This window comes from Pseudoduganella sp. RAF19 (assembly GCF_052114165.1).
Lineage (GTDB): Bacteria > Pseudomonadota > Gammaproteobacteria > Burkholderiales > Burkholderiaceae_D > Rugamonas.
Genome location: NZ_JBFREF010000001.1, coordinates 505,574 through 956,543, shown reverse-complemented (window position 1 = coordinate 956,543; position 450,970 = coordinate 505,574). Strand labels below are relative to the sequence as shown.

General features: G+C 62.3%; 416 protein-coding genes, 3 tRNA genes, 1 pseudogene and 2 riboswitches (2 of these 422 cut by a window edge). Of the genes and pseudogenes, 198 read left to right on the top strand and 222 right to left on the bottom strand.

The features are described from left to right. Together guaA and guaB are read right to left on the bottom strand one after the other, a co-directional pair. Positions 1 to 89 carry the beginning of a glutamine-hydrolyzing GMP synthase gene (gene guaA / locus AB4Z19_RS04545; RefSeq protein WP_442034412.1) on the bottom strand. The gene continues 1,513 nt to the left of window position 1, outside the view, so the window shows 89 of its 1,602 coding nt (coding positions 1-89); its start codon is at positions 87 to 89; its stop codon lies off the left edge, out of view. Between the two features lie 50 nt (positions 90 to 139). Next, a complete protein-coding gene (guaB, locus tag AB4Z19_RS04540; protein WP_442034410.1) occupies positions 140 to 1,600 on the bottom strand; it encodes an IMP dehydrogenase in 1,461 nt (486 codons plus the stop codon). 120 nt (positions 1,601 to 1,720) lie between these two features. Here guaB and AB4Z19_RS04535 point away from each other — a divergent pair, with 120 nt between their 5' ends. After that, positions 1,721 to 2,245 carry a DUF4124 domain-containing protein gene (locus tag AB4Z19_RS04535; protein WP_442034408.1) on the top strand — a complete coding sequence of 175 codons (525 nt, stop codon included), beginning with the start codon at positions 1,721 to 1,723 and terminating at the stop codon, positions 2,243 to 2,245. 27 nt (positions 2,246 to 2,272) lie between these two features. Here AB4Z19_RS04535 and AB4Z19_RS04530 read toward each other — a convergent pair whose 3' ends face one another. Beyond that, the gene (locus AB4Z19_RS04530; protein ID WP_442028156.1) at positions 2,273 to 2,557 is read right to left on the bottom strand and encodes an RnfH family protein; all 285 of its coding nucleotides are present in this window, start codon (positions 2,555 to 2,557) and stop codon (positions 2,273 to 2,275) included. Further along, entirely contained in the window at positions 2,550 to 2,981 is a 432-nt protein-coding gene (locus AB4Z19_RS04525; RefSeq protein ID WP_442028157.1) for a type II toxin-antitoxin system RatA family toxin, read from the bottom strand. Before AB4Z19_RS04525 ends, AB4Z19_RS04530 begins: the two co-directional genes overlap by 8 nt. Before the next feature lie 67 nt (positions 2,982 to 3,048). Here AB4Z19_RS04525 and smpB point away from each other — a divergent pair, with 67 nt between their 5' ends. From smpB to AB4Z19_RS04505, 4 genes are all read left to right on the top strand, one after another. Then, positions 3,049 to 3,498, top strand: coding sequence for an SsrA-binding protein SmpB (smpB, locus tag AB4Z19_RS04520; protein ID WP_442028158.1), 450 nt, complete (start codon positions 3,049 to 3,051; stop codon positions 3,496 to 3,498). An 86-nt stretch (positions 3,499 to 3,584) separates the two neighbouring features. Beyond that, positions 3,585 to 4,271 (top strand): hypothetical protein, encoded by a 687-nt coding sequence (locus AB4Z19_RS04515; RefSeq protein ID WP_442034406.1) that lies wholly within the window; start codon positions 3,585 to 3,587, stop codon positions 4,269 to 4,271. After that, complete coding sequence (locus AB4Z19_RS04510) at positions 4,271 to 4,813, top strand: FlgO family outer membrane protein (RefSeq protein WP_442024547.1); 543 nt, start codon at positions 4,271 to 4,273, stop codon at positions 4,811 to 4,813. The genes AB4Z19_RS04515 and AB4Z19_RS04510 overlap by 1 nt, the downstream gene beginning before the upstream one ends. A gap of 44 nt (positions 4,814 to 4,857) precedes the next feature. Next, a complete protein-coding gene (locus AB4Z19_RS04505) occupies positions 4,858 to 5,307 on the top strand; it encodes a cupin domain-containing protein (RefSeq protein ID WP_442024549.1) in 450 nt (149 codons plus the stop codon). Here the strand turns inward: AB4Z19_RS04505 and AB4Z19_RS04500 are convergent. Beyond that, positions 5,288 to 6,115, bottom strand: coding sequence for an NAD-dependent protein deacetylase (locus AB4Z19_RS04500; RefSeq protein ID WP_442024551.1), 828 nt, complete (start codon positions 6,113 to 6,115; stop codon positions 5,288 to 5,290). The two genes, AB4Z19_RS04505 and AB4Z19_RS04500, sit on opposite strands and share 20 nt — an antisense overlap. A gap of 3 nt (positions 6,116 to 6,118) precedes the next feature. Further along, positions 6,119 to 6,367, bottom strand: coding sequence for a DUF1272 domain-containing protein (locus AB4Z19_RS04495; RefSeq protein WP_442024553.1), 249 nt, complete (start codon positions 6,365 to 6,367; stop codon positions 6,119 to 6,121). 59 nt (positions 6,368 to 6,426) lie between these two features. On the opposite strand from AB4Z19_RS04495, the gene AB4Z19_RS04490 reads away from it, so the two are divergent. Further along, a complete protein-coding gene (locus AB4Z19_RS04490) occupies positions 6,427 to 7,944 on the top strand; it encodes a helix-hairpin-helix domain-containing protein (protein WP_442034404.1) in 1,518 nt (505 codons plus the stop codon). A gap of 4 nt (positions 7,945 to 7,948) precedes the next feature. On the opposite strand, the gene AB4Z19_RS04485 is transcribed toward AB4Z19_RS04490, so the two are convergent. The 5 genes from AB4Z19_RS04485 to ppsA all read right to left on the bottom strand — a co-directional run bounded on the left by AB4Z19_RS04485 (position 7,949) and on the right by ppsA (position 13,688). Then, positions 7,949 to 9,370, bottom strand: coding sequence for a HEAT repeat domain-containing protein (locus AB4Z19_RS04485; RefSeq protein WP_442034402.1), 1,422 nt, complete (start codon positions 9,368 to 9,370; stop codon positions 7,949 to 7,951). Next, positions 9,367 to 9,786, bottom strand: coding sequence for a DUF4259 domain-containing protein (locus tag AB4Z19_RS04480; protein ID WP_442024559.1), 420 nt, complete (start codon positions 9,784 to 9,786; stop codon positions 9,367 to 9,369). The genes AB4Z19_RS04485 and AB4Z19_RS04480 overlap by 4 nt, the downstream gene beginning before the upstream one ends. Positions 9,787 to 9,819: 33 nt before the next feature. Then, positions 9,820 to 10,740, bottom strand: coding sequence for an SPFH domain-containing protein (locus AB4Z19_RS04475; protein ID WP_442024561.1), 921 nt, complete (start codon positions 10,738 to 10,740; stop codon positions 9,820 to 9,822). Positions 10,741 to 10,763: 23 nt separating this feature from the next. Continuing rightward, entirely contained in the window at positions 10,764 to 11,183 is a 420-nt protein-coding gene (locus tag AB4Z19_RS04470) for an NfeD family protein (RefSeq protein ID WP_442024563.1), read from the bottom strand. A 144-nt stretch (positions 11,184 to 11,327) separates the two neighbouring features. Continuing rightward, positions 11,328 to 13,688, bottom strand: a complete 2,361-nt coding sequence (ppsA, locus tag AB4Z19_RS04465) for a phosphoenolpyruvate synthase (RefSeq protein WP_442024569.1) — start codon at positions 13,686 to 13,688, stop codon at positions 11,328 to 11,330. Positions 13,689 to 13,911: 223 nt separating this feature from the next. Here ppsA and ppsR point away from each other — a divergent pair, with 223 nt between their 5' ends. Continuing rightward, on the top strand, positions 13,912 to 14,760 hold the full coding sequence (gene ppsR, locus AB4Z19_RS04460; RefSeq protein WP_442034400.1) for a posphoenolpyruvate synthetase regulatory kinase/phosphorylase PpsR: 849 nt from the start codon (positions 13,912 to 13,914) through the stop codon (positions 14,758 to 14,760). 57 nt (positions 14,761 to 14,817) lie between these two features. Here ppsR and AB4Z19_RS04455 read toward each other — a convergent pair whose 3' ends face one another. From AB4Z19_RS04455 to rpsB, 17 genes are all read right to left on the bottom strand, one after another. Then, positions 14,818 to 16,014, bottom strand: a complete 1,197-nt coding sequence (locus AB4Z19_RS04455) for an EAL domain-containing response regulator (protein ID WP_442034398.1) — start codon at positions 16,012 to 16,014, stop codon at positions 14,818 to 14,820. Between the two features lie 22 nt (positions 16,015 to 16,036). Further along, positions 16,037 to 16,822: a TrmH family RNA methyltransferase gene (locus AB4Z19_RS04450; protein WP_442025634.1), complete on the bottom strand. Its 786-nt coding sequence runs from the start codon at positions 16,820 to 16,822 to the stop codon at positions 16,037 to 16,039. After that, positions 16,819 to 17,445: a ribonuclease HII gene (rnhB, locus tag AB4Z19_RS04445; protein WP_442025633.1), complete on the bottom strand. Its 627-nt coding sequence runs from the start codon at positions 17,443 to 17,445 to the stop codon at positions 16,819 to 16,821. The genes AB4Z19_RS04450 and rnhB overlap by 4 nt, the downstream gene beginning before the upstream one ends. Further along, positions 17,442 to 18,596: a lipid-A-disaccharide synthase gene (gene lpxB / locus AB4Z19_RS04440; RefSeq protein WP_442025632.1), complete on the bottom strand. Its 1,155-nt coding sequence runs from the start codon at positions 18,594 to 18,596 to the stop codon at positions 17,442 to 17,444. Before lpxB ends, rnhB begins: the two co-directional genes overlap by 4 nt. Next, complete coding sequence (gene lpxA / locus AB4Z19_RS04435; RefSeq protein WP_442025631.1) at positions 18,580 to 19,371, bottom strand: acyl-ACP--UDP-N-acetylglucosamine O-acyltransferase; 792 nt, start codon at positions 19,369 to 19,371, stop codon at positions 18,580 to 18,582. Before lpxA ends, lpxB begins: the two co-directional genes overlap by 17 nt. 2 nt (positions 19,372 to 19,373) lie before the next feature. Continuing rightward, on the bottom strand, positions 19,374 to 19,856 hold the full coding sequence (fabZ, locus tag AB4Z19_RS04430; protein WP_442025630.1) for a 3-hydroxyacyl-ACP dehydratase FabZ: 483 nt from the start codon (positions 19,854 to 19,856) through the stop codon (positions 19,374 to 19,376). Further along, positions 19,853 to 20,908, bottom strand: a complete 1,056-nt coding sequence (gene lpxD, locus AB4Z19_RS04425; protein ID WP_442025629.1) for a UDP-3-O-(3-hydroxymyristoyl)glucosamine N-acyltransferase — start codon at positions 20,906 to 20,908, stop codon at positions 19,853 to 19,855. The genes fabZ and lpxD overlap by 4 nt, the downstream gene beginning before the upstream one ends. Positions 20,909 to 20,929: 21 nt before the next feature. Further along, positions 20,930 to 21,385, bottom strand: a complete 456-nt coding sequence (locus AB4Z19_RS04420) for an OmpH family outer membrane protein (protein ID WP_442025636.1) — start codon at positions 21,383 to 21,385, stop codon at positions 20,930 to 20,932. A 100-nt stretch (positions 21,386 to 21,485) separates the two neighbouring features. Further along, a complete protein-coding gene (gene bamA, locus AB4Z19_RS04415) occupies positions 21,486 to 23,822 on the bottom strand; it encodes an outer membrane protein assembly factor BamA (protein ID WP_442034396.1) in 2,337 nt (778 codons plus the stop codon). 39 nt (positions 23,823 to 23,861) lie between these two features. Further along, positions 23,862 to 25,220, bottom strand: coding sequence for an RIP metalloprotease RseP (gene rseP, locus AB4Z19_RS04410; RefSeq protein ID WP_442034394.1), 1,359 nt, complete (start codon positions 25,218 to 25,220; stop codon positions 23,862 to 23,864). A gap of 31 nt (positions 25,221 to 25,251) precedes the next feature. Beyond that, entirely contained in the window at positions 25,252 to 26,463 is a 1,212-nt protein-coding gene (ispC, locus tag AB4Z19_RS04405; protein WP_442034392.1) for a 1-deoxy-D-xylulose-5-phosphate reductoisomerase, read from the bottom strand. Positions 26,464 to 26,474: 11 nt separating this feature from the next. Beyond that, on the bottom strand, positions 26,475 to 27,308 hold the full coding sequence (locus AB4Z19_RS04400) for a phosphatidate cytidylyltransferase (protein WP_442028142.1): 834 nt from the start codon (positions 27,306 to 27,308) through the stop codon (positions 26,475 to 26,477). Between the two features lie 3 nt (positions 27,309 to 27,311). Continuing rightward, positions 27,312 to 28,061: a polyprenyl diphosphate synthase gene (gene uppS / locus AB4Z19_RS04395; RefSeq protein ID WP_442034390.1), complete on the bottom strand. Its 750-nt coding sequence runs from the start codon at positions 28,059 to 28,061 to the stop codon at positions 27,312 to 27,314. A gap of 69 nt (positions 28,062 to 28,130) precedes the next feature. Then, entirely contained in the window at positions 28,131 to 28,691 is a 561-nt protein-coding gene (frr, locus tag AB4Z19_RS04390; RefSeq protein ID WP_442028140.1) for a ribosome recycling factor, read from the bottom strand. Between the two features lie 41 nt (positions 28,692 to 28,732). Then, positions 28,733 to 29,449: a UMP kinase gene (pyrH, locus tag AB4Z19_RS04385; protein WP_395398882.1), complete on the bottom strand. Its 717-nt coding sequence runs from the start codon at positions 29,447 to 29,449 to the stop codon at positions 28,733 to 28,735. Positions 29,450 to 29,662: 213 nt separating this feature from the next. After that, positions 29,663 to 30,577, bottom strand: coding sequence for a translation elongation factor Ts (gene tsf, locus AB4Z19_RS04380; protein ID WP_442034388.1), 915 nt, complete (start codon positions 30,575 to 30,577; stop codon positions 29,663 to 29,665). 145 nt (positions 30,578 to 30,722) lie between these two features. Next, positions 30,723 to 31,475, bottom strand: coding sequence for a 30S ribosomal protein S2 (gene rpsB / locus AB4Z19_RS04375; protein WP_442028784.1), 753 nt, complete (start codon positions 31,473 to 31,475; stop codon positions 30,723 to 30,725). A gap of 306 nt (positions 31,476 to 31,781) precedes the next feature. Here rpsB and AB4Z19_RS04370 point away from each other — a divergent pair, with 306 nt between their 5' ends. The 6 genes from AB4Z19_RS04370 to AB4Z19_RS04345 all read left to right on the top strand — a co-directional run bounded on the left by AB4Z19_RS04370 (position 31,782) and on the right by AB4Z19_RS04345 (position 38,580). Beyond that, positions 31,782 to 32,219 (top strand): SRPBCC family protein, encoded by a 438-nt coding sequence (locus AB4Z19_RS04370; protein ID WP_442028783.1) that lies wholly within the window; start codon positions 31,782 to 31,784, stop codon positions 32,217 to 32,219. A gap of 84 nt (positions 32,220 to 32,303) precedes the next feature. Then, positions 32,304 to 33,461 carry a DUF2235 domain-containing protein gene (locus tag AB4Z19_RS04365; protein ID WP_442028782.1) on the top strand — a complete coding sequence of 386 codons (1,158 nt, stop codon included), beginning with the start codon at positions 32,304 to 32,306 and terminating at the stop codon, positions 33,459 to 33,461. A 57-nt stretch (positions 33,462 to 33,518) separates the two neighbouring features. Then, on the top strand, positions 33,519 to 34,385 hold the full coding sequence (map, locus tag AB4Z19_RS04360) for a type I methionyl aminopeptidase (RefSeq protein ID WP_442028781.1): 867 nt from the start codon (positions 33,519 to 33,521) through the stop codon (positions 34,383 to 34,385). A gap of 21 nt (positions 34,386 to 34,406) precedes the next feature. Then, positions 34,407 to 36,974, top strand: a complete 2,568-nt coding sequence (locus AB4Z19_RS04355) for a [protein-PII] uridylyltransferase (protein WP_442034386.1) — start codon at positions 34,407 to 34,409, stop codon at positions 36,972 to 36,974. An 8-nt stretch (positions 36,975 to 36,982) separates the two neighbouring features. Continuing rightward, positions 36,983 to 37,732, top strand: coding sequence for a pseudouridine synthase (locus AB4Z19_RS04350; protein ID WP_442025775.1), 750 nt, complete (start codon positions 36,983 to 36,985; stop codon positions 37,730 to 37,732). A gap of 80 nt (positions 37,733 to 37,812) precedes the next feature. Then, entirely contained in the window at positions 37,813 to 38,580 is a 768-nt protein-coding gene (locus tag AB4Z19_RS04345) for a flagellar brake protein (protein WP_442025776.1), read from the top strand. On the opposite strand, the gene AB4Z19_RS04340 is transcribed toward AB4Z19_RS04345, so the two are convergent. Both AB4Z19_RS04340 and AB4Z19_RS04335 read right to left on the bottom strand, forming a co-directional pair. Then, a complete protein-coding gene (locus AB4Z19_RS04340; RefSeq protein WP_442025777.1) occupies positions 38,570 to 39,964 on the bottom strand; it encodes a sensor histidine kinase in 1,395 nt (464 codons plus the stop codon). The genes AB4Z19_RS04345 and AB4Z19_RS04340 overlap by 11 nt on opposite strands. Further along, the gene (locus AB4Z19_RS04335) at positions 39,961 to 40,626 is read right to left on the bottom strand and encodes a response regulator (RefSeq protein WP_442025778.1); all 666 of its coding nucleotides are present in this window, start codon (positions 40,624 to 40,626) and stop codon (positions 39,961 to 39,963) included. The genes AB4Z19_RS04340 and AB4Z19_RS04335 overlap by 4 nt, the downstream gene beginning before the upstream one ends. 133 nt (positions 40,627 to 40,759) lie before the next feature. Here AB4Z19_RS04335 and AB4Z19_RS04330 point away from each other — a divergent pair, with 133 nt between their 5' ends. Continuing rightward, the gene (locus AB4Z19_RS04330) at positions 40,760 to 41,530 is read left to right on the top strand and encodes a MipA/OmpV family protein (protein ID WP_442025779.1); all 771 of its coding nucleotides are present in this window, start codon (positions 40,760 to 40,762) and stop codon (positions 41,528 to 41,530) included. 3 nt (positions 41,531 to 41,533) lie between these two features. On the opposite strand, the gene AB4Z19_RS04325 is transcribed toward AB4Z19_RS04330, so the two are convergent. The 8 genes from AB4Z19_RS04325 to AB4Z19_RS04290 form a co-directional block, all read right to left on the bottom strand. Beyond that, entirely contained in the window at positions 41,534 to 42,352 is an 819-nt protein-coding gene (locus AB4Z19_RS04325; protein WP_442025780.1) for an aldo/keto reductase, read from the bottom strand. A 13-nt stretch (positions 42,353 to 42,365) separates the two neighbouring features. After that, the gene (locus tag AB4Z19_RS04320) at positions 42,366 to 43,073 is read right to left on the bottom strand and encodes a hypothetical protein (protein ID WP_442025781.1); all 708 of its coding nucleotides are present in this window, start codon (positions 43,071 to 43,073) and stop codon (positions 42,366 to 42,368) included. A gap of 15 nt (positions 43,074 to 43,088) precedes the next feature. Next, positions 43,089 to 45,068 carry an OPT family oligopeptide transporter gene (locus tag AB4Z19_RS04315; protein WP_442034384.1) on the bottom strand — a complete coding sequence of 660 codons (1,980 nt, stop codon included), beginning with the start codon at positions 45,066 to 45,068 and terminating at the stop codon, positions 43,089 to 43,091. Positions 45,069 to 45,135: 67 nt separating this feature from the next. Continuing rightward, positions 45,136 to 45,672 (bottom strand): peptide deformylase, encoded by a 537-nt coding sequence (gene def, locus AB4Z19_RS04310; RefSeq protein WP_442029510.1) that lies wholly within the window; start codon positions 45,670 to 45,672, stop codon positions 45,136 to 45,138. Between the two features lie 9 nt (positions 45,673 to 45,681). Then, entirely contained in the window at positions 45,682 to 48,021 is a 2,340-nt protein-coding gene (gene ligA, locus AB4Z19_RS04305) for an NAD-dependent DNA ligase LigA (protein ID WP_442034382.1), read from the bottom strand. Positions 48,022 to 48,037: 16 nt separating this feature from the next. After that, positions 48,038 to 49,174, bottom strand: a complete 1,137-nt coding sequence (locus AB4Z19_RS04300; RefSeq protein WP_442024002.1) for a cell division protein ZipA C-terminal FtsZ-binding domain-containing protein — start codon at positions 49,172 to 49,174, stop codon at positions 48,038 to 48,040. Continuing rightward, positions 49,171 to 52,797: a chromosome segregation protein SMC gene (gene smc / locus AB4Z19_RS04295; protein ID WP_442024004.1), complete on the bottom strand. Its 3,627-nt coding sequence runs from the start codon at positions 52,795 to 52,797 to the stop codon at positions 49,171 to 49,173. The genes AB4Z19_RS04300 and smc overlap by 4 nt, the downstream gene beginning before the upstream one ends. 59 nt (positions 52,798 to 52,856) lie before the next feature. After that, positions 52,857 to 53,459 (bottom strand): phosphatase PAP2 family protein, encoded by a 603-nt coding sequence (locus AB4Z19_RS04290; protein ID WP_442034381.1) that lies wholly within the window; start codon positions 53,457 to 53,459, stop codon positions 52,857 to 52,859. Between the two features lie 65 nt (positions 53,460 to 53,524). Between AB4Z19_RS04290 and AB4Z19_RS04285 the strand changes: the two genes are divergently transcribed. Further along, positions 53,525 to 54,001 (top strand): low molecular weight protein-tyrosine-phosphatase, encoded by a 477-nt coding sequence (locus AB4Z19_RS04285; RefSeq protein ID WP_442024006.1) that lies wholly within the window; start codon positions 53,525 to 53,527, stop codon positions 53,999 to 54,001. Positions 54,002 to 54,160: 159 nt separating this feature from the next. On the opposite strand, the gene AB4Z19_RS04280 is transcribed toward AB4Z19_RS04285, so the two are convergent. Next, complete coding sequence (locus AB4Z19_RS04280) at positions 54,161 to 57,154, bottom strand: DUF1631 family protein (protein ID WP_442034379.1); 2,994 nt, start codon at positions 57,152 to 57,154, stop codon at positions 54,161 to 54,163. 256 nt (positions 57,155 to 57,410) lie between these two features. Between AB4Z19_RS04280 and AB4Z19_RS04275 the strand changes: the two genes are divergently transcribed. Beyond that, the gene (locus tag AB4Z19_RS04275) at positions 57,411 to 57,584 is read left to right on the top strand and encodes a hypothetical protein (RefSeq protein ID WP_442024010.1); all 174 of its coding nucleotides are present in this window, start codon (positions 57,411 to 57,413) and stop codon (positions 57,582 to 57,584) included. A gap of 82 nt (positions 57,585 to 57,666) precedes the next feature. Here AB4Z19_RS04275 and AB4Z19_RS04270 read toward each other — a convergent pair whose 3' ends face one another. From AB4Z19_RS04270 to AB4Z19_RS04260, 3 genes are read right to left on the bottom strand one after another with little or no spacing between them, the layout of a single operon-like run. Continuing rightward, the gene (locus AB4Z19_RS04270) at positions 57,667 to 58,227 is read right to left on the bottom strand and encodes an ATP-dependent Clp protease proteolytic subunit (RefSeq protein ID WP_442024012.1); all 561 of its coding nucleotides are present in this window, start codon (positions 58,225 to 58,227) and stop codon (positions 57,667 to 57,669) included. A 26-nt stretch (positions 58,228 to 58,253) separates the two neighbouring features. After that, the gene (locus tag AB4Z19_RS04265) at positions 58,254 to 58,874 is read right to left on the bottom strand and encodes a hypothetical protein (RefSeq protein WP_442034377.1); all 621 of its coding nucleotides are present in this window, start codon (positions 58,872 to 58,874) and stop codon (positions 58,254 to 58,256) included. A 35-nt stretch (positions 58,875 to 58,909) separates the two neighbouring features. Further along, a complete protein-coding gene (locus tag AB4Z19_RS04260; protein WP_442028546.1) occupies positions 58,910 to 59,335 on the bottom strand; it encodes an acyltransferase family protein in 426 nt (141 codons plus the stop codon). Positions 59,336 to 59,443: 108 nt separating this feature from the next. Beyond that, positions 59,444 to 59,529, top strand: a riboswitch (glycine riboswitch). Positions 59,530 to 59,538: 9 nt separating this feature from the next. Next, positions 59,539 to 59,639: riboswitch (glycine riboswitch) on the top strand. A gap of 45 nt (positions 59,640 to 59,684) precedes the next feature. Between AB4Z19_RS04260 and gcvT the strand changes: the two genes are divergently transcribed. From gcvT to AB4Z19_RS04240, 4 genes are all read left to right on the top strand, one after another. After that, positions 59,685 to 60,803 carry a glycine cleavage system aminomethyltransferase GcvT gene (gene gcvT, locus AB4Z19_RS04255; protein ID WP_442028547.1) on the top strand — a complete coding sequence of 373 codons (1,119 nt, stop codon included), beginning with the start codon at positions 59,685 to 59,687 and terminating at the stop codon, positions 60,801 to 60,803. A gap of 30 nt (positions 60,804 to 60,833) precedes the next feature. Next, on the top strand, positions 60,834 to 61,214 hold the full coding sequence (gcvH, locus tag AB4Z19_RS04250) for a glycine cleavage system protein GcvH (RefSeq protein WP_442028548.1): 381 nt from the start codon (positions 60,834 to 60,836) through the stop codon (positions 61,212 to 61,214). A 66-nt stretch (positions 61,215 to 61,280) separates the two neighbouring features. Continuing rightward, entirely contained in the window at positions 61,281 to 64,160 is a 2,880-nt protein-coding gene (gene gcvP / locus AB4Z19_RS04245; protein WP_442034375.1) for an aminomethyl-transferring glycine dehydrogenase, read from the top strand. 83 nt (positions 64,161 to 64,243) lie between these two features. Further along, on the top strand, positions 64,244 to 64,564 hold the full coding sequence (locus AB4Z19_RS04240) for a hypothetical protein (RefSeq protein ID WP_442029320.1): 321 nt from the start codon (positions 64,244 to 64,246) through the stop codon (positions 64,562 to 64,564). On the opposite strand, the gene AB4Z19_RS04235 is transcribed toward AB4Z19_RS04240, so the two are convergent. Together AB4Z19_RS04235 and AB4Z19_RS04230 are read right to left on the bottom strand one after the other, a co-directional pair. Continuing rightward, positions 64,565 to 66,076, bottom strand: a complete 1,512-nt coding sequence (locus AB4Z19_RS04235; RefSeq protein WP_442034373.1) for a hypothetical protein — start codon at positions 66,074 to 66,076, stop codon at positions 64,565 to 64,567. 3 nt (positions 66,077 to 66,079) lie between these two features. Continuing rightward, positions 66,080 to 67,426, bottom strand: coding sequence for a hypothetical protein (locus AB4Z19_RS04230; RefSeq protein ID WP_442034371.1), 1,347 nt, complete (start codon positions 67,424 to 67,426; stop codon positions 66,080 to 66,082). Positions 67,427 to 67,591: 165 nt separating this feature from the next. On the opposite strand from AB4Z19_RS04230, the gene AB4Z19_RS04225 reads away from it, so the two are divergent. Genes AB4Z19_RS04225 through AB4Z19_RS04215 form a run of 3 tightly spaced genes read left to right on the top strand, consistent with a single transcriptional unit; the run spans position 67,592 to position 71,613 of the window. Further along, positions 67,592 to 70,849 carry an nSTAND1 domain-containing NTPase gene (locus tag AB4Z19_RS04225; protein ID WP_442034369.1) on the top strand — a complete coding sequence of 1,086 codons (3,258 nt, stop codon included), beginning with the start codon at positions 67,592 to 67,594 and terminating at the stop codon, positions 70,847 to 70,849. Continuing rightward, positions 70,846 to 71,220, top strand: coding sequence for a hypothetical protein (locus AB4Z19_RS04220; RefSeq protein ID WP_442029461.1), 375 nt, complete (start codon positions 70,846 to 70,848; stop codon positions 71,218 to 71,220). Before AB4Z19_RS04225 ends, AB4Z19_RS04220 begins: the two co-directional genes overlap by 4 nt. A gap of 3 nt (positions 71,221 to 71,223) precedes the next feature. After that, complete coding sequence (locus AB4Z19_RS04215; RefSeq protein ID WP_442029459.1) at positions 71,224 to 71,613, top strand: cupin domain-containing protein; 390 nt, start codon at positions 71,224 to 71,226, stop codon at positions 71,611 to 71,613. A gap of 31 nt (positions 71,614 to 71,644) precedes the next feature. Here AB4Z19_RS04215 and AB4Z19_RS04210 read toward each other — a convergent pair whose 3' ends face one another. After that, complete coding sequence (locus AB4Z19_RS04210) at positions 71,645 to 73,021, bottom strand: 2-hydroxycarboxylate transporter family protein (RefSeq protein WP_442034367.1); 1,377 nt, start codon at positions 73,019 to 73,021, stop codon at positions 71,645 to 71,647. 190 nt (positions 73,022 to 73,211) lie between these two features. Here AB4Z19_RS04210 and AB4Z19_RS04205 point away from each other — a divergent pair, with 190 nt between their 5' ends. Genes AB4Z19_RS04205 through AB4Z19_RS04195 form a run of 3 tightly spaced genes read left to right on the top strand, consistent with a single transcriptional unit; the run spans position 73,212 to position 77,583 of the window. Beyond that, positions 73,212 to 75,155 (top strand): TonB-dependent receptor plug domain-containing protein, encoded by a 1,944-nt coding sequence (locus AB4Z19_RS04205; RefSeq protein WP_442034365.1) that lies wholly within the window; start codon positions 73,212 to 73,214, stop codon positions 75,153 to 75,155. Further along, complete coding sequence (locus AB4Z19_RS04200; protein WP_442025857.1) at positions 75,155 to 75,697, top strand: YfiR family protein; 543 nt, start codon at positions 75,155 to 75,157, stop codon at positions 75,695 to 75,697. Before AB4Z19_RS04205 ends, AB4Z19_RS04200 begins: the two co-directional genes overlap by 1 nt. After that, on the top strand, positions 75,694 to 77,583 hold the full coding sequence (locus tag AB4Z19_RS04195) for a putative bifunctional diguanylate cyclase/phosphodiesterase (protein ID WP_442025856.1): 1,890 nt from the start codon (positions 75,694 to 75,696) through the stop codon (positions 77,581 to 77,583). Before AB4Z19_RS04200 ends, AB4Z19_RS04195 begins: the two co-directional genes overlap by 4 nt. Here the strand turns inward: AB4Z19_RS04195 and AB4Z19_RS04190 are convergent. Then, entirely contained in the window at positions 77,580 to 78,515 is a 936-nt protein-coding gene (locus AB4Z19_RS04190; protein ID WP_442025855.1) for a fatty acid desaturase family protein, read from the bottom strand. The two genes, AB4Z19_RS04195 and AB4Z19_RS04190, sit on opposite strands and share 4 nt — an antisense overlap. Before the next feature lie 69 nt (positions 78,516 to 78,584). Here AB4Z19_RS04190 and AB4Z19_RS04185 point away from each other — a divergent pair, with 69 nt between their 5' ends. Both AB4Z19_RS04185 and AB4Z19_RS04180 read left to right on the top strand, forming a co-directional pair. Continuing rightward, positions 78,585 to 79,343, top strand: a complete 759-nt coding sequence (locus tag AB4Z19_RS04185) for a DJ-1/PfpI family protein (RefSeq protein WP_442034363.1) — start codon at positions 78,585 to 78,587, stop codon at positions 79,341 to 79,343. Continuing rightward, positions 79,268 to 79,561 (top strand): helix-turn-helix domain-containing protein, encoded by a 294-nt coding sequence (locus tag AB4Z19_RS04180; protein WP_442034449.1) that lies wholly within the window; start codon positions 79,268 to 79,270, stop codon positions 79,559 to 79,561. The genes AB4Z19_RS04185 and AB4Z19_RS04180 overlap by 76 nt, the downstream gene beginning before the upstream one ends. Before the next feature lie 65 nt (positions 79,562 to 79,626). Here AB4Z19_RS04180 and AB4Z19_RS04175 read toward each other — a convergent pair whose 3' ends face one another. The 9 genes from AB4Z19_RS04175 to AB4Z19_RS04135 form a co-directional block, all read right to left on the bottom strand. Further along, complete coding sequence (locus AB4Z19_RS04175) at positions 79,627 to 81,273, bottom strand: peptide chain release factor 3 (RefSeq protein ID WP_442025852.1); 1,647 nt, start codon at positions 81,271 to 81,273, stop codon at positions 79,627 to 79,629. A 42-nt stretch (positions 81,274 to 81,315) separates the two neighbouring features. Then, positions 81,316 to 85,899, bottom strand: coding sequence for a PilC/PilY family type IV pilus protein (locus AB4Z19_RS04170; protein ID WP_442034361.1), 4,584 nt, complete (start codon positions 85,897 to 85,899; stop codon positions 81,316 to 81,318). Between the two features lie 27 nt (positions 85,900 to 85,926). Then, entirely contained in the window at positions 85,927 to 86,505 is a 579-nt protein-coding gene (locus AB4Z19_RS04165; RefSeq protein WP_442029123.1) for a pilus assembly PilX family protein, read from the bottom strand. Next, positions 86,502 to 87,671: a PilW family protein gene (locus tag AB4Z19_RS04160; RefSeq protein ID WP_442029124.1), complete on the bottom strand. Its 1,170-nt coding sequence runs from the start codon at positions 87,669 to 87,671 to the stop codon at positions 86,502 to 86,504. The genes AB4Z19_RS04165 and AB4Z19_RS04160 overlap by 4 nt, the downstream gene beginning before the upstream one ends. A 5-nt stretch (positions 87,672 to 87,676) precedes the next feature. Then, on the bottom strand, positions 87,677 to 88,114 hold the full coding sequence (locus AB4Z19_RS04155; protein WP_442034359.1) for a type IV pilus modification PilV family protein: 438 nt from the start codon (positions 88,112 to 88,114) through the stop codon (positions 87,677 to 87,679). Then, positions 88,111 to 88,737, bottom strand: coding sequence for a pilus assembly FimT family protein (locus tag AB4Z19_RS04150; protein ID WP_442027651.1), 627 nt, complete (start codon positions 88,735 to 88,737; stop codon positions 88,111 to 88,113). Before AB4Z19_RS04150 ends, AB4Z19_RS04155 begins: the two co-directional genes overlap by 4 nt. Then, the gene (locus tag AB4Z19_RS04145) at positions 88,725 to 89,150 is read right to left on the bottom strand and encodes a type IV pilin protein (RefSeq protein WP_442027652.1); all 426 of its coding nucleotides are present in this window, start codon (positions 89,148 to 89,150) and stop codon (positions 88,725 to 88,727) included. The genes AB4Z19_RS04150 and AB4Z19_RS04145 overlap by 13 nt, the downstream gene beginning before the upstream one ends. Positions 89,151 to 89,257: 107 nt before the next feature. After that, a complete protein-coding gene (locus AB4Z19_RS04140) occupies positions 89,258 to 90,598 on the bottom strand; it encodes a sensor histidine kinase (RefSeq protein WP_442027653.1) in 1,341 nt (446 codons plus the stop codon). Continuing rightward, positions 90,591 to 91,265, bottom strand: a complete 675-nt coding sequence (locus tag AB4Z19_RS04135) for a response regulator transcription factor (protein ID WP_442027654.1) — start codon at positions 91,263 to 91,265, stop codon at positions 90,591 to 90,593. Before AB4Z19_RS04135 ends, AB4Z19_RS04140 begins: the two co-directional genes overlap by 8 nt. Before the next feature lie 287 nt (positions 91,266 to 91,552). Here AB4Z19_RS04135 and AB4Z19_RS04130 point away from each other — a divergent pair, with 287 nt between their 5' ends. After that, on the top strand, positions 91,553 to 92,362 hold the full coding sequence (locus AB4Z19_RS04130; RefSeq protein ID WP_442027655.1) for a Crp/Fnr family transcriptional regulator: 810 nt from the start codon (positions 91,553 to 91,555) through the stop codon (positions 92,360 to 92,362). On the opposite strand, the gene AB4Z19_RS04125 is transcribed toward AB4Z19_RS04130, so the two are convergent. The 12 genes from AB4Z19_RS04125 to infA form a co-directional block, all read right to left on the bottom strand. Continuing rightward, entirely contained in the window at positions 92,259 to 93,764 is a 1,506-nt protein-coding gene (locus AB4Z19_RS04125; protein WP_442034357.1) for a CHASE3 domain-containing protein, read from the bottom strand. The genes AB4Z19_RS04130 and AB4Z19_RS04125 overlap by 104 nt on opposite strands. 81 nt (positions 93,765 to 93,845) lie before the next feature. After that, complete coding sequence (locus tag AB4Z19_RS04120; protein WP_442027533.1) at positions 93,846 to 94,478, bottom strand: response regulator; 633 nt, start codon at positions 94,476 to 94,478, stop codon at positions 93,846 to 93,848. Positions 94,479 to 94,622: 144 nt separating this feature from the next. Beyond that, on the bottom strand, positions 94,623 to 95,033 hold the full coding sequence (locus AB4Z19_RS04115) for a MerR family transcriptional regulator (protein WP_442027532.1): 411 nt from the start codon (positions 95,031 to 95,033) through the stop codon (positions 94,623 to 94,625). Positions 95,034 to 95,051: 18 nt separating this feature from the next. After that, positions 95,052 to 95,492 carry an integration host factor subunit alpha gene (locus tag AB4Z19_RS04110; protein WP_442027531.1) on the bottom strand — a complete coding sequence of 147 codons (441 nt, stop codon included), beginning with the start codon at positions 95,490 to 95,492 and terminating at the stop codon, positions 95,052 to 95,054. A 54-nt stretch (positions 95,493 to 95,546) separates the two neighbouring features. After that, positions 95,547 to 97,973 (bottom strand): phenylalanine--tRNA ligase subunit beta, encoded by a 2,427-nt coding sequence (pheT, locus tag AB4Z19_RS04105; protein WP_442027530.1) that lies wholly within the window; start codon positions 97,971 to 97,973, stop codon positions 95,547 to 95,549. Between the two features lie 95 nt (positions 97,974 to 98,068). After that, positions 98,069 to 99,085: a phenylalanine--tRNA ligase subunit alpha gene (gene pheS, locus AB4Z19_RS04100; protein WP_442034355.1), complete on the bottom strand. Its 1,017-nt coding sequence runs from the start codon at positions 99,083 to 99,085 to the stop codon at positions 98,069 to 98,071. 100 nt (positions 99,086 to 99,185) lie between these two features. Continuing rightward, positions 99,186 to 99,545: a 50S ribosomal protein L20 gene (gene rplT / locus AB4Z19_RS04095; RefSeq protein WP_442029832.1), complete on the bottom strand. Its 360-nt coding sequence runs from the start codon at positions 99,543 to 99,545 to the stop codon at positions 99,186 to 99,188. Positions 99,546 to 99,572: 27 nt separating this feature from the next. After that, positions 99,573 to 99,770, bottom strand: coding sequence for a 50S ribosomal protein L35 (gene rpmI, locus AB4Z19_RS04090; protein WP_056135342.1), 198 nt, complete (start codon positions 99,768 to 99,770; stop codon positions 99,573 to 99,575). Positions 99,771 to 99,878: 108 nt separating this feature from the next. Next, entirely contained in the window at positions 99,879 to 100,106 is a 228-nt protein-coding gene (locus AB4Z19_RS04085; RefSeq protein WP_442029834.1) for a GDCCVxC domain-containing (seleno)protein, read from the bottom strand. Continuing rightward, complete coding sequence (locus AB4Z19_RS04080; protein ID WP_442034353.1) at positions 100,103 to 100,558, bottom strand: hypothetical protein; 456 nt, start codon at positions 100,556 to 100,558, stop codon at positions 100,103 to 100,105. Before AB4Z19_RS04080 ends, AB4Z19_RS04085 begins: the two co-directional genes overlap by 4 nt. A 240-nt stretch (positions 100,559 to 100,798) precedes the next feature. Then, entirely contained in the window at positions 100,799 to 101,038 is a 240-nt protein-coding gene (locus tag AB4Z19_RS04075; protein WP_442034351.1) for a hypothetical protein, read from the bottom strand. A gap of 80 nt (positions 101,039 to 101,118) precedes the next feature. Beyond that, positions 101,119 to 101,379 (bottom strand): translation initiation factor IF-1, encoded by a 261-nt coding sequence (gene infA / locus AB4Z19_RS04070; protein WP_442028769.1) that lies wholly within the window; start codon positions 101,377 to 101,379, stop codon positions 101,119 to 101,121. A 391-nt stretch (positions 101,380 to 101,770) separates the two neighbouring features. Between infA and AB4Z19_RS04065 the strand changes: the two genes are divergently transcribed. Continuing rightward, positions 101,771 to 102,952 carry a DesA family fatty acid desaturase gene (locus AB4Z19_RS04065; RefSeq protein WP_442028768.1) on the top strand — a complete coding sequence of 394 codons (1,182 nt, stop codon included), beginning with the start codon at positions 101,771 to 101,773 and terminating at the stop codon, positions 102,950 to 102,952. Positions 102,953 to 103,016: 64 nt separating this feature from the next. Here the strand turns inward: AB4Z19_RS04065 and infC are convergent, their stop codons facing one another. From infC to AB4Z19_RS04045, 4 genes are all read right to left on the bottom strand, one after another. Next, on the bottom strand, positions 103,017 to 103,538 hold the full coding sequence (infC, locus tag AB4Z19_RS04060; RefSeq protein ID WP_442028771.1) for a translation initiation factor IF-3: 522 nt from the start codon (positions 103,536 to 103,538) through the stop codon (positions 103,017 to 103,019). A gap of 51 nt (positions 103,539 to 103,589) precedes the next feature. Then, a complete protein-coding gene (thrS, locus tag AB4Z19_RS04055) occupies positions 103,590 to 105,497 on the bottom strand; it encodes a threonine--tRNA ligase (protein WP_442034447.1) in 1,908 nt (635 codons plus the stop codon). 187 nt (positions 105,498 to 105,684) lie between these two features. Then, positions 105,685 to 105,761, bottom strand: a tRNA-Val gene (locus AB4Z19_RS04050). A gap of 30 nt (positions 105,762 to 105,791) precedes the next feature. After that, positions 105,792 to 105,868 (bottom strand) — tRNA-Val (locus AB4Z19_RS04045). 91 nt (positions 105,869 to 105,959) lie between these two features. Here AB4Z19_RS04045 and AB4Z19_RS04040 point away from each other — a divergent pair. Beyond that, on the top strand, positions 105,960 to 106,874 hold the full coding sequence (locus AB4Z19_RS04040; protein ID WP_442025943.1) for a cation diffusion facilitator family transporter: 915 nt from the start codon (positions 105,960 to 105,962) through the stop codon (positions 106,872 to 106,874). A 16-nt stretch (positions 106,875 to 106,890) separates the two neighbouring features. On the opposite strand, the gene AB4Z19_RS04035 is transcribed toward AB4Z19_RS04040, so the two are convergent. After that, positions 106,891 to 107,355 carry a lipocalin-like domain-containing protein gene (locus AB4Z19_RS04035; protein WP_442025942.1) on the bottom strand — a complete coding sequence of 155 codons (465 nt, stop codon included), beginning with the start codon at positions 107,353 to 107,355 and terminating at the stop codon, positions 106,891 to 106,893. A gap of 98 nt (positions 107,356 to 107,453) precedes the next feature. On the opposite strand from AB4Z19_RS04035, the gene AB4Z19_RS04030 reads away from it, so the two are divergent. After that, positions 107,454 to 108,335, top strand: coding sequence for a LysR family transcriptional regulator (locus AB4Z19_RS04030; protein WP_442025941.1), 882 nt, complete (start codon positions 107,454 to 107,456; stop codon positions 108,333 to 108,335). On the opposite strand, the gene AB4Z19_RS04025 is transcribed toward AB4Z19_RS04030, so the two are convergent. The 4 genes from AB4Z19_RS04025 to AB4Z19_RS04010 form a co-directional block, all read right to left on the bottom strand. Then, positions 108,282 to 111,251 (bottom strand): patatin-like phospholipase family protein, encoded by a 2,970-nt coding sequence (locus AB4Z19_RS04025; protein WP_442025940.1) that lies wholly within the window; start codon positions 111,249 to 111,251, stop codon positions 108,282 to 108,284. The genes AB4Z19_RS04030 and AB4Z19_RS04025 overlap by 54 nt on opposite strands. A gap of 103 nt (positions 111,252 to 111,354) precedes the next feature. Then, the gene (locus tag AB4Z19_RS04020; RefSeq protein WP_442034349.1) at positions 111,355 to 113,601 is read right to left on the bottom strand and encodes a RelA/SpoT family protein; all 2,247 of its coding nucleotides are present in this window, start codon (positions 113,599 to 113,601) and stop codon (positions 111,355 to 111,357) included. Positions 113,602 to 113,631: 30 nt separating this feature from the next. Further along, positions 113,632 to 113,982, bottom strand: coding sequence for a RidA family protein (locus tag AB4Z19_RS04015; protein WP_442034347.1), 351 nt, complete (start codon positions 113,980 to 113,982; stop codon positions 113,632 to 113,634). Positions 113,983 to 113,990: 8 nt separating this feature from the next. After that, a complete protein-coding gene (locus tag AB4Z19_RS04010) occupies positions 113,991 to 114,872 on the bottom strand; it encodes an alpha/beta fold hydrolase (RefSeq protein WP_442027164.1) in 882 nt (293 codons plus the stop codon). 111 nt (positions 114,873 to 114,983) lie between these two features. On the opposite strand from AB4Z19_RS04010, the gene AB4Z19_RS04005 reads away from it, so the two are divergent. Together AB4Z19_RS04005 and AB4Z19_RS04000 are read left to right on the top strand one after the other, a co-directional pair. Further along, positions 114,984 to 115,778: a 3-hydroxybutyrate dehydrogenase gene (locus AB4Z19_RS04005; RefSeq protein ID WP_442027163.1), complete on the top strand. Its 795-nt coding sequence runs from the start codon at positions 114,984 to 114,986 to the stop codon at positions 115,776 to 115,778. 74 nt (positions 115,779 to 115,852) lie between these two features. After that, positions 115,853 to 116,731, top strand: a complete 879-nt coding sequence (locus AB4Z19_RS04000; RefSeq protein WP_442027162.1) for a hypothetical protein — start codon at positions 115,853 to 115,855, stop codon at positions 116,729 to 116,731. Here AB4Z19_RS04000 and AB4Z19_RS03995 read toward each other — a convergent pair. After that, entirely contained in the window at positions 116,728 to 117,324 is a 597-nt protein-coding gene (locus tag AB4Z19_RS03995; protein ID WP_442034345.1) for a hypothetical protein, read from the bottom strand. The two genes, AB4Z19_RS04000 and AB4Z19_RS03995, sit on opposite strands and share 4 nt — an antisense overlap. Positions 117,325 to 117,650: 326 nt before the next feature. Between AB4Z19_RS03995 and aqpZ the strand changes: the two genes are divergently transcribed. After that, positions 117,651 to 118,346, top strand: a complete 696-nt coding sequence (gene aqpZ / locus AB4Z19_RS03990; RefSeq protein WP_442027160.1) for an aquaporin Z — start codon at positions 117,651 to 117,653, stop codon at positions 118,344 to 118,346. 3 nt (positions 118,347 to 118,349) lie between these two features. Here the strand turns inward: aqpZ and AB4Z19_RS03985 are convergent, their stop codons facing one another. Both AB4Z19_RS03985 and AB4Z19_RS03980 read right to left on the bottom strand, forming a co-directional pair. Then, on the bottom strand, positions 118,350 to 118,769 hold the full coding sequence (locus AB4Z19_RS03985; RefSeq protein ID WP_442027159.1) for a DUF4019 domain-containing protein: 420 nt from the start codon (positions 118,767 to 118,769) through the stop codon (positions 118,350 to 118,352). Positions 118,770 to 118,885: 116 nt separating this feature from the next. Next, the gene (locus AB4Z19_RS03980; RefSeq protein WP_442027158.1) at positions 118,886 to 119,413 is read right to left on the bottom strand and encodes a gamma carbonic anhydrase family protein; all 528 of its coding nucleotides are present in this window, start codon (positions 119,411 to 119,413) and stop codon (positions 118,886 to 118,888) included. 102 nt (positions 119,414 to 119,515) lie between these two features. Between AB4Z19_RS03980 and AB4Z19_RS03975 the strand changes: the two genes are divergently transcribed. After that, complete coding sequence (locus AB4Z19_RS03975; RefSeq protein WP_442034343.1) at positions 119,516 to 120,823, top strand: dicarboxylate/amino acid:cation symporter; 1,308 nt, start codon at positions 119,516 to 119,518, stop codon at positions 120,821 to 120,823. A gap of 128 nt (positions 120,824 to 120,951) precedes the next feature. Here AB4Z19_RS03975 and AB4Z19_RS03970 read toward each other — a convergent pair whose 3' ends face one another. Further along, entirely contained in the window at positions 120,952 to 121,602 is a 651-nt protein-coding gene (locus AB4Z19_RS03970; protein WP_442029188.1) for a 3-oxoacid CoA-transferase subunit B, read from the bottom strand. 11 nt (positions 121,603 to 121,613) lie between these two features. Continuing rightward, positions 121,614 to 122,312 carry a CoA transferase subunit A gene (locus AB4Z19_RS03965; protein ID WP_442029189.1) on the bottom strand — a complete coding sequence of 233 codons (699 nt, stop codon included), beginning with the start codon at positions 122,310 to 122,312 and terminating at the stop codon, positions 121,614 to 121,616. 84 nt (positions 122,313 to 122,396) lie between these two features. On the opposite strand from AB4Z19_RS03965, the gene AB4Z19_RS03960 reads away from it, so the two are divergent. Then, a complete protein-coding gene (locus tag AB4Z19_RS03960; RefSeq protein ID WP_442029190.1) occupies positions 122,397 to 122,966 on the top strand; it encodes a LuxR C-terminal-related transcriptional regulator in 570 nt (189 codons plus the stop codon). A 90-nt stretch (positions 122,967 to 123,056) separates the two neighbouring features. Here the strand turns inward: AB4Z19_RS03960 and AB4Z19_RS03955 are convergent, their stop codons facing one another. After that, on the bottom strand, positions 123,057 to 123,833 hold the full coding sequence (locus AB4Z19_RS03955) for an SDR family oxidoreductase (protein WP_442034342.1): 777 nt from the start codon (positions 123,831 to 123,833) through the stop codon (positions 123,057 to 123,059). Between the two features lie 203 nt (positions 123,834 to 124,036). Between AB4Z19_RS03955 and AB4Z19_RS03950 the strand changes: the two genes are divergently transcribed. The 3 genes from AB4Z19_RS03950 (at position 124,037) to AB4Z19_RS03940 (ending at position 127,876) form a co-directional block, all read left to right on the top strand. Further along, on the top strand, positions 124,037 to 125,653 hold the full coding sequence (locus AB4Z19_RS03950) for an electron transfer flavoprotein-ubiquinone oxidoreductase (protein WP_442029721.1): 1,617 nt from the start codon (positions 124,037 to 124,039) through the stop codon (positions 125,651 to 125,653). A gap of 244 nt (positions 125,654 to 125,897) precedes the next feature. Next, positions 125,898 to 126,764, top strand: a complete 867-nt coding sequence (locus AB4Z19_RS03945; protein ID WP_442030117.1) for a flagellin N-terminal helical domain-containing protein — start codon at positions 125,898 to 125,900, stop codon at positions 126,762 to 126,764. A 101-nt stretch (positions 126,765 to 126,865) separates the two neighbouring features. Continuing rightward, entirely contained in the window at positions 126,866 to 127,876 is a 1,011-nt protein-coding gene (locus tag AB4Z19_RS03940) for a hypothetical protein (protein WP_442034340.1), read from the top strand. On the opposite strand, the gene AB4Z19_RS03935 is transcribed toward AB4Z19_RS03940, so the two are convergent. Beyond that, a complete protein-coding gene (locus AB4Z19_RS03935; protein WP_442034338.1) occupies positions 127,815 to 128,729 on the bottom strand; it encodes a LysR substrate-binding domain-containing protein in 915 nt (304 codons plus the stop codon). The two genes, AB4Z19_RS03940 and AB4Z19_RS03935, sit on opposite strands and share 62 nt — an antisense overlap. Before the next feature lie 127 nt (positions 128,730 to 128,856). Between AB4Z19_RS03935 and gcl the strand changes: the two genes are divergently transcribed. From gcl to pyk, 5 genes are read left to right on the top strand one after another with little or no spacing between them, the layout of a single operon-like run. Further along, positions 128,857 to 130,599: a glyoxylate carboligase gene (gene gcl / locus AB4Z19_RS03930; RefSeq protein ID WP_442034336.1), complete on the top strand. Its 1,743-nt coding sequence runs from the start codon at positions 128,857 to 128,859 to the stop codon at positions 130,597 to 130,599. Positions 130,600 to 130,611: 12 nt separating this feature from the next. After that, positions 130,612 to 131,391, top strand: a complete 780-nt coding sequence (gene hyi / locus AB4Z19_RS03925) for a hydroxypyruvate isomerase (RefSeq protein ID WP_442027855.1) — start codon at positions 130,612 to 130,614, stop codon at positions 131,389 to 131,391. 27 nt (positions 131,392 to 131,418) lie between these two features. Next, positions 131,419 to 132,306, top strand: coding sequence for a 2-hydroxy-3-oxopropionate reductase (glxR, locus tag AB4Z19_RS03920; RefSeq protein WP_442027856.1), 888 nt, complete (start codon positions 131,419 to 131,421; stop codon positions 132,304 to 132,306). Between the two features lie 5 nt (positions 132,307 to 132,311). Further along, a complete protein-coding gene (locus AB4Z19_RS03915; RefSeq protein ID WP_442027857.1) occupies positions 132,312 to 133,580 on the top strand; it encodes a glycerate kinase type-2 family protein in 1,269 nt (422 codons plus the stop codon). A 17-nt stretch (positions 133,581 to 133,597) separates the two neighbouring features. After that, the gene (pyk, locus tag AB4Z19_RS03910) at positions 133,598 to 135,019 is read left to right on the top strand and encodes a pyruvate kinase (RefSeq protein WP_442027859.1); all 1,422 of its coding nucleotides are present in this window, start codon (positions 133,598 to 133,600) and stop codon (positions 135,017 to 135,019) included. A gap of 118 nt (positions 135,020 to 135,137) precedes the next feature. Here pyk and guaD read toward each other — a convergent pair whose 3' ends face one another. Both guaD and uraH read right to left on the bottom strand, forming a co-directional pair. Then, entirely contained in the window at positions 135,138 to 136,442 is a 1,305-nt protein-coding gene (guaD, locus tag AB4Z19_RS03905) for a guanine deaminase (protein ID WP_442034334.1), read from the bottom strand. Positions 136,443 to 136,451: 9 nt separating this feature from the next. Next, positions 136,452 to 136,805 (bottom strand): hydroxyisourate hydrolase, encoded by a 354-nt coding sequence (gene uraH, locus AB4Z19_RS03900; RefSeq protein ID WP_442027218.1) that lies wholly within the window; start codon positions 136,803 to 136,805, stop codon positions 136,452 to 136,454. Positions 136,806 to 136,933: 128 nt separating this feature from the next. On the opposite strand from uraH, the gene AB4Z19_RS03895 reads away from it, so the two are divergent. Further along, positions 136,934 to 137,734 carry an outer envelope protein gene (locus AB4Z19_RS03895; RefSeq protein ID WP_442027220.1) on the top strand — a complete coding sequence of 267 codons (801 nt, stop codon included), beginning with the start codon at positions 136,934 to 136,936 and terminating at the stop codon, positions 137,732 to 137,734. Positions 137,735 to 137,763: 29 nt separating this feature from the next. On the opposite strand, the gene AB4Z19_RS03890 is transcribed toward AB4Z19_RS03895, so the two are convergent. Both AB4Z19_RS03890 and AB4Z19_RS03885 read right to left on the bottom strand, forming a co-directional pair. Next, entirely contained in the window at positions 137,764 to 139,386 is a 1,623-nt protein-coding gene (locus tag AB4Z19_RS03890) for an HAL/PAL/TAL family ammonia-lyase (protein ID WP_442027221.1), read from the bottom strand. An 11-nt stretch (positions 139,387 to 139,397) separates the two neighbouring features. Then, positions 139,398 to 140,684 carry a urate hydroxylase PuuD gene (locus tag AB4Z19_RS03885; protein WP_442034332.1) on the bottom strand — a complete coding sequence of 429 codons (1,287 nt, stop codon included), beginning with the start codon at positions 140,682 to 140,684 and terminating at the stop codon, positions 139,398 to 139,400. A gap of 273 nt (positions 140,685 to 140,957) precedes the next feature. Between AB4Z19_RS03885 and AB4Z19_RS03880 the strand changes: the two genes are divergently transcribed. The 8 genes from AB4Z19_RS03880 to AB4Z19_RS03845 all read left to right on the top strand — a co-directional run bounded on the left by AB4Z19_RS03880 (position 140,958) and on the right by AB4Z19_RS03845 (position 152,546). Continuing rightward, positions 140,958 to 141,893: a LysR substrate-binding domain-containing protein gene (locus AB4Z19_RS03880; RefSeq protein ID WP_442027225.1), complete on the top strand. Its 936-nt coding sequence runs from the start codon at positions 140,958 to 140,960 to the stop codon at positions 141,891 to 141,893. Positions 141,894 to 142,025: 132 nt separating this feature from the next. Beyond that, a complete protein-coding gene (locus tag AB4Z19_RS03875; protein WP_442026780.1) occupies positions 142,026 to 143,846 on the top strand; it encodes an allantoate amidohydrolase in 1,821 nt (606 codons plus the stop codon). 108 nt (positions 143,847 to 143,954) lie between these two features. After that, on the top strand, positions 143,955 to 145,256 hold the full coding sequence (locus AB4Z19_RS03870) for an NCS2 family permease (protein WP_442034330.1): 1,302 nt from the start codon (positions 143,955 to 143,957) through the stop codon (positions 145,254 to 145,256). Between the two features lie 20 nt (positions 145,257 to 145,276). After that, positions 145,277 to 146,620 (top strand): nucleobase:cation symporter-2 family protein, encoded by a 1,344-nt coding sequence (locus AB4Z19_RS03865; RefSeq protein ID WP_442026777.1) that lies wholly within the window; start codon positions 145,277 to 145,279, stop codon positions 146,618 to 146,620. 2 nt (positions 146,621 to 146,622) lie between these two features. Beyond that, on the top strand, positions 146,623 to 147,984 hold the full coding sequence (locus AB4Z19_RS03860; RefSeq protein ID WP_442034328.1) for an 8-oxoguanine deaminase: 1,362 nt from the start codon (positions 146,623 to 146,625) through the stop codon (positions 147,982 to 147,984). A gap of 4 nt (positions 147,985 to 147,988) precedes the next feature. Beyond that, on the top strand, positions 147,989 to 149,479 hold the full coding sequence (xdhA, locus tag AB4Z19_RS03855) for a xanthine dehydrogenase small subunit (RefSeq protein WP_442034326.1): 1,491 nt from the start codon (positions 147,989 to 147,991) through the stop codon (positions 149,477 to 149,479). Further along, complete coding sequence (xdhB, locus tag AB4Z19_RS03850) at positions 149,476 to 151,821, top strand: xanthine dehydrogenase molybdopterin binding subunit (protein ID WP_442034324.1); 2,346 nt, start codon at positions 149,476 to 149,478, stop codon at positions 151,819 to 151,821. Before xdhA ends, xdhB begins: the two co-directional genes overlap by 4 nt. After that, entirely contained in the window at positions 151,818 to 152,546 is a 729-nt protein-coding gene (locus tag AB4Z19_RS03845) for an aquaporin (protein WP_442026162.1), read from the top strand. Before xdhB ends, AB4Z19_RS03845 begins: the two co-directional genes overlap by 4 nt. Here the strand turns inward: AB4Z19_RS03845 and AB4Z19_RS03840 are convergent. From AB4Z19_RS03840 to AB4Z19_RS03810, 7 genes are read right to left on the bottom strand one after another with little or no spacing between them, the layout of a single operon-like run. Beyond that, positions 152,453 to 154,540: a flagellar biosynthesis protein FlhA gene (locus AB4Z19_RS03840; RefSeq protein WP_442026163.1), complete on the bottom strand. Its 2,088-nt coding sequence runs from the start codon at positions 154,538 to 154,540 to the stop codon at positions 152,453 to 152,455. The two genes, AB4Z19_RS03845 and AB4Z19_RS03840, sit on opposite strands and share 94 nt — an antisense overlap. Further along, on the bottom strand, positions 154,537 to 155,676 hold the full coding sequence (locus AB4Z19_RS03835; protein ID WP_442026164.1) for an EscU/YscU/HrcU family type III secretion system export apparatus switch protein: 1,140 nt from the start codon (positions 155,674 to 155,676) through the stop codon (positions 154,537 to 154,539). The genes AB4Z19_RS03840 and AB4Z19_RS03835 overlap by 4 nt, the downstream gene beginning before the upstream one ends. Next, complete coding sequence (locus AB4Z19_RS03830; RefSeq protein ID WP_442026165.1) at positions 155,669 to 156,454, bottom strand: flagellar biosynthetic protein FliR; 786 nt, start codon at positions 156,452 to 156,454, stop codon at positions 155,669 to 155,671. The genes AB4Z19_RS03835 and AB4Z19_RS03830 overlap by 8 nt, the downstream gene beginning before the upstream one ends. Positions 156,455 to 156,469: 15 nt before the next feature. After that, a complete protein-coding gene (gene fliQ, locus AB4Z19_RS03825) occupies positions 156,470 to 156,742 on the bottom strand; it encodes a flagellar biosynthesis protein FliQ (protein ID WP_442026166.1) in 273 nt (90 codons plus the stop codon). 2 nt (positions 156,743 to 156,744) lie between these two features. Then, positions 156,745 to 157,491, bottom strand: a complete 747-nt coding sequence (gene fliP / locus AB4Z19_RS03820; RefSeq protein WP_442026167.1) for a flagellar type III secretion system pore protein FliP — start codon at positions 157,489 to 157,491, stop codon at positions 156,745 to 156,747. Continuing rightward, complete coding sequence (locus tag AB4Z19_RS03815; protein WP_442026169.1) at positions 157,488 to 157,865, bottom strand: FliM/FliN family flagellar motor switch protein; 378 nt, start codon at positions 157,863 to 157,865, stop codon at positions 157,488 to 157,490. The genes fliP and AB4Z19_RS03815 overlap by 4 nt, the downstream gene beginning before the upstream one ends. A gap of 5 nt (positions 157,866 to 157,870) precedes the next feature. Then, entirely contained in the window at positions 157,871 to 158,731 is an 861-nt protein-coding gene (locus tag AB4Z19_RS03810; RefSeq protein ID WP_442026168.1) for a FliM/FliN family flagellar motor switch protein, read from the bottom strand. Between the two features lie 397 nt (positions 158,732 to 159,128). Here AB4Z19_RS03810 and AB4Z19_RS03805 point away from each other — a divergent pair, with 397 nt between their 5' ends. The 17 genes from AB4Z19_RS03805 (at position 159,129) to AB4Z19_RS03725 (ending at position 172,976) form a co-directional block, all read left to right on the top strand. Beyond that, a complete protein-coding gene (locus AB4Z19_RS03805) occupies positions 159,129 to 159,479 on the top strand; it encodes a flagellar hook-basal body complex protein FliE (protein WP_442030373.1) in 351 nt (116 codons plus the stop codon). A 24-nt stretch (positions 159,480 to 159,503) separates the two neighbouring features. Then, positions 159,504 to 161,273 carry a flagellar basal-body MS-ring/collar protein FliF gene (gene fliF / locus AB4Z19_RS03800; protein ID WP_442034322.1) on the top strand — a complete coding sequence of 590 codons (1,770 nt, stop codon included), beginning with the start codon at positions 159,504 to 159,506 and terminating at the stop codon, positions 161,271 to 161,273. Continuing rightward, positions 161,254 to 162,285 (top strand): flagellar motor switch protein FliG, encoded by a 1,032-nt coding sequence (locus AB4Z19_RS03795; RefSeq protein ID WP_442034320.1) that lies wholly within the window; start codon positions 161,254 to 161,256, stop codon positions 162,283 to 162,285. The genes fliF and AB4Z19_RS03795 overlap by 20 nt, the downstream gene beginning before the upstream one ends. Beyond that, complete coding sequence (fliH, locus tag AB4Z19_RS03790; RefSeq protein WP_442026580.1) at positions 162,285 to 162,986, top strand: flagellar assembly protein FliH; 702 nt, start codon at positions 162,285 to 162,287, stop codon at positions 162,984 to 162,986. The genes AB4Z19_RS03795 and fliH overlap by 1 nt, the downstream gene beginning before the upstream one ends. After that, on the top strand, positions 162,983 to 164,293 hold the full coding sequence (fliI, locus tag AB4Z19_RS03785) for a flagellar protein export ATPase FliI (protein ID WP_442026581.1): 1,311 nt from the start codon (positions 162,983 to 162,985) through the stop codon (positions 164,291 to 164,293). The genes fliH and fliI overlap by 4 nt, the downstream gene beginning before the upstream one ends. Next, positions 164,290 to 164,724 carry a flagellar FliJ family protein gene (locus AB4Z19_RS03780; RefSeq protein WP_442026582.1) on the top strand — a complete coding sequence of 145 codons (435 nt, stop codon included), beginning with the start codon at positions 164,290 to 164,292 and terminating at the stop codon, positions 164,722 to 164,724. The genes fliI and AB4Z19_RS03780 overlap by 4 nt, the downstream gene beginning before the upstream one ends. Positions 164,725 to 164,812: 88 nt before the next feature. After that, entirely contained in the window at positions 164,813 to 166,207 is a 1,395-nt protein-coding gene (gene fliD / locus AB4Z19_RS03775; protein WP_442026583.1) for a flagellar filament capping protein FliD, read from the top strand. A gap of 13 nt (positions 166,208 to 166,220) precedes the next feature. Beyond that, positions 166,221 to 166,607 carry a flagellar export chaperone FliS gene (gene fliS, locus AB4Z19_RS03770; protein WP_442026584.1) on the top strand — a complete coding sequence of 129 codons (387 nt, stop codon included), beginning with the start codon at positions 166,221 to 166,223 and terminating at the stop codon, positions 166,605 to 166,607. Further along, positions 166,600 to 166,911, top strand: coding sequence for a hypothetical protein (locus tag AB4Z19_RS03765; protein WP_442026585.1), 312 nt, complete (start codon positions 166,600 to 166,602; stop codon positions 166,909 to 166,911). The genes fliS and AB4Z19_RS03765 overlap by 8 nt, the downstream gene beginning before the upstream one ends. Positions 166,912 to 166,919: 8 nt before the next feature. Then, positions 166,920 to 168,353 carry a flagellar hook-length control protein FliK gene (locus AB4Z19_RS03760; RefSeq protein WP_442034318.1) on the top strand — a complete coding sequence of 478 codons (1,434 nt, stop codon included), beginning with the start codon at positions 166,920 to 166,922 and terminating at the stop codon, positions 168,351 to 168,353. Positions 168,354 to 168,360: 7 nt separating this feature from the next. Continuing rightward, positions 168,361 to 168,828, top strand: a complete 468-nt coding sequence (locus AB4Z19_RS03755; protein ID WP_442034316.1) for a flagellar basal body-associated FliL family protein — start codon at positions 168,361 to 168,363, stop codon at positions 168,826 to 168,828. A 3-nt stretch (positions 168,829 to 168,831) separates the two neighbouring features. After that, positions 168,832 to 169,560 (top strand): FliA/WhiG family RNA polymerase sigma factor, encoded by a 729-nt coding sequence (locus AB4Z19_RS03750; RefSeq protein WP_442023227.1) that lies wholly within the window; start codon positions 168,832 to 168,834, stop codon positions 169,558 to 169,560. Between the two features lie 42 nt (positions 169,561 to 169,602). Beyond that, the gene (gene motA / locus AB4Z19_RS03745; RefSeq protein ID WP_442023226.1) at positions 169,603 to 170,517 is read left to right on the top strand and encodes a flagellar motor stator protein MotA; all 915 of its coding nucleotides are present in this window, start codon (positions 169,603 to 169,605) and stop codon (positions 170,515 to 170,517) included. Further along, the gene (locus AB4Z19_RS03740) at positions 170,501 to 171,493 is read left to right on the top strand and encodes a flagellar motor protein MotB (protein ID WP_442023224.1); all 993 of its coding nucleotides are present in this window, start codon (positions 170,501 to 170,503) and stop codon (positions 171,491 to 171,493) included. The genes motA and AB4Z19_RS03740 overlap by 17 nt, the downstream gene beginning before the upstream one ends. A gap of 19 nt (positions 171,494 to 171,512) precedes the next feature. Then, positions 171,513 to 171,788, top strand: coding sequence for a flagellar biosynthesis anti-sigma factor FlgM (gene flgM / locus AB4Z19_RS03735; protein WP_442023222.1), 276 nt, complete (start codon positions 171,513 to 171,515; stop codon positions 171,786 to 171,788). A 23-nt stretch (positions 171,789 to 171,811) separates the two neighbouring features. Next, entirely contained in the window at positions 171,812 to 172,213 is a 402-nt protein-coding gene (gene flgN / locus AB4Z19_RS03730; RefSeq protein ID WP_442023220.1) for a flagellar export chaperone FlgN, read from the top strand. Continuing rightward, positions 172,200 to 172,976 (top strand): glycoside hydrolase family 73 protein, encoded by a 777-nt coding sequence (locus tag AB4Z19_RS03725; protein WP_442023219.1) that lies wholly within the window; start codon positions 172,200 to 172,202, stop codon positions 172,974 to 172,976. Before flgN ends, AB4Z19_RS03725 begins: the two co-directional genes overlap by 14 nt. An 80-nt stretch (positions 172,977 to 173,056) precedes the next feature. On the opposite strand, the gene flgA is transcribed toward AB4Z19_RS03725, so the two are convergent. Continuing rightward, positions 173,057 to 173,779 (bottom strand): flagellar basal body P-ring formation chaperone FlgA, encoded by a 723-nt coding sequence (flgA, locus tag AB4Z19_RS03720; RefSeq protein ID WP_442023217.1) that lies wholly within the window; start codon positions 173,777 to 173,779, stop codon positions 173,057 to 173,059. 78 nt (positions 173,780 to 173,857) lie between these two features. On the opposite strand from flgA, the gene flgB reads away from it, so the two are divergent. The 12 genes from flgB (at position 173,858) to AB4Z19_RS03660 (ending at position 183,824) form a co-directional block, all read left to right on the top strand. Next, the gene (gene flgB, locus AB4Z19_RS03715) at positions 173,858 to 174,220 is read left to right on the top strand and encodes a flagellar basal body rod protein FlgB (protein ID WP_442023215.1); all 363 of its coding nucleotides are present in this window, start codon (positions 173,858 to 173,860) and stop codon (positions 174,218 to 174,220) included. Positions 174,221 to 174,228: 8 nt separating this feature from the next. Further along, positions 174,229 to 174,645 (top strand): flagellar basal body rod protein FlgC, encoded by a 417-nt coding sequence (flgC, locus tag AB4Z19_RS03710; RefSeq protein WP_442023213.1) that lies wholly within the window; start codon positions 174,229 to 174,231, stop codon positions 174,643 to 174,645. A 3-nt stretch (positions 174,646 to 174,648) separates the two neighbouring features. Next, a complete protein-coding gene (locus AB4Z19_RS03705) occupies positions 174,649 to 175,323 on the top strand; it encodes a flagellar hook capping FlgD N-terminal domain-containing protein (RefSeq protein ID WP_442023211.1) in 675 nt (224 codons plus the stop codon). A 13-nt stretch (positions 175,324 to 175,336) separates the two neighbouring features. Then, positions 175,337 to 176,626 carry a flagellar hook protein FlgE gene (locus AB4Z19_RS03700; RefSeq protein ID WP_442034314.1) on the top strand — a complete coding sequence of 430 codons (1,290 nt, stop codon included), beginning with the start codon at positions 175,337 to 175,339 and terminating at the stop codon, positions 176,624 to 176,626. A gap of 10 nt (positions 176,627 to 176,636) precedes the next feature. Next, positions 176,637 to 177,368, top strand: coding sequence for a flagellar basal-body rod protein FlgF (gene flgF / locus AB4Z19_RS03695; RefSeq protein WP_442023209.1), 732 nt, complete (start codon positions 176,637 to 176,639; stop codon positions 177,366 to 177,368). Between the two features lie 21 nt (positions 177,369 to 177,389). Then, on the top strand, positions 177,390 to 178,181 hold the full coding sequence (gene flgG, locus AB4Z19_RS03690) for a flagellar basal-body rod protein FlgG (RefSeq protein WP_442023207.1): 792 nt from the start codon (positions 177,390 to 177,392) through the stop codon (positions 178,179 to 178,181). Further along, on the top strand, positions 178,181 to 178,849 hold the full coding sequence (flgH, locus tag AB4Z19_RS03685; RefSeq protein WP_442023205.1) for a flagellar basal body L-ring protein FlgH: 669 nt from the start codon (positions 178,181 to 178,183) through the stop codon (positions 178,847 to 178,849). Before flgG ends, flgH begins: the two co-directional genes overlap by 1 nt. 9 nt (positions 178,850 to 178,858) lie before the next feature. Further along, on the top strand, positions 178,859 to 179,965 hold the full coding sequence (locus AB4Z19_RS03680; protein WP_442023204.1) for a flagellar basal body P-ring protein FlgI: 1,107 nt from the start codon (positions 178,859 to 178,861) through the stop codon (positions 179,963 to 179,965). After that, a complete protein-coding gene (locus tag AB4Z19_RS03675) occupies positions 179,965 to 180,369 on the top strand; it encodes a rod-binding protein (RefSeq protein WP_442023202.1) in 405 nt (134 codons plus the stop codon). The genes AB4Z19_RS03680 and AB4Z19_RS03675 overlap by 1 nt, the downstream gene beginning before the upstream one ends. A 91-nt stretch (positions 180,370 to 180,460) precedes the next feature. After that, positions 180,461 to 181,837, top strand: coding sequence for a flagellar hook-associated protein FlgK (gene flgK / locus AB4Z19_RS03670; protein ID WP_442023200.1), 1,377 nt, complete (start codon positions 180,461 to 180,463; stop codon positions 181,835 to 181,837). Between the two features lie 10 nt (positions 181,838 to 181,847). Continuing rightward, on the top strand, positions 181,848 to 182,759 hold the full coding sequence (gene flgL / locus AB4Z19_RS03665) for a flagellar hook-associated protein FlgL (RefSeq protein WP_442034312.1): 912 nt from the start codon (positions 181,848 to 181,850) through the stop codon (positions 182,757 to 182,759). A gap of 15 nt (positions 182,760 to 182,774) precedes the next feature. Beyond that, entirely contained in the window at positions 182,775 to 183,824 is a 1,050-nt protein-coding gene (locus tag AB4Z19_RS03660) for a hypothetical protein (RefSeq protein WP_442023197.1), read from the top strand. Here AB4Z19_RS03660 and AB4Z19_RS03655 read toward each other — a convergent pair. The 4 genes from AB4Z19_RS03655 to AB4Z19_RS03640 form a co-directional block, all read right to left on the bottom strand. Continuing rightward, positions 183,810 to 185,999: a putative bifunctional diguanylate cyclase/phosphodiesterase gene (locus tag AB4Z19_RS03655; RefSeq protein ID WP_442034310.1), complete on the bottom strand. Its 2,190-nt coding sequence runs from the start codon at positions 185,997 to 185,999 to the stop codon at positions 183,810 to 183,812. The two genes, AB4Z19_RS03660 and AB4Z19_RS03655, sit on opposite strands and share 15 nt — an antisense overlap. Positions 186,000 to 186,072: 73 nt before the next feature. Then, entirely contained in the window at positions 186,073 to 186,735 is a 663-nt protein-coding gene (locus AB4Z19_RS03650) for an amino acid ABC transporter permease (protein ID WP_442026518.1), read from the bottom strand. Positions 186,736 to 186,738: 3 nt separating this feature from the next. Then, the gene (locus AB4Z19_RS03645) at positions 186,739 to 187,524 is read right to left on the bottom strand and encodes a transporter substrate-binding domain-containing protein (protein WP_442034308.1); all 786 of its coding nucleotides are present in this window, start codon (positions 187,522 to 187,524) and stop codon (positions 186,739 to 186,741) included. Between the two features lie 12 nt (positions 187,525 to 187,536). Next, complete coding sequence (locus tag AB4Z19_RS03640) at positions 187,537 to 187,932, bottom strand: hypothetical protein (protein ID WP_442026520.1); 396 nt, start codon at positions 187,930 to 187,932, stop codon at positions 187,537 to 187,539. Between the two features lie 58 nt (positions 187,933 to 187,990). Here AB4Z19_RS03640 and AB4Z19_RS03635 point away from each other — a divergent pair, with 58 nt between their 5' ends. Next, positions 187,991 to 188,176: a DUF3460 family protein gene (locus AB4Z19_RS03635; RefSeq protein WP_442026521.1), complete on the top strand. Its 186-nt coding sequence runs from the start codon at positions 187,991 to 187,993 to the stop codon at positions 188,174 to 188,176. A gap of 29 nt (positions 188,177 to 188,205) precedes the next feature. Here AB4Z19_RS03635 and AB4Z19_RS03630 read toward each other — a convergent pair whose 3' ends face one another. From AB4Z19_RS03630 to AB4Z19_RS03620, 3 genes are all read right to left on the bottom strand, one after another. Further along, positions 188,206 to 189,552: a sigma 54-interacting transcriptional regulator gene (locus AB4Z19_RS03630; RefSeq protein WP_442034306.1), complete on the bottom strand. Its 1,347-nt coding sequence runs from the start codon at positions 189,550 to 189,552 to the stop codon at positions 188,206 to 188,208. A 110-nt stretch (positions 189,553 to 189,662) separates the two neighbouring features. Beyond that, positions 189,663 to 190,247 (bottom strand): YcbK family protein, encoded by a 585-nt coding sequence (locus tag AB4Z19_RS03625; protein WP_442026523.1) that lies wholly within the window; start codon positions 190,245 to 190,247, stop codon positions 189,663 to 189,665. Positions 190,248 to 190,369: 122 nt separating this feature from the next. After that, entirely contained in the window at positions 190,370 to 190,900 is a 531-nt protein-coding gene (locus tag AB4Z19_RS03620; RefSeq protein ID WP_442026524.1) for a GNAT family N-acetyltransferase, read from the bottom strand. Between the two features lie 165 nt (positions 190,901 to 191,065). Between AB4Z19_RS03620 and AB4Z19_RS03615 the strand changes: the two genes are divergently transcribed. Together AB4Z19_RS03615 and AB4Z19_RS03610 are read left to right on the top strand one after the other, a co-directional pair. Further along, a complete protein-coding gene (locus AB4Z19_RS03615; RefSeq protein ID WP_442034304.1) occupies positions 191,066 to 192,064 on the top strand; it encodes a sulfate ABC transporter substrate-binding protein in 999 nt (332 codons plus the stop codon). Positions 192,065 to 192,244: 180 nt separating this feature from the next. After that, positions 192,245 to 193,117: a serine hydrolase gene (locus tag AB4Z19_RS03610; protein WP_442034302.1), complete on the top strand. Its 873-nt coding sequence runs from the start codon at positions 192,245 to 192,247 to the stop codon at positions 193,115 to 193,117. 6 nt (positions 193,118 to 193,123) lie between these two features. Here AB4Z19_RS03610 and recD read toward each other — a convergent pair whose 3' ends face one another. Genes recD through AB4Z19_RS03590 form a run of 4 tightly spaced genes read right to left on the bottom strand, consistent with a single transcriptional unit; the run spans position 193,124 to position 205,591 of the window. Then, positions 193,124 to 195,202 carry an exodeoxyribonuclease V subunit alpha gene (gene recD, locus AB4Z19_RS03605; protein WP_442024048.1) on the bottom strand — a complete coding sequence of 693 codons (2,079 nt, stop codon included), beginning with the start codon at positions 195,200 to 195,202 and terminating at the stop codon, positions 193,124 to 193,126. Continuing rightward, entirely contained in the window at positions 195,192 to 198,878 is a 3,687-nt protein-coding gene (gene recB / locus AB4Z19_RS03600; RefSeq protein ID WP_442034300.1) for an exodeoxyribonuclease V subunit beta, read from the bottom strand. The genes recD and recB overlap by 11 nt, the downstream gene beginning before the upstream one ends. Next, a complete protein-coding gene (gene recC / locus AB4Z19_RS03595) occupies positions 198,875 to 202,462 on the bottom strand; it encodes an exodeoxyribonuclease V subunit gamma (RefSeq protein ID WP_442024044.1) in 3,588 nt (1,195 codons plus the stop codon). Before recC ends, recB begins: the two co-directional genes overlap by 4 nt. A gap of 42 nt (positions 202,463 to 202,504) precedes the next feature. Beyond that, the gene (locus AB4Z19_RS03590) at positions 202,505 to 205,591 is read right to left on the bottom strand and encodes a CHASE domain-containing protein (protein WP_442034298.1); all 3,087 of its coding nucleotides are present in this window, start codon (positions 205,589 to 205,591) and stop codon (positions 202,505 to 202,507) included. A 101-nt stretch (positions 205,592 to 205,692) separates the two neighbouring features. On the opposite strand from AB4Z19_RS03590, the gene AB4Z19_RS03585 reads away from it, so the two are divergent. From AB4Z19_RS03585 to AB4Z19_RS03570, 4 genes are all read left to right on the top strand, one after another. Continuing rightward, positions 205,693 to 206,046 (top strand): hypothetical protein, encoded by a 354-nt coding sequence (locus AB4Z19_RS03585; protein WP_442034296.1) that lies wholly within the window; start codon positions 205,693 to 205,695, stop codon positions 206,044 to 206,046. An 80-nt stretch (positions 206,047 to 206,126) separates the two neighbouring features. Continuing rightward, complete coding sequence (locus tag AB4Z19_RS03580) at positions 206,127 to 207,266, top strand: efflux RND transporter periplasmic adaptor subunit (protein ID WP_442034294.1); 1,140 nt, start codon at positions 206,127 to 206,129, stop codon at positions 207,264 to 207,266. 14 nt (positions 207,267 to 207,280) lie between these two features. Continuing rightward, entirely contained in the window at positions 207,281 to 210,403 is a 3,123-nt protein-coding gene (locus AB4Z19_RS03575; RefSeq protein ID WP_442034292.1) for an efflux RND transporter permease subunit, read from the top strand. Between the two features lie 92 nt (positions 210,404 to 210,495). Further along, the gene (locus tag AB4Z19_RS03570) at positions 210,496 to 210,717 is read left to right on the top strand and encodes a hypothetical protein (RefSeq protein WP_442025654.1); all 222 of its coding nucleotides are present in this window, start codon (positions 210,496 to 210,498) and stop codon (positions 210,715 to 210,717) included. Positions 210,718 to 210,744: 27 nt separating this feature from the next. Here AB4Z19_RS03570 and AB4Z19_RS03565 read toward each other — a convergent pair whose 3' ends face one another. Then, complete coding sequence (locus AB4Z19_RS03565; RefSeq protein WP_442025653.1) at positions 210,745 to 211,395, bottom strand: hypothetical protein; 651 nt, start codon at positions 211,393 to 211,395, stop codon at positions 210,745 to 210,747. A gap of 111 nt (positions 211,396 to 211,506) precedes the next feature. Here AB4Z19_RS03565 and ypfJ point away from each other — a divergent pair, with 111 nt between their 5' ends. The 5 genes from ypfJ (at position 211,507) to AB4Z19_RS03540 (ending at position 222,831) form a co-directional block, all read left to right on the top strand. Further along, positions 211,507 to 212,388, top strand: coding sequence for a KPN_02809 family neutral zinc metallopeptidase (gene ypfJ, locus AB4Z19_RS03560; RefSeq protein WP_442025652.1), 882 nt, complete (start codon positions 211,507 to 211,509; stop codon positions 212,386 to 212,388). Between the two features lie 52 nt (positions 212,389 to 212,440). Then, entirely contained in the window at positions 212,441 to 214,531 is a 2,091-nt protein-coding gene (locus AB4Z19_RS03555; protein ID WP_442025651.1) for a prolyl oligopeptidase family serine peptidase, read from the top strand. 116 nt (positions 214,532 to 214,647) lie between these two features. Continuing rightward, complete coding sequence (locus tag AB4Z19_RS03550; protein ID WP_442034290.1) at positions 214,648 to 219,540, top strand: HAMP domain-containing protein; 4,893 nt, start codon at positions 214,648 to 214,650, stop codon at positions 219,538 to 219,540. An 11-nt stretch (positions 219,541 to 219,551) separates the two neighbouring features. Beyond that, positions 219,552 to 220,400 carry a CheR family methyltransferase gene (locus tag AB4Z19_RS03545; RefSeq protein ID WP_442027840.1) on the top strand — a complete coding sequence of 283 codons (849 nt, stop codon included), beginning with the start codon at positions 219,552 to 219,554 and terminating at the stop codon, positions 220,398 to 220,400. Positions 220,401 to 220,500: 100 nt separating this feature from the next. Continuing rightward, the gene (locus tag AB4Z19_RS03540) at positions 220,501 to 222,831 is read left to right on the top strand and encodes a TonB-dependent receptor (RefSeq protein WP_442034288.1); all 2,331 of its coding nucleotides are present in this window, start codon (positions 220,501 to 220,503) and stop codon (positions 222,829 to 222,831) included. Between the two features lie 150 nt (positions 222,832 to 222,981). Here AB4Z19_RS03540 and AB4Z19_RS03535 read toward each other — a convergent pair whose 3' ends face one another. Continuing rightward, complete coding sequence (locus tag AB4Z19_RS03535) at positions 222,982 to 223,908, bottom strand: LysR family transcriptional regulator (protein ID WP_442034286.1); 927 nt, start codon at positions 223,906 to 223,908, stop codon at positions 222,982 to 222,984. A 153-nt stretch (positions 223,909 to 224,061) separates the two neighbouring features. On the opposite strand from AB4Z19_RS03535, the gene AB4Z19_RS03530 reads away from it, so the two are divergent. From AB4Z19_RS03530 to AB4Z19_RS03505, 6 genes are all read left to right on the top strand, one after another. Then, positions 224,062 to 224,928 (top strand): alpha/beta fold hydrolase, encoded by an 867-nt coding sequence (locus tag AB4Z19_RS03530; protein ID WP_442026308.1) that lies wholly within the window; start codon positions 224,062 to 224,064, stop codon positions 224,926 to 224,928. A gap of 35 nt (positions 224,929 to 224,963) precedes the next feature. After that, positions 224,964 to 226,133: a substrate-binding domain-containing protein gene (locus AB4Z19_RS03525; protein ID WP_442034284.1), complete on the top strand. Its 1,170-nt coding sequence runs from the start codon at positions 224,964 to 224,966 to the stop codon at positions 226,131 to 226,133. A 21-nt stretch (positions 226,134 to 226,154) separates the two neighbouring features. Beyond that, the gene (locus AB4Z19_RS03520; protein WP_442034445.1) at positions 226,155 to 226,904 is read left to right on the top strand and encodes an ABC transporter ATP-binding protein; all 750 of its coding nucleotides are present in this window, start codon (positions 226,155 to 226,157) and stop codon (positions 226,902 to 226,904) included. Further along, positions 226,897 to 227,622 carry an ABC transporter ATP-binding protein gene (locus AB4Z19_RS03515; protein WP_442034282.1) on the top strand — a complete coding sequence of 242 codons (726 nt, stop codon included), beginning with the start codon at positions 226,897 to 226,899 and terminating at the stop codon, positions 227,620 to 227,622. Before AB4Z19_RS03520 ends, AB4Z19_RS03515 begins: the two co-directional genes overlap by 8 nt. Before the next feature lie 75 nt (positions 227,623 to 227,697). Further along, entirely contained in the window at positions 227,698 to 228,621 is a 924-nt protein-coding gene (locus AB4Z19_RS03510; RefSeq protein ID WP_442026310.1) for a branched-chain amino acid ABC transporter permease, read from the top strand. 1 nt (position 228,622) lies between these two features. After that, positions 228,623 to 229,681 carry a branched-chain amino acid ABC transporter permease gene (locus tag AB4Z19_RS03505; protein ID WP_442026305.1) on the top strand — a complete coding sequence of 353 codons (1,059 nt, stop codon included), beginning with the start codon at positions 228,623 to 228,625 and terminating at the stop codon, positions 229,679 to 229,681. 33 nt (positions 229,682 to 229,714) lie between these two features. Here AB4Z19_RS03505 and AB4Z19_RS03500 read toward each other — a convergent pair whose 3' ends face one another. Together AB4Z19_RS03500 and AB4Z19_RS03495 are read right to left on the bottom strand one after the other, a co-directional pair. After that, entirely contained in the window at positions 229,715 to 230,338 is a 624-nt protein-coding gene (locus AB4Z19_RS03500) for a glutathione S-transferase family protein (protein ID WP_442026304.1), read from the bottom strand. 12 nt (positions 230,339 to 230,350) lie between these two features. Continuing rightward, positions 230,351 to 231,049, bottom strand: coding sequence for a glutathione S-transferase family protein (locus AB4Z19_RS03495; protein ID WP_442026303.1), 699 nt, complete (start codon positions 231,047 to 231,049; stop codon positions 230,351 to 230,353). A 401-nt stretch (positions 231,050 to 231,450) separates the two neighbouring features. Between AB4Z19_RS03495 and AB4Z19_RS03490 the strand changes: the two genes are divergently transcribed. Then, a complete protein-coding gene (locus AB4Z19_RS03490) occupies positions 231,451 to 232,128 on the top strand; it encodes a YceI family protein (protein ID WP_442028039.1) in 678 nt (225 codons plus the stop codon). Here AB4Z19_RS03490 and AB4Z19_RS03485 read toward each other — a convergent pair. Next, positions 232,115 to 232,744 carry a LysE family translocator gene (locus AB4Z19_RS03485; RefSeq protein WP_442028041.1) on the bottom strand — a complete coding sequence of 210 codons (630 nt, stop codon included), beginning with the start codon at positions 232,742 to 232,744 and terminating at the stop codon, positions 232,115 to 232,117. The genes AB4Z19_RS03490 and AB4Z19_RS03485 overlap by 14 nt on opposite strands. Before the next feature lie 94 nt (positions 232,745 to 232,838). Here AB4Z19_RS03485 and AB4Z19_RS03480 point away from each other — a divergent pair, with 94 nt between their 5' ends. After that, entirely contained in the window at positions 232,839 to 233,456 is a 618-nt protein-coding gene (locus tag AB4Z19_RS03480; RefSeq protein ID WP_442028042.1) for a phosphohydrolase, read from the top strand. Beyond that, complete coding sequence (locus AB4Z19_RS03475) at positions 233,457 to 234,365, top strand: cupin-like domain-containing protein (protein WP_442034280.1); 909 nt, start codon at positions 233,457 to 233,459, stop codon at positions 234,363 to 234,365. On the opposite strand, the gene AB4Z19_RS03470 is transcribed toward AB4Z19_RS03475, so the two are convergent. Then, a complete protein-coding gene (locus tag AB4Z19_RS03470) occupies positions 234,257 to 235,522 on the bottom strand; it encodes a PepSY-associated TM helix domain-containing protein (protein WP_442028045.1) in 1,266 nt (421 codons plus the stop codon). The two genes, AB4Z19_RS03475 and AB4Z19_RS03470, sit on opposite strands and share 109 nt — an antisense overlap. Before the next feature lie 416 nt (positions 235,523 to 235,938). Between AB4Z19_RS03470 and AB4Z19_RS03465 the strand changes: the two genes are divergently transcribed. Next, entirely contained in the window at positions 235,939 to 236,661 is a 723-nt protein-coding gene (locus tag AB4Z19_RS03465; protein ID WP_442034278.1) for a hypothetical protein, read from the top strand. Between the two features lie 289 nt (positions 236,662 to 236,950). Here AB4Z19_RS03465 and AB4Z19_RS03460 read toward each other — a convergent pair whose 3' ends face one another. Continuing rightward, positions 236,951 to 237,142, bottom strand: a complete 192-nt coding sequence (locus tag AB4Z19_RS03460) for a hypothetical protein (RefSeq protein WP_442026354.1) — start codon at positions 237,140 to 237,142, stop codon at positions 236,951 to 236,953. A 60-nt stretch (positions 237,143 to 237,202) separates the two neighbouring features. On the opposite strand from AB4Z19_RS03460, the gene AB4Z19_RS03455 reads away from it, so the two are divergent. Together AB4Z19_RS03455 and AB4Z19_RS03450 are read left to right on the top strand one after the other, a co-directional pair. Next, complete coding sequence (locus AB4Z19_RS03455; RefSeq protein WP_442026353.1) at positions 237,203 to 237,766, top strand: chromate transporter; 564 nt, start codon at positions 237,203 to 237,205, stop codon at positions 237,764 to 237,766. Continuing rightward, entirely contained in the window at positions 237,763 to 238,347 is a 585-nt protein-coding gene (locus AB4Z19_RS03450; RefSeq protein ID WP_442026352.1) for a chromate transporter, read from the top strand. The genes AB4Z19_RS03455 and AB4Z19_RS03450 overlap by 4 nt, the downstream gene beginning before the upstream one ends. A gap of 28 nt (positions 238,348 to 238,375) precedes the next feature. Here AB4Z19_RS03450 and AB4Z19_RS03445 read toward each other — a convergent pair whose 3' ends face one another. Further along, complete coding sequence (locus AB4Z19_RS03445; RefSeq protein WP_442026351.1) at positions 238,376 to 238,942, bottom strand: YceI family protein; 567 nt, start codon at positions 238,940 to 238,942, stop codon at positions 238,376 to 238,378. 175 nt (positions 238,943 to 239,117) lie between these two features. On the opposite strand from AB4Z19_RS03445, the gene AB4Z19_RS03440 reads away from it, so the two are divergent. Further along, the gene (locus AB4Z19_RS03440; RefSeq protein WP_442026350.1) at positions 239,118 to 240,173 is read left to right on the top strand and encodes an extracellular catalytic domain type 1 short-chain-length polyhydroxyalkanoate depolymerase; all 1,056 of its coding nucleotides are present in this window, start codon (positions 239,118 to 239,120) and stop codon (positions 240,171 to 240,173) included. On the opposite strand, the gene AB4Z19_RS03435 is transcribed toward AB4Z19_RS03440, so the two are convergent. Both AB4Z19_RS03435 and AB4Z19_RS03430 read right to left on the bottom strand, forming a co-directional pair. Then, the gene (locus AB4Z19_RS03435; protein WP_442026349.1) at positions 240,162 to 240,398 is read right to left on the bottom strand and encodes a hypothetical protein; all 237 of its coding nucleotides are present in this window, start codon (positions 240,396 to 240,398) and stop codon (positions 240,162 to 240,164) included. The two genes, AB4Z19_RS03440 and AB4Z19_RS03435, sit on opposite strands and share 12 nt — an antisense overlap. A 77-nt stretch (positions 240,399 to 240,475) precedes the next feature. Continuing rightward, on the bottom strand, positions 240,476 to 240,778 hold the full coding sequence (locus tag AB4Z19_RS03430) for a hypothetical protein (RefSeq protein WP_442026348.1): 303 nt from the start codon (positions 240,776 to 240,778) through the stop codon (positions 240,476 to 240,478). Between the two features lie 65 nt (positions 240,779 to 240,843). Between AB4Z19_RS03430 and AB4Z19_RS03425 the strand changes: the two genes are divergently transcribed. Continuing rightward, positions 240,844 to 241,197 carry a hypothetical protein gene (locus tag AB4Z19_RS03425; protein WP_442026347.1) on the top strand — a complete coding sequence of 118 codons (354 nt, stop codon included), beginning with the start codon at positions 240,844 to 240,846 and terminating at the stop codon, positions 241,195 to 241,197. A gap of 13 nt (positions 241,198 to 241,210) precedes the next feature. Here AB4Z19_RS03425 and AB4Z19_RS03420 read toward each other — a convergent pair whose 3' ends face one another. After that, on the bottom strand, positions 241,211 to 242,260 hold the full coding sequence (locus AB4Z19_RS03420; protein WP_442026346.1) for an NAD(P)-dependent alcohol dehydrogenase: 1,050 nt from the start codon (positions 242,258 to 242,260) through the stop codon (positions 241,211 to 241,213). A gap of 159 nt (positions 242,261 to 242,419) precedes the next feature. On the opposite strand from AB4Z19_RS03420, the gene AB4Z19_RS03415 reads away from it, so the two are divergent. Then, positions 242,420 to 243,334, top strand: coding sequence for an AraC family transcriptional regulator N-terminal domain-containing protein (locus AB4Z19_RS03415; protein WP_442026345.1), 915 nt, complete (start codon positions 242,420 to 242,422; stop codon positions 243,332 to 243,334). A gap of 52 nt (positions 243,335 to 243,386) precedes the next feature. Here AB4Z19_RS03415 and epsC read toward each other — a convergent pair whose 3' ends face one another. Beyond that, positions 243,387 to 244,304, bottom strand: coding sequence for a serine O-acetyltransferase EpsC (gene epsC, locus AB4Z19_RS03410; protein WP_442034276.1), 918 nt, complete (start codon positions 244,302 to 244,304; stop codon positions 243,387 to 243,389). Between the two features lie 142 nt (positions 244,305 to 244,446). On the opposite strand from epsC, the gene AB4Z19_RS03405 reads away from it, so the two are divergent. Next, on the top strand, positions 244,447 to 245,622 hold the full coding sequence (locus tag AB4Z19_RS03405; RefSeq protein WP_442034274.1) for a multidrug effflux MFS transporter: 1,176 nt from the start codon (positions 244,447 to 244,449) through the stop codon (positions 245,620 to 245,622). On the opposite strand, the gene AB4Z19_RS03400 is transcribed toward AB4Z19_RS03405, so the two are convergent. Next, the gene (locus AB4Z19_RS03400; protein WP_442023913.1) at positions 245,623 to 245,883 is read right to left on the bottom strand and encodes a hypothetical protein; all 261 of its coding nucleotides are present in this window, start codon (positions 245,881 to 245,883) and stop codon (positions 245,623 to 245,625) included. A gap of 115 nt (positions 245,884 to 245,998) precedes the next feature. On the opposite strand from AB4Z19_RS03400, the gene AB4Z19_RS03395 reads away from it, so the two are divergent. Genes AB4Z19_RS03395 through AB4Z19_RS03380 form a run of 4 tightly spaced genes read left to right on the top strand, consistent with a single transcriptional unit; the run spans position 245,999 to position 250,595 of the window. After that, entirely contained in the window at positions 245,999 to 246,442 is a 444-nt protein-coding gene (locus AB4Z19_RS03395; protein ID WP_442023911.1) for a MarR family winged helix-turn-helix transcriptional regulator, read from the top strand. Between the two features lie 48 nt (positions 246,443 to 246,490). Then, positions 246,491 to 247,909: an efflux transporter outer membrane subunit gene (locus tag AB4Z19_RS03390; protein WP_442023909.1), complete on the top strand. Its 1,419-nt coding sequence runs from the start codon at positions 246,491 to 246,493 to the stop codon at positions 247,907 to 247,909. Positions 247,910 to 247,921: 12 nt separating this feature from the next. Further along, the gene (locus AB4Z19_RS03385; protein ID WP_442034272.1) at positions 247,922 to 249,049 is read left to right on the top strand and encodes an HlyD family secretion protein; all 1,128 of its coding nucleotides are present in this window, start codon (positions 247,922 to 247,924) and stop codon (positions 249,047 to 249,049) included. A gap of 1 nt (position 249,050) precedes the next feature. Then, positions 249,051 to 250,595 carry an MFS transporter gene (locus AB4Z19_RS03380; protein WP_442034270.1) on the top strand — a complete coding sequence of 515 codons (1,545 nt, stop codon included), beginning with the start codon at positions 249,051 to 249,053 and terminating at the stop codon, positions 250,593 to 250,595. Here AB4Z19_RS03380 and AB4Z19_RS03375 read toward each other — a convergent pair. Together AB4Z19_RS03375 and AB4Z19_RS03370 are read right to left on the bottom strand one after the other, a co-directional pair. Next, positions 250,582 to 251,202 (bottom strand): helix-turn-helix transcriptional regulator, encoded by a 621-nt coding sequence (locus AB4Z19_RS03375; protein ID WP_442023903.1) that lies wholly within the window; start codon positions 251,200 to 251,202, stop codon positions 250,582 to 250,584. The two genes, AB4Z19_RS03380 and AB4Z19_RS03375, sit on opposite strands and share 14 nt — an antisense overlap. After that, positions 251,199 to 252,422, bottom strand: coding sequence for an MFS transporter (locus AB4Z19_RS03370; protein ID WP_442023901.1), 1,224 nt, complete (start codon positions 252,420 to 252,422; stop codon positions 251,199 to 251,201). The genes AB4Z19_RS03375 and AB4Z19_RS03370 overlap by 4 nt, the downstream gene beginning before the upstream one ends. 91 nt (positions 252,423 to 252,513) lie before the next feature. Here AB4Z19_RS03370 and pdxR point away from each other — a divergent pair, with 91 nt between their 5' ends. Next, positions 252,514 to 253,959, top strand: a complete 1,446-nt coding sequence (gene pdxR / locus AB4Z19_RS03365; protein ID WP_442023899.1) for a MocR-like pyridoxine biosynthesis transcription factor PdxR — start codon at positions 252,514 to 252,516, stop codon at positions 253,957 to 253,959. Between the two features lie 61 nt (positions 253,960 to 254,020). On the opposite strand, the gene AB4Z19_RS03360 is transcribed toward pdxR, so the two are convergent. Further along, complete coding sequence (locus AB4Z19_RS03360; protein ID WP_442023897.1) at positions 254,021 to 254,683, bottom strand: GntR family transcriptional regulator; 663 nt, start codon at positions 254,681 to 254,683, stop codon at positions 254,021 to 254,023. Positions 254,684 to 254,809: 126 nt separating this feature from the next. Between AB4Z19_RS03360 and AB4Z19_RS03355 the strand changes: the two genes are divergently transcribed. From AB4Z19_RS03355 to AB4Z19_RS03310, 10 genes are read left to right on the top strand one after another with little or no spacing between them, the layout of a single operon-like run. Then, positions 254,810 to 255,826, top strand: a complete 1,017-nt coding sequence (locus AB4Z19_RS03355) for a TRAP transporter substrate-binding protein (RefSeq protein ID WP_442034268.1) — start codon at positions 254,810 to 254,812, stop codon at positions 255,824 to 255,826. Further along, positions 255,823 to 256,377 carry a TRAP transporter small permease gene (locus AB4Z19_RS03350; RefSeq protein WP_442023893.1) on the top strand — a complete coding sequence of 185 codons (555 nt, stop codon included), beginning with the start codon at positions 255,823 to 255,825 and terminating at the stop codon, positions 256,375 to 256,377. Before AB4Z19_RS03355 ends, AB4Z19_RS03350 begins: the two co-directional genes overlap by 4 nt. Further along, positions 256,374 to 257,723, top strand: coding sequence for a TRAP transporter large permease (locus AB4Z19_RS03345; RefSeq protein WP_442034266.1), 1,350 nt, complete (start codon positions 256,374 to 256,376; stop codon positions 257,721 to 257,723). The genes AB4Z19_RS03350 and AB4Z19_RS03345 overlap by 4 nt, the downstream gene beginning before the upstream one ends. Next, entirely contained in the window at positions 257,723 to 259,390 is a 1,668-nt protein-coding gene (gene mdcA, locus AB4Z19_RS03340; protein ID WP_442034265.1) for a malonate decarboxylase subunit alpha, read from the top strand. The genes AB4Z19_RS03345 and mdcA overlap by 1 nt, the downstream gene beginning before the upstream one ends. A gap of 9 nt (positions 259,391 to 259,399) precedes the next feature. Further along, positions 259,400 to 259,714, top strand: a complete 315-nt coding sequence (mdcC, locus tag AB4Z19_RS03335; RefSeq protein WP_442034263.1) for a malonate decarboxylase acyl carrier protein — start codon at positions 259,400 to 259,402, stop codon at positions 259,712 to 259,714. Beyond that, the gene (locus AB4Z19_RS03330) at positions 259,711 to 260,595 is read left to right on the top strand and encodes a biotin-independent malonate decarboxylase subunit beta (RefSeq protein ID WP_442027554.1); all 885 of its coding nucleotides are present in this window, start codon (positions 259,711 to 259,713) and stop codon (positions 260,593 to 260,595) included. The genes mdcC and AB4Z19_RS03330 overlap by 4 nt, the downstream gene beginning before the upstream one ends. A 2-nt stretch (positions 260,596 to 260,597) precedes the next feature. Continuing rightward, positions 260,598 to 261,314 (top strand): biotin-independent malonate decarboxylase subunit gamma, encoded by a 717-nt coding sequence (gene mdcE / locus AB4Z19_RS03325; RefSeq protein ID WP_442027555.1) that lies wholly within the window; start codon positions 260,598 to 260,600, stop codon positions 261,312 to 261,314. Beyond that, positions 261,298 to 261,948 (top strand): malonate decarboxylase holo-[acyl-carrier-protein] synthase, encoded by a 651-nt coding sequence (gene mdcG / locus AB4Z19_RS03320; RefSeq protein WP_442027556.1) that lies wholly within the window; start codon positions 261,298 to 261,300, stop codon positions 261,946 to 261,948. Before mdcE ends, mdcG begins: the two co-directional genes overlap by 17 nt. Then, positions 261,945 to 262,898, top strand: coding sequence for a triphosphoribosyl-dephospho-CoA synthase MdcB (gene mdcB, locus AB4Z19_RS03315; protein WP_442027557.1), 954 nt, complete (start codon positions 261,945 to 261,947; stop codon positions 262,896 to 262,898). Before mdcG ends, mdcB begins: the two co-directional genes overlap by 4 nt. Further along, entirely contained in the window at positions 262,895 to 264,004 is a 1,110-nt protein-coding gene (locus tag AB4Z19_RS03310) for an ACP S-malonyltransferase (protein ID WP_442034262.1), read from the top strand. Before mdcB ends, AB4Z19_RS03310 begins: the two co-directional genes overlap by 4 nt. On the opposite strand, the gene trxC is transcribed toward AB4Z19_RS03310, so the two are convergent. Both trxC and AB4Z19_RS03300 read right to left on the bottom strand, forming a co-directional pair. Next, entirely contained in the window at positions 264,001 to 264,438 is a 438-nt protein-coding gene (gene trxC, locus AB4Z19_RS03305) for a thioredoxin TrxC (RefSeq protein ID WP_442029257.1), read from the bottom strand. The two genes, AB4Z19_RS03310 and trxC, sit on opposite strands and share 4 nt — an antisense overlap. 3 nt (positions 264,439 to 264,441) lie before the next feature. Then, positions 264,442 to 264,678: a hypothetical protein gene (locus AB4Z19_RS03300; RefSeq protein ID WP_442029258.1), complete on the bottom strand. Its 237-nt coding sequence runs from the start codon at positions 264,676 to 264,678 to the stop codon at positions 264,442 to 264,444. An 88-nt stretch (positions 264,679 to 264,766) separates the two neighbouring features. Between AB4Z19_RS03300 and AB4Z19_RS03295 the strand changes: the two genes are divergently transcribed. After that, positions 264,767 to 265,657 carry an alpha/beta fold hydrolase gene (locus AB4Z19_RS03295; protein ID WP_442029259.1) on the top strand — a complete coding sequence of 297 codons (891 nt, stop codon included), beginning with the start codon at positions 264,767 to 264,769 and terminating at the stop codon, positions 265,655 to 265,657. On the opposite strand, the gene AB4Z19_RS03290 is transcribed toward AB4Z19_RS03295, so the two are convergent. The 6 genes from AB4Z19_RS03290 to AB4Z19_RS03265 form a co-directional block, all read right to left on the bottom strand. Next, positions 265,616 to 265,849 (bottom strand): hypothetical protein, encoded by a 234-nt coding sequence (locus AB4Z19_RS03290; protein WP_442029260.1) that lies wholly within the window; start codon positions 265,847 to 265,849, stop codon positions 265,616 to 265,618. The two genes, AB4Z19_RS03295 and AB4Z19_RS03290, sit on opposite strands and share 42 nt — an antisense overlap. A 100-nt stretch (positions 265,850 to 265,949) precedes the next feature. Next, positions 265,950 to 266,753: a substrate-binding domain-containing protein gene (locus tag AB4Z19_RS03285; RefSeq protein ID WP_442034261.1), complete on the bottom strand. Its 804-nt coding sequence runs from the start codon at positions 266,751 to 266,753 to the stop codon at positions 265,950 to 265,952. Beyond that, a complete protein-coding gene (locus AB4Z19_RS03280; RefSeq protein ID WP_442034260.1) occupies positions 266,750 to 267,397 on the bottom strand; it encodes an energy-coupling factor ABC transporter ATP-binding protein in 648 nt (215 codons plus the stop codon). The genes AB4Z19_RS03285 and AB4Z19_RS03280 overlap by 4 nt, the downstream gene beginning before the upstream one ends. Next, a complete protein-coding gene (locus tag AB4Z19_RS03275; RefSeq protein WP_442025181.1) occupies positions 267,394 to 268,101 on the bottom strand; it encodes an ABC transporter permease in 708 nt (235 codons plus the stop codon). The genes AB4Z19_RS03280 and AB4Z19_RS03275 overlap by 4 nt, the downstream gene beginning before the upstream one ends. Further along, positions 268,101 to 270,872, bottom strand: a complete 2,772-nt coding sequence (fdhF, locus tag AB4Z19_RS03270; protein ID WP_442034258.1) for a formate dehydrogenase subunit alpha — start codon at positions 270,870 to 270,872, stop codon at positions 268,101 to 268,103. Before fdhF ends, AB4Z19_RS03275 begins: the two co-directional genes overlap by 1 nt. Then, positions 270,869 to 272,821 carry an NADH-ubiquinone oxidoreductase-F iron-sulfur binding region domain-containing protein gene (locus AB4Z19_RS03265; protein WP_442034257.1) on the bottom strand — a complete coding sequence of 651 codons (1,953 nt, stop codon included), beginning with the start codon at positions 272,819 to 272,821 and terminating at the stop codon, positions 270,869 to 270,871. The genes fdhF and AB4Z19_RS03265 overlap by 4 nt, the downstream gene beginning before the upstream one ends. Positions 272,822 to 272,974: 153 nt before the next feature. Between AB4Z19_RS03265 and AB4Z19_RS03260 the strand changes: the two genes are divergently transcribed. Beyond that, the gene (locus AB4Z19_RS03260; RefSeq protein ID WP_442025175.1) at positions 272,975 to 273,364 is read left to right on the top strand and encodes a hypothetical protein; all 390 of its coding nucleotides are present in this window, start codon (positions 272,975 to 272,977) and stop codon (positions 273,362 to 273,364) included. Here the strand turns inward: AB4Z19_RS03260 and AB4Z19_RS03255 are convergent. Beyond that, positions 273,361 to 274,032 carry an SOS response-associated peptidase gene (locus AB4Z19_RS03255; RefSeq protein WP_442025173.1) on the bottom strand — a complete coding sequence of 224 codons (672 nt, stop codon included), beginning with the start codon at positions 274,030 to 274,032 and terminating at the stop codon, positions 273,361 to 273,363. The genes AB4Z19_RS03260 and AB4Z19_RS03255 overlap by 4 nt on opposite strands. A gap of 9 nt (positions 274,033 to 274,041) precedes the next feature. Further along, positions 274,042 to 275,160, bottom strand: a complete 1,119-nt coding sequence (locus AB4Z19_RS03250; RefSeq protein WP_442025171.1) for a dienelactone hydrolase family protein — start codon at positions 275,158 to 275,160, stop codon at positions 274,042 to 274,044. Between the two features lie 270 nt (positions 275,161 to 275,430). Here AB4Z19_RS03250 and AB4Z19_RS03245 point away from each other — a divergent pair, with 270 nt between their 5' ends. Further along, positions 275,431 to 276,927 carry a PASTA domain-containing protein gene (locus AB4Z19_RS03245; RefSeq protein WP_442034256.1) on the top strand — a complete coding sequence of 499 codons (1,497 nt, stop codon included), beginning with the start codon at positions 275,431 to 275,433 and terminating at the stop codon, positions 276,925 to 276,927. Beyond that, positions 276,924 to 277,487: a hypothetical protein gene (locus AB4Z19_RS03240; protein WP_442034255.1), complete on the top strand. Its 564-nt coding sequence runs from the start codon at positions 276,924 to 276,926 to the stop codon at positions 277,485 to 277,487. Before AB4Z19_RS03245 ends, AB4Z19_RS03240 begins: the two co-directional genes overlap by 4 nt. A 20-nt stretch (positions 277,488 to 277,507) precedes the next feature. Here AB4Z19_RS03240 and AB4Z19_RS03235 read toward each other — a convergent pair whose 3' ends face one another. The 3 genes from AB4Z19_RS03235 to AB4Z19_RS03225 form a co-directional block, all read right to left on the bottom strand. Beyond that, positions 277,508 to 278,839, bottom strand: coding sequence for a PQQ-dependent sugar dehydrogenase (locus tag AB4Z19_RS03235; RefSeq protein ID WP_442034253.1), 1,332 nt, complete (start codon positions 278,837 to 278,839; stop codon positions 277,508 to 277,510). Then, positions 278,836 to 279,285 carry a DUF2231 domain-containing protein gene (locus AB4Z19_RS03230; RefSeq protein WP_442029248.1) on the bottom strand — a complete coding sequence of 150 codons (450 nt, stop codon included), beginning with the start codon at positions 279,283 to 279,285 and terminating at the stop codon, positions 278,836 to 278,838. Before AB4Z19_RS03230 ends, AB4Z19_RS03235 begins: the two co-directional genes overlap by 4 nt. A 73-nt stretch (positions 279,286 to 279,358) precedes the next feature. Next, positions 279,359 to 279,925 (bottom strand): TetR/AcrR family transcriptional regulator, encoded by a 567-nt coding sequence (locus AB4Z19_RS03225; RefSeq protein ID WP_442034251.1) that lies wholly within the window; start codon positions 279,923 to 279,925, stop codon positions 279,359 to 279,361. A gap of 148 nt (positions 279,926 to 280,073) precedes the next feature. Between AB4Z19_RS03225 and AB4Z19_RS03220 the strand changes: the two genes are divergently transcribed. Together AB4Z19_RS03220 and AB4Z19_RS03215 are read left to right on the top strand one after the other, a co-directional pair. Further along, positions 280,074 to 280,412, top strand: coding sequence for a flagellar basal body protein (locus AB4Z19_RS03220; protein WP_442034249.1), 339 nt, complete (start codon positions 280,074 to 280,076; stop codon positions 280,410 to 280,412). Between the two features lie 31 nt (positions 280,413 to 280,443). Next, the gene (locus AB4Z19_RS03215; protein ID WP_442034248.1) at positions 280,444 to 281,079 is read left to right on the top strand and encodes a phosphoribosyltransferase; all 636 of its coding nucleotides are present in this window, start codon (positions 280,444 to 280,446) and stop codon (positions 281,077 to 281,079) included. 5 nt (positions 281,080 to 281,084) lie between these two features. On the opposite strand, the gene AB4Z19_RS03210 is transcribed toward AB4Z19_RS03215, so the two are convergent. Together AB4Z19_RS03210 and AB4Z19_RS03205 are read right to left on the bottom strand one after the other, a co-directional pair. Next, positions 281,085 to 282,098, bottom strand: coding sequence for a chemotaxis protein CheB (locus tag AB4Z19_RS03210; RefSeq protein WP_442028489.1), 1,014 nt, complete (start codon positions 282,096 to 282,098; stop codon positions 281,085 to 281,087). Positions 282,099 to 282,160: 62 nt separating this feature from the next. Then, positions 282,161 to 285,946, bottom strand: coding sequence for a CheR family methyltransferase (locus AB4Z19_RS03205; RefSeq protein ID WP_442034246.1), 3,786 nt, complete (start codon positions 285,944 to 285,946; stop codon positions 282,161 to 282,163). A 105-nt stretch (positions 285,947 to 286,051) separates the two neighbouring features. Here AB4Z19_RS03205 and AB4Z19_RS03200 point away from each other — a divergent pair, with 105 nt between their 5' ends. After that, positions 286,052 to 287,011: a gamma-glutamyl-gamma-aminobutyrate hydrolase family protein gene (locus tag AB4Z19_RS03200; RefSeq protein ID WP_442022641.1), complete on the top strand. Its 960-nt coding sequence runs from the start codon at positions 286,052 to 286,054 to the stop codon at positions 287,009 to 287,011. A 9-nt stretch (positions 287,012 to 287,020) separates the two neighbouring features. Here the strand turns inward: AB4Z19_RS03200 and AB4Z19_RS03195 are convergent, their stop codons facing one another. The 3 genes from AB4Z19_RS03195 to AB4Z19_RS03185 all read right to left on the bottom strand — a co-directional run bounded on the left by AB4Z19_RS03195 (position 287,021) and on the right by AB4Z19_RS03185 (position 289,651). After that, the gene (locus AB4Z19_RS03195) at positions 287,021 to 287,218 is read right to left on the bottom strand and encodes a hypothetical protein (protein WP_442022643.1); all 198 of its coding nucleotides are present in this window, start codon (positions 287,216 to 287,218) and stop codon (positions 287,021 to 287,023) included. Between the two features lie 124 nt (positions 287,219 to 287,342). Then, positions 287,343 to 288,467, bottom strand: a complete 1,125-nt coding sequence (locus AB4Z19_RS03190; protein WP_442022645.1) for a YbdK family carboxylate-amine ligase — start codon at positions 288,465 to 288,467, stop codon at positions 287,343 to 287,345. Then, complete coding sequence (locus AB4Z19_RS03185; RefSeq protein ID WP_442022647.1) at positions 288,467 to 289,651, bottom strand: cation:proton antiporter; 1,185 nt, start codon at positions 289,649 to 289,651, stop codon at positions 288,467 to 288,469. The genes AB4Z19_RS03190 and AB4Z19_RS03185 overlap by 1 nt, the downstream gene beginning before the upstream one ends. Before the next feature lie 132 nt (positions 289,652 to 289,783). Here AB4Z19_RS03185 and AB4Z19_RS03180 point away from each other — a divergent pair, with 132 nt between their 5' ends. From AB4Z19_RS03180 to fghA, 4 genes are read left to right on the top strand one after another with little or no spacing between them, the layout of a single operon-like run. Then, positions 289,784 to 290,167: a hypothetical protein gene (locus tag AB4Z19_RS03180; protein ID WP_442022649.1), complete on the top strand. Its 384-nt coding sequence runs from the start codon at positions 289,784 to 289,786 to the stop codon at positions 290,165 to 290,167. Between the two features lie 2 nt (positions 290,168 to 290,169). Beyond that, positions 290,170 to 290,427 (top strand): DUF5985 family protein, encoded by a 258-nt coding sequence (locus AB4Z19_RS03175; protein ID WP_442022650.1) that lies wholly within the window; start codon positions 290,170 to 290,172, stop codon positions 290,425 to 290,427. Next, entirely contained in the window at positions 290,427 to 290,690 is a 264-nt protein-coding gene (locus tag AB4Z19_RS03170) for a DUF5985 family protein (protein WP_442022651.1), read from the top strand. The genes AB4Z19_RS03175 and AB4Z19_RS03170 overlap by 1 nt, the downstream gene beginning before the upstream one ends. A 13-nt stretch (positions 290,691 to 290,703) precedes the next feature. Continuing rightward, the gene (fghA, locus tag AB4Z19_RS03165; RefSeq protein ID WP_442034244.1) at positions 290,704 to 291,555 is read left to right on the top strand and encodes an S-formylglutathione hydrolase; all 852 of its coding nucleotides are present in this window, start codon (positions 290,704 to 290,706) and stop codon (positions 291,553 to 291,555) included. A 33-nt stretch (positions 291,556 to 291,588) separates the two neighbouring features. Here fghA and AB4Z19_RS03160 read toward each other — a convergent pair whose 3' ends face one another. Together AB4Z19_RS03160 and AB4Z19_RS03155 are read right to left on the bottom strand one after the other, a co-directional pair. Further along, positions 291,589 to 292,542, bottom strand: coding sequence for a chemotaxis protein (locus AB4Z19_RS03160; protein ID WP_442022653.1), 954 nt, complete (start codon positions 292,540 to 292,542; stop codon positions 291,589 to 291,591). Between the two features lie 128 nt (positions 292,543 to 292,670). Continuing rightward, positions 292,671 to 292,746, bottom strand: a tRNA-Gly gene (locus tag AB4Z19_RS03155). Positions 292,747 to 292,837: 91 nt separating this feature from the next. On the opposite strand from AB4Z19_RS03155, the gene AB4Z19_RS03150 reads away from it, so the two are divergent. From AB4Z19_RS03150 to AB4Z19_RS03135, 4 genes are all read left to right on the top strand, one after another. Continuing rightward, complete coding sequence (locus AB4Z19_RS03150; protein WP_442022654.1) at positions 292,838 to 294,478, top strand: Na+/H+ antiporter; 1,641 nt, start codon at positions 292,838 to 292,840, stop codon at positions 294,476 to 294,478. Beyond that, positions 294,478 to 295,683, top strand: a complete 1,206-nt coding sequence (locus tag AB4Z19_RS03145; RefSeq protein ID WP_442034242.1) for a sensor histidine kinase — start codon at positions 294,478 to 294,480, stop codon at positions 295,681 to 295,683. The genes AB4Z19_RS03150 and AB4Z19_RS03145 overlap by 1 nt, the downstream gene beginning before the upstream one ends. Further along, positions 295,671 to 296,441 carry a LytR/AlgR family response regulator transcription factor gene (locus AB4Z19_RS03140; protein WP_442022656.1) on the top strand — a complete coding sequence of 257 codons (771 nt, stop codon included), beginning with the start codon at positions 295,671 to 295,673 and terminating at the stop codon, positions 296,439 to 296,441. The genes AB4Z19_RS03145 and AB4Z19_RS03140 overlap by 13 nt, the downstream gene beginning before the upstream one ends. Before the next feature lie 111 nt (positions 296,442 to 296,552). Beyond that, positions 296,553 to 297,704 carry an acyltransferase family protein gene (locus AB4Z19_RS03135; protein ID WP_442022657.1) on the top strand — a complete coding sequence of 384 codons (1,152 nt, stop codon included), beginning with the start codon at positions 296,553 to 296,555 and terminating at the stop codon, positions 297,702 to 297,704. Here the strand turns inward: AB4Z19_RS03135 and AB4Z19_RS03130 are convergent. Together AB4Z19_RS03130 and AB4Z19_RS03125 are read right to left on the bottom strand one after the other, a co-directional pair. Further along, positions 297,701 to 298,630, bottom strand: a complete 930-nt coding sequence (locus tag AB4Z19_RS03130; RefSeq protein ID WP_442034241.1) for a sensor domain-containing diguanylate cyclase — start codon at positions 298,628 to 298,630, stop codon at positions 297,701 to 297,703. The genes AB4Z19_RS03135 and AB4Z19_RS03130 overlap by 4 nt on opposite strands. A gap of 64 nt (positions 298,631 to 298,694) precedes the next feature. Continuing rightward, positions 298,695 to 301,076 (bottom strand): penicillin acylase family protein, encoded by a 2,382-nt coding sequence (locus AB4Z19_RS03125; protein WP_442022659.1) that lies wholly within the window; start codon positions 301,074 to 301,076, stop codon positions 298,695 to 298,697. 111 nt (positions 301,077 to 301,187) lie between these two features. On the opposite strand from AB4Z19_RS03125, the gene AB4Z19_RS03120 reads away from it, so the two are divergent. Genes AB4Z19_RS03120 through AB4Z19_RS03110 form a run of 3 tightly spaced genes read left to right on the top strand, consistent with a single transcriptional unit; the run spans position 301,188 to position 302,952 of the window. Beyond that, the gene (locus AB4Z19_RS03120; RefSeq protein WP_442022660.1) at positions 301,188 to 301,682 is read left to right on the top strand and encodes a GAF domain-containing protein; all 495 of its coding nucleotides are present in this window, start codon (positions 301,188 to 301,190) and stop codon (positions 301,680 to 301,682) included. Next, positions 301,675 to 302,055: a response regulator gene (locus AB4Z19_RS03115; protein ID WP_442022661.1), complete on the top strand. Its 381-nt coding sequence runs from the start codon at positions 301,675 to 301,677 to the stop codon at positions 302,053 to 302,055. The genes AB4Z19_RS03120 and AB4Z19_RS03115 overlap by 8 nt, the downstream gene beginning before the upstream one ends. Positions 302,056 to 302,064: 9 nt before the next feature. Then, complete coding sequence (locus AB4Z19_RS03110; RefSeq protein WP_442022662.1) at positions 302,065 to 302,952, top strand: dienelactone hydrolase family protein; 888 nt, start codon at positions 302,065 to 302,067, stop codon at positions 302,950 to 302,952. Here the strand turns inward: AB4Z19_RS03110 and AB4Z19_RS03105 are convergent. The 24 genes from AB4Z19_RS03105 to AB4Z19_RS02990 form a co-directional block, all read right to left on the bottom strand. After that, the gene (locus tag AB4Z19_RS03105; RefSeq protein WP_442034239.1) at positions 302,942 to 306,163 is read right to left on the bottom strand and encodes an EAL domain-containing protein; all 3,222 of its coding nucleotides are present in this window, start codon (positions 306,161 to 306,163) and stop codon (positions 302,942 to 302,944) included. The genes AB4Z19_RS03110 and AB4Z19_RS03105 overlap by 11 nt on opposite strands. A 31-nt stretch (positions 306,164 to 306,194) precedes the next feature. Further along, the gene (locus AB4Z19_RS03100; protein WP_442026728.1) at positions 306,195 to 307,106 is read right to left on the bottom strand and encodes a pyridoxamine 5'-phosphate oxidase family protein; all 912 of its coding nucleotides are present in this window, start codon (positions 307,104 to 307,106) and stop codon (positions 306,195 to 306,197) included. Positions 307,107 to 307,123: 17 nt separating this feature from the next. Next, positions 307,124 to 307,735, bottom strand: coding sequence for a glutathione S-transferase family protein (locus tag AB4Z19_RS03095; RefSeq protein WP_442026730.1), 612 nt, complete (start codon positions 307,733 to 307,735; stop codon positions 307,124 to 307,126). A 100-nt stretch (positions 307,736 to 307,835) separates the two neighbouring features. After that, entirely contained in the window at positions 307,836 to 308,960 is a 1,125-nt protein-coding gene (locus AB4Z19_RS03090; protein WP_442026732.1) for an esterase-like activity of phytase family protein, read from the bottom strand. Further along, the gene (locus AB4Z19_RS03085; RefSeq protein WP_442034237.1) at positions 308,953 to 310,278 is read right to left on the bottom strand and encodes a DUF3422 family protein; all 1,326 of its coding nucleotides are present in this window, start codon (positions 310,276 to 310,278) and stop codon (positions 308,953 to 308,955) included. Before AB4Z19_RS03085 ends, AB4Z19_RS03090 begins: the two co-directional genes overlap by 8 nt. Before the next feature lies 1 nt (position 310,279). Next, positions 310,280 to 311,221 carry a LysR family transcriptional regulator gene (locus AB4Z19_RS03080; RefSeq protein ID WP_442026736.1) on the bottom strand — a complete coding sequence of 314 codons (942 nt, stop codon included), beginning with the start codon at positions 311,219 to 311,221 and terminating at the stop codon, positions 310,280 to 310,282. A gap of 12 nt (positions 311,222 to 311,233) precedes the next feature. Beyond that, entirely contained in the window at positions 311,234 to 312,190 is a 957-nt protein-coding gene (locus AB4Z19_RS03075; protein WP_442026737.1) for a glycoside hydrolase family 43 protein, read from the bottom strand. Further along, a complete protein-coding gene (gene yjfF / locus AB4Z19_RS03070) occupies positions 312,187 to 313,176 on the bottom strand; it encodes a galactofuranose ABC transporter, permease protein YjfF (RefSeq protein ID WP_442034235.1) in 990 nt (329 codons plus the stop codon). Before yjfF ends, AB4Z19_RS03075 begins: the two co-directional genes overlap by 4 nt. Further along, complete coding sequence (locus tag AB4Z19_RS03065; protein ID WP_442026231.1) at positions 313,173 to 314,189, bottom strand: ABC transporter permease; 1,017 nt, start codon at positions 314,187 to 314,189, stop codon at positions 313,173 to 313,175. Before AB4Z19_RS03065 ends, yjfF begins: the two co-directional genes overlap by 4 nt. Next, complete coding sequence (locus AB4Z19_RS03060) at positions 314,186 to 315,808, bottom strand: sugar ABC transporter ATP-binding protein (RefSeq protein WP_442034233.1); 1,623 nt, start codon at positions 315,806 to 315,808, stop codon at positions 314,186 to 314,188. Before AB4Z19_RS03060 ends, AB4Z19_RS03065 begins: the two co-directional genes overlap by 4 nt. Further along, positions 315,808 to 316,764: an ABC transporter substrate-binding protein gene (locus AB4Z19_RS03055; protein WP_442034231.1), complete on the bottom strand. Its 957-nt coding sequence runs from the start codon at positions 316,762 to 316,764 to the stop codon at positions 315,808 to 315,810. Before AB4Z19_RS03055 ends, AB4Z19_RS03060 begins: the two co-directional genes overlap by 1 nt. 91 nt (positions 316,765 to 316,855) lie before the next feature. Further along, positions 316,856 to 319,210 carry a beta-L-arabinofuranosidase domain-containing protein gene (locus tag AB4Z19_RS03050; RefSeq protein WP_442034229.1) on the bottom strand — a complete coding sequence of 785 codons (2,355 nt, stop codon included), beginning with the start codon at positions 319,208 to 319,210 and terminating at the stop codon, positions 316,856 to 316,858. Between the two features lie 107 nt (positions 319,211 to 319,317). After that, positions 319,318 to 320,352, bottom strand: a complete 1,035-nt coding sequence (locus AB4Z19_RS03045) for an arabinan endo-1,5-alpha-L-arabinosidase (RefSeq protein ID WP_442034227.1) — start codon at positions 320,350 to 320,352, stop codon at positions 319,318 to 319,320. Between the two features lie 11 nt (positions 320,353 to 320,363). After that, positions 320,364 to 321,908, bottom strand: a complete 1,545-nt coding sequence (locus AB4Z19_RS03040) for a glycoside hydrolase family 43 protein (RefSeq protein WP_442034226.1) — start codon at positions 321,906 to 321,908, stop codon at positions 320,364 to 320,366. Between the two features lie 5 nt (positions 321,909 to 321,913). Next, a complete protein-coding gene (locus AB4Z19_RS03035; protein ID WP_442034224.1) occupies positions 321,914 to 323,446 on the bottom strand; it encodes an alpha-N-arabinofuranosidase in 1,533 nt (510 codons plus the stop codon). Between the two features lie 15 nt (positions 323,447 to 323,461). Next, positions 323,462 to 325,405 carry a glycoside hydrolase family 97 catalytic domain-containing protein gene (locus AB4Z19_RS03030; RefSeq protein ID WP_442034222.1) on the bottom strand — a complete coding sequence of 648 codons (1,944 nt, stop codon included), beginning with the start codon at positions 325,403 to 325,405 and terminating at the stop codon, positions 323,462 to 323,464. A 6-nt stretch (positions 325,406 to 325,411) separates the two neighbouring features. Then, positions 325,412 to 326,179 carry an SDR family NAD(P)-dependent oxidoreductase gene (locus tag AB4Z19_RS03025; protein WP_442034221.1) on the bottom strand — a complete coding sequence of 256 codons (768 nt, stop codon included), beginning with the start codon at positions 326,177 to 326,179 and terminating at the stop codon, positions 325,412 to 325,414. Between the two features lie 28 nt (positions 326,180 to 326,207). Beyond that, complete coding sequence (locus AB4Z19_RS03020; protein ID WP_442034219.1) at positions 326,208 to 327,779, bottom strand: aldehyde dehydrogenase (NADP(+)); 1,572 nt, start codon at positions 327,777 to 327,779, stop codon at positions 326,208 to 326,210. Then, positions 327,776 to 328,756: an AraD1 family protein gene (gene araD1, locus AB4Z19_RS03015; protein WP_442026875.1), complete on the bottom strand. Its 981-nt coding sequence runs from the start codon at positions 328,754 to 328,756 to the stop codon at positions 327,776 to 327,778. The genes AB4Z19_RS03020 and araD1 overlap by 4 nt, the downstream gene beginning before the upstream one ends. An 81-nt stretch (positions 328,757 to 328,837) precedes the next feature. Further along, entirely contained in the window at positions 328,838 to 330,580 is a 1,743-nt protein-coding gene (locus AB4Z19_RS03010) for an IlvD/Edd family dehydratase (protein ID WP_442026874.1), read from the bottom strand. Positions 330,581 to 330,718: 138 nt separating this feature from the next. Beyond that, positions 330,719 to 331,780, bottom strand: coding sequence for an aldose epimerase family protein (locus AB4Z19_RS03005; protein ID WP_442029968.1), 1,062 nt, complete (start codon positions 331,778 to 331,780; stop codon positions 330,719 to 330,721). Beyond that, positions 331,781 to 332,764 (bottom strand): glycoside hydrolase family 43 protein, encoded by a 984-nt coding sequence (locus AB4Z19_RS03000; RefSeq protein ID WP_442034217.1) that lies wholly within the window; start codon positions 332,762 to 332,764, stop codon positions 331,781 to 331,783. Continuing rightward, positions 332,751 to 334,103 (bottom strand): MFS transporter, encoded by a 1,353-nt coding sequence (locus AB4Z19_RS02995; protein ID WP_442034215.1) that lies wholly within the window; start codon positions 334,101 to 334,103, stop codon positions 332,751 to 332,753. The genes AB4Z19_RS03000 and AB4Z19_RS02995 overlap by 14 nt, the downstream gene beginning before the upstream one ends. A 107-nt stretch (positions 334,104 to 334,210) precedes the next feature. Beyond that, entirely contained in the window at positions 334,211 to 336,838 is a 2,628-nt protein-coding gene (locus AB4Z19_RS02990) for a TonB-dependent receptor (protein WP_442034213.1), read from the bottom strand. Positions 336,839 to 337,054: 216 nt separating this feature from the next. Between AB4Z19_RS02990 and AB4Z19_RS02985 the strand changes: the two genes are divergently transcribed. Together AB4Z19_RS02985 and AB4Z19_RS02980 are read left to right on the top strand one after the other, a co-directional pair. After that, complete coding sequence (locus tag AB4Z19_RS02985; RefSeq protein ID WP_442034211.1) at positions 337,055 to 338,533, top strand: tetratricopeptide repeat protein; 1,479 nt, start codon at positions 337,055 to 337,057, stop codon at positions 338,531 to 338,533. Continuing rightward, positions 338,533 to 339,765: a L,D-transpeptidase family protein gene (locus AB4Z19_RS02980; RefSeq protein WP_442027033.1), complete on the top strand. Its 1,233-nt coding sequence runs from the start codon at positions 338,533 to 338,535 to the stop codon at positions 339,763 to 339,765. Before AB4Z19_RS02985 ends, AB4Z19_RS02980 begins: the two co-directional genes overlap by 1 nt. Here the strand turns inward: AB4Z19_RS02980 and AB4Z19_RS02975 are convergent. Genes AB4Z19_RS02975 through AB4Z19_RS02965 form a run of 3 tightly spaced genes read right to left on the bottom strand, consistent with a single transcriptional unit; the run spans position 339,762 to position 342,738 of the window. Next, positions 339,762 to 340,103, bottom strand: a complete 342-nt coding sequence (locus tag AB4Z19_RS02975; RefSeq protein ID WP_442027035.1) for an EF-hand domain-containing protein — start codon at positions 340,101 to 340,103, stop codon at positions 339,762 to 339,764. The genes AB4Z19_RS02980 and AB4Z19_RS02975 overlap by 4 nt on opposite strands. Positions 340,104 to 340,113: 10 nt before the next feature. Then, positions 340,114 to 341,673, bottom strand: coding sequence for a S10 family peptidase (locus AB4Z19_RS02970; protein WP_442027039.1), 1,560 nt, complete (start codon positions 341,671 to 341,673; stop codon positions 340,114 to 340,116). 48 nt (positions 341,674 to 341,721) lie between these two features. Beyond that, the gene (locus tag AB4Z19_RS02965) at positions 341,722 to 342,738 is read right to left on the bottom strand and encodes a GlxA family transcriptional regulator (RefSeq protein WP_442027037.1); all 1,017 of its coding nucleotides are present in this window, start codon (positions 342,736 to 342,738) and stop codon (positions 341,722 to 341,724) included. Between the two features lie 67 nt (positions 342,739 to 342,805). Between AB4Z19_RS02965 and AB4Z19_RS02960 the strand changes: the two genes are divergently transcribed. The 4 genes from AB4Z19_RS02960 (at position 342,806) to AB4Z19_RS02945 (ending at position 345,142) form a co-directional block, all read left to right on the top strand. After that, positions 342,806 to 343,285 (top strand): carboxymuconolactone decarboxylase family protein, encoded by a 480-nt coding sequence (locus AB4Z19_RS02960; protein ID WP_442028385.1) that lies wholly within the window; start codon positions 342,806 to 342,808, stop codon positions 343,283 to 343,285. Between the two features lie 12 nt (positions 343,286 to 343,297). Next, a complete protein-coding gene (locus tag AB4Z19_RS02955) occupies positions 343,298 to 344,044 on the top strand; it encodes an SDR family oxidoreductase (RefSeq protein ID WP_442028386.1) in 747 nt (248 codons plus the stop codon). Positions 344,045 to 344,122: 78 nt separating this feature from the next. Next, the gene (locus tag AB4Z19_RS02950; protein ID WP_442028387.1) at positions 344,123 to 344,701 is read left to right on the top strand and encodes a CPBP family intramembrane glutamic endopeptidase; all 579 of its coding nucleotides are present in this window, start codon (positions 344,123 to 344,125) and stop codon (positions 344,699 to 344,701) included. Between the two features lie 30 nt (positions 344,702 to 344,731). Continuing rightward, complete coding sequence (locus tag AB4Z19_RS02945) at positions 344,732 to 345,142, top strand: YciI family protein (protein ID WP_442028389.1); 411 nt, start codon at positions 344,732 to 344,734, stop codon at positions 345,140 to 345,142. Here the strand turns inward: AB4Z19_RS02945 and AB4Z19_RS02940 are convergent, their stop codons facing one another. Beyond that, positions 345,143 to 346,633: an AMP nucleosidase gene (locus tag AB4Z19_RS02940; protein WP_442028390.1), complete on the bottom strand. Its 1,491-nt coding sequence runs from the start codon at positions 346,631 to 346,633 to the stop codon at positions 345,143 to 345,145. A 69-nt stretch (positions 346,634 to 346,702) separates the two neighbouring features. Here AB4Z19_RS02940 and AB4Z19_RS02935 point away from each other — a divergent pair, with 69 nt between their 5' ends. After that, a complete protein-coding gene (locus AB4Z19_RS02935) occupies positions 346,703 to 347,434 on the top strand; it encodes a substrate-binding periplasmic protein (protein ID WP_442034209.1) in 732 nt (243 codons plus the stop codon). Position 347,435: 1 nt separating this feature from the next. Here AB4Z19_RS02935 and AB4Z19_RS02930 read toward each other — a convergent pair whose 3' ends face one another. From AB4Z19_RS02930 to AB4Z19_RS02915, 4 genes are read right to left on the bottom strand one after another with little or no spacing between them, the layout of a single operon-like run. After that, a complete protein-coding gene (locus AB4Z19_RS02930) occupies positions 347,436 to 348,155 on the bottom strand; it encodes a TorF family putative porin (RefSeq protein ID WP_442025617.1) in 720 nt (239 codons plus the stop codon). Next, positions 348,107 to 349,381, bottom strand: a complete 1,275-nt coding sequence (locus tag AB4Z19_RS02925) for a S8 family peptidase (protein WP_442025616.1) — start codon at positions 349,379 to 349,381, stop codon at positions 348,107 to 348,109. The genes AB4Z19_RS02930 and AB4Z19_RS02925 overlap by 49 nt, the downstream gene beginning before the upstream one ends. After that, complete coding sequence (locus AB4Z19_RS02920; protein WP_442034207.1) at positions 349,378 to 350,034, bottom strand: zf-HC2 domain-containing protein; 657 nt, start codon at positions 350,032 to 350,034, stop codon at positions 349,378 to 349,380. The genes AB4Z19_RS02925 and AB4Z19_RS02920 overlap by 4 nt, the downstream gene beginning before the upstream one ends. Beyond that, positions 350,031 to 350,606 (bottom strand): RNA polymerase sigma factor, encoded by a 576-nt coding sequence (locus AB4Z19_RS02915; RefSeq protein WP_442025614.1) that lies wholly within the window; start codon positions 350,604 to 350,606, stop codon positions 350,031 to 350,033. Before AB4Z19_RS02915 ends, AB4Z19_RS02920 begins: the two co-directional genes overlap by 4 nt. Before the next feature lie 142 nt (positions 350,607 to 350,748). On the opposite strand from AB4Z19_RS02915, the gene mrtJ reads away from it, so the two are divergent. The 7 genes from mrtJ (at position 350,749) to AB4Z19_RS02880 (ending at position 359,484) form a co-directional block, all read left to right on the top strand. Continuing rightward, the gene (mrtJ, locus tag AB4Z19_RS02910) at positions 350,749 to 351,087 is read left to right on the top strand and encodes a JDVT-CTERM system glutamic-type intramembrane protease MrtJ (protein ID WP_442025613.1); all 339 of its coding nucleotides are present in this window, start codon (positions 350,749 to 350,751) and stop codon (positions 351,085 to 351,087) included. A gap of 16 nt (positions 351,088 to 351,103) precedes the next feature. Continuing rightward, a complete protein-coding gene (locus tag AB4Z19_RS02905; protein ID WP_442034205.1) occupies positions 351,104 to 353,758 on the top strand; it encodes a choice-of-anchor D domain-containing protein in 2,655 nt (884 codons plus the stop codon). Then, positions 353,755 to 353,976 (top strand): DUF4266 domain-containing protein, encoded by a 222-nt coding sequence (locus tag AB4Z19_RS02900; protein WP_442025611.1) that lies wholly within the window; start codon positions 353,755 to 353,757, stop codon positions 353,974 to 353,976. The genes AB4Z19_RS02905 and AB4Z19_RS02900 overlap by 4 nt, the downstream gene beginning before the upstream one ends. Positions 353,977 to 353,987: 11 nt before the next feature. After that, positions 353,988 to 355,118 carry a DUF3570 domain-containing protein gene (locus AB4Z19_RS02895; RefSeq protein ID WP_442025610.1) on the top strand — a complete coding sequence of 377 codons (1,131 nt, stop codon included), beginning with the start codon at positions 353,988 to 353,990 and terminating at the stop codon, positions 355,116 to 355,118. Next, positions 355,115 to 356,008: an FAD:protein FMN transferase gene (locus AB4Z19_RS02890; protein WP_442025609.1), complete on the top strand. Its 894-nt coding sequence runs from the start codon at positions 355,115 to 355,117 to the stop codon at positions 356,006 to 356,008. Before AB4Z19_RS02895 ends, AB4Z19_RS02890 begins: the two co-directional genes overlap by 4 nt. Next, complete coding sequence (gene dsbD / locus AB4Z19_RS02885) at positions 356,005 to 357,990, top strand: protein-disulfide reductase DsbD (protein WP_442034204.1); 1,986 nt, start codon at positions 356,005 to 356,007, stop codon at positions 357,988 to 357,990. Before AB4Z19_RS02890 ends, dsbD begins: the two co-directional genes overlap by 4 nt. A gap of 144 nt (positions 357,991 to 358,134) precedes the next feature. Further along, a complete protein-coding gene (locus AB4Z19_RS02880; RefSeq protein ID WP_442034202.1) occupies positions 358,135 to 359,484 on the top strand; it encodes an amino acid permease in 1,350 nt (449 codons plus the stop codon). Positions 359,485 to 359,546: 62 nt separating this feature from the next. Here the strand turns inward: AB4Z19_RS02880 and pbpC are convergent, their stop codons facing one another. Both pbpC and AB4Z19_RS02870 read right to left on the bottom strand, forming a co-directional pair. Further along, a complete protein-coding gene (gene pbpC, locus AB4Z19_RS02875; RefSeq protein WP_442034200.1) occupies positions 359,547 to 361,874 on the bottom strand; it encodes a penicillin-binding protein 1C in 2,328 nt (775 codons plus the stop codon). A gap of 5 nt (positions 361,875 to 361,879) precedes the next feature. Then, a complete protein-coding gene (locus AB4Z19_RS02870) occupies positions 361,880 to 366,928 on the bottom strand; it encodes an alpha-2-macroglobulin family protein (protein WP_442034198.1) in 5,049 nt (1,682 codons plus the stop codon). A 177-nt stretch (positions 366,929 to 367,105) separates the two neighbouring features. Here AB4Z19_RS02870 and AB4Z19_RS02865 point away from each other — a divergent pair, with 177 nt between their 5' ends. Together AB4Z19_RS02865 and AB4Z19_RS02860 are read left to right on the top strand one after the other, a co-directional pair. Beyond that, positions 367,106 to 367,924 carry a sensor histidine kinase gene (locus AB4Z19_RS02865; protein ID WP_442030414.1) on the top strand — a complete coding sequence of 273 codons (819 nt, stop codon included), beginning with the start codon at positions 367,106 to 367,108 and terminating at the stop codon, positions 367,922 to 367,924. Positions 367,925 to 367,941: 17 nt separating this feature from the next. Beyond that, the gene (locus AB4Z19_RS02860; protein WP_442034196.1) at positions 367,942 to 368,568 is read left to right on the top strand and encodes a response regulator transcription factor; all 627 of its coding nucleotides are present in this window, start codon (positions 367,942 to 367,944) and stop codon (positions 368,566 to 368,568) included. On the opposite strand, the gene AB4Z19_RS02855 is transcribed toward AB4Z19_RS02860, so the two are convergent. The 14 genes from AB4Z19_RS02855 to AB4Z19_RS02790 form a co-directional block, all read right to left on the bottom strand. Beyond that, complete coding sequence (locus AB4Z19_RS02855) at positions 368,565 to 368,909, bottom strand: hypothetical protein (RefSeq protein WP_442025882.1); 345 nt, start codon at positions 368,907 to 368,909, stop codon at positions 368,565 to 368,567. The genes AB4Z19_RS02860 and AB4Z19_RS02855 overlap by 4 nt on opposite strands. An 8-nt stretch (positions 368,910 to 368,917) precedes the next feature. After that, the gene (locus tag AB4Z19_RS02850; protein WP_442034194.1) at positions 368,918 to 369,613 is read right to left on the bottom strand and encodes a YoaK family protein; all 696 of its coding nucleotides are present in this window, start codon (positions 369,611 to 369,613) and stop codon (positions 368,918 to 368,920) included. Continuing rightward, positions 369,606 to 369,980, bottom strand: a complete 375-nt coding sequence (locus tag AB4Z19_RS02845; protein WP_442025880.1) for a DoxX family protein — start codon at positions 369,978 to 369,980, stop codon at positions 369,606 to 369,608. Before AB4Z19_RS02845 ends, AB4Z19_RS02850 begins: the two co-directional genes overlap by 8 nt. Next, positions 369,980 to 371,860, bottom strand: coding sequence for an amidohydrolase (locus AB4Z19_RS02840; RefSeq protein ID WP_442025879.1), 1,881 nt, complete (start codon positions 371,858 to 371,860; stop codon positions 369,980 to 369,982). The genes AB4Z19_RS02845 and AB4Z19_RS02840 overlap by 1 nt, the downstream gene beginning before the upstream one ends. Continuing rightward, entirely contained in the window at positions 371,838 to 372,131 is a 294-nt protein-coding gene (locus tag AB4Z19_RS02835; RefSeq protein ID WP_442025878.1) for a XapX domain-containing protein, read from the bottom strand. Before AB4Z19_RS02835 ends, AB4Z19_RS02840 begins: the two co-directional genes overlap by 23 nt. Positions 372,132 to 372,154: 23 nt before the next feature. Continuing rightward, positions 372,155 to 372,808 carry a hydrolase gene (locus AB4Z19_RS02830; RefSeq protein ID WP_442025877.1) on the bottom strand — a complete coding sequence of 218 codons (654 nt, stop codon included), beginning with the start codon at positions 372,806 to 372,808 and terminating at the stop codon, positions 372,155 to 372,157. An 11-nt stretch (positions 372,809 to 372,819) separates the two neighbouring features. Beyond that, on the bottom strand, positions 372,820 to 373,800 hold the full coding sequence (locus AB4Z19_RS02825) for an alpha/beta fold hydrolase (protein WP_442034192.1): 981 nt from the start codon (positions 373,798 to 373,800) through the stop codon (positions 372,820 to 372,822). A gap of 141 nt (positions 373,801 to 373,941) precedes the next feature. Beyond that, the gene (locus AB4Z19_RS02820) at positions 373,942 to 374,484 is read right to left on the bottom strand and encodes a hypothetical protein (protein ID WP_442025875.1); all 543 of its coding nucleotides are present in this window, start codon (positions 374,482 to 374,484) and stop codon (positions 373,942 to 373,944) included. Beyond that, on the bottom strand, positions 374,481 to 376,010 hold the full coding sequence (locus AB4Z19_RS02815; protein ID WP_442025874.1) for a peptidylprolyl isomerase: 1,530 nt from the start codon (positions 376,008 to 376,010) through the stop codon (positions 374,481 to 374,483). Before AB4Z19_RS02815 ends, AB4Z19_RS02820 begins: the two co-directional genes overlap by 4 nt. Further along, complete coding sequence (locus tag AB4Z19_RS02810) at positions 376,010 to 377,035, bottom strand: phospholipase (RefSeq protein WP_442034190.1); 1,026 nt, start codon at positions 377,033 to 377,035, stop codon at positions 376,010 to 376,012. The genes AB4Z19_RS02815 and AB4Z19_RS02810 overlap by 1 nt, the downstream gene beginning before the upstream one ends. 58 nt (positions 377,036 to 377,093) lie before the next feature. Then, a complete protein-coding gene (locus AB4Z19_RS02805) occupies positions 377,094 to 377,978 on the bottom strand; it encodes a CHAD domain-containing protein (RefSeq protein ID WP_442034188.1) in 885 nt (294 codons plus the stop codon). Positions 377,979 to 378,023: 45 nt separating this feature from the next. Further along, the gene (locus AB4Z19_RS02800) at positions 378,024 to 378,650 is read right to left on the bottom strand and encodes a dienelactone hydrolase family protein (RefSeq protein WP_442034187.1); all 627 of its coding nucleotides are present in this window, start codon (positions 378,648 to 378,650) and stop codon (positions 378,024 to 378,026) included. Between the two features lie 98 nt (positions 378,651 to 378,748). Then, complete coding sequence (locus AB4Z19_RS02795; RefSeq protein WP_442022702.1) at positions 378,749 to 380,431, bottom strand: methyl-accepting chemotaxis protein; 1,683 nt, start codon at positions 380,429 to 380,431, stop codon at positions 378,749 to 378,751. A gap of 111 nt (positions 380,432 to 380,542) precedes the next feature. Next, the gene (locus AB4Z19_RS02790) at positions 380,543 to 381,571 is read right to left on the bottom strand and encodes a LacI family DNA-binding transcriptional regulator (protein WP_442034185.1); all 1,029 of its coding nucleotides are present in this window, start codon (positions 381,569 to 381,571) and stop codon (positions 380,543 to 380,545) included. Between the two features lie 168 nt (positions 381,572 to 381,739). Here AB4Z19_RS02790 and AB4Z19_RS02785 point away from each other — a divergent pair, with 168 nt between their 5' ends. The 7 genes from AB4Z19_RS02785 to AB4Z19_RS02755 all read left to right on the top strand — a co-directional run bounded on the left by AB4Z19_RS02785 (position 381,740) and on the right by AB4Z19_RS02755 (position 388,100). After that, entirely contained in the window at positions 381,740 to 382,630 is an 891-nt protein-coding gene (locus AB4Z19_RS02785; protein WP_442022704.1) for a dioxygenase family protein, read from the top strand. A gap of 9 nt (positions 382,631 to 382,639) precedes the next feature. Then, the gene (locus AB4Z19_RS02780; protein WP_442022705.1) at positions 382,640 to 383,410 is read left to right on the top strand and encodes an SDR family NAD(P)-dependent oxidoreductase; all 771 of its coding nucleotides are present in this window, start codon (positions 382,640 to 382,642) and stop codon (positions 383,408 to 383,410) included. After that, positions 383,407 to 384,282, top strand: coding sequence for a 3-keto-5-aminohexanoate cleavage protein (locus AB4Z19_RS02775; protein WP_442022706.1), 876 nt, complete (start codon positions 383,407 to 383,409; stop codon positions 384,280 to 384,282). The genes AB4Z19_RS02780 and AB4Z19_RS02775 overlap by 4 nt, the downstream gene beginning before the upstream one ends. A 20-nt stretch (positions 384,283 to 384,302) precedes the next feature. Next, a complete protein-coding gene (locus tag AB4Z19_RS02770) occupies positions 384,303 to 385,292 on the top strand; it encodes a quinone oxidoreductase family protein (protein WP_442022707.1) in 990 nt (329 codons plus the stop codon). After that, positions 385,289 to 385,630, top strand: a complete 342-nt coding sequence (locus AB4Z19_RS02765; protein ID WP_442022708.1) for a cupin domain-containing protein — start codon at positions 385,289 to 385,291, stop codon at positions 385,628 to 385,630. The genes AB4Z19_RS02770 and AB4Z19_RS02765 overlap by 4 nt, the downstream gene beginning before the upstream one ends. A 19-nt stretch (positions 385,631 to 385,649) precedes the next feature. Further along, complete coding sequence (locus AB4Z19_RS02760; protein WP_442022709.1) at positions 385,650 to 386,936, top strand: dicarboxylate/amino acid:cation symporter; 1,287 nt, start codon at positions 385,650 to 385,652, stop codon at positions 386,934 to 386,936. Positions 386,937 to 387,008: 72 nt separating this feature from the next. Continuing rightward, on the top strand, positions 387,009 to 388,100 hold the full coding sequence (locus AB4Z19_RS02755; protein WP_442022710.1) for a porin: 1,092 nt from the start codon (positions 387,009 to 387,011) through the stop codon (positions 388,098 to 388,100). A gap of 1 nt (position 388,101) precedes the next feature. Here the strand turns inward: AB4Z19_RS02755 and AB4Z19_RS02750 are convergent, their stop codons facing one another. Together AB4Z19_RS02750 and AB4Z19_RS02745 are read right to left on the bottom strand one after the other, a co-directional pair. Continuing rightward, positions 388,102 to 389,529 (bottom strand): hypothetical protein, encoded by a 1,428-nt coding sequence (locus AB4Z19_RS02750; protein WP_442022711.1) that lies wholly within the window; start codon positions 389,527 to 389,529, stop codon positions 388,102 to 388,104. Positions 389,530 to 389,593: 64 nt separating this feature from the next. Then, the gene (locus AB4Z19_RS02745) at positions 389,594 to 390,616 is read right to left on the bottom strand and encodes a diguanylate cyclase domain-containing protein (RefSeq protein ID WP_442022712.1); all 1,023 of its coding nucleotides are present in this window, start codon (positions 390,614 to 390,616) and stop codon (positions 389,594 to 389,596) included. 168 nt (positions 390,617 to 390,784) lie between these two features. Between AB4Z19_RS02745 and AB4Z19_RS02740 the strand changes: the two genes are divergently transcribed. Genes AB4Z19_RS02740 through AB4Z19_RS02725 form a run of 4 tightly spaced genes read left to right on the top strand, consistent with a single transcriptional unit; the run spans position 390,785 to position 395,300 of the window. Further along, positions 390,785 to 392,521: a GMC oxidoreductase gene (locus AB4Z19_RS02740; RefSeq protein ID WP_442022713.1), complete on the top strand. Its 1,737-nt coding sequence runs from the start codon at positions 390,785 to 390,787 to the stop codon at positions 392,519 to 392,521. Between the two features lie 9 nt (positions 392,522 to 392,530). Continuing rightward, positions 392,531 to 393,154, top strand: coding sequence for a hypothetical protein (locus AB4Z19_RS02735; RefSeq protein ID WP_442022714.1), 624 nt, complete (start codon positions 392,531 to 392,533; stop codon positions 393,152 to 393,154). Beyond that, positions 393,145 to 394,167, top strand: coding sequence for an AraC family transcriptional regulator ligand-binding domain-containing protein (locus AB4Z19_RS02730; protein WP_442022715.1), 1,023 nt, complete (start codon positions 393,145 to 393,147; stop codon positions 394,165 to 394,167). Before AB4Z19_RS02735 ends, AB4Z19_RS02730 begins: the two co-directional genes overlap by 10 nt. Continuing rightward, positions 394,164 to 395,300 (top strand): tocopherol cyclase family protein, encoded by a 1,137-nt coding sequence (locus AB4Z19_RS02725; RefSeq protein WP_442022716.1) that lies wholly within the window; start codon positions 394,164 to 394,166, stop codon positions 395,298 to 395,300. The genes AB4Z19_RS02730 and AB4Z19_RS02725 overlap by 4 nt, the downstream gene beginning before the upstream one ends. Here AB4Z19_RS02725 and xth read toward each other — a convergent pair. Together xth and AB4Z19_RS02715 are read right to left on the bottom strand one after the other, a co-directional pair. Continuing rightward, on the bottom strand, positions 395,295 to 396,065 hold the full coding sequence (gene xth / locus AB4Z19_RS02720; RefSeq protein ID WP_442022717.1) for an exodeoxyribonuclease III: 771 nt from the start codon (positions 396,063 to 396,065) through the stop codon (positions 395,295 to 395,297). The two genes, AB4Z19_RS02725 and xth, sit on opposite strands and share 6 nt — an antisense overlap. 7 nt (positions 396,066 to 396,072) lie before the next feature. Continuing rightward, positions 396,073 to 396,612 carry a GNAT family N-acetyltransferase gene (locus AB4Z19_RS02715; protein ID WP_442034183.1) on the bottom strand — a complete coding sequence of 180 codons (540 nt, stop codon included), beginning with the start codon at positions 396,610 to 396,612 and terminating at the stop codon, positions 396,073 to 396,075. A 68-nt stretch (positions 396,613 to 396,680) separates the two neighbouring features. On the opposite strand from AB4Z19_RS02715, the gene AB4Z19_RS02710 reads away from it, so the two are divergent. Beyond that, positions 396,681 to 397,451 carry a substrate-binding periplasmic protein gene (locus tag AB4Z19_RS02710; RefSeq protein ID WP_442029717.1) on the top strand — a complete coding sequence of 257 codons (771 nt, stop codon included), beginning with the start codon at positions 396,681 to 396,683 and terminating at the stop codon, positions 397,449 to 397,451. Here AB4Z19_RS02710 and AB4Z19_RS02705 read toward each other — a convergent pair. Continuing rightward, positions 397,448 to 397,801: a hypothetical protein gene (locus tag AB4Z19_RS02705; protein ID WP_442029715.1), complete on the bottom strand. Its 354-nt coding sequence runs from the start codon at positions 397,799 to 397,801 to the stop codon at positions 397,448 to 397,450. The two genes, AB4Z19_RS02710 and AB4Z19_RS02705, sit on opposite strands and share 4 nt — an antisense overlap. Positions 397,802 to 397,891: 90 nt before the next feature. Continuing rightward, positions 397,892 to 398,203 (bottom strand): antibiotic biosynthesis monooxygenase family protein, encoded by a 312-nt coding sequence (locus AB4Z19_RS02700; RefSeq protein ID WP_442034181.1) that lies wholly within the window; start codon positions 398,201 to 398,203, stop codon positions 397,892 to 397,894. Positions 398,204 to 398,279: 76 nt separating this feature from the next. Between AB4Z19_RS02700 and AB4Z19_RS02695 the strand changes: the two genes are divergently transcribed. Then, entirely contained in the window at positions 398,280 to 399,332 is a 1,053-nt protein-coding gene (locus AB4Z19_RS02695) for a LacI family DNA-binding transcriptional regulator (RefSeq protein ID WP_442034179.1), read from the top strand. A gap of 16 nt (positions 399,333 to 399,348) precedes the next feature. On the opposite strand, the gene AB4Z19_RS02690 is transcribed toward AB4Z19_RS02695, so the two are convergent. From AB4Z19_RS02690 to AB4Z19_RS02670, 5 genes are read right to left on the bottom strand one after another with little or no spacing between them, the layout of a single operon-like run. Continuing rightward, positions 399,349 to 399,840, bottom strand: a complete 492-nt coding sequence (locus AB4Z19_RS02690) for a DinB family protein (RefSeq protein ID WP_442028920.1) — start codon at positions 399,838 to 399,840, stop codon at positions 399,349 to 399,351. Positions 399,841 to 399,886: 46 nt separating this feature from the next. Continuing rightward, a complete protein-coding gene (locus AB4Z19_RS02685) occupies positions 399,887 to 401,281 on the bottom strand; it encodes an efflux transporter outer membrane subunit (RefSeq protein ID WP_442034177.1) in 1,395 nt (464 codons plus the stop codon). After that, positions 401,278 to 402,399, bottom strand: coding sequence for an efflux RND transporter periplasmic adaptor subunit (locus AB4Z19_RS02680; protein ID WP_442028922.1), 1,122 nt, complete (start codon positions 402,397 to 402,399; stop codon positions 401,278 to 401,280). Before AB4Z19_RS02680 ends, AB4Z19_RS02685 begins: the two co-directional genes overlap by 4 nt. Further along, positions 402,392 to 405,553, bottom strand: coding sequence for an efflux RND transporter permease subunit (locus AB4Z19_RS02675; protein WP_442034175.1), 3,162 nt, complete (start codon positions 405,551 to 405,553; stop codon positions 402,392 to 402,394). Before AB4Z19_RS02675 ends, AB4Z19_RS02680 begins: the two co-directional genes overlap by 8 nt. A 3-nt stretch (positions 405,554 to 405,556) precedes the next feature. After that, positions 405,557 to 406,957, bottom strand: a complete 1,401-nt coding sequence (locus AB4Z19_RS02670) for an MFS transporter (protein ID WP_442034173.1) — start codon at positions 406,955 to 406,957, stop codon at positions 405,557 to 405,559. 97 nt (positions 406,958 to 407,054) lie between these two features. Here AB4Z19_RS02670 and AB4Z19_RS02665 point away from each other — a divergent pair, with 97 nt between their 5' ends. The 4 genes from AB4Z19_RS02665 to AB4Z19_RS02650 all read left to right on the top strand — a co-directional run bounded on the left by AB4Z19_RS02665 (position 407,055) and on the right by AB4Z19_RS02650 (position 411,790). Next, complete coding sequence (locus AB4Z19_RS02665; protein WP_442024450.1) at positions 407,055 to 407,945, top strand: LysR family transcriptional regulator; 891 nt, start codon at positions 407,055 to 407,057, stop codon at positions 407,943 to 407,945. Positions 407,946 to 408,039: 94 nt separating this feature from the next. Beyond that, on the top strand, positions 408,040 to 408,498 hold the full coding sequence (locus tag AB4Z19_RS02660; RefSeq protein ID WP_442024440.1) for a (2Fe-2S)-binding protein: 459 nt from the start codon (positions 408,040 to 408,042) through the stop codon (positions 408,496 to 408,498). Between the two features lie 13 nt (positions 408,499 to 408,511). Continuing rightward, positions 408,512 to 410,695 carry a molybdopterin cofactor-binding domain-containing protein gene (locus AB4Z19_RS02655; RefSeq protein WP_442034171.1) on the top strand — a complete coding sequence of 728 codons (2,184 nt, stop codon included), beginning with the start codon at positions 408,512 to 408,514 and terminating at the stop codon, positions 410,693 to 410,695. Between the two features lie 78 nt (positions 410,696 to 410,773). Beyond that, entirely contained in the window at positions 410,774 to 411,790 is a 1,017-nt protein-coding gene (locus tag AB4Z19_RS02650) for a sensor domain-containing diguanylate cyclase (RefSeq protein ID WP_442024444.1), read from the top strand. 1 nt (position 411,791) lies between these two features. Here AB4Z19_RS02650 and AB4Z19_RS02645 read toward each other — a convergent pair. From AB4Z19_RS02645 to AB4Z19_RS02630, 4 genes and pseudogenes are all read right to left on the bottom strand, one after another. After that, a pseudogene (locus tag AB4Z19_RS02645) lies at positions 411,792 to 412,808 on the bottom strand (NADP-dependent oxidoreductase). An 87-nt stretch (positions 412,809 to 412,895) separates the two neighbouring features. Beyond that, positions 412,896 to 413,480 (bottom strand): TetR/AcrR family transcriptional regulator, encoded by a 585-nt coding sequence (locus AB4Z19_RS02640; protein WP_442024446.1) that lies wholly within the window; start codon positions 413,478 to 413,480, stop codon positions 412,896 to 412,898. A 54-nt stretch (positions 413,481 to 413,534) separates the two neighbouring features. Continuing rightward, the gene (locus AB4Z19_RS02635; RefSeq protein ID WP_442034169.1) at positions 413,535 to 414,776 is read right to left on the bottom strand and encodes a neprosin family prolyl endopeptidase; all 1,242 of its coding nucleotides are present in this window, start codon (positions 414,774 to 414,776) and stop codon (positions 413,535 to 413,537) included. 96 nt (positions 414,777 to 414,872) lie between these two features. Then, complete coding sequence (locus tag AB4Z19_RS02630) at positions 414,873 to 418,193, bottom strand: discoidin domain-containing protein (protein WP_442034167.1); 3,321 nt, start codon at positions 418,191 to 418,193, stop codon at positions 414,873 to 414,875. Positions 418,194 to 418,341: 148 nt separating this feature from the next. Here AB4Z19_RS02630 and AB4Z19_RS02625 point away from each other — a divergent pair, with 148 nt between their 5' ends. After that, positions 418,342 to 418,635, top strand: coding sequence for a DUF1330 domain-containing protein (locus AB4Z19_RS02625; protein ID WP_442026719.1), 294 nt, complete (start codon positions 418,342 to 418,344; stop codon positions 418,633 to 418,635). Here the strand turns inward: AB4Z19_RS02625 and AB4Z19_RS02620 are convergent, their stop codons facing one another. Beyond that, positions 418,636 to 419,502: a LysR substrate-binding domain-containing protein gene (locus AB4Z19_RS02620; protein ID WP_442026720.1), complete on the bottom strand. Its 867-nt coding sequence runs from the start codon at positions 419,500 to 419,502 to the stop codon at positions 418,636 to 418,638. Between the two features lie 98 nt (positions 419,503 to 419,600). Here AB4Z19_RS02620 and AB4Z19_RS02615 point away from each other — a divergent pair, with 98 nt between their 5' ends. The 4 genes from AB4Z19_RS02615 (at position 419,601) to AB4Z19_RS02600 (ending at position 422,275) form a co-directional block, all read left to right on the top strand. After that, entirely contained in the window at positions 419,601 to 421,010 is a 1,410-nt protein-coding gene (locus AB4Z19_RS02615) for an MFS transporter (RefSeq protein ID WP_442034165.1), read from the top strand. 78 nt (positions 421,011 to 421,088) lie between these two features. Next, positions 421,089 to 421,457 (top strand): nuclear transport factor 2 family protein, encoded by a 369-nt coding sequence (locus AB4Z19_RS02610; RefSeq protein ID WP_442026723.1) that lies wholly within the window; start codon positions 421,089 to 421,091, stop codon positions 421,455 to 421,457. Positions 421,458 to 421,472: 15 nt separating this feature from the next. Continuing rightward, entirely contained in the window at positions 421,473 to 421,688 is a 216-nt protein-coding gene (locus AB4Z19_RS02605) for a tautomerase family protein (protein WP_442034164.1), read from the top strand. A 32-nt stretch (positions 421,689 to 421,720) separates the two neighbouring features. Continuing rightward, a complete protein-coding gene (locus tag AB4Z19_RS02600; protein ID WP_442028589.1) occupies positions 421,721 to 422,275 on the top strand; it encodes a flavodoxin family protein in 555 nt (184 codons plus the stop codon). On the opposite strand, the gene AB4Z19_RS02595 is transcribed toward AB4Z19_RS02600, so the two are convergent. From AB4Z19_RS02595 to AB4Z19_RS02575, 5 genes are all read right to left on the bottom strand, one after another. Next, on the bottom strand, positions 422,272 to 422,556 hold the full coding sequence (locus tag AB4Z19_RS02595) for a CzcE family metal-binding protein (RefSeq protein WP_442028590.1): 285 nt from the start codon (positions 422,554 to 422,556) through the stop codon (positions 422,272 to 422,274). The genes AB4Z19_RS02600 and AB4Z19_RS02595 overlap by 4 nt on opposite strands. Positions 422,557 to 422,568: 12 nt before the next feature. After that, on the bottom strand, positions 422,569 to 423,639 hold the full coding sequence (locus AB4Z19_RS02590) for a porin (protein WP_442034162.1): 1,071 nt from the start codon (positions 423,637 to 423,639) through the stop codon (positions 422,569 to 422,571). A 164-nt stretch (positions 423,640 to 423,803) separates the two neighbouring features. Then, complete coding sequence (locus AB4Z19_RS02585) at positions 423,804 to 424,742, bottom strand: enoyl-CoA hydratase/isomerase family protein (protein ID WP_442028594.1); 939 nt, start codon at positions 424,740 to 424,742, stop codon at positions 423,804 to 423,806. Between the two features lie 15 nt (positions 424,743 to 424,757). Next, the gene (locus AB4Z19_RS02580) at positions 424,758 to 425,393 is read right to left on the bottom strand and encodes a DsbA family protein (protein WP_442034160.1); all 636 of its coding nucleotides are present in this window, start codon (positions 425,391 to 425,393) and stop codon (positions 424,758 to 424,760) included. 11 nt (positions 425,394 to 425,404) lie between these two features. Then, on the bottom strand, positions 425,405 to 426,139 hold the full coding sequence (locus AB4Z19_RS02575; protein ID WP_442034158.1) for an SDR family NAD(P)-dependent oxidoreductase: 735 nt from the start codon (positions 426,137 to 426,139) through the stop codon (positions 425,405 to 425,407). A gap of 131 nt (positions 426,140 to 426,270) precedes the next feature. Here AB4Z19_RS02575 and AB4Z19_RS02570 point away from each other — a divergent pair, with 131 nt between their 5' ends. Then, a complete protein-coding gene (locus AB4Z19_RS02570; RefSeq protein WP_442034156.1) occupies positions 426,271 to 427,224 on the top strand; it encodes a LysR family transcriptional regulator in 954 nt (317 codons plus the stop codon). A gap of 141 nt (positions 427,225 to 427,365) precedes the next feature. After that, a complete protein-coding gene (locus tag AB4Z19_RS02565; protein WP_442027784.1) occupies positions 427,366 to 428,160 on the top strand; it encodes a ferritin-like domain-containing protein in 795 nt (264 codons plus the stop codon). Positions 428,161 to 428,192: 32 nt separating this feature from the next. On the opposite strand, the gene AB4Z19_RS02560 is transcribed toward AB4Z19_RS02565, so the two are convergent. Next, entirely contained in the window at positions 428,193 to 428,942 is a 750-nt protein-coding gene (locus tag AB4Z19_RS02560; protein WP_442034154.1) for an SDR family NAD(P)-dependent oxidoreductase, read from the bottom strand. 106 nt (positions 428,943 to 429,048) lie between these two features. Here AB4Z19_RS02560 and AB4Z19_RS02555 point away from each other — a divergent pair, with 106 nt between their 5' ends. Next, positions 429,049 to 429,954, top strand: coding sequence for an AraC family transcriptional regulator N-terminal domain-containing protein (locus AB4Z19_RS02555; protein WP_442027783.1), 906 nt, complete (start codon positions 429,049 to 429,051; stop codon positions 429,952 to 429,954). Positions 429,955 to 430,096: 142 nt separating this feature from the next. Here AB4Z19_RS02555 and AB4Z19_RS02550 read toward each other — a convergent pair whose 3' ends face one another. Together AB4Z19_RS02550 and AB4Z19_RS02545 are read right to left on the bottom strand one after the other, a co-directional pair. Beyond that, positions 430,097 to 431,215 carry a glycerophosphodiester phosphodiesterase gene (locus AB4Z19_RS02550; protein WP_442034152.1) on the bottom strand — a complete coding sequence of 373 codons (1,119 nt, stop codon included), beginning with the start codon at positions 431,213 to 431,215 and terminating at the stop codon, positions 430,097 to 430,099. Further along, the gene (locus tag AB4Z19_RS02545) at positions 431,215 to 433,602 is read right to left on the bottom strand and encodes a TonB-dependent receptor (RefSeq protein ID WP_442034151.1); all 2,388 of its coding nucleotides are present in this window, start codon (positions 433,600 to 433,602) and stop codon (positions 431,215 to 431,217) included. The genes AB4Z19_RS02550 and AB4Z19_RS02545 overlap by 1 nt, the downstream gene beginning before the upstream one ends. A 188-nt stretch (positions 433,603 to 433,790) precedes the next feature. Here AB4Z19_RS02545 and AB4Z19_RS02540 point away from each other — a divergent pair, with 188 nt between their 5' ends. The 3 genes from AB4Z19_RS02540 (at position 433,791) to AB4Z19_RS02530 (ending at position 437,166) form a co-directional block, all read left to right on the top strand. Continuing rightward, complete coding sequence (locus AB4Z19_RS02540) at positions 433,791 to 434,501, top strand: SDR family NAD(P)-dependent oxidoreductase (RefSeq protein ID WP_442028865.1); 711 nt, start codon at positions 433,791 to 433,793, stop codon at positions 434,499 to 434,501. A 13-nt stretch (positions 434,502 to 434,514) separates the two neighbouring features. Continuing rightward, positions 434,515 to 435,513, top strand: a complete 999-nt coding sequence (locus tag AB4Z19_RS02535; protein ID WP_442028866.1) for a Kelch repeat-containing protein — start codon at positions 434,515 to 434,517, stop codon at positions 435,511 to 435,513. Positions 435,514 to 435,588: 75 nt separating this feature from the next. Beyond that, positions 435,589 to 437,166 (top strand): glycosyltransferase family 39 protein, encoded by a 1,578-nt coding sequence (locus AB4Z19_RS02530; protein WP_442034149.1) that lies wholly within the window; start codon positions 435,589 to 435,591, stop codon positions 437,164 to 437,166. Here the strand turns inward: AB4Z19_RS02530 and AB4Z19_RS02525 are convergent. Both AB4Z19_RS02525 and AB4Z19_RS02520 read right to left on the bottom strand, forming a co-directional pair. Next, positions 437,078 to 437,365, bottom strand: a complete 288-nt coding sequence (locus tag AB4Z19_RS02525; RefSeq protein ID WP_442029790.1) for a hypothetical protein — start codon at positions 437,363 to 437,365, stop codon at positions 437,078 to 437,080. The two genes, AB4Z19_RS02530 and AB4Z19_RS02525, sit on opposite strands and share 89 nt — an antisense overlap. A gap of 11 nt (positions 437,366 to 437,376) precedes the next feature. Next, a complete protein-coding gene (locus AB4Z19_RS02520; RefSeq protein ID WP_442029792.1) occupies positions 437,377 to 437,760 on the bottom strand; it encodes a tautomerase family protein in 384 nt (127 codons plus the stop codon). A gap of 104 nt (positions 437,761 to 437,864) precedes the next feature. Between AB4Z19_RS02520 and AB4Z19_RS02515 the strand changes: the two genes are divergently transcribed. Continuing rightward, complete coding sequence (locus tag AB4Z19_RS02515; protein WP_442034147.1) at positions 437,865 to 438,743, top strand: LysR substrate-binding domain-containing protein; 879 nt, start codon at positions 437,865 to 437,867, stop codon at positions 438,741 to 438,743. Here the strand turns inward: AB4Z19_RS02515 and AB4Z19_RS02510 are convergent. Next, a complete protein-coding gene (locus AB4Z19_RS02510) occupies positions 438,740 to 440,476 on the bottom strand; it encodes a methyl-accepting chemotaxis protein (RefSeq protein WP_442028171.1) in 1,737 nt (578 codons plus the stop codon). The genes AB4Z19_RS02515 and AB4Z19_RS02510 overlap by 4 nt on opposite strands. Before the next feature lie 193 nt (positions 440,477 to 440,669). Between AB4Z19_RS02510 and AB4Z19_RS02505 the strand changes: the two genes are divergently transcribed. The 5 genes from AB4Z19_RS02505 (at position 440,670) to galB (ending at position 445,757) form a co-directional block, all read left to right on the top strand. Further along, entirely contained in the window at positions 440,670 to 440,975 is a 306-nt protein-coding gene (locus tag AB4Z19_RS02505; protein WP_442028172.1) for an ArsR/SmtB family transcription factor, read from the top strand. A gap of 1 nt (position 440,976) precedes the next feature. Next, on the top strand, positions 440,977 to 441,456 hold the full coding sequence (locus AB4Z19_RS02500) for an arsenate reductase ArsC (RefSeq protein WP_442028173.1): 480 nt from the start codon (positions 440,977 to 440,979) through the stop codon (positions 441,454 to 441,456). After that, positions 441,453 to 442,160, top strand: a complete 708-nt coding sequence (locus tag AB4Z19_RS02495; protein WP_442028174.1) for an aquaporin — start codon at positions 441,453 to 441,455, stop codon at positions 442,158 to 442,160. The genes AB4Z19_RS02500 and AB4Z19_RS02495 overlap by 4 nt, the downstream gene beginning before the upstream one ends. Continuing rightward, a complete protein-coding gene (arsH, locus tag AB4Z19_RS02490; RefSeq protein WP_442028175.1) occupies positions 442,157 to 442,870 on the top strand; it encodes an arsenical resistance protein ArsH in 714 nt (237 codons plus the stop codon). The genes AB4Z19_RS02495 and arsH overlap by 4 nt, the downstream gene beginning before the upstream one ends. A 112-nt stretch (positions 442,871 to 442,982) precedes the next feature. Beyond that, on the top strand, positions 442,983 to 445,757 hold the full coding sequence (galB, locus tag AB4Z19_RS02485; protein ID WP_442034145.1) for a beta-galactosidase GalB: 2,775 nt from the start codon (positions 442,983 to 442,985) through the stop codon (positions 445,755 to 445,757). On the opposite strand, the gene AB4Z19_RS02480 is transcribed toward galB, so the two are convergent. Next, positions 445,729 to 446,412, bottom strand: a complete 684-nt coding sequence (locus tag AB4Z19_RS02480; RefSeq protein ID WP_442027889.1) for an anti-sigma factor — start codon at positions 446,410 to 446,412, stop codon at positions 445,729 to 445,731. The two genes, galB and AB4Z19_RS02480, sit on opposite strands and share 29 nt — an antisense overlap. After that, complete coding sequence (locus AB4Z19_RS02475) at positions 446,409 to 446,930, bottom strand: sigma-70 family RNA polymerase sigma factor (protein ID WP_442027890.1); 522 nt, start codon at positions 446,928 to 446,930, stop codon at positions 446,409 to 446,411. The genes AB4Z19_RS02480 and AB4Z19_RS02475 overlap by 4 nt, the downstream gene beginning before the upstream one ends. A gap of 119 nt (positions 446,931 to 447,049) precedes the next feature. On the opposite strand from AB4Z19_RS02475, the gene AB4Z19_RS02470 reads away from it, so the two are divergent. The 4 genes from AB4Z19_RS02470 to mctP are packed head-to-tail and all read left to right on the top strand — an operon-like array spanning position 447,050 to position 449,992. Continuing rightward, positions 447,050 to 447,916, top strand: coding sequence for a metallophosphoesterase family protein (locus AB4Z19_RS02470; RefSeq protein ID WP_442027891.1), 867 nt, complete (start codon positions 447,050 to 447,052; stop codon positions 447,914 to 447,916). 3 nt (positions 447,917 to 447,919) lie between these two features. Then, the gene (locus tag AB4Z19_RS02465) at positions 447,920 to 448,288 is read left to right on the top strand and encodes a cupredoxin domain-containing protein (RefSeq protein WP_442034141.1); all 369 of its coding nucleotides are present in this window, start codon (positions 447,920 to 447,922) and stop codon (positions 448,286 to 448,288) included. A gap of 28 nt (positions 448,289 to 448,316) precedes the next feature. Continuing rightward, positions 448,317 to 448,496 carry a DUF3311 domain-containing protein gene (locus AB4Z19_RS02460; protein WP_442023917.1) on the top strand — a complete coding sequence of 60 codons (180 nt, stop codon included), beginning with the start codon at positions 448,317 to 448,319 and terminating at the stop codon, positions 448,494 to 448,496. Continuing rightward, positions 448,496 to 449,992: a monocarboxylate uptake permease MctP gene (mctP, locus tag AB4Z19_RS02455; protein WP_442023937.1), complete on the top strand. Its 1,497-nt coding sequence runs from the start codon at positions 448,496 to 448,498 to the stop codon at positions 449,990 to 449,992. Before AB4Z19_RS02460 ends, mctP begins: the two co-directional genes overlap by 1 nt. Positions 449,993 to 450,107: 115 nt before the next feature. Here mctP and AB4Z19_RS02450 read toward each other — a convergent pair whose 3' ends face one another. Continuing rightward, positions 450,108 to 450,970 carry the 3' portion of a DUF4861 family protein gene (locus AB4Z19_RS02450; protein ID WP_442023919.1) on the bottom strand. The gene runs 340 nt beyond the window's last position, so 863 of the gene's 1,203 nt are visible here — the last part of the coding sequence; the start codon falls outside the window, past its right edge; it ends in the stop codon at positions 450,108 to 450,110.

Below are 450,970 nucleotides of genomic sequence, written 5' to 3'. Positions count from 1 at the left end.
TCGGAGAACACGCCAGCATCGCGCACGCGGCGTGCGATCAGCTGGGTGACCTGGGAACCGAAATCGAGGATGAGGATTTTAGAGTGCATAGGGGGCAAAAAAAAAACGCGGCGACCGAAGTCGCCGCATTGCGGGTTACTTATTCGGAGCGGTAGTTCGGCGCTTCTTTGGTGATCTGCACGTCGTGCACGTGCGACTCGCGCATGCCCGCCGACGTGATCTCGACGAATTCCGCCTTCTCGCGCAGTTCGTCGATGCTGGCGCAACCGCAGTAGCCCATGGACTGGCGCACGCCGCCCACCAGCTGAAAGATGATCGCCAGCACCGAGCCTTTGTAAGCCACGCGGCCTTCGATACCTTCAGGGACGAACTTGTCTTGCTTCATGGTCGCGTCCTGGAAGTAGCGGTCGGCGGAGCCGTCGCTCATCGCGCCCAGGGAACCCATGCCGCGGTAGGACTTGTAGGAGCGGCCCTGGTACAGGATCACTTCGCCCGGTGCTTCTTCAGTACCGGCGAACATGGAGCCCATCATCACGGTCGATGCGCCGGCTGCCAGTGCTTTCGAAATGTCGCCGGAGAAGCGGATGCCGCCGTCAGCGATGCATGGAACGCCCGTGCCCTTCAGTGCTTCGGACACATTGGCGATCGCGGTGATCTGCGGCACGCCCACGCCTGCCACGATACGGGTGGTGCAGATGGAGCCTGGGCCGATGCCGACCTTGACTGCGTCCGCGCCGTATTCAACCAGTGCCTTGGCCGCAGCAGCGGTCGCGATATTGCCGCCGATGACGTCAACGTGCGGGTACTTGGTCTTGATGTACTTCACGCGATCCAGGATGCCTTGCGAATGGCCGTGGGCGGTGTCCACCACCAGCACGTCCACGCCCGCTTGCACCAGCAGGTCGATACGTTCTTCATCTTTCGCGCCAACGCCAACAGCCGCGCCTACCAGCAGCTTGCCATGCTGGTCCTTCGATGCGTTCGGGTGTTCGGTGGATTTCTGGATGTCCTTGACGGTGATCAGGCCGCGCAGTTCGAAGCTGTCGTTCACCACCAGCACGCGCTCCAGGCGGTGCTTGTTCATCAGCCGCTTGGCTTCGTCGGTGCTTGCGCCTTCCTTCACGTACACCAGCTTTTCGCGCGGAGTCATCTTGGCGCGCACTTCAGCGTCCAGCTCTTGCTCGAAACGCAGGTCGCGGTTGGTGATGATGCCGACGACTTCCTTGCCTTGCACGACCGGGAAGCCGCTGATGCCATACTGCTCGGTGAGCTTGATGACGTCGCGAATCTTCATGTCCGGTGGGATAGTGATCGGGTCACGCAGAACGCCGGCTTCGAAACGCTTGACGCGCGCTACTTCGCGGGCCTGGTCTTTCGGCTTCAGGTTCTTGTGAATGATGCCGATGCCGCCCTCTTGTGCCATGGCGATGGCCAGGCGTGATTCGGTGACCGTGTCCATCGCTGCGGACAGCAGTGGAATATTCAGGGTGATATTGCGGGTCAGGCGAGTCTTGAGGGACGTATCCGCAGGCAGGATGTTGGAATACGCTGGTACGAGCAGCACGTCATCGAAGGTGAGTGCTTTTTGGAGGAGACGCATAGTATTTCCTATAGGCGCAAAAGCAGATTATACAGAAAAATGGCGATTGCGTCTCTGCAATTGACAGCACTGGCGATTCAGAGTGAAATAGATTCTCTTTCTCGACCGGAAAATTGTCTTATGAATCAAAGAATTATTACGCAGCTAACGGTCGGCGCAGCAATGTTTGCATGCGCAACGCTGGCGCAGGCACAGTGGATGTGGGTGAATGAACGCGGCATCAAACAGCTCTCCGATCAGCCTCCGCCACCGTCCGTGCCGCCCAGCCGCATTCTGAAAGCACCGCCTGGACAAATGCAGGACCTGCGCAAGGAACTCAACGCGCCCGCTCAGGAAGCCGCGCCTGCAGCCGACAAGCCTGAGCCAAAAGTGGATGCGCGCCCTACCCTGGCCGAGCGCAACGCAGACTACAACAAGCGCCGCACCGAATCGGCGGAGAAGGAACAGAAGGCTGCGCAGGAAGCCCAGCAGGCCGCGCAGAAAGCCGACAATTGCGCGAAGACCCGCAGCAACTTGACCGCACTCGAAAGCGGCCAGCGCATGATCGATATCGACAAGAACGGCGAGCGTTCCTTTATCGACGACGCCGAACGCGCCAAGCGCATCAAGGAAAACCAGAACATGGTGGCGCAGAACTGCAAATAAGCTTTTACCTCCGCCGCCCGGCGGAGGTCAGACTGTCTTCTTCGCGCGGCGGCGGCGGGCGTCTTTGGGGTCGGCGATGAGGGGGCGGTAGATTTCGATGCGGTCGCGGGCACGCAGGACGGTGTCGAGCGTTTTCTTTTTGCCGTAGATCCCGACCGGCATGGTCACCAGATTGATCTCCGGCGCTTCCTGCAGGATGCCGCTGATTTCGATGGCCTGGCCGATGGTCGTGCCCTCATCCACTTCCAGTGCGTACAGAATCGGCTGCGAAGCCGGCGCGTAGCTGACGGTGATCTTGATACGGTCAGCCATACACAGTCTCGGCGCGTTTGCAGAAGGAATCAACCATCGAGTTGGCGATCATGCCGAACACGGAACCGATCACCTGTTCCAGCAGCTTGCTGGAAAACTCGTAATGCAGGTCCAGCTCAACCTTGCAGGCATCTTCGCGCAGCGCCTTGAACGACCAGGTGCCATCCAAAGCCTTGAAGGGACCGTCCACCAGCTTCATATGAATGGCGCTGTACGGCGTATTCACGTTCGAAGTCGTAAAGTGCTGCTTTACGCCGTGGTAATTGATGCCAAGGCTGGCCACAATCGTATTCTCGCCCTTTTCGCGGATTTCAACGCCGCCACACCAGGGCAAAAATTTGGGATAATCCTCGACCTTTGCCACTAATTCAAACATTTGCTCGGCGCTATATCCCAGGAATACCGATTTGTGTACTACTGCCATTTAGTAACCGTTTGCTATGATTGTTGTCAGAGAACCCGTAGTTTAACCGACCCGCGCATTTTTACACATGACCATTGCCGATAACCGCAAAGCCTTTCACGACTACTTCATCGAGGACCGCTACGAAGCGGGCATCGCGCTTGAAGGCTGGGAAGTGAAGGCCATCCGCGATGCGCGCGTCCAGATCAAGGAAGCATACGTTACGATCCGCGATAACGAACTGTACCTGTTTGGCGCGCACATCAGCGCACTGCCGACCGCTTCCACCCACATCCATCCGCAAGCCGTGCGCACGCGCAAGCTGCTGCTGCACCGCCAGGAAATCGACAAACTGATCGGAAAGGTCGAACGCGCGGGCTACACCTTGGTGCCGCTCAACCTGCATTTCAAAGGCGGCCGCGTGAAATGCGAGATCGGCCTCGCCAAAGGTAAGAAGCAGCACGACAAGCGTGCCGCCGAGAAAGACCGCGACGCCAGCCGTGAGGTGCAGTCTGCAATGAAGCAGCACCGTCGGTGACGTAGCATTCCCGCCACGGAATTTCCAACGGGTAACATCCGTGCTACACTTCAGCGGCTGATCAAAAACCGTTGGAGATGGGAATCATGCTGAACAAGGCTGTATTTGCGGTAGCCACTGCCGCCGTGCTGGCGGGCTGCGCCACACCGTACTCCCCTGTCCCGATAGCGTCCACTTTCCCGACCACGCGGCAGGAAAAACTCCAGGCCGCCGCACACTGGGACGTCATCGCCAAGCACATGTCCCAGCAGCTGATCGCCGAGATGAAGAAAGGCCCGCAGCGGCCTTTCTATATCGCCGAAACACCGCAATCCTCCCCCTTCCAGCGCGCGCTGACCGCGCAGCTGATCTCGGCGCTGGTGAATCAGGGCCAGGTCGTGTCGCGCGGCCCGGCAGGCTCGCTGCGCATCGATCTGGACGTACAAGCACTGACTTTTGCGCCTGACCGCCCACAAAGCCGCTATGCTGGCCTGCCGGCCGCGATTGGCGCAGGCGTATGGATCTTGTCGGATTCCGACCCTGCCTTCGCAGTGGCTGCCGCCGCCGCCGGCTTTGACGGCTACAACTGGTACAGCAGCCAATACGCACCGGGTGACACGCCGCAGACTGAATTGATCATTACCGCTTCCGTCACCGACCAGTTCCGCTATTACGCGCGCTCCACGTCCGCCTATTACGTCGCGGACGCCGATCGCTCGCTGTATGGCATCAAGGAAGAGAAGCCGAAGGACATCGAAGTGACCAAACTGTTCAAAGTACGGGGAGATCGTTGATGCGCAAGCTCGCCGTCGCCTGCCTGCTGCCCCTGTTGCTGGCTTCCTGCGCGAATACGCCGCCGAAGGAAGATACGAATTACGCGGCCACCTCCTCCAACCAGTTCGTGGCAGCGAATTACAAGGCGGCGGACGCCCTGCTCGCGCAGCTGTCCGGCCGTCTGGTCGTGGACAAGCCGCTGATCATGGCGACCATCGTCAACATCGATTCGCTGGAACAGACCTCCACGCTGGGCCGCCTGATTTCCGAGCAGCTTTCGACACGCCTCGCTCAGGGCGGGCTTAAAATGCTGGAGATGAAGCTGCGCAATTCCGTCTACCTGAAACGCGGCCAGGGCGAGTTGATGCTGACGCGCGAAATCGGTGAAGTGGCGCAGAACCACAATGCGCAGGCCGTGGTGGTCGGCTCGTATGCTGAAACCAGTGATGCAGTCTTCATCAATATCAAGGTCGTGCAGCCGCAGAACAATTTTGTCCTGGCGGGCCACGACTATGTGCTGGCCAAGGAAGGCATCGTCCGCTCCATGCTGCTGCAGCGCTAACGCTGCTCTTCTCGCGCGGACTCTCTGACAAGGAGACGTTCATCATGCGCAAATTCCCGCCCTGGTTGGCAGGCGCCGTCCTGCTGGCCATTCAATCCGCAGCAGGCGCCCAGCCGCTGCAACCGGCCCGCATTTCCGCCGCCCAGATCGGTCAGCTGCCTTCCGCCACAAGTCCGGCGGGGACGCAGCAAACAACCCTGCTTGGCAAGTCCACCGGTCCAGGGATTTACGTCGTGCAGGCGCGCTTCCCTGCTGGCCTGAAGATCCCGCCCCACAATCATCCCGATGATCGGGTTGTGGTCGTCCTGTCAGGGACTGTTTATGTGGGCTATGGCGATCGCTTCGACGAAAGCCAGATGCAGGCAATGCCCGTCGGTAGCACCTGGACTGAACCTGCGGGCCAGGCGCATTTCACCTGGGCGAAAGATGGCGAGGCCCTGATCCAGATCGTTGGCCACGGCCCGTCCGGAACAACTATGCTGCCGCAGCACTAAGCAGCTGCACCACACGCGGCAGCACTTCCTGTGCAGCCGCTTCCAGTTTGAAGGCCAGCAGATCATCGGCGCGCGTTTTGCCCGCATTGACGGCGGCAATCGGCTTGCCGTCCGCTGCCGCCATGCGGCAGAAGCGGTAGCCGGAAAACACCATCAGCGAAGATCCCACGACCAGCAAGGCATCGGCTTCGGTCATGCGCGCGAAGGCGGCTTGAGTGCGGTCCTTTGGCACGTTATCGCCAAAAAAGACCACGTCCGGCTGTAAGGTCCCGCCGCAAGCCTCGCATGCCGGCACCTTGAAGTCTTCCAGCGAATCGGGCTCCAGCTGCGCATCGCCATCCGGCAGCGGATGCGCCAGCACATTGGCCAACGCGGGATTGTCCGCTTCCAGCCTGCGCTGCAGCGTGGCGCGGGCGAAGCGGCGCTGGCAATCGAGGCAGAAGACCTGGTGGATATTCCCGTGCAGTTCAATCAGACTGCGCGTGCCGGCGCGCTGGTGCAGGCCATCCACGTTTTGCGTGATGACCGCATGCAGATGGCCGGATGCTTCCAGATCTGCCAATGCACGATGTCCTTCGTTCGGCTGCGCCAGGCCCAATGTGGCCCAGCCAACCATACTGCGCGCCCAGTAGCGGCGGCGTACAGTGTCCGAACGGCGGAATTCCGGTCCCTGTATGGGCGCGCGGCCGCGCCGCACGCCGTCCTTGTCGCGATAGCCCGGAATGCCCGATGCCGTGCTCAGACCCGCGCCTGTCAGCACCAGCACACGCTGGTGGCGGCGCAGGAATTCAACCAACTGCCCTTCCATCAGTCACGCTGCGGTTGCGCAGCCCTCCGGTTTGAAGACGCGGGTAGTCGACGCCGGATTGTTGGCGAGTTTGTGGGCGGCGCGCGTTGGGCGAGGCGCAAAACTGCCGCCACAGTTGGGGCAAACGCCTTTCAGCTTATTGTCCACGCAGTCGGCGCAGAATGTGCATTCAAAGGAGCAGATACGGGCATCCTTCGAATCAGGGGGCAAATCACGGTCGCAGCATTCGCAACCTGGACGCATTTGCAACATACATTTTCTCCATACTTTGGTCAGGAAAACCGCGATAGTATGCCGCAAAAGGAGAAATAATGAAGAACTGGGGACATTTTTTGGCCGGCTGCGCGCTGGCCTGTGCAGCCGCGTACGCGCCGGCTGGAGAACTGGCCGTTCTTGCACCTGTTTTGGCCGATAATGCGCCACTGTCGAAGCCTGCGCCGGATGGCAAAGGCGAAGCGCCGGTCGTATCGCGCGTTACCAGTGGGGCGCTGTACGACGCCTTGCAGAAAGAGGCATCCGATGGCTTCACTGCGCAAATGCTGGCGCTGGACGATCTGGCGATGCAGCTCTCCGGTAGCGGAAAGAGCACCTGGCTTTTGATGTCCCTTGAGGAAGGTGGCTTTCCGCGTCAGGGCTTCTGGCTGCAGGAGCCATCCGGCACCCGCTGGGTCAGCGAGCCGTATGTCGATCTGGTGGTCGATGCGGACTCGGTGGCAGATGGCAGCTTCGAAGAGATCTTCGCGCATGAACTGGGACACGTTTTTCTGCGCCGCCTGATCGGCGATCTGCCTGCCGGCCAGTCGCGCACACCGCATCACAGTTTCAGCATCACCGACCAGCAGACGGCGTTCGACGAAGGCTGGGCCACGCACTTCCAGGCGCTGGCGCGGCGCTTCACGCGCAACGAGCGCCTGCGCGCGCAGGATCAGGGCGTTGAGTTCAAGGCTTATGTACCGTTCTGGATGCATCATGTGGACCGCCACTATCGCGTAGAAGGCGTTCGCGAGAATCTGTTCGCGCATCGCACGGTCACCATGCCGGGCGCTGGCGATGCCGTCGAGCGGCGCGAACTGAGCGCGATGTTCGACCGCTCGCGCCTGAAGAACCCAGCGCAGATGCTAGCGTCCGAAGGAATGCTGGCGACCTTCTTCTTCCGCCAGCTGGCGCCCGGCGAAGGCGGCGCAGCCGCGCTGCGCACACGCTACGAGCCGATATTCCGCGCCTTCTCCACGCTAGGCGCGCAGCATCCGACCGTGGACACTGCCCTGATGCCGGTCGTGGCGCAAATCATGGTCAAGCAGTCTCCGGACGATGGCAAGCGCTTCGTGAAGGTCCTGGTCGAAACAAGTTATGGCGCCCTCACCTCACCTGCCTTGGCGGCACAGGCCGAGCGCGTCGCGCAGGCGGGGCGCTTTGCCGATGGCGATGCATTCGTGCCTCAATTGAAGGAAGCACGCAAGGCGATGGCCGCGGAAGTTGAGGATGTTCAGGCGCATCCCGACAAGCTCGCGTCCCGCGTCGGCCCAGCGCTGTGGCTGCTGCCGGTTGCGGCGCGCGGTGCTGCCGGAGCGCCAGCCCCTGGGGTTGCAGGCGGCCCTGCTGGCGGCACCAGGGCGCGCACCGTCAATCTGAACACCGCCGAACGGGAACAGTTGCTGGCACTGCCGGGCATCAGCGCCGCTGCGGCCGACCGCGCGCTGGCGAGCCGTGACAAAGATGGCTACTTCAGCAGCGTCACAGACTTCGCCCGCCGCGCCGGCTTGGCCGCCGCGCCATTGCAGGCAATGGCCGATGCTGCGCGCAAGGCCGGTAGCTTCACCCGCGAATGACGCCTTAGTCGGGGCGGTAGCGCAGGGTGTTCAGCACCGTGTTCGTCATCTCCAGATCGGCCAGCGCTTCGTCGGACACGCGCAGCAGCGTGCGCTCGCGGATGCGCGTGAGCTGGTCGATCAGGAATTGCTTCGGCAGCGTTGAATAGAGAATGTCGGATGCCTGCAAATCCTCGTGCTCACCATAGCGTTCATAGAGCGACTCCAGCCGGCGGCGCACTTCCTCATCGCTGATCGGCTGCTCGCTGCGCTCACCACGCATGGATTCGAAGACCAGACCTTTCAGGCGCGGACTGACTTGCGCAAAGTATTCGCGCGATTTGCCTTGCAGGGCTTTAGCATCGAACGCGGTCAGCGCATCGCGGCCTTGCGGGCCTCCGGTGCGGGCCAGGAAGGTGACGGCACGCACGAAGGTGTCCGGATCTTCGCTTTGCAGCAAGGCTGCTACTGCGGGCACGCTGTCCGGTGAGCCAATGGCGATCAGCACTTCCAGAACTTTGTTGCGGATGGTGCTGTCACCGAGCAGGCCGCGCAGATGCGCTTCGCCTTTAGCTCCATACTGGCCGTAGATAAGAGCAGCGGTCGTGGCTTCATCCACTGTGAATCCGTGCTGCGGCACGAAGACGGTTACCTTGCCGTGCAAGAAAGCCTTGTCCAGCAAAGGAAACAGGCGCTCGTCGTGATCTGCGGCGGTCAGATGGGCAAAGCGGAACAGCTGCTCGGAGCTGGCCTTGATCAGCGGCGCATCGGCGTCGATGGTGCGCAACGCTTGCATGCTCAGGGCCTTGTCGCCCGGCTCGCCGAGGCGGGCGAGGAAGAATCCGATATCGAGCAGGATTAGCTGGTTTGGCTGAGGCTTGCGCAATTCGGCCGCCAGCTCGCGGCGCAGCACGTGCAGCGCCGTCGGCTTGTTGTCACCGAAGAAGCGCCAGGCGTTGTCCAGCGTGTGATTTTGCTCGCGCGCTGCGACAGCGTTTGCAGGCGCCTGCATGGCGCGCATTTGCGTCAGGCGCGCCAGGACGTCCGCTTCGCCCGATGCCGCAGCTTGCCCAGCGCCAGCAGGAGCGGCCTCACCCGACGCGGCGCTCGGCAGCGAGCTCGCGCCAGCGGCAGCGATGGCCGGCACGCCGGATGCGGCGACGATATCCGCTGCACCGGATGCGTTCGCGCTGGGGCTGGCGGCTGACGACGGGCCTGCGGTGGAGGTGGCGGTGGCAGCTAAGGACGGGCCTGCGGCGGCGGTGGCTGCGGCGGTGGCGGTGGCGGTGGCGGTGGCGGTGGCTGCGGCTGCGGCTGCGGCGGTGGCGGTGGCGGTGGCCGTGGCGGTGGTGGTGGTGGTGGTGGCAGTGGCCGTGGCGGTCGCGGTGGCCGTGCTGGTGACAATTAATGCGGCGGCGAGTGCGGCGATTTGATGGCGCTCGGTCATGCGGACATCCTTTTGCTCAGCTCCTGCACGCACGCTTGCCATTCATCGTAATGCTCGCTGTCTTGCCACAGCTCGCGCAGTTCGGAGCTTTCGGCCAACACCAGCGCCAGCGCGCGGCAAGCCTTGTCGGCGAGATCCGGGCGGGGCTTGAACTTCGGCAGCACCGAAGCGACCCACTCATCGACAGCAGCGGAATCCTCGTCGGACGCGCCGCCTCGTCCCTGCAGGCGGGACAGCGTTTCGACCGCAGCCAAAGCCTCGGCGCCATATGGCGCTTCGAGATATTCGGTGGTCTCGGCCTGAAGCACATTGTTCAGGGTCTCTTCGATGAAATACAAATCCTTCGATTCCTGCAAATCCTCCGCCCAATCCTGCGCGAAGTCATTGCCGAACGGTCCTACAGCCCAAGTTCCCACATCAGCCTCCAATTCAATTGGAACGCATTGTACTCACTTCTGCGTCTTGACGACTTGCAGCGCCGTCGCAATCAAGCCGCTCATGTCCCCCAGGTTGGCGGGAACGATCAGCGAGTTGTTGGTCTTCGCGAGACTCGCAAATGCGCCCACGTACTGTTCGGCCACTTTCAGGTTCATGGCTTCCTCGCCGCCCGGCGACTGAATCGCGTTGCCGACCTGTTTCAAGGCGCCAGCCGTCGCTTCGGCAATTGCGAGGATCGCCGCCGCCTCGCCCTGCGCGCGATTGATGGCGGCCTGCTTGTCGCCCTCCGAGCGCGCGATGGCGGCTTCCCGCTCACCAGTGGCGATATTGATCTGCTCCTGCTTGCGGCCTTCGGACGCAGCGATCAGCGCGCGCTTGCCGCGTTCCGCCGTGATCTGCGCCTGCATCGCGTGCAGGATTTCCTGCGGCGGCGTCAGGTCTTTGATCTCGTAGCGCAGCACTTTTACCCCCCAGTTGGCGGCCGATTCGTCGATGGCGTTGACTACAGTCGTGTTGATGTGATCGCGTTCTTCGAAGGTCTTGTCCAGCTCCATGCGGCCGATCACGGAACGCAGCGTGGTCTGCGCCAGCTGCGTAATCGCGGCGATGTAATTGGACGAGCCGTAGGACGCGCGCATCGGGTCCGTCACCTGGAAGTAGATGATGCCGTCCACCTGGAGCTGCGTGTTGTCCTTGGTGATGCAAACCTGCGAAGGCACATCCAGCGGGATCTCCTTCAGAATGTGCTTGTAGGCGATGCGGTCAATGAAGGGCACGACAATGTTCAGACCCGGCCCCAGCGTGGCGTGGTATTTGCCGAGCCGCTCGACCACCCAGGCGTGCTGCTGCGGGACGACATTGATGGTCTTGAAGACGAAGACTAGCGCAACGATGAACAGAACCAGCGTGACGGTGCCGACGGTGATTTCCATGAGATCTCCTGAATTAACGCCTACTAAGCGCCTACTATAAGGCGGCTGCCGCGAATTTCGCGGATACGGAAGGTGCCCGGCTCGGGCGCTTCGCCCGGTGCGAGTTCAACGTCCCACATCGCGCCGCGGTACATCACACGCGCTGCACGATCCTGCCACGCGGGCACGTGGACGCTTTGGCCGATGTCGATGTTCACGTTTGGGTCGCTGGCCGCGTCGGGCCGCACGGTTTTACCGAAGCGGCTGCGGCGCAGCAGCAGGGTCGCAATCACGCCAACCAGGGCCGCAACCAGCGTCTGGCCGGGCATGTCGATGCGGGCCAACGCAGTCAGCGCGCCGGCGCCCATGCCGATAGCGATCATCAGCAGGTAGAAGGTGCCGGAGAACAGCTCCAGGATGACCAGCACGCCCGCGCCGATCAGCCACATTATCCAATCTGCCATGTCGGTATCTCCTTTAAAACCCACGGCCAAGACCTGGTGGCTGCCACACCGTGGCAGCCACCTTCGTTTTGGGTTCTCGTAAATAAAAACCCCCGCGACCGGCAGGCCACGGGGGTTTCTTAAGCAACGAGGCTTGTCGTTACTTTATTGTTGCATTTCTGCCAGTTTCTGCCAAGTGTCGATCACCGAGTCCGGATTCAGGGACATCGTCTCGATACCCTGCTGCATCAGCCACACAGCCAGTTCCGGATGATCGGAAGGACCCTGGCCGCAGATGCCGATGTACTTGCCCAGCTTGCGGCAGGACTGGATCGCCATCGCCAGCAGCGCCTGCACGGCAGGATCGCGCTCGTCGAAGTCGGCAGCCAGCAGCTCCATGCCGGAATCGCGGTCCAGGCCCAGGGTCAGCTGGGTCAGGTCGTTGGAACCGATGGAGAAGCCGTCGAAGAACTGCAGGAACTGCTCCGCCAGCACCGCATTGGAAGGCACTTCGCACATCATGATCAGGCGCAGGCCGTTTTCGCCGCGCTTCAGGCCATTCTTGGCGAGCAGGTTCACCACCTTCTCGGCCTGGCCCAGGGTACGCACGAACGGCACCATGATTTCGACGTTGGTCAGACCCATCTCTTCACGCACACGCTTCATGGCGATGCACTCCATCTCGAAGGCTTGTGCAAAATCTTCGGACAGGTAGCGCGCGGCGCCGCGGAAGCCCAGCATCGGGTTCTCTTCATCCGGCTCGTAGCGCGAACCGCCGATCAGCTTCTTGTACTCGTTCGACTTGAAGTCGGACAGGCGCACAATCACCTTCTTCGGCCAGAACGCAGCAGCGATGGTCGCCACGCCTTCAGCCAGCTTGTCGATGTAGAACTGCTTCGGCGAAGCGTGGCCGCGCGCTACCGATTCCACGGCCTTTTTCAGGTCCGCGTCGATGTTCGGGTATTCCAGGATCGCCTTCGGGTGCACGCCAATATTGTTATTGATGATGAACTCCAGGCGGGCCAGGCCCACACCGGCGTTCGGCACGGACTGGAAGTCGAAGGCCAGCTGCGGGTTACCCACGTTCAGCATGATCTTGGTCTTGATCTCCGGCAGCTCGCCGCGCACCACGTCGGTCACTTCGGTTTCCAGCAGGCCGTCGTAGATCTTGCCTTCGTCGCCTTCAGCGCAGGACACGGTCACAAAAGTGCCGTCCTTCAGGATGTCGGTCGCATCGCCGCAACCCACAACCGCCGGAACACCCAGTTCACGGGCGATGATCGCCGCGTGGCAGGTACGGCCGCCGCGGTTGGTCACGATGGCGGATGCGCGCTTCATCACCGGTTCCCAGTTCGGATCGGTCATGTCGGCAACCAGCACGTCGCCCGGCTGCACGCGTTCCATTTCGCTTGGATCGTGGATCACGCGCACAGGACCGGCGCCGATCTTCTGGCCGATGGCGCGGCCGGAAGTCAGCACGGTGCCGGTGGACTTCAGCTTGAAGCGCTGCTGCGCTTCGTGGCTCTTCTGCTGCGACTTCACGGTTTCAGGACGTGCCTGCAGGATGTACAGCTTGCCGTCACGGCCGTCCTTACCCCACTCGATGTCCATTGGACGCTGGTAGTGCTTTTCGATGATCACGGCGTACTTGGCCAGTTCAACGATTTCCGCGTCGGTCAGGGAGTAGCGGTTGCGCAGTTCGATCGGTACATCAACAGTCTTCACGGAACGGCCAGCCTTGGCTTCGTTGGTGAATTCCATCTTGATCAGTTTGGAGCCGATATTGCGGCGGATCACAGGCGACTTGCCCTGCTCCAGCATTGGCTTGTGGACGTAGAACTCGTCCGGATTCACGGCGCCCTGCACCACGGTTTCACCGAGGCCGTAGCTGGAGGTGATGAAGACCACGTCCTTGAAACCGGATTCGGTATCAATGGTGAACATCACGCCTGCCGCGCCCACGTCGGAACGCACCATGCGCTGCACGCCGGCGGACAGCGCCACTTCAGCGTGGGTGAAACCTTTGTGCACGCGGTAGGAAATTGCGCGGTCGTTGTAAAGGGAGGCGAAGACGTGCTTCATTGCGTCCAGCACGTTGTCGATGCCGACCACGTTCAAGAAGGTTTCCTGCTGGCCTGCGAACGAAGCGTCAGGCAGGTCTTCCGCGGTGGCGGAGGAACGCACGGCGAACGATACTTCGGAGGTGGAGTCAGCGACCAGACGGTCGTAGAAAGCGCGGATCTCGGACTCCAGGCGCGGCTGGAATGGGGTGTCCACGATCCACTGGCGGATTTCTGCGCCGGCAGCGGCCAGAGAACGGACATCGTCGATGTCCAGGCCTTCCAGTCGTGCCGCGATACGGTCGGCCAGCGACTTGCCACCCGCTTCCGCGTGCGACAGGAAATCGCGGAATGCTTGTGCGGTGGTGGCGAAACCACCAGGCACGCGCACGCCGGCGCCGGCCAGCTGGGAAATCATTTCACCCAGCGATGCGTTCTTGCCGCCGACAGATTCGACATCCGTCATTCGCAAGTTTTCGAACGAAGCCACGTAAACGGCCTCGCTGTTCTGCTCCTTCAATGCTGCGTTGGACATAAAAACACCTTTTTGATGATAGAAATCTTTACGCAGGCATGCCGGCATTCATTCTTGTCATTCTTAGCGCCGTGCAGCACAATCTTACCGTTGGCAAGCATTTTACAGCCTGTAGAGCAAATTGACGATTCGCAAACCTGAAACGACCGTTCTGATGACAGAAGAGCAACGCCCCACTCCGACTACCTGCGCCCGTACCGTGTTTTTTGTGTCCGATGGCACCGGCATTACCGCTGAGACTTTCGGCCATTCGGTGCTGACCCAGTTCGACATGAAGTTCCGCCAGTTCCGCCTGCCGTTCATCGACAACGAGGACAAGGCTTATGACGCGGTGCGCAAGATCAATGAGGTGGCGACCGAAGATGGTGCACGTCCTATCCTGTTTTCGACGCTGGTGAAGACCGAGCTGTCGGCCATCATCCACCGCGCCAACGCCATGCACATGGACTTGTTCCAGACCTTCGTGGTGCCGCTGGAGCAGGAGCTGTGCGTGAAGTCGACCCACACCGTGGGCCGCTCGCACAATATCGTCGATAGCGAGGAATACAAGAACCGCATCGAAGCCATCAACTTCTCGCTGGCCCACGATGACGGGCAGTCCAACAAGAACCTGTCCTCGGCGGATGTGATCCTGGTGGGCGTTTCGCGCTCGGGCAAGACGCCGACTTCGCTGTACCTGGCGATGCAGTACGGGATCAAGGCGGCCAACTATCCGCTGATTCCGGACGATTTCGAACGCGGCAAGCTGCCATCGGCGCTGTATCCGTTCAAATCAAAGATTTTTGGATTGAGTATTGAACCGCATCGCTTGTCGGAGATCCGCAATGAGCGGCGCGCGGGCAGCAAGTATGCGTCGATCGAGAACTGCCGCTACGAGGTGAATGAGGCGGAGGCGATGATGCGGCGCGAAGGGATTCGCTGGCTGTCTTCGACCACCAAGTCGATCGAGGAAATCTCCACCACGATTCTGCAGGAAATCCGTCCCAACCGCTCGCAGTACTAAACCGTCAAAGCAGGTGGCTGCCACATCGTGGCAGCCACCAGGTTCACGCCGTGGGTTTTAAAAGAAGTGGCGCCACTCGTTCAGCCAGTTGGGAATCTCATCCACTGGCATCGCGCTGGCGATGTAATAGCCCTGGGCGTAGGTGCAGCCCAGGCCTTGCAGGAAGTCCCAATCCTGCTTGGTTTCCACACCCACCGCCGTCGAACGGCGATCCAGGCTGCGCGCCAGGCCCAGATAAGACTTGAGCACCGTGCTCAATGCGCGCTTCTTCGACGCGCCATCCACAAAGCTCGGATCGATCTTCAGTTCCGAGAATGGAATCGCCGCCAACAGCTGCAGGTTCGAGCGGCCCGTCCCGTAATCGTCCACGGCCAGACCAAAGCCCATCATGCGCAGGCGCAGCAGGCGCTCGAGGAAGTGCGGAATGGCTGTCAGCACGGCCGACTCGGTAATTTCGAAGGTGATGTAATCCGCCAGGATGCGATGGCGCTCCAGGCAAGCCTTCACTTGCGGGATGAACTGCGGATGCGACAGAGTTGCCGGGTCGACGTTGACCGAGAACGAAATCGGAATGCCCTTGTCGTGCAGCCAGCGGCAGGCCGCAACCGACTTCTCGATCATGTGCCAGTCCAGGAAACCGATGCGGTTGGCCTTTTCCAGCACAGGCACGAAAGCTTGCGGTCCCAGCACGCCATGCTGGGGATGGCGCCAGCGCGCGAACATCTCCAGGCCTTTCAGCTGGCCGGTTTCCAGCTCGATCTTGGGCTGAAAGAAGGGATCGAATTCGCCAGCCTGCAAGCCGCGCGCCACTTCCGCGAAGCTGAACTCCGGCGGGAACGGTTCGGCCGGCGCCGGCGCCGGCGGCGCGTAATTGTCGATCAGGGATTCAAGCTTGGCTGCGCTCAGTGGACGCCCTGTGGTGCCCAGCATGTTCACGCCGTAAGCGCTAGCCATGGTTTCGACCGAAAACAGCACGTCGCCAGTCTGGGTCCCGACCACGATCAGGCCCGCGGCGTGATGCAACTCGCCCATGCGACGGATCAGCTCCAGGCCGTCCATGCCGGGCAGGCTCAGGTCCATGAGGACAATGCTGATGGGAGCGCTAACGCCATTCTCTAGCAGCCGCAAGGCGCTTGGTCCGTCGGCGACCGGGGTGACCTGCTGCGCGTCCATATGGCGCAGCATGCCGACCATCAGCTCGCGCTGGACTGGCTCCCCCTCCGCGACTAAGAAATGCAAACTGGCGATGTCCATGGCTTGTACTCCGAATGATGCGTCAAGCCGTATTTTGCCTTACTTGTTCAAAAAAACATACAGTTGCACAAGCGGCAACATTCAGGGATTCGACTTTGCCGAGGTGGGGAATGACGACTTTGTGTTTCGCCGAAGAGAGCAATTCATCCGACACGCCCTGCCCTTCGTGGCCGAGAATCCAGGCCACGGGCTGTTTCAGGTTCAAGTCGTACAGGCGCTCGGCTGCGTAACCGCTGGTTGCCATGGTGGCGATTTTGGCGCTGGCGACTAGTGGTGCCAGCTCCACATTTTCGTGAATATCGAGCACGAAGTGGGCGCCCATCGCCGCGCGCAGCACCTTCGGCGACCAGCAGAACGCCGTACCGGGACCGCAATACACTTCCTTGATGCCCGCCGCCGCCGCGCTGCGCAGGATGGTGCCGACGTTACCAGGGTCCTGCACATTGTCGAGCAGGACGGCGTTCACGGTCAGCGCGGATGGAATGGCCTTCTGCGGCGTCTCCACCAGGAACATCACGCCGACGCCGTGTTCCACCTGGCTCAGGGCGTTGTACAGCGCGTCCGGCAGCCCAAGCACATGCGCATGTTCGGATTCCAGGCGGCCAACGATGTCGGCCACTTCTGCGTTGTGCAGCGCCGATTCGCTGACGATGCATTGCTCCGGATGGCCACGCAGCTCCAGCCACACCTCACACAGATGCACCCCATCCAGCAGGGTGCGGCCTGCCTTGCGGCGCGCCTGCGAGCTGGTGGCGAGGTGTTTGAGGTCCTTGTACTGCGCGTTGTCGCGCGAGGTGATGTGTTTCATAGGAAGGCATCCCGCTCCAGCAGTTCGCGCACGGGCGCAAAGGAGCGGCGGTGCACCGGCGACGGGCCGTGCTCGCGCAGGCGTTCCAGGTGCAGCGCGGTGCCGTAGCCTTTGTGCTGGTCGAAACCGTATTGCGGATATTTCTTGTGCAGCTTCAGCAGCGCTTCATCGCGCGCCGTCTTGGCGAGGATGGACGCGGCCGAAATGGATTCAATCTTGTCGTCGCCATCGACAATAGCGATGGTCTGGATCTTCATCACCGGACATTTGTTGCCATCGATGAGGGCCAAGGTCGGCACGGTGGACAGCGCATACACGGCCCGCTTCATGGCCAGCATGCTTGCCTGCAGTATGTTCAGGCGGTCAATCTCGGCCTCGGATGCCTTGGCGATGGCCCAGGCAATGCACTGATTCTTGATCAGCGGCGCTAGCTCCTCGCGCTTCAGCTCCGTCAGCTTTTTCGAATCGCGCAGCCCTTCGATGGGACGCTCGCGATGCAGAATCACAGCAGCCGCGTACACGGGACCGGCCAGCGGGCCACGCCCTGCCTCGTCCACGCCGCAGATGATCTCCTCCAGCGAGTACGGCAGGTCGCCAAACAGGTCGGGTTGGGTGTCGCTCATTGTCCGATCACTTTCAATACTGCCGCCGCGCCCTCTTGCGCGCTATTGCGCAGCAGGCTGTAATGCATGTCCGTGAAGCGCTGCGCCAGCTGCAGCCGGTGCGGCGCATCGGTCAGCTGCTGCCACATGGCGTCGGCCAGCGCTTCCGGCGTGGCTGCATGCTGGATCAGCTCCGGCACCACGAATTCGCGCGACAGGATATTCGGCAGGCCAATCCACGGCTGATAACCCATGTGCTTCATCACATGATAGGACGCCGCCATGATTTTGTATGCAATCACCATCGGCTTTTTGAACAGCGCCACTTCCAGCGAGGCGGTGCCGGACGCCACCAGCACGGCGTCGGCGGCGCAGATCGCGGTGTGCGACTGGCCGTCCAGCAGCGTGATTTCCACGTCCTGCAGGCCTGCCTGCGCCACCACTTCCAGGAAGTATTGGCGCAGCTTGTCGCTCGCCATCGGCGCGATGAAGCGCAGCGAGCGGTCGCGCTGCTTCAGCAGCTTGCAGGCGCCGACAAAGGCTGCCGCATTGTATTTGATCTCGCCCATGCGGCTGCCGGGCATCACGCACACCACATTGGCGTCTTCCGGAATGTTCAGCTGGCGACGCGCGGCCGCTTCATCCGGCACCACAGGAATCACTTCCGCCAGCGGATGGCCGACATAGGTGACCGGCACGCCGGCCTGCTTGTAGATCTCTTCCTCGAACGGAAAGATCACCAGCATATGCGAAACAGAACGGATGATTTTCTTGATGCGTCCACCGCGCCAGGCCCAGATCTGCGGGCCGATGTAATGCACGGTCGGAATGCCCGCATCGCGCAGCTGCGCTTCCAGGCCGAGGTTGAAGCCAGGGTAGTCGGCGCCAATGAAACAGGCAGGACGGTCCGCCAGCAACTGGTCGCGCAGCTGGTTCTGGATGCCCTTCAGTTCGCGGTAACGGGGGATGATTTCGAACAGCCCACGTACGGTGAGCTTGTCCATTGGCCAGTGCGATTCGAAGCCGTGGGCTTGCATCGCCGGGCCGCCGATGCCGTGGAAGCGCGCGTCCGGCAGATGCGGACGCAGGCCGCCCAAGAGCCGGCCTGCCAGCATGTCGCCGGAGGGCTCTCCGGCGACGACTGCAATCGACAGGTCAGCGGACGATGCCACGGGTCGCCGTATCGAGGAACTCGCGCATGGCGCGCGCGTGCAGGGCGACTTCCTCAGGCAAGGCCTGCTCGTCCGCCAGCATCGCGGCCTTGGCTTCATCCAGCGTCAGGCCGGAGCGGTACAGGGTCTTGTAGGCCTGGCGAATGGCGTTGATCTGCTCACGCGTAAAGCCGCGGCGCTTCAGGCCTTCGATGTTGACGCCGTGCGCTGCCGCCGGATTACCGTTCAGCAGAACGAATGGCGGCACGTCCTGGGTCAGGCTGGTGCTCATGCCGACGAAGGCGTGCGGGCCGATCTTGCAGAACTGGTGCACGTTGGCGAAGCCGCTCATGATGACCCAGTCGCCAATCTCCACGTGGCCCGCGATCTGGGCGTTGTTGGAGAAGATGGTGTTGGAGCCCACCACGCAGTCGTGCGCCAGGTGCACGTACGCCGAGATCCAGTTGTTGTTACCCAGCTTGGTTACACCCTTGTCCTGCACCGTACCGGTATTGAAGGTGCAAAATTCGCGGATCGTATTGCCGTCGCCGATTTCCAGGCGGGTCGGCTCGCCGTTCCACTTCTTGTCCTGCGGCGCAGCGCCGATGGATGAGAACTGGAAAAACTTGTTGTCCTTGCCGATGGTCGTATGGCCTTCGATGACCACGTGCGGACCGACGACGGTGTTCTCGCCGATGACAACGTTAGGACCGATGACCGAGTACGGGCCAATCTCGACGCCCGCAGCCAGTTCGGCCTTCGGGTCGACGATGGCGGTTGGGTGAACACTCGCCATAATCAAACGCCCGGCTGGCTGGCATCCGCCGCGCTGCGGATGGTGCACATCAGTTCTGCTTCAACGGCTACCTGGCCATCGACCGAAGCGACGGCCTTGTATTTGAAGATGCCGCGCGCCATGCGCAGCACTTCCACGTCCATCTTCAGCTGGTCGCCAGGACCAACCGGACGCTTGAAGCGCGCGTTGTCGATGCCGACGAAGTACACCACCGAATTCTCGTCCGGCTTCAGGCCGATGCTCTTGAACGACAGCAGGGCCGCGGTTTGCGCCATGGCTTCGATCATCAGCACGCCGGGCATCACCGGCTTGTGCGGGAAGTGGCCGTTGAAGAATTCTTCGTTCACGGTCACGTTCTTGATCGCGGTGATGGACTTGTTTTCTTCGTAGCTGAGAACGCGGTCAACCAGCAGCAGCGGATAGCGGTGCGGCAGATAGGCCTTGATCTCGCAGATGTCCATCGTCTTGTTTTCTGTAGTGGTCATGATTCTTCGTGTTTCGTTATCGTTTTAATGGTTTTTTCCAGATCCCGGACTTTTTCCCGCATCGTGTTCAGGTTGCGTACGACGACGGCGGTCTTCTCCCACTCGCTGTGAGTGGTGAATGGATAGAAGCCGGTGTAATGGCCCGGCTCCTTGAGCGTGCGCGGAATCAGCGTACCCGGACCGACGTGCGTGTGATCCGGGATGCTCAGGTGGCCGGAGATCATCGCCGCGCCGCCGAAGGTGCAATACTTGCCGATCTTCGCGCTGCCTGCCACGCCGGTGCAACCCGCCATCGCCGTGTGGTCGCCGATCTCGCAGTTATGCGCGATCTGGATCAGGTTATCCAGCTTCACGCCGTTGCCGATGATGGTGTCGCTCAGCGCGCCGCGGTCCACGGTGGTGTTGGCGCCGATATCCACATCGTCGCCCATCACCACGCGGCCCACCTGCGGAATACGCACATAGACGCCGCCCTCATTGGCGAAGCCGAAGCCGTCGGTGCCGATCACGCAGCCCGAATGCAGGATGCCGCGCTTGCCGATGATGCACTTGGCATGGAAGGTCACATTCGCGAAGAGGTGCGTGCCCTCGCCGATCTGGGCCTCGCGTCCCACGTAGCAGCCGGCATCGATCACCACATTGGCGCCAATCTCGGCGCCCGCCTCCACCACCACCTTGGGGCCGATGTGCGCCGTCGGGTCCACCTTGGCGCCTGGGTCGACCCAGGCGGTCGGATGCACGCCGGCCGGCTTCACCACGGCGGTCTGCGCCTCGAACAGCTGGGCTGCGCGGGCAAAGTAGACGTAAGGGTTCTTGACGACGATGCGCGCACCCTGGTAAGTCTGCGCGACTTCGGGATCGTCATTGGCGTTCAGGATCAGGGCAGCGGCGTGGCTTTGCCCCGCATCTGCGCGGAATTTACTGTTGCTGAGAAAGCTGATGTGAGAAGCGCCGGCGTCAGACAGGGGCGCAATACCGATCACTTCGATGTTCGGGTCGCCCGTTAACTGTCCACCGAGGCGCTCGACCAATTCTCCTAGTCGAAAGCCCATCGGGTGTTCCTATTCTTACGGTTATTTGTCTTTGTCCAGCGCTTCGATGACTTTGTTGGTGATGTCGATGCGCGGGCTGGCCCAGACGGCATCCTGCAGCACGATATCGAAGCCTTCGGTCTGTGCCAGAGCCTTGATGATCCTCGTCGCCTTGTCGGCGATCGCAGCACGCTCCTCGTTGGTGCGCTGATTCAGGTCTTCACGGAATTCGCGCTGGCGGCGCTGGAAGTCACGGTCCAGTTCAAACGCTTCCTTTTGCAGCCGCACGCGGTCCGCCTCGGACATCGTCACACCTTCCTTGTCCAGGCGGGTGTTGGCGGCCTTCAGGCGGTTGGCCATGTCCTGCAGCAACTTTTCGCGCTTGGAGAACTCTTCGGCCAGCTTGTCGCCGGCCAGCTTGGCCATCTTGGATTCATTGTAGATGCGCTCGGAACTGAGCCAGGCGATGCGGGACGACTGCGCGTGCACCGGCGCCATCGCCAGCCAGCCCAGCGCCAGTCCGGCAGCAAACTTGCTCAAAGTTGCGGTTGCAGTCTTCAACTTAACTCTCCGTGACATTATCGTTGCTATGCAGCAATTAGAAGCCAGTACCCATCTGGAACTGGAAACGCTCCAGGCGGTCGCCTACCTTGGCATTCAGGGGCTTAGCATAACTCAACTTGAGCGGGCCCACCGGGGAAATCCAGCTCAAGCCCAGACCGGTCGAGAAGCGCAGCTCGGACAGGCGCATCTTCTGGCCTTCCTGGTAAACCTGGCCGCCGTCGACGAAGCCGAACCAGCGCAGCGAGCGGTCCTGGCCCTGGCCTGGGAATGGCAGCTGCAGTTCGGCGTTACCGATCAGACGCGAAGCGCCACCCAGGGCGTCGAAGGTGGTCGGATCGACCGTACCCAGCGAGGAGCTGTAATAGCCGCGCACCGAGCCGATACCGCCGGCGTAGAAGTTCTTGAAGACCGGGTAAGCCTTGTTGCCGATACCGTGGCCGTAGTCCGCCTCGCCGCGCAAGGCCAGGGTGATCTTGTTGGTGATCGGCTTGTACCACTGGTGTTCATACACCGCGCGGAAGTAGCGCGAATCGCCGATGGCATCCAGTTCCAGGTTGATGCGCTGGTAGCGGCCCAGGGTCGGGGTCAGCGCGCTGTCGCGGCTGTCGCGTGCCCAGGCAGCGGTCAGCGGCACCGAGTAAGCATTGACTTGGCCGACGCCGTCAGCCGGGCCGCCCAGGTCGCGCACGTACTTCTTGAAGTAGGCTGGCGAGGTGGTGTCGGTTTCCACGCTGGATTTCTCCAGACCGATACCGAAGAAGATGGTGTCCAGTTCGGAGAACGGCACACCGAAGCTGATACGGCCGCCGGTCTGCTTGATGTTATACGCGCCGATGTTCACTGCAGGCGGACGCACGGTACGCAGATACAGTTCATAGCTGCGCGACACGCCATCGTCGGTGAAGTACGGATTGGTGTTCGAGAACGCGATGGTACGGCTGTACTTCGAGGTATTCAGTTCCAGGCCCACGGTGTTGCCGGAGCCGGCGAAGTTGGCCTGCTGGATCGCGGCGTTGAAGGCGAACTTTTCCGCCTGCGAGAACGAGCCGCCGATCTGGAAGTTACCGGTCGGTTTTTCGACCACGGCCAGGTTCACGTCCACCTGGTCGGAAGTGCCCTGCGCCTCCGGCGTATCGATGGTCACGTCCTTGAAGTAGCCCAGACGGTCGACGCGGTCGCGCGACAGTTTGATCTTGTTCGCGTCGTACCAGCTCGATTCGAACTGGCGGAATTCGCGGCGGATCACTTCGTCGCGGGTGGTCGTGTTACCCGAAATGTTCATGTGGCGCACATAGGCGCGCTTGCCCGGATCGATGAAGAAGGTGAAGGCCACTTCATGCTTGTCGCGGTCGATTTCCGGGTTCGCGTTCACGTTGGCGAATGCAAAGCCGAAGTTACCCAGGCGGTCGGTGATCAGCTTGTTGGTCGCGGTCAGCAGCGCGCCGGAGTAAAGCTCGTTGCGCTTCAGCAGAACCAGGGAGCGCAGCTCCTCTTCACGGCCGAACATCTCGCCTTCGAACTTGATGTCGGAAACCTTGTACTTGTCACCCTCAGTGATATTGATGGTGATGTAGATGTCCTTCTTGTCCGGGGTGATCGAGACCTGGGTGGAATCCACATTCATCTCGATGTAGCCGCGGTCCAGATAGTAGGACTTCAGCGCTTCGATGTCGCCGGTCAGCTTGGTCTTGGAATACTGGTCGGCCTTGGTGTACCAGCTGAACCAGCCGCCGGTATTCAGCTGCATGGTTTCTTTCAGCTCTTTGTCGCCGAAGGCCTTGTTACCGACGATGTTGATCTGCTTGATGCGGGCGACATCGCCCTCGTCCACTTTGAAGGTGATGTTGACGCGGTTACGCTCCAGCGGGGTCACGGTGGTGACGACCTTCACGCCGTACAGGCCACGCGACAGATACTGGCGCTTCAATTCCTGCTCGGCGCGATCGACCGAGGCTTTGTCGAAGGTCTTGGCTTCGCCCACGCCGATGTCCTTCAGCGCCTTGACCAGCATGTCCTTTTCGAATTCATGGGTGCCGTCGAAATCGACTTTGGCGATGGCCGGGCGTTCTTCCACGATCACCACCAGCACGTCGCCGTCTTTTTCCAGTTTTACATCCTTGAAGATGCCAGTCGCGTACAGGGCCTTGATGGCGGCCACGCTCTTGTCTTCACTGAAGGTTTCGCCGACGCGCACAGGCAGGTAGCTGAACACAGTACCGGCTTCGGTACGCTGGATGCCCTCGACGCGGATATCCTTGACTTTAAATGGTTCAACAGCCAGCGCGCTGCCGGAGCAGATTGCCAGGACGGCGGCGCCGATCAGGCTGCGGCGGAAAGAAGGCAAGGCGAAACGGTCAGAATATAATTTCATCGGCAAATTCAAGGGCTTAAAACATGCGACTGTCTGGTTTTAAAGGAGCCGCGCCACGTCGTTAAAGACAGCCAGTGCCATCAAAGTCACCAGCAAGCCTAGTCCAAGGCGCTGCGCAATCTCCGCAAAATGTTCCGAAACAGGTCGCCCGGTCAAAACTTCCAGCGAATAATACAGCAAATGCCCCCCATCCAGAACAGGAATTGGCAGCAAATTCATAACGCCAAGGCTGATACTGATGAAGGCAATGAAGCTCAGATAGCTGACGGCGCCGATCTTTGATGTCTGGCCGGCGTAATCGGCGATGGTGATAGGGCCGGTCACGTTCTTCCAAGAGACCTCGCCGGTAATCATCTTGCCGATCATGCGGATGGTCAGCACGCTGGTATCCCAGACTTTGACCACCGCCTTCTGCAGTGCTTCGACCGGACCGGAAGTCACAACGATCATATCGGGCATGCCGATGACTTCCGCTTTGATCTTACCGATTGTTACAAGGCCTTTACTGGAGCCATCCGGCACCGCTTCCGGCGTGATTTGCAGCGACAGCGGCTGGCCATTGCGCAGGCCCTCGATCGTCACCGTGCGGCCAGGTGCGCGCTGGATGGCGTTCAGGAAGGCCGTGGTATCGGGAACCGACTCGCCATCCACTTCAGTGATCTTGTCGCCGGACAGCAGTCCCGCACGTTCAGCGGCGCCGCCCGGCAGCACCTTGCCGATCACGGCTGGCGGACGGGCGTAGTTGATACCGACTGCAGCCGGCACATCGCCTTCCAGATCGACTTTGGCAAAGGCTTCGGCGGGAATGTTCAGGGTTTTGGCGCCATAGCCCGGACGATCAGCATCGATGCGGGCGCCCTGCTTGTTGATGGCGGCCTGGATCATCTGCCAGCGCAGCTCGGACCAGCCCTTCAAGGCATGGCCATTGATGGCGGTGACGACGTCGCCGCGCTGCAGACCGGCGATGGCGGCCGGCGTATTGGCGCCCGGCGCACCGACCTTGCTGCTTGGTTCTTCGATGCCGTACATGAACAGGCCGGCGAACAGGACTATGGCCAGCAGGAAGTTGGCGATCGGGCCGGCGGCCACGATGGCGATGCGCTTCCACACATTCTGGTGCATGAATTCGCGTTTCAACTCGGATTCCGGGAAGCCCTTCAGATCCTGCTCGCGGGCGTCCAGCATCTTCACATAGCCGCCCAGCGGCAATACGGAGATGGCCCACTCGGTCTGGTCAGGGCCGACCCGGCGCGACCAGATCACTTTGCCCATGCCGACCGAGAAGCGCAGCACCTTCACGCCGCACCAGCGCGCGACCATGTAATGCCCCAGTTCGTGGAACACGATCAGGGTGCCGAGGCAGACTGCAAAAGCGATCAGGGTGCGAATCAGTTCCATGATATTTACCCTATAACCCCTGTCCCCGGGGTCAGACCCTCAGGGTTTGCCCCTGGTTTGCGGTTTTCGGCAGCGCGGCGATAACACGCTCCGCCGCCGCACGCGCCAGGGCATCCTGCGCCATCACCGCTTCGATACTGGACGCAGCGCCATGCGCTACTTCGTCCATCACGGCGGCGATGACGCGGTCGATCTGGCGGAAACCGAGGCGCATATCCAGGAAGGCGGCCACTGCCACTTCATTGGCCGCGTTCAGCAGGGTTGGCGCCGTACCGCCTGCGTTCAGTGCGTCGTAGGCCAGCTTCAGGCAGGGGAACTGCACGAAGTCCGGTTTCTCGAACTGCAGCATGCCGACTTGCGCCAGGTCCAGCTGCGCTACGCCGGAGGCGATACGTTCAGGATAGGCCAAAGCCTGCGCAATCGGGGTGCGCATATCCGGATTGCCCAGTTCCGCCAGCACGGAGCCGTCGTCATAGGACACCATGGAATGCACCACCGATTGCGGGTGAATCACCACTTCGATCTGCGCAGCCGGTGCGCCGAACAGCCAGTGCGCCTCGATCACCTCCAGGCCCTTGTTCATCATGGTGGCCGAGTCCACCGAAATCTTGCGGCCCATCGACCACTTCGGATGCTTGCAGGCCTCGTCCGGCGTAACGTTATCCAGGGTGGCGACATCGCGCTTCAGGAAAGGACCGCCGGATGCGGTCAGCAGAATCTTGGTCACGCCCGCCCTGGCAGGCACGCGGCCATAGCCCATCGGCAGGCACTGGAAGATCGCATTGTGTTCCGAATCGATCGGCAGCAGCTGGGCGCCGCTTTGCGCGATGGCGTCCATGAACAGCTGGCCGGACATCACCAGCGCTTCCTTGTTTGCCAGCAGCACCTTCTTGCCGGCGCGCGCAGCGGCCAGGGTCGGCGCCAGGCCGGCCGCGCCGACGATAGCAGCCATCACGGCATCCGTTTCTGCGGCGGAAGACACGGCGCACAGCGCTGCCTCGCCCCACTCCACTTCGGTGCGCGAGCCGGCTGCACGCAGCAGCGCCTGCAGCTGCTCGGCAGCGGCGGCCGAGCCGACCACAGCGCGCGCCGGTTTGAACTGGATGCACTGCGCCGCCAGCGCTTCCACGCGGCTATGCGCCGTCAGCGCGTACACGGAGTAACGGTCGGGATGGCGGGCAATCACGTCCAGCGTCGAAACGCCGATGGAACCGGTAGCGCCGAGAATGGTAATGCGTTGCATGGTCTTCCTTTTTACAGCCAGCCGGAAATCAGGGCCGCCACTGGCAGCACCGGTACCAGCGCGTCGATACGGTCCAGCACACCGCCGTGGCCCGGCAGCAGATTGCTGCTGTCTTTCAGGCCCGCGCGGCGCTTCAGCATGGATTCAAACAGGTCGCCAACGATCGACGCGGCGACAATCACAGTCAGCACGGCCAGCGTAATCGCCCAGCCCATCTTTGCCTGCAGTTTGACGGCGAAAGTGTCCTGGAACAGCGGTACGGTGCCCGCAGCCAGCACAGTCAGCGAGGCGATCACCAGCACGGCGACCCAGCCGCCAATCGCACCTTCCCAGGATTTGCCCGGCGAAATGGACGGCGCCAGTTTGCGCTTGCCGAATGCCTTGCCCGCAAAGTATGCGCCAATGTCGGCAATCCACACCAGGGCCATGGCCGAGATCAGGTAGACCGGCGAACGCTGATACAGCACCAGGATGGCGACGAAGCAGGACACCAGGGTCACCACATACACCATGCTCAGCATCAGATTGCCGACGCCTTCCAGCGGCGGCAGGCCAAGCTTGAGGGATGGCGCAAAGCGCAGCAGCCAGATGGCGGCGCCGATCGCCACCCAGAAGCGGGCCTGGTCCAGGCCATTATTGAAGAAGAAGGTGTAAGCGAAAGCGCCGGCCCAGAATAAGGCAATGACGATGGCGGCGCGGTTCCTGAAGAGACGGAAGGCCTCCCACGACGCGGCGCCGAAGAACAGCGTCACCACCACGGCCACCGCCGGGTAGTAATTGGAAAACAGTACAGGCAGCAGCACCGCCAACAGCAGTACAGCCGTGATGACTCGTGTCTTCAGCATATTTTATTTTTTCTCTGCGACCTGGTCGCCGGTGCGGCCGAAACGGCGCTCGCGGTTCTGGTAGGAGGAGATGGCCTCATCCAGGCGCTCAGCGTCAAAATCGGGCCAATACGTATCGGTGAAATACAGCTCGGTATACGCCAGCTGCCACAGCAGGAAATTCGAGATGCGCTCTTCACCGCCGGTGCGGATGAACAGGTCCGGTTCCGGCGCATAGGCCATGGACAGGTACGGCGCCAATTGCTCTTCCGAGAAATCGGTCTGCCCCGGATGTTCAGCCACCATCTTGCCGATGGCCTGCATGATATCCCAGCGTCCGCCATAGTTGGCGCACACGGTAACCGTCATACGGGTGTTGGCGGCAGTCTTGCGCTCGGCGGTGGCGATCATGTCCTGCAGCTTCTGGTCGAAGCGGCTGAGGTCACCGACCACTTTCAGGCGGATGTTATTGGCGTGCATCTTGGCCACTTCGCGTTCCAGCGCAGTGACAAAGAGTTTCATCAGCAGGGATACTTCCTCTTCCGGACGGCGCCAGTTTTCGGAACTGAAGGCAAACACCGTCAGGTACTCGATGCCGCGCGCGGCGCAGGCTTCCACCACGGTGCGCACCGCTTCCACGCCTTTGACGTGGCCGGCCACTCGGGGCAGGAAACGCTTGGTCGCCCAGCGCCCGTTGCCGTCCATGATCATCGCCACATGGCGAGGCACTTTGGGCGATTCGGGAACCGCGGTCGTCGAACTCGTATATTTCATAGATACGTATACTTAAAAAACCGGGGACGACGGGGGCAAACGCCCTCGCCTGTCCCCGGTTTCGTAACCTTAAACGGTCAGGACTTCCTTTTCTTTTTCGGCGACGGTCTTGTCGATGTCGGCGATGAACTTGTCGGTCAGCTTTTGAACCTCGTCACCGGCGCGGCGCTCTTCGTCTTCCGAGATGGCTTTGTCTTTCACCAGCTTCTTCAGGCCTTCGTTGGCGTCACGGCGGATATTGCGGATCGCGACCTTGGCATCTTCACCTTCGCCCTTGCACAGCTTGACCATTTCCTTGCGGCGCTCTTCGGTCAGCGGCGGGGTCGGCACGCGGATGGTGTCGCCCTGTGCGGACGGGTTCAGACCCAGGTCCGCATCGCGGATGGCCTTCTCGATGGCGGCGCCCATTTTCTTTTCGAACGGGGTTACGCCGATGGTACGGGCGTCCATCAGGGTCAGGTTGGCGACCTGGTTGATCGGGGTTGGGTTGCCGTAGTAATCGACCATCACATGGTCCAGGATGCCGGTGTGGGCACGGCCGGTACGCACTTTAGCCAGATCGCTCTTCAGCGTCTCCAGCGACTTACCCATCTTGTCCTGTGCGTTTTTTTTGATGTCAGCGGTAGACATTGCTGCTCTCCTGTTGCTTGAGTTTACTCAGTTTATATTGTTTATACGTGAACAAGTGTACCCTCTTCCGCGCCCATGATCACGTTCATCAACGCGCCCGGCTTGGTAATCGAGAATACTTTGATCGGCAGTTTCTGGTCGCGGCACAGCGCAAAGGCGGTGGCGTCCATGACCTGCAGGTGCTTGGCGATCGCTTCGTCGAAGCTGATCTTGTGGTACAGGGTGGCGTTCGGGTCTTTCTTCGGGTCGGCGGTGTACACGCCGTCCACCTTGGTGGCCTTCAGCACGATTTCCGCGCTCATTTCCGAACCGCGCAATGCTGCAGCAGTATCGGTCGTGAAGAACGGGTTGCCGGTACCGGCGGCGAAGATCACGACCTTGCCTTCTTCCAGGTACTGCAGCGCTTTCGGGCGCACGTAAGGCTCAACAACCTGTTCAATGCTGATGGCGGACATCACGCGGGCGGTGACGCCGATGTGGCGCATGGCGTCGGCCAGGGCCAGTGCGTTCATCACGGTGGCCAGCATGCCCATATAGTCCGCGGTAGCGCGGTCCATGCCCTGGGCGCCTGGCGCCACGCCACGGAAGATATTGCCGCCGCCGATCACGACAGCGACTTCCACGCCCAGTTTCGCGACCTCGGCCACGTCTGCCACCATCCGCTCGATCGTGCCCCGGTTGATGCCGTATGGATCGTCGCCCATCAGGGCTTCGCCAGACAATTTGAGGAGGACACGCTTGTAGGCAGGTTTAGACATGAGCTGGGGCTCCTTTAAATGTATTCGGTGAGGCTACGGCGGCAATGATAACGGAAATACCACAAGCCGCCGGGAAATTCCGATTTGTCAGGCTTAAATATTACTTAACAAATCTTAAAACCTGAGGCGAAGGCCTGGTGGCTGCCACGATGTGGCGGCCACCTGCTTTGCGCCTCGGGTTAAAAAAACGGGCCTTGCGGCCCGTTTTCTTGATTAAGCGCCTTTCGACGCAGCCATTTGGGCTGCCACTTCTGCCGCGAAATCGTCCACTTTCTTTTCAATGCCTTCGCCAACCACGTACATGGTGAAGCCCTTGATGGTGGTGTTTGCTGCTTTCAGCATCTGCTCAACGGACTGCTTGTCGTTCTTCACGAAAGCCTGGTTCATCAGCGACACTTCTTTCAGGTACTTGGCAACCGAGCCATCGATGCGCTTGGCAACGATGTCAGCTGGCTGAGCTGGCTTGCCTTCGGCAGCAGCTTTAGCCGCATCTTCGTCGGACTTGGCCTTGGCAACCGAACGCTCTTTTTCGATCAGGTCGGCAGGAACTTGCTCAGCGGACAGAGCCACTGGCTTCATTGCAGCGATGTGCATTGCCACGTCTTTACCAACCTGGTCGTCGCCACCTTCGAAGTCGACGATCACGCCGATACGCGCGCCGTGCAGGTAGGAAGCCAGCTTGCCGGTGGTTTCGAAACGCTGGAAGCGACGGATCGACATGTTTTCGCCGATTTTGCCAACCAGGGCAGCGCGCACTTCTTCCAGGGTCTGGCCGTTGCCAGCTGGCAGTGCCAGCAGGGCTGCAACGTCAGCCGGATTGTTTTCAGCAGCCAGCTTGGCAGCCAGGTTCGACATTGCCAGGAAGTCGTCGTTCTTGGCCACGAAGTCGGTTTCGGAGTTCACTTCAACCAGGGCGCCCACGTTGCCGGCGATGTAAGCAGCGACCACGCCTTCAGCGGTGATACGTGCGGATGCCTTGGCAGCCTTGCCGCCCAGCTTAACGCGCAGAATCTCTTCTGCTTTGTTCATGTCGCCGTCGGCTTCGGTCAGTGCCTTCTTGCACTCCATCATTGGCGCGTCGGTCTTCGCGCGCAGTTCGCCAACCATTGCTGCAGTAATTGCTGCCATGTGTTTCTCCTGTATTCGGTGGGTACTGTTTTTGCCAGGCTGGCACCTTGTGGCTGCCAGCCCGACGGAAATCTGTTTAAAAAAAAGGGGGAGCTGTTGGGCCACCCCTTTTCAAGCTGTTCCCGCTTCTCAGCGGATCAGACAATTAAGCCTGCTCGTTCACTTCCACGAACTCGTCACCGGCTGCAGTCTTGATGGATTCCAGGACTTCAGCGGAGGCGTTGGCACGGCCTTCCAGGATCGCATCTGCCACGCCGCGGGCGTACAGGGTGATCGCTTTGGAGGAGTCGTCGTTGCCAGGGATGACGTAGGTCACGCCTTCTGGGGAGTGGTTGGTATCAACCACGCCGATGACCGGGATACCCAGCTTGGCAGCTTCGGTGATCGCGCCCTTGTGGTAGCCAACGTCCACCACGAAGATTGCGTCAGGAACGCCGCCCATATCCTTGATACCGCCGATGGATTTCTGCAGCTTGTCCAGTTCGCGGCGGAACAGCAGTGCGTCCTTCTTGGACAGCTTTTCCACGGAACCGTCTTCCATCGCAGCTTCCATGTCTTTCAGACGCTTGATCGAGGTCTTGATGGTCTTGAAGTTGGTCAGCATGCCGCCCAGCCAACGCTGGTCGACGAATGGCACACCTGCGCGCTGAGCTTCAGCGGCGATGATGTCACGGGCTTGACGCTTGGTGCCCACCATCAGGATGGTGCCACGGGAAGCAGCGATTTGACGCACGGTCTTCATCGCGTCCTGGTACATGGCCAGGGTCTTTTCCAGGTTGATGATGTGAATCTTGTTGCGGTGGCCGAAGATGAACGGAGCCATCTTTGGGTTCCAGAAACGGGTTTGGTGACCGAAGTGGACGCCGGCTTCCAGCATTTCACGCATCGTTACAGACATTTTTTACTCCAGGGTTGGGTCTGGAATCCTCCCAGTCACCCTTGCGGGCACCCTTGTCGGGGGGATTCGGGTTTATAAAAGTAAGAAGATTTACAACATTGCAAGACACGAGGTCAGGCAACCATAGATTCTACCTTGGAATTGGCTCTCCGGGCAAGTTCGGCGACCGCTTTGGCCCGGTCATGACTTGCAGTGTTATTGCAAAACACGCAAGATGATCGGAAACTTTTTTCGGACGACGTCGATTTTCGGGAATCCGGCGCGTCGTGGAGTTACAAACCCCTCATTTTAACGAAAGGTTCTGCCATGTCCACGCACACCATCCGCCTGCACCGCGTTCTGCGCACCACTCCTGAAAAAGTCTACAAGGCCTGGACCACGGCCGCGGCCTGGAACAAATGGCTGCCGCCGTTCGGCTATGTCGGCGAAGTCCACGAGCAAGACCTGAAGGTGGGCGGCAAGTACCGCATGTCCTTCACCGACATCGGCACCGGTTTCACCCACTCCTTCGGCGGCGAGTACAAGGAACTGAAGCAGAACGAGCGCCTGAGCTACACCGCCGTGTTCGACGATCCCAACCTGCCAGGTGAAATGCGCACCACCGTCGAACTGCGCGCTGTCTCCTGCGGCACTGAAATCAATGTGGTGCAGGAAGGCGTGCCGGCCGTGATTCCGGCCGAGCAGTGCTACCTGGGCTGGCACCAGTCGCTGATCCAGCTGGGCCTGCTGGTCGAGAATCAATAAGGCGATAGTGAGTATTGGGGAGAATTCCGGGATCTGAAAAGGACGACAATTGTCAGACTAATCCTACAACAAGGGGAGTCCGACATGAAGAACATCATTTTCTGCGCCGATGGCACCTGGAATTCGCCCAATCAGGACGAAGACAAGGACGGCGTCCCCGACCCGACCAATGTCTTCAAGCTGTTCGTCACCCTCGCCGGCCATCCTGTCGCCGGCAGCATCCTGCTGGCCAAGGAACAGGAATCCGAACTGAGTGAAGGCCCGGCGAAAATTCAGGTCGCCAAGTACATTCACGGCGTAGGCGACTCCAGCAACGCGATCGGCCGCCTGATCGGCGGCGCTTTCGGCTCAGGCCTGATTTCGCGCATCGTGCGCGGCTACACTTATATCTCGCGCCATTACGAACCTGGCGACAACATCGTCATCGTCGGCTTCAGCCGCGGCGCCTACACGGCGCGTGCCCTGGCCGGCCTGATCGCCGCCAAAGGCCTGCTGCGCGACGCCACCGAAAATGACAAGGAAGGCGCTTACCGGCGCGGCGCCCAGGCCTGGTATCAGTACCGCCACGATTGCCTCAGCAAGAACAGGAAATTCGACATCCTGGCGCGGCTGGGCGAAGCCATCGCCGACCTGCCCGCCTTCGTCAGCCAGAACTCGCTGAAGAAGGAAGACTTTGTCCAGCTCACCGCGCCGGTCGGCGCCGTCGCCGTCTGGGATACGGTTGGCTCCATGGGCATCCCGGCCTACCACCGCGACGCCCGTTCCGATACCTTCAAGTTCATAAATAATGATCTTTCGCCCGAGATCAAAGTCGGCCTGCACGCCATCGCCCTGGATGAGCAGCGCGTGGACTTCACGCCCACGCTCTGGAACGCACGGGCGGGCGTGACGCAGATGGTGTTCCCCGGCGCGCACGCCGACGTCGGCGGCGGCTATCCCCAGGCCGGCCTGTCCGATGCGGCGCTGCAGTGGATGATCGAACAGCTCTCCACGCTCACGCCCCCAGTCCTGTTCCAGAATCCCGGCCCGCTGGCATTTAAGCCTGATTTCAAAGGCGATGCGCATGAGCCATGGAATATGGACCCGTGGAATGTGCTGCACCCGCGCGTCGCGCTGCGTGAACTGGACCAGGCGAAATTCAAGCTTCTGGCCCATCCGTCCATCGACCAGCGCCGCCAGGCCGGCAATGTGCGCACCAACCCCGGCGAACCGGGCAAATACGACCCGAAAAACTGGCGCTGATCCCCCCGCCCTCCCCAGAGGGGCAGAACGCCCGCTTCTGCCCCTTCGTTTATAATCTTGCTGATAACGCGTCCCCGCGTGCACCAGACAAGATTGCAGAATCAAATGACCATTTCCATCAAAACCACCGAAGACATCGAAGGCATGCGCCTGGCCGGCCGCCTCGGCTCCGAGGTGCTCGACTACATTACCCCATTCGTCAAAGCCGGCGTCACCACCGGCGAGCTGGATCGCCTGTGCCATGAATACATGGTCAACGTACAGGGCACCGTCCCTGCCCCGCTGAACTACTGCCCTCCCGGCTACACGCCGTATCCAAAGGCGATCTGCACGTCCGTGAACGACGTGATCTGCCACGGCATCCCGGGTGACAAGGTGCTGAAGAACGGCGACGTGGTGAATCTCGATATCACCGTCATCACCAAGGACGGCTACCACGGCGACAACAGCCGCATGTTCTTCATCGGCGCGCCCTCGATTCTGGCCAAGCGCCTGTCCGACATCACTTACGAGTGCATGTGGCTGGGCATCGAACAAGTAAAGCCGGGAGCCACGCTGGGCGACATCGGCCACGCGATCCAGGTGCACGCCGAGAAAGCCGGCTACAGCGTCGTGCGCGAGTTCTGCGGCCACGGCATCGGCAAGGTCTTCCACGAAGAACCGCAGATCCTCCACTACGGCAAACCGGGTACCGGTCCCAAGCTGGAGGCAGGCATGATCTTTACCATCGAACCGATGATCAACGCCGGCAAGCGCGAGATCAAGGAAATGCCGGATGGCTGGACCATCAAGACCAAGGACCGCAGCTTGTCCGCGCAATGGGAACACACCATTCTCGTGACCGACACCGGCTACGAAGTGCTGACCCTGTCCGCAGGCAGCCCGCAGCCACCGGCCTTCATCACCCAAAAAGCAGCAGCGTAAATCCGCATGCCCCACGCCTCGATGAAGAAGGATCTCCGGGACTCGTTGAAGTCGCGGTTGAAGGCCGACCGCCAGCGCATCATTGCCACCTTCCACGAGGACGGCAAGCCGGAGAAGCTGTTGCGCAGCTTGCGCCAGAGCGTCGACAATGTCCTCATCTCGGCGTGGGAAAACGCCGCCCTGCCCCCGCAAGCTTCGCTGGTCGCGGTGGGCGGCTACGGCCGCGGCGAGCTGTTTCCTTACTCGGACGTCGATGTCCTGATCCTGCTGCACGAAGCGCCGGACCAGAGCACGCGCGGCCGGCTGGAAGAATTCGTCCAGATGCTGTGGGACCTGGGCCTGGACGTGGGCCACAGCATTCGCACCATCCCCGAATGCATCACCGAATCGAAGGCCGACATCACGGTGCAAACCAGCCTGCTGGAAGCGCGCCTCATCACCGGCAATATGGTGCTCTTCGGCCAATTGCAGGAAGCCTATAACGAGGCCATGGACGCGCGCGCCTTCTTCGAGGCCAAGACCATCGAAATGCGCCAGCGCCACGCCAAGTATGAGGACACCGCCTTCAGCCTTGAGCCGAACGTGAAGGAGAGCCCCGGCGGCCTGCGCGATCTGCACGTGATCCTGTGGATGGCCAAAGCGGCCGGTCTGGCCAACTCCTGGCGCACCCTCGCCGTACGCGGCCTGATCACGCAAACGGAAGCGCGCCAGTTGATGGAAAAGGAGCGTGCTTTCAAGGACATCCGCGTGCGCCTGCACCTCGTCGCCGGCCGCCGCGAAGACCGCCTGGTGTTCGACGTGCAGACCGCCGTCGCTGAAACGCTGGGCCTGAAAGCCACCGGCGCCGGCGTCCACATGCGCCGCGCCAGCGAGTACCTGATGCAGCGCTACTACTGGGCGGCGAAAACGGTGGTGCAGCTGAATACCATTCTGCTCCAGAACATCGAATCGTATCTCTTCCCGCACGACGAGAAGCCGGTGCCGATCAACGAGCGCTTCAGCGAAGAGAATGGCTTCATCGACATGAATGCCGACGATGTCTTCGAGAAGACGCCGTCGGCGATTCTGGAAGCCTTTGTGCTGATGACCGAGCGCCCCGCACTGAAAGGCTTATCCGCCCGCACCATGCGCGCCCTGTGGCACGAACGCTTCAAGATCGATGCGGCCTTCCGCGCCGATCCGGTGAACAAGGCTTACTTCCTGCGCATCCTGCAGGCGCCGCAAGGCATCATCCACAATATGCGGCGCATGAACGAGCTGTCCATCCTGGGCCGCTACCTGCCGAGTTTCCGCAAGATCGTGGGCCAGATGCAGCATGACCTGTTCCACGTCTACACGGTGGACCAGCACATCATGATGGTGCTGCGGAATATGCGCCGCTTCACCATGACGGAGCACGCACACGAATATCCCTTCTGCTCCCAGCTGATGGCGAACTATCCGCAGCACTGGCTGCTGTACGTGGCCGCGCTGTTCCACGACATCGCCAAAGGCCGCGGCGGCGACCACTCCAAGCTGGGCGTAGCCGATGCCACCCAGTTCTGCCAGGAGCACGGCATGAACGAGGAGGAAACCGAACTGGTGGCCTTCCTGGTCGAGCACCACCTGACCATGTCGCAGGTCGCGCAGAAACAGGACTTGTCCGATCCCGATGTGATCAAAGCCTTCGCCGCCACCGTGCGCGATGAGCGTCACCTGACCGGCCTGTATCTGCTGACCGTGGCCGACATTCGCGGCACCAGCCCGAAAGTGTGGAACGCCTGGAAGGCCAAGCTGCTGGAAGACCTGTACAAAATGACGCTGCGCGTGCTGGGCGGCGAACCGCATTCCGCCGACCGCGAACTGAAGAACCGCCAGCAGGAAGCACTGGCCACGCTGCGCCTCTACGGTCTGCCTCCCGATGCGCACGAAGCGCTGTGGAAGCAGCTGGACGTCGCCTACTTCCTGCGCCACGACGCCAGCGACATCGCGTGGCAGACGCGCGCGCTATGGGATCGCCTGAACAACGACAAGCCGGTCGTCAAATGCCGCCTTGCGCCGATTGGCGAAGGCTTGCAGATCGCCGTCTACATCAAGGACCAGCCGGACCTGTTTGCGCGCATCTGCTCTTACTTCGACCGCAAGAACTTCAGCATTCTGGATGCGAAGATCCACACCACGAAGCATGGCTATGCGCTGGACACCTTCCTGGTCACCGAGCAAAGCTTCGCCAAGAGCTACCGCGATATCATCAGCCTGATCGAACATGAGCTGTGCGAACTGCTGGAATCGCAGGCGCCGCTGCAGGCGCCGAGCAAGGGCCGCCTGTCGCGCCTGTCGCGCACCTTCCCGCTGCAGCCGACGGTGGATTTGCGGCCGGACGAGAAAGGCCAGTACTACCTGCTGTCGGTGGCAGCCAATGACCGTACCGGCCTGCTGTACTCGATCGCGAACGTACTCGCGAAATACAAAATCAATCTGCACACCGCCAAGATCATGACGCTGGGCGAACGCGTGGAGGACGTGTTCCTCGTCGACGGCGCGCCCCTGCAAAATCAGCGCGTGCAGCTGCAACTTGAAACCGAATTACTCGAAGCATTGAAAGTCTGAGAAGTCTGATGTCCGAAGAATTATTACGCCTCTCCAAACGCATGTCCGAACTGGGACTGTGCTCCCGCCGTGAAGCCGACGAATGGATCGCCAAGGGCTGGGTGCGCGTGGATGGCCAGGTCGTGTCCGAACTGGGCGTGAAGGTCTACCCAAGCCAGAAAATTACCGTCGAACGCCAGGCCGCCGCCGAGCAGTCCAAGCGCGTGACGATCCTGATCAACAAGCCGATGGGCTATGTCAGCGGCCAGGCCGAAGACGGCTACAAACCGGCCGTGGTTCTGGTCACCCAGGAAAATCACTGGGAAGAAGACACTTCTCCCGAAATCTTCCACCCCAAGCAGCTGCGCAGCCTGGTGCCCGCCGGCCGTCTGGACATCGATTCCGTCGGCCTGCTGGTGCTGACCCAGGATGGCCGGTTGGCGAAACAGCTGATCGGTGAAGACACCAATGTGGACAAGGAATACCTGGTCCGCGTACAGTATTCGAAGCCGGGCCGCTTGCCGGACGCTGATTTACAAAAGCTGAATCACGGCCTGTGGATGGATGGCAAACCGCTGCTGCCTGCAAAGGTGCGCTGGCAGAACGACGATCAGCTCAGCTTCACTTTGCGCGAAGGCAAAAAGCGCCAGATCCGCCGCATGTGCGAAATGGTAGGGTTGAAAGTGATCGGTTTGAAACGTGTACGAATTGGCAAGGTTAAGCTGGGAGAACTGCCGCCAGGAAAGTGGCGTTACCTTTTGCCGACAGAACGCTTTTGAGTAGTACAATTTACAACAGAATTGCACTTTTTCTTGCTGTTGGGCAAGCGAACGCCGCGTGAACGCGGTAAAGTACGCGCATGAACGATCCAATGCCAACCTACACCCGCAAAGGTCCGCCCCGCTTGTCCGACGCCGTTGAGCCGATGTCCGGCGGTGTCCAGCCGCACGATATCACCAACCCGGACGATATCGCGGACGCATTGGCCATGCTGGCAACCCGCGGCGATGCCATCTCGATTTACCCTGATTCGAGTGTTGACCCGGTGATGGCACGCATCCTTTCCGTCGATCCGGAACTGCCGCATTTCATCATCGAGTTAAACGAAGGCGGCGCGCTGCCGCCCGGCGCCTGCACCTTCGTCTGCTGGCTGAATAACGCAAAATTCCAGTTCCGCCTGAACGATCCGCACTGGAACGCCCTGCCGGAACAGCCAACCCTGATTCCCGCACAATTCCCGGAACGCTGCCAGGTGCAGAACCGCCGTGGCGCGCCGCGTATGGAAACGCCGTTGGGCGTGTATTACACCGCGTCCTTCGTCCTGAACGGCAAGCCGTATGAGCTGCAGCTGTACGATTTCGCCATTGGCGGCGTCGGCATGCGCTGCAGCCCGCGCGAAGCGGTCGGACTGCATGTGGGACGCAAGCTGCAGCGCGTGCGTCTGGAACTGGGTCCGGAAACCGTGGTCATTTGCGATCTGGATATCCGCCTGGTGCGCCATTACCGCTCCTTCCTGCTGGGCGATCAGGTGCAGATCGGCTGCCAGTTCATGAACATGCCACCCAATACGCAGGAAGACCTGCGCAAGGCGCTCGACCGTCTGAATACCGCCCGCGTCACCCGCTGATCAAAGGCAGGCGCACGGTCACCAGCAGACCGGCGCCGCTATCCACCGCATCCAGACTGATTTCACCGCCGTGCTGCACGGCTACCGCACGGGCAATGGCCAGGCCTAGCCCGCTGCCGCTTTGCGTTTGGCGCGGATCGCGGAAGAAACGGTCGAATACGCGTTCGCGCAGCTCCGGCGCAATGCCCGGCCCCTGATCCGCAATGCGCAGCACCACGCTGGTATCTTCCCGCCGCAGATTCACGTGCACCGTGCCGTGTTCGGGGCTGTACTTGATGGCATTCTCCAGCAGATTGTCCACCAGCGATACCAGGCCCTCCTTGCGGCCTTTCATCCGCAGCTGACAATCGCCGCTCAGCTCAAGCTCGATGCCGCGCGCGTGGGCCAGGCCGGACAACACCGCCATCCGTTCCTGCACCAATTCGTCGAAGGACAACGCTTCCTCCTCCTCGCTGGCCGTGGCATCGCTGCGCATCAACCCCAGCAACTGGCTCACCAGGCGCGTGGCACGCGCACCGCTGCTGAGGATGCCGTCCAGCAGCTGGCGCTGGCGCGCATCGCCTTCCTGCACCTGCAAGGCTTCCACGTTCACGCGCATCGCCGCCAGCGGCGTACGCAGCTCGTGCGCCGCGTCGGCAATGAAGGCGCGCTCGCGCTGGGCGCTGTCGCTGACGCGGCGCATCAGCGCATTGATGGCATCCACCATGCCTTTCAGCTCGCGGTATTTCGCAGTGAATGCCAGCGGACGCAGATCCTGCGGCCCGCGCTCTGCCACCTCCTGCGACACGCTGCGCCAAGGACGCAATGCCATCCTGATGGACAACCATGCGGGTAAGAGCAGGAAAGGAATGCTGATCAGCAGCGGCAGCAGCAGATAGCGGCGCGAGTTCAGCGTGAGGAAAACATTGGCGCTATCGGCGGGTGTGACCATTGTCATGCGCGTGCCGCTATGGGCCGCCTGCACGGTACGCGCGCGCCAGCGGCGGCCGTCCAGCTGCATGGTTTCTATGCGGTCGAGCACCGTGTTGTGAACGCCAGGCGGCAGCAAGGGCGAACGGTACAGGACCTGCCCGTTACGGTCCTGAACGTAAAAAGTGGGCGCCAGCTCGGCGGCGCCGTCCAGGCCTGCGTTCTCGCGCATGGTGCGATCCAACTTGCCCAGCGCTTCTTCGCGCTTTGCCGGCTGATCCGCCAGGCTGTCGGCCACGGTCAGAAACGCGTCGTACACTGTATCGAACTTCAGAATTGCTTCGTCGCGAGCGGAATCGTAAATCAGGAAAGCCGCCGTTACTGCCCATAACAGCGCCAGCAACAGCATCTGCGCCAGCATCAGGCGCCGCATCAGGCTTGGCTCGGCGACCAGCGACCACCAGCGTCCGATCATTTGACAGGCTCCTGCTGATCGATTACGTAGCCCACGCCTCGCACGGTGCGGATATAGCCATCGCCGATCTTGCGGCGCAGATTCGCCATATGCACGTCCAGCGAGTTGCTGGCGTTTTCCTGCGCACCCGGCAGGGCCAGTTCCTCCAGGCTGCGGCGCGTGACGACGCGGTCGGCGCGGATCAGCAGGGTTTTCAACAGCGTGTATTCGCTGGCGGTGAGATCCACATTTTTGCCCTGCACCGTCACGCGGCGCGTCGGCACGTGCAGTACGATGCCGCGCAGTTCGACCGTTTCGCCATCGAAGCCGTAGCTGCGCCGCGCCAGCGCGCGCACACGGGACAGCAGCTCGGCCAGCTCGAAAGGCTTGACCAGATAATCGTCCGCGCCGGAATCAAGGCCGCGCAGGCGGTCGTTCAGGGCATCGCGCGCGCTCAGCACCGGCAAGGCCTGGCGCTCGCGGCGCAGGCGGGATAGCAAATGCAGGCCATCGCCATCGGGCAGGTTCAGGTCCAACAACACAAGGTCGCAGCCATCGCCGGCCAATTGCGCATCGGCGTCGGCCAGCTGGCGCACCCAGATCACGTCCATGCCCTGGCCGGTAAGCGCCAGGCGCACGCCATTGCCCAGATCGAGATCGTCTTCAATAAGCAGGATTTTCATGGGCACTATTAAACCACTGTCAGCTGAAGACAAGCTAAAGATCCGCCTTCATCCAATCTTCATGAAGGGATCAGGTTAGCTTCATTTGGCGGCCAGATACTGGCGGCTCCCAAAACTCATTGTAGGTATATGTATGAAAAAGAACCTGATTGCCACCGGCCTGCTGCTGGCCTGCGGCCTGGCCGCCGCGGATGATAACGTGCTGACGCTGGGCGCCGGCATCGCCGCCACATCCCGCTACTCCGGCTCCGACAAGATGCAGGCCGCGCCTGTTCTGGCGATCGACTACCAGATGGCCAACGGATTTTATGCCAGCACCATGCGCGGCCTCGGCTACGGCCAGACCTTCGGACGTTTGCAGTTGAACGGCGCCCTCGCCTACCGCGGCGAACGCACGGACAAGGAGGAAGTCAATTTCGGCGGCCGCCAGGGCAGCGACAAGCTGAAAGGCATGGGCGTGGTCAAAGGCAGCGCCACCGCGGTACTCGGCGCCGGCCTGACCATCATGGACGGGCTGGTGCTGGGCCTGCAGACTGAAGTGCCGCTGTCTCATCGCGAAAACGGCAGCCGGAGCTCGCTGGGCCTGACATATACCCTGCTCAACGACCAGGTTGATAACGTGTCCGTCAGTGGTGGTGCAAACTTCGCCGATAAAAAATACGCGCAGACATACTACGGCGTCACCGCCAGCCAGTCCGCACGTTCAGGCTTCAAGGAGTTTGCCGCGAAAGCAGGCGTGTTTGAGGCGACGTTCAGCACATCGTGGCAGCATCGCCTGAATCAGCAATGGTCCGTCACCAGCATGCTGGGCGTGAGCCGTCTGACGCGCGATGCGGCCAAGAGCCCCATCGTGTTTCGCAAAACCTCTCCGACCGCAGCGGTGTACGCCAGCTACGCCTTCTGAAATCTACAGCATATCCAGCGGGGTCGCGCGGCGTGGCGGCGCGAAGGCTTTGTCCAGCGTGGCAAAGTCTTCCTGCCGCAGCGAGATCGCCAGCGCACCGGCGTTTTCGCGCACGTGGGCCTCGCTGGATGCTTTAGGAATCGCCAGCACAGCCGGATCGCGCAGCAGCCAGGCCAGTGCAATCTGGGCTGGTGTGGCGCGGTGGTGTTCGGCTACCGACAGCAGAGCGGGATTGGACAGCAAGGCTTTCTGTTCCTTGCGGTCCGATTCGAGCGGTGAATAGGCCATCAGCGTGATGTCGCGCTCGCGGCACCATGGCAGCAAATCCCATTCCACGCCGCGCCGGCGCAGGTTGTAGAGCACCTGGTTTGCAACGATACCCTCACCGCCGCGCAGGCTCTCCGCCTTACGCATATCGTGTGTATCGAAATTACTGACGCCGAATTCAAGAATCTTGCCGGACTGCTTCAGCTCCACCAGAGCATCGAGCGTGTCCTGCAGCGGATGCGAGCCTTGCCAATGGAGCAGATAAAGGTCGATGTGGTCGATCTTCATGCGTTTCAGGCTGCGCTCGCAGGCTGTGATCGTGCCTTTGCGGCTGGCGTTCTGGGGCAGCACCTTGCTGACCACCTGCACCTCGCTGCGGCGGCCTGCAATGGCTTCGCCCACCACTTTCTCAGCGCCGCCATCGGCATACATCTCGGCGGTATCGATCACCGTCATGCCCAGATCAATGCCCAGCTGCAGCGCGCGCACTTCCTGCGCCTTATGCGCGGCTACGTCGCCCATGCTCCACGTGCCCTGTCCCAGCGTCGAATTCATGATTCGCTCCTGTCTACAAGCCGAATGCCCGAACGCTTAGTGTATAGGTAAACGCAAAAACGTACGCCACGAACAGCACCAGCAAGGGAAGGGAGAATGCCGCGGCAATCTTGCGCGGAAGCGCTTGCGGCAGACGCATCATGCCCGCTTCAAAGACGGCCGTAACGAGCAACATCGCCAGCAGCGACGGCCAGTAAAGCAGCGCCGCGATCAGCCCCTGCTCCAGCGCATTGCCGCCGACATCGCCTTTCAGCACCATAGCCGGCGCCACATAGGTAAATGGCACGCCGCCAAACAGCATGATCAGTTTGAAGACCAGGAAATGCTTCGATTCAGGCGGCTTGTGTTTGAACACATTTCCGAAGAAGAAGCGCAAACCGTCAGCGCGGCCGGTCAGGGCAAAATAAGAGAGGCCGACGAAGAACGGCAGCAAGGCGCAGCCGAACAGTACCAGCATGGAAGACGGCGGCAGATAGATTGCGTCCAGCAGGATACGCATCTTGGGCGGCTCGCCCATGGCCGCGACACGGAAGATCACCAGCATCTGCGCGGACAACAGGCTGGCAACGCAGAATTTGAGGAGGAAGCCGACACGGGGAACAAGCATCAGCGATTCCGACACCGCAATGAAGATCACGGTAGCCAGCAGCAGACGCCAGGGAGCCGCGGCGAGCAGGCTCAGTGCCGCTGCCGCGCTATGCAGAATATCGAGGGCATTCAAGGAGCCCTCCTCCCTTTACGCCTCGATGGCGCGCGCCGATTTGGCGGACCAGCGATACAAGGCCACCACCATCGCACCGCCAACGGCAGTGGCGATAATCATGCCTGCGGATTCACCAAGCCCGGTCGCAATTGCCAGCGGCTCGCCTTTATTGGTCAGCACAATCAGGCCAGCCAGAGCGACGTTGAACAAGCTCTCGCCCACGATAAAGCCGGACATCACCAGCACGCCGAGACGCGAAGCGGCTTCGCCATGCTTCTTGTTTTTCATCGCGCGGTCAAACAGCCAGCCGGCAATGGCGCCTACAACCACGGGCGAAGTCACTGCCGACGGCAGGTAGATCGCCAGGCCTACGCCCAGCGGTGGGCAGCTGTATTTCTTGTTGCTGACGGCTTTCAAGGTGAAGTCGATCGCCACCAGCGCCAGACCGATCAGCGCACCGTAGCCGATCAGCGCCCAATTCAGGTCGCCGCCGATCACGCCTTTAGCCAGCGTGGAAATCAGGGTCGCTTGCGGCGCAGCCAGCGGCTGGTCCGAGATGGCGTTGGCGTTGGGTGCGCCGGCAAAGCCGTTCGCATGGTTCAGCAACTCCAGCACGGGCGGCACCACGCAGGCGCCGGCGAACACGCCGATGATCAGCGCTACCTGCTGCTTCCACGGCGTAGCACCAACCAGCTGACCGGTCTTCAGATCTTGCAGGTTGTCGTTACCGATCACCGCAACGGCCAGCACCACGGTGGTGACGAACAGCGCAAACGCGATCAGCGCATTGGCGGTATCCGGTCCCATGATGTGACGGCCAACCATGCCGACCGACGTTGCTGCCCCCAGAATGGTCAGGATCGCCAGGCCGGAAACAGGAGAATTCGAAGAGCCAATCAGGCCGGCCATATAACCGCACACCGCCGCTGCCAGCAGGCCGGCGATGAGGATGTAGGCAACGCCAACCGCAATCAGCGGCGTGGCGATAGAGCCAAGCGGGCCGCCTTCCAGGAAGCTTGCCAGCAGCCAGCCCGCAGGCACCATGGAAACCAGCGTCACCAGGCCGACGATAAAGATAGGCAGATCCTGATCTTCACGCGGCACTTCGCCGCCGCCGGACTTGGCACGGCGCGACGCTTCCAGCGCCGACTTCAGGCCGCCAATCACCGGCTTGGCCAGCGTGGACAGCGTAACGATTGCCGCAGCGCCGATGGTACCGGCGCCCATCATGCGCACCTGATTGCGCCATACGCCATTGGCCAGATCGGCGATCGGCAAATCGGCAGGATTCATATTGGTCAGCAACGGGACCAGAACGCCCCACGCGATCACCAGGCCAACCAGCATGGCCATGCCGACGGTAATACCCATCAGGTGACCCGCGCCAACCAGGGCCAGCGAGCTCGATGCGCCAATGCCGGTCGCGCCATTGCCGACGCGGACGAAAGCCGCCACCTCAGCCGCGATCAGCTTGGCGGCAGCCAGGAAAGCGAAGAATGCGGAAGCCACCGAGCCCCAGATCACAGCCCACAGGCCAGCCTTGCCTTCACGCGCGCCGGAGCGCGAGGCGGTACCGACCTTCAGCACTTCAGCGGCAGCAACGCCTTCCGGATAAGGCAGATCGGACTGCGACACCAGCGCACGGCGCAGCGGCATGGTGTACATCACGCCCAGCACACCACCCACGGCGCAGGCGCCAAAGGTCGGCCAGAATGGAATATTGGACCACCAGCCGATCATCAGCAGGCCAGGCAGCACGAAGATCACGGACGCCAGCGTGCCGGCCGCCGATGCAATCGTCTGGACGATGTTGTTTTCCTGGATGGTCGCGTCCTTGAAGGCGCTGAGCAGCGCCATCGAGATCACGGCAGCGGGGATGGAGGTGGCGAAAGTCAGGCCGACTTTCAGCCCAAGGTAAACCTGCGCGGCGGTGAAGACCAGGGTAATCAGCACACCGAGGACGATGCCACGGATTGTAAATTCCACCGGGGCGTTGTGCGTCGATTTGTCCATATTAGTTATAGGTTATTAATCGTGCCCCGGATATTACGCCAGAATTTGGCCCGCGCCAACGGCCTGCTTAATCGTCCTCGTTGGGATCGAGATCGGGGAACAGCACCGATGTGTAACCGAATTTACTGAAGTCGCGGATACGCATCGGATACAGAATGCCGTTGAGATGATCGACTTCATGCTGGACCACGCGGGCGTGGAAATCTTCCGCATCACGCACGATGCGGGTGCCGAACTGGTCGAATCCCTCATAGTGCAGACGGGTGAAACGCGGCACCACACCACGCAGGCCATGCACCGAAAGGCAGCCTTCCCAGGCGTCGTCCATTGCCTCGCCAATTGGCGTCAGCACGGGATTGATCAGCACCGTTTCCGGTACTTGCGGCGCGTCCGGATAACGGGTGTTGGACTTGAAACCAAAAATCACCAGCTGCAGATTGACGCCGATCTGCGGCGCGGCCAGGCCGGCGCCGTTCGCGTCGTGCATCGTATCGAACATGTCCTTGATCAGCGCATGCAGTTCCGGCGTATTGAAATCACGCACCGGATCGCACACGCGCAGCAGGCGCGGATCGCCCATCTTCAGGATTTCACGGACGGCCATTCAACCTCCTCAGGCGTTCAGCAGTGCGAGCAAGCCCGCTTCATCAAGAATCGTTACGCCCAGCTCTTCCGCCTTGGCGAGCTTGCTGCCCGCTTCGGCGCCAGCCACGACGTACGAGGTTTTTTTCGACACGGATCCGGACACTTTGCCGCCCGCCGCTTCAATCATCGCTTGCGCCTGATCGCGCCCCATATTCGGCAGCGTACCAGTCAGCACGAAAGTCTTGCCGCTCATGGCCCCCTCCGACTCAGCCACTTCCGGCAATTGCGCCAGCAGCGCTGCCCGCAAGTCTTCCACGCCTTCGAGCTTCGCTTTGTTGCCGGGCGTGCGCACCCATTCTTCCAGCGACTCCGCGACATTGGCGGGCAGACCGAAGACGTTGAACACGCCGAGATGCGCAATCGCGCCCAGCGTCATCCCATCCGTCAGCAGCTGTTTGGCGCGCGGCTCGGTGAGCTTCGGAATATCCATGGCCGCCAGCAGCTTCACCGGTTCCAGCTTCTCACGCAGTTGCGCTTTCGGTGCGTGTTCACCAGCAGGCGTGACGTGCTGCAGCAGCGCGTCAATCGCTTCCTGGTTCTTCGGCTCAGCGAAGAAGTCGGCAATCGACTCGGCGACGGTGCCACCAATGTCCGGCAGCACGCGCAGCAGCGCGGCGGGCGATTTGCGGATCAGTTCAAACTTGCCCAGCCAGTCCGCCAGCGTCTTCGCGGTCGATTCGCCAACGTGGCGAATGCCCAGCGCGAACAGCAAGCGTTCCAGCGGCGGGTTCTTGCTGGCCTTGATCGCATCCAGCAGATTGTCCGCCCATTTGGTGGCGATCTTGCCCTGTGCGACCGTTTCCGGCGTGGTGCCATCGCGTTCGTCAGCCAGGCGCTTCATCTTCAGCAGGTCTTCCAGCGACAGCTTGTAGAGATCCGCCACGCCGTGCACCAGGTTGCATTCGACCAGATTGTCGATATAGCGGTCGCCCAAACCTTCGATGTCCATCATGCGGCGGCCGGCGAAGTGGCGGATCGCCTCCTTGCGCTGGGCAGAGCAGAACAAGCCGCCGGAGCAGCGCGCCACGGCTTCATCGGCCTCGCGTACCACGTGCGAGCCGCACACAGGGCAAGTCTTCGGCAACGACCATGCCATCGGTTCAGGCGATGGACGGCGCTCCAGCACTACCGACAGCACTTCCGGAATCACGTCGCCCGCGCGGCGCACGATCACGGTGTCGCCAACGCGCACGTCCTTGCGATGCACTTCATCTTCATTGTGCAGGGTCGCATTGGTGACGGTTACGCCGCCCACGAACACTGGCTGCAGACGCGCCACCGGTGTGATCGCGCCAGTGCGGCCGACCTGCACTTCGATCGCCTGCACGGTGGTCAGCGCCTCTTCGGCCGGGAATTTGTGCGCCAGCGCAAAACGCGGCGCACGCGAAACGAAACCCAGCGTGCGCTGGTCTTCCACGTTATTGGTCTTGTACACCACGCCGTCGATTTCGTACGGCAGCGCAGGACGCGCCTTGCCAATGCGCTCGTAATAGCCCATCAGGCCATCCTTGCCGCGCACTACATCGCGCTCGCTCGATACCGGCAAGCCAAGTTCTTCATACCAGTCCAGCAATGCGGAGTGCGACTCCGGCATATCAGCGCCAATCAGTTCGCCGATGCCGTAGGCGAAGAAACTCAGTTTGCGCTGTGCAGTGATGCGCGAATCCAGCTGGCGCAGACTGCCCGCTGCGGCGTTACGTGGATTGACGAATTCCTTCTGGCCCTGCTCGCGCTGCCGCGCGTTCATGGCAGCAAAATCGGCCTTGAACATCAGCACTTCGCCGCGCACTTCCAGCACGGAAGGCACATTCTTGCCCTTCAGGCGCAACGGAATGGCCTTGATGGTGCGGATATTGGTGCTGACGTCCTCGCCGGTGAAGCCATCGCCGCGCGTGGCGGCCTGCACGAACACGCCGTCTTCGTAGCGCAGGTTGATCGCCAGACCGTCGTATTTCACTTCAGTGGCGTATTCGACCTGCACTTCGTCCAGGCCCTCGCGTACGCGGCGGTCGAAGTTCTCGATGTCTTCTTCCGTGAAGCCGTTATTCAGCGACAGCATCGGCACGGCATGCGTCACGGCGCCGAATTCGGCCAGCGGCACAGCACCGACGCGGAAAGTCGGCGAATCCGGCGCCACCAGATCCGGGTGGGCCGCCTCGATTTGCTGCAGCTCGGCGAAGAGCTTGTCGTACTCCGCGTCGGGAATGGTGGGCGCATCGAGCACGTGGTAGGCGTGCAGATGGCGATTCAATTCCGACGTCAGCCAGGCGGCGCGTTCGGCTGGGTTATGTTGTTCTTTGTTGCTCATTACTGCTTATTATTGCTTAACTGAACAGGCGCAGCGCGCGGGTCGAGCCGGCCGGAATATCGGACGATTCCATATCGGCGTAAAAATCCTTGACCTGGCCCGCAATACCGGCCAGCGCTTCGTCAGCCAGCGGCTGGTTATAGTCGTCGACGATGGTCGCATCCAGACGGCCGCTCAGCGACTTGGCGCAGGCAATCATGGAGCCGAAGCCGTCGCGCGCAGGCGATACGCAAGGCACATCCAGCAGCAGCGTCAGGCGCGGCGTGGTTTCTTCGGCCAGGGTCACATTGGTGGACAGGGTGAACAGATACCCCCCCTCGCCGTCCGGCATCGCGTAGCGGCCATCAGGACGCACGTCGAAACCCAGTTTTTCCAGTGCACCCAGCAGGGTCGCAATCGCCCACGGTGCGCCGTTGGTAGCGAGGTTCACGCCCAGCTGCGCGTCGTGATTGGCGACGAAGCGGTGCAGGTTTTTGGCTTCAGCCATGACTTCGATCATGTCCGGAATTTGCGGCTCGGCGCCGATTTCGTCGGCCACCGCGCGCAGGCGGGTCACCAGTTCGGAGTATTCGAGTTCGTTCAGGGCCGTGGTGCGGCTGGCCAGCTGTACGCCGCCTTGCAGCCTGGTGTACACCGTGCCATGGCGGATCGGCTCCCATTCATCGCTGACGGCCAGGCCGATGAAGTGGACCGGCTTGCTGCCCACAAAGCGCAGCTTTTGCAGCGCAGGCAGCAACTTGTCGCCGCGGATTGGCGCTTCCAGTTCCAGCGGCAGCAGGCAATCGATCAGCGGATCGACCAGGCTGGTGGCCAGTTCGGCAGGCGGTACGGATGCATCGGCGCTGCGCACCGGCGCGGTGGGCGCGTCATCATCAGGCGCCACGGTTGGCGATGGCACGGCGCCTGCCGGATGGTCGGGCGCAGCGTAGCCGCCGGAGCCCGCATCGGGCATGGGCACATCATCGAGGCTGAAGCTAGGCTCGGCGCGCTCGCCGGGCGCATCGCCCTGGCGCATCAGCACATCGTCGTGCTCGACGCCGAATACGCGTTCCATGCTCTTGCGGGCCTTGTACTCCTGCCACTTGTTATAGGTGAACACACCGGCGATAAACACGCCGCCGGCCGCGATCAAACTCATTTGGAAATCTGTCATGCTGCTTGGGCCTCAGTAGCAAAAGATGCGGCGGCTTCCATGTCCACCGCCACGATGCGCGATACGCCCTGCTCCTGCATCGTCACACCGATCAGTTGATTGGCCATCTCCATCGCAATCTTGTTGTGCGAGATGAAGAGGAATTGGGTCTGGTCGGACATGCGCTTCACCATGCGGCAGAAGCGCTCCGTGTTGGCGTCGTCCAGTGGCGCGTCCACCTCGTCCAGCAGGCAGAATGGCGCCGGATTCAAACGGAACATCGAGAACACCAGCGCCGTCGCGGTCAGCGCCTTTTCACCACCGGACAGCAGGTGAATCGTGGCGTTCTTCTTGCCCGGCGGCTGTGCCATCACCTGCACGCCGGAATCGAGAATTTCTTCGCCCGTCATGGTCAGCTTGGCCTGGCCGCCGCCGAACAGAATCGGGAACAATTCGGAGAAGCTCTGGTTGACGCGATCGAAGGTGTCCTGCAGCAGGTCGCGGGTTTCCTTGTCGATCTTGGTGATGGCGTCTTCCAGCGTGTTGATCGCTTCGGTCAGATCGCGGTTCTGGGCGTCGAGGAAGTTCTTGCGTTCGGACGCAGTCGACAACTCGTCCAGTGCAGCCAGGTTGACCGCGCCCAGTGCGGCGATCGCATTGGTCAGGCGCGTCACCTCGCCTTGCAGGTAGGACGCCTTCATGTCCGGATGCAGCTTCTCGGACAGCGCGGCTTCGTCGGCCTGCACTTCGGCCAGCTGCTGCGCGAACTGTTCCTGGTTCAGGCGCGCGGCCTGTTCCTTCAGTTGCATTTCCGTGATCTTGTCGCGCTGCGGCTGCAGGCTGCGCTCGGCCGACATGCGGCCTTCTTCGTGATGGCGCAGCTGCTGCGTGATCTGATCGAGTTCGTGACGCGCGTCGGCCAGCGCACGTTCCTGTTGCGTGCGGCGGTCCAGCAGATCCTGCAGACCTTCGTTGGCGGTGCCGGATTCCAGGCCCGCCAGCTCAGCCTCGCCGGCTTTCACGCTTTCCGCTACCTGCGCAACCTGCGCGGTGGCGGTCGCGATGCTGCGGCGCAGTTCGTCGATGCGGTTGCGCGCGGACTTCTCGGCAAACTCCGCTTCCTGGGCCTTGCGTTCCAGTTCGCGCAGGGCTTCGCGGGCGTCGGCCAGGCGCTGCTCCTTGAGCATGAATGCGGTCTGGCCGTCTTCGTGCTCGCCTTGCAGGTTGCCCAGTTCCATATCCAGCTGCTCGAATTTTTCTTCGGATTCGAGCTTGACCTGCATTTGTTCCGCTTCCTGCGCCGCGATTTCTGCCAGGTCGGTTTCGATCTGGTTGCTGCGCTGGTTGAAGCGCGCCTCGACTTCAGAGAGCTTGACCACTTCCAGTTGCAGCGTGTGTACGCTGGAGGTCAGGCTTTGCACCTTCTGTCGCACTTCCGCGAGGTGGCGCGCGTGGTTCGACAGTGCGGCATCGGCACGCACAGCGCGCGAACGGGCTTCTTCGGCCAGCATCGATTGCGCGCGCAACTGCTTGGTGATGTTGTCGATTTCGTGCTGGCGGCCCAGCATACCGGCCTGCTCGTCATCAGCGGCGTAGAAACGCACGCTCGATTGGGTGATGATGTGGCCTTGCTTCGTGACGAAGCAAGCACCGGCAGGCAGCGTACCGCGTGCTGCGAAGGCCGCGGTATTGTCATCGGCGTAGAAGGCGTTGTGCAGCCAGTCTTGCAGCACGCCACGCAGGCCGGGATCGTTCAGCTTCAGCAGATCCAAGAACGGACGCAGCGCGGCGCCACCGGCGGACGCGCCAGACGCAGTAGACGCGCCCCCGGCACCCGGCGTGACGCCGGCGGTACTTCCTGCTGCACCAGTGCCGAGCGCGCCGGGCGTGCTTCCTGCTGTGCCAGCAGGAGCGGTGGTCTGCGGCGCGAACAGCGCCAGCTTGGCCGGAGGTGCGTCGCTGAAGAAGTGCTTGGCCCATTCGATGTTGGACACCTGCAGCGCCGATGTGCGCTCGCGCAGGATTGCTTCCAGCGCCGTTTCCCAGCCCTGCTCGATATCCAGCTTCTGCCACAAACGCGGCAGCTCATTCAGTTCATGCTTCTGCAGCCACGGCGTAATCTTGCCCTCGGTCTGCACACGCTCCTGAAGCTGGCGCAGTGCGTTCAGACGCGCTTCCAGCTGATGGTTGGCAGCAGTCTCGGATTGAACGGCGGCTTGCGCTGCCTGGCGTTCTTCCTCAAGGCGTGGCTGCTGCTCGTTCGCTTCTTCGAGAATGAAATTCTGCTCTTCCAGCGCCTGCTGCTTCTCTTCCAGCTGCATCTTGAGGTTATCGAGATGCGTGGAATCGGGCATGGACAAGCCATTCTTCTCCTGCTGTAAACGCTCCTTGCGCGTCGCCAGGCCGGACAGAATATTGGAGGCATTGCGCTGGTGCGCAGATTCCAGTTCCAGCTGCTGCTGCGCCTGCATGATGCGGGCGCGCGATTCGGTGGACTTGCTCTGCGCCTCGCGCCATTCGCCTTCCAGCACGGGCAGCAATTCAGCCTTCTGCTCCGCCACCATCTTGGCCTCTTCGACCTTGGCGGACAGTTCTTCGACGTTGATCTCGGCCTCTTCGACCTGCGAAGAATATTCCTCGGCCTGTTGCTGCCACTGGTCGCGCTGGGCGGCAAGGGTGACCAGCTGGTTCTGCAAGCGGGTGCGCGACTCGATCACAAACTTGATCTGCGCTTCCAGGCTGCCGATCTCGGAGTTGGTCTGGTACAGGTGGCCCTGCGCCTGGTGCAGGCGGTCGCCGACGGCGAAGTGCGCCTGGCGCATCTGCTCCAGCGACAGTTCGACATTGCGCAGCTTGGCGGTCTGCTCTTCCAGATCGTTCTGCGCCTGCTCCATCTCGCGGAAATACTTGGCCTGCTCGTTCTGGGCTTCCGTCTTGCGCAACAGCCAAAGCAGCTTTTGCTTCTCATCCTGATCGGACTGAAGCTGGTGGAACTTGTTGGCCACGACGGCCTGTGCTTCCAGCTTTTCCAGGTTGGTATTCAGCTCGCGCAGGATGTCTTCCACGCGCAGCAGGTTTTCGCGCGTATCGTGCAGACGATTTTCGGTTTCGCGGCGGCGTTCCTTGTACTTCGATACGCCTGCGGCTTCTTCCAGGAAGACACGCAGTTCTTCCGGACGCGACTCGATGATTCGGGCGATCATGCCCTGGCCGATAATCGCGTAGGCGCGCGGACCGAGGCCGGTGCCGAGGAAGATGTCCTGAATGTCGCGGCGGCGAACAGGCTGACTGTTGATGTAGTAGGTCGAGGTGCCATCCCGCGTCAGCGTGCGCTTGACGGCGATTTCGGCGTATTGGCCCCATTGGCCGGAAGCGCGGCCCTCATGGTTATCGAAAACCAGTTCCACGGACGCGCGGCCCGCTGGCTTGCGCAGCGTGGAGCCGTTGAAAATCACGTCCTGCATGGACTCGCCGCGCAGTTCGGAAGCCTTGGATTCGCCCAGAACCCAGCGCACGGCATCGATGATATTCGACTTGCCGCAGCCGTTTGGCCCTACCACGCCGACCAATTGGCCCGGCACCTGGAAATTGGTGGGATCGACGAACGACTTAAATCCCGACAATTTGATGGAAGATAGACGCACGTTGTATCAGTTCTTCGCCCGCACAGGCACTAGTTTTCAAAGTGGCCAATCATAACATTTTACCAGCGGCGTTCGAAGGGTTTTTCATGGCCGGAGAGGTAGAGCGCCAGAGCGGTCATCCAGCGCTCGGTCGGGAGCGGTTCGGCCTGGGGCGCGATCAGCAACAGGGGCAGCAGGACGCCCGCCAGCGTCCGCCCAAAGCGCATAGGGCGCTCGCTGTGCACAATGGGGATGAAAGCCGCTGCCACAGCGAAGCCGACGGCTGCGCCCAAAACCACTTCGGCCCAGGAATGGGCGTGCACCGGCACCCGCGATACGCTGATCAGCAGCGCCAGCACAACGCCGGCCACCGTCGCCAGGTGCCGGGAGCGGTCTTCGGAATGGTTAAAAGCGAGGTAAAAAGCGACCGGAAAGACGGCGCAGGCCCGCATGGCATGGCCGCTCAGGCCACCAAACTTCATTTCCGGCATGCCGACACCCCAGCCGATCCAGGCAACCTTGGTGGCGACGACCGCCAGCATGCCCAGCCCGAACAGCAGGCACCAGCTCAGACTCAGGCGCCAGGAACGCCCCGCCAGCAGCCAGGCGGCGATCGCGATGCCCAGCGGGCCTGTAATGGGCAGGCTGCCTAGCATGCTCAAGCCGTTCCACCAGCTCATCATCCGGGCGCGCTCCTGAAGTTGTAGATGTTATATTGAAACACAAACACCGTATTTCATCGAATCATATGCCGCAAAGTAAAACTTCTGTTTTGTTCGTCTGCATGGGCAATATCTGCCGTTCTCCTACCGCTGAAGGAGTTTTCCGGCACCGCGCCGAAGCTGCCGGTCTGGATCTGCACATCGATTCGGCAGGCACCCACGCCTACCACATTGGCGAGGCGCCGGATGCCCGCTCTTCACGCCACGCACTGCAACGTGGCTATGACCTGAGCGCCCAGCGGGCACGCAAGGTCACCGCTGCGGATTTCGAGCGCTTCGACCATGTGCTGGCCATGGATCATGAGAATCTGGAGATTTTGCAGCGGGCCTGTCCGCCGCAGTATCAGCATAAAGTGGGACTGTTCATGCGCTATGCCACGCGCTCCGAATCCGAAATCGTGCCGGACCCTTACTATGGCGGAGCCAAAGGCTTCGATCTGGTGCTGGATTATATTGAGGATGCGTCGGATGGCCTGATTTCCATCTTAAAACCCAAAGCGTGAACCTGGTGCCTGCCACGCCGTGGCAGGCACCTGTCGTCTGAGGTTTCAGGCTACGCCGTGGCAGGCACCTGCCGTTTGAGGTTTTAGGCTACGCCGTGGCAGGCGCCTGTCGTCTGAGGTTTTAGGCTACGCCGTGGCAGGCACCTGCCGTTTGAGGTTTCAGGCCACGCCGGCCTGGTCGTGCGTGTCGTCGTTGACCGCCATGGCGCCCATGGCTACGGTCAGCGCTTGCGCCACCACTCCTTCGGTGCGGATCAGGCGCACAGTACCATCGCGGAACTGCTGCGCCAGTGCGTCGCCGGAGATGGAGAACGCTTCCTGGCGTGAACTGGTGGAGAAGATGTAAAGCGTCTTCAGTGGGCTGATCCACGCCAGCTTGACTTTGCGCGTGCTGCCGTCGTCCTGCTCGAACTCCAGCCAATTGCCGCGCGCCAGCGAGTCCACTTCAATGGTGGCGTCGTCGTCTTGCGGCGGAGGCGTTTCGGATTCGATCTTGGCCTGCAATTCCAGACGGCGCTCGGCATCCTTCTGCGCCACTTCCATGGCTATTTCAACCTGGCGCTCCGGCGAGATTTCCAGCGGGGCACGCACGATCGATGCATGGCACTCGGCCAGTTCGGCAAAGAATTGCAGACGGTCGGAGTCCTGCCACTTGATCACATCCAGCCACTTGTTCAGCGTGGAAAGCAGGGTTGGCAGCTTAGCGATCAGCTTCTTGCGGTCGTCGGCCGTGATCTTCGGACGCACAGACCAGATGAGATCATCCATGGTGTCGGTCGCGTTCTTTACGGCGCCCGGCTTTTCGTCCTCGACGCTGTAGGCAATCTTCAGGACCGATACCCATTTGTTTTCCAGGAAGGCTTCAACCACGGCCACTACTTCGCCGGTGCCGATGCGCAGAGCCACGGCATCTTTGGCCGACTTGGCGGCGACCGCCATCTTTTCCTGCTTCAATGCGAGTTTGATCGGTTCGGCGATGGCCGCAGCGGCAGCGGTTTCTTCGGCATTCAGCGAAGCTTCGAGTTCGTTGACGGCCTCGGTGAAGACCGACAGCTCCTGCTCGTAGTCGCTGCCGACTTTTTCCACGCTCTTCTGCATGGCCTTGAACAGCGGATCGTCCGAACCCTTCTTCTGCTCCCAGCCCATGCGCGACATCAGGTCGATCATGCGGCGGGCCGGGTGCGCTTCCTGGAAGAAGAAGTCTTTGTCGACCAGCGCGGCCTTCAGCACCGGGATCTGCAGGAAGCGGATCAGGTTCTTGATTTCAGGGCTGATGCTCTCGTCGCGGAAGACGGTGTCGAACACCGCCGACAGCAAGTCGATGGTGCTTTCGTCGGCGCGCGTCAGACTGCCCTGTGGAGCGGTCTGCTTGATCTGCGGCAGAAAGAAGACATTGCCCGTTTGTGCGGGCTGGTCGGCGAATCCTCCGGCCATTGCGGCGCCCTCGCCGGCTTCGCCAGCCGGAATACCGACCATGCCGGCCGCGCCGGCCATCCCATTCAGGCCAGCCAGGCCAAACATGCCTGCATCGCCAGCGGCGATAGACATTCCTTCCGCGCCGACGGCCGCCGCGCCCGTCCTCACCGCGCCGCGCTGGAGTTGCGCGAGATAGTTCATCAGCGGCTCTTTGGCGCTGATCAGCGACAGCCGCTGTGCCACTTCGTTATTGGCGCCGCCGTGGAAGCCCTGCGCGGGACCCTGCACCCAGCCGGTTGCCGGCACTGCCACGCCGCCCGGCACGCCAGGCACGGCAACGCCGGCCATCATTTCTGTCGATGCGCCTGGCGCAGCGAATACCACGCCCGCAGGCGCAGCACCGCCAGCCACCGGCACGAACCCCGGTGCAGGCACTGCGCCCGGCGCAACCGCTCCGCCAGCTACAACGCCTGCCAGTGCGGCCGGTACGCCAGGTACCGCGCCAACGCCAGGGGCCATGCCCGCACCCGAGACGCCTGCGATGCCGGCGGACAACGCCGCCCCCGGGATGCCAGCAGCACCTGGGGCCATCGCCACACCCGGAACACCGGCAGCCATCGTCATACCCGGAATGCCAGCGGCGCCTGGGGCCATCGCCACGCCCGAAACACCGCCGGCGCCGGAGGCCATAGGCACGCCAGCGCCAGGAGTCGCCGCCACGCCGGGGGCCAGGACCATGGCAGGCTGCATTGCGGCACCCGCCATCGGTACCCCGGCAGCGACGCCCGCCGGAGCCGCACCGCCGTGTGCTGCCGCGCCAGTCGCCGCAGAAGCATGCTCTGGCTGAGTCTTGACGCCACCTTCCAGATGCCCTGGCGCGCCATACAAGCCGGGAGCCACCGCCAGGGTCGGCAAGCTCAGATCCAGATCGCCCAGCTGATCAAAACCAGTCGGCGTTTTGCTTGGCGTATCGGATGCGCCAGCGAAGAACTGGCGCAGTTGTTCAGCCAGTGCCGCTTGCTGATTCTTCTTGCGCGAAGGCGCCATCGAAGCATCGTGCGAATCCGCACGTCGCATCTTCTTTCCCTCACCTTTACGCTCCAGCCCCTGGTTGAGCGCTTCGTACATCGCGCTCAACTCGAAGAACGTGTCGGGCTTCAGATGCGGCATCAGGAATTCTTTGGCTTCCTCGTCGTTCACGAACTCCAGCCAGGCGGCATTGATCGCGTTGAGGAAGGCTTCGGGACGGAAGGGATTCTGATTGACGCGCAGGATATCGCGGTCCATAAGGAAGGCCAGCCGCACATTTAGCGTGGCCAGCGCATCGGAATATTGCACCTCAAAGGGCTTGGCGATGCTGCCCATGGTGACCTTGTTGTCCATCTCCTCGAACGGCACGAGGGACAGCGGACCATCCAGCGCCGGCGCCGCCTTTTTGCCGGGACGCAGATCGGCGAGGTCCCGGCGCACCGAGCGCTCCATCTCCTTGGACACCAGATTCATGAACGCGAAGTGATCGGTGCGCAGCAGATTACCGGCACGGATGCGTGCCTGCACCTCTTTCACATCACCGCTCATATTGTCGCCATCGACCAGTGCACCAGCCAGCGACAGCGCGAAATCGTGGAATTGCTCGCTCAGGTGCTTGACCGCCACGCTGATCAGATTTTCCAACAGCGCATGCCGCGGCGTGACCGCATTTTTGGGCAGCGAAGGCTTGGATTGATCTGGAAGCATGATGGCGCCTGACTTTGAGGGTTATGCCTATTGTGGCAGATTATTTCCACAAGGCAATAGGCAAAATGAAAGAATTCGTGAATTTGTTGGGAAATTGTGTGAGATTGTCGCGGCGCACCAAAATGGTGCGAGGCATAGTCCTACATGCCTCTACGGAAAATTCCGATACAAGATTAGTGCTCAAATACGCATCATGCCCCTACGGACGGCCTTTGGGGGCTATTCGGACATCTGATTCACAGGAAAGGAGTTCCAAATGAAGAGGAATGACAAAGGCCGCAGCAAGCAAAGCTCCTCCGCGGGCAGCAAGCAATCGGGGAGTCAGGGCTCGCAGCAGAGCGGCAGCCCAAGCATGCAAAACCAGCAGCTCGAAGCCAACCAGCAGCCGAGCCACAAGATCGACAGCAAGCGTGCACGCAAGCGCTCTTAGTAGCGCAGCAGCGGCCGGGCCGTAAGCGCTGTGCCGTACGACGAACAGAGCCCGGCCGCTTCGGCGCCCCGGCTCTTTCTGTTTATATATTGGTGACGCGCTTGCCCTTGGGCGGCGAGAAATCCTTGATGGCATTCACCAGCTGGACCTTTTCCGCGTCGCGTGCAGTCAGGTGCAGGTCGGACATGGAGTGCACCAGCCAATGGTCATCAGTCAGCTGCACGTTCTGGCGCAGGATCGATTCGGTGCGGGCGTCGTCGGCCTGCAAGCCTTCCACAATGATGCGCAGCGCATCCGGACGGGCGCCCGATGGCGCGCTGGCGTGCGACTTGTGGATCATGAAGCGCGCAGTCTCGCTGGCGTAACGCTCCTCGCCCGCCAGGAAAAGAATCACGGCGATCGAAGCCACCGCGCCGGCGTTATAAGTCACGACCTTGATCGGCAGATTGCGCAGGTAGTTATGCAGGCACAGACCGTCGCTCACATAACCGCCATTGGACTGAATCAGGATATGCGCAGTCTCCACGCCATCCTCGGTCATGTCCGCCACCGCATCGAACACACGGTGCACCATATCGCTATTGACGTCGCCCGACAGGGTGAACCAGGCTGCCCCATCAAGCTTTTGCTTATCGTTATCCATGGTTAGCGCTCGTAGAGTAGATAAAGTCATTCTAGCAAAGAGCGCACTCCCGGGACGCACACGCCGCGCGGCGCGCGTTTTAGCCGCTTTTTAAGCGTTAACGCAGGCTTTTCGATCAAATGCCACGATATTGCGGCCGCCGCCAGAGTTACGGCCGCGGATAGTAACAACACCTCGATCCAGCGTCCCTCCACCTGGGCGCAGAGTTGCTGAACCGGGAAAGCATAGATATAGATGCCATAGGAATAGTCGTAGCCGCGGACCAGTTGCAGCCAGCGCGGCGCCGCGAGTGCAAAGACCACCGCAGCGTAGGGCACCGCGATCCAGAGCATTCCGGTCAGCGCCAGTGGATTGTCCACGAAGGGCAGCACGCCCAGCCCGGTGGCCGCCACCGGCGCCGAGAACGGAACCCGGGATCGGAACCATTGCAGGCAGGTGCCGACACAGAAGAACACACCCAGCCATGCAAGCCAGTCCAGTACAACCTCCACGCCCAGACGCCAGAGTCCCGGCACAGGCAATGTGTCCAGGTCTGCCGCTCTGCGCCACAGCCAGAATATGGCGAGCAGGAGCGCCGAGCCGAAGCTCGCGGCGCCCAGCCACGCGTGAGGGAGCAAGGCTCCAGCCAGCGCCAGGCCGATGTACATGAGGACTTCGTATTCCAGGGTCCAGAGCGAACCATTCACGGCACCCGGGAAAGGATTGTCTGCAAACACCCCGGGCAACGATGTGCCGCCCAATCCCATGCCGGCTTCTCCGATATAACTCCAGGTGGCGGCAGCGGAAAAATACCGGCCAGTGGCAGAACGGTTACGGCAGGCCCCAATACGAGGGCGCTCAGTAACGCCAGCACCAGCAGCCCGGGGAAAATGCGCAAGGCACGCCGCGCCAGGAATCGTAAGCCGTGCGAATCGGATTCCCAGCTTTGCGCAACGAGAAATCCGCTGATGCCAAAAAACACCGCGACAGCCAATCGTCCCCAGGTCAGGCCGGGCAGCGGCTCCGGCTCCGGGAGCCCAAGCAACGGGAAACTATGGCTGTACAAAACGGCTGCCGCCGCCGTCATGCGCAGAACGTCGAACGCGTTGTCATGGGCTTTTTCGTTCATGGTCAGCACCGCGCGGCGATGTCAAATTTCCAATATAGTCAGCACGGGCTAACCCAGCAAGAACATCGTGTTCAGATTGACATAAACACCTCACTGACATATAGTCCCGAGTCTTGATCGGGAGAGCGCAGAACTGTCTGCCGCCGAAGGGGCACCACCCAAAAACTCTCAGGCAAAAGGACCTGTCAAGGGGCTGCAACGGCAGCTCAAACTCTGGAGAGCGGCTGCATAAGGCAGCCCACCGAAGGGGCGTGCGGGATTATCTTCCCGCTATCTCTCAGGTACCAAGGACAGAGGGGTAGGCGTATCTATGTTCAGTTAACCCTACTCTTTTCGGCACCGAGGTACCATGACGCTCAACGCAACCCCACTCAACAACGCTCACCGTGCCCTCGGCGCCCGTATGGTCGACTTCGGCGGCTGGGACATGCCTGTTAACTACGGCTCCCAGATCGAAGAACACCACGCAGTGCGCACCGACGTCGGCATGTTCGACGTGGCCCACATGTGCGTTGTGGACGTCAAAGGCGCGAATGTGCGCGGCTTCCTGCGCGGCCTGCTGGCCAACAACGTCGACAAGCTTCAGGTTTCCGGCAAGGCGCTCTATTCCTGCATGCTGACCCCGGAAGGCACCGTGATCGACGACCTGATCGTCTACTTCTTCACCGAAGACTGGTTCCGCATCGTCGTCAACGCCGGCACCGCCGAAAAAGACGTGGCCTGGATGCAGAAGCAGAACGAAGCCACCAAGGCCGGCCTGACCATCACCCAGCGCCGCGACGGCGCCAATGCAATGGCCCTGATCGCCGTGCAAGGCCCGAACGCCCGCGCCAAGGTGTGGGACGTGATCCCGCAATCGAAAGACGCCACCGCTGAAATGAAGCCATTCAATGTGGCCCTGGTACCTGGCACCGCCTTCGGCGAAGCCATGGTGGCGCGCACCGGCTACACCGGCGAAGACGGCTTCGAAATCGGCGTTCCTGCCGATCAGGCAGAAAAGCTATGGAATGCACTGGCCGCAGCTGGCGTGAAGCCGGCAGGCCTGGGCGCGCGCGACACGCTGCGCCTGGAAGCCGGCATGAATCTGTACGGCTCCGATATGGACGAAACCGTGAACCCGCTGGACGCTGGCCTGGCATGGACCATCGACCTGGTATCCGAGCGCGACTTCATCGGCAAAGCAGCCCTGCAAGCCAAAGGCCAGAACCAGCAGTTCCTGGGCCTGATCCTGCGCGAAAAAGGCGGCGTGCTGCGCTCGCACCAGAAAGTGATCGCCGCCAATGGCGATACCGGCGAAATCACCTCCGGCACCTTCTCCCCGACCATGCAGCAGACCATCGCGCTGGCGCGCCTGCCAATGAGCGTGCAAGTGGGCGATACCGTGCACGTCGAAATCCGCGACAAGAAGCTGGCCGCAAGCGTCGTCAAGCTGCCTTTCGTGCGCAACGGTAAAATCCTCGCTGCCTGACCCGAACAACAACCCAACTGGAGCCACAATATGAGCAACATTCCTGCAGACCTGAAGTACACCGAGTCCCACGAGTGGGTACGCGCTGAAGCTGACGGCACCGTCACCGTAGGCATCACCGAATACGCGCAGGAAGCGCTGGGCGACATCGTGTTCGTCGAACTGCCGAAAGTCGGCAACACCTACACCGCCGGCGACGACTGCGCCGTGGTGGAATCGGTGAAAGCCGCTTCCGACATCTACGCTCCGGTCTCGGGCGAAGTGGTGGCAGTGAACGACGCCGTGGTGGCCTCCCCTGAGTCCATCAACGCCGACGCTTACGCCAACTGGATGTTCAAGATCAAGCCGTCCGATGCCAACGCCATCAACGGCCTGCTGGACGCTGACGCCTACGGCAAGACCGCCGGCTAATCACCGCATCAACGGGCCAGCCTGCGCGCTGGCCCTTCTTATTTTCGGCCTAGAGATTTCTTCACCATGACCCGCACCAGCCTTTCCCAACTTGAAGCCCGCGATGCATTCATCGCCCGCCACATCGGCCCGGACGCTGCAGAACAGCAGCAGATGCTCGACGTACTCGGCTACGCCACCCGCGCTGCGCTGATCGACGCCATCGTCCCACCGGGCATCCGCAACAAGAGCGCCCTGCCCCTCGGCCAGTTCTTCGAGCCGATGCCGGAACAGGAAGCGCTGGCCAAGCTGAAAGGCATCGCCGGCAAGAACAAGGTGCTGAAATCCCTGATCGGCCAAGGCTATTACAACGCCCACACTCCGGGCGTTATCGTGCGTAACATCTTCGAGAACCCAGCCTGGTACACCGCTTACACGCCGTACCAGCCTGAGATTTCCCAGGGTCGCCTGGAAGCCATTCTGAACTTCCAGCAAACCCTGATCGACCTGACCGGCATGGCCATCGCCAACTCGTCCATGCTGGACGAAGGCACCGCCGCTGCCGAAGCGATGACGCTGATCCAGCGCGTGGGCAAGTCGAAGTCGAACACCTTCTACGTCGCCAACGACGTGCTGCCGCAAACCCTGGAAGTGGTGCAGACCCGCGCCGAGCCGCTGGGCATCACCGTCAAGACTTTCGACCCGGCCGAACTGGCTGGCGTGACCGATGCCTTCGGCGTACTGCTGCAGTACCCAGGCGTGAACGGCGTTGTGCGCGACTACCGCGCCGCCGTTGAAGCAGTCAAGGCCACCGGCGCACTGGTGGTGGTGGCCGCCGACCTGCTGGCACTGACCATGCTGACGCCTCCAGGCGAATGGGGCGCCGACGTCGTCGTCGGTAACTCGCAGCGCTTCGGCGTACCGCTGGGCTTTGGCGGCCCGCACGCCGGCTACATGGCGACCCGCGATGAATACAAACGCTCCATGCCGGGCCGCCTGGTTGGCGTGACCATCGACCAGAACGGCAACAAGGCTTACCGCCTGGCGCTGCAGACCCGCGAACAGCACATCCGCCGCGAAAAAGCGACCTCCAACATCTGTACCGCACAGGTGCTGCTGGCGGTGATGGCTTCCATGTACGCCGTCTACCATGGCCCGCAAGGCCTGCATAACATCGCCAAGCGCGTGCACCGCTACACCGGCGTGCTGGCCGCATGGCTGCGCGGCGCCGGCTACGGCATCAACGAAACCTTCTTCGACACCCTGACCGTCAAGACCGACAAGGCCGACGCGCTGCACGCAGCCGCTGTCGCCGCCGGCATCAACCTGCGCAAGATCGACGCCCGCCACGTCGGCGTATCGCTGGACGAAACCTGCGACCGCTCGACCCTGGCCGCACTGTGGACCGTGTTCGGCAACGGCGCTGCCCAGCCGGACTTCGACGCCACCGAAGCGGCCGTGGAACGCAACTTCCCTGAGCAACTGGGCCGCACCTCGGCTTACCTGACTCACCCGGTCTTCAACCGCTACCACAGCGAAACCGAAATGCTGCGCTACCTGCGCTCCCTGGCCGACAAGGACCTGGCGCTGGACCGCACCATGATCCCGCTGGGTTCCTGCACCATGAAGCTGAACGCCACCAGCGAAATGATTCCGGTGACCTGGCCTGAGTTTTCGACCATCCATCCTTTCGCGCCGAACGACCAGACCGTGGGCTACCGCGAAATGATCGATCAGCTGGAAGCCATGCTGTGCGCCGTGACCGGCTACGCAGCCGTATCGCTGCAGCCTAACGCCGGCTCGCAGGGTGAATACGCCGGCCTGCTGGTGATCAAGAAGTACCACGAGTCGCGTGGCGAAGGCCACCGCAACATCTGCCTGATTCCTTCGTCGGCACATGGCACCAACCCGGCTTCCGCCTCCATGGTGGGCATGCAGGTCGTGGTGACCGCCTGCGACGACAAGGGCAACGTGGACCTGGCCGACCTGAAGGCCAAGGCAGAACTGCACTCCAAGAACCTGTCCTGCGTGATGGTGACCTATCCGTCCACCCACGGCGTGTTCGAAGACGGCATCACCGAACTGTGCGACATCATCCACAAGCACGGCGGCCAGGTGTACGTTGACGGCGCCAATATGAACGCACTGGTTGGCGTGGCTGGCCCGGGCGCATTCGGCGGCGACGTGTCGCACCTGAACCTGCACAAGACCTTCTGCATTCCGCACGGCGGTGGCGGCCCGGGCGTTGGCCCGATCGGCGTCGGCGCGCACCTGGCGAAGTTCCTGCCGAACCAGCGCTCCAATGGTTATGTGCGCGGCGAAGACGGTATCGGTTCGATCTCGGCTGCGCCGTTCGGTTCCGCTTCGATCCTGCCGATCTCCTGGATGTACATCGCCATGATGGGCGGCGCCGGCCTGACCGCAGCGACCGAAACCGCGATCCTGAACGCGAACTACATCGCACGCCGCCTGGCGCCGCACTATCCTGTGCTGTACTCGGGCCACGACGGCCTGGTGGCACACGAGTGCATCCTGGACCTGCGTCCTCTGACCGATGCCACCGGCATCAGCAACGAAGACGTGGCCAAGCGCCTGATGGACTTCGGCTTCCACGCTCCGACCATGAGCTTCCCGGTGCCGGGCACGCTGATGATCGAGCCGACCGAATCCGAGTCGCTGGTGGAACTGGACCGCTTCATCGACGCCATGATCGCCATCCGCGAAGAAATCGCGAAAGTGGAATCGGGCGAATTCGACAAGGCCGACAATCCGCTGAAGTTCGCACCGCACACCGCTGAAGTGCTGGTCGCCGACAAGTGGGAACGCAAGTACAGCCGCGAAGTGGCGGCCTACCCTGTGGCGTCGCTGCGCAAGGCCAAATACTGGCCTCCGGTTGGCCGCGCCGACAACGTGTATGGCGACCGCAACCTTTTCTGCGCTTGCATCCCTGTTAGCGATTACGAGTAAGCTTGCAACGGCGGATCAATGATCCGCCCTACGCCGCGTCCCGTAGGGCGGGTCATTCGACCCGCCGCACAAGGAGATATCGCATGAAGCGTTCGGTAACCGCAGCACTGCTTTCCGGCCTGGTTCTGCCGGGTCTTGGCCAGATGATCGTCTTCAAGCGCTGGCTGCGCGGCCTGCTGTTCATGGTGCCGACCGGCATCGCGCTGGTGTGGCTGCTGAAGGCGACGGTGATCGGCGCGGTCGATCTGGTTGACCAGGCGGCTGCCGGACGTGGCCCCACCGATCCAGTGGCGATGGCCGAACAGATCTCCACCTCGGTCGGTTCCGGCGGCAGTTTCGCTTCGCTGGTATTGCTGGTGTGCTGGGTCGCCAGCATCGCCGACGCCCTGCTCACCAAAGAATGATCAAGCAGCGACCTGCGGCCGCGCCAGCACCATCAGGTCTTCCGCTTCTTCTTCCCACACAGCGGATTGCGTAATCTCTTCCGCTCCTACTTGCGCACCTTGCGCATTCAGGCGCAGCCAGGCCAGCGCGCCGCCCGGCGTAATGCCGATGGCGTGCACGCCGCCGTGATTTGCCGCCGCCAGCAACGCTGCCGTCACCAGCGTGCCAGCCACCGCCATGGGTCGCCCCCAGGCTTCGCCAGCCGCGCGCGTCACCAGCCAAAGCTCTCCACCCGCATCGTTGTAAGCCAGGTATTCAGCCGAAACGCCGGATTCGCACCACACCAGGCGCGCGCCACTGACGTTCACCACCGGCTGCGGCACCGATTGCCCGCCGCGGTACACGCTGATGCCCTCACCTGCCACAAACACATCCGGCACATTCGGCACGGCGCTCGCGGCGAGATAGACACTGTTGGCGCGGCGCGGTAGCCCGGTGTATTCGATGTCCGGCGCGTGCGCGGCTGGTGCGGGGAAAGCCTCGAAGCGCAGTGCGCGGCCTTGCGCACCGTCCTGCAGCATCCAGGCGCCGGGTACGCGATAGCTGCCGACTGCATAGCTGCATCCGGAGTCGAGCTGCAGCGGCGCCAGCGCGTCGTTAGCGGCGGCATTGAAATACCAGCAGCCCTCGCCGCTCACCAGCACCAGCGGCGCGGCGCCCGATTGCAGCAGGCCGAAAGAAATGCGCGACACGATGCGGCCCGCCGGGCCGGCGCCGCGTCCAGCCATGCTGCGAAACAGCTCCACCCAGCCCGCTTCATCCAGCGCATTCGAAATGCCGACTGCGACATGCAGCGAGGCCGCTTCATCGTCAGGGCGCGGCGCAACGGCCAGCGCAACGGCGATGCTGCCGTCGGGCGCCTGGCGCACATCGGCGCACTGCACTTTGCGGAAGCCCTTCAGCGGCAGCATCGCGCTCAGATCCGTCTGCGACCAGCGGCCGAACGGCGTGCGGCGATACAGATACAGGCGGCCGTTGGCAGCCAGCGAAAACACCAGCGGCAGGCCGGCAGCATCGCGCACGGCGAACAGGGGCCGGCGCGCGGCGGCAGGCGCGGCGCAGGCGGCAGCCCGATAGCCGGATTCGCATAGCGGCACCAACTGGCGGCGCACCAGCTTTTCGATCGATTCGCCAGCGGCCAGCTGACTGACCCAATAGGCCAGATCCGGCGGACGTGAAGCGTCGTAGCGGTCAAACACGGCGTTGTAGATGCGCGCCATACGTCCCGTGTTATCCAGTTCTTCAAGTTCAGTACGCGCCAGCAGGCACAGGGCCAGTTCGGCGCGGCCGCGCACCGGGTCCGGCTGGCAGCTATACAAAGTAGTCCACGACAGCGCCTCAGACGCCAGCGGTTCGCGCTGCAGCACGATGCGCGCGACACGCGCGGCTGCAAAACTGTGCGCCCCTGCGGCGCAGGCCATGCCCCACTGGCGCGGCTGCGCTTCGGGCACGGTAGTGATCAGGCCAGACATTGCTTACTCCCCCAACTCGATTTCGAAGTCGCCACGTTCGTTGATACGCAGGCCCCGGCAGTGACGATTGCCTTCGGGCGCCAGCGTGAGCGCAATCCGCTCAAAAACTTTGGTGGTGGCTACCGCTAGCGGCGCGGCCACGTCGTTGCGCACCACGCCCAGATTGGCGGGATGGTTGTCCCACCACTGGCAGATGCGATGCACATTCAAAAGGTGCGGCAAAGGATCGGACACCACATAAATGCCGGTGGTGCCCGCATCCGTGCGCGGCATGCCCTTGCGCGTCTGCCCCGACAGCACGACACTGCCGTCCGGCTTCACATGCCATTGCAGGCGAAGCGACCATTGCAGGCTGACGCGCGCCCAGGCCTTGCCCATATAAGTACGCTGCTTCGATCCCGGCAGCTCCTGCTTTACACTGTCCCATTCATAGCGCGTGAGCGTCGCAATTACATCCATCGTGGGATGGGGATTGCCGTCTTCACCTGGCTGAGTGGACAGGGCCAGCGTGCATTGCAGGTCCTGCTCGGATTCGCGGTCGTGCAGCGTGTGTCCGGCCTCCTGCCAGTGCAGCAGCACATGATCGCGGAAGTTCCAGCCGGCTTGCGTCGGCACGAATTCCGCACGGGCGCCGTTGTACAGGGTCGCCTCAGCGCCGGATTTTTCATTCAGGCTTTCGGCCGCATTCAGCTTGCCTGGCATACCATCGCGCGAGCGGACAAAGTCGTGCAATTCGTCGAGGCGGGCCTGTAGCGGCTCAAGCAGCATTGGACGCAGATATTGGCGCAGGAATTCTCCGCGCGGCACCACAGCCGTGCTCTCGCTGGTAAAAGCCAGCACCGCGTCGGCATGCGCACGCAGCCAGTCGCCCATCGCCGAGATGAAGAAACTCTTCAGCGCCATATTGTCACATGGCAAAGTTGCCTGATCAGTGTCGCACAGCGCCGAATGCAGCATCAGCCCGGCTTCGTCATTGATACCCGCCACGAATTCCAGCTTCCACCCAGCAATGCTTTGTCGCAGCTGCTGGTGCCCGGCGCCATAGCCGTTCAAGAAACGAAGATTTCCCGAAGACAGCTCGATAATGAGGCGGACGCTGCCTGGAGAAATTGCATCCTGCACAACCTTGATGGCATGCAGAACGGCCCGGTCCGGACCGTCGCCGCCCAGCGCAAACCCATCTTCCAGCAAATGATCGACATCCACGAAGCCGGGCAGCAACCCTTCTTCTTGCATTCGAGCAAGTTGACGACTGAGCCTGGAATCCGAAGTTTGCCAAGTGACAACCAAATCCGGCACTTGTACAAAAGTTGTAGCGGATACAAAAAAAGGAGCTTCGGAGGTGAGCATATTTGCTTAAGGGAATGTTAATATTTGCCAATCGGTACAGAAGGCACTTTAGTCAAGAGTGTCTTCCGATGCCTTCCGGAATTCTTCCGGCCCCGGAAGGTTTCTCTTCCGGCTCCGGAAGGTTTCGATAAGTAGCTGATTAATAAGAATAATGTGGTGAATGAGATGTCAAACACGGGTTTTCGCTTCGGCGATTGGGATGTGGATCTGGAAGGCAACGCTGTCAGCGACGGCAGCGTTCGTACGCAGCTGGAACCGCGTGTTATGCAGGTGCTGCGCTACCTATGCCGCCACCCCGGCGCCGTCATTCCGGCCGAAGAGTTGCTCCAGGCTTGCTGGGGAAGCAACGAACTGGGCGACAATCCTGTCCACAAAGCAATCACCCAATTGCGCCGTGCACTTGGCGATTCGACAACTGATCCGCGTTATATCGAGACCATCCGCAAGCGCGGCTACCGGGCGATCGCTACCGTGGTCGAAGCTGCGGAGGCGGCACCAGCCGGCTGGACCAGCGGCTCACCGTTCCGCGGTCTGGAGGCATTCCAGGAAAATCACGCTGCCATCTTCTTCGGCCGGGTAAGCGCCACCGCCCAGTTGCGCGCCATCGTCACCGCGCAGGCGGTCGAGGGCTGCGCCATGGCGCTCGTGCTTGGCCCGTCCGGGTCGGGCAAGACCTCGCTGGTGCGCGCGGGGCTGCTGCCACAATTAATGGCAGGTGCGGCTCGGCCCGACGAAGCCATCGTTCTGTCCAGCACCACTTATATGGATTGCGCCGACCTCGGCGGCGGCAATCTGTTCCAGGCCCTGGCCGCCGCCCTGCTCGACGCCGACCTCGATGACGCGCCGCTGTTTGACGGCGACAGCGCCGCCAGTCTTGGCCAGCGACTGGAAAAGGATGCGGCGGCGGTTGCCAGCTTTGTCGGGGAACGCACCGGCGGCAAACCGCGCATCGCCATTTTTGTCGACCGCCTGGAAGCCATTTTCCGCAGCAGTGCCGCCGACCGCACGGCGTTCATCGCCGTGCTGGAAACACTGGCGCGCGGCAAAGGGCTGCTGGTGGTCACGGCCTGCCGTAACGACTTCTACCCGGACATCGTCGCCCTGCCCGCGCTGATGGCCCTGAAAGCCCGCGGCGGCCACTACGATCTGACCGCACCGGATGGCGCCGACATCGCCCAGATCGTGCGCCAGCCCGCCCGCGCCGCCCAGCTCACCTTCGAGCAGGATGCGGCCAGCGGCGCCAGCCTGGACGACGTGCTGTGCGACGCCGCGCGCGGCAGTCCCGACACGCTGCCCCTGCTGCAGTATTGCTTGAATGAGCTATATCGCTTGCGCAGCGAAGACGGCCAATTGCGTTTCGAAGCCTTCCACCAGCTGGGCGGCATCGAAGGTGCAATTGGCGTCCGCGCCGAGCAAGTCGTGGACGGACTTAAGCCCGAACAGGTCGCCGCCCTGCCCCACGTGCTGTCGCTGCTGGTGAACATCGGCGACGAACAAGCCGCCGTGACTGCGCGCCGCAGTCCCTGGTCTCTGCTGCGCAGCGATGCCGAGAGAGAGCTGGTGCGCGCCATGGTCGAAGCCCGCCTGTTCGTCAGCGAACTGGCCGGCGACGTGCCCAGCTTCGGCGTCGCCCACGAAGCCCTGCTGCGCCGCTGGCCGCGCGTGGTCGAATGGATCGAGCGCTACCGCCACGCCCTCCAGCTACGTACCCGTCTCAGCGGACAAGCGGCGCGCTGGGCCGCATCCAGCCGTCCGCGCGATCTGCTGCTGCCCAGCGGCACCCAGGTGAGCCAGGCCGCCGAACTGCTCAGCCTCGAAAACTTTTCCCTCGCACCTCTGGAAGCCGAATACGTGCGCTCCTCCATCAGCCGTGCGCGCCTCGGCGAGCGAATTCGTAACGGCGTGGTCGCGCTGATCGCCGTGCTCGCGGTCCTCGCCACCGGCCTTGGTTTGATGGCACACAACGCCCAGCGCGAAGCAGAACGCAACCGCAGTGAAGCCGAAGGTTTGATGACCTATATGCTGGGCGACTTCAGTGAAAAGCTGAGGCCAATTGGCAAGCTCGATTTGCTGGACGATATCAGCAAGAAGGCCCTGGATTATCTGGGTAAAGTGCAGGAAAGCGATGGCAATGTGGCGACGCAAACTCAGCATGCCAAGGCATTGCGTATTATCGGCGAGGTAAAGCAATATCGCTCACGCGCGCCGGAAGCTGCCATGGCGTGGACGAAGGCCCTCAGCATTCTTCGCAAACTCCCGCCCAACCAGGACCGCACCGCTCTGCGCGAGCGAGGTATCGTCGCGTTTTTGCTAGGCCAGTATCATCTGGGACAAAACGAACTTGATGAAGCTGAGAAGTTTTTGCAGGAATATCGAGAATTCAGCGATCGCTTCGCCGCTGTCGACCCAACCGATCCTGACGGTTGGCTGGAACAATCCTACGCTCACAATAGCCTTGGCGTCATCGCGATGAAGCGAAATCGCTTTGATGAAGCGGCAAGGGAATTCGAACAGGCGCTGAAGGGCCGGTTGCAGGTGCAGCGCCAAAAACCGGAAAAACTGGCCTTGCAAGCAGATCTTGCGAACAGTTATTCGTGGCTGGCAGAAAGCAAACTCAAACAAGGACACTTGGACGAAACGATGCGGCTTTATGGCGAAGAGGAAGCCCTGCTGCGTCCGATCTTCACTGGAGACGCCAACTGGGCAAACCGCTTGTCGCTGTCGCTGATGCGTCAGGGATTGTTGCAAGCCGCCCTTGGCCATCGCGCGGAGGCGATGGCCAAACTGAAGGATGCTGAGGGCGTACTGCAACGGCTTGTCGACCTTGATCCAAGCAATCGCCAATGGCAAGCGCGCCTCTATGCTGCCAAGGGTCGCCAATTCGAATTGTTCGAACCGAATGGTGATCCCAAGAGCAGTCTTGACCGGCTACAGGTCATTTGCGAAAAGATGGAAGGCTTGAGTGCGCTCGACCCGAAGAACAGTACCCTTACCTTCCAGACCATCAAATTCAAGCAGGCCCGCACTCCTTTACTTCAGATGCTGGGACGTCATGCTGACGCATTGAAGAATCTGGACGATGCCGTTGCCGCGCTCGAAGCCCAATACCTCAAGTCCAAAACGGACAGCGCCGCCGTCAGCATTTATGCCGATGCCTTGCTCGCACGCGCCGACATAGCGCATCGTTCGGGTCTGGATGAGCGCATGATTGATTACTGCAAACAGGCGCGCGACGTGCTGTTGCCGCTCGCCTCCACCTCAACAGACTATGCCCTGCTTGCTCTACAAGTTCGGGCCAATATTTGTATTGGCGATAGTAATCTCGTTGCCAATCAAATGCGGCAGCTCGATACCATGGGCTACCGCGAAGCTCGTTATATGCGCTACATCTCCACCCAACCTTTTATGAAAGGTAATCAATGAGTGATAACAAAGCGCCGTTCAAACACTGCGACATCACAGTGGTCGAAACGGATACTGGCTACGAAGCGACTTACGACCCGCCAATCGTCGGCGTCGATGCACGTCACACCACCATCAGCTTCAAACTGAAATCAGCACCGCACGGTGTGATCATCGGCTCAGTCACGCCAGACCCTAACGATCAACTGAGCACACCGTCCATCAGCGCAGATGGCAAGCACGTGACTCTGAACGACATCAACTCCCAAAAGGTCAAGATCCACCTGGACTTTGGATTCATCAACAGCAAGGGCGAGAAAGTCATCGTTGCTGGCCCAAGCAATAAGGTGATGAGCGGCCTGTACCCAGACATCGATAACAACCCGCCCTGACCCATGAACGCCCTCAAATTACTTGCAACGGCAGTCGCCCTGGCAGTAATCGGCTTAGGAGCAGCCCAAGCCCAGGGCATCAAGCGCACTGTCGTTACGAAGGCCGACCTGTCCATCGAAGGCCGCGAGGCCGTGGTCGCAAAGGTGGAGCTGGAGCCGGGCGTTTTCGCCGGACGCCATACTCATCCGGGCGACGAAATCAGCTACGTGCTGGAAGGTGAAGGCGAGTTGCTGATTGAGGGCGAGGCACCGCGCAAGCTGAAGGCTGGCGACGCGGTCGTCATCCCGGCCGGTAAAGTGCATGATGCGAAGAACACGGGTTCCGGCACCATGCGCCTGATTGGCACCTATGTCGTCGAGAAGGGCAAGCCACTGGCCTCTCCGGCCAAGTGAACAAGGGCTGGCGCATGCCAGCCTTCTTTCTTTATGCGCCCAGACGCGCCAGCGCGAACAGGGACAGCGTGACCACGATCGCGCCGCCGATACGGGTCGCGATCTGCGCAAAGGGCATCATCTGCATACGGTTGGCGGCGGTCAGAATGGCCACGTCGCCGGTGCCGCCCTGGCCACTATGGCAGGCGTTGATGATGGCCGTTTCGATTGGATACATGCCAAGGCGGCGGCCCACGACAAAGCCGGTCGCCATCAGCGTTGCCACCGTGGCCACGATGGTAATCAGATTGGCCAAGGTAAAAGCAGCGATCAGTTTTTCCCACGGGGTCATCGCGGCGCCAATCGCAAACAGCAACGGATAGGTTACTGCGGTCGAGAAGAATTTGTACACCACGTGCGAGCCCTGTTGCAGCTGCGGCGACACCACACGCAGCAGCTTGAGCACAACGGCGACAAACAGCATCGCCACCGGTGCCGGGAAATCGAACAGGCGGAAGCACATCAGGCCAACCATATACAGCGCGATGGCAGTAAGGCCAGCACCCGCGACGTTAGTAATATCAGCAGGACCCGCCGGCAGTTCGGAAACACGCAGGTCGTCCGCGACGCCGGGCTGCAAACGGCCTTCGCCGGTCAGATGCGGATAGCGCTTGCCGACGAAGTTCAGGCAACCGGACAGCAGGATCGCACTCAGGCTGCCCAGCATCACAGGCGGCAGTACCTGGGCAAACATATCGCCTTGCGCCAGGCCCAGAATCGCCGCGTAGCCAATCGACAGCGGAATGGCGCCCTCGCCTACGCCGCCCGCCATGATCGGCACTACGATGAAGAACAGCGTGTGCTTCCAGCCCAGGCCGAGCGCCATGCCGACCGCCGTACCGACCAGCGCGGCGATCACGGTGCCAGCCGCCAGCGGCGCGAAAATTTTCAGGAAGCCTTTCACCAGCACGTTGCGGTCCATGCTGAAAATACTGCCGACGATGATCGAGGCGATGAAGAGATAAAGGAAGTTGGTGACCTTGGTGAACTCCACCACGTTCTTCAGCAGCACCGGTGGAATCGCGTGCAGGTAGACCAGGAAGGAAGGCACAAAGGTTGCGCACACCGCAGCGGCGCCGATATGGCGCAGCAGCGGCAGGCGTTTGCCGAATTCGGCGCAGGTAAAGCCGCCAATGGCCAGAATCGCAATTGACACCGACATATCAGTCGGCACCTTGCCCAGTTTGCAAAAGCCCGCGATCAGGGCGGCCAGCAGCAGGTAGACCGGCAGCGGCACCACGCCGACACGGCTATCCATCGCGCGCCAGGCGTGCTGGTACCAGGCCGCACCGGCTTGCGGCTCGGCGGAACCGTCCAGTGCAACCACGTTGTTATCTTCGCTCGACCGGCGTTGGGTAGCAGCGTTCATGATGTCTCCTCTTGCTATGTTGATCTGCTGTTGGAGCACACGATACGTGATCGAACCTTTCAATTAGCTTTACGTGCGCCTGTTGCGGAAAAGCCCCGCTTGTGCAACGGGAACTGTACATTCCCGGACGGCAATGCCAACATTTGGGATGAATTGATACAAGTTGTTGCAGTATGAGACATATTAAAAAATGTCAGGACACCGCATCCTGACTGGCGCGCTTGCGTCCTTGCTGCTTGGCGGACAAGCGGCGGCCGCGCAGACCGACCTGACTACCCTGCCCCTCGAAGACCTCATGTCGCTTGAGGTGGTGAGTGCTTCCCGCTTTACGCAGAAGGCCAGCGAGGCTCCTTCCTCGGTCACCGTGATTACCGCGGAAGACATCCGTGCCTACGGCTGGCGTACGCTGGCTGAAGCGCTGCGCAGCATTCGCGGGCTTTACTCCAGCAACGATCGCAGCTACAGCTATGTGGGCGCACGGGGCTTTCTAAGGGCCGGCGACTACAACTCGCGCTTTCTGCTGCAGATCGACGGTACACGCATTAACGACGCGGTGTTCGATCAGGCCTTGCTGGGACAGGAATTCCCGCTGGACCTGGAACTGGTGGACCGCATCGAGTTTGTGCCCGGTCCGGGTTCCTCGATTTATGGCGCGAATGCCTTCTTCGGCGTCATCAACGTCATCACCAAGCGCGCCCGCGATCTGGAGGGCGTACGCGCCACAATCGAAGGCGGCCAATCCGGTGCGCGGCGTGGCGCTGCCAGCTACGCCTGGCGCGATGGCGCAAGCGAAATGCTGTTCTCCGCCAGCCGCTATGCCAGCGATGGGCGGGATCTCTACGTCCCGGAATACAAGGCCACGGCGCACGGACTCGATTGGGAAAGCGGTGAGCGCTTTTACGCGCGCGGCCAGCATGGCCCATTCACCCTGACCCTGCTGGGCGGCGAGCGGCGCAAAGGCACGCCCACCGCGACCTACGGCCAGCCCTTCGACGTGCCGGGCGGCAGCCTGACCGACCGTTTCAATCTGGCCGAACTGGCCTATCGCAGCAACGTCGCGGAGCAAGGCGAACTAACCGTGCGCGTGTATCGCGGCGACTATGATTATCTCGGCAACTACGTCAACGATGATGCGATCTACAGTCTCAATCGCGATGAAACGCGCAGCCGCTGGTGGGGCGCGGACACCAGCATCTATCTGCCTTTGTCGGCATCGCACAAACTGGTGACGGGCGCCGAATACCAGTACAACTATCAGCTGGTCCAGCTCAACTACGACACCGATCCTTACGCGCTGCTGCTGGACGATCAGCACCGTTACCGGCGCTACGGGCTGTACGCGCAAGACGAAATCACACTGGCGCCTGGCCTGCTGCTCAATGCCGGCGCGCGTTTTGACCGCGACAGCCGCAGCGGCGGCGCCTTCAGTCCGCGCCTGGCGCTGATTGCCGATATCGCACGCGCCACCACACTGAAAGCCATGTATGGCACCGCCTTCCGCTCGCCCAATAGCTACGAGCTGTATTACACGGTGGGCGGCGACGGCGGCCAGTTGGGCAATCCGGGACTGAACCGGGAACGCATCCGCACTACCGAAGTCGTGCTGGTGCGCGAGCTGGCAGGCAATGCGCGGCTGACAGTCACCGCCTTCCGCAATCAGTTGAGCGACCTGATTGGGCAACAGGAAGATCCGGTCAGCGGCCTGCCGCAATTCCAGAACGCGAACCACTTCCGTGCGCAGGGCATCGAGGCCGAGTATGAACGCAATTACGCCCGCGGCACCCGTCTGCGCACCAGCGTCGCTTATCAGAATGTGCGCCAGGACGAAGCAAACTCCCCGTCGGTGCTGGCGAAGCTGAATGTGGCAAAGCCGTTGCACTACCACTGGCATGCGGGCTTTGAAGCGCAGTACACCAGCCGGCGCGATTTGATGGGCGGCGGCCATGCAGGGGCATTTTTGCTGGCCAATCTGAATCTCTTCACTATCGGATTGACGCGGCATATCGACACCAGCATCACACTCAGCAATCTGTTCGACCGCCGTTACGCCGATCCCGCATCCAGCGCCACACTGCAGCGCGCCATCGCGCAGGATGGTCGGCGCGTGCTGGTCCGCTTGAGGTTGAGCTACTGATGAACGGACTGCGCCACCTCATCGCTTATGCCGCGGCCATGCTGCTGGCGGGGGCGGCGCATGCCCAGCTGCCGCAAGGCGCATCCGAACCGGCATTGAAGGCAGCCATGCTATTCAACTTCGCTATCTTCACCGAGTGGCCGCAGGACACGCTGGCGCCATCCATGCCCCTGCGCGTGTGTACATTCCAGGGTAACGGGCTGCAGGCAGCACTGACTGATATGCAGGACAAAGTCATCAATGGCCACCGCATGTCGCTGCGCGTTCTCTCAACGGGAACGCCTGCATCGCAACTGGCCGGATGCCATGTACTGGCACTGGATGGCCGCGACCGCGATCGCTGGACTTCGCTGCGCGACGAGCTCACCGGCACCAGCGTCCTGACGATTGCGGACGACCGCGTGATCGGCGCGGAAGGCGCCATGATTTCGCTGAATATCGACAATCACCGCATCGGTTTTGACGTCGATCTTGGCTCCGTGCGCCGGGCACGGCTTGCGCTCAGTTCCAAACTGCTGCGCCTCGCAAGGAGCGTGCAATGACACATCTGCTCCAAATCGGCAGCCGCATGGTGCGCGGCACCATGCTGTCCGCAGGCGCCGCACTGGGCCTGGTCACCGTGCTGGTGGTGCTGATCCAGTTCAGCGTGACACGGACTTCCATGTTGCGCGACTTGCAAGTGCAGGCGCGCATTGTCGGCAATAACAGCAGCGCCGCCATGCTGTTTCGCGATCCACGCGCCGGGGAAGAAATCCTGGGCGGACTGGAAGCCTCGCCGGCCGTACAAAGCGCCACCATTGCGGTCGGCGACATGCCGCTCGCGCAATTCCGCCGCCCCAATGCGCCGGTGCCTGAGCTGCTCAACGGCGAAGTGGCGCGGCACGAATACAGCGTCGACTATCTTGATGTGCTGGAACCGGTGCATGCCAACGGCAAGGTTGTCGGGACCGTCGCGATTCGCGCCTCCCTCATGCCCTTGTATCGCCGCTCGGCGGCATTTGCGGCCTTTACGGGCATTGTCGCCCTGGGCTCTTTTGCGCTGGCCTGGCTGATGGTGCGCCGCATGCGGCACGCGGTGGCGCTGGCGGAACAGAATCTGCATCAGCTGGCGCATATCGATTCCGTCACAGGGCTGCCGAACCGGCACGCGTTCAACGACCGCCTGCCATTCGCATTGCGCCGTGCAGACAAGCAGGAAACAGCCGTCAGCCTGCTGCTGCTCGATCTCGACAACTTCAAGGTGGTGAACGATACGCTGGGCCACGACACCGGCGACACCCTGCTGCGCCAGGTCGCGCAGCGTCTGACTGACGCCCTGCGCAGCACGGACATCATCTGCCGCATCGGCGGCGACGAGTTTGTCGTCATCGTCGAACCGGAGCGCGACGAGATATCTCCGGATCGCGTGGCACGCAAGATCCTGCATGCACTGGCAGCGCCGTTCCAGCTGGATCGTCATCAGCTGTTCGTCACGGCCAGCGTCGGCGTCAGCGCGTACCCGCGCGACGCCCTGAACGCGGCTTCCCTGATGCGTTGCGCCGACATCGCGATGTATCACGCCAAGAACAAGGGCAAGAACGCTTACGAGATTTTCCATCCCGAGATGGCGCAGAAAGCCAGCAAGCGCCTGGCGCTGGAAGCCAACCTGCGCCGCGCGCTGGACAATGGCGAGCTGTCGCTGCACTATCAGCCGCAGATCGATGTCCGTACGGGACGCACACGCGGACTGGAAGTGCTGACCCGCTGGACTTGTCCGGAGCTCGGCGTGGTCAGCCCTGCCGAATTCATTCCGGTCGCGGAAGAAAGCGGCGTGATCGTGCCGCTTGGGCGCTGGGTGCTGCAAACCGCCGTACGCCAGGCCGCCGCGTGGCGCGATGCGGGGCTGTTCGAAGGCATCGAACACGTGGCCGTCAATCTGTCCGCCGCGCAGACCAAGGACATGGCGCTGATGACCGAGGTGCAGTCACTGCTGGACGAAACCGGCCTGCCTGCGCGCATCCTTGAGCTGGAGATCACCGAGGGCGTGCTGATGGAAAATGTGCACGCCAATATCGCGCTGCTGAACAAGATCCAGGCGGCAGGCATTCATTTGTCGATCGACGATTTCGGTACCGGCTACTCGTCCATGTCCTATCTGAAGCGCTTCCCCATCGACCAGCTGAAGATCGATCGCAGTTTCGTCAACGGTGTGCCGGGTGACGGCGAAGCGATCGCCACCGCCATCATCGCGATGGCGCACAGCCTGAATCTGAGCGTGGTGGCGGAAGGCGTGGAAACTGCGGAACAAGTCGCCTTCCTGCGCGGCGTGGGATGCGATGTCATGCAGGGCTACTACTTCGCGCGGCCTATGCCCGCGGCGCAGCTTGAGGCGCTGCTGCGCGAGGGCCGGCGCTGGGAAGCCATGGCCGACGTCGGCGCCTATATTTAACGCATATTGTCCAGCGCCCCTTTTGCCACGCGGCGCTTGACTGCGGCCTGCCCATCGCGCGCCATGCAGCGCCGCACGACATGCCAGTAGGACGGCGCCAGATTGGCAGCGCCTTCGTAAAACCCGCGCGCTACCAGCAGCTTGTGCATCGCCGGCAGACGGTAGCAAGGCACCGAGGCGGCTAGATGATGCTCCACATGGTAGTTGACGCGATTCGGCGCCACCAGTAGGCGCGCCAGCGGCCCCGCCAGCGTGGTGCCGGTATTTTCGCGCAGATCGGCGCCTTGCGCGTCAGGCAACCCTCCGTGCTCCGCCATCACGCGCAGCCGCAGAAGGAGCGGATAGACAAAGATCATCCCGATCCACCAGCAGGCGTACACCTGTGGTATACCGGCAGCCCACAGCGCGCCAAACAAAAGTGCGTGCGCCAGCAGGAACGGTCGCAGAGCCGTGGATTCATTGCTGCGCATCTGATAGGCCACATTCTTGACGCCGTTGATGCCGGAGACGTCGCGCAGCAGCTTACGCAACAAGCTGGCGCGCGTGGCGGGATAGCCGTCGACAAACGCGAGATCCGGATCTTGCCCGGTGCCGAGCGCGCGGTGATGCTGTAGATGGCCGCGGCGGTAGCCGTGGTATGGCACGTTGGGCAGCGCGCCGAACAGCCAGATCCCCGCCCACTCATTGAGCTTGCGCGAGCGGAAGAAGGTCAGGTGCGCGGCTTCGTGCGTCAGGATGCCCAGCCCAAGCGCCCGGCCAGCCAGCACAACGGACGCCAGCACCCAGGCCGCCGGATTGTGCCAAAGCGCGGGCAACGCGAAGGCCGCGGCAATCAGGCCGGCATTGCAGGCGACGACCCAGACGGCTTGTCGATTGCTGGGCGTGGTCAGGGAGCGCAGCTCGTGGCGCTCAATGTAGCTCAGGATATTCATGCAAATATGCTAAGCGCGGCGTGCAGCGAATGGCGTACAATTTCAGCCATTTAACGGACTGTTTTCGCCATGATCCCCGTCAGCATTTACGTCGACAAAAATTGCTGGGCAGGTTCTGTCTACCTGATCAGGGAGCTGCTTGCCGTCGCCGGACCGCTGATCAAGAACAATGCTGATCTGCGCCAGGCGGCGCTGTTCGACATCACCCTGGTGGGGCCGACCATGCAACCGCTGCCCTCCTTCACCGGACCGGTAATTACACCCGAGCGCAGCCTGCGCACGGCGCGGCCGGCGCAAGTGATTGTGCTGCCAGCCTTCTTCCTGCCGCCAACCGCGCATCCGCCGCTGAGCACTGCCCTGCGGCGCTGGCTGGAGCGCGCCCGCGACAACGGCGCCTGCATTCTGGCCATCGCCAGCGGCGTGCGGCTGCTGGCGGAGGCAGGCATGCTGAATGGACGGGATGCCACAGGCAATATGTCCGATCGCCGCGCATTTGCGGTGCACTATCCTGAAGTGCGTTTCGATCCGGACACGCCGCTGGTGGTGGACGGCCAGCTGATTACGGCCGCCAGCATTGCGCCGGCGATTGAAGCTTGCGCGCATCTGATCAGCCGCTTCCACGGCGAGAAGGCGGCCAGCAAATTTGCACGCTTTACGAATTCGGCGCGCCAGCTAAGCTACGACCAGGGCACGCTGAATCTGCGCAGCTTGCAACAGCACGGCGATGAACGCGTGCTGAAGCGCAGCGCTATCTGGAACAACACTGCACGCACGCTATATCGCCGGACGATGCGGCGCGCCATGCGGCACTCAGCCCGCGCACGCTGACGCGGCGCTTCCAATCCGCCCTGGGCATGACGCCGGTACGATTTCTGATGCGCTGCCGCGTGGAGCATGCCAGGCGCCTGCTGGCGCATCGTGGCGCCAGTATTCAGCGGGTGGCGATTGAGGTGGGATTCAACGATGAAGCGGTATTCCGCCGGGCGTTCCGCCTGTGTACAGGCATGACGCCGAGCGAATACCGCACGCAAGCGGCGGGTCAATGACCCGCGCTACGTCGGCCGCGTCGACGACCGGCCCTGCGTAGGGCGGATCATCGATCCGCCGCAGCTCAGTCGAGCTTCGTGGCGTGCTCGCGGGTAGCGTGGAAAGTCAGCTTCGGCCAGCGCTCCTGCGTCAGGCGCAGATTGACGCCCGAGGTGGCCAGATAAGCCAGATTGCCCGCGGCGTCGTAAGCGACGTTGTGGCCCAGGGCTGCTTCGAAGTCGGACAGCGCCTTCTTGTCGTCGCTGGACACCCAGCGCGCAGTGCTGATGCTGGTGCCTTCAAACACAGCGTCGACGCCGTATTCGTTCATCAGGCGGCTCGCCACCACTTCAAACTGCAGCACGCCAACCGCGCCCAGCACTACATCGCCGCCCGTCACCGGCTTGAAGACCTGCACGGCGCCCTCTTCGCCCAGCTGCTGCAAGCCTTTCTGCAGCTGCTTCAGCTTCAGCGGATTACGGATGCGCACTGAGCGGAAGAAGTCCGGGGCAAAGTAAGGAATGCCGGTGAACTGCAGCATTTCGCCTTCCGAGAAGGAATCTCCGATCTGCATATTGCCGTGGTTCGGCAGGCCGATGATGTCGCCTGCGTAAGCCTCTTCCACCTGTTCGCGCGACGATGCCATAAAGGTCACCACCGACGACACCTTCACCTCGCGGTTCAGGCGCAGATGCTTGATCTTCATGCCGCGCTCGAAACGGCCGGAGCACACGCGCAGGAAGGCGATGCGGTCGCGGTGGGCCGGGTCCATATTGGCCTGGATCTTGAACACGAAGCCGGAGAACGGCTGTTCGGTCGGCGCCACGGTACGGATGGTGGCGTCGCGGCTGCCCGGTGCGGGCGCCCAATCCACCAGCGCGGACAGGATTTCGCGCACGCCGAAGTTGTTGATCGCGGAACCGAAGAACACCGGCGTCTGTACGCCTGCCAGGAAATCTTCCAGCTTGAACGGATGCGAAGCGCCATGCACGAGTTCCACTTCCATGCGCAGCTGGTCCATCTCCTGCGGGAACATCTCCTGCAGCTTCGGATTGTCGATGCCCTTGACGACTTCGAACGTCTGGCTTGCGCTTTCCTCGCCGGCACGGAACAGCAGCACTTCGTCGCGCAGCAGGTGGTACACGCCGCGGAAGTTCTTGCCCATGCCGATCGGCCAGGTCACCGGCGCGCACTGGATCTTCAGCACGGACTCGACTTCGTCCAGCAGCTCCAGCGGATCGCGGCACTCGCGGTCCAGCTTATTCATGAAGGTGACGATGGGCGTATTGCGCATGCGGCAGACGTCCAGCAGCTTGATGGTCTGCGCTTCCACGCCTTTTGCCGCGTCGATCACCATCAGGCCGGAGTCGACGGCGGTCAGCACGCGATAGGTATCTTCCGAGAAGTCCTGGTGGCCCGGAGTGTCCAGCAGGTTGATGATGTGGTCGCGGAAATCGAACTGCATCACCGACGAAGCCACGGAAATGCCGCGCTGCTTCTCGATCTCCATCCAGTCGGAGGTGGCGTGGCGCGCGCTCTTACGCGCCTTCACGGTACCGGCCATCTGGATCGCGCCCGAGAACAGCAGCAGCTTTTCAGTCAGCGTGGTTTTACCCGCGTCAGGGTGGGAGATGATGCCGAAGGTGCGGCGACGCTGCACCTCTTTGGCGATCAGAGCGGGAGTCTTGCCGCTGCCCGAGGCAGCGGCTTCATTCAGCAATTCGTCAGACATGATTTGGGGGTGAGGCAAAGCGGGGAAACCCGCTATTTTACCTCAATCCCCCTTCACGCGGCGCCATCCGACCGGGTGGGCGCCTTCGGAATCAAGTTCACTGATTGGATTGGTCAACGTTTCGCCTTTTGCGGTAGTGGTAATCATCTTCAGTTCACCCTTCGGCAGTCGGATGATGATGAAGCCTACAGCCGCCGAGGTATTGGACAGCGTGCCACCCACCACATTGCTGTTCACGCCAGTACCGTTGCAGACGTCCACGGCATATACATTACTGGTGCCGCCTACCGAGCAGTCCGAAGAAGAGCTCGGGATATTGGTCACCACGCTGGCCACGCCGCTGACAATTTGCGGGTCAAGGTTCATACGTTCACCGGCGTTCAGCTTCCAGTCAAAGTACCAGCCATTCTGGGTACGCAGATCCACCGGATTGCTGGTGATGGTGAAAGTCTGGGTGTTGGTGCCGCCACCCGACAGCACCTGCTGCACCATGGTCGAGCCACGGACATCAATCGTCGAGCCGGAGTCCTTCAGCAGATAGAGGCTTTGCACATCGACGTTGGAGGTATCCGGCACATCCAGCAGGCGGCCCGAGCCAAACAGCACCACGCGCTGGGCGAGCTGGGAACCGTTCGGCTGCTGTACCGCGCACAGCGTCACGTCCGGACGGGTGGTGATCGGCTGCTTCACGCCCGCATCGCCCATTTTGACGACTGCCACCGCACCGTTTTTATCGGTCAGATCGAAGCGCCACATCTGGCCCTGATTGTCGCCGCCATAGATGTAGGTGACGTCCGGAATCGTGTTCGGATCGTCGGTAATGGCAGTAATTTTCGCCAGGCCGGAAGGCGTAGTCGAGTCGCCGGAGCCGGTACCGACTTTCTTCAGGATATTGCCCGTCTTGATGTCGACAATGTACAGATAACCCTGGCCATTGCCCGTGCTGACACCGTCAGTGCCCGGAATATTGTTATAGCCGGAAGTCAGGAACACCACCCATTGGCCATTCCAGCGCCCGAACTGCGGGTTACCAAAAGTCAGACCGAGATCCGGATCGTTATTGCTGCAGACGGAAGAATCTGCGCACAGTTCCCACAGGATCTTCGGCGTGTCGTTCGGGCCAGTCACCGCCGTCACATCCAGCGCATAGTAGCCGCGGCCACCGCCATTCAGGCCAGCCACCATGACGGTCTTCCAGACATTGTCGATCTGGACGTCCGCCACTTCCGGCGAACCATCGGTCGTGAAGATGTGGTTGGTGCCATAGGTCGTGCTGGAGAGCTGCCACAGCTTTTTCATCGTGATGCGCGGCACGTAGGCAAACAGCTCTTCGCCGGTCGCGGCATCGAACGAATGCAGCATGCCATCATTGGCCGCTGTGTACACCACAGGCTGGCGGCCTGCATTATCACTCTTAAAGGCCTGATAGCCGGCATCGGTATAGCCCTTGCGCGGATCGCGCACATAGGCCGGCTTGGACGATGCGATATCGCCCAGCACGATCGGCACCGGGCCGCTGGCGCCGCTCGGCGTGTTGGTGGTCTTGGTGTAGGAGCGGAAGCGCTTGTCATCCGCATACTGCTGCTGGCCGCGCAGCCAGTTCACCAGATTGGCGCCGCTGTTGACAATGGCGCGGTCGGTAGTCGACAGCATGCTGCACTGAGCAAGCAGCAGGCACTTATTGTCGAACCAGCCCTGCATGGTCGGCGAAAGCTGGCTGTAATCGAATTCCTTCACCGCACCGGATTCGGTCATGGTCCAGATGTTGCGGCTGTCGGTGCTGGCAGCGACTTTGCGGCCAACGGTATCGGAGCTGATCCAGGTGATGGCATTGCCCACAATACCCGTGGTCGGGTCGATCTTCTTGTCGGCCAATTCGCCATACCACTTCACGGTGGTGAAAGTGTCGGAGAAGATGTCGTTGTCCTGCTGCGAAATATTAGGCGTCGAGGTTGCAGCCGCCGCAGCAGCACCAACACTCACCTGGATGTTGGACAGTGCTTCGTTCAGGCCAGACACCACGTCCTGTGGATCTTTGGCGCTGAAATATTTGCCGTGACCGTTGATGGCCGCGTGCCACAGATCGTCCACACGCTCCTGAACGGTGCTGTTGTTGCTCGCCGTTTGCGGGTCCGGCCACACATAGTTCTTGCCGCCATTCCATGGGCATCCAGTGGCATTGGTAATCAGCTTGTAGAAATCGCCGCCAACCGTGGGTGCCGTATTGTAGTTAGGATCGTAAACCATGATACCGTCGATACCCAGACCCAGGGTATAGGTGTTCATATGCAGATGCGAGTTCTCGCCCGCTGCTGCCGGCACCTGACCGACCTTGCTCATGTCGTCGATGGCTGGGTTCAACGATGTTGTACCAGTGTTCGATCCACCGTTATACCAATACAGAGCGACGTCAGCGAGCGATTGCGGGTTCTGTGCCCGTGCATCGACGCAGCCCCTGGCCGCGGTGCAGAAGCGGCTCGCCTTCTCGACGTTGTCGTTATTGGTCACGGTCGCGGCAGCGCCGCCATTCCAGTAACCGTCAGTGGTAACAAAGGTGAAGTTCAGCTGGCATGGGAAGGACACCACACCGTTGGTAGTATCGGCGTACATCTTGCCAACGTTGTGCAAAGCCGGGCGCATTGGCGTGCTGCCAGTAGTCGACATGCCATACAGCGTACCGTACCAGTTGCTCCTTGCAGTACCGGTGAAGTCTTGCGGCAGCTGCTCAAAGGTGCCGCCGGCAGCCGCCTGCGACAGCGAGACGAAGCCGACGCGGAAATTGCCGGTCAGGGGATTGAACGCGCGGCCCAGGGAGCTCTTCATCATCTGGTTACGCGTCTTGTAGTACGCGTACCAGTTGGCAAAGTTGGTCATCTCTTCGTCGTAGGTGCAAATACCCGAGGTCGTGACGCAGTCGCTGCGGTTGGTGTCCTTCGGATAGCTGACACGGCTCGGAATAATGTCGGTACGCGTAAAGACCGCAGCACCAGCGCCAATTGGCGTGGTGGTGATTGGAACCGGGCTGTCAGCGGTGTTGGCAGACGCCGTGGTGGTGAACACCACCGAACCCTGCACAGGGGTACCGCCGGCGCCGGTGTTGTTGCTCAACGAAGCCATGGTGACGGCCTGACCGGTGGTGCCAGTCGCATCAACCAGGCAGACATTAGTGTTGTTCTTGGCCGCGCAGGCACTGGTGATCGAACTCCCGCCAACATACGCCTTGATTGTGCCAGTCGTGCCGATCTTGGTGACGATGGCGGCCGCGATCTGTGTAGGGGTCTGCGACGTTCCGAAGGTAAGCGAAGTCGACATCAGAACCGTCGAGCCCAGCTTCGTCCCCGATGCCAGTACCGGTGCATTTTTGCTGCTGGTCGAACCGGTGACGTTGATGAAGGCAGTCGACGCGGCACTGACCGGCACTGTCACGCCCCAGCCGGTGCGGCTGTCATCCGGAACGATATTACAGTTGGCCAGGGTTTTGCTCGTACCGCTGGCGCAATCAATCGGAATCAGGGCGATCACATTATTTGCGCTGGGAACCGTGATGCCCCACGTCGAGCAGGCGGGCACCACACTGCCGGCCGGTTTGTATACGCAAGCCGTGTACTGATTCGTCAGGCCGGTCTTGTTCACGATCGCGGTGGCAAGCGCCTCGGCCACGCTGGCTTGCAGAGTTGTGGTCTGGGTACCGGTCGGCACGGCAACGGGGCCAGTCGAGATGACGACCGAGCCGCCCGCTTCCGCCACCGAAACGTTGCCAATGTTCGAGGCCACGCCATTAGGGCTGCTACCGATCGTGATGGTCGCGTAAGCACCGGCGGACAATGCCGTCGGGCTGGAATAGCGCGGATAGGTGTAGGTGGTGGTGCCACTGCCAATGTATTTGGCCTGGCAAGTGGTCAAGCTAGTGTCAGTACACCAGCGAACTTTGGCCGGGACCGGATAGCCGGCCGGTGCCGCCGCGCCCACCGTCACCGTTTTACAGTTGGTCAGCGAAGCGTCCGTGCAAAATTCCGCTACGTTGATGGTGTAGTAGTAAGGGTTGGTATTGTAGGACTTCGCAGTCTTATAGGTGTTGTCCGGGTAGTTGTAGGTGGCCGTATTGAAAGCGCAAGTGCCGCCGCTGTTACACCACTTCAGATCCGGGAAGCCATTGGTCAGGTTGATGGTGCCCGCCGACGAGCCGTTCATGCCGAAGTTGGCCACGCCAAAACCATCGCCGGTGACGCTGGCCCAACCGCCGGTGTTGGCCGAGGTCATGGACGGATACGAGGTGCCGTCCGCATTCAGCGGCGGCAGATAGGTGATCTTCGGATTGTAGTAGACGCGGTTGAAGTCCGAGCTCATATACGGCGGATCACCCGGCGCGCAGGAACGCTGTCCCGACGCCAGCGTGGCGCCGGAGCGGCACAGATTGTCAACCACGTAGTCCGGCAGATAGGACCAGCCCATGGAACCCGAATTGTCGTACAGGACCATCAGGTTGGGCTTCACGGTGCCGGTGCCGTTGATGTTCAACAGTGGCACCTGGGCGATATTGGTGGGTGCGGCAAAGGCGGCCGCAGGCAGGACGGCCAGTGCCAGCGCAGCGACGCGCGCCGCAAGCTTGCTCATATTCTTGGTCATGGTGGTTCCCATTTCTATCACGGCGCCTTACGGCCCCATCATTACTACTGCCTGATTCATCACATTGCCGCGCGCGCCAGCGATGCGCGAGGTAATAACGTAGTGCAGCTGCGGCTTGCCCTGGTACACCTGGGAACTGGTGGACAAGGAAGTGCCGATTGGTACGGTCGATTGCACCTGGCTCTTCGCCGACATGGTGGTGCAATTGTTGGGTGCGCTGAACGGGCCCGGCAGCATACACAGGCGATGAATCACATATTCGACCTGGTTGCCGACGCCATCGTTGATCTTGACCGAGCCGTTCCAGAACGCAGGGTTATCGACACCCTGGTCGGCGCCGGCGGCAAGCGTCGCCACATAGCCATTGGCAACGTCATCGTTCCACAGCACGTTGCGATTGGGGAGTGTGCGCAGCCACTGGAAGCCGGTGTGAATGCCGAGGTCGGCTGCCTTGCTCAGCGACGACTCGTACGCCAGCGTCGACGTGGCCAGCGTGACCGAGTTGCTGGACCGCAGAAGATAGATACTGCTGACTAGCATAACTGCCAGCATGATGAGCATCACCGGCAAGGCGATACCGGCCTGGAAGCGGGAACGGTACATCATGGTCTCCAGCCCGAATTGCGGATCGGGACGATGGTTTCAAAAGCGCGATAGCGATAGCAGGTCCAGTCGATCGGGTCGCCCGCCACATCAAGCTTCACCGACACCTTGGATGCCGCAATACCATTTGGCACACTGGTGGTAAACACGTCGAGCGGCGCCGTGGTAGCCGTGCACTTGCCCGTGGTGGCATCGGGTTTCTCCGGGATTGAGCTGCGGGCAATCACAGCCAGGCGTATGGCTGCTACGCGCTGATAATCGCCGGCGCCGCCAGTATCGCCATCACCGTCGGCATCGATCATGGTCGGACTCCACTGCATGACCGCCATGCTGTTGGCGCTGTTGAACTGGGCTGCAGCACGCAAATCAAAGCCATATTCAGCCTTGATGGCGATGACATTGTTGACCACCGACTGGGGATTCTGTGCAGTGCCCGCCAGGTCGGTGGCGCTCAGCATCAGTACGCCGTTGCTTACCGACCAGGTGTGGAAGGCCAGTTTGGCGGCAGGTCCCAGGTTATAGATGCGGGCCTGGCCTTGCTGGTAGTTACCACCCATCAGGAAACCCTTGTTGAAGCGGAAGGACCCCGAGGCCGCGATACTCAGCACATTGGTGGTCGGCGTCGCAGCCAGCTGCGCCATGCTGCAATCGCCGCCGGCAGGTTCCGGCGCGACCACCAGCACGTCGCCTTGCAGGAAGTTAAACGGCGTCGTCGTGTTGGACGTGATGGCGGCTTCGCCGGTATAGTTCGAGCCGACGCCCACATTGCCGACACCGCTGGCGGAACTGCCCGCGTACAGGCTGAGCGTGTCGGAGCGGTCAGCGTTATAGCCGATCACCACCGGCGCCAGCGGCGTGGAGTCCGCACCGTTGTGCTGGACTTTCGTGAGCTGGAAACCCTGCACATCTGACATCTGCGTATTGCAGCCGGAAACCAGACTGTCGTTGATGCCCCAGCCTGCCTGTGCGGCATCGGTATTTATCTGCATCATAGCTAGCATGCCGTTCTGCATCGTATCCGAACCACCCAGCGCGGCCGACTTCTGCGATTCGGAAGTCACCAGCAAGCGGGTCGCAAACATGACCGCCAGCATACCGACGACCACAGCGACCATCAGTTCGACCAGGGAGAAGCCGCGTACGCGGCGGAATGTATAAGGCTTTAACATGGCGGCTACATGATGTAGGAAGTGACCTGATGCTGGTTCTGCGCATCACCTTTGCGGCGGGTCCATTTGAGCGTGATGTTGACCTGGGTCCGCACAAGGCCTGGGGCAATCACCACCGGCGCGATCACGATGCTGTACTTGACCCCCGGGATGCGCTTATCCGTCTCCTTGGCCCAGGTATCCAGCACCATCGGGGCGGCGGCGCCTTCGGCTACCACATAAGCGGGGAGATTGAGCTGGTCATTGTTCATGATACCCAGCAGCTCCTCGGCCGCGAGCGTCGCTTCGGCGCGCAGGCCGGCATCGGAAATCGCCGCATATGAGCGTGCCTGCAGACCAACTGTGCCCAGCAGACCGATCGCCAGGATGACCGCGGCAATCAGCGACTCCAGCAAGGCAATACCTTCCTGCCGGCGCGTAGTTCGGAAATGGCGTTTGTTCATGGTGGGCATGCTCTCGAGTCGGTACCGTTCTTGGTGGGGTCGCATTTGGATGCCAGTCCGGCCAGCGTGATCACAAGCGCTACCGCCGGGACCTCGCCCTTGTATTTCGCCGCCGGGTCGAACTGGAGGCGGGTCAGGCGCGGATTGCTGTTGGTATCCACCCAGCCCACTTCTGTGAAATAGACCGCAGTGGCATCCGATGGTTGCACCGAGGGCGCCATGATATTGCTCTGCACGAGGCGGTCGGCCGAACGGAATACAGACTTGAAGCCGGCTGCCCCAAGCGGATCGCCTGGCGCAGCAGTCGCCGTGGTAGACCAGACTCCACTGTTGCTATTGCACGGTGTGGTCGCGGTGGGGAAGCAGATATCGATCTGCCAATCCATCTGGCCATTGGTGGCATTGTTCGACACCGTAAAGCGGGTGCGCGCATTGTGTACCACCGCCTGCCGCCGTGCCGTGCTCAGGCCATCGGCATAGAACTCGGACGTCAGCCTGGCCTTGTTGGTCACCATCCATTGCGTCATGGCCGGAATGCCAAGGAACATCAGGGCTGACAGAATGCTCACGCCAACCATCAGTTCGACCAGCGTGAAGCCGCGCTGTGATCTTAGTTGGAGCATTGGCCACCCTTTTTGTCTACCCAGCATCCGGCGTTGGTGCCCCATCCCGTCGGGCTGCCGGTGGTCGCGCGATTGCCGCTCTGGTCGATGGTGTACACGAAACCGTTCATCTTGCCCTTGCCGGTCGCCGTCACCGTATAGCTGGAGGCGGTGGCATTGCTGAGCGCGTAACTGAAATTGGCGCTGGCGCCAGGGAAGCTCTGGGCGGTGTCGAAGCCCACGTAAGTGCGGTTATTGGCCCAGAACTGTTCAGCGGAAGACTGGGCGCCGCCCAAGCCCGTGAACGCTTCAGTCAGGCGGCCGCGCGTCACGTAGTCGGTGTACGCCGGAATGGCGACCGCCGACAGGATGGACACAATTGCCACCACGATCATGACTTCCACCAGCGTGAACCCTTGTTGTGCGCGTTTCATCTTTTTAGCTCCAGCTTAGACTTTGATAAGCCTAGTCTAGCCACCGAAGCTTGCATTTCCCTGAGGAAATCCTGACAAAACCCTGACAAGGACAGTTTTTTTGCGGTTCAGACCGGGAAACGGACCGTAAATACGGCGCCCTGCCCGCCTGCCGGTGTGTCGATGCTGACATTTCCCCCGTGGGCGGATGCGATATCGCGCACGATGGCGAGGCCCAATCCGCTGCCGGTGGTCTTCTCGTCCAGGCGTACGAAGCGGCTGAAGACGGCTTCGCGCTTGGCCGGGGGAATGCCGGGGCCGGAGTCTTCCACCGTCAGCAAACCGCCGCCCTTGTGCGGGAAGCAGGAGACGGTGACCGTGCCTTGCGGCGGGGTATAGCGCAGCGCGTTGTCGACCAGGTTGTCGATCAGGTCGCGCAGCAGGAAGCGGTCGCCGCGCACGGTGGTCGGCTGCAGCTCGAAGCCCAGATCGATCTGCTTGCGGCTGGCCTGTTCGACGAAGTGCTGAATCGACTCTTCCACCAGCTGGTCCAGCGACAGCGGTTCCAGCCGCTCTTTTTCGAAATGGGCAGGTTCGGCGCGCGCCAGCGCCAGCAGCTGATTGACCTGGCGGATCATGCGCTCGGTCGATGACAGCATCAGGTCCAGCGAATGCGCGGAAGCGGGCGAGCTGTGATGCTGCTCCATCCATTCGAGCTGGGTGCGCAGGCCCGCCAGCGGCGTGCGCAGCTGATGCGCCACATTCGCCAGGAAGTCCTGCTGTGCCTGGGCGCCGTCGCGCACGCGGTCCAGCAAGCCATTGAACGCCGTCACGACGGGCGCCAATTCCTGCGGCACTTCGGCCGGCGGTATCGGCGACACATCGTCGGACGGGCGCGCCTTGATGTCGGAGCGCAGGCGCTGCAGCGGCTGCAAGCCGCGCGTGACGGAGAACCACACCAGGCCGGCGGACGCAATTGTCAGCAGGGCCGCCAGCGGCAGCATGGCGCGCACGATGGCGGCACGCGTCTGCGCGCGCTTGCGCTGGGTCTTGGCGACGATGATGGTGGCCCGCTGGTCACCGGCTTTGCCACGCACTGACACCATACGTACCGGCTCGCCATGCAGTTCGCCGTCAAAGGCTTGTGATGTGGCACGCGATGCGAGCACTGGCAGCACGGCATCGCCTGCCGCCAGGCGTCCGCTCGCATCGCGTACGGAAAAATAGACGGCATCGGTATCGTCATTGCGCAGCACCTGTTCGGCCTGACGCGGCAGGTCGACCACCAGCTGATCGCCGTGCAGTTGCAGGCGCGCGCCGAGGGCGCTGGCGGCGTCCGTCAAGCTTTGATCGAAGGCTACTTGCGCCGGCAGCCAGGCCAGCGCGTAAATCAGCGCCCCGCCGGCGAGGTTGAGCAGCAGGATAGGCCCGATCAGCCAGCGCAGCAGCCGCAGGCGGATGCTAGACATTGGCGGTGGGCTCCAACATATAGCCGAAACCGCGAATGGTCTTGATGGTGATGCCCGCATCGGCGGTCTTCTGGCGCACGCGCGAGATGTAGACTTCCACCGCATTCGGCGTCACGTCTTCGCCCCAGGGCAGGATGGCGTCGATGATCTGCTGCTTGCTCACCACACGCGAGCCATGCTGCAGCAGGTATTCCAGCACAGCCCATTCACGTACCGAGAGGTCGATGACTTTGTCGCGCACGCGGGCACGTTTCGCGCCCGTGTCCAGAACAAGATCGCCCATCGACAGCACCGTAGGATTCGGCGCATTACGGCGTGCCAGCGCGCGCACGCGCGCCACCAGTTCCGGCGTGGCGAAAGGCTTGACCAGATAATCGTCGGCGCCTGTTTCGAGGCCGCGCACGCGGTCTTCCACCGCATCGCGCGCCGTCAGCAACAGCACCGGCAGCTGGCTGCCGCGTGCACGCAGACGGCGTACCACTTCGAAGCCATCGATGCCCGGCAGGCCGATATCGAGAACGGCCACATCGGCTGCCTGCGGACGCTGCAAGGCCACGTCGGCATCACTGCCATTGCGCAGGACATCGACCGCCATGCCATGACCTGTCAGCACCCGCGCCAGACCATCGGCCAGTACGGCATCGTCTTCCACCAGTAGTACGTGCATGTAAAGCCTTATGTTTGAAGTGAGCGCATTATCCCTTCAGGATGAGTTGGTTTCAACGGTGCGCCACCAAAAATCGCTTTGGAGTATTGCAAATGTAGGACTAGCCTGACAAAACCTTATGTTACCAGCCTACATTTGGGCGGTAACCCGTCTTATGTTCGTAACCTACATAGGAAATTAAAGTAATACCAACGCGATCGGCAATGTGCGGGAACGAAATCCCGGCCCGCAAAGTCCAAAACCGGGCGCCGAAGCAATCGAATTACTTTAAGCACTGTGAGGATAATATGAACAACGTCCAACTTGACGCTTCCGTTAAGAGCTCGCTCTCCCGCGCGATGCCTGTAGGTTCCCAGGAATTCAAAATGGCGTCCCGTCCGGTTGTCAGCTATAGCGGCACCCAGCAGAATGAGTTGCTGGCGGCCCTGCCTCGCGATGTCCTGGAGTCTCTGTTTGAACACCTGGAACTGGTCCAGCTGCCGTTCGGCAAGGAGCTGTTCGAATTCGGCAGCAAGCTTGAATACGTGTATTTCCCGACCACGGCGATTGTCTCCCTGCTGTACGTGATGGAGGACGGCGCCACCACCGAAATTGCGGTGGTCGGCCACGAAGGCGTGGTCGGCGTGTCGATGTTCGCCGGCGAACGTGCGATGAGCACCGGTGTCGTGCAGAGCGCAGGCTACGGCTATCGCCTGAAAGCGCAAGCACTGCGCGATGCTTTCAACCAGGGCGGCGCCCTGCCCCAGCTGCTGATGCGCTACAACACCGCGCTGTTCGCCCAGATGGCACAGAATGCTGTCGGCGGCCGCCACAGCTCGATCGAGCAAAAGCTGTGCCGCTGGCTGCTGGACCGCCTTGACCGCTCGCCATCGAACGAACTGAAGGTGACTCAGGAAATGATTTCGATCATGCTGGGTGTGCGCCGCGAATCGATTACGGCCGCCGCCGGCAAGCTGCAGGAAGACGGCATGATCACCTACCGCCGCGGCAATATCACCGTGCTTGATCGTGAAGGTCTGGAACGCTACGCGGGTGAGTGCTATAAGGTGGCGAAAACGGAGTACGATCGCCTGCTCGCTGATGTAGCATGCTGCTAGGCTTCTCCCCGACCGGGGTGCTCTTCAGAGGAATGAACACCTCGATGCATGTGCCCTGGTCACCTCGTCCGCGGCGGATATTCAAGGTTCCGCCCAACAGCAAGGCCCTCTCCCGCATCCCCAGCAAACCATGAGACATCGGCTTGGCCAGCGTATTGGCCGCGATGCCGATGCCGTCGTCGATAATGCGCAGCACCAGCTGTTCGTTATTCCGGCGCAGCGACACGGAGACACGCGTGGCACGCGCGTACTTGCGGATATTGGTCAGCGATTCCTGCACGATGCGGAACAGCGCGATAGACAGCGTCGCTTCGCCGGCCTTGGAAATGGCATCGACCTCCGGACCGATTTCGGTTTCGACCGGCATATTCGACAGGCGGGCGAACTCTTCGCAATAGCTGTCGATCGCCGCGCACAGGCCGAGATTGTCCAGCAAGCTCGGGCGCAGATTTTCAATGATGCGGCGCTTCAGCTCCACCGTGTCGACCAGGGTGCTGCGCGCGCGGCGCAACTGGTCGGCCAGTTCGGGATGCGTTTGCTGCAGCTGGCGCGAGACGTTGGCGATGTCCATGCCGATCGAGGTCAGGTTGGCGCCCATCTCATCATGCAACTCACGCGACAGGCGCTTCTTCTCCTCTTCGCTGATCGAGATCAGGTGGCGCGACAGGATCGATAGCTGCTCGGTACGTTTGGCCACCATCGATTCCAGGCTTTCGTTCGACAGCTGCAATTGGCGCTCCACGGCCGCACGGTGCACGAAGCTGCGCCGCACCAGCTGGTAGAACATGATCAGCACGACAATGGCGACGGCATTGATGCCCGCGCCCATGATGACGGCCTTCTGGTATTCCTGATAAAAATTGGTGCTGCGCTCGGCCATGGTCTCGCCCTGCTCGCGCGTCATGATGACGATCTGCAGACGGATCTCGTCCATGATGCTGCGTTCGTCGCTGACGCGAGCGATGCTGACAATATCGTCCAGCCCGGCGTGGCGGTAGACATCGACCGCTTCATTGATGCGCGACAGGCGGCGGCGCACCAGCGCCTGCAAGTGCGCGAGGTTCTTCAGCTGGGGCGCGTTATCGGCCAGCAGCTTATCGAGTTCACGGAATTCGTTTTCAGTTTCGGTAACCGCCGTGCGCGTAGGGCCAAGATAGACCTCGTTCCCGGACAGGAAATAGCCGCGCGCGCTGCTGTCGGCGTCGAGCACCAGCACGTTCAGGTATTGCAGCCGCTCCGCGACGCGGGAGCTGACTGCAAGCTGCTCGTTGGCACCCTTCAGCGACTGCAGATTCTTGAACAGACTGAAACCATTCACAATCAGTATCAGTGCGCAGGTCACGCACAGAAGCGTCTTGTAAATCGGAAGCCTGTCTTGGGCTGGTTCAACAGTGAAGTACATCCTGCCCATTATAGACCCGTGGCAATGTACTGCTGCTGGGTAATTCTGCGGTGCAGCAACAGAAAGATGTAACGAGACGTTTCAGTCCAGCAGGTGGTTCTTCATCGCGTAATACGTGAGGTCACTGTTCGACTGCAAGCCCATCTTTTCCATGATGCGCGTGCGGTAGGTGCTCACGGTTTTGATACTGAGCGAAAGCGCCTGGCCGATGTCCGACACGGTCGCGCCGCGCGCCAGGCGCAGAAAGACCTGGAACTCGCGGTCCGACAATTCGGTGTGCAAGGCGGTGTTGGGGTCGCGGTCGAAGCTTTGCGCCAGCAGCTCGCCCACCTGGGAGCTGACATAGCGGCGGCCCTGGTGCACGGTACGGACGGCGGTGATCAGCTCGTCCGCATCGCATTCCTTGTTCAGATAGCCGTTGGCGCCCATCTTGAACAGATTGAGTGCGTACTGCTGGGCAGGATAGCCCGACAGGATCAGCACCGGCAGGTCCGGCTGGCCCTGGCGGATGGTGCGCAAGGTGTCGATCCCGCTCTGGTCGGGCATCGCGATATCGAGCAACAATACGTCGCAAATTTCTTTGCGTGCGATGTCCAGCGCTTCGCGACCGGTACTACCCTCGGCGACCACGCTGAACTCGTCCGAAGACGAAAAGATTTGCTTGAAACCCGCTCTAACGATCTGGTGGTCATCACAGATGGCTATGCGTATCATTATTTTCCCTCGTGAAATCCTAGTTTGGGAACGAAGCCAGCGTCTGCATTCGCACTAGCAAAAACCTTAACATTAATATTGTAGCACCAAACTTTTAACATTTTAGACGAAAAAAAAGGCGCAGCAACCGCGCCTTACATCCGCTTACTTTAGCAGCTCAAGAATGGCTTGCAGTTCGTTGCGGATCATTTCGCGGTCCAGCGGTGGCGCTGTGTGTCCCGGCCCCGCACCATTGAGCCCGTGATCTTCATCATACTCGCCCTGCGCAGAATCGGCAGCGCGGCTATCGAGCTTATTGCGGGCGCCGCTGATGGTGAAGCCCTGCTCGTACAGCAGCTCACGGATGCGGCGGATCAGCAGCACTTCGTGGTGCTGATAATAGCGGCGGTTGCCGCGGCGCTTGACCGGCTTGAGTTGGGTAAATTCCTGCTCCCAATAGCGCAGCACGTGCGGCTTTACACCACACAGCTCGCTTACCTCGCCAATGGTGAAATAGCGCTTGGCCGGAATCGGCGGCAGCACTACCAGTTCAGCCTTGCCAGCGCGGTCGTTCATTCAGCGCACCTTATGGAATCAGGCTGCGCGCGGCAGGCCGCTGCTGTCTTCGACCATGCCTTTCAGCTTTTGGCTGGCATGGAAAGTCACCACACGGCGGGCCGTGATCGGGATTTCTTCGCCAGTCTTCGGGTTGCGGCCCGGGCGCTGCGGCTTGTCGCGCAGCTGGAAGTTGCCGAAACCGGACAGCTTCACCGCCTCGCCTCGTTCGAGCGCGTTGCGGATCTCATCAAAGAAGGTTTCGACCATGTCCTTGGCCTCGCGCTTGTTCAGGCCGACCTGTTCGAACAGCAGTTCGGCCAGCTCCGCCTTGGTCAGCGTAGGCAAATCTTTTTCAGCTTCCTGGCGTACTTTGGCGCTCGTAATTGCGCTGTGCAGTTCGGCATCCAATGCGGAATCGAGTACGGCGGAATCGATGTCGTTGTTGTTAATTTTGCTGCCCTGCCTTCTAAAGTACATGAGTCCGGCAGTGCCGGACTCGCTAAGGTGTATCCAAATGTTAAATATTCGCGGTCAGGCTCGAACGCGTGCCCCGCATTTTTCGGTCGCCGCAGCCGTCACAGCTGCGATCAAAGCGTCGACCACGTCGTCCTGCAGGGTGTTTTGAGTATCTTGCAAGCTAAAGCGGAAAGCAAGCGATTTTTCGTCGTTTTCCAAACCTTTGCCGCGATATTCATCAAACAAAACAATGGCTTGCACGATGCGGCCGGACGCATGTGCTGCCACGGCGCCCTTGAAAGCGTCGAGCAGGCACTGCGCAGCTACCTCTGCCTTGACCACCATGGCCAGGTCGCGCGTTGCACCAGGGAATTTTGAAATTTCTTCATATTTTGGTACAGCGCGTTGCTGTAACGCAACAGCATCCACTTCGAACAGGACTGGCGCCTTCGGCAGATCGTATTTCTGCAGCCAGCGCGGGTGCAGTTCGCCGATGAAACCGATGACCTTGCCATCCAGCTCAACCGATGCCGAGCGGCCCGGATGCAGGGCTGGGTGGTTCAGCTTGGCAAAGCGCAGCTGGGCCGGCGCGAACAGCGCTTCCAGATCGGCCTTCATGTCGAAGAAGTCGACGTCGCGGGTATCCATGCCCCACTGCTCATCGGCCACCGGGCCGTAAGCCATGGCGGCCACGCGCTGCGGCTGGTCGTAGCCGGCCACGGTCAGCGGGCCGTCGGCAATCGCGTTGTCGCGCTGGTAGATCGCACCAACTTCGAATACGCGCACGCGCGGCTGTTTGCGGTTGACGTTGTAGCGCACATTGGCGACCAGGCTGCCGATCAGCGAAGAACGCATCACGGACAACTGGCTGGCGATCGGATTCTGCAGCTTGATCGGGCTGTCGTTGCCGTTGAAGTCCAGTTCCCACTGGGCTTCCACAAAGCTCATGTTCACGACTTCCTGGAAGCCCAGGTCGGCCAGCTGGTGGCGCACGGCGAAGATGGAACGGGTGTCTTCATCAGCGATACGCATCTCGTTGGCAGCCACCGGCGGGCGCGTCGGGATGTTCTCGAAACCGTACACGCGGGCCACTTCTTCGATCAGGTCTTCTTCGATTTCGATGTCGAAGCGGTAGGATGGCGCGGTCACGCTGAACACGCCGTTTTCAAGCGTGAACGGCAGCGCCAGGCGCTTGAAGATATCGGCCACGACTTCATCGGTCAGCGCAACGCCGATCACCTTGGCGGCGCGGGCGGTACGCATGGTCACCGGGGCGCGCTGCGGCAGATTGACGATCTGGTCGTCGATCGGGCCGACCTTGGTGCCTGCCGTGCCGCAAATTTCGATCAGCAGCGAGGTAATACGCTCCAGGTGTTCAAGAATGGTCGCGTAGTCCACGCCGCGCTCGAAGCGGTGTGCCGCATCGGTCGAGAAGTTGTACTTGCGCGCACGGCCCTGGATGGCGTTCGGCCACCAGAATGCGGCTTCCAGATAGATGTTGGTGGTGTCGTCCGACACGGCAGTCGCATCGCCGCCCATGATGCCGGCGAGCGATTCCAGTTCCTTGTCGTCGGCGATCACGCCAACCCAGTCATCCACTTCGATGGTGTTGCCGTTCAGGAGCTTGAGCTGTTCGCCTTTGCGGCCCCAGCGCACATCCAGGCCACCGTGGATCTTGTCCAGATCGAAGACGTGGGATGGGCGGCCCAGTTCCAGCATGACGTAGTTGGAGATGTCCACCAGCGCCGACACAGGACGCTGGCCACTGCGCTCAAGGCGCTGCTTCATCCACTCCGGCGTTTCCGCTTTCGCGTTCAGGCCGCGGATCACACGGCCGGCAAAGCGGCCGCACAGGTCCGGTGCGCTGACTTTGGCGCGCAGTTTTTCGTCGGTGTTGACAGGCACTTCACGATACTGCGGCATGTTCAGCACGGAGCCGGTGAGCGCGGACACTTCGCGCGCCACGCCCAGCACGGACAGGCAGTCCGCCTTGTTCGGGGTCAGCTTGATGGTGAACTTCAGATCGTTCAGCGCCCAGTAGTCGCGGAAGTTCTTGCCGACCGGCGCGTCGTCCGGCAGCTCGATCAGGCCCGCGTGGTCTTCGGACAGGTGCAGCTCGCGCGCGGAGCACAGCATGCCCTGCGACTCGACACCGCGCAGCTGGCCGACCTGGATTTCAAACGGCTTGCCGTCGGTGCCAGGCGGCAGCACGGCGCCGGCCATCGCGCATACGACCTTCAGGCCGGGACGCACGTTCGGTGCGCCGCATACGATGTTCAGCAGCGTGCCGGTGCCCACGTCCACCTGGCAGACGTTCAGGCGGTCGGCGTTCGGGTGCTTGGCCATTTCGCGCACGTGGCCAACCACCACGTTATTGAAAGGCGGAGCGACAGGATCGACCTCTTCCACTTCGAGGCCGGACATGGTCAACAGGTGCGCCAGTTCGTCCGAAGTCATTTTCGGATCGACCATGGTGCGGAGCCAGTTTTCGGAGAATTGCATAGTCTTGGTTGCCTTCTTCGTTATCTTGTTTGAAACCCGAGGCGGAGACCTGGTGGCTGCCACGACGTGGCAGCCACCTGCTTCACGCCATTGGTTTAGTTGAACTGCTTCAGGAAGCGCAGATCGCCTTCGTAGAACAGGCGCAGGTCGTTGACGCCGTAGCGCAGCATTGTCAGGCGCTCCAGGCCGGAGCCGAACGCGAAGCCGATGTACTTCTCGGGGTCGAGACCGAAATTGCGCACCACGTTCGGGTGTACCTGGCCGGAGCCGGACACTTCCAGCCAGCGGCCTTTCAGCGGGCCGGAGCCGAAGGCGATGTCGATTTCCGCCGATGGTTCGGTAAATGGGAAATACGAAGGACGGAAGCGCACTTGCAGATCGTCCGTTTCGAAGAAAGCCTTCACGAAATTGAGGTACACGCCCTTCAGGTCGGCGAAGGAGATGTTCTCGGCAATCCACAGGCCTTCGACCTGGTGGAACATCGGCGAGTGCGTGGCATCGCTGTCGACGCGATAGGTACGGCCCGGCGCGATCACCTTGATCGGCGGAGTGTGGCTGCGCGCGTAACGCACCTGCATCGGCGAGGTGTGGGTACGCAGCAGCAGCGGCTTGCCTTCGCTGTCGTTGCCTTCAATGTAGAAGGTGTCCTGCATCGAACGGGCCGGATGGTTTTCCGGCGAATTCAGTGCAGTGAAATTGGTCCAGTCGTTCTCGATCTCGGGACCGCCGGCGACGTCGAAGCCGATGGAGCGGAAAATGGCTTCCACACGCTCCCAGGTGCGCATCACGGGATGGATGCCGCCCGGCGCGCGGCCACGGCCTGGCAGCGTCACGTCGATCGCTTCGGCGTTCAGGCGCTCTTGCAACTGGGCTTCGGCCAGGGCATCTCGGCGCGCGGTCAGCGCGTTCTCGATCTGCACTTTGGCAGCGTTGATCAGGGCGCCCTGGGTCTTCTTCTCTTCCGGGGTCAGCTTGCCCAGGCCCTTCATCATTTCGGTAATCTGGCCGGTCTTGCCAAGATACTTGGCTTTGGCGTTTTCGAGTGCGGCAGCGTCTGCGGCGGCGACAAAATCAGCCTGCGCGGAGACGACGAGTTGTTCGAGGGAGTTCATCCGACTGTTTTCCTGTTTTGGAAATTAAAAACGGGACCTGGTTCGCACCATGTCCCGCTTCTTATGAGCGCTGCCCGAAGGCAGCGCGCATCACTGGCAATTAAGCAGCGATCTTGGCTTTGACGACGTTGACAATCGCTGCAAATGCAGGCTTGTCCATCACAGCCATATCAGCCAGGACCTTACGGTCCAGTTCAATCGCGGCCTTCTTCAGACCATTCATGAACACGCTGTAGGTCAGACCGTGCTCGCGGGAAGCCGCGTTGATACGGGTGATCCACAGGGCGCGGAAGACGCGCTTCTTGTTACGACGGTCGCGGTATGCGTACTGACCAGCGCGCATCACTGCTTGCTTGGCAATACGGAATACTTTGCTGCGACGACCGCGGTAACCCTTGGCCAGGTTCAGTACTTTTTTATGACGGGCACGCGCGGTAACCCCACGTTTTACTCGAGGCATAGTAGCTCCTTAAATAATGTTGTGAGATTAAGCGGACGGCATCATGCGGTAGACGCTTTGAACGTCGGACGCATTGATGTTACGGGTGCCACGCAGTTGACGCTTGTTTTTGGTGGTCTTCTTGGTCAGGATGTGACGCTTGAACGCCATGCCCGACTTAACGGTGCCACCTGGGCGCACGCGAAAACGCTTCTTCGCGGAGCTCTTAGTTTTCATTTTTGGCATGTGAATGCTCCAAATATGACCGGATTGCAGGTGGCAGCCCTACGCTGCGCTTTCGGTGCCTGCTCTCACGGGAACCTCGGATTGTAGCACAGTTGTACGCAAAAGAAACTACTTCGCTGGCCTGGAACAGCATCCACCCTCGGGATTCTGCATCGGCGGGCAAACTACGGTGCCGTAGGAGCAGTACACGCAGCAATCGCCCGGCTTCGGCCGCAGCACGGCGTGGCAGCTTTCACATTCATAGTGCCATTGGCAGGCGTTGACAGGCATTACCTCCTGCTTCGCATGCCCGCATTCCGGACAGGTCAGCACGGAGTCGAGGATGACGTTATTCATGTTGGCGTTCGCTCCACGGCGGTTTTGATGTCTTGTAGATCTTGCAGGAGGGCTTTTCGGGCTACCCCCTTGAAAAGCAGCATCATTGGCGATGACAGCCTGGCCGCCAACGTCTGCGGCAGGGAATCGTGGGAAGTGGTCAGCGTGACGGAACCGTTGCCGTTTTCTGCGATGCTCGTGGTGGCCAGGAATAGATAGCCGTCGCTTTCGGCGCGGGTGGTGTAGAACTTGCCTTCGATTGCGTCAGTAATCCATTTCTCGACGGTTGCCGGTTTCCCGAACAGCATTCGCGTCTCGCGCCAACGCAAACCCACCAGCCCGGTTGATGGTTTTTCGATGATTTCTATTCCGAGAATGCCTTTGATAATATTCGTGGCGCCTTCGATATCAGTCATGGCATTCCATACTGCCGCCCCGCTTGCGATAATGGCGATCTGCGCGTCTACGATCATGCTCTTTGTCCTTCCCTCGAATCTCGCCGGGGACTCAGTGACTCAATGCTTCTAAATGCCAATGATATAGCAGAACCTGCAGAGCCAATAATCTGCGCAGAAGAATTATTGGCCAATTCGCCGCGCCGAGGATTTAATCCATCTCAAGCAGAAAATGCCACGGCTTAAGTGAGCAAATAGCACATCTCCTATGGCAGATACTGCTCAGGCAGTCCAGTTCATGCCAGCTTTCAGCGCGTTTTAACCAAGAGTTGGCGCGTGTGCACTGCGATGAATAGGCCTGCGACGATGTGGCGTGGTGAGGAGGCGTGTGATGGCGAGAGCGCTGATCTCAGCAGAATAAAGCATTTCTCGCGCCTGGCTGGGATGATGAATTGCCAGCACCAGCGCCTGGTCAATAAATCGCGACAAGGCACGATTCAGACGCGGCTGAGGAAATGCGTTGGCGCCACTCGGGGGAGAATATTTCTGGCTGTCCATACTTTGCTCCCATCTGGAAATGGCAAGACGCCGAGCGCAGTATGGCAGCAATACGATTTAAGTGACGCACTGCCGCGCAGTCAGCGGCGGCGAAATGGCTGAGCACCGCCGGTGCTGCGTTTTTCAATATGGCGGAATACGATGCGGCCCTTGCTCAGGTCGTAGGGCGACAATTCAAGCGTCACCTTATCGCCGGCCAGAATACGGATGAAATTCTTCTTCATTCGGCCCGCCGTGTAGGCGATTAATTTGTGGCCGTTATCCAGGTCGACGCGAAAGCGCTGGTCCGGCAGGATCTCCACGACCACGCCGTTCATTTCAATTAGTTCTTCTTTTGCCATGTGTTTTTTTAATGTGCGATTGCGAGGTGCGAAAAAAAAGCCCGCTTTGCTGCGGGCTTCGTTTCAATGTAATGCCAGTTTCAATCGCAGCTCCAGCCCGTGCTATCTGCGCGGTGCGGAGCAGTCGGCCAGTGCTATCTGCAAAGTGCCGGCGTGTGACCAATGTATGGTGCTACAAGGTGGAGCACTCGAGAACTCCACCGCAGAACGCAGTATAGCACAGTTTTTTGTGCGGCGCACAAATATTTCGCATTCCGAAAAGCGCATGCTGAGAAGCGCTCGTGCAGGCAGTGCCGTAAGAAACGACAATGGCCAGCCAGGTTGATGCGTGGTAGTGTAGGTGGCCTCCCCTGCGCCGGCAAAAATCTTCCGATGACGAACTGGAGCCGCAATGACACTGCTTGAGTGGCTACAACACGGCATGCTGGCCGTAAGCTGGTGGCAAATCGCGCTGCTTACCCTTGCGGCAACGCATATCACCATCGTCGCCGTCACGGTCTATCTGCACCGTTGCCAAACCCACGGCGCGCTGCGCCTGCATCCCCTGCCTGCCCATTTCTTTCGCTTCTGGCTTTGGCTCACCACGGGAATGGTGACGCGCGAGTGGGTCGCCGTGCATCGCTGCCATCACACCCACTGTGAAACCGGACGCGATCCACACAGCCCACAGGTCCTTGGCATTCATACTGTGCTGTGGCGCGGCGCCGAACTTTATCGCGATGCGATCGGACAGGCTGCCCTGCTTGAACGCTATGGCGCTGGCACACCAAACGACTGGATAGAACGCCGTGTGTATAGCCGCTATGTCTGGCAAGGCCCCGCCCTGCTGCTGCTCATCGATGTCGCACTGTTTGGCGTACTTGGCGTGACCATGTGGGCAGTCCAGATGATGTGGATACCATTTCTGGCGGCGGGCGTGATCAATGGCCTTGGCCACTATTTCGGCTACCGCAATTTCGACTGTAAGGAAGCTGCGACCAATATCCTGCCGCTTGGCTTGCTGATCGGCGGCGAGGAACTCCACAACAATCATCACACCTTCCCGACTTCGGCTAAATTGTCGGTCCGCTGGTTCGAGTTCGATATTGGATGGGGCTACATCCGCATCTTGCAATGGCTGCGCCTCGCCCGGGTGCGGCAGGCGGGAAATCCGCTGACCACCCAGGCCAATCAGGTGGCGCCCACCCTGGAATCCTTGAAACAAGTGCTGGCCAACCGCGCGCTGCTGGTGCGGCAGCTTACGCACAGCATGATGGAACTTTACCGGCTGGAGCGCGCGTCCTTGCTGCGACAGTTGCCGCGCGATGCGATGCGAAATATCGTGCGCCTGCTGCGGCGCGATCCACAGCGCCTGACGGCAGAAGAATTGAATCGCTTGACGCAATGGCTGGCGCATAGCGCGCCGCTAAGCCACATGCATCAGGCGCGCCTTCGCCTCAATCATCTCTGGGTCCCCTCCGGCGCCTCGGCCGAGCACCTGCTCGCCGAACTAAGGGCCTGGTGTGCAAGCGCCCAGCAGGAAGGCCCCGCACCATTGCGCCGCTTTGCGCTCCAGCTGGCGCGTTACGGGTGATCTGTGCCTGAAAAATAAAAAAGGCCAGCACTGGGCTGGCCTTTTTTGAATGGCAAAGGAAGAATTACTTCTTCTTTTTCGGCGCCAGAACCATGATCATCTGGCGGCCTTCCATTTTCGGGAACTGCTCGACCTGGCCATGCGGCTCCAGGTCGGCTTTCAGACGCTCGAGCATGCGCATGCCGATGTCCTGGTGGGCCATTTCACGGCCGCGGAAGCGCAGAGTGATCTTGGTCTTATCACCGTCTTCCAGGAACTTGATCAGATTGCGCAGCTTGATGTTGTAGTCGCCATCATCGGTACCCGGACGGAATTTGACTTCCTTCACGGAGATTACCTTCTGCTTCAACTTGGCTTCGTGCGCCTTCTTCTGTTCCGAATACTTGAACTTGCCGTAGTCCATGAGGCGGCAAACCGGTGGAGTCGCATTCGGCGCGATTTCCACCAGGTCGACGTTCGCCTCTTCCGCGAGACGGAAAGCTTCGGCCAGGCTTACGATGCCCAGCGGTTCATTGTCCACGCCCGACAGACGCATTTCGGGATGGGTGATCTCGCCATTGATGCGATGTGACTTGTCAGTAGCTATTGCAGTTTCCTTTAATGTTTGTTTGCTGGCCGGTTGCGGAGAAGTCCCGCATCAGGCTTTGGTAGCGACGTCTTGCTGGAGTCGCTCCACCAGGGCATCGATGGACATGACGCCCAGATCGACATTGCCCCGGGCACGCACGGCCACGGTGTTGGCATCCCGCTCTTTATCGCCGACAACCAGAATGTACGGCAGTTTTTGGACGGAATGTTCGCGTATTTTATACGTGATCTTCTCGTTGCGCAAATCAGCCTCCACGCGGAATCCCAGCTTTTTCAGCTTGGCAGCAAGGTCTTTGCAGTATTCCGCCTGCGCGTCGCTGATGTTGAGAATCGATACTTGCACAGGCGCAAGCCACATCGGCATCGCGCCGGCATGGTTCTCGATCAGGATGCCAATGAAGCGCTCCAGGGAACCAACAATCGCACGGTGCAGCATGACCGGGGTCTTGCGGGTGTTGTCAACATCGACATATTCCGCGCCCAGACGGCCCGGCATGGAGAAGTCCACCTGCATGGTGCCAACCTGCCACGGACGGCCCAGCGAATCCTTCAGGTGGTACTCGATCTTCGGACCGTAGAAAGCACCCTCGCCCGGCAGCTCAGTCCAGGTCACGCCGCAAGCGCGCAGCGCGGAACGCAGCGCTTCTTCGGCTTCATCCCATACTTCGTCTGAACCGATACGGCTGTCCGGACGCAGCGCCAGCTTCACGTCGATGCTGTCGAACTTGAAATCTTTATAGACTTCCATCGCCTGCGAGTGGAAGGCCGTCACTTCGGATTCGATCTGCTCTTCGGTACAGAAGATGTGGCCGTCGTCCTGGGTAAAGCCGCGCACGCGCATCACGCCGTGCAGCGCGCCCGAGGATTCGTTGCGGTGGCACTGGCCGAACTCGCCGTAGCGCAGCGGCAGGTCGCGATAGGAATGCAGGCCGGAGTTATAGATCTGCACGTGGCCCGGGCAGTTCATCGGCTTCAGCGCGTAGGAACGGTTCTCGGACTCGGTGGTGAACATGTTTTCGCGATAGTTCTCCCAGTGGCCGGTCTTTTCCCACAGGGTGCGGTCCAGGATCTGCGGCGCCTTCACTTCGTCGTAGCCGTTTTCCTGGTACTTGCGGCGCATGTACTGCTCCACCTGCTGCCAGATGGTCCAGCCTTTCGGATGCCAGAAGATCAGGCCAGGCGCTTCGTCCTGGAAGTGGAACAGGTCCAGCTGTTTGCCCAGCTTGCGGTGATCGCGCTTCTCGGCTTCTTCCAGCATGTGCAGGTACTGCTCCTGGTCTTCCTTCTTGGCCCAGGCGGTGCCATACACACGCTGCAGCATTTCGTTCTTGCTGTCGCCGCGCCAGTAAGCGCCGGCCAGCTTCATCAGCTTGAACACTTTCAGCTTGCCGGTGGACGGCACGTGCGGGCCGCGGCACAGGTCGGTGAACGCGCCTTCGCTGTACAGGGACACGTCTTCATTGGCCGGAATCGAGGCGATGATTTCGGCCTTGTAGTGTTCATTGATGGACTTGAAGTAAGCCACGGCTTCGTCGCGCGGCAGTACCTTGCGGGTCACCTGCTCGTCCTTCTTCGCCAGTTCGGCCATCTTCTTCTCGATCGCCACCAGGTCTTCCGGCGTGAATGGACGCTTGTAGCTGAAGTCGTAGTAGAAGCCGTTGTCGATCACCGGGCCGATGGTCACTTGCGCATCAGGGAACAGTTCCTTGACGGCGTAGGCCAGCAAGTGCGCGGTGGAGTGGCGAATGACATCCAGGCCTTCCGGATCGCGGTCGGTCACGATGGCGACGTCGGAGTCTTTGTCGATCAGGAAGGAAGTATCGACAACCTTGCCATCGACCTTGCCGGCCAGCGCGGCTTTACCCAGGCTGGTGCTGATGTTGGACGCCACTTGTGCGACGGTGACGGGCGCTTCGAATTGACGGATGGAGCCGTCGGGCAGTCGGACTGAAACCATCATGATCTCCAGAAGAAGGAACTACAAAGGATATAGGGAAAATACGGACGAAAAAAAACGCGGGCTAGCCGCGTTTTTCTTCAATTGAACAAGCAAAAGAAAGCCGATCGACTAGCGTCACTCACCAACTGTCATGGTAGTTCGCGGTGTCATAACCGGTGTGCCTTTCTCGCTCTTACAAAGTGTCTGGTGGGCGGTGCAGAATTCGAATCTGCGACCCCTTGGATGTCGACCAAGTATTCTAACCAGCTGAACTAACCGCCCGTTGTCTTTTGCAATCTTACTACAGTGTTCTGGTGGGCGGTGCAGAATTCGAATCTGCGACCCCCTGGATGTCGACCAGGTATTCTAACCAGCTGAACTAACCGCCCGGAGACCAGCATTATAGAGATGCGCTTCCGGGATGACAAGTATTTTCCCAAGAAAACATTGCTATGTCGCCTATGCTATATTCCAAGGCCTATGCAAACCAAGATTCCCTCCTCCTCCGCCCATTTGCACGCCCACCTCGACGGCGATGCCAAACATGCCCACTTTGCCGAACAGCGCAGCCAGACAGCGCTGGCCTTCGCGCTTGCATTGACGCTGAGCTTTGCGGTGGTGGAAGTGGTGGCTGGCTTCATGTCCAATTCGCTCGCGCTGATTTCGGATGCGGGCCATATGGTGACTGATGCGGCCTCGCTCGGCCTGGCCCTGCTGGCGCAACTGATCGCCAAACGTCCGCCATCGGCACGCTATTCTTTTGGCTATGGCCGCGCAGAAGCGCTGGCTGCTTTCGTCAACGGCCTCGCCATGCTGGCGGTCGTGGGCTGGATTTTCGTGGAGGCGATTCACCGCTTCTCCGATCCCGCGCCGGTGCAGGGCGGCACCGTGCTGATCGTCGCCGCGCTGGGCCTGGCGATTAATGTGCTGGTGGCGTGGACGCTGTCGCGCGACCAGGGCAGCATGAACACCCGCGCCGCGCTGGTGCACGTGATGGGCGACCTGCTTGGCTCCGTGGCTGCGCTGATCGCCGGCGCCGTCATCCTGTGGACGGGCTGGATGCAGATCGACCCGCTGCTGTCCGTGCTCGTCTCGCTGCTGATCCTGAAATCCACCGTGACGATCCTGCGCGAGTCCTACCACCATCTGATGGAAGGCGTGCCGGAAGGCGCGAACTATCTGCAAATCGGCGCCGACCTGGCAGCCATCGACGGCGTCGTGTCCGTGCACGACCTGCACGTGTGGGACATGTCGCCCGGCCACCCGGCCCTCATCGGCCACCTCGAAATCAGCGACCTGCAGGAATGGCCGCGCGTGCTGCGCGATGTGAAGGCCATGCTGCTGTCGCGCCACGGCATCGACCACATCACGCTGCAGGCCGAGCCCGAACACTAAGCAAAATTCACTGGCACTATCGCTGCGCGACGCGGCGCCAGACGGAGATCGGTACGTCGCCATCCGGCCGCGGCGGCACGCGCCATTCCAGCACATCGCCCGTCAGCTTGTAGGGCCGCTTCTGCACGGCGCCATCCAGTTGCGGATTCGACGCGGCAGTGATCCTGAACGTCATGGTGTCCGCGTCAACGCTGTACTGGCCGTAATGCGTACTCATGGTGAGCACCAGGCGCTTGTACTCAGGCGCCGGTCCATTGCGGTAGTCACCCTCGAACGGCGGACGCTCCGCGTGATAGATCTGCAGCGCGTAACTGCCATCCTTCGACATGGTCAGCGTGCCGCGCGGCTTGCTGCCGTAATCGTCGCTGCGCGTACCGTCGCGGTGCTCGCGGTAAGCGCCAATCATCTCCCAATTGCCGGACAGGTCGGCGGCCTGCGCCACCCCGGCCAGGCTGAGTAGTACCAATATCAGTGTCTTCATTGCGGAACTCCATTCGTTGAACGTGGCGCCAACGATAAATGCATGGCGCGCGCCGCGAAATGGCAAAAACTTCGCCTTCCCCGTGCATAATTGCACCTATGGATAATCCCGACTGGAATGACCTGCGCTATTTCCTCGCCGTGATCGAGGCCGGCTCGCTGTCCGGCGCCGCACGCGCGCTGGGCGTCGAGCACACCACCGTCGCACGGCGCATCGAGGCGCTGGAGCAGGTACTCGGCCTGCGCCTGTTCGACCGCTTCGCACGCGGCTGGTCGCTGACCGAGGCCGGACAATCTCTGCTGCCGCAAGCGCGCCGCATCGGCGACGACGTGCTTGGTCTGCTGCGCCAGGCGGCCGGGGCGTCGAGCGCCCAGGGCACCGTGCGCATTTCAGCGCCACCGGCCATTGCCGCGCACTGGATCGCACCGCGTTTGGCCGCACTGCGTCCGCATCTGGATGCAATTGATATCGAATTGGCGGCCGAAGCGGGCCATGCCGACCTGTCGCGCCGCGATGCCGACATCGCCCTGCGCTACCAGCGCCCAGCCGCGCCGGACATGGCCGTGCGCGCGGTCGCGCAAGTGCAGTACCGCGTGTGCGCGACGGCCGCCTACGTGGCGGACCACGCAGCGGAAGATTGGGAATTCATCGGCTACGACGACAGCCTGTCCGAAGCCCCGCAGCAGCAATGGCTGGAAGAATTCGCCAACGGCCGCCGCTTCACTTTCCGCTCCAACGACCTCGCCACAATCCACACCGCAGCGCTCACCGGCGCCGGCGTGGCCGTGCTGCCCGACTACCTGGATGGACCGCCGGCGCTGCCCGGCATCGACTGCCCGATCCAGCGCCAGCTATGGATGGTGATTCACGATGACGTGCGCAAATCCGCCCGCGTGCGCAAAGTGGCAGACTTGCTGGCGGATCTATTAGGCGCGTCGTCCATCACCAGTACGCCGCCGCGGAAGGACCGTGATTTTTGAGGGAGGCACCGGCACTTCGGGCCACACTTTGCTCAACTCCACCCAGTCCATCTGCGACAGACTGGATTTGAATACCGCGTCTGTCAATTCCTTGCCCAGCCGGCGATAGCTTTCGAACTGGTCTTCCGCGTAGAACTGGTCGCCGGTCGATTCATGCGGGAAGGTCGGATGCGTGGCGTGGTACTGCTGCACAGAAGAATCCTCGGTCTTGCCGTTCATGGACGCCTTCAGGTAGATCAGCAGACCGGTTGTCCCGTCGGGATACAAAATGGCGCCAACTGCGAAACGCGAACGGCTATATCCGTTGTGCAGGCGAATGTCGCGCACATTGATCACGATTTCCGTGTCAAAGTCGACCTTGCACATGCGGATCAGCGTGCCCAGTCCTTCAAAGTTCATTTCGGGATCGCACTCCGCATCGCTGGCAACAATCAGCTTGCAGCGGCGGCGCACCAGTTCGTACATCGCCAGGTTTTCAAAATGGCCGCCATCCGACACCATCACATACTTCGCACCGGCATCGGCAAGACCGAACAGTTCAAGCAGCAAATAGCGCATGCTGAGCAGCGGCGACGCATGCTTTGGCTTACGCGCCGGATTGGCAAACCACCAGCCCAGGCGCACATTGAACATCGTCAGCAGGATCGCCACCGCCGGCGAAGTATGGTAGCCCTGGTTGGGACTGGCCGCGGCGCCCGAAACTGCCACGGCCTGCCCTAACGTTACAGGCCGCCGGAAATCACTGTGCGGCTGGTAGCCAGGTTTGCCGTCCAATGCCTTCAAGTAGCTGCTGCCCATCACATACGGCGTGATCGCGAAATTTGCACTATGCCGTGTGTGCAGCGACAGATCGCTCGATCCTCCCAGATTCAACGCGCAATTGACAATATGCAGCGGACCTGCCGCGACCGGATTTGCCGCGGTGCCGCCTTGCAGTTCACTCATGGGGAGGTCGTCCGCATCGTCAAAGCCTGTGAAGTGCTGGGGCTTGCGCGCCTGCACGCGGGTGGCGCCCAAATAGCAGCGCACCAGGCGATTGCGATAGAAAGCGTTCAGACTGAACTCATTGATATCCACCCGCCACATAAAAATGCCCAAAGCGATCGCGCAGCCGAGAATGATCCAGCTCAAGTGCTCGTTGCCGGTCTTCAGGTACGGCCAATGATTCGCGTAGAACAGATTGAGCTGCACCCAGGTGCCATCCGCCCGCTCGCTATTCCATAACACGACATGAATGGCACTCGACACCACGAGCAGCAGGCCGGCAATGAAGACGTACGGAGCGACCAGCGCAATGGCGTTGATTACCTTACTGCCACTAGAAGCGGGCTCGCTACGAATCTTGTCATCGCCGGCAGCCTTGTTCGAATTCCCCGCCAACAAGCCGCCCGCCGTCGAAGCAATCCAGGCGACAACAGCAGAAATGCCCGGCCAATGTTCGCCATCGACCAGCCACGCAGTCAACAGCGGGCCATAAAGCGCCGACACCATCGCCAGCCAGACACCGAACGCGTAGATGCACACCCAGGCGGCAAGGCGGCTCCACCATTCACGCATGCCCTCGAGCGACGAGCGGCCAAGCAGGCCAATTTGCAACGTCACCGCCAGCGAAAACGCAATCAGCAGCAAGGGCGGTCCCCATACCAGGGCGTGCCAGACGCCTGATTCGCCCTTTTCGTAGAACAGCTGCATCAACACCAAAATGCCGCAAAACATGGCATGCAGGGCGGCGGCGCTCAGTGCAGAAACACCAATCGCCAGGCCGGCATAGGCAAAGGGACGCCAACCTGCATCCCGCAACACATCCCTTCGTAGCGAGCAGCAAGACAGGATCAGCATCGAAGCAAACGAGATCGCGATCGGGAAAGGCCAGTGCCGCCACGCCTTCAGGACCAGCTCTCCATAATGCTTCATGCCAGTGATCTCATTGCCGGGTACCGTGCCGCGCACCAGCCCCCACATCACCGCGGCCAGCAGGAATGCCGTGAAGATCATCGGCAGCACGACCATGGTCTGCACCTGGCTCTGGTCATAGATCACCTCATCGCAACCAGGCTTTGCTTTAGGCAGGAGACAGCGTAACTTCAGCACGGGCGGCACCAGGGCTATCGCGCACAGCGACAAGCACAAGGCCATCGGCAACGCATATTCATTGGCCGGGCCGTCTATGAAGGGATTAAATCCCGTGACTACCTTGATCGTAACCGCGCCAGCCAAGGCGCCCAACGCCACAGCGCCCCAGGCACGCCAGCCGCAGGCATCGTAGCTGAATTGCCCTTTGTGCTCGTGGCTGGCGGCCGGCCGCTGCAGCTGCATCAGATTGGCGCCAATCCCCGTCACTGCCAGCAGGAATAACGCAACCGTCAGCCAGCGCGCGCCTTGCTGAGGTGGCCATTGCTGGAACGGCACATCCAGGCTGCGCGCCAGCAGCATCACCAGTACCAGGCTCAACACCACGGTCAACTGCACCAGGATCGTATTGCGGATCCAGATCGTCAGCATGGACCAGGTGTCCGCACTGAAGAAACCAAGTTGCGGCGACAGATAGTTTGAATATTTGCGCAGGTGGGCGATGGACTCGCGCCAGTCCGCACCTTTCGCGAGCCAGTTCGGCTTGCGCAGGCAGTTGGCGCTCAGCCAGCTGGAGATATAGCCGCCGCCGGAGACTGACGACAGATAGTCGAATTTTTCAAGCAGGCCCAGTTCCTTGAGGCTTTCCAGCACACCCAAGCCGAAGGTCGCGCTACGGATGCCTCCGCCAGAAAATGCCAGGCCGGACAGGCCCGTATCATCCTGTCCTCGCACGGCGTCGCGGCGAGCCTTGATGAAATCACGTTCGTTGATCACCACCGGCTCGGCTGCCGGATCCCCTTTGAATTCAGTCGACCCCTGTCGGTCCAGGCTCGCGATCTCCATTTGTCGCCTCCCTTGTAAGAGTATTCTTACAGGATAACCGGCAAGACAACGTTGGATTATCTCCAATTGTCACATGCGAGCCGGCGCAGCCGGCCTCAATGCATCAGGCGCGGCGGGCTTCGATCACCCCGGTGACTTCGCAGATCGCGGCCAGCGCCTTTTGCAGCTGGGCGGTGGCGCCCACTTCGGCGGTGAAGGTCATGCGCGCCTGGCCTTTGGCGGACTGGGTGTTCACGCCGATCACATTGATCTTCTCGCGCGAAAAGATTTCCGAGATGTCGCGCAGCAGGCCCTGGCGGTCGCCGGCCAGCACGAACAGGTCGACCGGATACACGGTATCGGACCGTGCGCTGCCCCATTCGGTGACGATCACGCGTTCAGGCGCCTTGGCACGCATCTCGGCGAAGTTCTTGCACGAGGCGCGGTGGATCGACACGCCCTTGCCGCGCGTGACAAAGCCCACGATCGGATCAGGCGGCGCCGGCTTGCAGCATTTGGCCAGCATGGTCATCAGGCCATCGGTGCCAACCACCAGCACGCCCGATTTGGCGCCCTGCTCCACGCTGGAGGCGCGGCTCTTGTTGACGGCCACCTGGTCCGCCGGCTCTTCCGATTCGGCCGGTTCGTGCAGCGCCTGCTCCACATGGCGCAGGCTGAATTCATCTTTGCCGACCGACAGGAACAGATCGTCCACCTTGTTGAAGCCCAGCTTCTGCGCCAGCGCTTCCAGGTTGACGGCGGTCTTGCCCTCGCGCTGCAGCGATTTTTCCACCAGCGAGCGGCCGCTCGCCAGCGTTTCCTGGATGTCGATGGCGTGGAACCAGGCGCGCACCTTGGAGCGGGTGCGGCTGCTGACCGTGTATTCGGGGCTCAGCCAGTCGCGCGACGGTCCCGCGGTGCCGGGCGCGCCCTTGGCAGTAATGATCTCGCAGGACTGGCCGCTCTTGAGCGCCGTATTCAGCGGCACCATCACGCCATCCACCTTGGCGCCGCGGCAGCGGTGGCCGACGTCGCTGTGCAGATGGTAAGCGAAGTCGATCGGCGTCGCGCCCACCGGCAGCTCAATCACACGCGCCTGCGGCGTCAGCACGAAGATGCGGTCGTCCAGGGAGGTGGCCTTCAGCTTCTCGACCCACTCGCGCTGCTGCTCTTCGTCGCCCACCATGGCGTCCGCCACTTCGGACTTCCACGCCAGCAGCTGGCGCAGCCAGGCGATCTTCTCGTCGTACTGCTGGCCCTTGAAATTGGAGCCGCCCTCCTCCTTGTAGCGCCAGTGCGCCGCCACGCCGTATTCGGCGAAGCTGTGCATCTCCTGGGTGCGGATCTGCACTTCGAGGGGACGGCCATCGTCCGCCGTCACCACCGTGTGCAGCGACTGGTAGCCGTTCGGCTTGGGACGGGAAATGTAATCGTCGAATTCTTTCGGAATCGGCGTCCAGATATTGTGGACCACGCCGAGCACCGTGTAGCAGGTCTTCACGTCATCGACGATCACGCGGAAGGCGCGCACATCGTACAGTTCCGAGAAGTCCAGCTCCTTGCCCTTCATCTTGCTCCAGATGGAGTAGATGTGCTTGGGGCGGCCGAACACTTCGGCCTTGATGCCTGCCGCGTCCAGCTCGGACTGCAGGCGCGTGATCGAGGAAGACACGAAGCTCTCGCGCGCCATGCGCTTCTCTTCCAGCATCTTCGCGATACGTTTATACGTTTCCGGCTCGATGAAGCGGAACGACAGGTCTTCCAACTCCCACTTGATCTGCCAGATGCCGAGGCGGTTGGCCAGCGGCGCGTACAGGTCCAGCGTTTCGCGGCCATAGGCGCGCGTCATCTCGTTGAACAGTTTGGCATCGGCAAAGTAGCGCAAGGTGGTGCAGCAGGAAGCCAGCCGCACCAGCACCACGCGCATATCGGTCGCCATCGCGAGCAGCATCTTGCGCAGGGATTCAACCTGCGCCACGGCCTGCTGGGCCGCGCTCTTGCTGCGGGTGGAGCCGCCCGGCGCTGTCTGGGTAAGTTCGCGCAGGCGGATCAGTTGGCGCACGCCTGTCACCAGCTCGCCGACTTCAGTGCCGAAGCGGGGCTCGATGCCAGGGGCGGTATCGGCGTCGAGCAGGGTAAGCTCGAACACCAGGCCGGCAATACGGGTTTCGACATCGCTGCGCAGGAAGGCCAGCGTGCTGGCAACGCCCACGGAAAATTCGAACGCATCTTGTCCGTAGCTTGTCTTCCTGCCCGCATAGGCCTCGCTGGCGTAATCCAGCGCGGCAAGCATGCGGGCTCCATCATCGGCGGACAGGCCTTGCACCAGCTGGTCCGACGTTGCGCTATTGAGAGCCGCGATTGAAACCATGATAAAACCTTGTTTGTTACGGGGAGTTGCTTACTTCTGTGCTGCCACGATGACGATTTCAACGAGGCAGGCCGGATTGGCCAGATTGGCTTCCACGGTCGCGCGCGGCGGCGTGGCGCCCTGCACCACCCAGGCTTCCCACACTTCGTTCATGCCGGGGAAGTTGGCCATATCGGTGATGTAGATCTGGGTCGACAGGATGCGCGACTTGTCGCTGCCCGCTTCTTCCAGCAGACGGTCGATGTGGGCCAGCACTTCAGCCGTTTGCTCCTTGATGCCGACGTCCGTTTTTTCAGCGATCTGGCCAGCCAGATACACGGTGCCGTTGTGGACGGCGATTTCGGACAGGCGTTTACCTACGTGAAAGCGTTTGATTTCCATGGTTCTCTTCAGTGGTTCAACAAAAAATCCTTGGCGATGGCGATCTGGTCGTCATGCAGGAACGTCGGCGCGTGGCCGACACCGGGAATTTCAATCAGCTTGGCCTTGGGGCCGCGCTGGGTCATGCTCAGTGCTGTCTCGCGCGACAGCAGGTCGGAATTGGCGCCGCGCACCAGCAGTGTCGGGCACTTGATGGCATCGTAGGCGGCCCACAGCATGGCTTCGTCGGACTTGGCCGATTCCGGCGTCACCGACTGGAACGGCAGGGCCAGGCCCATATCGTAGTGGCGCACCCAGTAGCCTTCCTTTTCCTGGCGTAGCACGTCGGCGGCCAGTTTATGCCATTCGGCGTCGGTATGTTCGCCGAAGGTGGTCGAGACGTCGCGCACGAACTTGGCGCCGATCTCGAAAGTCGGGAAGCGTACTTCCTGGCCGATGTAGTCGCCGATGCGCTGCACAGCCACGGCGTCCAAAGTGGGGCCGATGTCATTCAACACAAGCTTTGCGACCGGGCTATCCGGCAATGAGGCCAGGCCCATGCCGATCAGGCCGCCCATCGAGGTGCCGAACCAGTCGACGGTCTGGCGCTCGCCATTGGCCAGCACGCGCGCCAGCAGGGTCACCATATCGCTCACGTATTGCGGAATGCGGTACAACTGCGGGTTGCGCAGCTTGCCGGAACGGCCGCGGCCCACCACATCCGGGCAGATCACGCGGTAATCCTTGCACAGGGCACGCGCCAGGTTATCGAAGTCGTCCGACACGCGCGTTACGCCATGCACACACACCAGCACATTGGGATTATCCGCCTCGCCCCATTCCTTGTAAGCCATCTGGTGCAGGCCCGATAGGGAGAAACACTGAACAGACTTTATTTTTGCTTCAATCATTCTTCAATCCCTCGCACGGTGTTACTTTTTGGGCTACATTCTACCTTGGCTTACGCTTAAAATCTTGTGAAGTGTAACCCACCAGACAACTTTGATTGCAGAGGACACGCTATGACTAGTTCCACCCTGAGTGGCAAGACCGCCCTGGTAACCGGCTCCACCTCCGGCATCGGCCTGGGCATCGCCCGCTCGCTGGCGGCCGAAGGCGCCAACATCGTATTCAACGGCTTCGGCGACGCGGCCGAAATCGAGAAACTGCAGGCCGACGTGGCCAAGGAATTCAACGTGCAATGCGCCTATCATGGCGCCGACATGAGCAAGCCGGAACAGATCGAAGACATGTTCGCTTACGCCACCGCGCGCTTTGGCGGCGTCGATGTGCTGGTCAATAACGCGGGCATCCAGCACGTGGCCAACGTCGAAGATTTCCCGCCTGAGAAATGGGATGCGATCATCGCCATCAATCTGACCTCGGCCTTCCACACATCGCGCCACGCCATTCATCACATGAAGAAGCAGAAGTGGGGCCGCATCATCAACCTCGCTTCCACGCATGGACTGGTGGCATCGGCCGGCAAGTCGGCCTACGTCGCCGCCAAACACGGCCTGGTCGGTCTGACCAAGTCCACCGCGCTGGAACTGGCGCAGACCGGCGTCACCTGCAACGCCATCTGCCCTGGATGGGTCCTGACGCCGCTGGTGCAGAAACAGATCGACGCCCGCGCCGCCAAAGATGGCTTGAGCAACGACGAAGCCAAACGCGCCCTGCTGGCCGACAAGCAGCCCTCCGGTGAATTCGTCACACCGGAAGAATTGGGCGCCCTTGCCGTCTTCCTATGCAGCGACGCCGCCAAGCAAGTGCGCGGCGTGGCATGGAACATGGACGGCGGCTGGGTCGCTCAATAATTTCAAAGGGCGCTCATTGCGCGTAACCGCGGCACTGCTTTGCGCCTGCAAGCCAACCTACTTACCGAGATGCGATGAGCAAGCAAATCAAAGTTCTGCTGCAAACGACCATTGAGTCCGCGCCCAACGACTGGCATATCGGGCGGTTCTCGATGCTGCGCACTTATCTGGCCGGCCTTGAAGGCCCTGATGGTGCTCCCCTGTTCACCATAACGGCACGCGATCGCGGTCCGGTTGGCGAGCCGGACCCGGTGCTGTCAACACTGGCTTCTTCGGACTTCGATGAAGTCCGGCTGTTTGCGGTTGATGTCGGCAATGGCTTGCACGCCGACGATTGCGCAGGCCTGTCGGCCTTTCACCGTAAAGGCGGCGGTCTGATGGTCACGCGCGACCATATGGACCTTGGCTGTTCGATCTGTTCAATCGCCACCGTCGGCGCCCTGCACCAATTCCACACCCGCGACGGCGTGGCCGAGGACCCGCGTTGCGCGCCGGACGATCGCGGCACGCCGCAGATCCTCTGGCCCAACTACCATTCCGGCGCCAATGGCGACGCTCAGCAAATCTCGGTCGCCAGCCCGGCGCATCCGGTGCTGCGCGATCCCGATTCGGCAGATGGCGTGATCCACTACCTGCCTGCCCACCCGCATGAAGGTGCCGTCGGCGCCCCACCCGACAATCCGCGGGCCCGCGTGATCGCAACTGGCGTGAGCAAAGCCACCGGCAATCGCTTCAACCTCGCGGTTGCCGTCGAACCCGCAGAAGGCCGCGGTCCCGTGATCGCGCAATCGACCTTCCACCACTTTGCCGACTATAACTGGGACCCCGCCATGGGCTGCCCCGACTTCGTCAGCGAAGCCCCCGGTAGCAGTCTCGCCACTACGCCCGGCGCAATGAACTCCGTTCACCACTACGTCCGCAATGTAGCCCTGTGGCTGGCCGGCCGGCTCTAGTCTTCCAGCCATTCACTCTCCAGCTGGTCGTCGCGCCTGCGGTGCTTAGCCACCCGGCGCTCGACCTGCCGCTCAGCCTGCCGCCGGCTCTGATCGACCAGCAGCAGCGCCGTCTGCAGCGCTTCGCTCATGCTCCGCGCCGCGAGTTGAATTGCTTCGGCTGGCGACGGCTGAGCCGCCTTCGAATCCGCGCTCAAGGCGCGCCGTAGCTTATCCGCCTGCGTCCAGTCGCAATCCTGTGGGCGGCGAACCCACAAATCGCGCCAGGCATTGCGCGCCTCACCAGCAGCCGCAGTCACCATTTGCCGCGGCGAGACGGCTCGCCCACGGAAAACGAGCTCGTCTCCAATCACCTCGCCATACGACACCTGCCCCATGCAGTGCACGCGCAATCGCGTGCCGCTCGGCAGAAACAGGCACTTCCACTGATAGCCAGTGACCGGCGCAACCACTCGCTGCCGCGAGTTGATCCAAAGTTGCACTGCGCGCGTGACCGCTTCCGAAGCGCACAGCGGGCTGTCGGACGCGTGCAAGAATTTCAACAGCCGCGAATACGTTGCGTACGGCACCAGATCCCGATTCGGCTTATCCATGATCATGCCCTCCTCGACCATTAGAGCACCAGGTGAGCGATTGGTTCCCAAGTCTCTCGCCCGTTTTGTCTCTTTCACCCGTTTTATTGTGTCTCTTCTTGTCTCTTTCTGTCTCTTTTTAGGGCGCCGAAAAAAGAGACAGAAAGAGACAAGAAGAGACAGAACGCACACCCCAAAAGAGACAAAACGGGCGAGAGACTTGCGGCGAGGGTCGTCACCCCGAATTTGTAAATGCAGGTATTTTCTAATTTGGCAACATGGTATGCTCCGCTCAGCGGGCGCGAGCCTGCATATGGGTGAATAAAATAATTGCGAAAGAGTCCAAAATGAATAACGTGAAGAAATGGTCGGCGGAGTTTCTCGGTACTTTTTGGCTGACGCTGGGCGGCTGTGGCAGCGCTGTGCTGGCGGCGGCGTTTCCGCAAGTGGGCATTGGCCTGCTGGGTGTCTCACTGGCGTTCGGATTGACGGTCGTGACGGGCGCCTACGCGCTGGGCCCCATTTCAGGCGGACACTTTAACCCTGCCGTTTCCGTGGGCCTCGTGGTCGGCAAGCGCTTCTCGGCCGCCGAGCTGCCCGGCTATATTATTTCGCAAGTGCTGGGCGCAATTGCGGCCGCGGCGATTCTGTATCTGATCGTCTCCGGCAAAGCGGACTTTGCCGGCACGGCGGGATTTGCCTCGAACGGCTACGGCACCAGCTCGCCCGGCGGCTTCAGCATGATGTCGGTACTGGTGTGCGAAGTGGTGATGACGGCCATCTTCCTGATCGTCATTCTCGGCGCGACAGCCAAGCGCGCAGCAGGCGGGTTCGGTGGGCTGGCCATCGGCCTGTGCCTGACGCTGATTCACCTGGTCTCGATCCCCGTCTCGAACACCTCGGTGAATCCGGCCCGCAGCACCGGCCCTGCCCTGTTTGCGCAGACAGACGCGCTGAGCCAGCTGTGGCTGTTCTGGGTCGCCCCCATTGTCGGTGCAGTCATCGGCGCGCTGATTTACAACGCGCTGCTATCCGACGAATAAGGCCTACTTCTCCGCATTGCTGACCGAGTAACCCGATACGCGCCAAACGCCATCCTTCTCGTGGGTGGAAGTCACGACTTCCTTTACCTGAGGGCTTTTCTCGTATCGGGACTCATATTCAAAGGAAATCGCTTCAGTATCCGCCTTGGTCTTTTTCACGGCGGACGACTTCAGCTTGCGCGATTTGAATTCGCCCAGCGGCGCATGGGTGGCCGTGGCGAGCATCGTCCATGCCATCTTCGACATATCCTTCACCCCGGACGAGCTGCTGTTATACGCTGCCGAATACTCCTCCGAATCCATCAGCTTCAGCCAGCGTTCAGCAGCCACGCGGGCGTCAGACACCTCTTTGGCATCCTGAGCGAATGCCGCAGAGCTAGTCAAAAGCAAGGCAGCCAAAATGACCGACGACAGTTTTTTCACATTCCCTCCGAAAGTAAAGATTCGGCCAAACGATAAAGCGGGGATGCCGCCGCCGTCCAACGCTCTGCGATGAACGGCGGACTTCGGGCGCTGAATTGCAGTTTTAAGACGGCGAATTACTTCTGATAATTATTCTTCACGCGAACGTAGTGTTCCGCAGAATACTTGAGATAGGCAATCTCCTCCGGCGTGAGTTCGCGGATGCGCATGGCCGGGCGGCCGACGTAGAGGCCACCGCTTTTCAGCACCTTGCCCGGCGACACCAGGCTGCCGGCGCCGACCATCACGTGCTTTTCGATCACCACATCGTCCATGATGATGGAACCCATGCCGATCAGGCACTCGTCGCCGATGGTGCAGCCATGCAGCAGCACCGAATGGCCGATGGTCACGTAATTCCCAATCCTTAAAGGCGAGCCCTCCGGCTTGGCCGGCGTCTTGTGCGACACATGGCACATGGCGAAGTCCTGCACGTTGGAGCACTCGCCGACCGTGATTGAGTTCACGTCGCCGCGCAGCACGGTATTACACCAAATGGAGGAATTGCGGCCAACCTTTACGTCGCCGATAATTTGAGCAGAGTCGTGGGCGAACACGCCGTCGGCAAGTTCGGGGGTGGTATCGAGATAGGCTTGTATTGGCATAGTTAAATTATATTGTGGTTTTCCACAATGCGGATAATCACAATGGTTATAACCCAGATCGTTTGCGATGATGAGACTATCGGAGACGAAAAGAGGTCCATCATGAAAAAGCCGTTTTACAAAATCCTGTACGTGCAGGTGCTCTTCGCGATTGCGATGGGCGTCCTGCTCGGCATCTATCTGCCTGACGACGCAGTGGCCATGAAGCCGCTGGGTGAGGGCTTCATTAAACTGATCAAGATGATCATCGCGCCGGTGATCTTTTGTACCGTGGTATCCGGCATCGGCAATATGCACGATGTGAAGAAGATCGGCCGCGTTGGCGGCAAAGCCCTGCTCTACTTCGAGGTCGTGTCGACTTTCGCCTTGATTATTGGCCTGTTCGTGGCCAACACCCTGCAGCCTGGCCACGGTTTCAACGCCGATCCGGCTACCCTGGACGTGAAATCCATCGCCAAGTACACGGAACAGGCCAAGCACCAGTCCACCGTGGACTTCCTGATGAACGTGATCCCGAACACCGTGGCGGACGCCTTCACCAAGGGCGATATCCTACAAGTGCTGCTGGTGTCGATCCTGTTCGGCTTCTCGCTGTCCCTGCTGGGCGAGCGTGGCCGTCCGGTGACCAAGCTGGTGGATGAGGTGTCGCACGCCTTCTTCGGCATGGTCAACATCATCATGAAGGTCGCGCCAATCGGTGCCTTCGGCGCCATGGCCTTCACCATCGGCAAATACGGCATCGATTCCTTGCTGCCGCTGGCCAAGCTGATGGGTTCCTTCTACCTGACCTGCTTCCTGTTCGTGTTCATCGTGCTGGGCTCGATCGCCAAGTTCACCGGTTTCTCGATTGGCCGCTTCATCCTGTACATCAAGGAAGAACTTCTGATCGTGCTGGGCACCTCGTCGTCCGAATCCGCCCTGCCTTCGCTGATGCGCAAGCTGGAAAAGCTGGGTGCTTCCAAGTCCGTGGTCGGTCTGGTGGTCCCTACCGGCTACTCCTTCAATCTGGACGGCACCAATATCTACATGACCATGGCGGCCCTGTTCGTTGCTCAGGCCACCAACACTGACCTGACGCTGACCCAGCAGCTGACCATCCTCGGCGTGGCAATGCTGACGTCCAAGGGCGCATCCGGTATCACCGGCGCTGGCTTCATCACCCTGGCGGCGACCCTGGCCGTGGTGCCGACGATCCCGGTAGCCGGCATGGCGCTGATCCTGGGTATCGACCGCTTCATGTCCGAATGCCGCGCCCTGACCAACTTCGTCGGCAACGGCGTGGCCGCAATCGTGGTCTCCAACTGGGAGCATGAGCTGGATCACGACACCCTGCGCAAAGAACTGGCCAACCCGACCCCGCTGGCCGATCTGGACGCTCCAATCGACGCACCGGTCGCCGTCGCCAAGTAATCACACGTAGCCCCTCAAGCCCCGCGCAGCAATGCCCGGGGCTTTTTTTACACCCGCAGAAAAGCAAGTGGCAGGCACATCGTGCCTGCCACTAGGGTTACGCCGTGGGTTTTATACGCGAGCGCAGATTACAGCGCGGAGAAGTCCAGTTCAACGCCCGATGCGGCGGCGATCTGTTCGCGCGATACGCCCGGCGCCAGTTCGATTACCTTGATGCCCTTGTCGCCAATCTCCATCACGCCGAGGTCGGTGATCACCATATCGACCACGCCCACGCCGGTCAGCGGCAGGTCGCAGTTCTTCAGCAGCTTGTGCGAAGTCGAGCCATCCTTGGCGGTGGCCACGTGCTCCATCAGCACCACGACCTTCTTCACGCCGGCCACCAGATCCATGGCGCCGCCCATGCCCTTCACCATTTTCCCGGGGATCATCCAGTTCGCCAGGTCGCCCTTTTCGGACACCTGCATCGCGCCCAGGATCGCCAGGTTGATTTTGCCGCCGCGGATCATGCCGAAGGAATCGGCCGATGCGAAGTAAGCGGAACCCGGCAGCGCCGTCACGGTCTGCTTGCCGGCGTTGATCAGGTCAGCGTCCACTTCATCGTCGGTCGGGAATGGGCCGATGCCCAGCAAGCCGTTTTCGGATTGCAGGAACACTTCGATATGGTCCGGCACATAGTTCGCCACCAGGGTCGGCAGGCCGATGCCCAGGTTCACATAGAAGCCGTCTTGCAGCTCTTTTGCCGCGCGCGCGGCCATTTCATCACGAGTCCAAGCCATGTTCTGTCTCCTTAGCCGGCACGCACGGTGCGCTGTTCGATGCGTTTTTCCGGGGTCGCGTTCAGCACCAGGCGGTGCACGAAGATGCCCGGCAGATGCACGGCATCCGGATCGATCTCGCCCAGTTCCACGATCTCTTCCACTTCCACCACGCAGATCTTGCCGGCGGTCGCCACGTTCGGGTTGAAGTTGCGGGCAGTCTTGCGGAACACCAGGTTGCCCGACTTGTCGCCCTTCCAGGCTTTGACCAGGGATACGTCCGCCACCAGCGAGCGCTCCATTACATATTTTTCGCCATCGAACTCGCGGATTTCCTTACCTTCGGCGACGATGGTGCCCACGCCGGTCTTAGTGAAGAAGGCCGGAATGCCTGCACCGCCAGCGCGCAGCTTCTCGGCCAGCGTGCCTTGCGGCGTGAATTCCAGTTCCAGTTCGCCGGCCAGGTACTGGCGCGCGAATTCCTTGTTCTCGCCCACATAGGACGAAATCATCTTCCTGATCTGGCGCGTCTCCAGCAGCTGGCCGAGGCCGAAGCCGTCCACGCCGGCATTATTGGAAATCGCGGTCAGGCCCTTGACGCCCGAATCGCGCAGCGCCGCAATCAACGCTTCCGGAATACCGCACAGGCCGAAGCCGCCGACGGCAATGGTCTGGCCGTCGGCTACGATGCCGGCCAGAGCGGCCTTGGCATCTGGGTAAATTTTATTCATGGTGCTCCTCTATTGGTGAGTGTTCCGAGCATAAAATACGGTCTGTCAAAGTACAATACCGTAGAAATACCGCCAACATTGAAGATGAACGCATCATACGCCATTAATTACGAGACAATCTTCAAGTTCGCCCCCGTCGGCATGTGCATTTCGGTGAACCGCGTGATCCAGTCCTGCAACGACGCCCTGAGCTCGATGTTCGGCTACGAGCACGGCGCGCTCGATGGCCAGTCCTTCCAGATCCTCTACCCGACGCAGGATGAATTCCTGCGCACGGGCGACCGCATCATCCCCATCATGAACACCAAGGGGCGCTACTCGGACGAGCGCATCATGCGCCGCGCGAACGGCGAGCTGTTCTGGTGCCACGTGTCGGGCCGCGCGCTGAATCCGCAGGAGCCGCTAGGCGCGGGCGTGTGGACCTTTGAAGACGTATCGGAAAAGCGGCCGGTGTCAGCCGAGCTGACGCCGCGCGAACGCGAGATTGCCGCCTTCCTGGTCGAGGGCAAGACCAGCAAGGCGATCGCGCGCGAAACGGACCTGTCGCCGCGCACGGTGGAAATGCACCGCGCCAAACTGATGCGCAAATTCAGCGCATCGACATCCTCGGAACTGGTGCACAAGCTGATGGGCGTGCATAAAATGGGAACATAAAGTAGGGACGCAGCACATTTCGCGCGCGGACATGTGTTACGTCCCCATTTTCGCGCGCCATGCAACGTAGGGCGGATCATCGATCCGCCGTTACTGAGCGAGCATGCCGTCGTCGGCGGAGATGATGGCGCCGTTGATGAAATGCGATTCCTCGCCCGCCAGCAGGAGCAGCAGGCCATCCAGGTCTTCCGGCTTGCCGGGACGCTTGCGCGGCAAGAGGTCGATCAGGCGCTTGCCCTGCTCGCTGGCGAAGTAGTCTTCATTGATCTCGGTTTCGATATAGCCGGGGCAGATGGCATTGGTGTTGATATTGTATTTGCCCCACTCCACCGCCATGGCCTTGGTCATGTGCACCACGCCCGCCTTGCTCATGCAGTAGACGCCGATCTGCGGCAGCACGCGCAAGCCCGCCACCGAGGCGATATTGATGATGCGATGCTGCTTGCGCGGATCGCCCTTGGTGCGCGCGATCATGCGCTTGGCCGTTTCCTGCGCCACGAAGAAGGCGCCGCGCAGATTGGTGTCCATCACGAAGTTGTAATCCTCGGGCGACACATCGACCAGCCGCTGCGTGGTCGACACGCCGGAGTTGTTCACCAGGATATCGATCGGCCCCGCTTCCGTTTCGGCGTGGGCGATGGCGGATTTGATGCTGGCGTAGTCGGTGACGTCCAGCGCCACCACATGGGCCGCGCCGCCGTCGGCCTCGATTTCCGCGCGCAGCTCTTTCAGGCGCTCGATGCGGCGCGAGGCCAGCACCACCTGGCAGCCGGCACGCGCCAGCACCTTGGCGAACCGCGCGCCCAAACCGCTGGATGCGCCGGTGATCAGGGCGATCTTGCCCTCAAAATTGACTTCGATGCCCACAGAACTGCTCCTTCACATGCTGAAGCATAATGATTACACAAAAAACCACGCATTAGATTGCCAGCACTAATAATTGACCTCACAATGCTGCCACCTTGCATTACCATACAAAAAAGAGCACACTCGTACTAATTTTTTCGCTTATTCAATTCTTATAACAAATCATGACCAACCTTGTTGAACAGTACGGCCCACGCGAGGCGATGGAGTACGACGTTGTTATCGTAGGCGGCGGCCCAGCCGGCCTGTCGGCAGCCATCCGCCTGAAGCAGGTCAACCCGGAGATTTCCGTTGTCGTCCTCGAAAAAGGCGGCGAACTGGGCGCCCATATCCTGTCCGGCGCCGTGATGGACCCGCGCGCGATCAGCGAGCTGATCCCCGACTGGAAGGAAAAAGGCGCCCCGCTGAACACCGAGGTCACCGAAGACCGCATGCTGTTCCTGACCGAGTCCAAGGCTTACAAGACCCCGAACTTCATGCTGCCGGCCTGCTTCCAGAACCACGGCAACTACGTGATCTCGCTGGGTAACGTGACCCGCTGGCTGGGCCAGCAGGCCGAGGCGCTGGGCGTGGAAATCTTCCCCGGCTTCGCGGCGGCGGAAGTGCTGTACAACGACGACGGTTCCGTCAAAGGCGTGGCCACCGGCAATATGGGCGTCAAGCGCGATGGCGAACCCGGCCCAGAATTCCAGCTGGGCATGGAGCTGCACGGCAAATACACCCTGTTCGCCGAAGGCGCGCGCGGCCACCTCGGCAAGCAGCTGATGGCCAAGTTCGACCTGAACAAGGGCAAAGATCCCCAGTCCTACGGCATCGGCATCAAGGAACTGTGGGAAATCGATCCTGCCAAGCACAAGCCCGGTCTGGTCATCCACACCACGGGCTGGCCGCTGGACACCAAAACCTATGGCGGTTCTTTCCTCTACCACCTGGAAAACAACCAGGTCATGGTCGGCTACGTGGTGGGTCTCGACTATGAGAATCCTTACCTGTCGCCCTACGAGGAATTCCAGCGCTACAAGACGCACCCGGCCATCCGCACCTTCTTCGAAGGCGGCAAGCGCATTTCCTACGGTGCCCGCGCGATTACCGCCGGCGGCCTGCAGTCCCTGCCGAAGCTGGTCTTCCCGGGCGGCGCGCTGATCGGCTGCGACGCCGGCTTCCTGAATATGAGCCGCATCAAGGGTTCCCATGCGGCGATCAAGTCCGGCATGATGGCCGCCGACGCCGTGGCGGAAGCGCTGGGCGCGGGCCGCACCGGCGACGAACTGGCCGCCTACCCGGCCGCTTTCGAGCAGTCCTGGCTGAAGGAAGAGCTGCACGTGGCGCGTAATGTGAAGCCATGGCTTAAGAAAGGCCTGTACCTGGGCTCCCTGATGACGGGCATCGACCAGATCGTGTTCCGCGGCAAAGCGCCATGGACCCTGCGCCACTCCACCCCGGATCACGCCTGCCTGCGCCCGGCCTCCGATTTCACGCCTATTACTTATCCGAAACCGGATGGCAAGCTGACGTTCGACCGCCTGTCCTCGGTGTTCATCTCGAATACCAACCATGCGGAAGACCAGCCGATCCACCTGACCCTGAAGGACAATTCGGTGCCGGTGCAGATCAACCTGTCCAAGTACGCCGGACCGGAATCGCGCTACTGCCCGGCGGGCGTGTATGAATTCGTCAAGACCGACGAGGGCCAGGACCGCCTGCAGATCAACGCCCAGAATTGCGTCCATTGCAAGACTTGCGATATCAAGGACCCGACCCAGAATATCGTCTGGGTTACGCCGGAAGGTGGCGGCGGGCCGAACTATCCGAACATGTAAATGTCATAACAGGGGCGCTGCGGCGCCCTTTTTTACATCCACGGCAAAAGGCAGGTGGCAGCCACGATGTGGCTGCCACCAGGGTTACGCCTCGGGTTTTCCGCATTGCACAATCGAAAAAACAAAAAAAACAAAAAAATTTCTGTGTGGCATTTAATGCCCTCAGGTAAACGGTCGTCTTGTACTCTTGAGAGCGCAGAACTGTACCGCTGCTCGATTTGAACCTACCAACAGGAGTTTTAAAATGCTGAGCCTTCACACCAACGCCGCGGCGCTGTCCGCTCAAAACTCGATCAGCCGCACGCAGAATCAGCTGTCGACCTCCATGACCCGTCTGAGCACCGGCTTCCGCATCAATTCCGCGATGGATGATGCTGCTGGCCTGCAGATCGCAACCCGCCTGAAGACCCAAACCTCGGGCATGGGCGTTGCAATGCGTAACACCCAGAACTCCATCTCCCTGATGCAAACCGCTGAAGGCGCCCTGGACGAGACCACCAACATCCTGAACCGCATGAAAGACCTGGCAACCCAGGCCGCTGACGGTTCCTCGACCTCGAACGACCAGACTGCAATGCAGAAGGAATTCGACTCCCTGACCGACGAACTGTCGAACATCTTCGGCAACACCAAGTTCGGCGGCACCGCACTGTTCAACTCCGGCGGCGGTAAGCTGACCTCCGCAATCACCTTCCAGATCGGTGCTGACTCGACCGAAACCCTGGCAGCTGACTTCTCCACCGAACTGAGCACCGCTTTCGGCTCGATCTCCACCGCTACCGGCGCAAACCAGACCGGTACCGGCGGTGCAGCTGGCGCCCAGCTGACCGGCGCGGCTAACGCCACCATCAACCAACTGGCAACCGCGATCGACGACGTCGGCGCACTGCGTTCCAAGCTGGGTGCTATCTCGAACCGTCTGGACCACGTCTACAACAACTTGTCCAACATCTCGACCAACACCAAGAACGCAACCGGCCGTATCATGGACGTGGACTTCGCCGCTGAATCCGCAACCATGACCTCGAACCAGATGCTGCTGCAAGCTGGTACCGCAATGCTGAAGCAGACCAACAGCCAGTCTTCCCTGGTTCTGTCCCTGCTGCAGTAATCGCCGCAGACACTGCCTGGCCCGTAAGCGGCCGGGCAGGCTAAGAGCCAACCGCACACACGGTTGGCTTTTTTATTACCGCCGTATTACCATTGGCTTTCATGGCGATAGATCGAGTCACGCCGTCCAATCCGGCGCTAAGCATCCACGACCGGCTAGTGCGCGAGGCCCCCGGCCAGGCGCAAGCACAGCCGATCCCGCCGGTGGCCCAGCCACCAGGCGATGTGCCCGACTTCGCCCTGCAACCTGGCTTGCCGGCTTCCGTCGGCGCCCTGCTCGATGCCGCCGAAGGCCTGACGCAAAACGCCGCCAATACCCAGGCCGCCGCCCTCATCGGCGCTGGCGCCCGCGCTCTGGCCGATGCCGAGCTGGCCGGCGCCATGCAGCCCAACCAGATTTTCATGTCGCGCCAGCTGGTGTGGCATACCCCCGATACTTCCACCATGGCCTCTTCCTGGCAGATCATGGTGCGCACCTACAGCGAACAGCGCCGCGCCTTGCAGGACCAGGCCGAAGGCAAACATTTGCCGGCCTCCCTATTCATGGCTGACTCCTCGCCCGGCGAAGGACGGCTCTACGCCGGCCGCCCCAATCCGAACCTGGTGTCCGAGCTGGATGCCTGGCGCTTTGCCGTCTACGCCTGGGGCGCCGAGAAACTGACCCTGCGCGTCGTTGCGCGCGACCCCGGCCAGCCTGGCCCCGACCAGCGCCGCCGCCGTCCCCGCATCGCGGTGCGGCTGGAAATGCACGTGCCGGACATCGGCAAAGTCTGCGTGCAGCTGGAGCCGGCCGAGGGTGGTGTGGTGCTGGAAATCGGCGCCATGCAGAATAGCGCCATGCAGTTCATGCGCGATATGCTGCCGCAGATCGCCAACGTGGTCGGCCGCTGCGGCCTGCAGATCGTGCGCGCACGCCTGATGCGCGAGCTGTCGCCCGTCAGCGCGGCGGACAACAACCCGACCCGATTGCAGATCGCCATGCTGACGCAATCCATCTTCAAAGCGCTGGCCGAGGTGGCCGTGCTGCTGTCGCAGCCACGGATCGAAGATGCTAGCTCCGGTTCCGCGTCCAGTATCCCGGCTGCGCATACACTGCCTTCAGCTCATCGATAAAGAAGCGGATCTTGGCCGGCAAATGCCTTTGCTGCAGATAGACCGCCATGATGTCGTAATCCGGTAGCGCGAAGTCATCCAGCACCGTAATCAGGCTGCCCTCCGCCAACTGCGCCTGGATTTCCCAGGTCGAGCGCCACGCCAGCCCTAGCCCCTCGCACGCCCAGCGATGCAGCAGTTCGCCATCGTTGCAATCGAGGTTGCCCTCCACTTTCACCGTCACCGGCTTGCCGCCCTGCTGGAAGTACCAGCCACGCTGCTGCCCGCCCTGCAGATTGAAGGCCAGGCAGTTGTGGTTCGCCAGATCGTCCAGCGTGCGCGGAATGCCGTGGCGGTCGAAGTAATCAGGCGTGCCGCACACCACGCGCCGGTTCTTCGCCAGCCGCACCGCCACGAAACTCGGATCGATCACGCCGCCGATGCGAATGCCCAGGTCATAACCCTCCCGCACCAGGTCGATCACCTGGTCCGTCAGGTTGAAGGAAATCTGCACATCGGGATTCGCCGCGAGGAAGGCCGGCGCATGGGGCGCCACGTGCTGGCGGCCGAATGACGCCGGCGCCGACACGATCAAATGGCCCGTAGCCTTATGGCGCCCTTCCGAAATATTGCGCTCGGCGATGTCCATATCCGACAACAGCTTGCGGCAGTCTTCCAGATATACATTGCCCTGCTCCGTCAGCGTCAGATGGCGCGTCGTACGGTGCATCAGCTTCACACCCAGACGCTTTTCCAGCGCATCGATACGCCGCCCCAGCATCACCGGCGTGATGTTCTGTACCAGCGCCGCGCGCGCCAGGCTGCCCTTCTCCACCACGGCCACGAAGGCCTCGATTTGCTTGAGTTTGTCCATGTTTTGATTATTCCATACTCAGAGTATCGAATAAACCGATTTTTTGTTGTCTTATCAAGGTGAAGGAAGGTCTATAGCATACAAATCATCAATAACACGCAGTACTCACAGAGACGAGGAGATAACCATGGCAAAGATGACAGCAGCTGAAGCAGCTGTTCACGTTCTGCAGAAGGAAGGCATTTCCGTTGCCTTCGGCGTGCCCGGCGCTGCCATCAATCCGCTGTACGCGGCACTGAAGAAGGTCGGCAAGATCAAGCACATCCTGGGCCGGCACGTTGAGGGCGCATCCCACATGGCGGAGGGCTACACCCGCGCCGCGCCCGGCAATATCGGCGTGTGCATCGGCACCTCCGGTCCGGCCGGCACCGACATGATCACCGGCCTCTACTCCGCACAAGCCGATTCGATTCCGATCCTGTGCATCACCGGCCAGGCGCCGCGTGCCCGTCTGCACAAGGAAGACTTCCAGGCCGTGGACATCGCCGCCATCGCCAAGACCGTCACCAAGATGGCCACCACCGTGCTGGAACCGGCCCAGGTGCCGCGCGTATTCCAGCAAGCCTTCCATTTGATGCGCTCCGGCCGTCCGGGTCCGGTGCTGATCGACCTGCCCTTCGACGTGATGATGGCGCAGATCGAATTCGATCCTGAGACTTACACACCGCTGGACGCGTTCAAGCCGCGCGCCTCGCGCGCCCAGGTCGAGAAGGCGCTGGAAATGATGAACGATTCCGAGCATCCGCTGATCACCGCGGGCGGCGGCATCATCAACGCCAACGCTTCGGCCCTGCTGCAGGAGTTCGCCGAGATCGTCAACGTGCCAGTGATCCCGACTCTGATGGGCTGGGGCACCATTCCCGATGACCACGAACTGATGGCGGGTATGGCGGGATTGCAGACCAGCCACCGCTACGGCAACGCCACCGTGCTGGCGTCGGACTTCATCATCGGCATCGGTAACCGCTGGGCCAACCGCCACACCGGCTCCGTCGATGTGTTCACCGAAGGCCGCACCTTTGTTCACGTGGATATCGAACCAACCCAGATCGGCCGCGTGTTCGGCCCGGACCTGGGCATCGTGTCCGACGCCGGCTATGCGCTGGAGCTGTTCGTCGAAGTCGCCAAGGAATGGAAAGCCGCCGGCAAGCTGCGCGACCGCAGCGGCTGGGTGGCGCAGTGCCAGCACCGCAAGCGCACCATGCTGCGCAAGACCGGCTATGACAATGTCCCGGTCAAGCCGCTGCGCGTGTACGAAGAGATGAACAAATATTTCGGCCGCAATACGCGCTACGTGTCCGCCATCGGCCTGTCGCAGATCGCCGCCGCGCAGTTCCTGCACGTCTATCAGCCGCGCAACTGGATCAACTGCGGCCAGGCCGGTCCGCTGGGCTGGACCATTCCCGCTGCGCTGGGCGTGCGTGCTTCCGACCCGACCACCGACATCGTGGCGATTTCGGGCGACTACGATTTCCAGTTCCTGATCGAAGAACTGGCTGTGGGCGCGCAATTCAAGCTGCCTTACATCCACGTGCTGGTGAATAACTCCTATCTGGGCCTGATCCGCCAGTCGCAGCGCGGCTTCGATATGGACTTCTGCGTGCAGCTGTCCTTCGAAAACGTGAACGCGCCGGAACTGAATGGCTACGGCGTGGACCACGTGGCCGTGGTGGAAGGCCTGGGCTGCAAGGCGATCCGCGTGCACAAACCGGACGACATCATCCCCGCTTTCGAAAAAGCGCGCGAATTGATGGCTCAGTTCAGCGTTCCCGTTGTAGTGGAAGTGATCCTGGAGCGCGTGACCAATATCGCCATGGGCACTGAAATCAACGCCATCAATGAATTCAACGACGTCATCGACGCAGCATAAAGGAGACTGCAAATGCCTAAATACGCCGCCAACCTGACCATGCTGTACAACGATGTGCCCTTCCTGGACCGCTTCGCTGCAGCCGCCGATAACGGATTCAAAGGTGTCGAGTTCCTCTTCCCCTACGTCTTCGAACCGGAACAGATCCAGGAAAAACTGCAGCAGTACAAACTGGAGATGGTGCTGCACAACCTGCCGGCCGGCCGCTGGGAAGCCGGCGAACGCGGTATCGCCTGCCATCCCGACCGCGTCGAAGAATTCGAAGAAGGCGTGGCTTCGGCTGTGCGCTATGCCAAGGTGCTGGGCACGCAGCGCATCAACTGCCTGGTCGGCATCCAGCCGCAAAAAGTGGAGCGCAGCGCAGCCCAGGAAACGCTGGTGCGCAATCTTAAGTTTGCCGCTGACGCGCTGAAGAAAGCCGGCGTACCGCTGCTGATTGAACCGATCAACACCTACGACATCCCGGGCTTCTTCCTGTCCGGCACCCGCCAGGGCCTGGAGCTGATCGAGCAAGTGGGCTCGGACAACCTGTTCCTGCAGTACGACATCTATCACATGCAGCGCATGGAAGGTGAACTGGCCAACACGATCAAGAACCACAAATCCGTCATCAAGCATATCCAGCTGGCCGACAATCCGGGCCGCTTTGAGCCGGGCACGGGTGAGATCAACTACCGCTACCTGCTGAACTTCCTCGACGAAATCGGCTACGACGGCTGGGTGGGCTGCGAATACAAGCCCAAGGCCACCACGGCGGAAGGCCTGGGCTGGCGCGAAGCACTGGCAGCATAAAACACCAACACGATAAGGAGACCAATCATGCAAAAACTCGGATTCATCGGCCTTGGCATCATGGGCGGCCCAATGGCAGGACACCTGCAAGCTGCCGGCCACAAACTGTATCTGCACGACGTAAAGAACCCGCCAGCCAACCTGGTGGAAAGCGGTGCTACCGTCTGCACCTCCGCCATGGAAGTGGCCAAGCGCGCCGACATCATCTTCCTGATGGTGCCGGACACCCCGCAGGTGGAAGAAGTGCTGTTCTCGGAAGACGGCATCGCGGCCGGCCTCACCGCCGGCAAGATCGTGGTGGACATGAGCTCCATCTCGCCGATCGCCACCAAGGAATTCGCCAAGAAGATCAACAAGAAAAGCTGCGCCTACCTGGACGCTCCGGTGTCCGGCGGCGAAGTGGGCGCCAAGGCGGCCTCGCTGACCATCATGGTCGGCGGTCCGCAGGAAGCCTTCGACACCGTCAAGCCGCTGTTTGACCTGATGGGCAAGAACATCACCCTGGTGGGCGGCAATGGCGATGGCCAGACCACCAAGGTCGCCAACCAGATCATCGTGGCGCTGAACATCCAGGCTGTAGCCGAAGCCCTGCTGTTCGCATCCAAGGCGGGAGCCGATCCTGCCAAGGTGCGTGAAGCGCTGATGGGCGGCTTTGCTTCCTCGCGCATTCTGGAAGTGCATGGCGAGCGCATGGTGAAGCGCACCTTCAACCCTGGCTTCCGCATCGCCCTGCATCAGAAGGACCTGAACCTGGCCCTTCAAGGCGCCAAGGCCCTGGGCGTGTCGTTGCCGAACACCTCGGCCACGCAGGAACTGATGAACGCCTGCGCGGCCAACGGACTATCCGGCCTCGATCACTCGGCGCTGTGCCAGGCGGTCGAGCTGATGTCCAACCACAAAATCGCACAAGGCTGAACACCATGACCGCGCCACAACCTCGCCAGCTCCTGCTGGACCTTTACGACGCAGCAATTGGCGCGGTTCATCCGCGCAACCTGGTGCAGGATTTCCTGCCAACGCCGCCTGCGAACGGCAAGACTCTCGTGATCGGCGCAGGCAAAGGTGCGGCCGCGATGGCGCAGGCGGTGGAGCGCAGCTGGCAAGGCCCCTTGTCCGGCCTGGTGGTAACTCGTTATGGCCATGGCGCCGACACCCGGCATATCGAAGTGGTGGAAGCCTCCCACCCGGTGCCGGACGACGCCGGCCAGAAGGCTGCCGCGCGCATGCTGGAAATGGTGCAGGACCTGACCGAGAACGACCTGGTGCTGTGCCTGATCTCCGGTGGCGGCTCCGCCCTTCTGGCGTTGCCGGCCGAAGGCATCACCCTGGCGACCAAGCAGGCCATGAATAAGGCCCTGCTGAAAAGCGGCGCCACCATCGGCGAAATGAATTGCGTACGCAAGCACCTGTCCGCAATCAAGGGCGGCCGTCTGGCGCTCGCTTGCGGCAAGGCGCGCGTGGTCACGCTGTTGATTTCCGACGTGCCGGGCGATGACCCGCGCGTGATCGCCAGCGGCCCTACCCTGCCCGATGCCACCACGAGTGCCGAAGCGCTGGCCATCCTGCGCAAGTACAACATCGGCATTCCGCAAAGCGTGCAGGAACATCTGGAATCGCCCGCCAGCGAAACACCAAAGCCGGGCGATCCACGCTTTGCAGGCCATACACATCACGTGATCGCTACCGCGCAGTATGCACTGGAGGCCGCCGCCGCCAAGGCGCGCAGCGCAGGCATCACACCCTACATCCTGTCAGACGGCATTGAAGGCGAAGCGCGCGACATCGGCTTGATGCACGCCGCCATGGCCCGCCAGGTTGTCGCCCACGGCCAGCCCTTCCAGCGTCCATGCGTCATCCTGTCCGGCGGCGAAACCACTGTCACCGTGCGCGGCGAAGGACGCGGCGGCCGTAACGTGGAATTCCTGCTCAGCTTTGCTCTGGCCATGGAAGGCGCAAACAATGTGCACGCCATTGCCTGCGACACCGACGGCATCGACGGCTCGGAAGACAACGCGGGCGCTGTGTATGCACCGGACTCGCTGGCGCGCGCCGCAGCGAAAGGCGTGAACGGCAAGCACCTGCTGGCCGACAACGATGCCTACAGCTTCTTCAGCGCGCTGGATGACCTCGTGGTCAGCGGCCCGACCCGCACCAATGTGAATGATTTCCGCGCCATCCTGATCCTGTAAAAGAAAGACCGCAAAACATGCGCAGAGAACGCAAAGCCAAAATCGTTGCAACCCTCGGCCCGGCCAGCAATGACCGCGCCACCATCAAGGCGCTGTTCGAAGCGGGCGCCGACGTGTTCCGCTTCAACTTCAGCCATGGCAGCCATGCCGACCACCACGCGCGCTACCTCGTCGTGCGCGCCATCGAAAAGGAATTGGGCCGCCCCATCGCCATCCTGGCCGACCTGCAAGGTCCCAAGCTGCGCATCGGCCAGTTCGGCGGCGGCAAGGTGACGCTGCAAGCCGGCGCAGAGTTCCGCCTGGACCAGGACCCGGCACCGGGAAGTGTGAATCGCGTCTGCCTGCCGCATCCCGAGCTGTTCGCGGTGGTCAGTGCAGGCCAGTCATTGCTGCTGGACGATGGCCGTATCCGCCTCGAAGTGGTCGGCAGTGAGCCGGACGCCATCTACACCCGTGTGGTGACGGGCGGCGTGCTGTCGGATCGCAAAGGCGTGAACGTGCCTGATGCCGTGTTGCCCATCCCCGCGCTCACCGCCAAGGACAAGGCCGACCTCGAATTCGCGCTGGATCTCGGCGTGGACTGGATCGCCCTCTCCTTCGTGCAGCTGCCCGAAGACGTGGCGCAGGCCAAGGCACTGGTGAATGGCCGCGCCGGAGTGCTGTCCAAGCTGGAAAAGCCGGCAGCGCTGGAGCGACTGGAAGAAATCGTCAGCGTGTCCGACGCGATCATGGTGGCGCGCGGTGACCTTGGCGTCGAACTGCCACCCGAGCGCGTGCCCGGCGTCCAGAAGCGCATCGTGCGCCTGTGCCGCAAGCATGGCAAGCCGGTCGTAGTGGCCACGCAGATGCTGGAATCCATGGTCAACGCACCGGTGCCGACGCGTGCCGAAGCCTCGGACGTCGCGAACGCCGTGTATGAAGGCGCGGATGCTGTAATGCTGTCGGCCGAATCGGCCAGCGGCGCGTATCCGGTCCAAGCGGTATCGATCATGAACCGCATCATCTGTGAAGTGGAGCGTGATCCGCTGTATCCCGCCATGATCGAAGCCCAGCACCAGGCTCCGCTGCCCAACAAGGGCGACGCCATCAGCGCCGCCATGCGCGACGCGGCGCGCATCATGGGCGCCAAAGCCATGGTGGCTTATACGAATTCAGGCCATAGCAGCCTGCGCACGGCACGCGAGCGGCCGATGGCGCCGATCGTCAGCATCACCCCCAAACCGGAAACGGCGCGCCGTCTGGCGCTGGCCTGGGGCGTGCACAGCACCGTGAGCCAGGATGTCAGCAATGTGGATGAAATGGTGGCCGCGGCTTGCCGTACGGCGCTGCGCGAGGGGTTCGTGAAGCCGGGCGATCAGATTGCCATTGCAGCGGGCACGCCGTTCGGCCAGCCTGGCAGCACTAACCTGCTGCGCCTGGCGGAAATCTGGCCGCAGTAGATCCTCTAGTACCGTCTTTCTCTTTTGCGCCGGCTGAATGCCGGCGTTTTTTTTAACCCACGGCAAAAAACAGGTGGCAGCCACGATGTGGCTGCCACCAGGGTTACGCCTTAGGTTTTTATTCGCCGCGCTGGTGGACTTGCCTGCCCGCCGCATAAGTAGCAGCAATAGCGCGATCGTCACCCAGCAGGGCCAGCGCAAACAGCAGTTCCTCCAGGCTGTTGGTGCGCGTGGTGCGGCGCTCCAGCAGCGGCGTGGCTTTCGGGTCCATCACGATGAAGTCCGCCTCGGCGCCCGGCACGAAATTGCCGACGATACCTTCCAGCTGCATGCTGCGCGCACCGCCCAGCGTCGCCAGGTAGAACATGCGCATCGCCGGCAGATACGTTCCGCCCATGCGCGCAACCTTGTAAGTCTCATTCATCACCTGCAGCATCGAGAACGACGTGCCGCCACCGACATCCGTCGCCAGCGACAGCGCAACGTGCTGGCGATCAGCCGCAGCGAAATCGAACAAGCCACTGCCAAGGAACAGATTGGACGTCGCGCACATCGACACAGCAGCGCCGGTGGCCGCCATGCGTGCGCGGTCCTCGTTGTCCAGCCAGATGCAGTGGGCGTACATGGAACGTGGGCGCAGCAGGCCGTATTTATCGTACACGTCCAGGTAGCTGCGCGCGTCCGGGAACAGCGACTTCACCCACGCCACTTCATCGGTATTTTCCGCCACATGCGTCTGCACATAGGTGGTCGGGAAGGCCCGCGCCAGCTCGCCGCACAGCTGCAGCTGCGCGTCGGTGGATGTGGGCGCGAAACGCGGCGTAAGCGCATACATATTGCGGCCCTTGTTGTGCCAGCGCCGGATCAACTCTTCGCTTTCACATGCGCTGCTTTCCGCCGTGTCCTGCAGGAAGTCCGGGCAATTCCGGTCCATCATCACCTTGCCCGCCGCCATACGCAGGTTATGCGCTTCGGCCGCGCCGAAGAAAGCGTCCACCGACTGAGGATGCACGGTGCAGTACACCATGGCTGTGGTGGTGCCGCAACGGAGCAGTTCCTTGACGAAGAAATCCGCCACGCCGCGCGCGTGCTCCGGATTCCTGAACTGGCGCTCGGTCGGGAATGTGTAGGTATCGAGCCACGGCAACAGACCGGGCGCCGGCGATGCAATCATATCCGTTTGTGGATAATGAATGTGGGTGTCGATAAAGCCCGGCATGATGATCTTGCCGCGGTAGTCGCGTACCTGCGTGCCGGGCGGTAGCGTGTCCTTCAGCAGCGCGTAATCGCCTGCCGCCACCACACGGCCGGCATTCAGCACCAGCAGCCCGTCTTCGTGCCAGGAGTGCGCTTTGTCGCTGATCGCCGGATCGTCCGTGAAGTGCAGCAGACTGGCGCGGAAAACTTTGATTGAATTGCACATGACATCGTCCTAGCTGCCGCGGTAAGTGGAATAAGCCCATGGCGACACAACGATCGGCACGTGGTAGTTCGCATCGGTGTCCGCAATGCCGAAGGCAATGATCACTTCGTCGACGAAGCGTGGCTCCGGCAGCTTGACGCCTTGCGCCGCAAAGTAATCGCCGGCGCCAAACACCAGCTCATACTTGCCCGCAATGACTTCGCCGCCCGCCAGCAAAGGCTGTTCGCAGCGCCCGTCCTGGTTGGTAACGGCGGTCTTCAACAGCACCTTGGTATTGCCGTCCACGCGGAACAGTTTGACCTGAACGCCCGCACCAGGTTTGCCCTGCGTGATATCCAGGACGTGTGTACTCAGTTTGCCCATAAGGTCTCCTTTATAAGTGAGATCGATCTTATACGGCTGGCCATTGCGAAATATTCACCACGGCGAATATCAATCATGAGCTGCGTCGACATAATCAAGACTCCATATAAATAAAGAGGAGACACACGATGTACAAGCAATTAGCTGTTCTGGCCCTCGCGGCCCTGGGCACGCAGCAAGCCAGCGCTGCGGATTGGAGCGATACGTCGATCGGTTACCGCTATGGCACGAAATTCGCCGAGCCGTATAACCCGAACGACATCAAGAAGCACATCGTGAGCTGGACCTATGCCGACGGCTACAAGTACGGCGGCAATTACATGAACGTCGATTTCCTGACCTCGGACGGCACCGACAACAACGCGCATGAAGCCTATGTGTTGTATCGCCACACACTGGACATCGGCAAGATCACCAGGAAGGAATTGAAGTTCGGCCCCGTGCGCGGCGTCGGCATCACCGCGGGCTTCGACTGGAACGCCAAGAACGACGACACCTACAACTCGCGCAAGCGCATGGTGGTGCTGGGCCCGACCCTGATGATGGACGTGCCGGGCTTCTTGAACGTGAGCCTGTATGCGGTTTGGGAAAGCAACCAGCCGCTGGGCGTGGCCAAGCGCTATTCCTACGATACGCGTCCGATGCTGAGCACTGCCTGGGGCATCCCGCTCGGCCACGGCTTCAGCTTCGAAGGCTACGGCAACTGGATTGGCCGCAAAGGCATCGATGAATTCGGCGGCACCACTTCGCCCGAAGTGAATATCGACGCGCAAATCATGTACGACGTAAGCCCGCACCTCGGCGCCAAGCCTAACACCTTCAAGGTCGGCTTCGAGTACCAATACTGGCGCAACAAGTTCAGCACCCCGCACAACATCCCAGGCAGCACGGCAAGGACGCCGATGATACGCGCGGAATACCACTTCTAAGAAAAACGGCCCTCGCGGGCCGTTTGCTTTTATACGAACTCGCCTACTTTTGCTGTCACTGCCTCCCGCACCGAACCGCTGGTGACGAAGCTGTGCGCCACCTGGATGTCGTTGTGGAACCAGCGGTCGCCGTCCATGCAGGCCGGGATCTGCTTGCGGATCTCGTCATAAGCCGCTTGCGTACCTTCGCCCAGCTTGAAGCCCGGCAGCAGGCCTTCGGTCATGGTCAGCGCCTGCGCTGCCAGCAGCATCTCCACACCCACGATGTACTGCGTGTTCTGCACTACGGTGTGGGCCTTGCGCGCGCACCAGGTCGAGTTGGAGATATGGTCTTCGCTATTGGCCTTGGACGGAATGGAGTCCACACTGCCCGGCATGGACAGGGTGCGGTTCTCCATCACCAGGGAACTCAGCGAACATTGCACCACCGGATACCCGGTATTCACCCCACGCAGGCCGGACATCAGATTGCGCGGCAAGCCCCATGACAGTGTCGGATCGATCAGGCGTGCAACGCGGCGCTCGCAGATGCTGCCCAGGTCCGTAATCGCCATTGCCAGCAAATCCATCGCCTGCGCCAGATACTGGCCGTGGAAGTTACCGCCCGAGATGATCTCGAACCCGCCGCCGTCCTTGCCGAAGATCAGCGGGTTGTCGGTGGCCGAATTGATCTCGTTCTTCACGATGGTGTCGATGTAGTCCAGCGCATCGAACACCGGGCCGTAGACTTGCGGCGTGCAGCGCAGCGAATACACATCCTGGATGCGCGGCGTGTAGGGAATATCAGTGCGGCGCAATTCGTCAGGGAACTGCACGGCGCGAGCTTCATGTGTGGTGCGGGTGGAGCCCTTCAGCAGCTTGCGCACCACGGCTGCAGTCTTGATCTGGCCTGGGTGCGGACGCGCCTGCTGGATACGTGGATCGAAGGCCGACATCTCGGCGCGCATCGCCTCCAGCGTCAGCCCCAGCGACAGGCAGGCATCCGTCAGCAGGTCGCGCGCGTCCTTTGCCGCCAGTACCGCCACTGCCAGCGAAGCGGTGCAGCCATTGATCAGGGCCGATGCATCCTTGGCCTTGAGATCGAATTTGACGGGACCGACTTCAGCGCGGGTAATCGCCTCTGCGGCCGGCATGCGGGCACCTTTGTACATCACTTCCGCTTCATCGAAACCGGCGATGGCGGCCGCCAGATAGGCCAGCGGCGCCAGGTCGCCCGATGCGCCAACCGAGCCTTTTTGCGGCATGATCGGATGGATGCCGGCGTTGATGAAGGCCAGCAGGCGGTCCACCACTTCCACGCGCGGCGCCGAGAAATTGCTGGCGAAGGCATTGGCGCGCAACAGCATGGTGGCGCGGCTCACCTCTTCCGAAAACGGTTCGCCGATGCCGCCGCTGTGGGCCTTGATCAGCTGCGTCTGGAACAGTTCAATATGCTCCACCTTGATGCGGGTGTCCTTCAGCAGGCCGACGCCGGTGTTAAAGCTGTACATCATCGGCGCTTCATCGTGCATCCAGGTCGATTCGATGTAGTCGCGGCTTTCCTTTAATGCAGCGCGTGAGGTGGCGGACAGTTCCACTTTTGCGCCGCTGCGCGCGACCGCCAGCACCTGTTCGGCGGTGAGATTGAATCCATCGATAGTGACATTGCTCATTTCAATTCCTCTCAGTTCGCGCTGGATTCGTACCATGCGCCGATCAGCTGACGCTCGGCGTCAGTCATATGCGTCATGTTCGCCAGCGGCATATCCTTGTTCTGCACGGCGCGCTGGTAGATCTTGGCGGCGTGCTGCTTGATCTGGTCTTCGTTATCGAGCATCACACCGCCCGGCGCGGAGGCAAATCCCGCCTGGGTCGGCGTCGCCGAGTGACAGGCCACGCAACGTTCGGACACCACGTGATGCACGGTCGCCAGACTGGCCTCGCCAGCCGGGGCGGCAGCGGAAGCAGCAGCAGCAGGCGCGGCGCCATCTGCCGCATCAGCGCTAACCGCAGCGGCAGCAACGGCGGGCGCTGCTACCGCCTTGCGAGGCGCCGGTGCAATCGCCACCGCCACGCCAATCAGCAGGGCAACTCCAGCGATCGGATAAGCCGGCGATACCTTGCCCGCATGACGCAGATTGAAGAAGTGGCGGATCAGCACACCGGCAGCCATGATGGCGGCCAGCACCAGCCAGCTGTATGCATGGCTGTAGGTCATCGCGTAGTGGTTGCTGATCATGATCAGCAGCACAGGCAAGGTGAAGTAATTGTTGTGGACCGAGCGCACCTTGGCGCGCTTGCCATAGATCGGATCAGGCGACTGGCCCTTTTCCATCGCATCCACCAGCTTGCGCTGGCCAGGAATGATCACGAACAGCACGTTACCGACCATCATGGTGCCCATCATGGCGCCGACGTGAATGTAGGCAGCCCGGCCGCTCAAGGTGTGGGTCAGCACATAAGCCGCGGCCACGATCAGCAGGAACAGCACCGAACCGAGTACCGCGGGTTTTTCCGCCAGCGGTGTTTTGCACAAGGTGTCGTACACCAGCCAGCCGCCAAGCAGCGTGCCAATGCCCACGCCCACTGCTTGCAGGGAGCTCAGGTCGGCCACATTCTTATCGATCATCATCGCCGACGCATTGAAGTAGTAGACGATGAATAGCATGGCAAAGCCGCTCAGCCAGGTGGCATAGGCCTCCCATTTGAACCAGTGCAGGTCTTCCGGCAGTTCGTCCGGCGCGACCAGGTATTTTTGCGGATTGTAGAAGCCGCCGCCGTGCACCGCCCACAGTTCGCCCATCACGCCTTTCTTGGCCAGCGGACTGCCAGGCTTGGGCGGCCGGATCGAATTGTCCAGCCAGACGAAATAAAACGATGCGCCGATCCACGCAATACCCGTGATCAGGTGCAGCCAGCGAACCAGCAGGTTCAGCCACTCCACCCCGTAGGAACCGAATAATGTCTCCATGATTTTTCCAATTAGTCTGTTCATCTGCCTCTGGCGGGCACTTCAGATGATCGAGGAGTTTCACCTCAGAAACGGTCGTTGTACTGCCGCCGCTACGACCGCGACGGCAAAGGAACGCTCCCGCCGTCAACTTGGTGAAACGATATCGGCTATGAGCGCCCCTATCTTTTCGTTGCACATATAACTCGCATAGCCGAAAACATATATACCGGGGCCTCGGTTAATGCGACCCTGTCATCTATAAAGGTAAATAACTAATATCGGGAGACCATGATGTCCAGATTGCCGGACCACTTAGATATCCACCTCATTCGCATCTTGTACTTGCTGCTGTGCGAAAAGAGCGTGTCGCGCGTGGCGCTGAAGCTGAATCAGCCGCAGCCCTCCATTTCCGGCTCCCTGCGCAAGCTGCGCGAGCTGACCGGCGATCCGCTGCTGGTACGGGGCGGACGGGGCATGGTACCCACCCAGCACGGCGAGAGTCTGATGAAGACCGCCAAGCGCGTGCTGGACGAAGCCGAAAGCCTGTTCACGCCCAAGACCGCTTTTGTGCCCCTGGAACAGGCGCGCACCTTCCACATCGCCGCGCCGGACTATATGAATACCCAGTTCTTCACCGAGGTGATCGCGCGCCTGCGCCGCGAATCGCCCAAGAGCCGGCTGGTGATTCACTCCCTGGTGCCGGACGTCGATTATGTGCGCCTGCTGTCCGATGGCGAACTGGATCTGGTGGTCGGCAACTGGGATGAGCCGCCGCAGCACCTGCACCTCTCCAAGCTGTTCGACGATCCCATCGTCTGCCTGATGCGCGCCAATTGCGCCTACGCGCGCCGCACCGCGCGCGATGGCATGACCACCGACGATTTCCTCACCCTGCCGCAAGTAGCACCGGCCCAGATCCTGCCCGGTTACCACGGCAGTATCGACTCCTTCCTGGAGGGACAGAATCTTCAGCGCAATATCGTGGTGGAATCGGCACACTTCCGCATGCTGCCCTACGTCGTAGCGCAAACGGACCTGGTGCTGACGGCAGGCCAGCAGTTCGCCAGTTTTTACGAAAATTTGCTGGGGCTGAAATCCTACAAGGTGCCGGTGGACTTTCCGCCGCTGCGCTTCTACCAGCTGTGGCACGAGCGCTCCCAGCACGGGACGGAACACAAATGGCTGCGCGCCCAGGTCAGCGCCGCCGCGCGCCTGCTGGCCAAGTAGATATCGGCCTGGCCATTAGCCGGTATCGGCGCAGCGCTATATCTCCGGCCTGCTGCGCCCCTATTATCAAATTGCCATAACACCAGATCAACCTTTTTGGAGCGGGCCGCCCGGCGGTGGCCCGATTGCACGATGACGAGCCTGAAGCAACTGAACACCTGCGACGCTGGCGCATTTGCCGATATCCTGCATGGCCTGTATGAACACTCCCCGTGGATCCCCAAGCGCGCTGCCGCGCTGCGCCCCTTCCGCAGCGTCGATGCGTTGAAACTCGGCCTGCAGCAAGTGGTAACGGAGGCTGCGCACGAAGAACAACTGGGCCTGATCCGCGCTCACCCGGAATTGGCAGGCAAGGCCGCCGTAGCGGGCGAACTGACGCCCGAATCCACCGGCGAACAAGCCAGCGCCGGCCTGAATCACTGCAGCCCCGAAGAATTCGCGGCCATCCAGGAACTGAACGCCGCCTACAACAGCAAATTCGGCTTCCCCTTCATCGTTGCGGTGAAGGGCGCCGACGGCAAAGGCCTCACCCGCCAGGCCATCATCGCCACCGTGCGCCGCCGCCTGCGCAACCAGCTGGAGGACGAACACCGCGAAGCGCTGCGCCAGATTCACCGCATCGCCGAAATGCGCCTGAACGCCCTGCTGCAGCACACGCCCGCCATGGGGCAGGCCATCATGCAGTGGGCCGAACAGATCGGCGCCCTGAGCGAAGACGAGCAAGGCCTGACCTGCACTTATATGACCCCCACCCATCGCGCCACCGCCAATCAGCTGGCGCAGTGGATGAGCGAAGCGGGCATGCATGTCCACATCGACGCGGTCGGGAATGTCGTGGGCCGCTACCTGTCGACCGATCCGCAGGCGCGCACCCTGCTCACCGGCTCGCATTACGACACGGTGCGCAATGGCGGCAAATACGACGGCCGCCAGGGCATCCTCACCGCCATCGCCGTCGTCAAACAGCTGCACCAGTACGGCGAAACGCTGCCCTTCCACTTCGAGGTGATCGCCTTCTCCGAAGAGGAAGGCGTGCGCTTCAAGAGCACCTTCCTCGGCAGCAGCGCCGTCATCGGCCAGTTCGATCCGCGCCTGCTGGAGTTGAAGGACCGCGATGGCGTCGCGCTGCGCGAAGTGATGGCCGCTGCGGGCCAGGACCCCAACAGCATCGCCGCCATCGCACGCGATTCGGCTGATCTGCTGGGCTATGTGGAACTGCATATCGAACAAGGCCCGGTATTGCTTGAGCGCGGCCTGCCGGTTGGTGTGGTGACCTCCATTGCGGGCAGCAAACGCTATCTGGTGGAGCTCAAAGGCGTCGCCAGCCACGCCGGCACCACGCCGATGGCCATGCGCAAGGACGCCGCTGTCGCTGCCGCAGAGATCACCCTCTATGTGGAACAGCGCTGCGCCCAGGACCAGGATTCCGCCCTGGTCGGCACCGTCGGCCAGCTGCAAGTGCCGAACGGCTCCACCAATGTGATCCCCGGCGCCTGCACGCTATCGCTGGATATCCGCGCCGCCAATGACGCCGCGCGTGACGCCGCGGTGGCCGATATCCTGGCCCAGATCGAGAAAGTGTGTCAATCACGCCACATCAGCGTCACGGTCGAGCAAACCGTTTCGGCCAATTGCGCACCTTGCGCACCGTGGCTGATGCAGCAGCTGGCTGCCGCCACCGAACGTGCGGGCGTACCGGTCTTCCAACTCGCCTCCGGCGCCGGGCACGACGCCATGCTGATGTCGCGCGTGACCGACGTCGCCATGCTGTTCTCGCGCTGCGGCAACGGCGGCATCAGCCACAACCCGCTGGAGATCATGACGGACGACGACGCCGACGTGGCGGCGCGCATCCTGCTCGATTTCCTGCGCCACTTCAAGCCGGGTCCCCGGCGTGCACGCGGGGACTATACGGAAAAGCCGATAAACGATATGTCCCAGCAAGCAAGCTGAGAGGGAGGCCATCGACGATATTGATAACAAGGTATCAGCAGCGCGCCATATTTGTCTGCCCAAAGAGGCGGAATTTCGGGCGATAAAAACTAAACGGAGACAACCTAAATGAACTTCCTGGAACAATACTTCAAGCTCGGCGCGCACGGGACAAACGTGCGTACCGAGGTGCTGGCCGGCATTACCACCTTCCTGACGATGGCCTACATCATCTTCGTCAACCCCTCCATCCTCGGTGATGCCGGCATGCCCAAAGACGCCGTCTTTGTGGCGACCTGCGTGGCAGCCGCCGTTGGCACCCTCATCATGGGCTTGTACGCCAATTATCCGATTGGTCTGGCGCCCGGCATGGGCTTGAACGCATACTTCGCTTACGGCGTGGTGCACGGCATGGGCTATCCATGGGAAGCGGCACTGGGCGCCGTGTTCATTTCCGGTTGCTGCTTCATGATCGTCAGCCTGCTGCGCATCCGCGAAAAAATCATGAATGCGATCCCGCCATCGCTGCGCATCGCCATCCCGGCAGGCGTGGGCTTGTTCCTGGCGCTGATCTCGCTGAAGAATGCGGGCATTGTGGTGTCCAGCCCGGCCACCTTCGTCACCATGGGCGATCTGCATAAACCAGCCCCGGTGCTGGCGATCATCGGCTTCCTCATCATCGTGGCCCTGGACCGCCTGCGCGTCACCGGCGCCCTGCTGATCGGCATCATGGCCGTGACGGTGCTGAGCTTCTTCTTTGGCGGTAACCAGTTCCACGGCATTGTTTCGCCGCCACCTTCCATTGAAGCGACCGCGCTGAAACTGGACATCGTCGGCGCCGCCGCCCACGGCCTGTTCAACGTGGTGATGGTGTTCTTCCTGGTCGAACTGTTTGACGCCACCGGCACCCTGATGGGCGTCGCCCAGCGCGCCGGCCTGATGAAAGACGGCAAAGTGCCTCCTTCGATGAACAAAGCCCTGCTGGCCGATTCCGGCGCCATCATGGCCGGCGCCGTGATGGGTACCTCCAGCACCACCGCCTACATCGAAAGCGCCGCCGGCGTGCAGGCAGGCGGCCGTACCGGCCTGACCGCCGTCACCGTGGCCGCCATGTTCCTGCTGGCCCTGTTCTTCGCGCCGCTGGCCGGCGTGGTGCCGAGCTACGCCACCGCTCCCGCCCTGTTCTTCGTGGCCTGCCTGATGCTGCGCGAACTGGCTGAAGTCAACTGGTCCGAAACCACCGAAAGCATTCCCGCCGTGGTAACTGCGCTGGTCATGCCCTTCACCTACTCCATCGCCAATGGTCTGGCGCTGGGCTTCATCAGCTATGCCGGCCTGAAACTCCTGACCGGCAAATACCGCGAAGTCAGCGTCACCCTGTGGGGCGTCGCCGGCATATTCCTGTTCAAAACCATCTACATCGCAGGCTGACCAAATCTCACGGAGGCAGCATGAACAATCTGCTTTACCAGGTGGAGGACCGTCCACCGCTGATCACCAGCGGCATCCTCGCCTTGCAGCATCTGTTGGCAGCTTTGGGAGGCATCATTGCGGTGCCCCTCGTGATCGGCGCAGTATTGAAACTGCCGGCGGACCAGATGGTCGCGCTGGTGAACGCGGCGCTGCTGGGTTCCGGCATCGTCACCATCATCCAGTGCAAAGGCATCGGCCCGATCGGCATCCGCCTGCCCTGCGTAATGGGCACCAGCTTCGCCTTCGTGGGCGCGGCCATCAGCGTGGGACTGGAACACGGCGTCCCCGGCATCATGGGCTCCGCGCTGGCAGGTTCGGCCGTGATGATCGTCGGCAGCTGCTTCATGCCGCAAATCCGCAAGCTGTTCCCGGAAGCGGTGACGGCGGTGGTGGTGACCATGATCGGCCTGACGCTGGTGCCGGTTGCCATCGACTGGGCAGCAGGTGGCCGTAATGCGGGTCCGCTGTACGGCGATCCGACCAGCCTGGGCATTGCCTTGTTCGTGCTGGTGGGCGTGATCCTGCTGGTCCAATTCGGCAAAGGCATGATTTCCGCCGCTGCCATCGTGATCAGCATGTTCGTCGGCTATCTGGTTTGCATCGGTCTGGGCCTGGTGGACTTTACGCCGGTGACCAGGGCGGAGGTGTTCGCCCTGCCCCAGCCACTGCACTTCGGCATGACCTTCCCCGCGTCCGGCATCGTCGCCATGGCGCTGGCGTTTGTCGTGACCATGGTTGAGACGACAGGCACCTTCATGGCGCTCGGGAATGCCACGCAGACCAAGATTCGTGGCAAGACCCTGTGCCGCGGCATGCTGTGCGATGGCGTGGGTTCGGCGTTTGCGGCCCTGCTGTCCAGCCCTCCGGTATCGACCTTCGCCCAGAACGTCGGCGTAATCACGCTGACCGGCGTAGCGAGCCGTCACGTGGTGGCCTTCACCGGCGTGCTGCTGGCCCTGGCCGGACTGGTGCCGGTACTCGGCGCGCTGGTGGTGACGATTCCGCAGCCGGTGCTGGGCGGTGCTGGCCTGATGATGTTCGCCATGATCATCGCCGCGGGCGTGCAGATGCTGGCCAAGGTGGAACACGACAAGCGCACCAGCCTGATCGTCGCCGTTTCCATTGGCTGCGGTCTGGCCGTGACGGTGCGTCCGGAACTGCTGTCCAAACTGCCCGCCTTCGTGCATGAAGTCTTTGGCTCCGGCATCAGCACCAGCGCCATCGTGGCCGTACTCCTCAACCTCGTGCTGCCGGACCGTCCGCAGGTTGAGATCGACGAAGTAGAAGAAGAATTGCTGCAACCAATGCTTGTCAGGGACTAGTAATGACTAAAACGCTTTTGATCAGGAACGCACGCGTGCTGGTAACGATGGATGACCAGCGCCGCGAGATCGTCGATGGCGCGGTTTTCGTGCGTGGCAATGTGATCGAACAGGTCGGGCCGACGTCCGATCTGCCGCGCGAAGCCGATGAGGTGATCGACGCATCCGGCCAGGTGGTGCTGCCTGGCCTGGTGAACACCCATCACCACATGTATCAAAGCCTGACGCGCGTGATTCCCGCCGCGCAGGACGGTGAGCTGTTCAACTGGCTCACCAATCTGTATCCGCTCTGGGCCAACCTCACCAGCGAGATGGTGCACGTGTCCACGCTGACGGCGATGGCGGAGCTGATCCTGTCCGGCTGTACCACCAGCAGCGATCACCTGTACATCTATCCCAACGATTGCCGCCTGGACGACAGCATCGAGGCGGCCCAGCAGATCGGCATGCGCTTCCACGCGGCGCGCGGCGCGATGAGCGTGGGCCAGTCCAAGGGCGGCCTGCCGCCGGACAGCGTGGTGGAAGAGGAAGCGGACATCCTGAAAGATACCCAGCGCCTGATCGAGACTTACCACGACGACCAGCGCCATTCCATGTTGCGCATGGTAGTGGCGCCCTGCTCGCCCTTCTCCGTGTCGCGTCAGCTGATGAAGGAATCCGCGAACATGGCGCGCAGCTATGGCGTTTCGCTGCACACCCATCTGGCTGAAAACGTGAACGACATCGCCTACAGCCGCGAAAAATTCAATATGACGCCCGCCCAGTACGCTGAAGACTGCGGCTGGGTAGGCCACGATGTATGGCACGCCCACTGCGTGCAGCTGGACGACGCCGGCATCAATATGTTTGCCCGCACCGGCACCGGCGTCGCGCACTGCCCTTGCTCGAATATGCGACTGGCTTCCGGCATCGCTCCGATCCGCAAGATGGTTGACGCGGGCGTCCCCGTCGGCCTGGGCGTGGATGGCAGCGCCTCCAACGACGGTGCGCACATGCTGGGCGAAGCGCGCCAGGCCATGCTGCTGCAGCGCGTCGGCTTCGGCCCGGATGCCATGACCGCGCGCCAGGCGCTGGAACTGGCCACCCTGGGCGGCGCCAAAGTGCTCAACCGCGACGACATCGGCGCACTGAAGCCGGGCATGTCGGCCGACATCATCAGCTTCAAACTGGATCAAATCGGATTGGCGGGCGCACTGCACGACCCGGTCGCCGCGCTGGTGTTCTGCACGCCGTCCAATGTATCGAACAGCATTATCAATGGCAAAGTCGTCGTCCGCGACGGCTTGCTGCAAACGGTGGACCTGCCGCTGGTGATCGAACATCACAACGCGCTGGCCCACGAACTGGCATTAGCAAGGAACTGATGAAATGAGCACCAATAAAATACGATTCTTCTACCAGGGCCGCGTGCGTGAAGTCGATTCCGCGTCCCCCACCCGCACCGTGCTGCAGCATCTGCGTGAAGACCTGCACTGCACGGGCACCAAGGAAGGCTGCGCCGAAGGTGACTGCGGCGCCTGCACCGTGGTGATTGCCTCGCTGGTGGACGGCGAACTGGAAATGCGCAATGTGAATTCCTGCATCCAGTTCCTGCCCACGCTGGACGGCAAGGCCGTATTCTCGGTGGAAGATCTGAAACAGCCGGATGGCGGCCTGCATCCCGTGCAGGAAGCACTGGTGGAGTGCCATGGTTCCCAATGCGGTTTCTGTACACCGGGCTTCGCGATGTCGCTGTGGAGCTTATACCTGAAGCAGGAAGGCCAAACCCAGCCGCCCTGCCGCAAGACGATTGACGAGACGCTGTCCGGAAACCTGTGCCGCTGCACCGGCTACCGTCCGATTATCGATGCCGCCGTCCGCATGGGCGAGCTGCCCGCCGTCAGCTTCGACCGCGCCACCCTGAAGGCCACCCTGCAAGGCCTGCAACGAGACATCATGTTCAGCTACACGCACGACGGCCAGACTTTCCACGCGCCGCGCACACTCGAAGAAATGGCCGCCCTGCGCGCCGCCAAACCCACCGCCACCATCCTGGCCGGCTCCACCGACGTTGGCCTGTGGGTGACCAAGCAGATGCGCAATCTGGGCGACGTGATCTACACGCGCCAGGTGAAGGAACTGCACCGCATCACGACCGTCGACGGCAAGCTGGAAATCGGCGCCGCCGTCTCGCTGGACGACGCCTACCGCGCCGTCAATGAACTGTACGACAACGACTCGCTGCACGAATTGTGGCAGCGCTTTGCCTCCCAGCCGATCCGCAGCACCGGCACCCTGGGCGGCAGTGTGGCCAACGGCTCGCCGATCGGCGACTCGGCGCCGTGGATGATCGTGCTCGGCGCAGAAATCGTGCTGCGCTCGGATAAGGGGCAGCGCGTCCTGCTGCTGCAGGACTTCTATCTCGACTACATGAAGAAGGACTGGTTGCCGGGCGAATTCGTGGAAGCAGTGCGCATCCCGCTGCCGAAAGCAGGCCAGCAGTTTCGCACCTACAAACTCGCCAAGCGCTACGATCAGGACATCTCCGCCGTCTGCGCCGCCTTTGCCATCGATCTCGATAACGGCATCGTGCGCAACGCACATATCGCTTATGGAGGCATGGCCGCTACCTCTCGCCGCGCACCGCTGGCGGAAGCTGCTCTCAACGGCCAGCCATGGAATGAGACCACGCTGCGGGCCGGCATGGAAGCGCTGGCGAAAGACTACACGCCACTGAGCGATATGCGCGCTTCAGCCAATTACCGCATGCGCACCGCGCAGAACCTGCTGCGCCGCTTCTGGATGGAGTCCCGTCCTGAAGACGCGGTATCGAGCAACTACGTCAACGCTTACGCATACAAGGAAGGAGCCGCTGCATGAACAGCAAGTCCGAACAGTTCATGACCGTCGGCGCCGCCAAAGGCTGGGCCGAGGTTGGGCAAAGCCACCCGCACGAATCGGCCATCCTGCATGTGCTGGGCGAAGCGGTCTACACCGACGACATCCCGGAAGCGCAAGGCACGCTGCACGCCGCGCTGGGCCTGTCGCCGAAAGCGCACGCGCGCATCCTGTCCATCAACCTCGATCCGGTGAAAGCCATGCCAGGCGTGGTGGCGGTGTACACCTACAAAGACATCCCCGGTACCAACGACTGCGGCCCGATCATCCACGACGACCCTATCCTCGCAGAGGAAAAAGTGGAATACGTCGGCCAGCCAATCTTCGTTGTGGTGGCCGACACCCACGACCACGCGCGCCACGCGGCACGCAAGGCCGACATCCAGTACGAAGACCTGCCTGCCATCCTCACGCCGCAGGCAGCGCGCGATGCCGAATCCTTCGTCGTTCCACCGATGCGCCTGACGCGCGGCGATGCGCAAGCGGCTTTCGAACGTTCGCCCAATATCCTGAAGGGCACGCTGAACGTGGGCGGCCAGGAACAGTTCTACCTGGAAGGCCAGATTTCGTACGCCGTGCCGAAGGAAGGCAACGGCATGCACGTCTACTGTTCCACCCAGCATCCGACCGAAATGCAGCACGTGGTGTCGCACGCCCTGCACTACCCGTCGCACGCAGTGATGGTGGAATGCCGCCGCATGGGCGGTGGTTTCGGCGGCAAGGAATCGCAATCGGCACTGTGGGCGGCCTGCGCCGCGGTTAGCGCCGCGCACCTGAAGCGCCCCGTCAAACTGCGCGCCGACCGCGACGACGACATGATGGTGACCGGCAAGCGCCACTGCTTCTTTTACGAATATGAGATCGGCTACGACGATGAAGGCCTGATCACTGCCGCCAAGGTACAGATGGTGAGCCGTGCCGGCTTCTCCGCCGACCTGTCCGCGCCGGTCGCGACGCGCGCCATCTGCCACTTCGACAACACCTACTACCTGAGCGACTGCGACATCCGCGCCATGGCGGGCAAGACCAACACCCAGTCGAATACGGCCTTCCGTGGCTTTGGCGGCCCGCAAGGCGCCATCGCGATCGAATACATCGTTGACGAAATCGCGCGCAATCTGGGCAAGGACGCGCTGGATGTTCGCAAGAAGAACTTCTATGGCCGCAACGATGAGGAAGGTCGCAACGTCACGCAATATGGCCAGAAAGTGGTCGACAATGTCATCCACGATCTGGTGGGCCAACTGGAAAGCGAATCGGCCTACCGCGCTCGCCGCGAAGCCATCCGCGCCTTCAACGCCACCAGTCCTGTTCTGAAGAAAGGCATGGCGCTGACGCCAGTGAAGTTCGGCATCGCCTTCAACGTGACCCACTTCAACCAGGCCGGCGCGCTGGTCCACATCTACACCGACGGCTCCGTGCTGGTGAACCATGGCGGCACCGAAATGGGCCAGGGCATCAACACCAAGGTGTGCCAGGTTGTGGCGCATGAACTGGGTATTCCGCTGTCGCGCGTCCGCGCCAGCGCCACCGACACCAGCAAGGTCGCCAATACTTCGGCAACCGCCGCATCGACCGGCGCAGACTTGAACGGCAAGGCCGCCCAGGATGCCGCCGGTACGCTGCGCAAGCGCCTGGTGGAGTTCACCGCAAAAACCTACCACTGCGCGCCGGAAGACGTAGTGCTGGCGGACGGCACCGTGTTCGCGGGCGAACTGGCCATCCCCTTCGCGGATCTGGTGCAAAAGGCCTATCTGGCGCGCGTCCAGCTGTGGTCCGACGGCTTCTACGCCACGCCGGGCCTGAGCTGGGACCGGGAAACCATGAGCGGCAACCCTTTCGGCTATTTCGCTTACGGCGCCGCGGTGGCGGAAGTGATTATCGATACGCTGACTGGCGAATGGAAGCTGCTGAAAGCGGATGCCCTGTACGATGCAGGCAATTCGCTGAACCCGGCCATCGACGTCGGCCAGGTGGAAGGCGCCTTCATTCAAGGCATGGGCTGGCTCACAACGGAAGAACTGTGGTGGAACCCGAACGGCAAGCTGATGACGCATGCGCCGTCGACGTACAAGATTCCCGGCGTGTCCGACTGTCCGGACAACTTCAACGTGCGCCTGTTCAAGAACCGCAATGCCTTCGACAGCATCCACCGCTCCAAAGCGGTGGGCGAACCGCCGCTGCTGCTGCCGTTCTCGGTATTCCTGGCGATTCGCGATGCGATTGCATCGGTCGGCGACTACCGCTTCAACCCGCCGTTGCGGGCGCCGGCCACCGGCGAGGCCATCCTCGATGCAGTGGACGCGGTCCGCGCCATGGCATGACGCTGTCGCGGCATCTCGCCGCCGAGGCATTGGGCACGGCGCTGCTGCTGGCCATGGTGGTGGGTTCCGCCATCATGGGCCAGCGGCTGGCAGGCGGCAATGCGGCCCTCGCGCTGCTGGCCAACGCGCTTGCCAGCAGCACTGGTTTGCTGGCCCTGCTCCTTGCGTTTGGCGCGGCGCACCTCAACCCCGCTCTCTCTGTGTCGGAGGCCTGGCGCGGCCACATGGCGTGGCGCGAGGCGCTGGCCCGTATCGTTGCGCAGGCCGGCGGCGCATTCGCCGGCGTGGCCGCGGCACATCTCATGTTCGGCGAACCGGTGCTGGCAGCAGCGACCGTCGCCCGGACTGGCGCAGCGCTATGGTGGAGTGAATTCGTGGCCACGTTCGGTCTGATCGGCGTGGTCATCGGCTGCGCGCGCAACCGCCCTGCCCTGACGCCGTTTGCGGTCGCTGCCTACATTGCGTCCGCCTACTGGTTCACCGCTTCCTCGTCATTTGCCAATCCGGCGCTGACGCTGGCGCGCGCAGCAACGGATACGGTCGCGGGCATCCGTCTGGAAGATGTTTTCGGTTACATCGCGGCCCAGCTGTTTGGCGCCATCGCCGCGACGGTGGTTTTCGGCTGGCTGGTTCAGCCGACCGTGCCGATGATCGAAACTTCGCGGTTTTCCGGCACTTCGTTATACGACAGCACGTGCAAGCCAGGTGCAAAGAGGCGTGCGTAGCGCGCCAGCAGCGGCCGGATCTGTGGCAGGACCAGCAACAGCGGCGGCGTCGCCTGCTGCTTCATCTGCTCGCGCGCGACCGGCATATTGACCTGCAGCTGCGCCAGCAGGTGCGGATCGATCGGATAATTATCCAGCACCACCTTGCCCGACTGGCGCGCCTGATTCAGTGAGCCGAGCAGCATGTTTTCCAGTTCGCCGCCCAGGTTGAAGGCCAGCAGTTCGGTCTTCTGCCCGAACAGGCCGGACACAATCTGGCGCCGCAGCGCGCAGCGCACCTCGGCCGCCAGCAGGATCGGGTCCTTGGTCGTCTCGGACGAATCCAGCAACGTAGTGGCGATTGGCACGATGTCCTTCAGCGACACATTCTCTGCCAGCAGCACGCGGAACACGCGCAACAGCTGGGTATGCGTCATCGCCTTGCCCAGCGAATCCGCCAGCTTGGGCGCCATCGCGCCCAGGCGCTCCAGGATGGCCGGCACGTCTTCGTGGCGGAACAGCTCCGGCAGATATTCACGCACCAGCTTGGACACGTGGGTCGCAATCGCACTCGGCGGCTCGATGACCTGGTAGCCCATGCCCAGCGCGTGCGCCTTGTCCTTCGGCTCGATCCAGGTCACCGGCATGCCATAGGCCGGCTCCACGCCCGGAATACCATCGATATCGCCATACACATTCGGCGACGGAATCGCCATCAGGCGCTCGGCAAACACTTCGGCCTGCGCCACCACCGAGCCGCTCAGCACCACGGAATACTGCGACGGCTTCAGGCCCAGATCATCGCGCACATAAATATTCGGCACCAGCATGCCCATGCCTTCCGACAGGCTTTGGCGTACGCCGCGCAAGCGCTTGGTCAGCACTTCGCCATGTGCCTTGTCGATCATGCCCACCAGCTTGTAGCCCAGCAGGACTTGCAGCGGCTGTACGGCTGGCAGGCTATGCCATTCCAGCTCTGGGGCTTTCTCTTCGCGCAGGGCCGCTTCGATGGCGGCGATATTGTCCGGGGGCGCTGCCACGGCCCGTTGATTGAGCTGATAGGCCACATAAGCCAGCACGCCGGCAAAGGTCAGGAACATCAGCCATGGCATGCCTGGCACCAGGCCAAGGATCACCATCACGGCCGATGCGCTGAACAGCACATTCGGATTGGCCAGCAGCTGGCCGCCCACCTGCTTCTCGAAGTCGCCCGAGTCGGATACGCGGGTGACGATGATCGCCGCGGCAGCCGACAGCAGCAGCGCCGGGATCTGGGCCACCAGGCCGTCACCGATGGTCAGCAGCGCGTACTGGCGGAAGGCGTCGCCAAAGCTCATGTCCTGCATCAGCGAGCCGATGGCCACACCGCCGACGATATTGATGATCAGGATCAGGATGGACGCAATCGCGTCGCCGCGCACGAACTTGGCGGCACCGTCCATGGCGCCGTAGAAGTCCGCTTCCGTCGCCACTTCCTTGCGGCGCAGCTGGGCCTTTTCCTGGTTGATCAGACCCGCATTCAGATCGGCGTCGATCGCCATCTGCTTGCCGGGCAAGGCGTCCAGGGTGAAGCGCGCGGACACTTCCGAAATACGTTCGGCACCCTTGGTCACCACGGCGAAGTTAATGATCATCAGGATCACGAACACCACCAGGCCGACCACATAGTTACCGCCGATGACCACCTGGCCGAAAGCTTCGATCACGCGGCCCGCGGCAGCCGTGCCTTCATGCCCGTGCAGCAGCACCACGCGGGTCGACGCCACGTTCAGCGTCAGGCGCATCATCGTGGTCGCCAGGATCACCGTCGGGAACACCGAGAAGTCCAGCGGCCGCTTGGTATTCACGCTGACCAGGATGATGATCAGGGCCAGGACGATATTGAAGGTGAACAGAACGTCCAGCAGGATCGGCGGCAATGGCAGGATGATCATCGCCAGGATCGTCAGCAGGAATGCCGGCGTGGCGAATTTGTGTCGACGCATTTCAGCGATCAACCTGGTCAAAAAATTCATGGCGTTGTAGCCTCACTCATACTGGTTGGAACTGGAACCTGGTCCGGGAACGCGGGCTCGCCATTGCGGCGGCCTGCGCGGAATGCTTTCAATTGCAGCACGTAGTTCAGGACCATGGAGACGGCCTGATACAGCTGCACGGGAATCTGCTGGTTGACCTGGCTGGTATTGTAAATCGCGCGCGCCAGCGGCGGTAAAGTCATCACTTCGACCTTGGATTCGGCCGCAATCTGGCGAATGTACAGGGCCATTTCATCGACGCCCTTGGCTATCACGAAAGGTGCTTCGGCGCGCGACTCGTCGTATTTCAGGGCCACGGCATAGTGCTCCGGGTTGACGATCACCACGTCCGCGGTCGGCACCGATTTGCGCGCGCTGCGCTGGGCCAGGGCACGCTGCAACTGGCGGATGCGCTGGCGCACTTCCGGCCGGCCTTCATTGCTCTTGTGTTCTTCCTTCAGCTCCTGCTTGCTCATGCGCTGCTGCTTGGCAAAGAAGAAGGCCTGGGCCGGGACGTCGATGATGGCGAAGATGACGAACACCGCCACCATCGCCATCAGGCCGTCCATCATCTGATTGGCGCCCAGCGAAATCGCCTCGCCCAGTGGCATGCCTTGCAGGCGCGTGTACTGTTCGACCGAGCTGCGGCCGACATGCACCAGCACCCAGGCCAGCACCGCAGCCTTGCCGACCGAGATCGCCAGTTCGAAGCCATGCTTGCCGCTGAACAGGCGGCCGATGTTGCTCATCGGGTTGAGACGGTCGAATTTCGGCTCCAGGTTCTTGGCGCTGGCCACCCAGCCGCCCGGCACCATCGCGCCCAGCACGATGAACAGCGGCACGGTGAACAGAGGCACCACCATTTTCAGCAGCAGCATGGCCGCGCTCAGGAAGACGGTGGACACCACATTCTCCAGCGCGCCCTCGCTCTCCAGCGGCGCAAAGCTCTGGTGGAAGATTTCGCGGAACTCCATCAGGTAAGTGGGCAGCAGCCAGGCGAACAGCTTCAGGCTGACCAGGACGCCGATCGCCGTCGCCAGGTCGCGCGAACGCACCACCTGGCCTTCCTGGCGGGACTTCTTCAGCTTCTGTTGTGAAGCCTTTTCTGACTTATCGCCGCCGGTATCGTCAGCCATGGCCTGTCGCCCGCATCTGTTGCTGGATCATGTCGAGCACCATGTTCGACATGCGGATGTAATGGCCGGGAATGAAGCGCACCACCTGGCCCAGCATCAGCAGGCCGAAGATGGTGATCATGGAAAAACCCAGCGAGAAAAGGTTCAGCGTAGGCGCCACGCGGTTCAGGAAGCCAAAGCCCAGCTGCACCACCATGGTCGAAAACACGATGGGAATCGCCAGCAGCATGGCCGCCGAGAAGATCCACGCCACGTTCCAGGCCACGGTTTGCAGCAGCAGCGCGTTGTAGCCACCGCCCAGCGGCCAGGCCTTGAAGCTGGCGCCCAGCACGCCCGTGATGACCAGATGGCCATCGATGCCGAAGAAGATGATGATGGCCAGCATGGTCAGCATGGCCGACACCACGTCGGACGAAGTGCCGTTCAGCGGGTCGTTCATTACCGCCAGCGAGAAGCCCATCTGGCTCGACACCACATAACCCAGCACGCCAATCACCGCCATCGCAAAGTGAAAGGCCAGTCCCAGCACACCGCCGATCACGGCCTGCTCGATGGTGACTGCCACGCCATTCATGGAAATGGGATCGATGCCCGCATTCTGCGCGCCCACCACCGGCGCCATCATGACCGCCAGCACCAGCGACACCAGCACGCGCACCGTCACCGGCACCATCGCTTCGCCCAGCACCGGCGCGGCCGACAGCAGCGCCATGGCGCGCACGAAGGGCCACCACAAGGCGCTCAGGAGGGGGACGAAATTGGCCAGAACCTGTTCCATGGCGGGAAGCGGAGTTTATCCGACCAGCGTTGCAGCGCGGTGGAAGATGGACACGCAATAGTCCATGAGATAGCCGGTCATCCAGCGCCCGGTCAGCACGATGGCCAGCAGCGTGATGAGAAGACGTGGCAGGAAGCTCAGGGTCTGCTCATTGATCTGGGTGGCGGCCTGGATGAAAGCCACCACCAGGCCCGCGACCAGGCCTGGCACCACCAGCACCATCACGAGAATCATCACGATGTGCAGGGCTTCGATTACCAGATCGACAGCCACGTCAGGGGTCAGCATATCTAATACGCCTGTATGCTCGTCACGAGCGTGTTCACGGTCAGCGTCCAGCCGTCCACCAGCACAAACAGCAGCAGCTTGAACGGCAGCGAAATCACCAGCGGCGACAGCATCATCATACCCATTGCCATCAGCACCGACGACACCACCAGGTCGATGATCAGGAAGGGAATGAACAGCAGGCAGCCGATCTGGAAGGCTGTCTTCAGTTCCGACAGCGTGAAGGCCGCCAGCTTGACGGTAAAGGCATGGTCGGCCGGATTCGCCACATTATCCTCGCCCGCCAGATGGGCAATCTGCTTCAGGGCGGCCTTGCTGGTCTGGGCCAGCATGAATTTCGAAACAGGCCGTTCTGCAATCTTCAGCGCTTCCTGCAAGCCGATCTTGTCCTGGTCGTAGGGCAGGAAGGCATCCTTCCACACTTGGTCGCCGATCGGCTTCATCACCAGCAGGGTCAGGATCAGGGCCACGCCGGTAATGACGCGGTTGGGCAGGCCCTGCTGCAGACCCAGAGCTTGGCGCAGCAGCGACAGCACGATGACGAAACGGGTAAAGCTCGTCATCATCATGACCATGATGGGCAGCAGGCCCAGCAAAGTCATGATGATGAGAATCTGCATCTTCACCGAGAGCTCGGTCTTGGCGCCGGGGACGACCCCGGCCAGCAGATCCTGCGCTTGCACGGCGGTGCAGGCGCACAACAGCAATGCACCGGCCAGCAGGCCGGGCATCAGGCGGCGCACGGTCATGGCGCCATCATGTCCAGGTTCAAACCGTCCAGATCGATGACCTTGAGGCCGTAATTTTCGCCGGCCACCACCACTTCGGCGCGGCCGATAGCGGTACCGTTGACCTTGATGACCAGTGGCTCGCCGGCCAGCACGTCCAGCTCGACCACGCTGTCCGGACCGATCTGCATCAGCTCTTCCAGCGACAGGCGGGCCGAACCCACTTCCAGCGTCAGCTGGACCGGAATCTTGCGCATCATGGCCGGCAAATCGCGGCGCGGGGCGCGCGCGGCGGGCATGTCGGGCAACTCATTGTTCACCTGATTATCGATGATCAATTCTTCCGCCATGTCCTCCATCAGCCCGTCATTGGTGCCGTTGGGATTCACATTCATCATATTCATTCGATATCTTCAAAAGAGGTTAAGCAGAGTTTGCCCTTGTGCTCGGTAACCGCAGCTGTAAACAGGCGGGAATCTTCGAGCAATACGTCTGCTCTGTGCAAGCTGATCGGAATGACATCGCCGACCCGCAGGTCGAACAGCATGCCCAAGGTCACTTCCTTGCTGACCAGCCGGCCATTCAGGCCGACCTGGAGCCGCGCCGCCAGCGGACCCAGGTTTTTCGTACTCTTCCGGCCCGTGTCGCGCTCGGGCAGCAGGCCGCGCAGCACGTCCGACATCAGATTCTTATCGAGGGCAAACCAGCACTTGCCCTGCATTTCACCATCGCCCAGTGTCACAGTGATGACCCAGGTGCCTCTCGGCGGATGGCTGCCGGCTGCAGGCTTGATGTCATTCTCATCATCGCGCGTGCCGGCGGCCGGCAGGTTGCTTTCAATCCGGGCAGCCAGCGTGCTGGCCAGCTGTTGCCCGAGCGCCACAGCAAGACGTTCTTCTGTTGCTGTAACGCGTGTGTTTTCGTCGACAACAGCGACGGCATTGTCGGCCGTTTTGGCACTGCGGCCATAGCGGAAGTTCAACACGCGCAGCAATACCTTGCGTTCCAACGAGAAGGCAATGGTGCCTGCCGGCGCAGCAAAATTCAGCCAGCGCGTACGTGGTTCAGTGCCATCCAGGCGGCTGAAACCCACTTCTTCCACCTGAAAACTGCCCCAATAGCGGCGATTGACGTTCAGGCGCATGGCCTGGGTCAAATCTTCCCGCAGTTGCGCTGCAAAAACAGGCAAACGGTGCACCGGGCGGCCCAGCAAGGATGGGTCAAGAACTTCGTGTCGCACTGTGGTCTTGGTGATCGTCATTTGGATGGTTATCCTTCTGCACTACATCGTATCGCAATCTCTCGCCATGCAGGAGGATCTTGGAGTCGTAGGATAACCGAATTTCTTTCATATTGCCACGGATCAATACAACGTCTTCGCAAAAAGCCTTTACAGGAAAGTTGCTAGCGGGTAAGCTAATTCGGATTTCGCGAGTGCAGCATATTTCATGATAAAAGCGCTTACTACATGATTTATAAGCACTTTTTACTTTACTGCCAATGAATTTCCTCGCAATAACATTGTGAAATTATCAATTAGCATAGTAACCGGAAGTTTGCTGTGAATTTAACACTTCACCCGCCCCGGGCCCGCTGCAATGCAGGCAACAAACTTGAAGTCATGATATTGACGTGCATCACGAAATTGGAGCTAACAGATGGCAACTGAATTCACCGGTCTGATCAAAGCGGACCTCGCCTCTCTGACCAATGCCGCTTCCGACCTGGCACAACAGGCCGGCGCAATTGCCCCTGCTGCGAACTTTGGCAACGCTAACGCAGCGCAGCAATTTTCCTTCGCCCAATCCATGAAAGACGCCGTTGACGGCGTCAATGCAGCCGACGTGGCTGCCGGCCAGAAGATGGCTGACGTGGATGCCGGCCGCAGCGACGACCTGGTAGGCGCCATGCTGGCCAGCCAGGAATCCAGCCTCTCCTTCTCGATGCTGATGCAGGTTCGTAACAAAGTGATGGGCGCGGTCGACGAGCTCATCAAGCTCCCGCTCTAAGCCAGCTGAACGAAAGTCTCTGACGTGATCAACACCCTCAAGTCCGCCTTCGGGCGCTGGCGTTCCGGCGCCACCGCGGTCCCGGCCGTGTCGCCGGCCGTGATGAAGAATCTGTATCCCATCGTGCTGCTGGCCATCGGCCTGACGGCACTGACCCTGATGTTCCTGTGGAAGGACCAGAGCAACTACAAGCCCGTGTTCGGCGCCCGCGAAAAAGTGGCCGTGACCGACATGATGACCGTGCTCGACGGCGAACACATTTCCTACCGCCTGCATCCGGAGACCGGCCAGGTGCTGGTGCCTTCGTCCCAGCTGGGCAAGGTGCGCATGCTGCTGGCCGCCAAAGGCGTGACCGCGCAGCTGCCGGCCGGCCTGGAGCTGATGGACAAGAATGACCCGCTGGGCGTGTCGCAATTCGTGCAGGACGTGCGTTTCCGCCGCGGCCTGGAAGGCGAACTGGCGCAGTCCATCATGACCCTGGACTCGATCGCGCATGCCCGCGTGCATCTATCGATCGCCAAGTCCACTTCCTTCGTATCGTCTGATGGCGAAAAGTCTTCCGCTTCCGTAGTTATCGCTACCAAGCCTGGCCACACGCTGGCGCCTGAGCACATTGCCGCCATCGTCAACATGGTGGCAGGCAGCGTCGCCTCGCTAAGCCCGGCGCGCGTGAGCCTGGTCGACCAGGCCGGCAATCTGCTGTCCTCGCACGTGGACCTGGCCGATGGCTTTGATGCCAACGCCACCACCAACGAGAACGCCAAGCGCTACCAGGACGAGATCCGCACCAACATCAAGGGCCTGCTGGGTCCGATCGTTGGCGAAGACAATTTCAAGATCAGCGTGACCGCTGCTGTCGACAACGACAAGGTCGAAGAAACCGTTGAGAAATATGGCGCCGATCCGAAAGTGACCAGCGAAGCGATGCGCGAAGAACAGGACCGTAACCGCATCGCCATGGGCGTGCCGGGCACGCTGTCCAACCGCCCTCCTCCAGCCAACGCCAACACCAATGCCGGCGCAACCGGCGCCGATGCTAACGCCAATGCCCCGGAAGGCACCGCGCGCAAGAACGCCACCACCCGCCAGTACGCGTATGACCGCAGCATCACCCAGACCAAGCGCGCCCGCGGCCGCCTGGAGCGCCAGAGCGTGGCCGTGGTGCTGGCGCAGGCCGCCGCCTTCAATCCGAAGCTCGGCTGGCAAGCTGCCGAACTGGCCAATGTCGACAAGGTACTGCGCAATGGCCTGGGCATCAATGCCGAGCGCGGCGACACCCTGGTCGTGAGCGCCATGAATTTCCCGGCCAAACAGGCTGAACTGCCATGGTGGCAGGAACGCGACAACGTCGTCGATTTTTCGAGCTGGCTTAGCTACGCTGTAGCGGCGATCCTCGGCTATCTGCTGCTTCTGCGTCCGCTGATGCGTCTGCTGACTGCCCGCTTCGCGCCGCCGGCGCCACGCAACACAGCCCGTATCGAATCGGCCCTGACGCCGGCAGGCGCCGCAGCCGGCCAGCCAGCGCTGCCAGGCGCCGCGGCTCTGCAGGGCACGCCAGGCGCGGCCGCGGCATTGGCAGCACCGGAAGGCACGGAAGAAGCTGCGCCAGGCGAAACCATGCATGCCGGCGCCAGCCCGGTGGTGCCGCTGCTGGAAAACTACGACCTGCCACCGGCAGGCTCGGCAGTCGATGTGATGGTCGACCACCTGAAGGTACTGGCCGAGAAAGAACCGGAACGCGTGGCCGAAGTCGTCAAACAATGGATGCAGAAAAATGGCAGATCTCAACAATAACCTCGAGAACCTGGACGTCGATCACAGCCTGAGCCCGGTCGAACAGGCCGCGATCGTGCTGCTGTCGATTGGTGAAGAAGGCGCCGCCGCCGTGCTGCGCTGCCTGTCGCGTGAAGAGCTGCTGGAAGTGACCCAGGTCATGTCGCGCATGAGCGGCATCAAGGTCGAGCAGGTCAAGCACGCCATGCAGACCTTCTTCGACGATTACCGCCAGCAGTCCGGCGTGCACGGCGCATCGCGCTCCTACCTGAAGCGCTCGCTGGATCTGGCGCTGGGCGGCGATATCGCGAACAGCGTGCTGAACAACATTTACGGCGACGAGCTGCGTCCGAAAATGGCGCGCCTGCAGTGGGCCTCCGCCAAGTGGCTGGCCGACTACATCGCCAACGAACACGTGCAGATGCAGGCGGTGTTCCTGGCCTTCCTGCCGCCGACCCTGGCCGGCCAGATCATCGACGCGCTGCCGCTCGATGGCCGCGACCTGATCCTGCTGAACATGGCGCGTCTGGATGAAATCGACCGCGACCTGCTGATCGAACTGGATGAGCTGGTCAACCGCTGCCTGTCCTCCTTCGACTCGCAGAGCACCAGCGTGGAAGGTGTGCGCCAGGTGGCCGAGATTCTGAACCGTCTGCCGGGCAACCGCGCCCAGATCGTCGAGCTGCTGCGCGCCCACGATCCGGAAGTGGTGGCACAGATCGAACTGTCGATGTACGACTTCCTCATCCTGTCGACCCAGACCGAAGTCACCCTCACCCGCATCATCGAGGAAGTGCCGCTGGAGCAGTGGGCGATTGCACTGAAAGGCGCCGAGCCTTCGATCCGCGATGCCGTGCTGAAGACCATGCCGAAGCGCCAGGCACAGGCATTCGAAGACATGATGCGCCGCGCCGGCCCTGTGCCGATGTCGCGCATCGAATCGACCCGTCAGGAAATCATGGCCACCGTCAAGGCGCTGGCCGATGCCGGCGAAGTCGAAGTGCAGCTGTTCGCTGAAACGGTGGTCGAATAATGAAGCAGTTCCGTCCCTATCGCTTCCCGCCGCTGTCGCAGTATGCGCTGCCGGCCGGCCGCAACGGCGCGGGCAATGCCATGGCCGATGCGGCGCAATGGCAGGCGTCTGTGTCCGAGGGCTTCGAACAGGGCCAGCGTGACGGCTACGAAATCGGCCTGCAGCGCGGCCAGGAAGACGGCTTTGAAGCGGGCCGCCAGCAAGGCTTCGAACAGGGCCGCGAAGAAGGCCGCCAGGAGACGCTGGTGGGCTTCGATCAGCTGGCACGCCCAGTCGACGCCATGCTGAAAGGCTTGAAGAAAGTACGCTCCGATTACCGTGCGGCGCAGCGCAAGGAAGTGGTCGATCTGGTGGCGAAAGTCGCGCGCCAGGTCATCCGCGCCGAGCTCGCTTTGCAGCCGGTGCAGATCATGGCCCTGGTCGATGAGACGCTTGCATCGATGCCGCCAACGCGCGAAGAGATCGACGTCTATCTCAACCCGGAAGAAGTCAAGCGCATTACCGATCTTGATCCCAAGCGCGCCAAGCGCTGGAACCTGATCGCCGATGCAAGCATGGATGTGGGCGAGTGCCGCATCCGGGCTGGCGATAATGAAGTTGATGCCGGCTGTCACCAGCGTCTTGCTGCTGTCATGGAACAGGTCGATAATCAGCTTCAGATTGCCGATGGCGGTGATGACGAGGACATGGGCGAAGAATGATTGCCGACGCACTGCGCAAGCTGGAGCTTGATGAAGTTCCGCTGGCCACGCCGACCGGACGGCTGGTGGGCGCATCCGGCTTGCTGCTTGAAGCAGCGGGTTGCAAGCTGCACACCGGGCAGCGTTGCCAGATCGAGACAGTGTCGGGCGAATGGCTCGACGCGCAAGTCGTTGGCTTCCGCGACAAGCTTTCCTTCCTGATGCCGTTCAAGAAGGCCGTGGGCCTGACCACTGGCGCGCGCGTACTGCCTTCTCCGGAAAAAGTCAGCATGCAGATTGGCCAGTCATGGCTGGGCCGCATGGTGAACGGCCTCGGCGAACCGATCGATGGATTGGGCAAGCTGGGCGGCGAATTTCCGCTGGACTCGCAACCGCCGCGCATCAATCCCCTGAAGAAAAAACCCGTCACCGAACCGCTGGATGTGGGCGTCCGTGCGATCAATTCGATGCTGACGCTCGGCCAGGGCCAGCGTGTGGGTCTGATGGCCGGCTCCGGCGTCGGCAAGTCCGTGCTGCTGGGCCTGATCACGCGACAGACCGTCGCCGATGTGGTGGTGGTCGGCCTGATCGGCGAGCGTTCGCGCGAGGTGCGCGAGTTCGTTGAAATGTCGCTCGGCCCTGAAGGTTTGAAAAAAGCCGTGCTGGTGATTGCCCCGGCCGATGAATCGCCGCTGATGCGCATCATGGCGACCGAACTGTGCCACTCGATCGCGGCGCATTACCGCGACCAGGGCAAGAACGTATTGCTGCTGGTGGACTCGTTGACCCGCTATGCGATGGCACTGCGCGAAGTCGCACTGGCGCTGGGCGAACCGCCCGCCACCAAAGGCTATCCGCCCTCCGTGTTCTCCAACCTGCCGCAGCTGGTCGAATCGGCCGGCAATGGCGAGAACCAGGCCGGCAGCATGAGTGCGATCTACACCGTGCTGGCCGAAGGCGATGACCAGCAAGACCCGGTAGTCGATACCGCGCGCGCCATTCTCGATGGCCATATCGTGCTAACGCGCGAGCTGGCCGAGCGCGGCCACTACCCCGCCATCAATATCGCTGCCTCCATCAGCCGCTGCATGAACCACGTGATCTCGAAAGAGCACATGCTGGCCGCGCGCGCATTGAAGTCATCGATGGCGCGCCACGAGCGGGTGCGCGACCTGATTCCTCTCGGCGCCTACGTGCCCGGCGCCGATCCCGTGACGGACAAGGCAGTGAACCTGCATCCGCACGTCGAGGAGTTCCTCTGCCAGGGCACCAAGGAAGCGGCTCCCTTTGGGCCGTGCGTGGAACAACTTGAAAGGCTGATGGCATGAAGAACGAGCACACCATCCGCAATCTATCCACCCTGGTGACCTTGCGCGACAACGAGGTCGAAAAACTGCAATCGGAACTGGCCGCCAAAGAGAACCTGCGCGACCGCTATCAGAAGACGCTGGACAAGCTCACCCAGCTGTACGAGAGCTCCGGTCCGACCGGCAAGCTGCCGATGGCGCTGGCCATCAATTGCGGCGATTACAAGCAGAACGTGATGGCCATGGCCGACAGCCACCGCCTCGACCTGTCCATGCATGAGGCGGACATGGCGGTATCCCAGCGTGCCCTGAATGCCGCTTACGTCAAGCGCGAGGTGCTGGGTCAGGTCTTGCACAAGGAACAGCAGGCGCTCAGCAATGCCAAGCAGGCAAAAGAACGCAAAGTGCATGATGAATTGGCAACCCAGCTGTGGTTCCGCAGTCAAAAATGAGGTCTCAAGGAAAATAATTTCATGAAGTCCCTCGTAAGGTCGCCCCTTACCTTGGTACACTTCATTTAATTTCCTCGGAGCATGAAAAATGGCATCGATTACCGCCCCAACCTACGACCCCAAGACCACTGCCACCCAGATGGCCACGCAGTTCATGCAAGGTCTGGACGACATGTGGAACGACCAGAACACGGCCGCTACCAACACGGCGTCGGGGTTGACCACGCTGGGTAGCTCCCTGTCGAGCTTCCAGAGCGTGCTCAGCTCGATGGGTACCAAGAAATCGGTACTGGCCAATTCGGCAACCTTCAGCTCCAATGTGGGTACTGCCACCGCCAGCGCCTCGGCTACCTCGGGCAATTACCAGTTCTACGTCGAGCAGATCGGCACCGCCGGCCAGGTTTCCTACAGTGGCGTGCAGGACAACACCGTCGCCGCCAGCGCCGGCAATCTGGCGGTCACCCTGGCAGACGGCACCAGCTTCACGGTCAACCTGGCCAACGCGGACAAGAACCTGGATGGCACCCTGACCACCAAAGAAATCGCGGCGGCCATCAACGTCGACGCCAACAACAATTCCCGTGTGACCGCCTCGACCATGACGATCAATGGCGCGTCCACCCTGGTGCTGACCTCGAACCTGACCGGCGCGAATAACGACGTGTCGCTGGATGTCAGCGGCGTCACCGATGCCGGTCTGGCAGCCCAGCTCGGCGCAGGCAACCAGAAGCGCCTGGTGACCGCCCAAGACGCCATCATCTGGGTTGGCGCCCAAGGCAGCGGCACCAAGGTGCAGCAGGCGTCGAATACCTTTACCGTGGTCGATGGCGTGTCGATGACATTCACCCAGGCTCAGGCAGCGGGCGCCAATCCGGTGACCCTGACCGTGGCCAACGATGCATCTGGCACCGCAACCAATATCCAGGCCTTTGTCGACGGCTGGAACAAGATGCTCGCCACGCTCAAGACCCTGACGGACCACGGCGATGCCGCGTCCAATAAGGCCCCGGCAATCTTCGCCAGCGATACCGGCCTGACCGCGCTGCAAACCAATATGATCTCGCTGCTGCGCACTTCGTCCGGCGGCATGAGCCTGGCCAACTACGGCATCACTTTGCAGCGCGACGGCACGCTGTCGCTGGATTCGAGCCGCCTGACCAAAGCCCTGGCCACCAATCCGAGTGGGCTGGACAGCATCTTCGGCAGCACCACCATCGGCAATGAAACCGGCGTGCTCGGTGGCATGGACAAGCTGATGGACTTCTGGACCAACAGCGCGACCGGCCAGATCGCTACCCGCAAGGACAGCAACTCTAAGCTGCAGACCCAGCTGACCGCACGCAAGGCGCTGCTGGATACGCAATACGACAACGCCTACAACCGTTACCTCGCCCAATTCACGCAGTTGCAGACCCTGCAATCGCAGATGAACACTACCGGTGGCATCTTCGACGCAATGTTCGGCAACAAGAGCGATTCATAAAGAGATTTAAACGATGGACCACGACGCCTACGCCAGCTATCACGCAACCAACCTGGACGCGCAGACCGCACGCGCCTCGCCGGTTGAGCTGGTGCTTGTTCTTACCGATGGCCTGCTCGAAGAGCTGGCGCGGGCACGCGGTCACATCGCCGGCAAACGCTACGAATTGAAGGCGGCCAGCCTGGATAAATGCACCCAGATTATCAATGGCCTGTCCAGCTCGCTCGACTTCGACACCGGCGGTGAAGTGGTGGCCAATCTAGGCCGCCTGTATGACTACTGCGCAGGCCGCCTGTACCGCGCCGGCGTGGACATGGACCCGGCTATCATCGACGAAGTGGTGGGTCTGCTGACCACCATCCGCGCCGGCTGGCAAGGCGTGCAGGACAAGAATGGATAGGCAAGCGACGCTGCTTCAGCTGGCACAAAAGCTGAGCGCCGCCACCGCTTCCTCCGACTGGAAAGCGCTGGCGGCGATTGACACTCTGCTTGGCAGTGCACTGCCCAAGATGGCGGCACAGGGCAAATGGACGCCAGCCGAGCGCGCCGCACTGGATGCGCTGCGCGCGCTGCACAAGACGGCACTGGCGCGCGTCAATGACGCCACCGCCGAGCTGGACAAGCATTTGTACGACCTGAAGAACAACCGTGAGGGCTGGATGGCATACGCCCTCGACAACGAAGTAAGCGGAACACACGCATGAGCCTGACCATGAGCACAAACAACGCGGCGTCGGCCGCCTCCAAGGCTTTCGCGGCCGTTCCGGCCACGCCGGCGCCAGCCGCCAATCCTGCGTCGTCCGCCGCCAGGGCCAGCACCGCAGTGCCAGGCACCGCGCACTCCGACAAACCGAAGGCCAGCGACAATAAACCCGCATCCGGCGCGGGCAAGGCCGCGCGCCCTGCCACGGCGCAGAGCGCCGCCAAGCCGGCCGCGCCCCAGGCTTCCGCCAAGCGGGCCGCTGCGCCAGCCAACTCCGCGGCAAGCAATGCTGCGCCAGCCGACGCGCGCGATGTGCAAGCCGGCGAGCGCGCAAGCGACGTCCCGGCCAGCCTGCCCGCCTTCGCTCAACTGCTCGATCTGGCCGCCGCACCAGTTGAAGAGAAGCCTGCCGATCCAGCCAGCGACAAAGATGCGCAAGCCACCACGGCTGGCACCGACGCACCAGACAACCTGGCTGCCATGCTGCCAAACTTTGCGGTGTTGCCACTGCCGACCGGCGCTGGTGCCCAGCAGCAGCAAGGTGACGGCACCAACCCCGCTGGCACCGCCGGCGATGAGGCTGTCGCGTCTGTCGCTGCCCAACAGAACAGCCCTTTGAACAGCGCGATCTTCGCCCTGTCCGGCGGCGCATCCAACGCCGCAGCGCTGCTGGCTGCACAAGCTTCCGCGACTGCAAATGGCGCAGCCAAACCAGCCGACGCCGCACGCCAGGCGGCCGCCAATGCCATTACCGCCGGCAACGGTAACAGCGCTGCCGACGATCTGGCTGCCGCGCAAGCCGCGCCTGTGCCAGTCGCTCCTGCATCACCGGAGCGCGCAGCTGCCCCGGCCACCTCAACGGCGGGCGACCTCGCCAGTGCGCTGAGCGCAGCGTCCACTAAAGCCGACACCAGCGCCGCGAAAGCCGATACCACGTCCGTCGGCGGCGACGCCACCGCATTCCGCAACGTGATGGCTGCCACTACCAGCACGACCACGCAAGGCAGCGACACTGTCAAGCTGAGCGGCGCACCGGAACAATGGCAGCAACCGCTGCGCGCCGCGCTGGGCGATCGCCTGCAGCTGCAACTGCAGCGCGGCAGCGAGAACGCCACCATCCGCCTGGAACCACCGAATATGGGCAGCATCGAGATTTCGATCCGCCACAGCGCCGGCGCGCTGCAGGTGAACCTGTCGGCCAGCCACAGCGAAGTGCTGCGCCAGCTGAACAACATCGGCGACACCATGCGCCAGGACCTGTCGCAGCGCCAGTTCACCGAAGTGGCCGTGACCGTCAGCGCAAGTGCTGGCCGCAGCCTGGCAGATAACGCCGGCGGCAATGCGCGCCAAGGCCGCGAACAACAAGAGAACGGCCCCGGCCGTGCACTCAACGAGGGCGACGACTCGCCCACCACCTTTGCCATGATGTCTGAGCGGGAGTAATCGATAGATGAACAAGAAACTGGTAATCGTCCTGGCAGCAGTGGGCCTAATCGCAGCGGGAGCTGCGGGCGGCGCCGTGTGGCTGCTGAAGTCCGACGGCAAGAGCGCTTCGGGCGACTCGCGCAAGGCCGAAGTGGCTGAGAAAAAGGACAACAAGCCAGTCAAGTATCTGACGGTGGAAAAAGTCATCGTCATGCTGCGCCGTAATCCAGGCGATACCGTGACCCATTACATGTCGGCCGACCTGGTGGTGTCCACCAGCGCGGACCAGGAAAAAGAAGCGAAGGAAAACCTGCCGCTGCTGCGCAGCGTCGCCGTGCGTGCCCTGTCGGCCCTGCCGATGGAAAAGGCATCCACCATGACGATCGACCAGTTTGCGGAAGAACTGAACAAGGCGTTCGATGAAGTCTATGCCAAAGAGCAGCGCGAACGTCCCTTCAAGGAAGTCATGATCGGCAAGCTGATCCTGGAGTAATCCATGGCTTATGTAGAAGAGGTGGCCTACACGGAAGGCTACGGCGAAGCAGCCGCGGCCGCCGTGCTCAGCCCCGCCGAGGAACAGAAGCACCTGCTGGCGTATGCGCCGCTGGTCAAGCGCATCGTGCGCCAGCTGAATTCCCAGGTGGCGGGCGCCATCGACCGTGACGATATGGAGCAGATCGGCTTGATGGGTCTGCTCGAAGCGCTGCGCCGTTATGGCGAGCCGGACCAGGCTTTCGGCAGCTATGCCAGCCTGCGCGTGCGCGGCGCGATTCTGGACGAGCTGCGCCGCCAGGACTGGCGCCCGCGCGCCGTGCGCCAGCAAAGCCACAAGCTGCGCGACGCGGTGCGCGAACTGACGCGCAAGCTGGGCCGCGAGCCGAGCGAGAAGGAAGCGATTGCCGGCCTGGGCATCTCGGCCGACGAATACATGACCTATCAGCTGGACGAGAACGCCGAGCTGATCGCCAGCTTCGACGAGGTACTGCAGGACACCCTGGCCGACAGCAATTCGGTGTCCGGCCCGGAAGAGCAGCTGATGCTGCGCCGCAGCCTGGAACAGGCCCTGAACGGCCTGGACGAGCGCGAACAGCGCGTGGTGCAGATGTATTACGAATTCGAGCTGAGCTACAAGGAAATCGCGGCCGTGCTGGATCTGACCGACGCCCGCGTCTGCCAGCTGAACAAGGCGGCGCTGAACAAGATGAAGGCGGTGCTGCAGGCCTGAGAGCCGAGCCCCACAGGACAATAATCTAAAAGGTAGAGAATCATGCAGCAACTATTCGGTATCCTGGTCGTCTTCGGCAGTATCTTTGGCGGCTACGCCATGATGGGTGGCGCCTTCCACGCGATCTGGCAGCCTTACGAGCTGTTCGTGATTGCGGGCGCCGGCATGGGCGCCTTCGTGCTCGGCAATCCGATGCACGTGTTGAAGGAAGCCGGTTCCCAGCTCAAGCACATCATCTCGCGCAAGAAGTACGACTCTGAATTCCAGCGTCAGTTGCTGCTGCTGATGTATGAACTGCTGCAGCTCGCCGCCGGCGGCCTGAAGGCACTCGATGCTCACGTGGAAGCGCCGAAGGAAAGCCCGCTGTTCCAGCGTTATCCGCTGGTGCTGGAAGAGCCGAAACTGCTGGCCTTCATCGTCGACAATTTCCGCCTGATGGCGATGGGTAAGATCAACGCCCACGAACTGGAAGGCGTGCTGGAGCAGGAACTGGAAGCCATCCACGAAGAACTGACCCAGCCGGCCAAATCCATCAACAAGATCGGCGAAGCGATGCCGGGCTTCGGTATTCTGGCTGCGGTGCTGGGCATCGTGATCACCATGGGCGGCGTGGGCGAAGGCGCCACCTCGGCCGAGATCGCCGAGCACGTGGGCGGCGCGATGGTCGGTACCTTCATTGGTATCTTCTTCTGCTACGGCCTGCTGGACCCGATTTCGAACATGCTGAAACAGCTGGTGAATCAGGAAGCCTCCACCATGGAATGCGTGAAAGTGGTGCTGGTAACCCACGTCGCCGGCAAGCCACCGCTGCTGGCCATCGACGCCGGCCGCCGCCTGGTGCAGCTCAACATCAAGCCGAGCTTCGCCCAGCTTGAAGGCTGGATCAATGCACTGGAAGGCCGCGACGCCGAGCCGGATTCCTCGCGCCGTGGAGGTGGACGTGCTAAAGCCGCATGATAAGCACCACGAGCAAACCATCGTCAAGCGTGGCGGTGGCAAGCATGCTCACGATGAACACGGCGGCGCCTGGAAGGTAGCGTTCGCCGACTTCTGTCTGGCACTGATGTGCCTGTTCCTCGTGCTGTGGCTGATGGCGTCGCGTAATACCGAAAGCCTGGAACAGATCCTGACCGAAGCCGACGGCAACAAGACCGACCAGGGCAAGGGCGTGATGCCGCAGCAGATCGGCGGCCCGCGCGGTTCGCTGATCGAGCGTTTCCCTATGCCACGCACCGGCAATACTGACGTCGACGGCACTGCTACCTCGGGCTTCAACAAAGTGCCGCAGCAAACAGCCGAGCAGCGCGTGTACTACGAAACGCCGCAGGACCTTACGCTGCTGGCGAAAACCCTGACCAAGATGGGCGAGGAACAGGGCCTGGAGAAAAATGTGCAGTACGTGATCACGCCTTATGGCCTGCGCGTCATGCTGCACGACACCGACAACCAGGGCATGTTCGTGCGCGGCAGCGCCGTGCCGACGGGGAAATTCGCCAAGCTGCTCAACCAGATGGGGCCGCTGTTCGCGAAGATGGAAAACCAGATGCTGATCGTGGGCCACACGGATTCGTTACAATATGCGGATACCAGCCATTCCGCGTTCTCGAACTGGAACCTGTCGTCCAACCGGGCGATGGCGGCGCGATCCCAGCTGCTGGCCGGGAATATGCCGAAAGACAGCGTGCTGCAGGTGGTAGGCATGGCCGATCGCGCGCCGCTTGATCCCAAGCGCGCCGACGCCGGTGTCAACCGCCGTATCGAGCTGCTGATCCTGACCAAGGGCCAGGCCGAAGCAGTTGCCTCGATGTTCGGCATGCCGGGTTCCAAATCGCAGTTGCAGCAGGATCTCGACGAGGCCCTGCCGGACCGCAACGTTTTACAGCAGCTGCGTGACAAGCTGTTGGAAGGCAAGGGCAAGCGCAATGGCAATTGAGAAGACGAGAGGCAACCGTATGAGAATTTCCAGCTCCACGCCCGGCGGCGTAGCCGTGCAGACCGTCACCGATACGGCGCCGGCGGAGGCCGCACGCGCGCCCGCACCGTCCGCTGAAAAGGCTGAGCTGCAGTCGGCTGTGCTGCAACCTGCCCTGCAAGCCATGAAAGACATGCCGGACATCGACCACGAACGTGTGGCTCAGCTGCGTGACGCCCTGGCCAAGGGCGAACTGCCATTTGATGCCGGCAAACTGGCTGGCCTGATCCAGCGTTTCCACCGGGGCGAAAAGTGAATCAGATGTCGCGCCAGGAGGCAATGAAGCTCCTGCTGGACGGTATTGCCGCCGACATGGCGGACTACCAGTCGATGCTGGACCTGATCGAACAGCAGTTCGATGCCGCCATTCGCCATCAGAGTGTGCGCCTGGGCGAGATCGCCGAGGCGATCGGCACCCTTGCCGCCATGATGGACGATCGCCGCAAGCAGCGTTTCGATCTCGCTGTCCGTCTCACCGGCCCGCAGCCAAGCATGCTGCAGGTGTTCGCCCTGCTCAAGCCTGAGCCGCGCGCACGCCTGGAATCCGATTGGAAGGCCCTGGAAGCGATGGTGCTGAAAGCGAAAGAACTGGGCAAGCGCAATGCCGAGCTGCTTGCCGAACAATTTACGATCATGCAGCGCGTGCTGCATGGCGACGACCAGACTTATGAGCCGGCCTGATTTCACCGCTTTCATGGCGCCGACCCGCGCCACGGCGGCCACCGCCGCAACGCAGTCGAACATGACTGCTGCGCGCCCCGCCCTGCCCGCAGCCTTCAGCAGCAGCAGCGGCCAGAGCGCAGCTTTCTCGACCACCTTCCGCGCGGTTCAGGCGGATGTCAACGCCTACCTGGCCAACGGCAGCAGCACGGGCTCAGTAGGCGGCTCGGCCAGCCAGCTGAACGTGGACGGCGCTGCCTTGCGCGCCAAATTGAACGCGGCACGCGCCATTGGCGGCACCACCGAAGGCATCGACAGCACCGCGCAGGAACAGTTTTTGGAATCGATCCGCCCTTATGCGGAAGAAACGGGCCAGCGTCTCGGTGTCTCGCCCGATATCGTCGCGGCCCATGCGGCGCTGGAATCCGGCTGGGGCCAGCGTCCGCTGCGCGCCACCGATGGCAGCGATAGCAACAACTTGTTCGGCATCAAGGCCAATGCGCAATGGCAGGGTGATGTGGCGGCCAGCATGACCACCGAATACGAATACGGCGCGGCTGTAAAGCGCGTCGAGAAGTTCCGCAGCTATCCGGACCAGGCCGCTGCCTTCCGCGATTATGGCGATATGCTGAGCGATAATCCGCGCTACCAGCACGCGCTCAATACGGGCACCGACGCACGCGCCTTCGCGCGCGGGCTGGCGCAAGGTGGTTACGCCACCGATCCTTCCTACGCCGAGAAATTGGCGGGCTTAGCGGCCCGCATTGCACGCCGCGGCAACTGAGCCGTGGCGGGTCAATGACCCGCCCTACGCCAGACTCGGCGCTCCCGTAGGGCGGATCATTGATCCGCCGTATGCTTGCATCACTGCGGCGGCAAGTCTGCCGGCTCCACCGTGCCCTGGTCGGTGACGCGGGCGCGGATCGTGGTGCCGCTGCTGTTACGCACACGAATGGTCGCACCGCGCGCGCCGGTATCGAGCGCTTCGCCCGCCATGCTGACCTCAATCTGATCACGTTTTGCCACAATGCGCACCTGCTCGCCACGTTTGACCAGAGGTGGCGCCACCAGCATGTTCTGGCGCAAAACATCACCGCTATGAATGGTGCGACGGGCAGACATTCCCTCTACCGTAGTCAGGTCAGAAAAGCTATCCAGCATGCCGGTGATGTCGTGGCGCTCCAGCAACACATCAGAAGGCGACAAAATCTTCCCAGCTATTAAATCCGTTGCCGCAATTGCTACCTTTGCTGACACTTTTGCACGAACGACAAACTCGTATTTCCACCCCTGCTCACCTTGGCAAACAGCTACCAGGCGCATGCGGTTCATGCTGCGTGAATCCAGCGTTTCCACAGTGACGGAGGTCGGACAACTGGGCAACGGACGGGTGGTTTTGACCACCTCGATGTCGAATTTCGGTTCGATCAGACCCGCCGATTCTGCCTGATTTTTCAACACCGCATGCGCAGTCTCTTGCAGTTTCGCTAAGGTTTGCTCAGGGAAAATCGCAGAAAAAGCTGTAGATTGAAAGATGCCAGTGAGCAACAAGGTAAAAAAACCGGGTACAATAAGTTTGTTGGGCATAGGCAATACCTTTACTTGGATCTTTCTGCAGAAACGCACGGTCGCATTCTACCCGCAGCGAATCACAGAGGAGCAAAAATGAGCATCAATTTCAAAGACGCAGTCGGCCTTCACGGCGACGCACTCCATCTGCGGGCCGAACGGACCCGCATCCTGGCATCCAATATTGCCAACGAAAACACTCCCGGCTTCCAGGCTCAGGATATCGACTTTTCTGCTTCTCTTGCCCAAGTGCAAGCACAAGCGAACGGCGAACTGGCCCTGGACGGCGACAGCGATCCGCTGTACCGCGTGCCCTACCACCCGACCGGCGATGGCAACACCGTCGAGATCGGCGTCGAGCAGGCGGCCTTCTCGCAGAATGCCACCGATTTCCAGACCAGCCTGACCTTCATCAATATGCAGCTGAAGGGCATCGCCAAGGCGATCAACGGACAATAAGGCCACTCATGAGCTTCAAGGACATCTCCCAGATTGCAGGCTCGGCCATGGCGGCCCAGACCGTGCGCCTGAATACTGTCGCCTCCAACCTCGCCAACGCCGATTCGGTCGCTGGCAGCGAAAACGAAACCTACCGCGCGCGCAAGCCGGTGTTTGCGGCAGTCATGAACGAAGGTCCGAACGCTGAAAACGGCGGCCGCGTGCAGGTGCTGGACGTGGTCGAAAGCGCGGAACCGCTGCGCAAGGTGTACGACCCAGGCAATCCGCTGGCCAATGCGGAAGGCATGGTGTTCTACCCGAACGTCAACCAGGTGGCCGAGATGACCGACATGATGTCGGCCTCGCGCGCCTTTGAAACCAATGTAGAAGTGCTCGGCCGCATCCGCACGATGCAGCAATCCCTCCTGAAACTCGGCGAAGGCTAATCGATGGAAACCAGTCTGTTCACCAACGCTGCCGCACAGGCAGCTAACGCTACCAGTACCAGCAGCGCCGTCACCGGCAGCGCCGACAAGGATATGTTCACCAAGCTGCTGGTGGCTCAGATCAAGAACCAGGACCCGCTGTCGCCGCAGGACCCATCCCAGTTCGTGCAGCAGCTGACCCAGCTGTCCCAGACCGAAGCCCTGCAGAACCTGGCCAACCTGACCAGCTCCAACGCCTCGGTGCTGCAATCGATGCAGGTACTGGCGCTGGGCGCCCAAGTCGGCTCCGACGTAATGACAACCACCGATACGGTGCAGGTCGGCAGCAGCAAGATCAACGGCGAATTCACCCTGGACGCCTCCAGCGCCAAGACTTCCGTGGTCCTGACCGGCAGCAACGGCGTCGAGACCTCAATCCCTATGGGCACCCTGGCCGCCGGCACCGTGCCGTTTGCGATCGATCCGCAAGCGCTGGGCCTGCCTGAGGGCAGCTACAACATCAAGGTTGTCACCAGCACCGGCACCGGCACCGTGGATGTCGCCGGCCGCCTGAACAGCGTACGGCTCGGTACCGCCGGCAGCGTCGTACTGAACGTTGCCAACGTGGGCGAAGTCTCGCCGAACGCCATTACCGCATTTAACGGCAAGTCCTCGACTGCCACCAATTCCGTTCTCTAAGAAAGGTTCCGTCATGAGCTTCGATATCGCGCTGTCTGGCATTCAGGCCATCAATCAGCAGCTGGACTCCATCAGTAACAATATCGCGAATGCCGGTACCTATGGCTTCAAATCGAGCCGCGCCAACTTCGCCTCGATGTACGCCGGTTCGCAGCCAAGCGGCACCCAGATCGGTTCGGTCACCCAGAACATCGGCCTGAACGGCGGTGTGCTGAACACAGGCCGCGGCATGGACGCAGCCATCAATGGCCGCGGCTTCTTCATCACCAAGGACAGCAGCGGCCTGCAGAGCTATACCCGCGTCGGCGTGTTCAACAAGGATGCCACCGACTATATCGTCGATTCTTCCGGCCGCCGTGTGCAGGGCTATTCCCTGACCCCGCCGTCGACTACGCCAGGTCCGATGGGCGATATCAAAGTGCCGACCGGCATGCTTGCCGCCCAGCCGACTACCGCTGTGCAATTCGTGGCCAACATGTCGCCAGACTGGACTGCTCCGAGCTCGCCTTGGGTCGCTCCAAACCCTGGCGCCGCTACACCAGTCGCCGTTGATCCGAACAGCTACAACTGGTCGAAAACCTCGCAGGCCTACGACTCGCTGGGCCGCAGCCACACCGTTACCCAATATTTCAGCCTGGACCCGTCCCCAGCCTCTCCTGCTACGAACGGTGTGATCGTGCACGCGGTCGTAGACGGTTATGACAGCTCGCTGGTTGGTACTGGCAGCTCGTTTGGCGGCGCTGGCAACAGCAGCGTGGCGCTCGGCTTTGACAATGCTGGCCAGCTGGTAACGGTTGGCGGCACGCCAGTGGCCACCACGACCAAAGCCACCCTGACCTTCCCGAACACCGGAGCCAACGCTTCAACGATTGCCATCGACTATCTCGGTACCACCCTGCAAAAGGGCGAAGTGACCACCTCCACCAACCACAACGACGGCTACGCCTCCGGCAGCTTCGTGGGCGTGGAACTGGGCACTGACGGCTCCGTGATTGCCAAGTACTCGAACAATGAAAAGCAAGCCATCGGCATTCTGGCGCTGGCCACTTTCCCCAACGAAGAAGGCCTGACCCCGGTCGATAACACCAGCTGGACTGCGAACAACGAGTCGGGCACTCCGAATACTTCGGTGCCGGGCGCCGGCGTGGCGGGCACTCTGTCGACCAGCACGCTGGAAGGCTCGAACGTGGACATCACTTCCGAGCTGGTGGGCCTGATGACTTCGCAGCGTAACTACCAGGCGAACTCGAAAGTCATCACCACCGAGAATCAGATGATGCAGTCGCTGATGCAAGCGCTGTAAGAGGCTCTGAATGGATGCGCTGATCTACACAGCAATGAGCGGGGCCGAGCGGGCCCTGCGCGGCCAGCAGGTGCACGCCAACAACCTGGCGAATATGGACACGCCCGGCTTCCGCGCCAACCTGGAGCTGGCCACTGCCACCAAGTTGCCGGGCTATGGCTACGACGACCGTCATATGACGCAGTTGCAGGCCAATGCCGTCACCACCCGCCAGGGTACGCTGAAGGCTACCGGCCGCGAGCTGGATGTCTCGATTTCAGGCAATGGTTTCTTTGCCGTGCAAGGGCCAACCGGCGAGGCTTACACCCGCGCCGGCGCCATCACCCTGGACGCCGACGGCACCATGACCGTGAACGGCATGCCGATCCTGGGCGAAGGCGGCAATCCGATCACCCTGCCGCCTTACCGCAAGATCGACATCGGCCAGGACGGCACGATTTCCATCCTCGGCCAGGGTACGACTGCCGAGATGCAGATCATCGACAAGCTGAAGCTGGTGAAAGCCGAAGCATCCGAACTGACCAAGAATGAATCCGGCCTGCTGGTCGCACGCGACGGCCAGCCGCTGCAGGTGGACAACACGGTGCAGGTGCGCGCCGGCCATCTGGAAGGTTCCAACGTGTCCGCTATCGAAGAGATGGTGGCCACCATGAGCCTGAACCGCACCTTCGAAATCCAGATGAAATTGTTCAAAGCCAGCGATGACATGACCACCGCCGGCAACCGCCTCGTCAGCGCCTGATAGGCCCATAGGAGAAATACAATGAATCCAGCAATGTGGATCAGCAAGACCGGTGTGCAGGCGCAGGACGCCAAACTGCAGGCCATCGCCAACAACCTGGCCAACGCCAACACCGTCGGCTTCAAAAAAGACCGCGTGGTCTTCGAAGATCTGTTCTATTCCGTCGAGCAGCAGCCAGGCACCCAGCGCGCCGACAACAACACCCTGACCCCGACCGGCGTTCAGCTGGGTAACGGTACGCAGCTGGTGGGCACCCAGAAAGTCTTCACCGACGGCACCACCCAGATCACCGGCAACAAGTACGACGTGGCCGTGATCGGCAATGGTTTCCTGCAGGTGCGCCGTCCGAATGGCGAGCCGGGCTTCACCCGTGCCGGCCAGCTCGGCGTGGACCAGAACGGCGTGCTGGTGAATGCGCAAGGCCTGCCACTGGTGCCGCAGATCACCATCCCGACCAATGCCACCAACATCACCATCGCTGAAAACGGCGTGGTGTCGGTGAATGTGCCGGGCAATGTGGCGCCAACCCAGGTTGGCCAGCTGACCCTGACCTCGTTCATCAATCCGACCGGCCTGCTGGCTCTGGGCGACAACCTGTTCCAGGAAACCCAGTCCTCCGGCGCACCGACCGAAGGCAATCCGGGCGACGCCCAGTTCGGCAAGCTGAAGCAAGGCGCCCTGGAAGGCTCCAACGTGCAGGTGGTCGAAGAAATGGTGGACATGATCGCTGCCCAGCGCACCTATGAAATGAACACCAAGGTGCTGACCGCTGCCGACAATATGCTGCAATACCTGTCGCAGGCGGCACGCTGATGAAACTGCAAGCGCAACTGAGCGCAATGGCCGCGATGCTGCTGGCCGGTTGCGCAGTCATCAAGCCGGCGCCCGTCAGCCCCGGCCCCATGGACGAACCACCCGCGGTGGCCCGCAGCAGCATGCCGCGCGGCACTTCCGGCGGCGTGTTCAGCGGCGACACTACCCTGTCGCTGACCTCGGACAGCCGCGCTTTCCGCGTCGGCGACGTGGTTACCGTGCTTCTGCAAGAAACGACGCAAGCCTCGAAGAGCGCCGGCACCACCATCGGCAAAGACTCGTCCAACAGCGTGGCGCCGCCAGGCCTGCTGGGCAAGACCTTCCCGAAAGCCGGCATCGACCTGTCAACCACCAATGCCTTCAAGGGTGACGCCAACGCCACCCAGCAGAACGCCCTGTCCGGTGCCATCACGGTGATCGTGCAGGAAGTGCTGCCCAACGGCCTGCTGCGCATCGCCGGCGAGAAGACCCTGACCCTGAACCAGGGCGAGGAATTCGTGCGCCTGAAAGGCTTCCTGCGTCCGGCCGATATCGATGCCAACAACCAGGTGTCGTCGCAGCGCATTGCCAATGCCCGCATCGCGTATTCGGGCCAGGGCACGCTGGCCGATTCCAACCAGCCGGGCTGGCTGAGCCGCTTCTTCCTCGGCCCCCTGATGCCTTTCTGAGGTGATTGAATGAAACGCTGGATGCTTCCCGTCCTCGCCTCCGCCGCCCTGATGGCGACTGCCCTGCCCGCTTCTGCAGCACAGGCGCTGCGCAATCTAGTGGCGATTGAAGGCGTGCGCGACAACCCGCTGGTGGGCTACGGCCTGGTGGTCGGTCTGAACGGTTCCGGCGACTCGACCCAGGTCAAGTTCGCCAGCCAGTCCGTGGTCAATATGCTCAAGCAGTTCGGCGTGAAGATGCCGGACGGCCAGGACGCCAAATCCAAGAACGTGGCGGCCGTGATGGTGTCGGCGGTGTTCCCGCCGGGCTACCGCCGCGGCCAGCCGATCGATGTCACCGTGTCTTCGCTGGGCGATGCGAAAAGCCTGCGCGGCGGCTCGCTGCTGCTGACGCCGCTGCGCGCGGCCGACAATGAAACCTATGCGCTGGCCCAGGGTAATGTGGTGGTGGGCGGTTTGAGCGCAGCGGGCAAAAGCGGCTCCTCGGTGACCGTGAACACCCCGACCGCAGGCCGCATTCCGAACGGCGCCGTGATCGAGCGCGAAATACCGACCGACTTCGCCAGCAAACCTTCGGTGCACCTGTCGCTGAAGACGCCGAATTTCGAAACCGCCACCAATATCGTGGAGTCGATCAACCGCCGCTTCGGCAACGTCGCCACCACGGCTGACGGCACCGGCATCGACGTTATCGCACCGGACAATCCAACCCAACGCGTCGCCTTCATGGCCAAGCTGGAATCGCTGCCCGTTGAAGTGGGCGCCGAAACGCCGAAAGTGGTGTTCAACTCGCGTACCGGCACGGTGGTGATTGCCGATGGTCTGCGCGTGAAAGCAGCCGCCGTTACCCACGGTTCGCTGAAAGTGGTGATTTCCGAAAGCTCCAAGGTCAGCCAGCCTGCTCCGTTCAGCCAGGGTCAGACCACGGTCACCCCGCAGTCCAATGTCAGCGTCGACCAGGGCACGCCGCAGATGTTCAAATGGCCGGCCGGCGCCAAGCTGCAGGCCATTATCGATGTGGTCAACAGCCTGGGCGCGACGCCGGATGACATCATGGCCATCCTGCAGGCGCTGGACCAGGCCGGCGCCATCGAAGGCGAGCTGGTGGTGATCTGATGGATAGCAGCCGCATCAATCCTCTAGCCCAGAGCCTCGGCACCGAGTCCGAGTTGCCGAACCTGCAGGCGCCCGTCGCCCAGCCGGACGAGGCTTACCGCGCCAAGGCCACCGAGGCAGCGGTCAAATTCGAAAGCTTCTTCATCGGCCAGATGCTGCACAAGATGCGTGCTTCCGCGCGCGCCGTGGGAGATCACGACCAGCAATCCGAATCCGTCAACAGCGATATGCTGGATCTGGCGGATAACCTGGTGGCCGACCAGCTGTCCCACCGCCGCGCTTTCGGCGTCGCCGATGCCATTCTGCGCCAGTTGCTGCCCGCCCAGCCCGCCTCCGCGCCACCGGCAGTCAATTCCATTGCGGAAAAAACAGTTTTTTCTGGGAAAAAGACGCCTCCGGCTTAATGCCAAGCAATACCCGGTCGCCTTTTACCGTTAACGGACCAGGAATGCCTCAGAGCAAAGGTCCTCCGGCCCTTACAGGAATAGATCGCCCATGTCCATCATTAACAATGCACTGACCGGTTCTCTCGCTGCCCAGGCGGCCCTGAACACGACCAGCCAGAACATTGCAAACCTGCAAACCAAAGGCTACACCCGCCAGGGCGTACTGCTGACCGCTGTTGGTCCAAGTGTCGGTACCAAACTGGCCGGCAATGGCGTGGAAGTGACGTCCCTGCTGCGCTTCTCAGACAGCTACAAGTCCCAGCAGCTGTGGCGTGCGAACTCGGACCAGGGCCAGTACACCCAGATCCAGCCGTATATGACCCAGCTGGAACGCGTGATGGGCGACGACCAGACCAGCCTCTCCACGGCAGTCGACAAATTCTTCCAATCCCTGAATGCAGCCGGTAACGATCCGACTTCCACCCCGTTGCGCCAGGCCGTGGTTACAGCAGGCGACGCGTTATCGCAAAGCTTCAACAGTATCTACGCGGTGACCCGCAATCAGGAAACCTCGGTAATCCAGCAGCGCGAATCGATCGTGCCGCAGTTCAATACCCTGGTCACCAATATCGCCGCGCTGAACGGCCGTATCCAGAATGCCGCATCCGTCGGCACCAATGTCTCGGCCTTGATCGATGAGCGTGATCAGCAGATCGACCAGCTGGCTCAGCTGGCAGGCATCGAAGTGCTGGCGCAGCCGGACGGCACCAGCACGGTATCGCTCAAAGGCGGCGCTCCGCTGGTCATGGGCAAGAATGCGGGCAGCCTGATGATTGACAACACCAGCGGCAGCCCGGTGCTGACCGTGGACTTTTCTGGCACTAAGTTCCCGTTGGACGATACCAAGCTGGGCGGCCAGTTGGGCGGCCTCGGCGACTACGAAAAAAACAAACTGTTGCCGCTGCAGCAGTCGATCTTCGACATGGCCCAGCAGCTGTCGGCCGGCGTCAACAATGTGCTGGCGGCCGGTTCGGATGGCGTCAACCCAGTAGGCTCCGGCGCACCGCTGTTCAGCTTTAACTCGACCGGCCTGGGTGGCTTGATGAGCGTATCGGCGGGCTTTAAGGCTTCCGATCTCGCCTTCTCGTCGGATGGCACGCCTGGCGACAGCGGCAACCTGCAGGCCCTGATCGACATCAAGAACCAGCCAATCACGCTGACCTCGATCGGCAACGTGCTGGTAGGCGACGCCGACACGCAGCTGGTCGGCAAGCTGGGCATTGACAGCTCCCAGAATCAGGCATTGCTGAAAACCTCGACCACCATCCGCCAGCAGGCCGAGGACGACTGGGCTTCCACCAGCTCGGTCAACAAGGACGAGGAAGCGATGAACCTGGTCGAGTTCCAGAATATGTATCAGGCGAACATGAAGGTCATCGCAGTGGCGAACCAGTTGTTCGACGCCACCATGTCCATGTTCGGTTAAGGAGAACCCCATGCGTATCGCATCAATGCAATTCCAGGCGACCATGGATCGCTCCCTGAACATCAACCAGGGCGCGCTGGCGATACTGACCGAGAAAATGGCAACTGGCAATAAGCTGCTGGTGCCTTCGGATGATCCGATCACCAATGTGCGCATCTCGCGCCTGACGCGCGAACAGGCCACGCTCGACCAGTACGTCGACAATATTGCAGCGGTAAAGATCCGCCTGAGCAAAAACGAAACCTACCTGGACGGCATGGTGGGCGACATGAATTCCGCGCGCGACTTGCTGGTCTGGGCTTCCGACGGTGCCAACACCCCGGCCGACCTGAACTCCATGGTCAACAGCCTGACCGCGCTGCGCGATTCGGTGTACTTCAACGCCAACACCAAGGACCAGGAAGGCCGCTACATCTTCTCCGGCACCTTGACCAGTACGCCGGCTATTTCTTACAACGCAGGCAACGCACCGGGCAGCCGTTATGCCTATATTGGCAATAACGGCCAGCAGCAAGTGGTGGTCGGCAACGGCATCACCCAGGTCGCCAATGTCGATGCGCTGGGCGTGGAGGACTGGCTGAACAAGATCGACGCCGCCATTGATGCGCTGGGCCAGCCGGGCGCGGACCCAAACAATGCAGGCACCCGCGGCACCCTGACCGCAGCGCTGGACGGCACCGACACCGCCCTGTCCCTGGTATCGGGCAAGATCGCAACCTTCGGTGGCGCACAGAACGTGCTGGAAACGCTTTCCAGCAATCACAGCAACGTGGCGCTCTCGAACAAGATGGCCATGACGGAAATGGGCCAGCTGGATTACGGTCTGGCCGCGACCCAGCTGAATGGCTACAATACTGCACTGCAGGCGACCTACCAGGCTTATTCCAAGATCGCCAACCTGTCCCTCTTCAACGCACTGTAAGCAAGTCCAGACATCATGGAAATCGTCCAACGTTCAGCTAACACCGGGTACGCTACCGGCCCGTCCGGTCCGGCGGCCAATGCGAAAACGGTCGACGCCGCGCTGGCCGATGCAGGCGGCGGCCTCGACGCGCAGAACGCAGCTGCGGCAGCCGACAATAAATCTGCCCCACTGCGTACTGGCATCACGAATTGGGACGCGCCGCTGCAGAGCGATATCTCCGGCGCCCAGCAGGCGATTGACTTCCTGGAACAAAGCGCGGCCCAGCTGCGCTCTCTGAAGACCGATCTGTCCGCCAAGCTGGCTTCGCGCACCATGCGCGATGGCCAGGTAGAACAGCGCGTGCGCCAGTTCGCCGACACGTGGAAGAATCGCAGCCAGGCTTCCGGCGGCACCCTGGATTCCCAGCTGGGCTACTCCACCGATCCGTCCACGCAGAGCTTCACCGTGCGCGGCATGACGCTGGCCAATCTGCGCAACGGCGCCCGCGAAACCCTCGCAATTTCGGTTGGCGGCGGCACCTCCGGCCTGCGCTCCATACACTTGGGGCCAGGCCTGAGCGATGGCGAAATCGTCAACCGCTTCGACCAGGCGCTGGCACCGGCGGGTGTGCGCGTCACCGTCAACAAGGACGGTGAGCTGGTGTTCTCGACTGCCGAGGCGAACTGGCCCGGCGTGCGTGACTCGCTGGCCGTCCAGGGCGGTGGCATCCGCTTCGCGGCGGGCCAGCTGAACCGCATGCGCGCCGACGCCCAGCAGCCCATCATCACGCCGGAAAACTGGGGCACTTCGGATATCGAGTCGATGCGCGCCACCCTGCAGCAAGTCACGCAGGCGCTGTCGCATGTGGAAGCAGCACTGGCCAAGGTACGCCAGGAACTGGCTACCGCTACCCAGCGCGCCGACCAGAACCTGCCGCCCATGGAATTGGTGGGCATGGGGCAGATGGCCGAAGTGTTTGCCAATCTGTCCAAGGACCCGGGCTATCAGCAGCTGGTGTCGCTGAATTCCGCCCTGGTCGGCATCAACCGCGACCGCGTGATTTCCCTGTTAAGCCTGACCTAAGGCCATCTTCCCCAGCTCCGCTGCCGGCAGCGGCGGAGCGTAGACGAATCCCTGCGCGTAATCGCAGCCTGCGGCTTTCAGCAGACTGAGCTGCATTTCCGTTTCCACGCCTTCCGCCACGACCTTCAGGCCCAGCTTGTGCGCCATCACGATGATGCCTTCGCACAGCGCCAGGTCGCCGGAATCGCCCGCCAGATCCTTGACGAAGCTGCGGTCGATCTTCAGGTAGTCGATCTCGAATTTTTTCAGATGGGCCAGCACCGAATGGCCGGTGCCGAAGTCATCCAGCGCCACCTGCAAGCCCATGGCGTGGTACTGGCGCAGGCGTTCGACCACGGGACTGTCCGGGTCAGTCAGCAGGCTCTCGGTGATCTCCACCACGATGCTGCGCGGCGCCAGCTTCAGGCTGTCCACATAGGCCAGCCATTCTTCCAGCGGCACCGAATTGGTACGGAACTGCACCGGCGACTGGTTCACGCTGATCTGGAATGGCAGTCCCAGCTCATCCTGCCAGCGCTTGGCCTGGTCCGCGGCCGTGCGGAACACCCAGTCGCCGATATCGAGAATGGTGCCATTCGCTTCCGCGCTGCCGATGAACTCCGCGGGATTCAGCAAACCGCGCTCCGGATGGCGCCAGCGCAGCAGGGCTTCCGCGCGCTCGATGCGTCCGCTGATCAGGTTGACGATGGGCTGGTAGTACAGTTCGAACTGGCAATTGGTCACCGCCATCTTCAGGTCGCTCGCCAGGCGCATGCGCAGCTGCGCGGCAGCCTGCATATCGGAGGTGAAATAGCTGTAGCGGTTGCGCCCGCCATTCTTGGCCGCGTACATGGCCTGGTCCGCATGCCGTAGCAGCTGCTCCGGATCGTCGGCATCCGAGGGATAGAGCGCGATGCCGATGCTGGCCGAAACGGACCCCGTGGCCGGTCCCAGCTGGAAAGGCTTGTTCAGCGACGCCACGATCTGCTGCGCCACCCGCTCCACGCTGGTGACCTGATCCAGCCCCGGCAGGATCACCACAAACTCATCACCGCCGAGGCGCGCCAGCGTGTCGGACGCGCGCATGCAGGCCGCAATACGCGAAGCCGCTTCCACCAGCAGCTTGTCGCCCATCTCGTGGCCGAGGCTGTCGTTGATTTCCTTGAACTGATCGAGGTCAATGAAGAGCAAGGCCAGGAACAGCCCGTCGCGCTTGGCTTTCTTCATTTCCTGCGCCAGCCGGTCATGGAACATGTTCCGGTTTGGCAGCGTAGTCAGCGCATCGTAATTGGCCTGATGCCAGATCAGCTCGGCGGACAGCTTGCGCTCCGTGATATCGCTGACCAGCGCCAGCGCGCCCATATAGCTGCCGTCCGGATCGAAGATGGGATTGGTGGCCAGCGTCGCCCACATTTCCACACCGTCCTTGCGGATGAACTTGAATTCGTGACGCTCGGCCACACCCTGCTGGCGGCGCGCGATATTTCGCTCGAGGATGGAGCGGCCTTCGTCGTCCATGAAGCGCACCAGCGGTTGGTCCAGCATCTCTTCGATGGTGTAGCCCAGCATGGCCGCCATCTTCGGATTCACAAAGCTGGTCGTTGCAGCGGCATCGATTTCCCAGATGCCTTCTTCCGCCGAGTGCACGATGCGGCGGAAGCGCTCTTCGCTTTTCTCCAGTGCGGCCAGCTTGCCTTCAGCCAGCTCCAGCACGACGCGGAAGCTCTCGGCGCCCGGCGCGCCACTGCCCAGCAAGGTGACAGGGAAGCCCCGATCGCCCCGTCCACGGGTCATTTGCAGCGAACAGCGTTGCGGCTCGCCGCTGTGCTGGCTGTCGCGCACAAAGCTGTCGAAGTCCGCCATGAAACGCGCGGCGATAAAACTACGGAAGGGAATGCGGTCGGGATTGTTGCGCGGCAGGCCAAGCAGGTCGGCGCCCACCAGATTCATCTGCAGGACGGTGGTGTCCGGCGCCAGCACGAAGTAGCCGACCGGCGCCAGCAGGTAGAGGTCGTTGAAGTAGTCCTGCTCGCGCTCGAATTGAAGGCGGGTATCGCTGCCCTCATGCAGCGCGGGCGGCGTGCCGCCCATTGCGGCCAGCAAAGCCTCATGCGGCATCAGGCCAGGCAAACCTTCCCCTGCCGCTAACGGGCCCGCCATGGTCTTGGCGGACGGTGCACGCTGGTCTTTTTCCATATCGCCCCGCTTCTTTTTTGTCCAAGCCTATCATGCACTTATGACAATGTCGAGAATTGTGGCGGGCGTTGTATCAGGCCTGACGATGTGAGCGGTTAAGGCGCGCCTCGGCATGGCGCTGCACCTGCTCGAACAGCAGGCTCAATATCCAATAGATGCCCGCCGCTGCAAGGTAAAGCGGCAGAGGACGGAACGTGGCCGCAATAACTTCTTTTGTCGACAGCATCAGCTCGGTCATCGTGATCACGGACACCAGCGAGGTATCCTTGATCAGCGAAATCAGGGTGTTGCTCATGGATGGCACGGCAATGCGCAGCGCTTGCGGCATGATCACGTAGCGCAGCGTCTGGCCGTAGCCCATGCCCAGACTGTAGCTGGCCGACCACTGTCCCTTGACGATGCTGAGCATCGCGCCGCGCAGGCTTTCGGACAGATAGGCGCCGGCGTTCAGGCTCAGCGCCAGAATGCCCGCCGTGACGGGCGTAAACTCGATCCCGACGCTCGGCAGGCCGTAATAGATCACGAACATCTGCACCAGCAGCGGCGTGCCACGCATCAGGCTGACGTACACGGTGGCTGGCCAGCGCACCAGCTTCCACGGCAGAATGCGCATCACGGCCGTCGGGAAGCCCAGTACCAGCCCGCCCAGCATGGAGGCGACGGCAAAGATCAGCGTATAGCCGGCGCCCTTCAGCATGACGGGCGCTGCTTCCTGCAGCAGCTCAAGCCAATCCATCGCTTACGGCGCCTTGCTGACGTCGGTGCCGAACCATTTCATGGAAATGGCCCTCAGGCTGCCATCGGCGGCGGCATCGTTCAAGGCTTTCTCGATCGCGGCCTTGAACTGCGGATTACCCTTCTGGAACGGGATGCCCATGCGCTCGACTGCCCCCACCCGCGCGCCAGCCTTGATCGGCAGCCTGGTGGTTTTCAGCAGCCAGGTGGCCATCAGGCTGTCGTTCAGTGCCGCGTCGATACGGCCGGACGCCAGGTCGGACAGGTTCTCCGGTGCAGCCGGATAGCTCCGCACCTCGATGCCCGGCACGGCCTTGGCCTGCGCCTCGTACACGCTGCCCTGGCCGGCGCCAACGCGCTTGCCTTTCAGCTGTTCCAGCGAGGTCCAGTTATTCTTTTCATCTTTGCGCACGATCAGCATCGGCGAGGAGTAGATGTAAGGCTGGGAGAAATCGAATACCTGCTCGCGCTTCGGATTGATGCCGACCTGGGAAATGATCACATCGTATTTACCGCTCGCCAGCCCCGCCAGGATGGAAGCCCATTCGGTGGTCACGAATTCCGGTTTGACCCCCAGTTTGCTTGCCACCAGCTTGGCGACATCCACATCGTAGCCCACAAGTTCCCCGGTCTTCTGGTCGCGATAATTGAACGGGGCATACACGCCTTCCATCGCCACCTTCAGCGTGCCGCGCGCCTTCACCGTTTGCAGCAGATCGGCAGCGGATGCATGCAGGGCAGCGCCAGCCAGCAGGGCCGCCGCGAACAGGGACATCAATGGTTTGCGCATCAGTGGTTTCCTTCAGAAATGGCGACGGCGGCCGAAGTTGTGGCCGACCACGAGAATGGACGATTCGATCAGAGTGGACAGGCCGATGATCAGTTGCACCAGCTTGTCATCCGGCAGCACCCACAGCGAGCCCTTGGGCGATTCAGCCTGCGCCACCGCTTCGATAAGAGGCGCCACCCAGTCCGCTTCAGGCGTAACATCGAGGATGACAGCGCCATCGGCGGTCTGCATATAAATCTCACCGCCGGCGGCCAGGTTGAAGCACACGCCGTAGCCGGTTTCCTGCTTGCCGACATGCTCTTTCAGCGCCAGATCGTGTTCCGCGATCCACAGCTCGGCGTCGGCGGGCGTTTCGATACCGCTCCACGGCACAGGGCGAAAGCGCGGCTTGTCCTCGTTATCCTGCATTGTCATCTATTTGAAATGTTGCACGGCCGCCAGTGTAACCGAACAGGAGGAAATCACAATGAAAGTAAAGGAATATGTTTCTGAGTTCGAGCAATTCTTCGGCCATTTGCTGGACGAACATCCCGAATATGTGGAAGACCAGCGCCATGGCTGGGATATCTGGTGGGACCACAAGGTGAACCTGGAAGATGAACGCCTGGCCCGCACGGATACCGTGCCGACGCCGCCTTATTACTACCATTAGATGCTTGGCAGGCGGATCGATGATCCGCCCTACGCTGTGGCTACCGCACGCTTGGTGGGCAGCTCGATGCCGTGCTTGGACATGAGCCGGTACAGCGTCATGCGCGACACACCCAGCTCGCGCGCCACCGAAGTCATGGACTTGCCTGCTTCCAGGCGGGTTTCAATGGCCTGGCGCTCGGCGCGGGTGCGGGCGCCGTCGAGACATTCGTTATTGGCCTTCAGCAGCTTGCCGTCCAGCCCCAGGTCGTGGGCGCGGATCAGCCGCCCCTCGGCCATCACGGAAGCGCGCCGTACGCGGTTGACCAGCTCGCGCACATTGCCGGGCCAGGCGTAATCGTGAATCGCCCGCAGTGCATCGCGGCCAAAGCCTTTCACACTGGCCGCCCGCTCGGCGGCAAATTCCTTGAAGAAGTGCTCGGCCAGCGGCAGGATGTCTTCGCGGCGCTGACGCAATGGCGGCGTTTCCAGCGTCAGCACGTTCAGGCGGTAGAACAGGTCTTCGCGGAAGCGCCCCGCCCGCACGGCGTCGATCAGGCGGATATGGCTGGCGGCAATCACGCGCGCATCGACCACCGTACCGCGTGTCGATCCCAGGCGGTGGATAGTGCGCTCCTGCAGAAAGCGCAGCAGGTTCGACTGCATATCGAGCGGCAGATCGGCGATTTCGTCGAAGAACACCGTGCCGCCGGCCGCCGTTTCGATCAGTCCGCACTTGTCGCGGCTGGCGCCGGTAAAGGCGCCGCGCTCATAGCCGAACAGTTCGGCCTGGATCAGGCTGGACGGAATCGCGCCGCAATTGACCGGCACGAAAGGCGCCGAGGCGCGCTGCGAATGGGTGTGCACGGCGCGCGCCACCAGCTCTTTGCCGGTGCCGCTCTCGCCCCAGATCAGAACGGGCGCGGGGACGCCGCTCACCTTGCGGATATTTTGCCGCAAGGCTGCCAGCGCCGGGCTCACGCCAACCAGCGACATAGCATCCGCCGAAGCAGGATCAGGTTTGCTCTGAAGGGAAGCAAGGCCGTGCACATGGCCCAGCGTGTGGCTGAGCCGAGTGAAATCGATGGGAGAAGTATGAAAGTCGAAACACTGCTCGACCATCAGTTGACGGAAAGCCGGTAAATTCAGGGCTGCCGATCGGAAGACCGACACCCACTTGACCTGCCAGTGCTCACGCAAGAAGCTGTCGAGCGCTTCAACACCCAGTCTCCGCACATCCACCAGCAGCAGGCCGACCAGAAACTCTTTGCTGCGCAGCAAAGACCGAGCCTCGACCAGGCTCGAAGCCTGGTAAATATCCCAGTCGTGGAGAAAGGCGCTCAACTCTTCTTGCGAGACCCATTCCAGGGCCACGCACAAGAGCTGTTTCTTTTTCATTATTCGCTTTCGTCGTTGGGCGCTGGCCCACGGAACCATCTTACGCCCAACTGTCCTGGACTACCAAGCCGAAAGCGGAGTGTGTTGCGTTCTGCTATTGATGAGTAAACTCAGCCCTTCCACGTGCGTTGCAAACCGGTATCGGCGTGAATCCAGCCGCCGCGTGGACCTTCGCGATAATAGAAGCCGACACCGCCCTGGCGGAAGCTCTTCACCAGGCCGCCCAGCACCTCGGCGTTCAGGTTGGTGATGCGAATGTCGGCTGCCTTGCCGTCCATATGCAGAGACTGGCGCGCCGCCGGAATACCCTGCTCGCGCAGACGCTGGTTGGACGCAGGAGTACGGTAGCCGGACAGGATCTCCACCGGGCTATTGATGCCGAAGCGCTCAACGAAAGCTTGCGTGCCCCACAGCGTTTCCAGCAGCTTGGGGTCGATCGGCACCGTCTCTTTCGCATTCACATCGCGCAGCAAATGGCACAGCTCCTGGTAGGCCGAGTCGATGATGTCGCCATCCCGCCAGTAGGTGACGCGGGCTTTTTCGCCGCTTTGCGGACGAGTAACACTGATGGTGCGTGGTTTGACCCAGAAATCGAGATCGAGCGCCTGGGTATCGAAAATATCGGGAGGAGGTTCCAGCTCTTGCTGGCGCGCCTGGCCGATCAGCGGGACGCCCAGCAGGGCGGCACCCGTCATGCCCAGGCTTCGGTGAAGGAAGTCGCGTCGAGATGCCATAGCAAACCTGTCAATTGCAATAGGGAATACTATAGCCCATAGCTGGGGGAGTTGAGAAACTCCTTTAAGAATTTAATGCAAATTTAAGTCGCGCCGCAGCCGCAGAAACGTTTGCGCTTTCCTTCCGGGACATCGCAGACGCTGCCGTCCAATTGCTTCCAGAAGAATACGGTTTCCACGCCGTATGGCGAGCGCACATTACCGGAGCGCAGATAACCCTGGCGCGCGAAGAATTCCTCGCCGGTGGCGGTGCTGTGCAGTTGCAAGGCCTTCACGCCCCAGGTGCAAGCCTGCTCCTCAACCCGGCCCAGCAAGGCCTTGCCGGCGCCCTTGCTGCGCGCTTCCGGCAGCAGATAGCACAGGGCCAGCTTGCCGGCGCCAGTCAGCAGGGCCACGCCAACGACAGTGCCCTCTTCCACGGCGACCACGGAGAAATTGGTGGGGGATGCGAACCAGCTGGCCACCGTTTCGGGCGTTTTGTTGCCGAGCCAGGACTCTAGGATGGCGGGGTCATTCTTGTGATCGAGTACACAGCATTCCGCGATCGAGCGGCGCAGCACATTGCATGCGGCGGAGGCGTCCGACGGAGTTGCCAGGCGAATTTCAAAACTCATGTATGCTCACAAAAATCCCAATCACAAAGCCGACTATACAACAATCGGCCATTCCCTGCGGGCAGCGGCCGTGCAGCGGCCCGTCTAAGCATATAACCAGAAAATAGTTTCCTTTCCTACTAAGTTTCCGGAGTATGCATATCTGTTTTCACTATAGAGGTCGCCATGACTAATAAGAATTTCGCATTAAGCCTCATTCTCGCAGCCGCTGCCTTCGCCACGGGTCCCGCCGCCTCCGCCGCGGAACTGTTGAACGTGTCCTACGACGTAGCGCGCGAATTGTACAAGGATATCAATCCGGCCTTCCAGGCAGCGTACAAAAAGAGCGCCGGCGAGGACGTGACCATCAAGATGTCCCATGGCGGCTCTTCCAAGCAGGCACGCGCCGTCGCCGACGGCCTGGAAGCTTCCGTCGTCACCATGAACCAGGCCAACGACATCGATATGCTGGCCGATCGCGGCGTGGTGGCCAAGGACTGGGCCAAGAAATTCCCCGACAATGCGGCGCCTTCCTACTCGACCATGGTCTACCTGGTCCGCAAGGGCAATCCGAAAGGCATCAAGGACTGGGCCGACCTCGCCAAGCCGGGCGTGGCCGTCGTGATCCCGAATCCGAAAACCGCCGGCAACGGCCGCTACACTTACCTGGCCGCCTGGGGTTCCGTCATCAAGAAAGGCGGCAACGAAGCCCAGGCGCGCGAGCTGGTGACCAGGATCTTCAAGAACGTGCCGATCCTGGACGCCGGCGGCCGCGCCGCCACCACCACTTTCACCCAGCGCCAGATCGGCGACGTGCTGGTGACCTTCGAAAACGAAGTGAACCTGGTGCGCGCGGAATTCGGCGACAACTTTGAAGTGGTCTACCCGTCGATCTCCATCGTGGCCGAGAACCCGGTTGCCGTGGTCGACAAGGTCGTGGACAAGCGCGGTATCCGCAAGCAGGCCACTGCCTACCTGAACTTCCTGTACTCGGATGCAGGCCAGGAAATCATCGCCAAGCACTACCTGCGTCCACGCTCGGAAGCCATCGCCAAGAAATACGCCGCCAACTTCAAGCCGATCAGCCTGTTCACCGTGGATGATGTCTTCGGCGGCTGGCGCGCGGCCCAGAAGCGCCACTTCGATGATGGTGGTGAATTCGACAAGATCTACGCAAGCAAATAAGACCCAAGGCAGAAGCTGGTGTCAGGCACATCGTGCCTGACACCTGTTTTCGCGGTGGGTTTACAACACAAAGGGGGCTGCGGCCTCCTTTTTTCGTGCTACTTAAGCTCTGGCAGCCTTAGCTGGACTAGAATTCACTTTAAGATTATCATCCAAGTCCGTTAAAAGTTTCCCAACGCCATGATCAAAAAATTAACCGCCATCTTGCTGATGTCGACCTCCGCAGCCGCATTTGCCGCGCCCTCCCTGGGCTCGCAATCCGTGCTCGTCGTTGAGGATGAGACCGGCAAGGTTCTGGTCGAAAAGAACGCCAACACCGTCGTTCCCATCGCCTCCCTGACCAAACTGATGACCGCCATGGTCGTGCTGGATTCCAAGCTCGACATGGACGAGGAAATCAGCATCGACAAGGAAGACGTCGACATGCTCAAGCACAGCATGTCCCGCGTTCCGGTCGGCGCCAAGCTGTCGCGCGGCGAAGTGCTGCAACTGGCCCTGATGTCTTCGGATAACCGCGCCGCCGCCTCGCTGGCCCGCACCTATCCGGGCGGCCCGACCGCCTTCACGGCCGCCGTGCACGCCAAGATCAAGGCGCTGGGCATGACCAGCACCACCATCGACGAGCCGACCGGCCTGTCGCCGCAGAACACGTCGACCGCCGCTGACCTGATCAAGATGGCGACCGCCGCCGGCAACTACCCTGAAATCCGCCGCATCACCACGGACAGCAAGGAAGTCATCAACGTCAAAGGCCGCAACGTCGAGTACCACAACACCAACCGCCTGGTTGGCGCCAAAGGCTGGGACATCGGCCTGTCGAAAACCGGCTACACCGAGGAAGCGGGCCGCTGCCTGATCATGCGCATCAAGACCGCCGGCCGCAACGCCACTCTGGTGCTGCTGAACGCGAAGGCCAATTCGGCGCGTCTGATGGATGCGCTGAATATCCGCCGCATGATCTCCGGCGACGACGAGCCGAAAGTCATGCGCGCGTCCAACAACGGCCGCAAGAAAGCGCCTGCCGGCAAGCCGCGCCACCGCCGCGCAGCCTGAACCACCCTATAGCAGCGTAGGGCGGATCATCGATCCGCCGATCAGCGCACGCAAACCGCTCGCGCGGTGCGTGCGCTGCCCGATCGCATCCGGCAGCACGCCGCCATTCGGCGTCACCAGCGTGAAGAACTCCCTGGCACGCGTGATCCCCGTATAAACCAGCTCACGCGCCAGCACGCTGCTCGCCTCGCGCGGCAGCACCAGCACGGTGTGTTTGAACTCGGAGCCCTGCGACTTGTGCACGGTCATGGCGAACGCCGTCTCCACATTGCGCAAGCGGGTCGCGAGCACACTGCGCACCTGCTCCCCGTCCGAGAACCAGACGCGTAGCGAACCGGCACGCTCAGGGTCGGGCAAGGTCAGGCCAATGTCACCGTTGTACACGCCGGTAGCGTAGTCATTCCGCGTGATCATCACGGGGCGGCCCACATACCACTCGCCGCGGCGGCGAATCAGCCGCGCCGACTCCAGCCTTTGCGCAATCGCCTCGTTAAGGCCGGACACGCCCCACTCGCCTTCGCGCACGGCACACAGCAGGCGGAAAGCTTCGAAGGCGCGCAGCACGTTCAGCACCCAGTCCTCATGCCTCTGCCCCGGCTGCGGACCGGCCTTCACCAGCTTCAGATAATCACGGTAGCCGTCGGCCGCCAGGCGCAGCACGTCTTCCTGCTGTGCACCGTCGGTCCAGGTCAGCTGGCCGCTGCCGTCGCTGCGCAGCACAGCGCGCGCGGCCTCGGTGTCGCCGTGGTTGACGGCCGTCGCCAATGCGCCAATCGGCCCGCTGAAACGGCGGCTCTGGCGCAGCATCACGGTTTGCTGGGCCAGCGCGCCGGCGTCGCCGTGGAAGGCTTCCGGAATGTGCTGGCCGGTTGCGGCTTCAAAGTAGGCCAGCGTGTTGGAGTTGTAGCCGCCGGACTGCGCGTCGTGACAGAGATCGCCCAGCACGGCGCCCGCCTCCACCGACGCCAGCTGGTCCTTGTCGCCCAGCAGGATCAGGCGCGCCTGCTTGGGCAGTGCATCCAGCAGGGCCGCCATCATCTCGAGGTGGACCATCGAGGCTTCATCGACAATCAGCACGTCGACGTCAAGCGGATTGCCGGCGTGGTGCTGGAAGCTGCGCGTGTCGGGTCGCGCGCCGAGCAGGCTATGCAAAGTGCGCGCGCCGCCCATCCGCGCGGCCAGCTCACGCAGCGGCAGCTGGCCGCCGACTTTGTCGGATAGCTGGTCCAGTGCGTGATCGATGGACTGCTTCAGCCGCGCGGCCGCCTTGCCGGTCGGCGCCGCCAGCGCCACGCGCAGACTGCCCGCCTTTTCGCCCGCCGTCGCAAACAGCAAGGCCAGCAGACGCGCTACGGTGTAGGTTTTGCCTGTGCCTGGGCCGCCTGTGATGACCGCCAGCTGGCCGCGCAGCGCAATGGCGCAAGCGATCTTCTGCCAATCCGCGCCCCCTTCGCGCGGCGCATGGTCGAACAGCACATCCAGCCAGGCGCGTACTTGGGCGGCATCCGGCGCCGCGTCCCCAGCCGCTCCGTGCGCATCGGACGGATTGGCGTCGCCCGGCCGCGCGGCGCCAGTATCGGCACTGGCGCGCGCCGCGCCGGGACGGATGACGTCCTGCGTCGGCGCACTTGCACCCGACAGGACGGGGGCGGTGCGTTCGCGGACGGCATTGGCGACGACGTTTTCGTCGCGCCAGTAGCGGCGCAGGTACAGGCGATTGGCGGCCAGCACCAATGGCTGGCCATCATCCGGCACGCCCGCGCCGCGCACCTGGCGGCATTGGTGCAGCACGCGGCTCCACACTGCGGGACTGTCCGGCAGCGGACCTGCCGCATCGCGCAGCGACGCCCACTCCTCCTCGCTCCAGCCCAGCATGGCCGACGGGTCGGCCAGATCCTCCAGCAGCAGACAGCTATGTCCCCTGCCCTCCAGTTCCGACAGCAGCAGACAAGCCAGCAGCAGCGGCGAAGAATTCGCAGCATCAAGCGACGCGATAAAGCGCGCAAACGCAGGCCCCAGCCGGCGCATCTTGCCCGCTTCGGTCAGCAGATCGGCCTGAGCCAGCAAAGGGTGGTCATTCATCATGTTCGAATTCCAGTGCACCGACCTCCTGCAGCAAGGCGTCCAGGCCATCCAGCAGTGCTGTATCGGGCGGCAGCAAATAACAGCCGCGCGTGGTCTGGTTGGCGACACCGCGCAGGAAGAAGAAAATCGCCCCGCCCAGCTGCCGCGCCGGATCGTAAGCCTCGCCCAGCCGCGCGCGCAGCAGACGATGCAGGGCCAGCATGTAAATCGCGCCCTGCACATCGTAGCGATGCTCCGCCATGCCATGCGCCAGCGCCGCCTTGTGGTAGGCCGCATCGCCGCCGCCCAGCGCATTCGATTTATAGTCCAGCACCCAGTAGCGGCCATCGTGCTCGAACACCAGGTCGCTGAATCCCTTCAGCATGCCGTGCAGCTGGCGTTCCGGCAGCGGCGGACGGGCGATGCCGTCCAGCAGATGCGCGCGGCACAGCCGATCCAGCGCCCCCGTCGCCAGGCGCTCGCTCGGGAACCAGAACTCCATCTCCGGCAGCACATGGCCGATGCCATCCAGCGCCGCACCCAGCGGCGGCAAGGTCGCGGTGGCGATGGCGCGAATCCAGGCAATCGCGTCTTCCTGGCGATTCGCCCAGCCCGCGTGCTCAATGCGGCGCGCGATGCGCTGACCGAACGATTCGGCGTGCACGCTATCGAAGCCTTCCTTGCCCAGCCACTCCAGCTGCTCGTGCAGGAAATTGCCGGGCATGGAGCCGCGTGGGAAGCGGTGCCATGGCGCATCCTCAATGCGGAACTGCGGCGTCGCCGCGTCATCACCTTCCAGCAGCTTCTCTTCGCTGGCGTCGCGCGGGACTGGCGGCAGTTCCGGCGCAGCGGCAGCAGGTCCGCTCGTGCGGCGCACCAGCGAGGTAAAGCTGCCCACCGCCCAGTCACGCTCAAATTCCGCGTCGAACATGCGCGGCGGCGGTAGCGGCGCCAGTTGCTCCACGCGGTTCAGATGGGTGACTTGTGTCGGCATCGCCAGCGTGCCAATGCCGATCGCGCTGCACTCGCCACGCAGCTCCTGCCAGCGCTCCAGCAGCAGTCCGCCCGGCATCGGCTCGCCGCCCGTCAGTAAATAACCCAGTGCCGAGTCGTGCAAGGTGTTCTCCCCGCCCTTGCGCGCCGGCAGCGCAGCCACGCCCAGCCACAGGAAATGGCGCGCGCGAGTCAGCGCCACATAAAGCAGGCGCAGGTCTTCCTCGATGCGGGCCGCGTCCGCGCGAGCCTGTGCCTCTTCGGACAAAGCCATGTCGATATGGCGCACACCGTGGCTGTCGGTGTATTCGAAGAACACGCGATTGCGCTTGTCGACCTTGCGTGCGGTGACGGCAAATGGCAGGTAGACCAGCGGGTATTCGAGACCTTTGGATTTGTGGACAGTGACCACTTTGACCAGTTCGGCGTCCGATTCCAGGCGCAGCACGCGCTCTTCGCCGCTCTCGGTTTCGTTCTCGATCTGTTCGGCCAGCCAGCGAATCAGCGCCTGCTCGCCATCCAGCTGGCGGCTCGCGGATTGCAGCAACTCCGCCAGGTGCAGCAGATTGGTCAGCCGGCGTTCACCGCCTGTCTCCGCCAGCAACGCGGCAGGCAAGCCCAGTTCGTGGATGAAGCGGCGCAGCATGGCCAGCACACCCTGGCGCTGCCAGACCACGTGCAGCGTCTTCAGCTGTTCGACGCGGCGCTCCCACGCCAGTTCATCCGACGAGAATTGCGCCAGTTCGGCCAGTGGCAGATTCGCCGTACGCGTCGCGAAAGCCGCCCGCGCCAGCGCGCCATCCAGCGGATTGGCGAGCGCCGACAGCCAGCGCAACACGTCCGCCGCTTCTTCGCTGGCCAGCACGGAGTCCTTGTCCGACAAATAAACGCTCGGCACACCGCGCCGCTGCAAGGCCTTGCGCACGGCCGCAGCTTCGCGGCGATCGCGCACGAGAATGGCAATGTCCGCAGGCTGCAGGCGTTTGAAACCTTCAGGACCGCGGAATCCAGCCTGCTCTTCATTGAGCAGACAAACGATATGCTCGGCGCAGTGCTGGGCGAAAAAATCGCGGTAGGCTTCGGCGCTCAGTTCTTCGGCTGTGCAAGACACGGTCAGCGCCTGCAACTCGCCGTCCACGCCTACCAGCACTTCGGCGCGCCCCTTCGCATCCACCGCGTCGAACGGCAGCGGGTTGCCTTCGCCATTGCGGAAGCGGAAGGCGCCGCGCGCAAAGCCCTGGCCGTCATTGGCGAGGCTTTCGGCGTGCAGGAAGACGCGATTTACCGCGTCCACCACCGCCGCTGTCGAGCGGAAGTTGGTGCCCAGCTGATAGTGGCGTCCCTCCGTTGCGCGGCGCGCGGACAGGTAGCTGTGAATGTCCGCGCCACGGAAACCGTAGATCGACTGCTTCGGGTCGCCAATCAGGAACAGGCCGAGCGTGCGGTCATTGTCGGCCACACGGTACAGCAGGTTGAAGATTTCGTACTGGCTCGGCGCCGTGTCCTGGAATTCGTCCACCAGCGCGACCGGATACTGCTCGGTGATGCGCTTGCGCAGTGCGGCGCCGTTCGCCCCCTGCAAGGCCAGGCGCAGGCGTTCCAGCATGTCAGCAAAGCCGAACTGGCGCTTCTGGCGCTTCAGTTCTTCCATGCGGCGATTGATGGTCGCGGCGGCGTGGCGGTACAGGGCGTGGCTCAGCGGCTGGATTTTGTTCAGCGCTTCGGCCAGCGGCGCGATGGCGTCAAAGTCGTCCGGAATCTCCGGCGCAAAGCCCTTGGCGCAGGCATCGGCGATGCCCTCGCGGGTCAGGCGGCGCCACGCCGTGTCGTTCAGGGCTGGCTGCACCTGCGCCGGATCGGCGGCCCAGTCGCGCAAGGCATTGAACCATTTAACAAGCGATTCCGGCTTCATCTTGGCGCCGTGGAAGCACTTGGGCTGGGAATCGCGATGGCCGGCAATCCAGCGTTCCATCCGGTCGGCGCGCTCGGTCCAGCCCTGTTTCAAGCTCGCCAGTGCTGCCTGCTGCTCGGCCTGGACGCGGCGCATCAGCTGCGCCAGCGGTTCCGGCGCGGCGCCTTGTACGGATTCGGGCCGGCGCGCGAGATCGCGCACGCTGCGTTCCAGCGCGTGCACGTCGGACCAGACGGTGAGCAGCGTGGAGAGCGGCTGTTCGGCCAGCGGATAGACTTGCTGGCGCCAGTAGTCGTGGGCCGCATCCTCGAACAGTGCGGCTTCGTCGCTGACCAGTTCTTCGTCAAACAGGCTGCCGCTGTCGAAGGCGTGCTCGCGCAGCATGCGCTGGCACCAGGCGTCGATGGTGAAGATCGCAGCTTCGTCCATCGTTTCGGCGGCCAGCTGCAGGCGATGCGCGGCTTGCTGGCGGGCGCTGTGGTCGGGATAGGATTCGAGCAGCGCGTCGAGGTAGCTGTCTTCCGTTTCGGACTGGCCGCGGAAATAAGCGGCGGCTTCGACCAGACGTTCGCGCACGCGATTGGACAGCTCGCGCGTGGCGGCGCGGGTGAAGGTCATCACCAGGATCTCGGACGGCAGCAGTGGGCGCAGGAAGCCTTCGTCGCCGCCATGTCCGAGCACCAGGCGAACGTACAGCGCGGCGATGGTCCAGGTCTTGCCGGTGCCGGCGCTGGCTTCGATGAGGCGCGAGCCATGCAGCGGGAAGGTCAAGGGCTTGAGTTGTTCGCTCATTGCTCGTCCTCGCCTTCGATTTTGGTGACCACGATGCCGGTTTCGAGCCAGTTGGCCAATGGTTCGTACAGCGCGCGGCTGACGTCTTCGAAATCCGGTTCCGCTTTCAACGCGGCGAATTCCGGCCACATACGGGCCAGGCAAAGATCCTGCACTTCGCCGGGCAGTTCGAAGCCACCGTCGTAGATTTGACGCGGGTCGCTGTCACCGATCATGGCCAGCGCGGTCTTGCAGGCAGTTGGCAGCGGGCGGTTCATGCCGTCGCGCCAGATGCGAACGATGTCGGAAAGGGTGTCCGCTGCCTGTTGCTGGTCGAGCGGCAGCATCGTCACGATGGCGTCACGCGCGACGAGGAAGCCGGTCACGGGCTGGCCTTGCGCGGCGGCGGCGAGCTGGCGCAGCCACATGGGGATGAGCTTTTCACCGTGGACGGCGCCGCCCTTATCCAGCACGCGGCTGGAGATTTGCATAAGCGATGCAATGCCCGCTGGGCCTTCACGCAGATGGTCGATCCAGTCTTCCAGCTGGAGGCCGGCCGGAGCCAGATCCAGAGCCAGCTTGGGCGCGGTCTTCGGATATTGTCCGTACAGCGAGAGCCAGGCGTAGCGCACAGGGACCAGGTCTTCCACCAGTTCATTACGCTTGCGCTCACCGATCAGACCAATCGGCAGCAGGCCTTCGCGCTGCAGCCGCTCGGCGCGCGCCGCGAGGCCGGATTTGACGTCCTCCAGCGCTTCCTCTTCACCCGCGGCGTCGAGCATGGCGTCTTCCAACTGGTAGCGTTCGAGTCCGGCCAGAGCGAATGGCTCTTCGTCCTCGCCGACCATCGCCGCGTCGCCGAAGATCACGCCAAGGCGCTGGCGGAAGAAGTATTTCACCGGCTGGCGCAGGAAGGCGGCCAGCATGTTCAGCTTCAGGCGGAAACCTTCTTCCAGCTCATATGGCGGCAGCTCGCCCGCGCTCGACCGATCCGCATGCCCGGTCTCGGCGCCGCCCGCGGGCACGGTGCCATGGCCCGACGCCGCACCGTCCAGCGGTGAGTGATCGTGCGACGCAGCGGCGGTCGGTGGTGCGGAGGCGCCGCTGGCCTGCGCGCCCAAGCCGACAGAGGCGGACGGCGCGGCGGGTCCGAGGGAGAGGGCAGCGGCAGACTGCGGCATGCTGATGGCGGTATGGGCGGCGCGCCATTCCGCGGCGTAGGTCAGCAGGCCATTCGATTCGAAGTAGCGGCGGCTGAAGGGCTGGAGCGCGTGCTCGGTGGTGCGCTCGGACAGGTCGAGCTGCCAGCCCGCGTGCAGGTAGTCGCACAGCTGCGAAACCAGCACCGACGGCGGCTGCTCGCTGTTGTCGCGGACGTTGCGTCCCACCCAGCTGATATACAGCTTGTCGCGCGCCGCCAGAACGGCTTCCAGCATGAGGTAGCGGTCGTCGTCGCGGCGCGAGCGGTCGCCGGGACGCGCCATGCCCGGCAGCGCGAGCAGATCGAAGTCCGCCCGCGAGGCACGGCGCGGGAAGTCGCCATCGTTCATGCCCAGCAGGCAGACCACGCGGAAAGGTACTGCGCGCATTGGCATCAGGGTACAGAACGTCACGCCGCCGGACACGAACTGATGCTCCAGCGACGGCTCGTCCAGCGTGCCAAGCCAGGCTTCGCGCAGCACGGCCAGCGGCACTTCTTCATCGAAACCCGCGCCCTCGCACGTCTCCAGCCATTTGTTCAGCGCATCACCCAGCTGCTTCAGGGTGAGCTTGTCGCCCTCCTCTTTCGCGTCGAAGAAGGAAGACAGCAGCAAGCGCGCCTGTTCCGCCCACTCAAACGGCGTGCGCGCCACGGCAAGCTGCGCGCGCCAGTACAGCAACGCCTCGATCAGCTGCGCCAGCGATCCCGCCAGCGCGGCATCCAGCCCGCCCACTTCGCCATACGGTTCGATGCCGTCAAAGCTCGCACCTTCGCCGCTGGCGTAGCCAAGCAGCATGCGGCGGATGCCGAAGATCCAGGCATTCTGTTCGCCCGCAGGCGCCAGGCCAAGTCCCGCGCGGTGCTCGCGATCCAGGCCCCAGCGCACGCCGGCGCCTTCGATCCACAGACCGAGCGTCGGCAAATCGTCGACGGTCAGGCCAAAGCGCGAGGCCAGCGCAGGCACGTCCAGCAGGTCGCGCACCTCGCTCTGGCGGCAGCGTTGCTGCGGCAGCCGCAGCAGCCACTCCAGCGCCACCAGCAGCGGATTTACGCTGCGGTCGTTCACATCGCCAATCTCAAACGGAATATGGCGCGGATCGTTGCGGCGGTGCTGGCCGAGCACCGCATGAATCGCGGCCGTGAAGACGTCAATATCCGGCACCATCACCACCACATCGCGCGGACGCAGCGACGGATCGGCCGCAAACATGGCCAGCAACTGGTCATGCAGCACTTCCACTTCGCGCTGCACGCTGTGCGCGATATGAAACTCGATGGAACGGTCGCTGGCGGCTGGCGGCGGCTCACCGCGCGCTGCCGGATGCTCATTCAGCGGCAGCAATTCACGCACGGCAGCCTGCAGCTGGCCGAGCAGCGATTCGCTGTCCTCGTCGCTGAACAGATCGACGCGCAGGTTGTCGCTGCGGCCCGAACTGGCAGCCGCCTCGTCGAATTCGTCCAGCATGCGGATGTAGTCGCGGCCCTGCCGTCCCCAGCCCGCCAGCAGCGGATGGCTGTGCGCGTGCAGCTCCTCCAGCGGAATCGCGCCAAGGTCGATGCCCTTGCGCTGCGGCTGGCGGCGATGCGCCGCGCGCAACAAGTCGCGGCCGTCGATGATGTCCCCCCAGTAGTATTTGCAGGGATTCGGCACCGCCAGCACCACCTGCGTAAAGCGCGCCAAGGTGGCCAGCGCCTGCAAGGTCTGATAGGGCAAGGCCGACACGCCGAACAGCACGATGCGGCGCGGCAGACGGCCCAGCGGCTGCGCTCCGCGTTCAACGGCGCGCACGAAAGTCTGGTGGACGCTGGCGCGGCCCAGTTCACGTTCATGCAGCGGCACGCTGTCGATCACCGCGCGCCACAAGGCCGCCTGCCAGCGCTGGTCTTCCGTCAACGGCTTCGTTTCGCCGCGCGCGGTGCGCAGCTGGTCGCGGCCGGCGGACCAGTCATCCAGCCAGTCCGCGCGATACACCTGATACTGGTCATACAGGTCGGCCAGACGCTCGGCGAGTTGCAGGCGGCGCTCCGGATCGCCGTCGCCCAGAAAATGGCGCAGCGGTGCAAAAGTATCGTCGCCCAGCAGGGACGGCAGAAGGCGCATCAGGCGCCAGGTCAGCGGCGATTTATCGAAGGCGGAAATGGGTGGGACCTGTTCGCGCCCCAGCATGCCACGGTAAGCGTCCCACAGGAAGCGCGCGGGCAAGGCCACGCGGGTGGCGGCGCAAATGCCGGTTTCCTCGGCCAGTGCAATCTTCAGCCATTCGGCTACACCGTTCGATTGCACCAGGATGATTTCCGGTTCCAGCGGGTCCAGCGGATGGCTGCGCAGCCATTCGAAGACGGCAGCGCGCAGCTGTTCGAGCTGGTTACCGTGCAGGATTAACAGGCCGGGGGTAATCGTCATCAGGTGCCGCAGTGGTTATCGAGCACACATTATATATGCCCGCTACCCCGGCACGTTGGCATTCAACTCCTGGCCGATATGCTCGCGCAGCTTTTCGAGCAGCGGCTGCATGCGGCCCACGATATCACGGGCTTTGGCGATATCGTCCTCCGGGTTCAGGTGCTCAAGTTGCAGGCACAAGTCGGCAAAACTCATCGCGCCAACCGCGCGGGCGGACGATTTGATGCGGTGGCCCAGTTCGGACAGACGCTTCTTGTCTTCCTGCTCCAGCGCGGCGCGCACTTCCACCAGGCCATCGCGCGCCGAGTCGAGGAACATATTGGCGTACTTGCGCATTTTCTCCGGCTTGTTACCAAAGGTCTGTGCCAGCATGCGCATATCGAGCAGTTCCTGCGAATTGTCGCGGTTTTCCACCGGTTCCGGCGACGCGAATTGCGCCGTCAGCGCCGCCTGATTCGGCGGCGGTGCGGCCTCCGCGGCGGGCGCAGTGGTGCTGCGCACCTGCGGCGTACGGCCTTCGGCGGCGCGCTGGCTCATCCACTTCGACAGCACGGAGAACAGCAGATTGGGTGCAATCGGCTTGGTAATGAATTCGTCCATACCCGCCGCCAGGCAGCGCGCCTGGTCCTCGCGGCCCGCATTGGCGGTCATCGCGATCACCAGCGTGCCGGACAGCTTGGGATGCGCGCGGATAATGCGCGTGGCTTCGTAGCCGTCCATCACCGGCATCTGCACGTCCATCAGCACGCAATCGAAGTGCTCCTTGAGCAGCAGGTCGATTGCTTCCTTGCCGTTGTTGGCGACGACCACGGTCGCGCCCGAATCCTCCAGCAGCTCCTGCCCCACCTGCTGGCTGAAGATATTGTCCTCCACCAGCAGAATCGACGCGCCGTGGATCGACGCCAGCACATCCGGCTGGATCGCGCTGGTATCGGTCGCTTGCAGCAGATGTGTACCTTTCTGCAGACGCGCGGTGAACCAGAAGGTTGAACCATGACCCGGTTCGCTTTCCACGCCGACCGTACCGCCCATCAATTCCGCCAGCTGCTTGCTGATGACCAGGCCAAGGCCTGTGCCTCCGTATTTGCGGGTGGTCGAGGTGTCGGCCTGGTGGAAAGACTGGAACAGCATCTGCACTTGCGCCGGCGTCATGCCGATGCCGTTATCCTGCACTTCGAAGCGCACCACCGTAGTGTTGTCGCGGTCTTCCACCGGACGGGCGCGGATATAAATGCGGCCATTTTCAGAGAACTTGATCGCATTGCTGACGAAGTTCAGCAGCACCTGTTCCAGGCGCAGCGGGTCGCCGCGCAACTGGTGCGACAGGCCCGGCCAGATTTCGAACACCAGCTCCAGATCTTTGCGCGAAGCCGATTCGCCCAGCTGGTTGGAGATATTGGTCAGCAGCGACTCCAGCGCGAAGTCCAGCACTTCCAGATCCAGCTTGCCTGCCTCGATTTTCGAGAAGTCCAGGATGTCGTTGATGATGCCCAGCAGATGCTGGCCGGAGTGATAGATCTTTTGCAGATAATCCTTCTGCTTCGGATTGGTGACCGACTTCAGCGCCAGGTGCGCCATGCCGATCACGGAATTCATCGGCGTGCGGATCTCGTGGCTCATATTGGACAGGAAATCGCTCTTCGCCTGATTCGCGGCCTGCGCCTGTTCCTTCAACTTATGCAGCTCGGTCACGTCGGTGGACAGCGCAATCACCACCGTGGTTTCCTGATCCAGGTGCACCGGCGCTTTCACCGTCCACAGATGATGAACCACGCCGTCGCGGTCCGTGTACTGGTCTTCGCCTGAGCGCTTCTGGCCATCCTGCAGCACGGTCCGGTCTTCGGCCCACGCCGCGTCAGCCAGGGACACCGGCATCACTTCGCGATCGTAGCGGCCAACGATTTCCTCCACCGGGTGGCCGATCACCTGCGCCATCTTGGCGTTGGCGTAGACGAAGCGGCGTTCCTGGTCCTTCATATAAACGTGGGCGTCGACGTTATCGAGCACACTGTCCAGCAGGCGGCGCTGTTCCTGCGCCTTGCGGCGCTGCGAGTAGAGGCTGAAGAAGTAACTGTAGATCAGCATCGTACCCACCGAGCCCGTGGTAAACGCCACCAGCGGCAACCAGCGATCGAAGCCGACCACCATATCGTCCTTGCGGGCGTAGAACTGGGCCTTCCACAGGCTGCCATTGAAATCGATCGGCAGCACGCTGACGAAGTAATCGCCCGGATCGCCCGGCAGCGCGGCCGGCTTGTCGATCGAGCCGTTGTCGTTGAACAGCAGGCGATCGTCCTTCTCGATTTGCAGGCGGCGCTTCTCGGGATCGGTGGACGCATCCGAATACAGGATCATGTGCACCTGGCGGTCGGCCATTTCGTCGATGGCGCCCTGCACCAGCTTCGACACGCCGAAGCCAATGCCCACCGAGCCCAGATATGCCGCGCGGCGGCTGGACACGTCATGCACCGGCATACCGCGCTTGTACACTGGCAGGCGCATGCCCAGGCCGATATGCGGGAGTGGCTGCTGCACCACCACTGGCTGGCCGGAGGCACTGACCTGGCCGGTGTCGCGCGACAGGTTCATGGCGCGGTCGATGGCCGGATTGGCAGTGATATCCACGCCGAATTTTTCCATCAGCATGCCCATCGGTTCCAGATAACTGAGCGGCGAATAATGCGCACGCTTGCCGCCCGGCTTGATGTCGAATTTGGGATAGCCGAGCGGGGTCAGACTTTTATCGGCGCGCACGGCGGCCACAAAAGCCACGCGGTCGGCATCTTCCACATTGGGCGCATAAGTGACCGCTTCGATTGCCGGGAAATGCTGCGGCATATCCAGGCTTTGCACGTATTGGCGGAATTGCAGGCGGCTCAGGTTATCCGTGGTCTGGAACAGCGCGACGAGGCCACGCACGACGTCCGAATACGACTTCACGCGCGCCGAGATGCTGTACTGCGTGGCGCGGGTCAGATTATCGAAACGCTGCTGCGCATCGTCTTCCACGCCTTTCGCGGCGGTGGCATAGAACGTCGCACCCATGATAAAAGCCAGCAGCAGGCCCAGCCCCCACAACAGGCTGCGTGTTGCCACCAAACCTTTACCCAGGTTCCCAAGTGTACGCATCAGGAATTGTTGAAGTGATCTTGCATTACAGCAGCATACTATTAAAGCGGCCGGGAGCGGAACCTCTTCCACCTATATTAGCCCATGTTATACTTTTACCCATGACCCGAAAGTTCCTCTTCTTCGTAATGGCCATTGTGGTACTCCAGTTCAGCTGGACCGCAATCAGCGCTTATTGCGAACATGAGACGGGCCGCGCCGCGCAGCATTTCGGCCACCATCAGCACACCGCGCATGCTGACGACGTGGCAGACAAGTCCTCGCCACTCGCCAAAAAGCTCGCACCGCACGCCGATTGCGCATCCTGTGCACATATGACGCTTGCATTTGCCAAGGTGGATGCCGTCGCACTGCATCCACTGGACGCCGAGGCCGACCCGCTTGTCGCCGAGGCGCCACTCTCCTCCGCGTATTTACCGCCACCAGAACGCCCCAAATGGACTGCTGCCGCCTAGTTCCGGCAGCGCCACAATTCATCATCCATTGAGCTGACCCGCTGCTGGATTTTCTTCGACTTTTAATTCGGAGCATCTCCATGCAATCCAAGAAACCCATCCTGGGCGTCATTTCGCTCGGCCTGCTGCTGGGCGCAGGCATTCTGTTCCAGGACACAAGCAAGCCTGCCAGCCCCGCAGTCAAGGCGGCAGAAGACTCCATTCCGATGTCGGACCAGCAGATCAAGCTGGCCGGCATCACGTTCGCGAACGCCGGCGCGGCCAGCATCGCTACCGTTGTCCGCCTGCCGGGCGAAGTCAAACTGAATGAAGACCGCACGGCGCACGTGGTCCCGCGCCTGCCCGGCGTAGCGGAATCGGTGTCGGCCGATCTGGGCCAGCGGGTTAAAAAAGGACAGGTACTTGCGGTCATCTCCAGTCCCGAACTGGCCGACCTGCGCAGCGCCCTGCTGGCGGCCGAGAAACGCCTGACACTCGCAAAAATCACGTTCGAACGCGAAGAGCTGCTTTGGCGGGAAAGAATTTCCGCCGAACGGGATTATCTGCAAGCCCGGCAAGCATTCAGCGAGGCCGAAATCCAGGCACAGAGCGCCAAGTCCAAACTGACCGCGCTTGGCGCCGACGTAAGCGAGGGGGCACTCAACCGCTACGTGCTGCGTGCGCCATTTGACAGCGTCGTAGTCGAAAAACATATCACCCAGGGCGAGGCGGTCAAGGAAGACGCCAACGTGTTCCTGCTGTCCGACCTTTCCAGTGTCTGGGTGGAAGTCGTGGTCGCGGCCAGGGACATCGAGGCAGTGCGCGTCGGCGCAGCGGTTGAAATCAGATCCGGCAGCACGGGATCTTCCGCCATCGGCAAGGTGAGTTACGTCGGCAATCTGCTCGGCGAGCAAACCCGCACCGCCAAGGCGCGCGTGGTCATCGACAATCCCGGCACGGCATGGCGCCCTGGCCTGTTCGTGGATGTCTCGCTGGCGCGCGGAAAAAAAGAGGTCGGCGTCGCGGTGCAAGCGGAGGCGATCCACACACTGGAAGGCAAGCCTGTCGTCTTCACGCAAGCGGCAAACGGCTTCAAGGCCAACGCAGTGCGCACCGGGATCAGCGATGGACGCCTGGTCGAAATCCTTGACGGCTTGCCACCCGGTGCTGCGTACGCCGCGGCCGGCAGCTTCGTGATCAAGGCACAGCAAGGCATCGCCAGTGCCGAGCATGGGCACTGAGAGGGAGCACCAGCATGTTTGAGAAAATCATTCGATTCGCCATCCAGCAGCGGTGGCTGGTGATGCTGGCGGTGCTTGGCATGGCCGCGGTTGGCGTCTACAACTACCAGCGCTTGCCGATTGATGCGGTGCCGGACATCACCAATGTCCAGGTGCAGATCAATACGTCCGCAGCGGGATATTCGCCGCTGGAGGTCGAGCAGCGCATTACCTACCCGCTCGAAACCGTCATGGCCGGGCTGCCGAATCTGGAGCAGACACGGTCGCTCTCGCGCTATGGCCTGTCGCAGCTGGCCGTGATCTTCAAGGATGGCACGGACATTTACTTCGCGCGCCAGCTGGTGAACCAGCGCATTCAGGAAGCGAAGGACAGCCTGCCGGACGGCGTGGTCCCGGCCATGGGGCCGATATCGACAGGGCTTGGCGAGATTTATCTCTGGACGCTTGAAAGCGAGCCGGAAAGCGCCTATACGCCAGCGGACCTGCGGGAGATGCAGGACTGGATCATCAAGCCGCAATTGCGCCAGGTATCCGGCGTGGCCGAAATCAATTCGATTGGCGGCTATACGAAGGAGTACCACATCACGCCTGATCCGGCCAAGCTCCGATCGTATGGATTGACGTTGAAGAACGTGTTGACTGCCGTAGACCGCAACAACGGCAATGTCGGCGCGGGCTATATCGAACGGCGCGGCGAGCAGTTGCTGGTGCGCGCGCCGGGCCAGGTCCGCTCGCTGGACGATATCCGCAATACGATTTTGCAAAACGTTCAGGGCGTGCCGATTCGCGTGCGCGACGTCGCCGATGTCGCGCTGGGCCGCGAGCTGCGCACGGGTGCAGCAACCGAGAACGGGCGCGAAGTCGTGCTGGGTACAGTGTTCATGCTGATCGGCGAAAACAGCCGCGCCGTGGCGCAAGCGGTGGCGAAGAAAATGGTGGAGGTCAACCGCTCCCTGCCCGCCGGCGTCAAGGCTGTTCCGGTGTATGACCGGACGGTGCTGGTCGATAAGGCCATCCATACCGTCAAGAAGAACCTGCTGGAAGGCGCTGTGCTGGTCATTGCCATCCTGTTTCTCTTCCTCGGGAATATCCGGGCTGCCGTGATTACGGCGATGGTGATTCCGCTTTCCATGCTGTTCACCTTTACCGGCATGGCCAGCTACAAAGTCAGCGCCAACCTGATGAGTCTTGGTGCGCTGGACTTCGGCATCATTATCGACGGAGCCGTGGTCATCGTGGAAAATTGCGTCCGCAGGCTCGCGCACGCGCAGGAGCAGCGCGGGCGCACGCTGACACTGGACGAGCGCATGCGCGAAGTCTTCGCTGCTGCACAGGAAGCGCGCCGTCCGCTTCTGTTCGGCCAGTTGATCATCATGGTGGTGTATTTGCCGATCTTCGCACTGTCCGGCGTGGAAGGCAAAATGTTCCACCCGATGGCCTTCGCCGTGGTCGCGGCGCTGGCCGGCGCGATGATGCTTTCGCTGACTTTCATTCCTGCTGCGGTGGCACTGTTCATCGGCGAGCGTGTTGCGGAAAAAGAGAATCGCCTGATGGCCATGGCGCGCCGGACATACCAGCCGATGCTTGCCAAGGTCCTCGCCAACGGCGCACTGGTGATCACCACGGCCGCCGTGCTGATCGCCTTGTCGGCCCTGCTGGCAAGCCGCATGGGCAGCGAGTTTGTGCCAAGCCTGAATGAAGGCGACCTCGCCTTGCAGGCATTGCGTATCCCCGGCACCAGCCTGACGCAATCGCTTGAAATGCAGAAGAAGCTGGAAGCCGGGCTGAAGGCGAAGTTCCCGGAAATCGAGCGCATCTTCGCCCGCACCGGCACAGCGGAAATCGCGTCCGACCCGATGCCGCCCAATATCTCGGACGGCTACATCATGCTCAGGCAAAACCGGCCGGACCTGCTCGAAACCATCCAGCAGGAAGCGGAAAAATATGCAGGCAATGCTTACGAGTTCTCGCAACCGATCCAGCTGCGCTTCAACGAGCTGATTTCCGGCGTTCGCAGCGACGTCGCAGTGAAAGTGTATGGCGACGATATGGACGTGCTGGCGCAGACCGGCCAGCAGATCGCCCGGACGTTGCAAAGCATTTCCGGCGCGGCCGAGGTCAAGGTGGAACAGACCGAGGGATTGCCTATGCTGACCGTGGACATCGATCGCGAAAAGACGGCGCGCTATGGTCTGAATATCGCCGATGTGCAGGAAACCGTCGCCATCGCGACCGGCGGCCGCACAGCGGGCGTCAAGTTTGAAGGCGACCGGCGCTTCGATATCGTCGTCCGCTTGCCGGAAGCATTACGCAGCGATGTGGAGGCGCTGAGCCGGCTGCCGATTGCCCTTCCCGGCGGGTCCTTCATCCCGCTGGCGGAAGTCGCCGCGCTGGAGTTTGCGCAGGGACCGAACCAGATTAGCCGCGAAAACGGCAAGCGGCGCATTGTGGTCAGCGTCAACGTCCGGGGCCGCGACGTTGGTGGCTTCGTCAAAGAAGCGGAAGCGGCCATCGCAGCAAACGTGAAGATCCCGGCGGGCTACTGGACCGGCTGGGGCGGCACTTTCGAGCAGCTGCAATCGGCCACGCAGCGCCTGCGGATTGTGGTACCGCTCGCGCTGTTCCTGGTGCTCACCCTGCTGTTCGTGATGTTCAGGGATGTCAGGGATGGACTGCTGGTATTCACCGGGATTCCCTTTGCCCTGACCGGCGGCATTGTTGCGCTTTGGCTGCGCGGCATTCCGCTCTCGATTTCGGCGGCCGTCGGCTTCATCGCGCTGTCCGGCGTAGCCGTGCTGAATGGCCTGGTCATGATCGCCAGTATCCGCAGCTTGCGCGAGGATGGCGCCACCATCGATGACGCTATCACCACCGGCGCGCTGACCAGGCTGCGGCCCGTGCTGATGACGGCGCTGGTCGCCTCGCTCGGCTTCGTGCCGATGGCGCTGGCAACGGGCACCGGTGCGGAAGTCCAGCGTCCGCTTGCCACCGTGGTGATCGGCGGCATCCTGTCATCCACGGCGCTGACACTGCTGGTGCTGCCTGTGCTTTATCGCCTGCTGCAATCCAACAGCGGCGCCGGTTTGTTGGGCGCGTTCCAACAATTCAGGGCGAAGCTATGGCGCCCTGCCCCGTGATCCCGTTGGCATGCTAGATGCATCGTTTGTAGTGAGCGTACAAAGCTGCGTTCACTACCGACTTTTTATCTTTATCTATTAGGAGAAGCATCATGAAAACGTTGATCATCAAAGACCTGAGCGTGAAGGCCATTACGGAAAAACATGAGCGCGAGTTTGCGCGTTCGCTTTCGCGTGAAGAAATGACACGCCTGCACGGCGGGCGCAGCGTGGTGGTCACCGTCGACGGCGGCCGCACACACGGCACCGTCGACGACTTCAGCCTGAATATGGAAATCTTCAAAGGCAATATCGGCGGGCCGATGATCAACTAAGCACCCGGCCGGTGCGTGCTGGATGGATTACTCCAGCCGCACCGCGCGGATCTGCCGTTCCAGCATCTGGCGCGCCAGTTGCGCATCCTTCAGTCCTTCGGTTCCGGGCGCCGCGCGGCGTTCGCATTCGGCCAGCAATTGCGCGGGCTTGGCCGGGTCCAGTTTGGCGCCTGCCGGCGACACGCTAAGCTGGGCATATTTGACGGCCACGCGGCACAGGCCGGGCACGTCCGGCGCCGAGATCAGATCGGCCGGCGACAAATGGGCTGCGTAGTCCATGTCCACCGGTTTGCACGAGCCGCCCAGCCGGAAGTAGGCCTCGTCCAGCGCGCTCACACTGGCCAGCAGCGCTTCCGCATCCTGCACGCTGTAAGCCTTACCCTCGCCGCACTCGGCAAAGATGCGCTGCACCGACGACGGTTCGCCGCGCTGCGCCGCCTTGCGTACCCATTGCTGGGCGGTGCCGCGGTCGCGCGGCTCAAAATACTGGATGAGTTTGAGCATGGCGATGGTGTCGCCTGCCGTCGCCTGCTGCTGGACAGCCGCCAGGCACTTCTGCGTGTAAGCCGCAGGCTGCTGTTGTGCACAGTCCAATTCAGGCACGCGCAGGAAATACACTGCCCCTGCGACTACGGCCCACAGCACTGCTGCCACGATGTACCACCGTCGTGCTTTCACACAACCTCCATTTCTGAGCAAAATGCAATTGTAAAGATTTCCAACAAATCAGGCGCCACACCAGGTCGCCATGTTATATAGTGAAAAACATGGATAACAAAGGAGCAGTACATGCGCTGGGAAGGTAACAGGGAAAGCGACAACGTCGAAGATATGCGCGGCGATGGCGGCGGCGGTGGCGGAGGTTTCGGCTTCGGCGGGCGCTCCATCGGCATCGGCACGATTCTGATCGCACTGGTGGGCTCCTACTTCCTTGGCGTGAGCCCGTCCACCATTCTGAGCCTGTTGAGCGGTGGCGGTCCGGTCGCCGTGCAGCAGCAACAGCCACGCTCGCACAGCACCGATCCAAACGACCGCCAGGCCAAGTTCGTGCGCGTGGTGCTGGCCGATACCGAAGACACCTGGGATGAGCTGTTCAAGCAGCAAGGCGCGCAATACGTGCGGCCCAAGCTCGACCTGTTCACGGGCCGCATTCCAACCGCATGCGGCCAGGGCCTGACCGCCACCGGTCCGTTCTACTGCCCCGGCGACCAGAAAGTCTATATCGACCTTAGTTTCTACAAGCTGATGGAGCAGCGCTTCGGCGTGTCCGGCGAATTCGCCAAGGCTTATGTGATCGCGCACGAGGTGGGCCATCATGTGCAGAACCTGATGGGCATTTCCGAGAAGGTCGACAATGCACGCCGCCGCGCTTCCGAAAAGCAGGCGAACGCGCTGTCGGTGCGCATGGAATTGCAGGCGGACTGCTTTGCCGGCGTGTGGGGCTACCACGCCAACCGCGCGCGCCAGATCCTGGAACAGGGCGATATCGAAACAGCGCTGGCCGCCGCGACCGCAATTGGCGACGATGCGCTGCAGCGACAGGCCACCGGTGAAGTGGTGCCGGATTCCTTCACCCACGGCACCTCCGAACAGCGCGTACGCTGGTTCACGCGCGGCATCAAATCGGGCGATATCGCCCAGTGCAATACCTTCGAGGCCAAGCAACTGTAAGTAGATCCTTCATTGGTGTAGAGTACGTATTCTGCAATCTTGAGGAGACAGAATGCGTTCGTACCGAAAACTGGCCAGCGGCATGGTGCTCGGCCTGGCAGCGCTGGGTCAAGGCCATGCCGAGACCCGGAAGCCCGATCCCTATCTGTGGCTGGAAGACGTAGGCGGCGACAAAGCGCTGGCCTGGGTCAAGGGGCAGAATGCGGTCGCGCTGAAGGAGCTGCAGGCCCGGCCCGAATACCCGGCCATTCACGAACGCCTGCGCACCATCCTCAATTCGAAGGAACGCATTCCCTTCGTCGTCAAGCACGGCGACTTCCTGTACAACTTCTGGCGCGATGCCCAGCACGTGCGCGGCATCTGGCGCCGTACGACCATGGAGCAGTACCAGAAGCCGGCGCCGGCCTGGGAAACCATTATCGATGTCGACCAACTGGCCGCCGATGAAAAGGAAAACTGGGTCTGGCATGGTGTGCACTGCCTGTATCCAAAGGGCGAGCGCTGCCTGGTGTCGCTATCGCGCGGCGGCGGCGATGCGCATGTGGTGCGCGAGTTCGACACCGCCTCGCGCGCTTTCGTGAAAGACGGCTTCACGCTGCCGGAAGCAAAGAGCGATATCGCCTGGATCGACCAGGACACCCTCTTCGTCTCCACCGATTTCGGCGAAGGCTCGATGACCACTTCCGGTTATCCGCGCATCGTGAAGGAATGGAAGCGCGGCACGCCGCTGACGGCCGCACGCACGCTGTACGAAGCGAAGACCGAAGACCTGGGCGTCGGCGCTTACAAGGACTTCACGCCCGATTACGATTTCCAGTTCGTCTCGCGCCAGATCGGCTTCTACAGCAGTGAGCTCTTCCTGCGCGAAGGCGACAAGCTGACCAGGATCGAAAAGCCGGAAGACGCCAATGCCTACACGGTGCGCGACCAGCTGATCATCGACCTGCGCTCCGATTGGGAAGTTGGCGGCCAGCGCTACCCGCAAGGCGCCCTGCTCGCCACCGATTTCCGCAAATTCATGGCCGGCGAGCGCAAGTTCGACGTACTGTTCACGCCAACCCCAACCAGTTCGCTGGACGGTGTCTCCGCCACCAGGAGCAAGCTGCTGCTGAATGTGCTCGACAACGTCAAGAACCGTCTGGTCGAGTACACGCACGTGGATGGCAAATGGCAGCAGCGCAAGGTCGATGCCCCTGCCTTCGGCACGCTGGAAGTCAGCGCCATCGATCCTATCGCCTCAGACGACTACTTCCTGACCGTCACCGACTTCCTGAACCCGACCACCATGTACCTGGCGCACAGCGGCGGCGACCAGCGCTCTTCGCTGAAGTCCCTGCCAGGCTTCTTCGACGCCAGGCCTTATGTGGTCAAGCAGTTTCAGGCCACGTCAAAAGACGGTACGAAGATTCCCTACTTCGTGGTGATGAACAAGCAGGCCAGGCTCGATGGCAAGAACCCCACGGTGCTGTATGGCTATGGCGGTTTTGAAGTATCGATGAAGCCTTTCTACAGCGGCACCACCGGCGAGGCATGGCTGAAGCATGGCGGTGTGTACGTGCTGGCGAATATCCGCGGCGGCGGCGAATTTGGTCCGCGCTGGCACCAGGCCGCACTGAAGGAAAACCGCCAGAAAGCGTTCGACGACTTCATCGCCGTGGCGCAGGATCTCATCAAGCATAAAGTCAGCAGCCCGCGCCACCTCGGCATCATGGGCGGCTCCAACGGCGGTCTGCTGGTCGGCGCCGTGCTGACCCAGCGTCCGGACCTGTTCAATGCTGTGGTGTGCCAGGTCCCGCTGCTGGACATGCAGCGCTACAGCAAGCTGCTGGCCGGCGCTTCCTGGATGGGCGAATACGGCGATCCGGACGATCCCAAGCAGTGGTCCTATATCAGCAAATACTCGCCCTATCAGAACGTATTCAAGGACAAGCACTATCCGCGCATACTGTTCACCACCTCGACCCGCGATGACCGTGTCCATCCCGGCCATGCGCGCAAGATGGTGGCCAAGATGGAGGAACAGGGCCACGATGTGCTGTACTGGGAAAACACGGAAGGCGGCCACGCCGGCGCGGCCAATAACGACCAACAGGCACAAATGTGGGCGCTGACCTATACCTTCCTGTTACAGCAACTGAAGTAAAAATGCAACACCTGCGCAATCGTGCGCAGGGTCCCTCTAAATTGTAATACGCTTGTTCGGCTAAACTACACAAAATTGCCATAATGCATTTTTGGCAAATCCGCCCGGAGGAATACGTGAACGATATGACCGAACTGCCGGAGGAATTGGATCTACGCCTGATCCTTTCCACCCTCATGGCACTCAAAAAAGGCGATTTCTCCGCGCGCATGCCCTCCGACTGGACGGGCGTCTCCGGCAAGATCGCCGACACCCTCAACGAAATTATCGAGAACAACGAACGCATCGTGAAAGCGGTGACGGACGTGAGCCGCGTGGTGGGCCGCGAAGGCCGTCTGACGCAGCGCGCGGCGGTGCCGAACGTGTCCGGTGGCTGGCAGACGATTATCAGCTCCGTCAACACCCTGATCGACGACCTGGTGCGCCCGACCACCGAGATGGCGCGCGTGATCGGCGCCGTGGCGAAGGGCGACTTGTCCCAGACCATGGCGCTGGAAGTGGACGGCCACCCGCTGAAGGGCCAGTACCTGCGCGCCGCAATGACGGCGAACACCATGGTGGAACAGCTGTCCTCCTTCTCCTCCGAGGTGACGCGTGTGGCGCGTGAAGTGGGTACGGAAGGTAAGCTGGGCGGCCAGGCGCAGGTGAAAGGCGTGGCGGGTACCTGGAAAGACTTGACCGACTCCGTGAACTCCATGGCAGGTAACCTGACGTCGCAGGTGCGTAACATCGCGGAGGTGACCACCGCCGTGGCAAACGGCGACTTGTCCAAGAAGATTACGGTGGACGTGCGCGGCGAAATCCTGCAGCTGAAAGACACCATCAACGTGATGGTGGACCAGCTGCGTTCCTTCGCATCGGAAGTGACCCGCGTGGCGCGCGAGGTGGGTACGGAGGGTAAGCTGGGCGGCCAGGCCTATGTGCCGGGCGTGGGCGGTACCTGGAAGGACTTGACCGATAACGTGAACTTCATGGCGTCCAACCTGACGGGCCAGGTGCGTAACATCGCGGCGGTGACGACCGCGGTGGCAAACGGCGACTTGTCCAAGAAGATTACCGTGGACGTGAAGGGCGAGATTCTGGAACTGAAGAACACCATCAACGTGATGGTGGACCAGCTGTCATCGTTCGCATCCGAAGTGACGCGCGTGGCGCGAGAGGTGGGTACGGAAGGTAAGCTGGGCGGCCAGGCGCAGGTGAAGGGCGTGGCCGGTACGTGGAAGGATTTGACCGACTCCGTGAACTCCATGGCAGGCAACCTGACCGGCCAGGTGCGTAATATCGCGGAGGTGACCACCGCCGTGGCAAACGGCGACTTGTCCAAGAAGATTACCGTGGACGTTAAGGGAGAGATTCTGGAACTGAAAAACACCATCAACGTGATGGTGGACCAGTTGAACTCCTTCGCATCGGAAGTGACCCGCGTGGCGCGAGAGGTGGGTACGGAAGGTAAGCTGGGCGGCCAGGCAAACGTGCCAGGCGTTGCGGGTACCTGGAAAGACTTGACCGACGGCGTGAACTCCATGGCGGGTAACCTGACGGGCCAGGTGCGTAATATCGCGGAGGTGACCACCGCCGTGGCAAACGGCGACCTGTCCAAGAAGATTACCGTGGACGTTAAAGGTGAGATTCTGGAACTGAAGAACACCATTAACGTCATGGTGGACCAGTTGTCCTCTTTCGCATCCGAAGTGACCCGCGTGGCACGTGAGGTGGGTACGGAAGGTAAGCTGGGCGGCCAGGCCTATGTGCCGGGCGTCGGCGGTACCTGGAAGGACTTGACCGACAACGTGAACTTCATGGCGTCCAACCTGACGGGCCAGGTGCGTAATATCGCGGCGGTGACCACCGCTGTGGCACGCGGCGACTTGTCCAAGAAGATTACCGTGGACGTGAAGGGCGAGATCCTGGAACTGAAAGACACCATCAACGTGATGGTGGACCAGTTGTCCTCCTTCGCATCGGAAGTGACCCGTGTGGCGCGCGAGGTGGGTACGGAAGGTAAGCTGGGCGGCCAGGCAAACGTGTCCGGTGTAGCGGGTACGTGGAAGGACTTGACCGAGAACGTGAACCAGCTGGCGGCAAACCTGACCAACCAGGTGCGCGCGATTGCCGAGGTGGCAACCGCCGTGACGCGCGGCGACTTGTCCCGTTCCATTCAGGTGGAAGCGCGCGGCGAGGTGTCCTACCTGAAGGACAACATCAATGAGATGATCCGCAACCTGAAGGAAACCACGCAGAAGAATGCACAGCAGGACTGGTTGAAAACCAACCTGGCGCGTTTCACCCGCCTGCTGCAAGGCCAGCGCGACCTGCAGGCCGTGACGAAACTGATTTTGTCCGAGCTGGCGCCGCTGGTGTCTGCGCACCACGGCGTGTTCTACATGATGGACTCGCAGACCGCCGACGCCCGCCTGCGCATGATCGCGAGCTACGGCTACCGTTCCTCCCGCAAGCTGCCGACCTCCTTCCTGCCGGGCGAAGGCCTGGTGGGCCAGTGCGCGCTGGAGAAAGTGCGTATCTGGCTGACCGACGTACCGCGCGATTACATCGTCGTTAGCTCCGGCCTGGGTGCGGCGCCGCCAACCAATATCGTGGTGCTGCCGATTCTGTTCGAACAGCAGGTGAAGGCGGTGATCGAGATTGCGTCGCTGGACCGCTTTACCGAAACCCACCTGTCCTTCCTCGACCAGCTGATGGAATCCATCGGCGTGGTGCTGAACACCATCGAGGCGAACAGCCGTACCGAATCGCTGCTGACCCAGTCCCAGTCGCTGGCGCAGGAACTGCAGCAGACCAACCAGGAGCTGGCGGAGAAAGCGCGTCTGCTGTCCGAGCAGAACATCGAGGTGGAACGTAAGAACCGCGAGGTGGAACAGGCGAAACTGGCGCTGGAAGAAAAGGCGACCCAGCTGGCCCTGTCCTCCAAGTACAAGTCCGAGTTCCTGGCGAATATGTCGCACGAACTGCGGACGCCACTGAACTCCCTGCTGATTCTGGCGCAGCAGCTGGGCGATAACCCGGAAGGCAACCTGTCCGGCAAGCAGGTGGAATTCGCGAAGACGATTCACGGCTCCGGTTCCGACCTGCTGACACTGATTAACGACATTCTGGACCTGTCGAAGATCGAATCCGGTACGGTGACGCTGGACGTGTCGGAATACCGCTTCGCCAACCTGCGCAGCTATGTAGACCGTACCTTCCGCCACATGGCCGAAGCCAAGCACCTCGGCTTCACGGTGGACCTGGGCGAGAACCTGCCGACTTCCCTGATGACCGACGTGACGCGTCTGCAGCAGGTGCTGAAAAACCTGCTGTCCAACGCGTTCAAATTCACCAACCACGGCCAGGTATCCCTGGTCATCGGCATGGTCACCAGCGGCTGGAGCAGCGACCACCCGAATCTGGCGCATGCCGATGCGGTGCTGTCCTTTGGCGTGAGCGACACCGGTGTGGGTATCGCGGCCGACAAGCTGCAGCTGATCTTCGAAGCGTTCCAGCAGGCTGACGGTTCCACCGCGCGCAAATACGGCGGTACGGGCCTGGGCCTGTCGATTTCGCGCGAACTGGCCCGCCTGCTGGGCGGCGAGATTCGCGTCGAATCGACGGTGGGCAGCGGCTCGACCTTTACCCTCTATCTGCCGTACAACCGTTCCGGCTTCGTCTACTACGAAACCAGCCGCCAGCAACCGCAGCGTCCCCCTGCCCTGCCGCAGCCGCCGAAAGTCATCTACACGCCGCCGCTCGACGCGTTGCCGGCGCCAGTGGTCGCTTATGCGGAAGCCGATACGGAAGGCTACGGCTCGACACTGGACGACCGCAACATCACCACGCCAGGCGAACCTTCGGTGCTCATCATCGAGGACGACGAGCGCTTCGCCAAGATCGTGCTCGACTTCGCCCGCGAGAAGAACTTCAAGGGCATCGTTACCCACCAGGGCGACTCGGCACTGAGCCTGGCGCGCGACTACCTGCCGTCCGCCATCCTGCTCGACCTGGACCTGCCGGACATCGATGGCTTCACGGTGCTGGACCGCCTGAAACGCGACCCGAGTACACGCCATATCCCGGTGCACGTGATGTCGGCCTCCCGCGAGCGGGAGCGCGCGCTGCGCTGCGGCGCCATCTCCTACCTGAACAAACCGATCAGCAAGGAAGCCCTGAACGAAGAGTTCACGCGCGTCCAGCGCTTCCTGATGGGCGGCAAACGCAGTCTGCTGGTGGTGGATGACGAAGAAAACCAGCGCGATTCCATCATCCGCCTGATCGGCGATTCGGACGTGGACATCACGGCAGTCGGCACCGGCGAAGAAGCTCTGGCCGCGCTGCGCAATGCCCGCTTCGACTGCGTGGTGCTGGACCTGACTCTGCCCGACATCAGCGGCTTCGACCTGCTGGACATGATCGGCAAGGACGCCAAGCTGCGCGATCTGCCGATCGTGATCAACACGGCGAAAGACCTGAACCGCAAGGAAGTGACAAAGCTGAAGCGCTACGCCAAGACCATCGTCATGAAGGATGCCCGCTCGCCGGAGCGCCTGCTGGACGAAACGGCGCTGTTCCTGCACCGCTCGCAGGCCAGCCTGCCGGAAGCCCAGCGCCGCATGCTGGAGGAAGTGCACGCGGCCGATTCCGGCCTGGCGGGACGCAAAGTGCTGATCGTCGACGATGACTTGCGCAACATCTTCGCCCTGTCCACCCTGCTGGAACGCCAGAAGATGCAGGTGTCCTTCGCAGAGAACGGCCGTGACGGCATCGAGGTGCTGGAGCGCGATCCGAGCATCGAGATCGTCCTGATGGACATCATGATGCCGGAGATGGACGGCTATGACACAATGCGGGCCATCCGCCGCATTCCGAAGTTCCGCTCCCTGCCGATCATTACCCTGACGGCAAAGGCGATGAAGGGCGACCGCGATAAGTGTATTGCGGCCGGCGCTTCGGACTACATCACCAAGCCGGTGGATGTGGCGCAACTGCTGTCCCTGATGCGGGTCTGGCTGCATTGATGGCGGGCGATATGGGCGCCATCGATCAGCTGCGCCGCAGCACAGCTCCGGAACTGGAAGAACTGGAACTGGAACTGCTGCTGGAAGGACTGGTGCGGCGTTATGGCCACGACTTCCGGCTGCACGAGCGCAGCCAGCTGAAACGCAAGCTTTATACAGTGATGCAGCAGCGCGGGCTGCAAACACTGTCGCAGTTGCTGGACCGCACATTGCACGATGCGGCAGTCTGCAGCGCCGTGCTGCGTGCGCTGTCGGTAGCGCCTGCGACGCTGTTCGAAGATCCGCAGGAAGCCATCCTGCTGCGCGAAGCGGCCCAGGCCAGCCTGAGCGGCAGCGCCCTGCCCCGCGTCTGGCTGGCCGATTGCGCGGGCGCCGGGCAGGCGTGGACCACCGCCATCATTCTGCACGAACTGGGCTTGCTGAACCGCGCCGAAATTCACGCCACGGTCTCCAGCGACGAACTGCTGGACGAGGCGGCCGACGCCTCGCTGCCCGTGGCTGCGGTGGCGGCGGGCCATCAGCATTATGTGCAGGCCGGCGGCAAGGGCAAGCTGGAAGAGTATTTCCAGATCCAGGATGGCCGCGCCGTACTGCTGCCCGCGCTGCGCTGCCGGATAAGCTGGGCGCAATATAACCTGGTCACCGACGCCTCCTTCAACGAATTCCAGATGATCGCCTGCCAGCGCGCCATGCCTGCCTTCGGACCGCTGCTGCGGGCGCGCGTGCTCAACTTGTTCCATGAGAGTCTGAGCCTGTTTGGCGCACTGGGTGTCGATCGTCCGTTGGATGAAGCAGACACACTGGCAGCCGACTACCAAGCCTTCGATCCGCCGCATCCCTGGTACAAGCGGGTGGCTTGATCCCCTTTGTGCAAATTTGCACAACGCCCGTGCATGCCTTGTCTTTTGCTCTTTTTGTAAAGCGTGCAAACTCGCTCGCAAAACAACCAGAGGAGACACAATGCAAACCAGGACTATCCGTCTGAAGCGAATCAGTGCGTCTGTCATCATGGCGCTGCCGGCTTTTGCAGCGGACGTCGCATACGCCCAGGCCACAAGCGGGGAAGCGGCGACCGGCGAAATGGACAAGGTGATCGTGACGGCGCGCCGCCGCGAGGAACTGATCCAGGATGTTCCTGGCTCAGTGACCGCGATCTCGGGCGCCCAGATGGAGAAGCTGAACCTGCCCGACATCACCGCGCTGACGGACATCATCCCCAACACCACGTTGAAGGCTTCGCGCGGCACCAACACCACGCTGACGGCCTTCATCCGCGGTATCGGCCAGCAGGACCCGGTGGCAGGCTATGAACAGGGCGTGGGCATTTATCTGGACGACGTCTACCTGGCCCGCCCGCAAGGCGCGCTGACCGATATCTACGACCTGGAACGCATCGAAGTGCTGCGCGGCCCGCAGGGCACGTTGTACGGTCGCAACACGATCGGCGGCGCGGTGAAGTACGTAACCCGCAAGCTGCCCAACAAGACCGTGTTCGACGCCAAGCTCACCTTCGGCGAGTACAACGAGCGCGACGCGGTGCTGAAGGTCAGCACGCCGATCACCGATACCTTCCGCATCGGCGCCACCCTCGCCTCCTTCAATCACGACGGCTATGGCAAGAATGTGCTGAACGGCCGCGAGAACTACAACAAGGACGTGAAAGCCGGGCGCGTCACCGCCGAATTCGCGCCGAACGCCGACCTGTTCATCCGGCTCTCGGCCGACAAGACCAATGACGACTCGCAGCCGAAACAGGGCTATCGCCTGACGCCGGGACCGGCGCCGCTCAATATCCAGCCGCTGGCGGGCGACTACGACACCCGCGCCAACCTGTACAAGGTGAACACCCAGGAACAGGAAGTGATCACCAAGGGCGCATCCCTGCTGGTGGATTACAACATCTCGCCGACGCTGGAGTTCAAGTCGATCACGGCCCACCGCTCCTCGCACTCCATCGCGCCGATCGACTTCGACTCGCTGGAAACGCCGCTGTTCGAAGCGCCCGCCATCTACACCGACAAGCAGGACAGCCAGGAATTCCAGCTGACCTACACCGGCGAGAAGCTGCAAGGCGTGGCCGGCGTGTTCTGGATGAAGACCAACGCCTTCAACGAATTCGACGTGCTGTACAACGCATCGGGCGGCCTGTCGCTGTACACCCTGGACGATATCGACTCCAAGAACTGGGCTGTGTTTGCGGATGCCAGCTACAACGTGACGCCGACCTTCAACGTCAACGTGGGCGGCCGCTATACCCAGGACGAACGCGAAGCACGTATCTTCAAGCGCACCTATCTCGGCCTGGCCGGTTCGCCGACTCTGGGCAACCCGGCCGCCATCGGCCTGGCGCCGAACACGGACCTGGGCAAGAACGACCTGCATCGCAAGGATTCCAAGTTCACGCCGAAACTGGGCTTCGGCTGGAAGTTCGCGCCTGAGCACAATCTGTACGGCACTTACTCGTCCGGCTTCAAGGGCGGCATGTACGACCCGCGTATGGACCTTGCCGCAACGGGCGGCCCGAACACGCCCGCCTCTCTGGCCAAGCGCGCCGGTGTCGATCCGGAAGAAGTGGATTCGGTCGAACTGGGTGTGAAGTCATCCATGAACGGCGGCCGTCTGCAAACCAATCTGGCCGTGTTCTACACCGACTACAAGAATGTGCAGATCCCGGGTTCGATCCCGACCTATGGCGCCAACGGCCAGGTGAACGGCTTCGCGGGCACCCTGACCAATGCGGGCAAGGCCAAGATCAAGGGCGTGGAGCTGGAAGCCATCGCCCGCGTGACGGATGCCTTCACCCTGAACGGCATGCTGAGCTACATCAATGCCGATTACAAGGAATGGATAGTGGCCAGCGGCGCGAACCTGATCAACGTCGCCAGCAGCGCCGAATTCCAGAACACGCCGAAGAAGTCCGGCAGCGTGACCGGCGCTTACGACTGGTCGGTCCCGGTCGCAGGCCGCAACGGCACACTGACCCTGGCGACCACGCTGTCCTACAAGAGCAAGGTGTACCAGGCCGAGATCGTGCGCCCAAGCGGCGTGGCGTCGCTGGATGCGCTGGTGCCGCAGAACCTGGCGCTGGCGCAGAGCGGCTTCTCGCTGTGGGACGCGGGACTTGTGTGGACCAGCAGCGACCGCAATATCCAGGTTGGCCTGCACGCCCGCAATATCGCCGACAAGCGCTACAAGGTGGCAGGTTATGCCTTCGGTGGCTTCTTCAACACCGTGACCACCTATTACGGCGACCCACGCACCATCAAGGGGACGCTCGCAGTGAAGTTCTAAGCAGCGCGGGATGGCGGATCGATGATCCGCCCTACGACGCCGCGTGGGACGGTGGATCGATGATCCGCCATGCAACGCCGCGTGGGGTGGCAACAATCTTCCGCCATGCAACGTTGCGTAGGGCGGGTCATTGACCCGCCGCACGTCGCGTCACGCGGCGCGGGCTGTGGCCTTCGGCTGCAGCCCAAACAAATCCGGATGCGTTTCGGCGTAATCGCGCAGCAGATTCCACACGGCGCGCACGCGCGGCAAGCGATACAGATCTACCGGCGCCACCAGCCAGTAGGCCCGCTCCGCAAATACCTCATCCTGCAGCACCGGCACCAGGCGACCATCATCCGGCACCGCATACGGAGGCGCCATGAACAGGCCCAGGCCCGCCGCGGCAGCTTCCGCCTGCCCCATCATGCCGGTGCAGCACAGGCGGCGGCGCGGCACCACGCCCAGTTCGTCAATGAAGTTCAGCTCATTGCTGGCCAGGCGGTCCTGCACATAATCGACGAAATCATGGCCCGCCAGATCGGCGCGCGAACGGATCGGGCCTCGCCGCGCCAGATAGGCTGGTGAGCCGTACAGATAGAGTTTGAAGGACGCCAGGCGCGTCATCATGTATCGCCCCGTGGATGGCGGGTCCAGCGTCACACCCAGATCGGCTTCCCGGTTGGCGAGATTGGCAAAGCGCGGCTGCACCAGCAAGTCCACCGAGAGATCCGGCTGCTCCTGAAGGAAGCGCGCCAGCAAAGGCGTAATCACGCGCACACCCAGCACCTCCGGCACACCGAGCCGCACTACACCGCGCACAGCGACTTCGGTATCGCTCAACTGATCCTGCGCCGCCAGCACTGCCGCTTCCATCGACTCGGCATGTGGCAGCACCGCGTGCCCCATTTCGGTCAGCTCATAACCCTCGCGCGAACGGTCGAACAGCGTCGCGCCCAGCTGCTGTTCCAGCCGGTCGATACGCCGCGCCACCGTTGTGTGTTCCACTTCCAGGCGCCGCGAAGCGCCGGACAGCGTGCCGGAGCGGGCCAGCTCCAGGAAGAAACGCAGATCGGTCCATTCAGGGAGGGATTTCATATCGCGCAATTGTGCATCAATGAACATGCCGATACAACATCTTTGAAACACATTGTGCAAAATTGCACACGCATTGGGCGCCATCGTCTCTTTCTTGAACAACGCAAATCACGCACACTGCGCCAACCACACTATGCGGAGGGCTTGCGCCACATGTATTCCGAGATCAGCTTCAAGAGCAGCGACGGTTTGCGCCTGTATGCGCGCGACTACGCCAGCAGCGGCGGCGCAGCGCGCCTGCCGGTGATCTGCATTCACGGACTGACCCGCAACTCGTCCGACTTCGAAGACGTGGCGCCATGGATGGCCGCGCAAGGCCGCCGCGTGCTGGCGGTCGATGTGCGCGGCCGAGGCTTTTCCGAATACGATCCCGATCCCAGCCACTATCACCCGATGGTCTACGCGAATGACGTGGCCAAACTGGCGCACGACCTGGGCATCGCCCGCGCCGTGTTCGTCGGCACGTCAATGGGCGGCATCATCACCATGACGCTGGCGCTGCGCCAATCCAGCCTGATCGCGGCCGCCGTCTTGAATGACGTGGGACCGTCGCTGTCCGCGCGCGGCCTGCAACGCATTGCGTCTTACGCGGGCCGCGGCGGCGAACTGACTACCTGGGATGAAGCGGCCGACTACATCGCCGGCATCAATACCACCGCCTTCCCCGACAACAGCGCCGAAGAATGGCAGCGCTGGGCGCGCCGCGCTTTCGCCGAGTCGGACAACGGCAAGCTGCGCATGCGCTACGACCCGAACATCGCCCTGCCCATCCGCGACCAGAAGATCAAGCCAGAATCGTTCGCCGCGCGCATGGCCTTCCGCCGCCTGGCGCGCAGGCGTCCGACGATGCTGATTCGCGGTGCGCTGTCGGATCTGGTCGAACCTGAACAGGCAGCAGCCATGCGCGCCACCGCACCGAACATGATCTACGCGGAAGTGCCCGGCGTCGGCCACGCGCCGATGCTGAGCGAACCCGCGGCGCAGGAAGCGCTGCGCGCCTTCCTCGCGAACGTGGATTGAACTATATTAGGTACAAAAATAATCAAGGAGACTGAATGAAAAAGCTTATCCCGCTCGCGCTTGCGCTGGCACCAATGCTCGGCGGCGCACAGGAACTGAAAGTCGCGCTCATCACCGGCAAGACCGGCATGCTGGAGCCTTACGCCAAAGAGACCGAGACCGGCTTCATGATGGGCCTCGAATATCTCACCGGCGGCAAGATGGAAATCAACGGCCGCAAGCTGAAGGTCATCGTGAAGGACGACCAGAGCAAGCCGGACCTGGGCCGCGCCATGCTGGCCGAGGCCTATGGCGACGATAAGGCCGACATCGCAGTCGGCACCTCGTCTTCCGGCTCCGCCATCGCCATGCTGCCGGTCGCCGCCGAATACAAGAAAGTGCTGATCGTGGAGCCAGCGGTGGCCGATGCCATCACAGGCGAAAAATGGAACCGCTACATCTTCCGCACCGCGCGCAGTTCGATGCAGGACGGCCTTGCCGCCGCCACCACCTTCAAGGTCGGCAGCGTGGGCTTCCTGGCGCAGGACTACGCTTTCGGCAAGGATGCGGTGAAAGCCGCGCGCGAAGCACTGACCGCCACCGGCAGCAAGGCGCAGATCGTGCACGAAGAATACGCGCCACAAAACGCCACCGACTTCACCGCGCCAGCCCAGCGCCTGTTCGACGCGCTGAAGGACAAGCCGCAGCCGCGCGTGCTGGCCATTGCCTGGGCCGGCCCTAACCCGCTGAACAAGATCGCCGACATGAAACCGGAGCGCTACGGCATTGCGCTCGCCCCCGGCGGCAATATCCTGCCGGTGCTGAAAACCTGGAAGGCCTACGCGGGGACGGAAGGCACCATCTATTACTACTACGGCTTCCCGAAAAACAAGATGAACGACTGGCTGGTGGCCGAACACATGAAGCGCTTCAAGGCACCGCCTGATATGTTCACCGCCGGCGGCTTCAGCGCAGCCAGCGCCGTCGTCACCGCTCTGCAAAAAGCAGGCGGAGGCAACACGGAAAAACTGATCGCAACCATGGAAGGCATGGACTTCGACACGCCGAAGGGCAAAATGACCTTCCGCAAAGAGGATCACCAGGCCTTGCAGCCGATGTACCACTTCCGCATCAAGAAGGACCAGAAGAACGAATGGGATCTGCTGGAACTGGTGCGCGAGATCCCGGCCTCCGAGCTGCCGCTGCCGATCAAGAACAAGCGCTGATCGATGGCAGTTCAGCATCCCCTGCTCGCCACGCGCGGGCTGACGATCCGTTTTGGCGGGCATGTGGCGGTGGATAACGTCACCGCTGAATTCCATGCCGGCCAGCTGACCGTGATCGTCGGCCCCAATGGCGCCGGCAAGACGACTTATTTCAATCTGATGTCCGGCCAGTTGCCTGCGACCAGCGGGCAGGTGCTGCTGCGCGGTGAAGACATCACGCGCCATGGACCCGCGCGCCGCACGGCGCTGGGCATTGGCCGCGGTTTTCAGCTGACGAATCTGTTCCCCCATCTGAGCGTGCACGAGAACGTGCGGCTCGCGGTGCAGGCGCACGCCAGGGCGGGCATGAAGCTGTGGTCAGTCTGGTCCGCGCACCGCGAACTGATCGAACGTGCCGACCATTATCTGGAACGGGTGAATATGGCGGCCCGGCGCGACACGGCCGTCGCCGCCCTGCCCCACGGCGACAAGCGCAAGCTGGAAGTGGCCATCATGCTGGCACTGGAACCGGATGTGATGATGTTCGATGAGCCTACGGCCGGCATGAGCGTGGACGAAGTGCCGGTGGTGCTGGACCTGATCCGCCAGGTGAAGGAAGCGCGCAACAAGGCCGTGCTGCTGGTGGAGCACAAGATGGACGTGGTGCGCTCGCTGGCCGACCGCATCATCGTGCTGCACAACGGCGCGCTGGTCGCGGACGGCGAACCTGCCGCCGTGATGTCGTCGTCCATCGTGCAGGAAGCTTATCTCGGAACTGCAATCCATGACTGACGCACTGCTCACGCTCTCCGGCGTGCATACCCATATCGGCGAATACCACATCCTGCAAGGCGTGGACCTGGCTGTGCCGCGCGGCGGGCTGACCGTTCTTCTGGGCCGCAACGGCGCAGGCAAGAGCACCACCTTGCGCACCATCATGGGCCTGTGGAAGCCCAGCGCCGGCAAGGTACAGTTCAAGGGCCTCGACATCGGCGGCCTGCCTACGCCGGGCATCGCGCAAAGCGGCATCGCCTACGTGCCCGAATCGATGGCAGTGTTTTCCGCGCTGACCGTTCGGGAAAACCTCTACCTCGCTGCGCGCAGCGGACCAATGGATACGGCGCGCCTGGAATGGATCTTCGGCTTCTTTCCCGCGCTGAAGAAGTTCTGGAACTACCCGGCCGGTAATCTCTCCGGAGGCCAGAAGCAGATGGTGGCCATCGCCCGCGCCATCATCGAACCGCGCGAACTGCTGCTGATTGACGAGCCGACCAAGGGATTGGCTCCCGCCATCATTCAGAGCCTGGCCGACGCTTTCCGCCAGCTCAAGGACAGCAACACTACGGTGCTGCTGGTCGAGCAGAACTTCAACTTCGTGCGCCGCCTGGGCGATAGCGTGGCCGTGATGGATGACGGCCGCATCGTCCACGCGGGGGCGATGGCCGAACTGGCCGAGGACCGCGCCATGCAGGAACGCCTGCTTGGCCTGGCGCTCGACGCACACCAATAAGGAGCCACTGTGAACGATACGAGTTTGCCTGCCGTTCCGCGCGATATTGCGCCGCTGTTGCTGGTCCCGGCCCTGATGCTGGCCACGCTCCCCTTCGTCGGCAGCCTGCCTACCTGGGCCACGCTGACGGTGGCGGGGCTGGCGATGGGCATGATGATCTTCATTATGTCCAGCGGCCTGACCCTGGTTTTCGGCTTGATGGACGTGCTGAATTTCGGACATGGCGCCTTCGTTTCCGTTGGCGCTTTCGCTGCCACACTGGTGCTCGTGCCGATGCGCGGCTGGCTGGAAGCGGATTCGCTGGCCATGAACCTCGGCGCGCTGGGCCTCGCCATTCTGCTGGCGATGCTCGTGACCGCCCTACTCGGCTGGCTGTTCGAGCGCGTGATCGTGATGCCAGTGTACGGGCAGCACCTGAAGCAAATCCTCGTCACGATGGGCGGCATGATCGTGGTCGAACAGCTGATTGGCGTGCTGTGGGGACCGGAACAGCAAGCCATGCCGCTGCCCGCCGCCCTGCGTGGCGCGGTGCTGATGGGTGATTTCGCGATCGAAAAATATCGGCTGCTGGCCGTTGTCGTGGGACTGGCCGTGTTCATCGCGCTGGTGCTTACGCTGAACCGCACCAAGCTCGGCCTGCTGATCCGCGCCGGCGTCGAGAACGGCGAAATGGTGGAAGCACTAGGCTACCGCATTCGCCGCCTGTTCGTCGCGGTGTTTGCGGCCGGTTCCGCGCTGGCCGGTCTGGGCGGCGTGATGTGGGGGCTGTACAAGGAAACCATTACCGCATCAATGGGAGCCGAAGTGATCGTGATGGTCTTCATCACCATCATCATCGGCGGCCTGGGTTCGGTCACGGGCTGCTTTATCGGCGCGCTGCTGATGGCGCTGGCCACCAATTACACGGGCTTCCTGGCGCCGAAACTGGCGCTGGTGTCCCATATCGTGCTGATGATCGCCGTCCTGCTATGGCGACCTGCTGGCCTGATGAGGAAATAAGATGCTGCATTCCATCCTGTCCGGCGACCTGCCGCGCAGCCGCGTGCTGGGCGCACTGCTGGTGCTGTCCGTGCTTGGCCTTGCGTTGGCGCCGTTCCTGACCAGCGGCGCGCGCCCGCTCAATACGGCGGCGACGATCTGCGTGTATATCGTGCTGGTCGCATCGTATGACCTGCTGCTTGGCTACACGGGCATCGTATCCTTCGCCCATACCATGTTCTTCGGTATCGGCGCCTACGGTGTGGGACTTGGGCTATCGGGTGAAAATGCAGGCTGGGGCAGCATGGCGCTTGGGCTGCTCATTGCGCTGGCGGTGGCGCTGGTGCTGGCTCTGCTCATCGGCCTGTTCGCCCTGCGCGTGCGCGCCATCTTCTACGCCATGATCACGCTGGCTGTGGCGTCGGCCTTTGCCGTGCTGGCTTCCCAACTGTCCGACTGGACCGGCGGCGAAGACGGCAAGACCTTCAGCGTGCCCGAACTGCTGTCGCCCGGTTTCCAGCTGGCGGATGGCGAATGGTTCGGCCGCTCCCTGGACGGCAAGCTGGTGACCTACTACATCGTCTTCTTTGGCTGCGTGCTGCTGTTCCTCGCACTGCTGCGCGTGGTGAATTCGCCGTTCGGCCGCGTGCTGCAAGCGATCCGCGAAAACGAATTCCGCGCCGAGGCGCTGGGCTACCGCACCGTCGTGTATCGCATTTGGGCCAATGTGATCGGCGCATTGGCCGCAGCGCTGGCGGGCGCGCTGATGGCGCTGTGGCTGCGCTATGTGGGACCGAAGACCATGCTGGGCTTCGAAGTCATGACTGATATCCTGCTGATCGTCGTCATCGGCGGCATGGGCACGATGTATGGCGCCGTGCTGGGCGCGGTGCTGTTCATTCTGGCGCAGAACTATCTCAAAGGCCTGATGGGGCAAGCATCCGAAGCGTTATCGGGCGTACCGCTGCTGCAAGCGGCCCTGCATCCGGACCGCTGGCTGCTGTGGCTGGGCATCCTGTTCGTGCTGGCGATTTACTTCTTCCCGACCGGGATTGTGGGCCGCCTGCGCAGCCGCGCCTAGAACTTAAGCGCCGCAAATGTGTTGCGTTCCCATTTAAGCGCCGGCCTTGGCGCTGGGGCGCTCAAGGATGCGGTCGCGCCAGGCCTGCAGATGCGGCATGCCTTCAGCACCGGCGCGAAACTTCATCAGGCCGCGCGCGAACTCGTGGGCGCAGAAGGCCGTGATATCGGCAATCGTGAAGCGCTGACCAGCGACGAATTCCTGCTTGGCCAATACGCCATCCAGCCAGCGCGCGGCGTCGCGGAATTTCTCGCCCTGCGACGCGCCGAAGTCAGGGAATTGCGGCTGCTCCAGCGGCGCAAGACCAGGATGCGAATGGCGGATGCTATTGCTCGCGATGAGGAACAGGTGCAGCTCGATGCGGCGGTCCGCCATCTCGATGAAAGCGCGCTCCTCGAAATCCTCGCCCATCAGGTTGGGCTCCGGCTGCAAGCCCTCGATATACGAGCAGATGGCGCGCGTTTCGCACAGGATGCGGCCGTCGTCCAGCTCCAGCGCGGGCACGCGGCCGAAGGGATTGCGGGCCAGGTACTCATCGCTGCGATGCTCGCCCTTGCCAAGATCGATCATGACTTGCTCGATCTGCATGCCCTTCTCGGCCAGGAACATGGCCACGCGGCGCGGATTGGGCGCACGCGGCGCCATGTACAGTTTCATGCAAACTCCTGATCAGCGGGACTGCCCGGTTTCCAGCATTTTGCGCGCTTCGGCTGCAAATTGCTCGGCTTTTTCGGCACTGTCTTCGCGCCCCAGGACATTCGACGGCGGCAGCTCGATGCCGCGCTGTACGGCGGGCCGTTCGCGGATCTGCCTGATCCAGCGCTGCAGATGCGGCAAGCCTTCCGTCTCCACGCCGGACCAGCGATGCGTGCGCACCCAGGCCCAGTTGGCGATGTCCGCGATCGAATACCCGCTGGCGAGATATTCGTTATCGGCCAGCCGATGATCGAGCACCCGGAACAGGCGGCGCGCTTCGCCCTGATAACGGTCAATGGCGGGCTGCAGCTTTTCGGGGAAGTAGCGGTAGAAGACGTTGGCCTGTCCCATCATCGGGCCGATACCGCCCATCTGGAACATCAGCCATTGCAGCACCAGCGAACGGCCCTTGGGATCGGCGGGCATCAGCCTGCCGGTTTTCTCGGCCAGATAGATCAGAATCGCGCCGGATTCGAATACGGCGAAGTCATCATTGGCGCGGTCCACAATGGCCGGGATGCGGCCGTTCGGATTAATGGCGGTGTACCAGCCCTGTTTCTGCTCATTGGCGCCAAGGTCCAGGACTTTCATGTTATACGGTAATTCCAGCTCCTCCAGAGCAATGGAAATCTTATGGCCATTCGGCGTGGCGGCGGTATAAAAATCGATCATGACAATCCTCTTGAAATGATCGAGGCATCATATCCTCATTCCCCGCGGGGATCAGATCTGACGCCGCAAAAAAAAACCGGCTTCGTCTGGAGGGAGCCGGTTAAAACGCTTTTTAGGGCGCGGGGATTGGAGGAAGAAAGAGGCATGCGGTACTAACCTCTCGCTCGGGTTAAACTTTGCCATCGATAACTTAGAGAAGCATTAAGCCAAGCTTAGAAATTCTTTAAGGGCAAAAAAAAGCCCGCGTTGGAACGCAGGCTTAAGGGATTCAAATCGGGAGAGATTTGAAAGTGCAAAGAGATCATGACTCATCAATGTGACGGGCCGATGACCGGGGAAAAACCATATCCTGACTTCAAGATAGTACAAGTCTGTTAACAAAAACTCACCAATAATCACAAATGACAAAAATAATTTACGGCGCAACACTTGCCCTGGCCGCCCTGCTGGCGGGCTGCAGTGCGCCCGTGGTGGTGCCGACGCCAGTCGTGGCCGCCGCGCCCGACGCGGCCTTCGCCGAATTCGAGCACGCCCGCGCGGCAGGCCAGGAGGTGCTGGCGATCCAGCCCGCGCAGTCGCTGGTCGCCGTCACCGTGCGGCGCGGCGGCTCGCTGGCGCGGCTGGGCCACGACCATGTGATTGCCTCACATACGCTGGAGGGCTACGCCGCACCGGGTCTGCACAAGACCGCGCTGCGCTTCAAGCTGGAGGATATGACCGTCGATGAGGCAGGACTGCGTACCGCGGCCGGCCTGCCGCCGCCACCGTCCGCCGACGCGATCGCGGGCACGCGCCGCAATATGCTGGAGAAGGTGCTGGATGCGGAACACTATCCCTGGCTGGTGCTGAAGGCCGAGCAGGCCGCAAACAACACCTTCAACGCCGATATCACGCTGCACGGCGCCACGCGCCGCTACAGCGTGCCGGTCACGATCGAGCGTAAGGATGGGATGCTGCACGCCACGGGCAGCTTTACTGTGAAGCAGAGCGATTTCGGCATCACTCCCTTCTCGGTGCTGGGTGGCGCGATGGTGGTGCAGGACCAGATGGAACTGCGTTTCGATATCAGCGCGCGATAATCAGCCGCAGGCCCAGGCCGACGAAAATCGCGCCGGCCACGCGGTCCAGCCACATGCCCGCACGCGGATTGCGGTTGATCCATTTGCCGACCGCGCCGGAGAAGTAACCCAGCAGGCCAAACAGAATGCAGGCCTGCAGCGTGAAGAGCAGGCCCAGTTGCGCGGTCTGCGCGCTCACGTCGCCGCGCGCGGCAACCACGAACTGCGGCAGGAAGGACAGGAAGAACAGCACCACCTTCGGATTGATGGCGTTGGCGAACATGCCCTTGCCGAACAGGCGCAGCAGCGATTCGTCCGGCAGCGCCGCGCCATCCACGCGCGCGCCGCCGCGGCTGCGCAAGGCGCCGATGCCGAGCCAGATCAGGTACAGGCCACCGCACATCTTCAGCGCCGTGAAGGCGGTCGGCGAGGCCGCGATCAGCGCGGACACGCCCAGCGTCGCGAGAATCGTGTGGCTCAGGCAGCCCAGCGCGCAGCCCAGGCCGAAAGCCATGCCCTGCTTGCGTCCGCGCGACATGCCCATGCCCAGCACCATCAGGTTGTCCGGACCGGGGGACACGGTAATCAGAACGGCAGCGGCGAGAAAGCCTGCAAATTGTTCGGGAGAGATCAGCACTGGAAATACCTTTCTATTGAAGAAAACGCATCATACCAAAGCACAATGCCGTGCGGGCTTGCGCCCGGCGCGGCCGGGAAGCTACGATAACCATATGACGACACAACGCGCCTGGGTGCGCATGCCATCCGGCCGGCGCCTCGACCTTCTTGACCCGACCCCTTTCGACTGGGACGATAGCGACCTGGCCCTCGGCCTGGCCCGCACTTACCGCTGGGGCGGACATTCCAACTGGCCTCTGCCCCTGTCCGTAGCCCAGCATTCGATCACCGTGATGCTGCTGCGCCGCGCCGCATCGCCCGAGCCGACATCACCGCTGCAGGATCTGCGTGAGCTGCTGCACGACGCGGAAGAAGGCCTGGTTGGCTTCGACGCCATCTCCGTGATCAAACCCTTCCTGGGCGATGGCTTCAAGGTGCTGACATCGCGCCTGGAACAGGCCGTCTTCCTGCGCTACGGCCTGCCCGCCTGGACCGCCGCCGAGCACCGCCTGCACAAACAGGCTGACCGTCTGGCCGCGGCCAGCGAAGCGGTGCACGTTGTAGGATGGACGCCGGATGAAGTCCGCAAGACGCTGAAGATCACTAGCGAACCGCTGCAGCAAGATCCGCTGCAAGCCGTGTATGGCGGCACCGCATGGGAACCGTGGCCACCAACCCTGGCCTGCGAACGCTTCCTGGCCGAACTGCATCACCTACTGAACAAGCTGTAAATGAACTCCTTTGCACGACTGCCCCCGACGCGGCAAGCCACCGACAATAAAACCACCGGCGAGGCCGGAGCCCGCCAGCAGGCACGCGAAGACCGCGACGCACTGGTGCGCGGCGTTACCTCCATCGATGCCATGCGCGAGGCGATCAGGCAGCACGCACGCGCGCTGCCCGCATTGCGCGCAGTGCCACGCCTTGGCCGGCTTGATGCCGCCGCCTTCCGCGAATTGGCGGCGAAGGGCCAGCCCTTCCTGATGACGGGCGTGGTCGGGCGCTGGCCGATTTGCACGCTGACGCGGGAGTCGCTGCGTGAACGCTTTGGCCATGTGCCGGTGCGGGCGCGCGTTGGCGACTACATCGGCACCGCGTTCGCGCCGGATCGCGCCATGCAGGATATGTCGATGGCCGAGTATTTGGAGCTGGCCGCGCAGGACCATGAACTGCCGCCCTACGTCGGCAATCTTGAGCTGCGCGAGTTGAACGGCATGTGCCACTGGCCCGCTTACTTCGACAAGATGGGGCCACCGCGTTTCTGGCTTGGCCCCGAACGCTGCGTCACGCCGCTGCACTGCGACTTCGACGACAACATCTTCGCGCAGCTGCTGGGCACCAAACGCATCTTCCTGGCGCCGCCGCATCATGACGAATTCCTGTATCCGAAGGAAGCCAACGCCATGCTGTTCGGCTCGCCTTTCGATCCGGAAGCGCCGGACTTCGACAAGTTCCCGCTGGCGCGCCAGGCCAACGTGATCGAGTTGATCGTCGAGCCAGGCGATATGCTGTATGTGCCGGCCGGCTGGTATCACCAGGTGCGCGCTTTGACTTTCTCGCTTTCCGCGAATCGCTGGGCCAGAGGCGTGCCGCTGGCGTTGCGGGACGATCCCTCATTGCGCAGGGCCGCCGCCTTGTGAGCCTTGCGGTGCATGGCGCGGCGGCCCAGCCACAGCACCAGACCCGTGACCATGAACAGCAGCGGCGTCAGGCCGGTCAGGGAAATCAGCATGCGGCCCGGCAGGCCGAAAGCTTCACCCACGTGCAGTGGATACAGCCAGTTCAGGAAATTGTCGCCGGACGGCGCAGTCAAAGGATCGCGCAGGCGCAGCACTTCGCCGCTGTAGGCGTCGATATTGATGCGCGTATTGCCGTCGCCCTTGCGCACCTCGCTCGGCTGCCGCAAACGCAGCTCATACGGCGCCTTGGCCGTCGCCAGCGTCACGCGTGAGATGCGGCCTTGCGGCACGGCCTTCTGTGCGGCGGCCATCGCGGCGGTGATGGAAACGATCTTGCGGTCGGCGGCCGGGCTGTTAGCCAGCTTGTCCTTCGGTTCCAGCCTGGCCACCGCGCCAATTGCGGGACGCACCAGATCCGGCAGGTTCATCGCCATGCCCGAGAAACCCATGAAGGCCAGTACCGGCGTGATGAAAAAGCCGGCGCTGCGGTGCAGGCTGTAATGGAAGTGGCGCGAGGTGGGATGGCCGTGCACGGTCAGCGCCTTGCGCAGCGAGGACCAGGTCATCTTCGGCCACCACAGCACAAAGCCCAGCAGAGAAGTCAGGAACAGCAGCATGCCCGCGATGCCGGTAACGGTCTTGCCGCCCTCGCCCGCCAGCAGATAGCGGTGGACATGGAACAGCGTCGACATCAGCAAAGGCCGCGACAGGCCAAACTCGCCGTAATTGCGCTCGCCCAGGATGTCCAGGGAATACTGGTCCAGCATAACCTGGCGCTGCAGATCGGTGCCGAACAATGTCTCGGTGCGCTTGGCGGGACGATACCAGGCGACGATCACGCCGTCCGCATGTTCCGGCAGCGCCAGCATGGTGGGCTTGCCGTAGCCCGGCGCCGCCTTCAGACGCGCAGCGGCGGCCTCCACTTGCTGCGGCGTGATCGTCGCCGCGCCGTCCGGCACGCGCGAGTGCAGCAGCTGAGGATTCAGCGCCGCGTCGAGCTCGTCGCTCCACGCCAGCACAGCGCCGGTCAGTCCGGCGGAAACGAACAAGACGCCAAATACCAGCGCCACGTACAAGTGAATGGTGCGCAGCCAACTGCGCGGAGTACCCTTAATCATGCCCGCTATTGTAAATGCAAATTGTTATCATTTGCACCCCTGCGAAGATGATCACGGCGTGCTAGGCTGAGGCTTCGCTTCAGGAGTCCGCGCTAAGGATACGTTTTTAAAGCCGTTTTGACAGTTATCCACTTTCCGTGTGGATAAGCATGTGGAGAACCGCCTCTTGACAGCGAACGCAGCCCGTCATGACAAGGATTGCTATAATTTGCACAATTCACAGGCAAAAATTTTCACTTGTGAAATCAATCACTTATAATGGCGGCCCGCGTGCCTGATCGCAACTTTTCAAGCTTTCAACAAATATTTTCGGCGAAGCTACAGCAAGGCCCGTTTTCTTTGACAAAAATGCTGTCGAGGAATACTGTGGGGCACTGGGAAGACGCATTAAATATTGACCTTTTCCGGGAAAATGCATGGACGTAAAAGTTCCGGTGGACGATTCCAGCGACGGCTGGATGATTGAAGACGATTCCCATCCCTCGCCCGACGAGCAGGCGCAGCAAGCCGCCGCCCCGGCCCCTTGGCGCGTCCTGATCGTTGACGACGATGTCGACGTGCACGTGGTCACCAAATTCTCGCTGAGCAATGCACACTTCCAGGGCCGCCGCCTGAGCTTCCTGCACGCCTATAGCGGCGAGGAAGCGCTGTCCACCCTGCGCAATAATCCGGACGTGGCCCTGGTGCTGCTGGACGTCATCATGGAAACCAGCGACGCCGGTCTGCGGGTGGCCAACCAGATCCGCGACGAGCTGAACAACCAGCTGGTGCGCATCGTGCTGCGTACGGGCCAGCCGGGCCAGGCGCTGGAGCACAGCATCATCCTCGATTACGACATCAACGATTTCTGGTGCAAGACCGACCTCACCACGCGCAAGCTGTTCACGACGGTCATTTCGTCGCTGCGCAATTACGCCGACCTGCTGGAGTGCGAGAACAAGACCCAGGCACTGAAGGACGAGCTGGCCAGGGCCACGGCCCTGCAAGAGGAAATGCGGCAAGCGTTGCTTGCGCTGCAACAAGGTGAGGATTGGGCCGGCGAGGTATCGGTAGGCCCCGATGCGACCCGCGTGCGCCTGAAAGCGAGTGCCGGTCCGGAACCGGGCGATTTCTCCGTCCAGGGCAAAATTCAGCGCTAAGTTGCTGATTGTAAAGGGTTTCCGGTCTTATCCACACAGTTTGTGGATATCTGTGTTGATAAAGACCTCTTGACAAGGCAAACAGCCCGTAGTGACAGCCTTTCCAACAAACTGCACGTTCCGCGTGCAGAATTTTTACCCTGTAAAATCAACCACTTAGATTCTCACCAATTATCACAGCGCCGAAATTGCAAATATTCCGGCGCTGTTTCCAGTGACCAATTTTTGTGCATAACCATTCCTGCCGCTGTGCACCGCAGCATATTGGTATGGAAGTGGTAACAGGGACTTAGTGCGGTGGTTTCCGGCGCTGATTAGGCTGGAGCAAGACACGCTCGATCACGTCTGCATCGATATTGTGGGACTTCATATACTCGATGGCGCACAGGGTGCTGAAGCTTTCCTGCACATTGATGCCGCGTTCAACGATTTCACTGCTGCGGCGGTCCGCGCGTTGCGTCTGGAGTTGCAGGGTGTCCATATGGCTCCTTGGCGGCGAAAGTTGACTACGGCTAGTATCGAACAATAAAATCGAAAGTCAATGTCAGGCTCCCAACTTTCCGGCCCGAAGTCGCTGGCCGATCTCTTTATCTCCTTTACCTTGCTCGCGCTGCAAGGTTTTGGCGGCGTGCTTTCCGTTGCCCAGCGCGAACTGGTCGAGCACAAACGCTGGCTGACGCCGGAAGAATTCCTCGAAGACTGGGCGGTCGCCCAGATCATGCCGGGACCGAACGTGGTCAACCTGTCCCTGATGCTGGGCCATCGCTACTTTGGCCTGCGCGGCGCGCTGGCGGCGCTGGCCGGCATGCTGGCCGTACCCAGCCTGGTGGTGCTGGCCATCGCGACGCTGTATATGCATCACTCCGATAACGCGCACGTCGCCGGCGCGCTGCGCGGCATGGCGGCAGTGGCGGCGGGCATGATTGCGGCGACCGGCGTGAAGATGCTGGCGACGCTGTCGCGCCATCCCCTGCCCTTGTGGGCCTCCGTGACGCTGACCGTGGCCGGTGTGGCCGCGGGAGCCTGGCTGCGTCTGCCGCTCTTGCCGACTCTGCTGGTGGTGGGCGGCCTGGGCTGCTGGCTGACGTACCGGAGGATTCCGTGACCGCGCCCCTGCACATCGTGCTGGCCTGGCATGACTGGCTGGACCTGTTCTTCCATTACTTCCTGCTGTCCTTCATGTCGGTGGGCGGCGCCATTTCGACCACGGCGGAAATGCACCGCTACCTGGTGGAGCAGCACGGCTGGCTGACCCAGGCGCAGTTCAATGAATCGATCGCCATCGCCCAGGCGGCGCCCGGTCCGAATATCCTGTTTGTCGCGCTGATGGGCTGGAATGTGGGGCTGAATGCGGGCAGCCATGCAGCAGCCGTGCTGGGTGTACTGTGTATGATGGTGGGCATCATGCTGCCCAGCAGTGCGATTACTTTGCTGGCGTCAGCCTGGGGTCACCGCAATCGCGACCTGCGTGCGGTGCGCGCCTTCAAGCAGGGCATGGTGCCGCTGGTGATTGCGCTACTGATTTCGACGGGGATTGTGCTGGGCGCGGTGAACCGCGATCCGGCGACGGACTGGCCGCTGTGGACCTTGTCTGCCGCGGCGGGACTATTCGTGTGGCGCACCCGCATCCATTTGCTGTGGCTGCTGGCGGCGGGCGCGCTACTGGGTATCTTCGGCTTCGTCTAGGGCGGATCACCGATCCGCCGCTACCGGATTACTCCTTGACCGACTCAACCGCGAAAGTCAGGGTCATTTCGTCGCTGACGTAAGGCGCGTATTTGCCGACGTTGAAGTCGGTGCGCTTGATCTTGGCCACGGCGTTGGCGCCGCAAGCGTCCTTCTTCAGGATTGGGTGCGGCATGCACTGGAAGGCAGTCACCTCCAGCGTTACCGGCTTGGTGATGCCCTTGATGGTCAGGTTGCCGTCAACGGTAGCCAGCTTGTCGCCGCTGAAGTTGAACTTGGTCGACTTGTAAGTGATAGTCGGGAACTTGGCGGAGTCCAGGAAGTCTTCGCCCTGCAGGTGACCGTTGAACAGGCTGGAACCGGTCGATACGGACTTCGGATCAATGGTCACTTCCACGGAACCGGTCTTGGCAGCGCGGTCGATCACGATCTTGCCGGTGGTGCTGTCGAAACGGTTCACCTGGTTGGAGTAGCCGAAGTGGGTGTACTCGAAGCGGGAGAAGGAGTGGTTGTTGTCCAGCACGTAGGTTTCGTTCGCGGCGCCAGCAGCCATCGAGAAGCCGGCAGCCAGGGCCAGAGCGATCAGTTTTTTCATCGGAAAAGACTCCATTGTTTGTGAATGAAGCGGATTATCCGTACATGTTGCCCACATGTAAAACTCATAATTTACCACTTATCAATCGATTAAATCGATAGTTTGACCGCGCCGTGCGCCACGTCGGCGCATGCTCAGGTATATTGCACTGCAACATAGTGAGTGGGAGAAGGATATGCCCAAGCTGGCTCCTGGTGTACGTTTGCTGCGCAGCCTGACCCGCGCGGGCAGGCTGATGGCGGCTGCCGCGGCCAGGCCGGCAAAAGCCGGCGCCAAAAGCGCACCGGCTCTGCAGATCCGCAAGCATGCGCGGCCCGATGTAGCGCCGCCTCCACCCGGCAAGTGGCTGACGGCGACGCACCATGCCGAGGGCCAGCGCATGAGCTATTGGCTGTATCTGCCGGACAGCGTGCCGGAGGCGGCTGCCCAGCACGGCTGGCCGCTGATCGTCATGCTGCACGGCTGCCATCAAAGCGCCACCCAGTTTGCTCAGGGCACGCGCATGAACTGGCTGGCGGAAGACAAAGGCTACGCCGTGCTCTATCCGCAGCAATCGCTCAGCGTGCAGGCGCAGCGCTGCTGGCGCTGGTATGCCCAGGCGACCCAGCAAGGCGGCGGCGAAACGGCGGCACTGGCATCGCTGGTCGAAAAAATCTGCGCGCGGCACCCGATCGACCGGCGGCGCGTTTATGCTTGCGGGCTGTCAGCGGGTGCGGGCATGGCGGCCGTGCTGGCGCTGAATCATCCCGGCCTGATTGCGGCAGTCGGCCTGCATTCCGGTCCCGTCTTCGGCGCCGGCCATAGCACCATGGGCGCGCTGCACGTCATGCGCCATGGCGCTGCAGTGCACGCCGATGCCGCCATCCGCGCCCTGCTTCTGCGTGGACCCATGCCTGCCATGCCCGCCATCCTCATTCAGGGGGAAGACGATCATGTGGTGCGCCCGGTCAACCAGCAGCAGCTGGCGCAGCAATGGCTGCAACTGAATGGCCTGTCTGCACGGATGGCGCCGCGCGTCACCGCCAAAGCTGCGGGCCGTGGCCGCCATGCTTATGAGGTCCGGGATTATCTGGTGGGCCGCAAAGTGCTGCTGCGCGTGGCGCGTATTGTGGGTCTGGGGCATGCCTGGAGTGGCGGCGATCCGGCGCTGAAGTTCAATGTGAGGGCGGGTCCCAACGCCAGCCGCATGATGCTGGAATTCTTCAGCAAGCACCGGCGATCAGGAACGTAGCTCGTCCAGAATGATGGAGGCTGCGCGCTCCGCTTCCGCTTCCGCCGCGCGCTGGTCCGGCAGCACCAGGTCTGCCGACACCCGCCGCTTGGGGTACACCTTGGTCATATGCATGGGATTCGCCGACGGCGCGTAAATCGCGACATAAGCGCCCCACTGCTCCGTGCCATCCAGCTTCTCGCCCGTGAACTCGACCTCGTAGCTATCAATGGTTTTGGACGGCATGTGCGCGCTCTCCAGGTGCAGGACTGCAGCGAGGGTAGCATATTCGGCCATTACCGGTGATTCGCCGCCGCGCCTGATTACTCCCGCAGCAGCGCCCTGATCTCGACGGTTCCCCCGGCCTCGTAGACCGGGTTCCCGATCAGAAAGCGCTGCGCCGCGTCGAGACTCTCGGCGCGAATGCGGATGTAGCCGGTAATATCGGTGGGAGCGGCCTGGCCGGCGCGCCCCTTCCGGAGCAAAGTCCCGGAGCCGATTGCACTGCCGCCGTCGAACTGCCCCGATGCGCGCAGCGTGGCGATGTATTGCCCCCAGCGCTGGCTGTCGTTGGCGAGAGCGCTGTCCACGGCATCATCGTGCATGAAGAGAATGTATTCGTTCATGCTCAGAAGATTAACAGATCGGGCCTCGCCTGCACGCCTGGCGGTAAACGCCTACAATGCGCCGTATGAAATACTTCGCATTCCTCTTCGCCCTTGCGGCGATCTCCCTGCCCGCCGCTGCGCAATCGCCTTGCGACAACGGCTTGTGCGGGGCCAGCGGTCTGTCGTCCCAAGCGCTCAGCGAAGCTGCGCGCGCCGACACGCCCAAATCCTCGCCCATGCGCGAGGAACTGCGCTCGCCCGAACGTCCGCGCGATCCCTGGAACCGCTTCATGCCTACCCGCCCCGATCTCGAAAGCTACGACTGCATCCTGAGCGCGGGCATAGGCGGAGAATTAGGCAAAGGCGGTTTCTTCGGCACCCGCGTTCTCGGCCAGACGCAAGCCTGGCGCGATCCGTCCAGGAACACGGGGCGTTGACACGCCTGACGCGTCAGAGCGTCGCCATGTCGATCACGAAGCGGTACTTCACATCGCCTTTCAGCATGCGCTCGTAGGCGGCGTTGATGTCCTTCATGTCGATCACTTCGATATCGGATGTGATGTTGTGCTGGCCGCAGAAATCCAGCATTTCCTGGGTCGACTTGATGCCGCCGATCAGCGAGCCTGCCACCACCTTGCTGCCCATGACCATCGCCGCCGAATTCACCGGCGGCTCCAGTGGACCGAGATAGCCCACCAGCGCCAGCGTGCCTTTAAAGGACAGCGTTGGAATATAGGGATTCAGATCGTGCGCGTACGGCACGGTGTCGATGATCAGATCGAATCGGCCGCCGGCGGCGTCCATCTGCGCCTGGTCGGTGGACAGCACCACATGGTCGGCGCCCAGGCGGCGCGCATCCTGTTCCTTGCCCGGCGAGCGCGTCAGCAGCGTGACCTCGGCGCCCAGAGCGCGCGCGAACTTGATGGCCATGTGCCCCAGGCCGCCGAGGCCGACCACGGCAACTTTGCTACCAGGGCCAACGCCGTAATTCTTCAGCGGCGACCAGGTGGTGATGCCGGCACACAGCAAGGGCGCGGCACCGCGCAAGTCCAGGCCGTCCGGAATGCGCAGCACGAATTCCTGTTTGACGACCACTTTTTCGGAATAGCCGCCCTGCGTCATGCTGCCGTCGATGCGGTCGTTGCCGCCGTAAGTGAAAGTCGGCACTTCGAGGCAGTGCTGTTCGTGATCCTGCGCGCAGGCCGGGCAATGGCCGCAGGAATCGACCAGGCAACCTACGCCGACGGTGTCGCCGACTTTGAAGGCGGTGACATCCGCGCCGACTGCGCTGACGCGGCCGATGATTTCGTGGCCCGGCACGATGGGATAGCTGCTCCAGCCCCAGTCATTGCGCGCCGTGTGCAGATCGGAATGGCACACGCCGCAGTACAGGATATCGATGGTCACGTCGTCGCGGCGCGGGTCGCGGCGATTGAAGTTGAACGGCTCCAGCACGGAGGTCGCGGAATACGCCGCGTAGGATCGGACATTGATTGGCATGGTTCCACCTTTTGGTAAATGAGGCGGAAATCGTAGTCCTCGGGGCAGCGGCGCCGTTAGCCTGTCTCTTCGGGATTCTTGCCTGATTCTCCGGCGGCCCGCACAGGCGGTAAATTTGGCGATATGCTGTAAACCGTCGCAAAGTATCCTGGAGCAGCAGTGCAGAACAATGGAACAATTGAAGCCGGCTCGGCCCTGAACGCGCTGGCACAAAGTGTCAATCAGTGGACTGTGCGCCAGCCGCAGTTCAAAACGCCGGTGCCCGGCCTGATGCTGTACCGGCATGACGGTCCCACCGAACCGACCAGCGGCCTGTATGAGCCTTGCGTGTGCGTGGTGGCGCAGGGCCGCAAGAGCGTGTCGCTGGGCGAGGATACCTATGTCTACGACGCCCGGAATTACCTGGTGTCGTCGCTGCACGTGCCGGGAATTTTCCAGGTGCTTGACGCCAGTGCCGAACAGCCCTTCCTTGGTATTTGCCTGATCCTGGATTTGCGCGAGATTTCACAGCTGGTGCTCGACAGCCACCTGCCGCCGCCGCGCCGCGAACCATCACATCGCGGCATGGCGACCGGCATGGTGGACCTGGAACTGATTTCCGCCTTCCAGCGCCTGGTCAACCTGCTGTCGTCCGAGCAGGACATTCCGATTCTGGCGCCGCTGATCCTGCGCGAGATTTACTACCGCCTGCTCACCGGCGAACAAGGCGCGCGCATCCGGCACATGGCCACCACGGGCAGCATCACGCATCAGATTGCGCAGGCAATCAGCTGGCTGAAGGAGAATTTCCGCTCCTCGGTATCGATGGACGAACTGGCGGCGCGCGTGTCGATGAGCGCATCCACCTTCTACCAGCACTTCCGCACCATGACGGCCGTCAGCCCGCTGCAGTACCAGAAGCAGCTCCGCCTGCACGAAGCGCGGCGCCTGATGCTTGAAGAGCGCTTCGACGCCTCTACCGCCGCTTTCGAAGTGGGCTACGAAAGCCCGTCCCAATTCAACCGCGAATACAGCCGCCTGTTTGGCGCCCCGCCAATGCGCGATATCGCCTCGATGCGCCGCACCGTCGCCTGATTCGGAGTCAGGTACGCCATTTGGACATCCTGCCTTCGAATTTGGCGCGACTTTAGTCGCTGCGGGACTGGGCCTGCGAGACGTTGCTGTTGGCCGGCACGCTCTGTGTAAGCCACACATTACCGCCGATGGTGGACCCCGCGCCAATGGTGATGCGTCCCAGTACCGTGGCGCCGGCGTAGATCACCACGTCGTCTTCCACGATCGGATGGCGCGGCGTACCCTTGATCAGGTTGCCGGAATCGTCCGAAGGGAAGCGTTTGGCGCCCAGCGTCACGTGCTGGTACAGACGCACGCGCTGGCCGATGATGGCGGTTTCGCCGATCACCACGCCGGTGCCGTGGTCGATGAAGAAGCTGGCGCCAATCTGCGCCGCCGGGTGGATGTCGATGCCCGTCAGCGAATGCGCGATATCCGAAATCATGCGCGCAATGAAGGGCGAGCCCAATCGGTGCAGGCTGTGCGCCAGGCGGTAATACAGGATCGCGATCGTGCCCGGATAGCACAGCATGATCTCCGCAATCGACGTCGCCGCCGGATCGCCCGCATACGCCGCGTGCACATCCGACACGATCAACGCGCGGATCGACGGCAGCGAGGCCGCGAACTCGCGCGTGACCTGCACTGCGCAGCGTCCCTGCTCATCCTCATTGCATTCCGGGCCGGCCGTGAAAATCAGCCCGCGCCGCACCTGGTCCGCCAGCAGATCCAGCGTCGTGTTCAGCGTATCGCCCACGAAGTAGTCGATGCTTTCGTCGGTCAGATTGGGCCGCCCGTAATGCGTGGGAAATAGCACGGCCGACAAGCCGTTCAGGATCTGCTCCAGCGCAGCGCGCGAAGGCAGCTCGCGCACGCGGCGCTGGTGGCGGATATTGTGGGTCGCTTCGCGCGACACGCGCAGCTGGCGGACAACTTCGTCCAGGTCCCAGCGCCCTGCGCCGCTGTCGGCGCCGTAGGAATCAATGGCCATATGAGAAGAATGCAAATGCTTGTGCAATCGTTCAGCTTACCGAGCACACGCTCTGATTTGAAAGAATATATTCGCACAAGCTTATGCTCCTGCGGATATAAGAAAATTCCCTTAGAATGTCGGCCTGATAACAAGGCCTTACATGAAGAACCTCCTGCTTACCCTGCTGCTCGCCGGCCTGACCATGGTCGGCCCGCTGGCCATCGATACCTACCTGCCGTCGTTCCCCGCCATCGCGCAAACATTTGACGCCAGCCCGATCGCCATCCAGCAGACGCTGAGCCTCTTCCTGTTCACCTTTGCGTCCATGATGCTGTTCTACGGGACTTTATCCGATTCTTTCGGACGCCGCCCGGTCATCCTGTGGTCGCTGGTGCTGTATATCCTCGCTTCGCTGGGTGGCGCGCTGGCCGCCAACTTCGGCTTCCTGCTCACCTGCCGCATCTTCCAGGGACTGGCGTCCGGCGCCGGTTCGGTGATCGGCCGCGCCATCGTGCAGGACCGCTTTGACGGCATCGAGGCCCAGAAAATCCTCGGCAACATCATGATGGTGTTCGGCCTGGCGCCGGCCATCGCGCCGATCCTGGGCGGCTGGCTGCAGGTGTCCTTCGGCTGGCGTTCGATCTTCTGGTTCCTCACCACCTTTGGCGTGGTGATGTTCATTGCCGTCTGGCGCTGGCTGCCGGAAAGCTTGGCGGTCGAAAAACGCCATCCGCTGCATCTGGGCCTGATCGCGGCCAATTACTGGAAGGTGCTGCGCCATCGCCAGTTCCTGCTGCTGGCCGTGGCGCTGGGCCTGGCCTTTGGCGGCTTCGCGCTCTATATCGGTTCGGCCGCCTACTTCATCATGAACATCCTGCACCTGCCGGAGACGGCTTTCGCCTGGCTGTTCATTCCGCTGATTTCCGGCCACGTGGCGGGTTCCATGCTGAGCGGGAAGCTGGCGCACAAGCTGTCGCGCAGTGCGCTGATCCGCATCAGCTATAACGGCATGCTGGTGGCGGTGCTGATCAATGTGGGGTACAACTGGTTCTTCCCGGCGGAGGTGCCGTGGGCGGTGCTGCCGCTGTTCGCGTATTCCTTCTCGCTGGCGATCGCCATGCCGCCGCTGACCATCATCGCCATGGAGCTGTTCCCGCAAAACAGCGGACTGGCTGCGTCGATGCAGTCCTTCATCCAGATGCTGCTGTTTGCGCTGGTGTCCGGCCTGGTTGCGCCGCTGCTGTTCGACAGCGCACTGCACCTGGCGTACGGCGTGCTGGTGCTGCTGGTGCTTAGCTGGATCGCCTACTTCCTGGCCCATCCCGCAAAGAGCTGATCAGGGCCACGGCATCGGCGTCACTTCCACATACTGAGGGCCGCCGTGTTCGGGGTCGGGCGCGGCCTCCGGTGGCGGCGCCGACAGCCGCTGGGCGGGCGGCAGGCCCAGTCCGAGGATTTCCTTGCGCCCTTCCACGAAGTCGGACGTGGTCAGCGGATGCTCCTTATCCGGCCAGTTCGCAATCGCCCAGTTCTGCACTTCCTCAAAGCGCCGCCATACTTCAGCAATGAATTGACGGCGTTCTTCCTCGAATTCCATACAGCCTCCCTTGCAGTTTTTACCACTCTACACCAGGGCCACTAGGGCCGTCGCTTATTTGCCTTGACATTCTCTGCCTAGGCAATATACTTAGTTCATCAATGAAGGAAATGCGATGAACAAACCTGCCTGGAACACGATGCGCGGTGGCTTTTTGGGATACCTCCTCACCGAGGCCCGCAACGCCGTCACGCGCGAAATCGAAAAGGAACTCGCCCCGCTGGGCATCACCTCGGCCCAGTTCCGCGTGGTGGTCGGCATCGCCCACGAACGCGCCGCGACCCTGAGCGAGTTTGCCCGCTTCCTCGACATCGACACCGGCGCCATGAAGCGCCTGCTGGACCGGGTGGAGGAAAAAGGCTGGATACGCCGCGTGCGTTCGCCGAACGACCGCCGCACCCTGATCCTGGAGCTGACTGAAACCGGCCGCGCCATCTACCCGGAAATCATGGAAGGCGTGAGCAAGGTACACGAGCGCATGCTGGAAGGCCTGTCGCCGGTGGAGGAAACCCAGCTGCAATACTTCCTGCAAAAGATCACGGCCAACGCCGAGCGTTGATTTTTTTTAATTAAATACCTGCCTAGGCAGCTACATACCAAGAGGAAAATGATGAAAGCGCCCTTCTCCCTTGCCGGCATGGCGGCCATCGCGGCCCTGGTAGCAGGTTGTGCCAGCGACGGTGGCCTGAAGCCCCAGTCCACCTTGCGCAATGCCGACCAGCTGGCCGCCAGCGCCACGCTCGCCAACGTGCCCGTGACCGCTGCCGCCTGGCCCGCCGCCAACTGGTGGAAGCGCTACGGCGATGCCCAGCTGGACCAGTTGATCGACGAAGCCCTGGCCGGCAGCCCGACCTTGCGCATCGCCGAGGCGCGCGTACGCCAGGCCGTCGCGATTGAAGGCCTGTCCAACGCCAAGCTGTCGCCGCAAGTGACGGCCAACGCCAGCAGCACCCGCCAGCTGTACAGCGAAAACAATGCCCTGCCGCCCACCTTGGCCGGCAACTGGCAGTGGGCCAACGCCGCCACCATGAACTTTTCCTATGAGCTGGATTTCTGGGGCAAGAACGAAGCGGACCTGCAAGCTGCCATCGGCCGCCAAAACGCCGCCGAAGTGGACGCCCAGGCCACGCGCCTGCTGCTCATCGTCGGCATCACGCAAAGTTATCTGCGTCTGAATCAAGCCCACGCCCAGCTGGCGCTGGCGCAATCGGTGCTCAAGCAGCGGCAGCATGTGCTGGACCTGACCCGCCAGCGTGTCGCCGCCCAGATCGATTCCGACGTCGATCTGAAGCAGGCAGAATTGGCGATCCCGGTGGCGCGCGAACAGATCGCCGCTGCTCGGGAGGCGATCTCGCTGCTGCAAACCCAGCTCGCTGCGCTGACGGGGGCTGGTCCCGACCGTGCCGCCGCCATTGCGCCGCCGCAGCTGCACGCCGTGAAGCCGGCCGGCCTGCCTTCGTCCTTGCCGAGCGAACTGCTGGCCCGCCGCCCCGACGTGGTGGCACAGCGCTGGCGCGTGGAAGCCTCGCTGCAGGACCTCAAAGTCGCCAAGGCCCAGTTCTACCCCAGCTTCAATCTGACCGGCCTGATCGGCCTGCAAAGCCTGGGCTTCGGCAAATTCCTGCAAGGCGGCAGCCAGATCACCTCCCTCGGCGGCGGGCTGTCTCTGCCCATCTTCGACGGCGGCCGTCTGCGCAGCAACCTGGCGCTGCGCAACGCCGATTACGACGTGGCGGTCGAACAGTACAACCAGACCCTGGTCGATGCTTTGCGCGACGTGGTGAGCCAGCTGACCTCCATCCAATGGCTGCAGGAACGCGCCGCCTATCAGAACGAAGCGCTGGCCAAGGCCCAGCAAGCCTACGACCTGGCGGTGCGCCGCTACCAGTCCGGCCTGGGCAACTACCTGCAGGTGCTGGCGGTGGAAAGCCAGGTGCTAGCGCAGCAGCGCACCCAGATCGATTTTGATACCCGCGCCTTTGACCTCGATATGAACCTCGCCCGCGCGCTTGGCGGCGGCTACTGATAGGAGTCCACCATGAACAAGATCTACGTATCCGCCGGTGCAGTGCTCGCAGCCAGCGTGACCGGCGCGGCCTGGCTGATGAATGCCAACCCTTCCGCGCAATCGACCGATGACGCTTACGTCGAAGGCAATATCATCCAGGTCACGCCGCAAGTAGGCGGCAGCGTCACCATGATTGCGGCCGATAATACGGACTTCGTGAAAGCCGGCGAACCGCTGCTGCGCCTGAATGATGTGGATGCCCAACTGGCCGTGTCGCGCGCCGAAGCCCAGCTCTCGCGCGCCGTGCGCCAGGTGCGCGTGCAGTTCGCCAACGCCACACAGGGCAAAGCCAACGTCACGCTGCGGGCGACCGATCTGGCCCGCGTGCAGGCCGACCTGGCGCGCCGCCGCCAGCTGGCCAGTAGCGGCGCGGTGTCCGGCGAAGATGTGCACCACGCCGAAGATGCCGTCAAAGCCGCGCAGGCCGCGCTGGATGTGGCCCAGCAGCAGCTGGCCAGTTCGCAAGCCCTGGTGGACAAAACCACCATCTCCGACCACCCGGACGTGCAGGCGGCGATCTCGCAATTGCGCGACGCCTACGTGGCCGCCAACCGCACCACCGTGCGCGCACCGGCCAGCGGCTACGTCAGCAAGCGCAATGTGCAGATCGGCCAGCGCATCAATGCGGGCAGCGCCGTGATGTCCATCGTGCCGCCGGACCAGATGTGGGTCAACGCCAATTTCAAGGAATCGCAGCTGCGCCAGATCCATATCGGCCAGCCGGTACAGCTGGTGGCGGACGTGTATGGCAAGAGCGTGCGCTACACCGGCCGCGTGATCGGCCAGGAAGCCGGTACCGGCAGCGCCTTCGCCCTGCTGCCGGCGCAAAATGCCAGCGGCAACTGGATCAAGGTGATTCAGCGCGTGCCGGTGCGCATTGCGCTCGATCCGAAAGAGCTGGCCGCGCATCCGCTGAAACTGGGCCTGTCCATGCATGTGGAAGTGGACACCAGCCAGCCCGGCAACCCGTCCGTCAAAGCCGCCAACACGGTCTACAGCACCGACGTGTTCGAGCATGAAATGCAGGACGCCGATGCGGCCGTCGCCCGCATCATCGCCGCCAACGTCGGCACCGGCCAGCTGGCCAAGGTGAACTGAGATGAACGCGCCAGCCCAACCGCGCATGAAGCTTCTGTTGGCCACGATCTTCGTGCTGAACTTTATCGAGTTCCTGCAGGCGGGCATGCTGGCCTTCGGCGCCAGCGCCATCCAGGGCCAGATCAATGCCTCGCCGGAGGAATACAGCATCGTCACCGCCGCCTACGCGGCCGTGGCCATTGCCTCAATCGCCAAGATGCGCTGGTTTATCGAGCGCCTGGGCTGGCGCAAATTCATTTACGGTTCCATCGTCTTCTTCATTACCGGCGCCGTCATCAGCGCGCTGAGTGCAACGTTCACGCAATTCCTGCTGGGCCGCATCGTGATGGGTCTGGGCGGCGCAGCCTTCATGACCAGCGCGCGCATGCTGGTCAACCTCATTCCCGCCAGCCCGGCACGCATGAAGGGCATCCTGTCGTTCGCCAGCGCCCTTACCATCGGCAACGCTGCCGCTGCCTGGACGGTGGCCGAACTGTTCGAGGCCGACTGGTTCGCCGGCATTTTCGTGGTCCTGATCGCCTTGTCCCTGCTGGCCGCCGCACTGGCCACGGCCGCGGTGCCGGACCAGCCGCTGCCCGCCGAGCAGCACACCAGCGCCCATATGGGTCCCTTGCTGGCCATGGCGGCCGGCAGCTTCCTGGTGCTGTTCGCCATCCAGCGCGCGCTCTACGATTTCTACAGCAGCCTGCCCTATCTCCTGGTGCTCGGCCTCGCCGGCGCGGCGGCCATTGTCTGGTTCGTGCGTCACCAGCATGACCATGAACGTCCGCTGCTGGTGCTCAAGCGCCTGGTGCAGAAGCGTTATCTGGCTGGCTTGGGCGTGTTCGTGCTGGCTTATGTGGTCCTGGGCGCCAACAATGTGATGCTGCCAAGCCTGATGCAGCGAGCCATGGGTTTCAGCTGGCATAGCGCTGGAATGATTCAGTCGATCGGTCTGAGCTCCGCCTTCCTCGCGCTGATCGTCAAGCTGCGTATCCTGAAAACCTCGCCGTCGCCGAAGAAGTTCTATGTGGCGTCCTTCGTGTCCCTGGCGATCAGCGCCTGGATGCTCTCGCGTTTGACGGTGGAAGCCAACCTGTGGCGCAATGTGCTACCTGCCATCGCCTTCTTCGGCATGTTCGTGGTGGTGGTGCAGGCTACGACGGCGCTGCACGGCTTCGCCGAACTGGCAAACGACGATGTCGCCTTCATGCACGGCCAGCAGGTGAAAAACATGCTGTCGCAATTCGGCGTGGCGCTGGGCATTGGTGGCGCAACCTTGCTGCAGCAATGGCGCACGGCGGAACATCTGTCGGTCTTGAACCGCCGCTTTGCCTCAGGCGATCCGGAATTGGGCCGCCTGCTGGAGCAGCTGACCAATGCCTTCGGTACGACGCACGGCGCACAGGCGGGCCAGGTGGCGCTTGGCCAGCTGACCCAATTGCTGAATCAGCAGGCGGCCCTGCTGTCAGGTCTGGAATACTTCCATGTGCTGGCGATCGTGTCGCTGGCGATGGGCGTGCTGATGTACTTCCAGCGCACCCTGGTGCTGTTCAAACCGGCTTGATGACGTAGGCGCAGCGGCGCTGTCCGGCCAGGATATGCTCCGCGCGGTCGACCTTGCAGCCGGGGCCGAGCACGCGGCGGAACACGTCCAACTCCGAACGGCAGAAGCTCTGGCACTCGCGGGCGGCGGCACAGATCGGACAGTGATTTTCGACCAGCAGCAGCGTGCCGTCGTCCTGCTGCTCCACTTCGGCCATATAGCCTTCCACGTCACGCGCCAGGGCCAAAGCCTGTACGCGTTCGGCCAACGCGGCGTTATCGTCAATGGCTTCGCGATAGAAGGCTTCGCTGGCTTGCTCACGCGCGATGATCAGTTTTTCCATGCCTTCCTCGCCGAACAGCGAGCGCACCTGCGTGATCAATTGCAGTGTGAGGTCGGAGTGGCGGTCGGGGAAACGTGCATGGCCAGCTTCGGTCAACAGCCAGCGGCGCGAAGGGCGGCCCACTTTTTCGGCCACATCCTCGTAGGTCACCAGGCCTTTTTCCTCGGCCGCTTCGAGATGGCGGCGCGCACCCATCGAGGTCAGCTCCAGCATGTCCGCCAGTTGCTGGGCGGTCTTCGCGCCGCGCGTTTTCAGCAGGAAGAGAATCTGGTCGGCGGTGTTCAAATGCTTGCTCCGGTAATGTTGGTAGGCGCCGGCGCCAGCTCTCCGCGCCAGCCGCGTAATCGCCGGCCAGCCCAGACGCTCAGCACCGCGCCAAGAATCAGGATTAGGCGGGTGTCGGCCAGCGTCAGCACCGAGCCGATCAGCGCCATCAGGATATTAGCAAAACAGAAGGTCATCGACAGTAATCCCATGACCGAGCCCTGGCCGTGCGCGGTGAACCTCTCGGCGCACCAGGCCTGCAGCGTGGCATTGTAGAAGGCGTTGGGAATGCCGAACAGGGCGATCGCGATCAAGCCGGTCCACATATTCCCCAATGCGACGCCGGCTACCGCCAGGCCCACCAGAGTCGCGAACATGCTGGCACGCTTGAGTGGATCGGTCTTGCTGGGACGGCCCGCAATCACAGCAGCCAGAGTCATGATCGCGCACAGCGCCATATTGATGGTGGCAATGCCGCGCGCATCGTAGCCGCCCTGCTCCACCAGCCATAGTGGATAGTATTCGTAGAAGGCCGTCACGCCGCAGGTGGCAGCCAGCTGGATGATGAACAGCGTACGCAAGTCCGTGTGGCCAAGCAGCTTGACCACATGGCGCTCGCGCGCTACCTGCCACCACGAGCTGCCATCGTTGTGCACCTGTTCGCGCGGTACGGTCGCGGCGACCAGCACCGCCGCCAGCACCAGCGCCACTACCGCAACAAGGAACGGCACGGCGATGCCGAAGCCTTGCGTAAAGCCTGCCAGCACCGGGCCGACCAGCCAGCCCAGATGCAGCGCGCCATTCACCAGCGACAGCGCACGCAGGCGCAGCGGACCATCCAGCCGTTCCGCAACCAGCGCCCGCGCCACGGCAGCATTCCCTTCCAGCAGACCGGTCACAAAGCGCGCCAGCACGAATAAGGGATAAGACTGCGCCACCAGCGCCGCAGCCGTCAGCGCGTGACCCACGGCCGCACCAAGAGCCGTCACCAGCAACAGCGGGCGCCGTCCGAAGCGGTCGGACAAAGGACCGATCAGCGCAGTGCCGATCAGCAGTCCAATCGGGTTGATGGTCAGCGCGATACCGAACAAAAGCTTGGGCGGCAGGCCAAGGAAGTTGTTCAGCGCATTCGGCGCATCGCCTGCAAACAGCGGCGGCAGAATCGGATATGGCAGCGAGGTGCCCACCGTGGACAACAAGGCCAACAGGCAGGTGGCTGCAATGAGGAGCGTGTTCTTCATGGATTGAACTATATGCCAGCCCAGCATATAAGTAAACTAATTAATTTACTTATCACTGGACAAACAGCGGCGCAGGCGGCACGCTGGCGGCATGGAACTGCACATCACTATCGAAGGCCGCAAGGATCTGGCGGGCCAGGTCTACCGCCAACTATCCGACGCCATCCGCAGCGGACGCCTGGCAGACGGCCAGCAACTGCCGCCAACGCGCCTGCTGGCCGAGCAGCTTGGCGTCTCGCGCAAAACGGTGGCCGAAGCCTACAGCCGCCTCACCCTGGACAAGCTGCTGGAAGGCCGCATCGGCGCCGGCAGCTTTGTACGCACGCCCGCCGAACCGCGCCTGCAGCGCACCGTCACACCGGCGCTGGCCAGCGCGGACATCCTCCAAAAGTGGGAGAAGCTGCATACGCCGCTGCGCGTAACGCCTGAAGGCCGTTCACGCTTCGACTTCATCGGCGGCCGCGGCACGCAGAGCCATTTCCCTGCCGAGGAATGGCGCCGCTGCTTGCTGTACGCGCTGCGCCAGGAAAGTGAAAAGCGCGGCCTGTACAGCCAGACCGAAGGCCTGCCCATCCTGCGCGAAGCCATTGCGCGCCATGTGTCCTTCGCGCGCGGTGTGCGCGCCGACGGTGGCAATGTCATGGTAACCAGCGGCGCCCAGCAGGCGCTGGATCTGCTGAGCCGCCTGCTGCTGGAGCCTGGCAGCGTGGTGGCGATGGAAGATCCGGGTTATCCCGCAGCGCGCGGCCTGTTTGCGGCACAGGGTGCGCGCATTGCCTCCGTACCGGTGGACGATGAAGGGATGGTGGTGGAGCACATTCCGGCGGACGCGCGCCTGATCTATGTCACGCCCGCCCACCAGCTGCCGCTGGGCATGCCCATGAGCGTGGCCCGCCGCGAAGCCTTGCTGGCACGGGCCGCGCAGATTGGCGCGGTCATCATCGAGGACGACTACGACAGCGAATTCCGCTACGAAGGCCGTCCCACCGATTCGCTGCAAAGCATGGATACACAGGGACTGGTCGCTTTCGTCGGCACGTTCTCCAAGGTGCTGCTGCCGGAACTGCGGCTCGGCTATGTGGTGCTGCCGCCCGCCTTGCGCAACGCGGCGCTCAAGGCCAAGTATCTGCTGGACTGCCATCCCAACACGCTGACCCAGCATGCGCTGGCCAAATTCATCGAGGATGGCTACCTGCTGAAGCATATCCGGCGCAGCCACGGCATCTACGCCACGCGCCGCGAACGCCTGATGCGCCTGTTCGCGGACGAGCTGTCACCATGGTTCCGCGCGGTACCCGTTACGGCGGGCTTTCATATCTCGGCGCTGGCCGAGCCGGGGGTGGATGTGGAGATGCTGATTCGCCTGGCGCACCGCGCCGAAGTCGGCCTGCATTCGCTGGCGGATTTCTACACCGAGATGCCGCCGCGCCAGGGCCTGTTCATGGGCTATGGCGCCATCGACGTGATGGATATCGAGACGGCGCTGCTGCGCGTGCGCGACATTTTGCTGCAGCTCGACGAAGCGGCGGGTCAATGACCCGCCCTACGATGCACGGCGCATTCGCGTAGGGCGGATCATTGATCCGCCGTGCCTCCTGTCAGGCGGCGCTGCGCGTCAGCTGCGGCAGTGACGCCATCAGATCCGAGAAACGCTGCCCCTGAATCATCACGTGATTGCGCAGCAGCTCGGCCGCAGCCTCGCCATCGCCGCGCAGGATGGCCTGCACCACCTCGTCATGTTCCGAATACGAATGCCCGATGCGATTGCGCACGCGCAGCTGCAGGCGGCGATAAGGACGCAGGCGGCGATACAGCCCGCGTGTCTGTTCAATTAAAAACTGGTTGTGCGAACCCGCATAGATCGCCTCATGGAAGGCCTCGTTGCGGTAGTAATACTCATCCGGCTCCTGAGCATCCACGGCATCCTTGCAGGCCTGGTGGGCAGCGAGCAGCGCCTGCTGCTCCTCCTGCGTCATGCGCCGTGCGGCGAGTCGGCCGCAAGTCGCCTCCAGCTCCGACATCACCTCAAACATTTCCACCAGCTGCTGCGGTCCCAGCTCGGCAACAATCGCCCCGCGCCGTGGCCGGATGACAACAAGACCCATCGATGACAGCTGAATCAGCGTCTCGCGGATGGGCGTGCGCGACACCCCAAAACGTGTCGCCAGCTCGGTTTCGTCCAAATGCTGCCCCGGTTTCAGCTCGCCCATCGCGATCATTTCCTCGATGGTTTCCCTCAGGGTGGATGAGTGTTTCGTCATAGCACTGCTCATTTCTATGTATATGAGACCTCATTATAAGACGTATATTTCGCTTGACAATGTATGCCATGAATATATTCTTGTATACATAAAAACCAAAGACGCATACTTTTCTTGGAGGAAGACATGACGCAAATGACCCGCAGGGCTGTTCTCGGCGCACTCGCAACCAGCCCGCTGTGGCTGAAAATGGCCTGGGCGCAGACCGGCAGCCTGAAGCTTTCCCATCAATTCCCCGGAGGTACGCTCACCGAAGGCGACTTCCGCGACCGTCTGGCGCGCATGTTCGCCGCCGAAGTCGAGAAGCGCACCAAGGGCGCGCTGAAGTTCAATATCTATCCCGGTTCTTCGCTGATGAAGACCAACGCTCAGTTCTCGGCCATGCGCAAGGGTGCGCTGGACATGTCGCTGGTGCCGCTGTCTTACGCCGGCGGCGAAGTCCCTGAAGTGAACATCGGCCTGATGCCCGGCCTCGTCACCTCGTACGAACAAGGCTACGGCTGGAAGAACCAGGAAGTCGGCAAGGAGCTGACCAAACTGCTGTGGGATAAGGGCATCGTCCTGGTGACCTGGATCTGGCAGGCGGGCGGCGTGGCTTCACGCGTGAAGCCTGTTGTGAGCCCGGACGATGCAAAAGGCATGAAGATCCGCGGTGGTTCGCGCGAGATGGACCTGATCCTGAAAGCCGCCGGTGCTGCCGTGGTGTCCCTGCCGTCCAACGAAATCTACGCTGCCATGCAGACTGGCGCCATGGATGCGGCGCTGACTTCCTCCACTTCCCTGATCTCCTTCCGCCTGGAGGAAGTGTCGAAAGCGCTGACCACCGGCCGCGGCACGGCTTACTGGTTCATGTTCGAGCCGCTGATGATGTCGCGCGCAGCCTACGAGCGTCTGCCGAAAGACCAGCAAGCTGCCATCATGGCGGTTGGCGCCGACCTGGAAAAATTCGCCCTCACCGCCGCCAAGGCCGACGACGACCAGGTGGCCGCCGTCTACCAGAAAGCCGGCGCCAAAGTGGTGGACCTGGACAAGGCCATCGTCAAAAAGTGGCAGGACATCGCCCGCACCACCGCCTGGAAAGACTATGGTGAGCGCAACGAGAACTGCGCCAAGCTGCTCAAACTTGCGGAGAAGACGCTGTGAGCCACGGCTTCGAGCTGAACCCGGCCAAAGGGCCGGTGCTGCCGACCGCTCCCGGCGTTGCATCGGCGGCAGGCCTGATCAACAAGATCAATAACGGCCTGCTCTACCTGTCCATGTTTGCCATGGTGCTGACGGCGCTGATCCTGACTTACTCGGTCATCTCGCGCTACTTCTTCCATGCGCCGACTGACTGGCAGGATGAAGCGTCCATTTTCATGTTGGTGGGCGTGACCTTCTTCTGCTGCGCTTATGTGCAATCCTTCCGCGGCCATATCGGCATCGAGGCATTGGCGGCGATCCTGCCTCCCAAAGTGAATGCTGTCCGACTGTTCATCGTCGATGTGCTGTCCTTCGCCTTCTGCGCCTTCTTCTCCTGGAAGTCGTGGACGCTGTGGCATGAGGCGTGGGTGGATGGCCAGACCACCACCTCCACTTTCGCGCCGCCGCTGTGGATTCCCTACTCCATGATGGCGGCGGGCATGACCTTGCTGACCCTTCAGATCCTGCTGCAAATCGTCGCACGCATCACCGATAAAGGAAGTGCATCATGAGTGAGCTGTCTCTTGGCGCTTTGTACGGCGCCGTTACTTTGGTCGTGATGTTCTCCGGGATGCCGATTGCGTTCGCACTGGGCGTGGTTGCAACCTCGTTCATGTACTTCTTCATGCCGGAAACCTCGCTCGACACGATCACCCAGAACGTGTACGAGGAAATGGCGTCGATCACGCTGCTCTCCATTCCCCTGTTTATTTTGAAGGGTGCGGCCATCGGTAAATCGCCTGCCGGCAAGGACCTCTACTCGGCCATCCACACCTGGCTGCACAAGGTGCCGGGCGGACTTGGCATCGCCAACGTATTTGCCTGCGCGCTGTTTGCGGCAATGGCCGGTTCCTCGCCTGCCACCTGCTCCGCCATCGGTTCCGCCGGTATTCCGGAAATGCGTGCACGCGGCTACTCTCCCGGTTTCGCGGCAGGCATCATCGCGGCGGGCGGCACGCTGGGCATTCTGCTGCCGCCGTCGATCACCATGATTCTCTACGCGGTCGCTGCCGAACAATCGCTGGGCCGCCTGTTCCTGGCCGGCATTGGCCCTGGCGTGCTGCTGGTGGTGCTGTTCGCCGGCTACGCCGTGTACCGCGCCCGTTCCGAGTATCACGCTGCGAAAGCCATCTACGAACAAGGCGGCGTGAAGTCGGCCTATCTCGAAGACGAACACTTCACCATGCGCCAGAAAGTGGAAATGCTGCCGCGCGTGCTGCCTTTCATCGTCCTGCTCATCGGCGTCATGATCGCACTGTATGGTGGCTTCGCTACGCCATCCGAAACGGCGGGCCTGGGCGCGCTGCTGGCACTAGTGCTGATCGCCATCGTGTACGGCGCGTGGAAGCCGAAGGATCTGTCGCCGATCCTGACTTCAACGATCAAGGAATCAACGATGCTGCTGCTGATTATCGGCATGTCGCTGCTGTATTCCTACGTCATGAGCTACCTGCACATCAGCCAGGCCGCCGCCAGCTGGGTAGTGGGTATGCATCTGTCGAAGTGGGTACTGCTGGCGACGATCCTGGTGCTGGTGATCGTGCTGGGCTTCTTCCTGCCGCCGGTGTCGATCATCCTGATGACGGCGCCGATCATCCTGCCGCCGCTGCGCGAGGCGGGCTTTGACCTGATCTGGTTCGGCGTCGTGATGACCATTGTGATGGAGATGGGCCTGATCCACCCGCCGGTTGGCCTGAATATCTTCGTCATCAAGAATATTGCGCCGGACATACCGTTGAAGGACGTGATCTGGGGCGTGACGCCTTTCCTGCTGCTGATGGTCGCTGCGGTAGTGCTGCTTTGCGTCGTCCCCGGCATTGCCACCGGCCTGCCTGACATGGTCATGGGAGCGAAATAATGAATGCCCCAACGCGAGTATGGGACACGCTGCAACGCAACCGCGCCGAACGCCTGGCGCGGGCGCAAGCAGCGTTGGGCAGCGAGCTGGCGGGCAAATCCCTGCCGGCCGCCCGCATCGGCGACCTGCTGCACGCGGTGCTGGAATGCGGCGACCGCGTCTGCATCGAAGGCAATAACCAGAAGCAGGCGGACTTCCTGGCGCAGGCCTTGTGCCAGCTCGATCCGCAACGTATCAACGATCTGCACATGCTGCAGTCGGTGCTAACCTTGCCGGAACATCTGGATGTCTTCGACCGTGGCATCGCATCGAAGCTGGACTTCTCTTTCTCCGGCCCGCAGGCGGCCCGTGTGGCCAAGCTGGCGTCGGCGGGCAAACTGAATATCGGCGCCATCCACACTTACCTGGAGCTGTTCAGCCGCTACTTCATCGACCTGCCGCCGCGTGTGTCGCTGGTGGCGGCGGAAGCGGCCGACCGCCGCGGCAATATCTACACCGGTCCGAACACCGAGGACACGCCGGTCATCGTGGAAGCGACCAGCTTCAAGAACGGCATCGTGATCGTTCAGGTCAACAAGATCATGGACGAACTGCCGCGTATTGACATTCCGGGTGACTGGGTGGACTTCGTGGTCGAATCGCCGACGCCCTACTATATTGAGCCACTGTTCACGCGCGATCCAGCGCAGATCTCCGAAATCCAGGTGCTGATGGCCATGATGGCGATCAAGGGCATCTATGCCGAATACGAAATCAAGCGCCTGAACCACGGCATCGGTTTCGACACGGCTGCCATCGAATTGCTGCTGCCGACCTATGGCGAGTCGCTGGGTCTGCGCGGCAAGATCGCGACCAACTGGGCGCTGAATCCGCACCCTGCCCTGATTCCCGCCATCGAGGCGGGCTTCGTGGATTCGATCCATTCCTTTGGCTCCGAGCTGGGCATGGAGAACTACATTCGTGCACGGCCTGACATTTTCGCGGTCGGTCCGGACGGCTCCATGCGCAGCAACCGTGCTTACTGCCAGGCGGCGGGGCACTATGCCTGTGATATGTTCATCGGCTCGACCTTGCAGATCGACCTGCAAGGCAACTCGTCCACCGCTACCCTGGGCCGTATCGCAGGCTTCGGCGGGGCGCCGAATATGGGCGCCGATGCGCGCGGCCGCCGCCACGCCAGTCCAGCGTGGCTGAAGGCCGGCGAGCAGGCCCGTGCCGGTACCAGCGCCATTCCGCGCGGCCAGAAGCTGGTGGTGCAGATGGTGGAAACCTTCCGCGAGCATATGCAGCCTGCCTTCGTTGAAAGGCTGGATGCGTGGGAACTGGCCGAACAGGCCAAAATGGCTATCCCGCCCGTGATGATCTACGGTGACGACGTCACCCACATCCTTACCGAGGAAGGCATCGCCAATCTGCTGATGTGCCGCACCGCGGAAGAACGCGAGCAGGCCATTCGCGGCGTAGCGGGCTATACGCCAGTCGGTCTGGCGCGCAACAAGCGTATGGTCGAAGACTTGCGCGACCGCGGCATCATCACGCGCGCCGAAGACCTCGGCATCGACAAGCGCCAGGCTACGCGCGATCTGCTGGCGGCAAAGAACATGAAAGACCTGGTGCGGGCATCCGGCGGTCTGTACGATCCGCCGAAGCGCTTCCGCAACTGGTAGGAGCGAACTATGGAAACACTCAATTACCGATTCGAACAAGGTTCCCGCAAGCTGGCCAATGAGCCGAAGATTGTAGGCGTGGTCAGTTCAGGCAATCTGGAAGTCCTGATCGAGAGCGCGTCACTGAACGATGCCTGCGAAATCAACATCAAGACTGCCGCCGTCGGCTTCGGCCCGATCTGGCAGGCCGTGATGCAGGACTTTCAGCAGCGCTGGCAACTGGCCGACACCCGCATCTCGATCAACGATATGGGCGCCACGCCCGCCGTAGTCAGCCTGCGCATGGACCAGGCAGTGGAAACCATGCTGGGAGAGGCCAAATGAGCAGCTACCTGGAAGCCAATGCACGCGAGCGCCTGGCGCTGTTCGATTCGTTCGAAGAATTCGTCAGTCCCGCGCAGCGCGTGGTCAGTCCGCATCTGGCGCAACTGAACGCACCGGTGGCCTTTGATGATGGCGTGGTCGTCGGCCGCGCACGGCTGGGCGACGCTACTGTATTTGCTGCTGCCCAGGAAGGCGGCTTTATGGGCGGCGCCGTCGGCGAGGTCCATGGCGCCAAGCTGGTCGGGCTCCTGCGCCGCGCTGTTGCCGAGCGCCCCGATGCCGTGGTGCTGCTGCTGGAAACCGGCGGCGTTCGATTGCACGAAGCCAATGCCGGTCTGATCGCGGTGTCCGAAGTAATGCGCGCGGTGCTGGATGCGCGCGATGCGGGCATTCCCGTGATCGTACTGATCGGCGGTTCGAACGGCGCGTTTGGCGGCATGGGTATCGTGGCCCGCTGCGCGAATACGCTGATTATTTCCGAAGAAGGCCGCCTGGCAATGTCCGGCCCCGAAGTGATTGAGACGGCCAACGGTGTTGAAGAATTCGACTCGCGCGACCGCGCGCTGGTGTGGCGCACCACAGGCGGCAAGCATCGCTATCTGATGGGCGATGTGCATCGCATCGTGGACGACAGCATTCCATCCTTCCGCGCTGCCGCGATGGAAGCCGTCGCAGCAGCCAAACAAGGCCCTGTCGCTCTGACGCTGGAAGCATTGGAAGCAGAGCAGCACATGCTGGAGCAGCGCATCGCCCGTTTCGGCGCCCTGCCCGATCCGCTCGACGTCTGGGCCGCCATGGGCGTCGCTAAACCCTCCGACGTGCCCATGCTCGACGTGGAAGCATTCACGGCCGCCGCCAACCCGCACCGCCAGGGAGCTTGAAGATGGACTGGAACACACTGGCAAACGCCCTCTTCCCACAGGGCCACGATATCACCGAACACGATCAGTTCCTGAGCGGCTCCGCAACGGTTGAGGGCCAGACGGTCACCGTCATCGGCACTACCGGCCACGCACCAATTGGTGTGGAAATCGCGCTGGCGCAGGCCAAGGCGATTCTGGCGACCGTACGTTCGCATCCGGGGCGTCCGATCGTCATGCTGGTCGACACGCAAGGCCAGCGCCTGCGCCACCGCGACGAGATGTTGGGCATCAATAGCTATATGGCTCACTTGGGCAAATGCGTGGACCTGGCCCGCCGTAAAGGGCACCGCGTGATTGGTCTGGTGTACGACCAGGCGCTATCCGGGGGCTTCATTACGAGCGGCTTGATGGCCGATTCCTGTTATGCGCTGCCCGATGCGACGATCCGCGTGATGGCGCTGGCAGCGATGGCGCGCATCACCAAGGTGCCAGAGGAGACGCTGACCGAGCTGGCCAAGAGCAATCCGGTATTTGCGCCGGGTCCGGAGAACTATCTGCGCATGGGCGGCTTACAGGCGATCTGGCAAGGCGACCTGGCCGCTTCGCTGGCCTCCGCCCTCGCCGACGCACCGCGTACCGACCAGCGCAGCGCGCTAGGCCTGGCCCGTGGCGGACGCAAAATGGCGCAGCCAGTCATTGACGCCATCATGAGCGGCACCCATGTTCGCGCGGCATGACTTAGTCTGGCTCAAGCCTGCCGCCTGGGACGCTCTCTGCACAGCGCAAGCGGCCACGCTCGCTGCCCTGCAACGCTGGCGCGATGCGGACTGGCCTCTGATCGTGCGCCGCCGCGAGCCCGACACACCGGACGACATCGTCTGCGCGGGCATCGCTGTGCCGCCCGATGCGGACGGCACGAAACTGCGCCTTCCTCTGATGGTCCCCGCCTCGCACATCGCCCATCACCGCGCCCCGCTCGCCCTGCACGAAGTCCTGCCCGCCCTCCCTGAGCGCTGGCATGCCGCCTTCGACGCTTTCGCTGAAGACGCAGCGGCCTACGACATGCGCGTCTACGGCTCGCTGGCCCTGCAAGCCCTGACCGGCCAGCCCTACTTGCGCGATGGTTCCGATATCGACGTCCAGTTCCGTCCATCGAGCATCCAGCAACTTGATGAAGGCAGCAGGCTGCTCGCCTTCCATCTCGCCAACCTGCCGCTGGACGGCGAAATCGCCTTCCCCAACGCCCGCGCCGTCGCATGGAAAGAATGGCACGCCGCCCGCGAGAATACAGCGCGTGTATTGGTCAAAGCCACCGGGTCCGTGCACCTCGCCACCACAGATTCGCTGCGCGCCGCGCTGGAGAACGCATGACTACCTCCGCCCCAGCCATTCCCGGCCGCCCAAGCCCGCACCCTAGCGCGACTCAGGGCCTTGCGCCGGGGCGCCAGCCCGCGCGCGCGCCCGCAGCTTGCGCAACATCAGTCCGCGCTGCGCGCCTGCTATCACGGGAAGTCGCCCGCCGCGCCGTGCGGGCGCTGTACATCGAGCTGGCCCTCTACCCCAAACCCGGCCTGGTCTCCTTCATCGACACCGGCAGCCATGCCGATATGGACGCCACCACCTTCCTGCGTAGCCTGTTCTCGCTGCGCCATTACTTCGCCCACATTTGCGAAGCGGGCTACCACGACGCGCCGTTTGCAGAACTGAAGCGCCTCGGTATCGCCGCCGAAAAGCGCATGCTGGCCGCCACGCGCGGCATCAACACGCATCGCGGCGCGATCTTCTGCGTCGGCCTGCTGTGCGCGGCCATGGGGCGCCTGCGCGCGCAAAACATGACGCTGACGCCAGCCGCCCTGCGCACCGCCCTGCTGCTGCGCTGGAGCGAAGAACTGGCCGCGCACACGCAAGCCAGCGGCAGTTCCCACGGCCTGCAAGCCGCCGCCCAGCATGCCGCCAGCGGTGCGCGTGAAGAAGGCGCGCTTGGCCTGCCATCCGTATTCGAAATCGGTCTTCCGGCCCTGCAGCGGACGCTCGAACGCGGCGCACCAATGCTGCATGCCCGCATCGACGCGCTGTTCGCGCTGATGGGCCATATCAGCGATACCAACGTCTATCACCGCGGCGGCGCCGATGGCGCGCGCATCGTCCGCGATTCGGCGCAGCGTTTCATGGAACGTGGCGGAACGCAGCATCCGCAGTGGCGCGAGGCAGCGCTGGATTGTCATCTTACGTTTGTTGACCGCCGTCTGTCGCCGGGCGGTGCGGCCGACCTGCTGGCGGCAACCTGCTTCGTTCACAGCCTGGTCACGCTGCCACCATGAGAAGCCGTCTGCTGATTCTCTGCCCCGGACAAGGTGGGCAGCATGCGGCCATGTTCGATCTGGCGCGCGGCGATGCACGCGCGGCGGCCTTGCTCGATTCATTGGCCATCGCCGCCGATGGCGACATTTTCAGCAATCAGCGCGCGCAGCCTGCCATTGTCGCTGCCGGGTTGGCAATGTGGATGGCCTTGCGCGAGCATTGCCCGGCGCCCGCGCTGGTGGCTGGCTACAGCATTGGCGAGCTGACGGCGTATGGGGTTGCCGGGGCGCTCGACATTCCACAGGCCGTGGCGCTGGCCCGGCGCCGCGCGGAGTTGATGGACGCTTGCGTTCGCGAGCCGCAGGCAATGGTCGCCATTACCGGCCTGTCAGCGCGCACGCTCGCGCCGATGCTCGCGCCGCATGGCTTTCACGTTGCGATTGAGACCAGTGAGCACAGCGTGATCGCCGGCGGCCCGGCCGACGCGGCGCACGCGCTCATGCAGTCTGTCGCTGCGGCGGGCGCCCGCGCGCAGCAACTGCCCGTCGCCGTCGCCTCGCACACGCCCGCAATGGCCAGCGCCGTCGCGCCCTTCGCCGACGCATTACGCGCCGCCTCATGGCGCCCCAGCGCCGCCCCAGTCCTCGGCGGCATCGACGCCGCCCCCGTACGCGTCACGGCCGCGACAACAAAGCCAGCGATATCGGCAGCGGCGACAGCGGCAGCGGCAGCGGCAGCGGCAGCGGGAGCGGGAGCGGGAGCGGGAGTCGCGCATCGCGATTCAGCGCATCGGGCGGACGGCGACGCGGGCCAGGCTGCGGCAGGCATAGCCTCAGCAGGCAGCGGAGCGGGCCAGGCTGGCGGTGGCATGGCAACATCGGGCGGCGAAACGCCCGGCGCGGGCGACGCGGTCGCGCACCTGTCGCGGCAGCTCGCGGAGCCGGTCAGGTGGATGGATTGTATGGACGCCATGGCCGAGCAAGGCATCACGGCGGCGTTGGAATTGGGTCCCGGTGCGGCGTTGTCGAAAATGCTGGCGACGCGTCACCCGCACATCGAATGCCGCTCCGTGGCGGACTTCCGCACCCTGGACGGCATCAAGCGCTGGCTGGAGAAAATCGCTTAACGGCGGTCGTTCTGCTGCACCCAGGCGACGATGTTGGACGCATCCATTGCCCCCGGCTGGCGCGCAATCTCGCGCCCGCCGCGGAACAGGGCCAGCGTAGGAATGCTGCGAATGCCATACTGCCCCGCCAACTGCTGCTCATTCTCCGTATTCACCTTCACCACGCGATATCCCGGTTCCAGGCGCGCAGTCGCCTGTTCATAGAACGGCGCCATCGTGCGGCAAGGTCCGCACCAAGGTGCCCAGAAATCCACCAGCACAGGAATATCATTGCGCTCGATATGCTTGAGGAAGCGCGCGGTGGAGAGGTCAACGGGATGGCCGGTGAACAGATCCTTCTGGCATTTGCCGCAAGTCGGACCTTCGCGCAGGCGCTCCGAGGGCACGCGGTTCACAGCATCGCAATGCGGGCAGACGATGTGCAGGTTTTCCATGATTTATCCGTTCTCGTTCTTCAAAATGCCGCGCACATTGGTCACGGCCAGGCAGCAGTTTAATACGATCAGCGCCCACGCGTCATCCTGAAAGCCCCACACCACCCACAGCAGATTACTGAGCAGGAAAACCCAGAAGCCCATTAGCCGCCGGCGCGCCGAGCGCGAGCCGACCAGCCACGCGGCCAGCAGGGACGCAGCCATGGCGGGCCATTGCAATAAACCGATGACGTCGTACATGCACGCAGAATAACGCGCCACACAAACCGGCGGCGCATGGCTGGGCAGGCATATAATCGCTGACCAGTGCACTCATTGCGGAGGGATCATGGATTTCGTGAATACCGGGCGTTTGCGTGTGGCTTACCGCGAGCATGGCAATCCATCCGGCGAGCCGCTGTTCCTGCTGCACGGCTGGCCGGACGATGTCCATACATGGGACGCCATTCTGCCCGCGCTGGCAGCAGAGGGCTGGCGCATCATCGTGCCCAGTCTGCGCGGTTTCGGCGAAACCCGCTTCCTCGATCACGAAACACCGCGCAGCGGCCAGCTGAGCGCCCTCGCGCAAGATCTGTTCGACCTGGCCACCGCGCTGGACATCGAACGATTCAGCGTCATCGGCCACGACTGGGGCGCCCGCGCCGCCTACAACGCCGCCCTGCTGGAGCCCACGCGTGTGGCGCGCTGCGTGGCCATCTCGGTTGGCTGGGGCACGAACACGCCCGGCCAGACACTGAGCCTGGTCCAGGCAAAGAATTACTGGTATCACTGGTACATGGCCACGGACCGCGGCGCCGAGGCACTGCGCAAGGAACGCCGGGAGTTCGCCCGTCTGCTGTGGCAATCCTGGTCGCCCTCGTGGCATTTCAGCGACGGCGAATTCCACGACACCATGCACGCCTGGGACAATCCTGACTGGGCCGCCATCACCATCCACTCCTACCGCCACCGCTGGGGCCTGGCGCCATCCGATCCCCTGTACGCGCAACTGGAAGAACGCCTGCATCGTGAATCGGTGATCAACGTGCCCACGCTGGTCCTGCACGGCACGGAGGACGGCGCCAATTCGCCGCAGACATCAGAGCACAAGGACCACCTGTTCAGTGGCCCATATCAGCGCATTCTGCTGCCGGGCGCCGGACACTTCCCACAGCGCGAGCACCCGCAGGCCGTCAGTTCAGCGATTCTCGGCTGGCTTCACGAGCGCCAGGTCAGCTGAGCCGCCCGCGATGAGGGCTGGCGGACGCTCGCCAGCCAGACGCAGCAGGCCCAGCTGGTTTTCCACCGCAACGCGCATCAGCCGCAGGCTCACCTCCAGCAGAGCCTGGGCTAACTGCATGTTCAGCAAGCTCGCTTGCTGGGCGGCTTGCAACGTGGAACGGGACATGTCAATCAGAAAAGATGTGTACATGAGCTGGCCTCCCCTTCAAAATTTTCAAGGTGAAAGCTACCAGCCTACGATTCCCGCTCCCGTACGGACTTGATTTAAATCAAACGTGCGCCACGAACTCTTACTTCGCCGAAGGGAAGAACAGTTGCTGGCCCGCGGGCTTGAAGGCCGCGATTTTCGCCTGTCCCTCCGGCGACGTGATCCAGTCGATCAGCTCGCGGGCGCCTTTGTAGTTCACGCCGGGATGTCTGGCTGGATTGGTTGCAATGATGCCGTAAGGGTTGAACATTTTCGGGTCGCCTTCGACGGCGATCTCCAGCGCGGTCTTGGCGCGGTAGGCGCCATAAGTAGCGCGATCAGTCAGCGTGTAGGCCTGCAGTTCGCTAGCCATGTTCAGCACTTCGCCCATGCCCAGGCCCGCCGACACATACAGCGCAGCGGGTGGCTGCGTGCCCACCTGCTTCCAGTACGCCTTCTCCATGATGTCGGTGCCGGAATTGTCGCCGCGCGAAATGAATTTGGCCGGGCCTTCCGCCATTTTGCGGAAAGCGATCAATACATCCTTGCCGCCGCGGATGCGGTCCGGATCGGATGCCGGACCCACTACGATAAAGTCGTTGTACATCACATCGCGGCGGTCCACGCCCCAGCCTTCGGCCACGAACTTGTCTTCGGCCTGGCGCGCATGCACCAGCGTCACGTCAACGTCGCCGTTCTTCGACAGTTCCAGCGCTTTGCCGGTGCCGACCGAAATCACGTGCACTTTGTTGCCGGTCTTTTGCTCGAAGATCGGCAGCAGATATCCCAGCAGGCCGGAATTGTCGGTGCTGGTGGTGGTCGACAGGCGGATGACCGGCTGTTGCGCGAATGCGGCGCCGGTGAAGGTCAGTGCCGCTAGGGCGAGAACGAGTGAGCGACGTTTCATTTCATCTCCAGTTTGCCGTCGCGCAGCTTCATGCGCTGCACTTCGGGCAGGTTGATCAAATCACGGTCATGACAAGCCATCACCACGCTGCTGCCGGCATGGATCAGGGTGGGAATCAGCGCAATCACCTGCTCGCGCGCGGCGCCATCGAGATTGGCGGTCGGCTCGTCCAGCAGCAGCAGGCGCGGGTGCAGCACTTTGGCGCGCGCCAGCGCCACGCGCTGCTTTTCGCCGCCGGATAGTGTAGCCGGATTATTGTCCGCCAGATGGCGCACGCCGGCCCACGACATCGCCTCGTGCACCGCCTGCTTGATCGCAGCGTGCGATTCGCCCCGTGCCTTCAGGCCGTAGGCGATATTGTCCGCCACGCTGGTGCTGAACATGATGGGATGCTGGTGCACATACACGATGGACCGGCGCAGCAAGGCGGGATACGGCGACAGGCTCACGCTCCGGCCTTCGAACTGCACGTCCTGCGCCTCGGCCGGCGCCAGACCCGCCAACACACGCAGCAAGGTGCTCTTACCGGCACCGTTCACACCGGTCAGCACATAGGCGGTGGCGCCCTCCAGCGAAAAATCAGTGAGGTCGAACAGCGTGTGGCTGTCGTAGCGCTTGGTGAGGCGGCCGATGGAAAGCATCATGCGCTGCCTTTCGCCGCGTGCGCGTCGCCTTGCAGCAGCATCAAGGCGCCATTCATGGCCAGCGCGATGGTGACCAGCACGATGCCCAGCGCAATGCCCTGCGCGAATTCGCCTTTGCTGGTCTCCAGAGCGATGGCTGTAGTGATGGTGCGGGTTTCGCCCGCGATGTTCCCGCCCACCATCATGGCGCAGCCGACTTCGGAGATCACGCGTCCGAAACCGCTGATCACTGCCGCCATGACACCGAAACGCACTTCATACAGCATGGTCGTCATCACACCCCAGCGCGAGGCGCCGTGCGTGATGGCCGTTTCCGCGTAACGCGGATCGGCTGCCTGCACGGCGGCCAGCGTGAACGCCAGCAGCACCGGCAAGGCGATAATCACCTGCCCCGCCACGATGCCGGATTGCGTGAACAGCCATTGCAGCCCGCCCATCGGGCCGTGGCGCGACAACAGCATGTAGAGCAACAGCCCAATCAGCACCGTCGGCAACGACAAGGCAGCTTGCGCCAGCCAGATCACGACGCGGCGCGCGGGAAACTGGTGCATGGCGATGGCATAGCCTCCAGCGACAGCAAACGGCGTCGCAATCAGCAGGCCAAGCACGCTGGTACTTAGGGAAATCCAGATAATGCGCCACAGGACCGGGTCGCCGGTGAACAGCAATGCGAAGGCGGCTTGTACCGCTTCCCACAGCGCCATTAGTGCTCAGCTCCCAACAGCTGGCCGCCGCCAAAGCTGCTTTGCGCTGCCACCGTGCCGCCCAGCGTTACCCGCACCGCGCAGTATTTGAATTCGGGGATCTTGCCGAAAGGGTCCAGCGCGGGGTTGGTCAGCTTGTTGATGGCGGCCTCGTAATAGCAGAACGGGACAAAGACGGCGCCGCGTGGCGAGCTGTCATCGGCGCGCGCATACAGGCTCACGCTGCCGCGCCGCGAGGCAATGGTGATGACGTCGCCGGGCTTGGCGCCCAGCTGCGCCAGGTCGTAAGGATGCACCAGTGCGACCGGATCGGGTTCGATCGCGTCCAGCACGGCGGCGCGGCGCGTCATGCTGCCGGTGTGCCAGTGTTCGAGCTGGCGGCCCGTGATCAGCACCAGCGGATACTGGCTGTCCGGCCGTTCGTCGGCAGGAATGATATCGGCCGGAACAAAGCGCGCGCGCCCCGACTCGCGCGGGAAGCTGTCGGTGAAGACCACTGGCGTCCCGGGGTCGCCTTCCGCCGTGCAGGGATACGTCACAGCGTGCTCGCGCTCCAGGCGCTCCCACGTGATGCCCGCAATGCTCGGCATCACAGTGCGCATTTCATTGAACACGTCCGCCGGACCTGCGTAAGCCCAGTCCAGGCCCATGCGCTGTGCGATCTGCTGAATGATCCACAAATCCTGCCGCGCTTCGCCCGGCGGCGGCACCGCTTGACGGCCAAGCTGCACCAGGCGGTCGGTGTTGGTGAAGGTTCCGGTCTTTTCGGGGAAGGCACTGGCCGGCAGAATCACGTCCGCCAGATAGGCCGTCTCGGTAAGGAAGATATCCTGCACGACCAGATGGTCGAGCGCAGCCAGCGCGGCGCGGGCGTGGTCGGCGTCGGGGTCGGACATGGCAGGGTTTTCTCCCATGATGTACATGCCCTTTACTTTACCATCCTTGATCGCGTTCATCACTTCCACCACGGTCAGGCCGGGCTGTTCGTCCAGCTGCACACCCCAGGCTTTGGCGAAGCGCGCCCGCGCTTCAGGGTCGGTTACGCGCTGATAATCGGGGAACATCATCGGGATCAGGCCCGCATCGGAGGCACCCTGCACATTGTTCTGGCCGCGCAGCGGATGCAGGCCTGTGCCGGGACGGCCGATCTGTCCGGTCATCAGTGCCAGTGCAATCAGGCAGCGTGCATTGTCGGTGCCGTGGATGTGCTGAGAGATACCCATGCCCCACAAGATCATGGACGCTTTGGATTTTGCGTACAGCCGCGCCACGTAGCGGATCGTGTCGGCCTCGATACCGCAGATCGGCGCCATGGCCTCCGGGCTGTAGAGCATCACGTTGCTCGCCAGCTCGTCGTAGCCAATAGTGCGGCTGGCGATGAAGGCTTTGTCCATCAAACCTTCCGTGACGATGGTGTAGATCATGGCGTTGAGCAGCGCCACATCGGTATCTGGCTTGAACTGCAGATAGCGGTGCGCGGTGCGCGCAAGCTCGGAACGGCGCGGATCACAGACGATCAGCTTCATGCCCTTGCGCGCGGCGTTCTTGATCCAGGTCGCCGCCACCGGATGATTCACGGTCGGATTAGCGCCGATCAGGATCACCACCTCAGCCTTTGTCACGTCGCGCACCGGGTTGGACACGGCGCCGGAGCCGATCCCCTCCAGCAGTGCGGCCACGGACGATGCGTGGCATAGGCGCGTGCAGTGATCGACATTATTGCTGCCAAAGCCTGTGCGCACCAGTTTCTGGAACAGATAGGCTTCCTCGTTGCTACCTTTGGCCGACCCGAAACCCGCCAGAACCCTGGCGCCGTGCGCGTCGCGGATCTGCGCCAGTTTTCCACCCGCCAGCGCCAGTGCTTCTTCCCACGTGGCTTCGCGGAACACGTCCAGCACCCGCTCCGGGTCCATGGTGAATTTGCCGGATTTGGGTGGCGCATCGGCACGCCGGATCAATGGCTTTGTCAGACGTTGCGCGTGGTGCGCGTAATCGAAGCCGTAGCGGCCCTTGACGCACAAGCGGCTGCTGTTGGCGGGGCCGTCGCGGCCTTCAACGTAGAGGATCTTGTCGTTCCTGATGTTGTAGGTCAGCTGACAACCCACACCGCAGTATGGACAGACCGATTCGACCTGTCTGTCCGGCCTGGACAGCGCCACATCGCGCTCCGGCATCAGCGCGCCGGTCGGGCAAGCCTGCACGCATTCGCCGCAAGCCACACAGGTGGAGGCCCCCATTGGGTCATCCATATCGAAGACGATTTTCGCGTGGTCGCCGCGATAGGCCAGGCCGATCACATCATTCATTTGCTCGTCACGGCAGGCGCGCACGCAGCGGGTGCACTGGATGCAGGCGTCGAGATTGACGGTAATGGCGACGTGCGAGGCGTCCTGCCGCGGCTGTTCGCGCGGTGCAAAGCGCGGCTTGCCGAGTTGCAGGCGGGTGGCCCATTCGTCGACTTCGTTGTGGCGCGTGTGGCCGGCTTCGGGCATGTCCGATTGCAGCAGTTCCAGCACCATCTTCTGCGCGGCGAGCGCGCGCGGGCTGTCCGTGCTGACTTTCATGCCCGGCGCGGGCGCGCGGCAGCAGGATGGCGCCAGCACGCGTTCGCCGTCGATTTCGACCATGCACGCGCGGCAGTTGCCAGCCGTGGCCATGCCGTCCTTGTAGCACAGGTGCGGAATGTCGACACCCTCGCGGCGGGCCGCCTGCAGCAGCGTTTCGCCTTCCTCCGCCTGCACGCCGCGGCCATTCAGTTCAAAGGCGATCATGGCGCCACCTCGTGAGGGAAATAGCGGATCACACTGTCGACAGGATTGGGCGCGGCTTGTCCAAGGCCGCAGATGGACGCGTCGCGCATGACCTGGCTTAGTTCGGCCAGCAAGGCCGTATCCCACTTCGGCTGTTCGAGCAGCGTTACGGCTTTCGCGGTGCCTACGCGGCACGGCGTGCATTGGCCGCACGATTCGTCGCGGAAGAAGCGCATCATATTTCGCGCGGCGTTGGCGGCCTTGTCGTGGTCGGACAGCACGATCACTGCCGCCGAGCCGATGAAGCAGCCGTGCGCTTGCAAGGTGTCGAAGTCGAGCGGGATGTTGTTCATGCTGGCTGGCAGAATGCCGCCCGATGCCCCGCCGGGCAGATAGGCGTAGAGCTTATGGCCGTCCTGCATGCCGCCGCAGTATTCGTCGATCAGTTCCTGCACGGTGATGCCCGCCGGCGCAAGCTTTACACCGGGTTGTTTCACCCGGCCGGAAACCGAGAACGAGCGCAGACCCTTGCGGCCATTGCGGCCCTGCGCGGCAAACCATTCGGGGCCGCGCTGGATGATGTCCCTGATCCAGAACAGCGTTTCGAAGTTGTGCTCCAGGGTTGGGCGTCCGAACAGGCCCACTTGCGCGACATAGGGTGGACGCAGGCGCGGCAAGCCTCGTTTGCCTTCGATCGATTCGATCATCGCGGATTCTTCGCCGCAGATGTAGGCGCCGGCGCCGCGGCGCAGATGGATTGCGGGCATACGCGGAATGGGCGGCTGCGCGCGCAGCTTCATCAATTTCTGCTGCAGCATGACGCGGCAGTCGTGGTATTCGTCGCGCAGATAGATGTAGATTTCGTCGATGCCGACGGCCCAGGCGGCGATCAGCATGCCTTCCAGGAAGCGGTGCGGATCGCGCTCCAGGAAGTAGCGGTCTTTGAAGGTGCCTGGTTCGCCTTCGTCGATATTCACCGCCATCACACGCGGCCCCGGCTCGTTGCGCACAATGCGCCATTTGCGGCCGGCCGGGAAGCCTGCACCACCAAGGCCACGCAGGCCTGAATGTTCGAGCGCGGCTATCACCGCTTCCGGATCGCGAACGCCCGCGACGCACTCACGCAGCAGCGCGTAGCCGCCGCCCGCAAAATAGTCAGCCAGGACCACGTATGCTGCCTCCCCCGCGTCCGCCACCTCCAGCGCGCCCGCACCCGCGCGCGCCCCGGCCCCGGTCCCGGCCTCGCGCCACGCCCCCGTCCTCGCCCTCGCTTCTCCCGGCGCCCGGCCCGCCAACGCATCCGCCAGCGCCTGCGTCCCCGACTGCGCCTCCGCCGGCGACTGCGCCCCCGCCTGCACATCGGCCGCCGAGCCGAACGCGCCATGATCGCCGCTGCCCGGACGCACTGCAGCCGCGTCGGCTGGGTGCAGCGCGGTGGGATTGGGCGCGGCGGAGGCTGCCGATGCGATCGCGTCCAGCGTGGCATGGCCGACTGCACGCTGGCCGACCAGTGCAGCCGGCGCCTGGTCACAGCGGCCAATGCAGGGCGCGGCGATGACGCGTACGTCCGGGCCAAGCAAGGCGGGCAAGCGTACCAGCAGCTCGCCAGCGCCAGCAAGCTCACAGGACAGTCCATCGCACACGCGCACGGTCAGCGCCGGCGGCGCCACCTCGCCTTCGCGCACGATATCGAAATGATGGTAGAACGACGCCACCTCGAACACTTCCGCCTGCGGCAGCCGCATTTCCTGCGCCAGCGCCGCGAGATGAGCGGTGGATAGGCAACCGTAGCGGTCCTGAATCAGATGCAGGTGTTCGATCAGCAGATCGCGCCGACGCGGCAGGGAGCCAAGCAGCACCTGCACTTCCGCCAGCGCGACCGCGTCCACCCGCCGGCCTTTGGGCGCCTGGCGCTTGCGTTCGCGGCTCGGGCCGTCTTGTGCCGCGATCGGGATAATCGGATGATTCACCAGAACCTCCCCCATCTACTGCCATCGTCGAATTGACTCAGCGTATCATGCGCGACCCCGCGCCGCCATATGCTATGTTGAAGATCTATGTTCGAAGCAAAATCCAGCTGCACAGGGAGCCCATCGGCTCGGTGACGCATGGTTTCAGATGATATGCGCTCTCACCAACTATTCGTAACCCTCGTCCTGTCCTTGCATGCGCTGGCTTTAGTGCCGCAATGGCAGCGCCATTACTTCCATCCTCGCCTGGTCCGGCGCACGATGCTGGGCATGATGCTCGGACTGTGCCAGGGCATGGTCATCGTCATGACAGTTGAGTTGAAGCCGCCCGAGGTGCGCGCCGTGTCCGACTGGCTGGGTGCGGGCCTGATGCTGCACTTGTATGTCGCAGTGCAGAATCTGCTGGCGTCCTATGCCTTCGTGCGGCTGCACCGGCCCAGCGCCGTTATTGCGCAACGCATGTATTGGGGTGTCAAACCGTTGGCCGTGCTGAGCGCTATCTGTACGGCGGCGGCCTGGCTGGCCGTGCAGGGATTGTTCTAACCGGCCAGTGGCACCACGAGATGCGCGCCGTCGTTGCCGGCGCGGTTCAGGTCAGGACTGACGCGGTGCCATTCGAAATGCTCGGAACCAAGGGCCATGGTGCGGGCCAGCATTTCCGCCTGCTCCGCGCTGAGATCCGGATCAAGCCAGAGGGCCGCATCGGCTGCGTTCAGCACCACCGGACGGCGGTCGTGAATGTCCACCATGCCCCCTTCCGCATCGGCCGTAATCAGCACGAAGCCCGATTCCGCCTTGTGTTCCTTGAAGGGACCGAAGTTGGCCAGCGCCAGCATGAAGAATGGCTCACGGTCCTTACGGTGGATGTGCCAGGGCTGGCGCGCGTTCTTCTCGCCCGTCCATTCGTACCATCCGTGTGCGGGCACCAGGGCGCGGCCCGTCTTCAGCAGCTTGCCCCAGTAGTTATTGGTGATCTTTTCCAGCCGCGCATTGACGGCAATCGGCAGCTTGCCCGCAGCCCAGGCGGCGCGGTAGCCCCAGTGCAGGTCGTCCACCTGGGGCTCGCCGCCGCTCATATGCATCACGGGGCGATAGGTGCCGGGAGCGGCATTGTAGGTGGGCTCGGCCTGGCTGCGGTAAGCCGCGTCAGCCCAGCCGAAGGCCGCTATGTAGCGCCTCGCTATATCGTTCTGATCGAATCGTCCGCACATGCGGACATCTTACTGCATGCCGCCGCCCGTGGCGCTATGCTCGGGCCAGACAATATCGTTATCGACCGTGTACAGCTTGCAGGGTTGCTTGCTGGCGGCCTGGCAGGCCGCCAGCGCGCGATCGCCGGGATTTTCGCCCTCTTCCGCCCAGCCCCAGGCGCCGCTTGAAGACACGGCGAAGGCACGCGGCGAATCCTTCTTCAGGAAGGCACGGTACTGCTCGCGGCCACGTTCAGGCAGAAACGGCACGGCGGCTGCGTCATCCAGTGCCGCGTAATTGGTCTTTGGCTGCTTTGGTGGTTCGGCCACAGCGTAGACTTCCTTTACCGGCATGCCGATGTGGGCCAGGAATTTGTCGACTTCCGGCTGCCAGATCGGCTGGCCGTCGCGGCTGCCCAGCATGGTGTGGGCGTCCCGTTTAAACGTGCCGTAGGCGATCAGCTTGGCGTTGCCGCCATTGGCCGTGAAAGCGCCGTACATCTTGCTGACCAGTTGCGGGCCGAAGTAGCTGTCGTTGGCGCCGTACATCCACATTGATTCGATCTTGTTCTTTTTGCCGTATTCGCCGAACGCTTTCACCAGCGCGCTCTGCCAGTCGCAGCTGCCGCCATGGACTTTGAGGCCGCCGGCAAAATTCATGATGCCGCGTACGCCGGGCAACTCCTGGGTGCTGACTGCCACGCTGGCCAGGCCGCCGAAGGATTGGCCGGCGATGACGATGTGCTCGCCGTCGATCCAGTCCTGCTGTCGCGCCCAGGCCACAACGTCAGCCACGTCACCTGCTTGCGCATAGCCGTTGGCGGTCATATTGCAGCCGTATTCGATGAATTTGCCGGTCGAGTGGGCAAAACCGGTGCGCATCGGCACCACGACCGCATAGCCTTTGCGCACGAAGGCCGCGGCCATATACACGAAACGGTCGCGGCTCTGCAGCTTGGGATCGCCGGGCGCCTTGCCGTGATTGATGATCAGCAGCGGAAAGGGACCGTCGCCGTTCGGCTTATATACCGTAGTTTCCAGCTGAACGCTCTGCTGGCGGCCAGCCGGCACCATGATCACTTGTTCATTCAGGCGCGAGTCCAGCGGCAATTGCTGGGCCAGCGCAGGCAGCGCAAGAACTCCGCCCAACAGACTGGCCGCAGCCAGGCGGGCAATATTGACAAGCAGGGATTTGATGATTCGCTCCGGAACAATTTGCTTCAGGAAATTGATCCGATTCTGAAGGGCTTACTCGTCGATTGCAATCCCAAAACATCAACACTGGCAGCGTGTTATCTAGTTTCCAGACTGTCAGCGCATCGTTTCGGGCGTGACAATGTGTGTACTTTGATCATCGCTCCCCAACCTATATTGACTATTGGTTGTACATAAAAACGAACAATTCAGGGGGAGCTGGCCATGAACGATCTAAAAATCGGACTGAGGCACTCGCGAGCACTGCTCCCGATAGGGCTGGCACTCTTGACCTTTGTTTTATGCACGTCGGCCTTGGCCCAAGACTACCGTCAGATGGCCCAGTATCAAGGCTGCCCGCCCCTTCCTGACTACTCAGGAAGGACATTTAACGACGCGGTCCAATTGCTTCCGCAGCGTATGAAGTCTGCAGTACGTCAGGTCCGCGCAAGATCATCCAAGCCAGCAGGAACGATCTTTCGGCAATCTCTGGAATCTGACAAGCGATGTGCCGTCGTATTTTTCGTTTCGGATGGCTCTCTCGTGAGAGTCCCAGACGTACGCACTTTGCCAAAGGACGAGGCAATTAACCGGCTGCAGAGCAAAGGACTAGGTACGACCACCGAATTTGCCCCTTCCTCAAGCACAGATCAAGCGGGCAAAGTTATTACTCAAAAGCCGCGTGCAGGCAACGACGTTCCCCTAAAAAGCACTGTTTATCTTATCGTTGGCCCGATCCTCCCAATCGATGTTCCCGCGGTCGTCGGTCAAACCTTCGATGAGGCAAAGCAGCAGCTGAATTCATTCGATGTCAGTCGCGTTTTCACGCCAGGTGTCGCGCCGGAAGGCAATGTGATTTCCCAGAATCCTGAAGGCCACACTAAAGCGATGCCCGGCAGCACGGTCAAATTGACTTTATCCGATGGCAATCTGGTCGAGGTGCCAGGCATCGTTGGGGATACCCGCAGCACGGCACAAACCAAGTTGGAGCAGGCCCGATTACTTCCAAGCTGGACCGAGGCAGAGTCCGAGGTCCAAATGGGCAGTGTCATTTCCCAAGATCCGGCTCCGCCCGCGACTGCAAGCCGCAATAGCACGGTACAGGTGCAAATTTCCGCCGGTCTGGTCGTTCCCTCGCTCGTGGGTTCCAATTTTGAACGGGTGCTTCCTAGCCTGAAGTCCTTTGTGATCGAGCAAGAATACCGGGCGAGCGAACGGCAAAAGAACGAAATACTCTCGCAATCGCCACCGGCGGGCCAACACGTATCCGCGCACACCGTTATCAGCTTAAAGCTCTCCAACGAAGACCTCGTGTTCGTGCCACCCGTACTTGGCAAGACCTTGGCAGATGCCCGGTCCGAACTCCAAAGCCACGATTTGGTTCCAGTAGTTGCAGGATTGGGCTTTGATAACTGGGAAGTAAAAGAGACCGTACCAGCGGCTAATCAGGTGCGAAGGCGAGGCGAAACGATCGCCATCAAGTTGTCGGTGCCCTGGTGGGTTTGGGCAGGATTGGCCGGTGGCGCAGCGCTCGTATCAGCCTTGGGCCACAAGGTTTGGCGGCACTTCCATCCGAATGTCACATTTACCGCCGATATTGCGCCGAACGTCGAACCAGTCAAGGTCTCGGCGAAGAGCGTTGATTGCGCGGATATTGAACTATGCGCGGGGCTTACGCAGGGGCCTGTGACAATCCGCGAGCATGAGGAGACAACGTCATGAACACTGTCAGTTTGCGTAGCCTGTTCAATTTCACCGACGCGCATGTACGGGAAGGCGCAACCGAAGAGGCGCGGAAATCCGCCGGAGAGAACGCTGCCTTGCCGAGGTGGGTCAACTTTGCTGCGGAAGGTGCAGCCGACAAACTCAACGAAACGCTGAACGTTGATGTTTTTGACTTGCTGGCCGAAGGATGGGTCAAGTTCAAGGAAATCAAAGACAGCGCTAAGGCCTCGAAGCAAGGCCAGGGGAAGCAAAAGCCAGTCAGCCTGAGGGATGTTGAGATTACCTCGACGAACGCGCCATTTTTACAGGCGAAGATAAACGGCCTCCCGGTCCCGGAATTGCGATTCGAACTGGACCTCACCGCAAAATTCAAAGTGCTGGAATTTGAGATCGAAAACGGCTACATCACGCTGATACGACCAACTGCAGCTTCGGCGGTTGTGTGCCTCAAATACGGCAAAAAGACATTAGTCACGACGCCTTCCAAAGACCTGAATCTGCTTGGAGAGATTCCACTGCCGGGCAAAGGAATTCCAATTCCCGGCGTGGCAAATTAGCCGTCATTGCTTCAGGCGGCTCACTGCGTTCCCGCGGCGCTGACGCGCCAGACGGTGTTGCCAACGTCGTCAGCGATCAGCAAGGCGCCGCTGTGGTCCATTGCCAGCCCCACAGGTCGGCCTTTGGCGTGGCCGTCGGCCAGGAAGCCGGTCACGACATCGACTGGTTTGCCGCTGGGTTTGCCGTTCTGGAACGGGACGAAGACGACCTTGTAGCCGCTGGGCGGGCTGCGGTCCCAGCTGCCGTGTTCGCCGACGAAGGCGCCCTCGCGCAAGCCGGCTGGCATGGTGGTGCTGGCCGGGTCGTTGAAAACCAGACCCAGCGAGGCGACGTGCGAACCGAGAGCGTAGTCCGGGACAATGGCTTTCGCCACCAGATCCGGGCGCTGCGGCATGACGCGCGGGTCGACGTGCTGGCCGTAATAGCTGTAAGGCCAGCCATAGAAGCCGCCATCGCGCACCGAAGTCAGGTAATCCGGCACCAGGTCGGGGCCGATCTCGTCGCGTTCATTCACGACGACCCACATCGCTTTGCTGCCAGGCTCCCATTGCATCGAATTCGGATTGCGCAGGCCGCTGGCGAAGACGCGCGCAGCGCCGCTGGCGCGGTCCACTTCGAGGATATCGGCGCGATTCATCTCAGCCTCGATGCCGTTTTCCGTGATGTTGCTGTTCGAGCCGACGCCCACGTACAGCTTGCTGCCATCCGGGCTGGCCAGCAGGCTCTTGGTCCAGTGGTGGTTGAGCACGCCCTCCGCGCCGGGCAGGTCCATGACCTTGATCCCCGCGGCCGTAATCTTCGTTTCGCCTTCGGTATAGGGGTAGCGCATCAGCGAGTCGGCATTCGCCACGTACAGATCATTGCCGACCAGCGCTACGCCGAAGGGGGACTTCAGGTGATCCAGGAAAGTGGTGCGTAGCGGGGCCGCACCAGCGCTGGCAGGACGCACCAGCGTAATCCGGTTGGCGCCTTTTTGCGCCGAGCCGCCGTAAGCCTTGATCGGCCCCATGATGACGTCCTTGGGCCGGTTCTTGGGCTGTGTCGGACCGTTCGCTTCGACAATCAGAATGTCGCCATTCGGCAGCGGATAGACGGCGCGAGGATGCATCAGTCCGGTGGCGAAGGCGCTGATTTTCAGGGAAGCCGGTACCACCGGCGTCTCGCCCTGCTTCCAGCTTCCGGCCGGCGCCACTTTCATCGGCGGCAGCAGATAGTTTTTCAGTTCCGGCAGGGTTGGCCGCCCGCCTTGCTGGGCCGCCTGTACGGACGGGTCGCCGTGGTCGCAGGCGCTCAGCAGAAATGCAGCGGCGATGAGAACGCTTCCCTGCCTCAGGTGGATTGAGGGATTCATGGCGCGACTCCATCGGCGACGTAGTAAGGACGTGGCCAGCCAAAAATGGTCGCCAGCAGCATCAGGACAAAGACCACGATGGACAGCGTCAGGCCTTGCGGCACCACGGCGGTATAGCCGTCGCGGCTGTGGATGAAGGCATTAACGATGGACAGCAATAGCGCTACCACACTGGTGACGACGTGCAGCCCGGCAAAGCGCACCACGCGCACGTGGCGCAGCCGGAACCAGGAGATGAGGCCGGCGATGGCTGCAAACGCGGCCACGATGCAGCCGGCCGTCAGCAGCCAGACCGAGAAGGTTTCCCAGATGATGTTCTTGGTTTGCCAATAGGCCAGATCGGTAATCAGCGTGCCGGCGAAGCACACGGCTGGAAACTGCACCAGCGTGGCATACACGGGCTGGCTGGCGAGGCCCAGGCGAGGGGCGTCGAAAGATGCGTGCATGGTGTTTTCCGTCAAAAATGATGAAAACACCACGGTACTTGCGGGCACAGGAAATGTCTGTGCCCTGCCTCGCTTACGCCAGTTCGCCGACCGTCTTGCGAACGGCAGCCAGAATTTCGTCGGCAAAGGCCTGGTCGGCCTTGATGACTGAGCGGGAGACGGCGATGCCGCCGATCATGGCGGCCACGATGGATATGGCGCGCTGCCGGGCTTCGTCGGGCGGGAGTTTGGCGGACAGTTCACGCTCGACGTAGCGCACCATCTGCGCATAGCCTTCCATGAAGCGCACGCTGACCGGCTCGTCCTGGCGCGCGATTTCGCTGGCGGCCGCAGCCAGCGCGCAGCCGCCGCTGAGGTTGTCGCGCTGCGCGGGCGCCATATAGAAATCCATCATGTCTTCCAGCGAACGGACGTGATTGGCCAGGCGCTCGCGGGCGTTGGCGGCGCTGTAGCCGAGGGCCTCGGCGGCCAGTTCATCCTTGGACGAGAAATGGGCGTACAAAGCCCCATGCGTCAGCCCGGCCGCCTTGCTGATTTCCGCCACGCCGACCCCGTCGATGCCTTTTTCCTTGAACAGGCGTGACGCTGCCTGGATCAGTGCCTGCCGGTTTTCCGCCGCTTTCTCTTTGCTGATTTTCATGTGCTGCTCCGAAATCAATAATTGCAGTCACCATCATACACCAACGTGTCCGTGACGCAACTCAGCAATAAGAAAAGCGAGGCAAATCAACGCATTGCCGGGTGGAATCTAGTAAACTGGAGTCTCTTGCCGAAGGGAAATTCGAATCATGGCTATCTCCGCTCTCAGCGCCGGTTTGTCCGGCCTCCAGGCTAATCAACAAGCGCTTAACGTCGAGGCGCACAATGTTGCCAATCTGAATACTCAGAATTTCCAGCCTCAGCAAGCACAGTTCCAGGAAGCCCAGCCGGCCGGTACCGGCGTCACGATTTCCACCGCTGCGCGCGACCTGGCAAAAGCTGACGGCGCGACGGCAGCGCCGTCCGGCACCGATCCGGCCAGCGCAATTACCAATTCCCTCGTGTACAAAGCAGGCTTCGACCTGTCTGCAAAAGTCATCCAGGCCGCCGATGAGCGCATCGGCACACTGTTGGACGTCAAGGCTTAACGCCGCCCGCCGTCGGCGCTATGCTGACGGTATGGACCTCTCGCTTCCCTTCAAGGACCGCCAGCACGCAGCAGAGCTGCTGGCCGAACGGCTCTCGCCCTACCGTGGCAAGAACCCGCTGATCCTGGCCATCCCGCGCGGTGCGGTGCCAATGGGCCGGGTCATCGCCGACCAGCTGGACGGCGAACTGGATGTGGTCCTGGTGCGTAAAATTCCTTCCGCCATCGACCCCGAGCTCGCCGTGGGCGCTGTGGACGAACACGGCAACCGCGAACTGGCGCCCTACTTCAACCGCACTTACACCAGCATGGAGTGGGTGGAGGTGCAGACCAAAGAGCAGATGGCGCTGATGCGACGTCGCCGCGCAAGTTATGGTGCTGCACGCCCCGCCGCCGATCCGCGCGGCCGGATTGTGATCATTGTCGATGATGGTCTGGCCACCGGATCTACGATGGCGGCTGCCCTGCGCTCGATACGCAAAATGGGTCCGCAAAAGCTGGTGTGCGCGGTGCCTGTCGCTGCCGAGGATTCACTGGCAGCGATATCGGTGCTGGCCGACGAGATCGAGTGCCTGGCCATGCCGATGAATTTCATGTCGGTGAGCAGGCATTACAAGGCCTTCCCCCAGGTCGAGGAGGAAGAAGTGCTCAAGCTGCTGACCGCCTGACTTGCTCAGGCAGCGCCGCTAGCTAGCAGTGAGCGCAGCACCTCGGCCTTGCGCTGGGCATCCAGTGCCTGCTCGACATACTCTTCGGCCGCGCGGGCGTAACTGCCCGTATGCGCTGCATCAGCCATTTGACGGTACAGCTTTTCCTTCTCATGCAAGGCGCGCACGGCCGACCACAAAGCTTCTTCCACGTTACGATGCTGCGAGCCAGCCAGGCTGCGCTCGGAAAACGCATGGCCGGTATGGCAACGGTAATGCGGCGGCCTGGTGCCGTCGATCTGCCACAGCGTGCCGTTGCACTCCGGGCAGGTGAAGGTAGATGGATGCCCAATTCTCGAGAGTGCGTCCATGTCCATATCCTCCGACACAAAACGGTTCTCAACCTTGACCCACTCCGGCACCGGGCGTGGCGGTGCCGGACCTGCCTGCGCCGCTTCGACCATTGCCGCCAGAATCGGGCCGATTTCGCGCGCCTTGAGCACGCGGTCAATATCCGCGTGCTCGATCGCGCTGCTTGGCATATCGGCTGACGTGGCTTCGTCGGGCGATTGGGCAATGGCCTGGCCACCGCACATCTTGATCGCCTGCAGGCCGATGGTGCCGTCATCGAGCTGCCCGCTCAATATTACGCCGATGGCGCGAGGGCCATAGGTGGCGGCAGCGGAACGGAACAAGGGATCGATGGCAGGACGGCAGTGGTTTTCGCGCGCGCTACGGCTCAGCTGCGTAAAGCTGCCGGTGCCATCGCGCAGCACCAGCAGGTGGCGGTCCGGCGGCGCCACCAGGACACGGCCCGGCAACAGGGCTTCATGGCTGTGGGCGTGCTTCACAGGGAGTGCGCAGCTGCTTGCGAGCAGCGAAGGCAGTACGCTTTCGCGTTGTCCCACATGCATGACGATCAGCACTGCGGCCTGAAAACCTGCCGGCAATCCCGCCAGTACCGCCTGCAAGGGTTGCTGCCCTCCGCTGGAGGCGCCGATTACGACCAGGTCTTGCGCGAATTGTACTGTGGGAGCCATTCCTCATAGTGTGGCCGCCCCACGGCCCGGTCTGTGCGCCAGCGCACACAGCCCGTGTAGCGTCAGGCCAATGGCGGCAGCAAGCCCGCCAGCTTGCCGCACAAAATATCGAGCGACAGGGGTTTGGTGATGTGGGTCGTGTAGCCTGCAGCCAGTGCCTGCTCCACCTCTTTTTCACGCGCCATGCCACTGGTAGCAATCACGGGCACGGTAGCCATGCCCGTCACCGCCCTCACCTCGCGGATGAAGTCATGGTCCGCCATATCCGGTAGCGAAATGTCGGAGATTATCAAGTCGTAGCGCTCCCGTTCCAGCAAGGACAAGGCTTCCGCTGGCGTTTTGGCAATGCGCACGCTGGCGCCGTCCAGTTCCAGCAAGGCTTTGAACATGCTGGTCATATCGTCCTCACTGTCGAGCAGCAGCACGCTGCGCCCGGCCACGCAGGAAGCCAACGGAGACAGCTCGCCCGATACAACCGGGGCGCCGGTACGCGACAACGGCAGCCAGACAGAGAAGGTACTACCCTCGCCCAGGCCCGGAGAACTGGCGTCCACACGCCCGCCATGCAGCTCGACGATCTGGCGTACCAGCGCCAGGCCGACACCCAGCCCGCCCTTATTGCGCAAGGTCGCAGCGCCTGCAAGGCTGTACATGTCGAAGATATGCGGCAGCGCATCGGTAGCAATGCCCTCTCCCGTATCGCTGACATCGATCCGTGCTTCGCTGTCTTCCACGGTAAGCTCCAGCGTGACGCGGCCACCAGCCGGTGTATGGCGCACCGCATTATTCAGAAGATTCAACAGCACCTGTTCGATGCGTACGGCGTCTGCGTACACCACGGCCGGCATGTGCGGGCCTTCATAGCGCAGGTCCACCGTCTCGGCGCCGGCGCGCAGCAGCTCGATCAGGCGCTGGGCAATGGCGCCCAGGTCTTCATCATGGCAGGACATGGCCAGCTTGCCGGTGTGCAGGCGTGAAATATCCAGCAAGTCGTCGATAATACGGGACTGGTTGGCCACCGAGTTGCGGATGATGGCAGCCGCGCGCAACGCCGCTGCGGACTGTTTTACGTCCGGCATACGCGCCAGCAGCTCGGCGTTGATATAAATAAGATTGAGCGGATGGCGCAGCTCCTGCGACATCACGGTCAGGAATTCATCGCGCGCCTCGGCCATCGTGTGCAGCGGCACGCCGGCTTCGGCTCCGGCCTTGTTGGCGGCGACGCGGCGAATCCATTCTTCGCTGGCGCGCACTTTCTCCTCGGCCTCCTTGCGGGTGCTGATGTCGAAGAAGGTCATCACCGCGCYTTCGATCTTGTCTTCCGTGGTACGGTAAGGCAGCAGGCGCACGATGTAATAGCGACCATCGTTGCTGCGCACTTCGCGCTCCACCAGGCGCAAGGTTTCGAACGTGGCCGACACGTCTTCGGCCAGCGCGTCGTAATCGAGGCGGTGCGTGATGTCCAGCAGCGAGCGGCCGATGTCGGACGGGATGATGCTGAAGATGTCGGCCGCGCGCGGCGTAAAACGCTTGATGCGCAGGGCGCGGTCGACAAAGATGGTGGCGATGTCGGTGGAAGCAATCAGATTATTCAGGTCATCATTGGCCTTGCCAGTTTCTTCGACCTTTACTTTCAGCTCATAGTTGACGGTGATAAGCTCCTCATTCACCGACTGCAGTTCTTCCTTGCTGGTTTCCAGTTCCTCCGTGGCCGAGCGCAGTTCCTCGTTGATGGCCTGCAGTTCTTCGTTGGAAGCGCGCAGCTCTTCGTTCGACACTTCCGCGTGCTCGATGGTTTCCTGCAGCTTCTCCTTGCTGCGCTGGAGTTCCGATTCGAGCTGATTCAGTACCACATCCTGGTGCTGCGCCTGGGCTTCCTGCGGCACGCCGTTCATGGTCTGCTCGATTTCCTCGAACAGCACCAGGGCAAATTCCGCATTGGCCACTTCGTCGGTGAACGGACGCACGATCACGTTGACGATAAAGGCTTTGTTGTCATCGCGCTTGATCAGCACGCGCTGGCCCTCCACGCTGCTGCCGCTTTGCAGCGCCTGGTACAGCGCGGTGCGCACTTCCAGCCGCAGTTCCGGCAGCACCAGCGCCAGCACATTGCGCGACGGTTCGCCACCCACATGGCGCAGGAAGCGGCCAGCCGCGTCGGACATGTGCACGATGTTCGAATCGCGGTCCACGATCAGGCTTGGCGGCGCGAATTTGCTCAGCGCGCGCTGATGYACGTCGGAGAAGGAGAACTGGCGACGGCCGCCATTGGGCGTCAGCAGCAATTCGGGAACGCGATTCACCGGCCCGTTGGTCAGCGCCGGAATGTAGCGCAAGGAGCGCGACAGCGGACGCGCGCGATAGATGCGGTTCTTTTTGTCGAAGGGGACAAAGAATTCGGAAGCAGCATCAGCCGATTCGGAAGATCCAAGGAACAGGAAGCCGTCCGGCTTCAGTGCGGAATGGAACATCTCCATCACGCGCAGCTGCACATCCCGATTCAGGTAGATCAGCAGGTTGCGGCAGGAGATCATGTCCAGCTTGGAGAACGGCGGATCGCGCAGCAGATTGTGGGAAGCGAACAGGATGCGGTCGCGCACCGCCTTGCGGATGCGGTAGCGGTCCTCTTCCTTGGTAAAGAACTGGCGCATGCGCGAGGCCGGTACGTCCATTGCGATGGCAGCCGGATACACGCCGGAGCGCGCCACCGCAATCGCATGTTCGTCGATATCGGATGCGAACACCTGAATTTCCGCCGCCTTCGCCAACTGCGCGGCGTGATCGGCCAGCAGCATGGTCATCGAATATGCTTCCTGGCCGCTGGAGCAGGCGGCCACCCAGACGCGCACCTGCTCGGCCGGCAGCTTGTCCTTGAACAGCAGCGGCACTACGTCGCGCTCCAGCGCTTCGAAGGACTCGCGGTCGCGGAAGAAGTTGGTGACGCCGATCAGCATATCCTGCAACAGCGCCTTGAATTCGCCCTGCTCCTTTTCCAGCAGCACGCAGTATTCCGGCAGCGAAGTCACACCGCGCACCTGCAGGCGGCGCTCGATGCGGCGCAGCACCGTGGCGCGCTTGTAGTGACGGAAGTCATGCCCGGTGTTCGCGTACAGCATGGTGATCACGCGCTGCAAGGCTTCCTCATCGTTGTGGCGCGCTTCGTCCACCGGTTCGGCGGACACACTGCGTTCGCCGTCGCCGACGTCAGGCAGGTGGATCTGGCGGGCGGTGCTCCACAGCTCGATCAGCTTTTTCGGAATCTCGGTGACCGGCAGCACGAAGTCCACCATTTCGGTGGCGATGGCGGCGCTGGGCATGCCCTCATGCTCGGCGTCTGCCGGGTCCTGGGCCAGCGTCAGGCCGCCCTGCTCCTTGATACGCTCCAGTCCTACGGCGCCATCCGAGCCTGTGCCGGAAAGCACCACGGCAATCGCGCGCTCGCGGTGCACTTCGGCCAGGGTGCGGAAGAACACATCGATGGCAATGTGCTGTCCATGCGGTTTTTCCAGGTCGCTCAGGGTCAGCACACCGTCGTTCATCGACATATGCTTGTTGGGCGGGATCACGTACACGTGTTCCCGCTCGATCGCCACGCTGCCCGTCACCTGGATCACCGGCATTTTGGTCGCGCGCTGCAGCACGTTGTCGGCCGAACTCTGATGCTTGGGCGAGAGATGCAGGATCACCACGAATGCCATGCCATTATCGGCAGGCATATTTTCCAGAAACTTGATCAGCGCCGGCAAACCGCCGGCGGATGCGCCCAATCCCACCACGGGGAACGGAAGATGGCTCGGCGCCAGTTGCGGCATATTGCGGGTGCGGCCATCGTCACTGCTGAGGGACATATAAGTATCGTTTATAAAGATAGCTGAAATTGAAAGTCTAACCGATAATCGGGCGACCCGGCATCTCATCCTATGGTAAAACGATAAGCCTAAGGAGCCATAAAAATGAGCACAGGAGATCACGAGCCGCGCCGCCAGGACCGGCGTGCCAGCGACCGCGAACACCATCGCCGCAAGGAGGATACGCCGCGCTATCTCGATCCCGGCGAAACGATATGGAGCCTTTGGTGGCGCGTCCTCAAGGCACGCTACCAGCGCATTGCCGCCAAGGCCACCCGGCACGTGATGCAACGCCCCCTGCGCATCGGCATCTCGGCCCGCATCTACCATCCGGAGCCGGGCGCCACGGGCCTGCGCAGCAAGAATCTGCAATATCTGGAGGAGTCCATCGCGCAGTGGGTGATGTCGCGCGATGTGCTGGTATTCATGGTGCCCACCGTGAACACGGAAGGCTTGCTCCACCCTTCCAATATCCGCCTGCGCGACTATGCCAAGCACCTCGATGGGCTGGTGCTGCAAGGCGGGGCCGACGTTTCGCCCACCAGCTATGCGGAAGCGCCTACGCGGCCGGAATGGAGCGGCGACCGGGCGCGCGATATGTACGAGCTGGAACTGCTGCATGAATTCGTGGAAGCGGGCAAGCCCGTGCTGGGCATTTGCCGCGGCTGCCAGCTGATCAATGTGGCGTTCGGCGGCACGCTGTACCAGGATATTGCGACCGATGTGCCGGACGCGCACGAGCACGTGTCCGATCTGTACGACCGGCACCGGCATGAGGTCACCTTCCCGGAGGGATCGTCGCTGGCTTCCATGTTCCGGGGCCAGGAGCGCGGGCTGGTCAACTCGATCCACCATCAGGCCGTGAAATCGCTGGGCAAGGACATGCAGATCGAAGCCCTGTCCTATCCCGACAAGATGATCGAGGCGATCCGCTACCGCAAGGCGCCATTCGTCATGGGCCTGCAATGGCACCCCGAGTTCCACCGCGCAGGAGGGGTGGAACTACTGGACTGCACCGCCATTCTCGACAATTTCCTGCGCGTGGCGAGGGAGACGCGGTTCTGAAACCGCCGCCTAGGCGGGTTTGGCCCGGGCGCGTTTGCGCAGCTTGCGCAATTTACCCAATGTCACCGACGGCAATTCCGGCTTTTCCGGTTCGGCTTCATAACGGGCATTGACGTACACATTCAGCCGGTCGCCACGCCTTGGATTATCGTCTTCATCAACGGAATCCGGCAGCCTGACCGACAGGCTTTTCGTTTCGACTTCCATAAACCTCTCCTTCGAACCTACCACCAGCTTATGGGCTTCTTGATGGCCCTTCCGTTCGCGCACGAACAGAGCTGTCGGTAAATTTTACACCCGGCGGAGAGTTGTTGTCAAAATTTACACTTAATTACATGATGCTCCCACGGAAACGGCTCAGGGCCGCATCCACTACGCCCTCCACGCTGCCGCTGGCGTTGAACTGGTCGCGCAGATAATGCGCGTCGCTGCCCGTATGAGTGACTTGCACCAGATGATTCAGTGCCGCGCTGCCACCCAGGTTTTCCGCGTATTGGTCCATGCGCCGCAGTGTGGTCAGGATATCTTCGCGCAGCGACAGGCTTTCGTAAGTCTTGGGATGGACCACGGTGCCATCCAGGCCAAAGCGGCACGCCTGGAAACGGTTGTAGTTGTAGACCAGGTAGTCGTCTTCCACCGGCGGCGCCTCGCGCCGGTCCAGCAGATAGGCGCACAGGGCTTGCAGATAGCAGGCCAGCGCCGCCGCCCGCTCCACGGTCAGCGGCGTGTCGCATACCCGCAGCTCGATGGTGCCGTATTCGGGCTTGGGGCGGATGTCCCAGTAAAAGTCCTTCATCGACTTGATCACCCCCGTGTGCTCCATCTTCGAGAAGTAGCTGTGCTCGAACTCGTCCCAGCTCAGCAGGAACGGCGCGCGGCCCGACATCGGGAAGGCGAACACGGAATTCAGGCGCGCCGAATTGAACAGCGTATCGGCGCCCTGCACATAGGGTGAGGATGCGGACAGCGCGATGAAGTGCGGCACGTAGCGGCTCAGCGAATGCAGCAGGAACAACGCATCGTCGCCATTGCCGCAGCCGATGTGCACGTGCTGGCCGAAGATGGTGAACTGCTTGGCCAGATAGCCATACAGCGCCGATACTTCCTTGAAGCGCGGCTTGGAGAAGATACGGCGCTCGCGCCATTTCTGGAACGGATGGGTGCCCCCGCCGCAGATGCCGATGTTCAGCGTATCGGCTGCCTGCACCAGGGTGTCGCGCGTCAGCTGCAACTGCGCCACCAGCTCATTATGTTTGGTGTGCACGTCCGAGTTAATCTCGATCATGCTCTCGGTGATTTCCGGCGTCACGTGGCCGGGGAAGGGCTTACGCTCCAGCAGGTGCAGCAGGTCCGGGCTGGCGCCGGTCAGGTCGTAGTCGGACAGGCTGACCAGCTGCAGCTCCAGCTCAACGCCCATGGTCAGGCGCTGCGATTGTTTGAATGGTTCCAAGGGCATCAGTCTTCCTCCTTTGCCGTCTCGCGGGCCCAGATCAGCGCGCGCTGCGTGATGATGGGGCCGATCACTTCCATGAACAGCGTCATCGCGGCCAGCGCGGACAGCTCATCGACCAGCACAATGCCCATATACTTGGTTTGTTCCAGTAGCAGGATCACGAACACCGACATGGGCGACATCGCCACGCCGATCAGCGCGCCCTTGCGCCACGAGATGCCGCCCACATGGGCGAACACCGCCACCGCCGCAGTCTTCACCACAAAGCGCGCCGCCAGCAGAATCAGGCCCAGCGCCGCACCGCTCAGCACGCGGTCCCAATCCAGCGTGGACACCGCAAACACGAACAGCAGCACGGTCAGCACTTCGCCAATCGCGCCGAAGTTGCGCTGGGTGCGCGCGAACGAAACGCGGCGATGGCGCGCCGTCAGGCCAAAGGTCAAGGTGGCCAGCACCGGCGACAGGTCGGCCGCATGCGTAATAGACACCAGCAGCATCACCACCAGTGCAAAGGCGACCGTGCCGTCGCGCGCCAGCGTGCCAAGGCCGCGCAGCACGGCCGGCACCAGCATGCCGAAGATCGCACCCAGCAAGGCCGAAGCCACCAGTTCGATCAGGCTGTGCGAGGCGGCCTGCGTCAAGCTACCGGAAGTCTGGAACACCCAGAAGCCGACAATCACTTTAAATACGAACACGGCCAGCACGGAATTCATGGCGACCAGGTGCAGTACACGCTCCGTCACCTGGCCGGAGCTGCGCTCCTCGTTAATCACGCGCAGCACACCGGCCGGCGAGCTGGACATGGCCAGCGACGCCAGCAGCAGCGCCGTCAACGGCGGCATGCCCTGCAGGTGGGAGATGAAATAAACCACGCCAAAGGTGGCGCAGGATTCAACCAGACCACTGATGGCAATCCACGGATTCACGCGCAGCCAGCGCAGGTTCACGCGATAGCCAAACTCAAACAGAATTAAACCGAAGGCGACATTGGCCAGCATGGTGACTGGCGTACCGCTGTCGGTCGCAAACAGGTCCGGCAAGGCTTGCGCACCAAGGAAGCCGGCCAGGCCGTACACGCTGATGCGCGGTACGCCAGTCCAGCGGTGCACGAACTCACCAGCCAACCAGGCGAGCAGCACAGCGAGGGGCCATGCAAGCTCGGAAGAGATGATCAAAATATCGGGCATGTATTACCTCCGCCCCGCACTATATTGCAGATTGAAAAATCATGTCGCACTTCTTTCCAATCGAAAACACCTTTTCTGAATGATTGGGTTATATTGACGCCTTTCACAACCAGTGCCGGGACTGCAATAATCGTGGACTCCTCCACCATTCCAGACGATGTGCGCCGCTTCATCTTGCAGTGCGTGCCATCCGTACCTTATCTGGAAGCGATCACGCTCATGTCGGCCAATCCCGGCGCCGCATGGGATGCGCCACGGCTCGCACAACGTCTGTACCTGGACGACAAGCGTGCGGCCGTCCTGCTCAATCAGCTGCGCGCCGGCGGCATCGCGCGGCAGGATGCGGACGGCAGGTGGCTTTACGATCCAGCCTCGCCAGACCTGGCAGAGCTGCTGCGGCGGCTGGTGGATGTTTATTCCCGCAACCTGATCGAAGTCAGCACCCTGGTTCATTCGAAGAGCAATCGCAAGGCACGGCTCTTTGCCGACGCCTTCATCTGGCGAAAGGATGAATGACAATGTCCGCCCTCACCTATACGCTTTGCGCCATCACAGCCCTGGCCTGCGCCGCGCTGCTGCTGCGCGCCTTCTCCCGTTCACGGCAACGCCTGCTGCTGTGGAGCGGCCTGTGTTTCACCGGGCTGTTCATCAGCAATGTGCTGCTGGTGGCGGACCGCCTGTTCCTGCCCGACCAGGACCTGGCGACGCTGCGCCTGTGCGTCACGCTGGTGTCGCTGCTACCCTTGTTGTATGGCCTGGTCTGGGAGGATGATTGATGCACGTGAATAGTTTGCTGTCCGGCGCCATCATCATGGCCTCGTTGACCATCGGCCTGTTTTTCCTGCGCTACTGGCGCAGTACCGGCGACCGCTTCTTTCTGTACTTCGCGCTGTCGTTCGGGCTGATGGCGCTTGAGCGCGTGATCGGCCATGCTTTTAAACTGACCAGCGAAGACGTGCCCCAGCTCTACCTGATCCGGCTGGTATCGTATGCTCTGATTCTGATTGCCGTCGTGCGCAAGAACCGGCGCACGCATTGAGGAGAACACAAAAATGGAAATGATCAGCGAGCATGCCTGTTTCGGCGGCATCCAGCGCTTCTACAAACACGATTCGGAGGCCATCGGACTGCCGATGCGCTTCTCCGTCTACATTCCCGCGCAGGCCCAGGGCCAGCGCCTGCCTGCCCTCTTCTATCTGGCAGGCCTGACCTGCACGGAAGAGACTTTCCCGACCAAGGCCGGGGCGCAGCGCTTCGCCGCCGAGGAAGGCATCATCCTGGTTTCGCCGGACACCAGCCCGCGCGGCACCGGCATTGAAAACGAAAGCAAGGACTGGGACTTCGGCGCCGGCGCGGGTTTCTATCTGGACGCGACGCAGGAGCCATGGCGCAACCACTACCGCATGGAGAGCTATATCCACGAGCTGCGCGCATTGGTTGTCGATGAACTGCCGATTGACGGCAATCGCATCGGCATCTTCGGCCACTCGATGGGTGGCCACGGCGCGCTGACGCTGGCTCTGCGCCGGCCGGACCTGTTCCGCAGCGTGTCGGCGTTCGCGCCCATCGCTGCGCCAACCTTGTGCCCATGGGGACAGAACGCATTCAAGGGTTATCTGGGAGAAGACGCCGCGCAATGGGCCAGGCACGATGCCAGCATCCTGATGGCGCGCGCGGAAACGGCCCCGTTCCCGCAGGGGATTCTGATCGACCAGGGCATGGCCGACAAATTCCTGCAGGAGCAGCTGTATCCGGAAATGTTCGAGGAGGCTTGCCACAAGGCCGGGCAGCCGCTGGAACTGCGGCGGCACGCGGCTTATGACCACGGCTACTACTTCATCTCAAGCTTCATTGCCGACCATGTGCGATTCCATAGCCGGCAGCTGAAGTCGGCGGATCAATGATCCGCCCTACCTGACTACATCCGCCCTACCTGACTACTTGACCAATACTTTGCGGATGGTCCCGGCCAGGTCTTCGGCAACGAACTTGGCCACGTAAGCATCGGCGCCAACGCCGCGTACGTGGTCTTCGTTGGTCTTGCCCGACAGCGATGAGTGAATCACCACCGGGATCTTGCTGAAGCGGGCGTCCTGCTTGACCAGCCGGGTCAGCGTGAAGCCGTCCATCTCCGGCATTTCCAGGTCAGTCAGCACCAGCGCTACCCGGTCTTCGACGGGGATGCCTTCAGCCTTGCAGCCTTCAGCGATGGCTTGCAGTTTTTCCCAGGCTTCCTTGCCGGTCTTCAGCATCACGTACGGCGCGCCCATGGCTTCCAGGCCGCGCTCGATCAGGTTGCGCGCGACCACGGAATCGTCGGCGGCCAGAATCATGGTGCCCGGTTTCAGCGGCAGCTTGCCGACGGATTCTTCGTTGATCTCTTCGCTTTCGGCCGGCATCATCTTGCGCAGGATGGTTTCCACGTCCAGCACCTGTGCCAGGCGTGTGGTGTGGGTGTCGCCATCCAGGCGCGCGATGCTGGTCACCATGCCGCCCGCGTTGCTGCCTTCGGCGCTCAGCACCTGGCTCCAGTCCAGACGCACGATCTCGTCCACCGACTCGACCGCGAAGGCCTGGGTGGTGCGCGCGAACTCGGTCACCAGCATGATGTTCAGGCCCGTCTTCGGCTTCACGCCAACGATCGATGGCAGGTCCATCACGGGAATGATCTGGCCGCGCAGATTCACCACGCCCAACATGTGTGGCTGCGAACCGGCGACTGCGGTAACCTGCGGCATGGCCACGATCTCGCGGATCTTGAACACGTTGATGCCATACAGTTCCGAATGCTCGCCCTTGTCGTCCGCGCCGAGGCGGAACAGCAGCAGTTCGAATTTATTGGAGTTTGTAAGGTTGCTACGCTCGTCAACTTCTTGTTGAACGGAATTCATGTTGCTGACTCCAATTTGAAGAATGTTTCGGCAGTATAACGGGGATTACACACGAATTCGGCGGACTGAGGGGCGGATACAACGGCCCAACGCAAAAAGGACGCACGGGGCGTCCTTTTCTGGAATTCTGGAGCGGGAAAAGAGTCTCGAACTCTCGACCTCAACCTTGGCAAGGTTGCGCTCTACCAACTGAGCTATTCCCGCAGAAGAGACGCAATTATGACAGAAGCATTTCAAAAAAACCAGTCCCTTGCACACTGGCAGGATTAGCAATGTTTCCTACTATAATGGTCCGATGGATTCCATTGAAATTGTTCTGACCATGCTGCTGGCGGTGATCGCCAGCGCTTACCTGGTCCGCGTGCTGCCCATCTCGATCCCGCTGCCGCTGGCCCAGATCGGCCTGGGCGCCATTATCTCTACGTTCACCGGCCACGGTATCCAGCTCGATCCCGAGCTGTTCTTCCTGCTCTTCCTGCCGCCGCTGCTGTTCCTGGATGGCTGGCGCATTCCCAATAGTGGACTGGTGCGCGACCGCGTCGTGATCCTCGAACTGGCTTTCGGCCTGGTGCTATTCACGGTGCTGGGCGCGGGCTACCTGATCCACCTGATGATTCCCGCCATGCCGCTGCCGGTGGCGTTCGCACTGGCGGCGGTGGTATCACCGACCGATCCGGTGGCCATCTCCGCGCTGAAGTCGCGCGCGCCGATGCCCAAACGTCTGATGCACATCCTCGAAGGCGAGGCCCTGCTGAACGATGCGAGTGGCCTGGTGTGCTTCCGTTTCGCCGTGGCCGCCGCGGCAACCGGCACCTTCTCCATCGCGGAGGCCTCGCTGACCTTCGCCTGGCTGGCGATTGCCGGTATTGCCATCGGCGTCGGCGTGACCTGGGTGGTCAGCCACTTCCAGGGCCATCTGACGGCACGCTTCGGCGAGCCGGCCGGTTCGCCGATTCTTATCAGCCTGCTGATTCCGTTTGGCGCTTACATGCTGGCCGAGTTCGTGCACGCTTCGCCGATTCTCGCGGCTGTGGCGGCGGGCATCACCATGAGCTTCGTGGAGCTGAACGGCCAGGCGCTGGCGGCCACCCGCATCCAGCGCACCGCCGTGTGGGACACCATGCAGTTCGCGCTGCACGGCGTGATGTTCGTGCTGCTTGGCGAGCAGCTACCCGATATCCTGCGCGGCGCCGGCGATTCGATCGAGGAAGTCGGCCACGAAAGCCGCTGGTGGCTGGTTTATTACGCTTTCGTGATCAGTGCGGGCCTGCTGATTCTGCGCTTTGTATGGGTGTGGGCGACTTTGCGCATCACCCTGTACCGCCGCAACAAGAATGATCCGTCGGCCACCGTGCGTCCGCATTGGCGCCTGCTGCTGGCGACTTCGCTGGCCGGTGCACGCGGTGCGATCACGCTGGCCGGTGTGATGACCCTGCCGCTGACGCTACCCAATGGCCAGGACTTCCCGGCACGCGATCTGACGATTCTGCTGGCCAGCACGGTGATCCTGCTATCGCTGGTGATGGCGGGGGTAGGCTTGCCGCGCCTGCTGGGCGGCATGAGCTTCCCCGAAGAGCCGGCTGACCGCCAGCAGGAAGACCTGGCGCGCCGCGCGGCGGCGACGGCGGCCATTGCCGCCATCGAGAAGGCGCAGCTGGATCTGATGCCGCATTCGGATGATCCGGACTGCTATCCGCAAGCGGCGGCGCGCGTGATGTCGCTGTATGAGCACCGCCTGAACGTCGCCAGCCAGGATGAGGACGACAGCGCGGCCCACTACCGCAAGCTGGACAAGGCGGAACGCAAGCTGCGCCTGGCCGCCATCAAGGCGGAGCGCCAGGCCATCTTCGAACTGGCGCGCCAGTACCATATTTCGGACGAGATCGCGCGCAAGATCGTGCGCGAGATCGACCTGGTCGAAGCGCGCCACCGCTGATGCTGAACCGCGCCCGCCTCTCGCTGGTCGTCGCCTGGCTGCTGTTCTGGGCCATGATGGTCGCTACGGCGGTGCAGGATTTCGTCCGGCACGACCGCGGAGATTTGTGGCAGCCGATTTTATGGGAATGCTCATCGCTGCTGGTCGCCACCTTGCTGCTGGGGGCGCAGCGCTACTTCACGGCCCGTTACGATCATCTGGTTGCCACGCCATGGCGCTGGTTCGCGCGGCAGGCGCCGTGGCTGTTAATGTGGTGGGCGCTCTTCATGCCGATGGCGTTTGGCATCCGCCATGGCGTGTATGCGCTGATGGGCCGGACGTATTATCACGAGCCGTGGCTGCAGACATACTTCTATGAAGACGTGAAGATCTCGGTCTTCGTGACGCTGTTCACGCTGGTCACGTTTGGCGTGTTGTCCTTTGTCCGTGCGGAGCGCACCAACGCCCTGCTGCGCGCCGCGCAGCTGCAGCAGCTGACGCAGCAGATCCAGCCGCATTTTCTCTTCAACGCGCTGAACACGATTTCCTCGCTGATGCATACCGACGTGGCGCGTGCCGATGCGACGCTGATTCAGCTGTCCGACATGCTGCGCGCTACGCTCGAGGTCAGCGGCGAGCAGACTGCGCCGTTGTCCACCGAACTGCGTTTGCTGCGCGGTTATGCACGGCTGATGGAGGAGCGCTTCGTCGACCGGATTTCCATTGCCTGGGCGATTGACGAGGAACTGAGCGACTGCCACGTACCGGTCATGAGCCTGCAGCCTCTTCTCGAAAACGTCTTCAAACACACCGTCGAACGCCGCCGCGGCCTGACCCGCATCACCATCATCGCCCGCCGCGAAGGCCCCCGCCTCGTCCTCGCCATCAGCGACGATGCCGGCCACCTGCCCGCCACCCCACCCGCGCCCGCGGCCCCGGGCACGCCGTCCCCGGCCAGCGCGCGCTCAGGTACGACGATTTCCGCGTCTGCGGCTGCGGGCGCGTCCGCGTCTGCGGCGGCCGGCACGTCCACGTCTGCAGAACGCTTTTGCGCGTCAAGCGGCGGTGCGGAGGCTGCGGCGGTGCTCAACGGCGCGAGCGGAGTTGGCTTGCGCAATATCCGCGAGCGCCTGGAAGCGCTGTATGGCGGCCTTGCTACGCTGGAGCTGAGCCAGCTCGAACCGGCGGGGGTGCGCGCTGAGATGAGGATTCCATGCGCGTCCTGATCGTCGACGATGAACGCCCGGCGCGCGACAAGCTGCGCCGCCTGCTGGAGACTGAATCCGACATCACGGCCATCGGCGAAGCACGTGACGGGGTGGAAGCCATCGAACAAGTGGCAGCCTTCGCGCCCGACGCCATCTTTCTGGACGTGCAAATGCCCGAGGTGAGCGGCCTGGAAGTTGCCGCCTCCCTGCCCGACCCCGCACCGTTGCTGGTGTTCGCCACCGCCTTCGACGAATACGCAATCAAGGCGTTCGACGCCAATGCGATCGATTACCTGCTCAAGCCCTTCGACCAGGCGCGCCTGCGACGCGCCCTGCAGCGCCTGCGCGAACGCCTGGCCGCGCGCCGCGCCGCCGCCCCGGACGCGTCCGGAGCGCATGCCACAGCCGTGCCGCTCGCAAATGCCGTGCCGCCAGTATCGCCTGCCTGGCCGCCGCCGCAGCAGCTGATGGTCACCGAGCGCGGCACCACGCGCATTGTGCGTGTCGACGACATCCAGTGGCTGGAGACTGCCGACAACTACGTGGTCCTGCACACCGCCACCAGCGCCCCGCTGCTGCGTCAAACGCTGGGCAACCTGCTCGACACGCTGGGCCCGGCCTTTCAGCGCTGCCACCGCCGCGCTGCCGTGCAACTGGCGTGGATCGACCGCATCGAAGCCTCGCCCAAGGGCGACGGCGAAGTCCTGCTACGCGGCGGCGCCCGCGCCCCGCTGAGCCGCCAGTTCCGCCAGGATCTGCTGTCCGCCCTCGGCTAGCGCCTCTGGCCGCCGACTCGCCCCACGGCACGCCCCACTCACCCCATATCGCTCGCGTGGCGAACCGCCCGCCGGTACGCTGGTCACATCACCAACCTGAGGACCACCGCCATGCACAACAAGAGACTGTATTTCCTGGACTGGATTCGCATCATCGCCTTCTTCCTGCTGATCCTCTTCCACACCGGTATGTATTACGTCACCTGGGGCTGGCACGTTAAAAGTCCCAATGCCAGCGACGCCATCGAACCGCTGATGATGCTGTCCTCGCCCTGGCGCATGACCCTGCTATTCCTGGTATCCGGCGTGGCCGCCTGCCACTTGCTGGACAAACTTGGCACAACACAATTCGCCCGCCAGCGCAGCTTCCGCCTGCTGGTGCCGCTGGTGTTCGGCATGTTCTTCATCGTGCCGCCGCAGTCGTATTTCGAAGTGGTCGAAAAGCTCAACTACGCCGGCAGCTTCAGCGATTTCATGCATCTCTACGTGACCGGCTACCACGGCTTCTGCAATAAGGATGGTTGCCTGACCATCCCCACCTGGAACCACCTCTGGTTCCTGCCCTATCTGTGGGCCTACACCATGATCCTGGCTGTCGTCGGCACCAAACGTGGCGGTGAAGCGCTGGCGAAGCTGCTGACCGGCTGGCGCCTGATCGTCCTGCCTGCCGCCCTGCTGGCCGTGATTCGCATGACGCTGATGCCGATCTTCGACACCACCCACGACCTGATTCATGACTGGGCCATGCACGCCGGCTACTTCAGTATCTTCATGATGGGCGCCCTGCTGGCCAAGCAGCCGCAATTCTGGGAAGCCACAGAACGTGCCCGCTTCCCCGCCCTGGGCATCGCCTTCGCATGCTGGGCATGTTTCGTCTGCTACTACTCGCTGCCGGAAAGCATGCAGGACGCCCTGAACACCATGCGCACCGTCTACGCCCTGTGTCAGTGGAGCGCCATCGTCGCCGTCTGCGGCTTCGGACGCCGCCATCTCAACTTCGACAGCGCCAAACGCCGCTACCTGACCGAAGCCGTGTTCCCGATCTATATCCTGCACCAGACGCTGATCGTATGCTTCGCGCATAGCCTGAAAGTGGCGCATATCGCACCGGCGATCGAATACCTGGTGCTGGTCGTGCTGACCACCACCACCAGCTTCGGCATCTTCGAGATTGTGCGCCGCGTACCGCTGCTGCGTCCCTGCTTCGGACTGCCGCGCACCGAGAAAACGGCGGTCCTGCCGGCCGCCGTCGTAGTGAATTAATTCAGGACCTTGCGCGTGCGCTTGGCGCGGTACATCTCGGCATCGGCAATCGCCAGTGCCTCTTCCAGATCGTAACCCGCCTTGCGCATCGCCATCCCCAGCGAAGCACGCACGTCATAGCCCGCCAGGGTTTCCTGCACACGCAGCAGCATGGCCTGGGCATCGAAGTAATCGCATTCCACCATCAGCATCGCAAATTCATCGCCGCCCATGCGCGCTACCACGTCGGAACCGCGGGTGACATCCTTCAGCGCCTTGCTGCAGCGGATCAGCAGCGCATCGCCGGAGGCATAGCCTTGCGTATCGTTGTAGAACTTGAGATCGTCGAGATCGATCGATACCACGCAAGCCTGATGGCCGTAGCGGCTGCAGCGCTCTTCTTCACGCGCCACCAGCAAGTCCCAGCCGCGGCGGTTGTACAGGCCGGTGAGTTCATCGCGCGTCGCATCGACGTCGGCCCGTTCGGCCTTGCGCAAAGCCTCGGTCGCATTCAATTCGGCTTCCAGCAAGCCGCCCAGCAGATCGGCCATCAGCTTCACCATGTCCTGGTCCTCGCGGATGCGTTCCGGCTGCGGCTCGGGATCGATGGCGCACAAGGTGCCGAACAGCGTACCGTCGGCACGGCGCAGCGGCACGCCGACATAGGCGCCAATCTGCATTTCACCAGTGATCGGGGCGGCTGCATAAGCCGCCTCTTTCTTCACATCGGGCGCGATATTCGGGCCCTGGCCTTCCACCATGCGAGCGCACAGCGACTCGGCCCAACCATAGGACTTACCGGGCTGGACGCCATAACCGTGATCGTCCGAAAACAGGACCACCCAGTTATCCCCGTCGGTGCGGGTGACCATCCATAATTTGAATCCCAGGCGCTGGCGCAGGAACTGCAGGGTCGCCCGGGAAGCTGTCGCGAAATCGTTGATCATGCTTGCCTCATCCATGGAGTTCTGACGCGAAACACCATTATGCACCCAAAAGAAGCGTACGGAACTACTTCGTGAACGTGAGCATGTGGCGCGCGGGACCAGGCAGCAACGGTTCAGGACGTCCGGCAACCCAATCCTCATGTCCGGCCAGGAAGAACGGCGACAAAGGATGGCCACTCTGCCCGCCCGGCATATTGAACAAGCCCTGTTCCTCCTTGCCCGGCGTGACTGTCATGCGCTCGGACTGGCCGAAATTCGGACCGGCCACGCGCGGCATATTGCTATCACCAGGCAACTGGTCGGCTGGCACGGACAGCCACTTGCGCAGCGGCCCCAGCGAACCGGCAATCGGATGCGCCATGGCCGCCGTATTACGCTCGCCCCAGGAATGGGCCGCCAGCGGTTTGCCATCCCTGGACAGGTTGGCGATGGCGCGGTCGATGGCCGCCAGCTGCAAAGCCTTCCAGTCCGGGTATTGTTTCGGCAGCCAGCCTGCAGGCTGTTCGTCCAGCAGCCGCGCCACCACGGCCGGCCAGCGCCGCGAAGCCGCTGCCGCATCGCCATCGAAGCGCCCCATATCCGCATTGGCGCCGCCGTACAGCACTTCGTACATCGACCACATGAAGGCGCGTGCCGCACGGTAGCCCACCGCGTCCACGCTGGCATGGCCGGACCAGCTGTTCTTCAGCAGCCGCGCCAGTTCGGCGCGCTGCGGATTGCCTGCCACGGCCTGATCATCCAGCACGGCCAGGGCACGGTCGCGCCACTTGCCCATGAAGATGGCGCGGTCGTCCAGCATCACGCTGTAGACGCCCTGCTCATTGGTTTTCGGTCCCAGCGCGGTCAGGCTGTCGCGCGCTTGATGCGCGCGCGCACCAAGATCGAAGCCGCCATCGCCTATCAGCTCGGCGCCGGCGCCCAGTAACTGCTGGTTATTTGCCGTGACCAACTGGCCAGTGGCCGGGCTGCGCTGCACCGGATACTCCTTCGCCGGCAGTAGGCCTTGCCAACCGCCCGTCCCGCCTTGCAGCGGGAAAGTTGGATCGGCGCCGCCTTTCGCGCGGCGTACCAGCGGACCGGCAATCGTCCAGCCGATATTGCCGCTGGCGTCGCCCGCCACCATATTCTGGGCCGGGATGCCGACCGTCGGCGCCAGCGCCAAAGCCTGGTCCAGCGAAGTGACCAGCTCCATGCGGCGCAAATTCATGTTCACGGCTTGCAGCTCGTGCGCCACCCAATGCACGGCATAGGGCTTGCCCTTGCCTTCCATGATCGGGCCCTGCGAGGTTTCACGCACCGCCAGGTGGACGGCTGGCGCGCCTTTCACCAGAATGCTTTCAACATGCACGGCCGGCGTTTCCCAGCCACCGGCGACTTGCACCTTGCCGGGATGGGCAGAGTCCTCTGCCACTGGCACAAAGTCCATGTAGTCGCCATAACTGTTGGTGAAGCCCCAGGCCACATGGCCATTGCTGCCCGCCACAATGGCCGGAACGCCGGGCAGAGTTACGCCGATCACGCGGCGCGTGCCGCCATTGTCGCCGGGGATGTGCAGCTGCATGCGGTACCAGGTATTCGGCAGCTTGATCCCCAGGTGCATATCGTCGGACACGATGGCGCCGCCATTGGCGCTGCGGCTGCCCGCCACCGCCCAGTTATTGCTGCCCACGCCGTCGACGAAATCGATCATGGCAATCTGCACCGGATCTTTCGGCACGTTCTGGCCCCACCATGCGGGGGCTTCGGCTGGAATGGGCGCGGCCGGTGCGGGCACGCTGGCCGCATCCAGTGGCGCATCCCATTGCGTGGATTCGGGCAGCAGGAAGGCCAGTTGTTCCGGCGTGGTGTGTTCCTTCATCCAGCCGCGCGACAGCTCGCGCGAACCCTGGCCGCCTTGCAGATCGAAATACATGGCCCATGCCACCAGCAGCGAGTCTTCCGGCAGCCAGGCGCGCGGCGCCACGCCCACCAGGCCGTACTCGAAGGGACGGGTGCCGAGCGCATTCAAGCCATCGTTGACGCCCGCCGTATAGCGTTCCAGCAGAAGGCGCTCAGACTGCGGCAGTCCAAGCAGGGCCAGTGAAGCGCGCGCGCGGAAGCGGTGCAGCCGATGCGCCTTGTCGACCCCAAGGGCCTTTTCGCCGAACAGTTCGGCCAGTTCACCAGCCGCGACGCGGCGCAGCAAATCCATCTGGAAGAAGCGGTCCTGGGCATGCACAAAGCCGGTGGCGTAGGCCACGTCGTCGCGGTCGCCGCCGGACACGGTCGGCACGCCGAGCGCATCCCGCGCCACGGTGACCGTGCCGCTCAGGCTTGCGACATTGCGCCTGCCATCCAGTTCGGCCAGGCTGCCGCGCAGGAAGAACCACAACCCCAACAGCGCCAGCAGCAGGACAACCAGTATGCCCAGCCCGATCCGCTTGAGCCAGATGCCCAGCTTTTGCATGCATTCCCTCTTTATTATTGCGTTGCGGGGAATCTTGCCAGAAATCCAATTGAAACGGGAGTAAAAAAGTGTAAGCGCCATTCTTTAACCAGCTCATGCTACATTGCTCACATGATCCCTGCCCCCACTCCTGAAAACGAAGCCGGGCGCATCGCGGCCCTGTATGCGGCCCTGCTGCTGGACACTCCTCGTGAGGAGCGCTTCGACAAGATCGTGGAATTCGCGGCCCGCGAGTTCGACGTCCCTATTGCCCTGATCTCCCTGATCGACAGCGACCGCCAGTGGTTCAAGGCCGCCGTCGGCCTGGGCGAGGTGTGCCAGACCGGCCGCGATATCTCCTTCTGCGGCCACGCCATCATGCGCAACGACATCATGGTGATCCCGGATGCGCTGCAAGATCCGCGCTTTGCCGACAACCCGCTGGTAACGGACTGGCCGCACATCCGCTTCTACGCGGGCGCCCCGCTGATCCAGCGCGACGACTATGCGCTGGGCACCTTGTGCGTGATCGACACCAAACCGCGCCAGTTCGACGATGTGGAGCTGGCCATCCTGTCCACCTTGCGCGGACTGCTGATGCAGGAACTGGAGGGTGGCAATGGCTGAACAGAATATGCTGCTGGTGGAACCTGAAACCATGCTGCGCCGGACCGTGGCCATGACCGCCCGCTCGCTGGGGATGGCGCATATCCACGAAGCGGCCAGCGTGACCATGGCGCGCGAGCTGCTGCGCCACCAGAAGTTTGACGGCGCCGTGATCGCCATCGATGCGGGCGGCGGGCATGACCTGTCCCTGCTTGACCAGCTACGCCAGGGCCGCACGCTGAGCAAGGCCACCATTCCGGTCGCGGTGCTGGCCGAACAGTGCGACGGCACGCTGCTGGCCGCGCTGCGCGAGCGCGGCGTGAACCGCGTTATACTCAAGCCCTTCCGCGCACGCACCCTGCTCGACTGTTTTTCCGCACTGGCTCAAGGATAGGAGAATTGGATGGCACGCCTGACCGCAAAAGACTTTGATCCGGAAGTTCTGAAGCTGTTCGACCAATACGTGCATGGCCAGTTGAGCCGGCGCGATTTCATCTCCTCCGCTGCGCGCTATGCGGTGGCCGGCGCCACGGGCGCCAGTCTGCTGGCAGCCCTGTCACCTAGCTTTGCCGCGCAACAGGTCGCGCCCACCGATGCGCGCATCAAGGCCAGCTATGTGGAGTTCCCATCGCCGCAAGGCTACGGCAAGCTGCGCGGCTATCTGGCGCAGCCCGCGGCGCCCACCGGCAAGCTGCCCGCCGTGCTGGTGGTGCATGAGAACCGCGGCCTGAATCCGCATATCGAAGACATCGCCCGCCGCCTTGCCCTGGATGGCTTCCTGGCGTTTGCGCCGGATGCCCTGTTCCCGCTGGGCGGCTATCCCGGCGACGAAGACAAGGCGCGCGAACTGTTCCCCAAACTGGACCAGACCAAGACCCGCGCCGATTTCGTCACCGCCGTTCAGATCCTGAAAGCCCATCCGGCCGCCAATGGCAAGGTGGGCGTGGTCGGCTTCTGTTACGGCGGCGGCATTGCGAACTACCTGGCCACGGTAGTACCGGACCTCGCAGCCGCCGTGCCTTTCTACGGCAGCCAGCCGCCCGCCGGCGAGGCGGTAAAAATCAAGGCGCCGCTGCTGATCCACGATGCCGAAAAGGACACGCGCATCCTGGCCGGCTGGCCCGCCTACGAGGCCGCATTGAAAGCCGCGCACGTCAAATACGAACACTTCGTCTACCCCGGCACCGAGCATGGCTTCAATAACGACACCACGCCGCGCTACGACGAAGCGGCTGCCACGCTGGCCTGGCAGCGCACCGTCGATTTCCTGAAGCAGAAGCTCAGTACGTAAGCTCGGAAAGCGATGCACCGCGCATCAGGCTGTGGTAGCGGAAGGCTTCGCGCACATTCTCGCGCAAGGTCTGGTCGTCCCAGGGCTTGGTGTAGAACCGGTAGATTTCCCCGCGGTTGATGGCGTTCAGCACCGTATCCAGCTCCGTGTAGCCGGACAGGATGATGCGCACCGTGCCTGGATACAGCTTCTTCACGCGACTGAGGAATTCGGTGCCGTTCATGGACGGCATGCGCTGGTCGCTGATGACCACCTGCACCTCGTGCAAGGCCAGATGGGCAAAAGCCTCTTCCGCCGTGTTGGCAGTGAGGATCTGATAACCGTCGCGCCGCAGCAGCCGGGTTAAGGCAGACACGATATTCGGCTCGTCATCCAGCAGCAGCAAAGTGCCGCTGGATGCAGTGGCGGCAGGCCGCGCCGCATGCAGCGATTCCTTGGCCAGCAGCGCGGCGAGAGCGTCGGCATCGACCGGGCGGCTGAGGAAATAGCCCTGCGCCTCATCGCAGCCGAAGCGCCGCAGATAAGACAGCTGGGCTTCCGTTTCGACACCCTCGGCCACCACGCGGAAGTCCAGACTGTGGCCCAGCGCAATCACGCTGCGCACGATGGCCGCCACGGCTGGCGCGCCCAGCATCTCGCGCACGAAGCTCTGGTCGATCTTGAGGTAATCAATGGGGAACAGCTTCAGATAAGCCAGGCTGGAATAGCCGGTGCCGAAATCGTCGATGGCCAAGCTCACGCCGACGGCCTTCAGGCGGCGGATGGTCGCCACGGCCGATTCGGCGTCGTGCATCATCATGCTCTCGGTCAGTTCCAGTTCGAGGCTGCTGGCCTGCAGGCCGGTTTCCTGCAGCGCCGCTACCACTTCATCGACCAGTCCCTTGTCGCGGAACTGCCGTGCCGACACGTTGACCGCCACCCGCACCGGCGGCAAGCCCGCGTCCAGCCAGGCGCGGTTCTGCGCGCAGGCAGTGTGGATCACCCAGCGGCCGATATCCACGATCAGGCCCGTTTCTTCCGCCACGCCGATGAAACGGGCCGGCGACACCAGGCCAAGCGTTGGATGGCGCCAGCGGATCAAGGCTTCCACGCCCATGATTTCGCCGGTATCCACGCCGGCCTTGGGCTGGTATTGCAGGAAGAATTCGTTACGCGCCAGCGCGCCGCGCAGCTCGCCCTCGATCACGGCCCGCTCCACCACCCGCGCATGCATGGCGGCCTCGTAAAACTGCAACTGGTTGCGGCCCGCTTCCTTGGCGCGGTACATCGCAATGTCCGCGTGGCGCATCAGGAGCTGGGCGTCCGTGCCATCGGCAGGGAATACGCTCACCCCCATCGAGCAGCTGACGGCCACTTCCTGCCCTGCCAGTTGCACCGGCTCCGACACAACGGACAACAGGTGCTGCAGCATGGTCTGCGGCGGCGCAGTCTGGGTGCCGGTCAGCAGCACCAGAACGAATTCGTCGCCGCCCAGCCTTGCCACGGTGTCCGTCTCGCGCACGGATGCGCGCAGACGGCCTGCCACGGTGCACAGCAGCTCATCGCCCGCCGCGTGGCCCAGGTTATCGTTGACCAGCTTGAAGTTGTCCAGGTCAAGGAAAACGACCCATACGGTATGCGCGTAACGCTGGGCGTAGCCGATGGCTTGCGCCAGCCGGTCGGCGCACAGATTGCGGTTCGGCAGCCCGGTCAATGCGTCATGGCTGGCCTGGTATTCGAGCTGGGCCTGATAGTCCATGGTGGACGTCATATCCGTCAGCACGCAAACGCGGTGGCTGACTTCACCCGTGGGGCTGCGCACTGGCGCCACACGCAATTGCGCCCAGTACAGCGAACCGTCGCGATGCTGGGCGTGCACCATCAGCGTCACGTCGGACTGGGCGCGCATGGCGTCGTGCACCGCAGCCTTGCTGTCGTCGCCGTCATTCGTCAACAACTGTTCCAGGCTGCGTCCGCGCACCTCTTCCGGGCTGTAGCCGCATAACTGGAACAACGCCGTGTTGGCGTACTCAATGGTGTCCAGATCTTCGCCAACGGCCGTGATGGCGATCGCGCTGGAACTGGCATCGAGCGCGCGGTCGTGCAGCTGCAGCGCGCGTTCCACCTGCTTGCGCTCGGTGATGTCTTCGATCGTACCCAGCACGCCGATGGTATTTCCCGCTACATCATGCAGCGGCAGTTTGTTGATCAGGAACCAGTGCAGCGAGCCATCCGCGAACGGCAGATGATCTTCGCGGTTCAGGGAGGGCTCGCCGCTGCTGATGATCTGGCGGTCCTCGGCGCGGATACGCTCCGCATTGTGCGACCAGGGGAAATCGAAATCGCTCTTGCCCGCCACCTCCTCGCGCGAGCGCAGGCCGGCCGCACGCGCAAACACGTCGTTGCAGCCCTGGTAGCGCAGCTCCAGGTCTTTCCAGAAGATCTGGTGCGGAATATGGTCGATCACCAGCTGCTGCATTTCTTCCGATGCATGCAGGGCGCGTTCGATGTGCAGCTTCTCGGTGACGTCATGCGCGATCACGAAGCGGGCATTGTGCCCGGCCAGCGTCAGCGGATGCGACGATATCTCGACCCGCAACATGCCGCCATTCTTGCTGCGATGCGTCCAATGGCTGGACTGGTCGCCGGCATCGGCAGGCGCTTCCAGCAAGCTGCAATCCAGCCGCGCCAGCTCTGCGGGCGGGCGGATGTCGCGGATGGTCATGCCGAGGAACTCTTCCTCCGAATAACCGTATTTCTCGATGGCCGCGTTGTTTACGACAAGGAAGCGCAGCGTGTCCACGTCATACACCCATGCCGGGTGCGGATGGTGCTCGAACAGGCGCTTGAAGCGCATGCGCGAGCCATAACTTTCATAGTCGCGCAACTCGTGCAGCACCACGCGATAGCTGTCCGGCTGCCCCATACCGCCCGGCTGGAAGTCGATGGTATGAGTGGCCGCCCATTCCTTATTGCCGACGCCGCGCAGCACCAGTTCGCCGCGCCAGACGCCGCGCAGCCGCGCCACGGACAGCGCATCGTCGCGCAGTTCGCGGGCGGCCCAGGGCAGGTAAAGCTTGAAGGCGTTCTGCGTCTGCCCCGCTTCTTCGCAGTAGCGGCGCGCACGCTGATTGAGCGCCAGCAGCGCACCGCTGGCATCCATGATAAAAGCAATATAGGGACTGTCGCCAAACAGCGCGGCGAATGCCTCCTGCTGTGTTCCGGGCTCCATGCACGGATGTTAGCACCTCTACTGCTCGGCGTTACGCACGATTAGCCCAACGCAATGGCAAAGCATCTTCGCGCCACACAATCCGGCGCGGACGGAAGCGCCACAGCCGCTCAGCGCCTTCAAACTGCCCCTGCTCGGGAGAATTCAGCAGCACTTCCGCATCGCCCGTCATTTGCAGCAGGCCGCCGCTGGCAAAGTCCGGAAACACCAGGCCTGCCTTGCCGTTCAACACGATGTTACCGAGCGTGTTGAAGAAGCGGTTGCCCTGGTAGTCCGGTACGGTGAGCGTGCCGTCTTCGGCGATATGCACGAAGCCCGGCATGCCGCCGCGGTGCGAGACATCGACACGGTGGCGCCCTTCATCCGCATAGGTCGCAACGAAGAAGGTGCCTGCCTCGCTGATCAGCTGGCGTGCCATCGCATCGAGGCGCGTACTATTCACTAGCGGCAGGCTCGATGGCTCGTCCGGTGTGCGCTCGAAGCGGTAGTCGCGCACATGAATATACTTCGGGCAGTTGCCGTATGACTCGTCTACCACAATCTCCGCCGCATCGCCTTCGTGGCGTAGCAGCGTGCCATTCAGACGGTTGCGGCGGCGCGTATGCAGCTCGATGCCCAGCATGCCGATGGAGGCGCCGTGCTCCATGCCCGCATCGGCGGGATCGCCCGCCACGCGCGGCAAAGCGGCCAGCAAGTGTTGAGGATCGGGAGAATGCAGGAAGCCCTCTTCGCCAGCGCGCAGCGTGGCCCACACATCGCCCTGCGCATCGACCGCGCCGAACACGGCGAACGGCAACTGCTCGAAGAACTCGCGGTGCTGGTCCGGCATGTACTCGCGCACCACCTTGCGGCCGACGGCTTCCATTCTTTCCACCATGCCGATGCTGGACTGAATGGCCAGCTCGCCGGCATGCCAGGGCGATTCGCTGCGCAGGTCTTCCATGGCACTCTCCTTTGGTATCAGGCCGCCAGGCCTGCCGGGCTTTTCACGAAGGGCACGAAGCCGGGCAGCGCTTCCACGCGAGCCAGCCAGGCGTTGACGTTGGTGTAGCCGCTCAGGTCCACATTGCCTTCCGGAGCGCGCGCGATATAGCTGTACAGGGCGACATCGGCGATGGTCGGTTCAGCGGCGGCGATCCAGTGGCCTTTCGCCAGCTGGGCATCGACCAGCGGCAGGATGCGGTGAGCGCGCGCGATGGCTTCGTCCACATTGCCGGGACGCTGGAACAGAATCATGATGCGGGCCGCAGCCGGGCCGCCGGCGATTTCACCCGCCGCCACGGACAGCCAGCGCTGCACATTCGCCGCGCCGGCCGGATCTTCCGGCAGCCATTTGCCTTTACCGTAGCGCTTCGCCAGATAAACGAGAATGGCGTTCGAATCAGGGAAGAACTGGCCATCGTCTTCCAGCACGGGCACCTGGCCGAAGGGATTCTTGGCCAGGAAGTCTTCCGCTCTCTGCTCCGCTTTCATCAGGTCCACCAGCACCAGCTCGGCCTCCAGGCCAAGCAGGCCAATAAACAGGTGGGCGCGGTGTGCGTGGCCGGACAGGGGATGGTAGTACAGTTTCATGGATGCTCCTTTCGTGGTGTGAGTCGAAAGTGTGCATCCATATCGCGGCGATGAGAATCACCACCGTTAGCAAGATACTATTCCATCCAGTGGAATAATCTCAGGGCTGGACCTCAAATAGCAGTAGCTGGGTTACCTGATTCTTGTTGAAATTATCATCCGAAATCAGCACCAGGCTGTGATGGCCGTTGCTCAGCTGCGGTCCCCAGGCAATGCCTTCCACGTTATCCAGTTCCGACAAGCCCAGCGTATTCAGGTCCAGCACCAGTCGCTTGCGCGCGGGCTTGAAGCTGGCCCCGGTCAGCGCAGGATAGCCGCTGACGTCCGTCGCGCCCTCGATATTCATGGCATAGATGCGGATATAGTTCTTGTACAACCCATCCGCACCCTGCGCGGCGGCGCGCTCCAGCACCAGCAGCTCGTGCGCGCTGACTGCGAGGATTTCGGACACGCCATTGTCGGCGGCCTTGCCCGGTGCCGGCCGCGCCGGAATCGCGTCGATCTCGTAGGCGTATTGTCCCAGCACCTTGCCCTCGCGCGTGAATTGCGTGATACGCGTGACGGTGCCCTGGTCCGGCGTCGGCACAGGGCCATCTTCGTACAGCGGCGCTTCCAGCGACAGCCACAGGCTCTTGCCATCCGGCGCAAAGGCCAGGCCTTCCAGCGACAGGTTGTTGCGCGAGCCTTTCTCCACGTCCTTCCAGACCTTGAAGTTTTCCGGCAGCAGCATTTCACCCAGCAGCTTGCCATCGCGCGTGGCGTGGCGCAGCCAGGGATTCAGGCCGATGCGGCGATCGCCTTCGCTGGCATACCAGATCGTGCCGTCCACCGGATCAATGCGGATCGTTTCAATATCCGGCACATCACCGCCCATCGCCACGCTGGGATAAGTGCTGCCGTCAGCCTGCAGGAAGAAACGTACGCCGGTCAGCGTGGCCGAGCGGAAGGCGCTGGCGTCGTAATCCAGCTTCATGGTGTAGAAGCGCGCCGGATTAATATTCGAACGGTCATCCGACTCGACCACCCAGGTCCCGCTGGCCGGATCATAATCGATGCCTGAGAAGCCGCCCGCCGTCGTGCCGTCGAATTGCGCCTTCAAAGGAATGCGCTGCTCGCCGATAAAGCGCAGGCCGGACACGCTGCGTTCCGGCGCGGGAGCAATCGAGGCGCATCCACTCAGCGCCGCTAATGCGGCCAGCGCCGCGGCTAGAACCCGCTTACGCACTGTGCAGCTTCTTATGCATATTGCGCAGTCCCAGCCATACACAGGCCGCAACCACAGGCACCAGCACGCCCATCACCAGTTCCGGATTACCGACCAGCCCAACCACCTTGGCGCCTTTGGCCGCATAGCCAATCAGGCCCACCACGTAATACGAAATCGCGGCCACCGACAGTCCTTCCACCGCCTGCTGCAAACGCAGCTGCTGCAAGGCGCGCTGGTTCATCGACTGCAGGATGCGGCGGTTGTGCGCCTCCTGCACGATGCCGACGCGCGTGCGCAGCAGATCGTTGCTGTTGGCGATACGACGCGCCAGCGCTTCCTGGCGTGCCGCCACCGCTTCGCAGGTCTTCATGGCAGGCGCCAGGCGGCGCTCCATGAATTCTTCGACCGTCGGCGTGCCTTCGATGCGCAGCTCGCGCAATTCTTCAATACGGGCATTCACCAGGCCGAAGTAAGCCTTGGAGGCGGCGAAACGGTAGCTCGTATCCAGCGACAGCTTTTCGATGCGCGCCGCCAGGTGAGTAATCTGGTCCAGCAGCATTTGCTCGATGGTGCCGTCATCGACGCGGCCGTCCGCATCCACCAGCGCACCGGCGAGCGCCGCCAGTTCGGATTCCACGGAATTCAGTTCCGGCGTCGCCTGCTGCGCGGCCGGCAGGCCAAGCAGCGCCATCATGCGATAGGTTTCGATCTCCAGCACCCGCTGGATCAGGCGGCCCGCCTGTTGCTGGCGCATGCCCACGTCGCAGATCACGAAGCGCGAAAAGCCGTCCGAGTGAATCGCAAAGTCGGTCCACAGTTCTCCGCCCTGCATCACCTGGCTGCCCGCCATCGCAGCGCCTTCGAAGACGCGCTGCAGGCTGGCGGCAAAGGCTTCCGGCGCGGCACTGGCGCGCGCCAGCACGACATGCGAAGCGACCAGCACCCTGCCCTGCAATGCGAGCAGCCAGTCCTGCGGCAAATGGCGCGTCGGCATGGCGTCGAAGGCTTCTTCCGGCAGCGGCATTTTCTGCACTTGCTCAGCGAAGGTGAAGGTGGCGAATTCGGTGTGCAGCTCCCATTTCAGGCGGAAGCGGCCGAAATCATGGGTGAAGTAATTCGTATCCGGCGCCGGCGCGGAAACGCCGAAATGGCCGCACAGCGCCGCCAGCCGTGCATGCTGGGCTTCCGCATTCGAAGCATGCGGCGCAGGATCGCCGTACACCGCGAGGTGCGACACCAGCGATGGCGCCTCCAGTTTCAGAAAAGGCCGCGAATGGATCTCGGCGGCCAGCGGCACGCGTTGCGCGTGATTGAGGCTGGCGAAGACGATGCTCATGTCAGTAGATTTCCTTTGCCGCCTTGCGCACTGCTTCCAGCAGCAGATTGGCGCCCGGCGACAGCAAGTGGTCATGCTGGCGGATGATGCCGAATGCGTCCATCTTGAACGGCAGTTCGATCGGGAGAATGCTTAAAACGTTCAGCGATGCGTAGTATTGTGCCACTTCCAGCGGCATCACATGCAAGGAGTCGGTTTGCTGTAACAGGGATGTAATCAGCAGCAGCGCCGTCGTATCGACACTGTTGGCCGGTGGCTCCAGGCCCGCGCGGCGGAACATCATGTCGCAGCGGTGGCGCAGGATGCTGCCTTGTGGCGGCAGTATCCATGGCTGGCCCGCCAGATCCTTTAGCTGCAGGCTCCTGGCTTCCAGCAGCGGATGGTTATTGCGCACCACGGCGCAAGCCGGTTCTTCGGTCAGTTCTTCGTAAATCAGGTTTGTGGTGCCGTTGCGCTCCAGGATGCGGCCGATCATGAAGTCCAACGTGCCGCGTTCCAGCATATCCAGCAGCACATTGGATGGCTCCATATGCACACCGATGCGCAGCAATGGCGCGTGCTGCTTGATGCGCGAAATGGCGCGCGGCAGCAGGGACATGGCCGGCGTCATGATCACGCCCACTTCCACCTGGCCCACCAGGCCCTGTTTCAGCGCCACCACGTCGTCATGCGCCAGCGACAGGCTGGTCAACGCCATGCGCGCGTGGCGGATCATGGTTTCGCCGTAGATGGTCGGCTCCATGCCGCGCGGCAGGCGCTCGAACAGCTTCACGCCAAGCATCTCCTCCAGATCCTTGATCTGCTTGGAGGCTGCGGGTTGGGTCATGTGCAGCGCGTCGGCTGCACGATGGATGTTGCGATGCTCATCGAGGGCGATGAGCAGAAGCAGCTGGCGGGTTTTGAGGCGGGCGCGTAGAAACCAGTTCGGGTTAAGAGTGTCCATTCCCTGATGATATCATCGCCCGCAGGCCGGACTCGGATTTGGAGCCGGGCCTTGCTCCGTTTGCGGCACGTGCTGGATGGTGCCGTCCGGGTTGTAGTGCAGTTCCTCCACCGCCACCGAGCGGCGGAATTCGCCGCCGGTCGGCAGCTTGTCGTTGTGGTAGAAGATGTAGGACTTGCCGTTGAAGTCCACGATCGCATGGTGAATGGTCTTCACGATGCGGTTCTTGTCCATGATGACGCCGTGCTGGGTCCAGGGCCCCGTCGCGCTTGGGCCGGTGGCGTACACCGTCTCTTCGGGGAAGTCGCGCGACCAGCTCAGATAGTAGGTGCCTTCGTGCTTGTTCAGGTATGGCGCCTCGGTGAAACGCTCGATCGGCACGGCGTGGATCTCGCCATCCATCTCGATCATGTTCGGCTTCAGCTTGACCCACTTCAGCATCTGATTGCCCCAGTACAGATAGGCCTGGCCGTCGTCGTCAACGAAAACGGCGGGATCGATGTCGTCCCAGGAAATGCTGACCTGTTTGGTCATGTCATTGGTGATCAGGGCCGAACCGCGCGCATCCTTGAACGGGCCGGTCGGGCTGTCCGATACCGCTACACCAATCGCCTTGCCGGGAATGGTGGCGTGTTCGACCGGCGCATAAATATAGTATTTACCTCCGACCTTGGCGATGTCGCCGGCCCAGGCATCGGCTTTCGCCCATTTGAAGGCTTGTACGTTCAGCGGCGAACCGTGGGCTTCCCAGTGCACCATGTCGCAGCTGGAGAACACGCGCCATTCCTTCATCACATAATCCTTGCCGCCAACCGGAGCATCGTCTTTGCCGGTGTAGAGGTAGACGCGGCCATTGTCGACCAGCGCGAACGGGTCGGCGGTGAAGATGTCCTTGAACAGCGGATTGGACGCCTGCGCGGCGACACTGGCCGCGGCAAGCGCCGCAGCCATCAGGGTTTTGCGAATCATTGAGTCTCCTTGCTGCGCGCGGACAGCAGGCGCTGGACCACGCAGAAAATGAACAGCAGCGCACCGATGACGATTTTCGTCCACCAGGAGCTGAGCGTGCCGTCGAAAGCGATCAGGGTCTGGATGGCGCCCAGCACCAGCACGCCGGACAGCGCGCCCGCCACATAGCCATAGCCGCCGCTAAGCAGCGTACCGCCGATGACGACGGCCGCTATCGCATCCAGCTCCGTGCCCTGAGCGTGCAAGCCATAGCCGGACAGCATATAGAACGAGAACAGCACGCCGGCCAGCGCCGCACAGAAGCCGCTGATCGCGTAAATGGCAACGCGCGTGCGGCCCACGGCCAGGCCCATCATGTGCGCCGACTGCTCGTTGCCGCCGATGGCATACACGGCGCGGCCAAAGGGTGTGAAGTGCGCCACAAAGATTGCCGCTGCCAGCATCACCAGCGCGATCACCACGCCAGGCGATACGAAGCCGTCGAAAAAGCTCAATTGGGCCTGAGACAGCGTGACGAATAAGGGGTCGTCGATCGTGATGGAATTAATGCTGATCAGATAGCACAGGCCGCGCGCCAGGAACATGCCGCCCAGCGTGACGATGAAAGCCTGAAGCTTGAAGAAGTGAATCAGCACGCCCTGCAACGCCCCAAAGGCCGCGCCCAGCAGCAGCACAGCCGCAATCACGGCCACCGGCGGCCAGTGCGCGCTGGCCAGCAGCCAGGCTGCGACCATCGTGCTGAGAGCGAGCACGGAGCCCACCGACAGGTCGATGCCGCCGGACAGAATCACGAAACTCATGCCGATGGCAATCACCAGCAGATACGCGTTATCGATCAGCAGGTTCAGCATCACCTGCAGCGACAGGAAGCCGGGATAGGCCGCGCCGCCAGCCAGCAGCAGCGCCACCAGCAGAATGACCGTCACGAGAGCGGTGAAATAAGGCGCGGACGACATGCGGCGCGCATTGGCGATAACGGTACTCATTTGCGGCGCTTCCACAAGTTCTTGAATTCGGCCGATTGCGACAGGCACACCGCAAACACGACCAGCGACTTGACGACCATGTTCACTTCCGGCGGAACGCCCAGCGAGTAGATGGTGTAGGTCAGCGTCTGGATGATCAGCGCGCCGATCACGCTGCCGGCCAGGCTGAATTTGCCGCCCGCCAGCGAAGTGCCGCCCAGGGTAACGGCCAGGATGGCGTCCAGTTCCAGCAGCAGGCCGGCGTTATTGGCGTCCGCGCTCTTGATGTTGGAACTGATCATTAGGCCCGCCACACCGGCACAGGCGGCGCAAAACACATAGGTGAAGAAGATCAGCGTCGCCGTGCGCAGACCAGCCAGCCGGGCCGCGACGGGATTGATGCCGACCGACTGAATGAACAGGCCCAGTGCGGTCTTCTTCATCATCAGCGCGACAACCGCGAACACTGCCGCCACAATGTAGAGCGCGAACGGCAGGCCAAGCAGATAACCGCTGCCGATGAAGAAATACGGCTTGTAATACACCGTGATGATCTGGCCATCCGTGAGCAGTTGCGCCAGGCCACGGCCTGCAACCATCAGGATCAGCGTTGCCACAATCGGCTGCAGCTTCAGGGCCGCAACGAGCAATCCGTTCCAGGCGCCGCACAGTAAAGCCGCGCCCATGGCTGCGGCCAGCGCGACGGGCATCGAGGTATTGTCCGCAATGAGCATGCAGGCCACGGTACCGGACAACGCCACTTGAGCACCGACCGAAATGTCGATGCCGCGCGTGGCGATCACCACGGTCATACCCAGCGCTGCCAGCATCAGCGGTGCGGCGCGGTTGATAATGTCGATCACGGCGCCGTACAGGTGGCCTTCTTTCACTTCCAGGCTGAAGAAGCCGGGAATGAAGATCAGGTCCACCAGCAGCAGCGCCAGCAGCGCCGCCATCGGCTTGAAGAGTGGATGGTTCATGATGAAGCCAGGTGTGAACGTTGCGGCAGGAGCGGCCAGGCTGCGGGTATTCATGCGGCCTCCCCTGCGATGACTTGGAGTACGGATTCCTCGTCCAGCTGGCCGCGTGTGTATTCACCGCATGCCGCACGGTCGCGCATGATGACCATGCGATCGCTGCAGCGCAGGACTTCCGGCAGCTCGGACGAAATGAACAGGATGGACATGCCCTTGCGGCACAGCGCCGTCACGTAATCCATGATCTCCTGCTTGGCGCGCACGTCGATGCCGCGCGTCGGCTCGTCGAGAATCATCAGCTTGGGCGAGGTTGCCAGCCAGCGCGCCAGCAGCACTTTCTGCTGGTTGCCGCCGGAGAGCGAGCCAATTGGCGTTTCGATGCTGGCCGTCTTGATGCCCAGCGCTTTGACGTATTCTTCGGCCAGCTCCTGCTGGCGTTTCAGCGGAATCGCGCGCAGCATGCCCGTGCGGGCTTGCAACGCGAGAATCAGGTTTTCACGCACCGACAAGGAAAGCACGGCGCCTTCCAGCTTGCGGTCTTCGCTGCAGAAACCAATGCCGCTGCCGATCGCTTCACGCGGGGTCAGGAAGATGCCTTCGTGCTCGCCGATGCGGACGCTGCCACCGTCCGCGCGGTCGGCGCCAAACAGCAGGCGCGCCAGCTCGGTGCGGCCGGAGCCCAGCAGGCCAGCCAGGCCGAGGACTTCGCCTTCGCGCACATCGATATCCACCGGCTGCAGCACGCCGCGCCGCGCCAGCCCGCGCGCGCGCAGCAGCACCGGCGCCGCCTCGCCGCTCGCCGCCGTGCCACCCGGCTGCTTGTTCGCCGCGTCGCCATCGACGTCGAGCGCGAGCTCGCCCTGCGCCGGCGCAGTTTCAGTCGTCGACGCCGCAATGGCTGCCTGAGCGCTGGCGCCCGCAGTTCCCGGCGGCGCAGCGTCGGCCGCCGCACCAATCATCTTGTTGACCAGCGCAAGGCGCGACAACTCACTGGCCGCATACTCCCCTTCCCGCTCACCATTGCGCATGACCGTAATCCGGTCCGAAATCGCATAAGTCTGATCCAGGAAGTGGGTCACAAACAGAATCGCCATGCCCTGCTCGCGCAAGCGGCGCAGCACGCGGAACAGCAGCTGCACTTCCGCCTCGTCCAGGCTGGAAGTTGGCTCGTCCAGAATCAGCACGCGGGAAGAGATGTTCAGGGCGCGGGAAATCGCCACCATCTGCTGAATCGCCAGCGGGTAGCGCGAGAGCGGCGCGGCAACGTCGATATCGACTTCCAGATCCAGCAGCAGCTTGCGCGCCTGCTCGCGCATGCCGCGCCAGTCCACCATGCCCCATTTGCGCGGATAACGGCCGATGAATATGTTCTCGGCCACGGATAGATTCGGGCAGAGATTCACTTCCTGATACACGGTGCTGATGCCCAGTTCCTGCGCTTCCAGCGTGGACTGGGGCGAAATCTCGTGCCCCAGCAACACCATGCGGCCACGGTCCGGCCCATGCACGCCTGTGAGCACCTTGATCAGCGTGGACTTGCCCGCGCCGTTCTGCCCCATCAGGGTATGCACCTCGCCGGGATACAGCCGCAGGCCCGCGTCATTCAGCGCCTTCACGCCGGGGAACTCTTTATGGATGCCGGTCAGCTCCAGCACCGGCGTGATTGCGGATGCCATCAGTATTTCCGGTTCGGGAGCTCTTTCGCCGCCACATCAGCCGGGAACACGCGCTCCTCGGTCACGATACGCTTCGGTACGGGCTTGCCCGCCACCACATCGCGCGCCGCCTGCATCAGCTGCGGGCCGAGCAGCGGATTGCATTCGACGGTCACGTTCAGCTTCCCAGCCATCATGGCCTGGAAAGCACCTTTCACACCGTCGATCGAGACGATGATGATGTCCTTGCCCGGTTTCAGGCCCGCTTCCTCAATCGCCTGGATCGCGCCGATGGCCATATCGTCGTTATGCGAGAACAGCACGTTGATGTCCTTGCCGTTCGACTTCAGGAAGGCTTCCATCACTTCCTTGCCTTTGGCGCGGGTGAATTCGCCAGTCTGGGTGCGGATGATCTTCAGCTTCGGATTACCTTTGATGACTTCCTCGAAACCGGCCTTGCGGTCCACGGCAGGCGCGGAGCCCACGGTGCCCTGCAACTCCACCACGTTCAGCGGCTTCGGCGACTTGGCGGCGTAATCGGCCAGCCAGCGGCCCGCACGGCGGCCTTCTTCAACGAAGTCGGAGCCGATCAGAGTTACATACAGCGATGGATCGGCGACTTTCACAGCACGGTCGGTCAGGATCACCGGGATCTTGGCGTTCTTTGCTTCGCGCAGCACGGTGTCCCAGCCGGTTTCCACCACGGGCGAAAACGCGATCACATCGACCCGCTGGGCGATGAAGGAGCGGATGGCCTTGACCTGGTTTTCCTGCTTCTGCTGCGCGTCGGCGAATTTCAGCGTGATGCCGTCTTTCTTCGCTGCGTCTTTAATGGAGGTGGTGTTCGCGGTGCGCCATTCGCTTTCGGCGCCGACTTGCGAAAAGCCGATGACGAGCGGTTTGGCGGCAAAGGCGCTGCTGGTGGCCAGGCCAAGGGCGACAGCGCTGGCGATAAAAGTCCTGCGTGTGAAAGTCATGCGTGAGTCTCCTGAGTATCTTTTTCCCTATGGTAGAAGAATCTACCATGCCAATCTAATCATTTTTTTGAGCGTTGCAATACCTTTTTTATTATCGCAGCAGCCTCAAACCGTATAAGCCGCCCGCCATCGAGCCTGTTTGCGCGACAAATTTGACTTCCAGCTTGCCGTTGCGCGCCGCGCCGGCAGGAATCGCGAAGTCGCGGCTGTAGAACGGCTGGTCTTCGCGCGCCAGTTCCACGGTCTGCAATAGCTGCCCGTTCAGCAGCACGTCGAATTTGCGGCCTGCGTCGGCGGAGGCAAATGTCAGGCGCAGCACGCGCGCCTTGCCGTCCTTGTCGTTCAACTCATAGCTGAACCACTGACTGGCGTGGCGCCAGTGGCGGCCGCTGTTGATGCCCGCGTCGGCGCCCTCGCCTTTGAAGACATGGTCGGACTCGGGCTGCTGCTCGCCCGGCGCGACCTGGTCGATGGTCTGGGCGTCCAGTGCCAGCCGCTCGGCTTCGGCCGCCGCGGTGGCCTGCTGCATCTGCGCCAGGCCGGCGGTCGTTGCGGTCTGCCAGTACAGCATGTAGCGCGAATCGTGCAGGCGGAAGAACGGGATGAAGCGGATCGCCGCCGCGTCTTTCCCCTGCACCAGCCCTTTGGCCGTGAACGTCAGCGGCTGGCCGGCGACGGGCTTGAACTTGTCCATGAAATTCTTCGCGTCGCTGACGAAGATTGGCGCGGCTTCCTGCGGACAGACCTGGCCCTGCGCTATGTGGCCCATGCGCGAGTCATCGGCGAAATAGTTCAGCTTTTCCTTGGCAAAGGGCTGGGTTTTCGCCGCCAGTACGATGGGACCGTGCAGCACGGCGTAGTAGTTGGATTTGTCCGGCATTTGCTCCAGCGTGGTGCGCATTGGCAGGCGCAGGTCGACAGTATCGCCCTCTTTCCAATCGCGTTCGATGGCGAGGTACTCGCCAGGTGCGGCGCGTACGGTTTGCAGCTTGCCGTTGATGCGCAGTTTGAGCGCGCCTTTGGCGACCCAGCCGGGATAGCGGATTTTCAGCGCGAAGTGCTGGAATTGCTGGCTGCCGCTGATGGTGAGCCTTGTCGTATCGCTGTCGGGGAAGTTGTTTGTCTGCGTCACCGTGACGCCGCGCGCCTTCCACTCCAGGCGCGACGGGATGAACAGGTTGACCATCAGCGCATCGCCATCGCGGGCGTAAATGAATTCGCCGTACTTGGCCTGGCTTTCGATACCCGATCCCACGCAACACCACATGCCTTTATCGACTTCGCTGTACACGCGGTAGTGATTGGCGCGCATTGGCGTGAAATAGACGAAACCGCCGGTGTCGGGATGCTGCGAGCCGAGAATGTGGTTGTACAGCGCGCGTTCGTAGTAATCGGTGTAGCTGGCCTTAGGCGTCTGCATGAACAGGCGCTCGGTCAGCTTCAGCATATTGTAGGTGTTGCAGGTTTCCGGTCCTTCAACTTCCGTCTCCATCGGCGAGAAGTCTTTGTCGTCGTGGAAGTGCTCTTTCACGCTATTGCCGCCGATGGCTACGGTGCGGTGATCGTGGACGGTCTGCCAGAAGAAGGCGGCCGCATCGTGGTACTTGCGGTCGCCGGTCATCTCCGAGATGCGCTGGAAGCCGATCACTTTGGGAATCTGCGTATTGGCGTGCAATCCGGTGAGCTGGTCTTTGCCCTCTTCCAGCGGCCGCAGGATGGCCTGGTGCGAGAAGCGGATGGCGAGGTCAAGGTACTTCTTGTCCCCGGTCATTTCAGCCACATCGGCCAGCACTTCGTTCATGCCGCCATGTTCGGCGCGCAGCATTTGCTGCATCTGCTCGTCACTGAGGTGCTTGCTCAGGCCCAGTGCCCAGTCGGACAAAGCGATCAGCATGGTCTTCGCCTGTTCGTTGTGCCCGTACTTCCAGGCGTCACGCAGACCGGCGTATAGCTTATGCAGGTTGTACCAGGGCACCCATTTGCCGTTCACAGAGAAGTTATCGGCATGCAGCCTGCCGTTCTCGATGTCGGCCCACGCGGCTGCACCGCCGGGAATGCCGCCGAGGTAGCCGTCTTTTTGCTGGCATTTCTGCAGCTCCTGCACGAAGTAGTCCAGGCGACGCTTGATTTCTTCGTCGCCGGTGGAGGCGACCATCAGCGAAAGCGCGGACAGGTAGTGGCCGCCCATATGGCCATCCAGGCCACTGGATTCCCAGTTACCGTAAGAAGGCTTGGGCAGCGGCAGTCCGGCTTCGCGGCGGAATGGCGCCAGTAGCCGGTCGGGGTCGAGTTCGAGCAGGTAGCGCAGGTCGGTGTCCTGGGCTTCCAGGAAAGGGCTCGGCAGCAGGCGGACGTCATTCAGCGGGAACAATTCCGCCGCGATGCCACCTGCCGGCCAGGACGCGGCGATTGCCAGCAGCGCCGCCACGCAGGCGCGCGCGACCAACCCTAACTTCAGGGTCAGACCCAAAGGGTCCGACCCTGGCCATTTGCCGCCGCGGGTCAGGGTAAGACCCTTTGGGTCTGACCCAGGGGTTAGGGTCTGAAAGAGGCTCATGGTTTGGCAACCGCCGGCAGCAGGTTGCTCTGATAGCGATTGAGGTCCGCAGGGTCGACGGCCGGCCAGCCGTTGGCGTCCCAATGCATCTCAAGCACCTTCAGCTTCTGGATATACCGGTCAGCCGTCTCGTACGCGTGCAAGACCACATAGTCCTTGCCGTCAAAGGTATAAGCACTGTTGTGGCCAAGCGCCTTCCAATCGCTGTCGCCGCGGATGACTAGCGAGCCGCCGCCTTTGGCCATGTCCTTGCCGTCCTTGTCCAGATATGGACCCGTGACATCGCGCGAGCGGCCGACGACCACGTGATAAGTGCTCTTCTCCTTCTGGCAGCACAGGCCCCACGAAACAAACAGGTAATACCAGCCGTTCTTGCGGAAGACGAATGGCGCTTCAATCTCGGCCGGCTCCGGCGCCTGGTCTGGCGAGAACGCCGGACGCTCGCGGGCGGCGATGGATTTCCATTCCTGCGGTTCCGCAGGCCTGGTCCAGTCGGCATTCAGTTTGAACAGCTTGATGCCGGACCAGAACGAGCCGAAGGCCATCCAGCCATTGCCCTTCTCATCTTCGATCACATTCGGGTCGATGGCATTCCACGCATCGCGCCCAGGCACAGACTGCACGACGATGCCCTGATCCTCCCACTTGTAGTCCGGCGAGCGCGGATTCAGGGTCTTGTTGACCGTGACGCCGATGGCCGAGGTGTTCTTGCCGAATGCCGACACCGAGTAGTACAGGTAATATTTGCCCTTATGGTGCTGCACATCCGGCGCCCATACGTGGCCGTCGAACTTCGGCGAGACGCCCTTGGCCCACGCAGGCTCGCCCGCGAAGATGCGGCCTTCCGGATGCCAGTTCTTCATGTCCGTCGACGAATAGAAAGTGATGCCGGGACCGGTGCTGAAGACGTAGAAGGTGTTACCCTCCTTCGCCATCACGGGATCATGCACCTGCACTTGCGCGGCGTGGCCGGCCTGCGAGGCCGCAAGCGAAACCACGGCGACCGCCGAGGCGAGAATCTTTTTCAACATTGCCTGCCCTTTCAATTTCCAGTGCGGACGCCCCAAATCGATACGCCATCGCTGTTCTGCGCGGTGAAGGTCACGACGAAGGCGCTGGCGCTGGTATTCCACTGGCGCGACAGCACGCCATTGTAGGCCGCCGCCGTGCCATTCAGCGTCACGGTGATCTTGTTGCCCTCCTTGTAGGTCCACTTGCCCGTCACCGCACCGCTCACGCTGCCGTCGGCTGCCAGGCGAATCGCAGAAGAAGACTTGATCGTGGCCGAAATGTCCTTGCCGTGATTGACCATCTTGTAGCCGCCGGCCGCATCGGCCGCGCTGATCGCCGCAGCAACCGCAGGCGTTGCCTTGCTGAGCGGTGCATAACGCAGCGGCGCCACAACCAGCCAGCCATCGTCGTTGACAAACATCTGGTGCACGCGCACTTCGTGATACTCGCCCTGCCCAGGGAAGCGGGTGTGGAAGATCAGGAAATACTGCTTCGTCGCCGGATCGTAGTACGCCGAGTTGTGGCCCGGCGAAACGTAGCCAAGTGGCGTACCGGTTTCACCATCGGCCAGCGCGTACTGATAATTGCCGACCAGCTTCTGGCCATACGGGGCGATGCTCGCATCATCAAACAGCGTGCCCGCAGCCCCCTTTACGTTGGCCATGTCCGTGCCTTTGGCATCGACATAAGGACCGTCCGGCGACTTCGAACGCGACACGCGAATGTTGTAGCCACCATTCGCATCCAGCCCGCCGAAGGACGTGAACATATAGTAGTAGCCGGAATCCGGGCTATACAGCACATAGGCGCCTTCGATGCGCGCATGATTGCCACCCAGTAGATGCTTACCGTAACCCTGGCCCGGCAGCGGCAGCCCCGTGGCCGAGTCCATGGCCATGATGAAGATGCCGCCGGAGTAGGAACCGTAGATCATCCACAGCTTGCCGTCCTTGTCGCGGAATACGTTCGGGTCGACGACGTTCGGATGCTTGGTCGCGTCATAAACCGTACCGTCCGGGCTCACCTCGCCCCACATGCCGGACTTCAGCAGCAACTGCTTGTTGACGTAGGGGCCTTCTGGCTTGTCCGCTACCGCAACGCCCAGCGCCGAACGCGGCGAGTCGCCCTTGCAGGCATCGTAATACATATAGAACTTGCCGTCGCCAAGCTGGATCACGTCCGGCGCCCACAGGTCGGTGACCTGAGCCCAGGCGAAGGTTTCGGCCAATTCCTTGGTCGCGTCTGCGAACAGCGGATTGGTGGCGGTGACGCCATCAGCGATCTTGGTCCAGTTCATCAGGTCCGTGGTCTTTGCCGCGGCGAGATGGGAGCCGAAGATGTAGAAGGTATCGCCAGTGCGGACGACCGACGGGTCGTGTACCGACACGTTGGCGAAGGTCAGCGCAGCCTGGACAGGCGGTGGCGTGACCGGCGTAGTCGGCGTGGCCGGTGTTGTTGGCGCAGGCGTCTGCGTCACCGAGGTGACCGCCGTAGTGCCGCCACCACCGCCACCACAAGCCGTAAGGGCGAGCAAGCCCGCTGCGGCCAGGCCGCAGGCAATCTTACTGAGCTTCATGACGCTTACTCGACGGCTGCGACGACGACCGACTTGGCCGGCAGCTTCACCACCACCTTGCCGCCGCTGGCCTGCGCACTGAACGGCGCTGGTTTCACGGCATCAGGCTGGGCGAAGGTGTTGTGCGCGTCCATGGCCGTGGCAGTCAGCACCTGGCCATTCAGCTTGCCGACTTTGGCGCCGGACAGGTTCACCGTCACATCCACCGCTTTGTTCGGGTTGGTGTTCACCAGCGCCACGTAGACCTTGCCATCCTTGGCGCGTGCGGCTGAAGCGCTCACCTGCGGCACCGTCGTCGAGCCTACGCTGTACTTGCCGTTGTTGGCCACTGCCACCGGCAGCGAGGCCGCATCCTGGAACGGCACATACATCTTGAAGGCATGGTAAGTCGGCGTCAGGATCATCCTGTCCTTATCGGTCAGGATCATGGCCTGCAGCACATTGACCATCTGGGCGATATTTGTCATCCGCACGCGATCCGCGTGAGCGTGGAAGATGTTGAAGTTCAGTGCAGCCACCACCGCGTCGCGCAGGGAGTTCTGCTGGAACAGGAAGCCCGTGTTGGTGCCCGGTTCAACGTCATACCAGGTGCCCCACTCGTCCACGAACAGGCCGATCTTCTTCTGCGGGTCGTTCTTGTCCATCACGGCAGCATTGACCTTGATGTGGTCATCCATCTTCAGCGTGTTCTTGACGGTGGAGATCCACTGGTCTTCTGCGAAGCCGGTAGCGGCGCCCTTCTTCTCCCACACGCCGGTCGGGATCGTGTAGTAGTGGAAGCTGATGCCGTCGATCTTGTTTTTGATCTTGCTCAGCTCATCGGACCAGGTGGTGTCATTGTCGTTGCCGCCACTGGCGATGAATTTCGGACGCACTGCCGGTGGCGTCTTCAGGAACACGGTGGCAGTCTTGTACAGCTGGGCGTAGTGTTGGGGCGACATCTCACCGCCGCAGCCCCATGCCTCGTTACCAACCGCGAAGTAGTCGACCTTCCATGGCTTCTCGTGACCGTTCTTGCGGCGCAGTTCAGCCAGCGTGGACTTGCTGTCGGAGGTCATGTATTCCAGCCATTCCGCCATTTCCTGGTTCGAGCCGGTGCCCAGATTGCCGTTCACATAGACTTCAGCGCCCAGTTGCTCGGCCAGATCAAAGAATTCGTGGGTGCCGACAGCATTGCTCTCTTCCACGCCGCCCCAGTTGGTGTTGACTTTTACCGGACGCTTGTCGCGCGGGCCAATGCCGTCGCGCCAGTGGTATTCATCGGCAAAGCAGCCGCCCGGCCAGCGCACCAGCGGTACGTGCAGGTCTTTCAGTGCGCCCACCACGTCGTTGCGCCAGCCCTTAGTGTTCGGGACCTTCGACTCCGGACCAACCCACATGCCTTCGTAAATGCCGGTGCCCAGGTGCTCGGCAAACTGGCCGTAGATATTCTTGTTGATGACCGGGCCTGGTTTGGCCGCGTCGATCGTCACGCTAACTTGTGCAAAGGCCGCGCCGCTGGCTGCAATACTGAGGGCGAGGATAGTCTTCTTGATCATGCTGTCTCCTGAATTTTATTTGAATGTGGCGACGAAGCCGCCATGAGGCTTGATAGTGATCTGCGTGGACTTGTTCGCAGTGATATCGGACTGGACGAAGGCGCGCTCGGTCGCGCCGTCCGATATGAGCTTCCCGTGTTTGGCGATGAAGCTGAGGTCGAGGGATAGGGTCTTGTCGCTGTCGCCGCCGTTAAAGCCGGCCACATACCATGTCTTGCCTGCGCGGCGCGCAATCACTGCGTACTGGCCAGGGAAACCGTCGACGTACTTGCTGTCGTCCCAGCTGCGCGGCAGATTTTGCAGGGTTTGCTTCACGTAGGACGGCGCAGTCGCCATGCCTGCCGGGATCTCCGCGAAATGCTGGATGCCCGATACGAACAGCACGGATTCGGCGAGTTCAAAGCCGTTGCGCGTGGTGCGCTTGATATTCGGAATGTCGCCGAAAGCCAGCGGCGTGAAATCCATCGGATCGAACAGATTGCGGGTGAACGGGATCATGGCGGCATGCGGCGCAATCGCGTCCTGGCCTGGCTGATCGAAAGTGGTGAACTCGAAGCCGCGAATGGCTTCCATCGTCATCAGATTCGGCCAGGTGCGGGACCAGCCGCGCGGCAGCGTGGCGCCGTGGAAGTTCACCAGCAACTGGGCGTCGTAGGCGTCTTTCAGGATGTCGACGTAGTAAGCGATCATCGACTGGCCATCGCCGCCGAAGAAGTCCACTTTGACGCCCTTGACACCCAGCTCATGCAGCTTTTTGAACTCCGCCACGCGATCCTGGTGCGTCAGCAGCTTGTTCATGGGCGTCATGCCCGTGTCGTTCCAGGGACCGGCGGAGTTGTACCAGACCAGGACACCAACGCCCTTCTTCTTCGCGTAGGCAGCCAGCTCGCCAATTTTCTCGTAGCCGATTTTCTGGTCCCAGCCCGAATCGATCAGGGTGTAGTCCCAGTGCATATTCGCCGCGTAGTCGATGAACTGCTTCTGCACGTCATAAGTGGTGAAGTCGTCTTTCAGGATTGCCCAGCTCCAGCTGGCGTGGCCCGGCCTGATCCAGCTAGCCATCGGACGCGCGGCCGGTGCCGCGAGGTCCGTACCCAGGGTGGAATCGACCAGTGTGGCCAGGTTGCCGATGGCGAGCACGCGCCATGGCGATACCAGTTCGCCTTCCGCATGCGCCAGCAAGGCGCCGTTCGGCGTCACTTCTTCCGGCGCCGGACCGGTAATGCGATAAACGCCGCCTTCGCTTTGTGTGGCGAGGCGCGAGGCGTGGAAGCTGCCGTCCATGCCCGCTTCAGTTAGCGCTACCCAGGTATCGCCGGTGCGGAACAGGGCCGGGAAAATCCAGCCGGCCATCGGTGACGGCGTGCCGACCGGGATGTCCTTCTGCCAGAATTCTTCGTAAGACGGATTGGTGCGCGCGAAGCCGCTCTTGGCGATCGCCATCGGCTGCAGCCAGGCGCGCGTGCTCGGCGCGAACGCAAAGCTGGTCGCTTCGGAGACGAACTTCAACTGCGCGCCGCGCACGGTGTAGCGGAAAGCCACGCCGTCGTTCGACACGCGGAACGTTACGTCGATCGCTTGCTGTTGCGGATTGCGCAGCGTATAGGTCTGCTCGTTGGCAGAATATGTGATGTGGCTACGCTTGCCCGTGGCCAGCTCGTAGCTGTCGTGCACCGCGCGCACAGGCGATTCGCTTGCCAGCGTGAGGGCGTGCGACAAGTCGGCGCCCTCCAGCGCCATGCCGAGCGCGGATGGCAGCAGCACCGCTGCACCATCGCGGCGGATGGCGTAAGTGGCACTGCCGTCGGCCGACACGGCGAGGGCCACGGACAGATGCCCGTCCGGGCTCGCCAGGGGCGCAGCAGCAGCTGCCGCTGCCGGCGTTGAAGTGGCTGCGTAGGTCGCAGGAATGGCCGCGTACAGCGTCAGCGCCGCGGCAACGCTCCAACAGGCGCGCATCGGCGCTTAGACCCAACCGGCGTCGACGATGAATTCCTGTGCGGTGCACATGGCGCTATCGTCGGCTGCGAGGAAGAGAACCATGGATGCAATGTGGCTGGGCATCAGCGCGCCCGGCAGGCACTGGGTGCGGGCGATTTCCGCCTTGGCTGCCTCGTCGACCCACAGATCGAGCTGACGCTGGGTCATGACCCAGCCTGGCGTGACCGTGTTGACGCGGATGCCGAAGCCACCGAGGTCGCGTGCCAGCGAGCGCGTAAGGCCGATCACGGCGGACTTGGTCGTCGCATACACCGGATAGCCCGCGCCCTTGGCATGGAAGGAAATGGAGCTGATGTTGATGATGGAACCAGTGCCCTTCTTCTTCATGCCCGGGATAACAGACTGGCAGGTGAAGAACATCGGGCGCTGGTTGATGGCAATACGGTTGTCCCAGTATTCAAGCGTGACTTCCTCGGCATTGTGGCGCTGGTCGTTTGCTGCGTTATTGACCAGCACATCGAAATCGCCAAGCGATGCGGCCAAGTCGGCAATGGTCTGCTGCAGCGCCGGAATATCCGTGATGTCGCAGTGGCGAAACACGGGCGCCGTATGGCCGGCAGCCTTGATCTTCTCCACCAGCGCTTCGCTGGCGTCGCGGACGATGTCCACAAACGCCACCTGTGCGCCCTGCTCCGCGAAAGCGGTAACGATCGATTCACCGATACCGCTGCCGCCACCCGTCACAAATACCCGCTTGCCTCGCAGGCTGCCAAACTTGGCCAAATCAGTCATGCTTGTCTCCGAACAGTTTTTTTCTTGTTTACTCTTTGGTCAGCGCACCGTCGCGGCGGCGCCAGATGCCCAGCGGATTACCATCGCGCAGGGAATCAGGCAACAGCGCCTGCGGGATGTTCTGGTAGCACACCGGACGCAGGAAGCGGCTGATCGCGCCCGTGCCAACCGAGGTGCTGCGGCCATCCGCGGTCGATGGGAATGGACCACCGTGCACCATGGCGGTGGATACTTCCACGCCGGTCGGGAAGCCGTTGGCCAGGATGCGGCCCACTTTGCGTTCCAGCACAGGCAGCAGCGCGCGGGCAGCGTCGAAATCTCCTTCGTCCAGTTGCAGGGTTGCAGTCAGCTGGCCTTCCAGGTTTTCGATCACTTGCTTCACTTCGTCCAGCGACTTGCAGGCCACGATCAGGGATGCGGGACCAAATACTTCGTCCTGCAGCGCATGGGTTTTCAGGAAGTCCGATGCGCCGGACTGGAACAGCGCCGGAGCACCCTTGCCTTCTTCCTGATTGGCCAGGGTCACGGTCTTCACGCATTCCTGTGCGGCCAGCTTGGCCACGCCTTCCTGATACGCACCGGCGATGCCTGGGGTCAGCATGACGGCTGGACCGGTGTTGCCCAGCGCTGCGGCAGCATCGACGGCAAACTTGTCCAGCTCAGGACCAGCCAGGCCGACTACCATGCCCGGATTGGTGCAGAACTGGCCAACGCCCATGGTCAGCGAAGCTGCGAACTGCTGGGCGATGGTTTCGCCACGCGCAGCCAGCGCCTTCGGCAGCAGGACCACTGGGTTGATGGAGCTCATCTCGGCATAGACCGGGATCGGCTGCGGACGTGCGGCGGCAACAGCCATCAGTGCGGTACCGCCTGCGCGGGAGCCGGTAAAGCCCACCGCCTGGATGGAAGGATGCGCCACCAGCGTGGTGCCGATATGGCGGCCGGTGCCAGTCAGCAGTGCGAAGGTGCCCTTCGGCAGGCCGCAGCGCGCAACGGCTTTCGCGACGGCACGGCCAACCAGTTCGGAAGTGCCGGGGTGGGCGGAGTGCGCCTTCAGCACGACCGGGCAGCCCGCAGCAAAGGCGGAAGCGGTGTCACCGCCAGCCACCGAGAAGGCCAGCGGGAAGTTGGATGCAGCGAAAACGGCCACAGGGCCGACGCCGATCATGCGCATGCGCAGGTCGGGACGCGGCGGGGTACGCTCCGGCAGCGGCGAATCCAGGCGCGCATCGCGCCAGGAACCTTCACGCAGCAGATCAGCGAACAGTTTCAGCTGGTTGACGGTGCGGCCACGCTCGCCCTCCAGGCGGGCGCGCGGCAGGCCGCTTTCCGCCATGGCGCGCTCGATCAGCTCATCGCCGATGGCCATGATTTCTTCGCCCACGGTTTCCAGGAACTTGGCGCGGTCGGTGTCCGAGGTAGCACGGAAGGTGTCGAAGGCCTCACCGGCCAGGCGGCATGCCTGGTCGATCTGCGCTTCGCTGACGGCGTTGAAAGCCGGTTCGATATGATCACGCTTGGTAGGATCGAAGGCTTTGATGCTGCTACCTTCGCCTTTGACGGCCACGCCGCCGATGAGTGCTTCTCCGGTAATCGTCATAGTGCTTTCACTTTCGCATAAGAGGTTTCAACCACGGCCAGCGGATTGCGCAGCGCGGGACCGAAGGCAGGCGCTTCAACTTCGAAGGTCTCGCCGGGCTGCACGCTGATGCCGTCTGCGAAGCTTAACGTAGCTGTACCGAAAAAGTGAATATGCACGTCACCAGGACGCTTGAATAAAGCGTATTTGAAGTGGTGATGTTCCAGGTTGGCGATGGTATGGCTCATATTCTGCTCGCCGCTTACAAAAGCCTTTTCCCAGCGTACCTTGCCGTCCTTGCCGATCACGCGGGACACGCCGTCGATATGCGCCGGCAGTTCGCCCACCAGCAGGGCCGGGCCAACGCCGCAGGCGCGCAGCTTGGAGTGCGCCAGGTAGAGGTAATTCTGGCGCTCGGTCACGTGGTCGGAGAATTCATTGCCGATCGCGTAGCCGACACGGTATGGCTGGCCGTCGTCGCCGATGATGTACAGGCCTGCGATTTCAGGCTCTTCGCCGCCGTCCAGGGCGAAGTCCGGCATTTGCAGCGGCGTGCCGCTGGCGGCCACGATCGAGCCGTCGCCTTTGTAGAACCATTCCGGCTGAGCGCCTGCGGTACCGGCGGCTGGTTTGCCGCCTTCCACGCCGAGGCGGAACATCTTCATGGAATCGCTCAGGGCTTCGACGTCGCCGCCGATTTTCTTGTGCATGGCATCGCGCGCATCGGCGCTGCCGAGGTGGGTCAGGCCGGTGCCTGTGACGTAGCAGTGGGCCTGGTCTTCGTGGTCCAGCGGCGCCAGCCAGGTGACAGCGGCCGGGTCCACCGTGGTGCTGCCGGCGCTGGCGTCGGCCAGGGCAGCCAGCGATTTCTGCTGGCGGATGGCGGCTTGCGCCAGCGCGTAGGTGGTTTGGTAGCCGTCGATGACGCGGATGGCCCCCTGCTCCAGCAGGCCCACCGCACGCTCACCGGCGGCGTTTTTGAATTGAACGAGCAACATATAAGTCTCCTGATTTACAACCCAAGGCTTAAAACAGGTGGCTGCCACGGCGTGGCAGCCACCAGGTTTGCGCCTCTGGTTTTAATGCGAATGCTTTGGCACAGCGGCGCCGCGGGTGCCGACGAGGAAGTCGAAGTCGCAGCCTTCGTCTGCCTGCAGCACGTGATCGACATACAGCTGCGCGTAGCCGGATTGCGGACGGTCGCTCGGCTTGGCCGCACGCGCCTCCAGGCGTGCCTTCAGCTCCTCATCCGAAATCTCCAGATTCAGCTTGCCGCCCGCGCAGTCGAGCGAGATGTAGTCGCCTTCCTGCACCACGCCCAACGGGCCACCGGCCATCGCTTCAGGCGCCACGTGCAGCACCACGGTGCCATAAGCCGTACCACTCATGCGCGCATCCGAAATACGGACCATGTCCTTGATGCCCTTGGCCAGCAGCTTTGGCGGCAGACCCATATTGCCCACTTCCGCCATGCCCGGATAACCTTTCGGGCCGCAGTTCTTCATCACGAGAATCGAGTTCTCATCCACGTCCAGGTCCGGATCGATGATGCGCTTCTTGTAGTCGTCGAAGTCCTCGAACACCACTGCCTTGCCGCGATGCTGCATCAGGTGCGGCGAGGCAGCGGACGGCTTCAGCACCGCGCCGCGCGGCGCCAGGTTGCCGCGCAGGATGCAGATGCCGCCATCTTCGATCAGCGGTTTGTCGATCGGACGGATCACTTCTTCATCATAGATCGGCGCGTCCTGCACGTTCTGCCAGATCGACTTGCCGTTCACGGTCAGTGCGTCCTTGTGCGGCAGCAGCCCGTTTTCGCCGAGGCGGCGCAGCACGCCCGGCAGGCCGCCGGCGTAATAGAACTCTTCCATCAGGAAGCGGCCGGATGGCAGCAGATCCACCAGGGTCGGCGTGCCGCGGCCGATGCGGGTCCAGTCTTCCAGCTCCAGTTCCACGCCCATGCGGCCCGCGATGGCTTTCAGGTGGATCACGGCGTTGGTGGAACCGCCGATGGCAGCGTTGGTGCGGATCGCGTTTTCGAACGCTTCCTTGGTCAGGATCTTGGACAGGCGCAGGTCTTCCCACACCATCTCGACGATACGCATGCCGGACATGTGCGCCAGCACGTAGCGGCGCGCATCCACGGCAGGAATCGCGGCGTTGTGCGGCAACGAGGTACCCAGCGATTCGGCCATGCAGGCCATGGTCGATGCGGTGCCCATGGTGTTGCAGGTGCCAGCGGAGCGCGAGTGGCCCGCTTCGGCGGCCAGGAAGTCGTGCATCGAGATTTCGCCGGCCTTGACTTGTTCGTGCAGCTGCCACACGGCGGTACCGGAGCCAATGCTCTTGCCATTCAGCTTACCGTTCAGCATAGGGCCGCCGGTGACGACGATGGCCGGGATGTCGCAGGATGCAGCGCCCATCAGCAGCGCCGGGGTGGTCTTGTCGCAGCCAACCAGCAGGACCACGGCATCCATTGGATTGCCGCGGATGGACTCTTCCACGTCCATGCTGGCCAGATTACGGGTCAGCATGGCGGTCGGGCGCAGATTCGATTCGCCGTTCGAGAACACCGGGAATTCAACGGGGAAGCCGCCGGCTTCCAGAATGCCGCGCTTGACGTGCTCCGCCAGTTTGCGGAAGTGGGCGTTGCAGGGAGTGAGTTCAGACCAGGTATTGCAGATGCCGATAATCGGCTTGCCCTGGAATTCGTGATCGGGAATGCCCTGGTTCTTCATCCAGCTCCGGTACATGAAGCCGTTTTTGTCCTGCGTGCCGAACCATTCGGCAGAGCGCAGCTTGATGTCCTTCTTCTTGTCTGACATGCATTCCTCCAATTTCGATAAAGGAATGGTAGAAGGATTAACGATAGCGATCCAATGAATTAATATTCAAGATCGATACGAAAAAATATATCGCTCAGCGCCAAATAAAAAACGGCGGGTGTGAAACCCGCCGTGCGCCTAGCCCTGGACCGTGAACCGGTACAGCGACTTCGTTTCGTAAACCTCCCCCGGCCGCAAAATGGTATTCGGATATTCCGGCTGATTCGGCGAATCGGGGTAGTGCTGCGGCTCCAGGCACAGCGCGCCCCGATAGCCGTATTGCCAGCCCTTGCCGACCAGCGAGCCATCGAGGAAATTCCCGCTGTAGAACTGCACGCCCGGCTCCTGGGTATACAGTTCCAGCACCCGGCCCGACGCCGGCTCGCGCAGAATGGCGGCCAGCGACATGGTGTGCGGCTCCGGTTTCACCAGCACGAAGTTGTGATCATAGCCGCGGCCATTGTCCAGCTGCTCGTCCTCATCATTGATGTACTCACCGATGGTGCGCGTAGTGCGGAAATCGAACGGCGTGCCTGCCACGTCGGCCAGCGGACCCAATGGAATGGATTGGGAATCGATCGGCGTATAGCGCTCAGCATTGATCACCAGCTGATGATCGAGGATGCTGCCCTCCCCCGCCAGGTTGAAATACGCGTGATGCGTCAGATTCACCGGCGTGGCCTTGTCCGTGGTCGCGTGGAACTTGATCAGCAGCTCGTTGGCATCGTTCAGCTCATACATGACCGTCACGTCCAGATTGCCCGGATAGCCCTGGTCGCCGTCACGGCTGCGGTGAGTCAGCTTCAGGCCGATGGACAGGTCAGCCACCACCGGCACCGCATGCCAGGCTACTTTGTGGAAGCCGCGCGGACCGCCGTGCAGATGGTTCTCGCCATCGTTGATGTCGAGCTGCACCGATTCGCCGTCCAGCTGATAGCGGCCACGCCCGATACGGTTGCCGTAACGGCCAATCAGGGCGCCGAAAAAGTTCTGGTCGGCGAAATACGAATCGGCTTTGGTATAACCGGTGGTCACGTCCGCCAGGCGGCCATGCTTATCCGGCACATGCAGCTCGGTGATGATGCCGCCATAGTTCGTGATCTTGACGGTCATGCCGTTCCGGTTGCGCAGCGTGTAAAGACTGAGCGGCAGGCCTTCCGGGGTCTCGCCGAAAGGCTCTTGAGTGATGCTTAATTCCATTTATGCAATCGATGGGCGTCCGAAAACCGGCATGCCCTGTTCGTCCCAGCGCAAAGGTTTAACAAAAGTGTGGCGGTCCGGATTCCACAGTGGATCGCCAACGATCTCAGTATAAGTCCTTGCATGATAGACGAGAAGCACGGTTGCCCCATCTTCCGCGACCGTGAAGCTGTTATGGCCCGGTCCATAAATCTTGTGCTCGAAGCAGGATTGAAGCACCGGCTGATCCGACTTGTGCCACGAGGCCGGGTCCAGCAAGTCCGCATTCTCATCGGCCCACAGCAGGCCCATGGCGTAGTTCTCGTCGGTCGCGCTGGCGGAATAGCTGATGAAGATCTTGCCGTTCTTCTTGAGTACCGACGGCCCTTCGTTGACCCAGAAGCCCCGGATCTCCCAGTCGTATTCCGGCTTGCTCAGCATGACCGGCTTGCCTTCGATCTGCCACGGCGTTTTCATCGGCGCGATGTACAGGTTCGAATTGCCTTCGATGGACTTGTCCTTCTGCGCCCACAGGTAGTAGAGCTGGCCCTTGTGGGTGAAGGTGGTCGCGTCCAGGCAGAAAGTGTCGATGCCGGAATCGACCTGGCCCATGAACTCCCACGTACCTTCCAGCGGATTCTGGCTCTCGTTGCGGATCGCGTACATGCGATGCTGGAACAGCTTGTCCTTGATTTCGCGGCTCGGGGCGGCGGCAAAGTAGATATACCAGGCGCCCTGGTTGAAGTGGATTTCCGGCGCCCACACCAGCTCACTGTAAGGACCTTCGTCCGGCTTGCGCCACACATCGCGGGTTTGCGCGCTGACCAGGCTTTCGATGGTCTTGGCGCGGCGCAGTTCGATGCGGTCGTACTGCGGCACCGAAGCGGTAAAGTAGTAATAGCCGTCGGTGTGACGGTAGATGCAGGGGTCCGCGCGCTGTTCGATCAGCGGCTTCAGGATCTCGCCCAATTGATTCTCCAATTCTAAAAATTCAGCTTGCCACATAGCCGTGCGAGCGCATTTCGGCTTTCACTTCGTCGTAGTATTTGTCGCTGATGCGGTACTTGAACATCAGTACACCCATCAGGAAGTGGAAGAAGCCGGGGATCACGGACAGCATCAGGGCGATGCCGTTCAGCGCGAAAGCCGTTTGCGCGGCATTTGGCTGGTAGTCGAAATAAGTCAGCAGGATGCCAACCAGGCCGCCGGCAATCGCCATGCCCGCCTTCTGGCACACCGAGATACCACCGAAGGCGAAGCCGGAAACCCGCTTGCCGGTCTTGACCTGGCCATAGTCGATGGTCTCCGCAATGGCGGACCAGAATACAGGCGCATGCAGGTCGACGATGAAGGACAGCAGGAAGTACAGCACAAAGGCCAGCACCATATCGCCCGGACGCACCAGCGCGTAAATGGCAACGCTCAGCGCCGCCACCAGCAGCTGGGTGTAGCGGAACAGCTTGACCTTGCAGTAGCTCTTGGTGATCCAGGTCGATGCGACCATGGACAGAATGGCTGCCGCCACGCCGGTCGACAGGAAGGCCGACACGGTTCCGGTGTCGCCGCCCAGATAATACTTGGCGTAGTAAATCGCCACCGAGCCGCGAATCACATAGCCCACGGTGCCGGTTACGCAGACGCCACACAGGATCAGCCACTGGTCATTCTTCATCAGCACTTTCAGCTGGTCCGCGATGGACTGGCGCTCCACCACATGGCGCACACGTTCGGTGGTGGTGAAGAAGCAGAACAGGAACATCGCCACGCCGATTGCCGCCATCACGGCCATGGCCGCCTGGTAGCCCGCCGCCGCATTGCCGTTGCCCCAGCGCTGCGCCAGGATCGGCACGATAATCGTCACCATGAAGGCGCCGATCTTGGCGAAGAACAGGCGGTAGCCGTTGGCCGACAGGCGTTCCTGCGGATCGCTGGTGAGGCCCGAAATCAGCGAAATATAGGGAATGCCTACGCCTGCCGTCATGACCGTGGCCAGGATGTAGGTCGAGTATGCCCACACCAGCTTGGCGTCATACGCCAGTTGCGGCGTGGTGAAGGCGAAGAAGATGCTGACGCCATAAGGCACAGCGAGGAACAGCAGCCAGGGGCGATAGCGCCCCATGGCGGCGTTGAAGCGGTCCGTCAGCTGCCCCATGATGAGGTCAGCGCAGGCGCCCACGATTTTGACGATCACGAACAGCAGCGCCAGATCGGCGGTGTGCAGGCCGTAGATATCGGTGTAGAAGAAGGTGATGATCAACATCATCGACGAGATCACCACGTTCAGGGCCATATCGCCGGAGCCAAAGCCCACCTTCTCCAGCACCGACAGTTTTTGATTCGACATCGAATACCTCATACAGCAAAACGGCGGGTCGAATGACCCGCCCTACGATGCAATGCGGGTAGGCCAATTCCGGCCCGTAGGGCGGATCATCGACCCGCCGTTTCCGCTCAGTTCTTCCAGCTCAGAGACACGCCCACGGTGCGGTCATAGCGGCGCGTATCGCGCGGATAAACCACCGGATCTGCCCAGTAATCCTGATACTTGAAGTTCAGCAGATTAGTACCAGTCAGGTTCACAGACAAGTTCTTCGCGATCTTGTAGCTGATCGAACCGTCCAGGGTGGACATCGGCGCAGCGATCAGGTCACGTGGAGGCGAAGTGCCCTGGTTGCCCGGCGCGTCGTTGTATACCTGGGTGAACTTGGAACGCCAGTTGTAAGCCAGACGGCCCGACCACGCATCGCGCTCATATAGTCCAACGATATTGTAGGACTGGCGCGACATGCCCGCGAATGGTTTGCCAACCAGGTTCGGATCGATCGAGGAAGTGATGCCGCCTTCGGTGTAGGTGAAGTTAGCTTCCAGACCGAAGCCTTTCAACGGACCTGGCAGCCAGTCGTAGAACTGGCGGTAGGCCAGCTCGACACCTTGCAGGTGGCCCTTGTCGGTGTTGAACGGACGGGTGGTCTGGTAGTTCACGCCCTGGAAGGTCTCAGCAACGATCTTGTTCATGATGTAGCCGTCGAAGTTATGACGGAACACCGTAGCGCTGGCATAACCGGAACGCGAGAAATACCACTCCAGGGATGCGTCCGCGTTCTTGCCGGTGAACGGCTTCAGATCCGGATTGCCGCCCGAGGCGGTGGACTGCGTGGTGGTGCCGTTCGAGTTCACGTAGGCCGTGGCTGGATTCAGCTGGGCGAAGTCAGGACGGGTCAGGGTCTTGGTCAGCGCCAGGCGAGCCAGCAGGTCCGGACGCAGCGTGACCTTGAAGTTCGCGCTCGGCAGAACAGCGGTATCGGAGCTGCTGGTGTTGATCGGCACGTAAGCGCCGTTGACGATGTTATTACCGACCAGGTCCGAGTCGGTCTTGGTGACGCGCACACCCAGCACGCCGTCAACCGGATAAGCACCAACGTCGAAACCGAATTTCGCCTTGCCGTAGAAGGCGTAGTTCTTTTCCTTGTCCTGGAAGAAGGACGCCGGGTCGATCGCCTTGGCCGCTTCCGTGCCGGTTACCGCTTTACGCACAACGCTCGTGTTGGCCACCATGAAGTCCGGGCATGGCGTGCTCCACTTTGGCGTGCCATAGTCGACAGAGAATGCCTGGGTCGAGCAGGACAGGCCAGGGATGCTGCCCATGGTCACGTTAGGAATCGCGCCCACCGAGCCTTCTAGCGACTTGATGGAATTGGCCGTGCGGTCGTTGACGCGCACGCCGCCGGTGAACTCTTTAAAGAAGCCTTCGCTTGCAGGCGTCCAGGTTGCGTCGGCGCGCCAGTCGGTGGAGCTGCCGCGATCCTTGCCGTAACGGTCGAAGAACTGGAACAGGTAGATCTTGGACGGATCATTCAGGCCAGCGCCCTGGTACTGCGCGAAGGCGCCGCCATCCACCACGGTCTTCACGTGCACCTGATCGACGTTCAGATTGGTGTCCAGGATCGGGTTCACCCAATCGTAGGAACTGATGGTGCGGGCGATCTCGCTGCTCACACGCAGACCATCCATCGGACGCCAGTTGGCGCCAATCGCGTATTGCTGCGCGATGCTGGTCGATGCGCGCGCCTGGGTCGACAGGATGGTGAAAGTATTGGTCGAATCGATCGTGTCGGTCTGGTTGGTGCCAGGGATCTTGGTGACCTTGATCTGGTCAGGCGAAGTCGCCCATGGCAGACCGACGAAGAAGTCTGTCTCGTCGTGGCCTTTGAACTTGGAGTACAGGCCTTCGGCGTACATATCGAAGTCCTTGTTCGGCTTCCACTGGAAGGCAAAATTGCCGGCCTGGCGGATACGCTTGCCGAAGATGTCCTGGATGCCCACCAGATCCGGGCCGGTCAGGTTTGGCGCCGCGAAGAATTTATCGATCGGGAAGGTTTCGAAGCCGCGCTCTTCATGGAAGCGGTCGGAGATGTGCGACAGGCCGATCAAGGCGCCGAATTCGCCCATGTCGGTCTTCCAGCGGTTGGACACCATGGCCGAACCTTCAGGATCATTGGCCTTGGCTTTATCCTTGTTCTTCACACCCAGCTGCGCGCTGGCCTGGAAGCCTTTGAAATCAAATGGACGGTTGGTGCGCACGTCGATCGCGCCGGCGATACCACCTTCAGGCTGTTCAGCGCTCTGCGACTTATATACGTCGGCACGCTGCAGCATGGTCGATGGAATGTCGCGCAACTGAATATAGCGGCCGGTGGTGGTGAACATCTCGCGGCCGTTCAGGAAGGTCGCGATGCCAGGCAGACCGCGGATCAAGGTGGTATTGGCTTCGCCGGCGTCGCGGCGCACCTGGATACCGGTCACGCGGGCCAGGGTCTCGGCCACGTTCGTATCAGGGAATTTGCCGATGTCGTCGGCGACGATGGAGTCGATCACATTGTCCGAATCCATCTTGATCTTCTGCGCGCTTTCCGCTGCACGGCGCACGCCCGTCACGGTCACCACATTGTCCTGATTGGCTTCTTGCGCCCAGACCGAGGCGCTGGACAGCATGCCTGCAGCCAGCAGACTGGCCACAGTGACTTTCAAAGCAAAAGTATAGTTATTGGGCGTGATTTGGCCCGTTGCAGAATGCATCATAGGTCTCCCGATGTTGTTATTGAAACTTTGTTCAAATGTTGTCTGAGACCCATGTTAGGGACTGGAGCCCATTCAATCCAATTAATTTTTCAGCGTTTTTGATATCGATTTTGGTATCAAACTTTAAGCACCTTAATGTGGAGAAAGGCTTTGGCTTAGTGAATAGCAGCGGTTTTGATAGAATTGGGCTTTCTTTCCTCTTGGAAAAATAACTAGATGCACCCTCTGATTTTCTCCTCGCGCGCAGCCCGAATTGCGGGCTTGGCGGCACTGCTGTGCTGCGCATCCGCGCGGGCGGACGATGTGGCCGATATCAACAAATTGGTCCGCAGCGGCCAGTTGCCGGCCGCGTTAGCGAAAGTGGATGTGGCCCTCGCGCAACACCCCAAGGATGCACAGCTGAGATTTATCAAGGGAATGATCTTTTCCGAGCAGGGAAAGGCGAATGAGGCCATCGCCATCTTCCAGAAGTTGACGGAGGACTATCCGGAATTGCCGGAGCCGTACAATAACCTGGCCGTGCTGTATGCGGGCCAGGGACAGTACGACAAGGCGCGTGTGGCCCTGGAACGCGCGATTCGCACCAATCCGACTTATGCGACGGCGCACGAGAATTTGGGGGATGTGTATGCGAAGCTGGCGTCGCAGTCTTATGACAAGGCGATGCAGATTCTCGATACCAATCAGCAGCCGGCGCCGAAGTCCAAGTTGTCCATGGTGCGCTCGCTGGGCGTGAAGGGTCCTGCACTGACGCCGGCCGGCGCCGCGCAGGCCACCACCGCACCACAAATCGCCGCGGCTCCTACAGCTGCGGCCACCTACGCACCAGCGCCGGCCGCCGGCCCCGCCGCGGCACACGCCGCGCCTCCGCTGGCGACGCCCGCACCTGTCATCGCCGCCGCCCAGCGTCCGGCCACGACGCAGCTCGCGTCCGCTGCTGCGCCTGCCGTCACTCCGGTCGTCACGCACGTGGCGCCGCCGCCGGCAGCGAGCATCGCCGCTGCCCCGCGGCCAGCGCCGACGCAATTCGCCTCCGCCGCACCAGCGCCCGCGCCAGCCACCGCTGCGGCATCGCGCGCGCCTGCGACGGCGCCAGCCGCCACGGCAAGCAAGCCGATTTTGCAAGCCTCCGCAGCGCCAGCACCATCGCGGACGCCAGCAGCATCCGTCCCAACGCCAATACCGACGCCAGCGCCAGCCGCCGCCGCGGGTAAGCAGGCTGTCGCGGCGGCCGCCGCTGCTTCAGTTCCCGCCAAGCCCGCCGCTGCTGCGTCAGTTCCAGCCAAGCCCGCAGCCGCAGCGTCAGCCCCGGCAGTACAATTGGCGAAGGCCGAGCCGGTGAAGGTTGACTCTGGCGAGCATGACAATGTTGCAAAAGCCGTCGACAGCTGGGCGAAAGCCTGGAGCGCGCAGGACATGAGAGGCTATCTGTCCTCTTACGGCAGCAACTTCCAGACCCCGCGCGGCCAGAACCGCAAGGCCTGGGAAGCCGACCGCGTCGCGCGGATCGAAGGTAAGGAACACATCAAGGTCACGGTGGAAGCGCCACAGATCACGGTGAACGGCAACATGGCGACGGTAAAATTCCGCCAGATCTATGTGTCCGACCGTCTGAAGGCCAACAGCCGCAAGACACTGGTCATGGAAAAGCAAGGCAGCAAGTGGGTAATCAAGCAGGAACAATCGGGGGGCTGATGAAGCACGCACCAGCAAACAGCAAGCGCACCAAGGCCGCAACACTGGCCGTGGCCGCGTGCACTCTGCTGGCGCCGCTGGCAATCGCCAAGTCCATTCATCCCGGCGGCGGCACGCCCGCCAGGCAGGACCCCGAACTGCTGCTGATCGATATCTACAAAGACCTGCGCGCCAGCCAGCTCAATGAAGCCCAGGCCAAGGCAGACGCACTGGTCGCCGCCTACCCCAATTTCCGCATCGGCCACCTGATCCGCGGCGACCTGCTGCTGATGCATACCCAGCCCGTCACTACGCTGGGCGCCGGCATCGCATCCAGCGCCCCGCCGGACAAGCTGAAAGACCTGCGCGACGAAGCGCGCGTGCGCCTGCAATCGATCACCGCCCGCCCCGCAGCGGACATGGCCCCGCGCCCCGTCCTGCAGCTGCGCAGCGACCAGCGCCACGTGCTGGTGGTGGACACCACGCAGTCGCGCCTCTACGTCTACCAGAACCAGAACAACCAGCTGAAGTTCATCACGGACTACTACATCACGCAGGGCAAACTGGGCATTCACAAGCTGAAGGAAGGCGACCAGAAAACGCCGATCGGCGTGTACTACATCAACGGCCGCGTGTCGGGTCGCAAGCTGCCGGACTTCTACGGCGCCAGCGCCCTGCACATCAACTACCCGAACGAGTGGGACCGCGTGCAAGGCCGCAGTGGCGGCGGCATCTTCCTGCACGGGACGCCATCCGACAGCTACAGCCGCCCTCCTCTTGCCTCCGATGGCTGCGTGGTGCTGACCAACGCCGACCTCAAAAAGCTTGAAGGTACAGTCGATATCGGCAAGACGCCGGTCGTCATCGCCGAAAAACTGGAATTCGTCAGCAAGGCCAAATGGGATTCCGAGCGCGACACCGCGACCCGCCTGATGGATAGCTGGCGCACCGACATCGCCAGCATGGACCGCACACGCGTGCTGAAAAACTACTCCAGCAAGTTCCGTTCAGCCAACGGCGAAGACCTGAACACCTGGTACGAAAAAGAGATGCGCGCCCTGGTGGATGTGGTGAATCTGGGCGTGAAGCTGAGCGATGTCACCCTGTTCCGCTACCCCGGCCAGGACGACATGATCGTCTCCACCTTCACCATGGAGACGCTGATTGGCAAGAACAAGAGCACCTTCCGCAAGCGCCAATACTGGTCGCGTGAAGGCGGCAACTGGAAGATCGTGTTCGAAGGCCTGATCTAAGACTTCTTGTGCGCCGCCATGGCGCGCTTGCGCAGCCAGGCCTGCACTTCCTCGAATTTCACCTCGCCGCGATTGGCGGTATCGATTTCCGCAAAGTGCGAAGCCACATAACCGAGGCCCGCCTTTTCCGCTTCCTGTTTCGTCAGCGTGCCACTATGGTCCGCATCCGCTTCATCGAAGCGCTTGCGCAGCTTCTGCTGGACTTGCGCGCGCAACTCATCGCCAGAAGCAGCCGGTTCGCGCGAAGGAATGCGCTGGTCCTTCGGCACATAAGGCTCCTGCTGCGCAGCGCAGACAGTGGATATGGCCAGCGCAGCCAATATCAGCAATCGTTTCATTCCTTCTCCTTCAATGTGCGGACGCGTAGAACGCTGCCAAATCCGATTTGATGGCGCGCCGCGCCGTATCGTCCAGATAGGCCATGTGGCCGCTCTGGTAAAAGCGTACCGTAATATTCGAATTGGTGCCCAGCCGTGCCAGATCGCGCTCGGTTTGATAGAACGGCGTGGCGAGGTCGTAGTAGCCGTTGAGCGACATCACCTTCAGCGACGGATTCAGGGTCATCGCCGCCGCCAGATCGGGCACCGTATCCGGCACGTTCTTGCCTTCGTGGCTGAAGTTCCAGCGGTTGACGATGTCGTTAAAGGTCACATAACCCGAACCGGCCGTGTAATGCAGCGTGCCGGCGATACAGCTGATGGTCGTGTTGACGAAGGCATCGTTCACCACCGCCAGTGACGGATCGCCGCCTGCTGCCAGCGCGCTGCCTGCCGGCGCCAGCACGCGCGCATCGTAACGTCCTGTCAGCTGCCCCGGCACCACGGTCTGGAAGGTATTCGGCTGCATATCGAAATTCTGCTGCCACACCAGCGCTGAAATGCCCGTGAACGCGTTCAGCTGGGACGTGACGGCGGCCGGCGGCTGCGTGCGGCTTGCAATCCATGGCGTCATCGCGGTGCGGTAAGCGCCGGACGCGAAATCACGCGCCTGTTGCAGGTAGCTGTTCAAATCCGCGGGCAGCGGATTGGCGGTGTGGTGGTAAGCGCCAATGGCCGCATACGTCGGCACATAGCCCTCGCAGCTGACCTGGTTCGGATCGAACACGCCGCAGTTGGCGTTGTAATCCAGGATGGACGACAGCAGCACGATCCCGTTCAGCTTAGTGCCTGCGCTTTCCAGCAGGTTGGCCAGCACCGCCGTGCGCGGCGCGCCATACGATTCGCCGAACAGGAACTTGGGCGAAGTCTGGCGATTATTGGCGGCGACATAGCGCAGCACGAAATCGCGGAAGCTGGCCGCGTCGGCATCCACGCTCCAGAAATCCTGGTTCTTGTTGGGTGCAATGGCTTGCGAGAAGCCGGTGCCGATAGCGTCGACGAACACCAGATCGGTGGTATCGAGCAGGCTTTCGGCGTTGTCCACCAGCTGCACGGGATTCGGCACGAACAGCGTCGGCTGGTTGGTCACGATGCGGCGCGGGCCGAAGGAACCGAGGTGCAGCCACAGGGTCGATGAACCGGGGCCGCCGTTGTACATGAAGGTGACCGGACGCGTGGCCGCCGACTGATTATCCGCCGTGTAGGCAATGTAGAAGAAGGACGCGGCCGGTTGGCCGGTGCGTGCATCGACCGTGGTCAGATGGCCGGTGGTGGCCGTATAGTTGATGCCAACGCCGTTCAGGGTGAGCTGCGCCTTCAGCGTCGCCGCGCGCTCCTGCGCAGATGCCAGAGAGCCGGTCGCCGCGCTGGAATAGACCACACTGTCGGCCAGCGTGCCGTCGGCAACGGGCGGTGTGGAAGGTGTCGTTGGCGGCGCCGGCGCGGGCGAGCCGCCACCTCCACCACCGCAAGCCACAAGCAAAGCCGCCAGCGTGGCGGCAAGCGGCGCCCAGGCGGCGCGGCGCGGCAGGCAATCCAGTTCCATGCATCCTCCAAAGGGGTGCAGCACTGAAGGGAATTATACGGCTGTGTCAGACCTCATGGCAAAACGCTTGCGGTAGTCGCGCGGCGCCACCCCAAGGGTGCGCTGGAAGGCGGAGCGCAGGCGCTCCTCATTGCCGAAACCGCACAGGCGCGCGATCTGGTCCACTTTGCGCGGCGAAGCTTCCAGCATGCGGCGCGCGGCCTCCAGCCGCAGCACTTCCACGCCCTTGGCAGGCGTGCGCCCAGTCTTCTGCTTGTAGACGCGGGCGAAGTTACGCGGGCTCATATTCACCTGCTCCGCCATCACGTCCACCGACAGCGGCTCCAGCGCAAGGTTATCCATGATCCACAGGTGCAAGCGTTCGAAGATGTCGCCCTCCTCCGACTGGGTTTGCAGCAGCTCGCTGAACTGTGCCTGGCCGCCGGGGCGCTTCAGGAACACCACCAGCTCGCGCGCCACCTGCATGGCCACCGCGTGTCCGCAATCGTCTTCCACCAGCGCCAGCGCGAGATCGACGCCGGCACTCACACCGGCCGAAGTCCAGACGGATTGCTGGCGTATGTAGATCGCATCGTTGTCCACCTCCACCGATGGGAAGCGCTCCCGCAATAAATCGCACATGGCCCAATGGGTGGCGGCGCGCTTGCCGTTGAGCAGACCCGCCTGCGCCAGCAGGAAAGTACCGCTGCACACCGAGGCCGTACGGCGCACCTGCGACGACGCGCCGCTCAGCCACTCCGACAGCGGCTTATTCAGCGACTGGATGCGCGGCATATGGGGTGAGCCGGGAATCACAATGGTGTCGACCATCGCAGGATCAAAGGCGCTGAGCGGATCGGACACGATGGCCATGCCCTCCGCCGAGCGCATCACGCCGCCTTCAAGGCTGACCGTGTGCAGCACATAGCCTGGCAGTCCGCGTGCGCGCATGCGCTTGTCCGCGGCCCAGAACACGGTCTGTGGCCCCGTCAGATCGAACAGGCCGACCTCCTCGTACGCGACAAAAAGTACGAGGCGGGAGGATGGCAGGAATTCAGGGGTATTCGTCATGTCAGGGGATTCTCGCGCGCCTAAGATGAAGCTGTCAAATATGACTTCTCCATAGAAAGGATAGACCATGAGCACGCGTATCAACTACTTCCAGCAATCGCCCGAACTCGTCAAGAAGATGATCGATTTCGGTAGCGCCCTGGAGTCCTGCGCCATTGAACAGTCAATCCGCCATTTGGTGGAAATCCGTGCTTCCCAGATGAACGGCTGCGCCTTCTGCCTGGACATGCACATCAAACAGGCCCGCATGCACGGCGAGCGCGAACTGCGCCTGCATCACCTGGTGAACTGGCGCGAATCCCCGCTGTTCGAACAGCGCGAGCGTGCCGCCCTGGCCTGGACTGAAATCCTGACCCGCATCCCTGAACATGGCGTACCAAACGACGTGTATGAGCGTGTGCGCGGCCAGTTCTCGGAAAAAGAATTGTCCGACCTGACCTTCGTGGTCATGTCGATCAACGCCTGGAACCGCGCCAACGTGGCTTTCACCCTGGTGCCGGGTTCCTTCGACAAGACCTTCGGCCTGGATAAATCCGGCCTGGAATAAAGGAGCACAGACATGAAGATCGTAGTTATCGGTGGCACCGGCCTGATAGGCAGCAAAGTGTGCGCGATCCTGAGCGCCAAAGGTCATGAGGCGCTGGCCGCCTCGCCCAAAGGCGGCGTAAATGCCGTTACCGGCGAAGGCCTGGACGCAGCGCTGGCCGGCGCCGATGTGGTGGTCGACGTGGCCAATTCGCCTTCCTGGGCGGATGATGACGTGATGGCCTTCTTCAGCCAGTCCAGCCGCAATCTGCTGGCCAGCGAAGCGAAAGCGGGCGTGAAGCACCACGTGGCGCTGTCCATCGTGAACGCCGAGCGCATGCCGAACAGCGGCTATATGCGCGCCAAGGTCTCGCAGGAGAACATCATCAAGGATGGCCGCGTTCCTTACACCATCGTGCGCGCCACCCAGTTCATGGAATTCATGGCCGGTATCGGGCAAGGCTCGGTGGTCGGCGATGCGATCCGCCTGTCGCCGGCCCTGATCCAGCCGATCGCGTCGGACGATGTGGCAGAAGCAGTGGCCGACGCCGCCCTGGCCGCACCGCTCAACGGCACGCTGGATGTGGCCGGACCTGAAAAATTCCAGCTCTCCGTGATCGTGGGCCGCGCCCTGGCCGCCATCGGCGAAACGCGCGCCATCGTCACCGATCCGAAAGCCCTGTACTTCGGCACGGAACTCGACGACAGCTGCCTGGTCCTTGCCGCCACTGCCAAAGCGCGCCTCGGCAAGATTCGCTACGACGACTTTGTGAAGCGTTAATGTTGGCACTTCGGCACGGCTTGCGCTGTGCCGGAGAATCCGGGATATTGCGTTTATTGCAATCGCCCGGAGCGTCAATTGGAAGCAAGGTACGGCCCGCGTTCACAATGGCTGGTCTGCGCGCTGATGTCGGCCGTTGGCCTGCTGCTGATGCGTTTTGCGCAGCACGCAGCACTGCCGCAGGCGCTGGCCGTGGGCCTAGCCTGGCCGCTGCAACTGGCGGCAGGTGCCCTGGCCGGGCTCGTCGTGGGCGGCGGCTCTCTCTACAGCGCTATCTTCCAGTCTCACCGCCAGCTGGCCCGCCGCACGGCGGACAGCTACTCCCGTCTCGATCTGAGCGGGCTCAATCCCATCTGGATCTCGCTTGCCGCCGGCATCGGTGAAGAACTGCTATTCCGCGGTGGACTTCAGCCGCTGCTGGGCATCTGGCTCACTTCCCTGCTTTTCGTGCTGCTGCACACCCGCGCCTATGAATTCAGGCTGCGCGATAAAGTCAGCTGGATGCAGGCGGGCGGCGTGCTCGCCATGAGCGTCGCCCTCGGCCTGATGTTCCAGTATGTGGGACTGATTGCCGCCATCAGCGCCCATGCGGCCGTCGATATTTGCGGACTTTATGCGGTGCGGATTGTCGATTCCCGCCGCGCCGGCACGTCGTAGGATTACATCAACCAACCGAGGAGTTTTCAAATGCGCTTCATGATCATGGTCCGTGCTAACCACATTTCCGAATCGGACGACCTGCCGGACGAGAAAATCGTCACCGAAATGACCGACTACCACGAGCGCCTGGCTGCCGCCGGCTTCCTGGTGGACGCCAACGGCCTGCGCCCCAGCAAGCTGGGTTGGCGCGTCAAATACAAGGGCGGCAAGCCGATGGTGATCGATGGTCCCTACTCTGAAACCAAGGAGCTGATCGCGGGCTACACCATCATCGACGTCCCCGACCGCGAAACCGCCATCGAGTGGACGCGCCAGTTCCCCGCCCCCTTCGGCAAGGACCTGGAATGCGAAGTCGAAGTCCGCCAGATGTTTGAACTCGACGACCTGCGCCCCGGCGAGGCCGTCGACCGCTTCAAGGAACTGATGAAGAAAGACTGATTACTGGAAGGCGACCTCCATGAAGCTGCGCAGCTTGCGGCTGTGCAGCTTGTCCGAGCCTTGTGAACGCAGACGTTCCAGGGCGCGGATGCCGATGCGCAGGTGCTGGTCTACCCGGTCGCGATAGAACTGGTTGGCCATGCCTGGCAGCTTGATTTCGCCGTGCATCGGCTTGTCGCTCACGCACAGCAGCGTGCCGTAAGGGACGCGGAAACGGAAGCCGTTTGCGGCAATGGTGGCGCTCTCCATGTCCAGCGCCACGGCGCGGCTTTGGCTGAAACGGCGCTCCGGCGTACGCTGTGGCAGCAGCTCCCAGTTGCGGTTGTCGGTGCTCGCCACTGTGCCGGTACGCAGCACGCGCTTCAGCTCATGGCCTTCCAGCTGCGTGACCTCGGCCACGGCGCTTTCGATCGCTACCTGCACTTCGGCCAGGGCCGGAATCGGCACCCACAGTGGCAAATCCTCATCCAGCACGTGGTCTTCGCGCACATAGCCGTGCGCCAGCACATAATCACCCAGCTGCTGGGTGTTGCGCAGGCCGGCACAGTGGCCCAGCATCAGCCAGGCGTGCGGACGCAGTACCGCGATATGGTCGGTAGCCGTCTTCGCATTGGCCGGACCGACGCCGATATTGACCATGGTGATGCCGCTGCCGTCGGCGCGGATCAGGTGATAGGCCGGCATCTGCGGCAGGCGTGGCGGCACGGCGCCAAAAGCGTCCATCGGCTGCGCAGGCTGGCCCGCACGGCGCGACACGATATTGCCCGGTTCGATGAAAGCGATATAGCCGTCGTCACCCGGCTTGGCCATCAGCTCATGGCCCAGGCGCACGAATTCGTCGATATAAAACTGGTAGTTCGTGAACAGCACGAATTTCTGGAAGTGCTCCGGCGAGGTCCCGGAATAATGGCGCAGGCGCTGCAGCGAATAATCCACGCGCGGTGCGGTGAACAGGGACAGCGGCTCCGGCTCGCCAGGTGCCGCTTCAAAAGTGCCGTTGGCGATACCGTCATCCATCGCGGCCAGATTCGGCAGATCGAATACATCGCGCATCAGCATGCGGCGCTCGGCACTCATATTGCCTTCGATGTGGTCGTTCTCGGCAAAGGAAAAGTGGATCGGGATGGGCTGGGCGCTCAGGCCCACTTCGATTTTCATCTGCTGCTGGCCGTGGTTCTTCAACAGCAGGCGGAACTGTTCATGGTAGTAGCGCTCGAACAGGTCGGGCCGCGTCAGCGTGGTTTCGAACACGCCGGGACCGGCCACGAAGCCGAAGGATAAGCGCGAATCGGCGCGCGCCACGGTATCGGTCTGCACCCGCACATACGGATAACACGCACGGACCCGTTCAGCCGGCGTTTCGCCTTCAACAAAGCGCTGCAGCGATTCCCTCAGGTAGATAATGCTCTCATTGTAGATCGCCTTCACCTGCGCTAGCGCCGACGCAGGATCGTCGTGCAGGGTGGGCGTGACAAAGGGACGGCTCTGCATGGTACAACTCCTTTCAGGTTGCTCCATACTATCATCTATAATCACTTCAGGAGTATTACGGAATACGCAATGAAACGGAAAATCCTCGCTTTCCTGTTAGGCCTGAGCGGGGCAGCCATGGCATCCGGCGCGGAGCCGGTGACTGTCGCCTGGCGTGATAAGCCGCCCTACTATTACACCGAGAACGGTGTCGCTAAAGGCTTTCTGCTGGATCGGGCTCGCCAGATATTTGCCAGTGCCGGCATTCCGGCCAGATTCGTCAACGAACCGCAGAAGCGGATCTGGACCAATTTGAAGTATGGCGTCAGCAATTACTGCTCGATCAGCTGGTATCGCATTCCCGAACGCGAAGCCATTGCGCAATACAGCCTGCCAATTCACACCGACCAGCCACAGGGCGTGCTGGTGCATCCGTCGGCTCTGGACCGCGTGCGCAGCCACGATAATCTGAAGGCCCTGCTGGCCGACCCTACGCTGACGCTGGGGATGGTCGACGGCGTTTCATACGGCATGGAACTGGACGGAATGATCGCCAGCAGCGCCAATCACATCATGCGCCGCACGGTGGAAACCAGCGCCATGCTGCGCATGCTGGCGGTAGGCCGTGCCTCCTACATCTTCGTGGATCGCGAAGACTGGAACTATCTGCGCAACAAGGAAAACTCGCTGCAATCGCTGGTCCTGCTGGATTATCCGGACATGCCGCCCGGCCTGAAACGCCATGTGGTCTGCAGCCGCGACGTACCGGCCGAAACGATGGACCGCCTGAACCGCGCCATCGCCGCCCGCGCCGGCAAATAAGTCAGAAAGCGCGTGCCACCGACAGCACGACTTCGTGGTGCCATTCGCGCTCGCGCGTGGTGACGCCGTAGATATCGGTGCTCACGCCGCTGCGCAGACGCGCCACGTCCAGCGAGACTTGCGCCTGCCAGCCCCGGTGCGAAGTCGCCAGCCCAATGCGCGCTTCGGGACGGCTGATTTCGGAACTGTCGTGGGAATACAGATAGCCGCCATGCCAGAACATCTGCAAGCGCGGCGCCAGCGACCAGCCGCCATTCACTTCGCCATACAGTGTGCGCTCGCCGAAGCCCAGATAATTCGGCGCATAGTGCAGCCGCGCGCTCACCGTTTCACCGGACAAGCCGACAAAAAACTCGCGAAAGCTCCAGCTGGAATTGCTGGGAAAGGCGTAGGCCGTCACGCCCGTCTCCCACGACAGGCCGGACTCCATGCGATGCGCATAGCCCGCATAGCCTATCCATTGCGCGCTGCGATGCGATTCGATCGCCAGCTGGCCCGTCACCACCTGCCCGCCCGCATACCAGCCGGACGCGCCATCGTAATTCAGCGCCAGCCGCGCCGCGGCCCTGCCGTCGCTGAGCGAGACACCGCGGTACATGTAGTTGGAAAGAATACCGGCACTGCCACTTAACTGCGCATGCGCTTCAGACGCCAGCAGCCAGGGCAGGATGCTCAGGGCGAGCGTGCGAAGCGGCTGGTGGAGCTGGGTTGGCATGCGCATGAACATTTTCCTGTAATGCGCATGATGGTGGCGCAAAGATCTATTCCCGTCAACGGTGCATTGCCTTCGTTCAGGACGATCCCTTCACGCAGCTTGGCAGACGCGAGCTCCGGCTTCAGCTCGCCAATCAGGGCCAGCATGCCGGACACGTGGGCGGCGGCATAGGATGTCCCGGACACTACGCCCCAGCGTCCACCCGGCATGGTGGTCGGCACATCGCGGCCCGGCGCCAGCAAGGCGTGCATGCCATTGCGCGGCGGAGCGCCATCCGAGGCCACGGCAAACACACCCGGCGTATTGGCCGGGAAGCCGCCGTCGGGCCGGGCCGGGTCGACCGCACCCACCACGCGGATGCCGCGCGCCTGGGCCACTTCCACCAGCTGCTGCAGCAGCCTGTCCTGCGGGCCGGACAGACTGAGATTAATGATCTGCGCCCCGTTCGACAAGGCAAAATTCATGGCTTTGGCCAGGGTGAAGCTGTTGCAGCGGGTCGCGCTGCCGGCCTGCCAGCAGGCGCGCAAGGCCATCAGGCGCGCATCCGGCGCCACGCCTTCGATGCCGACGCCATTGCCGGCGCGCGCTGCGATCACGCCCGCCACTGCGGTGCCATGCAGCTCCGCCACATAGTTCTGGCCATCGACAAAGTTCTCTTCCACCGACACCTGCCCGAGCAGGTCGGGATGATTGCTCTCGATGCCGCTGTCCACCACCGCCACCGTCACCTTGCGGCCGGTGGCCGCCTTGCGCACTTCATCCAGCTGCCAGGGGCCGGCGGCGGGCTGCACGCGGTACAGCGGATCGCTGCCGGCCTGCGCCACGAAGCCCTGGATCTCCTGCGCCCACTCCACGCGGCCGTCGCGCGACAGCGCATCCAGCACCGGCGCCGCGGTTTTACCGGCGGGCAGGCGCATACGGTAGCAGTCCACGTTCAGCGCCGGCATGGCCCAGTCTTCCAGCAATTCGAGCTTGTATTCCTGCGCCACGGCGCTGGCGATGCGCTGACGGGCGGCCCGGCCGGCGTCCTCACGGTAATTGGCGCTGCCGTAGCTGTCGGCGCGGAAGTGCGGCGCCGGGAGATGCAGCATGACCAGGATTTCGACCGTGTCCGGCACCGCCGCTTCCGCCTTGGGCGGGACGAAAGGCCCCGCCTGCGGCAAGTCCTGCCCCGGCTGCGCCAGGGCGCTGCCGGCAAGCAGGAATAAGGCGAATGCCAGGATGCGTTTCACGGCTGGCTCCCTGCCGTCATCGATTCCGCCAGCTCCACCGATGGGTTGGCGCGCAATGCGGACAGCAATTGCTTCTGATGGTCGGCATCCACATCCAGCATATAGGCGCCGGTGACCGTCGGGCCGCCGATGATCTGGGCGCCGTTGGCTTGCAGGATGCGCTGCACGTCCTGCACCCGCGCATCGGCCCTGAAGACCACCAGCACGTCGGGCGTGGACGCCGGGCCGTGACCCAGCGCTTGATAAGCCGGGGCTTCATCCGCCGGCAGCAGTTTCACCGCCAGCACGGCGATCACGGCGAATTGCGCGGCCAGCGCCCAGCGCTGCCAGCGCGCTTCGTCCAGCCAGGCGCGCACGCGGGCGCCCAGGCCGGCCAGCACGGCGGACCGCGGCTGCATCGGAGCCGGCGCTTCGTCCAGCTGCGGCATCAGCCGCGCCAGCGCGCGTTCCGGGTCCAGACCGGCAGGCAGCGGACCTTCGGTTTCCAGCAGCTTGCGCTGCCAGGCCAGGTCTTCGCGGCAGGCGGCGCAGCCGCGCAGGTGATCCTGCACGCGGCCCGCTTCCACCTCGTTCAGCGCACCGGAGGCGTACCAGGGCAGCAGATCCTGCAGCGCCTGGTGGTCGGTGTCGGTCTTTGTGGGTTGGGTATTCATTGCATCTCTTCCATATGATCGGACAGCATGTCCTTCAGCCTTTGCTTTGCGTGGAACATGCGCGTCTTCACGGTGTTCACCGGACATCCCATGGTGTCGGCGATCTCCTGATACGCCATGCCGTGGTAATACGTCAGGCTGACGACCACGCGCTGCTCCATCGGCAGCGCATCCAGGGCGCGGCTGACGCCTTTCTGCAGCTGGCGCGCAGCCAGGGCGTGTTCCGGCTCAGTGCCCGCTTCGCCCACGGTTTCCTCCTGCGGCTCCAGCGGCTCATCCAGCCCGCGCAGCGCCTTCAGGGCCTGACGGTAGGCGATGCCGAAGATCCAGGTGGACAGCTTGCAGCTGCCATCGAAGGTATTCGCCTTCTGCCACACCACCAGCATGGTGTCGTTGATGACCTCCTCAATCAGCGGCACATTACGCGTCATCCGGTCCAAAAACCGCGCCAGCCGTGAAAAATAGGCGCGGTACAGGGCCTGGAAGGCGAGCCGGTCCCCGCCGCCTATGCGCCGCAGTAACGCTCCCTCATCCAGCTCGTCCGACACGACACCCCTCCCGCCAATCCGCATGCAAATTCTCCTCTGGTGCCGTGAATACGCGGCTGAGGAAAAAAGGTTCATCGGAAACGAAAAAATATTTCTCCATTCAATTTTGAACCATTTTTTCACGGACGGGTATTGACCGTTACAACATTGACAGATTGCTCAGCTAGTGCTTGCCCCAACCCTCTTCTGCGGCCCCGCCCTACTTTTTCCGGACCCGGCCGGCCTGGTGCGTCTCCTCCTCGTGGCGCCCCTGCTAGAAGAATGGATTGTGCGTGCGGGTTTGCACGACTGGCTTCTGCGGCGCTTTTCTCCCCTCCCGGCGCTGTTCGGAAGCGCTGCCGCCTTCAGTGCCCTGCATATGGGGTCGGGTCTGATAGCGGCAGCGCTGGTGTTCTCGCCCGGCTTGCTGTTCGGGATAGCTTACCAGCGCTGGCGGGACTGGCGGCTATGCGCCCTGATACACGCGCTGTGCAACGCCTGCGCGATCAGTGTTTGTGGATCTTAAATTGAATGGAGAAGCGATGAACCGAATTCGAATGCCCCGCCGCGGTGGACTGCTCGCCGCCGGACTTTGGGCCGTGCTGTCCCTGGCGCCCGTCGCACAAGCAGCCGATGCACTGAACGGCAAGAGCCTGTACCTGAACGGGCCTGTGTCCGGCGGCACCGCTTGCGCCTCCTGCCACGGTCCGACGCCTGCCAATAACGTCAACGGCATCCTCCGGGCAGCCAATAATCCGACTGTCATCAGCAACGCTTTCGCCGCCAACCTGGGCGGCATGGGTTCTCTCTTCAACGGCAAATTTTCGTCCGCCGAAATCGCGGACCTGGCAGCCTTTATCGGCAATCCAAACGTGACGGCCGCGCCGGCGGCCTCGCTGGCGCCCACCACCTTGACCTTCGCCGGCACCACGGTCGGACAGGACAGTGCTGCCCTCAGCACCACGCTCACCAACACCGGCAATGCGGTGCTGAACATCAGCGCGGTCGGCGTGGGCGGCGCCAATGCCGGAGATTTCGTCATCAGCGGCGGTAATTGCAGTGCGGGCGGCTCGGTCGCCGCGGGCGCGACCTGCAATGTGCAACTGGTGTTCCATCCCACCGCGGGCGGCGCGCGCAGCGCGGCGCTGAACATCGGCCATAACGCGACCGGTGGCAGCAGCAGCGTCTCCTTGAGCGGCACAGGCAATGCCACGCCGACGGCGACTCTCGCGGTTTCCGCCAACGCGCTCAATTTCGGCGCGCTGGTAACGGGCGCCGCATCGCCGCTGCAAACCATCACTGTCAATAATGCGGGCCAGGCGCCGCTGAATTTCAGCGGCATCAGCCTGTCCGGCGCCAATGCGGGCATCTTCACACTGGACGGCAGCTGCGCTGTATCTGCACCGGTGGCGGCGGGCGGCAGCTGCACGGTCACTGTGGTGGCGACGCCAACGGCCGCCGGCCCGTTTGCCGGCAGTCTGAATCTGGCGTCCAACGCCAGCAATGGCGCGGTGGCGATTGGCCTGTCGGGCAGCGCGAGCGCACCGGCGCCGGCATTGGCAGCCAATCCAACGGCGGTGGCATTCGGCGCCCAGACCGTCGGGGCCGGTGCGGCAACGCAAAACGTGAGCATCACCAATCGCGGCAATGTGCCCGTGACCTTCAGCAGCATCGCCGTCAGCGGCGCGGCCAGCATTACGATCGGCAGCGGCGGCTGCGGCGGCACGCTGGCTGTAGCGGCCAGCTGCAATGTGCCGCTGGCCTTCGCGCCCACAGCGGAAGGCAATGCGGCGGCAACCTTGCTGGTGCGTTCCAATGCGCCTGACCTGTCGGTAGGCATCACCGGTTCAGGCACCACGGCAGCGGTAGCGCGCCCGGTGCTGTCCGATACCAGCCCGGTTGCCTTCGCCGACACGCAAGTAGGCCAGCAGGCAGCCACCCACACCACGACACTGAGCAACAACGGCAATGCGGCGCTCAAGATTTCCTCGCTGGTACTGAGCGGCAGCAATCCCGCCGACTTCACGCTGGCAGGCAGTTGCGCCGTCAACGGCACCGTCAGCCCCGGCGCCAGCTGCACCATCATCTCGGCTTTCAAGCCCACGGCAGCTGGCGCGCGCACCGCAGACCTGGTCCTGATGACCGATGGCGGCGCGCAGCTCAGCGTGCGCCTGAACGGCAGCGGCGTGGCAGTTCCGGTGACCACGCCGTCGCTCACGGTCAACCCGCAATCCTTCGACTTCAGCAGCGCCAATGTCGGCGACGCCGGCCCCGTCAAACGCTTCACGCTGACCAATACCGGCAGCGCAGCTCTGATCATTAATAGCGCAACTTTCAGCGGCCCGTTTGCAGCCAGCAGCGACAGCAATGCCTGCGGCGCCTTCCCGCTGACACTCGCAGCCGGCGCCTCGTGCGACCTGCCTGTGCGCTTCACCCCATCCACCACCGGCAACGTTAGCGGCACTGTGACGTTGCAAGCCACGGGCGCAAGTTGGACCATCGCCCTCAGCGGCCAGGGCTTCGCAGCAGCCCCTGTCAACAATGGCCTGGTCCAAAACCGCGGCGGTGGTGGATGCTCCGCTGCGCAGAACGGCAACGATCCCATGCTTGCCGTATTGGTAGTGCTCGCAGCAGGTGTGCTGTTCTGGCGCCGCCGCAAGGCACGCGCTACGCAGCACGGCGCTGCCCGCGCCGTGGCCGTCGCCGGCACGCTGGCAGCCGTCGCAGCCTGCGCCGTACTGGCCTTGCCCTCCCCCGCTTCCGCGCTGGAGCCAGGCAAGCCTGCGCCAACCTTCGCGCTGAGCGGCCCTGCCGGCTCCGTGAATCTGGACCAGTACCACGGCAAACTGGTGTACATCGATTTCTGGGCTTCCTGGTGCGGGCCGTGCCGGCAGTCCTTCCCCTGGATGAATGAAATGCAGGCGCGCTACGGCGGCCAGGGCTTGCAGATTGTCGGCATCAATGTCGACGCCAAAGCCGAAGACGCGCGCAGCTTCCTCGCCGACACGCCCGCACGCTTCGTGATCGCCTTCGACCCAAGCGGCACCGCGCCGCGCACTTATGGCATCAAGGGCATGCCAAGCAGCGTGCTGATTGGCCCGGACGGCAAGGTGCTGTATGAGCACAGCGGCTTCCGTCCCGCCGATCGTGAGGCGCTGGAAAGCCGCATCAAGGCGGCATTGGGAGCGATCAAATGAAGGCCCGCATCGTCATTACGCTGTGCGGCGCTGTTGCCGCGCTGTCCGGCTGCGCGCTGCCGCCGGTGCAGCCTTGGGAAAGAGGTGAACTGGCGCGCCCGGACATGCTGATCCAGGGCGACGCCCTCGAAACCCGCTTCAATGAACACATTTACGCCAGCAAGGAAGCTGCCTCCGGCGGCAGCGCCGTCGGTGGCGGCGGCTGCGGCTGCAACTGACAGGGAACACCATGGAGAATAACAAACCCCCCGTAGGCCAAGCCCTGCTGGCAGCGGCCATGCTGCTGCCGGGCCTGGCCCACGCCGAATCGCCGCCGGAGCGCGGCGCCATCAGCGTCAAATACCTGTATTACAAGGAAGACCAACCGGGACTCGACCGCGTGCGCGTACATTCGCCCTCCGTTTCCATCATGACGCCTGTGGCAGGCGAATGGTCGATTGCGGGCAGTGCCACCGTGGACGATGTCTCCGGTGCGTCGCCACGCTATCACACGGCCATTTCCGGCGCGTCACAGATGGACGATTTGCGCAAGGCAGGCGACGTGACAATCACCCGCTATCTGTCGCGCGGCACGGTCAGCGTGGGCGCGGCCTTCTCCACCGAGCATGATTACCGCTCGCGCGCCCTGTCGCTGCAAGGAACGCTGGTCAGTGAAGACAAGAACACGACCTGGGCGCTGGGCATCGGCGGTTCGGACGACACCATCAATCCCGTCAACAATCTGGTGGTGAACGAAGGCCGGCAAACACTGAGCATCCTCGCAGGCGTGACGCGCGTGTTCACGCCGGTCGATATCGGCCAGGCCACCTACACGCACAGCAGCGGCCACGGTTACTACTCCGATCCCTACAAGCTGGTCGACAACCGGCCGCGCGGCCGCGATCAGGATACCGTGCTCCTTCAGTGGAATCACCGCTTCATCGAGCGCGATGCCACCAGCCGCCTGAGCTACCGCTACTACCACGACAGCTTTGGCATCAGTGCACACACGCTGTCGGCGGAATGGGTGCAGTCGCTGTCGCATGGCTGGACCATCACGCCCACCCTGCGCCTGTATTCGCAACGCGCCGCCGATTTCTACTTCGATCCTGTGTACGACGCCAAATTCGGTGCGCCCTTCCCGCCCGGTTATGTGTTCGGCGGCACGGCCTTTACTTCGGCGGACCAGCGCTTGTCGGCGTTTGGTGCGATTACGGCGGGCGTCAAGGTCGCCAAACAAATCGGCAAGGACTGGAGCGTGGACTTGAAGGTGGAACGCTACGAGCAACGCGGCTCCTGGCGCGCATTCGGCGACGGCAGCCCAGGCCTGGCGCCGCTGCGCGCCACCAGTCTGCAAATTGGCTTTACACGATTGTGGTGAACGATACCTACACTGCCGCTTTTTCCGCCATGGGCAGCCGCTGCGAGATCCGCATCGCGGCAGCCCACACCGACGCTGCGCGCGCCAAGGCCACCCAGGCGATCGATGAAGTGCGCCGCATCGAAAGCAAATATTCGCGCTACCGCGCCGACAGCGTGATTGGCCGCATCAACACAGCGGCAGGCTCGCACGAAGTGGAGTGCGACGATGAAACGCTTGCCTTGCTGGGCTATGCGGACACGCTTTACGCCGCCAGCGAGGGGCGCTTCGATATCACGTCCGGCGTGCTGCGCCAGGTCTGGGATTTTCGCCACGGGATCATGCCACAGGATGGCGCGCTGGACGCGGTCCTGCCGCTGGTGGGCTGGAACAAAGTTGTGCGCCACGGGCATTCCATCTTTCTGCCCCTGCGCGGCATGGAGCTGGATCTGGGCGGCTTCGGCAAGGAGTATGCGGTGGACCGCGCGGCCGAGGTGCTGGCTGGGCTGCGCGTCCAACACGGTTATGTGAATCTGGGCGGGGATATGCGCTTTCTCGGACCACGCTCGGATGGCGAGGCCTGGGACATCGGCATTCAGGACCCGCGAGATATGTCCGCCACTGTCGCCAGTATTCCGCTGGGACGCGGCGCACTGGCGACCAGCGGCGATTATGAACGGTTTATTGAAGTGAATGGACGGCGCTACTGCCATGTGCTGAATCCACTGAACGGCATGCCGGTGTCGTACTGGCGCTCGATCAGCGTCGTCGCACCGCTGGCCATCACCGCAGGCAGCTGCACAACGACGGCCATGCTGCTGGAGGAAGACGGGCTCGATTTTCTCGAGCGCTCCGGCATGGGCTATCTGCCCATCGACAACGAAGGCCGCATTTTTCGGAGAACTCCATGAAGTCGATCTTTCACTGGCTATGCGCGCTGCTGCTCGCGGCATGGCTGCCTTCCGCGCTGGCGGACGATTTTCTGCCGCCAGAGCAAGCGTTCGTGCTCAGGGCAGAATTGCGCGATGCTCATATCGTGTCGCTGCATTGGGCAATGCCGCCGGGCTATCACCTGTATCGCGAACGCCTGTCCTTCACTGGTCCGGGCGTGACGCAGCCGAAGCTGCCAACTGGCCAGCGCAAGTATGACGAGAATTTCGGCAAGGAGATGGAGACTTATTACTCTGCGCTCGACGTCAGCGTGCCGGTGTCGAGTGCCGCGCCGTTCGAGCTCACAGTGGGCTACCAGGGTTGCGCGGACGCGGGCCTGTGCTACCCGCCAGTAGCGCGCACGTTCACCGTCAACCCCACCGCTCCAGGCGCCCTCACCGCGCGAGCAAGCGACGCCGCCCCCACGACGGCCAGCACCCTTGCATCCGCCGCCAACACCGGCGCCGGTACCGCGCCTGCCCGAGGTGCGGGTAACGCGGACCGGGAAGGTGCGGCCGCCGCCGCGGGCGGCGCGGCGGATAATCGGCGCCAGGCGCCTGCAGATGGCGGCGCTGCGGGCGGCGCGCCGGACGGGCGGCGGCTGGCTGCTGCGGATGACGGCGCCGCGGGCGGACAGCGGGCGGCTTCCCCCGTGGAGGACGATACGTCGCTCGCCCAGCGCACGCTACAAAGCGGCAGCGCGTGGCGGATTGGTGGCGCTTTCCTCGTCTTTGGCTTGCTGCTCTCCTTCACGCCCTGCGTACTGCCGATGGTGCCGATCCTGTCGTCGATCATCGTCGGCGAGGGACAGGTCACGCGCAAACGCGGCCTGCTGCTGGCGGCCGCATATAGCCTGGGCATGGCCCTGGTCTATACCGCGCTTGGCGTGGCCGCGGGCCTGGCGGGCGAAGGTCTGGCGGGTGCGCTGCAAAAGCCTTGGGTGCTGCTGACATTCGGCGCGCTCCTGGTTGCGCTGGCCCTGTCGATGTTTGACGTCTATCAGCTGCAACTGCCCAGCGCCCTACAAAGCCGCTTGAGCGAATCGAGCGGAAAACAGAGCGGCGGCAAGATCGCAGGCGTATTTATCATGGGTGCGCTGTCCGCCTTGATCGTCGGCCCGTGCGTGGCCGGACCATTGGCCGGCGCTCTGCTCTACATCAGCCAGACCGGCAACGCCGCCACCGGCGGCTGGGCACTGTTCGCGATGGCGGCCGGCATGAGCGTACCGCTGCTGCTGACGGGACTCTCTGCAGGCAGCCTGCTGCCAAGAGCCGGCGCCTGGATGAACAATGTGAAGAAAGTTTTCGGCCTGCTGCTGATCGCGGTCGCCATCTGGATGATCAGTCCCGTACTGCCGGTCACCGGCGCCATGGCGCTGTGGGGCGCTTTCGCCATCCTGTGCGCCGCCTTCCTGCGCGTGGGCGAAACACTGCCGCAGGGCGCCGGCATCGGCGCCTACTCCGCCAAGGCGCTGGGCGTGCTGATGCTGCTGGGCGGACTATTCGAACTGGTCGGCGCCGCCAGCTCCGGCACCGACGTGCTGCAGCCGCTGGCCCACCTGCGCAGCGGCGGTACGGGGGCGGCCGAACAAACGGCCTCACGCGCAGGCCCGCGCTTCACGCGCATCCGCACCGTTGCAGAACTGGACAAAGTGCTGGCCAGCGCCAGCAAGCCGGTCATGCTCGACTTCTACGCCGATTGGTGCGTGTCCTGCAAGGAGATGGCGCGCATGACCTTCTCGGAGTCCAAAGTCGCCGCCACCATGCAGGGCATGCAGCTGATCCAGGTTGACGTGACGGCCAACAACGCCGACGACCGCGCTCTGATGAAGCGCTTCCAGCTGTTTGGGCCACCCGGCATTATCCTGTTCGACGCCAGCGGCAAGGAAGTACCGCAAGCCCGCGTCATCGGCTTCATGCCGCCCGAATCCTTCGTCCGGCAGCTGCAGCGCGCAGCCAGCTAAGGGAGCACTGGCCGTCAGCGGCGCTTTGATCGACATCGGCCACAACCCGGATGCGGACATCTTCGGGCATGGCCTCTGAAATCCCCGGTATCAGGCTGAAAATGCTTTAGAATCACCCGCTTCTATCACATTCCGGAAAGAGAAATGAGTGAACTGAAACGGGGACTCAAGAGCCGCCATATCCAGCTTATCGCGCTGGGCGGGGCTATCGGCACCGGCCTTTTCCTGGGTATCGCCCAGACGATCAAAATGGCCGGGCCTTCCGTACTGCTTGGCTACGCGGTGGCAGGCTTCATCGCCTTCCTGATCATGCGCCAGCTGGGCGAGATGGTGGTGGACGAGCCGGTCGCCGGTTCCTTCAGCTATTTTGCGGACAAATACTGCGGCCACCTGGCCGGCTTCATGTCGGGCTGGAATTACTGGGTGCTGTATGTGCTGGTCAGCATGGCCGAACTGTCGGCCGTGGGCATTTACGTCCAATACTGGTGGCCGGCGATTCCAACCTGGGTGTCGGCACTCGCCTTCTTCCTCATTATCAATTCGATCAGCCTCGCCAATGTCAAGGCTTTCGGCGAGATGGAATTCTGGTTCGCCATCATCAAGGTGGTGGCGATCGTCGGCATGATCGGCTTCGGCGCTTATCTGCTGCTGTCCGGCAGCGCCGGACCGGAGGCGACGGTGGCCAATCTGTGGCAGCACGGCGGTTTCTTCCCGAATGGCGTGGACGGACTGGTCATGGCGATGGCCGTGATCATGTTCTCCTTCGGTGGCCTTGAATTGATCGGCATCACGGCGGCGGAAGCGGACAATCCATCCGTGACTATCCCGAAGGCCACCAACCAGGCCATCTACCGCATTCTGATCTTCTACATCGGCGCGCTGGGCGTGCTGCTGTCGCTGTATCCATGGCAGAAAGTAGTCACCGGCGGCAGCCCCTTCGTGCTGATCTTCCATGCCCTGAACAGCAATGTGGTGGCGACGGTACTGAACGTCGTGGTGCTGACGGCCGCCCTGTCTGTCTACAACAGCGGCGTTTACAGTAACAGCCGCATGCTGTACGGCCTGGCCAAACAAGGCAATGCACCGAAGGTCCTGCTGTCCGTGAACAAGCGCGGCGTGCCGCTGGCGGCGCTGGGCGTTTCGGCTTTCGCTACCGGCATCTGCGTGGTGGTGAACTATCTGATGCCGGGCAAGGCGTTTGAAGTGCTGATGGGACTTGTGGTGTCCGCACTGATTATCAACTGGGGCATGATCAGCTGGATTCACCTGCGGTTCCGCGCGCAGAAGAAGGCTGAAGGCAAGGTGACCGCTTTCCAGAGCCTGGGCTATCCGCTCACTAATTACCTGTGCCTGGCCTTCCTGGCCGGTATCCTGGCGGTGATGTGCCTGACGCCGGACCTGCGCATTTCGGTGTACCTGATTCCGGTGTGGCTGGGCGTACTGTATATCGGTTTCCGCAGCAAAGGCAGCAAGGACGCCACGGTCGCTGTTTAACACCACACAGCAACGGCTGGTGCCTGCCACGGCGTGGCAGGCACCGGGTTCACGCCCTGGGTTTAACCATCGACGCCGACGACCAGGTTATCGTAATGGCCGGCGCCGTCCACCACGGCGATGCTATGCCGGCCCGCTCCACCCAGCGTAAAACTCTGGCGGCGCCCGCTGCCGTTCACCGGCACCGGCTGTCCGTCCAGCAGCCACCAAAGGCGGCCCGTGCCGCCCACCGCATCCAGCGTCACCTTCACTTCCTTCTGCCCCGGCGCCGAACGCAGGCGGCTGCCATCGCGCAGGCCGACCAGGCGCACGCTGCCGACCGAACGCGTATCGGGACAGTCCGGCGACCATGGCGTCAGCCCCAGCGCTTCCTGCTGCTGGGCGGGCAGCCAGGCTTCCAGCAAGGCCGGCCAGCGCGCCACTTCACGCTGGCGCGCCAGCGGCTGGCAGGCAGGCGTGGTGCGCAAGCCCGTCTTCGGATCGAGCCACACCTGCTCCAGCAGGCCGCGCGAGCGCAGGCGATCCGGCAGCGTGGGCGGAATCGTATCGCGCAGCACCCAGGCCGTCCGCTTCACATGGCAATGTTCCGGCGGCGTTTGCGCCGCAGCCGTGCCGAGTGGCCAGCAGACCTGGGCCACCGACACTTCGGCCGGCCGTGCATGCGATATCGGCGCACTGCGCGGCAGGGACAACGCGATCTGATGCAGTAGTGGCGCAGCCACGTTCGCGCCAAAGAAACCAGGATTCGGCGTGCCATCCGGACGGCCGATCCAGACACCCAGCGTATAGCGCCCGCTCACGCCAACCGCCCACGCATCGCGGAAACCATAGCTGGTGCCGGTCTTCCAGGCCAGCCGCACGCCGCTGGTATCCTGTTCAACGAAAGGCTGGTCCGGATGGCCACCGCCCTCCAGGATATTGCGGATGATGAAGGCCGCGCCGGGACTCATCAGGCGCGCCTCATGCACTGGCGCATCCGGCGTGATGCGCGGCGTGCCCGCCACGCCATCCGCCGCCAGCGCGCGATAGGCGCCCACCAGTTCTTCCAGGCTGGTGCCGGCGCCGCCCAGAATGATGCTCAGATTCGGCGCGGCGTCGCGCGGCAAACGCAAACGCAGGCCGCCGGCGGACAGGCGCGCCGCAAAGCGCGCCGGGCCGATACGGTCCAGCAGATCCACGGCCGGCACGTTCAGTGAGCGCTGCAAGGCTTCCGACACGCTGACTGGTCCGGAGAAACTGGCCTGGAAGTTGCCGGGGTCGTAACCGCCGAAGGATTGCGGCGTATCGGCCAGCAGGCTTTCGGAATGGATCAAACCTTCGTCCAGCGCCATCGCGTACAGGAAAGGCTTCAGCGTGGAGCCGGGCGAGCGGATGCCGCGCACCATGTCCACATGACTGAAGCGGCGCGCATCCGAGAAATCGGCCGATCCGGCGTAGGCCAGGATTTCCATGCTATGCGTATCCATCACCAGCGCAGCCATCGACACGAAGCGCGGCAACTGGCCAACGCGGTCGGCCAGCATGCGCTCCACGGTCGCCTGCATTTCGCGGTCCAGCGTCGAATGCACCACAGTCCTGGCCTGGCCTTTGCGCGCTGCGCGGCGTGCCGCCTGGTGCAGGCGCTCGGCTGCCAACGGCGCCACCCAGGCCAGGCGCGGCGGATTGGCGCCGACTTTTTCCATCAGCGCGTCATCGACTTCCGATTGCGGCCAACGGCCCAGCGTCGCCATGCGGCGCAACACCTTGTCGCGCGCCTGCTGCGCCACGTCCGGATGTCGGTCGGGCCGTAGCCGCGAAGGCGCTTGCGGCAGTACCACCAGCAGCGCCGATTCCGCGGAGGACAACTGGGACGAGCGCTTGCCCAGATAACTGCGGCTGGCCATTTCCACGCCTTCCACAATGCCGCCCATCGGCGCATGGTTCAGGTACAGCGTCAGGATATCGTGCTTGGACAGGCGCAGTTCCAGCTGCACAGCACGCGCGATCTGGCGCAGCTTGCCACCCATGCTGTGCGGGACCGGTTCCAGCGCCCGCGCTACCTGCATGCTCAGCGTGGAGCCGCCGGACACGATATGCCCTTGCGTAATCCATTGCCAGCCCGCGCGCAGCATGGCCACTGGATTGACGCCCGGATGCCAGTAGAACCAACGGTCCTCATACGCCAGCAGCGATTCCAGATAACGGGGCGAGACTTGCTCCGGTTTGACCGGAATGCGCCATACGCCATCGGCATCCGGCCAGCCGCGCAAAGGCTCGCCGTCACGCGCCACCACCAGCAGACCGGGCATGTCGCGCGGCAGCGGTGGCGGGAACAACTGGTCAAGCAGCAGCAGGAAAGTCAGCAGGCCAGCCAGGGCTGCGCGCAGCGGATGGGCGCGCAGCCAGGCCATGGCCGCTATTTCCCTGCTCCGCGCGGATCGACCACGGTCACCGCTTCAGGCGACGGGCCGTATGCACGGATGCCCGGACGGTACATGTCTTCCGCGAAGGTGCCCGGCACGCTGAAGCGGCCCGGCGTCACCACGCGCAGCATATAGAACAGGCGGATCGGATTGTCGTTCAGCCGCACTGCCGCGACGAAGCGGTCGTCACGATACTCCGTATGCTTGATGCGTTCATCGGCCATGGACTGCGCCAGGTTGAAGCCTTCGACCTCGAAATCACCGGCCTGCGGGCCTTGCGACAGGTTCAGATTCTCCACTTCCAGACCGGCCGGAATGTGGTCGACGATCATCGCATCCTCAATGGGCTGCTTCGATTTCGCCGTCACGCGCACCAACAGCATGTCGCCCACTTTCAGTTGGCCACCCGTCCACGGCTTGCCGTTCACGTTGAACCAGTGGCGTTCCAGCGTCATCTTGTCGGTGCTCGCCACCGGCGCCTTGAGTGGATAGCCGCTGGCTTCCACTTCCAGCCACAGCGGGTTCTTGCCCTTGTTCTCGATCGAGATGCCCTTCACGGCCAGCGCCGGATCGATGCTGCGCACTTCGCTGGCCTGTGAGCTCAGCGACTGGCTGGTATCGCCGGTTTTCAGCACTGCCTGCCATGGCTCGGAGGTCGTGCCGCCGGCAGCCCGCGCAGCCAGGAACAGCGCCAGGCGCTCCTGAGTCGAGTAATAGTGTTTGTTGTTCAGCCGCTCCGACATGCCAATCAACAGGGATTCGCGCTGCGGATGGCTGACCTTGTGGCGCACCATCAGTGCATAGGCCAGCGCATTGTCGCGCACTGCAGTGCCATAGTCGCCCAGCCAGTCCCAGTCCCAGTTGGAACGAATGCCGTATGGACGCGACATGGCCTCGTTGATGGCCGCCTCGCCGCGCTTGGCGTCGCCCATCAGCTGCAAGGCGATACCGAGATGAACCAGCGGCAGCGGCGAGCGCGCGCGGTCGCGGTACTGATCGTACAGCAGCCGCAGCGAAGCGAGCGACGCTTTCTGGTCACGCGCCAGCATATAGCCAATATGCGCCAGCTCGGCGAAGCGCTGATGGCTGTTGCGCAGCAGGTCGTAATCGCGCCAGTCGTAGCGCCCCTCCGCATCCGGCTTCAGGTTGGCAGGCAGGCCTGGGAACTGGCCGCCGGCGCCATTCAGCTTATCGGTCATCCACTGCTGCGCTTTTTTCGTCATGTCTTCCGGCACATTGAAGCCGGCTTCGCGCGCATCCATCAGGAAGCCCGTCACATAAGGCGTCAGCCAGGCTTCGTAACTGCCGCTATCGCCGCTCCAAAGGCGGAAGCCGCCCGCGCTGCCCTGCATGCCCGCGATACGGCCGATCGCGCCCTCGATGAAGCGTGCCCGCTGCTCACGGGTGTGCGGCTCCAGGCCGACTGCCTTGGCGCCCTCCTCGTCGATCAGCACATGCGGATAAGCCGCGCTGGTGGTCTGCTCAAGGCAGCCATACGGATAGTCCAGCAAGCCCTTGACGATGCTGCGCACATTGAGCGGCGGCTTGTTCGACATGGTCACGCTGAGGGTGGCAGAGCCTTTGAAGAAGCGTTCCACCATGGCCGCATCCAGCTTCTGCGTGGCGCCCGGCTCGATGCGCAGGCGCACCGAGTCCTGTTCGCGCGCTACCGGCGGCTGGATCTGCAGAGCGAATTCGCGATGCAACACCACGGGTTTGGCGCCGCCTGTCTTCACGTCCAGCGTAATGCGCGACAGGCCATAAGGCTCGGTCGGCTCAATATTGAAGCGCAGGATCTTGCGCTGGCGCGTCGGCAGCTTCAGTGTGCGTTCGCCCTCCGCCACCTTCAGCAGACGGTCGGCATCGAGCTTGATGGAGATATCCTGCTCGCCCGGCATCATATTGGTCACATCCAGCGCCAGCGTGGACTTGTCGCCAGGCCCGATGAAGCGCGGCAGCGCCAGCTCGGCCACGATCGGCGCGGACACCGTCACTTCGCGGTCCGTGCTGCCGTAGGATTCGGCCGTCGAAGCTACCGCCATCAGTCGCAGGGTGCCATTGAAGTCCGGGATATCCAGCGGAATATCCGCCTCGCCTTTCGCATTCAGCTGCACGGGACCGGAGAACAGGTCGATCAGCTTGACCTTCTTCGGCATGCTGCGCGTATCGCGCTTGCCGGCGTCGCCGCCCCACTTGATCTTGCCCGGCGTACCGTCCATGCGCTCAATCAGCTTGCCGTAGATATCGCTCAGCTCAGGGCCGAAACGGTGCTTACCGAAGAAGAAATCGAACGGATCAGGCGTCTTGAAGCTGGTGATGTTCAGGATGCCCACATCCACTGCGGACACGGTCACCATGGCCGCCTTGCCTGCCGCACCATCCACCTTGACCTTGACGGTCATGTGCTTTTCCGGCTCCACCTGGGGCGGTGCGGTCAGGCTCACCTTAAGCTTGCGCGCACTGCGGTCCAGCGGCAGCCAGGCCATGCCAACGGCACGCGCCGGCGTCACGCGGTCGCCCTGGCTGCCGGGACGGAACACCACGGTGGACACATACATGTCCGCGCGATTCCAGTTCTTGTCGACCGGGATGGTCACGGTGGTGCCATCCACGCTGACGGATGTGCGGGTGCTCCACAATACCTTGTCCGCTTCCACCATCACCAGCGCTTCGCCATCATGCGGCGGCAGGATTTTCAGCTTCACTTCACCGCCCGGCTTGGCCGGCGCACCTTCCAGCTGCACGCGTACGCGGTCCGGACGATTGCCGATGTTCTCGGCGTCCTGCGCATTCCAGCCGGCGTAGAAGCGGTAGCGCGCCACCAGCTTGGTGACCGGGTCGGTCACTTCCAGGCGATAGCGGCCCCACTGCACCGGCAGGGTCAGTTTGGCACGGGCCTTCAGCGCCACAGCGCCCGCCTGTACGGTCTCCTCCGCTTCCGAATAGCCGGAATGCCAGCCACGGTCGGCATCGAAGCGCCAGTAGTATTGACGGTCTTCGCGCACCAGGCGGAAGGCCGCTTCGTTCAGCGGCACGAATTTGCCGGCCGGGTCCACCCGCACCAGTTCGAATTCGGCCATGCTGCCTTCGCGCGCCACATCGGCATCGAAGGCCGGACGGATACCGATCATCTGCGGACCAGGCCACCACAGGCGTTCCACCGAACGCACCACCGGACGGCCGCCCGATTCCAGCAGGCTGAATGAGGCACGCACGCGCAGCGGAGAACTCAGGGCATCGCTCTTCACCGGCACTTCCACGCTGCCCTTGCCGCTGTCATCGAGCGCGGTTTCCGGCAGCTCGCCATGCGCCTTGGCGCTGTCGTCGGCCACATCGCCAAAGATAAAGCCCGGCCATTCTTTTGGCAGGGGATTGCGGGCACGCTCCTGCGCCACGTTACCCAGCAGGCGGTTGCCCGCGGCTGGTGCGCCGTACAGATAATCGCCCTGCACATCCACCGTGAAGGAGCCGGCATCGCGCGGCAAAGGCGCCTGATCGGTGGTCAGGGTAAGCTTCATGCGCTCCGGCAGGAACTCTTCCACCTGGAAGGAATAGATCGCATCGGGACGTTTGGATGCCGGGTCGGCGCGGAATTCCAGCGCCCATTTGCCGGTGGCCGCATCCGGCGGCAGATCGATACGCTGCTGCAGATAGCCCGGCGTTTTCGCATTGGGCTGCCACATGCTGGAATTGACCGTTTCGCCGTCCGGCTTTTTCAACTCGACCTTCACCGGCGCCGGCTGCAAGGCCGTGCCCTCGGCGCTGCGCGCCAGCAGCGACACGGTGAACTTCTCGCCCGGACGATACAGATCGCGTCCCGACCATGCAAACAGCTTCACATCGCGCGGCAGGTGGCCGCCGATATCGAATTCGGACAGGTCAAGGCCCGGTTCACGCAGCTGGACCACGGACATTTCCTTGTCGCGCCTGACCATCAGCAGCTGCGCCGCATCCGGCAGGCCTGGCAGCACGCCGTGGCCATCGCCCTCGGTCTTGCCGCGCTGGAGCACTTTGCCGCCCTCGCCCAGCACTTCGATATCGATGCCGCCCAGCGCCTTGCCGGACTTGAGCGAGGTGGTGAACACGTCGGTCTGCTTGACCTGGCGGCGCAAGTGCAGGCCGATATCGCTGACATAGAAATAGGTGACCTGGTAATCGTCCTGGAAGTGGCCGGGACGGCGCATCACGGCCACATAGACGCCTGGGTCCTTCAGCTCCGTGATTTTTTCCACCGGCAGGAAGCTGACCTTGCGGCTGTTCTTCACCTCATTGGTAACGAAGCGGTTGCTGTACACGCTGTCGGCAATGCCCTCCAGTGCATTCAGCTGGTAGCCGTAGGTCTGGCCTTTGAAGTGATTGCGGGATTCCCAGTAATCGCTGTAGTCCTCTTCACCCGAACTGTTGCTGCGGTGGCCGGACACCAGATCGAAGAACTTCTGCATCTTGCCCGGCGCCACGCGCAGGAATTCCACATCGACTTCGGGAATATTCACCGTCACCACCGGCAGGCCGCCATTCAGCCCGGCCGGCAGCACCGTGCCCTTGCTCGCGAAATAGAAGGACGGCGCCATCTCGTCGCTCAACACCTCGCACTTGTGCACGTCGGCCAGCTTGCGGCCATTGCTGCCCGCCATGGCCTGGCCGATCTTGATGTTGTAGCGGTGGCCCGCTTTCACAAAGGGGAACACCAGCACATGGGGATTATCCGCCACCACCCACGAGCCCTTTACCTTCTGGCTTGCTTCGTCGGGCTTGGATTCGGCCGGCGTGGATTTGCCGTCGCCGAGATCGATCACTTCAATCAGCTGGTCGAGCTGCTGGCCCTCGGCCACGACGTCGGAGAACATCACGGCCAGCGCAGGCTGGTCGTCATGCAGGCGCGCCTGGCAACTGTTGACGGTGAACGGCGCATTGGGGTTCGCGATCACCGCGTCGCCCACGGCCGGACGCGGCGCATTGGGCCGCTTCATCCACCACATGCCGGCTGCCGTCGCCACCACCACCGCCGCCAGCACGCCTCCCGCCAACAACTTTTTATTCATGCGCTCTTCCCAGGCTCTTGTAAAGATATCAAATAATACAAGAAATGCTCTGGGGCAAAACTCGCGAATTGTCACTCTATCGGCTTGCAATCGTCGCCCATAGTGGAATACTGAACGGTAGGATTTTTTGATGCCCCCCTCGATATGGGGAGGCGGAAAATGTTGTTAGAGTAGAAAATGTCCGCCATGCCGTATGACGCACCCTCATCTTTGCCCGCGCTGCTGATCGCGCTGGCCGCTCTCGCCCTGATCGGCGGCGTTTATCTTTGGCGCACCTTGCGTGCGCGGGCCCGCAGCCACGCCCAAGTGCGGGCCCGCCAGCTGGAGCGCGAACGCATCGCGCGCGCCTTGCACGACACCCTGCTGCAGGGCGTGCAGAGCCTGACCCTGCGCCTGCAAACCGTCATCAATCCCCTGCCCACCAAGGACCCGCTGCGCGTGGCGATCGAATCCATCCTGGACGAAGCCGACCAGATGGTGGTGGCGGGCCGCGACCAGGTGATGGACCTGCGGGCCGGCATGGAGTTCGGCAGCGATCTGGCCTCCACCTTGCGCGCCGCCGTGCAGGGCATGGCAGCGGAACACGGCAAGAAGTACAAATTCGCCGTCGAAGGCACGCCCACGCATCTGCATCCTCTGGTCAGCGACGATATCTATTGCATCGCACGCGAGGCGCTGTCCAATGCCTTCCGCCATGGCGATGCCACGGTGGTGGAAGTCCTGCTCAGTTACGGCCGTAATGCATTCCGTCTGCATGTGCGCGATAATGGACGCGGAATTGATGAACAAACTCTTGGTATCGGCGGACGCCGCGGCCACTGGGGCCTGACCGGCATGCGCGAACGCGCGGCCTGCATCGGCGGCCAGCTCGATATCTGGAGCGGCATGGGCAAGGGCACGGAAGTGGTGCTGACACTGGACGGCCCGCTGGCTTATGGCCAGGGTGCGTCGCGTGCCTCGCAGCAGTGGCTGGACCGGATTCTGTTCCGGCATTAAGGACAAGCGAGATGAATATGGAAGCAAGACCGATCCGCGTGATGGTGGTGGACGACCACCCTTTGCTGCGCGCAGGACTGGCCGAAGCCATCGCCAGCCAGCCGGATATGCAGATTTCGGGTGAGGCCAGCAATGGCCGCGAGGCGGTGCAGCGGTTCCTGGACCTGCGCCCCGACATTACCGTGATGGACATCGCCATGCCGGAAATGTGCGGCGTGACGGCGATGCAGGAAATCCGCCGCCACGTGCCGGACGCGCGCTTTGTGATGCTCACCACCTTCAAGGGCGATGCCCAGATCCTGCGCGCAGTGCAGGCAGGCGCCATGGGCTTCCTGCTGAAGAGCACCCTGCGCAAGGACCTGCTGGATACCATCCGCGACGTGAACAAGGGCATTCGCCGCATTCCGTCCGAGATCATGATGGAGCTGGCTCAGTACATGGGCCAGAACGCGCTGAGCGGACGCGAAACCGAGGTCCTGCAGCATGCGGCCAGCGGCAACTCGAACAAGCGCATCGCGGTGAAGATGGAAATTTCGGAAGAAACGGTCAAGGCGCATATGAAGAGCATTCTCTCCAAGCTGATGGCCAATGACCGTACGCACGCCGTCACCATCGCCTTGCGGCGCGGCATCATCAATCTTTAATCGGGCAGCGAAATCAGACGCCGGCCAAACAGGCGGGCATCGCAGGAATAAGCGCCGGGGCCAAGCAGCAGCAGGAGCAGCGGGTCCAGCATCAGCAAGGCGGACGTCATCGTGACACCCTCCCCCAGCGCGGCCAAGCATAATTCCGCCAATGCCGCCAGCGCACTGGCGATCGGCGTCAGCAGGCCAAGCAGCAGCAACCCGCCCAGCAGCAACAGACCGACACCAGCCAGCGGGGCGTGAACCTGGGCGCCGGCAAGCGTGGTCAATTGAACCGACACCGCCCCGCGCAGCAGTACCAGCGCGAAGCCGGGCCAGCCCAGGGGGAACATCGGAAACATGCGCTGCATCATCCGGCCCGTTGCGCCGCTGTGGCGCCCTGTGCTTCGCGGCGGCCCGCCTGCCAGGCCAGCACCGCCAGCAGCACGATCACCGGCAGCAAGCCGAGGAAGCTGGCAAACTTCCACGCCAGCGCACCACTGATGGCGCCTACGCCAAAGCCGCAGATCGGACCGGCCAGGCGGCGCGCGCGGGCTTGCGCTTCCGCGTCGCCGCGCATGGCGTCAACCAGGGCGATGGACATCATCGTCACATTGCCCGTCATGACCGTGGTGGCGTCCTCTTTCCCCTGCAGCAGCTTGCCGTAGGCGTTTTGCACCGCCATCCCGGCGGCGCCCAGCATGCCGGTCAGCACGACGAGGGGACTGTCGAACGCAGTGCGCGCGCCCGTCGCCCAGCCAAGCACCATGCAGCCCAGCAGCAGGAAGAACTGCAGCAGCATGGCGTTGCGCAGTGCCGGCTTGCCGCCGGCCTGCCAGCTCGCGACCAGCACGCGCGTCATCATCACGGCGAGAATAAAGACAGGGAATACCAGTAGCTTCATCAGCAAGTCTTGCGTGGGATCGACAATGGTGCGGCCGATCATCACGAAGTTACCCGTCACATGGGCCGTGAACAAGCCGGCCAGGCCGATGAAGCCCAGTGTGTCCACATAGCCGGCGATGAAACCGAGGGAAGCGCCTTGCAGCGGACGCGGTTCAGGCATTGCGCCCTCCTTTCCAGTCCAGCCATGCCACCAGCAGGAAGGCGCCGGCCAGGCCGATATGCTCGAAGAAGCCGTTTTCGGTCATCATGCGCTCGTGCCCAACCGGAAGCGCCCAGAAACGATTGGCAAGGAAGGTCGCCATCACCGTGAACGCCGCCAGCGCGACGGCGCCCAGCCAGCGCTTCCAGCCCGAGATCACCATGGCCGATGCAGTCAATTCGAAAATGATGACTGCCGCCGCCATGGGCACCGGCAGCGGCAGGCCGAAGTGCTGCATCTCGCCGATCGCGCCGTTGAAGTCCAACAGCTTCTCCACGCTGCCCTGGATGTAGGCAGCGCACAGCATCAGCAGGAATACCCGCTGCATCACCACACCGCCCAGCAAGCGCAACCCAGCGCGCCCCAGAACTCCTTGAGGTCCGCAACCGGAATCTTGCTTGTCCAGGCAGTCCCGTGGCCGTGGCCGTGAACCTGGCAGGAATGCGCGCAACCGCAGGCTGCAGCTTGCGCCTTGGCCAGCGGTGCGTTCTCCTGCTTGCCCCAGGCGCCGTAGCCGCCGTACTGGCGTACTGGCGACCAGTCAGGCATCGCCGGTGGCGGCGCCTGGTCGTATTCGCGGAACGGACCCGCCGCGTAAACCACTTTGCCGCCCACCATGGTGAACAGCGAAGTCGTGTCGGCGATGTCGGCTTCGGCGCAGGTGAAAAAGTCGCGGTCCGGCACGATCAGGTCGGCCAATTGACCAACCGCGATGCGGCCTTTCTTGCCTTCCTCGTTGGAGAACCAGGTGACGTTTTCGGTCCACATGCGCAGCGCCTGATCGCGGCTCAGGCAATTGGCGCGCGGGTAGATCTGCGCGCCGCCCACCGTTTTGCCGGTGGAGAGCCAGGACAGCGATACCCAGGGATTGTAGGAAGCGACGCGCGTCGCATCCGTACCGGCCGAAATGCGCACGCCGGACTCCAGCATCTTCTTCACCGGCGGCGTCGCTTCGGCCGCAGCCGCGCCATAGCGCTCGACGAAGTATTCGCCCTGGTAAGCCATGCGGTGCTGCACAGCCACGCCGCCGCCCAGTGCCGCGACGCGGTCGATGGAGCGCTGCGAAATGGTTTCGGCGTGGTCGAAGAACCAGTTCAGGCCCGCCAGCGGAATATCCTTGTTGACCTTTTCGAATACATCCAGCGCGCGGCTGATGGTTTCGTCGTAGGTCGCATGCATGCGCCATGGCCAGCGGTTCTGGGCCAGGATGCGCACCACGCCTTCCAGGTCGTCTTCCATATTCGCCGGCATATCGGGACGCGGCTGGCGGAAGTCCTCGAAGTCGGCCGCGCTGAAGGTCAGCATTTCACCGGCGCCGTTATGGCGGAAGTAGTCATCGCCCTGCTGGTACTTCACCGCTTGCGTCCAGTTCAGGAAGTCTTCCTTTTCCTGCTTGGGCTTTTGCGTGAACAGGTTGTAGGCCAGGCGGATGGTCAGCTGCTTGTCCTTGGCCAGCTGGTCGATGACCTGGTAATCCTCGGGATAATTCTGATTGCCGCCACCGGCGTCGATCGCGCCCGTCACGCCAAGGCGATTCAGTTCGCGCATGAAATGGCGCGTGGAGTTGGCCTGGTATTCGATCGGCAGCTTGGGTCCTTTCGCCAGCGTGGCGTACAGGATGGCGGCATTCGGCTTCGCCAGCAGCAGGCCGGTCGGGTTGCCCTGGCCGTCGCGCAGGATCTCGCCGCCGGGAGGCTGTGGCGTGTCCCTGGTATAGCCCACGGCGCGCAGCGCAGCACCGTTCAGCAGCGCACGGTCGTACAGGTGCAGGATGAACACCGGCGTATCCGGCGCCACGGCGTTAATCTCTTCCAGCGTCGGCAGGCGCTTCTCGGCAAACTGGTGCTCGGTGAAGCCGCCCACGATGCGCACCCACTGCGGCGCCGGCGTGATGGCGACTTGCGCCTTCAGCATCGCCATGGCGTCGGCCAGCGAGCGCACGCCATCCCAGCGCAGTTCGAGGTTGAAATTCAAACCGCCACGAATGATGTGGAGGTGGTTGTCGATCAGGCCTGGCAGCACGGGCTTGCCGTGCAGATCGATCTTGCGGGTAGCCGGTCCGGCCAGCGCCATCACTTCCGCGTCGCTGCCAACGGCGACAAAGCGCTCGTCGCGGATCGCCACCGCCGTGGCTTCGGGATTGGAACGGTCCAGCGTGGTGAAGCGGCCGTTATGCAGGATCAGGTCAGGACTTGGTTGGGTGCTCATTTGCGGCTACTCCAGTAGATTCATTTTTGCAGTCGGGTCCGGAAGGCAGCTCGCCGAAGCAATGCGGCTTGACCTGCTTTTCCAGGAATGACGTCTGCGTTTGTTCGGGCTGCCACATCTGGCGAATCAGCGGCGGCAGTTGTTCGCCTACCAGAATCCCCAGCAGCCCGACCAGCGCCACGATGGGCGGCGCCGGGGAGCGCACGTTGAGGAAACCGTAAATCAGGCCAACCAGTACGCCGGCAGCCAGCGATACGATGTACATCTTCATTTTGTCACTCCCCGGTTGCTGCATCAGCCCTCGTGGGCGTTGAACATGGTCTTGGCGTAGATGATGCCCAGGCCGTAAGCGCCGCCGTATTTGCGGGCGATGCCGGTGGTCAGCTCGTAAGTCTCGGTGCGAGCCCAGTCACGCTGCAGTTCCAGCATGTACTGCAGGGAGGTCATTGGACGCACGCCTGCCTGGATCATACGCTCCATGGCGCGCTCGTGGGCTTCGTCGGACACGTCGCCGCATGCATCGGCAATCACGTACACTTCGAAGCCCTGGTCCAGTGCGGACAGGGTCGGGCCAACGATGCAAACCGAAGTCCACAGGCCGGCGAACACCAGGCGCTGCTTGCCGATGGCGTTGACGCGGGCGATCACGTTGGCGTCTTCCCAGGTGTTCATGGAAGTACGGTCGGTGACTTCACCTTTCGGGAAGGCTTCCTTGATCTCGTCGAAGATCGGGCCGGAGAAGCTCTTCTCGGCGACGGTGGTCAGGATGGTCGATACGCCGAAGCCCGCTGCGGCATGCGCCACCAGGGCGGTGTTGGTGCGCAGAGTGTTGGCGTCGATGGAATGGGTAGCAAAGGCCATCTGCGACTGGTGGTCGATCAGGATCAGGGTGTGATCCTTTGGGGACAGCAGCAGTTTGCCAGGGGTTGGGGTTGCGTTCACGGTCATGATTGCTCCTTTCAGGCTTGAATGAAGGCCAGCAGGTCTTCGTTGAGTTTATCTTTATGCGTATCGGTCAGGCCATGCGGCGCGCCTGGATACACGATCAGCTTCGCGTTTTTCACCAGCTTGGCCGAAGCGCGGCCTGCCGCGTCGATCGGCACGATCTGGTCATCATCGCCGTGCACGATCAGCGTCGGCACGGTGAATTTCTTCAGGTCTGCAGTAAAGTCGGTTTCCGAGAAAGCGGCGATGGAGTCGTAGGTGTTCTTGTGGCCACCGGTCATACCCTGCATCCACCACGAATTGATCAGACCCTGCGAGACTTTGGCGCCTGGACGGTTGAAACCGTAGAACGGACCGCTGGCGATGTTCAGGTAAAGCTGGGAGCGGTCGGCGATGGAGCCGGCGCGGATATCGTCGAACACTTTTTTCGGCAGGCCGCCCGGGTTGTTCGGGGTTTGCAGCATCAGTGGCGGCACGGCCGACACCAGGGCTGCCTTGGCCACGCGCGACTCGCCGTGACGGCCGATATAGCGCGCCACTTCGCCGCCGCCGGTCGAAAAGCCGATCAGGGTGGCTTTCTTGATGTCCAGGTGGTTCAGCACTGCGGCCAGATCGTCCGCGTAGTGGTCCATGTCATTGCCATCCCAGGGCTGGCTGGAACGGCCGTGGCCACGGCGGTCATGGGCGATGCAGCGATAGCCTTTGGACGCCAGGAAGATCATTTGCGACTCCCAGCTGTCCGCATTCAGCGGCCAGCCGTGGCTGAAGACGACCGGCTGGCCGTCGTGCGGGCCCCAGTCCTTGAAGTAGATTTCCACGCCGTCGCGGGTGGTGATAGTGGAGCCATGACCGCTCCTGGCCTGCGCCGATGGTGCAGTCTTTTGCGCAGCTACGGCCTGCGATGCGGCACCCGCCACCGCGGCGACGGTTGCGGCGCCCAGCAGCACCTTGCGGCGGCGCGAATTTGGTGCGCCCGCCTGTTCCAGTTCATCCATTAATAGCTCCTTTTGTTGGGATGTCATTGCATCGCCATCTTATGGGTCGCTACGTCTTGGAGCATCCCCGATTTCGGCTAGTACGGCATCCCCCAATCGGGGTAGGAGCTGGAGTAAGGAAGGTTCTTGCGCGGCAAGCGCTCAGTGCTGCAGGCTTTTGGATGCGGCCGCGGCTTGCTGTTCGATGCGGCGGATTTTCTCTTCCGCCTTTGCCAGCTGCTCGGGCGAGACGCCTTCAGCGCGGCCGCGTTCGAGGTCGGTGCGCAGGCGGTCCACCTCCGCGCCGGAAGCGCCGACAAAGGACGCCAGCATTTGCTCATGCTGGGCGCGTTCGAAGTCGCGATAGGCTTTAGGATCGGCCAACTGGGCAGGGTCGGGTTGCGGCTGCAGCGCGGCGTCATGCTGCAGCGGCGGCGTGCGCGGATCGCCCTCGTCGCGCGCTTTTGCCATGCTCAGCCAGGCGGGGTTGCTGGTATCGACAGCAGGCACTGGCGCGCGCGCGGGTTGCTTTTGCTGGGCGAGTGGCACGCCCGGCGGTCCGGCCGGCGGCGGTGGCGGCGCCGCGGGAGCAGGCGGTTCGGCAGCGGCGACTGGGTCGGCGGGCGCCAGTTCGCCTTCCGGCAGGCCAGCCCAGATCGCGGCCGCTACGGCAAGCGCGCCTACAGCGATCAGAATGCGTTTCATCGAGCGGTCCGCACAATCGTCGGCACCGCCACGCCGGAAGCGGACGCAGGGCGCTGCACCGCCTCCGGCGCCACCGTGGCATCCGCGGCGCCGGCAGTGGTGCCTGCCGCTGCACCGGCGGTGGCGGTGGCGATGCCGGCGGCCATGACAGCGGCGCTAGTCGAGGCAGTGGCCGCGTCGGTGGTCGCGCCGGCTGCCTGGGCGGCGGAGGTGCAGCGTGCTTCGATGCCGCTTGGCGGCTGATCGAGCATGCTCGCGTTCAGCTCAACGCTGGCGGCGCGCAGTGCGCAAGCGCGCATGTCGGCAAACATGGCGATCGCGACCTGCCGCGCCACCGCACGGCGCGCGATATGGAGCACTGTTTCGGAATCGGCCGCGTGATAGCCCATCTCGCGCGCCTCCACCAGCACGATTTCCCAATAAGCCTTGTCATCCGGCCCAACCGGCGCGCGCACGGGCGGTGACGCTTTGCCCGGTTCCTGCGCAAAAGCCAGATTGGCCAGCCAGCTGCGCTTCGTGTCCTGCCTTATCCAGCCAAGATCACCGCCCTGCTTCGCATCATCGGCATGCGAATACTTGCGCGCCAATGCGGCGAAATCCGCCCCCGACTGCAAGGCCGCAAACACGCCACGCGCGTTGTCCTCATCCTCTAGACGCATATGGCGAGCGCGCACGCTTTCGATACGCGCAAATTCTTCCTTGTGCGAGGCGTAGTAGAACTGAATCTGCTCCGCACTGACCTGCGCAGCCAGCGCATCCAGCACCGCGCTGCCGGAATCCGTATCGCTGCCCATGCCGTGCAGGCGCTGGAAGGCGATCACGATTTCCTGATCATCCAGCGCGCGCCGCAAATCGTTGACGGCCAGCGCGCCGAACTGGCGCACAGCCCAATTCACCACATGCAGCACCTCCACCGCCTGGCGCGCCTGCTGCTGCAGGAAACCCGGCTGCCGATTGAACAGCGCCACCCTGCCCTGCACATTCTGGCGGTGATAGACATCAAACAGCGTAAGCTCGCGTTCCGCGTCACCCGGCAGCGTGTAACGCGCCACCGGGATCGACCTGGCCCGCTCCAGCTGCGCGGGCGCCAGCGCCAGCACCAGCCGTAGCTGGCCCGGCTTGCCCAGCATGTCGTCCAGCGCGCCGTCCGATACCGTCACGTCGCGCACAGCATCTATATCCAGCGCCGGGGGATGACGCTCGGCCAGCAGTGCCGCCAGCCTGTCCTCCGTCGCCACATCCGGTGCAAAGCCAACTGCCTGCGCGCTCGGAACCGGATGTGCAATTTCACGCGCTTCCGGCGCCAGCAAACGGTCAAGCACCAGCGACTCGATCAGCGCCGTGCGCGTCGCCGCAGGTTCGCGCTGGCGCGCCACACGTAGCATGGTCTCCGCCGTGAAAGCATAAAGCGGCTCGCCATTCACGCGCGCCGCCACGACCGGATCGCTGGGCCGCGCGCTCACGTCCGCCCGCGCTGGCGCGGAGGCCAGCGCAAGGAGTGCGGAGAGTGCGGCGAAGGTACGCATCAGTTAGCGAGACGCTCCGCAGCGCGGTTCAGCACATGCACCACCATTGCGATCGAATGCGGAATCATTTGCTGGCCAACGCGGCGGCGGTCGCCATGGTCGGTGGAAGAAATCACGATGCCGCCGTTGGCGTACGAATACGTACCGCCTTGCGTCAGCAGGCCACGGATATCGCTGGCGTTCGATGCCAGCGGCGTGAAGTCCGACAGCGCGGCAGCTACCAGGGCCGGATCGTTCAGGTGTTCGCTGTCGTAGTAATCCAGCACCCACTGCTCCCAGCCTGCGTGGTCATGCGCGGAGGTAGCCCAGGTGTGGTGTGGCTGTAGCAGGTCCGTGGTGTGCAGCACGAAACCCAGGCTCTGGGCGGTCGGCTGCGACAGGAATTGCGAGAACCAGTATTGGCCCAGATTGTCGATCGGCTGGAATGGCGCCGCTTCGAAGTCCGCGTACTGGTCGGCGGTCGAGTAGCCGCCCAGGCGATAGTGGGCTTCGGTGATACCGTAGGCGTTGTATTTGCTGCCGTCGCCGAACCAGCCTTTCAGCCCGCCCGCGCCGTCATCGAGGTAATCGCCATACAGCCATGCTGCGGCCATATTATCGATATCGCCCGCCACCGTCAGCTTGGCGTAGTTATAGCCGCCGAAGGGATTGCCGTGCACATCACGGCCGGCAGTGTGATTCTGGAAGTGCCAGTAAGACGTGTACTTCACGATGCTCGCCCCCGCGCCCCACACCGGCGCCAGCTGGCAGTTGCCGGTGGTCGCGCCGCAGATATAAGTGTCGGCGAAATCATCCACATCGTAAGCGCCCTGTCCCAGGGCTGCGGCGAATTGATCGATGCTGTAGCCCGCGCGCGTTACGCCTGCGAGCAGCTTGTTGTAATTGGTGGTGCCGGGGTTGTTCTTCATATAGCTCACCGCGTCGAGCACGATGCGGCGATGCGTCTCCTGCTGCCATGCCTGCGCGGGTGCGCTTGCTGCGAATACAGTCAGCGCCAGTGCTGCGGCCATCCATCCATTTTTCATCGGTATCCCCTTGTTATTGAACGGTCGTGCTAGATAGTAAGTAAGCAACGATAAGGGGTCAATGTGACAATGCAATGACTGAGGCTTTCTTCCACTCTCTTGACAATTTGCGGACGCGCTCTTCCAGCTCGGCCGCCAGATAGCCGCGCGCGAAACCGGCTTGCTGATCCAGCTCCGGCTCGGTCTGATGGAAGTGTTGTAATAAGCCATCAGCCACCGCGACGTCGTTGATCCAGCCCAGCCAATCCTGCAGCGACGACATGCCTTCCAGCGCGCGCCTGGTGCGCTTGCGGCCTGCCAGCGATTCGAAAAATTCAGTGGTGTAGCGCAGCTTCTTCATCGCTATGCGCAAGCGATGGCGCGAACGCGGCGTGCCATTCTCCAGCTTCGCGCCGCGCTTCTCGACGCGCTTGCGCGCCTTCTTCAAAGCGCCATCCGCAAACCTGGTGGCGGGACGCGCCAGGGTTTTCACCTGCCCATCCGTTGCCGATTTACGCCAGGCCGAAGTATCGATGAAGTGATGGAGCGAATGCAGTAGCCCGTCGTAGCGTTTCGACGCTACCGCCGCCGCCGCCCCCACGCGCATCTGCCGCGCATGCAGGCGCACGGCGCGGCGCAGCGGTTGCAGCTCGGCGTTGCGTGGCAGATGGGTGCCCAGCACATCCCAATCGCGCGCCGGACCCAGCTCGCTGCCCAGCCATTCGATTTCGCGGTCCAGGCGCGTGCCGGGACGGATCACATCCTCGAACAGCTTCAGCGCCGAGCGCAATCGCCGCAGCCCCACGCGCATCTGGTGCACCGATTCCGGCGAATGCGCGCTGGCGACGCCACCGCGGTTGCCCTCGATCTGGTCCAGGCAATTCAACATGATGGCATGGGCGGCCTGCTCGACCGTCATGCCCTCTTCCAGCTCCAGCGGCTGTGCATGAACAGGTTTTTTCACGTTGCGTTCCTCCAGCAAGCAATCATACGCCTGAGTGAGGAGCCGTTAGTGTTCGGCGAACCAATCCCGCGCCAACCGCGCCACTTTTTCCAGCGTGCCCGACTCTTCGAACAGATGTGTAGCACCTGGAACAATGGCTAGTTCTTTCTCGCAATTCAGCACCGCGAAGGCTTCCTGATTGAGGCCGATGACCCCGTCGTCATGGCCGCCAACAATGAGCAATGTCGGCGCCTGCACGGTCGCCAGCGCCTGTTTGCCCGCGAGATCGGGCCGACCCCCGCGCGACACCACGGAGGCGATCTCGCTCAGCCGTTCGGCCGCCAGCTGAAGTGCCGCGGCCGCGCCGGTGCTGGCGCCAAACAGGCCAACCGGCAGAGACAGCGTTTCCGGTTCCGTGCGCAGCAGATCGCAGGCCAGGCCGAGGCGCGTGGTCAGCAATGGAATATCGAAACGGACGGGGTAATTGGCTTCTTCGGGAGCGGTGAGCAAGTCCATCAGCAACGTGCCGATGCCTGCTTTGCGCAATTCGGATGCGACGTAATTGTTGCGGGAGCTGAAGCGGCTGCTACCGCTGCCATGGGCGAACAGCACGACTTTGCTGGCGCCATCCGGCACCTCCAGCATGCCCTCCAACTCGGCAGCGCTCAGCTTGATCGAGACCAGTCGCTGCATGGCGTGCCCTCCCTGCAGACCAATCTATCACTTTGCCCATTCGTGCGTCGCCAGAATTGTGCGCGAATTGGGCCGGCGGCGCCGGCCCGGGACGCGGCTTAGAACTCTTCCCACTCGCTTTCGTTGCGAGGGGCGTTGGCGACTTTTTTCGCGCGCGCCGGGCGTACGGCGACGGCGTGTGCAGGTGCCGCGGGACGCGCCGGCATCCTGAGCGGCGCAGCCGGGGCTGCGGCGTGGGCAACGCCGATCTTGAACGCGCTGACGGCTTGCGCCAGTGTCGCGGCCTGCTCGCGCATGGCTTGCGAGGCGGCGGCGGTTTCTTCGACCAGGGCGGCGTTTTCCTGCGTCACACGGTCCATCTGCGTGACGGCCTGGTGCACCTGGGCGATGCCGGCGTTCTGCTCGGAGGTTGCGGCACTGATTTCAGCCACGATATCGGTCACCTGCTTGATGCTGGCCACCACGTCGTGCATGGTGGAACCGGCCTGCTGCACCAGCTTCGTGCCCGATTCGACTTTCTCAACCGAATCGCCAATCAGCACCTTGATCTCTTTCGCAGCCGCCGCCGAGCGTTGCGCCAGGTTGCGCACTTCGGTTGCAACGACCGCGAAACCGCGGCCCTGCTCACCCGCGCGCGCGGCTTCAACGGCCGCGTTCAGGGCCAGGATATTGGTCTGGAACGCGATGCCGTCGATCACAGATATGATGTCCACGATCTTGCGCGAGGAATCGTTGATCGAGTCCATGGTGACGATCACCTGTTCGACCACCGTACCGCCCTGCTGCGCCACTTCGGATGCCGATTGCGCCAGCTGATTCGCCTGGCGTGCGTTGTCCGAGTTCTGGCTCACGGTCGAAGTCAGCTCTTCCATCGACGATGCCGTCTCTTCCAGCGACGCCGCCTGCTGCGAAGTGCGGGTGGACAGGTCGCCCGTGCCTGCTGCGATCTGGTGCGACGCCGTGCTCACCGCATCGGCCGACGCGCGCGCCGTGCCGACCACGCCCGCAATCTGGCCCAGCAGCTTGTTGAAGGCCGTGGCGGTGTGGCCGATTTCGTCCATGCGCTCCACCGGCACCTGGTGCGTCAGGTCCAGCGATTCGCTCACATCCTCCAGCGTGCCGCGGATGGTCTTCAGGCTGCCGCTGATGACGCTCAGCAGCTGATAGCCCAGGACCGCAGTCACCAGCACGGCCAGCACGATCACGATAATCAGCGTGCGCTGCGCGGACGAATAAGCCGCATCGCTTTCCGTGCGCACTTGCTCAATCAGCTTGTTGTTGTAGTCGATGTGATCGTCCAGGCCCTTCTTGACGGCGGCGGCGGTCAGGGCCAGCGGCGTACCGGCGACCAGGGTGGCGCGCACCGCGTCCATATCGCCGGAATGGGCGCCGGCCACGAACGGGGTCAACGCCTGGCGGTAGGCCGCCATGTTCGCGCGATCCTGCTCCAGCATCTTGCGGTCGGTTTCGTCGTAGATGTGCTCTTTTTCGTAGGTGGCGATCACTTCATCGAACTTGGCGTGGGCATCGTTGTAGGCCTTGTCCAGCGCCGTTTTGTCCGGCAGGTTGGAGAAGACGGAGAGACGGTAGCCGGCCAGGCGGCTGTCAGCCAGCGCGCCTTTGGCGGCGTTCAGGCCGTGGATACTCGGGATCAGGCGGGACTGCACTAAAGTCAATCGCTGCTGTGCAGCATTAATCTGCCAAATTCCGTTGGCGCCGACAAAAATCAGGGCGAACAAGGCGACCGCAAGGGTCAAGGTCAATCGCTTCGTGATAGTCATGTTATTGAATTTAAAGGGCGCGGGTCTTCAAGTATTGTGGATGTGGCTGCCGTGCGCAAGCTGATGCCGCAAAGCAGCAACAGTTTCTCACAGTTTTGATAAAAAAGTAACTTATCTGGCAGCCGGTGCCACAACTGAGGCGCGCACGATCAGTTCCGGCTTCATGCGGATTTCCATGTCCGCGCCCGCGGACTGGTTCAGGCGCTGCAGAATGAGCTGGGCGGCCTGCACGCCCATTGCGTGGTGGGAGATGCGGATCGTTGTCAGCGGAGGATTGACCATGTCCACGAACGGCATGTCGTTGTGGCCGATCACGGAAACGTCTTCGGGACAGCGCTTGCCCGCCGCGCGCAAGCTGTCATAGCAGCCCAGTGCCAGCAAGTCGTTACCGGCCAGGATGGCAGTCGCCTTCGGATAGCGCGCCAGCGCCTCATCGCAGCCCGCCTTGCCCGCCTCGCGCGAGTAAGCGCTGCATTCGACCATCCACAAGTCTTCGCGCTTCACGCCTTGCGCTTCCATGGCTTGCACAAAGCCTTCGCGGCGCAGATGGCCGGTGGAGAGATTCTGCGGACCGACCAGGTGCACGATGCGGCGATGTCCCAGCTTGAACAGGTATTCGACAGCCATGCGCATGCCGGCCATTTCGTCGTTCACCACGCTGGACACGCGCCCCGCATCCTCGCCGCGATTCACCGTCACGGCCGAAATGCCCGCTTCAAGGCAATAGGAAATCACGGAATCGTCGCGCGTGGCCGTGGCCAGGATCAGCGCATCGCACTGGCGCGCCAGCAGCTGGTCGACCACGAAGCGCTGCTGCACCGGATCTTCGCCCGCATTGGTCACGAGCGCAACGTAGCCATGCTTGCGCAATTCGTCCTCGATGCCGAGCACGATGGGCGGGAACACCGGGTTGGTGATGTCGGGCAGGATCACGCCGACGATGTTGGAGCGCCGCGTGCGCAGCGCCGCTGCAATCTTGTTGGGACGGTAGCCATGCCTGGCCGCTTCCTTCAGCACGCGTGCGGCGACCGCCTCGCCCACCATGTGGCGCGTGTCGGGGTCCATCACGCGCCCTACCGTCGATGGATGGACGCCAAGGATCTGTGCCAGTCCCTTCAGCGTCATCTTCTTTTGTTGCATGCGGCTTCCTCTTTTGGCTGCAATATTGTCATTGTCGCACATGCGAACGTTCGCGTTAAACGCAACACATTTTGACACACCGTAGAAATACCGTGTTGACTTAGCCTGTCGAAATGCTAATCTAGCTTTACGCGAACGTTCGCATAAACAAGAACGCAGAGGAGACTTATGAGCATCAACCACCTCATCGACGGAGAAGCTTCGGTCACGCCCATCGCCATCGCCGCGATGGCCGATACCAGCAATGCCCGCCTGCGCCAGGTGATGGCCAGCTTCGTACAGCACATGCACGATTTCATTCGCGACGTGGACCTGACCGAACCGGAATTCGAAGAAGCGGTGCGCTTCCTGGTTGCCATTGGCCAGCACACCAACGACTGCCACAACGAAGTAATTCTCGCGGCGGACGTGCTGGGCATCTCCACCCTCGTGGCCCTGCGCAACAACCCGGAACAGGAAGGGCAGACCGCCGCCGCCCTGCTCGGCCCGTTCTGGCGCGCCAATTCACCGGAGTGCAAAAACGGCGACGATATCGCCCGCTGCGATGTGCCGGGTCCGACCATGCGCGTGTCCGGCCATGTGTGCGATGTCGATGGCAAGCCGGTTGCAGGGGCCACTGTCGATGTGTGGCAAGCCTCGCCGGTCGGCTTGTACGAGAACCAGGACGAGCACCAGCCGGCGATGAACCTGCGCGGCCGCTTCACCACGGATGCGGATGGCCGCTACCACTTCCGCACCGTGCGTCCCGCCGGCTACCCCGTACCGACGCATGGCCCGACCGGCGCGCTGCTGCGCGCCCAGAACCGCCACTGCATGCGTCCCGCCCATGTGCACTTCATGGTGTCGCATGAAGGCTTCAAGACCCTGATCACCCAGGTCTTTGCCGACGACGCCGAGCACCTGCACAGCGACGTGGTATTCGGCGTGACCAAGCGTCTGGTGGGCCAGTTCAAACCGCACCAGCCGGCACCGGGCACGGACGAACCTCACTACACCTTGCAGTACGACTTCGTGCTTGAGCGCGGCGTGTGCTGCTTCCCCGAACCACCGATCAAATAAGGAAGTCCCATGAACGAGAAAATCCATGGCCCGCTGGCTGGCCAGGTGGCCGTCGTCGCGGGCGGCGCAGGCGCCATCGGCTATGCCTCCGCCATTCGCCTTGCGCGGCAAGGTGCGCAGCTTGTGCTGCTGGGACGCGACGGACTCTCCGCACTGCAGGCGCGCGCCAGCGACCTGCCGGGCAACGGCCATTGCGCCATCGTCGCCGACACCGGTATCAGCACCACGCTGCGCGAAGCAGCGGCGCAGGTGCGCGAACGCTACGGCCACTGCGACATCCTCGTCAACTCGGCGGGCATGACGCGCGCCATTCCCCATCACGACCTGGAGGCGCTGAGCGACGAAGTCATCGACGAAATCTTCACCGCCAACTGGCGCGGTGTGTTCTCCACCATCCGCGCCTTTGCGCCGCTGCTGAAGGAAAGCGGGAAGGGGCTGGTGGTGAATATCTCTTCCATCGCCGGCACCACGGGCATCGGCAGCAACGTCGCCTACGTCGCCGCCAAGGCCGGGCTGGACGCGATGTGCACCTCGCTGGGCCGCGCGCTGGCGCCGCAGATCCGCATGATCAACGTGTCGCCCGGCGTGGTGGACAGTCCCTTCGTGCCGGGCCGCGACGCCGGCTTTAACGACAAGCAGGCCGCCACCACGCCGCTGCAGCGCATCGGCCTGCCGGACGATATCGCCGCCGCCGTGGAAGCCTGCGCCACCACCCTGCTCTTCACCACCGGCAGCGTGATCCAGGTCGACGGCGGCCGCCACCTGGGAGCCAAGCCATGAGCACCATCATCACTTGCGCCATCACCGGCAATATCGTCAAGCCGGGCATGCACCCGGACTTGCCCATCACGCCCGCGCAGATCGCTCAGGCCTGCCTGGATGCGGCCGATGCGGGTGCGGCGGCCGTGCACATCCACGTGCGCGCTCCCGAAACCGGACTGCCGTCGATGGAACTGGCGCATTACGCCGAAGTGATGGAACGCATCCGCTCGCGCAACAAGCAGCTGATCATCAACCTGACCACGGGACCGGGCGGGCGCTTCATCCCCAGCCCGGATAACCCGCAAATCGCCGCGCCCGGCAGCACCCTGATGGCGCCCGAGCGCCGCGTCGAACACATCTCCGCGCTGCGTCCGGACATCGCCACGCTCGACCTGAACACCATGAACTCCGGTCCGGACGTGGTCATCAACACCCCCGCCAATGTGGCGCGCATGGCCAAGGTGATTCGCGCCGCCGGCGTGAAGCCTGAGATTGAACTGTTCGACTCGGGCGACCTGAATATGGCGCATGACCTGATCAGGGAAGGCGTACTGGAAGGCCCCGGCCTGTTCAGCCTCGTGCTGGGCGTGAAGTACGGCTTCTCCGCCACGCCCGCAACGATGGCCTACGCCGCGAGCCAGCTGCCGCGTGGCGCGCAATGGACGGGCTTCGGCATCGGCCGCCAGGAATTCCCCATGGTGGCGCAAGCCTGGCTGCTGGGCGGCCATGTGCGCGTCGGCTTCGAGGACAACCTTTACATCAGCAAGGGCAAGCTGGCCAGGGACAACGCCGAGCTGGTGGCGCGCGCCCGCCTGATCGTCGAATCGCTGGGCGGCGACATTGCCTCGCCGCAGGAAGCGCGCGACATCCTCGGCCTCAAACAAATCTGATTTTTCACGAAGGAGCATCAATGAATACCGTACGCATCACCGAAAAAGCCCTGCATATCGATCTGCTGGAGCCATCGCTGCAAAAGACCGCCCGTCCCAAAGCATTGCCGGGACAATGCGTGATCGAAGTCCACAGCGCGGGCGTGAACCCAAGCGATGTGAAGGCGGCGCTGGGCGCCATGCCGCATGCGGTGTGGCCGCGCACACCGGGACGCGATTATGCCGGTGTGGTTATCGACGGACCGGACGAACTGGTGGGCCAGGAAGTCTGGGGCAGCGGCGGCGAACTGGGTATCCGGCGCGATGGCACGCACGCACGCTATCTGGTGCTGGACGCAGCCGCCGTGCGCATCAAGCCGAACAACATCTCCCTGCTGGAAGCGGGCGCCATCGGCGTGCCTTTCATCACGGCTTACGAAGGCTTGCGCCGCGCGGGCTTGCCGCAGGCGGGCGATGTGGTGCTGGTCATGGGCGGCAACGGCAAGGTGGGCCAGGCCACGGTACAACTGGCAACGCGCGCCGGCGCGCGCGTGTTCGCGGTGGAACGCGGCAACGAGGCTTACATCGGCCACGCCAATTCGAAGATCGACATGATCTCCGCCGAGCACACCGACATCGCGGCCCATGTGCGCGGGCAGACCCGCGGCCATGGCGCAGACATCGTCTACAACACCGTCGGCAGCCCCTATTTCGAGGCGGCCAATAACGCGCTGGCCGTGGGTGGCCGCCAGATCTTCATTTCGACTATCGACCGCGCCGTACCGTTCGACATTTTCGCCTTCTACCGGGGCCAGCATACCTATGTCGGCATCGACACCCTGGCACTGGACTCGCTGGCCTGCGCGCGCATCCTCGATCAGCTCAAACCGGGCTTTGAAGACGGCACGCTGAAGCCTTTCCCCGTGCCGAAGGAAACCACTTACACGCTGGCGGACGCAGTCAAAGGCTACCGCGCCGTACTGTCCGGCGCACGCGAGCGCGTGGTGCTGCAGCCAGGGCTGGCGGAATGAACGTCACGCGCTACGCGGAAGCCAGGGCCTACTTCCCGCCCAACCACGAGGGCATGCACTGCCTGCGCCTTCAGGGGCAGGAAGCCGGGCCGTCGGACGTGCTGTGGCTTGGGCTATCGCACCTGCTGCCCGGTGGCGGCACCTCCCTTGACGGCTCCGGCGTAGAGAAGTTTTACGTGGTGCTGGAGGGCGAGGTCACCATCATTACCGAAGAAGGAGAACACACACTGCGCAAATTCGATTCGGCGCGCCTGGCGCCGAACGAGAAACGGGCTCTGAAAAACAAGACCAATGCCCCGGCCTCGATCCTGCTCGCAATGCCGTACGCAGCGAAATAACTTAACTCTTGGAGGAGACATGATTAGCACGGACGCATCCATCGCATCTGCAGCACCGCCTCGCCGCAAGCCTTTCTACAAAATCCTGTACGTGCAGGTGCTGATCGCCATCACGATCGGCATCCTGCTCGGCCACTACGACGCCAAACTGGCCGTCGACATGAAAGGCTTCGGCGACGGCTTCATCAAGTTGATCAAGATGCTGATCGGCCCCATCGTATTCTGCACGGTGGTCAACGGCATCGCAGGCATGCAGGACATCCGCAAGGTCGGACGCATCGGCTGCAAGGCCCTGCTCTACTTTGAGCTGGTGTCCACCCTGGCCCTGTTCATCGGCATGGCAGTCGGCAACTGGGTCCGTCCCGGCGACGGCTTCAACGTCAACCCGGCCACGCTGGACGGCAAGGCTGTGGCGGAATACGTGGGCAAGGCAAAATCGATGACCACCAGCGACTTCCTGCTCAACATCATTCCCACCACCGTGGCGGACGCCTTCACCAAGGGCGATGTGCTGCAGGTGCTGCTGATTTCCCTGCTGTTCGGCTTCGCCCTGTCCGCGCTGGGCGAGCGCGCCAGGCCGATTACCAGCCTGATCGAAACGGCCTCGCATGCGGTCTTCGGCGCCATCAACTTCATCATGCGCTTTGCTCCCATTGGCGCGTTCGGCGCGATGGCGTTCACGGTCGGCAAATACGGCGTACTGTCGCTTGGCCCGCTGCTCAAACTGATCGGCACTTTCTATCTGACGTCATTCCTGTTCGTGTTCATTGTGCTGGGTGTGATTGCGCGGCTGTCGGGTTTCAGCATCGTCAAGTTCCTGGCCTATATCAAGGAAGAGATTTTCCTGGTGTTCGGCACCAGCTCGTCCGACACGGCCTTGCCGACGCTGATGGCCAAGCTGGAAAAGCTGGGCTGCTCGAAGCCGCTGGTCGGTCTGATCGTCCCCACTGGCTATACCTTCAACACGGACGGCACCAGCATCTATATGACGATGGCAGCGCTGTTCGTGGCGCAGGCGACCAACACCGATCTGTCGATCGCACAGCAACTGGCCATCTTCGCGGTGGCGATGCTGACATCGAAAGGCGCCAGCGGTGTGCAGGGCGCATCCTTCATTGCGCTGGTGGGGACGCTGGCCGTTGTTCCCGCGATTCCGGTGGCGGGCATGGGCCTGATTCTCGGCATCGACCGCTTCATGAGCGAAGCGCGCGCACTGGTCAACATGATCGGCAACGGCGTCGCCACGGTGGTCATGGCGCGCTGGGAAGGCGAACTGAATCGCGAAAAACTCGACGTCATTCGCTGAATCCCCTCTTTTGGGTAATCGCCTTTACGCCTGATTCGGAATACTCTCAAAATAAATATAAGGAGCATTTGAATGAAGAAGCAAGTAGTTACGGCCGCCCTGCTGGCCACCGGCGCTGGCTGCGCCATGGCCCAGACCTCGAACGTGCAGATTTACGGCCGTCTGAACATCGCGATAGAGAATATGCGCACATCGGCCAATTCGGCTGGCCAGAGCGTGTCCGTCACGCGTGAAGTCAACAACCGTTCCGTAATCGGTTTCCGCGGCTCGGAAGATCTGGGCGACGGCAACAAGGCCATCTTCCAGATTGAAGGCACCATCTCGCCGGACACCGGTGAAGGCGCAATCGCCGCGCGCGACACCTGCGTCGGCCTTGAAGGAAGATGGGGCACGCTGTTCGGCGGCCATTGGATTACCGCCTACAACGGCGCCACTTCCGGCCTCGATCCCTGGTATCCCACTACCGGCGGCTATATGAACCTGATGGCCAACGGTTCGGGCGCAGACGTCGATAACGTCAGCAATGTGTCGTCCTTCGACCGCCGCCAGTCCAACAGCGTGCATTACTGGTCGCCGACGTGGAATGGCGTACAACTGCGCCTGACGCACGGCCTGAGTGAGGAACGTCCGGCAAACGGCGCGCATCCTTCGCTGACATCGGCGGCGGTGATTTTCGATCAGGGTCCGTGGTATCTGACCGCGGCCACTGAGATCCATCATGCATATCAGGGTCCGGGCCTGAAGGATCAGGGCAGCAAGATCGGCGCCGCTTATCGATTCGGCGACACGCGCCTCGCCGCGGTGGCTGAGCACCTGAAATACGAAACGCCAACCGGTGACCTGAAACGCAATGCATTCTTCGTGGCGCTGACCCACCAATTGGGCGCACACCAGCTGCGTCTGACCGCAACCCGCGCCAATGACGGCTCGGGCAGCAGCACGACGCCCAAGATCGGCTTCCTGAAGAAAGGTCCGGATACCGGCGCGACGGAGTACACGATTGGCGACGATTATTCGCTGTCAAAGCGCACCAGCGTATTCCTGTACTACGTTCATCTGCATAACGAGAAGAACGCGGTGTATGACTATCCGATCAATCCCTTGACCGTCAGCCCGGGCGCCACCTTGCGCGGCGCTTCACTGGGTCTGCGCCACTACTTCTGATTCATCCGGCGGCACGGGACTGTCGATACAGTTCCGTGCTCACGCGGATCAGGCGCGCGGCCCGCAGCCCGCGCCACAAGTAGTACAGCGCGACGACGTGGAACAAGATGCCCACGAAGTCCACCATCACGAGGAACACCAGCGAATCCAGCGCCAGCAGCACGATGCCCGCCGTGAAGGCGGTCAGGGACAGGCGCCGTCCCAGCCAGCCGAATACCGCGAACAATGCGCAGACGGCGATGCTGCCGCCAAACAGCAGTCCCGTTTCCGGACCGGCCGAGCGGCGCGCAAGGCCGGAGAGCAATTCGCTTGCCCCCAGTCCCAGCGCAAAGCCCCAGCTACTGCCAAGGAAAGCCAGCACGATGTTGAGCAAGGAAAGTCCGGCAATCCAGTAGAACCAGTTAGCGCCTTTCAGCGCCCTCTGATACAGGTATTCGGCCAGGTCCGCCATGCCATCTTCCGCCTCATCGGAGGTTGACGCCACCGGCGCATCGGATGGTGTGCCGCCTGGCACATCGGCCGGCGCATCGACCAGCGCAGGCTGCGACTCCGCGCCATACTCCGCGTCCAGCGCTTCCAGTTCACGGCTCGGCAGCGCCTTCATGTCAGCCGACGCTGGCGCCCAGCGCGTTTGCGGATCGGCCTCGAAAGCGTCGATGGCGTTGGCAAGCGCCAGGCCGCTCATGGCACCGATGCGGCGCGACGCCTGCGTTTGCGCTTCGCGGATCATCAGAATATGGCGGTAAGCACTCAGTCCTTCGCTTGGTGCCTTGCCCGTCTTTTCGCGCAAGCGTTCCAGCATGCGCTGGTGCTTGTCCAGCAGCGCCAGCAAGCCCAGGCCGGGATATGACGCCTTCACATCGTGGTCGCCGCGAATCATGTAATTGGCCGCCTGCACCGGATGGTTGCAGGTGACCACGCGGATCACGCCGCCGACCAGCGAATTGATGCTGAAGTAAATGCCATCGCGCACCGGGGTTTTGCCGGCTGCAGCCTTCATCTGCAACTGCTGCACTTCGATCAGGATGGTGCCCGCCGCATCCGAAAAAATGGCGGCCACGCCCACCATGGCGTTGGACTTGGCGAGCGTCGTGAAATCCCCCAGCGAATGGAAGCCGCGCGTTTCGAGCTGAGATGCATAATCGTCAATCCCGCTCCAGTCCACTTCCAACGGCGCATGGTCGCGCTGCACGCGCACATAAGCCACGCGGCGCGAGAGCGGCCTCAGAATGCCTTGCTTGATCCTCTGCGTGGCGTACCAGGCCGAACCCGCCGCCGTACCGCCCACCAGCGCCGCCAGCCAGAGCGCGCTGGACGCGTCCATGCCCGACATCCCATTCAGCCAGGCCAGCCCGAGGCTCACGCCCAGGCACAGCACGCTATTGAGCGCGGTATTGCGAACGATGGATTTTCTGAGCTGCAGCGCCATGGATTCTCCTCAACTAGTTGAAGAAAATTATAGCGGGGCAATTCCTAAAAAAATGCGCAGATTGTCACGCAGCAACAGGTCGCCCAGCGCCGGTCAGCTTGCCGGCGTGTTTGACGGCGTACATGGCCTGGTCGGCGATTTCGATCAGGCGGTCCATTTCGGTGCCATCTTCGGGGCAGATGGCAAGGCCGATGCTGGCGCCCAGACGCAAGGGGCGGCCTTCGAATTCGAACGGGTCACGGATACGTTCGGCCATGCTGAAGCACTTCTGCTCGACGCTGCAGCGGTCGCGCACGCCGGACAGAATGACGCCGAATTCGTCGCCGCCAAGACGCGCCGCCAGATCCGCTTCGCGCAGCTCGGCGCCGATGCGCGAGGCCACTTCGCAGATGGCCGCATCGCCCGCGCGGTGGCCGAAGGAATCGTTGATGGTTTTCAGCCCGTCCATATCGATATTGAGAATGCCGATGCAGCCCTGGCTGCGCGCGGCCTGTGCCAGTTGCTGGCGCAGGCGGTCGAAGAACAGCGCGCGGTTGGCCAACGTGGTGAGTGCGTCATGCGTGGCGCGGTAGTACAGGTCATTGGCTTCAAACTTCACCGCGTGGTACATGGCCGCGCCGATCAGTTCCGACATCAGCCCAAGCAGCTCCACGTCCTCCGCCGTGAAGGCAGCGACCTTGGACGACATCACTTTCAGCACGCCCACGGTCTGTTCGTCGTGGCGCAGCGGCACCACCAGCATCGAGCGCAGACCGACCTTGCGGCAGGCCGCACGGTCCACGCGGTCATCCAGTTCGGAATCGTCGCATTGCAGGATTTGTTCTTGCGCCACGCACAAGCCGGACAAGCTGCCCTGGCGCTGCAGGCGCAGGCCTAGCTGCGACCCCGCGAAGCCAGATGCGGCGCGATAGACCATTTCGCCGCCCTCGGCCAGTTCGACCACGGCGCCGCCGGCGCCAATCAGGCTGCCGGCACGCTGGCACACCAGCTGCATCACGCTACCGAGATCCACGCCCAGGCGGGCGATTTCCGTCTGCGTCTTGATCACTTCCAGCAACAGAGCCGGATTGAGATTCGAATTATTCATTACTGAAGCTGCCTAATTAATACTCACACATTCTCACCCTGTAGTTTGAACGATAACTGACTAACAGGCAACGTCGCTGTTTGCTCAACAGCACATGTCGCATTGGGACAAGACCGCCCTCCCCGTCGCCGACAGAATGGATCGACCCAACTGACCTGGAGGCCAACCGTGGCAAATTCTCGAGATGCAAGGCGCCGTTTCATTGCGGCGATGGGCACGCTGGCCGCAGCCGGCTGCCTGCCATCGGCCCGCGCCGCGACGCCGCAGCGCAACAGTCTGACCCGGCCACTTGGCCAGCTGGGCGCGCAGTACGACGTGCTGGTAATCGGGTCTGGCTACGGCGGCGCGGTCATGGCGGCGCGGCTGGCGAGCGGCCGCCGTCTGGCAGTGCTGGAACGCGGCAAGGAATGGATGCCGCCGGATTTCCCGTCCAATCTCACGTCCACGCTCGGCCAGTTCCGCAGCACTGCCCAGCCGCTTGGGCTGTTCGATTACCGCGCCGGTGCCACGCTGGACGTGCTGACCGGCAGCGGCATCGGCGGCACCTCCCTGATCAATGCCAATGTAGTGATCGCGCCCGACCGCGACGTGTTCTCGCGCTGGCCGCTCGCCATCCAGCGCGCCTACGCCAGCGGCGCCATGGACGTGTACGAGGAGCGCGTGCGCAATATGCTGGCCGCCGACACGGTCACCGAGGCGGATGCACTGCGCAAGAACTGGCTGCACGCGACGACCACCAGGCAGCGCCAGCGCCAGGGCGCCGCTGTCGCGCCGCGTGCGCTGTCGCTGGCGGTGAATCTGCGCCGCTATCCGAACCTGCCGAACGCGCAGGGCGTGGTGCAGGCGGCGTGCACGCATTGCGGCGATTGCGTGTCCGGCTGCCGCGTGGGCGCGAAAAACACGCTGGACGTGAACTATCTGCCGCTGGCGCGCACCAACGGCGCCGAGATCTACGCCCGCATCGAAGTCGAATGGCTGCAGCGCCTGAGCGATGGACGCTGGCAGGTGCACTATCTGGCGCGTCCGGCCGATGGTGCGGCGGTGCGCGGCACCGTCATCAGCCGCCACGTGGTGCTGGCGGCCGGTGCACTGGGCAGCACGCAGATTTTGCTGCGCTCGCAGGCGCAGGGTTTGCCATTGTCCCCTGCCCTCGGCACACACTTCTCGGCCAACGGCGATCTGCTGGGCTTCGGCTACAACACCGCGGTGCAGTCCAACCTCATGGGCACCGGCCTTGGTTCCAGACTGGATGGCATGGCGCGCACCGGGCCTACCATCACCATCGCGGCCGATTACCGCAGCGATCCCGTGATCGAGCGCCGCTTCCTGATCGAAGAAGCGGCCATCCCAAGTCCGCTGGTCGATGCGGTGCGGCTCGCCATGCCGCTCGCCGCCGGCCTGATGCCGGAATTCGCCGCCACCCAGCGCATTGCGCGCGACGCGCTTGGCTTGCGCACTGACGGCGCGCTGAATCACAGCATGGTCTATTTGGGCATCGGCCATGACAGCGCGTCCGGCCGCGTGCAGCTCGACAGCACGGGCCAGGCGAAGGTGGTGTGGCCGGCGCTGATGCAGGAGCCTTTCGTGGCGCGACTGCGCGCGGAGATGGCAAAACATGCGCAGGCCTTCAGCGGCAAGTATGTGGACAGTCCGCGCAGCAGTCCCCTGTTCGGTGGCGCCATGACGACGGTGCATCCTTTGGGCGGTTGTCCCATGGGCGAACGCGGCGAGGACGCGGTGGTCAGTCCCGATGGACAGGTCTACAACCCGGCCGCCGGTTCGCTGGCCGTGCACGATGGCTTGTGGGTATGCGATGGATCGATCGCGCCAACTTCGATCGGCGCCAATCCGCTGCTGACCATTTCCGCTCTGGCCGAACGTACGGCCGAACTGTTCCCCCTGTGAGGAGGCATCATGCGCAAATTTCTTCTCGCCCTTCTGCTTTGCCTGATGCTGCCTTGCCTGGCCTGGGCGCGCGGCATCTCTTTCAGCGAAGAGATGCATGGCTATGCATGGTATGGCGGCGAATATCGCCTGGCCCATGTCTATCTGAATGTGCGGATTGGCGATATCGATGCGTGGCGCAGTAATCCGAATCATTCGGCCACCGTGAGCGGCACGCTGGTGATGGATGGCGTGCCGAACCAGCCGGTGACGGGCACGCTGAACATTCTGTCGCCCGCGCCGGGCGATGACGGGCGGCTGCTGGCTTATCGTCTGAACAGCGCTGCGGTTCAGGTCTTGGGCGTGAAGCATGTGCACGACGATCCGGGCATGGACCTGATCGACGATATGACCACCTTGCATGCGGTATTCGCGCCAGCGGGCCAGGCGCTGCCTTCGGTGCAGGACGTGCTGTATCAGGCGGTGTGGACGTCCGAGCTGCACTTCGAGTGGTGGAAGCCGGACGTGGTGTGGGACTTCACCACATCCATGAGCACCATCAATACGGCATGGTACGATGAGCTGACCGTGCGGATTCTTTTCGTCGAAACCATTTTCAGCACTCTTGCCAAAGTCTTCTTTCCATGGGTCTGAACCAATCCTGGCCTGAGGCGCCGAGCGTCTCGTCCCTGTATGCCGATGCGCTGGGCGCTTTCCTGGCGGAGCGCGGGCTGCCGGCCGCGCCGCCGCCAGCGCTGGCCGGCCATGCCCGCCGCGTGGTCGGCGCCAGCTTTGCGCATACACTGTATGGCGGTGTGCGCGAGCTGGGCGAATCGGCGCTGGGGCTGCAGTTTGGCACACGCGTTGGGGGCGCCGGCTTCGGCATGCTGGGCGTGGCGGCAGCCACCGCGCCAACCTTAGCTGAATCGATCCGCCACCTCACCCAGCTGGAATCCCTGACCAGCACTTTGGGCCACGCGTCCGTGCGGCGGGCGGGAAAGCTGGTGCACCTTAGCTGGCGGCCTGCGCAGGCCGTGCCGCCGATGGTCGTGGAAGGCATCCTGGCGGGCTGGGTGTCTTATGGACGCTATCTGCTTGGCGAGAAGGTCGACGTTGCGCAGGTCAGCTTTGCTCATCCGCGGCTGGCTGCGGTGCAGGCTTACGACAACGTGCTCGAATGCCCGCATCGCTTCGGCGCGCCGCATTATGGCGTGTCCTTTGGCCTCGACTTGCTGGATGCGAAACCGCGCTTTGCGGCGCCGGCATTGAACGTGGCCTTGAATGGCTGGCTGGGGCACTGCGCCGCCACCGTCGCCACACGGAAGTCGCTGGCGCGCACGATCATGGGCCTGCTGGGAACGCGCGTGCCGCTGGCGATGGCGGATGAGATGTCGGTGGCAGCTTTGCTTGGTCTGGGCTACAGGACCTTGCAGCGCCAGCTCCGCGATGAAGGGACCAGCTTCCGGCAGGTGCTCAATGCGACGCGGGCGCAACACGCGGTTCTCAGTCTGCTGGATGGACATGCCAGTTTGTCTGATCTGGCGGCGGAGGTGGGCTTCAACGAGCAGTCTTCGCTGTGCCGCGCCTTCCACCGCTGGACGGGCGACGCACCGCTCGACTTCAAACAGCGTATGGCGCCGATTTACCACCGCTTGCGCGTCCAATGAGCGCAGCGTTTGTCGCTGCAAATCGCTGCCGCTACGTTCCTGGGCCGGAGGGCCATTACGAAAGCTGGTTCCAGCGCGCCAACCATCCCGGCCGCCCGCTCGCACTGTGGCTGCGCTATACCTTGTTTCAGCCGCCAGGACGGCCGGACGATGCTGTCGGCGAAGTGTGGGCGATCTATTTCGACGGCGAGCGCCAGCGCATCCACGCCGCCAGGCAGCGCGTACCGCTGGCAGAGTGCACGCTCGGCAGCGAAACCCTCACCATCGGCTCCAGCACGCTGTCGCGCACCGCCATCACCGGCAACGCAGCGCCCTCCAGCGACGCAATCGGCGCAGGCCCCAGCCGCTTCGCCCCTCGCGACGGCGCCCGCCGCCGCACGAGCGGCGGTACGGACGATGGCACGAGCGGAGGCGCGAACGGCGGGGCGCGGGAAGGCATGAGTGGTGGGGTGAGCGGCGGCGTGGGCGGGGCGCTGGGGTGGGCGCTGGAGGTCGGCGGTGGCGCGGCGCCGCTGTTGTTGCTGCCGCGCGGGCTGTATGAGACGCGGTTGCCGGCGGCGAAGGCGCTGGTGACGGTGCCGGATGCGCTGTTCACCGGCACCATCGACCTGGATGGCCGCCGCGTCGACGTGCAGAACTGGCGCGGCAGTCTGAATCACAACTGGGGCCGCCGCCATACCGACCATTACGCCTGGGGCCAGGTGGCAGGCTTCGACAACGCACCGGACGTTTTCCTGGAGTGCGCCACGGCCCGGCTACGGTTCGGCGGCATTTGGACGCCCGCGATGACGCTGGTCGTGCTGCGAATTGGCAGCGAGGAATTGCGCCTGAATAGCGCACTGCGCGCGCTTCGCACCAAGGCCACGCTGAACGGCTTCGACTGGCGCATTGAAGCAGAGCAGGACGGCCTGCGCCTGAGCATTCGCATCCATGCGCCGCAAGAGTCCTTTGCAGGCCTGCGCTACGACAATCCAGGCAGGCCGCAAAAAATCTGCCTGAATTCGAAGCTGGCCGCGTGCGAGTTGACATTGCGGCGCCGCGACCAGGCGACGCAGCACTATCGCAGCGCGCACGGCGCCGCTTTCGAAATCCTCACCGACGGCGAAACCTGCGGCGTGCCGATCCTGTTATGACAGCTCAATCCACACCGGCGCGTGATCGCTCGGCTTCTCGCGTCCGCGCACATCGCGATCGACCTGCGCGCCGCGCAAGCGCTTGGCCGCAACGGGATTCAGCAGCAAATGGTCGATGCGAATCCCCGCATCGCGCCCAAACGCATTGCGGAAATAATCCCAGAACGTAAAGATCCGTTCATCCGGATGCAGATGACGCACCGAATCCAGCCAGCCCTGGTCCATCAGCTTCTGAAACGCCGCCCGCGACTCCGGGCGGAACAGCGCATCGTCCAGCCAGCGCTCCGGCTTATAGACATCGATATCGTGCGGCATCACGTTATAGTCGCCCGCCATCACGACAGGATCAGACTTATCAATCAACTCCGCGCCGCGCAGAATCAGGCGGTCGAACCATTTCAGCTTGTAGTCGAACTTGGGACCGGGCGCCGGATTACCGTTGGGCAGATACAGGCAGGCGATCATCACGCCATCGACCATGCCCTCGATATAGCGGCTCTGTTCATCCTCGGGATCGCCGGCCAGGCCGCGCCCCATCTCAATGGGCGCCTTGCCGCGCGCGAGGATGGCCACACCGTTCCAGCTCTTCTGGCCGTGCCAGATCGCGCCGTAGCCCGCGTCCTTGAACGCGTCCTCGGGGAATTTCTCGTGCGGCGTTTTCAGTTCCTGCAAGCAGACGGCATCCGGCTTGGTTTCGTTCAGCCATTGCAGCAGGGCGGGAAGCCGGGCATTGAGCCCGTTGATATTAAAGGTCGCGATTCTCATCCGGACATCATACTCCGGCGCGGCGCATGATGATGGCTTCCATGCGCGTTCCGTGCGCGGCTGCGAAATAATCCGGCACGCTGCCGATCTCCGCAAAGCCTTCCGCATGATAGATGCGCCGCGCCGCATCCCACTGCGGATGCACGATCAGGATTGCGCTGCGCAAGCGGTTGTGGCGTGCAAACATCGCCGCTACCGCATCGCGGAACAGACGGCGTCCCCAGCCCGTGCCGCGCGTGGCGGGATCGACCACCATGGACGAGATATACACTTCCTCCCCGTCCAGCCGGTGCAGTGCGCCCGCGCTATGGTCCCGCGCAAACTTCGCGGCCGGAGCGGCGGGGTCAAAGGCCCAGAACTCCGCGCATAGATAACCGAGCAGGCGCCCTTCTTCGTTGTCCAGCACCCAGCAGCCATCCGGCGCGGCAGCAAGTCTTTCGGCGAAAGTAATATCGGTTTCCTGAATGTCGGCCGCGAATCCTGCACGCTCAAGGCGCATGATTTCGGGCAGGTCGGCGGGTGTGGCGAGGCGCAGTTGCAAATTCATAGGTGCTACTTTACCAGCCCGATCGCCGGGAGTAGTATCAAACGATGGTTTCACGGTTACGCCCCATCATGGCGGTGCTGTTGCTTGTATTGGCTCTGCCATGCCGCAGCGAATGCGGCAAACTCGTGCTGTCGGCCGATCCCGACTATCAACCCTTGCATTGGTATGACGGCGAACGATTGCGTGGCGCCAGTATTGACCTCGCGACGCACATTCTCGACGACCTGAAGATTCCCTACGAAGTGCGCTATCTCGGGCCATGGAAACGCGTGCTGGCGGTGGCTGCTTCAGGCGGCATCGACATGGTCGCGACACTCAAAATGCTGCCCGAGCGCGAAGCTTATCTCAGCTACGTGCGCACCCCGGCCTTTCCCAATCCCGTCGCCGTGTTCATCAACCGCCAGCACAGCTTCGTCTATCACCACTGGGGCGACCTGGTCGACAAGCGGGGCGGCGTGGCGCTCGGCAACCGCTTCAGCGCCGAATTCGACAAGTTCGCCGAAGGGAACCTGCACCTCGAGGAAGCCGGCAATGCAGACACCAATTTCAGAAAGCTGGCCGCGGGCCGCATCGATTACGTGATTACCGGCCTGCTCACGGGCGAAACCTGGCTTGCCCGCCACAGGCAGAGCGAGCACTTCGTGGCCGTGCGCCCCTTCATCACCGAAGACAAAAACTACTTCGCCTTCGTCAAAGGCAGTCCCTGCGGACAATATGCCGAGGCCTTCGAAGCCCGGCTAAAAGAATTGGTGAAGGCGGACGTCAACCTGCACATCCTGAATATGCACCTGATGCAGCTGGACATAAAACTGGACAGCGCGACGCTGTCCCGGCGTTAGTCCTTGCGCTGGCACTCCTTGGCCACGCTGCGCACCGTGAAGTCATTCACCTTTTCGCCCTCGGCGACGACCTTCAGGCAAGTGCCGTCGTAAGCGACGAAATACAGGGTGCAGGCCGGTCGGTCCACGGTGCAGGAACGCAGCTCGGGATATTGCAGCTGCAACTGCTGTTCCCATGCCGAGTCGGCCTTGCGGTGGTCTGGACGCCAGCCCGCGTCGATCACTTCCTTGCGGGCTTTCGCATACTTCAGGCCGACCAGACTGTCCCACATGCCTGGTTGGGCGGTCGTGGCAAAAGCCACGGTGGTGGCGCCGCACAGCAGCGCCAAGGCCAGAGTTTTCTTGATCATGTCCCAGTATTGATTGTTTTATGGCTTTGATTATGCCATGGGGAAATAATTTACACAAAAACAATGGTGCGAAAAAGAAACACTTTGCGGTCAGGGGGTAAAGAACTGCCCGATCGCGCGTTCACCGGCGGTCAGCGCCTCGCAGCGCGCATCCAGGGCGGCGTACTCTTCGGCAAAGCGGGTTTTGAAGGTTTCGAAATCGTCCTGGCTGAGCCAGTGGTCGATGGTGAGGAAGCGTTCCGGGTCGGTGGCATCCTGTAGCAGCTCGGTGCCGAGATAGCCCTCGCCGCGCGCGAACAAATGCGCCCAGCTGCCCTCCGGACCATAGTGGCTGGCGAATTCGTCCCGCGCGCCCTCAGGCACGCGAAACTCCCAGATGGTTTGGAATTCTGGCGTATCCATGGCCCCCATCATACCGGATTAACTGCCGCCATACTGATGCATTGGCACCGGTTGTCGTGCCAGTTACAATCGTCGCATGAAAACCGAGAAACCCGAAATACGATTGCTCAACAGCAGCGCCGAGACGGTTCCCGCCGGCGGTCCGACTCTGGTGGATGTGGCCCGCGTGGCGGGCGTTTCGGCCATCACGGTGTCGCGCGCGCTGAATCAACCGCAGCTGGTGAAGCCCAACACGCTCGCCAAAATTCAGGCCGCCATCGACGAAACAGGTTATGTGAAGAATATGCTGGCTGGCGGTCTGGCCATGAACCGCAGCAAACTGGTGTCATTGGTCATTCCCAACATCGCCAATCCCGTTTTTGCCGATATGGTGCAGTCAGCCACGGCAACGCTGACCGCTGCCGGCTACCAGGTGCTGCTTGGCCTGGGCGGCTACGAAAGCTGGCGCGAAGAATTACTGGTGGAGACCATCCTGAGCCGCCGTCCCGACGGCGTCATCCTCACCGGCACCCAGCACACGGACAATACCCGCAACCGCCTGCAGAAAGCCGGCGTCCCCGTGGTGGAAACCTGGGACATGACGCCGGCGCCAATCGACATGCTGGTCGGCTTCTCGCACGAGGAGGCCGGCCGCGTCGTGGCCAGCCACCTGCTGGAGCGTGGATATCGCCGCGTGGGCATTGTGACCATGGATGATGGCCGCGCCGTGCGCCGCAAACAAGGCCTGCTGGTAGCGCTAGCAAGGCATGGCGTGGAGGTCGTTGCAAGCGAGGTGTTGTCCGGCGTGGCGACTTTGCCGCTGGGGCGCACTGGCGCGGGGCGGCTACTTGATGCACATCCCGAACTGGATGCGATCGCGGCCAGTTCCGACACCCTGGCGCACGGGGTACTGATCGAAGCAGCCAGCCGCGGCATTGCCGTTCCGTCGCAACTGGCGGTGATGGGCTTTGGCGACCTGAGTTTTGCGGCCCACGTCTACCCTGCCCTGTCCACGATTCGCGTGGATGGTACGCTGATCGGCAGCACGGCCGCAAAAGCCATTCTTCAGCGGGTAGACCCAAACAGCAGCGCGCCGGTCGAACGGGTAATGGACGTCGGATTCGAACTGGTTCACCGCGCCAGCACGTGAACCCCGGCGCCCAGGCTCAACTGCGGCGTGCGGGTTCGGTTTGATGCAGGAAGCGCGTGTACAGATCGCGCGGCGGGGACACGCCCCTGTCGCGCAGCATCTGGCCGACATTGCCACGGTGGTAGCAGCCGTGGGTGGAGATATGCAGCAGCATCTCTTCGCGTGACATGCTGCCCATATCGCCATCGGTGAACTGGAACTGGATGCGCTCTGCCAGCGCTGCCGGCGTCAGCGAGGAAACGTACTGCAGATACCACTCGTCGGTTTCCTCCACCGCCGCGCGCAGTTCGGACAGCGTGGGCGGCGGCACCAGGTGCGGCGAGGTGTAACTGTGCGGCACGCCGGAGAGGTGGGCGCGGAAGATGCGGTCCGTCACATAGATATGGCTCAGCGTGCGGAGCATCGGCTGCACCGACTCCGCGGCATTCAGCGTTCCCAGGGCTTCAAACAGTTCCTTGTTCGACCAGAGTTTGAAGGCGAATAGCGATTCCAGCGTGGCGACAGACATGGCTTGCTCCTTCAGGCGCAGAATCGCTATTGTCGCTCAAAACCCGCTACGACGCCTTCCAGCTGCCGCCCAGCGCACGAATCAGGCCAACCGATGCGTTCAGGCGCTGCACGCGCAGGTTGAGGTCCGCCTGGCGCGCCTGAAGCGACGCGGTCTGCGCGGATGTCACCTCCAGATAGGTCGCGATGCCGCCCTTGTAGCGGTTATTGGCCTGCTCCAGCACATGACCGCTGCTTTCAACGGCGCGCGACTGCGACAAGCGCTGATCGTCCAGCCAGTGAATCGCGGCCAACTGGTCTTCCACTTCGCCATATGCCGTCAGCACGGACTGCTTGTACGTCGCCACACTCTCGTCATACGCAGCTTGGGCGCCGCGTTGCTGGGCACTGCGGCGGCCGCCGTCAAACAGCGTCAGCGCAGCTTGCGGGCCAACGGACCACAGCAGATTCGGTGCGGTCAGCCAACTGCCGGGCGCCCCCGCATAACCGGCAGCGCCGCCCAGCGTGAAGGCCGGGAACCAGGCGGCGCGCGCGACGCCGATCTGCGCGTTGGCGGCCGCCACGCGGCGCTCGGCGGCGGCAACGTCGGGACGGCGCTCCAGCAGTTGCGACGGCAGGCCGCTTGCAACGGCGGGCGGCTCCAGCGCCAGTGCTGTGCGCGGCAGGCTGAATTTCGACGGCACTTCGCCCAGCAGAATGGCGATGGCGTGTTCCAGGCGGGCGCGCGACAGCCGGGTGGCGCCCAGCTGCACGCGGGCGTTTTCCAGCTGGGTGCGCGCCTGATACACGTCGGTCAGCGCGGCAGCGCCGCCCTGGTGACGCTGCTCCGTGATGCGGGCAGCATCCGCGTAAGCAGCGATAGCGCTTTCCAACAGTTCGGTCTGGGCGTCGAGCCCCGTGAGCAGGAACCAGTCGGCGGCGAGCTCGGATTGCAGCGACAGACGCGCCGTTTCCAGCTCGGCGCCGCTGGCGTCAGCGCTGTACGCGGCGCGCGCGGCACTGTTGCGGATGGCGCCCCAGAAGTCCAGTTCATAGGACATCTGCGCGCGTAGCGAGAGCGCATTGCCGATGGATGGTCCCGTGCCGCGCGCGTTCTGCGATGCGGCGATACGCTGGCGTTGCCCGCCGGCGTCCAGCCCGACGACCGGGAACAATGCGGCGCCACCTTCATCGGCAACAGCGCGTGCTTGCGCATAGCGTGCGGCGGCGGCCTGCAGCCCCAGGTTGGACGTGGCGGCACGCTGCTGCAAAGCGTTCAGCTGCTGGTCGCCAAACACGGTCCACCATGCGCCGCGCACGGTGGCGTCGGCAGGCTGCGCGGGCTGCCAGTCGCCGGCTTCCTTATACTGTTCGACAGCCGGCGTTTGCGGGGTCTGATAGGTCGGCGCCAGCGAGCAGGCGCTCAGCCCTGCTGCGGCCAGCAGTATCGCGAACTGCTTCATTGTGCTTTTCCTTGCGCCACGCGTACCAGCTGGTTCTGCACCAGTGAATCCGGCGGATTGATCACGACACGGTCGCTGGCGGTCACGCCGCTCAGCACTTCAAGCTCGGTGCCCAGGTCGCGCCCCGCCTGGATCGGCTTCAGGGTCACATGATTGTCGGCGCTGACGGTGGCCACCAGCAGACCATCGCCGCGGAACAGCAGCGCATTGGAAGGAACGCGCAGCGCGCCCGGGGCGCCGGGCAGCCTGAAGTGCACTTCGGCGTAAGCACCCGGTAGCAGCTGGCCTTCCTTGTTATCCACTTGCAGTTCGGTTTGCAGCGTACGCGTGACCGGATCGAGCGCATCGGCCGTGCGCACCACCGCTGCCGGCCAGTTGCGGTCGGAACGGTCGGTGAACTTCACGTCCGCCTGCACGCCTGCGCGCATCGAAGCCGCATAAGCCTGCGGCACCTGCACATAGACGCGCAGCTTGCGCGTGTCGGCAATGTGGAAAAGTTCCGCGCCGGTGCCGGTGGCAATCAGGCGCCCCACGTCGGTATTGCGGGCGGTGATGGTGCCATCGAACGGCGCCAGCACGCGCTGGAAGCCGCGCAGGTCGCGCACGCGCTGCAGATTGGCGCGGGCAGCGGCGGTAATCTGGTGCTTGGTGGCGAAATCGCCCGCCTTCTCGTCCGCTTCCTGGTGCGACACGGACTCGGTCTTCAGCAAACCCTGCCAGCGTTCGTGCGTGCTGCGCGCCAGCGACTCATTGGCTTCCGCGCTGGCCAGGTCGGCTTCGGCCTGTTTCAGTTGCTGGTCCACTTCAGGCGTATCGATTTCCGCCAGCAGCTGTCCAGCCTTGACCTTGCTGCCGATATCCACGTGCCAGCTTTTCAGGTAGCCGCTGGTGCGGGCGTAAATCGGCGCATCAGCGATAGCGATGGTATTGCCGGGCAAGGACAGCGCTTCGTCGGCCGCACCCTGCGCTACGGGCCGAACCGATACCAGCGACACCGCGGCTTCATCCGCCTGGTGCTGCAAGGCGGCGTGCGCCTGCACGCGGGTGAAGATGCCCCACGCAGCCAGTGCGCCCAGCACTGCCAGCGGCAGCACAAAATTCAAATTCTTCTTAAGCATGAATGGCTCCTTTGGCCGTGCGGCGCTCTGCCAGCCAGCCGTGAATAATCGTGAAAGCAGTCGGGACGAAAAGCAGCGTGGCGATGGTTGCCAGCGACAGGCCGCCAATAACGGCGCGGCCCAGCGGCGCATTCTGTTCGCCGCCCTCGCCCAGGCCCAGTGCCAGCGGCACCATGCCGATGATCATGGCCAGTGCCGTCATCAGCACCGGACGGAAACGGGTATAACCAGCCGCCAGCGCCGCAGTGGCAGCGTCGTCGCCGGCCGCCATGCGCTCGCGGGCAAAGCTCACCAGCAGAATGGAGTTCGCCGTTGCCACGCCCATACACATGATGGCGCCCGTTAGTGCAGGCACGCTGACCGCGGTGCGCGACAGGAACAGCATCCACACGATGCCCGCCAGCGCGGCCGGCAGCGCGGTGACGATGATGAACGGGTCCAGCCAGGACTGGAAGTTGACCACGATGAGCAGGTAAATCAGCACGATCGCGCCCACCAGGCCGAACATCAGGCCATAGTAGGACGAATACATGCTCTGCACCTGGCCGCGGATCACCATATCGCTGCCCTTCGGCAGTTCGGCACGGGATTCTTCCACGATCTTCTTGACCGCGTCCGCCACGGAACCGAGATCGCTGTCCGCCACCCCGACATAGATATCGATCGCCGGTTTGGCGTTGTAATGGCTGACCACCGCCGGCCCCACGCCGCGCGTGACCGACGCGAGATTGGACAGCAGCTGCGGCGCCGCGCCATTCGTCGATGTGATCGGCGTCGCGCCCAGGTCCTGCAGGGAGTTCATGCGGTATTGCGGCGTCTGGGTCGCAACGTTGTACTGCACACCCGTCTTCGGATCGGCCCAGAAGGTCGGCGACGTCTGGAAGCTGCCGGACAGCGACACCAGCAGATTGGTCGCCACGTCGCGCTGGGTCAGTCCCAGTTGCGCGGCATTGCTGCGGTCCACTTTCACGTTCAGTTGCGGATAGTCCAGCGGCTGCTGGATGCGCAGGTCGGCCGCGCCCGGAATCTGGCGCAATTTCTGGAACAGCTTATTGGCGAACTCGCGGTTGGCATCCTGGTTGAAGCCGACAATCTGCACGTCCAGCGGCGCCGGCATGCCGAAGTTCAGGATCTGGCTGACGATGTCCGCCGGCAGGAAGGCAAAGCTCACCGACGGGAAGCTGGCGTTCAGCTTCTTGCGCAGCTCGCGGATATGGTCTTCGCTGGGCGCGTGCTCCGGCTTCAGCGAAATGAAGATGTCCACATCGGACGGCCCAACCGGCGCCGAACTGCTGTAAGCCAGATTGATACCGCTATACGGCAGGCCGATATTGTCGACGATATTTTCCACTTCCGCCTTAGGAATCGTCTGGCGGATCACCGCCTCGACACGGTCAGCGAGCGCCGCCGTTTCCTCGATACGCATGCCGGTCGGGCCGCGCAGGTGCAGCTTGATCTGGCCCGAATCCACGGCCGGGAAGTAATCGCGGCCCAGCCACGGCACCAGGATGAAGGCGGTCGCACCCAATGCCATGAAGGCCAGCGCGAAGCTGCGGCGGCGCGCCAGCGCGCGGGTCAGCGCGCCGTGGTAAACGTCGCGCAGCTTGTCGAAGCCGCGTTCGGCCTTCTGTTGGAAGCGCGCAAAGACGTGGGTCGCGCGTGCACTATGGTCGTGCATCTTGAGCCAGTATTTGGCCAGCGTCGGCACCAGGGTACGCGACAGGATGTAGGACGCGATCATCGCGAACACCACCGCTTCCGCCATCGGCACGAAGAGGTAGCGCGATACGCCGGTCAGGAAGAACATCGGCACGAACACGATACAGATCGCCAATGTGGCGACGAAGGCCGGCACCGCGATCTGCTGCGCGCCGTCCATGATCGCCTCTTCCACCTGCTTGCCCTGCTCCAGGTGCCAGTTGATGTTCTCGATCGCCACCGTCGCATCGTCCACCAGGATACCCACGGCCAGCGCCAGGCCGCCCAGGGTCATGATGTTGATCGTCTCGCCCAGCGCCGACAGGCAGATGATGGACACCAGCACCGACAGCGGAATGGAAATCGTAATAATCAGCGTGCTGCGCCAGGAACCGAGGAACAGCAGAATCATCAGGCCGGTCAGGGCCGCCGCCACCACGCCCTCGCGAATCACGCCGCTCACCGCGGCGCGAACAAATAAAGATTGATCGCCGATCGCCGCAACGTGCAGCGAAGACGGCATGCCTGCCTGGATGCCCGGCAGGCGGTCGCGGATGCCGTCGATGATGTCCAGCGTGGAGGCATTACCGGTCTTCAGAACGCTCATCAGGGCAGCACGCTTGCCGTCCACGCGCACCACATTGGTCTGCGGCGCTGCGCCGTCGTGAACATTGGCCACGTCGCGCACATAAGTCACATTACCATTCGGCGCGGCGCGCACCGGCAGGTTATTCAGCTCTTCGATGGTACGCGGGCTGGCGTTCAGCTTCACGTTGTATTCGGTGCCGCCGATCTTCTGCGTACCGGCCGGCAGAATCAGGTTCTGCGCGCCGATCGCATTGGTGACGTCCTGCGGCGACAACTGGCGTGCACGCAGCGCGGCGGGATCGATGTCCACCTGCACCTGGCGCTGGCGGCCGCCGTAGGGGAACGGGATCGAGGCGCCCTGCACCGTCGCTAGGCCGGTACGGATGAAGGTATTACCGAAGTCGAACAGCTGGGATTCGGACAGCTCGTCGCTGGTCAGCGCCAGCTGCACGATCGGCACCGTGGAAGCGTTATAAATAAGGCCAAACGGCGGCGTGGTGCCCGGCGGCGAAAACTTCAGCTGGGTTTGCGACACGCCGGTGATCTGGGTCAGCGCCAGATTCGGGTCCACGCGCGGCTGGAAGAAATACTTCACCACCGAGGTGCCGAGATAGGACTGCGACTCCGTGTGTTCCACATCGTTGACCGTCGTCTGCGCGGTGCGCTCGGAGAAGGACACGATGCGGTTCGCCATGTCTTCAGGCGGCAGGCCGGTGTACGACCAGATCACACTGATGACAGGGATTTTAATTTCGGGGAAGATGTCCGTCGCGGTGCGCAGAATCGAAAAAATCCCGCCCAACACAATCAAAACAGCCAGTACGATAAACGTATAGGGGCGCCGCAGCGCTATACTGACAATCCACATGCCTTAGGTTCCCAAACTTTCCCGGACCATGCAGGGCCGGAGAATGAACATATAAACGACTAACAAAGCCAGCGCCAGCATGACCGAACTGCCGGTCAGCGCTGCCGCCACACGTTGCGCGAGCTGTACCCGCGCTTCCTCTGCACCGGCGCCGCCGGCGGCAAACACCACAACCAGCACACTCAGGCCCAGCGAGTTGCCCAGCTGGTGAGCCACATTCACGATGCCCGACGCCGCTCCGGCATCTTCCGCCGCCACGCCACTGACACCCGCTACCGTCAAGGTGCTCAAGGCGCCGCCCTGCCCCACGCCGATCAGGATCATCGGCAGGGCGACATCCAGCGGATAACTGCTGCCGGCATTGGCGAGGCTAAGCCACGCCATGCCCAGCAAGGCAATCGCCAGCGCCGCCGGCAGCACGCGCCAGTGGCCGAAACGATGCGACAGCTTCGGCACCATCAAGGCCGCGCCGAAGTTGGTCAGCGTCGCGGGCAGGAATGCAAGCCCGGCCTCGAAAGCTGAGTAGCCTAGCACGCCCTGCAAAAATTGGCTGACGAAGAACCAAAAACCGATCATCGCCCCCAGGAACAGGGCGCGCGCGGCGTAGGCGCCATTGCGTTCGCGGTTGTGGAAAAGGCGCAGCGGCATGATCGGCTGCGCCGCACGCCACTCATTCAGGACAAATACAGCCAGCAGAACCAGTCCCGCTGCCAGAGCAGACAAGGTTGTACGGTCGCTCCAGCCGGTGGCCGCCGCACGCACTACGCCGTAAACAAAGATCGTCATGCCGAACGTCGACGCCAGCGCACCGGCCAGATCAAACTGCCCGGCATGGCGGGCGGTTTCTTTCAGATGGCGGCGGGCTGCAGCCATCAGCACAAGGCCAAGAGGCAGGTTGATGAAAAATCCCGCGCGCCAGGAGATCAGGTCGGCCAGCAGCCCGCCCAGCACCAGGCCCAGGCTGCCGCCGATGCCCGCCACGGCGCCGTAATAGCCGATGGCGCGAATACGCTCTGGCCCTTCGTCAAAGTTGGTGGTCAGCAGCGCCAAGGTTGATGGCGCCAGGATGGCGGCGCCCAGGCCCTGCACTGCGCGCGAAGCCAGCAGCCAGGCCGGCGTCTGTGCGAAGCCGATGAACACCGACGTCAGGGTGAACAGGCCAAGGCCGGCCAGGAACATGCGGCGGCGTCCAAGAATGTCGCCAGCGCGGGCACCCAGCAGCAGGAAGCCGCCAAAAGCCAGCGTGTAGGCACTCTGCACCCAGGACAGGCTGGTCGACGACAGACCGAGTTCGTCACGGATCTTTGGCAGCCCGGTGATGACGATCGACACATCGAGCACGATCATCAGGTAGCTGACGAGAATAATCGCCAGCACTGGCTTGTTTCGTATTGTATCCATCATGCGCCTGCCCGAAAAATCGTAGCCGCATAATGTAGCCGCCAAACGCTCTGGCGATAAGTCGCTATAATCGGCATGAGCTTATGAATGCCACTCATGAATCATGCGCGAGAACTTTAACGACCTGCTGGCCTTTATCACGGTAGCCCGCGAAGGCAGCTTCACTCGCGCTGCGGCGCAGTTGAATGTGTCGCAGTCCGCGCTCAGCCACACAATTCGCGGCCTTGAAACGCGCCTCGGCATTCGCCTGTTGACGCGCACCACGCGCAGCGTATCGCCGACCGATGCGGGCGAAAGGCTGATGCTGACGCTGGCGCCGCGCTTCGAAGAAATCGACGCGGAGCTGGCGGCGCTCACGGAGCTGCGTGAAAGGCCGGCTGGCTCGATCCGCATCAACAGCGGTGAATACGCCGCCCAGCATGTGCTCTGGCCAAAGTTGGAACCTTTTCTGCGCGAATACCCGGACATTAATGTCGAAATCATGTCCGACAATGGCCTGGTCGACATCGTTGCGCAGCGCTTCGACGCCGGCGTGCGTCTTGGCGACTCGGTGGCCAAGGATATGGTGGCGGTGCGCATCGGGCCGGACCTGCAGTTCTGCATGGTCGCTGCGCCCTCCTATCTTGAACGGCGCGGCGCACCGCAAATGCCGCAGGAGCTGTCTTCCCACACCTGCATCAATCTGCGCCTACCCACCCAGGGTGGTCTTTACGTATGGGAGCTGAAGCGGGGTGACCATGCCCTGAACGTGCGCGTCGAAGGCCAGGTGACCTTCAATAACGCCGCCATGAGGCTGCAGGCGGCGCTGGCCGGCTTTGGCATCGCTTACCTGCCCGCCCCAATCATTGAAGAACATATCGCCAGCGGGCGCCTGGTGCCGCTGCTGCAAGAGTGGTGGCAGACTTTCCCCGGATTCCACCTCTACTATCCAAGCCGCCGCCTTTCATCACCCGCTTTCCGCCTGATGGTGGACGCTTTGCGCCTCGCCTGAAGATTCAGGCAATGAATTCGCAGGATTGAGCAAACCCTGCGCGGCGCGCTTGCATAGAATTCCCCGAGGTTTTTCGTCTAACCCGGGAGTACGCATGACCACTTTGAACATTAACGGCAAATCCATGAAGGTGGAAGCCGAACCAGATACACCCCTGCTGTGGGTGCTGCGCGACGAGCTGCAGATGACAGGCACCAAATTCGGCTGCGGCATGGCGCTGTGCGGCGCCTGCACGGTGCACATGGACGGGGAACCGATCCGTTCGTGCAGCACGCCGATTTCCGCCGTCGCCGGCAAGCACATTACCACCATCGAAGCCATGGACAAGGCCCGCGTCGGCAAGGCCGTGCAGGCAGCCTGGCAGCGCCTGGACGTCGTCCAGTGCGGCTACTGCCAGTCCGGCCAGATCATGAGCGCCGTCGCCCTGCTGGAAAAGAACCGCAAGCCAACCGACGCCGACATCGACAACGCCATGGCCGGCAATGTCTGCCGATGCGCGACCTATGTGCGCATCCGCGCCGCCATCCACGAAGCCGCGAAGTCGCTGGCCTGAAACGGGAGAGCCTATGTCCACCATTGAAAACGTAAGCCGCCGCCGCTTCCTCAACAGCGCGGCAGGCCTGACACTGGCCATCTATCTGCCGGGCGCATTGGCTGCGCCCAAATCCGCCGCCGCTGGCGCCAGCGCCGTACAGCATGAAGCCAACGCCTTCCTGCGCATCGGCGAAGACGACACGGTCACCGTGATCGCCAAGCACCTCGAAATGGGCCAGGGCACTTACACCGGCCTCGCCACCATCGTGGCCGAGGAACTGGACGCCGACTGGTCGCGCGTGCGCGTCGAGTCGGCACCGGCCGACAACAAGCGCTACGCCAACCTGTCCTGGGGCGCCCAGGGTACGGGCGGCAGCTCCGGCATCTCGAACTCGTGGGAACAACTGCGCAAGGCCGGCGCTTCGGCGCGCGCCATGCTGGTTGCCGCCGCTGCCAAACAGTGGAATGTCGCCGCCGCCGACGTGACGGTCGAAAACGGCGTGGTGCTGCACAAGGCGTCCGGTCACAAAGCCACTTTCGGCCAATTGGCGAAAGCGGCAGCCGCCGAAACGCCGCCAGCCGACGTGAAGCTGAAAGATCCATCGCAGTTCCGCCTGATCGGCAAGCACGCGCCGCGCAAGGACAGCATGGCCAAGACCACCGGCAAGGCCGTCTTCACCCAGGACATCCATCTGCCCGGCATGTTGACCGCCGTTGTCGCCCACCCTCCCCGCTTTGGCGGCAAGGTGAAGTCTTTCGACGCCTCGAAGGCCAAAGCCATCAAGGGTGTGGTCGACGTGGTCGAGATTCCGAGCGGCGTTGCCGTACTGGCGAAAAACACCTGGACCGCCCGCAAAGGCCGCGAGGCGCTGACAGTGGGATGGGACGAAGGCGCGGGCTATAAAAAGGGCTCTGCCGACATTCTGGCGCAATATCAGGAACTCGCGAAAAAGCCTGGCCTGCCGGCCGCCAACGCCGGCGACGCCGACAAAGCCATCGCCGCCGGGGCGCAAGTGCTGGAAGCCAGCTATGACTTCCCATTCCTCGCTCACGCTGCGATGGAGCCGATGAATTGCGTGGTCCAACTGAGCAAGGATGGCTGCGAAATCTGGAACGGCGACCAGATGCAGACGCTGGACCAGGCGCGCCTGGCCGACCTGTTCAAGCTTCCGCCGGAGAAGGTGCGCATCAATACCTTGTACGCGGGCGGCAGCTTCGGCCGCCGTGCGGGCAAGGATTCCGACTACATCCTGGAAGCGGCCAACATCGTCAAAGCCATCGGTGGCCGTGCACCGGTCAAGCTGGTATGGCTGCGCGAGGACGATATGCGTGGCGGCTACTACCGCCCGATGTTCCACCATCGCCTGTGGGCTTCGCTGGATGCGCAGGGCAATCTGACCGGCTGGCGCCACCGCCTGGTGGGCCAATCCATCGTCGCGGGTACGCCGTTCGCGGGCTTCATCAAGAATGGCGTTGACGGCACGTCGGTGGAAGGTGCAGCCAATCTGCCGTACGCGATTCCAAACCTGCAAGTGGAACTGCATACGCCAACCGATGTGGATGTGCCGATTCTGTGGTGGCGTTCTGTGGGTTCGACTCACACCGCTTATTCGACCGAAACCTTCATCGACGAACTGGCGCACAAGGCGGGCAAGGACCCGGTCGCGTGGCGCCTCTCCATGCTCGAGCATCACCCGCGTCATGTGGGTGCGCTGGAGCTGGTGGCCGACAAGGCGGGCTGGGATCAGCCGCTGAAGGCCGGCGCGGCAGGCGAACGCCGCGGACGCGGCGTGGCAGTGCATGAATCCTTCGGTTCCTACGTCGCGCAAGTGGCGGAAGTGACGGTAAAAGCTGACGGCAGCTACCACGTGGATCGCGTCGTGTGCGCCGTCGACTGCGGCATTGCGGTCAATCCGGACGTGGTCAAAGCGCAGATGGAAGGCGGCATCGGCTTCGCGCTGTCGGCCACGATGTATGGTGCGATCACGCTGACCGGCGGCCAGGTCGACCAGTCCAACTTCCACGACTACCAGCCGATCCGCATCACGGATATGCCGGCCGTCGAAGTCCACATCGTTCCATCCGCCGCCGCCCCGACCGGTGTCGGCGAACCGGGCGTGCCGCCACTGGCGCCGGCCGTAGCCAACGCCATCGCCGCTGCCACGGGCAAGCGTGTACGCCAACTGCCTATCAGCACTGAGGCATTGAAGGCATAACGCCGCATTGCTCACCGCCTTTCGATGCTAGAATGATTTCGCCGTCCGGCGTTCGTTCCTCCTGCATCGAAAGGCGCTATGAACTCATCGCATGACGACTTGCGCAGTCTTGGTTCAGCCGAATTGGCATCGGCGCTACAGCATGTACCCGTCGGCATCACGCTGATCGATCGCCAACTTTCCGTCCGCTTCTGGAATCGCGCTTTCTGCGAGGTGCAGGGCTTCCCTGACGACTTGCTGCGCCCTGGCCTGCCCATGGCGGAGCTGTTCCACTTCATTGCGCAACGTGGCGATTATGGCCCCGGCAATCCTCAGGAACAGGTGGCGCAGCGTGTGGCACTTGCGCTGAAGTTCGAACCGCATCAATTTGTACGCACGCGTGCCGATGGCCGTGTGCTCGAGATCAGTGGCCGTCCCATATTCGCCCCTGAAGGTGAAGCGATCGGCTTTGTGACGATTTACCAGGACGTCACGATCGAGAAGCGTTACAAGGAACAGCTGGAATCCAAAAACAAGGAACTGGAACGCGCGTTGTCCGAACTGCGTATGGCGCTCGCCGGCAACGCGGCCCTGCAGGAAGATCGCAGCAAATACTACCAGTTGGCCTTGCGTGATCCCCTTACGAGCATGTTCACGCGCTACTACATGGAAGACACCGTCACGCGGCTGATCGAACTGCATGAACGCAGCGATTCGGACCGCCTGAGCGTACTGGCTTTCGATATCGACCACTTCAAAGCCATCAACGATCAATACGGTCATCCGGGCGGCGATATTGTTTTACGCAACGTGGCTGCGCTGTTTCTGCAACAGGTGCGCAAGGTGGACGTGCCGGTACGCCAGGGCGGCGATGAGTTCCTGGTTTTCCTGGCCGGCGTGGGCCAGGGCGAGTCGCTGCTGTTCGCGGAGCGTCTGCGTATGGCTTGCGCCGATCTGCGCTTCCACGGCGAGCTGGCGGGATTGTCGGTCACGGTCAGCGTGGGCGTGGCCGAGCACCGCCATGGTGAATCGCTGGCATCGCTGATCGAACGCGCGGACACGGCCCTGTATGCATCGAAGCGCGAGGGCCGCGACCGCGTTTCCTCATCGAGTTGAATTAGTCAGCAACACGAATCACGATCTTGCCGAAGTTGCGCCCCTGGAGCATGCCGATGAAGGCTTCCGGTGCATTTTCCAGACCGTTGACCACGTCTTCAGTCAGCTTCATTTTCCCGGCCGCGATCCATTCGGCCATATCGCGCTGGAACGCGTCGTGCCGCGTGTTGTAGTGATCGAGGATGATCATGCCCTCCACGCGCACACGCTTGGCCAGCACGGTCGCCATCATATTCGGCAGACGATCCGGACCTGCGGGATGCATATCGTCGTAATGGGCGATCACCCCGATGACCGGCACGCGCGCGCCGACGTTCAACAGCGGCAGCACGGCATCGAACACTTCACCGCCCACATTCTCGAAATAGACGTCAATGCCGTTCGGGCAGGCTTACTTCAATGCCTGCGCCAGATCCGGGTCGCGGCGATCCAGGCAAATGTCGAAACCCAGCTCTTCGACCGCATGGCGGGCCTTGTCTGCGCCTCCCACAATGCCGACCACACGGGCGCCCTTCAGCTTTGCGATCTGGCCGACGATGGCGCCCACCGCCCCCGTCGCCGCAGCCACCACCACTGTTTCACCGGATTGGGGTTGACCGATGTCCAGCAAGCCTACGTAGGCCGTGAACGCCGGCATACCCAGGCCGCCAAGCGCCAGCGAGGGACGTTCCATCGCGCCCAGCTGCATCAAGCCTTCGCCATCCGATAGCGCATAGTCCTGCCAACCTGATTTGGCCAGCACCACGTCGCCTTCGCGGAACTTCGGATGGTGCGACCTGACCACGCGGCTCACCGTACCGCCCACCATCGTCCCATCGACTGGAATGGAACCTGCCGCGTAGGCTGGCGGAATCTCGTTCATCAGCCCGCGCATGTAGGGATCGAGCGAAAGATAAAGCGTTTGCAGCAGCATCTGGCCATCGCCCGGCTCGGGCACTGCGGTTTCTTCGAGGCGGAAGTCCTGCGGTTTCGGTGCGCCTTGAGGGCGGGAGGCGAGAACGATACGGCGATTTTTCATACCTTGCTCCTTTTTAGATTAGACCAGTCGTCTAGTTTGGACTACAAAAAAGGCGAAAGCGTTCGCATTGCTTTCGCCTGAATCTTGTTAAGCGAGCTTCAGCAGCTGGCGTGTTGTGGCCAGCGCCGTATCGAGCGGCGTCCGGTCACGCGCAATCTTGGCCAGGAGGCTGGCGCCAATCCAGCTCTGGTACAGCATTTGCGCCAGGGCGTGGGCGTCCGCGCCTTTCGGCAGCGACTTGTCTTCGCGTGCCCTTTCGATGGCCGCGGCCAGGCGATCGACCACGCCACTGGTGCCGCGGTGCAGCGCGTCGCGCATGGATTCGGACAGGTCGCACACTTCCGCCCCCAGCTTCACCGCCAGGCAGCGGCTACTGGCTTCGTCACCGGTCTGCGATTTCAGCCAGTCGTCGAAGAAGTCCATCACCCGCCTGGCGCCCTTGCCCGGCTTCGCAAACATCTCATCCAGCCGCGCCAGATAGCCGGTGAAATAGTCCTCAATCACCGCTTCGCCGAAAGCTTCTTTCGACCCGAAGTAGTGATAGAAAGACCCTTTCGGCACCCCGGCCGCCCCCAGCACCTCCGTCAACCCGACCGCCGTGAAGCCCCGGCTCAGAAACAGGGGCTGGGCGGTATCGAGAATGTGCTGGCGGACGTCGGTGGTGGCATTCATGTCCGCCACTGTATCACAATTAGACCAGTCGTCTAGTGAATCATTATCGGATTCTTAACCCGCTCCCGGGCCCCCGAGCCAGAAGTAGCTTCCCCAGTCAGTGCCACTCAACATATGCGTTTCGACGTCGTACATATCGAGCGCAGTCGACCACCCCATGCCGTCGTAATCGGACAGGCCTCCGGCTCTGTCGGATTGAAACTTTAAATTCCGCTGATAGGCCGCCCATTTCCAGCCGAATTCCGGCCAGTAACCGCTACCCATGTCGGTTTTCGTTTTGCCGGGAGTTTCATTCGAGTCGTAAATCTCGCCATAGAACATGATCGTGTCTGCATGGTCACCCAGCGTTGTGAAGGTGCTTTGATTACCCATAAACAGCGAGGCAGGATAGTATCCGATCCATCTGCCGTTACACATGAACCACCAATTTCCGCGGTAGAGCTGATACTTGATCTGCATGACGAATTGATCGCCGCCGCGTGTGCTGTTGGGGCTTGATATCGCTCCCGGATGAATGGCGCTGTCATATTGGACCCAACCATCTACGTCCTGGTTGTATCCTCCCACATTGTCGCCGTCCTTCGCGTAGCCGTTGGTCGTGTAGTAGAGGAAAAGATGCGGCACCCAGTCGCCGTAACTGTCCTTCCTTTCCTGCCACCCCGCTTCAACGGTCTGTGTTTTGCCGGTGTCGCCGTTCGAGAGAGCAATTTGCATCAGCGAGAAATCATCCGCATTTTCGCAGTACGGATCGAAAGCGCTCAGCACACCTTCACCACCAAAGCAGATCACCGATTGGGAAGTCGTCGCATGCCAATGCGGTCCATCAACGCTTGGAGCAGGTTGCATTCTGCCTGCCTGCGGCGCCTCGAAGCCCGCATACGGGTACTTGCCGAGTAGTTTCCTGAGCGGCTGACTGAATCGTATTTCATCCAGATTCTTTCTCAGAACCGGAACTGTACCTGAAGGTCCTCTCGCTACTCTTGCGTCTTCCAGCTCAAAGAGGCCCAGCTTATCGGGGTGCTGCTTGCTCATGACAAACGAGTGGCCACCAGGCGGAGGCTCCGCAATTCTCTTCTTGCCAGTCAGCTGCGATTCGATAGGGACCCAGTCGATGATTTGTCCCCGTGGCGTCTCTGTCGTTGCACGGATTTCCATGCATGCCAGCCGGTCCTCAAAATAGCTCCTTATTTCGCGCTCGTATTTTCGCTCGTCCAGAACCAGGTTGCGATGCTTGCGTTCCAGCCCTTTGACATCTTCTTTTCTTTCGTCCCGTGACTCAGAACGTGTTGTATCCATGATGGCCTCCTTTGGTGATCAGCATGCGCTGACCTTTCAGCTTATGCCGCTGCGAGGTAAATAAATACACACTTTGTCACGCACAAGGACTGGCGTTTATTTGTTTTGTTTTCGCTCAGATGACTGACGGCGGCGGTCGTCCATCCCGGCTTCGTCCACGTCGGCCGAGGTGGAGCGGGAGCGCCTGTATTCCAGGGCAGTGGCGTCTTCGGGCAGTTTCGGGCCGGTGTAGATGACGGCCACGTCGGCCAGGGCGCTGGCGCGGTCCTGGCCGAAACCGGAGAGTGAGGTCAGGCGCAGGTGGCGGCTTGTCACTGGCTGATCGAACAGCACGCGCTGCGGGTCGAAGGTCGAACCCAGGCTGGCGCGCTTGATGTCGCGCCATTGCTGGCCGTCGTCGCTGGTCTGGATCAGCCATTCGCGGACGTCGCCTTCGTGGTCGCGGTGGTTCTGGCGCGGCATCAATACCAGGCCGCTGAATGGCACTGGATTCGGGAACGCAATGGTCAACTCGGGCTGAGGACGCGGCGTGTCGCCTTTCCGGGCCAGGAGCGCATACGTATTCGGGTCACCGTCGATGGCGTTGGCGGCATCCGGCCAGCCGCTGGCTTGGGCGCCGAGCTTTTTCATGATGCGCGTGTCGAACAGCGCGGCGCGGAACTCGGCGGGATTGATTTCCGTCGCGGGCTGGAAAGCATCGCTGGCCATGTAATCGAGCACGGACTTGCGCAGCTGGCGCGCCACGACGCGTTCGGCGAGACGATTTTCAAGATCGGCCGTGGTCACCATCAGCTTGCCCTTGCCGACGCGCGCTTCGAACAGCATGCCGAGCTTGTAGTTACGGTTCCAGTCGTCGATAGGCTGGACGATGGGCTGCAGGCCGCGCGGCAGCCGGTCCAGATTCATGGCACGGGCACCGGTCACCAGTTCCGTCCACTGCCAGTTGAAGTGGGAATCGGTCGGGAAGCCCGCCAATGCCGGGTGTTTGCGGTCGATCCACAGACCGAGCATACGGCTCCAGCCGGGATTCATCAGACGATTCCAGAATACCGGCACGTCGGCCAGCGGCGGCGAAGTCCAGTCCAGATCCGCTTTGTGCGGCATGTACAGCACAGTGCCGCCGGCGGACAGGCGCTGCTCGGCTTCATCCCAGGAATGCGTGACCAGCACTTGCGGCGCAGGTTCGGTGGCGACCTCGGATGGATAGAGCCAGAAGTTCCAGTCATTCGCGACGCGAGTTCCTTCCAGCCCGACCACCAGCTTGTACTGCGCCGACGCCGGCAGCGCGGACAGCGGCGCGTTGATGCGGCCAAGCGGCATGCGTCCAATAGCGATATCGGTGGCAGCAAGTGTGCCGGAGGCGACCGCCCTGCCCCGCGCATCCAGCACGCGCCAATAAGGGCGAGCCGCCGTGAGCGCCGCGCGGCCGAAGTGCGCGATGTCGACCGGCACGTCCAGCGTATCGCGCGTAGTGAATGAAGGCCGGGTCAAGCGCGCAAGCGGCACCGTCTGGCTGTTAAAGCGCGTGAACTCCTCGGCGCTTGCATAGCCCTTGGGCTCCCAGAACGTATCAAGAATGCCGACCAGCGCTGTGCCCTGGCCAAGGTAATCGTGCAGATCCAGTAGCTGATAGCCGCTCAAGCCGCGCGTGCGCAGGATGGCCTCGATCTCCTCCTTATAGCAGAGGAACTGGTAGCGGCCAGACGCCAGCGCGAAATCCTTGTTCTTCTCCAGCACGCCGTGAGCGGCCGCCGAATCGCGGAAGATTTCGTAATTCCCCGGCCGCAGATAGCCAGTGAATTTGTCGATCACGCTGAAATCGGGATAGGCAATCCACTGCCCTGTCTCATGCGACAACACGGGCACCGAGATGCCCTCCAGCGAAGCCGAATAATCGCGGCCAAACCAGCCGGTCTTGTTGCGCAGCGGTTTAGGGCCGATGCGCTGAATCGCCAGATAGTCGGTGCCCTTATCCACCTCCGGCACGGATGGCTCGGTGTGGCCGGTGCCGTTCGTGTACAGGCGGCGCGGGTCAATTTCACGGTAATGCGCGATCCATTTGTCGAACACCGCCTTCCAATTGCCGGAAGGTTCGTTGCTTGGGCTGAAGAGCAGGAAGGACGGGTGATTGCCGTAAGCGCGGATCATGCGCTCCGTCTCTTCATACAGCATGTCTTCGTTCGGCGAGCCGGGCGCGAAGGTATTCCACATGCCGGGCTCCGGCTGCAAGTAGATGCCCACTTCGTCCGCCGCCTGGAATGCGGCTTCCGGCGGCGTGAAAGAATGGAAGCGCATATGGTTGATGCCCCATTCCTTATTGATGCGGAAAATCTTCTTCCAGTAAGCCACATCGGTTGGCGGGTAGCCGGTCAGCGGGAAATCGCCGCCGTGGTGAGTGCCGCGGAAGAAGGCCGGCACGCCATTGACCAGAATATCCGTGCCGGACGTCTTGATCTGGACGAAGCCGAAGGACAGTTCGCGCGCGTCATCCGCACCAGCGCCGCGCAGGCGAAGCGACAGTTTCTGCAGCGCCGGCGACCATTCGTCCCAAGTCCTGGCGTTCCTCGGATACTGCACGCGGAATTCCGCAGCGCCGCCCTGCTCCGTCCAGTGCACCGGCACGCGCTTGCCGTTCGCCGTGATGGCCCCGCTGCCGGCGTGGCCCGACGTATTGGAAATGCGAACGCGCACCAGGGCCGAGCGATCGGCCACGTTCGGATAAACCTGCGCGTCATCGATATAGACTGGCGTGGTTGCGCGCAGCGCCACTTTGCCGACAATGCCGTTCCAGCTCATGCCCAGCGAATCGGACACGCTATGCGAATCGGGCCGGTATTTCATCAGCAAGCGGCTGTCCACGCGCACCGAGATACGGTGCTTGCCCGGCGCCAGCGCACCAAGTTCGTACGCGTGCTCCGCGACGAGGCTGCGCTGCGAGCCGAGTTCGCGATCATCCAGCCACACGGTAGATCCCCAGCGCGGACGTTCCAGCACGAGCTGCACGCGCTTGCCCTGCCATGCGCGCGGCACATCGATGTCGCGCTGATACCAGGCAGCGCCAAGGTAGTGGCGCGGAGGTTGGCTCAGGAAAGGAACTTTGACCTTGCCCGGCGCGGTGTAAGCCTTGTAGTCTTCGCGCAAGCTCCAGTTTTTATCGTACAGAGACAGCACCCACGGCGTCTGCACGCTGATCTCGTCGCCATAACCCTGCGCATTCAGGATGCCGGGCAGCTGGATCTTGTCGCTCAGCGCACGCCCGAACCAGCGCTGCGTGATACCCTGATCGTCGCGATCAAGCGCGAAGCGCCAGGTGCCGGAGAGGTCTATCGAATCCGCCGCCAGCGCAGGCAGCGCACCATAAAAAAACGCGCTGGAGACCAGCGCAAACAGGAGCTTATTGGGGACCATATGTGCCATGGTAATGCAAGACTTGCCTGCCAAACGCGCATCTTGGTGATCGATTGATTACACCGCGTATCAGCATAATTTCCGCCGGACGGCTTTCTCAGCGTGACCGGCCAACGTATATTGAACCCATCGCATCACTCACCTGAAAGGACACGTCATGAAAAAGGGTTTCTGGGTAGTCGCCTACCGTTCCATTTCCGATCCGGCCGCCGTACAGGCCTATGCAAAAGCAGCCAAGCCAGTCATCGAACGCCTGGGTGGCACGGTGCGTGGCTTCAGCGGCGATGAAATCGTGGTGCACGAAGCCGGCGTACGCATGCTGACCGTCATCGTGGAATTCGACAGCTTCGAACAGGCCAAAGCCTGCTACGTACATCCAGACTACCTGGCTACCGTGGACATTCTCGGCAAAGGCGCAGAACGCGACTTCCGCATCTTCGAGGGACTGTAATCAGACGGCAGCGCCGAAACTGGCAATGAAGGCGTCGCGCGCCGCATGCTGCGGAATATCGCGGCGCCATACCAGCATGGTTTCGACCTCCGCCACTTCCGGCGGCAGCGTGTGGCACTGCACGGTGCGTCCCAGCGAGCGCAGTTTCAGCACTTCCCTTGGCATCATGGCCACGCCCATGCCCGCCGCCACGCAGCCAATAATCGCTTCATAGGTTCCGAATTCCGACACCCGCGCCGGCGCGATGCCTGCATCGGCAAACCACCACTCCAGGCGGCGGCGATAGGAGCAACCGCTGCGGAAGCCCAGCAAATTGCGGCGTACCACGTCGGCCGGTTCCGTCACCGGCTCTTGCAGGGCATCCGTCAGCAGCACCAGTTCTTCAACAAACACCGATACCTGCTCCAGCTCCGGCCTTTCCACCGGCCCGGCCACCAGGGCGACATCGACTTTATGGTTCAGCACCGCCTGGATCAGGTAATCGGTCGGCCCGGTGTCCAGGACCAGGTCCACCTGCGGATGTTTACGATGGAAGCCGCCCAGTACGCGCGGCAGGCGCGCCGCGGCGGTTGTCTCCATGGAGCCGATGCGCAGCTGGCCGGATGGCTCATGCTCGCCGCGCACCGACATCTGCGCCTCATCGGCCAGCCGCAGCAAGCGGTCCGCATATTCGAGCAAGCGCTCGCCCTCCGGTGTAATCAGCATGCGCCGCCCGGACCGGTTAAACAGCGTGACGCCCAGCGATTCCTCCAGCTGAGTGAGGCGGGCCGATACGTTCGATTGCACGCGGTGCAAGCGGGCCGCCGCCTGGGTCACGCTGCCTTCCTCGGCGACAGTCTTGAAGATTCGCAGAGAGGACAATTCCATTTGATTCTCCATTTGAGATGATTCGCTTCATTATTATTCATTTTCAATGATAAGTGAAGGGCTCTATATTTCTACTATCAAAGAACCAGGAGCCCATTATGAAAACCCAATCACCCCGCTCGCTAGCGATACTGCTCGCGGCCAGCTTTGCCTTCATCATCGTCCAGCTGGATGTCACGATCGTCAACGTTGCCCTGCCTGAAATCGGCCGCGAACTGCGCGCCGGTGTGGACCAGTTGCAGTGGGTCGTGGACGCTTACACCCTCGGCTTTGCCGTCTTTCTGCTGTCGGCAGGCGTACTTGGCGACCGTTTCGGCGCGCGCCGCGTCTTCCTCAGCGGCTTCGCGCTGTTCACCGTGACCTCGATTGCCGCAGCCATGGCGCCCAGCGCGCTGGTACTCAACCTGGCCCGCGCCGTGCAAGGCGTTGGTGCGGCGCTGATGGTGCCAAGTTCACTGGCCATCCTCAACGCAGCGTATGCGCAGGACCGCGCCCAGCTGGCAAAGGCCATCGCCTTATGGACGGCTGCCGGCGGCATCTCCATTGCGCTCGGCCCGGTGCTGGGTGGTCTGCTGATGTCGGTCGCCGGCTGGCGCAGCATTTTCTGGGTCAACGTCCCTATCGCCATCGCCGGCTTTGCGCTGACCTTGCGCGTCGTACCTGCTCTGCGTGGCAAGGACGGTGCACGCAGCTTTGACGTGGCAGGCCAACTGCTGGCCATCGTCGCGCTGACAGCCTTTATTGGTGCGGTGATCGAGTTCAATGAACTGGGCCTGGCCCATCGCGGCATCCAAATCGCGCTGGTGGTGGCGCTGGTAGCGGGCGCTCTCTTCTTCCGCGTGCAGCAGCGCAGCCGCGCACCGATGCTGCCGCTTGGCCTGTTCCGCAATGCCGAGTTCTCGGGTGCGGTGCTGTTTGGCGTGTTCGTCAACTTTGCCTATTACGGCATCATCTTTGTACTCAGCTTCTACCTGCAGAAGATCCGCGGCTTCTCCGTGCTGCACGCTGGCCTGATCTTCCTGCCGCTGACCGGCACCTTTCTGTTCTCGAATATCGCCAGCGGCAAGATGCAGGCGCGCGTTGGCTCGCGCATGCCGATGATTATCGGTGGCCTGATTGGCGGCGCCGGCTATGCGCTGCTGGGCCTCTTCGGCATCTCGGACGACGCCAGCTTCCTCGCCATGCTGCCTGGCCTGGCGCTGATCCCGGCCGGTATGGGCCTGGCCGTGCCGGCGATGACGACATCGATCCTGTCCGCCGTCGACAAGAGCCAGGCCGGTACTGCGTCCGCTGTGCTGAACACGGCGCGCCAGGTTGGCGGCGCGATGGGCGTGGCGATTTACGGCGCGCTGATTGCTGGTTCCGATCCGGCGGCGGGTATCCATGGGATCGAGCTGGCCCTGACCGTGTCCACCGCCCTGCTGCTGACAGGCGCCATGCTGGCCTGGCACACCATTGCCGTCCATCGTCCTGAACCTGGCTCGTTTGTTACATCAGGTACAGAGTGATGTGATTTCACAGGTCTTTATTGACTCGCCATGCAGTCATATAGTGATCTCAACGGGAACACAACTTACAGGAGATAGATGATGTCCACCCAAACCACCATCCTGAATCTGTCCGAGCAGTACCTGAACGCCGTGTACCAGGGCGACGCCGAAACCCTGACCCGCCTGTTCGATCAGGCGGCCCAGGTGTACGGCGTGATCGCCGGCGAACCGTATCACAAGACCGCCGCGAATTACATCAACGGCGTAGCCAATCGCCAAAGTCCGGCGTCGCTGGGCGAACCTTACCGCCAGCGTGTGCTGAGCGTGGACGTGCTGGGCGATATCGCCAACGTCCGCCTGCACTCGCCGACGCTGGGCTTCGACTACTACCTGTACCTGACGTTCGCCAAACGCCAGGACGGCTGGAAGATCGTGAACAAGACCTTTAACCATACCGCTAACTAAATAAGGAGCTACACCATGCCATACGTGAACATCCGCGTCACCAACGAAGGCGTTACCGCTGAACAGAAACTGGAACTGATCAAAGGTTCCACCGAACTGCTGCAGCGCGTGCTGAACAAGAACCCTGCCACCACCTTCGTCATCATCGATGAAGTGGAAACCGACAATTGGGGCATCGGCTACGACAACGTCACGACCCTGCGCAAACAGGCCGCGGACGCCAAGAAATGAGCCTCTTTGACTTCTTTAAAAGGAAACCGGTCATGAACTCCGATATCGTCATCGTGTATCACAGCGGCTACGGCCACACCAGCAAAGTAGCGGAAGCAGTAGCCGCAGGCAGCGGCGGCAAGCTGCTCGCCATTGACGCCAACGGTGACTTGCCGGAAGGCGCATGGGATGTGCTGAACGCAGCCAAAGCCATCATCTTCGGCAGCCCGACCTACATGGGCAACGTAAGCTGGCAGTTCAAGAAGTTCGCGGACCAGTCGTCGAAGGTGTGGTTCAACCAGGGCTGGAAGGACAAGCTGGGCGCGGCCTTCACCAACTCCGCGTCCGTGGCCGGCGACAAGCAGACCACCCTGTACACCATGTTCACCCTGGCGCAGCAGCACGGCATGCTGTGGGCGGGCACCGGCATGATGCCGTCCAACTCCAAAGCAGCGAAGCGCGACGACATCAACTACCTGTCCTCCTTCGCCGGCCTGGCCACCGCCTCGCCATCCGACGCATCGGCTGATGAAGTCCCCCACGGCGACCTGGCCACCGCCAAACTGTTCGGCGAACGCATCGCCAGCGCCACCCGCCGCCTGGCTTAATTGCGGTACAGCGGGTTCGGTGCGACGTAGGCGCGCACTGAGCCCACGTTCACGCCTTCCGGCGCGACCTTGCTCAGTTCAATCGACGAGCGGTTTGGCCAGACGGAAACGTGCCAGGTGAACTCCTGGCCGTTTGCTTTGATCTGCACCGTTTCACCATCCGTGACGTTGACCCACTTGGTATCGGCGTCGATGTCAATGGTCCGGACGCCGGAATCGTCCGCGTGCGCGCTGGCAGCCAGCACGGCGAAAACGGCAGCGGCATATTTAAGCTTCAGCATAAAAATCTCCTTTTAGAATGAATGGCGAATGCCGAGGTTGAAGGCGGAGTCGCCGCTGCCCGCTTCGGAATCGTTGCCGACCGTGTAGCCCGCGCCGTTCTTGTTGTGGATCTTTGCGTAAGCGACGTAAGTGCTGGTGCGCCTGGACCAGGCGTAGGAGTAGCCGAAGCCCAGCTGGTTCGCGTCCTGATCCCATTGCTTGTCGTCCTTGCGGATATAGGAAGTCATGATCGTTCCGCGCTCACCGACGGGAATCGTGGCGCCGATCAGCAAATCGTGGCTGTCGGTCGTGGGCTTCGGCGCGTCCTTGTAGCCGTAGGCGTTTACCACCGGCAGCACGGCGCTGTTGAAACCTTTATCGACGCCATACGCGAAGAAGGCTTTGACCACTTTGAAGTCATAGTTCGCCACCAGCAGCACGTTATGTCCTAGGTCATGCTTCACGGCGGGCGCGCTGTCGCTGTTGCGGTTGTTGTAGACCAGGCGCGCATTCAGATCGCCATTGCTGTACGAGATCGCTGCGCCGTATTGACGGCCTGCTGACTGGTTGTCCGCTTGCTCACCCAGCGCGTAAGTGACCTCACCGGAGAGTCCCTGATACGACGGCGTGGCATACGCGATCGTGTTGCTGGTGCGCGTGTTCGGTCCGGCCAGCGGGAACAGATTCTTCGAGCTGCCTGCGTAACCGAGGCCGAAGGGATCGCCGACTTCACCCAACGCCTTATACATCGTGGTCTTCTGACGCCCAAGCGTCAGCGTGCCGTATTGATCGCTGCTCAGGCCAACGAGGGCCTGGCGGTTGGCGATGGAGCCGGCGACGTCGGACTCGCCGGTATCTACCTTGATGCCGGATTCCAGAATGAACAGCGCCTTCAGGCCGCCACCCAGATCCTCGGTCCCCTTGAAGCCCAGACGCGATGCCGATCCGACACCGCTCGTAACCTTGTTGACGCTTCCCGCCACACCGCCGCGCTCAGCGACGACGCCCGCATCCACAATCCCGTAAATGGACACATTCGACTGCGCATGCGCCCCCGCAGCCACGCAGCTCACAGCCGCGGCTCCCAATAACCTCTTATACATACCCTGCCTCTTTGCGATTAACGTGGACAAAAGCGATCGGCGCCGATCAGCGAGAGGCAGTATAGAAAGCCACCAATTACAAAAAGATTACGCAGCCATTACAGTACACAACTCCCCAAAAAAAAATCCCGGCCGGGGCCGGGAAAAATGGGAGCCAGAATCGCTTACTTCCTGAATTCTGCGGTGCGTTTGCCGAGGTCCTTGTAGATCGAGGTGTCCTTCTGCAAGCCCTGTTTGACGAGGGCGCCGACACGTTCCTGCGCTGCGGGCCGCTGCACGGTCTTGATGAAGGTATCCCAGTTCGGCTGCATTTCCGAATCCGGCGGCAGGCTGGCCAGGTTCACCAGCTTCTTGGTTTCGACTACGGCGGTGCGGTCAAAGGATGCGATGCGGGTTGCGAGCGCATCGACGAAACCATCCAGCTCCGCATCGGGCAAGGCGCGGTTCACGTAGCCATATTTCTCGGCCAATTCGCCATTGATGTCATCCGAGCCTATCAGGATTTCCATGGCGCGGCCACGGCCGACCAGCCGCGGCAAGCGGGCCATCGGACCACCGCCTGGCGCAAAGCCGGCGCCTACTTCCCATTGCGACAGCACGGCTTTCTCGCGGCTGGCGAAGCGCATGTCCGCAGCCAGGGCCAGCTCGGAGCCGATACCCGTAGCTCGGCCGCGGATCGACACAATGGTCACGGGCGCCAGGCGGGCGAAGCGCACCATGAAATCGGGCACCGGATGCATGCCGGTCGGGCCAGGCGGCATGCTGGTGGAATCTTCCAGAGGCTTCAGCAAGTCGTAGTGCGCGATGAACTGGTCCGGCACAGCGCTGTCGACAACGACCACCTGCACGTTCGGATCGGCTTCGATCTGTTCCAGGATTTTCACCAGCTCGCGCACTTCGGCAGGACCAACAATGTTCAGCGGCGGATTGTTCAGCGTGATTTTCCAGTACGCCGCGCTTTTCTTCGTCAGCAAAATCTTGGCGGAGGCGGCAGGGGCTTGCGCACCAGCCTTCTGCGCCGGAGCACCTTCCGCCATCGCGACAGCACTGGCCGAGAGCGCCAGGCCCGCGGCAATCGCCGCAATCATCGCTTTCACCTTCATGATCATCTCCTTTGATTACCGGGCCAGTGCCGCACGCAGTTGCTGATCCAGCTGCTGGGCGTGTGCATAGCCTGGACTTACCTGAATGAGTTCTTTACCGTTATCCAGCAGCAGCGTCGGGAAGCTGTTGATGCCCATGCCGCGAGCCTTGACGAAGTCGTTACGGGTTTCAGCGACCGTTGCTGCATCGTTGAACGCAGCGAAGAAGGCTTCGTCGCTTACATCGAAACCCTGCTTGCGCAGCGCTGCGGCGCCGACTTCGGACAGCACTTTGCCGTCCGTGGTGTTGCGGCCTTCAGCGTAGAAGGCGTGCTGCAAGGCGCGGAACACGGCCAGGTTGTCGGACGCTGGCTGAACGCGGCGAGCGGCAACCACAGCTCGGCACACCGGCTCCGTGTCGTACACGAAGTCTTCCAGCGCCATGAAGGCATCGCGGTTGAACGGCAAGCCGCTCGCTGCTTCGACGCGGGCCCAATGGCCGAGACGGAATTGTTTGCCTTCTTTGGTCAGAAGCTCAGTGCCGCCGGCACGTAGACCGCCGACGATAATCTCCACGTCCAGATTCGGGTGCATTGTCTTCAGCTGGGTCATTTCCTTGCCGAAGCCATAGCACCAGGAGCACATTGGGTCGCCAACAAAAATCAGTTTCATGTTCATTCTCCTTACCAGGTACCGGTGGCCATGCCGCCGTCGACGGCCAGCACTGTGCCGGTGGTGAAATTGGAATCGGTCAGGTACAGCACCGCATCGACGATGTCCTGATCGGAGCCGATCTGGCCCGTCGGCGACAGCGCCTTCAGGAAGTTCTGAGTGCCTTCGTCCTTGCCGTGCATTGGGGTCTGGATAATGCCGGGAGCGACCGCGTTGACCTTCACGCCGCTGGCAGCCAATTCCAGCGCCAGCGCACGCGTCGCCTGATTCAGACCGCCCTTGATCAGCACCGGCAGCACGGCAGGCACTTTCACGTTCGGGTTCAGCGCAACGCTGGCGGTAATGTTGACGATATGGCCCGACTTGTTGCCGGCCATGTGCGCCGCAGCGGCTTGCGATGGGTAGAAGAAGCCCATCAGATTGGTGCCAACGATGGTGTTCACTTCCTCTTCCGTGTAGGCGGTGATCGGGTTCGGAATGAAGACGCCGGCGTTGTTGATCAGGATGTCCACCTTGCCGAAGGCCTCGATGGCGCGGGCGAACAGCACGCGGGCAGTATCGGCCTTGGCGATGTCGCCGGCCACTGGCAGGAAGTTGGATGGCTTGCCCAGTTTGGCCGCGGCTTCCTTCAGGCGCTCCATACTGCGGGCGTTGCCGACTACGTTGTAGCCGCGCTTCAGGTAGGCTTCGGCGATGGCGAAACCGAGGCCGCTGGACGCTCCGGTTACGATGACTGTCTTCTTCATGAACTGCTCCTGTTTGATGTCGTTTGTGGCGTGTGACGCCGTTGAGATCAATATACTTTTGCGGCGGCGGTTGATAAATGGGACGTCATGCAAGACAATAAGTACATGATGTAATCAATCGGAGACTAAAAATGAAGCGCCAGTTCGACGACGTTCTTCTGGGGAGCATTGAGCTGTTCTGCATTGCGGCCGAATTGGGAGGCTTCACGGCCGCCGCCACTGCGGCCGGCGTAACGCCTGCTGCGGTCAGCCGTTCCGTGGCGCGGCTTGAGCAGCGCCTCGGCGTGCGCCTCTTCGTGCGCACCACGCGCCAGATCCGTTTGACCGATGAGGGACGCACCTATTTCGAGCAGTGCCGCCAGGCCTTGTCGCAACTGGCCGACGCCGAACGCCAGGTTACCGGCGGCCAGGCCATGCCCGCCGGCCCGCTGCGGATCAGTGTGCCGACGCCCTACGCTCACTATCGTCTGCTGCCGTTGCTGGGCGAGTTCCGCACCAGGTATCCCGAAGTGACGCTGGACATCCACGTCAGCAACCGTAATATCGATTTCGCGGACGAAGGCTTCGACCTCGCGATCCGTGGCCGCACGCCGCCGGACTCCAGCCTGGTCGCGCGCAAGCTGGAAGATGCGGAACTGGTGCTGGTCGCATCGCCCTCGTATCTCAAGCGTGCCGGCCGGCCCAAGTCTCTGCAGGACTTGCCGAAGCATGAGTGCATCCAGTTCGAACTGCCCAGCACAGGCAAGCGCATTCCCTGGCTGTTCATGCAAAACGGCGAAGTGGAAGAACTGGCCCTGCAGAGCGGCTTGTGCTGCGCGGAGGATGTTTTGGGCATCACGACGCTGGCGCGCACCGGCGCCGGCATCGCGCAGAACTATCGCTTCATCGTCGAGCAGGATCTGGCGCGCGGCGATCTGGTGGAGCTGCTGCCGGAACATGGCGGCGCTTCGCGTCCCTTCTTCCTGCTCTACCCGCACGCACGCCACCTCTCGTTGCGGGCGCGGACCTTTGTGGAATTTCTGGTCGGCCATCTGCATAAACCGGCGGAAGCTGCGCCGTCCCGGCGTAAGAAAGCGGCCGCCTAATTTTTGCGCAGCGATTTTTTCTTCAGTTAAATCAGGTATTTAGTTTTCAGACCAGGGCATTGTTAACAGACTTGTCCACAGAAACCGTTAACAACTTTGGGATTTGGTACACTGCGCCCTTTTGATAGTTGAAAGCCCATGATGGAACTGCGCGGCTGGGCGCTGCAATGCCTGCTTGAACCCGATCCTTCCGCCAAAGTGGCAGCCGTTGCAGAGATGGCGGCAGCCAGCGCGGATGGACGCTGCACGCTCGACACTGCGATGACGCTGGAATCGTCCGGCACGATTCCCGGCCGCCCTGCCTGCCCCGAACTGGTGGCGCCAAAGCTGGTCGGCCGCCGCTCGATGGTGACGGTGGAAGGCCGCGCGATGCTGGTCCACGCGCTCGCCCACATTGAGTTCAACGCAGTGAACCTGGCGCTGGACGCGATCTGGCGCTTCCCCGGCATGCCCGATCAGTTCTATCTCGACTGGCTGCGCGTGGCGAAGGAAGAGGCTTATCACTTTTCGCTGCTGTCGGCGCATTTGCGCACGCTGTGCTTCGCGTACGGCGACTTCTCTGCCCACGGCAGCCTGTGGGAGATGGTCGAGAAGACCACCGGCGATGTGATGGCGCGCATGGCGCTGGTGCCGCGCACGCTGGAAGCACGCGGGCTGGACGCCATTCCACCGCTACGGGCCAAGCTGGCGCAGGCGGGCGATGAAGCGGCGGCGGCGATCCTGGACATCATCCTGCGCGATGAGGTGGGCCACGTCGAAATCGGCAACCGATGGTACGCGCTGCTCTGCGGCCAGCGCGGTCTCGATCCGATTACGACTTACGATGACCTAGTCGTCCAGTACAAAGCGACCGTGCGCGGCCCCTTCAACATGGAAGCCCGCCGCCGCGCAGGCTTCACGGAGGCCGAACTGGCCGCCCTGCGCGAAACAACGTAGGGCGGATCATCGATCCGCCAGGCGCACAGGTACTACAGCGCCATTCCACCCGATGCCTCAATACGCTGTCCGTTGACCCAGCGGTTATCCTCCGACAGCAGGGCGGCAACCATCGGCCCAATATCGTCCGGCAGTCCGACGCGGCCTAACGCCGTCATGTCCGCCACGCGTTTGTTGAGATCCGGGTTGTCGCGCACCATGCCGCCGCTGAAGTCCGTGGCAATCGCGCCGGGAGCCACCGTGTTGACGGCGATGCCGCGCGCGCCGAGTTCCCTGGCGAGATAGCGCGTCAGCACTTCTACCGCGCCCTTCATGGACGCATACGGCGCACTGCCAGGGATCGTGATGCGGGTTAGCCCGGTCGACACGTTGACGATCCGGCCACCATCGTTCAGCAGCGGCAACAGCTTCTGTGTCAGGAAGAACACGCCTTTGAAGTGGACGTTGAAGAGATGGTCAAGATCCTCCTCGGTCGTTTGCTCGATGGAGGCATGGTGCGAGGTGCCGGCGTTATTGACCAGATAATCGAACCGTTGCGCACCCAGCGTCGCCAGCGCCTGCTGCACCTGGCGCACGAAGCCATCGAAGACGCTGGCATTGCCGGTATCGAGTTGCAGAGCGACGGCCTTTTGTCCGGCCTCCTCCACCAGCCGCGCCACGGCCTCGGCCTCCGCCTGATTCGAGTGATAAGTGAAGATTGAGCTGACGCCGCGCTTTGCCAGATTGAGCACAGTATTGCGCCCCAGACCACGGCTGCCGCCAGTTACGATTGCGATTTTCATGCACAGACTCCCAGTAAAGAAACTGGGGAAAGTCTAGGGAATTCGCGCAAATGGCGGAATGTCCAATCTGACCCCGTTCTTGCCTATTCCTGTACAGCGGTCTAGCATGCGGGTCGTGGAGGATACGATGTCACTGGTTGAACTGGTCAGGCAATATACGGAGCGGCAATCGAACGCGAGCCCTTGGCACACGCCCATCAGGGGCTTGATGATCCTGCGCTCGGACCACGAAAAGATTCCTGCGCATCTGGTATTCAAGCCTGCGCTATGCGTAACCGTCCAGGGTGGCAAGTGGACGACTTTTGGCGATCAGCGCTTCGATTACGGCGCCGGCCAGGCGCTGGTTGTCAGCGTGGAGATGCCGGCCGTCAGCCGCGTGGTGACCGCCAGTCCGGACGAGCCCTATCTCGGCGTGATCATCGAGTTTGATCTTGGCCTCATGCGCGAAGTGCTGGAATCGCTCGATGCGCCGCCCGCCGGGACCGGCGAGGCGATCGGCCGCGGTGTCTTCGTCACCGATTACGAGGGTCCGTTGGCAGACTGCGTGCTGCGCCTGGTGCGCCTGCTCGATACGCCACGGGCCATTCCCGTGCTGTCGCCGCTCATCATGAAGGAAATCTGCTACTGGCTGCTGGCCGGGCCGCACGGTGCGGAGGTCGCGCAGGTGGTGCTGGCTTCGAGCCATGTGCAGCGCGTGGTCAAGGCGATCCATGTGCTGCGCAATCAGTTTGCGGAGGCTGTCAGCATTGATGATCTGGCGGCGGTTGCGCAAATGAGCGCGTCGGCCTTTCATCGACAGTTCAAGGCATTGACGTCGATGACGCCCTTGCAGTACCAGAAGCAGCTGCGCCTGATGGAAGCGCGCCAGCTGATGGTCAGCGGCGCGGCCAATGCGGAAACCGCGGCGTACCAGGTCGGCTACGAAAGCCCGTCCCAGTTCAGCCGCGAATATACGCGGATGTTTGGCGCGCCTCCGCGCCGCGATATCGAGTCATTACGGCGGATCGGATGATCCGCCCTACCTCCTGCGAGTCCTCGTAGGGCGAATCATTAATCCGCGTTCATGCGTCCAACGCAGGCCTCGTAGGGCGAATCATTAATCCGAGTTCAGGCGTCCAACGCAGGCCTCGTAGGGCGGATCATTGATCCGCCGTTCAGGCGTCCAACGCAGCGCGGCCGAGTGCCGGGTCGTCGGTGAAGAAGCCGTCCAGCCCCGTCGCGAGGTAGCGGCGAATCTCGGCGATCGAGCCCGCCTCATTCCGCGCGTGATCGCCCGCATCGTTGCGGAAGTCCGCTGCCAGGAAATGATTCTCCGGACGGAAGGTCCAGGTCTCCAGGCGCAGCCCCGCCGCGTGAGCATCCGCCACGATCGGCAGGGGCTCGGCCAAGCGCCCATCCTTCCGCAGCGGAATCACGCCACGGGTCGGCGGCGCAACCACGTCCGCATACCTGGCGATCTCGCGCAGACCCGCCGGTGTGCACATCTGCCCATAAGTCAGCGCGCCGCCAGCAGCCACGACGTCGCGTGGACGAATATCGCCGACAGCCACCAGCTGCATCAGGCGCACATTGGCGCGCCTGCCCAGCTTCTCGCGTACATACTTCAGGTTCGCGATTTCGAACGACTGAATCTCCACCGGTGCGCGGCGCGTGTACTCGTGCGCCGCAAGCGTGGCGATGAAACGGTCTTCCAGCGGCAGGCCGACACCCGCGAAGTAAGTGGAACTCTTCAGCTCAGGAATCAGGCCAATCACCTTGCCCGTGGTGGCCGAAGTGGCGGCAACGAAATCGATGATCTCTTCGAAGGTCAGCACCTGGAACATGCCGTCGTACTGCGCGCTGCCCGGACGGTCAACCGGAATACGCTCGACGGCACGCAGAGTCTTCAGCTCGGCCAGCGTGAAGTCATCCACGAACCAGCCCTCGTGGGTCTCGCCATCGATGGTCTTGCGCACACGGCGGCTGGCGAACTCGGAGCGCTTTGCCACGTCAGTGGTTTCGCTCAGATTCGCCTCGTGGCGCGCTACCAGCACGCCATCTTTGGTACAGACCAGATCGGGTTCGATGTAGTCCGCACCGTCCGCAATCGCTTTGGCATAGGAACCCAGCGTGTGCTCAGGGCGCAGCGCGCTGGCGCCACGGTGGGCGAACAGCGTGGGACGCTGCGCCGAGGCGGTGGCCAGGCCGCCCGGCGCAAGCGCCAACGCGCCCGCCGTGGCAGCCAGTCCGCCAATGAAGTCGCGCCGCGACAGGAAGCGTTGGATCGCAGTCATCAGAAGTCTGCCGAAATGGTGACGAAGCCCTGGCGCGGAGCGATCGGATAAGTGTTGTAGGTGCCGGTTGCGGCGCCTACCACCACCTGCAAATCGCCCTTCTTGTCGGCCAGGTTGCTCACATTAACACGATAGCGTGCATTCTTGATCCACGGGCCGTTCAGGAACGGCAGCTTGCCCGAAACGCCAAGGCTCATCAGGAAGTAGCTGTTCACGGACAGGTCGTTGGTATAGGTCGCATAGCGCTTGCCCACGTAGTCGCCGATCAGCTGGAACTCGGTGTCCGCCACGTTCAGGGTGGCGACGAACTTGTTCATCCATTCCGGGCTGCCTGGTACCGCCTTCCCCGCGGTCGGCACAATCGTGGTGCCACTTGCATAGTTATCCGCGTACTTGGAGCGGTTGTACGAAATCGCATCGTAGAACGAGAAGGTACGGCCAAAGTGCAGCGTGCCGGAAAGGTCAATACCGTTGGTGCGCACATCGCCCACGTTCGACAGCACCGCCAGATTGCCGCCAATGATGGAAGTAATCACCGGGGTCGGGCTGATTTGCAGCAGACGATCATGGAAGTCCACGTGGTAGATGTTGATCTGGCTGTCGAAGGCCGTCACAGGACCCCAGTTCAGCGGATGGCTGCTGCGCACGCCCGCCTCGTAGGTCACGGAAGTCTCAGGCTTGGCGTTGGCCTTGAACAGATCGAAGGCGCCCTGATTCGACAGGCTCCATGGCGACACGCCGCCACCGCCGTAGGTCACGAACTGGCGCATATTCTTCTGCACGTTGAAGAAAGCCTGGTCCTGCGCATCGATATCCCAGCGGCCGCCGAACTGCGGCAGGAACCACTTCTTGGTGTCGATATCGCCCACCGGCAGCGCGGTCGAACCGCCCGAGATGGCGCCCTTCAGTGGCTGCACAGGGAACTCACCATTCGCGAATTGCAGACTGGATTTGAAGCCCGCTTGCAGCGTCAGGTCAGGACGCACGCGCCATTCGTCCTGCAGGTGCAGCTGCACGACTTTGTTCTCGATCTCACTGCCGTACTGGGTGATCAGCGGATTGGTTGGACGCTCGTATGGGGTAGACGGATTGTTCACGTCCAGCGCATACCAGCGGCGGTAAGCGGAAGAACGGTTACGTTCGAACCACACGCCAGCCTGCAGCTGATGGTCGCCCAGTTCCTTGCGCAGCGTGGACAGCACGCCGCCGCGGCTGATCTTGTACTCGGTGGTACGGGTCGCGTAGCCGGAATTGCCGAACACTTTTTTCAGATCCTGGTTCGGGTAGTACACCGCGAACAATGCGGGCAGGCCCGCCACACCGATCGGGCCTGCCACCACGCCGACGCCCTGATCGTTGTGGTAGTAGACCTGATTGGACCAGGTGGTGGTGTCGTTGATGTTCCAGTCGTACTTCACATAGCCCAGATGGTCGGTACGCTGCGCGTCGCTGTAGTAGTTGCGGTAGTTATTGCCTTCAGCCGGTGGCGTCGCGCCGGTTGGCGACAGATAAGACAGCGCCGCCTGGAAATCCGGATACAGGAATGGACGGGTGTATGGCGCGCTGGTTTCGCCGGCCACGTGCACGGTCGCGTCTTCGTTCGGCTCGGTCTTGTCGTTGAAATTGTAGAAGACAGTCAGCTTGCCGTTGTCGCTTTGATGAATAAATTTCGCGTTTAGCTGATCGCCACCCTGGCGGCCGCGGAAGTCCCAGGCGCGCTGTTCCTGGTGCATGCCGGAGATGTAGGCGCTGTTGCCGTCGCCGAAGGTGCCGGTGTCGTAACGCAGGAAGGTGCGCGAAGTCTTGTAGCTGCCCAGGGTCTGCTGTGCAGCGAAATTGCGCGTGCTGAGCGGATCGCTGGTGAAGGTTTCAATGGTGCCACCAAGGTTGCTGGTCGATGCCGTCGCCAGGTCACCTGCGCCCGTCGACAGAATCACACTGCTCACGTTCTCGCTGGTCACCGCGCGCTGCGGGGACAGGCCGTTGTAGTTGCCGTACTGCTGATCACCCAGCGGCACACCATCCAGCGTGTAGCCCAGCTGCTGGCCATTGAAGCCGTGCACGAACAGCGAGAGATTCTGCTCGTTGTTACCCCATGGGTCGGCGGTCTGGAAGCTCACGCCCGGCAGGGTTTGCAGCGCCTTCAGCGGATTGATACCTGGCAGGATCTTCTGGATGTCGCTCTTGTTCATCGCAACTGCAGAGCGGGTCTTGTGCGTGGCGATTTCCACGGTGGCGATGGGGCCATCAGCCACCGCCGCAGCTGCTGCCGTTGCAGTCGCCGCTGCCGCCTCGGCATCCACTGCGTTGTCGGCTTGCGCGTGCACCAGCACAGGGAGGGATGCGATCACGGATGCCACTGCAGCCGCGCAGAGATTCTTCTTCATTTGAATTGCCTGTCGATTAAGTTGGAGGTAATTGCAACGACCGGCAGAGTAGAGACCAACTGTTACGCCTTCATGACGGCGCACTTGTTCCGTGCGCGCAAAAGTGTTGATCCATGAAAGCCCTTCAATCTGTCCGCGGCACAACCTACATTGGAGTCATCGAAATCAACTCTCTCTTGGAGAACAAAATGAGCTTTAACCAAAAAGTCGCAATCGTCACCGGTGCATCCCAGGGTCTTGGCGCAGCAATCGTTCAGGCCTATCTGGATAAGGGTTATCGCGTAGTGGCGACCTCGCGCAACATCAAACCTTCCGACAATCCGAATGTGATCACCGTGGCAGGCGATGTGGCCGACCGTGAAACCGCACAGCGCGTCATCAACGAAGCCGTCACCAAATTCGGCCGCGTCGATACCTTGATCAACAATGCGGGCATCTTCATCGCCAAGCCGTTCACCGCCTACACCGCTGAAGATTACGCAGCCATCACCGGCACCAACACGGCAGGCTTCTTCAACATGACCCAGCTGGCAATTGAACAGATGGAGAAGAACAAGAGCGGCCACATCGTGAGCATCACCACCACCCTGGTTGAGCATGCAGTGGAAGGCGTGCCGTCTGCACTGGCTTCGCTGACCAAGGGCGGCATCGCTTCGGCTACCAAGTCGCTGGCTATCGAATACGCCAAGCGCGGCATCCGTGTGAACGCCGTGTCGCCTGGTATCATCAAGACCCCGATGCACGGTGAAGAAACCCACGAGTTCCTGGGTAAACTGCACCCGATGGGCCGCATGGGCGAATCGAGCGATATCGCAAAAGCAGTGATCTACCTCGAAGACGCACCTTTCGTCACCGGCGAAACCCTGCACGTGGACGGCGGCCAGAGCGCAGGCCACTAAACAAAAGGCATAAATGACTAAACTGATCCTGCTGGCCGCACTGGCCAGCATGTCCGCAACAGCCCAGGACCTGCCGGCGCGCAGCAACTGGGCTGTTGCGCGTTCCGGCGACCAGGTGTTCGCTTTCTACGGCCTTGGGCAAGGCAGGACTTTCGCCGACATCGCGCACGACGTGCACGCCTACGATCTCAAATCGCAGCAGTGGCGCAAAGCCGGAGCAATCCCTGTGGATCAGGGCCGTCTGGCCAGCGTGGCGCTGACCGTCGCAGGCAAGGTCTATCTGATCGGCGGCTACACGGTATCGGCCAAAGGCGAGGAAGTCTCCACGCCGGAAGTGTTCCGCTACGCGCCTGACACCGGCCGCTTTGACATCGAAACCACGATGCCTGTGCCGGTCGACGATACCGTCGCCATGCCCTGGCGCGACCGCTGGATTGTGCTGGTCAGCGGCTGGCACGATAAGGGCAATGTCGCAGACGTTCAGATCTACGATACGCAGACCAGGCAATGGGCCAACGGCACTCCCTGGCCAGGCAAGCCGGTATTCGGCCATGCGGGCGGCCTGGCGCAGGACCGCATGGTGGTGTGCGACGGAGTAACGTCCAGCAAAGGCCCGGACGGCAAAAACCAGTTCGCCATCAGCAAGGAATGCTGGGGAGGCGACCTCGATCCAGCGCAGCCGGGCCGCATCAGCTGGCGCCAGCTTCCACCGCATCCCGGCGCTCCCTTGTACCGTGCCGGCGCAGTGGGCGACGGCCAGCGCGTGGTGTTCGCAGGTGGCAGCAGCCGCGCCTACAACTACAACGGCATCGGCTACGACCAGCTGCCCGCCGAACCATCGGCCGCCGTGTTCAGTTTTGCGAATGGTGCATGGCACGCCCATAAGCCTTTGCCGGAAGCGGGCATGGACTTCCGCGGCCTGATTCCTGTCGAAGGAGGCTATGCCCTGTTCGGCGGCATGCGCAGTGGCCAGCGGGTCACAGGCAGCGTCATTTATTTCAAGGTGGAGTGATAGTTAACGCAAAATTCATGTTGATACACTAAGATACAAAGAAAACAATGCCGCAATATCTCTTAGTCCGCCAACATGAATTTCCCGCTGCCGCTTCTGCGCCCGCAACCACGTTCCACCTATGCCGGCGCAGAATCGCCGCGCCTTGGTCTGCTGTCCGACCAGCGCCTGCCGCTGTTCCTGCTGCTCCTTGGCCTGCTGCAGGTGCTGATGTGGGGCGTCGGGGCGCTCGCATTCTCTTCGACTGACCTCGACTCGTCGGAACAACTGGTCTGGGGCACCGCGCTGGAGGCGGGCTACTGGAAGCACCCGCCCCTGCCTTCGTGGATCATGCATGCGGCGCTGGCCGCTTTCGGTCCTTCGGCGTGGCTGCCGCTGGTAATCTCGCAGCTTGGCGTAATCGTGGCGCTGGCACTGGTATGGCGCCTTTCGCGGGAATTCCTCCCCACGCGCCAGGCCGCGCTGTCAGTGCTGCTGACCTCACTCGTCTTTTATCATAACGGCGCCGCCGACACGTACAACCACAACACGGCCATGCTGCCCTTCCAGGCCGCAACCGTCCTGGCCTTCTTCTTCGCCGCGCGCCGCGGCGATATGCGCTGGTGGGCGGCCGCTGGTTTGTTTGCCGGGCTGTCCATGCTGGTGAAATATGTGGCTGTGCTGCCACTGGCCGGACTCGTGCTCTATCTGATGTTCGACCGCAGCCTGCATCATCGCCGCACTTTCGCTGGCGTCGCGCTGGCGGCGGCCATTTTCGCGCTGGTCATTTCGCCGCACGTGGTTTGGCTTTACTCCAACGACTTTCCACCGATGAGGTACGCCCACTCGGTCATGCAGCCACTGGTTGGCGCCAAGGCGCATTTCGCCAGTGTCGTGCACTATCTGCTGACCCAGTTCTACCGCTTCGCACCTGTCCTGCCGGCGCTGATCTTCCTGGCTTTCCAGCGCCGCCGCGCAGACGTCGTGACTCAGCTGCCCCTGGCGCAGCGCGACAAGCTGTTCATCTGGCTGGCCGGCGTCGCGCCGCTGGCGATGACGGTCCTGTTTGGCCTGGTCACCCATAATAAACTGGAGCCACGCTGGGGCGCCAACGTCTTTCTGCTGAGCGGCCTGCTGGCCGTGATGCTGATGCGGCCTGTGCTCACACCACGCATGCTGAAAACGGTGATCGCGATTACGGTGGTCATGCAGGTGCTGATTTGCGCCGGCAGCATCATCAGCAAGACAGCCATCGCCGATCACAAAGGGCAGCGCACGCGCGCCAATTTCCCTGCCGCCGAACTGGCTCAATCGACAAGGCTGGTCTGGCATTCGTACACGGATGCGCCGCTGCGCATCATTGCTTCTGACTTCTGGCTGGGCGGGAATCTGCGCGCTTTCGGCCTGCCCGATGCCGAAGTGATGATCGACGGCGACGCAGCGAAGTCGCCGTGGGTGACCCCGGAAGACCTCTACAACTGCGGCGCCATGGTGCTGGACGACCAGATCACCGACCGCCGCGCCGGCTCGCCGCAAGCGCCGGAGCTGGACGCCATGATCGCGTCCGCCCCGGCCTCCGGCACCTTCAACCTCGCATGGGGTAGCGATGGACAGGAACGCCACGCAGTACGCTGGGCTTACCTGCCGCCGCACTCGCCCACCCTGTGCCGCTAAGCGCCTGCGTCAATCCATCACTCAGCGCGAACAGCATCAGCATGAAGCTTGATGCGGCGCCGAAGGCCGCCACCGCTGCGCTCAATGGTGCCGGCGTGGCCGCGCCGGTGTAGAGCATTGCCAGGTCAACGATGCTCGCGCTCGCGCCGAGCAGCAGTGCCAGCGCAAAAGCCAGCGAAATCACGATTCTGGTGTTCATGGCCTTCTCCTTTATTTGATGTACTGTGCCTGGCCGTTGCCGAAGGACCAGTCGTCCTTGCCCACGCCAACCAGGGACACAAACACGTCCTCCGCCCGGATGCCCGTCGCGCGCGTCAGGTTGGCGACAATGGTTTGATACAGCCGCTGCTTGGTCTCCGTATCGCGCCAGCTACCAGCCGTGATCTGGATGATCACCAGATCGTCCGTGCGGTGCACACCCAGATAGTCCGCGTCGTAAATGAATTCGTCGGCATCGTACTGGCGAATCAGTTGGAAGCGGTCATCCGCAGGCACGTTGTAACTTTCGGCCAGCGCCTGATGCACGCCATCGGCAACCGCTTTGATGTACTCGCGGGACTTACCCTTCCTGAGATTGATATGAACGAGAGGCATGTTGTGCTCCTTAAAGAAGATTGGGTTGACAAGACCATCTTAGGGGACAACAATACTTCTGTAAATTAGAATGTTTTGAATTAATACTTTACAGAAATCGAACTATGGCAAGCCGCACGAATCTCGATATGGACGTGTTGCGTACCTTCGCTACCGCCTTTGAACTGGGCAGTTTCGCACGCGCCGCGGATCGGCTGGGACGATCGCAATCCGCCGTCAGCACCCAGTTGCGCAAGCTGGAGGAACAGGTCGGCCAGGCCCTGGTGCAGAAGTCCGGGCGCGGCCTGACACTGACAATGGCGGGCGAAAGCCTGTTCAGCTACGCGCGGCGCATCCTGGAATTGAACGACGAAGCGGTGGAGACGGTGCGCGGCGCTGAAGTCGAAGGCTGGGTAAGGCTTGGGCTGCCGCAGGACTTTGCCGAAAACTGGCTGCCATCCGTGCTGGCGCGGTTCGCCCGCGCCCATCCGAAGGTGCGCGTGGAAGTGCGCGCCGAGCGCAATTTCCATCTTGAGGAACGCATCGCAAAAGGCGAGCTCGATCTGGCACTGGCCTGGGGCACGCCGGAGAAATCGCATCAGGTGACGAAGGTGGCGTCACTGCCCATCATCTGGGTAGGCCGCCCCGACTGGCGCCGCGCGCCGCACGAAAAGCTGCCGCTGCTGGCGTTCGACAATCCTTGTGAATTCCGTAGCGCCGGCATTGCCGCATTGGACAAGGCAGGTATCCCATGGCATCTGGTGTTTGTCAGCGCCAGCCTCGCCGGACTGTATGCGGCGGCCGAAGCGGGCCTCGGCATCACGCTGCGCACGCCCTTCGGCATGCCGAAGAACCTGACGCAGCTTGATCCCAAAACTTACGGCCTGCCCAAACTGCCCCACGTCGCGTTGTCCCTGCATCGCGCAGGCGGCGACGCCAATCCCGCCGTCAAGCGCCTCGCAGACATTCTGCTGGAGACGATGGGCGAAGTGCTGCCTGTTTAGGCTACCAGCGACAGGCGCGCGCGCGGCGCGGCGGAACGGGATTGCTCCGCTACGCCTGGCGCGGAAGTGGCAGCGTCCAACCGGAAGGTGCTGACCACCTGCGCCAGCGTGGCAGCCTGCTCCTGCATGGCATCCGCTGCCGCTGCGGCCTCCTCCACCAGCGCCGCGTTCTGCTGCGTGACCCGGTCCATTTCCGTGATGGCCTGATTGACCTGCTCGATGCCGGCCGACTGCTCGTTGCTGGCAGAGCTGATCTCGCTCATGATGTCCGTCACGCGCTGCACGCTGGCCACCACTTCCTGCATGGTGCTGCCCGCCTCGTCAACCAGGCGCGTTCCTGCGCCGACCTTGCTGACGGAATCGTCGATCAAGGCCTTGATCTCACGCGCAGCAGCGCCGCTGCGCTGCGCAAGGTTGCGCACCTCGGAAGCCACCACCGCAAAGCCACGTCCCTGCTCACCCGCGCGGGCCGCTTCCACCGCCGCGTTCAAGGCGAGGATGTTGGTCTGGAAGGCGATACCGTCGATGACGCTGATGATGTCCACGATCTTGCGTGATGCCTCGTTGATGGAGCCCATCACATCCACCACCTGCCGCACCACGGCGCCGCCCTTCTCCGCCACTTCCGATGCGTTGGCCGCCAGCTGGTTGCCCTGGCGTGCGTTGTTCGCATTCTGCTTGACGGTGGCAGTCAGTTCTTCCATCGACGATGCAGTCTCTTCCAGCGAGCCTGCCTGCTCTTCGGTGCGTGCGGAAAGATCAAGGTTACCGCTGGCGATCTCGCTGGCCGCCGTCGCAATATTATCGGCGCCACCACGTACGCTGCCCACGATGCGCACCAGGCCTTGCTGCATCTCGCGCAATGCTTCGATCAGCTGGCCCGTTTCACCGGCGGCGTCCACTTCGATGCGGCCACTCAGATCGCCCTGCGCCACGCGGCGCGCAACGCCTGCCGCTTCCGTCAGCGGACCGGTGATGCCGCGATAGATCAGCGCAAGCATCACGATCAGCACGGCGAATGCCACGCCGAGAAGAACGTAAATCAGCCTGGCCATTGCTGCAGCGTGGGCGCTGGCCGCTTCCACCTGCCCTGCGGTGCGTTCGTCCAGCATGGTGAAGAACTCGTTCACAGGCCGCATCACCTTGGCCTTGTTGACGTGATAAGCGTGATCATGCATCAGGCGGCGTGCCATATCGAGATCCGGCTCTTTCTGGACCGTGAAGTTGCCATGGCCGTCATCGAAGCGGCCTTTCACCGCGTTCATCGCGATCACTTCGGTTTTCACCAGATCGTCGGAGACGTTTTTCGCTTCGGTCAATTTTGCCAGTTCGGCATCCGTGAAGCCCGCTTCCTTCATCAGCGTGATCAGCGGCGCGGCCTTGCCATCGGGGCGCGGCGCCTGGCCGTCCGCCGCGACGAAGTCCCAGTAGATGCGTTCATAATGCTCGGGACGCGCGCGCTTGCCGTCGCGGATATCGAGAATCGCCTGGTACTGCTTTTCGTACTGTTCATCGCCCGTCACAACATAGGTACGCGCGAGACGGGTCAGGTCATCCGAACTTTGACGCAGTTCGGCCGCCAGCAGATAGGACTCATAGCGGCTGTGATTAACGCGGTTCAGTTCATCGTTGCTGCGATTGACGGCCATCGCCGCCATGACAATGATCGCCATCAGCAGACCAAGCACCGTTGCCAGCGCAACGAAACATTGGCGTATCGTGAATTTCCGCATTCTGATTCTCCGGTGAGTATGAGCAAACACTTATGCATGCTGAGATTGCAACATCTCGACTGCAACAATGTAACAATCAGAGTATCACCGGCGATGTGAATTTTCACGCTCAGCATGGCGTTCTGATGCGGGCGTACAACTAAGTTATGAAGCTCGGTATATAATTCGATAATCGTTGAATTATCGAATTAAAATGAAAACCAAAGCGGCACTCGCTGCCTTATCGGCGCTGGCGCAGGAAGCGCGCCTGAACACATTCCGCCTGCTCGTGCGTACCGGTCCTGAGGGCCTGATCGCCAGCAAAATTGCGGAGAAACTGGGTATCGCGCCCTCCTCACTTTCTTTCCATCTGAAGGAGCTGACCAATGCCGGACTAATTGAAGCGCGCCAGGATGGGCGCTTCGTCATCTACAGCGCCAACTTCGACACCATGGACGGCTTGCTGTCTTACCTTACCGATAACTGCTGCGGCGGCGCGAGCTGCGCCGCGACCCGATAATATGAACGTTCTGATTCTCTGCACCGGCAATTCCTGCCGCTCCATTCTTGGCGAAGCCACCTTCAATCATCTCGCGCCGGAAGGCTGGCGCGCCATCAGCGCAGGCAGCAAGCCCGCAGGCTACATTCATCCGCGCTCGCTGGCATTGCTGGCAAAGGAAGGCATTGTCACCGAGGGCTATTACAGCAAGTCCTGGGACAACCTGCCGGTGACGCCGGACATCGTGATCACTGTATGCGCCAGTGCCGCAGGCGAAACCTGTCCGGCCTATCTCGGCCCGGTCATGCGCGCGCACTGGGGCGTGGAAGATCCAGCCCACGCCACGGGTACGGACGAAGAAATTGATGCGGCCTTCATGCACGCCTACCGCACGCTGCGCGCGCGTATCGAAGCCTTCTTCGCGCTGCCGCTGGAAGAACTGAAACATGACCCCGCCCGCATGCAGGCGGAGTTGAATCGCATCGGACAGGTTCTGGCATGACCCTCTCGCGCCGCCTGGCAGCCGAAGCAGTCGGCACAGCAATGCTGCTGGCCGTGGTGGTCGGCTCGGGCATCATGGCCGAGCGGCTCGCGGGCGGCAATGTCGCCATCGCGCTGCTCGCCAACACTATCGCCACCGGCGCCGGTCTGGTTGCGCTGATTCTGATGTTCGGCACGATCTCCGGCGCGCACTTTAATCCGGCGGTGACGCTGTCCGAAGCCATGCAGCGCAATATTCCATTCGCCGAGGTGCTGCCTTACATCGCGGTGCAAGTGCTGGGCGCCTTTGCGGGTGTAGCTGCCGCGCATGCGATGTTCGGTGAGCCGGCGTTCTTCGCGTCCGCGCACGCACGCACAGGCGTGCCGCAGTGGTGGAGCGAATTTATTGCGACCTTCGGGCTGGTCGGCGTCATCATCGGCTGCTCGCGTAGCCGCCCATCCATTACGCCGTTTGCGGTAGCCGCGTACATCACGTCCGCCTACTGGTTTACTTCATCGACCTCCTTCGCCAATCCCGCCGTAACGCTGGCGCGCAGTGCCAGCGACACCTTCGCCGGCATCCGCCCTGTCGATGCACCAGGTTTCATCCTGGCGCAACTGGCCGGCATGGCGGTATCGACGGTTTTCTTCTGCTGGCTGTACCCGGCGCCGCCTGCCGACGCCACCGCCGGCGGCACAGTAGCACCAAGTGAATTCAAAGTATGAGCATTCCTGATCTGCCCAATATCAAAGCCGAACTGCTGGACATTCCGTCTCCGGAGAAGCTTGCGCCGCAAGGCGATTTATCGCATCCGCCACGCATCCTGATGCTGTATGGCTCGCTGCGCGAGCGTTCCTTCAGCCGCTTCCTGACCTTCGAAGCGGCGCGCATTCTTGAACACTTGGGCGCCGAAGTGAAGATTTTTGACCCGATGGAGCTGCCCATGGTCGGCAGCGTGCCGGAAACGCATCCCAAGGTTGTCGAGCTGCGCGACCTCTGCCTGTGGTCCGAGGGCCAGGTATGGTGCAGCCCTGAACGGCATGGCGCCATTACTGCGGTGATGAAGAATCAGATTGACTGGATTCCGCTGGAACAAGGCGCGGTGCGTCCAAGCCAGGGACGAACGCTGGCAGTGATGCAGGTGTGTGGCGGCTCGCAATCCTTCAACGTCGTCAATACTTTGCGCCTGCTGGGGCGCTGGATGCGCATGTTCACGATCCCTAACCAATCGTCGGTACCAATGGCGTATAAAGAGTTCGACGATGCAGGCCGCATGCGTCCATCCGCCTATTACGACCGCTTGGTGGATGTGATGGAGGAGCTGTTCAAGATGACGCTGCTGATGCGCGGCCGCACCGATTATCTGACGGACCGCTACAGCGAGCGAAATGAGCGCGCACGCGCCGCCATTGATCGCCAGATAGCCAAAATCTAGTTTTAAGCCATATGATTTTGGCATGCTGCCCTTCAGATAAGGAATAGCTTCGCACCACATCCGGCGAATAAGATACGCTACCCGCAATCCGGCTATCTTTTTCGGAGGACTCTTGAACCATTTGCGTCACCCCTGGCACGGCATGCTGCTGGCCGCAACAATGCTGGCCAGCGTGCCGGCCTTGGCCGAACGCCAGCACCTGCCTTTCAATGACGGCTGGCGTTTCCAGCTTGGCGATCCGAATGGCAATTCCGCGCCCTATCTCTACGATATTCGTCCCGAAGTAAAAGAGTCTGCCGACGGCAAGGCTGCCGATGCGATGCCGGAAGAGGCAGCACGCATCGCGCGCGGCAATGTGCCGTTGCTGAAGCCTTGGATTCTCCCAAGCGGCAATGCTTTCATCAAGGACCCGGCACGGCGCTATGTGAGGCCCACGCAACAGCCCGCGATTGATGCGCCCTTTACTCGCGTGGATTACGACGACCGTGCATGGCACGCCGTGCAATTGCCGCATGACTGGGCGATTGAAGGTCCCTTCCTGACTACCGGCCCTTACGGCGGCATGGGGCGCCTGAAGACCTGGGGACCCGCCTGGTATCGCAAGAAGCTGGAACTGCCGGCAAGCGATAAGGGCAAGTCGATTTTCCTGGACGTGGATGGTGCCATGTCTTACGCCAGCGTGTGGGTCAACGGGCAGCTGGCTGGCGGCTGGCCATATGGTTACAACTCCTTCCGCATCAATCTCACGCCTTATCTGAAACCGGGCGCGGCTAACCAGCTGGCGATCCGGCTGGATAATCCGCCGGAGTCGGCGCGTTGGTATCCGGGCGCGGGCTTGTATCGCAATGTGTGGCTGACCAAGACCGAGCCGGTGCACGTGGCGCAATGGGGTGTGCACGTGTCGACCCCGGATGTGTCGCGCGAGTCAGCCAAAATCGTTTGGCAGGTAGCGGTGGATAACGATGGCGGCGCTGCCGCGAACGTGGACGTGAGCACTGAACTGTTTGCGCTCGATGAGCAAGGCAAGCCGACTGGCAAGGCCATTGCAGTGTCGGGAACACCGGATGCTTCGGGCCGGGCGGCCGCGGCAGGCGCACGGGTAGCGCCTGGTGGATCGGCTGCGATCGGCGCGTCAAGCGCGTTGAACACGCAGCGTGCGACCATCGAGGCGGGCGGCAGCGCCAGTGTGTCGGGCGAAGCGACCGTGGCGAATCCGCGTCTGTGGGGGCCGCTGCCGACGCAGAAGCCCAACCGCTACGCCATGGTGACGACCGTGCGCCAGAATGGCCGCGTAGTCGACCGCTATACCACGCCCTTCGGCATCCGCACCGTGCGCTTCGACGGCACGGGCCTGACTGTGAACGGCGAAAAGATCAAGATCCAGGGCGTGAACAACCACCACGACCTCGGCTCGCTGGGCTCCGCCTTCAATGTGCGCGCCGCAGAGCGCCAGCTGCAAATGCTGCAGGAAATGGGCGCCAACGCCGTGCGCATGAGCCACAACCCGCCCGATCCGCAATTACTGGAACTGACGGACCGCATGGGCATGATGGTGGTCGATGAGATTTTCGATTCATGGGAGCGCAAGAAAACGCCGCTCGATTTCCACCTGATCTTCCCTGAATGGCATGAGCCGGACCTGCGCGCCATGCTGCGCCGTGACCGCAATCATCCGTCCATCATCATGTGGAGCGTGGGGAATGAGGTCGGCGAGCAGTACACCGGCGAAGCGGGCGCGAAGATTGGTGCGGAGCTGGTGCGCATCGTGCGCGAGGAAGACAGCAGCCGCCCTGCCACCAACGCCATGAACTATGCCAAGTCCGACATGCCGCTGCCGGCCGAGATGGACGTCATCAGCCTGAATTACCAGGGCACCGGTATCCGCACCCTGCCCGGCCAGTTCCCCTTCTTCCATGAGAAGTTCCCGAACAAGGCGATCCTGCATACGGAAAGTGCGGCGGCGGTGTCCAGCCGCGGCGAGTACCAGTTTCCGGTGCCGGGTGTGTTCAGTGCGGCGGTACGCCCCGGCGCGGGCGGCGATCCGAAAACGCAGCAGGTCAGCGCCTATGAACTCTTCGCGGCAGATTTCGGCAGCTCGGCCGACCGTGCTTTCGGCGCACTGGACCAGAATCCTTACACGGCGGGCGAATTCGTGTGGACCGGCTTCGACTACCTCGGCGAGCCAACGCCCTACTACGGCGCGCGCAGCTCCTACTTCGGCATCATCGACATGGCGGGCTTCAAAAAAGACCGCTTCTATCTTTACCAGTCGCGCTGGCGTCCGGATCTGCCAATGGCGCACATTCTGCCGCATTGGACCTGGCCGGACCGCGTTGGCGAAGTCACGCCGGTACACGTCTTCACCTCGGGCGATGAGGCGGAACTGTTCGTCAACGGTAAATCGCAGGGCCGCCAGAAGAAGGCGCCTTATGCCTATCGCCTGCGCTGGGATTATGTGACTTACGAGCCGGGCGAAATCAGTGTGGTGGCCTACAAGGATGGCAAGGAATGGGCACGCGAGACGGTGAAGACGGCTGGCGCTCCGGCTGCGCTGGCGGTCAGCGCCGATCGCAGCACCATCGATGCCGATGGCCGCGACCTGTCCTTCATCACGGTCCGCATCGTGGATAAGGATGGACGGACGGTGCCGCGCGCCAATAATCATGTGCGCTTCAGCGTGGATGGCCCGGGTGAACTGGTGGCGACCGACAACGGTGATGCGACGAGCTTCGTGTCCTTCCAATCGCCTGAGCGTGCGGCCTTTAATGGACTGGTGCTCGCCATCGTGCGCGCCAAGCCCGGCGCCAGCGGCGCAATCACCGTGCGCGCCAGCGCGGACGGCTTGCAGGGCGCGTCGCTTAGCGTGCAGCCGCGCCGGACGAAATAGCCGCCAGCTGCATCAGCTCCGGCCCATTCAGGTCGGACAGCAGGGTGTACTGCATGCCGTCGCCCTGCCACTGCACGAGCTGGAAGCCGCGCTGGCTGGGCAGTTGGCGTGGCGCGGTAGCCGTGGTAACCGGCGTGGCCGACGTGGTTGCAGTCGCAGCGGGTTGTACGAACATATTGATCCAGTGCAGACGGTGGCGATACACCAGCACGGCCACCGTGCGTCCTTGCAGCACTTCCAGCCGTCCACCGGCCAGCGGGAAGCCTTGCGCCGCAAAGTCGCGAACCGGCGGCGTGTAATCGAGTTTGCCCGCAAACCACGGCTTGACCGTATGCTGATCCGTGGACTGCACATCCGTCAGATGATCCACCTGCAGCGAGCGCAGATGGCTGTCCAGCAGCAGCGCGGTCATATCGGCAGGCGGCCGCGCCGCCAGCATGGGCTGCACCAGCCACAAGGCCAGCATGCCCGCAGCGAATCCGCTGGCCAGCCATGGCGCGCCGGGACGCAGCACATCAAGCCAGCGCCAGCCGGACTTCTGCGGCGCGGCAGGCGCAATGTCTTTTAGGATCGCCTGCCGCAGCGCGGTCGGTGCGGTATGGTAGCTGGCCTTCTCGCGCAGCAGCGCACCCAGTTCGTCGTCAGTCTGCTTCATGATGCCTGTTCCTCGCCCAGTCCACTCAGGGACTGGCGCAATAATTTACGGGCTCGCGACAGGCGCGACATCACCGTCCCCATGGGCACATCCGTGATGCGCGCAATATCCTCATACGGCAGCGCCTCCAGCTCACGCAGGATGATCGCCTCGCGAAACGCCCACGGCAAGGCGCGGATCGCCTGATCCACCTGTTCGCGGCGCACGCGCGCCAGCAGCAGCTCCTGCGGCCCGGCCGTTTCATCGGGCCGCTCGTCCTCTTCTTCCTCGTCCATCGGCAGCGGCTCGTGCTTGCGCGCCCGCAGATAGTCGAAGCACGCGTGGCGCACGATACTGAGCAGCCAGGGCTTCACCGACTCGCCACGCAGGCTGTCGAAGAAACGCCAGGCGCGCAGGCAGGCATCCTGGACCACGTCCTGGGCAGCCTGGTCATCGTGTAGCAGCCAGCATGCAAGGTTAAAGGCCGCATCCAGATGCGGCAGCACTGTCGCTTCAAAGCGCGGCCTGTTTGCAGTCAACAAAATACCTCCTTCATATACCAGACGTATCTGCCCCGCAGTTTATTCCCGTCTTTTTTCGGGAATATTTCAATCAGCTCCCGCGTCTACTGAACAGACCCACCACAAAGGAGCATGCCATGTTAAACCGTCGTGACTTTCTACAGCTTGCCGCCCTCGGCGGAGGCGCCGTATTCGCTTCCGGCCTGGCCGGCTGCGCTCAGATGGCAGCGGGCGGCCGCAATGACGATTTCTACTTCGTCCAGCTGTCCGATACCCACTGGGGCTTCAAAGGCGCCGCCAATCCCGATGCCGCCATCACCCTGCCTAAAGCGGTAGCCGCCGTCAATGCCCTGCCAGTACAGCCGGACTTCATCGTCTTCACCGGCGACCTGACCCACACCACCGACGACCAGGACGAGCGCCGCCGCCGCATGCGCCAGTTCAAGGAGATCGTCGCCGATCTGAAGGTCAAGCAGCACTACTACCTGCCCGGCGAGCACGACGCCTCGCTGGACCGCGGCGCAGCCTTCATCGAACTGTTCGGCCCCACCCACTACACCTTCAACCACCGCGGCGTGCACTTCATCGCGCTGGATAACGTCTCCGATCCCGGCGCCGCAGTGGGCGATGAGCAGATCGCCTGGCTGAAAACCGAGCTGGCCAAGGTGCCAGGCGGCGCGCCCATCGTGATCCTGACCCACCGCCCTCTGTTCGACCTGGTACCGAAATGGGACTGGGCCACGCGCGACGGCGACAAGGTCATGGCCGCGCTCATGCCCTACCAGAACGTCACCATATTCTACGGCCACATTCACCAGGAGCACCACCACCAGACCGCCCATATTCAGCACCACGCCTCCAAGTCCCTGATCTTCCCCCTGCCCGCCCCCGGCTCGCAGGACAAACGCCTGCCCCTGCCCTGGGACGCGGAGCATCCCTACAAAGGCCTGGGCTTCCGCGAGGTGCATGCGCCAGGTCAGACTTTCAACGAACTTACGGTATAAATCATGAACAAAATCAGGACATTAACTACCGTTCTGCTCAGCAGCGCCTTGCTGGCAGGCGCCTGGGCAGCGCGCCCGCAGCAAGCTTCCGGCGATGAGGTTACAATCAAAGTCGTTGCCCAGCGCTTCCATTACACGCCCGAAGAGATCACGGTCAAAAAGGGCCAAGCGGTGGTGCTGGCGATCACTTCACTCGATTTCGTGCACGGATTCAAAGTGCCGGAACTGGGCATCCGTGCTGATCTACCTCCGGGCAAGGTGACCGAAGTACGTTTCACTCCTCAGAAGGCGGGCAAGTTCGACTTCTTGTGCGATAACTTTTGCGGCAGCGGCCACGAGGAAATGTCAGGGCGGATCGTAGTGGTGGACTAAATAAAAACTCTCTAATAGAGGAGATGCCATGCGTATCCTGCTTCTGCTGCCCTTCCTCGGGCTGCTACTCACGCCTTTATACAATATCGAGGAACCCCGCTTGTTCGGCTTCCCATTCTTTTACTGGTACCAGTTCGCCTGGGTGCCAGTCACTTCCCTGCTGATCTGGATCGTTTATAAGAACGGCAAAAACAAGGGAGAGGAATGATGGACATGCAGATCAACTGGGTGGCGCTTGGCGTCTTCATCTTCTTCTTCGTGCTCGTCACTGTGATGGGTTTCCTGGCCTCCCGCTGGCAAGGCGGCGGCACTGAACACGGCGGCGGCGACCTGCAGGAATGGGGCCTGGGCGGCCGTAACTTCGGCACCTGGATCACCTGGTTCCTGGTCGGCGGCGACTTCTATACCGCCTACACCGTGATCGCGGTGCCTGCGCTGGTATATGCAGTCGGCGCCTACGGCTTCTTCGCCCTGCCCTATACCATCATCGTTTATCCGATCGTCTTCATCATCATGCCGAAGCTGTGGAAGGCATCGCACGCTGCCGGCCACGTGACGGCGGCGGACGTGGTGTATGGCCGCTACGGTTCGCGCTCGCTGGAATTCGCGGTGGCGCTGACCGGCGTGGTCGCCACCATGCCGTACATCGCACTGCAGCTGGTGGGTATGGAAGTGGTCATCAAAGCACTGGGCCTGACGGGCGAACTGCCGCTGGCTGCCGCCTTCATCGTGCTGGCCCTTTACACCTACTCCGCAGGCCTGCGCGCACCGGCGCTGATTGCCTTCGTCAAGGACCTGATGATCTACATCGTGGTGCTGGTCGCCGTGGTGCTGGTGCCTGCGAAGCTGGGCGGCTACGGCGCCGTGTTCAGCGCCGCAAGCGACGCCTTTGCTGCAAAAGGCGGCAACACCGGCCTGACGCTGAAACAGCCGCAGTTGCTGCCTTACGCCACCCTGGCACTGGGCTCCGCGCTGGCTGCCTTCATGTATCCGCATACGCTGACCGGTATCTTTGCCGCCAAGAGCGCCGATACCATTCGCAAGAATGCGGTGTTCCTGCCTGCGTACACCATCCTGCTTGGCCTGATCGCTCTGCTGGGCTTCATGGCTTATGCGGCACACCTGAAGGTCGCCACCAATAACGACGTGGTGCCGGCGCTGTTCAACGCCCTGTTCCCAAGCTGGTTCGCAGGCTTTGCCTTTGCGGCCATTGCGATTGGCGCGCTGGTGCCGGCGGCGGTGATGTCGATCGGTGCGGCCAATCTGTTCACCCGCAATTTCTGGAAGCCTTACGTCAATTCCAACGTCACGCCGGAAGGCGAAGCGAAAGTGGCGAAGATGGTTTCGCTGGTGGTGAAAGTGGGCGCGCTGGTGTTCATCCTGTTCCTGCCGACCAAGTTCGCACTGGACCTGCAGCTGCTGGGCGGCGTGTGGATTCTGCAGACCTTCCCGGCTGTGGTGTTCGGTCTGTGGCTTAGCTGGTATCGCGCACCGGCCCTGCTGGCCGGCTGGGCGACCGGCCTGGTGGCAGGCAGCTGGCTGGCACTGGCCGACGGCATCAAACCAGTGCACACCTATATGCTGGGCGGTGAAAGCTACACGATCTATACCGGCCTGGTGGCGCTGATCCTGAACATCATCGTCGCATCTGTCATCCAGCTGGCAATGGGCTCGCAAAAAGCCGGCGCACCTGCCAAGGCTTAAGCAGTAAGGGCGTGGCGCCGGCGCGCCACGTCAATCCCCCGGCGCCCACCAGCGCCATCGATATCCCGGAAGGTTAAGGCACCGCCGTGCGTGTGGGTTGCAGGACGGCTGTAGCTTACTTCGCCTCGGTGGCGACCTTGAGCGGGTTGCGTTCGCGCGTGACGAAATCCGCAACCAGCGCGCGCCACTGGTCCATGCGTTTGATGTCGGTGGCGCGGTTCCAGGCGGCGCCCATCAGGTAGTGCAGCGGCTCGCCCGATTTGACCTTGACCAGCAGCAGGGAGTTCTTGTCGTCCTGCGCGAAGGACGTGCTGCCGTTGGCAATGGCAATCGCCGTCCCAAAGTCGCCTTTGCTCTTTTGCTGCACCCATTGCAGCACAGCGCCGCTGGCCGCATCGTTGGCCACTTCCACTTTCGCATCCTGATCCTTGTCCGACGGCGTCTTGTTCACGCCGACAGCCACGGTCAGTTCAGGTTTTCCGAACTGGAAAACGCTGGTGACGCGGTCGAACTGCTGGCCAGCATCCAGCGAGATGCGCTTGGTTTCGGAAACGGCCACGCCGCCGCCATCCCAGGTTTCGTACGTCACTTCAAACACGGTGCGCACCGGACCGTTCGCCAGCACTTTCCACGTCGCGTAATTACGGCCGGCCCACAGGCGCTGACCATCCCAGATGCCGGTACCGCCAAGGCCGCGCGAAGTGCCGACGTTGTACATGTCCATCCCCTCGCCTTCATCCACGTGGTAATGGTCATGCCCCTTGTTGTACCAGCGGTCGACGATCGGATAGCTGACGCGCTTGAACCAGATATCGATGCCGCTGGTGACGAGGACTTCCTTGCCCGAGCCGGCCGGTGCCGGCGCGGCCAGCGCGGGACCGTACATGCGGTGGCCGATCCTGTCGTTCTCCCACGCGAAATCGTCCAGACGCTCAGGCACGTAGCGGCCGAAAGTTTTGGCCGGGAACACAGGCGCCA

Excerpts from the sequence above, each read along its gene's own strand:
- AB4Z19_RS03620 (WP_442026524.1), bottom strand. The coding sequence starts at position 190,900 with ATGAGTTTTGAAATTCGCCTGGCAACTCCGTCGGACGCCTCCGCCGCA.
- AB4Z19_RS03085 (WP_442034237.1), bottom strand. The coding sequence starts at position 310,278 with ATGAGCATCGTCTTCGCCAGCCTCAATCACGCGCAACGCGTGCCGCTG.
- AB4Z19_RS02685 (WP_442034177.1), bottom strand. The coding sequence starts at position 401,281 with ATGAAGCAGTTCGCGATACTGCTGGCCGCAGCAGGGCTGAGCGCCTGC.
- AB4Z19_RS04530 (WP_442028156.1), bottom strand. The coding sequence starts at position 2,557 with ATGGCTGACCGTATCAAGATCACCGTCAGCTACGCGCCGGCTTCGCAG.
- AB4Z19_RS02540 (WP_442028865.1), top strand. The coding sequence starts at position 433,791 with ATGAGCTTTAACCAAAAAGTCGCAATCGTCACCGGTGCATCCCAGGGT.
- AB4Z19_RS03010 (WP_442026874.1), bottom strand. The coding sequence starts at position 330,580 with ATGTCAGACAAGAAGAAGGACATCAAGCTGCGCTCTGCCGAATGGTTC.
- flgF (WP_442023209.1), top strand. The coding sequence starts at position 176,637 with ATGGATGCGCTGATCTACACAGCAATGAGCGGGGCCGAGCGGGCCCTG.
- def (WP_442029510.1), bottom strand. The coding sequence starts at position 45,672 with ATGGCCGTCCGTGAAATCCTGAAGATGGGCGATCCGCGCCTGCTGCGC.
- AB4Z19_RS03025 (WP_442034221.1), bottom strand. The coding sequence starts at position 326,179 with ATGACTGATTTGGCCAAGTTTGGCAGCCTGCGAGGCAAGCGGGTATTT.
- AB4Z19_RS03095 (WP_442026730.1), bottom strand. The coding sequence starts at position 307,735 with ATGAAACTGTACTACCATCCCCTGTCCGGCCACGCACACCGCGCCCAC.
- AB4Z19_RS03795 (WP_442034320.1), top strand. The coding sequence starts at position 161,254 with ATGGCAGATCTCAACAATAACCTCGAGAACCTGGACGTCGATCACAGC.
- AB4Z19_RS04195 (WP_442025856.1), top strand. The coding sequence starts at position 75,694 with ATGACACATCTGCTCCAAATCGGCAGCCGCATGGTGCGCGGCACCATG.
- flgL (WP_442034312.1), top strand. The coding sequence starts at position 181,848 with ATGCGTATCGCATCAATGCAATTCCAGGCGACCATGGATCGCTCCCTG.
- AB4Z19_RS04490 (WP_442034404.1), top strand. The coding sequence starts at position 6,427 with ATGAAGAACTGGGGACATTTTTTGGCCGGCTGCGCGCTGGCCTGTGCA.
- AB4Z19_RS02510 (WP_442028171.1), bottom strand. The coding sequence starts at position 440,476 with ATGCGGAAATTCACGATACGCCAATGTTTCGTTGCGCTGGCAACGGTG.
- AB4Z19_RS03680 (WP_442023204.1), top strand. The coding sequence starts at position 178,859 with ATGAAACGCTGGATGCTTCCCGTCCTCGCCTCCGCCGCCCTGATGGCG.
- AB4Z19_RS03435 (WP_442026349.1), bottom strand. The coding sequence starts at position 240,398 with ATGCCGTCCAAAACCATTGATAGCTACGAGGTCGAGTTCACGGGCGAG.
- AB4Z19_RS03630 (WP_442034306.1), bottom strand. The coding sequence starts at position 189,552 with ATGAAAAAGAAACAGCTCTTGTGCGTGGCCCTGGAATGGGTCTCGCAA.
- AB4Z19_RS04400 (WP_442028142.1), bottom strand. The coding sequence starts at position 27,308 with ATGCTGAAGACACGAGTCATCACGGCTGTACTGCTGTTGGCGGTGCTG.
- AB4Z19_RS02655 (WP_442034171.1), top strand. The coding sequence starts at position 408,512 with ATGTCCACCATTGAAAACGTAAGCCGCCGCCGCTTCCTCAACAGCGCG.
- AB4Z19_RS03150 (WP_442022654.1), top strand. The coding sequence starts at position 292,838 with ATGGATTCCATTGAAATTGTTCTGACCATGCTGCTGGCGGTGATCGCC.
- AB4Z19_RS04475 (WP_442024561.1), bottom strand. The coding sequence starts at position 10,740 with ATGGAAATCACCGTCGGCACCGTCACGCTGGTTCTGTTCATCGTTGCG.
- AB4Z19_RS02920 (WP_442034207.1), bottom strand. The coding sequence starts at position 350,034 with ATGAATACCCAACCCACAAAGACCGACACCGACCACCAGGCGCTGCAG.
- AB4Z19_RS04010 (WP_442027164.1), bottom strand. The coding sequence starts at position 114,872 with ATGATTGAAGCAAAAATAAAGTCTGTTCAGTGTTTCTCCCTATCGGGC.
- AB4Z19_RS02530 (WP_442034149.1), top strand. The coding sequence starts at position 435,589 with ATGAATTTCCCGCTGCCGCTTCTGCGCCCGCAACCACGTTCCACCTAT.
- AB4Z19_RS02515 (WP_442034147.1), top strand. The coding sequence starts at position 437,865 with ATGGCAAGCCGCACGAATCTCGATATGGACGTGTTGCGTACCTTCGCT.
- AB4Z19_RS02900 (WP_442025611.1), top strand. The coding sequence starts at position 353,755 with ATGAAGGCCCGCATCGTCATTACGCTGTGCGGCGCTGTTGCCGCGCTG.
- AB4Z19_RS03310 (WP_442034262.1), top strand. The coding sequence starts at position 262,895 with ATGAGAAGCCGTCTGCTGATTCTCTGCCCCGGACAAGGTGGGCAGCAT.
- flgC (WP_442023213.1), top strand. The coding sequence starts at position 174,229 with ATGAGCTTCAAGGACATCTCCCAGATTGCAGGCTCGGCCATGGCGGCC.
- AB4Z19_RS03805 (WP_442030373.1), top strand. The coding sequence starts at position 159,129 with ATGGCAACTGAATTCACCGGTCTGATCAAAGCGGACCTCGCCTCTCTG.
- fliQ (WP_442026166.1), bottom strand. The coding sequence starts at position 156,742 with ATGCTGACCCCTGACGTGGCTGTCGATCTGGTAATCGAAGCCCTGCAC.
- AB4Z19_RS04470 (WP_442024563.1), bottom strand. The coding sequence starts at position 11,183 with ATGGCAGATTGGATAATGTGGCTGATCGGCGCGGGCGTGCTGGTCATC.
- AB4Z19_RS04155 (WP_442034359.1), bottom strand. The coding sequence starts at position 88,114 with ATGAACAAACGCCATTTCCGAACTACGCGCCGGCAGGAAGGTATTGCC.
- AB4Z19_RS04165 (WP_442029123.1), bottom strand. The coding sequence starts at position 86,505 with ATGATGTACCGTTCCCGCTTCCAGGCCGGTATCGCCTTGCCGGTGATG.
- AB4Z19_RS04225 (WP_442034369.1), top strand. The coding sequence starts at position 67,592 with ATGTCAAACACGGGTTTTCGCTTCGGCGATTGGGATGTGGATCTGGAA.
- AB4Z19_RS02840 (WP_442025879.1), bottom strand. The coding sequence starts at position 371,860 with ATGAGCACCCAACCAAGTCCTGACCTGATCCTGCATAACGGCCGCTTC.
- AB4Z19_RS03515 (WP_442034282.1), top strand. The coding sequence starts at position 226,897 with ATGACTGACGCACTGCTCACGCTCTCCGGCGTGCATACCCATATCGGC.
- AB4Z19_RS04205 (WP_442034365.1), top strand. The coding sequence starts at position 73,212 with ATGTCAGGACACCGCATCCTGACTGGCGCGCTTGCGTCCTTGCTGCTT.
- AB4Z19_RS03590 (WP_442034298.1), bottom strand. The coding sequence starts at position 205,591 with ATGCGTACACTTGGGAACCTGGGTAAAGGTTTGGTGGCAACACGCAGC.
- AB4Z19_RS04290 (WP_442034381.1), bottom strand. The coding sequence starts at position 53,459 with ATGATGAGCTGGTGGAACGGCTTGAGCATGCTAGGCAGCCTGCCCATT.
- flgK (WP_442023200.1), top strand. The coding sequence starts at position 180,461 with ATGTCCATCATTAACAATGCACTGACCGGTTCTCTCGCTGCCCAGGCG.
- AB4Z19_RS03545 (WP_442027840.1), top strand. The coding sequence starts at position 219,552 with ATGGGCGCCATCGATCAGCTGCGCCGCAGCACAGCTCCGGAACTGGAA.
- AB4Z19_RS02580 (WP_442034160.1), bottom strand. The coding sequence starts at position 425,393 with ATGAAACTGATTTTTGTTGGCGACCCAATGTGCTCCTGGTGCTATGGC.
- AB4Z19_RS04265 (WP_442034377.1), bottom strand. The coding sequence starts at position 58,874 with ATGTACATCGGCCTGGCGCTGGCTGGAGCCTTGCTCCCTCACGCGTGG.
- AB4Z19_RS03430 (WP_442026348.1), bottom strand. The coding sequence starts at position 240,778 with ATGAACGAATACATTCTCTTCATGCACGATGATGCCGTGGACAGCGCT.
- AB4Z19_RS04510 (WP_442024547.1), top strand. The coding sequence starts at position 4,271 with ATGCGCAAGCTCGCCGTCGCCTGCCTGCTGCCCCTGTTGCTGGCTTCC.
- AB4Z19_RS02460 (WP_442023917.1), top strand. The coding sequence starts at position 448,317 with ATGCGTATCCTGCTTCTGCTGCCCTTCCTCGGGCTGCTACTCACGCCT.
- ypfJ (WP_442025652.1), top strand. The coding sequence starts at position 211,507 with ATGCGCTGGGAAGGTAACAGGGAAAGCGACAACGTCGAAGATATGCGC.
- AB4Z19_RS04230 (WP_442034371.1), bottom strand. The coding sequence starts at position 67,426 with ATGCTCACCTCCGAAGCTCCTTTTTTTGTATCCGCTACAACTTTTGTA.
- AB4Z19_RS03080 (WP_442026736.1), bottom strand. The coding sequence starts at position 311,221 with ATGGACACTCTTAACCCGAACTGGTTTCTACGCGCCCGCCTCAAAACC.
- AB4Z19_RS04170 (WP_442034361.1), bottom strand. The coding sequence starts at position 85,899 with ATGACCAAGAATATGAGCAAGCTTGCGGCGCGCGTCGCTGCGCTGGCA.
- AB4Z19_RS03135 (WP_442022657.1), top strand. The coding sequence starts at position 296,553 with ATGCACAACAAGAGACTGTATTTCCTGGACTGGATTCGCATCATCGCC.
- AB4Z19_RS03055 (WP_442034231.1), bottom strand. The coding sequence starts at position 316,764 with ATGACTTTCACACGCAGGACTTTTATCGCCAGCGCTGTCGCCCTTGGC.
- AB4Z19_RS02760 (WP_442022709.1), top strand. The coding sequence starts at position 385,650 with ATGATTAGCACGGACGCATCCATCGCATCTGCAGCACCGCCTCGCCGC.
- flgN (WP_442023220.1), top strand. The coding sequence starts at position 171,812 with ATGAAGCTCCTGCTGGACGGTATTGCCGCCGACATGGCGGACTACCAG.
- AB4Z19_RS03970 (WP_442029188.1), bottom strand. The coding sequence starts at position 121,602 with ATGGCTTGGACTCGTGATGAAATGGCCGCGCGCGCGGCAAAAGAGCTG.
- AB4Z19_RS03995 (WP_442034345.1), bottom strand. The coding sequence starts at position 117,324 with ATGGATAAGCCGAATCGGGATCTGGTGCCGTACGCAACGTATTCGCGG.
- AB4Z19_RS04120 (WP_442027533.1), bottom strand. The coding sequence starts at position 94,478 with ATGATACGCATAGCCATCTGTGATGACCACCAGATCGTTAGAGCGGGT.
- AB4Z19_RS02790 (WP_442034185.1), bottom strand. The coding sequence starts at position 381,571 with ATGCAACAAAAGAAGATGACGCTGAAGGGACTGGCACAGATCCTTGGC.
- AB4Z19_RS02985 (WP_442034211.1), top strand. The coding sequence starts at position 337,055 with ATGCACCCTCTGATTTTCTCCTCGCGCGCAGCCCGAATTGCGGGCTTG.
- xdhA (WP_442034326.1), top strand. The coding sequence starts at position 147,989 with ATGAGCACCAATAAAATACGATTCTTCTACCAGGGCCGCGTGCGTGAA.
- AB4Z19_RS03810 (WP_442026168.1), bottom strand. The coding sequence starts at position 158,731 with ATGACGATCACCAAGACCACAGTGCGACACGAAGTTCTTGACCCATCC.
- AB4Z19_RS03200 (WP_442022641.1), top strand. The coding sequence starts at position 286,052 with ATGAGCACAGGAGATCACGAGCCGCGCCGCCAGGACCGGCGTGCCAGC.
- AB4Z19_RS02600 (WP_442028589.1), top strand. The coding sequence starts at position 421,721 with ATGAACTCCGATATCGTCATCGTGTATCACAGCGGCTACGGCCACACC.
- yjfF (WP_442034235.1), bottom strand. The coding sequence starts at position 313,176 with ATGAGTACCGTTATCGCCAATGCGCGCCGCATGTCGTCCGCGCCTTAT.
- AB4Z19_RS03390 (WP_442023909.1), top strand. The coding sequence starts at position 246,491 with ATGATGAAAGCGCCCTTCTCCCTTGCCGGCATGGCGGCCATCGCGGCC.
- AB4Z19_RS02525 (WP_442029790.1), bottom strand. The coding sequence starts at position 437,365 with ATGAACACCAGAATCGTGATTTCGCTGGCTTTTGCGCTGGCACTGCTG.
- AB4Z19_RS03640 (WP_442026520.1), bottom strand. The coding sequence starts at position 187,932 with ATGCAGGATAACGAGGACAAGCCGCGCTTTCGCCCTGTGCCGTGGAGC.
- AB4Z19_RS03045 (WP_442034227.1), bottom strand. The coding sequence starts at position 320,352 with ATGTTGAAAAAGATTCTCGCCTCGGCGGTCGCCGTGGTTTCGCTTGCG.
- AB4Z19_RS03355 (WP_442034268.1), top strand. The coding sequence starts at position 254,810 with ATGACGCAAATGACCCGCAGGGCTGTTCTCGGCGCACTCGCAACCAGC.
- AB4Z19_RS03705 (WP_442023211.1), top strand. The coding sequence starts at position 174,649 with ATGGAAACCAGTCTGTTCACCAACGCTGCCGCACAGGCAGCTAACGCT.
- AB4Z19_RS02650 (WP_442024444.1), top strand. The coding sequence starts at position 410,774 with ATGAACTCATCGCATGACGACTTGCGCAGTCTTGGTTCAGCCGAATTG.
- uraH (WP_442027218.1), bottom strand. The coding sequence starts at position 136,805 with ATGGGCAAACTGAGTACACACGTCCTGGATATCACGCAGGGCAAACCT.
- AB4Z19_RS02995 (WP_442034215.1), bottom strand. The coding sequence starts at position 334,103 with ATGTCGAATCAAAAACTGTCGGTGCTGGAGAAGGTGGGCTTTGGCTCC.
- AB4Z19_RS03380 (WP_442034270.1), top strand. The coding sequence starts at position 249,051 with ATGAACGCGCCAGCCCAACCGCGCATGAAGCTTCTGTTGGCCACGATC.
- AB4Z19_RS03170 (WP_442022651.1), top strand. The coding sequence starts at position 290,427 with ATGCACGTGAATAGTTTGCTGTCCGGCGCCATCATCATGGCCTCGTTG.
- AB4Z19_RS02750 (WP_442022711.1), bottom strand. The coding sequence starts at position 389,529 with ATGGCGCTGCAGCTCAGAAAATCCATCGTTCGCAATACCGCGCTCAAT.
- AB4Z19_RS02865 (WP_442030414.1), top strand. The coding sequence starts at position 367,106 with ATGTCCGCCATGCCGTATGACGCACCCTCATCTTTGCCCGCGCTGCTG.
- AB4Z19_RS02960 (WP_442028385.1), top strand. The coding sequence starts at position 342,806 with ATGAGCACGCGTATCAACTACTTCCAGCAATCGCCCGAACTCGTCAAG.
- smpB (WP_442028158.1), top strand. The coding sequence starts at position 3,049 with ATGACCATTGCCGATAACCGCAAAGCCTTTCACGACTACTTCATCGAG.
- AB4Z19_RS03115 (WP_442022661.1), top strand. The coding sequence starts at position 301,675 with ATGGCTGAACAGAATATGCTGCTGGTGGAACCTGAAACCATGCTGCGC.
- AB4Z19_RS04210 (WP_442034367.1), bottom strand. The coding sequence starts at position 73,021 with ATGAACGCTGCTACCCAACGCCGGTCGAGCGAAGATAACAACGTGGTT.
- AB4Z19_RS02675 (WP_442034175.1), bottom strand. The coding sequence starts at position 405,553 with ATGTGGATTGTCAGTATAGCGCTGCGGCGCCCCTATACGTTTATCGTA.
- AB4Z19_RS02565 (WP_442027784.1), top strand. The coding sequence starts at position 427,366 with ATGGAACTGCGCGGCTGGGCGCTGCAATGCCTGCTTGAACCCGATCCT.
- AB4Z19_RS02860 (WP_442034196.1), top strand. The coding sequence starts at position 367,942 with ATGGAAGCAAGACCGATCCGCGTGATGGTGGTGGACGACCACCCTTTG.
- trxC (WP_442029257.1), bottom strand. The coding sequence starts at position 264,438 with ATGGAAAACCTGCACATCGTCTGCCCGCATTGCGATGCTGTGAACCGC.
- AB4Z19_RS03765 (WP_442026585.1), top strand. The coding sequence starts at position 166,600 with ATGGATAGGCAAGCGACGCTGCTTCAGCTGGCACAAAAGCTGAGCGCC.
- AB4Z19_RS02590 (WP_442034162.1), bottom strand. The coding sequence starts at position 423,639 with ATGTATAAGAGGTTATTGGGAGCCGCGGCTGTGAGCTGCGTGGCTGCG.
- frr (WP_442028140.1), bottom strand. The coding sequence starts at position 28,691 with ATGTCTACCGCTGACATCAAAAAAAACGCACAGGACAAGATGGGTAAG.
- dsbD (WP_442034204.1), top strand. The coding sequence starts at position 356,005 with ATGAAGTCGATCTTTCACTGGCTATGCGCGCTGCTGCTCGCGGCATGG.
- AB4Z19_RS03875 (WP_442026780.1), top strand. The coding sequence starts at position 142,026 with ATGACGAGCCTGAAGCAACTGAACACCTGCGACGCTGGCGCATTTGCC.
- AB4Z19_RS04240 (WP_442029320.1), top strand. The coding sequence starts at position 64,244 with ATGAAGCGTTCGGTAACCGCAGCACTGCTTTCCGGCCTGGTTCTGCCG.
- AB4Z19_RS04220 (WP_442029461.1), top strand. The coding sequence starts at position 70,846 with ATGAGTGATAACAAAGCGCCGTTCAAACACTGCGACATCACAGTGGTC.
- AB4Z19_RS03005 (WP_442029968.1), bottom strand. The coding sequence starts at position 331,780 with ATGGAATTAAGCATCACTCAAGAGCCTTTCGGCGAGACCCCGGAAGGC.
- guaB (WP_442034410.1), bottom strand. The coding sequence starts at position 1,600 with ATGCGTCTCCTCCAAAAAGCACTCACCTTCGATGACGTGCTGCTCGTA.
- AB4Z19_RS03285 (WP_442034261.1), bottom strand. The coding sequence starts at position 266,753 with ATGAAACGTCGCTCACTCGTTCTCGCCCTAGCGGCACTGACCTTCACC.
- AB4Z19_RS04260 (WP_442028546.1), bottom strand. The coding sequence starts at position 59,335 with ATGAACGAAAAAGCCCATGACAACGCGTTCGACGTTCTGCGCATGACG.
- AB4Z19_RS02930 (WP_442025617.1), bottom strand. The coding sequence starts at position 348,155 with ATGCGCATGCCAACCCAGCTCCACCAGCCGCTTCGCACGCTCGCCCTG.
- fliH (WP_442026580.1), top strand. The coding sequence starts at position 162,285 with ATGAAGCAGTTCCGTCCCTATCGCTTCCCGCCGCTGTCGCAGTATGCG.
- AB4Z19_RS02730 (WP_442022715.1), top strand. The coding sequence starts at position 393,145 with ATGGGTCTGAACCAATCCTGGCCTGAGGCGCCGAGCGTCTCGTCCCTG.
- AB4Z19_RS02845 (WP_442025880.1), bottom strand. The coding sequence starts at position 369,980 with ATGCAGCGGGTATTCCTGCTGATGCTGTGCGCTGCCTACATCCAGGGC.
- gcvP (WP_442034375.1), top strand. The coding sequence starts at position 61,281 with ATGACCCGCACCAGCCTTTCCCAACTTGAAGCCCGCGATGCATTCATC.
- AB4Z19_RS04080 (WP_442034353.1), bottom strand. The coding sequence starts at position 100,558 with ATGATCGTAGACGCGCAGATCGCCATTATCGCAAGCGGGGCGGCAGTA.
- AB4Z19_RS02745 (WP_442022712.1), bottom strand. The coding sequence starts at position 390,616 with ATGAATAATTCGAATCTCAATCCGGCTCTGTTGCTGGAAGTGATCAAG.
- pheT (WP_442027530.1), bottom strand. The coding sequence starts at position 97,973 with ATGCAATTCTCCGAAAACTGGCTCCGCACCATGGTCGATCCGAAAATG.
- AB4Z19_RS04370 (WP_442028783.1), top strand. The coding sequence starts at position 31,782 with ATGTCCACGCACACCATCCGCCTGCACCGCGTTCTGCGCACCACTCCT.
- AB4Z19_RS04525 (WP_442028157.1), bottom strand. The coding sequence starts at position 2,981 with ATGGCAGTAGTACACAAATCGGTATTCCTGGGATATAGCGCCGAGCAA.
- AB4Z19_RS03275 (WP_442025181.1), bottom strand. The coding sequence starts at position 268,101 with ATGGCGCTGTGGGAAGCGGTACAAGCCGCCTTCGCATTGCTGTTCACC.
- AB4Z19_RS02705 (WP_442029715.1), bottom strand. The coding sequence starts at position 397,801 with ATGATCAAGAAAACTCTGGCCTTGGCGCTGCTGTGCGGCGCCACCACC.
- AB4Z19_RS03830 (WP_442026165.1), bottom strand. The coding sequence starts at position 156,454 with ATGGAACAGGTTCTGGCCAATTTCGTCCCCCTCCTGAGCGCCTTGTGG.
- AB4Z19_RS03635 (WP_442026521.1), top strand. The coding sequence starts at position 187,991 with ATGAAAGTAAAGGAATATGTTTCTGAGTTCGAGCAATTCTTCGGCCAT.
- xdhB (WP_442034324.1), top strand. The coding sequence starts at position 149,476 with ATGAACAGCAAGTCCGAACAGTTCATGACCGTCGGCGCCGCCAAAGGC.
- AB4Z19_RS04145 (WP_442027652.1), bottom strand. The coding sequence starts at position 89,150 with ATGAAACGCGCACAACAAGGGTTCACGCTGGTGGAAGTCATGATCGTG.
- AB4Z19_RS02800 (WP_442034187.1), bottom strand. The coding sequence starts at position 378,650 with ATGCAGCGACTGGTCTCGATCAAGCTGAGCGCTGCCGAGTTGGAGGGC.
- AB4Z19_RS02795 (WP_442022702.1), bottom strand. The coding sequence starts at position 380,431 with ATGACTATCACGAAGCGATTGACCTTGACCCTTGCGGTCGCCTTGTTC.
- AB4Z19_RS03880 (WP_442027225.1), top strand. The coding sequence starts at position 140,958 with ATGTCCAGATTGCCGGACCACTTAGATATCCACCTCATTCGCATCTTG.
- AB4Z19_RS03960 (WP_442029190.1), top strand. The coding sequence starts at position 122,397 with ATGAACGCATCATACGCCATTAATTACGAGACAATCTTCAAGTTCGCC.
- aqpZ (WP_442027160.1), top strand. The coding sequence starts at position 117,651 with ATGAATAACGTGAAGAAATGGTCGGCGGAGTTTCTCGGTACTTTTTGG.
- AB4Z19_RS04535 (WP_442034408.1), top strand. The coding sequence starts at position 1,721 with ATGAATCAAAGAATTATTACGCAGCTAACGGTCGGCGCAGCAATGTTT.
- AB4Z19_RS03125 (WP_442022659.1), bottom strand. The coding sequence starts at position 301,076 with ATGCAAAAGCTGGGCATCTGGCTCAAGCGGATCGGGCTGGGCATACTG.
- recC (WP_442024044.1), bottom strand. The coding sequence starts at position 202,462 with ATGACGATTACCCCCGGCCTGTTAATCCTGCACGGTAACCAGCTCGAA.
- AB4Z19_RS02815 (WP_442025874.1), bottom strand. The coding sequence starts at position 376,010 with ATGCGTACCTTCGCCGCACTCTCCGCACTCCTTGCGCTGGCCTCCGCG.
- rpsB (WP_442028784.1), bottom strand. The coding sequence starts at position 31,475 with ATGTCTGTAACGATGCGTGAAATGCTGGAAGCCGGCGTCCACTTCGGT.
- AB4Z19_RS03075 (WP_442026737.1), bottom strand. The coding sequence starts at position 312,190 with ATGATTCGCAAAACCCTGATGGCTGCGGCGCTTGCCGCGGCCAGTGTC.
- AB4Z19_RS03330 (WP_442027554.1), top strand. The coding sequence starts at position 259,711 with ATGAGCAGCTACCTGGAAGCCAATGCACGCGAGCGCCTGGCGCTGTTC.
- AB4Z19_RS03860 (WP_442034328.1), top strand. The coding sequence starts at position 146,623 with ATGACTAAAACGCTTTTGATCAGGAACGCACGCGTGCTGGTAACGATG.
- AB4Z19_RS02670 (WP_442034173.1), bottom strand. The coding sequence starts at position 406,957 with ATGATGGATACAATACGAAACAAGCCAGTGCTGGCGATTATTCTCGTC.
- AB4Z19_RS04125 (WP_442034357.1), bottom strand. The coding sequence starts at position 93,764 with ATGTACTTCACTGTTGAACCAGCCCAAGACAGGCTTCCGATTTACAAG.
- AB4Z19_RS02765 (WP_442022708.1), top strand. The coding sequence starts at position 385,289 with ATGAACGTCACGCGCTACGCGGAAGCCAGGGCCTACTTCCCGCCCAAC.
- AB4Z19_RS03185 (WP_442022647.1), bottom strand. The coding sequence starts at position 289,651 with ATGCCCGATATTTTGATCATCTCTTCCGAGCTTGCATGGCCCCTCGCT.
- AB4Z19_RS03260 (WP_442025175.1), top strand. The coding sequence starts at position 272,975 with ATGCGCTCTCACCAACTATTCGTAACCCTCGTCCTGTCCTTGCATGCG.
- AB4Z19_RS04115 (WP_442027532.1), bottom strand. The coding sequence starts at position 95,033 with ATGAACGACCGCGCTGGCAAGGCTGAACTGGTAGTGCTGCCGCCGATT.
- AB4Z19_RS04450 (WP_442025634.1), bottom strand. The coding sequence starts at position 16,822 with ATGAAACACATCACCTCGCGCGACAACGCGCAGTACAAGGACCTCAAA.
- mdcG (WP_442027556.1), top strand. The coding sequence starts at position 261,298 with ATGTTCGCGCGGCATGACTTAGTCTGGCTCAAGCCTGCCGCCTGGGAC.
- AB4Z19_RS02775 (WP_442022706.1), top strand. The coding sequence starts at position 383,407 with ATGAGCACCATCATCACTTGCGCCATCACCGGCAATATCGTCAAGCCG.
- AB4Z19_RS03405 (WP_442034274.1), top strand. The coding sequence starts at position 244,447 with ATGAAGAACCTCCTGCTTACCCTGCTGCTCGCCGGCCTGACCATGGTC.
- AB4Z19_RS03130 (WP_442034241.1), bottom strand. The coding sequence starts at position 298,630 with ATGATCAACGATTTCGCGACAGCTTCCCGGGCGACCCTGCAGTTCCTG.
- rnhB (WP_442025633.1), bottom strand. The coding sequence starts at position 17,445 with ATGAGCGACACCCAACCCGACCTGTTTGGCGACCTGCCGTACTCGCTG.
- AB4Z19_RS04325 (WP_442025780.1), bottom strand. The coding sequence starts at position 42,352 with ATGAATTCGACGCTGGGACAGGGCACGTGGAGCATGGGCGACGTAGCC.
- AB4Z19_RS02870 (WP_442034198.1), bottom strand. The coding sequence starts at position 366,928 with ATGAATAAAAAGTTGTTGGCGGGAGGCGTGCTGGCGGCGGTGGTGGTG.
- ispC (WP_442034392.1), bottom strand. The coding sequence starts at position 26,463 with ATGCAACGCATTACCATTCTCGGCGCTACCGGTTCCATCGGCGTTTCG.
- AB4Z19_RS03615 (WP_442034304.1), top strand. The coding sequence starts at position 191,066 with ATGACTAATAAGAATTTCGCATTAAGCCTCATTCTCGCAGCCGCTGCC.
- AB4Z19_RS03700 (WP_442034314.1), top strand. The coding sequence starts at position 175,337 with ATGAGCTTCGATATCGCGCTGTCTGGCATTCAGGCCATCAATCAGCAG.
- AB4Z19_RS03195 (WP_442022643.1), bottom strand. The coding sequence starts at position 287,218 with ATGGAAGTCGAAACGAAAAGCCTGTCGGTCAGGCTGCCGGATTCCGTT.
- AB4Z19_RS03230 (WP_442029248.1), bottom strand. The coding sequence starts at position 279,285 with ATGCACGCATCTTTCGACGCCCCTCGCCTGGGCCTCGCCAGCCAGCCC.
- AB4Z19_RS03980 (WP_442027158.1), bottom strand. The coding sequence starts at position 119,413 with ATGCCAATACAAGCCTATCTCGATACCACCCCCGAACTTGCCGACGGC.
- AB4Z19_RS03755 (WP_442034316.1), top strand. The coding sequence starts at position 168,361 with ATGAACAAGAAACTGGTAATCGTCCTGGCAGCAGTGGGCCTAATCGCA.
- fabZ (WP_442025630.1), bottom strand. The coding sequence starts at position 19,856 with ATGACCACTACAGAAAACAAGACGATGGACATCTGCGAGATCAAGGCC.
- rpmI (WP_056135342.1), bottom strand. The coding sequence starts at position 99,770 with ATGCCAAAAATGAAAACTAAGAGCTCCGCGAAGAAGCGTTTTCGCGTG.
- AB4Z19_RS03465 (WP_442034278.1), top strand. The coding sequence starts at position 235,939 with ATGGACGTAAAAGTTCCGGTGGACGATTCCAGCGACGGCTGGATGATT.
- AB4Z19_RS04140 (WP_442027653.1), bottom strand. The coding sequence starts at position 90,598 with ATGTCTAGCATCCGCCTGCGGCTGCTGCGCTGGCTGATCGGGCCTATC.
- AB4Z19_RS03525 (WP_442034284.1), top strand. The coding sequence starts at position 224,964 with ATGAAAAAGCTTATCCCGCTCGCGCTTGCGCTGGCACCAATGCTCGGC.
- AB4Z19_RS03660 (WP_442023197.1), top strand. The coding sequence starts at position 182,775 with ATGGAAATCGTCCAACGTTCAGCTAACACCGGGTACGCTACCGGCCCG.
- AB4Z19_RS03580 (WP_442034294.1), top strand. The coding sequence starts at position 206,127 with ATGCAATCCAAGAAACCCATCCTGGGCGTCATTTCGCTCGGCCTGCTG.
- AB4Z19_RS02855 (WP_442025882.1), bottom strand. The coding sequence starts at position 368,909 with ATGTTTCCGATGTTCCCCCTGGGCTGGCCCGGCTTCGCGCTGGTACTG.
- pyrH (WP_395398882.1), bottom strand. The coding sequence starts at position 29,449 with ATGTCTAAACCTGCCTACAAGCGTGTCCTCCTCAAATTGTCTGGCGAA.
- AB4Z19_RS02560 (WP_442034154.1), bottom strand. The coding sequence starts at position 428,942 with ATGAAAATCGCAATCGTAACTGGCGGCAGCCGTGGTCTGGGGCGCAAT.
- AB4Z19_RS04135 (WP_442027654.1), bottom strand. The coding sequence starts at position 91,265 with ATGCACGTACTACTGGTGGAAGACGATGCCGTACTGGCCGATGGTCTG.
- AB4Z19_RS02690 (WP_442028920.1), bottom strand. The coding sequence starts at position 399,840 with ATGTCTGTCGCCACGCTGGAATCGCTATTCGCCTTCAAACTCTGGTCG.
- AB4Z19_RS03510 (WP_442026310.1), top strand. The coding sequence starts at position 227,698 with ATGCTGGCCACGCTCCCCTTCGTCGGCAGCCTGCCTACCTGGGCCACG.
- motA (WP_442023226.1), top strand. The coding sequence starts at position 169,603 with ATGCAGCAACTATTCGGTATCCTGGTCGTCTTCGGCAGTATCTTTGGC.
- AB4Z19_RS03440 (WP_442026350.1), top strand. The coding sequence starts at position 239,118 with ATGCCCAAGCTGGCTCCTGGTGTACGTTTGCTGCGCAGCCTGACCCGC.
- AB4Z19_RS04020 (WP_442034349.1), bottom strand. The coding sequence starts at position 113,601 with ATGGTTTCAATCGCGGCTCTCAATAGCGCAACGTCGGACCAGCTGGTG.
- AB4Z19_RS03935 (WP_442034338.1), bottom strand. The coding sequence starts at position 128,729 with ATGGACAAACTCAAGCAAATCGAGGCCTTCGTGGCCGTGGTGGAGAAG.
- pbpC (WP_442034200.1), bottom strand. The coding sequence starts at position 361,874 with ATGGCCTGGCTGCGCGCCCATCCGCTGCGCGCAGCCCTGGCTGGCCTG.
- AB4Z19_RS02505 (WP_442028172.1), top strand. The coding sequence starts at position 440,670 with ATGAAAACCAAAGCGGCACTCGCTGCCTTATCGGCGCTGGCGCAGGAA.
- AB4Z19_RS02945 (WP_442028389.1), top strand. The coding sequence starts at position 344,732 with ATGCGCTTCATGATCATGGTCCGTGCTAACCACATTTCCGAATCGGAC.
- AB4Z19_RS04485 (WP_442034402.1), bottom strand. The coding sequence starts at position 9,370 with ATGACCGAGCGCCATCAAATCGCCGCACTCGCCGCCGCATTAATTGTC.
- flgA (WP_442023217.1), bottom strand. The coding sequence starts at position 173,779 with ATGCCCAACAAACTTATTGTACCCGGTTTTTTTACCTTGTTGCTCACT.
- AB4Z19_RS04455 (WP_442034398.1), bottom strand. The coding sequence starts at position 16,014 with ATGGACATCGCCAGTTTGCATTTCTTAGTCGCGGAGGGGGAGCCAGTC.
- AB4Z19_RS03395 (WP_442023911.1), top strand. The coding sequence starts at position 245,999 with ATGAACAAACCTGCCTGGAACACGATGCGCGGTGGCTTTTTGGGATAC.
- AB4Z19_RS03650 (WP_442026518.1), bottom strand. The coding sequence starts at position 186,735 with ATGGATTGGCTTGAGCTGCTGCAGGAAGCAGCGCCCGTCATGCTGAAG.
- AB4Z19_RS04515 (WP_442034406.1), top strand. The coding sequence starts at position 3,585 with ATGCTGAACAAGGCTGTATTTGCGGTAGCCACTGCCGCCGTGCTGGCG.
- AB4Z19_RS03190 (WP_442022645.1), bottom strand. The coding sequence starts at position 288,467 with ATGCCCTTGGAACCATTCAAACAATCGCAGCGCCTGACCATGGGCGTT.
- AB4Z19_RS03020 (WP_442034219.1), bottom strand. The coding sequence starts at position 327,779 with ATGACGATTACCGGAGAAGCACTCATCGGCGGCGTGGCCGTCAAAGGC.
- AB4Z19_RS04345 (WP_442025776.1), top strand. The coding sequence starts at position 37,813 with ATGAACGATCCAATGCCAACCTACACCCGCAAAGGTCCGCCCCGCTTG.
- AB4Z19_RS03110 (WP_442022662.1), top strand. The coding sequence starts at position 302,065 with ATGGCACGCCTGACCGCAAAAGACTTTGATCCGGAAGTTCTGAAGCTG.
- AB4Z19_RS04160 (WP_442029124.1), bottom strand. The coding sequence starts at position 87,671 with ATGTTAAAGCCTTATACATTCCGCCGCGTACGCGGCTTCTCCCTGGTC.
- AB4Z19_RS02640 (WP_442024446.1), bottom strand. The coding sequence starts at position 413,480 with ATGAATGCCACCACCGACGTCCGCCAGCACATTCTCGATACCGCCCAG.
- AB4Z19_RS04065 (WP_442028768.1), top strand. The coding sequence starts at position 101,771 with ATGACACTGCTTGAGTGGCTACAACACGGCATGCTGGCCGTAAGCTGG.
- AB4Z19_RS03240 (WP_442034255.1), top strand. The coding sequence starts at position 276,924 with ATGAACACTGTCAGTTTGCGTAGCCTGTTCAATTTCACCGACGCGCAT.
- AB4Z19_RS02495 (WP_442028174.1), top strand. The coding sequence starts at position 441,453 with ATGACCCTCTCGCGCCGCCTGGCAGCCGAAGCAGTCGGCACAGCAATG.
- AB4Z19_RS02635 (WP_442034169.1), bottom strand. The coding sequence starts at position 414,776 with ATGGATACAACACGTTCTGAGTCACGGGACGAAAGAAAAGAAGATGTC.
- AB4Z19_RS04110 (WP_442027531.1), bottom strand. The coding sequence starts at position 95,492 with ATGTACTTTAGAAGGCAGGGCAGCAAAATTAACAACAACGACATCGAT.
- AB4Z19_RS02810 (WP_442034190.1), bottom strand. The coding sequence starts at position 377,035 with ATGAAAAATGGATGGATGGCCGCAGCACTGGCGCTGACTGTATTCGCA.
- AB4Z19_RS03280 (WP_442034260.1), bottom strand. The coding sequence starts at position 267,397 with ATGATGCTTTCCATCGGCCGCCTCACCAAGCGCTACGACAGCCACACG.
- pdxR (WP_442023899.1), top strand. The coding sequence starts at position 252,514 with ATGGAACTGCACATCACTATCGAAGGCCGCAAGGATCTGGCGGGCCAG.
- AB4Z19_RS03645 (WP_442034308.1), bottom strand. The coding sequence starts at position 187,524 with ATGCGCAAACCATTGATGTCCCTGTTCGCGGCGGCCCTGCTGGCTGGC.
- AB4Z19_RS02965 (WP_442027037.1), bottom strand. The coding sequence starts at position 342,738 with ATGACGAATACCCCTGAATTCCTGCCATCCTCCCGCCTCGTACTTTTT.
- AB4Z19_RS02470 (WP_442027891.1), top strand. The coding sequence starts at position 447,050 with ATGTTAAACCGTCGTGACTTTCTACAGCTTGCCGCCCTCGGCGGAGGC.
- AB4Z19_RS04075 (WP_442034351.1), bottom strand. The coding sequence starts at position 101,038 with ATGGACAGCCAGAAATATTCTCCCCCGAGTGGCGCCAACGCATTTCCT.
- AB4Z19_RS02700 (WP_442034181.1), bottom strand. The coding sequence starts at position 398,203 with ATGGATACGCCAGAATTCCAAACCATCTGGGAGTTTCGCGTGCCTGAG.
- AB4Z19_RS03400 (WP_442023913.1), bottom strand. The coding sequence starts at position 245,883 with ATGGAATTCGAGGAAGAACGCCGTCAATTCATTGCTGAAGTATGGCGG.
- AB4Z19_RS03140 (WP_442022656.1), top strand. The coding sequence starts at position 295,671 with ATGCGCGTCCTGATCGTCGACGATGAACGCCCGGCGCGCGACAAGCTG.
- AB4Z19_RS03210 (WP_442028489.1), bottom strand. The coding sequence starts at position 282,098 with ATGGCTCCCACAGTACAATTCGCGCAAGACCTGGTCGTAATCGGCGCC.
- AB4Z19_RS03495 (WP_442026303.1), bottom strand. The coding sequence starts at position 231,049 with ATGATCGATTTTTATACCGCCGCCACGCCGAATGGCCATAAGATTTCC.
- AB4Z19_RS02575 (WP_442034158.1), bottom strand. The coding sequence starts at position 426,139 with ATGAAGAAGACAGTCATCGTAACCGGAGCGTCCAGCGGCCTCGGTTTC.
- AB4Z19_RS04000 (WP_442027162.1), top strand. The coding sequence starts at position 115,853 with ATGAGCAAGCAAATCAAAGTTCTGCTGCAAACGACCATTGAGTCCGCG.
- AB4Z19_RS03100 (WP_442026728.1), bottom strand. The coding sequence starts at position 307,106 with ATGGAAGACCTGCGCAGCGAATCGCCCTGGCATGCCGGCGAGCTGGCC.
- lpxD (WP_442025629.1), bottom strand. The coding sequence starts at position 20,908 with ATGGGCTTTCGACTAGGAGAATTGGTCGAGCGCCTCGGTGGACAGTTA.
- AB4Z19_RS03460 (WP_442026354.1), bottom strand. The coding sequence starts at position 237,142 with ATGGACACCCTGCAACTCCAGACGCAACGCGCGGACCGCCGCAGCAGT.
- gcvH (WP_442028548.1), top strand. The coding sequence starts at position 60,834 with ATGAGCAACATTCCTGCAGACCTGAAGTACACCGAGTCCCACGAGTGG.
- AB4Z19_RS02735 (WP_442022714.1), top strand. The coding sequence starts at position 392,531 with ATGCGCAAATTTCTTCTCGCCCTTCTGCTTTGCCTGATGCTGCCTTGC.
- AB4Z19_RS03370 (WP_442023901.1), bottom strand. The coding sequence starts at position 252,422 with ATGAAGAACACGCTCCTCATTGCAGCCACCTGCCTGTTGGCCTTGTTG.
- AB4Z19_RS03235 (WP_442034253.1), bottom strand. The coding sequence starts at position 278,839 with ATGAATCCCTCAATCCACCTGAGGCAGGGAAGCGTTCTCATCGCCGCT.
- AB4Z19_RS03845 (WP_442026162.1), top strand. The coding sequence starts at position 151,818 with ATGACGCTGTCGCGGCATCTCGCCGCCGAGGCATTGGGCACGGCGCTG.
- AB4Z19_RS04130 (WP_442027655.1), top strand. The coding sequence starts at position 91,553 with ATGAACAACGTCCAACTTGACGCTTCCGTTAAGAGCTCGCTCTCCCGC.
- AB4Z19_RS03035 (WP_442034224.1), bottom strand. The coding sequence starts at position 323,446 with ATGATCAAGAAGACTATCCTCGCCCTCAGTATTGCAGCCAGCGGCGCG.
- AB4Z19_RS03385 (WP_442034272.1), top strand. The coding sequence starts at position 247,922 with ATGAACAAGATCTACGTATCCGCCGGTGCAGTGCTCGCAGCCAGCGTG.
- flgG (WP_442023207.1), top strand. The coding sequence starts at position 177,390 with ATGAATCCAGCAATGTGGATCAGCAAGACCGGTGTGCAGGCGCAGGAC.
- AB4Z19_RS03105 (WP_442034239.1), bottom strand. The coding sequence starts at position 306,163 with ATGGAGCCCGGAACACAGCAGGAGGCATTCGCCGCGCTGTTTGGCGAC.
- mdcC (WP_442034263.1), top strand. The coding sequence starts at position 259,400 with ATGGAAACACTCAATTACCGATTCGAACAAGGTTCCCGCAAGCTGGCC.
- AB4Z19_RS03535 (WP_442034286.1), bottom strand. The coding sequence starts at position 223,908 with ATGAAATCCCTCCCTGAATGGACCGATCTGCGTTTCTTCCTGGAGCTG.
- AB4Z19_RS03470 (WP_442028045.1), bottom strand. The coding sequence starts at position 235,522 with ATGATTAAGGGTACTCCGCGCAGTTGGCTGCGCACCATTCACTTGTAC.
- AB4Z19_RS03870 (WP_442034330.1), top strand. The coding sequence starts at position 143,955 with ATGAACTTCCTGGAACAATACTTCAAGCTCGGCGCGCACGGGACAAAC.
- AB4Z19_RS02980 (WP_442027033.1), top strand. The coding sequence starts at position 338,533 with ATGAAGCACGCACCAGCAAACAGCAAGCGCACCAAGGCCGCAACACTG.
- AB4Z19_RS02880 (WP_442034202.1), top strand. The coding sequence starts at position 358,135 with ATGAGTGAACTGAAACGGGGACTCAAGAGCCGCCATATCCAGCTTATC.
- AB4Z19_RS04035 (WP_442025942.1), bottom strand. The coding sequence starts at position 107,355 with ATGAAGACACTGATATTGGTACTACTCAGCCTGGCCGGGGTGGCGCAG.
- AB4Z19_RS02975 (WP_442027035.1), bottom strand. The coding sequence starts at position 340,103 with ATGAAACGATTGCTGATATTGGCTGCGCTGGCCATATCCACTGTCTGC.
- flgM (WP_442023222.1), top strand. The coding sequence starts at position 171,513 with ATGAGAATTTCCAGCTCCACGCCCGGCGGCGTAGCCGTGCAGACCGTC.
- AB4Z19_RS02770 (WP_442022707.1), top strand. The coding sequence starts at position 384,303 with ATGAATACCGTACGCATCACCGAAAAAGCCCTGCATATCGATCTGCTG.
- AB4Z19_RS02940 (WP_442028390.1), bottom strand. The coding sequence starts at position 346,633 with ATGCAGAGCCGTCCCTTTGTCACGCCCACCCTGCACGACGATCCTGCG.
- AB4Z19_RS03895 (WP_442027220.1), top strand. The coding sequence starts at position 136,934 with ATGTACAAGCAATTAGCTGTTCTGGCCCTCGCGGCCCTGGGCACGCAG.
- AB4Z19_RS04365 (WP_442028782.1), top strand. The coding sequence starts at position 32,304 with ATGAAGAACATCATTTTCTGCGCCGATGGCACCTGGAATTCGCCCAAT.
- AB4Z19_RS02725 (WP_442022716.1), top strand. The coding sequence starts at position 394,164 with ATGAGCGCAGCGTTTGTCGCTGCAAATCGCTGCCGCTACGTTCCTGGG.
- AB4Z19_RS03120 (WP_442022660.1), top strand. The coding sequence starts at position 301,188 with ATGATCCCTGCCCCCACTCCTGAAAACGAAGCCGGGCGCATCGCGGCC.
- AB4Z19_RS03975 (WP_442034343.1), top strand. The coding sequence starts at position 119,516 with ATGAAAAAGCCGTTTTACAAAATCCTGTACGTGCAGGTGCTCTTCGCG.
- AB4Z19_RS04200 (WP_442025857.1), top strand. The coding sequence starts at position 75,155 with ATGAACGGACTGCGCCACCTCATCGCTTATGCCGCGGCCATGCTGCTG.
- AB4Z19_RS03500 (WP_442026304.1), bottom strand. The coding sequence starts at position 230,338 with ATGAAACTGTACATGGCGCCGCGTGCGCCCAATCCGCGCCGCGTGGCC.
- AB4Z19_RS03555 (WP_442025651.1), top strand. The coding sequence starts at position 212,441 with ATGCGTTCGTACCGAAAACTGGCCAGCGGCATGGTGCTCGGCCTGGCA.
- AB4Z19_RS03950 (WP_442029721.1), top strand. The coding sequence starts at position 124,037 with ATGGAGTACGACGTTGTTATCGTAGGCGGCGGCCCAGCCGGCCTGTCG.
- AB4Z19_RS02835 (WP_442025878.1), bottom strand. The coding sequence starts at position 372,131 with ATGAAGATGTACATCGTATCGCTGGCTGCCGGCGTACTGGTTGGCCTG.
- AB4Z19_RS02550 (WP_442034152.1), bottom strand. The coding sequence starts at position 431,215 with ATGACTGCGATCCAACGCTTCCTGTCGCGGCGCGACTTCATTGGCGGA.
- AB4Z19_RS04340 (WP_442025777.1), bottom strand. The coding sequence starts at position 39,964 with ATGATCGGACGCTGGTGGTCGCTGGTCGCCGAGCCAAGCCTGATGCGG.
- AB4Z19_RS03940 (WP_442034340.1), top strand. The coding sequence starts at position 126,866 with ATGGCGATAGATCGAGTCACGCCGTCCAATCCGGCGCTAAGCATCCAC.
- AB4Z19_RS03750 (WP_442023227.1), top strand. The coding sequence starts at position 168,832 with ATGGCTTATGTAGAAGAGGTGGCCTACACGGAAGGCTACGGCGAAGCA.
- AB4Z19_RS04275 (WP_442024010.1), top strand. The coding sequence starts at position 57,411 with ATGAAGAGGAATGACAAAGGCCGCAGCAAGCAAAGCTCCTCCGCGGGC.
- AB4Z19_RS04175 (WP_442025852.1), bottom strand. The coding sequence starts at position 81,273 with ATGTCTGACGAATTGCTGAATGAAGCCGCTGCCTCGGGCAGCGGCAAG.
- AB4Z19_RS04350 (WP_442025775.1), top strand. The coding sequence starts at position 36,983 with ATGTCCGAAGAATTATTACGCCTCTCCAAACGCATGTCCGAACTGGGA.
- AB4Z19_RS02905 (WP_442034205.1), top strand. The coding sequence starts at position 351,104 with ATGAACCGAATTCGAATGCCCCGCCGCGGTGGACTGCTCGCCGCCGGA.
- mdcE (WP_442027555.1), top strand. The coding sequence starts at position 260,598 with ATGGACTGGAACACACTGGCAAACGCCCTCTTCCCACAGGGCCACGAT.
- AB4Z19_RS02850 (WP_442034194.1), bottom strand. The coding sequence starts at position 369,613 with ATGCCTGAACCGCGTCCGCTGCAAGGCGCTTCCCTCGGTTTCATCGCC.
- flgH (WP_442023205.1), top strand. The coding sequence starts at position 178,181 with ATGAAACTGCAAGCGCAACTGAGCGCAATGGCCGCGATGCTGCTGGCC.
- AB4Z19_RS02555 (WP_442027783.1), top strand. The coding sequence starts at position 429,049 with ATGCGGGTCGTGGAGGATACGATGTCACTGGTTGAACTGGTCAGGCAA.
- AB4Z19_RS03245 (WP_442034256.1), top strand. The coding sequence starts at position 275,431 with ATGAACGATCTAAAAATCGGACTGAGGCACTCGCGAGCACTGCTCCCG.
- AB4Z19_RS04335 (WP_442025778.1), bottom strand. The coding sequence starts at position 40,626 with ATGAAAATCCTGCTTATTGAAGACGATCTCGATCTGGGCAATGGCGTG.
- lpxA (WP_442025631.1), bottom strand. The coding sequence starts at position 19,371 with ATGGCGAGTGTTCACCCAACCGCCATCGTCGACCCGAAGGCCGAACTG.
- AB4Z19_RS04420 (WP_442025636.1), bottom strand. The coding sequence starts at position 21,385 with ATGGCGCCGGTGCACGCGCAGTCGTCCCGCATCGCCTGGCTCAGTTCC.
- fliS (WP_442026584.1), top strand. The coding sequence starts at position 166,221 with ATGGACCACGACGCCTACGCCAGCTATCACGCAACCAACCTGGACGCG.
- ppsR (WP_442034400.1), top strand. The coding sequence starts at position 13,912 with ATGACAGAAGAGCAACGCCCCACTCCGACTACCTGCGCCCGTACCGTG.
- AB4Z19_RS02520 (WP_442029792.1), bottom strand. The coding sequence starts at position 437,760 with ATGCCTCTCGTTCATATCAATCTCAGGAAGGGTAAGTCCCGCGAGTAC.
- AB4Z19_RS02955 (WP_442028386.1), top strand. The coding sequence starts at position 343,298 with ATGAAGATCGTAGTTATCGGTGGCACCGGCCTGATAGGCAGCAAAGTG.
- bamA (WP_442034396.1), bottom strand. The coding sequence starts at position 23,822 with ATGAAATTATATTCTGACCGTTTCGCCTTGCCTTCTTTCCGCCGCAGC.
- AB4Z19_RS03655 (WP_442034310.1), bottom strand. The coding sequence starts at position 185,999 with ATGGAAAAAGACCAGCGTGCACCGTCCGCCAAGACCATGGCGGGCCCG.
- rseP (WP_442034394.1), bottom strand. The coding sequence starts at position 25,220 with ATGGAACTGATTCGCACCCTGATCGCTTTTGCAGTCTGCCTCGGCACC.
- mdcA (WP_442034265.1), top strand. The coding sequence starts at position 257,723 with ATGAATGCCCCAACGCGAGTATGGGACACGCTGCAACGCAACCGCGCC.
- AB4Z19_RS04025 (WP_442025940.1), bottom strand. The coding sequence starts at position 111,251 with ATGGAGATCGCGAGCCTGGACCGACAGGGGTCGACTGAATTCAAAGGG.
- AB4Z19_RS02785 (WP_442022704.1), top strand. The coding sequence starts at position 381,740 with ATGAGCATCAACCACCTCATCGACGGAGAAGCTTCGGTCACGCCCATC.
- AB4Z19_RS02620 (WP_442026720.1), bottom strand. The coding sequence starts at position 419,502 with ATGGAATTGTCCTCTCTGCGAATCTTCAAGACTGTCGCCGAGGAAGGC.
- AB4Z19_RS03220 (WP_442034249.1), top strand. The coding sequence starts at position 280,074 with ATGGCTATCTCCGCTCTCAGCGCCGGTTTGTCCGGCCTCCAGGCTAAT.
- AB4Z19_RS03885 (WP_442034332.1), bottom strand. The coding sequence starts at position 140,684 with ATGGAGACATTATTCGGTTCCTACGGGGTGGAGTGGCTGAACCTGCTG.
- AB4Z19_RS03255 (WP_442025173.1), bottom strand. The coding sequence starts at position 274,032 with ATGTGCGGACGATTCGATCAGAACGATATAGCGAGGCGCTACATAGCG.
- AB4Z19_RS02780 (WP_442022705.1), top strand. The coding sequence starts at position 382,640 with ATGAACGAGAAAATCCATGGCCCGCTGGCTGGCCAGGTGGCCGTCGTC.
- AB4Z19_RS03570 (WP_442025654.1), top strand. The coding sequence starts at position 210,496 with ATGAAAACGTTGATCATCAAAGACCTGAGCGTGAAGGCCATTACGGAA.
- AB4Z19_RS03835 (WP_442026164.1), bottom strand. The coding sequence starts at position 155,676 with ATGGCTGACGATACCGGCGGCGATAAGTCAGAAAAGGCTTCACAACAG.
- AB4Z19_RS03040 (WP_442034226.1), bottom strand. The coding sequence starts at position 321,908 with ATGAAGCTCAGTAAGATTGCCTGCGGCCTGGCCGCAGCGGGCTTGCTC.
- AB4Z19_RS03760 (WP_442034318.1), top strand. The coding sequence starts at position 166,920 with ATGAGCACAAACAACGCGGCGTCGGCCGCCTCCAAGGCTTTCGCGGCC.
- AB4Z19_RS04315 (WP_442034384.1), bottom strand. The coding sequence starts at position 45,068 with ATGGACAAATCGACGCACAACGCCCCGGTGGAATTTACAATCCGTGGC.
- xth (WP_442022717.1), bottom strand. The coding sequence starts at position 396,065 with ATGAGAATCGCGACCTTTAATATCAACGGGCTCAATGCCCGGCTTCCC.
- AB4Z19_RS02570 (WP_442034156.1), top strand. The coding sequence starts at position 426,271 with ATGAAGCGCCAGTTCGACGACGTTCTTCTGGGGAGCATTGAGCTGTTC.
- AB4Z19_RS02595 (WP_442028590.1), bottom strand. The coding sequence starts at position 422,556 with ATGCTGAAGCTTAAATATGCCGCTGCCGTTTTCGCCGTGCTGGCTGCC.
- AB4Z19_RS03915 (WP_442027857.1), top strand. The coding sequence starts at position 132,312 with ATGACCGCGCCACAACCTCGCCAGCTCCTGCTGGACCTTTACGACGCA.
- AB4Z19_RS03625 (WP_442026523.1), bottom strand. The coding sequence starts at position 190,247 with ATGACGGGTGCCGCCCTGCTGGGCGTCCCGCTGATCGGCCAGGCGCGC.
- fliI (WP_442026581.1), top strand. The coding sequence starts at position 162,983 with ATGATTGCCGACGCACTGCGCAAGCTGGAGCTTGATGAAGTTCCGCTG.
- AB4Z19_RS02715 (WP_442034183.1), bottom strand. The coding sequence starts at position 396,612 with ATGAATTTGCAACTGCGCCTCGCCACACCCGCCGACCTGCCCGAAATC.
- AB4Z19_RS03295 (WP_442029259.1), top strand. The coding sequence starts at position 264,767 with ATGGATTTCGTGAATACCGGGCGTTTGCGTGTGGCTTACCGCGAGCAT.
- AB4Z19_RS04030 (WP_442025941.1), top strand. The coding sequence starts at position 107,454 with ATGGATAATCCCGACTGGAATGACCTGCGCTATTTCCTCGCCGTGATC.
- AB4Z19_RS03480 (WP_442028042.1), top strand. The coding sequence starts at position 232,839 with ATGACGACACAACGCGCCTGGGTGCGCATGCCATCCGGCCGGCGCCTC.
- ligA (WP_442034382.1), bottom strand. The coding sequence starts at position 48,021 with ATGAGCAACAAAGAACAACATAACCCAGCCGAACGCGCCGCCTGGCTG.
- AB4Z19_RS03945 (WP_442030117.1), top strand. The coding sequence starts at position 125,898 with ATGCTGAGCCTTCACACCAACGCCGCGGCGCTGTCCGCTCAAAACTCG.
- gcl (WP_442034336.1), top strand. The coding sequence starts at position 128,857 with ATGGCAAAGATGACAGCAGCTGAAGCAGCTGTTCACGTTCTGCAGAAG.
- AB4Z19_RS04235 (WP_442034373.1), bottom strand. The coding sequence starts at position 66,076 with ATGTCTGGCCTGATCACTACCGTGCCCGAAGCGCAGCCGCGCCAGTGG.
- AB4Z19_RS03060 (WP_442034233.1), bottom strand. The coding sequence starts at position 315,808 with ATGGCATCCGCAATCACGCCGGTGCTGGAGCTGACCGGCATCCATAAA.
- AB4Z19_RS03575 (WP_442034292.1), top strand. The coding sequence starts at position 207,281 with ATGTTTGAGAAAATCATTCGATTCGCCATCCAGCAGCGGTGGCTGGTG.
- ppsA (WP_442024569.1), bottom strand. The coding sequence starts at position 13,688 with ATGACGGATGTCGAATCTGTCGGCGGCAAGAACGCATCGCTGGGTGAA.
- AB4Z19_RS03530 (WP_442026308.1), top strand. The coding sequence starts at position 224,062 with ATGTATTCCGAGATCAGCTTCAAGAGCAGCGACGGTTTGCGCCTGTAT.
- AB4Z19_RS03540 (WP_442034288.1), top strand. The coding sequence starts at position 220,501 with ATGCAAACCAGGACTATCCGTCTGAAGCGAATCAGTGCGTCTGTCATC.
- AB4Z19_RS03610 (WP_442034302.1), top strand. The coding sequence starts at position 192,245 with ATGATCAAAAAATTAACCGCCATCTTGCTGATGTCGACCTCCGCAGCC.
- flgB (WP_442023215.1), top strand. The coding sequence starts at position 173,858 with ATGAGCATCAATTTCAAAGACGCAGTCGGCCTTCACGGCGACGCACTC.
- fliP (WP_442026167.1), bottom strand. The coding sequence starts at position 157,491 with ATGACCGTGCGCCGCCTGATGCCCGGCCTGCTGGCCGGTGCATTGCTG.
- AB4Z19_RS03890 (WP_442027221.1), bottom strand. The coding sequence starts at position 139,386 with ATGAGCAATGTCACTATCGATGGATTCAATCTCACCGCCGAACAGGTG.
- AB4Z19_RS02895 (WP_442025610.1), top strand. The coding sequence starts at position 353,988 with ATGGAGAATAACAAACCCCCCGTAGGCCAAGCCCTGCTGGCAGCGGCC.
- AB4Z19_RS03815 (WP_442026169.1), bottom strand. The coding sequence starts at position 157,865 with ATGAATGTGAATCCCAACGGCACCAATGACGGGCTGATGGAGGACATG.
- AB4Z19_RS02755 (WP_442022710.1), top strand. The coding sequence starts at position 387,009 with ATGAAGAAGCAAGTAGTTACGGCCGCCCTGCTGGCCACCGGCGCTGGC.
- AB4Z19_RS04190 (WP_442025855.1), bottom strand. The coding sequence starts at position 78,515 with ATGAATATCCTGAGCTACATTGAGCGCCACGAGCTGCGCTCCCTGACC.
- mdcB (WP_442027557.1), top strand. The coding sequence starts at position 261,945 with ATGACTACCTCCGCCCCAGCCATTCCCGGCCGCCCAAGCCCGCACCCT.
- AB4Z19_RS03145 (WP_442034242.1), top strand. The coding sequence starts at position 294,478 with ATGCTGAACCGCGCCCGCCTCTCGCTGGTCGTCGCCTGGCTGCTGTTC.
- AB4Z19_RS03445 (WP_442026351.1), bottom strand. The coding sequence starts at position 238,942 with ATGAAAAAACTGATCGCTCTGGCCCTGGCTGCCGGCTTCTCGATGGCT.
- AB4Z19_RS03000 (WP_442034217.1), bottom strand. The coding sequence starts at position 332,764 with ATGTGGCAAGCTGAATTTTTAGAATTGGAGAATCAATTGGGCGAGATC.
- glxR (WP_442027856.1), top strand. The coding sequence starts at position 131,419 with ATGCAAAAACTCGGATTCATCGGCCTTGGCATCATGGGCGGCCCAATG.
- AB4Z19_RS04500 (WP_442024551.1), bottom strand. The coding sequence starts at position 6,115 with ATGGAAGGGCAGTTGGTTGAATTCCTGCGCCGCCACCAGCGTGTGCTG.
- AB4Z19_RS04005 (WP_442027163.1), top strand. The coding sequence starts at position 114,984 with ATGACTAGTTCCACCCTGAGTGGCAAGACCGCCCTGGTAACCGGCTCC.
- AB4Z19_RS02830 (WP_442025877.1), bottom strand. The coding sequence starts at position 372,808 with ATGACCGTGAACGCAACCCCAACCCCTGGCAAACTGCTGCTGTCCCCA.
- AB4Z19_RS02680 (WP_442028922.1), bottom strand. The coding sequence starts at position 402,399 with ATGCTTAAGAAGAATTTGAATTTTGTGCTGCCGCTGGCAGTGCTGGGC.
- recB (WP_442034300.1), bottom strand. The coding sequence starts at position 198,878 with ATGAGCGAACAACTCAAGCCCTTGACCTTCCCGCTGCATGGCTCGCGC.
- AB4Z19_RS03175 (WP_442022650.1), top strand. The coding sequence starts at position 290,170 with ATGTCCGCCCTCACCTATACGCTTTGCGCCATCACAGCCCTGGCCTGC.
- AB4Z19_RS04300 (WP_442024002.1), bottom strand. The coding sequence starts at position 49,174 with ATGACAGATTTCCAAATGAGTTTGATCGCGGCCGGCGGCGTGTTTATC.
- AB4Z19_RS03225 (WP_442034251.1), bottom strand. The coding sequence starts at position 279,925 with ATGAAAATCAGCAAAGAGAAAGCGGCGGAAAACCGGCAGGCACTGATC.
- AB4Z19_RS04355 (WP_442034386.1), top strand. The coding sequence starts at position 34,407 with ATGAAGAAGGATCTCCGGGACTCGTTGAAGTCGCGGTTGAAGGCCGAC.
- thrS (WP_442034447.1), bottom strand. The coding sequence starts at position 105,497 with ATGGTTTCAGTCCGACTGCCCGACGGCTCCATCCGTCAATTCGAAGCG.
- AB4Z19_RS02660 (WP_442024440.1), top strand. The coding sequence starts at position 408,040 with ATGACCACTTTGAACATTAACGGCAAATCCATGAAGGTGGAAGCCGAA.
- AB4Z19_RS03420 (WP_442026346.1), bottom strand. The coding sequence starts at position 242,260 with ATGCCAATCAATGTCCGATCCTACGCGGCGTATTCCGCGACCTCCGTG.
- AB4Z19_RS03505 (WP_442026305.1), top strand. The coding sequence starts at position 228,623 with ATGCTGCATTCCATCCTGTCCGGCGACCTGCCGCGCAGCCGCGTGCTG.
- AB4Z19_RS04505 (WP_442024549.1), top strand. The coding sequence starts at position 4,858 with ATGCGCAAATTCCCGCCCTGGTTGGCAGGCGCCGTCCTGCTGGCCATT.
- AB4Z19_RS04285 (WP_442024006.1), top strand. The coding sequence starts at position 53,525 with ATGCCGCAAAGTAAAACTTCTGTTTTGTTCGTCTGCATGGGCAATATC.
- AB4Z19_RS02545 (WP_442034151.1), bottom strand. The coding sequence starts at position 433,602 with ATGAAGAAGAATCTCTGCGCGGCTGCAGTGGCATCCGTGATCGCATCC.
- fliD (WP_442026583.1), top strand. The coding sequence starts at position 164,813 with ATGGCATCGATTACCGCCCCAACCTACGACCCCAAGACCACTGCCACC.
- AB4Z19_RS04185 (WP_442034363.1), top strand. The coding sequence starts at position 78,585 with ATGATCCCCGTCAGCATTTACGTCGACAAAAATTGCTGGGCAGGTTCT.
- AB4Z19_RS03675 (WP_442023202.1), top strand. The coding sequence starts at position 179,965 with ATGGATAGCAGCCGCATCAATCCTCTAGCCCAGAGCCTCGGCACCGAG.
- AB4Z19_RS03300 (WP_442029258.1), bottom strand. The coding sequence starts at position 264,678 with ATGTACGACGTCATCGGTTTATTGCAATGGCCCGCCATGGCTGCGTCC.
- AB4Z19_RS03780 (WP_442026582.1), top strand. The coding sequence starts at position 164,290 with ATGAAGAACGAGCACACCATCCGCAATCTATCCACCCTGGTGACCTTG.
- uppS (WP_442034390.1), bottom strand. The coding sequence starts at position 28,061 with ATGAAATATACGAGTTCGACGACCGCGGTTCCCGAATCGCCCAAAGTG.
- AB4Z19_RS02480 (WP_442027889.1), bottom strand. The coding sequence starts at position 446,412 with ATGAAGCAGACTGACGACGAACTGGGTGCGCTGCTGCGCGAGAAGGCC.
- mctP (WP_442023937.1), top strand. The coding sequence starts at position 448,496 with ATGGACATGCAGATCAACTGGGTGGCGCTTGGCGTCTTCATCTTCTTC.
- AB4Z19_RS02915 (WP_442025614.1), bottom strand. The coding sequence starts at position 350,606 with ATGCGGATTGGCGGGAGGGGTGTCGTGTCGGACGAGCTGGATGAGGGA.
- AB4Z19_RS03160 (WP_442022653.1), bottom strand. The coding sequence starts at position 292,542 with ATGAATTCCGTTCAACAAGAAGTTGACGAGCGTAGCAACCTTACAAAC.
- AB4Z19_RS02585 (WP_442028594.1), bottom strand. The coding sequence starts at position 424,742 with ATGAAGGTGAAAGCGATGATTGCGGCGATTGCCGCGGGCCTGGCGCTC.
- AB4Z19_RS02465 (WP_442034141.1), top strand. The coding sequence starts at position 447,920 with ATGAACAAAATCAGGACATTAACTACCGTTCTGCTCAGCAGCGCCTTG.
- tsf (WP_442034388.1), bottom strand. The coding sequence starts at position 30,577 with ATGGCAGCAATTACTGCAGCAATGGTTGGCGAACTGCGCGCGAAGACC.
- AB4Z19_RS02710 (WP_442029717.1), top strand. The coding sequence starts at position 396,681 with ATGGCGGTGCTGTTGCTTGTATTGGCTCTGCCATGCCGCAGCGAATGC.
- AB4Z19_RS03965 (WP_442029189.1), bottom strand. The coding sequence starts at position 122,312 with ATGAATAAAATTTACCCAGATGCCAAGGCCGCTCTGGCCGGCATCGTA.
- AB4Z19_RS04015 (WP_442034347.1), bottom strand. The coding sequence starts at position 113,982 with ATGGAAATCAAACGCTTTCACGTAGGTAAACGCCTGTCCGAAATCGCC.
- hyi (WP_442027855.1), top strand. The coding sequence starts at position 130,612 with ATGCCTAAATACGCCGCCAACCTGACCATGCTGTACAACGATGTGCCC.
- AB4Z19_RS02990 (WP_442034213.1), bottom strand. The coding sequence starts at position 336,838 with ATGATGCATTCTGCAACGGGCCAAATCACGCCCAATAACTATACTTTT.
- AB4Z19_RS02825 (WP_442034192.1), bottom strand. The coding sequence starts at position 373,800 with ATGGATGAACTGGAACAGGCGGGCGCACCAAATTCGCGCCGCCGCAAG.
- AB4Z19_RS03455 (WP_442026353.1), top strand. The coding sequence starts at position 237,203 with ATGTCAGGCTCCCAACTTTCCGGCCCGAAGTCGCTGGCCGATCTCTTT.
- recD (WP_442024048.1), bottom strand. The coding sequence starts at position 195,202 with ATGATGAATGACCACCCTTTGCTGGCTCAGGCCGATCTGCTGACCGAA.
- AB4Z19_RS04280 (WP_442034379.1), bottom strand. The coding sequence starts at position 57,154 with ATGCTTCCAGATCAATCCAAGCCTTCGCTGCCCAAAAATGCGGTCACG.
- fghA (WP_442034244.1), top strand. The coding sequence starts at position 290,704 with ATGGAAATGATCAGCGAGCATGCCTGTTTCGGCGGCATCCAGCGCTTC.
- AB4Z19_RS03290 (WP_442029260.1), bottom strand. The coding sequence starts at position 265,849 with ATGTACACATCTTTTCTGATTGACATGTCCCGTTCCACGTTGCAAGCC.
- AB4Z19_RS03065 (WP_442026231.1), bottom strand. The coding sequence starts at position 314,189 with ATGAATACCCGCAGCCTGGCCGCTCCTGCCGCAACGTTCACACCTGGC.
- AB4Z19_RS02615 (WP_442034165.1), top strand. The coding sequence starts at position 419,601 with ATGAAAACCCAATCACCCCGCTCGCTAGCGATACTGCTCGCGGCCAGC.
- guaD (WP_442034334.1), bottom strand. The coding sequence starts at position 136,442 with ATGTGCAATTCAATCAAAGTTTTCCGCGCCAGTCTGCTGCACTTCACG.
- AB4Z19_RS04040 (WP_442025943.1), top strand. The coding sequence starts at position 105,960 with ATGCAAACCAAGATTCCCTCCTCCTCCGCCCATTTGCACGCCCACCTC.
- AB4Z19_RS02820 (WP_442025875.1), bottom strand. The coding sequence starts at position 374,484 with ATGAAACGCATTCTGATCGCTGTAGGCGCGCTTGCCGTAGCGGCCGCG.
- AB4Z19_RS04270 (WP_442024012.1), bottom strand. The coding sequence starts at position 58,227 with ATGGATAACGATAAGCAAAAGCTTGATGGGGCAGCCTGGTTCACCCTG.
- AB4Z19_RS02935 (WP_442034209.1), top strand. The coding sequence starts at position 346,703 with ATGAAACGGAAAATCCTCGCTTTCCTGTTAGGCCTGAGCGGGGCAGCC.
- AB4Z19_RS04085 (WP_442029834.1), bottom strand. The coding sequence starts at position 100,106 with ATGAATAACGTCATCCTCGACTCCGTGCTGACCTGTCCGGAATGCGGG.
- AB4Z19_RS03345 (WP_442034266.1), top strand. The coding sequence starts at position 256,374 with ATGAGTGAGCTGTCTCTTGGCGCTTTGTACGGCGCCGTTACTTTGGTC.
- AB4Z19_RS04150 (WP_442027651.1), bottom strand. The coding sequence starts at position 88,737 with ATGCTCCAACTAAGATCACAGCGCGGCTTCACGCTGGTCGAACTGATG.
- AB4Z19_RS03360 (WP_442023897.1), bottom strand. The coding sequence starts at position 254,683 with ATGACGAAACACTCATCCACCCTGAGGGAAACCATCGAGGAAATGATC.
- AB4Z19_RS03215 (WP_442034248.1), top strand. The coding sequence starts at position 280,444 with ATGGACCTCTCGCTTCCCTTCAAGGACCGCCAGCACGCAGCAGAGCTG.
- AB4Z19_RS02500 (WP_442028173.1), top strand. The coding sequence starts at position 440,977 with ATGAACGTTCTGATTCTCTGCACCGGCAATTCCTGCCGCTCCATTCTT.
- epsC (WP_442034276.1), bottom strand. The coding sequence starts at position 244,304 with ATGGCCATTGATTCCTACGGCGCCGACAGCGGCGCAGGGCGCTGGGAC.
- AB4Z19_RS02695 (WP_442034179.1), top strand. The coding sequence starts at position 398,280 with ATGAAAACCGAGAAACCCGAAATACGATTGCTCAACAGCAGCGCCGAG.
- gcvT (WP_442028547.1), top strand. The coding sequence starts at position 59,685 with ATGACGCTCAACGCAACCCCACTCAACAACGCTCACCGTGCCCTCGGC.
- araD1 (WP_442026875.1), bottom strand. The coding sequence starts at position 328,756 with ATGTTGCTCGTTCAATTCAAAAACGCCGCCGGTGAGCGTGCGGTGGGC.
- fdhF (WP_442034258.1), bottom strand. The coding sequence starts at position 270,872 with ATGATCGCCTTTGAACTGAATGGCCGCGGCGTGCAGGCGGAGGAAGGC.
- AB4Z19_RS03425 (WP_442026347.1), top strand. The coding sequence starts at position 240,844 with ATGAAATACTTCGCATTCCTCTTCGCCCTTGCGGCGATCTCCCTGCCC.
- AB4Z19_RS03585 (WP_442034296.1), top strand. The coding sequence starts at position 205,693 with ATGACCCGAAAGTTCCTCTTCTTCGTAATGGCCATTGTGGTACTCCAG.
- AB4Z19_RS03725 (WP_442023219.1), top strand. The coding sequence starts at position 172,200 with ATGAGCCGGCCTGATTTCACCGCTTTCATGGCGCCGACCCGCGCCACG.
- infA (WP_442028769.1), bottom strand. The coding sequence starts at position 101,379 with ATGGCAAAAGAAGAACTAATTGAAATGAACGGCGTGGTCGTGGAGATC.
- AB4Z19_RS02605 (WP_442034164.1), top strand. The coding sequence starts at position 421,473 with ATGCCATACGTGAACATCCGCGTCACCAACGAAGGCGTTACCGCTGAA.
- AB4Z19_RS04215 (WP_442029459.1), top strand. The coding sequence starts at position 71,224 with ATGAACGCCCTCAAATTACTTGCAACGGCAGTCGCCCTGGCAGTAATC.
- AB4Z19_RS04495 (WP_442024553.1), bottom strand. The coding sequence starts at position 6,367 with ATGTTGCAAATGCGTCCAGGTTGCGAATGCTGCGACCGTGATTTGCCC.
- AB4Z19_RS02625 (WP_442026719.1), top strand. The coding sequence starts at position 418,342 with ATGAAAAAGGGTTTCTGGGTAGTCGCCTACCGTTCCATTTCCGATCCG.
- arsH (WP_442028175.1), top strand. The coding sequence starts at position 442,157 with ATGAGCATTCCTGATCTGCCCAATATCAAAGCCGAACTGCTGGACATT.
- AB4Z19_RS02535 (WP_442028866.1), top strand. The coding sequence starts at position 434,515 with ATGACTAAACTGATCCTGCTGGCCGCACTGGCCAGCATGTCCGCAACA.
- AB4Z19_RS03030 (WP_442034222.1), bottom strand. The coding sequence starts at position 325,405 with ATGCGCGCCTGTTGGAGCGTTGCCGCGGCGCTGACGCTGTACGCGGCC.
- pheS (WP_442034355.1), bottom strand. The coding sequence starts at position 99,085 with ATGAACTCCCTCGAACAACTCGTCGTCTCCGCGCAGGCTGATTTTGTC.
- pyk (WP_442027859.1), top strand. The coding sequence starts at position 133,598 with ATGCGCAGAGAACGCAAAGCCAAAATCGTTGCAACCCTCGGCCCGGCC.
- AB4Z19_RS03490 (WP_442028039.1), top strand. The coding sequence starts at position 231,451 with ATGACAAAAATAATTTACGGCGCAACACTTGCCCTGGCCGCCCTGCTG.
- AB4Z19_RS02630 (WP_442034167.1), bottom strand. The coding sequence starts at position 418,193 with ATGGCACATATGGTCCCCAATAAGCTCCTGTTTGCGCTGGTCTCCAGC.
- AB4Z19_RS03865 (WP_442026777.1), top strand. The coding sequence starts at position 145,277 with ATGAACAATCTGCTTTACCAGGTGGAGGACCGTCCACCGCTGATCACC.
- AB4Z19_RS04330 (WP_442025779.1), top strand. The coding sequence starts at position 40,760 with ATGAAAAAGAACCTGATTGCCACCGGCCTGCTGCTGGCCTGCGGCCTG.
- AB4Z19_RS03840 (WP_442026163.1), bottom strand. The coding sequence starts at position 154,540 with ATGAATTTTTTGACCAGGTTGATCGCTGAAATGCGTCGACACAAATTC.
- AB4Z19_RS03475 (WP_442034280.1), top strand. The coding sequence starts at position 233,457 with ATGAACTCCTTTGCACGACTGCCCCCGACGCGGCAAGCCACCGACAAT.
- AB4Z19_RS02610 (WP_442026723.1), top strand. The coding sequence starts at position 421,089 with ATGATGTCCACCCAAACCACCATCCTGAATCTGTCCGAGCAGTACCTG.
- rplT (WP_442029832.1), bottom strand. The coding sequence starts at position 99,545 with ATGCCTCGAGTAAAACGTGGGGTTACCGCGCGTGCCCGTCATAAAAAA.